General features: G+C 44.9%; 397 protein-coding genes, 22 tRNA genes, 8 rRNA genes, 3 pseudogenes, 4 riboswitches and 1 other annotated feature. Of the genes and pseudogenes, 317 read left to right on the top strand and 113 right to left on the bottom strand.

The genetic code is table 11. The annotated features are described in order from the left end of the window. The first annotated feature begins 121 nt into the window (after positions 1 to 121). Together ACKTT9_RS04220 and ACKTT9_RS04225 are read left to right on the top strand one after the other, a co-directional pair. Positions 122 to 811, top strand: coding sequence for an oxidoreductase (locus ACKTT9_RS04220; protein ID WP_407870592.1), 690 nt, complete (start codon positions 122 to 124; stop codon positions 809 to 811). Between the two features lie 173 nt (positions 812 to 984). Further along, positions 985 to 1,278, top strand: coding sequence for a Dabb family protein (locus ACKTT9_RS04225; RefSeq protein WP_127457671.1), 294 nt, complete (start codon positions 985 to 987; stop codon positions 1,276 to 1,278). A 686-nt stretch (positions 1,279 to 1,964) separates the two neighbouring features. Here ACKTT9_RS04225 and ACKTT9_RS04230 read toward each other — a convergent pair. Next, positions 1,965 to 2,828 (bottom strand): AraC family transcriptional regulator, encoded by an 864-nt coding sequence (locus tag ACKTT9_RS04230; RefSeq protein WP_407870593.1) that lies wholly within the window; start codon positions 2,826 to 2,828, stop codon positions 1,965 to 1,967. A gap of 190 nt (positions 2,829 to 3,018) precedes the next feature. Between ACKTT9_RS04230 and ACKTT9_RS04235 the strand changes: the two genes are divergently transcribed. After that, positions 3,019 to 4,317 carry an alpha-glucosidase/alpha-galactosidase gene (locus tag ACKTT9_RS04235; RefSeq protein WP_407870594.1) on the top strand — a complete coding sequence of 433 codons (1,299 nt, stop codon included), beginning with the start codon at positions 3,019 to 3,021 and terminating at the stop codon, positions 4,315 to 4,317. A gap of 64 nt (positions 4,318 to 4,381) precedes the next feature. Here ACKTT9_RS04235 and ACKTT9_RS04240 read toward each other — a convergent pair whose 3' ends face one another. Together ACKTT9_RS04240 and ACKTT9_RS04245 are read right to left on the bottom strand one after the other, a co-directional pair. After that, positions 4,382 to 4,699: a dehydrogenase gene (locus ACKTT9_RS04240; RefSeq protein WP_127457991.1), complete on the bottom strand. Its 318-nt coding sequence runs from the start codon at positions 4,697 to 4,699 to the stop codon at positions 4,382 to 4,384. 109 nt (positions 4,700 to 4,808) lie between these two features. Further along, positions 4,809 to 5,171 carry a cupredoxin domain-containing protein gene (locus ACKTT9_RS04245; RefSeq protein ID WP_407872957.1) on the bottom strand — a complete coding sequence of 121 codons (363 nt, stop codon included), beginning with the start codon at positions 5,169 to 5,171 and terminating at the stop codon, positions 4,809 to 4,811. Positions 5,172 to 5,432: 261 nt separating this feature from the next. Here ACKTT9_RS04245 and ACKTT9_RS04250 point away from each other — a divergent pair, with 261 nt between their 5' ends. From ACKTT9_RS04250 to ACKTT9_RS04280, 7 genes are all read left to right on the top strand, one after another. After that, the gene (locus tag ACKTT9_RS04250) at positions 5,433 to 6,032 is read left to right on the top strand and encodes a DedA family protein (protein WP_127457989.1); all 600 of its coding nucleotides are present in this window, start codon (positions 5,433 to 5,435) and stop codon (positions 6,030 to 6,032) included. Between the two features lie 112 nt (positions 6,033 to 6,144). Beyond that, positions 6,145 to 6,711, top strand: a complete 567-nt coding sequence (locus ACKTT9_RS04255; RefSeq protein WP_127457988.1) for a thioredoxin family protein — start codon at positions 6,145 to 6,147, stop codon at positions 6,709 to 6,711. Positions 6,712 to 6,731: 20 nt separating this feature from the next. After that, positions 6,732 to 7,355 (top strand): MBL fold metallo-hydrolase, encoded by a 624-nt coding sequence (locus tag ACKTT9_RS04260; RefSeq protein ID WP_407870595.1) that lies wholly within the window; start codon positions 6,732 to 6,734, stop codon positions 7,353 to 7,355. Positions 7,356 to 7,608: 253 nt separating this feature from the next. Further along, positions 7,609 to 7,914, top strand: coding sequence for a hypothetical protein (locus ACKTT9_RS04265; RefSeq protein WP_157323918.1), 306 nt, complete (start codon positions 7,609 to 7,611; stop codon positions 7,912 to 7,914). Positions 7,915 to 8,149: 235 nt separating this feature from the next. Continuing rightward, positions 8,150 to 9,232 carry a Gfo/Idh/MocA family protein gene (locus ACKTT9_RS04270; protein ID WP_407870596.1) on the top strand — a complete coding sequence of 361 codons (1,083 nt, stop codon included), beginning with the start codon at positions 8,150 to 8,152 and terminating at the stop codon, positions 9,230 to 9,232. A gap of 126 nt (positions 9,233 to 9,358) precedes the next feature. After that, entirely contained in the window at positions 9,359 to 11,323 is a 1,965-nt protein-coding gene (locus ACKTT9_RS04275) for an ABC transporter substrate-binding protein (protein ID WP_407870597.1), read from the top strand. A 275-nt stretch (positions 11,324 to 11,598) separates the two neighbouring features. Next, entirely contained in the window at positions 11,599 to 16,917 is a 5,319-nt protein-coding gene (locus ACKTT9_RS04280; RefSeq protein WP_407870598.1) for an S-layer homology domain-containing protein, read from the top strand. Positions 16,918 to 16,983: 66 nt separating this feature from the next. Here the strand turns inward: ACKTT9_RS04280 and ACKTT9_RS04285 are convergent, their stop codons facing one another. From ACKTT9_RS04285 to ACKTT9_RS04295, 3 genes are all read right to left on the bottom strand, one after another. Beyond that, positions 16,984 to 17,889: a TIGR03943 family putative permease subunit gene (locus ACKTT9_RS04285; protein WP_407870599.1), complete on the bottom strand. Its 906-nt coding sequence runs from the start codon at positions 17,887 to 17,889 to the stop codon at positions 16,984 to 16,986. An 18-nt stretch (positions 17,890 to 17,907) separates the two neighbouring features. Continuing rightward, positions 17,908 to 18,846, bottom strand: coding sequence for a permease (locus ACKTT9_RS04290; RefSeq protein ID WP_407870600.1), 939 nt, complete (start codon positions 18,844 to 18,846; stop codon positions 17,908 to 17,910). Between the two features lie 207 nt (positions 18,847 to 19,053). Next, positions 19,054 to 19,563 carry an Rrf2 family transcriptional regulator gene (locus ACKTT9_RS04295; RefSeq protein WP_407870601.1) on the bottom strand — a complete coding sequence of 170 codons (510 nt, stop codon included), beginning with the start codon at positions 19,561 to 19,563 and terminating at the stop codon, positions 19,054 to 19,056. 260 nt (positions 19,564 to 19,823) lie between these two features. Here ACKTT9_RS04295 and ACKTT9_RS04300 point away from each other — a divergent pair, with 260 nt between their 5' ends. The 7 genes from ACKTT9_RS04300 to ACKTT9_RS04330 all read left to right on the top strand — a co-directional run bounded on the left by ACKTT9_RS04300 (position 19,824) and on the right by ACKTT9_RS04330 (position 27,744). Further along, on the top strand, positions 19,824 to 20,285 hold the full coding sequence (locus ACKTT9_RS04300) for a carboxymuconolactone decarboxylase family protein (protein ID WP_157323907.1): 462 nt from the start codon (positions 19,824 to 19,826) through the stop codon (positions 20,283 to 20,285). 167 nt (positions 20,286 to 20,452) lie between these two features. Beyond that, positions 20,453 to 21,790, top strand: a complete 1,338-nt coding sequence (locus ACKTT9_RS04305; RefSeq protein ID WP_407870602.1) for a spore germination protein — start codon at positions 20,453 to 20,455, stop codon at positions 21,788 to 21,790. Next, complete coding sequence (locus ACKTT9_RS04310; protein ID WP_407870603.1) at positions 21,787 to 22,893, top strand: GerAB/ArcD/ProY family transporter; 1,107 nt, start codon at positions 21,787 to 21,789, stop codon at positions 22,891 to 22,893. The genes ACKTT9_RS04305 and ACKTT9_RS04310 overlap by 4 nt, the downstream gene beginning before the upstream one ends. Then, positions 22,890 to 23,990, top strand: coding sequence for a Ger(x)C family spore germination protein (locus tag ACKTT9_RS04315; RefSeq protein WP_407870604.1), 1,101 nt, complete (start codon positions 22,890 to 22,892; stop codon positions 23,988 to 23,990). The genes ACKTT9_RS04310 and ACKTT9_RS04315 overlap by 4 nt, the downstream gene beginning before the upstream one ends. Positions 23,991 to 24,165: 175 nt before the next feature. Then, the gene (locus ACKTT9_RS04320; RefSeq protein WP_407870605.1) at positions 24,166 to 24,768 is read left to right on the top strand and encodes a hypothetical protein; all 603 of its coding nucleotides are present in this window, start codon (positions 24,166 to 24,168) and stop codon (positions 24,766 to 24,768) included. A gap of 158 nt (positions 24,769 to 24,926) precedes the next feature. Then, positions 24,927 to 25,328, top strand: coding sequence for a cupredoxin domain-containing protein (locus ACKTT9_RS04325; protein WP_407870606.1), 402 nt, complete (start codon positions 24,927 to 24,929; stop codon positions 25,326 to 25,328). Positions 25,329 to 25,530: 202 nt separating this feature from the next. Then, positions 25,531 to 27,744, top strand: coding sequence for a heavy metal translocating P-type ATPase (locus ACKTT9_RS04330; protein WP_407870607.1), 2,214 nt, complete (start codon positions 25,531 to 25,533; stop codon positions 27,742 to 27,744). 201 nt (positions 27,745 to 27,945) lie between these two features. On the opposite strand, the gene ACKTT9_RS04335 is transcribed toward ACKTT9_RS04330, so the two are convergent. Next, positions 27,946 to 28,164, bottom strand: a complete 219-nt coding sequence (locus tag ACKTT9_RS04335; RefSeq protein ID WP_407870608.1) for a hypothetical protein — start codon at positions 28,162 to 28,164, stop codon at positions 27,946 to 27,948. Positions 28,165 to 28,218: 54 nt separating this feature from the next. On the opposite strand from ACKTT9_RS04335, the gene ACKTT9_RS04340 reads away from it, so the two are divergent. Continuing rightward, positions 28,219 to 30,555, top strand: coding sequence for a heavy metal translocating P-type ATPase (locus tag ACKTT9_RS04340; protein ID WP_407870609.1), 2,337 nt, complete (start codon positions 28,219 to 28,221; stop codon positions 30,553 to 30,555). Positions 30,556 to 30,679: 124 nt separating this feature from the next. On the opposite strand, the gene ACKTT9_RS04345 is transcribed toward ACKTT9_RS04340, so the two are convergent. Then, positions 30,680 to 30,835 (bottom strand): YjzC family protein, encoded by a 156-nt coding sequence (locus ACKTT9_RS04345; protein WP_407870610.1) that lies wholly within the window; start codon positions 30,833 to 30,835, stop codon positions 30,680 to 30,682. 675 nt (positions 30,836 to 31,510) lie between these two features. Between ACKTT9_RS04345 and ACKTT9_RS04350 the strand changes: the two genes are divergently transcribed. The 9 genes and pseudogenes from ACKTT9_RS04350 (at position 31,511) to ACKTT9_RS04390 (ending at position 37,266) form a co-directional block, all read left to right on the top strand. Then, entirely contained in the window at positions 31,511 to 32,122 is a 612-nt protein-coding gene (locus ACKTT9_RS04350) for a stalk domain-containing protein (RefSeq protein WP_407870611.1), read from the top strand. A gap of 357 nt (positions 32,123 to 32,479) precedes the next feature. Next, positions 32,480 to 32,818, top strand: a complete 339-nt coding sequence (locus ACKTT9_RS04355; protein WP_407870612.1) for a hypothetical protein — start codon at positions 32,480 to 32,482, stop codon at positions 32,816 to 32,818. Positions 32,819 to 32,981: 163 nt separating this feature from the next. Further along, complete coding sequence (locus tag ACKTT9_RS04360) at positions 32,982 to 33,473, top strand: hypothetical protein (protein ID WP_407870613.1); 492 nt, start codon at positions 32,982 to 32,984, stop codon at positions 33,471 to 33,473. A 106-nt stretch (positions 33,474 to 33,579) separates the two neighbouring features. Continuing rightward, entirely contained in the window at positions 33,580 to 33,993 is a 414-nt protein-coding gene (locus ACKTT9_RS04365; protein WP_407870614.1) for a hypothetical protein, read from the top strand. Positions 33,994 to 34,210: 217 nt separating this feature from the next. Further along, positions 34,211 to 34,819, top strand: coding sequence for a copper amine oxidase N-terminal domain-containing protein (locus ACKTT9_RS04370; protein WP_407870615.1), 609 nt, complete (start codon positions 34,211 to 34,213; stop codon positions 34,817 to 34,819). A gap of 215 nt (positions 34,820 to 35,034) precedes the next feature. After that, a pseudogene (locus tag ACKTT9_RS04375) lies at positions 35,035 to 35,811 on the top strand (Cof-type HAD-IIB family hydrolase). Between the two features lie 59 nt (positions 35,812 to 35,870). Beyond that, a complete protein-coding gene (locus tag ACKTT9_RS04380; protein WP_407870616.1) occupies positions 35,871 to 36,218 on the top strand; it encodes a VOC family protein in 348 nt (115 codons plus the stop codon). Between the two features lie 122 nt (positions 36,219 to 36,340). Continuing rightward, on the top strand, positions 36,341 to 36,595 hold the full coding sequence (locus ACKTT9_RS04385) for a DUF3977 family protein (protein WP_407870617.1): 255 nt from the start codon (positions 36,341 to 36,343) through the stop codon (positions 36,593 to 36,595). Positions 36,596 to 36,645: 50 nt separating this feature from the next. Further along, positions 36,646 to 37,266: a YdcF family protein gene (locus tag ACKTT9_RS04390; protein WP_407870618.1), complete on the top strand. Its 621-nt coding sequence runs from the start codon at positions 36,646 to 36,648 to the stop codon at positions 37,264 to 37,266. 255 nt (positions 37,267 to 37,521) lie between these two features. Here ACKTT9_RS04390 and nagA read toward each other — a convergent pair whose 3' ends face one another. Both nagA and ACKTT9_RS04400 read right to left on the bottom strand, forming a co-directional pair. Continuing rightward, positions 37,522 to 38,673 (bottom strand): N-acetylglucosamine-6-phosphate deacetylase, encoded by a 1,152-nt coding sequence (gene nagA, locus ACKTT9_RS04395; protein WP_407870619.1) that lies wholly within the window; start codon positions 38,671 to 38,673, stop codon positions 37,522 to 37,524. Next, the gene (locus tag ACKTT9_RS04400; protein ID WP_407870620.1) at positions 38,663 to 39,463 is read right to left on the bottom strand and encodes a DeoR/GlpR family DNA-binding transcription regulator; all 801 of its coding nucleotides are present in this window, start codon (positions 39,461 to 39,463) and stop codon (positions 38,663 to 38,665) included. The genes nagA and ACKTT9_RS04400 overlap by 11 nt, the downstream gene beginning before the upstream one ends. 279 nt (positions 39,464 to 39,742) lie before the next feature. On the opposite strand from ACKTT9_RS04400, the gene ACKTT9_RS04405 reads away from it, so the two are divergent. The 8 genes from ACKTT9_RS04405 (at position 39,743) to ACKTT9_RS04440 (ending at position 52,148) form a co-directional block, all read left to right on the top strand. Beyond that, positions 39,743 to 40,354 carry a zinc dependent phospholipase C family protein gene (locus tag ACKTT9_RS04405; protein ID WP_407870621.1) on the top strand — a complete coding sequence of 204 codons (612 nt, stop codon included), beginning with the start codon at positions 39,743 to 39,745 and terminating at the stop codon, positions 40,352 to 40,354. 137 nt (positions 40,355 to 40,491) lie between these two features. Continuing rightward, positions 40,492 to 41,046, top strand: coding sequence for a YdcF family protein (locus ACKTT9_RS04410; RefSeq protein WP_407870622.1), 555 nt, complete (start codon positions 40,492 to 40,494; stop codon positions 41,044 to 41,046). 143 nt (positions 41,047 to 41,189) lie between these two features. Further along, on the top strand, positions 41,190 to 41,846 hold the full coding sequence (locus ACKTT9_RS04415) for an HAD family hydrolase (protein WP_407870623.1): 657 nt from the start codon (positions 41,190 to 41,192) through the stop codon (positions 41,844 to 41,846). 172 nt (positions 41,847 to 42,018) lie between these two features. Then, positions 42,019 to 42,477 carry an NUDIX domain-containing protein gene (locus ACKTT9_RS04420; protein ID WP_407870624.1) on the top strand — a complete coding sequence of 153 codons (459 nt, stop codon included), beginning with the start codon at positions 42,019 to 42,021 and terminating at the stop codon, positions 42,475 to 42,477. Positions 42,478 to 42,690: 213 nt separating this feature from the next. Next, on the top strand, positions 42,691 to 43,257 hold the full coding sequence (locus ACKTT9_RS04425; protein WP_407870625.1) for a histidine phosphatase family protein: 567 nt from the start codon (positions 42,691 to 42,693) through the stop codon (positions 43,255 to 43,257). Between the two features lie 925 nt (positions 43,258 to 44,182). Next, a complete protein-coding gene (locus tag ACKTT9_RS04430) occupies positions 44,183 to 48,973 on the top strand; it encodes an InlB B-repeat-containing protein (RefSeq protein ID WP_407870626.1) in 4,791 nt (1,596 codons plus the stop codon). Positions 48,974 to 49,113: 140 nt separating this feature from the next. Then, on the top strand, positions 49,114 to 51,663 hold the full coding sequence (locus ACKTT9_RS04435; RefSeq protein ID WP_407870627.1) for a LuxR C-terminal-related transcriptional regulator: 2,550 nt from the start codon (positions 49,114 to 49,116) through the stop codon (positions 51,661 to 51,663). Between the two features lie 233 nt (positions 51,664 to 51,896). Then, entirely contained in the window at positions 51,897 to 52,148 is a 252-nt protein-coding gene (locus tag ACKTT9_RS04440; RefSeq protein ID WP_407872958.1) for an SMI1/KNR4 family protein, read from the top strand. A gap of 701 nt (positions 52,149 to 52,849) precedes the next feature. On the opposite strand, the gene ACKTT9_RS04445 is transcribed toward ACKTT9_RS04440, so the two are convergent. Continuing rightward, positions 52,850 to 53,605: an SDR family NAD(P)-dependent oxidoreductase gene (locus ACKTT9_RS04445; RefSeq protein WP_407870628.1), complete on the bottom strand. Its 756-nt coding sequence runs from the start codon at positions 53,603 to 53,605 to the stop codon at positions 52,850 to 52,852. A 44-nt stretch (positions 53,606 to 53,649) separates the two neighbouring features. Further along, entirely contained in the window at positions 53,650 to 54,393 is a 744-nt protein-coding gene (locus ACKTT9_RS04450; RefSeq protein WP_407870629.1) for an SDR family NAD(P)-dependent oxidoreductase, read from the bottom strand. A 198-nt stretch (positions 54,394 to 54,591) separates the two neighbouring features. Here ACKTT9_RS04450 and ACKTT9_RS04455 point away from each other — a divergent pair, with 198 nt between their 5' ends. The 3 genes from ACKTT9_RS04455 to ACKTT9_RS04465 all read left to right on the top strand — a co-directional run bounded on the left by ACKTT9_RS04455 (position 54,592) and on the right by ACKTT9_RS04465 (position 63,098). After that, a complete protein-coding gene (locus ACKTT9_RS04455) occupies positions 54,592 to 55,506 on the top strand; it encodes a LysR family transcriptional regulator (RefSeq protein WP_407870630.1) in 915 nt (304 codons plus the stop codon). Positions 55,507 to 55,683: 177 nt separating this feature from the next. Then, positions 55,684 to 58,200, top strand: coding sequence for a LuxR C-terminal-related transcriptional regulator (locus ACKTT9_RS04460; RefSeq protein ID WP_407870631.1), 2,517 nt, complete (start codon positions 55,684 to 55,686; stop codon positions 58,198 to 58,200). Between the two features lie 254 nt (positions 58,201 to 58,454). Then, the gene (locus ACKTT9_RS04465) at positions 58,455 to 63,098 is read left to right on the top strand and encodes a cadherin-like beta sandwich domain-containing protein (RefSeq protein WP_407870632.1); all 4,644 of its coding nucleotides are present in this window, start codon (positions 58,455 to 58,457) and stop codon (positions 63,096 to 63,098) included. A gap of 154 nt (positions 63,099 to 63,252) precedes the next feature. Here ACKTT9_RS04465 and cydS read toward each other — a convergent pair whose 3' ends face one another. The 4 genes from cydS to ACKTT9_RS04485 form a co-directional block, all read right to left on the bottom strand. Beyond that, positions 63,253 to 63,354 carry a cytochrome bd oxidase small subunit CydS gene (cydS, locus tag ACKTT9_RS04470; protein ID WP_407870633.1) on the bottom strand — a complete coding sequence of 34 codons (102 nt, stop codon included), beginning with the start codon at positions 63,352 to 63,354 and terminating at the stop codon, positions 63,253 to 63,255. A gap of 4 nt (positions 63,355 to 63,358) precedes the next feature. Continuing rightward, on the bottom strand, positions 63,359 to 64,387 hold the full coding sequence (locus tag ACKTT9_RS04475; RefSeq protein WP_407870634.1) for a cytochrome d ubiquinol oxidase subunit II: 1,029 nt from the start codon (positions 64,385 to 64,387) through the stop codon (positions 63,359 to 63,361). Next, a complete protein-coding gene (locus ACKTT9_RS04480) occupies positions 64,384 to 65,733 on the bottom strand; it encodes a cytochrome ubiquinol oxidase subunit I (protein ID WP_407870635.1) in 1,350 nt (449 codons plus the stop codon). The genes ACKTT9_RS04475 and ACKTT9_RS04480 overlap by 4 nt, the downstream gene beginning before the upstream one ends. 817 nt (positions 65,734 to 66,550) lie before the next feature. After that, the gene (locus tag ACKTT9_RS04485; protein ID WP_407870636.1) at positions 66,551 to 67,510 is read right to left on the bottom strand and encodes a cation diffusion facilitator family transporter; all 960 of its coding nucleotides are present in this window, start codon (positions 67,508 to 67,510) and stop codon (positions 66,551 to 66,553) included. A gap of 189 nt (positions 67,511 to 67,699) precedes the next feature. Here ACKTT9_RS04485 and ACKTT9_RS04490 point away from each other — a divergent pair, with 189 nt between their 5' ends. The 5 genes from ACKTT9_RS04490 to ACKTT9_RS04510 all read left to right on the top strand — a co-directional run bounded on the left by ACKTT9_RS04490 (position 67,700) and on the right by ACKTT9_RS04510 (position 71,617). Further along, complete coding sequence (locus ACKTT9_RS04490; protein ID WP_157317614.1) at positions 67,700 to 68,065, top strand: metalloregulator ArsR/SmtB family transcription factor; 366 nt, start codon at positions 67,700 to 67,702, stop codon at positions 68,063 to 68,065. Positions 68,066 to 68,083: 18 nt separating this feature from the next. Continuing rightward, entirely contained in the window at positions 68,084 to 68,536 is a 453-nt protein-coding gene (locus ACKTT9_RS04495; RefSeq protein WP_157317582.1) for a BlaI/MecI/CopY family transcriptional regulator, read from the top strand. Next, entirely contained in the window at positions 68,514 to 69,380 is an 867-nt protein-coding gene (locus tag ACKTT9_RS04500) for a M56 family metallopeptidase (protein ID WP_407870637.1), read from the top strand. The genes ACKTT9_RS04495 and ACKTT9_RS04500 overlap by 23 nt, the downstream gene beginning before the upstream one ends. A 551-nt stretch (positions 69,381 to 69,931) precedes the next feature. Continuing rightward, positions 69,932 to 70,534 carry a copper resistance protein CopC gene (locus ACKTT9_RS04505; protein ID WP_407870638.1) on the top strand — a complete coding sequence of 201 codons (603 nt, stop codon included), beginning with the start codon at positions 69,932 to 69,934 and terminating at the stop codon, positions 70,532 to 70,534. Further along, positions 70,535 to 71,617: a copper resistance D family protein gene (locus ACKTT9_RS04510; protein ID WP_407870639.1), complete on the top strand. Its 1,083-nt coding sequence runs from the start codon at positions 70,535 to 70,537 to the stop codon at positions 71,615 to 71,617. It begins immediately after the preceding gene. 65 nt (positions 71,618 to 71,682) lie between these two features. Here ACKTT9_RS04510 and ACKTT9_RS04515 read toward each other — a convergent pair whose 3' ends face one another. From ACKTT9_RS04515 to ACKTT9_RS04525, 3 genes are all read right to left on the bottom strand, one after another. After that, positions 71,683 to 72,294, bottom strand: coding sequence for a hypothetical protein (locus ACKTT9_RS04515; protein WP_407870640.1), 612 nt, complete (start codon positions 72,292 to 72,294; stop codon positions 71,683 to 71,685). 26 nt (positions 72,295 to 72,320) lie between these two features. After that, positions 72,321 to 72,836 (bottom strand): hypothetical protein, encoded by a 516-nt coding sequence (locus ACKTT9_RS04520; RefSeq protein WP_407870641.1) that lies wholly within the window; start codon positions 72,834 to 72,836, stop codon positions 72,321 to 72,323. Between the two features lie 280 nt (positions 72,837 to 73,116). Beyond that, positions 73,117 to 74,208 carry a copper resistance D family protein gene (locus tag ACKTT9_RS04525; RefSeq protein WP_407870642.1) on the bottom strand — a complete coding sequence of 364 codons (1,092 nt, stop codon included), beginning with the start codon at positions 74,206 to 74,208 and terminating at the stop codon, positions 73,117 to 73,119. A gap of 265 nt (positions 74,209 to 74,473) precedes the next feature. Between ACKTT9_RS04525 and ACKTT9_RS04530 the strand changes: the two genes are divergently transcribed. The 13 genes from ACKTT9_RS04530 (at position 74,474) to ACKTT9_RS04590 (ending at position 85,373) form a co-directional block, all read left to right on the top strand. Next, on the top strand, positions 74,474 to 75,640 hold the full coding sequence (locus tag ACKTT9_RS04530; RefSeq protein ID WP_407870643.1) for a YhgE/Pip domain-containing protein: 1,167 nt from the start codon (positions 74,474 to 74,476) through the stop codon (positions 75,638 to 75,640). A gap of 26 nt (positions 75,641 to 75,666) precedes the next feature. Beyond that, entirely contained in the window at positions 75,667 to 76,263 is a 597-nt protein-coding gene (locus tag ACKTT9_RS04535) for a TetR/AcrR family transcriptional regulator (protein WP_407870644.1), read from the top strand. Between the two features lie 6 nt (positions 76,264 to 76,269). After that, a complete protein-coding gene (locus tag ACKTT9_RS04540; RefSeq protein ID WP_407870645.1) occupies positions 76,270 to 77,229 on the top strand; it encodes a PfkB family carbohydrate kinase in 960 nt (319 codons plus the stop codon). Positions 77,230 to 77,571: 342 nt separating this feature from the next. Continuing rightward, complete coding sequence (locus ACKTT9_RS04545; protein WP_407870646.1) at positions 77,572 to 78,282, top strand: flagellar biosynthesis protein FlgA; 711 nt, start codon at positions 77,572 to 77,574, stop codon at positions 78,280 to 78,282. Between the two features lie 20 nt (positions 78,283 to 78,302). Beyond that, positions 78,303 to 79,538, top strand: coding sequence for a CpaE family protein (locus ACKTT9_RS04550; protein WP_407870647.1), 1,236 nt, complete (start codon positions 78,303 to 78,305; stop codon positions 79,536 to 79,538). A gap of 24 nt (positions 79,539 to 79,562) precedes the next feature. Beyond that, positions 79,563 to 81,065, top strand: a complete 1,503-nt coding sequence (locus ACKTT9_RS04555; RefSeq protein ID WP_407870648.1) for an ATPase, T2SS/T4P/T4SS family — start codon at positions 79,563 to 79,565, stop codon at positions 81,063 to 81,065. Positions 81,066 to 81,068: 3 nt separating this feature from the next. After that, complete coding sequence (locus ACKTT9_RS04560) at positions 81,069 to 82,001, top strand: hypothetical protein (protein WP_407870649.1); 933 nt, start codon at positions 81,069 to 81,071, stop codon at positions 81,999 to 82,001. An 11-nt stretch (positions 82,002 to 82,012) separates the two neighbouring features. Continuing rightward, positions 82,013 to 82,885: a hypothetical protein gene (locus tag ACKTT9_RS04565; RefSeq protein WP_407870650.1), complete on the top strand. Its 873-nt coding sequence runs from the start codon at positions 82,013 to 82,015 to the stop codon at positions 82,883 to 82,885. 14 nt (positions 82,886 to 82,899) lie between these two features. Further along, a complete protein-coding gene (locus tag ACKTT9_RS04570) occupies positions 82,900 to 83,049 on the top strand; it encodes a hypothetical protein (protein WP_164819826.1) in 150 nt (49 codons plus the stop codon). 30 nt (positions 83,050 to 83,079) lie between these two features. Next, entirely contained in the window at positions 83,080 to 83,211 is a 132-nt protein-coding gene (locus tag ACKTT9_RS04575; protein WP_268597730.1) for a hypothetical protein, read from the top strand. After that, on the top strand, positions 83,208 to 83,633 hold the full coding sequence (locus ACKTT9_RS04580; RefSeq protein WP_407870651.1) for a hypothetical protein: 426 nt from the start codon (positions 83,208 to 83,210) through the stop codon (positions 83,631 to 83,633). Before ACKTT9_RS04575 ends, ACKTT9_RS04580 begins: the two co-directional genes overlap by 4 nt. 16 nt (positions 83,634 to 83,649) lie before the next feature. After that, positions 83,650 to 84,132, top strand: coding sequence for a hypothetical protein (locus tag ACKTT9_RS04585; RefSeq protein ID WP_407870652.1), 483 nt, complete (start codon positions 83,650 to 83,652; stop codon positions 84,130 to 84,132). Positions 84,133 to 84,185: 53 nt separating this feature from the next. Further along, on the top strand, positions 84,186 to 85,373 hold the full coding sequence (locus ACKTT9_RS04590) for a M24 family metallopeptidase (protein ID WP_407870653.1): 1,188 nt from the start codon (positions 84,186 to 84,188) through the stop codon (positions 85,371 to 85,373). 343 nt (positions 85,374 to 85,716) lie between these two features. Here the strand turns inward: ACKTT9_RS04590 and clpP are convergent, their stop codons facing one another. The 3 genes from clpP to ACKTT9_RS04605 are packed head-to-tail and all read right to left on the bottom strand — an operon-like array spanning position 85,717 to position 87,241. Then, positions 85,717 to 86,298: an ATP-dependent Clp endopeptidase proteolytic subunit ClpP gene (gene clpP, locus ACKTT9_RS04595; protein WP_157317564.1), complete on the bottom strand. Its 582-nt coding sequence runs from the start codon at positions 86,296 to 86,298 to the stop codon at positions 85,717 to 85,719. A gap of 38 nt (positions 86,299 to 86,336) precedes the next feature. Next, positions 86,337 to 86,642, bottom strand: coding sequence for a hypothetical protein (locus ACKTT9_RS04600; protein ID WP_407870654.1), 306 nt, complete (start codon positions 86,640 to 86,642; stop codon positions 86,337 to 86,339). A gap of 14 nt (positions 86,643 to 86,656) precedes the next feature. Then, positions 86,657 to 87,241, bottom strand: a complete 585-nt coding sequence (locus ACKTT9_RS04605) for an ArsR/SmtB family transcription factor (RefSeq protein WP_407870655.1) — start codon at positions 87,239 to 87,241, stop codon at positions 86,657 to 86,659. 292 nt (positions 87,242 to 87,533) lie between these two features. On the opposite strand from ACKTT9_RS04605, the gene ACKTT9_RS04610 reads away from it, so the two are divergent. From ACKTT9_RS04610 to ACKTT9_RS04635, 6 genes are all read left to right on the top strand, one after another. Further along, positions 87,534 to 88,349, top strand: a complete 816-nt coding sequence (locus ACKTT9_RS04610) for a TnsA endonuclease C-terminal domain-containing protein (RefSeq protein WP_407870656.1) — start codon at positions 87,534 to 87,536, stop codon at positions 88,347 to 88,349. Then, entirely contained in the window at positions 88,346 to 90,499 is a 2,154-nt protein-coding gene (locus ACKTT9_RS04615; RefSeq protein WP_407870657.1) for a transposase, read from the top strand. Before ACKTT9_RS04610 ends, ACKTT9_RS04615 begins: the two co-directional genes overlap by 4 nt. Next, positions 90,496 to 92,241, top strand: a complete 1,746-nt coding sequence (locus tag ACKTT9_RS04620; protein ID WP_407870658.1) for an ATP-binding protein — start codon at positions 90,496 to 90,498, stop codon at positions 92,239 to 92,241. The genes ACKTT9_RS04615 and ACKTT9_RS04620 overlap by 4 nt, the downstream gene beginning before the upstream one ends. Positions 92,242 to 92,257: 16 nt before the next feature. Then, positions 92,258 to 93,214 (top strand): TnsD family Tn7-like transposition protein, encoded by a 957-nt coding sequence (locus ACKTT9_RS04625; protein ID WP_407870659.1) that lies wholly within the window; start codon positions 92,258 to 92,260, stop codon positions 93,212 to 93,214. Positions 93,215 to 93,388: 174 nt separating this feature from the next. After that, the gene (locus tag ACKTT9_RS04630; RefSeq protein WP_407870660.1) at positions 93,389 to 95,227 is read left to right on the top strand and encodes a TnsD family Tn7-like transposition protein; all 1,839 of its coding nucleotides are present in this window, start codon (positions 93,389 to 93,391) and stop codon (positions 95,225 to 95,227) included. Positions 95,228 to 95,374: 147 nt separating this feature from the next. After that, complete coding sequence (locus ACKTT9_RS04635) at positions 95,375 to 95,743, top strand: hypothetical protein (protein ID WP_407870661.1); 369 nt, start codon at positions 95,375 to 95,377, stop codon at positions 95,741 to 95,743. Positions 95,744 to 95,759: 16 nt separating this feature from the next. Here ACKTT9_RS04635 and ACKTT9_RS04640 read toward each other — a convergent pair whose 3' ends face one another. Further along, on the bottom strand, positions 95,760 to 96,110 hold the full coding sequence (locus ACKTT9_RS04640; protein ID WP_407870662.1) for a helix-turn-helix domain-containing protein: 351 nt from the start codon (positions 96,108 to 96,110) through the stop codon (positions 95,760 to 95,762). 480 nt (positions 96,111 to 96,590) lie between these two features. Further along, positions 96,591 to 96,920 (bottom strand): hypothetical protein, encoded by a 330-nt coding sequence (locus tag ACKTT9_RS04645; protein ID WP_407870663.1) that lies wholly within the window; start codon positions 96,918 to 96,920, stop codon positions 96,591 to 96,593. A 435-nt stretch (positions 96,921 to 97,355) separates the two neighbouring features. On the opposite strand from ACKTT9_RS04645, the gene ACKTT9_RS04650 reads away from it, so the two are divergent. Both ACKTT9_RS04650 and ACKTT9_RS04655 read left to right on the top strand, forming a co-directional pair. Next, complete coding sequence (locus ACKTT9_RS04650; protein WP_407870664.1) at positions 97,356 to 97,697, top strand: hypothetical protein; 342 nt, start codon at positions 97,356 to 97,358, stop codon at positions 97,695 to 97,697. 278 nt (positions 97,698 to 97,975) lie between these two features. After that, positions 97,976 to 98,977, top strand: coding sequence for a hypothetical protein (locus tag ACKTT9_RS04655; protein ID WP_407870665.1), 1,002 nt, complete (start codon positions 97,976 to 97,978; stop codon positions 98,975 to 98,977). Positions 98,978 to 100,353: 1,376 nt separating this feature from the next. Here the strand turns inward: ACKTT9_RS04655 and ACKTT9_RS04660 are convergent. From ACKTT9_RS04660 to ACKTT9_RS04670, 3 genes are all read right to left on the bottom strand, one after another. Beyond that, positions 100,354 to 100,644: a hypothetical protein gene (locus tag ACKTT9_RS04660; protein WP_407870666.1), complete on the bottom strand. Its 291-nt coding sequence runs from the start codon at positions 100,642 to 100,644 to the stop codon at positions 100,354 to 100,356. Positions 100,645 to 100,740: 96 nt separating this feature from the next. After that, on the bottom strand, positions 100,741 to 101,280 hold the full coding sequence (locus ACKTT9_RS04665) for a DUF3231 family protein (protein WP_407870667.1): 540 nt from the start codon (positions 101,278 to 101,280) through the stop codon (positions 100,741 to 100,743). 170 nt (positions 101,281 to 101,450) lie between these two features. Further along, complete coding sequence (locus ACKTT9_RS04670) at positions 101,451 to 101,738, bottom strand: hypothetical protein (protein WP_407870668.1); 288 nt, start codon at positions 101,736 to 101,738, stop codon at positions 101,451 to 101,453. Between the two features lie 153 nt (positions 101,739 to 101,891). Then, a riboswitch (cyclic di-AMP (ydaO/yuaA leader) is annotated at positions 101,892 to 102,027 on the top strand. 232 nt (positions 102,028 to 102,259) lie between these two features. On the opposite strand from ACKTT9_RS04670, the gene ACKTT9_RS04675 reads away from it, so the two are divergent. The 5 genes from ACKTT9_RS04675 (at position 102,260) to ACKTT9_RS04695 (ending at position 108,060) form a co-directional block, all read left to right on the top strand. Next, positions 102,260 to 103,417 carry a KamA family radical SAM protein gene (locus ACKTT9_RS04675; RefSeq protein ID WP_407870669.1) on the top strand — a complete coding sequence of 386 codons (1,158 nt, stop codon included), beginning with the start codon at positions 102,260 to 102,262 and terminating at the stop codon, positions 103,415 to 103,417. 105 nt (positions 103,418 to 103,522) lie between these two features. Continuing rightward, entirely contained in the window at positions 103,523 to 103,726 is a 204-nt protein-coding gene (locus ACKTT9_RS04680) for a hypothetical protein (RefSeq protein WP_407870670.1), read from the top strand. A gap of 227 nt (positions 103,727 to 103,953) precedes the next feature. Continuing rightward, positions 103,954 to 105,135, top strand: a complete 1,182-nt coding sequence (locus ACKTT9_RS04685) for a cation:proton antiporter (protein WP_407870671.1) — start codon at positions 103,954 to 103,956, stop codon at positions 105,133 to 105,135. A gap of 191 nt (positions 105,136 to 105,326) precedes the next feature. Continuing rightward, entirely contained in the window at positions 105,327 to 106,433 is a 1,107-nt protein-coding gene (locus ACKTT9_RS04690; protein ID WP_407870672.1) for an endospore germination permease, read from the top strand. A 94-nt stretch (positions 106,434 to 106,527) separates the two neighbouring features. Then, complete coding sequence (locus ACKTT9_RS04695; protein WP_407870673.1) at positions 106,528 to 108,060, top strand: BCCT family transporter; 1,533 nt, start codon at positions 106,528 to 106,530, stop codon at positions 108,058 to 108,060. Here ACKTT9_RS04695 and ACKTT9_RS04700 read toward each other — a convergent pair. Beyond that, on the bottom strand, positions 108,057 to 108,632 hold the full coding sequence (locus tag ACKTT9_RS04700) for a GbsR/MarR family transcriptional regulator (RefSeq protein WP_407870674.1): 576 nt from the start codon (positions 108,630 to 108,632) through the stop codon (positions 108,057 to 108,059). The two genes, ACKTT9_RS04695 and ACKTT9_RS04700, sit on opposite strands and share 4 nt — an antisense overlap. Positions 108,633 to 108,864: 232 nt before the next feature. Between ACKTT9_RS04700 and ACKTT9_RS04705 the strand changes: the two genes are divergently transcribed. From ACKTT9_RS04705 to ACKTT9_RS04715, 3 genes are read left to right on the top strand one after another with little or no spacing between them, the layout of a single operon-like run. Beyond that, positions 108,865 to 110,088 carry a glycine betaine/L-proline ABC transporter ATP-binding protein gene (locus ACKTT9_RS04705; protein WP_407870675.1) on the top strand — a complete coding sequence of 408 codons (1,224 nt, stop codon included), beginning with the start codon at positions 108,865 to 108,867 and terminating at the stop codon, positions 110,086 to 110,088. Beyond that, positions 110,063 to 110,896, top strand: a complete 834-nt coding sequence (locus tag ACKTT9_RS04710; protein ID WP_407870676.1) for an ABC transporter permease — start codon at positions 110,063 to 110,065, stop codon at positions 110,894 to 110,896. The genes ACKTT9_RS04705 and ACKTT9_RS04710 overlap by 26 nt, the downstream gene beginning before the upstream one ends. Positions 110,897 to 110,901: 5 nt before the next feature. Then, a complete protein-coding gene (locus ACKTT9_RS04715) occupies positions 110,902 to 111,801 on the top strand; it encodes a glycine betaine ABC transporter substrate-binding protein (protein WP_407872960.1) in 900 nt (299 codons plus the stop codon). Between the two features lie 84 nt (positions 111,802 to 111,885). On the opposite strand, the gene ACKTT9_RS04720 is transcribed toward ACKTT9_RS04715, so the two are convergent. Then, positions 111,886 to 113,724, bottom strand: a complete 1,839-nt coding sequence (locus ACKTT9_RS04720) for a cation:proton antiporter (RefSeq protein WP_407870677.1) — start codon at positions 113,722 to 113,724, stop codon at positions 111,886 to 111,888. Between the two features lie 90 nt (positions 113,725 to 113,814). Then, positions 113,815 to 114,864, bottom strand: a complete 1,050-nt coding sequence (locus ACKTT9_RS04725; protein WP_407870678.1) for an ion channel — start codon at positions 114,862 to 114,864, stop codon at positions 113,815 to 113,817. A 776-nt stretch (positions 114,865 to 115,640) separates the two neighbouring features. On the opposite strand from ACKTT9_RS04725, the gene ehuB reads away from it, so the two are divergent. The 10 genes from ehuB to ACKTT9_RS04775 all read left to right on the top strand — a co-directional run bounded on the left by ehuB (position 115,641) and on the right by ACKTT9_RS04775 (position 123,114). Beyond that, entirely contained in the window at positions 115,641 to 116,543 is a 903-nt protein-coding gene (gene ehuB, locus ACKTT9_RS04730; protein WP_407870679.1) for an ectoine/hydroxyectoine ABC transporter substrate-binding protein EhuB, read from the top strand. Between the two features lie 4 nt (positions 116,544 to 116,547). After that, positions 116,548 to 117,210 (top strand): ectoine/hydroxyectoine ABC transporter permease subunit EhuC, encoded by a 663-nt coding sequence (gene ehuC, locus ACKTT9_RS04735; RefSeq protein ID WP_407870680.1) that lies wholly within the window; start codon positions 116,548 to 116,550, stop codon positions 117,208 to 117,210. Positions 117,211 to 117,213: 3 nt separating this feature from the next. Next, positions 117,214 to 117,864, top strand: coding sequence for an ectoine/hydroxyectoine ABC transporter permease subunit EhuD (gene ehuD / locus ACKTT9_RS04740; RefSeq protein ID WP_407870681.1), 651 nt, complete (start codon positions 117,214 to 117,216; stop codon positions 117,862 to 117,864). An 18-nt stretch (positions 117,865 to 117,882) separates the two neighbouring features. Next, positions 117,883 to 118,701: an ectoine/hydroxyectoine ABC transporter ATP-binding protein EhuA gene (gene ehuA, locus ACKTT9_RS04745; RefSeq protein ID WP_407870682.1), complete on the top strand. Its 819-nt coding sequence runs from the start codon at positions 117,883 to 117,885 to the stop codon at positions 118,699 to 118,701. 14 nt (positions 118,702 to 118,715) lie between these two features. Continuing rightward, positions 118,716 to 119,234 carry a diaminobutyrate acetyltransferase gene (gene ectA / locus ACKTT9_RS04750; RefSeq protein ID WP_407870683.1) on the top strand — a complete coding sequence of 173 codons (519 nt, stop codon included), beginning with the start codon at positions 118,716 to 118,718 and terminating at the stop codon, positions 119,232 to 119,234. Between the two features lie 37 nt (positions 119,235 to 119,271). Then, on the top strand, positions 119,272 to 120,555 hold the full coding sequence (ectB, locus tag ACKTT9_RS04755) for a diaminobutyrate--2-oxoglutarate transaminase (protein WP_407870684.1): 1,284 nt from the start codon (positions 119,272 to 119,274) through the stop codon (positions 120,553 to 120,555). Between the two features lie 33 nt (positions 120,556 to 120,588). Then, positions 120,589 to 120,969 (top strand): ectoine synthase, encoded by a 381-nt coding sequence (locus ACKTT9_RS04760; protein WP_407870685.1) that lies wholly within the window; start codon positions 120,589 to 120,591, stop codon positions 120,967 to 120,969. A gap of 22 nt (positions 120,970 to 120,991) precedes the next feature. After that, on the top strand, positions 120,992 to 121,897 hold the full coding sequence (gene thpD / locus ACKTT9_RS04765; RefSeq protein WP_407870686.1) for an ectoine hydroxylase: 906 nt from the start codon (positions 120,992 to 120,994) through the stop codon (positions 121,895 to 121,897). Positions 121,898 to 121,954: 57 nt separating this feature from the next. Beyond that, the gene (locus ACKTT9_RS04770) at positions 121,955 to 122,470 is read left to right on the top strand and encodes a DUF2179 domain-containing protein (RefSeq protein ID WP_407870687.1); all 516 of its coding nucleotides are present in this window, start codon (positions 121,955 to 121,957) and stop codon (positions 122,468 to 122,470) included. 6 nt (positions 122,471 to 122,476) lie between these two features. Beyond that, positions 122,477 to 122,637: riboswitch (cyclic di-AMP (ydaO/yuaA leader) on the top strand. A 60-nt stretch (positions 122,638 to 122,697) separates the two neighbouring features. After that, positions 122,698 to 123,114 carry a hypothetical protein gene (locus tag ACKTT9_RS04775; protein ID WP_407870688.1) on the top strand — a complete coding sequence of 139 codons (417 nt, stop codon included), beginning with the start codon at positions 122,698 to 122,700 and terminating at the stop codon, positions 123,112 to 123,114. A gap of 27 nt (positions 123,115 to 123,141) precedes the next feature. Here ACKTT9_RS04775 and ACKTT9_RS04780 read toward each other — a convergent pair whose 3' ends face one another. The 3 genes from ACKTT9_RS04780 to ACKTT9_RS04790 are packed head-to-tail and all read right to left on the bottom strand — an operon-like array spanning position 123,142 to position 126,677. Then, positions 123,142 to 124,260: a Ger(x)C family spore germination protein gene (locus tag ACKTT9_RS04780; protein WP_407870689.1), complete on the bottom strand. Its 1,119-nt coding sequence runs from the start codon at positions 124,258 to 124,260 to the stop codon at positions 123,142 to 123,144. Continuing rightward, positions 124,227 to 125,336 (bottom strand): hypothetical protein, encoded by a 1,110-nt coding sequence (locus ACKTT9_RS04785; protein WP_407870690.1) that lies wholly within the window; start codon positions 125,334 to 125,336, stop codon positions 124,227 to 124,229. The genes ACKTT9_RS04780 and ACKTT9_RS04785 overlap by 34 nt, the downstream gene beginning before the upstream one ends. Positions 125,337 to 125,339: 3 nt before the next feature. Further along, entirely contained in the window at positions 125,340 to 126,677 is a 1,338-nt protein-coding gene (locus ACKTT9_RS04790) for a spore germination protein (RefSeq protein ID WP_407870691.1), read from the bottom strand. 182 nt (positions 126,678 to 126,859) lie between these two features. Between ACKTT9_RS04790 and ACKTT9_RS04795 the strand changes: the two genes are divergently transcribed. From ACKTT9_RS04795 to ACKTT9_RS04805, 3 genes are read left to right on the top strand one after another with little or no spacing between them, the layout of a single operon-like run. Beyond that, entirely contained in the window at positions 126,860 to 128,329 is a 1,470-nt protein-coding gene (locus ACKTT9_RS04795) for a spore germination protein (protein WP_407870692.1), read from the top strand. Further along, positions 128,326 to 129,411, top strand: coding sequence for a GerAB/ArcD/ProY family transporter (locus tag ACKTT9_RS04800; protein WP_407870693.1), 1,086 nt, complete (start codon positions 128,326 to 128,328; stop codon positions 129,409 to 129,411). Before ACKTT9_RS04795 ends, ACKTT9_RS04800 begins: the two co-directional genes overlap by 4 nt. Continuing rightward, positions 129,408 to 130,550, top strand: coding sequence for a Ger(x)C family spore germination protein (locus tag ACKTT9_RS04805; RefSeq protein ID WP_407870694.1), 1,143 nt, complete (start codon positions 129,408 to 129,410; stop codon positions 130,548 to 130,550). Before ACKTT9_RS04800 ends, ACKTT9_RS04805 begins: the two co-directional genes overlap by 4 nt. A 35-nt stretch (positions 130,551 to 130,585) precedes the next feature. Here the strand turns inward: ACKTT9_RS04805 and ACKTT9_RS04810 are convergent, their stop codons facing one another. Continuing rightward, complete coding sequence (locus ACKTT9_RS04810) at positions 130,586 to 131,314, bottom strand: CBO0543 family protein (protein ID WP_407870695.1); 729 nt, start codon at positions 131,312 to 131,314, stop codon at positions 130,586 to 130,588. Positions 131,315 to 131,323: 9 nt separating this feature from the next. Here ACKTT9_RS04810 and ACKTT9_RS04815 point away from each other — a divergent pair, with 9 nt between their 5' ends. The 13 genes from ACKTT9_RS04815 (at position 131,324) to ACKTT9_RS04875 (ending at position 147,045) form a co-directional block, all read left to right on the top strand. Further along, on the top strand, positions 131,324 to 132,895 hold the full coding sequence (locus ACKTT9_RS04815; protein ID WP_407870696.1) for a spore germination protein: 1,572 nt from the start codon (positions 131,324 to 131,326) through the stop codon (positions 132,893 to 132,895). Between the two features lie 5 nt (positions 132,896 to 132,900). After that, entirely contained in the window at positions 132,901 to 134,079 is a 1,179-nt protein-coding gene (locus ACKTT9_RS04820; protein WP_407870697.1) for a Ger(x)C family spore germination protein, read from the top strand. 243 nt (positions 134,080 to 134,322) lie between these two features. Next, positions 134,323 to 135,426 (top strand): GerAB/ArcD/ProY family transporter, encoded by a 1,104-nt coding sequence (locus tag ACKTT9_RS04825; RefSeq protein WP_407870698.1) that lies wholly within the window; start codon positions 134,323 to 134,325, stop codon positions 135,424 to 135,426. Continuing rightward, positions 135,423 to 135,908, top strand: a complete 486-nt coding sequence (locus ACKTT9_RS04830; RefSeq protein ID WP_407870699.1) for a hypothetical protein — start codon at positions 135,423 to 135,425, stop codon at positions 135,906 to 135,908. The genes ACKTT9_RS04825 and ACKTT9_RS04830 overlap by 4 nt, the downstream gene beginning before the upstream one ends. 94 nt (positions 135,909 to 136,002) lie before the next feature. Continuing rightward, complete coding sequence (locus tag ACKTT9_RS04835; protein WP_407870700.1) at positions 136,003 to 137,361, top strand: TrkH family potassium uptake protein; 1,359 nt, start codon at positions 136,003 to 136,005, stop codon at positions 137,359 to 137,361. A 100-nt stretch (positions 137,362 to 137,461) separates the two neighbouring features. Beyond that, a complete protein-coding gene (locus ACKTT9_RS04840; protein ID WP_407870701.1) occupies positions 137,462 to 138,130 on the top strand; it encodes a hypothetical protein in 669 nt (222 codons plus the stop codon). A 403-nt stretch (positions 138,131 to 138,533) separates the two neighbouring features. Next, positions 138,534 to 138,743 carry a hypothetical protein gene (locus ACKTT9_RS04845; protein WP_407870702.1) on the top strand — a complete coding sequence of 70 codons (210 nt, stop codon included), beginning with the start codon at positions 138,534 to 138,536 and terminating at the stop codon, positions 138,741 to 138,743. A gap of 306 nt (positions 138,744 to 139,049) precedes the next feature. Next, positions 139,050 to 139,130 (top strand): K(+)-transporting ATPase subunit F, encoded by an 81-nt coding sequence (kdpF, locus tag ACKTT9_RS04850; RefSeq protein ID WP_407872961.1) that lies wholly within the window; start codon positions 139,050 to 139,052, stop codon positions 139,128 to 139,130. Positions 139,131 to 139,160: 30 nt separating this feature from the next. Then, positions 139,161 to 140,831: a potassium-transporting ATPase subunit KdpA gene (gene kdpA / locus ACKTT9_RS04855; protein ID WP_407870703.1), complete on the top strand. Its 1,671-nt coding sequence runs from the start codon at positions 139,161 to 139,163 to the stop codon at positions 140,829 to 140,831. Between the two features lie 26 nt (positions 140,832 to 140,857). After that, positions 140,858 to 142,885: a potassium-transporting ATPase subunit KdpB gene (gene kdpB, locus ACKTT9_RS04860; RefSeq protein WP_407870704.1), complete on the top strand. Its 2,028-nt coding sequence runs from the start codon at positions 140,858 to 140,860 to the stop codon at positions 142,883 to 142,885. A 12-nt stretch (positions 142,886 to 142,897) separates the two neighbouring features. Beyond that, the gene (gene kdpC / locus ACKTT9_RS04865) at positions 142,898 to 143,482 is read left to right on the top strand and encodes a potassium-transporting ATPase subunit KdpC (protein WP_407870705.1); all 585 of its coding nucleotides are present in this window, start codon (positions 142,898 to 142,900) and stop codon (positions 143,480 to 143,482) included. Between the two features lie 199 nt (positions 143,483 to 143,681). Next, positions 143,682 to 146,354 (top strand): ATP-binding protein, encoded by a 2,673-nt coding sequence (locus tag ACKTT9_RS04870; RefSeq protein WP_407870706.1) that lies wholly within the window; start codon positions 143,682 to 143,684, stop codon positions 146,352 to 146,354. Then, on the top strand, positions 146,347 to 147,045 hold the full coding sequence (locus ACKTT9_RS04875) for a response regulator (RefSeq protein WP_407872962.1): 699 nt from the start codon (positions 146,347 to 146,349) through the stop codon (positions 147,043 to 147,045). Before ACKTT9_RS04870 ends, ACKTT9_RS04875 begins: the two co-directional genes overlap by 8 nt. A 260-nt stretch (positions 147,046 to 147,305) precedes the next feature. Here the strand turns inward: ACKTT9_RS04875 and ACKTT9_RS04880 are convergent, their stop codons facing one another. The 4 genes from ACKTT9_RS04880 to ACKTT9_RS04895 form a co-directional block, all read right to left on the bottom strand. After that, on the bottom strand, positions 147,306 to 147,596 hold the full coding sequence (locus ACKTT9_RS04880; protein ID WP_407870707.1) for a hypothetical protein: 291 nt from the start codon (positions 147,594 to 147,596) through the stop codon (positions 147,306 to 147,308). A 17-nt stretch (positions 147,597 to 147,613) separates the two neighbouring features. Continuing rightward, the gene (locus tag ACKTT9_RS04885; protein WP_407870708.1) at positions 147,614 to 148,894 is read right to left on the bottom strand and encodes an SLC13 family permease; all 1,281 of its coding nucleotides are present in this window, start codon (positions 148,892 to 148,894) and stop codon (positions 147,614 to 147,616) included. A 15-nt stretch (positions 148,895 to 148,909) separates the two neighbouring features. After that, complete coding sequence (locus ACKTT9_RS04890) at positions 148,910 to 149,101, bottom strand: hypothetical protein (RefSeq protein ID WP_407870709.1); 192 nt, start codon at positions 149,099 to 149,101, stop codon at positions 148,910 to 148,912. Positions 149,102 to 149,413: 312 nt separating this feature from the next. Next, on the bottom strand, positions 149,414 to 149,872 hold the full coding sequence (locus tag ACKTT9_RS04895; RefSeq protein ID WP_407870710.1) for a stalk domain-containing protein: 459 nt from the start codon (positions 149,870 to 149,872) through the stop codon (positions 149,414 to 149,416). 569 nt (positions 149,873 to 150,441) lie between these two features. Between ACKTT9_RS04895 and ACKTT9_RS04900 the strand changes: the two genes are divergently transcribed. Further along, positions 150,442 to 152,034 carry a spore germination protein gene (locus ACKTT9_RS04900; RefSeq protein ID WP_407870711.1) on the top strand — a complete coding sequence of 531 codons (1,593 nt, stop codon included), beginning with the start codon at positions 150,442 to 150,444 and terminating at the stop codon, positions 152,032 to 152,034. Between the two features lie 409 nt (positions 152,035 to 152,443). On the opposite strand, the gene ACKTT9_RS04905 is transcribed toward ACKTT9_RS04900, so the two are convergent. The 10 genes and pseudogenes from ACKTT9_RS04905 to ACKTT9_RS04950 all read right to left on the bottom strand — a co-directional run bounded on the left by ACKTT9_RS04905 (position 152,444) and on the right by ACKTT9_RS04950 (position 158,811). Next, positions 152,444 to 152,941 (bottom strand): cytochrome d ubiquinol oxidase subunit II, encoded by a 498-nt coding sequence (locus tag ACKTT9_RS04905; protein ID WP_407870712.1) that lies wholly within the window; start codon positions 152,939 to 152,941, stop codon positions 152,444 to 152,446. A 53-nt stretch (positions 152,942 to 152,994) separates the two neighbouring features. Beyond that, positions 152,995 to 153,517, bottom strand: a pseudogene (locus ACKTT9_RS04910) (cytochrome d ubiquinol oxidase subunit II); the annotation flags it as partial. A 546-nt stretch (positions 153,518 to 154,063) separates the two neighbouring features. Further along, positions 154,064 to 154,207, bottom strand: a complete 144-nt coding sequence (locus tag ACKTT9_RS04915) for a helix-turn-helix domain-containing protein (RefSeq protein WP_407872963.1) — start codon at positions 154,205 to 154,207, stop codon at positions 154,064 to 154,066. A 15-nt stretch (positions 154,208 to 154,222) separates the two neighbouring features. Beyond that, the gene (locus tag ACKTT9_RS04920) at positions 154,223 to 154,372 is read right to left on the bottom strand and encodes an AraC family transcriptional regulator (RefSeq protein ID WP_407872964.1); all 150 of its coding nucleotides are present in this window, start codon (positions 154,370 to 154,372) and stop codon (positions 154,223 to 154,225) included. Positions 154,373 to 154,833: 461 nt separating this feature from the next. Next, a complete protein-coding gene (locus tag ACKTT9_RS04925) occupies positions 154,834 to 155,046 on the bottom strand; it encodes a hypothetical protein (protein ID WP_407870713.1) in 213 nt (70 codons plus the stop codon). 93 nt (positions 155,047 to 155,139) lie between these two features. After that, positions 155,140 to 156,495, bottom strand: coding sequence for a glycoside hydrolase family 140 protein (locus ACKTT9_RS04930; protein ID WP_407870714.1), 1,356 nt, complete (start codon positions 156,493 to 156,495; stop codon positions 155,140 to 155,142). Between the two features lie 95 nt (positions 156,496 to 156,590). Then, complete coding sequence (locus ACKTT9_RS04935) at positions 156,591 to 157,628, bottom strand: LacI family DNA-binding transcriptional regulator (protein WP_407870715.1); 1,038 nt, start codon at positions 157,626 to 157,628, stop codon at positions 156,591 to 156,593. 194 nt (positions 157,629 to 157,822) lie between these two features. Beyond that, positions 157,823 to 158,032 (bottom strand): hypothetical protein, encoded by a 210-nt coding sequence (locus ACKTT9_RS04940; protein ID WP_407870716.1) that lies wholly within the window; start codon positions 158,030 to 158,032, stop codon positions 157,823 to 157,825. Further along, on the bottom strand, positions 158,022 to 158,375 hold the full coding sequence (locus tag ACKTT9_RS04945; protein ID WP_407870717.1) for a substrate-binding domain-containing protein: 354 nt from the start codon (positions 158,373 to 158,375) through the stop codon (positions 158,022 to 158,024). The genes ACKTT9_RS04940 and ACKTT9_RS04945 overlap by 11 nt, the downstream gene beginning before the upstream one ends. Positions 158,376 to 158,664: 289 nt before the next feature. Next, positions 158,665 to 158,811, bottom strand: a complete 147-nt coding sequence (locus tag ACKTT9_RS04950) for a LacI family DNA-binding transcriptional regulator (protein ID WP_407872965.1) — start codon at positions 158,809 to 158,811, stop codon at positions 158,665 to 158,667. A gap of 269 nt (positions 158,812 to 159,080) precedes the next feature. Here ACKTT9_RS04950 and ACKTT9_RS04955 point away from each other — a divergent pair, with 269 nt between their 5' ends. The 22 genes from ACKTT9_RS04955 to ACKTT9_RS05060 all read left to right on the top strand — a co-directional run bounded on the left by ACKTT9_RS04955 (position 159,081) and on the right by ACKTT9_RS05060 (position 195,636). After that, a complete protein-coding gene (locus tag ACKTT9_RS04955; RefSeq protein WP_407870718.1) occupies positions 159,081 to 160,514 on the top strand; it encodes an L-fucose/L-arabinose isomerase family protein in 1,434 nt (477 codons plus the stop codon). A 15-nt stretch (positions 160,515 to 160,529) separates the two neighbouring features. Continuing rightward, a complete protein-coding gene (locus ACKTT9_RS04960) occupies positions 160,530 to 161,384 on the top strand; it encodes a transketolase (RefSeq protein WP_407870719.1) in 855 nt (284 codons plus the stop codon). 3 nt (positions 161,385 to 161,387) lie between these two features. After that, entirely contained in the window at positions 161,388 to 162,323 is a 936-nt protein-coding gene (locus tag ACKTT9_RS04965) for a transketolase family protein (RefSeq protein WP_407870720.1), read from the top strand. A gap of 11 nt (positions 162,324 to 162,334) precedes the next feature. Continuing rightward, on the top strand, positions 162,335 to 163,831 hold the full coding sequence (glpK, locus tag ACKTT9_RS04970) for a glycerol kinase GlpK (protein ID WP_407870721.1): 1,497 nt from the start codon (positions 162,335 to 162,337) through the stop codon (positions 163,829 to 163,831). A 37-nt stretch (positions 163,832 to 163,868) separates the two neighbouring features. Continuing rightward, positions 163,869 to 164,762 carry a nucleoside hydrolase gene (locus ACKTT9_RS04975; RefSeq protein ID WP_407870722.1) on the top strand — a complete coding sequence of 298 codons (894 nt, stop codon included), beginning with the start codon at positions 163,869 to 163,871 and terminating at the stop codon, positions 164,760 to 164,762. A gap of 119 nt (positions 164,763 to 164,881) precedes the next feature. Continuing rightward, positions 164,882 to 166,042 (top strand): glycoside hydrolase family 105 protein, encoded by a 1,161-nt coding sequence (locus ACKTT9_RS04980; protein WP_407870723.1) that lies wholly within the window; start codon positions 164,882 to 164,884, stop codon positions 166,040 to 166,042. A 106-nt stretch (positions 166,043 to 166,148) separates the two neighbouring features. Beyond that, on the top strand, positions 166,149 to 168,485 hold the full coding sequence (locus ACKTT9_RS04985; RefSeq protein ID WP_407870724.1) for a helix-turn-helix domain-containing protein: 2,337 nt from the start codon (positions 166,149 to 166,151) through the stop codon (positions 168,483 to 168,485). A gap of 347 nt (positions 168,486 to 168,832) precedes the next feature. Then, entirely contained in the window at positions 168,833 to 169,765 is a 933-nt protein-coding gene (locus tag ACKTT9_RS04990) for an ABC transporter permease (protein WP_407872966.1), read from the top strand. Beyond that, positions 169,765 to 170,661 (top strand): carbohydrate ABC transporter permease, encoded by an 897-nt coding sequence (locus tag ACKTT9_RS04995; protein ID WP_407870725.1) that lies wholly within the window; start codon positions 169,765 to 169,767, stop codon positions 170,659 to 170,661. Before ACKTT9_RS04990 ends, ACKTT9_RS04995 begins: the two co-directional genes overlap by 1 nt. Positions 170,662 to 170,711: 50 nt before the next feature. Then, positions 170,712 to 172,259 carry an extracellular solute-binding protein gene (locus ACKTT9_RS05000; protein WP_407870726.1) on the top strand — a complete coding sequence of 516 codons (1,548 nt, stop codon included), beginning with the start codon at positions 170,712 to 170,714 and terminating at the stop codon, positions 172,257 to 172,259. A gap of 129 nt (positions 172,260 to 172,388) precedes the next feature. Continuing rightward, positions 172,389 to 173,312 (top strand): nucleoside hydrolase, encoded by a 924-nt coding sequence (locus tag ACKTT9_RS05005; protein ID WP_407870727.1) that lies wholly within the window; start codon positions 172,389 to 172,391, stop codon positions 173,310 to 173,312. 316 nt (positions 173,313 to 173,628) lie between these two features. Then, on the top strand, positions 173,629 to 179,046 hold the full coding sequence (locus ACKTT9_RS05010) for a fibronectin type III domain-containing protein (protein ID WP_407870728.1): 5,418 nt from the start codon (positions 173,629 to 173,631) through the stop codon (positions 179,044 to 179,046). Positions 179,047 to 179,058: 12 nt separating this feature from the next. After that, complete coding sequence (locus ACKTT9_RS05015; protein WP_407870729.1) at positions 179,059 to 182,214, top strand: Ig-like domain-containing protein; 3,156 nt, start codon at positions 179,059 to 179,061, stop codon at positions 182,212 to 182,214. Positions 182,215 to 182,285: 71 nt separating this feature from the next. After that, the gene (locus ACKTT9_RS05020; RefSeq protein ID WP_407870730.1) at positions 182,286 to 183,956 is read left to right on the top strand and encodes an S-layer homology domain-containing protein; all 1,671 of its coding nucleotides are present in this window, start codon (positions 182,286 to 182,288) and stop codon (positions 183,954 to 183,956) included. A 584-nt stretch (positions 183,957 to 184,540) separates the two neighbouring features. Next, positions 184,541 to 185,914: a nucleoside hydrolase-like domain-containing protein gene (locus ACKTT9_RS05025; protein WP_407870731.1), complete on the top strand. Its 1,374-nt coding sequence runs from the start codon at positions 184,541 to 184,543 to the stop codon at positions 185,912 to 185,914. A gap of 139 nt (positions 185,915 to 186,053) precedes the next feature. Next, entirely contained in the window at positions 186,054 to 189,089 is a 3,036-nt protein-coding gene (locus ACKTT9_RS05030) for a family 78 glycoside hydrolase catalytic domain (RefSeq protein WP_407870732.1), read from the top strand. A 371-nt stretch (positions 189,090 to 189,460) separates the two neighbouring features. Further along, positions 189,461 to 191,227, top strand: a complete 1,767-nt coding sequence (locus ACKTT9_RS05035) for a hypothetical protein (RefSeq protein ID WP_407870733.1) — start codon at positions 189,461 to 189,463, stop codon at positions 191,225 to 191,227. Between the two features lie 92 nt (positions 191,228 to 191,319). Beyond that, positions 191,320 to 192,174 (top strand): helix-turn-helix transcriptional regulator, encoded by an 855-nt coding sequence (locus tag ACKTT9_RS05040; RefSeq protein ID WP_407870734.1) that lies wholly within the window; start codon positions 191,320 to 191,322, stop codon positions 192,172 to 192,174. A 376-nt stretch (positions 192,175 to 192,550) separates the two neighbouring features. Beyond that, a complete protein-coding gene (locus tag ACKTT9_RS05045) occupies positions 192,551 to 194,002 on the top strand; it encodes a SulP family inorganic anion transporter (protein WP_407872967.1) in 1,452 nt (483 codons plus the stop codon). Positions 194,003 to 194,434: 432 nt separating this feature from the next. Next, positions 194,435 to 194,530 carry a glucuronate isomerase gene (locus ACKTT9_RS05050; RefSeq protein ID WP_407870735.1) on the top strand — a complete coding sequence of 32 codons (96 nt, stop codon included), beginning with the start codon at positions 194,435 to 194,437 and terminating at the stop codon, positions 194,528 to 194,530. Between the two features lie 62 nt (positions 194,531 to 194,592). Beyond that, positions 194,593 to 195,216 carry an MBL fold metallo-hydrolase gene (locus ACKTT9_RS05055; protein ID WP_407870736.1) on the top strand — a complete coding sequence of 208 codons (624 nt, stop codon included), beginning with the start codon at positions 194,593 to 194,595 and terminating at the stop codon, positions 195,214 to 195,216. 51 nt (positions 195,217 to 195,267) lie between these two features. After that, positions 195,268 to 195,636 (top strand): hypothetical protein, encoded by a 369-nt coding sequence (locus ACKTT9_RS05060; RefSeq protein WP_407873196.1) that lies wholly within the window; start codon positions 195,268 to 195,270, stop codon positions 195,634 to 195,636. A gap of 41 nt (positions 195,637 to 195,677) precedes the next feature. Here ACKTT9_RS05060 and ACKTT9_RS05065 read toward each other — a convergent pair whose 3' ends face one another. After that, positions 195,678 to 196,238 (bottom strand): transposase, encoded by a 561-nt coding sequence (locus ACKTT9_RS05065; RefSeq protein WP_407870737.1) that lies wholly within the window; start codon positions 196,236 to 196,238, stop codon positions 195,678 to 195,680. Between the two features lie 110 nt (positions 196,239 to 196,348). Beyond that, positions 196,349 to 196,708, bottom strand: a complete 360-nt coding sequence (locus ACKTT9_RS05070; RefSeq protein WP_127458802.1) for a transposase — start codon at positions 196,706 to 196,708, stop codon at positions 196,349 to 196,351. Positions 196,709 to 196,879: 171 nt separating this feature from the next. Between ACKTT9_RS05070 and ACKTT9_RS05075 the strand changes: the two genes are divergently transcribed. From ACKTT9_RS05075 to ACKTT9_RS05085, 3 genes are all read left to right on the top strand, one after another. After that, positions 196,880 to 197,188, top strand: a complete 309-nt coding sequence (locus ACKTT9_RS05075) for a DUF4238 domain-containing protein (protein ID WP_407870738.1) — start codon at positions 196,880 to 196,882, stop codon at positions 197,186 to 197,188. 549 nt (positions 197,189 to 197,737) lie between these two features. Then, entirely contained in the window at positions 197,738 to 199,690 is a 1,953-nt protein-coding gene (locus tag ACKTT9_RS05080) for an ATP-dependent nuclease (protein ID WP_407870739.1), read from the top strand. After that, positions 199,691 to 201,520, top strand: a complete 1,830-nt coding sequence (locus ACKTT9_RS05085; RefSeq protein ID WP_407870740.1) for a UvrD-helicase domain-containing protein — start codon at positions 199,691 to 199,693, stop codon at positions 201,518 to 201,520. It abuts the gene before it with no gap. Between the two features lie 608 nt (positions 201,521 to 202,128). On the opposite strand, the gene ACKTT9_RS05090 is transcribed toward ACKTT9_RS05085, so the two are convergent. Next, entirely contained in the window at positions 202,129 to 202,980 is an 852-nt protein-coding gene (locus tag ACKTT9_RS05090; RefSeq protein ID WP_407870741.1) for an aldo/keto reductase, read from the bottom strand. A gap of 173 nt (positions 202,981 to 203,153) precedes the next feature. Between ACKTT9_RS05090 and ACKTT9_RS05095 the strand changes: the two genes are divergently transcribed. Both ACKTT9_RS05095 and ACKTT9_RS05100 read left to right on the top strand, forming a co-directional pair. Continuing rightward, positions 203,154 to 203,603: a MerR family transcriptional regulator gene (locus tag ACKTT9_RS05095; protein ID WP_407870742.1), complete on the top strand. Its 450-nt coding sequence runs from the start codon at positions 203,154 to 203,156 to the stop codon at positions 203,601 to 203,603. A 233-nt stretch (positions 203,604 to 203,836) separates the two neighbouring features. Next, the gene (locus ACKTT9_RS05100; protein ID WP_407870743.1) at positions 203,837 to 204,181 is read left to right on the top strand and encodes a hypothetical protein; all 345 of its coding nucleotides are present in this window, start codon (positions 203,837 to 203,839) and stop codon (positions 204,179 to 204,181) included. Positions 204,182 to 204,347: 166 nt separating this feature from the next. Here ACKTT9_RS05100 and ACKTT9_RS05105 read toward each other — a convergent pair whose 3' ends face one another. Both ACKTT9_RS05105 and ACKTT9_RS05110 read right to left on the bottom strand, forming a co-directional pair. Next, positions 204,348 to 205,187 (bottom strand): YitT family protein, encoded by an 840-nt coding sequence (locus ACKTT9_RS05105; protein WP_407870744.1) that lies wholly within the window; start codon positions 205,185 to 205,187, stop codon positions 204,348 to 204,350. A 279-nt stretch (positions 205,188 to 205,466) separates the two neighbouring features. Next, positions 205,467 to 206,588: a PepSY-associated TM helix domain-containing protein gene (locus ACKTT9_RS05110; protein WP_407870745.1), complete on the bottom strand. Its 1,122-nt coding sequence runs from the start codon at positions 206,586 to 206,588 to the stop codon at positions 205,467 to 205,469. Positions 206,589 to 206,888: 300 nt separating this feature from the next. On the opposite strand from ACKTT9_RS05110, the gene ACKTT9_RS05115 reads away from it, so the two are divergent. The 5 genes from ACKTT9_RS05115 (at position 206,889) to ACKTT9_RS05135 (ending at position 212,731) form a co-directional block, all read left to right on the top strand. Beyond that, the gene (locus ACKTT9_RS05115; protein ID WP_407870746.1) at positions 206,889 to 208,379 is read left to right on the top strand and encodes an FTR1 family protein; all 1,491 of its coding nucleotides are present in this window, start codon (positions 206,889 to 206,891) and stop codon (positions 208,377 to 208,379) included. A gap of 18 nt (positions 208,380 to 208,397) precedes the next feature. Beyond that, positions 208,398 to 209,609, top strand: a complete 1,212-nt coding sequence (locus ACKTT9_RS05120; protein ID WP_407870747.1) for an imelysin family protein — start codon at positions 208,398 to 208,400, stop codon at positions 209,607 to 209,609. 24 nt (positions 209,610 to 209,633) lie between these two features. Then, positions 209,634 to 210,908, top strand: a complete 1,275-nt coding sequence (gene efeB, locus ACKTT9_RS05125; protein WP_407870748.1) for an iron uptake transporter deferrochelatase/peroxidase subunit — start codon at positions 209,634 to 209,636, stop codon at positions 210,906 to 210,908. 166 nt (positions 210,909 to 211,074) lie between these two features. Continuing rightward, positions 211,075 to 211,713, top strand: coding sequence for a DedA family protein (locus ACKTT9_RS05130; RefSeq protein ID WP_407872968.1), 639 nt, complete (start codon positions 211,075 to 211,077; stop codon positions 211,711 to 211,713). Positions 211,714 to 211,717: 4 nt separating this feature from the next. Then, on the top strand, positions 211,718 to 212,731 hold the full coding sequence (locus ACKTT9_RS05135; protein ID WP_407870749.1) for an alkaline phosphatase family protein: 1,014 nt from the start codon (positions 211,718 to 211,720) through the stop codon (positions 212,729 to 212,731). Between the two features lie 70 nt (positions 212,732 to 212,801). Here ACKTT9_RS05135 and ACKTT9_RS05140 read toward each other — a convergent pair whose 3' ends face one another. Continuing rightward, positions 212,802 to 214,001 carry a hypothetical protein gene (locus ACKTT9_RS05140; RefSeq protein WP_407870750.1) on the bottom strand — a complete coding sequence of 400 codons (1,200 nt, stop codon included), beginning with the start codon at positions 213,999 to 214,001 and terminating at the stop codon, positions 212,802 to 212,804. A 192-nt stretch (positions 214,002 to 214,193) separates the two neighbouring features. On the opposite strand from ACKTT9_RS05140, the gene ACKTT9_RS05145 reads away from it, so the two are divergent. The 3 genes from ACKTT9_RS05145 to ACKTT9_RS05155 all read left to right on the top strand — a co-directional run bounded on the left by ACKTT9_RS05145 (position 214,194) and on the right by ACKTT9_RS05155 (position 216,685). After that, entirely contained in the window at positions 214,194 to 214,766 is a 573-nt protein-coding gene (locus tag ACKTT9_RS05145) for a class I SAM-dependent methyltransferase (protein WP_407870751.1), read from the top strand. Positions 214,767 to 214,872: 106 nt separating this feature from the next. Further along, entirely contained in the window at positions 214,873 to 215,574 is a 702-nt protein-coding gene (locus ACKTT9_RS05150) for a response regulator (protein WP_407870752.1), read from the top strand. Then, complete coding sequence (locus ACKTT9_RS05155) at positions 215,567 to 216,685, top strand: ATP-binding protein (protein WP_407870753.1); 1,119 nt, start codon at positions 215,567 to 215,569, stop codon at positions 216,683 to 216,685. Before ACKTT9_RS05150 ends, ACKTT9_RS05155 begins: the two co-directional genes overlap by 8 nt. A 38-nt stretch (positions 216,686 to 216,723) precedes the next feature. On the opposite strand, the gene ACKTT9_RS05160 is transcribed toward ACKTT9_RS05155, so the two are convergent. Then, complete coding sequence (locus tag ACKTT9_RS05160) at positions 216,724 to 219,060, bottom strand: helix-turn-helix domain-containing protein (protein WP_407870754.1); 2,337 nt, start codon at positions 219,058 to 219,060, stop codon at positions 216,724 to 216,726. 287 nt (positions 219,061 to 219,347) lie between these two features. Here ACKTT9_RS05160 and ACKTT9_RS05165 point away from each other — a divergent pair, with 287 nt between their 5' ends. The 10 genes from ACKTT9_RS05165 (at position 219,348) to ACKTT9_RS05210 (ending at position 236,896) form a co-directional block, all read left to right on the top strand. Continuing rightward, on the top strand, positions 219,348 to 220,280 hold the full coding sequence (locus tag ACKTT9_RS05165; protein WP_407870755.1) for an ABC transporter permease: 933 nt from the start codon (positions 219,348 to 219,350) through the stop codon (positions 220,278 to 220,280). 11 nt (positions 220,281 to 220,291) lie between these two features. Continuing rightward, positions 220,292 to 221,164: a carbohydrate ABC transporter permease gene (locus tag ACKTT9_RS05170; protein ID WP_127458353.1), complete on the top strand. Its 873-nt coding sequence runs from the start codon at positions 220,292 to 220,294 to the stop codon at positions 221,162 to 221,164. A 67-nt stretch (positions 221,165 to 221,231) separates the two neighbouring features. After that, entirely contained in the window at positions 221,232 to 222,791 is a 1,560-nt protein-coding gene (locus ACKTT9_RS05175) for an extracellular solute-binding protein (protein ID WP_407870756.1), read from the top strand. A 41-nt stretch (positions 222,792 to 222,832) separates the two neighbouring features. Further along, a complete protein-coding gene (locus tag ACKTT9_RS05180; RefSeq protein WP_407870757.1) occupies positions 222,833 to 223,648 on the top strand; it encodes a PIG-L deacetylase family protein in 816 nt (271 codons plus the stop codon). 21 nt (positions 223,649 to 223,669) lie between these two features. Next, positions 223,670 to 224,710: a sugar phosphate isomerase/epimerase family protein gene (locus ACKTT9_RS05185; protein WP_407870758.1), complete on the top strand. Its 1,041-nt coding sequence runs from the start codon at positions 223,670 to 223,672 to the stop codon at positions 224,708 to 224,710. Positions 224,711 to 224,729: 19 nt separating this feature from the next. Then, positions 224,730 to 225,653: a hypothetical protein gene (locus ACKTT9_RS05190; protein ID WP_407870759.1), complete on the top strand. Its 924-nt coding sequence runs from the start codon at positions 224,730 to 224,732 to the stop codon at positions 225,651 to 225,653. Positions 225,654 to 225,698: 45 nt separating this feature from the next. Then, a complete protein-coding gene (locus ACKTT9_RS05195) occupies positions 225,699 to 226,730 on the top strand; it encodes a Gfo/Idh/MocA family protein (protein WP_407870760.1) in 1,032 nt (343 codons plus the stop codon). 209 nt (positions 226,731 to 226,939) lie between these two features. Further along, on the top strand, positions 226,940 to 230,014 hold the full coding sequence (locus ACKTT9_RS05200; RefSeq protein ID WP_407870761.1) for an ATP-binding protein: 3,075 nt from the start codon (positions 226,940 to 226,942) through the stop codon (positions 230,012 to 230,014). Positions 230,015 to 230,022: 8 nt separating this feature from the next. Beyond that, a complete protein-coding gene (locus tag ACKTT9_RS05205; RefSeq protein WP_407870762.1) occupies positions 230,023 to 231,180 on the top strand; it encodes a response regulator in 1,158 nt (385 codons plus the stop codon). Positions 231,181 to 231,268: 88 nt separating this feature from the next. Continuing rightward, the gene (locus ACKTT9_RS05210; protein WP_407870763.1) at positions 231,269 to 236,896 is read left to right on the top strand and encodes an S-layer homology domain-containing protein; all 5,628 of its coding nucleotides are present in this window, start codon (positions 231,269 to 231,271) and stop codon (positions 236,894 to 236,896) included. An 85-nt stretch (positions 236,897 to 236,981) separates the two neighbouring features. Here the strand turns inward: ACKTT9_RS05210 and ACKTT9_RS05215 are convergent, their stop codons facing one another. Next, positions 236,982 to 237,848: an AraC family transcriptional regulator gene (locus tag ACKTT9_RS05215; RefSeq protein WP_407870764.1), complete on the bottom strand. Its 867-nt coding sequence runs from the start codon at positions 237,846 to 237,848 to the stop codon at positions 236,982 to 236,984. A 156-nt stretch (positions 237,849 to 238,004) separates the two neighbouring features. Here ACKTT9_RS05215 and ACKTT9_RS05220 point away from each other — a divergent pair, with 156 nt between their 5' ends. From ACKTT9_RS05220 to ACKTT9_RS05260, 9 genes and pseudogenes are all read left to right on the top strand, one after another. Next, on the top strand, positions 238,005 to 239,129 hold the full coding sequence (locus tag ACKTT9_RS05220; RefSeq protein WP_407870765.1) for an amidohydrolase family protein: 1,125 nt from the start codon (positions 238,005 to 238,007) through the stop codon (positions 239,127 to 239,129). Positions 239,130 to 239,131: 2 nt separating this feature from the next. Then, on the top strand, positions 239,132 to 239,503 hold the full coding sequence (locus tag ACKTT9_RS05225; RefSeq protein ID WP_407870766.1) for a Rieske (2Fe-2S) protein: 372 nt from the start codon (positions 239,132 to 239,134) through the stop codon (positions 239,501 to 239,503). A gap of 309 nt (positions 239,504 to 239,812) precedes the next feature. Then, positions 239,813 to 241,207: pseudogene (locus tag ACKTT9_RS05230) on the top strand (DHA2 family efflux MFS transporter permease subunit); the annotation flags it as partial. Between the two features lie 362 nt (positions 241,208 to 241,569). Continuing rightward, a complete protein-coding gene (locus tag ACKTT9_RS05235) occupies positions 241,570 to 242,139 on the top strand; it encodes an NAD(P)H-dependent oxidoreductase (protein WP_407870767.1) in 570 nt (189 codons plus the stop codon). 110 nt (positions 242,140 to 242,249) lie between these two features. Further along, positions 242,250 to 243,356, top strand: coding sequence for a GntR family transcriptional regulator (locus ACKTT9_RS05240; protein ID WP_407870768.1), 1,107 nt, complete (start codon positions 242,250 to 242,252; stop codon positions 243,354 to 243,356). Between the two features lie 240 nt (positions 243,357 to 243,596). Then, positions 243,597 to 245,039 (top strand): ABC transporter substrate-binding protein, encoded by a 1,443-nt coding sequence (locus ACKTT9_RS05245; protein ID WP_407870769.1) that lies wholly within the window; start codon positions 243,597 to 243,599, stop codon positions 245,037 to 245,039. A 90-nt stretch (positions 245,040 to 245,129) separates the two neighbouring features. After that, positions 245,130 to 246,017, top strand: coding sequence for a carbohydrate ABC transporter permease (locus ACKTT9_RS05250; protein ID WP_407870770.1), 888 nt, complete (start codon positions 245,130 to 245,132; stop codon positions 246,015 to 246,017). 19 nt (positions 246,018 to 246,036) lie between these two features. Further along, positions 246,037 to 246,870: a carbohydrate ABC transporter permease gene (locus tag ACKTT9_RS05255; RefSeq protein WP_127457396.1), complete on the top strand. Its 834-nt coding sequence runs from the start codon at positions 246,037 to 246,039 to the stop codon at positions 246,868 to 246,870. A gap of 126 nt (positions 246,871 to 246,996) precedes the next feature. Then, positions 246,997 to 247,494 carry a DinB family protein gene (locus tag ACKTT9_RS05260; protein WP_407870771.1) on the top strand — a complete coding sequence of 166 codons (498 nt, stop codon included), beginning with the start codon at positions 246,997 to 246,999 and terminating at the stop codon, positions 247,492 to 247,494. 84 nt (positions 247,495 to 247,578) lie between these two features. Here ACKTT9_RS05260 and map read toward each other — a convergent pair whose 3' ends face one another. Then, on the bottom strand, positions 247,579 to 248,325 hold the full coding sequence (gene map / locus ACKTT9_RS05265) for a type I methionyl aminopeptidase (protein ID WP_407870772.1): 747 nt from the start codon (positions 248,323 to 248,325) through the stop codon (positions 247,579 to 247,581). 7 nt (positions 248,326 to 248,332) lie between these two features. Then, positions 248,333 to 248,917 (bottom strand): TetR/AcrR family transcriptional regulator, encoded by a 585-nt coding sequence (locus ACKTT9_RS05270; RefSeq protein ID WP_407870773.1) that lies wholly within the window; start codon positions 248,915 to 248,917, stop codon positions 248,333 to 248,335. Positions 248,918 to 249,103: 186 nt separating this feature from the next. Between ACKTT9_RS05270 and ACKTT9_RS05275 the strand changes: the two genes are divergently transcribed. From ACKTT9_RS05275 to ACKTT9_RS05300, 6 genes are all read left to right on the top strand, one after another. After that, positions 249,104 to 249,499, top strand: coding sequence for a VOC family protein (locus ACKTT9_RS05275; protein ID WP_407870774.1), 396 nt, complete (start codon positions 249,104 to 249,106; stop codon positions 249,497 to 249,499). A 656-nt stretch (positions 249,500 to 250,155) separates the two neighbouring features. Next, positions 250,156 to 251,628, top strand: coding sequence for a stalk domain-containing protein (locus tag ACKTT9_RS05280; RefSeq protein WP_407870775.1), 1,473 nt, complete (start codon positions 250,156 to 250,158; stop codon positions 251,626 to 251,628). Positions 251,629 to 251,921: 293 nt separating this feature from the next. Beyond that, positions 251,922 to 252,698 carry a hypothetical protein gene (locus ACKTT9_RS05285; RefSeq protein WP_407870776.1) on the top strand — a complete coding sequence of 259 codons (777 nt, stop codon included), beginning with the start codon at positions 251,922 to 251,924 and terminating at the stop codon, positions 252,696 to 252,698. A gap of 326 nt (positions 252,699 to 253,024) precedes the next feature. Then, the gene (locus ACKTT9_RS05290; protein WP_407870777.1) at positions 253,025 to 253,576 is read left to right on the top strand and encodes a cupin domain-containing protein; all 552 of its coding nucleotides are present in this window, start codon (positions 253,025 to 253,027) and stop codon (positions 253,574 to 253,576) included. Positions 253,577 to 253,765: 189 nt separating this feature from the next. Further along, positions 253,766 to 254,428: a signal peptidase I gene (gene lepB, locus ACKTT9_RS05295; protein WP_407870778.1), complete on the top strand. Its 663-nt coding sequence runs from the start codon at positions 253,766 to 253,768 to the stop codon at positions 254,426 to 254,428. Positions 254,429 to 254,469: 41 nt separating this feature from the next. After that, on the top strand, positions 254,470 to 254,772 hold the full coding sequence (locus tag ACKTT9_RS05300) for a hypothetical protein (protein ID WP_407870779.1): 303 nt from the start codon (positions 254,470 to 254,472) through the stop codon (positions 254,770 to 254,772). A 304-nt stretch (positions 254,773 to 255,076) separates the two neighbouring features. Here ACKTT9_RS05300 and ACKTT9_RS05305 read toward each other — a convergent pair whose 3' ends face one another. Beyond that, on the bottom strand, positions 255,077 to 256,198 hold the full coding sequence (locus tag ACKTT9_RS05305) for a DUF4303 domain-containing protein (protein ID WP_407870780.1): 1,122 nt from the start codon (positions 256,196 to 256,198) through the stop codon (positions 255,077 to 255,079). Positions 256,199 to 256,449: 251 nt separating this feature from the next. Between ACKTT9_RS05305 and ACKTT9_RS05310 the strand changes: the two genes are divergently transcribed. The 3 genes from ACKTT9_RS05310 to ACKTT9_RS05320 all read left to right on the top strand — a co-directional run bounded on the left by ACKTT9_RS05310 (position 256,450) and on the right by ACKTT9_RS05320 (position 258,504). Then, positions 256,450 to 256,974 (top strand): hypothetical protein, encoded by a 525-nt coding sequence (locus ACKTT9_RS05310; protein WP_407870781.1) that lies wholly within the window; start codon positions 256,450 to 256,452, stop codon positions 256,972 to 256,974. Positions 256,975 to 257,140: 166 nt separating this feature from the next. Continuing rightward, positions 257,141 to 257,596 carry an NUDIX hydrolase gene (locus ACKTT9_RS05315; RefSeq protein WP_407870782.1) on the top strand — a complete coding sequence of 152 codons (456 nt, stop codon included), beginning with the start codon at positions 257,141 to 257,143 and terminating at the stop codon, positions 257,594 to 257,596. Between the two features lie 269 nt (positions 257,597 to 257,865). Next, positions 257,866 to 258,504 carry a hypothetical protein gene (locus ACKTT9_RS05320; protein WP_407870783.1) on the top strand — a complete coding sequence of 213 codons (639 nt, stop codon included), beginning with the start codon at positions 257,866 to 257,868 and terminating at the stop codon, positions 258,502 to 258,504. 14 nt (positions 258,505 to 258,518) lie between these two features. Here ACKTT9_RS05320 and ACKTT9_RS05325 read toward each other — a convergent pair whose 3' ends face one another. After that, on the bottom strand, positions 258,519 to 259,130 hold the full coding sequence (locus tag ACKTT9_RS05325; RefSeq protein WP_407870784.1) for a hypothetical protein: 612 nt from the start codon (positions 259,128 to 259,130) through the stop codon (positions 258,519 to 258,521). Between the two features lie 164 nt (positions 259,131 to 259,294). On the opposite strand from ACKTT9_RS05325, the gene ACKTT9_RS05330 reads away from it, so the two are divergent. The 7 genes from ACKTT9_RS05330 (at position 259,295) to ACKTT9_RS05360 (ending at position 267,166) form a co-directional block, all read left to right on the top strand. After that, entirely contained in the window at positions 259,295 to 260,437 is a 1,143-nt protein-coding gene (locus ACKTT9_RS05330) for a hypothetical protein (RefSeq protein WP_407870785.1), read from the top strand. 874 nt (positions 260,438 to 261,311) lie between these two features. Continuing rightward, positions 261,312 to 261,716: a hypothetical protein gene (locus tag ACKTT9_RS05335; RefSeq protein ID WP_407870786.1), complete on the top strand. Its 405-nt coding sequence runs from the start codon at positions 261,312 to 261,314 to the stop codon at positions 261,714 to 261,716. A 418-nt stretch (positions 261,717 to 262,134) separates the two neighbouring features. Continuing rightward, on the top strand, positions 262,135 to 262,824 hold the full coding sequence (locus ACKTT9_RS05340) for a glutamine amidotransferase-related protein (protein WP_407870787.1): 690 nt from the start codon (positions 262,135 to 262,137) through the stop codon (positions 262,822 to 262,824). Positions 262,825 to 262,961: 137 nt separating this feature from the next. Continuing rightward, on the top strand, positions 262,962 to 264,050 hold the full coding sequence (locus ACKTT9_RS05345; RefSeq protein ID WP_407870788.1) for an endospore germination permease: 1,089 nt from the start codon (positions 262,962 to 262,964) through the stop codon (positions 264,048 to 264,050). Further along, entirely contained in the window at positions 264,047 to 265,519 is a 1,473-nt protein-coding gene (locus ACKTT9_RS05350) for a spore germination protein (RefSeq protein WP_407870789.1), read from the top strand. Before ACKTT9_RS05345 ends, ACKTT9_RS05350 begins: the two co-directional genes overlap by 4 nt. Further along, complete coding sequence (locus tag ACKTT9_RS05355) at positions 265,516 to 266,670, top strand: Ger(x)C family spore germination protein (RefSeq protein ID WP_407870790.1); 1,155 nt, start codon at positions 265,516 to 265,518, stop codon at positions 266,668 to 266,670. Before ACKTT9_RS05350 ends, ACKTT9_RS05355 begins: the two co-directional genes overlap by 4 nt. A gap of 10 nt (positions 266,671 to 266,680) precedes the next feature. Further along, a complete protein-coding gene (locus ACKTT9_RS05360; RefSeq protein WP_407870791.1) occupies positions 266,681 to 267,166 on the top strand; it encodes a hypothetical protein in 486 nt (161 codons plus the stop codon). Positions 267,167 to 267,203: 37 nt separating this feature from the next. Here the strand turns inward: ACKTT9_RS05360 and ACKTT9_RS05365 are convergent, their stop codons facing one another. Continuing rightward, a complete protein-coding gene (locus ACKTT9_RS05365; RefSeq protein WP_407870792.1) occupies positions 267,204 to 267,356 on the bottom strand; it encodes a DUF3973 domain-containing protein in 153 nt (50 codons plus the stop codon). Positions 267,357 to 267,614: 258 nt separating this feature from the next. Here ACKTT9_RS05365 and ACKTT9_RS05370 point away from each other — a divergent pair, with 258 nt between their 5' ends. After that, positions 267,615 to 268,415 carry a hypothetical protein gene (locus ACKTT9_RS05370; protein WP_127457377.1) on the top strand — a complete coding sequence of 267 codons (801 nt, stop codon included), beginning with the start codon at positions 267,615 to 267,617 and terminating at the stop codon, positions 268,413 to 268,415. Between the two features lie 60 nt (positions 268,416 to 268,475). On the opposite strand, the gene ACKTT9_RS05375 is transcribed toward ACKTT9_RS05370, so the two are convergent. Then, on the bottom strand, positions 268,476 to 269,366 hold the full coding sequence (locus tag ACKTT9_RS05375) for a helix-turn-helix domain-containing protein (RefSeq protein WP_407870793.1): 891 nt from the start codon (positions 269,364 to 269,366) through the stop codon (positions 268,476 to 268,478). 145 nt (positions 269,367 to 269,511) lie between these two features. Between ACKTT9_RS05375 and ACKTT9_RS05380 the strand changes: the two genes are divergently transcribed. Continuing rightward, the gene (locus tag ACKTT9_RS05380) at positions 269,512 to 270,426 is read left to right on the top strand and encodes a DMT family transporter (RefSeq protein WP_407870794.1); all 915 of its coding nucleotides are present in this window, start codon (positions 269,512 to 269,514) and stop codon (positions 270,424 to 270,426) included. 75 nt (positions 270,427 to 270,501) lie between these two features. Here the strand turns inward: ACKTT9_RS05380 and ACKTT9_RS05385 are convergent, their stop codons facing one another. From ACKTT9_RS05385 to ACKTT9_RS05395, 3 genes are all read right to left on the bottom strand, one after another. Further along, positions 270,502 to 271,515 carry an ABC transporter substrate-binding protein gene (locus tag ACKTT9_RS05385; RefSeq protein WP_407870795.1) on the bottom strand — a complete coding sequence of 338 codons (1,014 nt, stop codon included), beginning with the start codon at positions 271,513 to 271,515 and terminating at the stop codon, positions 270,502 to 270,504. 182 nt (positions 271,516 to 271,697) lie between these two features. Next, complete coding sequence (locus tag ACKTT9_RS05390; protein WP_407870796.1) at positions 271,698 to 273,425, bottom strand: helix-turn-helix domain-containing protein; 1,728 nt, start codon at positions 273,423 to 273,425, stop codon at positions 271,698 to 271,700. Next, the gene (locus ACKTT9_RS05395) at positions 273,422 to 274,222 is read right to left on the bottom strand and encodes an AraC family transcriptional regulator (RefSeq protein WP_407870797.1); all 801 of its coding nucleotides are present in this window, start codon (positions 274,220 to 274,222) and stop codon (positions 273,422 to 273,424) included. The genes ACKTT9_RS05390 and ACKTT9_RS05395 overlap by 4 nt, the downstream gene beginning before the upstream one ends. Before the next feature lie 225 nt (positions 274,223 to 274,447). Between ACKTT9_RS05395 and ACKTT9_RS05400 the strand changes: the two genes are divergently transcribed. Further along, a complete protein-coding gene (locus tag ACKTT9_RS05400; protein ID WP_407870798.1) occupies positions 274,448 to 275,911 on the top strand; it encodes a sulfatase in 1,464 nt (487 codons plus the stop codon). 67 nt (positions 275,912 to 275,978) lie between these two features. Here ACKTT9_RS05400 and ACKTT9_RS05405 read toward each other — a convergent pair whose 3' ends face one another. The 9 genes from ACKTT9_RS05405 to nikC form a co-directional block, all read right to left on the bottom strand. Then, positions 275,979 to 277,058 carry a stalk domain-containing protein gene (locus tag ACKTT9_RS05405; RefSeq protein WP_407870799.1) on the bottom strand — a complete coding sequence of 360 codons (1,080 nt, stop codon included), beginning with the start codon at positions 277,056 to 277,058 and terminating at the stop codon, positions 275,979 to 275,981. A 120-nt stretch (positions 277,059 to 277,178) separates the two neighbouring features. Then, positions 277,179 to 278,066 (bottom strand): DMT family transporter, encoded by an 888-nt coding sequence (locus ACKTT9_RS05410; RefSeq protein WP_407870800.1) that lies wholly within the window; start codon positions 278,064 to 278,066, stop codon positions 277,179 to 277,181. Between the two features lie 15 nt (positions 278,067 to 278,081). Continuing rightward, positions 278,082 to 279,395 carry a sodium:solute symporter family transporter gene (locus ACKTT9_RS05415; protein ID WP_407870801.1) on the bottom strand — a complete coding sequence of 438 codons (1,314 nt, stop codon included), beginning with the start codon at positions 279,393 to 279,395 and terminating at the stop codon, positions 278,082 to 278,084. Between the two features lie 2 nt (positions 279,396 to 279,397). Continuing rightward, positions 279,398 to 280,096 (bottom strand): AraC family transcriptional regulator, encoded by a 699-nt coding sequence (locus tag ACKTT9_RS05420; RefSeq protein WP_315955869.1) that lies wholly within the window; start codon positions 280,094 to 280,096, stop codon positions 279,398 to 279,400. Then, positions 280,096 to 280,863, bottom strand: coding sequence for a sensor histidine kinase (locus tag ACKTT9_RS05425; protein ID WP_407870802.1), 768 nt, complete (start codon positions 280,861 to 280,863; stop codon positions 280,096 to 280,098). Before ACKTT9_RS05425 ends, ACKTT9_RS05420 begins: the two co-directional genes overlap by 1 nt. 77 nt (positions 280,864 to 280,940) lie before the next feature. Continuing rightward, positions 280,941 to 281,948 carry an ABC transporter ATP-binding protein gene (locus ACKTT9_RS05430; protein WP_407870803.1) on the bottom strand — a complete coding sequence of 336 codons (1,008 nt, stop codon included), beginning with the start codon at positions 281,946 to 281,948 and terminating at the stop codon, positions 280,941 to 280,943. Then, positions 281,945 to 282,976 carry an ABC transporter ATP-binding protein gene (locus ACKTT9_RS05435; RefSeq protein ID WP_407870804.1) on the bottom strand — a complete coding sequence of 344 codons (1,032 nt, stop codon included), beginning with the start codon at positions 282,974 to 282,976 and terminating at the stop codon, positions 281,945 to 281,947. Before ACKTT9_RS05435 ends, ACKTT9_RS05430 begins: the two co-directional genes overlap by 4 nt. 14 nt (positions 282,977 to 282,990) lie before the next feature. Next, positions 282,991 to 283,911 (bottom strand): ABC transporter permease, encoded by a 921-nt coding sequence (locus ACKTT9_RS05440; protein ID WP_407870805.1) that lies wholly within the window; start codon positions 283,909 to 283,911, stop codon positions 282,991 to 282,993. 80 nt (positions 283,912 to 283,991) lie between these two features. Next, positions 283,992 to 284,891, bottom strand: coding sequence for a nickel transporter permease (nikC, locus tag ACKTT9_RS05445; RefSeq protein WP_127457364.1), 900 nt, complete (start codon positions 284,889 to 284,891; stop codon positions 283,992 to 283,994). Between the two features lie 192 nt (positions 284,892 to 285,083). On the opposite strand from nikC, the gene ACKTT9_RS05450 reads away from it, so the two are divergent. From ACKTT9_RS05450 to ACKTT9_RS05480, 7 genes are all read left to right on the top strand, one after another. Beyond that, complete coding sequence (locus tag ACKTT9_RS05450; RefSeq protein ID WP_407870806.1) at positions 285,084 to 286,310, top strand: amidohydrolase; 1,227 nt, start codon at positions 285,084 to 285,086, stop codon at positions 286,308 to 286,310. Further along, positions 286,307 to 287,791 carry an amidohydrolase family protein gene (locus tag ACKTT9_RS05455; RefSeq protein ID WP_407870807.1) on the top strand — a complete coding sequence of 495 codons (1,485 nt, stop codon included), beginning with the start codon at positions 286,307 to 286,309 and terminating at the stop codon, positions 287,789 to 287,791. Before ACKTT9_RS05450 ends, ACKTT9_RS05455 begins: the two co-directional genes overlap by 4 nt. Before the next feature lie 39 nt (positions 287,792 to 287,830). Continuing rightward, positions 287,831 to 289,057, top strand: coding sequence for an amidohydrolase family protein (locus ACKTT9_RS05460; protein WP_181646076.1), 1,227 nt, complete (start codon positions 287,831 to 287,833; stop codon positions 289,055 to 289,057). 302 nt (positions 289,058 to 289,359) lie between these two features. Next, a complete protein-coding gene (locus ACKTT9_RS05465; protein ID WP_407870808.1) occupies positions 289,360 to 289,893 on the top strand; it encodes an RICIN domain-containing protein in 534 nt (177 codons plus the stop codon). A 355-nt stretch (positions 289,894 to 290,248) separates the two neighbouring features. Then, on the top strand, positions 290,249 to 291,817 hold the full coding sequence (locus ACKTT9_RS05470; protein WP_407870809.1) for a glutathione ABC transporter substrate-binding protein: 1,569 nt from the start codon (positions 290,249 to 290,251) through the stop codon (positions 291,815 to 291,817). A 10-nt stretch (positions 291,818 to 291,827) separates the two neighbouring features. Continuing rightward, complete coding sequence (locus ACKTT9_RS05475; protein WP_407870810.1) at positions 291,828 to 293,126, top strand: purine/pyrimidine permease; 1,299 nt, start codon at positions 291,828 to 291,830, stop codon at positions 293,124 to 293,126. 229 nt (positions 293,127 to 293,355) lie between these two features. Continuing rightward, on the top strand, positions 293,356 to 294,549 hold the full coding sequence (locus ACKTT9_RS05480) for an MFS transporter (protein WP_407870811.1): 1,194 nt from the start codon (positions 293,356 to 293,358) through the stop codon (positions 294,547 to 294,549). A gap of 359 nt (positions 294,550 to 294,908) precedes the next feature. On the opposite strand, the gene ACKTT9_RS05485 is transcribed toward ACKTT9_RS05480, so the two are convergent. Then, the gene (locus ACKTT9_RS05485) at positions 294,909 to 295,097 is read right to left on the bottom strand and encodes a sporulation protein Cse60 (RefSeq protein WP_246069282.1); all 189 of its coding nucleotides are present in this window, start codon (positions 295,095 to 295,097) and stop codon (positions 294,909 to 294,911) included. A 300-nt stretch (positions 295,098 to 295,397) separates the two neighbouring features. Between ACKTT9_RS05485 and ACKTT9_RS05490 the strand changes: the two genes are divergently transcribed. From ACKTT9_RS05490 to rrf (ACKTT9_RS05530), 9 genes are all read left to right on the top strand, one after another. Then, positions 295,398 to 296,441, top strand: coding sequence for an LLM class flavin-dependent oxidoreductase (locus tag ACKTT9_RS05490; protein WP_407872969.1), 1,044 nt, complete (start codon positions 295,398 to 295,400; stop codon positions 296,439 to 296,441). 767 nt (positions 296,442 to 297,208) lie between these two features. After that, positions 297,209 to 298,030 (top strand): AraC family transcriptional regulator, encoded by an 822-nt coding sequence (locus ACKTT9_RS05495; protein WP_407870812.1) that lies wholly within the window; start codon positions 297,209 to 297,211, stop codon positions 298,028 to 298,030. 308 nt (positions 298,031 to 298,338) lie between these two features. Beyond that, on the top strand, positions 298,339 to 301,428 hold the full coding sequence (locus ACKTT9_RS05500) for an S-layer homology domain-containing protein (RefSeq protein ID WP_407870813.1): 3,090 nt from the start codon (positions 298,339 to 298,341) through the stop codon (positions 301,426 to 301,428). A 342-nt stretch (positions 301,429 to 301,770) separates the two neighbouring features. Then, positions 301,771 to 302,130 carry a DUF1304 domain-containing protein gene (locus ACKTT9_RS05505; protein ID WP_407872970.1) on the top strand — a complete coding sequence of 120 codons (360 nt, stop codon included), beginning with the start codon at positions 301,771 to 301,773 and terminating at the stop codon, positions 302,128 to 302,130. Positions 302,131 to 302,305: 175 nt separating this feature from the next. Further along, positions 302,306 to 303,085: a putative protein N(5)-glutamine methyltransferase gene (locus tag ACKTT9_RS05510; RefSeq protein ID WP_407870814.1), complete on the top strand. Its 780-nt coding sequence runs from the start codon at positions 302,306 to 302,308 to the stop codon at positions 303,083 to 303,085. Between the two features lie 82 nt (positions 303,086 to 303,167). Next, complete coding sequence (locus ACKTT9_RS05515; protein WP_407870815.1) at positions 303,168 to 303,677, top strand: GNAT family N-acetyltransferase; 510 nt, start codon at positions 303,168 to 303,170, stop codon at positions 303,675 to 303,677. Positions 303,678 to 304,043: 366 nt separating this feature from the next. Then, positions 304,044 to 305,579, top strand: a 16S ribosomal RNA gene (locus tag ACKTT9_RS05520). Positions 305,580 to 305,783: 204 nt separating this feature from the next. Beyond that, positions 305,784 to 308,700, top strand: a 23S ribosomal RNA gene (locus tag ACKTT9_RS05525). 133 nt (positions 308,701 to 308,833) lie between these two features. Continuing rightward, a 5S ribosomal RNA gene (gene rrf / locus ACKTT9_RS05530) occupies positions 308,834 to 308,950 on the top strand. Together the 16S, 23S and 5S rRNA genes form the textbook arrangement of a ribosomal RNA operon. A gap of 367 nt (positions 308,951 to 309,317) precedes the next feature. On the opposite strand, the gene ACKTT9_RS05535 is transcribed toward rrf (ACKTT9_RS05530), so the two are convergent. Together ACKTT9_RS05535 and ACKTT9_RS05540 are read right to left on the bottom strand one after the other, a co-directional pair. Then, positions 309,318 to 310,190, bottom strand: coding sequence for an IS3 family transposase (locus ACKTT9_RS05535; RefSeq protein WP_407872971.1), 873 nt, complete (start codon positions 310,188 to 310,190; stop codon positions 309,318 to 309,320). Next, positions 310,187 to 310,474: a transposase gene (locus ACKTT9_RS05540; protein ID WP_407869323.1), complete on the bottom strand. Its 288-nt coding sequence runs from the start codon at positions 310,472 to 310,474 to the stop codon at positions 310,187 to 310,189. The genes ACKTT9_RS05535 and ACKTT9_RS05540 overlap by 4 nt, the downstream gene beginning before the upstream one ends. A 515-nt stretch (positions 310,475 to 310,989) precedes the next feature. Between ACKTT9_RS05540 and ACKTT9_RS05545 the strand changes: the two genes are divergently transcribed. The 14 genes from ACKTT9_RS05545 to ACKTT9_RS05610 all read left to right on the top strand — a co-directional run bounded on the left by ACKTT9_RS05545 (position 310,990) and on the right by ACKTT9_RS05610 (position 322,848). Beyond that, the gene (locus ACKTT9_RS05545; protein WP_407870816.1) at positions 310,990 to 311,859 is read left to right on the top strand and encodes a PHP domain-containing protein; all 870 of its coding nucleotides are present in this window, start codon (positions 310,990 to 310,992) and stop codon (positions 311,857 to 311,859) included. Position 311,860: 1 nt separating this feature from the next. Then, positions 311,861 to 312,493 carry a DapH/DapD/GlmU-related protein gene (locus tag ACKTT9_RS05550; RefSeq protein WP_407870817.1) on the top strand — a complete coding sequence of 211 codons (633 nt, stop codon included), beginning with the start codon at positions 311,861 to 311,863 and terminating at the stop codon, positions 312,491 to 312,493. 20 nt (positions 312,494 to 312,513) lie between these two features. Further along, positions 312,514 to 313,215: a GntR family transcriptional regulator gene (locus ACKTT9_RS05555; protein ID WP_407870818.1), complete on the top strand. Its 702-nt coding sequence runs from the start codon at positions 312,514 to 312,516 to the stop codon at positions 313,213 to 313,215. A 183-nt stretch (positions 313,216 to 313,398) separates the two neighbouring features. Next, positions 313,399 to 313,824 carry a phosphonate C-P lyase system protein PhnG gene (phnG, locus tag ACKTT9_RS05560; protein ID WP_407870819.1) on the top strand — a complete coding sequence of 142 codons (426 nt, stop codon included), beginning with the start codon at positions 313,399 to 313,401 and terminating at the stop codon, positions 313,822 to 313,824. Between the two features lie 14 nt (positions 313,825 to 313,838). Beyond that, positions 313,839 to 314,432, top strand: coding sequence for a phosphonate C-P lyase system protein PhnH (phnH, locus tag ACKTT9_RS05565; RefSeq protein WP_407870820.1), 594 nt, complete (start codon positions 313,839 to 313,841; stop codon positions 314,430 to 314,432). A 3-nt stretch (positions 314,433 to 314,435) separates the two neighbouring features. Beyond that, positions 314,436 to 315,566, top strand: coding sequence for a carbon-phosphorus lyase complex subunit PhnI (locus ACKTT9_RS05570; RefSeq protein ID WP_407870821.1), 1,131 nt, complete (start codon positions 314,436 to 314,438; stop codon positions 315,564 to 315,566). A 5-nt stretch (positions 315,567 to 315,571) separates the two neighbouring features. After that, entirely contained in the window at positions 315,572 to 316,405 is an 834-nt protein-coding gene (locus ACKTT9_RS05575; RefSeq protein ID WP_157322373.1) for an alpha-D-ribose 1-methylphosphonate 5-phosphate C-P-lyase PhnJ, read from the top strand. Between the two features lie 30 nt (positions 316,406 to 316,435). Continuing rightward, entirely contained in the window at positions 316,436 to 317,281 is an 846-nt protein-coding gene (locus ACKTT9_RS05580; protein ID WP_157322371.1) for an ATP-binding cassette domain-containing protein, read from the top strand. A 27-nt stretch (positions 317,282 to 317,308) separates the two neighbouring features. Beyond that, positions 317,309 to 318,490, top strand: a complete 1,182-nt coding sequence (gene phnM, locus ACKTT9_RS05585; RefSeq protein ID WP_407872972.1) for a phosphonate metabolism protein PhnM — start codon at positions 317,309 to 317,311, stop codon at positions 318,488 to 318,490. A gap of 14 nt (positions 318,491 to 318,504) precedes the next feature. Beyond that, positions 318,505 to 319,233 carry a phosphonate C-P lyase system protein PhnL gene (locus tag ACKTT9_RS05590; protein WP_407870822.1) on the top strand — a complete coding sequence of 243 codons (729 nt, stop codon included), beginning with the start codon at positions 318,505 to 318,507 and terminating at the stop codon, positions 319,231 to 319,233. 74 nt (positions 319,234 to 319,307) lie between these two features. Further along, positions 319,308 to 320,372 (top strand): phosphate/phosphite/phosphonate ABC transporter substrate-binding protein, encoded by a 1,065-nt coding sequence (locus ACKTT9_RS05595; RefSeq protein ID WP_407870823.1) that lies wholly within the window; start codon positions 319,308 to 319,310, stop codon positions 320,370 to 320,372. A 38-nt stretch (positions 320,373 to 320,410) separates the two neighbouring features. After that, entirely contained in the window at positions 320,411 to 321,205 is a 795-nt protein-coding gene (phnC, locus tag ACKTT9_RS05600) for a phosphonate ABC transporter ATP-binding protein (protein ID WP_407870824.1), read from the top strand. Continuing rightward, the gene (locus ACKTT9_RS05605; RefSeq protein WP_407870825.1) at positions 321,195 to 321,980 is read left to right on the top strand and encodes a PhnE/PtxC family ABC transporter permease; all 786 of its coding nucleotides are present in this window, start codon (positions 321,195 to 321,197) and stop codon (positions 321,978 to 321,980) included. Before phnC ends, ACKTT9_RS05605 begins: the two co-directional genes overlap by 11 nt. A gap of 1 nt (position 321,981) precedes the next feature. Continuing rightward, positions 321,982 to 322,848: a PhnE/PtxC family ABC transporter permease gene (locus tag ACKTT9_RS05610; RefSeq protein ID WP_407870826.1), complete on the top strand. Its 867-nt coding sequence runs from the start codon at positions 321,982 to 321,984 to the stop codon at positions 322,846 to 322,848. An 81-nt stretch (positions 322,849 to 322,929) separates the two neighbouring features. Here ACKTT9_RS05610 and ACKTT9_RS05615 read toward each other — a convergent pair whose 3' ends face one another. Continuing rightward, positions 322,930 to 323,916 (bottom strand): GNAT family N-acetyltransferase, encoded by a 987-nt coding sequence (locus ACKTT9_RS05615; protein WP_407870827.1) that lies wholly within the window; start codon positions 323,914 to 323,916, stop codon positions 322,930 to 322,932. Between the two features lie 176 nt (positions 323,917 to 324,092). Continuing rightward, positions 324,093 to 324,346: a binding site (T-box leader), on the top strand. Between the two features lie 49 nt (positions 324,347 to 324,395). On the opposite strand from ACKTT9_RS05615, the gene ileS reads away from it, so the two are divergent. Next, positions 324,396 to 327,476 carry an isoleucine--tRNA ligase gene (gene ileS, locus ACKTT9_RS05620; RefSeq protein WP_407870828.1) on the top strand — a complete coding sequence of 1,027 codons (3,081 nt, stop codon included), beginning with the start codon at positions 324,396 to 324,398 and terminating at the stop codon, positions 327,474 to 327,476. 247 nt (positions 327,477 to 327,723) lie between these two features. On the opposite strand, the gene ACKTT9_RS05625 is transcribed toward ileS, so the two are convergent. The 3 genes from ACKTT9_RS05625 to ACKTT9_RS05635 all read right to left on the bottom strand — a co-directional run bounded on the left by ACKTT9_RS05625 (position 327,724) and on the right by ACKTT9_RS05635 (position 329,844). Beyond that, on the bottom strand, positions 327,724 to 328,152 hold the full coding sequence (locus ACKTT9_RS05625; RefSeq protein WP_407870829.1) for a DUF6516 family protein: 429 nt from the start codon (positions 328,150 to 328,152) through the stop codon (positions 327,724 to 327,726). 40 nt (positions 328,153 to 328,192) lie between these two features. Further along, positions 328,193 to 328,891, bottom strand: coding sequence for a hypothetical protein (locus ACKTT9_RS05630; protein WP_407870830.1), 699 nt, complete (start codon positions 328,889 to 328,891; stop codon positions 328,193 to 328,195). Between the two features lie 392 nt (positions 328,892 to 329,283). Then, positions 329,284 to 329,844, bottom strand: a complete 561-nt coding sequence (locus ACKTT9_RS05635) for a DJ-1/PfpI family protein (protein WP_315956123.1) — start codon at positions 329,842 to 329,844, stop codon at positions 329,284 to 329,286. A gap of 156 nt (positions 329,845 to 330,000) precedes the next feature. Between ACKTT9_RS05635 and ACKTT9_RS05640 the strand changes: the two genes are divergently transcribed. From ACKTT9_RS05640 to ACKTT9_RS05650, 3 genes are all read left to right on the top strand, one after another. Next, a complete protein-coding gene (locus tag ACKTT9_RS05640; RefSeq protein WP_407870831.1) occupies positions 330,001 to 331,836 on the top strand; it encodes a helix-turn-helix domain-containing protein in 1,836 nt (611 codons plus the stop codon). A 100-nt stretch (positions 331,837 to 331,936) separates the two neighbouring features. Beyond that, on the top strand, positions 331,937 to 332,944 hold the full coding sequence (locus ACKTT9_RS05645) for an ABC transporter substrate-binding protein (protein WP_407870832.1): 1,008 nt from the start codon (positions 331,937 to 331,939) through the stop codon (positions 332,942 to 332,944). Positions 332,945 to 333,097: 153 nt separating this feature from the next. Further along, complete coding sequence (locus ACKTT9_RS05650; RefSeq protein WP_407870833.1) at positions 333,098 to 334,591, top strand: glycoside hydrolase family 32 protein; 1,494 nt, start codon at positions 333,098 to 333,100, stop codon at positions 334,589 to 334,591. Positions 334,592 to 334,890: 299 nt separating this feature from the next. Here the strand turns inward: ACKTT9_RS05650 and ACKTT9_RS05655 are convergent, their stop codons facing one another. Beyond that, positions 334,891 to 335,811 carry a phosphotriesterase gene (locus tag ACKTT9_RS05655; protein WP_407870834.1) on the bottom strand — a complete coding sequence of 307 codons (921 nt, stop codon included), beginning with the start codon at positions 335,809 to 335,811 and terminating at the stop codon, positions 334,891 to 334,893. 131 nt (positions 335,812 to 335,942) lie between these two features. Here ACKTT9_RS05655 and ACKTT9_RS05660 point away from each other — a divergent pair, with 131 nt between their 5' ends. Next, positions 335,943 to 336,812: a helix-turn-helix domain-containing protein gene (locus ACKTT9_RS05660; RefSeq protein WP_407870835.1), complete on the top strand. Its 870-nt coding sequence runs from the start codon at positions 335,943 to 335,945 to the stop codon at positions 336,810 to 336,812. 129 nt (positions 336,813 to 336,941) lie between these two features. After that, complete coding sequence (locus tag ACKTT9_RS05665; protein WP_407870836.1) at positions 336,942 to 338,210, top strand: FAD-dependent oxidoreductase; 1,269 nt, start codon at positions 336,942 to 336,944, stop codon at positions 338,208 to 338,210. 63 nt (positions 338,211 to 338,273) lie between these two features. Here ACKTT9_RS05665 and ACKTT9_RS05670 read toward each other — a convergent pair whose 3' ends face one another. Then, complete coding sequence (locus ACKTT9_RS05670; protein ID WP_407870837.1) at positions 338,274 to 338,969, bottom strand: 3D domain-containing protein; 696 nt, start codon at positions 338,967 to 338,969, stop codon at positions 338,274 to 338,276. A gap of 219 nt (positions 338,970 to 339,188) precedes the next feature. Between ACKTT9_RS05670 and rpoN the strand changes: the two genes are divergently transcribed. Then, entirely contained in the window at positions 339,189 to 340,493 is a 1,305-nt protein-coding gene (gene rpoN / locus ACKTT9_RS05675; RefSeq protein ID WP_407870838.1) for an RNA polymerase factor sigma-54, read from the top strand. Between the two features lie 13 nt (positions 340,494 to 340,506). On the opposite strand, the gene ablB is transcribed toward rpoN, so the two are convergent. Further along, positions 340,507 to 341,382 (bottom strand): putative beta-lysine N-acetyltransferase, encoded by an 876-nt coding sequence (gene ablB, locus ACKTT9_RS05680; protein ID WP_407870839.1) that lies wholly within the window; start codon positions 341,380 to 341,382, stop codon positions 340,507 to 340,509. A gap of 165 nt (positions 341,383 to 341,547) precedes the next feature. Between ablB and ACKTT9_RS05685 the strand changes: the two genes are divergently transcribed. Genes ACKTT9_RS05685 through ACKTT9_RS05715 form a run of 7 tightly spaced genes read left to right on the top strand, consistent with a single transcriptional unit; the run spans position 341,548 to position 348,653 of the window. Next, the gene (locus ACKTT9_RS05685; RefSeq protein WP_407870840.1) at positions 341,548 to 341,811 is read left to right on the top strand and encodes a YokU family protein; all 264 of its coding nucleotides are present in this window, start codon (positions 341,548 to 341,550) and stop codon (positions 341,809 to 341,811) included. A 41-nt stretch (positions 341,812 to 341,852) separates the two neighbouring features. Continuing rightward, positions 341,853 to 343,214 carry an aspartate aminotransferase family protein gene (locus tag ACKTT9_RS05690; protein WP_407870841.1) on the top strand — a complete coding sequence of 454 codons (1,362 nt, stop codon included), beginning with the start codon at positions 341,853 to 341,855 and terminating at the stop codon, positions 343,212 to 343,214. After that, complete coding sequence (locus ACKTT9_RS05695) at positions 343,201 to 343,911, top strand: CoA transferase subunit A (RefSeq protein ID WP_127458615.1); 711 nt, start codon at positions 343,201 to 343,203, stop codon at positions 343,909 to 343,911. The genes ACKTT9_RS05690 and ACKTT9_RS05695 overlap by 14 nt, the downstream gene beginning before the upstream one ends. After that, positions 343,878 to 344,540 (top strand): 3-oxoacid CoA-transferase subunit B, encoded by a 663-nt coding sequence (locus tag ACKTT9_RS05700; protein ID WP_407870842.1) that lies wholly within the window; start codon positions 343,878 to 343,880, stop codon positions 344,538 to 344,540. Before ACKTT9_RS05695 ends, ACKTT9_RS05700 begins: the two co-directional genes overlap by 34 nt. A 30-nt stretch (positions 344,541 to 344,570) precedes the next feature. Then, positions 344,571 to 345,860 (top strand): peptidase, encoded by a 1,290-nt coding sequence (locus ACKTT9_RS05705; protein ID WP_407870843.1) that lies wholly within the window; start codon positions 344,571 to 344,573, stop codon positions 345,858 to 345,860. A gap of 3 nt (positions 345,861 to 345,863) precedes the next feature. Beyond that, positions 345,864 to 347,219: a 4-aminobutyrate--2-oxoglutarate transaminase gene (gene gabT / locus ACKTT9_RS05710; RefSeq protein ID WP_407870844.1), complete on the top strand. Its 1,356-nt coding sequence runs from the start codon at positions 345,864 to 345,866 to the stop codon at positions 347,217 to 347,219. 15 nt (positions 347,220 to 347,234) lie between these two features. After that, complete coding sequence (locus tag ACKTT9_RS05715; protein WP_407870845.1) at positions 347,235 to 348,653, top strand: aldehyde dehydrogenase family protein; 1,419 nt, start codon at positions 347,235 to 347,237, stop codon at positions 348,651 to 348,653. Between the two features lie 305 nt (positions 348,654 to 348,958). Here ACKTT9_RS05715 and ACKTT9_RS05720 read toward each other — a convergent pair whose 3' ends face one another. Both ACKTT9_RS05720 and ACKTT9_RS05725 read right to left on the bottom strand, forming a co-directional pair. Beyond that, positions 348,959 to 349,882, bottom strand: coding sequence for an IS3 family transposase (locus ACKTT9_RS05720; RefSeq protein WP_407872934.1), 924 nt, complete (start codon positions 349,880 to 349,882; stop codon positions 348,959 to 348,961). Beyond that, positions 349,861 to 350,220, bottom strand: coding sequence for a transposase (locus ACKTT9_RS05725; protein ID WP_407868515.1), 360 nt, complete (start codon positions 350,218 to 350,220; stop codon positions 349,861 to 349,863). The genes ACKTT9_RS05720 and ACKTT9_RS05725 overlap by 22 nt, the downstream gene beginning before the upstream one ends. Before the next feature lie 261 nt (positions 350,221 to 350,481). Between ACKTT9_RS05725 and ACKTT9_RS05730 the strand changes: the two genes are divergently transcribed. Next, positions 350,482 to 351,624 carry an IS110 family transposase gene (locus ACKTT9_RS05730; protein WP_407870846.1) on the top strand — a complete coding sequence of 381 codons (1,143 nt, stop codon included), beginning with the start codon at positions 350,482 to 350,484 and terminating at the stop codon, positions 351,622 to 351,624. 682 nt (positions 351,625 to 352,306) lie between these two features. On the opposite strand, the gene ablA is transcribed toward ACKTT9_RS05730, so the two are convergent. Together ablA and ACKTT9_RS05740 are read right to left on the bottom strand one after the other, a co-directional pair. Beyond that, positions 352,307 to 353,743, bottom strand: a complete 1,437-nt coding sequence (ablA, locus tag ACKTT9_RS05735; RefSeq protein ID WP_407870847.1) for a lysine 2,3-aminomutase — start codon at positions 353,741 to 353,743, stop codon at positions 352,307 to 352,309. Positions 353,744 to 353,856: 113 nt separating this feature from the next. Continuing rightward, complete coding sequence (locus ACKTT9_RS05740; RefSeq protein ID WP_407870848.1) at positions 353,857 to 355,278, bottom strand: sigma-54 interaction domain-containing protein; 1,422 nt, start codon at positions 355,276 to 355,278, stop codon at positions 353,857 to 353,859. 416 nt (positions 355,279 to 355,694) lie between these two features. On the opposite strand from ACKTT9_RS05740, the gene ACKTT9_RS05745 reads away from it, so the two are divergent. The 11 genes from ACKTT9_RS05745 (at position 355,695) to ACKTT9_RS05795 (ending at position 363,470) form a co-directional block, all read left to right on the top strand. Beyond that, complete coding sequence (locus ACKTT9_RS05745; protein ID WP_407870849.1) at positions 355,695 to 356,408, top strand: ABC transporter ATP-binding protein; 714 nt, start codon at positions 355,695 to 355,697, stop codon at positions 356,406 to 356,408. Between the two features lie 16 nt (positions 356,409 to 356,424). Further along, the gene (locus tag ACKTT9_RS05750) at positions 356,425 to 357,645 is read left to right on the top strand and encodes an ABC transporter permease (protein ID WP_407870850.1); all 1,221 of its coding nucleotides are present in this window, start codon (positions 356,425 to 356,427) and stop codon (positions 357,643 to 357,645) included. Between the two features lie 378 nt (positions 357,646 to 358,023). After that, positions 358,024 to 359,559: ribosomal RNA gene (locus ACKTT9_RS05755) — 16S ribosomal RNA — on the top strand. Between the two features lie 205 nt (positions 359,560 to 359,764). Then, positions 359,765 to 362,680 (top strand): 23S ribosomal RNA (locus tag ACKTT9_RS05760). Between the two features lie 70 nt (positions 362,681 to 362,750). Next, positions 362,751 to 362,867, top strand: a 5S ribosomal RNA gene (gene rrf / locus ACKTT9_RS05765). Between the two features lie 43 nt (positions 362,868 to 362,910). Continuing rightward, a tRNA-Glu gene (locus ACKTT9_RS05770) sits at positions 362,911 to 362,985 on the top strand. A gap of 9 nt (positions 362,986 to 362,994) precedes the next feature. Continuing rightward, positions 362,995 to 363,070, top strand: a tRNA-Val gene (locus tag ACKTT9_RS05775). 25 nt (positions 363,071 to 363,095) lie between these two features. Further along, a tRNA-Asp gene (locus ACKTT9_RS05780) sits at positions 363,096 to 363,172 on the top strand. Between the two features lie 44 nt (positions 363,173 to 363,216). After that, positions 363,217 to 363,292: transfer RNA gene (locus ACKTT9_RS05785), tRNA-Phe, on the top strand. A 17-nt stretch (positions 363,293 to 363,309) separates the two neighbouring features. Beyond that, positions 363,310 to 363,385 (top strand) — tRNA-Thr (locus ACKTT9_RS05790). A gap of 5 nt (positions 363,386 to 363,390) precedes the next feature. After that, positions 363,391 to 363,470, top strand: a tRNA-Leu gene (locus ACKTT9_RS05795). A 321-nt stretch (positions 363,471 to 363,791) separates the two neighbouring features. Here ACKTT9_RS05795 and ACKTT9_RS05800 read toward each other — a convergent pair. Beyond that, the gene (locus ACKTT9_RS05800; protein ID WP_407870851.1) at positions 363,792 to 364,502 is read right to left on the bottom strand and encodes a FadR/GntR family transcriptional regulator; all 711 of its coding nucleotides are present in this window, start codon (positions 364,500 to 364,502) and stop codon (positions 363,792 to 363,794) included. Between the two features lie 132 nt (positions 364,503 to 364,634). Here ACKTT9_RS05800 and ACKTT9_RS05805 point away from each other — a divergent pair, with 132 nt between their 5' ends. The 3 genes from ACKTT9_RS05805 (at position 364,635) to ACKTT9_RS05815 (ending at position 368,472) form a co-directional block, all read left to right on the top strand. Then, positions 364,635 to 366,050 (top strand): FAD-linked oxidase C-terminal domain-containing protein, encoded by a 1,416-nt coding sequence (locus tag ACKTT9_RS05805; RefSeq protein ID WP_157323877.1) that lies wholly within the window; start codon positions 364,635 to 364,637, stop codon positions 366,048 to 366,050. A 61-nt stretch (positions 366,051 to 366,111) separates the two neighbouring features. Further along, positions 366,112 to 367,371: a (Fe-S)-binding protein gene (locus tag ACKTT9_RS05810; protein WP_407872973.1), complete on the top strand. Its 1,260-nt coding sequence runs from the start codon at positions 366,112 to 366,114 to the stop codon at positions 367,369 to 367,371. A gap of 174 nt (positions 367,372 to 367,545) precedes the next feature. Next, complete coding sequence (locus ACKTT9_RS05815; RefSeq protein WP_407870852.1) at positions 367,546 to 368,472, top strand: NAD-dependent epimerase/dehydratase family protein; 927 nt, start codon at positions 367,546 to 367,548, stop codon at positions 368,470 to 368,472. A gap of 28 nt (positions 368,473 to 368,500) precedes the next feature. Here ACKTT9_RS05815 and ACKTT9_RS05820 read toward each other — a convergent pair whose 3' ends face one another. Then, positions 368,501 to 369,364, bottom strand: a complete 864-nt coding sequence (locus ACKTT9_RS05820; RefSeq protein WP_407870853.1) for a helix-turn-helix domain-containing protein — start codon at positions 369,362 to 369,364, stop codon at positions 368,501 to 368,503. Between the two features lie 144 nt (positions 369,365 to 369,508). Between ACKTT9_RS05820 and ACKTT9_RS05825 the strand changes: the two genes are divergently transcribed. From ACKTT9_RS05825 to ACKTT9_RS05850, 6 genes are all read left to right on the top strand, one after another. Continuing rightward, the gene (locus ACKTT9_RS05825) at positions 369,509 to 370,339 is read left to right on the top strand and encodes an amidohydrolase family protein (RefSeq protein WP_407870854.1); all 831 of its coding nucleotides are present in this window, start codon (positions 369,509 to 369,511) and stop codon (positions 370,337 to 370,339) included. Beyond that, positions 370,336 to 371,280 (top strand): aldo/keto reductase, encoded by a 945-nt coding sequence (locus ACKTT9_RS05830; RefSeq protein WP_407870855.1) that lies wholly within the window; start codon positions 370,336 to 370,338, stop codon positions 371,278 to 371,280. The genes ACKTT9_RS05825 and ACKTT9_RS05830 overlap by 4 nt, the downstream gene beginning before the upstream one ends. A gap of 12 nt (positions 371,281 to 371,292) precedes the next feature. After that, the gene (locus tag ACKTT9_RS05835; RefSeq protein WP_407870856.1) at positions 371,293 to 372,306 is read left to right on the top strand and encodes a zinc-binding alcohol dehydrogenase family protein; all 1,014 of its coding nucleotides are present in this window, start codon (positions 371,293 to 371,295) and stop codon (positions 372,304 to 372,306) included. A gap of 193 nt (positions 372,307 to 372,499) precedes the next feature. Next, positions 372,500 to 374,530 (top strand): transketolase, encoded by a 2,031-nt coding sequence (tkt, locus tag ACKTT9_RS05840; protein ID WP_407870857.1) that lies wholly within the window; start codon positions 372,500 to 372,502, stop codon positions 374,528 to 374,530. Between the two features lie 31 nt (positions 374,531 to 374,561). Continuing rightward, positions 374,562 to 375,218: a fructose-6-phosphate aldolase gene (gene fsa / locus ACKTT9_RS05845; RefSeq protein ID WP_127458268.1), complete on the top strand. Its 657-nt coding sequence runs from the start codon at positions 374,562 to 374,564 to the stop codon at positions 375,216 to 375,218. A gap of 114 nt (positions 375,219 to 375,332) precedes the next feature. Continuing rightward, complete coding sequence (locus ACKTT9_RS05850; RefSeq protein WP_407870858.1) at positions 375,333 to 375,824, top strand: YhcH/YjgK/YiaL family protein; 492 nt, start codon at positions 375,333 to 375,335, stop codon at positions 375,822 to 375,824. Between the two features lie 61 nt (positions 375,825 to 375,885). Here ACKTT9_RS05850 and ACKTT9_RS05855 read toward each other — a convergent pair whose 3' ends face one another. Together ACKTT9_RS05855 and ACKTT9_RS05860 are read right to left on the bottom strand one after the other, a co-directional pair. Further along, positions 375,886 to 377,283, bottom strand: a complete 1,398-nt coding sequence (locus ACKTT9_RS05855) for an MATE family efflux transporter (RefSeq protein ID WP_407870859.1) — start codon at positions 377,281 to 377,283, stop codon at positions 375,886 to 375,888. Positions 377,284 to 377,349: 66 nt separating this feature from the next. Beyond that, on the bottom strand, positions 377,350 to 377,634 hold the full coding sequence (locus ACKTT9_RS05860) for a DUF3817 domain-containing protein (RefSeq protein ID WP_157323862.1): 285 nt from the start codon (positions 377,632 to 377,634) through the stop codon (positions 377,350 to 377,352). Between the two features lie 166 nt (positions 377,635 to 377,800). Between ACKTT9_RS05860 and ACKTT9_RS05865 the strand changes: the two genes are divergently transcribed. The 15 genes from ACKTT9_RS05865 (at position 377,801) to ACKTT9_RS05935 (ending at position 391,321) form a co-directional block, all read left to right on the top strand. Next, a complete protein-coding gene (locus tag ACKTT9_RS05865; RefSeq protein WP_315956230.1) occupies positions 377,801 to 378,181 on the top strand; it encodes an ATPase in 381 nt (126 codons plus the stop codon). Between the two features lie 138 nt (positions 378,182 to 378,319). Further along, positions 378,320 to 378,889 (top strand): TetR/AcrR family transcriptional regulator, encoded by a 570-nt coding sequence (locus tag ACKTT9_RS05870; protein WP_407870860.1) that lies wholly within the window; start codon positions 378,320 to 378,322, stop codon positions 378,887 to 378,889. A gap of 36 nt (positions 378,890 to 378,925) precedes the next feature. Beyond that, a complete protein-coding gene (locus ACKTT9_RS05875; protein WP_407870861.1) occupies positions 378,926 to 380,200 on the top strand; it encodes an HlyD family secretion protein in 1,275 nt (424 codons plus the stop codon). An 8-nt stretch (positions 380,201 to 380,208) separates the two neighbouring features. Beyond that, positions 380,209 to 381,417 (top strand): ABC transporter permease, encoded by a 1,209-nt coding sequence (locus ACKTT9_RS05880; protein WP_407870862.1) that lies wholly within the window; start codon positions 380,209 to 380,211, stop codon positions 381,415 to 381,417. Positions 381,418 to 381,442: 25 nt separating this feature from the next. Next, a complete protein-coding gene (locus tag ACKTT9_RS05885) occupies positions 381,443 to 382,732 on the top strand; it encodes a TolC family protein (RefSeq protein ID WP_407870863.1) in 1,290 nt (429 codons plus the stop codon). Positions 382,733 to 382,889: 157 nt separating this feature from the next. Beyond that, positions 382,890 to 383,177 (top strand): Asp-tRNA(Asn)/Glu-tRNA(Gln) amidotransferase subunit GatC, encoded by a 288-nt coding sequence (gatC, locus tag ACKTT9_RS05890; RefSeq protein WP_127458260.1) that lies wholly within the window; start codon positions 382,890 to 382,892, stop codon positions 383,175 to 383,177. A gap of 28 nt (positions 383,178 to 383,205) precedes the next feature. Continuing rightward, positions 383,206 to 384,663 carry an Asp-tRNA(Asn)/Glu-tRNA(Gln) amidotransferase subunit GatA gene (gene gatA / locus ACKTT9_RS05895; RefSeq protein WP_407870864.1) on the top strand — a complete coding sequence of 486 codons (1,458 nt, stop codon included), beginning with the start codon at positions 383,206 to 383,208 and terminating at the stop codon, positions 384,661 to 384,663. A gap of 32 nt (positions 384,664 to 384,695) precedes the next feature. Beyond that, the gene (gene gatB / locus ACKTT9_RS05900) at positions 384,696 to 386,147 is read left to right on the top strand and encodes an Asp-tRNA(Asn)/Glu-tRNA(Gln) amidotransferase subunit GatB (protein WP_407872974.1); all 1,452 of its coding nucleotides are present in this window, start codon (positions 384,696 to 384,698) and stop codon (positions 386,145 to 386,147) included. A gap of 57 nt (positions 386,148 to 386,204) precedes the next feature. After that, entirely contained in the window at positions 386,205 to 386,693 is a 489-nt protein-coding gene (locus tag ACKTT9_RS05905; protein WP_407870865.1) for a GNAT family N-acetyltransferase, read from the top strand. A gap of 15 nt (positions 386,694 to 386,708) precedes the next feature. Then, the gene (locus tag ACKTT9_RS05910) at positions 386,709 to 387,416 is read left to right on the top strand and encodes an MgtC/SapB family protein (RefSeq protein WP_127458256.1); all 708 of its coding nucleotides are present in this window, start codon (positions 386,709 to 386,711) and stop codon (positions 387,414 to 387,416) included. Positions 387,417 to 387,479: 63 nt separating this feature from the next. Further along, a complete protein-coding gene (locus ACKTT9_RS05915; protein ID WP_127458255.1) occupies positions 387,480 to 388,082 on the top strand; it encodes an RNA polymerase sigma factor in 603 nt (200 codons plus the stop codon). Continuing rightward, positions 388,033 to 388,341: a hypothetical protein gene (locus tag ACKTT9_RS05920; protein WP_326062550.1), complete on the top strand. Its 309-nt coding sequence runs from the start codon at positions 388,033 to 388,035 to the stop codon at positions 388,339 to 388,341. The genes ACKTT9_RS05915 and ACKTT9_RS05920 overlap by 50 nt, the downstream gene beginning before the upstream one ends. Before the next feature lie 23 nt (positions 388,342 to 388,364). Continuing rightward, on the top strand, positions 388,365 to 388,949 hold the full coding sequence (locus tag ACKTT9_RS05925; RefSeq protein WP_407870866.1) for a hypothetical protein: 585 nt from the start codon (positions 388,365 to 388,367) through the stop codon (positions 388,947 to 388,949). A gap of 99 nt (positions 388,950 to 389,048) precedes the next feature. Continuing rightward, complete coding sequence (gene perR, locus ACKTT9_RS05930) at positions 389,049 to 389,483, top strand: peroxide-responsive transcriptional repressor PerR (protein WP_127458252.1); 435 nt, start codon at positions 389,049 to 389,051, stop codon at positions 389,481 to 389,483. Between the two features lie 125 nt (positions 389,484 to 389,608). After that, the gene (locus ACKTT9_RS05935) at positions 389,609 to 391,321 is read left to right on the top strand and encodes a glycosyl hydrolase family 18 protein (RefSeq protein WP_407870867.1); all 1,713 of its coding nucleotides are present in this window, start codon (positions 389,609 to 389,611) and stop codon (positions 391,319 to 391,321) included. Between the two features lie 50 nt (positions 391,322 to 391,371). On the opposite strand, the gene ACKTT9_RS05940 is transcribed toward ACKTT9_RS05935, so the two are convergent. Beyond that, entirely contained in the window at positions 391,372 to 391,776 is a 405-nt protein-coding gene (locus ACKTT9_RS05940) for a YgzB family protein (protein ID WP_127458251.1), read from the bottom strand. A 123-nt stretch (positions 391,777 to 391,899) separates the two neighbouring features. On the opposite strand from ACKTT9_RS05940, the gene ACKTT9_RS05945 reads away from it, so the two are divergent. The 19 genes from ACKTT9_RS05945 (at position 391,900) to ACKTT9_RS06035 (ending at position 399,431) form a co-directional block, all read left to right on the top strand. Beyond that, positions 391,900 to 392,769, top strand: a complete 870-nt coding sequence (locus ACKTT9_RS05945) for a nucleotidyltransferase-like protein (RefSeq protein WP_157323842.1) — start codon at positions 391,900 to 391,902, stop codon at positions 392,767 to 392,769. 360 nt (positions 392,770 to 393,129) lie between these two features. Next, positions 393,130 to 394,665 (top strand): 16S ribosomal RNA (locus ACKTT9_RS05950). Between the two features lie 237 nt (positions 394,666 to 394,902). Beyond that, a 23S ribosomal RNA gene (locus tag ACKTT9_RS05955) occupies positions 394,903 to 397,821 on the top strand. Positions 397,822 to 397,938: 117 nt separating this feature from the next. Further along, positions 397,939 to 398,014, top strand: a tRNA-Asn gene (locus tag ACKTT9_RS05960). 3 nt (positions 398,015 to 398,017) lie between these two features. Then, positions 398,018 to 398,109 (top strand) — tRNA-Ser (locus tag ACKTT9_RS05965). Between the two features lie 15 nt (positions 398,110 to 398,124). Continuing rightward, positions 398,125 to 398,199, top strand: a tRNA-Glu gene (locus tag ACKTT9_RS05970). A 15-nt stretch (positions 398,200 to 398,214) separates the two neighbouring features. Beyond that, positions 398,215 to 398,290, top strand: a tRNA-Val gene (locus ACKTT9_RS05975). A 53-nt stretch (positions 398,291 to 398,343) separates the two neighbouring features. Continuing rightward, positions 398,344 to 398,420 (top strand) — tRNA-Met (locus ACKTT9_RS05980). 11 nt (positions 398,421 to 398,431) lie between these two features. Further along, positions 398,432 to 398,508: transfer RNA gene (locus tag ACKTT9_RS05985), tRNA-Asp, on the top strand. A gap of 20 nt (positions 398,509 to 398,528) precedes the next feature. After that, a tRNA-Phe gene (locus tag ACKTT9_RS05990) sits at positions 398,529 to 398,604 on the top strand. A gap of 17 nt (positions 398,605 to 398,621) precedes the next feature. After that, positions 398,622 to 398,697: transfer RNA gene (locus tag ACKTT9_RS05995), tRNA-Thr, on the top strand. A gap of 9 nt (positions 398,698 to 398,706) precedes the next feature. Next, positions 398,707 to 398,788 (top strand) — tRNA-Tyr (locus ACKTT9_RS06000). A 12-nt stretch (positions 398,789 to 398,800) separates the two neighbouring features. After that, positions 398,801 to 398,874: transfer RNA gene (locus tag ACKTT9_RS06005), tRNA-Trp, on the top strand. Positions 398,875 to 398,899: 25 nt separating this feature from the next. Next, positions 398,900 to 398,972, top strand: a tRNA-His gene (locus tag ACKTT9_RS06010). Positions 398,973 to 398,994: 22 nt separating this feature from the next. Continuing rightward, a tRNA-Gln gene (locus tag ACKTT9_RS06015) sits at positions 398,995 to 399,066 on the top strand. A gap of 8 nt (positions 399,067 to 399,074) precedes the next feature. After that, a tRNA-Gly gene (locus ACKTT9_RS06020) sits at positions 399,075 to 399,149 on the top strand. Positions 399,150 to 399,159: 10 nt separating this feature from the next. After that, a tRNA-Cys gene (locus ACKTT9_RS06025) sits at positions 399,160 to 399,233 on the top strand. Between the two features lie 11 nt (positions 399,234 to 399,244). Next, a tRNA-Leu gene (locus tag ACKTT9_RS06030) sits at positions 399,245 to 399,333 on the top strand. Positions 399,334 to 399,352: 19 nt separating this feature from the next. Beyond that, a tRNA-Leu gene (locus ACKTT9_RS06035) sits at positions 399,353 to 399,431 on the top strand. A 94-nt stretch (positions 399,432 to 399,525) separates the two neighbouring features. On the opposite strand, the gene ACKTT9_RS06040 is transcribed toward ACKTT9_RS06035, so the two are convergent. Further along, positions 399,526 to 399,636, bottom strand: coding sequence for a YjcZ family sporulation protein (locus ACKTT9_RS06040; protein WP_315953125.1), 111 nt, complete (start codon positions 399,634 to 399,636; stop codon positions 399,526 to 399,528). Positions 399,637 to 399,880: 244 nt separating this feature from the next. Between ACKTT9_RS06040 and ACKTT9_RS06045 the strand changes: the two genes are divergently transcribed. Both ACKTT9_RS06045 and ACKTT9_RS06050 read left to right on the top strand, forming a co-directional pair. Beyond that, a complete protein-coding gene (locus ACKTT9_RS06045; protein WP_407870868.1) occupies positions 399,881 to 400,588 on the top strand; it encodes a class I SAM-dependent methyltransferase in 708 nt (235 codons plus the stop codon). Between the two features lie 74 nt (positions 400,589 to 400,662). Further along, positions 400,663 to 401,877, top strand: a complete 1,215-nt coding sequence (locus tag ACKTT9_RS06050) for an ROK family protein (protein WP_127453235.1) — start codon at positions 400,663 to 400,665, stop codon at positions 401,875 to 401,877. On the opposite strand, the gene ACKTT9_RS06055 is transcribed toward ACKTT9_RS06050, so the two are convergent. Continuing rightward, positions 401,867 to 402,661, bottom strand: coding sequence for an alpha/beta fold hydrolase (locus tag ACKTT9_RS06055; protein WP_407870869.1), 795 nt, complete (start codon positions 402,659 to 402,661; stop codon positions 401,867 to 401,869). The two genes, ACKTT9_RS06050 and ACKTT9_RS06055, sit on opposite strands and share 11 nt — an antisense overlap. A 231-nt stretch (positions 402,662 to 402,892) precedes the next feature. On the opposite strand from ACKTT9_RS06055, the gene ACKTT9_RS06060 reads away from it, so the two are divergent. The 9 genes from ACKTT9_RS06060 (at position 402,893) to glp (ending at position 411,733) form a co-directional block, all read left to right on the top strand. Then, positions 402,893 to 403,276 carry a hypothetical protein gene (locus tag ACKTT9_RS06060; RefSeq protein WP_157319738.1) on the top strand — a complete coding sequence of 128 codons (384 nt, stop codon included), beginning with the start codon at positions 402,893 to 402,895 and terminating at the stop codon, positions 403,274 to 403,276. Between the two features lie 108 nt (positions 403,277 to 403,384). Further along, positions 403,385 to 404,623 (top strand): MDR family MFS transporter, encoded by a 1,239-nt coding sequence (locus ACKTT9_RS06065; RefSeq protein WP_407870870.1) that lies wholly within the window; start codon positions 403,385 to 403,387, stop codon positions 404,621 to 404,623. Between the two features lie 138 nt (positions 404,624 to 404,761). Then, a complete protein-coding gene (locus ACKTT9_RS06070; RefSeq protein WP_407870871.1) occupies positions 404,762 to 405,484 on the top strand; it encodes a response regulator transcription factor in 723 nt (240 codons plus the stop codon). 32 nt (positions 405,485 to 405,516) lie between these two features. Beyond that, on the top strand, positions 405,517 to 406,527 hold the full coding sequence (locus ACKTT9_RS06075) for an ATP-binding protein (RefSeq protein ID WP_407870872.1): 1,011 nt from the start codon (positions 405,517 to 405,519) through the stop codon (positions 406,525 to 406,527). Between the two features lie 184 nt (positions 406,528 to 406,711). Then, complete coding sequence (locus ACKTT9_RS06080; RefSeq protein WP_407870873.1) at positions 406,712 to 408,034, top strand: molybdopterin-dependent oxidoreductase; 1,323 nt, start codon at positions 406,712 to 406,714, stop codon at positions 408,032 to 408,034. 86 nt (positions 408,035 to 408,120) lie between these two features. Continuing rightward, positions 408,121 to 408,771, top strand: coding sequence for an MOSC domain-containing protein (locus tag ACKTT9_RS06085; RefSeq protein WP_407872975.1), 651 nt, complete (start codon positions 408,121 to 408,123; stop codon positions 408,769 to 408,771). Beyond that, positions 408,768 to 409,382, top strand: coding sequence for a molybdenum cofactor guanylyltransferase (locus tag ACKTT9_RS06090; RefSeq protein WP_407870874.1), 615 nt, complete (start codon positions 408,768 to 408,770; stop codon positions 409,380 to 409,382). Before ACKTT9_RS06085 ends, ACKTT9_RS06090 begins: the two co-directional genes overlap by 4 nt. Before the next feature lie 55 nt (positions 409,383 to 409,437). Continuing rightward, positions 409,438 to 410,442 (top strand): GTP 3',8-cyclase MoaA, encoded by a 1,005-nt coding sequence (gene moaA, locus ACKTT9_RS06095; RefSeq protein ID WP_127453177.1) that lies wholly within the window; start codon positions 409,438 to 409,440, stop codon positions 410,440 to 410,442. A gap of 22 nt (positions 410,443 to 410,464) precedes the next feature. Next, on the top strand, positions 410,465 to 411,733 hold the full coding sequence (glp, locus tag ACKTT9_RS06100) for a gephyrin-like molybdotransferase Glp (protein ID WP_407870875.1): 1,269 nt from the start codon (positions 410,465 to 410,467) through the stop codon (positions 411,731 to 411,733). 92 nt (positions 411,734 to 411,825) lie between these two features. On the opposite strand, the gene ACKTT9_RS06105 is transcribed toward glp, so the two are convergent. Beyond that, a complete protein-coding gene (locus ACKTT9_RS06105; RefSeq protein WP_127453175.1) occupies positions 411,826 to 411,939 on the bottom strand; it encodes a sporulation protein YjcZ in 114 nt (37 codons plus the stop codon). A 177-nt stretch (positions 411,940 to 412,116) separates the two neighbouring features. Here ACKTT9_RS06105 and eis point away from each other — a divergent pair, with 177 nt between their 5' ends. Then, entirely contained in the window at positions 412,117 to 413,310 is a 1,194-nt protein-coding gene (gene eis, locus ACKTT9_RS06110) for an enhanced intracellular survival protein Eis (RefSeq protein ID WP_407870876.1), read from the top strand. A 354-nt stretch (positions 413,311 to 413,664) separates the two neighbouring features. Here the strand turns inward: eis and ACKTT9_RS06115 are convergent, their stop codons facing one another. Beyond that, a complete protein-coding gene (locus ACKTT9_RS06115) occupies positions 413,665 to 414,462 on the bottom strand; it encodes a stalk domain-containing protein (RefSeq protein ID WP_407872976.1) in 798 nt (265 codons plus the stop codon). A gap of 13 nt (positions 414,463 to 414,475) precedes the next feature. After that, positions 414,476 to 414,628: riboswitch (cyclic di-AMP (ydaO/yuaA leader) on the bottom strand. 168 nt (positions 414,629 to 414,796) lie between these two features. Between ACKTT9_RS06115 and ACKTT9_RS06120 the strand changes: the two genes are divergently transcribed. From ACKTT9_RS06120 to lepB (ACKTT9_RS06145), 6 genes are all read left to right on the top strand, one after another. Beyond that, positions 414,797 to 415,096 (top strand): LiaF transmembrane domain-containing protein, encoded by a 300-nt coding sequence (locus ACKTT9_RS06120; RefSeq protein ID WP_407872977.1) that lies wholly within the window; start codon positions 414,797 to 414,799, stop codon positions 415,094 to 415,096. A 24-nt stretch (positions 415,097 to 415,120) separates the two neighbouring features. Beyond that, on the top strand, positions 415,121 to 415,747 hold the full coding sequence (locus ACKTT9_RS06125) for a PspA/IM30 family protein (protein WP_407870877.1): 627 nt from the start codon (positions 415,121 to 415,123) through the stop codon (positions 415,745 to 415,747). Between the two features lie 175 nt (positions 415,748 to 415,922). Beyond that, a complete protein-coding gene (liaF, locus tag ACKTT9_RS06130) occupies positions 415,923 to 416,585 on the top strand; it encodes a cell wall-active antibiotics response protein LiaF (protein ID WP_127453167.1) in 663 nt (220 codons plus the stop codon). Positions 416,586 to 416,609: 24 nt separating this feature from the next. Next, on the top strand, positions 416,610 to 417,671 hold the full coding sequence (locus ACKTT9_RS06135; protein WP_407870878.1) for a sensor histidine kinase: 1,062 nt from the start codon (positions 416,610 to 416,612) through the stop codon (positions 417,669 to 417,671). 75 nt (positions 417,672 to 417,746) lie between these two features. Then, positions 417,747 to 418,394, top strand: a complete 648-nt coding sequence (locus ACKTT9_RS06140) for a response regulator transcription factor (RefSeq protein WP_127453164.1) — start codon at positions 417,747 to 417,749, stop codon at positions 418,392 to 418,394. A gap of 26 nt (positions 418,395 to 418,420) precedes the next feature. After that, positions 418,421 to 418,969: a signal peptidase I gene (gene lepB, locus ACKTT9_RS06145; RefSeq protein ID WP_127453163.1), complete on the top strand. Its 549-nt coding sequence runs from the start codon at positions 418,421 to 418,423 to the stop codon at positions 418,967 to 418,969. 65 nt (positions 418,970 to 419,034) lie between these two features. On the opposite strand, the gene ACKTT9_RS06150 is transcribed toward lepB (ACKTT9_RS06145), so the two are convergent. Beyond that, a complete protein-coding gene (locus ACKTT9_RS06150) occupies positions 419,035 to 419,721 on the bottom strand; it encodes a hypothetical protein (RefSeq protein WP_407870879.1) in 687 nt (228 codons plus the stop codon). 153 nt (positions 419,722 to 419,874) lie between these two features. On the opposite strand from ACKTT9_RS06150, the gene ACKTT9_RS06155 reads away from it, so the two are divergent. Then, the gene (locus ACKTT9_RS06155; protein ID WP_407870880.1) at positions 419,875 to 420,321 is read left to right on the top strand and encodes a GNAT family N-acetyltransferase; all 447 of its coding nucleotides are present in this window, start codon (positions 419,875 to 419,877) and stop codon (positions 420,319 to 420,321) included. A gap of 41 nt (positions 420,322 to 420,362) precedes the next feature. Here ACKTT9_RS06155 and ACKTT9_RS06160 read toward each other — a convergent pair whose 3' ends face one another. Continuing rightward, positions 420,363 to 420,734: a hypothetical protein gene (locus ACKTT9_RS06160; RefSeq protein ID WP_407870881.1), complete on the bottom strand. Its 372-nt coding sequence runs from the start codon at positions 420,732 to 420,734 to the stop codon at positions 420,363 to 420,365. A 190-nt stretch (positions 420,735 to 420,924) separates the two neighbouring features. Here ACKTT9_RS06160 and zwf point away from each other — a divergent pair, with 190 nt between their 5' ends. The 4 genes from zwf to ACKTT9_RS06180 all read left to right on the top strand — a co-directional run bounded on the left by zwf (position 420,925) and on the right by ACKTT9_RS06180 (position 426,275). Further along, a complete protein-coding gene (gene zwf, locus ACKTT9_RS06165; protein ID WP_407870882.1) occupies positions 420,925 to 422,460 on the top strand; it encodes a glucose-6-phosphate dehydrogenase in 1,536 nt (511 codons plus the stop codon). A 104-nt stretch (positions 422,461 to 422,564) separates the two neighbouring features. Continuing rightward, positions 422,565 to 423,635: a metallophosphoesterase family protein gene (locus tag ACKTT9_RS06170; RefSeq protein ID WP_407870883.1), complete on the top strand. Its 1,071-nt coding sequence runs from the start codon at positions 422,565 to 422,567 to the stop codon at positions 423,633 to 423,635. Positions 423,636 to 423,692: 57 nt separating this feature from the next. Beyond that, positions 423,693 to 425,276, top strand: coding sequence for a peptide chain release factor 3 (locus ACKTT9_RS06175; protein ID WP_157319721.1), 1,584 nt, complete (start codon positions 423,693 to 423,695; stop codon positions 425,274 to 425,276). A gap of 207 nt (positions 425,277 to 425,483) precedes the next feature. Then, entirely contained in the window at positions 425,484 to 426,275 is a 792-nt protein-coding gene (locus ACKTT9_RS06180; RefSeq protein WP_407870884.1) for a YheC/YheD family protein, read from the top strand. Here the strand turns inward: ACKTT9_RS06180 and ACKTT9_RS06185 are convergent. After that, positions 426,270 to 427,550 carry a putative bifunctional diguanylate cyclase/phosphodiesterase gene (locus ACKTT9_RS06185; RefSeq protein WP_407870885.1) on the bottom strand — a complete coding sequence of 427 codons (1,281 nt, stop codon included), beginning with the start codon at positions 427,548 to 427,550 and terminating at the stop codon, positions 426,270 to 426,272. The genes ACKTT9_RS06180 and ACKTT9_RS06185 overlap by 6 nt on opposite strands. 322 nt (positions 427,551 to 427,872) lie before the next feature. On the opposite strand from ACKTT9_RS06185, the gene ACKTT9_RS06190 reads away from it, so the two are divergent. From ACKTT9_RS06190 to ACKTT9_RS06205, 4 genes are read left to right on the top strand one after another with little or no spacing between them, the layout of a single operon-like run. Then, positions 427,873 to 428,904 (top strand): LacI family DNA-binding transcriptional regulator, encoded by a 1,032-nt coding sequence (locus ACKTT9_RS06190; RefSeq protein WP_407870886.1) that lies wholly within the window; start codon positions 427,873 to 427,875, stop codon positions 428,902 to 428,904. Positions 428,905 to 428,943: 39 nt separating this feature from the next. After that, on the top strand, positions 428,944 to 430,104 hold the full coding sequence (locus tag ACKTT9_RS06195) for a Gfo/Idh/MocA family protein (RefSeq protein WP_407870887.1): 1,161 nt from the start codon (positions 428,944 to 428,946) through the stop codon (positions 430,102 to 430,104). A gap of 37 nt (positions 430,105 to 430,141) precedes the next feature. Beyond that, a complete protein-coding gene (locus ACKTT9_RS06200; RefSeq protein ID WP_407870888.1) occupies positions 430,142 to 430,771 on the top strand; it encodes a ThuA domain-containing protein in 630 nt (209 codons plus the stop codon). Positions 430,772 to 430,792: 21 nt separating this feature from the next. Then, positions 430,793 to 431,887 carry a Gfo/Idh/MocA family protein gene (locus ACKTT9_RS06205; protein WP_407870889.1) on the top strand — a complete coding sequence of 365 codons (1,095 nt, stop codon included), beginning with the start codon at positions 430,793 to 430,795 and terminating at the stop codon, positions 431,885 to 431,887. A gap of 398 nt (positions 431,888 to 432,285) precedes the next feature. On the opposite strand, the gene sspI is transcribed toward ACKTT9_RS06205, so the two are convergent. Further along, complete coding sequence (sspI, locus tag ACKTT9_RS06210; RefSeq protein WP_127453137.1) at positions 432,286 to 432,489, bottom strand: small acid-soluble spore protein SspI; 204 nt, start codon at positions 432,487 to 432,489, stop codon at positions 432,286 to 432,288. A 162-nt stretch (positions 432,490 to 432,651) separates the two neighbouring features. Here sspI and ACKTT9_RS06215 point away from each other — a divergent pair, with 162 nt between their 5' ends. Beyond that, positions 432,652 to 433,311, top strand: coding sequence for a potassium channel family protein (locus tag ACKTT9_RS06215; protein WP_407870890.1), 660 nt, complete (start codon positions 432,652 to 432,654; stop codon positions 433,309 to 433,311). 9 nt (positions 433,312 to 433,320) lie between these two features. Further along, a complete protein-coding gene (locus ACKTT9_RS06220; RefSeq protein WP_407870891.1) occupies positions 433,321 to 434,115 on the top strand; it encodes a TrmH family RNA methyltransferase in 795 nt (264 codons plus the stop codon). 263 nt (positions 434,116 to 434,378) lie between these two features. Here the strand turns inward: ACKTT9_RS06220 and ACKTT9_RS06225 are convergent, their stop codons facing one another. From ACKTT9_RS06225 to ACKTT9_RS06235, 3 genes are all read right to left on the bottom strand, one after another. Continuing rightward, positions 434,379 to 435,233, bottom strand: coding sequence for an IS3 family transposase (locus ACKTT9_RS06225; protein ID WP_407872978.1), 855 nt, complete (start codon positions 435,231 to 435,233; stop codon positions 434,379 to 434,381). Positions 435,234 to 435,244: 11 nt separating this feature from the next. Further along, on the bottom strand, positions 435,245 to 435,541 hold the full coding sequence (locus ACKTT9_RS06230) for a transposase (protein WP_407867563.1): 297 nt from the start codon (positions 435,539 to 435,541) through the stop codon (positions 435,245 to 435,247). Positions 435,542 to 435,684: 143 nt separating this feature from the next. Next, positions 435,685 to 436,581 carry a LysR family transcriptional regulator gene (locus ACKTT9_RS06235; protein ID WP_407870892.1) on the bottom strand — a complete coding sequence of 299 codons (897 nt, stop codon included), beginning with the start codon at positions 436,579 to 436,581 and terminating at the stop codon, positions 435,685 to 435,687. Positions 436,582 to 436,754: 173 nt separating this feature from the next. On the opposite strand from ACKTT9_RS06235, the gene ACKTT9_RS06240 reads away from it, so the two are divergent. Beyond that, the gene (locus ACKTT9_RS06240; RefSeq protein ID WP_407872979.1) at positions 436,755 to 437,792 is read left to right on the top strand and encodes a YeiH family protein; all 1,038 of its coding nucleotides are present in this window, start codon (positions 436,755 to 436,757) and stop codon (positions 437,790 to 437,792) included. 29 nt (positions 437,793 to 437,821) lie between these two features. Here ACKTT9_RS06240 and ACKTT9_RS06245 read toward each other — a convergent pair whose 3' ends face one another. Further along, positions 437,822 to 438,982, bottom strand: coding sequence for an epoxide hydrolase family protein (locus tag ACKTT9_RS06245; protein ID WP_407870893.1), 1,161 nt, complete (start codon positions 438,980 to 438,982; stop codon positions 437,822 to 437,824). A gap of 110 nt (positions 438,983 to 439,092) precedes the next feature. Here ACKTT9_RS06245 and ACKTT9_RS06250 point away from each other — a divergent pair, with 110 nt between their 5' ends. After that, a complete protein-coding gene (locus ACKTT9_RS06250) occupies positions 439,093 to 439,947 on the top strand; it encodes a helix-turn-helix domain-containing protein (protein WP_407870894.1) in 855 nt (284 codons plus the stop codon). Here the strand turns inward: ACKTT9_RS06250 and ACKTT9_RS06255 are convergent. Next, positions 439,919 to 440,170, bottom strand: coding sequence for a hypothetical protein (locus tag ACKTT9_RS06255; protein WP_407870895.1), 252 nt, complete (start codon positions 440,168 to 440,170; stop codon positions 439,919 to 439,921). The two genes, ACKTT9_RS06250 and ACKTT9_RS06255, sit on opposite strands and share 29 nt — an antisense overlap. A 321-nt stretch (positions 440,171 to 440,491) precedes the next feature. Here ACKTT9_RS06255 and ACKTT9_RS06260 point away from each other — a divergent pair, with 321 nt between their 5' ends. From ACKTT9_RS06260 to ACKTT9_RS06295, 8 genes are all read left to right on the top strand, one after another. Next, positions 440,492 to 441,631, top strand: a complete 1,140-nt coding sequence (locus tag ACKTT9_RS06260; protein WP_407870896.1) for an MGDG synthase family glycosyltransferase — start codon at positions 440,492 to 440,494, stop codon at positions 441,629 to 441,631. A 30-nt stretch (positions 441,632 to 441,661) separates the two neighbouring features. Further along, positions 441,662 to 443,017 carry a polysaccharide deacetylase family protein gene (locus ACKTT9_RS06265; protein ID WP_407870897.1) on the top strand — a complete coding sequence of 452 codons (1,356 nt, stop codon included), beginning with the start codon at positions 441,662 to 441,664 and terminating at the stop codon, positions 443,015 to 443,017. Next, positions 442,998 to 443,657, top strand: a complete 660-nt coding sequence (locus tag ACKTT9_RS06270; protein WP_407870898.1) for a TVP38/TMEM64 family protein — start codon at positions 442,998 to 443,000, stop codon at positions 443,655 to 443,657. The genes ACKTT9_RS06265 and ACKTT9_RS06270 overlap by 20 nt, the downstream gene beginning before the upstream one ends. Positions 443,658 to 444,247: 590 nt before the next feature. Then, complete coding sequence (gene rpmF, locus ACKTT9_RS06275) at positions 444,248 to 444,424, top strand: 50S ribosomal protein L32 (protein WP_028553571.1); 177 nt, start codon at positions 444,248 to 444,250, stop codon at positions 444,422 to 444,424. A 96-nt stretch (positions 444,425 to 444,520) separates the two neighbouring features. Further along, entirely contained in the window at positions 444,521 to 446,785 is a 2,265-nt protein-coding gene (locus tag ACKTT9_RS06280) for a helix-turn-helix domain-containing protein (protein ID WP_407870899.1), read from the top strand. Between the two features lie 353 nt (positions 446,786 to 447,138). After that, positions 447,139 to 447,996, top strand: coding sequence for an ABC transporter permease (locus ACKTT9_RS06285; protein WP_407872980.1), 858 nt, complete (start codon positions 447,139 to 447,141; stop codon positions 447,994 to 447,996). 17 nt (positions 447,997 to 448,013) lie between these two features. Further along, complete coding sequence (locus ACKTT9_RS06290; protein WP_127453092.1) at positions 448,014 to 448,892, top strand: carbohydrate ABC transporter permease; 879 nt, start codon at positions 448,014 to 448,016, stop codon at positions 448,890 to 448,892. A gap of 71 nt (positions 448,893 to 448,963) precedes the next feature. Next, positions 448,964 to 450,493, top strand: coding sequence for an extracellular solute-binding protein (locus tag ACKTT9_RS06295; RefSeq protein ID WP_127453090.1), 1,530 nt, complete (start codon positions 448,964 to 448,966; stop codon positions 450,491 to 450,493). Between the two features lie 75 nt (positions 450,494 to 450,568). Here ACKTT9_RS06295 and ACKTT9_RS06300 read toward each other — a convergent pair whose 3' ends face one another. After that, a complete protein-coding gene (locus ACKTT9_RS06300) occupies positions 450,569 to 450,745 on the bottom strand; it encodes a hypothetical protein (RefSeq protein ID WP_164819526.1) in 177 nt (58 codons plus the stop codon). A 182-nt stretch (positions 450,746 to 450,927) separates the two neighbouring features. Here ACKTT9_RS06300 and ACKTT9_RS06305 point away from each other — a divergent pair, with 182 nt between their 5' ends. Then, positions 450,928 to 451,773, top strand: a complete 846-nt coding sequence (locus tag ACKTT9_RS06305; protein WP_407870900.1) for a DNA ligase — start codon at positions 450,928 to 450,930, stop codon at positions 451,771 to 451,773. Between the two features lie 53 nt (positions 451,774 to 451,826). Here ACKTT9_RS06305 and ACKTT9_RS06310 read toward each other — a convergent pair whose 3' ends face one another. Further along, positions 451,827 to 452,060: an alpha/beta-type small acid-soluble spore protein gene (locus tag ACKTT9_RS06310; protein ID WP_127453088.1), complete on the bottom strand. Its 234-nt coding sequence runs from the start codon at positions 452,058 to 452,060 to the stop codon at positions 451,827 to 451,829. 179 nt (positions 452,061 to 452,239) lie between these two features. Next, positions 452,240 to 452,375: riboswitch (cyclic di-AMP (ydaO/yuaA leader) on the top strand. A 4-nt stretch (positions 452,376 to 452,379) separates the two neighbouring features. Between ACKTT9_RS06310 and ACKTT9_RS06315 the strand changes: the two genes are divergently transcribed. After that, on the top strand, positions 452,380 to 453,084 hold the full coding sequence (locus ACKTT9_RS06315) for a CAP domain-containing protein (protein ID WP_407870901.1): 705 nt from the start codon (positions 452,380 to 452,382) through the stop codon (positions 453,082 to 453,084). Positions 453,085 to 453,146: 62 nt separating this feature from the next. Here the strand turns inward: ACKTT9_RS06315 and ACKTT9_RS06320 are convergent, their stop codons facing one another. From ACKTT9_RS06320 to ACKTT9_RS06340, 5 genes are read right to left on the bottom strand one after another with little or no spacing between them, the layout of a single operon-like run. After that, positions 453,147 to 454,223 (bottom strand): endospore germination permease, encoded by a 1,077-nt coding sequence (locus ACKTT9_RS06320; RefSeq protein WP_407870902.1) that lies wholly within the window; start codon positions 454,221 to 454,223, stop codon positions 453,147 to 453,149. Between the two features lie 16 nt (positions 454,224 to 454,239). Next, complete coding sequence (locus ACKTT9_RS06325) at positions 454,240 to 454,467, bottom strand: hypothetical protein (protein ID WP_407870903.1); 228 nt, start codon at positions 454,465 to 454,467, stop codon at positions 454,240 to 454,242. After that, positions 454,464 to 455,669 (bottom strand): Ger(x)C family spore germination protein, encoded by a 1,206-nt coding sequence (locus ACKTT9_RS06330; RefSeq protein WP_407870904.1) that lies wholly within the window; start codon positions 455,667 to 455,669, stop codon positions 454,464 to 454,466. Before ACKTT9_RS06330 ends, ACKTT9_RS06325 begins: the two co-directional genes overlap by 4 nt. Positions 455,670 to 455,674: 5 nt before the next feature. Next, the gene (locus tag ACKTT9_RS06335; protein WP_407870905.1) at positions 455,675 to 456,763 is read right to left on the bottom strand and encodes an endospore germination permease; all 1,089 of its coding nucleotides are present in this window, start codon (positions 456,761 to 456,763) and stop codon (positions 455,675 to 455,677) included. Continuing rightward, positions 456,756 to 458,276 (bottom strand): spore germination protein, encoded by a 1,521-nt coding sequence (locus ACKTT9_RS06340; RefSeq protein WP_407870906.1) that lies wholly within the window; start codon positions 458,274 to 458,276, stop codon positions 456,756 to 456,758. Before ACKTT9_RS06340 ends, ACKTT9_RS06335 begins: the two co-directional genes overlap by 8 nt. 237 nt (positions 458,277 to 458,513) lie before the next feature. On the opposite strand from ACKTT9_RS06340, the gene ACKTT9_RS06345 reads away from it, so the two are divergent. The 5 genes from ACKTT9_RS06345 to ACKTT9_RS06365 all read left to right on the top strand — a co-directional run bounded on the left by ACKTT9_RS06345 (position 458,514) and on the right by ACKTT9_RS06365 (position 461,349). Continuing rightward, a complete protein-coding gene (locus tag ACKTT9_RS06345) occupies positions 458,514 to 459,113 on the top strand; it encodes a TerD family protein (RefSeq protein WP_407870907.1) in 600 nt (199 codons plus the stop codon). Positions 459,114 to 459,141: 28 nt separating this feature from the next. Beyond that, the gene (locus tag ACKTT9_RS06350) at positions 459,142 to 459,723 is read left to right on the top strand and encodes a TerD family protein (protein ID WP_407870908.1); all 582 of its coding nucleotides are present in this window, start codon (positions 459,142 to 459,144) and stop codon (positions 459,721 to 459,723) included. Between the two features lie 32 nt (positions 459,724 to 459,755). Continuing rightward, positions 459,756 to 460,343 carry a TerD family protein gene (locus ACKTT9_RS06355; RefSeq protein ID WP_407870909.1) on the top strand — a complete coding sequence of 196 codons (588 nt, stop codon included), beginning with the start codon at positions 459,756 to 459,758 and terminating at the stop codon, positions 460,341 to 460,343. Positions 460,344 to 460,427: 84 nt separating this feature from the next. Next, positions 460,428 to 460,637 carry a TerD family protein gene (locus ACKTT9_RS06360; RefSeq protein ID WP_407870910.1) on the top strand — a complete coding sequence of 70 codons (210 nt, stop codon included), beginning with the start codon at positions 460,428 to 460,430 and terminating at the stop codon, positions 460,635 to 460,637. Further along, entirely contained in the window at positions 460,606 to 461,349 is a 744-nt protein-coding gene (locus tag ACKTT9_RS06365; RefSeq protein ID WP_315953176.1) for a TerC family protein, read from the top strand. The genes ACKTT9_RS06360 and ACKTT9_RS06365 overlap by 32 nt, the downstream gene beginning before the upstream one ends. Positions 461,350 to 461,373 lie beyond the last annotated feature (24 nt).

The following is a 461,373-nucleotide window of genomic DNA, read 5'->3' on the forward strand; positions in this document are numbered from 1 at the left end:
ATAGCGCCAACCACCTTTGAGTATGAAAGTTAGGTATTAAGATGAGGTTGGATTTAAACTTGGGAGTAGGCATGAATGGGGATCGTTGATTGGTCACGATACAAGTTGAAGGAGGAGCAGTATGGGAGTGACGGCCATAGTAGCGGGAGGTACAGGATTAGTAGGACGGGAATTGATTCGGCTGCTGCAGGAGGACCCTAGGTGCGATAAAATTATTGCGCTTGTTCGCAGGGACATCCAGGTCCGTCATCTTCAGGGAAGTGAAAAGCTCGTTCAAGTGAAAACAGATTACAGTCAATTAGAAGCGGATCTGGGGCCATCTGTTCTGGCTGCTATGGCAGGTGCTCATGTATTTTGTACATTGGGGACAACCATTAAAAAAGCCGGCTCTCAAGAGCAATTTCGCAAAGTAGATTTCGAATTCCCTATGAAACTGGGTGAAATTTCCGGTGCAGGGAAGGCAGATGTCTTTGCTATCGTGACTGCGATGGGAGCGAACCGTGCTTCTTCTATCTTTTATAATCGGGTAAAAGGTGATGTTGAGCAAGGGCTGCGGGGGTTGAATCTTCGCTCCCTGTATATGCTTCGTCCTTCTCTGATTCTAGGGGATCGGGATAAAGTCCGAGTGGGTGAGCAGTTGGGGAGCCTGGTTTCAAGGGCGATTGCTCCGCTTATGATTGGCGGACTTCGGACTTATCGCCCTATTCAAGCGAGTAAAATTGCTGCTGGGTTAATAGCTTGTGCCCAAAAAGGCGAGGCAGGCGCTCATGTGGTATTGTCCGATCGAATCGCCGAGTTGGCCGGCAGGTAGAGGACTGTTTTCCTAACGTGTGCGAATCCTGATTGTGCGCCGGTGCATGGCAATGTTCAAACCCGAAATGAGATTCCGCTGAGGATATCGACGAGCCGATCCCTTCCTGATATGATGAAAGACGTTACATATTAACGTGCCAAAATTGTTTTGGAGAAAGTAGGTTTTGTATCATGATCGATCATATTGTACTTGTAAAATTCGGAGAAACAACTACGCAGGAGCAGCTTCAAGAAGTTGTCGACCGCTTCAAAGCGCTTCGTTCTCATCTGACGGGGATTGTCGATATTCAAGCAGGCATTAACTTCTCTGAGAAAAATAAAGGATACCAAGTGGTTTTGTCGGTTCGTTTCGAGGATCGTGCTGCGCTTGAAGCCTATGGTCCAAATCCGGAGCACCAAGCGGTTGCGGCATACATTCGCGAGGTTGGCCGTGAGGATAGTTTGATTGTTGATATTGAGATCTAAGAGGGCGATGTCCTTCGATGGGCAATGGGGCAGCTTGCTGGTCTGTTAACTGGAAATAGTACCATTAAAACAGACGGTATACCTACTATCGTGTTTGAAGTGGCTAATTAACGGCATAAATTCCTGTTATGCAGCCTGACAGCGAGGAAATGTAGGGAATTAACAGCATTAATTCCATCTAAAATTAAAACCGATAAGGGTTATCTCAAAAGGTCAGGATATGACCATGGGGATAGCCCTTTTTGGTGTATGGAGCCTAGCGAGGGGAACTATGATCCTCTATTCTCGAAATTATAGGGGCATAGGCTGGTCGGAGGGAACTATGGTCCGCTATTTTGTTCATTTTAGTCCAAATGTAGGGTTTTTGAGGCAAATAAGGCCCTGTAGTTCCGCAAGTATGCCGATATCGGCATTTTCAGTCAAATAGCGTCCTGTAGTTCCCTTCCGCGCAGAAAAGAGGAGGTAGAGTTACGCCGCTATCGCACCACTCGCTCCCGTCGCTCCCGTCTGTGCATCTCCCACCTCGCTCTAGCCGCCGTCGCCCGCGCATCTTGCGGATCGCGCCCGCCGCCCTGTCGCCCCTGCGCTTACGCGCAGCTCTCGCCGTCGCTGCTCCCGCTGTCGCCCTGCGCGCCCGCGCCGCTCACCGTCGTCCTTGCTCTTGGTTCTCACTCCGCGCCGCTCCCCTAACCCCCCTTACCCGTCAGCTCCTTCCGGTACACCGAAGGAGCACTGCCGCTCCACTTGTGAAACTGCTTGGAGAAATAAAGCGCATCGTTAAAGCCCACAGACGAGGCCACCTGGTCGATGGTCATGGACGTTTCCAAAAGCTGCTTGGCGCGTTCCATGCGGATTTTGAAGAGGTATTGCATGGGGGCGAGGCCCGTAGCTTGTTTGAACATTTTGCACAAGTAGGTTCGGTGATAGCCCAGTGTGCGGGCGAGCTGCTCGATGGAGACGACTTGGGTGTACTGCAGCTCCAGATAGCGGACCGCCTGGCTGACTTGCCGTTGTATCTCCGTCTCGGTGGCCGGCTTGGCCTTAGCCTGATGGGCGCCCGCCCGGCCAAGCTCGCGAAGCAGCAGCCGCAGCCAGCCGGCCGCTTCAATATCCTCCAGCGCCGGGTACATCGACTGCTGAAAGCTGGAGCGTATTCGGCGGTAGTAGTGCCGCATGGAGCGGGGAACGCTTCCTGAGATAACGGCATTCTGCGGGGAAGCGCCGATCTGAGAGAGCATCATGCCCGCAGCGTGACCCGTGAACGCGACCCATGAATAATGCCATGGATTCTCGGCATCCGCCGTATACCGAAACAGCTCGCCAGGGTAGATGATGAACGTGTCGCCTGCTGAGCAGTGGTAGGTGCGGTTGTGCATCTCGAAAGTGCCGTTACCGGAATGCACGGTGTGGACCAGGTAGTAATCGTGGACACCTGGCCCTGTATTGTGCAGAGCAATAGGTTTGCCTTCCCCGCTAAAAAGCACGGAAAGTTCGCTATTGCTCTCATGCGGATTAATGCTGACGGTAAAATAGGTATGCTCCGTACTCATATAAACCTCGTAATTTGTTATTTTTACTTTGGCCTCGCCCTAAAGGAAGACGAAGTCTTTTATCCTTTTTAGCGTACCTCAATAAACTACAAATGTCCATATTGGAGTTCGTTCAATCCATATGCTTCCAAAGCTTCCTGCGCTATAGTGAAGATATGAAAACGACAACCAATTTGGAGGGTATTCACACATGTCCAAAATTACTTTTCTAGGTGCTGGAAGTACTGTTTTTGCGAAAAACGTGCTTGGAGATTGCTTGATGACTCCCGCGCTGCAAGGCTTTGAAATCGCTCTCTTTGATATTGATCACGAACGTCTGCAAGACTCAGCTAACATGCTGAATAATATTAAAAAAACAAGCGGCAGTACGTCCGTCATTAAATCGTATACAGACCGCAAAGAGGCTTTAAAAGGTGCAAAATATGTCGTAAATGCCATTCAAGTAGGTGGCTATGATCCATGTACGATTACGGATTTTGAAATTCCGAAAAAGTATGGTTTGCGACAAACGATTGCAGATACAGTCGGAATTGGCGGCATTTTCAGAAATCTGCGGACGATTCCGGTTATGCTTGATTTTGCAGCGGATATTCGTGAAGTGTGCCCGGATGCCTTGTTCCTGAACTACACGAATCCAATGGCTGTTTTAACAAATGTAATGAACACATACGGAGGCGTACGTACTGTCGGTCTTTGTCACAGTGTACAGGCCTGTATTCCTGAGCTGTTCAAGAGCCTTGGCATGGAAAAGGAAGGCGTCAAAGCCAAAATTGCGGGCATCAACCATATGGCTTGGCTGCTTGAGGTAACGAAGGACGGCGTTGATCTGTACCCGGAAATCAAGAAACGGGCGATCGAGAAGCAAAAAGAAAAGCACAAGGATATGGTTCGTTTCGAAATGATGCTGAAGTTCGGCCATTATATTACGGAATCCTCCGAGCACAATGCGGAATATCATCCGTACTTCATCAAACGGAATTATCCGGAGCTGATCGACCGCTTCAATATTCCGCTTGACGAGTACCCGCGCCGCTGCGTCAACCAGATCAGCCGTTGGAAACAAATGCGCGAGGATCTCGTGAACGATACGAATTTGACGCATGAGCGTTCCCATGAGTATGCATCCTACATTTTTGAAGCCATTGAGACGGATGTTCCCTTCAAAATCGGCGGTAATGTGATGAATACCGGCTTAATTACGAATTTACCGCGCGAAGCGTGCGTGGAAGTACCTTGTTTGGTTGACCGCAACGGGGTTACACCAACTTACGTCGGGGATCTGCCGCCACAGCTCGCAGCGCTCAATCGCACGAACATCAATACGCAGCTACTGACGATTGAAGCAGCCATTACGCGTAAGCGCGATCATATTTATCACGCAGCGATGCTTGATCCGCACACGTCAGCTGAGTTGTCGATGGACGACATCGTCGCAATGTGCGATGAGTTGATCGAAGCGCATGGCAGCTGGCTGCCTGAGTTCTCCTAAGAAGATCCATAAATAAAGAAGGCCATGGCGTATGTCTGACATACCCGTGGCCTTCTTTTTCATTTTAACCGCCGAATGCATCGCGAAAAGCTTGGTTTAGAACCGCCAACTCAACCTTCCATATGGGAGCAATTTCAGGTCCTACGTTGATGTCAAACCAATCGGAGAGCGCTTTGCGGTTTGAGCCGTTCTCCACGATGAAGGGGAGATTGAGCATCACCTTTTTCACATACAGCTCCTCAGCCTCTTTGATTTGCTCGGGGGAGAGCCATATTTTCAACCGTTTCACAGTCCGGTATAATTCCTTGCTGCAAGCCCTCCGAATGCTGCGGGCATTGGGGAATTGCTGTTTATGTTTTTCGCCTTGTTTGTTATTGATCATGACTGCATCCACACTCCTCTACGATATGTGTATGCATGGATTGGGCTTGGAGCCACTCGCGACAAAGAGCTAAGGAGCCCAAGTTGAGTGGCACAGCCGTAAAAGTTCGTTAATCAACTACCAGGTAGCCGATCATAGGTCCGTTATGCGCCATATCGGCATGCGTCATACAAATAATGCGGTACGTACCTTCCTGATCGGCAGTGAAATGAACGATGGTCTCTTTTCCTTTTTTAACTTCACCGCTAATGTTAAGCCCTTCAATGAGAAAAGGGTGGCTTTCGCCGTTGACGCCGTAAATGCTGAGTTTGATTCGTTCCCCTTTTTGAATGACTACGGTGCCGGGATCCCAGCGGTAGACTTCAATCGTTTTGCCATCTTTGGTGGTTGATTTGAATTCTCCTACAACCATGTGAATGGTTCTTTCAGGTGTAGGCTCGGCCAATGTGGGGATGATTTTGCCACGATTCATGTAGAGGACGCCCGAGAGAAGCAGCAGCAAGATGACGGCTGCCAGATAGAGATGCTTGCGCTTAACAATCCATACTTGGGACATAGGGCCCGCCTCCTGTACAAACATACTTGTACATTTTATGCAGAGGCTTGTCAGCACATGAATATTCTTTCCTATTTTACCGGGCAATAAGTGGGTTAAACTGGTTGATGAGAGCCCGTCTGTGTTAGAATGGAGGGTAGAAATCGGATGGATTATAGAGGGAGAGAGGGTTCATGAATGGGTGAGTTGATTCACAATGTTTTGCTTTACTTGGAAGGGCTTGGGTATTGGGGAATTTTCCTCGGATTGATGCTGGAAGTGATTCCGAACGAGCTGCTTCTTGCCTATGCGGGCTACCTGGTATCCAAAGGTGAAATTAATTTCTATGGTGCCATTGTTTGCGCGGTGATTGGCGGGACACTAGCCCAAATCGTGCTTTATTGGATCGGACGTTACGGTGGCAGACCTTTCCTGGAGAAGTACGGCAAATACTTGCTGATCAGCAAGCATCATATTGATGTTGCTGAAGCGTGGTTCAACCGCTATGGTACGGGCATGATTTTCACAGCCAGATTCATTCCTATCGTCCGTCACGCGATTTCTCTTCCGGGTGGCATGGCCAAAATGCCGCTTGGCAAATTTACACTGTACACAGGTTTAGCACTAATTCCTTATTCTTTTCTCTATGTTTACTTGGGAATGAAGCTCAAAGACAATTGGGAAACGATCGATGAAATCGCAGGGCCGTACATTAAACCGTTAATTATTGCAGCGATTGTTTTAACACTCTTGTATGTGGGATATCAACTTTATTTGAAAAGAAAAGCGAAAGTTTAGCGATCTGGATTTGCGCATTCGATTCAATTTGTTACAATAATAAGGAAGAATTACGAAATGGCGGGACTTTGATCGACTTTCAATGATCCCTATTTTAGGAGGATGGGTAGCGATGAGTACGAATCTTGCAAGCAAATTGCGCACAGGCTTGAAACCACAGCAATTCATTGACAGCATGGAGAAAAATCAAGAGAAATTTTTGGAGTATTACAACGGATTTGCATGGGACAATGAAGAGGATAAGGAATATTTCGATTCTCTAAATAACCGTGACGATCTGCGCTGTGTTATTATTGCTGCGGATTGGTGCGGCGATGTTGTTCGTAACGTACCTGTCGTGTTCAAAGCGCTGGAAAACAGCGGTGTGCCTGTAGAAGTATTGATTATGGAACAAAACTACGACGTAATCGATCAGTTCCTGACAGGTGGCGGCCGTTCGATTCCAATCGTTGCGTTTACAGACACTGGCGGTTTTGTTCTTGGACATTGGGGCCCGCGCCCGAAAAAGGTTCAAGCGGTCATGACGCAGTTCAAAAAAGAAAATCCAGATCGCGAAGCGCCGGATTATAACGAGAAAATTCAAGTAGCCAGAGCCGAAATGGGCCGTCAATATGGCGAAGGTAACGGCTACCACGCTGTTATCGTGAAGGAACTTCGTGACTTAATCGAGTCGTTCTAAGTGAATTAAGGTGAGGGCATATGATTAACATAGAAACATTTGTTTTAGGACCGGTTAGTACTAATGCATATTTATTATCGGATCCAGAGACGAAAAAGGGGATTATCATTGATCCAGGAATGAACCCGAAGTCGCTGATCAAAAAGATTGCGGATTTAGAGATTGAAGCGATTCTTCTGACGCATGCGCATTTCGATCATATCGGCGGCGTTGATGAAATTCGCAAGCTGAAAAAGTGTCCCGTTTACATACACGATCTGGAAGCCGACTGGCTGACGAATCCGAAGAAAAACGGATCAACCCGCTGGCCTGAGCTAGGCGTCCTTATCGAGACCGAGCCGGCTGAGTATGCGCTGGACGAAGGGCAAACGTTGGAGTTTCTGGGCATCAAGTTCAAAGTGTTCCATACACCCGGCCATTCCCCAGGAAGCGTGAGCTTCCTATACGACAAACATTTGTTTAGCGGGGATGTTCTGTTTAAACTGTCGGTAGGCCGGACGGATCTGCCTGGCGGAGATAACAATGAGCTGCTGGATTCTATCCAGGATAAGCTCTTCCTCCTTGAAGACGATACGATCGTCTACCCGGGACATGGCGGTAAAACAACGATTGGCTTTGAAAAAGATAATAATCCATATGTGTAGAAGAAACAGCGAGTCGGGAATGTGTTCCTGACCGCTGTTTTTTTTGTTCTACCTCCGCGTATTTACCAGGTACAAGCGGGCTGATGCAGGAGGCTCGTTCGCCCATGATACGTAACCATTTTTGGGTGATCTGGGTGTTTACCGTGTTCGTGGTAGGTGCTCCCCCATAGACTGATGTTGTAAGCTATTCACCCAACCCTAACGATAACAACCTAATGTTAAAGCTTCAATATTCTAAGGAGGTGCTCCATCCATGGAGTTTGTAAAACCAACGTATCCAATTGCACCGATGCCAGCTCCAATGCCAATGCCAGCCCCGATGCCGATGCCAATGCCAATGCCAGTCGCACCGGCGCCAGCGCCTATTATGCACCACAAACCAGTTCACAATGACATCCACCTGCACGCTTCGTACCAACAAACATCGTTCGTATTCCCAAAACCGGTTGCCGCAGCGCCAGTAGCCAAAGTTTGCGCATACCCTAACAACAATGTAGGCAGCATTCTTGTTCTGTTCATTTTGCTTGTCATTATCACTCGTTGTATTTGTAAATTTTAATTACGAGTAGTTCATTAGCTCACTCAGCCCACGGCAGGAGACGCCTGCGTGGGTTATTTTTTATGCGTGAATGGTACTAGCTGTGTTCTCAGAAGGCTATTCAAATTGCGAACCGCAAAGTAGTATCATTTTTTCACAACATAGAGTCACATTTCATCCCCCCATCTTGTTAAGCTTAGAGGGTCAACAAGAAACAATGCAGCGATAATTCATATATGATAGGGGACTATATACGATGCAAAAAAGCGATGGCATGAATTACGCACCAGTCGGTACATTTAACTCCGTTTGTCAACCTGGCGAGTTTATATTTGCAGCAGCAGCACTGGATCACGGCCATATCTACGGGATGTGCAACGGGCTTCGCGAAGCGGGCGGCGAGTTGAAATGGGTGTATGACCCGGATCCTAAGAAAGTAGATACATTTGTAAGCAAATTCCCGGGTGTTCGGGTTGCCAGCTCCTTGGAGGAGATCCTTCAAGACAGCGAAGTCAAGCTGGTTGCCGCAGCGGCGATTCCTAGCGATCGCGGACCGCTTGGTCTGAAGGTCATGGACAGCGGCAAAGATTATTTTACAGACAAAGCGCCTTTCACGACATTGGAGCAATTGGAAGCGGCTCGCGAGAAAGTTGCAGAGACGAAGCAAAAGTATGCCGTTTACTACAGCGAACGTCTTCATTCAGAAAGCTCCATCTTTGCGGAGCAGCTTATCAAGCAGGGCGCAATCGGACGTGTGCTGCAGGTTATCGGTCTTGGACCGCACCGCATCAACTTGTCGAGCAGACCGGACTGGTTCTTTGAGAAAGAGAAGTTTGGCGGAATTTTGTGCGACATCGGCAGCCATCAAATTGAACAATTCCTTCAGTTCACAGGCGCGAAGGATGCCAAGGTCGTACATAGTAAAATCGCGAACTATAACTATCCGCAGTATCCGACGTTTGAAGATTTCGGTGACGCGACATTGGTTGGAGATAATGGGGCGACAGGTTATTTCCGGGTAGACTGGTTTACACCGGACGGCTTAAGCACGTGGGGCGATGGCCGCATGACGATCCTCGGCACAGAAGGTTATATCGAGCTTCGCAAATATGTGGATATTGCCAGAGAGCAGACAAGCAATCATGTGTACCTTGTGAACGGGGATGGCGAGCAGCATTTTGCTGTGAATGGCCAGGTTGGCTACCCTTACTTCGGCCAGCTGATCCTGGATTGTTTGAACCGCACAGAAAATGCGATGACACAGGAGCACGCTTTCAAAGCGGCGGAGCTGTGCTTGATTGCGCAACGCGATGCGATGAGAATTACATCGGAAAAGTAATAGCTGCTGTCATGCAGCGTACAGGAGTGAGCTGACCTCTACGGAGGTCGGCTTTTTTCGTGTAGGTGTCATTGTCGCTCTGTTGCTGACTACTTTATAATAGGGAAAGAACAGGGGGGAATGAATATGGCGGGGGACATGCAACTAGAAGATCAGCTCCATTTATGGTACCAGGCTGCAGTTAAAATTATGGACGTTAGGCACGTGAAAATGACGTCCGGCGAATCGCTGCGCGCTTACCGACTTCCGTCGAATGCCTTTATCTTTGCTTTGCAGGGCGGCGCGAGCATTGCGCTTGATGACCGTGACTATGCCGTTCAAAAATTCCATCTTCTGCACGGCGGAAAAGGAAGCTACTTGGATATCAAGCTCACGGAGGATATTTTTGAGTATTACCTCGTGCTGTACAAAGCCAGCATTCCGCTTCCTACGATGAGAGATAAACTGAAATACATAGATAAAAGTAATCCATTTTATATGCAGTACAGTTTCTTGCCGAGGCTGCCCATGCTGCTGTATCAGATCCTGGAGCAGCTCGAACGGGAGTGGAACGGTGCCAGCAAGTTATCGAAACTGCATGCCAAAACATTGCTGTACAGTTTCATCTACGAGCTGATGCAGCAGCTCCAAGACCAAAACGTGACAATGGTTCCAGGGGAGCCGGTCGCGCAAGCGATCCGTTTCATACATGAACATTACGCAGAATCGATTACGCTGGAGCGGTTAGCGGAAGTGTTGGAATGCAGCCCAAGGCAAGTGACGCGGATGTTCAAAAATCAGACGAGCGCCAGCCCAATTGACTACCTGATTCGTTATCGCATGGAAAAAGCCAAGAAACTCCTGCTGGATACAGATGCTACGCTTCAGCAAATTGCTGCTGGGGTAGGTTATCAGGATGTTTATTTTTTCAGCCGTACCTTCAAAAAGCATACAGGCATCGCACCGGTTCATTTTAAGGAAAATAACCAAACATCCCTTCACAGTCTCTATAATCCATTCAGGATGTCTATATCTTCCATTGCATTGCGCAAGCGGGGAGGGCATACTAGTCATGAGGATAATAATCATTCTCAATATAGAAGTGAAGGGGTATTACCAATGTACAGAAGTTCCAAACCGTCTATTGCTTTAGTTTTATTGCTCAGCCTGACCTTGTTCGTAACCGCATGTGCAAGTTCATCCAGCCCGGCAGGGGATAATGGGCAAGCACCGGCTTCCACGAGCAGTTCCAAAGAGCAAGCCGCAAGCGAACGGGTTTTAAAAGATGCTTTAGGACATGAAGTGAAGGTTCCAGCTAATCCGCAGCGTGTTATCGCTTCATATTTAGAGGATCACTTGGTAGCTCTAGGCGTTAAGCCTGTAGCACAATGGTCCATTAATAAAGGGACTACGACCGTACAAAACTATTTGCAAAAAGATCTGAACGGCATTCCAACGATTCCTTTTGATCTCCCATTTGAAGCTGTGATGAGCTTTAAACCGGATCTGATCATTATGGATAGCGCGGAAACCGTTGCAGGTGATAAATATGATCAGTACTCCAAAATTGCTCCAACCTACACAGTAGGGGGCGAGAAAAACAATGATTGGCGCCAAGAGCTGCTAACCATTGGAGAAGTTTTGAACAAGAGCAAGGAAGCTAAACAAGCCTTGGAAACCTACGACAACAAAGCCAAGGATGCGAAAGAAAAGCTGCAAAAAGCGATTGGCACACAAAAGGCCGCGGCGCTTTGGGTGACGGCTAAGGCTGTTTATGTGGTAAGCGAGAAATTATCGAGCGGCGATGTGTTGTACAAAGATTTGGGACTTAACGTCCCAAGCGTGGTCCAAGAAGCTTCCAAAACAGGAACAGCCAACTGGCTCTCCCTGTCCATGGAGAAGCTCGCTACGCTGGACGCTGACTATTTGTTCATTGTGAACAGCAAAGGCGTTAGCAAAGAAGAAATTCTTAAAGACCCTGTATGGGCAGGGATTCCCGCTGTGAAAAAAGGTCAAGTGTATGACTTTGATAATAACTCCAGCTGGTTATACTCCGGCACAATTGCGAATAGCCAAATGATTGATGATGTTCTGAAAAGTGTTGTGAAGTAAGGAAAGAAGGTTCCTGGGATGGCAGATGCCGACTCAGGGCCTTTTTTTTGTTTTGGAGGCACAGTTTACAAAATCACAATATCTAATTAACATTCCAAAAATAAAAAAGCAATAAAATACAATTAAATACTATATAAAAACAACTAAATAAAATGTTTTATTGTGTTTATTTATTGTTTTTATGTAAAAGGAGGCTAAAAATTTCATCAGGTCAGTCAGACTTTTCTTAAAACACATCCAGTGGTAAATCGAAGATAGTAGAAGGAGGACTCATCATGTTAAATGCCAAAAAAGTGGTATCCGCATTTATGGCCTGTACGATTGCCTGCTCTGTTGGTTATACAGCAGGAGCGGGGATGATCCCAGTCGCATTTGCGTCCACAGTTGACCGACCCGCGCCTTCCATACCGGCAGGCCGATATGAACACCCTGTCAGCGTAGTGCTTACTTCCACAACTCCGGGGGCGGACATTTATTACACGCTGGACGGCATGCTGCCGGACGAAACCAGCCTCAAGTTTACGGGGACGCCAATTGTCCTCACCGAATCAACGAATATTTCCGTTATTGCCTTGAAAGATGGCGTCTGGAGTAAAGCCGGAACATACGGCTATATGATCAAGACCACGGAACAACCGCTGCTGAAGTTCGCAGCAATGTCCGACCTCCATATCGGCACGAATAATGAAGCTGATAAAGCCAGTACGAAAGCAAGATATACAAGTAATTTTGATGTCATGTCTTCCATTTTCAAACCGGATGCCATTGTCATCGGAGGCGATTTGATCAATGATAACGGCGATGGCAAGGGGCCGGATCATACATTTGTTCATGAAGTTTTTCAGGAGCAAATGGCACGCAAAGGCTGGGAGGATATGCCCGTCCAAATTGCTATCGGTAACCATGACGCCGCTGTCGCTGACGTGAAAAATGGTTATCCGGCAGACTGGTTCACGAGCCAGTCGAATGGTTATTACGAAAAGACGATTAAAGGCTATTCCTTTTTCTTTTTGAACGGGAACAATTATAACGGAGACACAGGCCAGAGAAACTGGTTAAAGGGAAGGCTAGCCGAACTGACAGCTGATCCGGCAAACCTGAACAAGCCGATTTTTATTACGTTGCATCATCCGATTAGCGGTACCGTTATGGATGGGCAACAATCCACCAATGCGAATTTATACACCGATTTACAGGATTACCCTCAGGTTGTTGTTTTATCAGGCCACTCTCATCTGAATATTAATGATGATCGCGCTATTTATCAGAAGGATTTTACTTCAGTTAATCTGGGATCCATGTCTTATGTGGAAACAGATGGCGGATATGCCGCTGTCACCAATGAAGGTCTCATGGAAAATCGTGACCAATTCCCGAATAATCAATCCGAATTTATTGAGGTGTACAGCGATCGCATTGAGATTGAGCGAGTGGAGTATAACGGCGATCCTGGCTCTATCATAAACGGAGGTTTATGGCAAGGGATCGGTAAAGAAGGAGCAGGTACCCCGCCTCCTTACGCTAGCGCCGGCGCTCTAGCAGGGAAGAAGTGGGTTGTGAAATTACAAGGGAACTCCAATTCCGAAATTAAAAGCAACTTCACCTACACATCAAGCAACCGCAACAAGACAGCCCCCCAATTTCCGGTAAATAACATTCTTCAGGTATTGCCTGGAACCAATAATGTGCCGGTACTTTCTTTCAGACAAGCCAAAGACGATCAGTCCATGCACCACTACGAAATCAAATTGTATGATCAAAGAACGGCCGATGTCGTGAAAACATACAATGTTTTGTCGGATTACTATTTTTCACCGATTCCAAACAAAATGAACATTCCTTTGGCCGGATTAACCCCAGCGACCTCTTACGTTATTACGGTAACAGCGGTGGATGTTTACGGCAATAAAAGCGCTCCGATGCAGACATCCTACAGGACGGCAGGAACGGCGCCTGAAGTGACGCCGATTGACCCGGCAACGATGTGGAACCAGCTCGTTGCGGATATGAAGTTCGACGGCAACCTGAACGATGCTGCTCCAGGCGCAACGGGTTTGGCGACACAAAGCGGAACAGTCTCCTTCGTCGAAGGCAAATCGGGACAAGCTATCGATATTGCAGCCGGCAATACGAACTATGTCGACCTTGGCAATCGATCCGACTTAAAGTTCGGAAACGGCGACTTCACACTTTCGTTCTGGCATAAGGGCAATCTGGCAGGAGATCAGACGGTTCTTTCCAACAAAAACTGGAATTCCGGCGGGAATCCAGGCTGGTATGTCGGTCCTGCCACTTCGAACAGCATGTCTCTGAACATGGCGGTTACCGGTAAGCGTGTTGATTATTCAGCAGCTAATGTGGGACAGGATTGGCACTACTTTACGATATCGGTAGATCGGGTACATAACACTGCCTCAACCTATGTGGATGGCGTCTCGAAGGCAACCAAAGACATCTCTGTACTGGGTACGTCCAGTATGGATACTTCTTTTAACATTATTCTTGGGGCAGATGGGAATAAGGGCAATGGCGGAGCGACCGTTACACTGGACGATTTGAAAATATGGAAACGCGCTCTGTCCGCAACCGAAGCCAAAGCGTTATCCGATTCCTATAAAGACGAGTCAACAAGCACTCTGTACAATTTCAATCAGTTGACGGCAAAGATTCAGGAATCCGAGGCTTTCATTGCGCATGTTGCGGGAACAACGGGATTATCTCTTCCTGTCCAGGTGCAAAATGAACTGGCAGCTCAGATTTCGGCAGCAAAGACCTTAACTTCCGGCTCCGAAGCAGCAGTCATTGATCAAGCGTATCTTGATTTGATTTGGGCGCTGCGAGCAGCTCAGAACGGCATCACGTATACATTTATTCCGAAAACTAATTTCTCAATTCATTCTTACAGTTCTTACGCGGACAACGAGGGTGCTATTCCGGAAAATATATTGGACGGTCAGGAAACATCGATTTGGCATTCCAGATGGCAAACACCGGCTGCCCCATTCCCGCATTGGGTCGTTATCGATATGGAGAGCACATATAAATTAAGCGGCATTCAGAGAAAGAGCCGTCCAAATCAAAGTAAAATGGAATTCCCTAAGACATTTGAATTATACGCTTCGGATAATTTGGCCGATTTAAATGACGCAACATTCCTGGCTAATGCGGCTAATAAGGTTACCGGCACGTTTGGCCAAACCTGGACGGGGACGGTCTATAAAGATTTTGTATCTTTGGATAAAACGGTGCAGGGCCGATATGTAAAATTTGTCGTTACTGGCACCTATGACCCCACCGCAACCTATACCAGTATGAGTGAAATTGATTTTACAGGTGAAAAGGTTTCAAGCGTCAATGCGAGCTATCTGACGGATTTAAAAGTGAACGGTACTTCATTGAGCGGTTTCGATCCGAGCAAACTCGACTATACGTATTCGGTACCTTACGGCACAACCGTGGCAATTGTGACTTATGAGAAAGCGAGTCCTACTGCAACCGCAGCGGTTTACGGCGGTGAGAATTTAATTGTCGGCGCTAATCCGATCACCGTTACGGTAACGGCGCAAAACGGAGCGATCAGTGTTTACAACCTTGTGGTAACCCGACAACCGGAGGCGCACGCATCCATTCCGGTAGCAACGATGACGGGAATCTCATCTGTTCTCGCAGGGCAGAGCTTTAGTATGAATTATGGATTAAGCAACGTATCCAGCAGTGTTTATGGAGCTGTGTACGCCCAGGACTTAACGTTCCAGTTTGATCCGAATTTGCTAGAGTTTATTTCGGCAACATCCTTGAAGACTGGCCTGGAAATGGTGCATATTCAAACAGATCTTGCAGGGCAGGTTAGAATGTTGCTCGCAAGCCTAGGAGCCGAACATAGTATTTCTTCCGACGGAGAGTTGTTGGAGCTGCATTGGAAGGCCAAGAAAATTAGTACGGCGACGAGTGCAAGTGTTACGCTCTCACCGGCGGAGCTAGGATATGCATCAGGGGATTCAATCTCGCTGGCTGCTGTTACGAATAACGTCCAAATTGACGTATTGAATAAGTCGGCATTAAATGCCCTCATCGCTCAAGCACAGGGTGTGATAAATGCTGCGGTAGAAGGTACCGGGGACGGCCAATATCCGGCTGGTTCCATTTCTAATTTGCAAAAAGCAATCAATGAGGCCAATACAGTGCTTGCAGAGGCAGTGACTCAACAAGAGATAGATGATGCGGACAGCGCTTTGGCGCAAGCTTTGAAGACATTTAAAGATTTGGTTATCCATAAAGGGCCAGACGAAACGTCATCAACATCTTCAACACCGTCAACAACAACGACTACGAAACAGGAAATAATGCAAACTACGACGATTAAAGGGGTTCAAGTTGTTAATTCATCTCCTGAAGTCGTGAAAGAAGAAAATGGACGCACAACGTCTAGATGGGACGTGGACGCAGCAACGTTCCTGAAAGCCATCAATGCTCTAAGTTCCTCAGAAAATAGAAATGAAATTCGGTTGGAAGTTAAGGGAGCTACAGATGCGGCACAAATCAAGCTTCCGGCAGAAGTCGTACAAGATACGCAGTCCAAGGTTCCTGATGCTGTCATCTCGCTTAAATTTGACAATGTGACGTATGAATTGCCGATCAAAGCGATTGACGTACAAGGTTTGGCCAACGCACTTGGCACCGATGTGAAACATGTAAAAATCAACGTTACGATCGAGAAACTGAATGGGACGGTCGTAAGCCAGCTTGAGGCAAAGATTCAACAATCCGGTTACCAGTCCGTGTCCCAAGCCGTAGATTTTACAGTCACTGCAGAATCGAACGGTAAGTCAATTACCGTAAATGATTTTGGCAAAACGTATGTACATAGAACGTTAGCTCTTGCTAAGGTGATTGACCCGGCAAATGTAACAGCGGTCACGTACAATTCAACTACCGGTGAAATGAGCTTTGTACCCGCAATTTTCACTACAGCCAACGGCAGTATGGAAGCAACGATCAAACGTCTGGGCAACAGTATCTATACGGTTGTAGAATCGTCAAAGTCGTTTGGAGATTTGAACGGTCACTGGGCTAAAGCGGATATTGAGCTTCTGGCTTCCAAGTTAGTCATCAAGGGCATGACGGAGGCAAGTTTTGTCCCTGAAAATCAAATTACGCGTGCGGAATTTGCAGCACTTTTGGTACGTGGACTTGGATTGACCGAGTCGAGCCACGGTAAGTTTAATGATGTAAAGGAATCCGATTGGTATTCCGGAGCGGTAGGGGCAGCTGTGAAAGCCGGCTTGGTAGAAGGATTTGAAGATGGGACGTTCAGCCCTAATGCCAACCTTACACGTGAACAAATGGCGGTCATGATTGCGCGAGCCATGGCGCTTGCAGGTAACAGTGGGGTAGCGGATGTCAAAGGACTACAAGCATTTGATGATGAGAAGTCCATAAATGGCTGGGCCAAAGACGCGGTTGCCCGAGCTTTGCATGCTGGCATTATGAACGGCATCACCAATTCCAGCTTCATGCCGGGAGAGAAGGCGACACGCGCGCAAGCAGCGGTTATCCTGAAACGATTGCTGCAATTTGAGAAGTTTATGAACTAAATGTTTTAAGTAAAAAAACGAGGCTATCCTTTGGTCATTAGATGACCTTGGGATAGCCTCGTTTTTTTAGGTTCCAAAGTATGGATTTTGATACACATAAGGACTTGTGGGTGCATCCTGCGTATCAACTGTTTTGGCCACGATCGTTAGTACATCTTTGCCTTCAAATTGTCGTTTCTCTATGGTGCCGAGCGCGACTGCGTACATATCGTTTTTCCATTGTTCCGGGGTATCGGCTTCGACTAGGATCGCGAGCGGGACAGAGTCTGCGACACAGCACCTCATGGAAAATCTGCCGAGGGCAAACTGGCTTTTGCTCATAGTATCCAGACGGTATACGTAACCGCTAATCTGCACCTTTTTACCCACAAATTGATCTTGATACAAGTCCAGTGACGTCAGCGATTCGATATAAAAATTATCGTTAATCACGATGAGAGGTTCTTTGTACATCTCTGCAGCCCGCTTGGCGTATGGCTTGGTGTATTCATTAAACGGAAAAACCTGACCTGTATCCGATTGCAGCTTATCATTCGGAATTAAGTTCGGGCTTGCATCGCCGTAATTGTTATTCACTAGAATGCCCGAAGGGGTGAAATTCAATCCTTTTTTGGCCGCCATCTGACTGCCTAGTACCGCACTGGGAAAAGAAAAGGCAAGAACAAGCGGGATGATCAGAACTCCATACATGATAATAACGCCAGGCTTCCAGTGATCATGGCTATGTGCGGAGCATGAACAGGCCGCAGCCGCTGTTGGATTCTTGGCACGGATAGCTCGAACTGCCAAATAAAGCTGATGCATAGCCAGTACATACATGCCCACGGCAAGACTTTTCACCCATAAATTCATGGTTGGAGCGACGTAATAAATCAAAGCATCGGAACGGCTGATCTGCACAATAAAAATAACGAAGCTGAGTAAGACTGCAGCTCGAATCGTTCGATGCGCGAACGTGGACCATTTTTGCATAGTTGCTTTTCCTCCATTCTATAAGTACGAATACAGTTGATCGAATGCGACGGACCCTAGCAGAACGACTGCAGCAGAAATGAGCATAACCGTTACGACGGTTTTGATTCGGAACACTTTAAGCAGCATCATCGTGCTTTTGATATCGAGCATAGCGCCAAACACAAGAAAGGCAAGTACAGAGCCGAGGCTGAAACCTGGAATGAATGTTGCGCCGACGAAGGCGTCTGCGGTGGAGCAGATGGAAAGAATGTAGGAGAGTCCCATCATAAACAAATGAGGAGTGAAGTCACCGTCGCTTAATGTCAGAAGCCATTTTTTGCTTACAACCGTTTGCAGCAAAGCAGTCACCGTAGCGCCTAAAACTAAAAATTTGCCAACATCAAACATTTCAATGGCGGCATGTTCCAATGTTTCGTGCCATTTATTCGTCCATGCGGCTGCTTTTGGTGGTTGGACCGGGAGAGGGCGTTTGGGGCTTTTTTTCATTGGAGTGACTTGGTCAATCGTGTTGTTCACTGGCAAGCGAAGCGCAGCATTGCTTACACCTCGGGCAGCCCACGGCCCAATCATAGCCGCTGCGGCAAAAGCCAACACCATGCGGGCCACCGCCATCTCCGGATGAGCGCGAAAGGCCACGAACGTGGATGTAAACACGACGGGATTAATAATCGGTCCGGCCATCATAAAGACAAGACCGATATAAGGCGGCATGCCTTTGCGGATCAGTCGGTGCACAACAGGGATAATTCCGCATTCGCAAAGCGGAAAGACGATGCCGAGCAGACATCCAAAGAGGATGCCGGGAATTGTTTTTTTCGGTATCCATCGCTGCAGCGTTTGATCACTAATGAATGTTTGCAGCAAAGCGGAAATCACGACGCCTAGCAGAATAAACGGAAATGACTCTAGTAAAATACCGAGAACCATGGTGCGAAAATCACTTAGAAAACTCATTAAGCCCGCTGCCTCCTTAACAAATGGTCAACAGAATTAAAAACAATAATAAAATGTTGTTTTTATTTGTTTTATTTGTATTTTCTATTGATTTTAGCAGGCGATTATTATTTCTACATCATTATTTCGTTAAGAAATTGTTAAGGGGGAGGATGGTTTGGTCAATTCTTTGTTCCAATATAAAAAAACACCTAACATCAAAAGATGTCAGGTGTCTTGCTTGCTATTAGCAAAATATTCACGAGTTTGTTTGCGAGATTGAGGGGTTAACACACGATCAAGCTCCTCATTTAGCCAAGTAAGCGATTTGTTGCGCAGAACATTGCGCATACTATCCTCAGCCTCAAGCATCGCCATGTTAATCGTACAGGGAGTAGCTTTGGTACATGCTGCAACCTCTTCGTCCTTCGTACATAAATAACTATTATCTTTAATGTTTTTGCATTGGAAAATAGGCGCTGTCCCTTCGACTGCTTCGACTACATCCCAGAACGAGATATCCGAAGGATGCTTGGCTAATTTATAGCCGCCTTTAACTCCAGGAACAGAGCTTACGATGCCGGCTTTTGTTAATTTGCTGAAAATCTTCGAAAGATAGGTCTCGGAAATACCTTGAAAAGCGGAAAGTTCTTTAATCCCAATCGTAGAATCAGGAGGAATATCGATTAAATATACTAAGCAATGCAGTCCATATTCAACGCCAATACTATACTGCATGCAAACACCTGCTTTCAGATATAAAAAAGTTATTATACATCATCTTAGGTGGATTTAGGAACCTTGTCAAATAGGGAGGTTTGGCATTTTTCGGATACTGAGTCGGGGAGGAATTGTGAGTTGACAGCCATGAACGAAAGAGATATATTATAGACAAGATTAATCGTCGATTAAAGTTATCTACGATATGACGAAGAGTAAGATCAATGAAACCCACCATAATTTTTATAAAAATAATAAAACTAAGGAGTGTCAAACACATGGAAATCAGATTGGATTATACGAAAGTACAGCCGGAGTCTCTACAAACACTATTAAAATTGGAAGGGTACGTGAAAAAGAGTGGGCTTGACGGTAAACTGGTGGAGTTGATTAAAATTCGCGCCTCGCAAATTAATGGCTGCGCCTACTGCCTGGATATGCATACGAAAGACGCACGTGCGATGGGAGAGACAGAGCAGCGTATTTATTTGCTCAACGCATGGAGAGAAGCTCCATTTTACACGCCATCAGAGCGTGCGGCGTTAGCTCTAACGGAAGCTGTGACCAGAATTTCAAATGCCGGCGTGCCGGATGATTTGTATGACCAAGTTCGCAGACATTTTGATGAGGAACAATACGTTGATTTAATTATGGCAATTAACGCCATTAACAGTTGGAATCGCATGGCGATTTCAACGGGCATGGTACCTGGCGATTATCAGCCTCCTGCAAGTAAATAATCTAATTTTGACGTGAAAATGAAAAGAGGGTGTCCAAAAGCCAATTTCCCGGCTATCGGATACCCTTTTTTTATTAATTGACAGGCTGCCCAGTCGCTATATTCGTGTAAAGGAATTACATATAATTTCCTTTTCGGGGAAAAGTACAACTAATCGTTCTAGGGAGGATGGTTAGGCTGCAGAAACAATTAGAGCAAATCAGGGAAGCGTTATTTCATACGGAGGATCTAACCATTCGCTCCTTTGAAGTGGAAGGCCAAATGGCGAAACTTGTGTATCTTGAAACACTTTGCGATGAAGAAAAACTTCAAATTAGTTTGTTCAAGCAATGGTTTCGTGCCAAGTCCAACCAATATCCTGATCTGGAGCTGGATCAGCTGCTGACGGCGGTTGACATTAAAGAGGTAACAGCGGTAGATGAGGCAGTCAAAGAATTGCTGAAAGGGAAAGGGGTCATCGGGCTTGACTCCGGTGCGGTTTGGTTCGCGTTCAATGCCGGCATGGATACCATTCGGTCCATCCAAGAGCCTGTTAATGAACTTTCCATTGTCGGGGAGCGTGCTGGATTTGTCGAGTCGATGACGACCAATCTGCACTTGCTTCGCAGCCGCGTGTCGACAGGTGAGTTCAGGGTCCGTTACTGCTCGCTCGGCCGGCAGTCTACCCACCGCGTAGCTGTCGTCTGGATTGAGGGAATTGCAGATAAAGAGATTGTCGAAGAGACATATCAGCGAATATCTCGTTTTACAACGAATCGAGAGGTTCATCCAGGCAGGCTTCAACGCCAATTGATGGAATCGAAATATTCCATTTTTCCGCAAATTTTCGGTACTGAACGTATTGATGCTACGGCAGGTTTGTTGATGCAAGGCAGAATCGCGGTTATATGCGATCAAAGTTCTACCTGTTTAATCGTACCGGCTTCCTTATATACGTTTATGCAATCTGTTGATGCTTATTTGCTTGGCAAAGGAATAGCCCTCCTTCTGCATAGTCTGCGTGCTATCGGAATGTTCCTAAGTTTATATGCTTGTGCCCTTTATATTGCGATTGTCACCTTTCATCATGAAGTGCTGCCGGCAAAGATGTCTATCAGTATTAAAAGCTCGCTTGAAAATGTTCCCTATCCGCCATTTATCGAGGCGATACTCATGATCGTTATTTTCCAATTGATTGCGGAAGCAACGATTCGCCTACCGTCGCAGCTTGCGCAGATGACCGGTGTTGCCGGTGGAATCATCATTAGCGAATCGCTGGTGAAAATTGGATTCGTATCGAACGTTTATATTGTCATCATCGCACTATCCATGATCGGCAATTTCATGATTCCCACCTTTCAAATGAGAATTTTTGCTTTTGCCGGACAAATGCTGTTGGTATTTGGTTCAGCGATTTTAGGATTTTACGGAATCGCTTTTGTCACAATAGCCTTGTTAATCCATTTCTTTACCTTAGAGCCGTTTGGTGTTCCCTACTGCATGCCAATAAGGAGTAGAGCAAAATGATGAGATCCTCCCCACGTGTCGGAGCTTTCCAACTCTATAGTTTGATCGTGCAAAGTCAATTTGGATCTACAGCTATCTCTATCGCTCATGACGTGAACGCCAAATCAGGGACGAGCGGGTGGATTTCATGTTTGCTGGGAGGTGCGATAAGCCTGCTATTTGTATATTTCGTGTGGAAAGTTTCCTCACAGGCATCGAATGGCAATGTTTTTCAATTGATTATGAACCGACTCGGCGGCTGGACAGGCAGATTGCTGCTGCTGATCTTCTCACTGCTTTATGCTCTGATCGCTTATATCATTTTATCGAATTGGATTTATACCACAGGTTTATGGGCGTATCAGCGAACGCCGCAATTTTTTTTGCTATTGTGTTTGATTGGCTTGAGCGTCTATCTGGTTATTCAACCCGTCACGACGTATGCCCGATTTTGCGTCCTTAGCGTGTGTTTTATACCGATATTCATTTTTTTGTCGATGTATACACTGAAAGAATGGGATATCTACAACTTACTGCCGCTGATAAGCGCTAGTCCATTTAAGATTTTTGATGGTGCAATCGTTATTCTTTGGTCCCTGTTAGGAGTGGAGATTTTATTAATTCTCCCTAAGTATCATCAAGATTTGGCGCCAAAAAAAGTGTTGAAAATCGCTTTGCTCAGCTATGCGACAACCATTGGGCTGTATACGTTTAGCACGCTGTCTTCGTTGGCGCTGTTCGGAACGGAAACAATCTCCTATATTCGGGAGCCGCTGCTCTACCAGATGAAAGCCATTTCGTTAAATATCATTGAGCGGATGGATCTGTTGATTATCACGATATGGATACTATTTGTTATGACTTCCTTTTGCACGTATTTCATGCTATTTGTCTCTTCGCTTTCTGCCATGCTAAAACAAAAGAAAGAAATACCTCTTGTGTTAACGCTCATATGCGGCTTCTTACTTTTATTGGCCAGTATGAAACGCTTAACTGCTGATCAGCTTGACCGTTTTCATTTGCAAGTCAACTATTATGTTCAGGGATGCTCATTGGGATTGATTTTATGTGTACTCTTACTGCTAAAGATTTTTCCGGCTAAAAATGGGAGTGAGCCTTCATGAAGAAAAGGTTGTCCTGTGTTTTTTTGCTTTTCTCAGTTATTGTGCTAAGCGGATGCTGGGATCAGCGTGAATTAAAAAACATACGTATGGTTCACATGGCAGGTATCGATTTGCTGGAAAATGGGTTAGTTAAGCTAACGGTGTCTATTCCAACCGTGAAGAGCTCCTTGGAATCTTCAGCAAAGGTCGTCACACCCAAAGTCAGCGCCGAAGGTCATACGGTCCTTGAGGCCAGTAATTTTTTGCAACAAGTTGTTTCACAGCACATGGATCTACGGGAAATTCGTATTTTGCTTGTCAATGAAAAGTACGCGAAAAAAGATCTGTACGAGGGCTTGGATTTTTTCTATCGCGAGGCCCATTTTCCCATTAGTGTATATATCGCAGTTACCGACAGTTCGGCCCATAATATTGTTCAGTTAGCTGTGGAGGATCGATCGTTAATCAGTGAATATTTGTATGATCTATTAAAGAGCGGTGAAGAAGATGGCATGATTCCCCGAGAATCACCTTATTTAATTTCTTCTACGTTGAATAAGCCAGGTAAAGATATTGTATTACCTTATGTCATATCTTCCACCATCAAGGGTCGTGCCAGAATTGACGGCATTGCGTTATTTCACAACAAGAAGATGACAGGTAAGCTGAAAGATGAAGTTGCACGAACATTTGTGATGTTATCTCCTCAAAAGTCGCATGGTATGTTGACAGAACAAATCGGGCCAAAGGATAGTTATGTCACGTTCTCATTTGAGAGCAAACATGAAAATATGAAAATCGATACGCAGAATGGCATAACCGTAAATTTGTATGCTACGCTTCTATGTCAACTCGTGGATAACCCGACTGGAGAAAAGCTGAATGAAAGTAGAACGGTGGAGATGGGGCGCCAATTGGAACGATTGCTTACCGAACGTGCGAAGGAAATGGTCAAACAACTGCAAACGGCCAATTGTGACGGTTACGGTATCGGTTATCGGATCAAAGCGACAAATCCACACCTATGGGAAACATTAGCTTGGGAAACGACGTATCCGAAAATTAAAATAGAGCCTCACATCACAGTGAACGTGAGAAATCGTGGTTTGTTGAATTAGAAAATATCCTATTTTTAGTTGCCTTTATAGCCCTTATGAGTCATTTCAAACGTTCAGCTTTCAAGTATACTTTAGACAGTTAATCTGAGCTGGACTGAAAGGGAGGGTCGTGATCCATGTGTTGAAATGGTAATTGGAGCGCAAGCTAAACTGCAAAAAGTAGAGGTGAAGACGGTTGAGAAGATTAGCTCAAGGGATATATGTGAAAATATGCGGTTTATTCCTGATCATAAGTGCATGTTCACGCAGTTTACCAGCAGCCGCGCATGAACACGGGGACTCAGTGACAGAGATCCAAATGGGGCCTTCTACTTTAACGGTGAATACAAGTATTGCTTCTCTTATTTTCGTCCTGCTTGTAGTTGTCGTTCTCATTCTTCACTTACGCACTAAGAAAACTGTTTTAACTAAAATGACAGGCATGATGGCGGCTATGACGATTGCTATGGTATCCAGTCTGGCAGTCGGCACAATGGCTGGAATTGTTTTGGAGAAATTATTCCTATCAACTGTTATTGGAGTCACCTTTGGCATGAGTGTTGGTTATTTATCCGGAAGGTTCTTGCATCTGCTTGCCTCTTTGGACGGCATGTTAGCAGGTTTGATGGGAGGCATGATGGGTGCAATGCTGGGTGTTATGGTGATTTCGGATTATCCGACACTTTCCATCGTTTTCATGGATGTTGTCTTAGCGGTTTCGATGTTGCTACTATATAAGCTGTTAGATGCCGAAGAAAATCTTCCTGTGGATACTTCCGTTTCTCAGTTAGAGGCGTAGCTGTAGAGGTAAGTTCATTGGATTGAAACTAAATTTTCATCAATCATTCATATTATTAGCACAAAGGACACAATCTAATGACATGTTCAGGTGTATAATCAACCTTGCCGGATCCACTGGCTAGGTTGTTTTTTTATGATTCGAAAGGGGGGACTAGCTTGAAAAGTCGTTTAACGAAATTCTCAAGATTTGGTCTTATTTCGGGAGTTCTTATGAGTTGTCTTTTTATTTTTGCTTTATTTTATTTTCAGCAGCCGGAGTCATCAGCCGAGGAGCCCACGGTTACGCAACAAGGCGGATATCAAGTTGTTACGATAAATGTGAAAGATGACGGTTTTTATCCTAACAATATCGAGGTTCAGGCAGGTGTGCCGACAAAATTAAATTTCAAAAAACTAAGCCGCTTGACTTGTATCAAAAGTGTAGCATCTCCTGAATTAGGAATGGATGTCTATTTGGAAAAAGGGGATAATTTCTTTACATTAAAAGATTTAAAACCCGGAACCTATAAGTTTCACTGCGGTATGTATATGTACTATGGGACAATAACGGTGAAATAATGGAACAGTTGAAATCTCCATCTATCAATGGCGAATAAAAGATCATTTCAACCTTTTAGGGATGAAACGATCTTTTTCTTTGTCCATTTTGTGATAATTAACCATACCTCGATATGAAAAGTTTCAGAGAGTCTAGCATGATTTTGGATCACACCCCATATAGTTGCAAGTAAGCGAGCAATTGATATCGGAGGTGCAGAGCTTGAACGAACAAGTAACGTATCAGAAAATAAACCTGCAAATAGAGGGCATGACATGTGCAGCCTGCTCTGCGCGTATTGAGAAAGTGATCGGCAAAATAGCAGGCGTGCATGACATTGCTGTGAATTTACCAATGGGAAGTGCAGCATTAGTGCTGGATGCAGGTACAGAGTTGAAAGGGGAAATTATTGAACGTATTGAGAAACTGGGATACTCGGCTAGAAGCTTTGAAGAAGCGAGTGATTCTCAGCCAGCGATATTTGGACTGGGAGCAAAACTAGTGATTTCGGCGTTATTAACACTTCCTCTTCTGTGGGCAATGGTTCGTCATTATACGATGACATCGAGCCTATGGATTCCTGATCTGTTTTTGGAACCATGGTTCCAGTGGCTGCTTGCTACGCCGGTTCAATTTGCAATAGGTGCTCCATTTTATTATAACGCGTGGAAGGCCATAAAAAATAAAAGTGCGAATATGGATGTTCTTATCGTTCTTAGTACGACTTGCGCTTACTTGTATAGCCATTACATGACGATACATATGCTTCGTTCGGGAGGAGCTGACCCGCATGCAGTTTATTTTGAGACAAGCGCCATGATTATTACCGCAGTGCTGCTTGGTAAGTGGCTGGAAGCTTCAGCGAAAGAAAGAAGTTTGAAGACTATTCATCGACTACGCCGCTTAAGCCCGCAAACAGTCACAATCATCAGAAATGAGATGCAGTCCGAAGTGATATCGATAAAAGACGTCAAAATTGGTGATATGCTCCTCATCCTGCCAGGTGAAATTGTTCCTGCGGATGGACGAGTTATTCGCGGCCGGTCAGCTGTTGATGAAGCATTCATTACGGGGGAATCCGTACCAGTAGAGAAACGTCAATACGATCGCCTGATAGGCGGTTCTGTGATTAGAGATGAAGCCATTACAATGCAAGTAACTGCTCTTGGGTCTCAAACTGCGCTCGGTAAGATGATTCATTTGATGGAGGAAGCCCAAGGCTCGAAGGCTGAGATCGGACGTTATGTAGATCGAATTGCTGCTGTGTTCGTTCCTACTGTTTTGGTGCTTGCCTTGCTGACATTTTGTATTTGGTCTCTATGGCTTACTCCGGGGGATATCAAAGGAGCGCTATTCAAAGCGATAGCTGTGCTTGTCATTGCGTGCCCTTGTGCCTTAGGATTGGCGACGCCAACTTCGATACTGGTGGGCACAAGCCGTGCTCTGGAGTCGGGTATCTTATTTAAAGAAGGCAAGTATGTGGAACAATTGCAGCAGATCGATATCATTTTAATGGATAAAACAGGAACGCTTACCCATGGAACACCTCGTGTGACAGACGTCATCACGGATCCGGGTCAGGAGCATCGCCTGCTTCGCCTGCTTGCTGCTGCTGAGAATGGCATCGAACATCCTTATGCGAAAGCAATTATGAAGGAAGCCGTTCGGCGTGGACTTCAGGTTAAAGAGATATCCTCCTCACAAGCTATAACAGGCCTGGGTGTGAAGGCGCGAGTAGATGAACATGAGATTCTAGTCGGTTCCAGAGCTTTTATGAATCAGGCTGAGATTTCCATCCAGAGGTTTGCTCATGTAACAGAACAGTTAGAGAGGGAAGGCAAGACGATGCTATTTGCAGCTGTGGACGGTGTGCCTGCAGGTGTAATTGCACTCATGGATACATTAAAAGCATCTACACCTCAGGCTCTAAGAAGGTTGAAAAAAATGGGAATTATTGTGGCTATGGTAACCGGCGATCACCGTAAAACAGCTAAAGCGATAGCTGAAAGAGCTGGTATAACAACGGTCTATTCGGAAATGCTGCCACAGGATAAGGTTCATTTGGTCAGAACACTGCAGCAAAAAGGGAAACGTGTTGCTATGGTCGGGGATGGCGTGAATGATGCCCCTGCCTTAGCAGCTGCGGATATTGGGATTGCTGTAGGAACCGGTTCAGAGATCGCCAAGGACGCAGCGGATGTCAATTTGCTTCATAGCGATTTGGGAGGCGTTGCGGATGCTGTGGTGATGAGTCGTAAGACCATGCGGAATATTCGTCAAAACTTAATTTTTGCATTAATGTACAATGTCTTGGCTATACCGCTTGCGTTCATGGGGCTATTGACACCATGGATCGCTGGAACAGCTATGGCTTTAAGTTCTGTATCTGTCGTTACAAATGCGAGCAGACTGCAGAAAGCATCTTGGCGAAATTAATATGTTTTATAGCTCTTTCGAGGCATGTTGAAAAGGGAGTTCCATCATGGAACCCCTTTTTTTATTTTCCTTTTAAAGTCATTTCGTTGGGTTATTGACGATTGACATAATAAGGAGATCGGCATAATATAAAGTTAATACATGAACATATAATCATATATTAGCGGATATTAAGGAGTCTGATCTCTAATGTCTTCACATTCATCTTGTTGCAACAACGGAGGTAATAAAAAGGACCTGCATCAAAATCAGGGACGCGAAGGTGCGCAAAATCAGGACAACAAGCATGATCATGATCACGATCACACACATGATCACGCTCATGATCATCACCATGATCACGATCACACACATGATCACGTTCATGATCATCACCATGACCACGATCACACACATGATCACGTTCATGATCATCACCATGACCACGACCACCACCATGGTGATTCATGCTGTGGTAGCTCATTAGGTGATACAGTGAATCGAACAATTACACTTGAAGGTATGCATTGTGCCGATTGTGCAGTGAAGCTGGAGAGATCCGTATCTCGCTTAGATGGAGTAAATCAGGTTTCTGTTAACTTTGCTACAGCCAAGATGAGTCTTGCTTATACAGAACCGATCGTTAATTTTGAGGTTATTAAGAAACAGATTAATAATTTGGGATATGGTATTCAACAACAATCATCTGAGAATCAAGTTTCCGTCTTTCGAATAGATGGGATGGATTGTGCAGATTGCGCGCAAAAACTTGAGAAGAGAGTTGGCTCACTTTCAGCTGTGAATCAGGTAACAGTTAACTATGGGGCTGCTAAGATGACTGTTGAACATAATGGAACGGCCGATCAAAGCATTCTACAAACGGTAAAGCAGGCAGGGTATACGGCCACGTTAGATACGGGGAGTATAACTCGACCAACTGCCGAAGCCAGCTTCTGGAGACGGAATAATAAAGTTCTTCCTACATTTTTATCAGGGCTATTATTTGCATTAGCATGGGTTCTAACAGTTGGTGATCTCGTAAATCAGGTCTTCTCAACGGTATTATATGCCGCTGCTATTGTTGTTGGTGGATTTCGGATTGCCAGGACAGGATTTTATGGTTTGAAGTCCCGTACAATTGGGATGGATCTACTCATGACTGTCGCAGCTGTGGGTGCTGTACTTATCGGGCAATGGGAGGAGGGTGCAGCGGTTGTATTTTTATTCTCATTGGGTGAAACATTAGAAGCTTACACGATGGATCGGACTAGGAAATCAATCCGTGGGCTGATGGATCTCTCTCCGAAAGAAGCCTTAGTTCGTAGAGATGGCCGCGAGTCTATGATTGCCATTGAAGAAATTCAAATTGGCGATACCGTTATTATCAAACCTGGTGAGAAAATTGCGATGGACGGCGTTATTATCAAAGGTCATTCAACGATAAACCAAGCCCCGATTACTGGGGAATCAATTCCTGTTGAGAAATCAAGAGGCGATGAAGTATTTGCAGGGACAATTAACCAACAAGGTGCACTAGAGGTTGAAGTAACGAAACTGTCTAAAGATAATACCTTATCTCGCATTATTAGTATGGTTGAAGATGCCCAAGCGCAAAAAGCTCCTTCTCAACGTTTTGTTGATGTTTTTTCTAAATATTATACGCCTGCGGTGTTAATTATTGCTGTGGGGATAGCCATTATTCCTCCTGTATTTTTTGGTCAGCCTTTTCAAACGTGGATTTATCGCTCACTCATGATGTTGGTCGTATCCTGTCCGTGTGCATTGGTGATTTCAACACCGGTTTCAATCGTGTCTGCAATAGGAAACGCGGCGAGAAATGGCATTCTTATTAAAGGCGGGGCACATCTAGAAAGATTAGGTGCAGTTTCCGTTGTTGCCTTTGATAAAACAGGGACATTAACCGCAGGGATGCCACAAGTAACGGTAGTCATCGCTTTGAATGGACAAAAAGAGGAAGAAGTTTTATCTATTGCAGCAGGAATTGAGTCTTCGTCGGAGCACCCTGTTGCAGAGGCAATTGTTCGGTTCGCAGAACAAAAGGGTATTCGGATGAAGGAAATTTCATCGTTTAGTTCTGTCACTGGTCAAGGTGTCAAGGCTACAATTCAAGGTGAGGAGTATTTCATCGGTAGTCCAAAATGGTTTATTCACGATTTGAATGTTTCCCTTGAAGAGATAAAGGCAAGAATTCAAGAATTAGAGCAACAAGGGCAAACGGTTATGGTCATAGGTACCAGTGAGCAAGTCATTGCAATTTTTGCTGTAGCGGACGAGGTTCGGGCAAATAGTAAATCTACACTTGAACAGTTAAAACGTATAGGAATTAAGAAGACAGTCATGTTGACAGGAGACAATCGAGGAACAGCTCAGGCTGTAGCCGCTAAGCTCGGGGATATCGAGTATTACGCGGAGTTGCTTCCACAAGATAAGGTTGCTTCTATGAAAAAATTAATGGCGGAATATGGTCATGTTGCCATGATTGGTGACGGAGTGAACGACGCTCCGGCCTTAGCCACAGCTACTGTTGGTATTGCGATGGGAGCAGCAGGTACAGATACTGCCTTAGAAACGGCAGACGTAGCTTTAATGGCAGATGATCTATCCAAACTACCTTATGCCATAAGTTTAAGTCGAAGAGCATTGAAAATTATAAAACAGAACATTGCTTTCTCTTTGTTAGTAAAAGTTGTGTTTCTTGCCATGATCTTTATGGGAACTTCAACTCTTTGGATGGCTGTATTAGCGGATACGGGAAGTTCACTCATCGTAATCGCTAATGGAATGAGACTACTTCGTAAAAAATCGGATTAACCTTGAAGTGCTATAAAAGCATATCAATAAAAAATGTTCGAGGCATTTAATTGCCTGGAACATTTTTTTATTTAGAAAAAAGAAACGCCTAGCTCATAAGCCAGCGTTTCCACCAAAAGTTTACCTATTCATGCTTCCAAGTGGTTGCTTTTCCTGTCTTAGGACAGTTAGGGAAAGTATCACCTGCTTGAAGAACAACGTGTCCTCCATCACCATCAATATAATGTCCAGCTTCCGTTACCTTTTCACCCGTCTTGTGGCGATGATTTGGGTTTGCCATACGGCGTCACACTCCTTAGTTTATTGTGACACATAAATAAAGAACATGTATTCACGAAAAGTAATATTCCCTTAACTTTCATAAGATGAACCTTCCAATTATCACCATATCTAAATGGGCAAGCAGTGTTTTGTCGACTCGAAACCTACAGTCCCGTGAAAATGAAGTTGTAGACTTACTGGGAGTTAAACTAACGGGAGGATACTGCAAAAAGACTCAACTAATAGAAATAGAGGGTGAGTCTTTTGGGATATTTGTAATCTTCTCCGTTAAAGACTGTTTCGCCTTTGACCTAACTAACTTGCCTATCCCCTAGAAATGATCAAGACAACCGCCCTTTACTGGTGTATATTGGAAAAGGTGGATTAAATAGAAGACATTTCTCCATGGAAAAGTCGTTGGATTGCAGGTGGAAAAGAGAATGAAGGCAGGCTGTCTAGCAGTAATTGTTGTAATTATTTTACTTTCGATTATTGGAAGTTGTATGAGTAGTGGAGGGAGTGGTAGTTCGTCTAATCCATGTAGAGATGCAGGTTTTTCTGCTTCGGATTGTTCTAAAGGCATGAGAGAATTACAGAGAATGAAATAAGGTGATTAGATGGCAACTCATGATATTACGGCGATCCAATACAATAAATTATATTTTACGACTTTTGAAAAAACTAGGGGGATTTTATGAAGAAGTTATTGTTAACCACCACTTTCGCTCTTACTACATCTGGATTATTGGCCATCGGGGCTTACGCTGGCGCAACAAATGAGACGATCCAAGCTTATATAAATCATAGCATTTCCGTCAAGATAAACAATAAAGCTATGAAGATGGTAGATGCCAACGGTAACCCGGTGGATCCCATCGTTTATAATGGCACATCGTACTTTCCCATTCGGGCTATCAGTAATGCTTTAGGCTTTTCGGTCGATTGGGATGAGACTAGTAAAATAATTTCACTTACTCAAGGCGCTAACGTACAATCTGGAACTGTTAGCGAGAGCCAAGTGATTGACTATCTTATTCGAAAAGTTCCTGAGATTAAAGCTAAACGTGACTTCTTGAATGCTAATAACGTCAAAATGGTATTCTCTGTGGAGGGTAAAAAAGGCTACATTCCAGGAGATACGGCTCAATATTACTCAGTTTACGTCGGTGAGAGTCATCCTGATCATAATGTGAGATGGGAAACATTTTTGGTAAAAGAGGATTTGACAGATATTTATGTCTACCGGCTTCTGACGGATTCTTACGTCACATTACAAGAGTGGCAAGCGGGGACCGGCGTGGATTAACTAGAGTTAAGAAGAGAACGAGAGCAAACCCCTTATATTGCGAGCTACGACTTCCATCGCTCCATTAGGAGCGAGCGATGGAGACACGGCAACCGCGTTAAGCTAACGGATACGTTAGTTGAGTAAATGTAACAAGAATGAAATCTTATTTTCATATGACTTTAATGAATCAAGCCTATAATAAGACTGACCCCCTTTAAAATATAAATTGTTATGACCCACAGCCCGTTGCTGCGGGTCACTTTTTTGATCATTAAAGTAATGGGCAGCATACTGCGGCAATACATCGAAAATAGAACGATAGTACAAGAAATAACTGAAGTTAATCAATTATAAAACGAAAGGACGGGTTATTGGATGAAATTCTTGTGTGAGTGTGGTCATGCAATATATGATCAAACTGATTACTTGTCCTATAAGGCTTACTTAATATCAGACCAAGATTGGTTTAATTTCTTAGATGAAATTGATGATGCAATTGAAAAAACTGGATCAACTACAGAAGAAAAAGAAAAAGCACTAATGAGAGTTAGATCGTTAGCAATCAATCTCACTAAGTTAGTGTATCAATGCGATGAATGTGGGAATATATTTTTTAATAACAGTTATAATAGTTCGCCTCAATTAGAAATGTTTCGGAGTTGTAGTGATAATCCCAATAAAATATTATTAAAATCGGCAGAAGCAGATAAATAGGAGATTTATTCATTTGGCAAAGAGTCGATCATCATTCAGCAAAGGGAAAACGATAGCGGAATAACCAGGGAGCAGCACGCCACGCGGCAGATGCTCCTTGTTTTCGTTAAGTTAAAGGGCAGATTACTTCCAATTGATGGTAGTATAGATATAAGAACTTATTTTGCAAAAGGAGGACATCAATATAGCTTTAGTTCATGACTTCATACTTATTTCAAATCGAAAGTTTGAAGAAATTTCTTTAAGTGGGATATTTAATTACAGGGACAGTAATCAAGAAAATGTTGTTCAATTACATGATGACATGTTTGGTTACATGCAAGATTCATTGAAATGGATAGAAACCATAAATCCTGACAAAAACGAAATTGTTTTGGGATTTAATTATTATGGATGGTCTATAATTGAAAAAACGGGTGCAGCAAAATTAATGAAGCTGATGAAAGCCTGGTATCTTATTTTTTCAGAAGCTCCCGAAGAGATAATTTTAACGGGATGGTATACGTGGAATGAAGATGAGGACCCACAAACAACTGGGGCATATGATAAACTGTCATTTAACAGAAAAGCAATTCTTGATACTCTAAGTAGGATAATTAAATTCTCAACCATGGTGGAGTCGGGTGAATACAAAATTATTTACCTTGGTATTTGAGCTAACAAAGAATCTTAGTCTAATGATCTAGGACAGTTTGAACGGGCGGGATAGTTTAATAACATCACGAAGATTTTAAGTATAAAAATATCAAAAGAGGGGTTCAATGAAGAAGACAATAATAATCTTAATAACTATTTTACTTATATTAGGGTTAATGTTCTTTCCTTTTGTTAGAGATATAACTAGTAATAATAGAACTCTAAAGAAGTTTTCAAATCACTTATTTGATTCTACTCTCCCACCAATGACAAAAGAGATAACTAGAAATTCAGAAGTAGGGATATTAGTAGCCAACGGTGACCATTGTGATTTTAGAGCAAAAATGACTCTTGAGACATCACTAAGTAAACAAGAAATCATTAGTTTTTATCACATGGCAATGCCAAGTGCAAAAGGACAATCACAAGTAAAGATCAATATTAAGTTCCATGATGAGAATGTAAATAATAAGTTAGTATTCGATATTGAAATCCTCGATGACGGTTATAATACAGGGTTCGATTTGAGGTGTGTCTAACAATGGAAAGAAAGACTTATGTGGCAAAGCCACTCTATAGGGAACATTAAACTAACGGGATACGTTAGTTCAATAAAGCGATAAAAGCTCATCCTGAAACCGTTCAGTACTAGTCTAAGGGTGTTTATTTTCAGTTAGTTTTAGTTGGGAGGAATTTCCTTCAAATGAGTCTAATTATTCTAATAAGGTTTTAATCAAAATAGGGGAGAGAAGTTTAATGATGAAAAAAACGTTTGTTATTTCTCTGTTGTTGGTATTGTTTAATACCGCTTTTTTGAGTGCTGCAAATGCAGATAGACTATTTCCAGACCGTTACTATGAAAATGAATATTGTCCTACACACCAAGATACACAAATTTGTATAGATTTTTATAAAGACACAGGTAAGACACCTAAAAATGGAACATCGATAGTTACAGATACTACAACGAGTAATAGTGAGTTCGTTGAAGCCAATATAAAAATAGTAGTGGATGGCAAAGAATTGGCTTTTGAACAAAAACCTTTGATATATAATGGAACTACTTTAGTTCCTTTAAGGAAAATTTTTGAAGCACTAGGTGCCACAGTTGAATGGGATGATGGCCTTAAATTAGTGAAGGCAAAAAATCAAACTATTGAGGTTCGGATTGGAATTGGGAAATATAAAGCATACGTAAACAATGTTGAGATGCCAGTTCTTGTCCCAGCCCAAATCATCAAAGGGACGACAGTAGTACCCGCACGATTTATTGCAGAATCATTTGGTGCAAAAGTTGAATGGGACGATACGAACAAAACAATTACTGTTTCGTCAAGTGCTGCTGGCAAAAGCGCTAAGGAGTAGCGATTTAATAAAAAGCATGATCGATCTGGAACTGAATCCACTGATATCGATCATGTTTTTTGTTTTATCCCATTCCCGAGAGATTGGGTTCGGAAGTGAATGGGGGTTCCACCGGCAGGATAGTTCAACTAGACGTAGAATTACACTAGTGCGTCGTAACTTATTGTATGTATTGTAAAATAATGTGCTTTCTTAAATAGGGGGATTCGTGCAGAATGTACGAAATAGTGTTTTTTGATGTTGATGGTACGTTGTACAGTGAAGTGGATAGAGCAATTCCTAAAAGTACAAAATTGGCGATCAAGAGACTTCTTGAAGAAGGCATTAAGGTCGTAGTTGCAACAGGTAGACCGCATAATTTATGTGAAGAACTACTTTCACTAGGCATTGATACATTAATCTCATCTAATGGTGCTCTTGTGAAAAACCAAAGTGAAGTTATTTATAAATCCGTAATATCTCAAAAGACTGTTCAAGAACTTTCGAGTTTTGCCGAGTTACATGGACACGGTATTTCCTACTTTACGGATTAAATTTCAATGAACGGCATCGGAGTAGAAGAGAAACGTATTAGAAATGCTCTAACAGAGACTCTTGGTCTTGTCGATTATCCTAGCAAATTAAACACACTAACAGAGGAGATTTAATGTATATGTTTGTATGCTGATGAGAGTGAGGCTGAGAAGTTTATAGATAACTTTCCGCAACTTCAGTTTGTACGTTTCCACGGTTATGTAATGAACGTCCTCGAAACTCAAATTGTATCTAAATCGCAAGCAATCAAGCAAGTACTGGATTATTACAAAATTGACGTTTGTAATTCAATTGCATTTGGAGATGGTGGAAACGATTTGGATATGTTAGAGTTTGTTGGTTTGGGGATTGCCATGGGAAACGGTGATGAAAAGCTTAAGCAAAAAGCAGATTTTGTTACCAAAAAAGCTAGCGAAGATGGTATACACTATGCTCTGACCCAGTTCGGAATCATATAAATCAGCCGTCAGCGTTCAACTATTTTGGAATGACATCTTGTTAAAAAGGAAGGATATCTATGAATATAAATGAAACCGGAATCATTTTGTTTTGTGAAAATTATAATGTGGTACTAAAATTTTATTCTGAAAAGTTAGGGTTGCATGTTCGTAAAAAAGGAGAGCACTTATCCGTATTAGACTTCGGAGGCAGTTATCTCATGTTGGAGGATAAAGGGGTTGCATCGATAAAAGAAAAAACACGGGCAGAGAATCCTACAGTTATTCGTTTTAACGTAAATAACTTTGAAGAGGCTGTCTCTGAGTTGAAGCAGCGTGGCGTTTTCGTTGATGTAAAGAAACATGATTGGGGAACGATTGGAGTAATTATTGACCCCGAAGGAAATCGGATTGAATTGAAGGATTAGATTAAAAGAAACGTGAAGTAATATGTTGTTAATGTAAGAACTATAGAATGAGAAAGATAATCTACAAGGTAGCTAGTCAGTTGTTCGGCCACCTTTTTCAAGTCTTAGAGGGGGTCACCTGATTGAAATATATCGAGATCGGCATTGGGAATAGCTGGATTGTTCGTACAGAGATAGAACTTGCTGATGGGTCTGAATTTGAGCAAAAAGGTATTATTATGCCAATTATTTTTCGATCCTGCTATTTTAGAATATGGTTAGGCAAAACAGTTATTATTGGGGACTCCAGAGAAGGTTTGAAAAGAATGAAAAAGACACGAAATGCTTTTAAACTTATCTTTGGGTTAACATGTTATGATGAAAAGCCTCGGGGTTAAGCTAACTGAGAACTTTAGCTGGATAAACAACAAATAAGGGAGGGATTAAATTGCTGATCTCGCAGTTCGATCCTGAGAACCTTCTTCAAAATCATATCGATTCAATATTATTTAATAATTTGGTGGATGATGGAACTAAAGGTGATGTTATTTTTGTGTTTGGAAGCCAAAAATCTTTGATATATCGCCTCCCTGAAGCAATTCAATTATACAAACAAAAACGTGCTCCAAGAATCTTGTTCTCAGGTGGTATGCAATGGGATGGTCAAAATGAGGTTGAGGCAATAATGATGAGAGAGGAAGCAATAAAACAAGGCATCCCTAAAGAGAATATCTTAATCGAAACATCATCTAGATATACAAAAGAAAATGTTTTATTATCTTCTGAAGTATTGGAGAGCAGTATTGGATTAGCTAATGTTCAAAGAATTTTGATTGTTACAACTGCTTATCATATGCGACGTTGCTATCTAACCATGATGACATCACTGCCAAAATCAATTTCTTATACATTTTGTCCTGTCAATGACGAAGATACAAGAAGAGACACTTGGTTTATGAATGAAGTAGGAACAGCAAGAGCAAGGGAAGAATGTAAAAAAATAATTACATACATAAGAAACAATCAATTGATGGATTTTGATATTGAGTTGAGCAATTTGCAGTGTTGAATATATTTGTCTAGCGTTACAAATATGTGTGCTTTAGATCCTCGACAAACGGGGATTTTTTATTTCCAACCACCTATGTTTGTGTTGAGGTACTCACGACACACACATAGATGCAGGAAAATTTCTGTCAACAAAAATGCACAAATTCCCCAACATTGTAGTCCTGTTACACAAAACTATGCTAATTGCAGGGGAATCTTATTTATCTAATATGAAATATGCGTATCGGTAATCGAGGATTTCGATGATTCCTGTTTAGAAAGAGATGATATGACCCTTAATCATTGTCCATTGCACTTGGAATTGTTTATTTAACAAGACAAGATCAGCGTCAAAGCCCGTGGAGATTCTGCCAAGGGTATCAAGGCTTAATATTCGTGCAGGTGTGGTTGAAGCCATTTGAACCGCGTCTTTTAAAGAAATGCCGGTTTCTACGGTTAGACGAAGTGCCTCATTCATCGTAACCGTACTGGAGGCTAAAGTCCCATCCTCTAGTCGAGCTACGCCGTCGGAAACTGTAACATGATGGCCACCGAACACATAATTCCCATCACCTAGTCCCATGGCTTGCAAAGCATCTGTGATAAGTACCATGCCATCTGGTCCTTTCAGACGATGCATCATTCTAACGATCGCAGGATGCAAATGAATACCATCCACAATCGCTTGGAGGCTTACATGTTCTTCTTCAAAAGCGGCTACAACCAGACCGGGGTCACGATGATGAATCGGTCGCATACCATTGAAACAATGCGTAACGTGACTCGCTCCGGCTTCAAAGGCTTGCTTTGCTTCCTCGTATGTGGCATCCGAATGCGCAACGGCGATGATGACGCCATTTTCTTTCAGAAAAGAGATGAGTTCCATCCCGCCAGGTAATTCTGGGGCTATTGTAACCATCTTAATCAGTCCGTCTGCTTCGTTAAAAATTTCTTTCATTTCAGTAAGATTCGGATGTCGTAAAAACCGTTCATTTTGCATACCTTTACGTTTCGGATTCAGGTAAGGACCCTCTAGATGAAGCCCGGCAATTTTGGCCCCGACTTCACGCCCGATTACACGTTTCACACTGCGAATCATGGCTAGTAATTCTTCAATTGTAGAGCTAACGGAGGTAACCAGAAACGAGGTGCAGCCCGTTTCAGCACAAGCACGCGAAACCTCCTGAATACTCTTCACACTGCCATCCATCATATCGAACCCGTTAGCACCGTGGATATGCACATCTATCATACCAGGTATCAATAAATGTCCTTGGCCATCCAATAGTTCATACTCGCCCTCCGGAAGTGAAGAAAGGCCACTTTCTAACTTTTCAATAATTCCGTTTCTTATCCAAAGTGTGGTAGGTAGAACAAGATCGTCTGGTTGAATCACGTTTACGTTGTGCAAAATTTTAAGACTCATCTTTGTTATCCTCCTCGTATCTGTCTTTCTCTTCACATTGAATAATCGCTATATTTTTATTATGGAGTACTTCTCTTATTTCGTTAGGCACCTCTTGATCGGTAATCAAAATATCCACAAAGTCAAAATCTAGACGATAAACCGATTTGCTTGTAAATTTCGTGAAATCAGCCACGACGATTACCTGATCCGATCTGCGGGCCATCTCTTTTTTTACAGAAACATCATCTTCGTAAGGGAAGTAAAGCCCATCAGTTTGTATAGATGTAGCTCCGATAAATGCCTTATCAGCTCTTAATTCTCTTAGCTTATCAATGACGGAAGGTCCATATAATAACAGATTCTTGGTATGTAAATAGCCACCTAGCACATATACTTGCAGATCTTCCCGTCCTGAGAGAATGCCTACAATGTCTATGGAATGTGTGACAGCTGTAATATTTTTAGCTGAGATTTGTTCTGCTACAGACTGTACCGTAGTTGATACGTCTAGAATGACTGTTTCCCGATCTTGAACTAGTTTAGCTGCTATCTTCCCAATTTTACTTTTACTGTCTGTTTCGTCAATTAAACGTTCCTGATAGGAGGCTATTTCCTTCTTCAATTGAGGTAAAGCGACGCCTCCATGTGTACGAATAACGACCCCCTCTTGTACTAATTTAACAATATCTCTACGGGCTGTATCCCTAGATACTTCTAGAAGAGAGCAGATATCCATAACACTCATCGCATGGTGTTCATTAATATAGTCGAGTATTTTTAGTAATCGTTCTTCTTGATACATCATCATCACCCCTTGTAAGTAATTTTATCATAAATTTTAAGTATATTAAAGTAGTATTTAAGTATTTTTAAGTATTTCAAACGATTTACCCATCCGTTTAACTAACGGGCAGCAGTTTAATGGAGCAATAGTGGCTCAATTGTGATGGACCTAGATACTCCACAATTTATTATCTTATTGTCATTGACATGTTAGTTTACGACTATTGAAATATATCCATGTATATCAGATTATGGATAAAGGCATATAAATACAGTTTCTATAGCTTAAGAAGGAGGCATACAGATGGGTTCAAGAATCATGCATTATTGTATTTCATCTCTATTAGCTGATAGGTTAGGTATTGAGAACAGGAACGAGTTTATGCTCGGGGGGATAGCACCTGATATACATGGGCTCATGGGTGTGGTAAAAGGAGTAACACATTTTAAGGATATTGATGCAAGCGGAAAAAGTCGTATCAACTACTTTCGCTTTTATGATACGTACAAGGATAACATGAATAAACCCTTTTACCTTGGTTATTTATGTCACTTAATTTCGGATGTAGTTTGGCTGGAACTATATTTAAAAATCGTGGGATTGGCATCTCCTCAGCAATTGAAGGAGAATGGACTAGTCGCTTATCGTGACTTTAAAAGATTAAACGGAAGAATTATAAAACAATATTCTCTAAAACTTCATCAGCATGTAATGACTACCGTGAACATGGATGGGTATAACAGCGAATACTTACCTGCCTTACTAGATTTGCTGAGAAATGACTTTACAATTGATGAAGCCCTTATGAATGAAGGGCTTGAGCTATTTAACAACAATAACTTTGAAATCATTGACTATATTAACAGGTCGGTTGACGAGAGTATGGTGTTTTTGTCCAATAAGCGATTAAGCTAACGGATAAATGTTAGCAGAATACTAACATTTGTGCAGTCGGCCAGAATGATCGGCTGCTTTTTCATTATGACTAAGGGGAAGTTTAGTACCAATACGCGGTAATATAATGGCATTGAACTATGGGGGTGGAAACTTGAATGTCATATCCATTTGATTGTATTACGGAATTTATGTTTTTTGAAACAGATATTGATCCCGCTGATGTCATAATGATTCCTGGTGGAAGCCATCCACAGCTGATGGAAAAAGCAGCTGAACTATTCCATCAGGGCTTAGCACCCTATATATTGCCTTCAGGTGGTTCGACTCCGAATGTAAAAACTACGGAATGGGAATTTCTTCGTGATATTGGAATAGCACTAGGCGTACCGGAAAATGCAATCCTTTGTGAAGATAAGGCTACCAATACCTTTGAAAACTCAAGATTTTCCAGACAGTTACTCCAACAAATGGGGAATCTCCCCTCTAAGGCAATATTAGTTTGTAAATCATATCATGCCAGACGAGCATTGCTGACTTATCAGGTCGATTTTAATGAAACTACATTTATGGTAACACCTGTAACTGATAAGACTGGAACTAACAAAGATAATTGGTTTCTTGACGAAAAGAGAATTACTTTCGTTATGAGAGAACTAACCAAGATTGGCGAATATTTTGCACATCATATACCGAATTGGGTAGAGCGTTGAACTAACGGCGAACGATAGCCTAAAAACAGGGAGTAGGTCGCCGCGATCGGCATCTGCTCCCTGTTCATTTAAATGAGGCAGGATAATTAAGTAAGGATATGGAACTTAATGGTAATCAAAAAAATTCTAAAAGGAGTTTTTTCATGACCACTGAACTAGTATTATTTGACTTTGATGGTACATTAGCAGATACTTTACCTTCGTCTTTTGCCGCGTTTAGAGCAGTTTTCAAAAAATATGATGGCCAAGATGTAACTAATGAAATACTTGTATCCATGTTCGGCCCTACAGAAGATGAAATTATTGCGATGAACTTCCAAAATACAGATTTAGTACAAGATGCAATAAATGAATACTATTATTTATATGGACAAGGACACGCCGAGATTAACGATATCAATTCAATTCTAGATTTATTATCTTTGCTTAAAGAGAATAATAAAAAAGTTGCAGTTATTACTGGAAAAAGTCGAAAAGCATTTAAAATCTCATCAGAAGCGTTAAATATATCGAAATATTTTGATTTAGTTGTAACTGGTGATGATGTTGAAAAGGCTAAGCCCGATCCTGAAGGTGTACATAAAGCTTTAGAATTCTTTGGGTTAACAGTAGAGAAAGCAGTGTTTCTAGGAGATAGTAATGCAGATATTATTGCGGGGAAATCTGCAGGGGTTCGGACTTATGCGGTTCAGTGGTTATCCACTTATCAAAGTACAGTATTTGATATAAAACCTGATGCTGTATTTGCAAACACAGCAGATTTTATTTCCCTTTTAAAAAATGAAGGTTCATTACGCTAATGGATAACGATAGTTGAACATTCAGGGAGCAGATCGCCGCGCCAGGCAGATGCTCCCTTTTTCATTGAATGGGCAGGATATCTCAACAGTCTCAAACTACCTGAGAGGACTTTTCATGAAAGCCAAGAATACTTAACCTAGCTATTATTAACTAAGTAGGGAGTTACTTTAAATGAGAATTGTTGTAACCGGAGGAGCAATTATAAGAGATAGTATGGGCAGAATTTTACTGCAGAAGAGATCCGATTATGGCGATTGGGGGTTACCGGGTGGAGGCATGAATCCAGGTGAGACCATCGAAGAGACAATGATTCGTGAAGTGATTGAGGAAACAGGATTATCGGTTAAAGATTGTGAATTTTATGCAGTATATAGCGGACCTAGGATGGAATACACTTATCCTGATGGAAACAAGGTTGTTTTCGTCATGTTTCTCTTTAATGCTTGGACTGATGACAATGAGCATTTATCTGAAGATGAGGATACGATAGTTTTTCAAGACGAATTATGTGAATCCCTCAAATTACAGTTCTGGAATATTAATCATATTTCACTAGATCAAATAAACAAAGTTCAACGACCAGTCTTTGAAGATTTGCTTAGCGGGAAAACAAGTGTACTTAGATCTTAAAACACCTGTTTGTTGAGCTAACGGGGAACGAGAGCTCAATAAACAAACATAATGAAGCTGCCGCGCGAAGGCACGGCAGCTTCATTATGTTAACGGACAGGTAAGCTAAACGACTTCGCGAATACTTTTTGAGAAGAATATTCACGAACTTCGATTATCACGTAATGTGAAATAACAGTTAATATAATAAGTTAACATTTCAAGGAGGAATATATGAACACCATCATCTATATGGTTAGGCATGCTGAATCACCTTACAATGAAGGAACAGAAAGAACAAGGGGGCTTACCAGTAAGGGCAAGGGCGATGTTGAAAAAGTTACAGAAATTCTTAAAGAAGAAGGAATTGATGTCATTATATCTAGCCCGTATAAACGAGCAATTCTGAGTATTGAGGGATTGGCACAAAACTTGGGATTAAGTATCGAAACATTTGAAGATCTCAGGGAAAGGCATTTTGCTAGAGACATTATTGAGAATTTAATGTCCGTCATTAGTGAGAAATTTTATGATTTTGATTATTCTTTACCGGGTGGGGAGTCTAATTCTGAATGTCAGAATAGATCGATATCAGTGATAAAAAATATATTAAAAGACCACTCTGGGAAAAAAATAGCTATTGGAACACATGGACTTGTAATGACATTGATGATGAATTATTTTGATTCAAGTTATGGTTTGGATTTTTTAAATCAATTAAAGAAACCAGATATTTATAAATTAAGTTTTGAAGATTTAGAACTAAAAGAAGTAGTAAGACTATGGAATGGGGATTTTTGATTAACCTAACGCAGAACGTTAGTTCAACGTGTCATTGTTTTAATTAATTTGTCTGCAGCATTTCAAAACTAATTTGTAGTTGTAATTTACCCGGAAAAGCCAGTTTGTCACCCAACCTTGTTTGTTTTGTTGTTGGAATCGTATTATTTACTTCTTGAACTAACGAATTTCAATCATGTGACCAGTCAGTAATTTTAAATTATTTTTATAAATAATATATAATTTTGAAATCCATTAGCTACTCTCACTCGGAATTACACAAAAATGAAATAAAGTCGTGAACCAGTAAATTTTGCGGTCAATTTGTGGATGCAATATTGACTAGGTGTCTAGTGATAAAAAAGTGTGGAACCAGTAAAAAATGTATGGAACCGATCTAAAGAGAGTGAAGTAGTTCCAGGGTAACTCCTAGGATTTGCTCGATTTTTTTTAGGATCGACGAGTATCAAAGCTTGCTGATAAACGAAGATGCGGCCTTCAGCGCTCATAAAGGATGACCGAAACACCAAGAGGACGCTAAGTCCTGGATCTCATCCGGCTTGGTATTTTTTTATTGAATTGAACGCGGAGACCGCTAGACTCAGGGTTCTTATTTCCTTTTTAAAACCAAGGGGCAGCCGAATCTGTAAACATGAATTTACCTACCCGATTTAGCCCATAGACCTACCCTCTCGGGTAGGTCAATTCAGCCCTGCTATCTCTTATAATAGAGATTATGGCTTGTGCAGCTCTAGAGTGACCAATGGACTCTATCTACACAACGATAAGAGGAGAGTTGATACTAATGATTAGGCGTGGTATTTCATTGTTTACGGTTTTGTTAATAGTCATGGGGTTATTCCCCTCTTACTCTTCTGCAGGAAGCAGCGGGGTTACGAGTCTAACCACTTTAACTCTGTCTAGCGGCAAGGCTGTGGAGGACCTCATGGACACTTGGAAATTCTATGCGGACGTTGCGAATGACGTGAGCGAGATAACGGTTACGCCGACGGCGGCAGACGCTGATTCCAAGATTGAGGTAAACGGCGTAGAAGTAGCTAGCGGCAGTCCGTCGGGAGCAATTGCCCTGAATGTTGGAGTTAACACGATAGAGATTCTGGTGACACCGGCCCCCCCTTGGAAAGGGAAAGTCACCACTTTAACGGTAACTCGAGCGGGTGGGCCGGGTAGTAACACCATATTGAATTTTCTAGGCCTATTTCTGGAAAGCGACATACCGGGGGATTTACCCGTCGGCTACGGGTTCAATAAGAGCTTGCCGTTCTATGATTTTATAGATCTCATCGGCCAGAACAAGGTTCTGATCGATCCCCAACCCGAGGATAGCGGGGCGACCGTCACGGTAAACGGAATCGAAGCGACAAGCGGCGTCAAAGTACCCGTTGGCTTACTAATGGGAGATAACACGATAACGGTCGTCGTGACGGCGAGAGACGGGATGACAACCCGGACCTATACGTTACTTATTAATCGCCTCCCGGGCGCGGACACTTCTCTTATCGAACTGGGGCTGAACAACGGCATACCGGTTGTCGATCCGGGCGACAACAAGAAATACTCCGTCAACATGGCCTACGGCGTGCATAGCACTAGAGTATATCCAGTGGCCAAAATGGATTATGCAACGATTACCGTAAATGGAAAAAGCGTGGTGAACGGCGGGTTATCCGAGGCGATTCCCTTGGAGGTCGGGAGCAATATGATTGCGGTCGTGGTGACGTCGGAGGATGGGTTAGCTAAGACTAATTATACCCTGACGGTAACGCGGGCAGCCGCACCGGCGGGCTACAAGGTAAAATTCGTCGTAAATAATGGCAGTCCGGTCGAGGACCTGAATGAAGTTAGCCCGGGATCGACGATTGCAAGGCCGGAGTCAACAAATGATGGCTATATTTTCGCGGGTTGGTATAAGGAATGGAATTATATTACCTTATGGGATTTCGATACGGATACGGTAAATGCGAATACGACGCTTTACGCGAAGTGGACGCCGACGTACACGGTGTTGTTCGACTCGCAAGGAGGAAGTTCGGTTGAGAGCGCGCCCGGCATTCTCTCCGGAGCGACCGTCCCGAAGCCATCCGATCCGACGAGAGCAGGCTTCGCATTCTCGGGTTGGTATGCGGATGAAAACTTCTCGTCGGCCTGGAACTTCGCGACGGATACGGTAATCTTGGATACGTGGAGCGTTTATAAGACTCTGTATGCGAAGTGGACGGCAGTTCCAGTGTCGACGTATACGGTGACATTCGATTCGAAGGACGGCAGTGCGGTAGCGAGCGCGACCGGCATCTTCTCCGGCGAGACTGTCACAAAGCCGGCCGATCCGACGAGAGCAGGTTACACGTTCTCGGGCTGGTATAAGGATGAGGGTTACGCCTCGGCCTGGAACTTCATGACGGATACGGTAAGTGCGAATACGACTTTGTATGCGAAGTGGACGGCAGTTCCGGTGTCGACGTACACGGTGACGTTCGATTCGAAGGACGGCAGTGCGGTAGCGAGCTTGACCGGCATTACCTCCGGCGCGACTGTCACAAAGCCGGCCGATCCGACGAGAGCAGGTTACACGTTCTCGGGCTGGTATAAGGATGAGGGTTACGCCTCGGCCTGGAACTTCATGACGGATACGGTAAGTGCGAATACGACTTTGTATGCGAAGTGGACGGCAGTTCCGGTGTCGACGTACACGGTGACGTTCGATTCGAAGGACGGCAGTGCGGTAGCGAGCTTGACCGGCATTACCTCCGGCGCGACTGTCACAAAGCCGGCCGATCCGACGAGAGCAGGCTACACGTTCTCGGGCTGGTATAAGGATGAGGGCTACGCCTCGGCCTGGAACTTCATGACGGATACGGTAAGTGCGAATACGACGCTTTATGCGAAATGGACGGCAGTTCCGGTGTCGACGTACACGGTGACGTTCGATTCGAAGGAAGGCAGTGCGGTAGCGAGCGCGACCGGTATCGTCTCCGGCGCGACGGTCACAAAGCCGGCCGATCCGACGAGAGCAGGTTACACGTTCTCGGGCTGGTATAAGGATGAGGGTTACGCCACGGCCTGGAACTTCATGACGGATACGGTAAGTACAAACACGACGTTGTATGCGAAGTGGACGGTAGTTCCGGTGTCGACGTACACGGTGACGTTCGATTCGAAGGAAGGCAGTGCGGTAGCGAGCTTGACTGGCATTACCTCCGGCGCGACTGTCACAAAGCCGGTCGATCCGACGAGAGCAGGCTATACGTTCTCGGGCTGGTATAAGGATGAGGGTTACGCCTCGGCATGGAACTTCATGATGGATACGGTAAGTGCAAACACGACGCTTTATGCGAAGTGGACGGCAGTTCCGGTGTCGACGTACACGGTGACGTTCGATTCGAAGGAAGGCAGTGCGGTAGCGATCTTGACCGGCATTACCTCCGGCGCGACTGTCACAAAGCCGGCCGATCCGACGAGAGCAGGCTATACGTTCTCGGGCTGGTATAAGGATGAGGGTTACGCCTCGGCATGGAACTTCATGACGGATACGGTAAGTGCAAACACGACGCTTTATGCGAAGTGGACGGCAGTTCCGGTGTCGACGTACACGGTGACGTTCGATTCGAAGGAAGGCAGTGCGGTAGCGAGCGCGACCGGCATTACCTCCGGTGCGACGGTCACAAAGCCGGCTGATCCGACGAGAGCAGGCTATACGTTCTCGGGCTGGTATAAGGATAAGGGCTACGTCTCGGGTTGGAACTTCACGACGGATACGGTAAGTGCGAATACGACTTTGTATGCGAAGTGGAGCTCGATTCCGGTCGCGACGTACACGGTGACCTTCGATTCGAAGGAAGGCAGTGCGGTAGCGAGCGCGACCGGTATCGTCTCCGGCGCGACGGTCACAAAGCCGGCCGATCCGACGAGAGCAGGTTACACGTTCTCGGGCTGGTATAAGGATGAGGGTTACGCCACGGCCTGGAACTTCATGACGGATACGGTAAGTGCGAATACGACGCTTTATGCGAAATGGACGGCAGTTCCGGTGTCGACGTACACGGTGACGTTCGATTCGAAGGAAGGCAGTGCGGTAGCGAGCGCGACCGGCATTACCTCCGGAGCTACTGTCACAAAGCCGGCCGATCCGACGAGAGCAGGCTATACATTCTCAGGCTGGTATAAGGATGAGGGTTACGCCTCGGCCTGGAACTTCTCCACGGATACGGTAAGTGCGAATACAACTTTGTATGCGAAGTGGACGGCAGTTCCGGTGTCGACGTACACGGTAACGTTCGATTCGAAGGAAGGCAGTGCGGTAGCGAGCGCGACCGGCATTACCTCCGGAGCGACGGTCACAAAGCCGGCCGATCCGACGAGAGCAGGTTACACGTTCTCGGGCTGGTATAAGGAAGAGGGTTACGCCTTGGCCTGGAACTTCTCTACGGATACGGTAAACGTAAATACGACGCTTTATGCGAAATGGACGGCAGTTCCGGTGTCGACGTACACGGTGACGTTCGATTCGAAGGAAGGCAGTGCGGTAGCGAGCGCGACCGGTATCGTCTCCGGCGCGACGGTCACAAAGCCGGCCGATCCGACGAGAGCAGGCTACACGTTCTTGGGCTGGTATAAGGAAGAGGGTTACGCCTCGGCCTGGAACTTCTTGACGGATACGGTAAGTGCAAACACGACGCTTTATGCGAAGTGGACGGAAGTTCCAAGCGGCGGAGGCAGCAGTGGAGGCGTAAGCGTTCCGGATAACAGCCCAGTCATCTCCGACAATGGAGAGTTGACGATTCCTGTTGGTCGACCGGGAACGGTTAGCTCGAGTGATGACGAGATCACCATCGAGATCCCAGCCAACGCGACGGACGCGAGTTTGCGAGTGACAGTAGAGACCTTGTTGGACACTGATGAATTGTTGAAGCATAACGAAGTGCTGGTGAGCGAAGTTTTCGAAGTGTTGAAGAATGTCCCTGGTACTTTCAAGAAAAACATTACGTTGAAGCTTGCCTTCGATCCGACGAAGCTAAGCGACAGCGAGCGTGCTTCTATCTTCTATTATGATGAAGAGAAGAAAGAATGGGTGGAGGTTGGCGGCGTCGTAAGCGGCGGCTTCATTACCGCAGAGGTCAATCACTTCACGAAATTCGCCGTGTTAGCTGTAGGAGTTACGGCGAAGCCGGTAATCGAATTCGGCGACATCGCCGGTCACTGGGCGGAGGAAGCGATTCGCCAAGGAGCTAGCCAAGGGATTACGGCTGGTTATTCGGACGGAACGTTCAAGCCGAATCTCACGGTTACGCGAGCTCAATTCGCAGTGATGCTAATGAATGCGATTAAGCCTGCAGGAGCAACGGAGGAATTAGCCTTCGAGGATGCATCACAAATTCCTGTATGGGCTAATAATGCCGTGGCGGAGGCTAAACAAGCTGGCATCATCACAGGTTATGACGATGGTACTTTCCGTCCGAACGCTGAGATTACGCGAATCGAGATGGCGGCGATGATCGTTAAGGCGCTAGATCTGACAGTCGAATTGAATGCCGCGACCGGCTTCGCGGATAACAACGAGATTCCGGAGTGGGCGAAGGGAGCGGTTGCCGTTCTCAAGAAGACCGGTCTGATGCAAGGAACGGGAGACAATCGGTTCAATTCCGAAGCCAAAGCAAGCCGAGCGGAAGCGGTGACGGTTCTTCTGCGAATGCTAGAGCAGCAGAAGACAAAAGAATAAACCGGATTGACGAGAAACCCCTGTGCCCTATAGCACAGGGGTTTTGTAATTGTCACAAAATTTCCAAAGGGAATTGTCCGATATAATCGAATATAATCGATTATATGGAATTTTTTATTAGTCGTTCGGAGGCTTTGAATATGATTCGTAGTACCAAATATCTCATTCCCCCAGCGCGCAGATCTTTAGTGACTAGGCCGCAACTGACGCGCAAGCTTGAGGAAGGCATGGAGAACAAGCTGACTTTGCTATCGGCCCAGGCGGGCTACGGCAAAACGACAGCTTTAAGCGAATGGGCGAGGCAATGTCGAGCTTCGGTTGCCTGGGTCTCCCTGGATAAATATGATAACGATTGGGGCGCATTCTGGAGCTGCGTCTTAGCTTCTATACGAGAAAGACTGCCGCTGTTCGGGGAATCGATCGAATTCCTGCTTGAGCAAGAGTCTGCGGCTTCTATCGATTTCGCCGTATCGGCGTTTCTGAACGAGCTAAACTCGATTAGCGGTGAGTATGTACTCATTCTGGACGACTACCACGTCATCGAGAATGCGTTCGTTAACGAGTCGATCCGATATATGCTTGAGCATCTGCCTCCGAACTTCCATCTCTATATCGCAAGCCGCACCGAGCTGTCTTTTCCCACGACCAGACTTCTTGCCAAGGGCGAGATCAATGTTATTCGAATAGAAGACATGCGATTTGAGTTGGAGGAGGGAGTTGCCTTCTTCCGGGAGACGACGAACTTATCGCTATCGATAAGGCAAATCTCTACGTTGTTTGAGCAGACGGAAGGTTGGGTAAGCGGACTTCAGCTTGCGGCTATCACGCTCAAACGAAGCGGCAATATCGCCGATACGATTCGCCAGTTCAGCGGCCGGCAGCGCCAAATCTCTGATTATCTATTGGAAGAAGTGTTCGGGCATCTGCCGGAATCCTTGCAGGAATTTCTGCTGGCCACCTCCGTTCTGAGCCGCATGAACGGGGATCTGTGCGCGGCGGTGACGGGACAAGCCGACAGCCAGGTCCAACTGGCGCAGTTGGAGCAACTAAATTTGTTCATCATTCCGCTGGATGAGCAGCGCGATTGGTTCCGCTATCATCATCTGTTGTCCGATTTCTTGCAGCAGCTGTGCGCTAGGAATTACCCGGAACTGTGGAGAATTTCCCACCACTGGGCTGCGACCTGGTATGTGAACGAGGGGCTCTATGAAGAAGCGGTGGAGCATTATATTAGGACGGAACAGGCAGAGGATGCCGTCCTGATTATCGACCGCATAATGCCCGAACTCTTGCAATCGAGGAGCCACGTGGTTCGAAGATGGATTAATGCCTTGCCGGAAAGCAGCTTTGAACACAAGCCGATGTTCCAGCTGTACCGCATCTCGCAGTTCCTGATGGATCGGGATTGGGAGCAAGGACTGCGTAAGGCTGAGCAAGCGGAGAGACGGTTCAAAGCGATGAAGGCGTCCATCCCTGAGCCGGAATGGAAGCAAATGATGGGCAATCTCTATTACTTACATGCACTCTTCTTCCGAATGCAGCAGAATATGCCGCGAGCCCTCCATTATTTTGAGTTGTTGGAGCATTATTTGCCAGAAGGAAGCAGCCTCCAGAAAGCCTCGACCAAACGTTATTTAGGTCACGAGGGATTCGGGGATCCGCTCTCGCTGACCGTCGATCTGCACGAGATGGAACAATTCCAGCTTAAGTTGATAACGATGTGGGGGAAGAAGCCGAACTATCCCTTTGTCGGCTACGCGTATCTATCCTATAGTTCGCTTATGCACGAGTGGAATCGGTTGGAGGAGGCGGAGTTGTATATTGGACTAGCGCTCAGCCGAAAGGATCTTCGTGTCAACGTATGGACTTGGATTCATTTGGGCCTGGTGTCATCCCGACTCAAGCAGGCTCTCGGAAGAGGAGAGGAGGCAATTGAATGGCTTACCCATCTCGGTTCGAGCGTTGACTCGCCGGATCAGCCCGTTATTTGGAAAAGAATCAAGGCGGAGCAAGCCTGGCTGTATCTGCTTCAAGGGCAGCGTCAGAAGGCATATGATTGGCTCGAACAGAGTGGATTGTCGCATTCGGACGAGGTTTCGGCCCGGTATTTTGAAGAGTATGTAGTAATGGTCAGGGTGATTGCGGAGAATGGACGGATCGAGGATGCGCTGCAATTGTTCGAAAAGCTGGAGCGCCTTGCGGACAAGGAAAATCGTCTGCGAGAACGGATTAGGCTGAAGATCTTGTATAGCATGGTGCTTCGGCAATCCGAGGAGCCCCAAGCAGCCCTTGCGCCGTTGGCTATTGCCTTGAGGCTCTCGGAACCGATGGGCTACATCCGCAGCTACCTTGACGAAGGCCCTCAGATGGTCGAGATGCTGGCCGAGCTTCTGAATCAGCAGCAAAAGACAGCATTGACATTGTTGCCCTCGAACTATATCCGTCTGCTTCTTGACGCTGTGAGCAGCAATCCGTCTCCTAAATCTTTGTCTAACGAGCCTCTGACCGAGAAGGAAGAGAAGGTGTTTGAATTGCTTGCGGAGGGATTCATCTATAAGGAGATTGCCGATCAATTGAATGTCACTCAAGATACGGTGAAGTTCCATTTGAAGAACATTTATCGCAAGTTAAGGGTAAATAACCGAGCTGAGGCAATCATGCGAGCTAAGGAGTATAGGAAACGAGTTTGAGCGATTTCTGTGTAAGTTTGAGAGAGGCGAGCAAGACATTGACTCGATTAAGCTAATGGTTACAGAATATAATGAAGGAGATTGTTTGAAGTTTCTTCAAACATCTTTAAAGCCTTTCTTGGATTAGGGAGAATGTATTACGGATTGAACTAACTGGGAACTATAGCTTAATAAAGACATCGCGGTAGCCAGTCATTGACGATCGGCTGTCGTTTCTACGCTATTTTGGAGAAATAACAGAAGAAGATATTGTAGCGGTTGAGGAAAGATATGGTTTCAGTCTTCCAGAGGATTATAAAGATTTTTTATTGAAATATAATGGCGGAAAACCAAAATGCAGAAAGTTCACAACTAAGGATGCAAGAGTAATAAGTCATTTGATGTATTTCCTACCTTTGATTCATAAAGAAGTGCTGTGTTTAGCAGTTGTTTTTTTTATTTTCACTAAAGAAAATGAACTTCCCTCCAATTTAATCCCTATTTGAGAAGATCCAATAAAAAATTTTGTTTGTATCTCTGTTGCAGGAGATGATTTCGGTTCAATTTATTACTGGGACTCTATACATAGCGATGTGGAAATACCAACATATAAATATCTAGTGCCTATTGCGGATAGTTTTACTGAATTTATTGAGGGGTTAGAAGAGTCCGATCAGTAGTACAGATCACAGATCATAGAACTGAGGGACGGTGAACGATTGCTGGAGGGGGACTCTTTATAAATTGTTTGTAAGAAGTACTTCAGAACTTATTTGTAAATCAGGTTTTTCACTCAAAAACATCACTTCAAAACTTAATTTGTAAATCCATTTTATATGAAAAGCCAGCAAACCTTTGAGTTTGTTGGCTTCTTGCACTTCAAAACTTATTTGTCACCCGACACTAACTGATGGATGACAAATTGGTTTTGAAATTGACAATAAAGTTTTGAAATGACAAACAAAGATGTGAAATAAAAAACATTCACTTCACTCATCACTGGGTGGTGAACGTTTTTTTACTGAGTTAGAGCATATGATTAACAGCAGTGGGGACTAAGCTAACGGGCAGAATAACGTAGCAATCCAATAAATCACCTTTCAATAAACCATTTTTTTTGAACTAGTTCGTTATCCTACCAAATAAACGCAAACGATAAAAAAGCCACATAGGAAACATTCCTACGCAGCTTCTTGTACCAGTAATCTTATTTTGCTGTCGCCCCGCCATCGAGAATAAATTCTGCACCTGTTGAAAATGATGACTCGTCCGATGCCAGAAAAACAACTAAATTCGCGACTTCCTCTACCGTTCCGAACCGGCCTAAGGGGGCCATAATCTTGGCTAATTGTTCTTCAGGTACCTTTGCCGTATCAACCGCATAGGTGCCCATCGCTGTATTAATATAAGCCGGATGAATTGAGTTGACGCGGACATTGGCCTGTGCATATTCAACTGCTGCATCCTTCGTCATGGTGCGCACCGCGCCTTTGCTAGCACCGTAAGCAATGTGTCCCGCCGCTCCTTTAATTCCTGCGATGGAGGAGGCATTAATAACAGAACCACATTTATTCACAGCCATATGCGGCATGACATGCTTCATCCCAAGAAATACGCTTGTAACATTAATACTCATCATACGATTCCACTCTTCCACAGTGGTTTCAGCAAGAGGTTTAATGAAATAGATACCTGCATTGTTAAATAGAATATCGATTTGCCCATACTTTGCAATTGATTCTTCTACGACCTGCTTCCAGTTGTCCTCATGACTGACATCATGGCGGAATGCGATCGCGTCACCACCAGATTGTTGAATCTCAGCAGCGGTTTGATTGACATTGTCCACATTGATATCCGTTACAACTACTTTTGCCCCTTCTTTTGCAAGTCTAAGCGCTGTTACTTTTCCAATTCCTGCACCTGCACCTGTTATAAGGGCAACTTTGCCTGCTAGTCTCACGGTTCATACTTCCTTTCCATAAAAGGTTTTCTTCAAACTGTACATTAGACAGCTGTGTAACCGCCATCTACAAGCAAGCTCGTTCCTGTTATAAAAGAAGCATCATCGCTGGCAAGGAACAGCACAGCTTTAGCAACTTCTTCAGGCTTTCCTAGACGCCCCATAGGATGCAACCCGATGAGATGCTGATTAACCGTTTCGCTCCGACCTTCAATGAGAGGGGTATCAATGTATCCTGGGCATACCGCGTTGACACGAATCCCCTTTATAGCATAATCCGCGCTAAGTGACTGGGTTAGAAGCTTAACCCCGCCTTTAGCCGAAGCATAAGCGGTAACGCTCGCCTTGCCTACATGACTGTGAATAGAGCCACAGTTCACGATTGCTCCGCCTGTCCCTTGTTCAAGCATTTGTTTGATCGCATATTTATCGCATAGGAACACACCGGTCAAATTGATATCGATCGTTTTCTGCCATGCTTCCGTACTTAAGAGATCCGCGGGTGCGTCTTTTGCGATTCCGGCATTGGCGAATAGAATATCCAGCTTGCCATATTTATTCACCGTTTGGGTCACCATATGAATGACCTCATCTTCTTTGGTTACATCTGTTTTAATAAATAACGTATCAAATCCTTCTTTATTTAACTGATCTGAAACAGCTTGTCCACGATCAGAAAAGTCTGCAATAACAACCTTAGCGCCTTCTTCTGCAAATAAGCGGACGGTCTTTTCGCCTATACCGCTTGCGCCGCCTGTAACAATCGCTACTTTTGCCTGAAATCTCATACCTAACACTCCTTTTCATAGTCAAAGCCCTTGACATTGACTGGTCTATTTTATCCGTGATGCTCACATTTAACTCTTTCTTGTTAAGAGGTGTTGTTCGATGTCCTTCTTTTATTTTATCATCATCCTAAAGGAAGAAATATTTAAACATAGTGGACCTAGCTTAAGAGAAACTAAAAGAAGGGGCTGTCTGTTTCGATGAATATTGAAAAGTTGGAGTATCTTGTTGAGGTAGCGAAGACAAGCTCGATTTCAGCCGCTGCTCAAAATTTGCATATAACTATTTCAGCAATCAGCCAAGCGATCTCCAGCTTAGAAGCCGAGTGGGGCGTTATCATTTTCAAAAGATCGCGATCAGGGGTACTTCCAACGGCAGAAGGCATCATCATATTAAAAAAAGTATATGAATTACTGGACAAGTACGGAGAATTAAAAGAAACCGCTCAAGGTTTTTCGAATCCCATAATTGGAAACCTGCGAATTGCTACTATTCCAGGTCCTACGTCCTTAATTGAGAATGCTGCCATCGATTTCAAAAAAGATTATCCACAGATCAGAATGGAGATTACTGAAAAAGGTTCCCAAGAGATTATTGATGACATCCTGCATCAAAGAATTGATTTGGGCTTTGTTATCTTATTTGAGAATCGACCTATTGAACAAATTGGGCTCTCGATTGAACGGTTGCTGACCGTAAAGATGGTTGCGGCCGTCAGCAAACAGTCCCTTTTGGCATCCCGCAAAACGATTACCCCGGAGGATCTTCTGGAGCAGACGATTGTTTTGTATAACGATGATTATGTCAAATGGTTCATAGATGATTTTCAAGTTAACTTTGGCCCTGTTGATATTTTGTTTACGACGAATAACCGGAATTCGATCATTCGAGCACTTCGCGATCATTTGGCTATTACCATCGGTCTTAACTATTCATTTGTAAGCGAAATGCCCTCTATTCGGGAGGATTCAGTCATCCTAGATCTCGACCTGACAGGGCAAAGTCCCGTTTATTTAGGGCTTATCCAGCAGAAAGGGAAGAATTCCACCTTACTTTCTAAAAATTTCAAAGCCCGTTTGAAGAATGATTTATCACGGTTTAGCGAACTCTTTTGATTTGAAAATGAATAAGGCACCTCCAGAACACTCGAAGAGCTATTTGAAATTCATATTGCCTAAACCTGTGAATGCAAGTTGGTTCACAGGTTTTTGTTTTTTTACCGAGCCACCTTTGCTTAGAAATCAGCTATAATAAAAGGATAGATGTTAACAGCCTAATTCGAGGTGCCGATCATGATTTTGAGTACCAAACTTCATATCCCGCAAATGCGGCGCGATGACCTTGTTGAGCGAGCGGCGATCACCGAGCTGCTGAATAAAGGATTACAGCGCAAATTCACATCCATAACGGCTCCCGGAGGGTACGGCAAAACAACAGCTTTGACCCAGTGGCTGCAGCAGTCCGCCATACCTGCCGTATGGATTTCCTTGGGTCCTCAAGATAATGATCTGATTGTATTTTGGAGTTATACGATCGCTGCGATCAATAGTAAGAAACCTCAATTTGCGGAAGCGGTTACTCCGTTTCTGCCCTCCTTAAAGTCGGGAGCGTTTGAACCCTTCATCTCAGCTATGATTCGCGAACTTGATAGCTATTCGGATGAATTGGTCTTGATTTGGGACGATTATCACGTGATTGATCTTGCTCCCGTCCAGGCTTCGGTGGCTTATTTTCTCGCTTACTTGCCAGCGCACATCCACCTCTATGTAACAAGCCGGGCTGAAATGCCCTTTCCTACGGCCAGGCTGCAGACAACAGGTCAAATGGTCAAAATCACGATTCAGGAGCTGCGTTTTCAACTTGCGGATGGAATTCGTTATTTTCAGGAATGCATGGGATTATCCCTGTCGGGAGACAAGATTGCTGATCTGGTTGATCGCACGGAAGGATGGATCAGCGGGCTGTATCTCGCGGCCATTTCGCTGCAACGAAGCGGCAATTATACGGATTTTATCCGTGCCTTCAGCGGGGAGCACCGCAGCATTTCGGAATATTTGTTTCAGGAGGTTTTTAGTCTCCAGTCGAGCGAGGTTCAGTCCTTTCTCTTGGAAACTTCGATTGTAGACAGGATAAGTGGCCCGTTGTGTGAAGCCGTTACCGGACAAGCGAATTGTCAGGAGCAGCTGGAAATGCTGGAACAGCATAATCTGTTTATTGTTTCCTTGGATGACCACCGTGAATGGTATCGCTATCATCATTTGTTTTCTGAATTTTTACGGAGGCTTTTCCGTCAGAGGTATGCAGGGCAATCGAAGGCGTTGCATGTCAAGGCAGCCCATTGGTTGGAGGAGCACGGATTTTTGGAAGAGGCGGTTGAGCAGCTGTTTGTGGACGGGCATCATCACGAAGCAAGTGCTTTGATCGAAAAGCATCTGCAAGACTTGCGTGTGAAAAGAGGGGTGCTTTACCGATGGCTAAGTGGACTACCGGAGTCCTGCTTGGCAGAGAAGCCGGGCATCCAGTTTCTTTATGTTAAAGTGATGGTGGAAGCGGGTCAAATGGAGTTGGCACAAGCCAGACTTCGTCAGATGGAGGACAAGCTATCGGATCCCGAATGGAAAGAGTACGTCGGAACGGTGCTTTATTTGTCCTCGGCGGTTTCTTTTTATCGGAAAGACATGGGGAAATTGGATGAATATATGGAGATGTTTGACCGGCATATGCCAGAAGGCAGCTACATTCAGATGATTGAGGGGAATTCCTATTCCATTAATTTCGATACGCAATTGAGTTTTATTAATGATTTGCATGAGGCGGAGCGATACTTTTCTAAATGGGTTAAGAGATGGGAGAATAGACAAGAGTATCCGTTTGTCGGCTTTTACTACGTTACGTACAGCTTGCTGTTATATGAGCAGAACCGCTTGGCAGAGGCTGAAGTATACGTGGAAAGGGTGCTGCAGACAAAGTGTATACAGCCCTATGGCCTTATTTTATTTGGCGCTGCTGCGGTTGCTGTGCGAATTTATCAGGCCAAAGGAGATTCTGTCAAAGCATTTGAGCTGCTGGAGCGGCTCCCATCCAAAATTCATTCCCCGGACAAAAGTATCTTCATTAGGAAAATAGAATCCGAGAAGACGTATTTGTCGCTTATGAACGGTTCTTTCGATGCGGGGTGGCTGCAAACAAGCGGCATCCAATATACCGATACGGCTCCGTTTGCTTCGATCAGGGAATATCTTCACTTGGCCCGAGCGTTAATGGCATGTGGCAGAGAGAACGATGCTTTGCAGCTGCTTGAGATCATGTATCGTTTTGTCGAAGAAGAAGATCGGTTGTGGGATAAGGTAAAGGTGGTTGTCCTGCAAAGTATGGCTTTTTATCAAAAAGAGGATAGGACGAGCGCTGTTATGAAGCTGGAGGCGGCACTCCAATTGGCAGAACCGGGGACATACATCCGCAGTTTTGTGGATGAAGGGGCCAAGATGGCGGAGCTGTTACGTGAATATATCCAGCAAAGACAGACCCATGCTAGCCGTAAGTCTGCGAGCGTAATATACGCCAGAGAATTGCTCCTTCTAATGTCGGATCCTAAGAATGAAAAGGAAAGTTCGGGAACTCTTATTACGAAACAGGAATTAAAAATATTACGAATGATAGACATGGGTCTGTCCAATAAACAAATTGCGGAACAACTTCAAATTACAGCCGAAACGGTCAAGAGCCATCTGAAAAGTATGTATAGAAAACTTCATGTGAACAGCAGGGAACAGGCACTTCAGCAAGGAAAGGAATTCCAGTGGTTGTAGAAGCTATTTACCGTAATTTCAGAAAATCATGATTATACAATACGTATTAGCAGCATGTATATCCCCCATTATTTTAAATTCACTCCCCCAGTAATGGGGGATTTTTTTATTGGGACGAAAGTCATAGAATTAGGACAAAAGTATGCATTATTCGACAAGAATAGCCAGCGGATGCGGGTTCGGTCGAATCACTCAGTCGTGCTTGCAGAGTATCTAAGGGGCTAGAAAAATAAAAAGGAGAGGTGCCGAAGAAGATGAATAACGTAAATACCATGAAGAGAGTAGCAGCCATGTTGATGAGTTTCATGCTACTTGTCCTTCCTGTGATGCAGATCGTTCTGGGAGGAGGTGTTGCCTATGCTACACCTGAAACCAAGGTGTGGACGGACATCACGAAATCAGGGGGATTTTGGAATCCATATGGTGTGGCCTTGGGTGGTGATGGCACGTTGTATGTAACGGATAGGGATAGTAATAAAATTAAAAAAATGCCTAGCGGAGGCAACGCTTGGCAGGATATCACCAGTGCAGGAGGATTCGACAATCCTAACGGTATCGCGGTGGACAGTAATGGTACGGTGTATGTTTCGGATGGCAGGAATAAAAAAATTAAGAAGCTTTCTAGCGGTGGCAGCACCTGGCAGGACATCCCCAATGAACAACAATACGAATTCAACATTCCGACGGGCATAGCAGTAGGCAGTGATGGCACCGTTTATGTTGCGGACCCTGGCTATAATCAAATTAAAAAACGGACGAGCGGAGGCAGCGCCTGGGAGGACGTCACCTATTTAGGGAGTCCGGTAGGCATAGCCATAGGCAGTGACGGCACGTTGTATGTGACGGATCGCTATTATCATCAAATTAGAAAACTGACGAGCGGAAGTAGCACCTGGGAGGACATCACCCATTCAGGAGGGTTCGACAATCCTGATGGTATAGCCGTAGGCAGTGATGGCACGATTTATGTGTCGGATGGTACGACTGGACAAATTAAAAAACTGCCGAGTGGAGCAAGCGTCTGGGAGGATATCACAGGCTCAGGGGCATTTAACACTCCGGCTGGTCTAGCAGCAGGCAGTGACGGCACGTTGTATGTGGTGGATTCGCGTAATTACAAAATTAAAAAATGGTCCTCCGGCTACCTTGTAAGCTTTGACAGCAGGGGAGGGACAAGCATTAACGCTCAGCCCGTAGCCAAAGACGGTTATGCAACAGAACCGGCTGCGAGCAAGGCATACAGCACGTTGGAAGGGTGGTATAGTGACAGCGCGCTGACGCAACCCTTTAACTTTGCAACAACAGCAATTACAGTGAACATAACGCTATATGCGAAGTGGGATACAAGCATTTGGGTAGATATCACCAAATCGGGAGACTTCAATAACCCTAGTGGCGTCGCGGTAGGCAGTGACGGCACGGTGTATGTGACGGACAGGAATAATCACAAAATCAAAAAATTATCGAGCACCGGCAGCACTTCGGCCTGGGAGGACATTACCAATTTGCAGATGTTTTACTCCCCAAGCGGTATAGCCGTAGGCAGCGACGGTACGGTCTATGTCGCAGATGCTGGCATTGGTCAAATTAAGAAACTGCCGAGCGGAGCGAGTGCCTGGGAAGACATCACCCTTTCAGGGGGATTCAACTTTCCGGGGGGGATAGCCGTAGATCGTTATGGCGCGTTGTATGTGGCGGATACGATGCATAACCAAATTAAAAAACTTCCAAGTGGAGGGAGCACCTGGGCGGACATTACCTATGCAGGGGACTTTCAATATCCAGCGGGTGTAGCTGTAGACAATGACGGCACAGTATATGTGGCGGATACGTATCATAGCAAAATAAAAAAATTGCCCGACGGAGCAAGTGACTGGGAGGATATCACCAAATCGGGAACCTTTTCCTTTCCTACGGGTATCGCCGCAGGTAGTAACGGCGCCGTATACGTGGTAGATTCTGAAGATAACCGCCAAGTTAAAAAGTTATCGAGCGGAGGTAATTCCTGGAAGGATATTACCAATTCAGGAGGATTCTACTATCCTAATGGCATCGCAGTAGGCAGTGACGGCTCGTTGTATGTACCGGATACTAGTAATTTCATAAGAAAACAATCGCATGCGTATACAGTAAACTTCGTTACCAACGATGCGTGGTGGACAGCAGGGGATCAAATTGTAATCCATAATGATCATGCCACAGAGCCAACTGTACCGACGAGAACGGGTTACTTGTTCGAGGGGTGGTACAGCTCAAGTCAATTTAGCGGTGCTCCCTTTGATGTTGCGACAACCACCATTACTTCTGATCATGTGCTGTATGCGAAGTGGGTCATGACAGCAGCAACAGTAAACATCGAGGCGCCAGTGCTGGACGCAACTCCGCAGGATGTAGCTGCGATAGAGGAAGCAACAGCCAATGTTGATTACACAGTCACACATGTAACCTGGAATGAACCTTTAACAACGGACGGCAAATTTAAGCGGGGCCAAAGCTATACGGCAACGGTTGAACTAACATCCAAGAATGCAAAGGAATTCCAAGCCGTTGCATTCACCCCGACAGTAGATGAAGCATCTGAGGTAGGATCTACAGTAACAACGGGTACGGGCGTAGGCAACACCGTGACGTTTACGGTAGCTTTTCCAGCAACGGAAATACCGATAGGAACTGCAGCAATCGCTGGAATAACACCGCCAGTTACGGGAGCAGTGCCGGTATCCACCATCCCAGCAACAAGTGAATATACAGCAACGGTAGAATGGTCGCCGTCTGACGCCGTATTCGCTCCGAATACCAGCTACACAGCCAGCATAACAATCACACCTAATGAGGGGTACACCTTAATAGGGACTGATGACAACTTCTTTACAGTAGCTGGAGCAACCTCTGTAACCACGGATGTCGACACGGGCGTCGTAACCGCCGTTTTTCCGGCAACTGCACCCTTAAACAATAACGCGCTGCTCGCTAATTTAACCGTTGATCAAGGCGCATTGACATTTTCATCGTTGCAGGGTACGTATTCCGTAGATGTCCCGAGCGCGATTACAAGTCTCCATGTGGCAGCAACTAAAGCGGAAGTAAGTCAATCGCTTGCAGTTACGGGTGCTGTGTACACGACGGCAACGGGTAATGTTTATACTTACCAGGCATCGAACCTGACGGTAGGGGCTAATGCGATTCGTATCGTGGTGACCTCCGAGGATCAAACACAAAATACGTATAACCTAACGGTTAACCGTTTAAGTAACAATGCCGAGCTAAGCGGATTAGCACTGTCGGGCATTGGGCTAACTCCGGCGTTCGACTCTGGGACAACGACGTACACAGCTAATGTGGTGAATGAGGTTTCCAGCACGACCGTAACGCCAACCGTCTTGGAGAGTCAAGGAAGGGTAACGGTGAACGGAACTTCGGTTACAAGTGGCGGGACAAGTGATGTCATTCCTTTGATTGTTGGAAGTAACACGATCACCTTGGTAGTGACAGCACAGGATGGCACAACGAAAACCTACACGTTTACGATAACGCGTGCAAAGAGCCTATCCAACAACGCCGATCTGAGCGGATTAACTTTGTCAGGCGTTAACCTAATGCCAGCGTTCGCCTCCGGAACGACAGCGTACACAGCCAATGTGGCGAATGAGGTTTCCAGCACGGCCGTAACGCCAACCGTATCGGAGAGCCAAGCAAGGGTAGCTGTGAACGGAACTTCGGTTACAAGTGGCGGGACAAGTGATGTCATTCCTTTGATTGTTGGAAGTAACACGATCACTTTGGTAGTGACAGCACAGGATGGTACCACGAAAACCTACACGGTTACCATAACGCGTGCAAACGCTGGTGGAGGTAGTGGGCCATCAGGAGGGTCAGGTGGATCAGGTGGATCAGGATCATCAGGTTCAGCTTCAACAGGTGCCTACACGGATGGTAAACTAACGCTCCCAGCAGGCGATAAGGGCGAGGTTAGTTTGAATCAAGAGGTTACAGTCTCGATTCCGGCAGGCGCTACGAATCGGGAACTCAATGTAACGATTACCAAAGTATTAGAAGCGCAAGCACTTCTAACCAACCAAAAGGCTCTTGCTAGCCCGGTTTTTGAGATCGTAAAGAACTTCTCAGAGAACTTTATTAAACCAATCACACTGACGTTTGTATTTGATAAGTCCAAATTGAGCGGTGACCAAACCGTATCCGTATTTTATTTTGACGAAACGAAAAAGGAATGGGTGAAGGTTCCCGGCGGTAAGATTAACGAGGGCAAGATTACCGTAGAGGTTAATCATTTTACGAAATATGCCGTTTTTGCTGTGGGTCAAGGGGCGACTGTACCTCCAACAGACATCATACCATCCATTCATTTCAGCGATATATCTGGACATTGGGCTGAGGTGAGTATCAAGCAAGCGGTAAACCTTGGGATTGTTAACGGCTATCCTGATGGTACTTTTAAGCCTAATAAAACCGTAACACGCGCGGAATTTGCGGTTATGCTGATGAATACGCTCAAGCCGCAAGGAAATGGAGCCGAACTGACGTTTACGGATAAAGGAAAGATCGGAACATGGGCGCAGAAATCGGTTGCGCAAGCGGTACAAGCAGGCATCATTACAGGCTATGAAGATAGCACGTTCCGATCAGATGCCGAAATCTCACGTTCAGAGATGGCCGTGATGATCGCCAAAGCGCTGGGACAATCCGTTGAAGCGGCAACAGCAACAGGTTTTGCGGACGACAAAGACATCCCAGACTGGGCGAAAGGTGCAGTTGGAGCCATGAAAAAGCTGAGTATGATCGAAGGTAAAGGCTCGAATACATTTGCTCCGGGTGATAAAACGACACGAGCAGAGTCAGTAACGGTGCTATTAAAGGTATTGGCGCAAAAGGGCAGGTAAATTTTGCTACTTTCTTACCCAATGCATTTACTTCAACGGAAATTAAGAAAATGATTATTTAAACCCCAGTCATCAAGGTGACCGGGGTTTAATTTTATGAGAGCTAGAAATGAAGATATATAAGCGGCAGTCTAAAACTCTATTTTCTGGCATGTCATTCAATGACATCACTGCTTCTCGTAACCCAAAAAAGCATAAATACGAGCGAAAACAGTACTATAACCGGCGCAGTATACTGAATTAGAAAGTTTTCCATAAGTTTAACTTCCTTTCTTTATTAATCTGCCTTGTACATAATCGGCATCGAACAGAAATAAACGCATGAGTAAAAAGAGTGATGGGACTAGAATTACAATTCCAGCGATAAAGGCGATAACCAGTGCAGTCCCCATCGTTTGATTTGTGAAATTTTCATGGATGGTGATGTAGGGAAATAAAATATACGGTAGATGGGCTTTACCATAACCAAAAAAGGCAAAAGCAAATTGCAGCAGCACAAATATGAATGAAGTACCCAAATTCCTTTGCTTCCAAAGAAGGAAGACTGCAATCAAGAAGCATAGGAACGATGTTCCAAACATCCAGCCATGGGAAAGCATGTTGCTAAAATGCTCCGGGTTTTGTTGATTGATCGTGAAAAAAACAAGAAAACTTGCAAGAATCGTTGGCCCACTCCAAAAAAGGGCGTACCCACGTAAGATTTTAAATGCGGGCCTGTCTTCTGCTCTGTATGCATAATACGAAAGAAACATGGAAGAGATGTAAAGAACACTGACCAACGACAGTAAAATGACGGACCAGGTATAGGGACTGCCGAGCAGCCTTTGCCAGTTAAGCAGGATCAATCCATTTTGCTCAATAATGATTCCGCCTTCTGAAATGGTAAGTACCATAGAGAGGGTTGCAGGGATGAGCAAGCCAGTTGCTCCATAGATGAGCATATACCATTTATTATCCTTCGAACCGTAGTTGCTGAAGGCATAGTAGGCTCCTCGAATGGCAAGCAATATGATGGCTATACTGCCTGGAACGAGAAGGGCGGTACCATAATAACGTGCTGTTTCCGGGAAGAATCCGACCATTCCGATGTAGAAAAAAACCAAAAAGACATTCGTTACTTCCCAGACAGGAGAAAGATAGCGCTCAATAATTTTATGAATGATATGCTGTTTCATTGTAATGACAGAATAATAACTGAAGAAACCTGCACCGAAGTCAATGGATGCCACGATTAAATACCCGTATAAAAAAATCCATAAAACCGTAATTCCTATAACTTCAAGACTCATTTCTTTGACCTCCCCCCGAAAATGCCAAGGGCTATTAATTCGTCTGCGACATCACTTTTTCTAAAGAGTTTGGATAACACTTTGACTGCGGTGAGTGCTAGTACGATATAAAGGAAACAAAATAGCAATAGCATCAAATCCACGTCTTGAGAGGTAGTTGCCGCATCTGCAACTTTTAAATACCCACGTAAAATCCATGGTTGACGACCAACTTCAGCGTAAAACCATCCACATTGAATACCAAGCATGGAAAGAGGCCCGCAAGCAACTATAATCGCTAATAGCCATTTAGGATAAGGTTTAACGGATCTTTTTCTTGCGTACCACAAATGAAGAATAGCAACAACAATCACGAACATCCCTATACCTACCATAGCATCGAAAAAGTAATGAACGTATAGAGGAGGACGAAGATCAGGGGGAATCTCATTAAGCCCTTTTACTTCAGATTTAGGAGTACCTCCTGCTAAAATGCTAAGCGCGTATGGAATTTTTAAAGCATATTTAATTTCATTCCTATCAGTCAAAATACCACCTAGTATGAGCGGCGCATTGGCCGTGGTTTCGAAATGCCACTCTGCTGCAGCAAGTTTTTCAGGCTGATTTTGAGCTAGGAATTTTGCAGATAAATCACCAATAAGTGCTGTAGTCACAGCAAATACAAGACCGGCGGTGACAGTCAATTTTAACGCCTTTTTAGCATATATGACGTCATCTTTTTTCTTGAGAAGAGAGTAGGCTGCAATAGCTGCCAAGATAAATGCGCTTGTCATATAAGCAGAGGAGAGCACATGCGCTACTTTGGTTGGCATAGAAGGGTTAAACATAGCTAATATCGGTTGTACATTAGTAATTAAGCCGTCTTTCAGTGAGAATCCTTGAGGGGTATTCATAAATGCATTTACAGTAGTTATAAAAAAAGCTGAAGCGGAGGAGCCGATGACAACAGGCACGAGTAGAAGGAGATGATGCATTGGTTTTAATCGTTCCCATGTATATAAGTAAATACCAAGGAATATAGCTTCAATGAAAAAAGCAAAGGTTTCTAGAAATAATGGAAGCGCAATGGCCTGTCCGGCAATTTGCATAAAGGTAGGCCACAATAAACTGAGTTGAAGGCCAATTGCTGTACCGGTAACCACACCAATAGCAACGGTGATAACGAAACCCCTGGCCCATCTTCGTGCTAATAATGTGTAGTAGGGGTCTTTGTGTTTAATGCCAGCGAGCTCAGCCAACATGATCATGACGGGAACACCAACGCCGATTGTAGCGAAAATGATGTGAAACGCCAATGTGGTCTCTGTTAGTAGCCGGCTATAAAACACGGAATCGTAGGTAGGCATGTGAAATCATCTCCTTTTCGTTTATCTAGGTTAAAAAAGTTTGCGAATAAATGAAACCAACATGACAAAAGCAACACTGAACATGAGGTACATTAATCGCTTTTCATGTTTTCGAAATGGGACCAAGTTGTATCACCCTCTGGTAAATTTTATTTAGTTATGGAATTAGTGTACTCCATTGTATGTGATTATTTTCACATAATCTGTGAATACGAATTGAACAAAGTTTTACAACTTTACTAACGGAAAATTGAACGTTATAAGAACAAATTGATATATGAAATGAACATATGATAATTTGTTAACATAAAGGGTTGAAAGTAACACTAAACGATAGTTCTCACTTCAAGAAAGGGGAAGCAATTTGAAATGCCTTAAAATACTATGGTATATAGTATTTTAAGGCGATACGATTCTATCTAAAGAAAGGTTACGGTGCATGAGTGAATAGTAAAGAGAAAAAGTTTCTGCATACTTGGAATGCCAAGCGAGGAATTGGAAGAAGGAAGTATGTTTTAATGTATGGCTTACTTGGTTTTGGCGTTGGACTAGCGATGCTGTTTAGTATAATTGAGTTAATTACTAACGGTACATTAATAATGAGTTATACGATCTCAAGAGTGATCGTTTTACCAACCATTGGAATTATAATGTTTAGCAACCGCTGGGACTCGAGAGAGAAGAAATACCAAAAGTTAGTAAACAAGCATGAAAGGATCTCTTGAAAAACCGCTTATATACTTAAAAAATCCTGAAAATATACGTAAAGAACCGAGTCGTTGTTACTTAATAAACAACGACTCGGTTCTTTACTATTTTATATTTTGCATTCCGCATGTTGTATATTCGAAGTTTCAATTTGAAAAGTTGTATGCTGTATTTTAAACTTCTTTTCTATTTCATGAATGGCTGACTGTAGAATAATCTGACTATCTTTTGAATCATCAATTAGAATATGACAACTCAGAGAGTCAAGACCTGATGTAATTGTCCATACATGCATATCGTGAACATTAATAACTCCATCAATGCTTTCTAGTGTCTTTTTAACTAGATCGGCATCAATTGTTGCAGGTGTGCCTTCCATTAGTATGTGTATGGCGGTGCGAATAACTCCCCATGCGCTTTTTAGGATAAGAACAGAAACGATTACACTGATTATAGGATCGGCAATGTACCAACCGAAAAAAAGCATTAATAGTCCTGCAAGAATAGCGCCAACTGAGCCTAGGGCATCTCCAATTACGTGTAAATAAGCGCTCCGAACATTGATGTTGTCCTTCACATCACTTTGTCTCATCAATGCCCAAACGCTCAACAGATTGGCTAGGAGTCCGACTAAGGCAATTAATATCATAGATCCACTGGAAACAGTAGGTGGATCAAAGAACCGCGCTATAGCTTCTTTTATAATAAAAGCAGCTATGATGAATAAGGCTAATCCATTGAACAACGCGGCTAAAATTTCAAACCTGTAGTAACCGAACGATTTCCGCGGAGAAGCTGGTCGGTTTGCGAACCACATAGCCACTAAGCTCAATGCCAAGGATACGGCATCACTCAACATATGGCCTGAGTCCGAAAGAAGAGCTAAGCTATTTGTAATTAAGCCTCCGAAAAACTCCACGAACATGATACCACTTGTAATAATGAGAGCAATGGCTAATCCTTTTTTATTATTGGGTGCATGACTATGCCCAAGTCCATGCCCATGATTGTGATCATGATCAGAATGGTTATGTCCCTGTTCATGATGTGTGTGACTGTGGTTGTGCATCTAAACCCCTCCTACAACATATGATCAAGTATTCATATGTTATTATATTTGAAAAAAATTGAAATGGCAATAATATGGAGAGATCTTGGTCAGTAGTATTTCCAATTTCACAATATACATAGGATTTCTGTTATAATGAGTGTAAATCGTAAGTTTTATCATCAGAAAGTGAGAATGTTTATGGAAGATATGTTGCCTAAAACCGTACAAGATCAATGTGATGACACTTGTAATGGAACTTCAAATATTGATGTCTTAAAGGATCAATTAATAAATGATCAAACTGTTAACGGGTTAGCTGAAGTGTTCAAAGCACTCGGGGATCCGACCAGATTGAAAATCATTCATACCCTATTGAATAAAGAGTTATGTGTTCACGATATTGTACAAATTCTAGGAATGGGCCAGTCCGCGGTATCACATCAACTCAGATATCTACGAAATCTTAGAATTGTTAAACGCCGTAAAGTCGGAAAGACCGTTTATTATTCCTTGGATGATGAACATATTGAGCAAATTTTTGTGCAGATGCTTCAGCACGTGAAACACAACTAAAGGGGAATAACGAGGTAAATGAAAAAAATAGGGTATCGCATGCAAGAAGAGGGAGTTAGTCGTTTTCTGGGATCCCTGGAAACTTTGATTATGGAGTTAATGTGGGATTCGGGAGACTGGTTAAATGTGCAGCAGCTTCGTGAAAGTTTGAAGTCAGAACATGACTACTCTGTGACGACAATCATGACGGTATTAAATAGATTATCCGAAAAAGGGCTCTTGGTTAAGATGGCCTCAGGTCGAGGGCGAAATAAGCTTGCTCAATTCAAGGTTGTTACTACCAGAGAAGATTTTATTTTGGAGCAAACCAGAAATGTTACAGAGGGGCTTATTAAAGATTTTGGGGAAGTAGTTGTTGCACACATGATTGATGTTATGGAAGAAATAGATCCGCATTTATTGAAGAAAGTAGAGCATATGCTCCAAGAGGCAAAAATGAGGAATAGTGATGAAGAAAATAAATCAAGCTAATTTTGCATTTGTATTATTTTCAGTTATTACATCAGCCTTGTTTGTTTTATTGATTTGGTCACTATGTCATCAACTTAAGGATATTACTTGGATACCTAATATAACACATATCTTGATAAACTTTTGGCATGACTTTCGTTTTAGACACTCTGTTGGGGAGTCTTTGTTAACAGTAGTTTTCTTATATACCTTTATCACACTTTTGTTTGTTGTAATAAAGGATTTGTATAAGCATTACAAATGGAATGATTTTATCAAGCATCAAACAGAAAAAGCACTAACTATACAATTTAACCATAAGTATGGCGATTTAGGCTATCCAATTCTGGTGGTTGTTGATAGGGAACCATTTGCTCTAACTTCTGGCATTTTGAAGCAGCAGATCGTTATCTCAACCAGACTTATCGAATCATTATCAGAAAATGAAACAAAGGCTGTTCTTGCTCATGAAGCTTATCATTGTCTCAACGGACATCCCTTTAAGAAATGGGTTTTGAGGCGTTTAGCTCAAGTAATGAGATATTTCCCAATATTAAAGGGATTATCTTTTTATTACTCAATATGGATAGAGCTTCTGGCAGATCGATATGCAATAGAGCTTATGAGGAATAAAACATATCTTGCATCAGCAATTTTGAAAATGATTAATCATTCAGCGAGTCGTGGAACAAGAAATTTAGTTGTAACCGCTGATTTTGCGACTACTGCAATAAATTATCGTTTAAAGCAACTATTAGATCTTCAAGAGAATCTTCATGTTGTATATTTTTCAAAAAGAGCTTTCTGGTCATCGATAGTGATTGGAGTAGTTTTCACATCTATCGTCATATATAGTTGTATCTAAAACGTGGAGATCATCCACGTTTTTTTTGTTTACAGACAACTTAAATCTCTTTTCATTCACTAAAAGTGAACATATTAGCACATATTCATTTATCGTGTTGACAGGGGTATCAGGGTATCATACAGTTAAAACTATGGATCGTAGTTTTTTGGAATAATGAGGTGTGACTATTGGAGATGAGCAGCCGTAGAGTGGCATGAGGAAATTGATGTTCAAACCGAAAATATTCAGGATCATTAATAACCAGTGTAAGGGGAATACAAATGCTTTTTCATTTCCATGGGATATTAGATTGGAGAAAAATAAGGAACAGTGCCATGATTATTCTCGGACTACTGCTCGTTATTTTTACTTTAGATAGGATAACTGGATTTTCTACGATCCAAAGAGTCTATGCATACATCGTGCCGTTTTCCTTACATGTATTAATTTCTATCTTTCTGAAAGGGAAAGAATCATGGCTTTTGGGTGGAATGTTAGGAACACTTATTTCTATGGTTATCTTGGTCATTTATTTTATAATCTCATAATGAAACATTTGGAGGGTATATATGGTAATCGCTGAAAATAAGGTGTTTTCTAAACTAACAATCATAACTGTAGGATTGTTGCTCTGTCTAACGATATTTTTTACTAAACCTGCACTTGCTCATACGGGCTTAGAAAGTTCCAATCCTAAAGCAGGAGCAGAAATTACGGAACCTCTGCAAGAAATTACTTTAACATTTGAAGGTAAACTTGAGAACTTAAGTACATTTAAATTGTTTGATAGCCATAAACAAGAGATTAAGGCGAATGTTACGCTTAAAGAGAAGCTAATGACAGGGAAGTTGAGCCAACCGCTGTCTAACGGCAGCTATGAGGTACAATGGACAATTGTTGGTGAGGATGGCCACCCCATTCAAGGTAAGTATACTTTTACTGTAAAAAACGCGGCAGATAAACAGCTTCAGCCTGAGGTAACAGTCACTCCCGCAGCCTCTGCGACAGTCGAGCCTTCAACATCGCCTTCAAGTACGGCAATCCCAGTCAAGGTATCAGAATCTACAGTTACATCTGAAGCAGCCACTTCAAATAACTACTGGATCTGGATTGCAGTAGGGGTAATCCTGATTGCACTTGTAGTTCTGTCGGTTACTAGGAGGAAGAAGTAATTGATTTACATTTTTTCAGAAGCTCTGCTCTACATCTGCTTTGCTATGCTAACAGGAGCAAGTATACTTGCTCTTGTTCCAGAGAATAGAAAGCCGAAATATTACATATCAGACAATGTACTAACGTGGATTGCAGTGGGGATTGTTGTGTTGTCATCCCTTCAAATCATAAAGCTCATAATCTTTTATAAAACGGCTCTAAATTACGAACTCACTTATCTCACTTTCACAGTTCTGGGGGATTATAATGTAGGCAAGGCTTGGTTCATTACCGTCATTGTTGCAATGGCAATCATTTATTGTCTTGGCCTAAAGCAAGATTCTAAATTTATAAGATATAAGTGGGGCGTAATACCCGTATTAACAGGTATTCTGTTAATCACTTTCGGATATGCCAGTCACTCAGCTTCTATTTATGGTTGGACTGGTTTTGTTTCTCATGCGGCTCATTTTATCGCTGCAATGGTTTGGATTGGTGTGATGATCGTAATCGGATGGTTTACGACCGAAATTCGTAATTGGAAAACATTCTTGAAGTGGTTTACACCGATGGCCATCGTTTGTGTACTCGTTACAATTGTGGCTGGTCTACTATTAATGAGCAAACTCTCGCCACAGTATGTAAGCTCCTGGATAACTTCGTATGGTCAAGCAATGTTGATCAAACACTTATTGATAGTCCCAATAATTGTGTTAGGTTTTATCAATGGATTCTTAATGCGCAAAGGAACTGCCGGAACATTGTCTTGGCTAAAGGTAGAGAGTATTGTTGTTATCTTCTTGCTAGCGGTAACAGCATTTATGGGACAGCAAGCACCTCCTCATGATGATCTAAAGGAGTTACTTGATGAGGAACCGCCTTCATCCTTGTTTATGTCTGTAACTGGTTACAGCTTAAAACAAGGGATAGAACTACAAATCGTCCCGAACTTGGTTAGTATATGTCTTGTCGCTATTGCAATAATTTTATTAACTGCTGGGCTGTTGTGGGGATGGAGAAAGAAAAATCCAAAGTGGGCTTTAGTCTCAGCACTGCTTTTTGTTATTTGTGGATATATGGCTTTAATGTTTGCTGTTTCATAGAAGGGCATTCGTTGTGCGCTGATCAAAAGAACCCCAAGGAGAAATTCCCAGGGGTTCTTTAATTTTTAGCGTTGTAGCCGTCCAAGTTTATCCATAATGGAATGAAGTTTTGTATCCTTTTTTACTGCCTTCACAAATTCAGGCGGCAAATTTACGAACTTTTTGTTGATGATGTCGTAGAGTTTGTCCTGCGGCTCATCAAGGAACAATGGATACATGATGAAGTCCTTAATGTTACCGGTCGCAAGAACAGCCTCATTCATGAGTGCATCAACTAAAATGCGTATATCGGAAACTTTTGGATAGTCTTTGAATTTATACCCAGGAATATTTAGAAGAGGGCGAATAGGCTCGCTTCGGATAAAATTTGAGAAAATTCTTAATTCGGTCTCTAAATCCATCGAGAAAGATTGGTCTATTCTGTTGGAATTCGTTTCGAGAATCTCCTCAATAATTTTCCTTTTCTTTTCTTTCAAAGTCTGCATTTGGACGCGAAGTTCTCGCTCAACCTCTTTACTAATAACTATTTTGGCTGTTTTCTGAGTAGCTTCTAACAATACTTTTTTCCAAAACTCAGTAGCGCTTTTCCGATAGTCTTGTTGGTCTTTAGCATCATTTATGAGGTAACAGAACAAATTTGTATCTGGATGGTAGATGATAGTTTCGGGGGGTGACATGGGATTAACTATTTCCTTTTCTCTTTCTATTCTGTTGTTTCTTCTATCGGACCTTTATCGGACCAAAGTTTCAGTGCCAGCTTGGCTACACGCTGTGAACTTCCAAATTCCTCTTCTCGCTCTTGTACAAATTTTTTCCAGTTAGGAAATGTTTTGAACTGGTCTGACTCAATTCTCCACGAGCTGTTTTCACCAGCAACTTGGTGACTTTTATAGGTGCCGCTTGCGCAATGGCGTCGTACAACTTGAGGTACGAGACCAGTTAGTTTCGAAACATCACGAACAGACAGGTATTCAGGGGCTTCAAGTTCTTCTTCCATCAAGTTAGTGTAATCAAGTTGAAGCGTGTTAACTATCTCTTCTACTGCCCTTACGTCGTTATCAGTGAGCTTTTCAACCTCTACCACTCTCATTTGTTCAGCGATCAGAGCTCTTCTAAGCATAAGAATTTTGGCCAGACTTATCCTCGATTCGGTATCAAGTATCCGCTCTGTGCTGTCCGGCAGCGTAACCTGGTTAAGAACATTTGGCATATTAATCATCCTCCATCACCTACAGCGTATCATAAATTTTCCCAGAACTAAAGGAATAAATGGAACCTTTCGAACTTGTTTTAAAACAGTCTATGCAATTTCAACTAAAATATACGCAATATCTTAAATAAATTTTTCGCTCAACTTAAAAACAATGAGAATAATGTATATATCAGATTAGCGAATAGATTTACATTGCTGTGAAAGTTCGAAAGAAGAAGAAAAAACCTCAGGTTCAGGACCTGAAGTCAAAGATTTTACGTTGAAATAGTAGTAAAAAGCAGGCACTTTATTTAACACTTACCATCACGGCTACGTATGTTACTGCCGCAAGAATTGTACCCAGAGAGATGACAGGAAGCGAAGCTCTTTGCCTTTTAATAAATAGGAAGAGCATTGTAAAAATTAATAGGGCGGCTAAAAGCAGGAGTACTACACTCCATAAATTAACCCCTATTTTAACGATATAATCAAATGGCAGTGGGTGGAACATGGTAAACAAAATAGATGGTTGTGTCAGCTTAATTGTATTTTCAATGCTTAATTCATGAGGAGGATTCTGTTGTCCCATGACAGATGTAGCGGCTAAAACGAGAATCGCGGAAATGCTCTCAATTCTGAGCCAAGGTTTGGGATCGTAATTAGGATTAAGATTAAATTTGCGTTTCGTAAGGAAGCCATTCATAAAAGCTATTACTAAAAGCGGAATAATGAATACGTGTTTAATTAGCAGTGCTTGTCCGTAAGTTATCATCCAAGAATTTAAATACTCAGGAACTATAAATTTCATAAGAATAAGTCCTGCTGCAATCGTAATTGTTACACAAACCAAAGCTACAGGGCTAAACCATTTAAAAAAGGCCTTCCAGTGTTCATTATCTTTCGAGAACCAAGTTACCACAAATAAAACCCCGATCCAAACCGAGACAGCTATGAAGTGCGAGCTATGTGTAATAAATCCTTTTAGTGCATAGTTAGAAGCACAATGACTAGCCCAGCCGAAAGCACCAATTAAACCAATTGTGAAAATAATACTTATTGCCTCAACTAGAGGTTCTCTTTTGTTTCCACGTAGTACCCGAATAAAAAGTAAAGCCATGGAGAAGAAGAGGGTATACAGCCATGCGTTGCCTAATTTAAAGTCAAGAAGAACACCTTTACCTATGACCCAATAGTTTTCTCCAAAGTCCTTTGCGAAAAAATCGATGATCTTAAACACTGGCACAAAGGATAGGAGGGCAACTCCACTAATACATAAAAGAATTAACCAGTTAGGCACTTCAATTCTTGGCCGCTTATTTGGAGGAACCAGGTTTAAAATTTGCTCTCCTACAATGATACAGAAACAGAGGTATAGTAAAGTCTCAGATATATAAATCATGTTCTCCTCTTAAAAAACTATGTAGAATGTTATTTTACAAATCTATTATAGCGTACTAATATGTTTGGGAATCTATGAAATTAATACGATTTATTGAACTTTGTTTGATGGTACTGCTTGCTGCTACCTACACTACAACAACAACAACAGCAGCAGCAGGATAAACTACAACAACAACAACCTCATTGACAGACAAAGCCCTCATCCCTATAATTTAAACAAACGTTTAATTAAAATGATCGTTTAAATTTAAATAGGAGTGGTCATGTTGAAACAAGCACTAGGCGCATTTTTTAAGCAAGGTACGACGAAAGTAGGAATCATAACAGCCATTATGTTTCAACTGTTATTCAGCTTGATCTGGATGACGGGTTATGCAGGCGTATCTGATAACACGAAGAATTTGAAGATCGCTATCGTCAATGAAGATCAGGGTATGGGAAGCACAGTGGCAAGCAATTTGAAAGCGAATCTGCCTTTTCAAACTGAGCAAATAGACTCAAACGATAAAGCGCAAGAAATGCTGAACAACCGCCAAGTGCAAATGGTTATACACATTTCATCCGATTTTACAAAAAAGCTGCAAACACCGGGGCAAACGGCTCCCATTTCGTATACAATTAATGAGTCCAATCCATCCATGATGAAACCCGTGATGCAGGCGGTAGCAGGCAATGTAACGGCAACTGTGAACGGGGAAGCAGTAGCTGCAGGGGCAACTGCCGTGCTTACTCAAATGGCTCCGAAACTGCCGGCTGAACAGGCGGGGCAAATTGCACAAGGACTGGCGAATAAGGTAACCTCGGATATCCAGAGTACAAATAAGGTTAAAGACATGCCGAATCAAATGCTGCCTATGATGCTTGTGCTTGCTTCAATTGTAGGAACAATGATTATGGGGATGAACTTCAGCGTTTCCACGAATATCCTGGGTGCATCGGTAAGTAAAATGGGCAAATTAGCCGCACGCTTCATGCTCACCGTCATTGCCGCAGTAGTAGTTGGGCTGATCAGCGCGACAATGGTTGTTGCTTTGGGAGGACATGTAGAGAAAGGATTTATGGCATTATGGCTGTTTGAATCCTTATTCTTGCTTACGTTTGCGTTTGTTGCACAAATGTTTTTGACATTGTTTGGGAACGCAGGTATGCTATTTAACATCGCGATGTTATCCTTGCAATTGGTGTCTTCCGGGGCCATCGTGCCAAGGGAGCTTTTGTCGAACTTTTATCATACTTTGAGCAATTATTTCCCGGCTACGTATGCTGTTAACGGTCTGATGAATATTTTGTTCGGCGGTCCTGGCGTAACGAAAGAAGTAAGTTCTTTGCTCTTGATTGCCGTTATCGCATTAGTTATTGATTGTGTGGTTGCATCTATTAAAAAAGTAAAAGCAGCACCTGCTACGAGACAAATCTCACAAGCCGCTTAACTTCTATATAAGGAGGGCGCTAAAAAATGGCACATCAAGAATCAGACATGAAGATAAAGATTGTACTCGCTGCAAAAAAATTATTCGCTGAGCATGGTTATGATGCTACAAGCGTTCGTCAAATTTGTGAGGAAGCCGGGGCCAATGTGGCTCTGGTTTCCTATTATTTTGGTGGAAAAGAGAGCGTTTTCCATGAAATTTTCCATCAGTTTTTTCCCTCACATAAGCTTTCCGGCCTTTTTGACATTGAAGACCCTGTAGAAGGAATTAAAGCGATTATCAAAGAAATCATTTTGATCCGGAATAAAGATCCTCAAATGATTAGTCTGATTCAAATGGAAATTATCATGGCGTCCCCACGTATTGAGAAGATACGAGCTCTCGTTTTTCCGGCATGGGAAAGGGTTAGATACTTGTTGGAAAAGGGGAGGCGCGAAGGTTATTTTCACTTCGATTCCTTGGACAGTACGCTAATGTTTGTATTGGGTTCGATTTTTTTCTATAAGCAACGAGACTTCTTTGAGCCGCTTTTTTCGGAGCCGCGACCCGAGACGGGAACGATTATTCAGCAAACAACCACTTATGTGATGAACGCACTAGGTTATCAAAGTAAAGGGGAGTAAGGACTTATGGGTAAAACGTATATTGTGTGTTTGGGTGAGCTTTTAATTGATTTCGTACCTGAAATAAATGGACAAGCTTTGGCCGACGTCACGAGCTTCCAGCGGGCGGCGGGCGGAGCACCCGCCAATGTGGCGGCGGCGGTCGCCAAACTAGGCGGCGACGCAAGGTTTATCGGCAAAATCGGCCGAGACCCCTTCGGCGATTTCCTCGTGCGCACGCTTGACGAAGTCGGCGTGCAGACGGCCGTTGTCCAGACCGATGAGGCGAAGACCGGTCTGGCTTTTGTTTCGCTGCGCGCGGACGGTGAGCGCGATTTCTTGTTTTTCCGCGACCCGGCGGCGGACATGCTCCTGCGCGCAGACGAAGTCCAGTCGCAGTGGCTGGAAGACGCAGCGGTCTATCATTTCGGCTCGGTATCCTTGATTGCCGAGCCTTGCCGTACCGCGACGCTGGACGCAGCGCGCCGTGCGAAAGATCTTGGCGCACTGGTGTCGTACGACCCCAATGTGCGCCTAGCGCTTTGGCCGAGCGCGGACGCGGCTCGGGCCGAGATCCTTGCGCAGCTTCCGCTTGCGGATGTGGTCAAGGTCAGCAAGGAGGAGATCGAATTCCTCCTCGGCGTGGACGCGACCACTGGGGCGCAGCAGCTGCTGCAGCGCGGACCTAAAGTGATTATCATCACTTTAGGTGCTGAAGGCTGCCGCGTGGTGAGCGCGCGGCAGGATGTTGTCATCCCCGGCACGCCGGTGGCAGCCGTGGATACAACAGGCGCCGGCGACAGCTTCGTCGGCGGCATGCTCTTTCAGCTGGCGTCGCTGGGCGTGACGCCTGCGAACATCGTTGACGCGCTCGTTGAAGCTGGCGTCGCTGAGCGCGTTTTTGGCTTTGCCAACCGCGTGGGCGCCATCACGACTACGCGTCGCGGTGCGATTCCTGCACTTCCAACGCTAGCGGAAGTGGAGTGAACTTAGGCTCTGTTCTTCTATTTCTCATTCTTTCTGTTGTATCTACAGGGTAGAAGGCAGGAAGGGTTAGAGAGGGATAGAGCTTGTTTATGCGAAAATCTGAGTCAAAGGGATAGTGGCGGTAGGAGTAGAAATGAGAAACCCTCGAGTCCTCGTCCTCCAACATGAGTACAAGGAATGGCCAATTTTTTTGCATGAACGGACGAGAAATAGATAGATTTCATTTTTATGTTGAAATATGGAAGATTCTATGCTATTTTTAATGTGCGAAGAACGCAGATTTCGGATGAATGTCCGAGAGCTGCGTTTTTTTGTTTTTTTATAATCGATGGAGGTGAGAATTTGAATCGCAGGAGAAGCCTGCTTATTGCTGTGGTGGCTGCTGTCATGGCGGCTATGCTCGTGTATGGGGTATACGTGCTGCAAGTTAATCAGGTGGAGATGCAGCAGACGATTCCGATCGTGGTTCCAAAGGATTTTATCCGTGCGGGAGTCTTAATACGTGAGGACATGGTGGAGCTCCGGAATGTTCAAAAGGGAAGCTACACATCCGGTATGCTGACTAGTTTGAACGAGATTATTGGGCAGGAAACGTTGATACCGCTGGGCACGAAGGAACCTATTTTGAAATGGAAGGTAAACCGTTATCATATGCTTCCGAATGAGCGGCAGGCCACTTTTCAAATGCCTAAAGAATATTTACTGTCTGTGTCTAACGGCATTCGTGCGGGAGATCGTGTTCGTGTGTATGTCTCGGGTACGGAGGACGGCGGTTCACGGAGGCTTTTTGAAGAAAAAGAAATTACGGTTGCTTCTGTAAAATCCTCGGCGAATGTGGAAGTGGACAATCCCAAAAATCCAAATTTGTTATCCAAGGTGGAAGGTGATAAGGAGAAAATGTATGCTTCCCGCTTGGAAGCTAACGGGGCTATTGACCAAATCAACTTGAATTTAACCGAAAATGAATGGCTGGAGATTGATCGTTTATGTAGCTCGAAGAAAGCAAAATTGGTTATTGCTTTCAGTTCCTCTTCCATTTTGACCGGAGAATGAGAGAGAAGGAGGGATGAGGTATGAATATCGGATTACTTTCAACAGATCAAAGATTAATAGACGAAATTATTCACGTCGTTTATAGAAAACCATTGAACTGGATCATTTCATCAACAGCTGCGGATTTGATCATCCATTTAGCGGAGTTAACATTTTCACATGTGATTATTTCCGATCGCGAACTGGATTTTGGCGGATTGGAGGAGTTCCTTGAAGGGCTTCAGCAAGCAAAACCTGACTTGAAAATCATTGTGTTGCTCTCCAACTATCACGATGTAACGATCAATGAAAAGTATGTGAAAATGTGCAAGCTCATGAGGTTGGACTATATTCAGCCGGGGCGCAGCACCGCAGTGATTGCGGATGACATTCGGGCTTGGGTCGACGGGTCAGGGGGAGATTTAAGATACCAACATCCTGTAGGTAGATTAGTTACATTTATCGGATCCACGCCAAATATCGGGACGACCCTAGCCTCTTTTGGTGTGGCCTATTCGCTGGCGGCGGAGACGTCGCAGAAGGTTGGATATGTATGCTTGAATCTAAAAAGCTCTAAGCTCCACCGCTATTTAGGGAGAGACGAAAACGGCTTTACGCTGGATGGCTTGCGTGCGGAGCTGAAAGCTCAAAGTTTGACACCGGATAGGCTGCTGCTCGTGTGCGATAAACCAAAGGAAGCCCACGGGCTGCACGTCCTCTATGGGAATATGCTGCGCGAGCAAGCAGAGTTCTTTTCGCCATCGGAAATCGTACATTTGCTGCGTGTAGCCCGGAGGGCTTTTGATATTTGCGTCATAGAGGTCAATGCTTATTGGGACAACGCGGCAACGGTTTGCGGGTTATTGGAAGCTGACAGCAAAGTAGTCGTTACGACAGCGGATATTGCTCATTTTCAGGAAGACTTTTCACGGTGGATTAGGCAGGTTGGCTCGGTTTTTGGTTTGCAGCCGGACGGTTTTGAGCTCATGGCCGTTCAGACAGAACGTCATTCGAAGCATAGCGAGTTTACGATCAAAGATATTCGCAAGGAAACTCAGCTGCATTTGATCGGGCAGATTGCTAAGCATGGGGACGCACTTTCTCGCTGCAATCAAGGCAAATTGTTCGACATGTTGACCCCAAGTCATCCGATGTATGAGGAGGTTAAAGCTGTTGCGGCCAAATTGGCCGACTTTTATAAGCTGCCAAGGAAAGAGAATGTACGGCAAATTACATGGCTGCAGAAGCTGATGACGGGGAGAAAAACGGCAAGTTAATGACATGGAAACGGGGTGAAAGGAGTGAACGAGGAAAGATTTTCGATTATTACTTATATGCACGAACGAAAATTGAAGGAAAAGGTCACAGGAGCAGGTCTTGACACGGGAACTTATCCGACGAGCAACTGCAGCACAGAGAAAATGGCTGGATTAGAGTCAGAACATAGAGATAGCTGCAACGATTTAGGAGAGGGAACGGGTGGACAGTCCTCACAGGAGGATGTCATTTTTGATCAGTGGGTACAGGATATACGCAGTGAGCTTGTGACGATGAAAGGCAGAACGGAGGCCGAGAAACAACTTTACAATGAAACGCTGAATCGCGCCATTCTTGGTTATGAGGAGGATCGAGGGAAGCTGCTTGCCGTTATTCATGATCTCGTTTCAAAAAGAAGGCTTACCGGTAGGCCACCCCGAACGAGCGGATACACGACTTTGCCGGAGGCGATTTTTGCGGAAATTATTGGCATGAATGTACTGGAATTGGTATTGAAACATAAGGAGGGACTTGAGGAGATCCAAGTTGTGGGAAGGCAGATTTTTGAGGTGCGTGGCGGGAATGCGATTCCATCCGCTTATGCGCTGCCTTCTGTACGTGAATTAGAAAGAATTCAACAAAATTTAGTGCTTTTTAACAATGATACGCTGAATCCTAGAAAGCGCTGGGCCGAGGTTGTGCTGCGGGATGGATCGCGAGTGACGATGACCGGCTTCGGATTTACGGCTGAGCCCACTTTGACGATCCGTTTTTATACGGTAAAAAGGTTTGACTTGGTGACTTTGGCTTCTGCGGAGCTTGCCACAATGAATCATCGAATGGAGCAGTTAATTCGGTGTTTAATCCGTTCTTATTTTAACCTGGTCGTTATTGGCCCCACGAATTCCGGTAAAACCAATCTTATTAAAGCAATCATTGCTGAAATGGATCATAACGAAAGGATTATTACGATTGAATCGCGGTTTGAATTAAATTTGAAGCGTGATTTTCCGTACAAAAATATCGTCGAATACGAAATTGACGAGGAAGATCCGAGACATTCCGGTTTGCAGGCTTTTAAGCTGGCATTGCGTCAATCACCGAAGCGGATTTGTCATGCTGAAATTCGAGACGAGGATGCGAACCTTTACGTCAGAGCTTGTACGAGGGGCCATGAAGGCAGCATCACTTCCGTTCACGTAAGTGAACTTGAGGATGTTCCTGATGCAATTACGGACATGTGCATGTTGGACGGCAGGGGAATGGATCCTCTGCGTTTGACGAAACGGATTACCGCGTTTGTGACACAAATCGGGATAGAGATGGCCGTTGTCCACGGGAAAAGGAAGATTGTGCGGATCGTCGAATATCGGTACGAAAATGAGGAGGTTTGCGTGACGGAACTCGCAGTTTATGACAAGTCGACAGAGGATTGGAAATTTCCCGGGAAATTGTCGCAACCTGCATCGCGGAAAATCAGTAAGGCTGACCATGAGGGGCATGCTTTGTTGATGAAGCACGGTTTTATTGAGAAAGAAGGCGACTGATGCATGATTTTCGCTACATATGCCTTTCTAACGTTGCTGTTTATCGTCGTATTTCTTGCTGTGCAATCCAGTTTACACGTACTAATCCGACAGCGCAAAGCCAGATTCAGGCTGCATTATGTCAAAACGTCTTCGTTCGGCAATCGTTTCAGTGAATATTTGGGCCATAGAAGTCGATTGATTAAGCATGTAAAGGAGATGATGGAATCCGTCGAATTAGGCATGAGTTTACAAACGATGTTGATGGTAACTTTTGTCTTATTTTTAGTCGGCGTGATAGCGGGAATCTTATATTTTCAATCGGTAAAAGGCATTCTGATTTTGACTTGCATCTGTGTGTCGCTGCCCTATGTGCTGCTTCGACTGAAACTGGTAAGTGTGAGGCTGCAAACCCGATTGGAATTTCTTCCGGCTGTAGAAGTCTTTTACCAGTATTACATGGTAGATCCTCATAAGAATATGAAAATGGCACTGAAATATTGTTTAGAAGAGAACCGCATTTTGTACCCGATTAAGCCCGTGTTTGAGCAGCTTTATCGGAATCTGATGACTCAAAGAGATAAGGAGGAGAGCCTGCGTATTTTTTCGCTTACATTGGGCCATGCATGGGCTGAGTATTTCGTTGGTATCCTGCGTGTCGCTTTGACGGAAGGGAGTTTTGTTGGCGATAGTTTCAAAGAGCTGATTATCGACATGCGAAAAGCGCAGCGATTCGATCAAATGGAACGAAATCGACTTTTGGAGATTAGGATTGCCAATTTTACGCCGATTTTATTTCTTGCCTTATTTTTGTTCATTAATTTCAAAGTAAACGCTGACAATGCCTATTTATACTATGTTTTGGACCCTGGTGGACGCAATATGATTTTGGATGCGCTATTGCTGATATTCGTTTCCTTTATCATGGGGATTTATCTTTCAATGCGAAGAATGTGAGGACCTAATGAATGATTCAAATTGCATCTAATTTGCTACTATTCGTGCTGTTCATGACGGCCGTTTATCACGGTATGATGTTAGTGCCTGTTCGGGCAAATAGGTGGAGGACATCGCAGGTTATGGGCGTGCTTCGGGAGAAGAAGCTCCCTGACTGGTTGTTCAAATGTTTAGGGATAAAGGCAAAGACGATAGAAGAGAAGCGTCAGCTTCTTATTGGGTGCGGTATCCGGATGAATGCAGGACTCTACGAAGGAGGCAGGAGAATTCTGTTGCTGGCTGCCTTTCTAATTGGGGTTTTAGGTTATGCCGGCTTACAGCATCCATTACTGACTTTGTTTATTGAGCCTATCTATGTATTAACCGGGGCGGCCTGCCTGTTGCTATTTTTGGTTTTCGATAAAAAAGTGCTGGCTCAGTTGAAGGAAAAGAGGGCGCATCGCATTGTTCGGGAAATTTACGTCATTAGTCATCATCTGCTTTATTACAATGATTCACATATGAGTTTACATGCAAAGTTATCTTTATGTGCTGCTCAAACCCGCTCGATTCGGACGCAGTTCGGGCTGCTGCTCAATGAGTGGTATCAGGGCTCGGAAGCTGCAATTGCCCAGTTCAAAATCAGGTTGGGAACGGACGAAGCACACAGCTTCGGGGAGACATTGAATGTGCTCAGATTGAATGAGCATGCGAGCTACTACGATCTCCTCAAGCAAAGGATTCAGGACTATAAAGAGAAGATGGAGTTAGTGCGGGAAAGTAAAAAAGAGGCAGTCTCTTACGTACTGTTTGTGCTTGCCGGACTGCCGATTTTGAACACGTTTCGTGTATTTATGTACCCGTGGGTTGCTGAGGGTCAGCGTTTATTTCATGCAATTAACTAAAGGAGTGGCGTGTTATGAGAAATATTTTAGTTACCGTTATGATGCTGATTGTGGTTGCTTTCCTCTTTACATCGATTGTTAATGATGGTTCGACAGGATTAAGGCGGAATATTTCGACGCATGGCACGCAGGCCAATACGGATATTACGGCATTAAGGCCTTAATGCAGAGGGCAGGCTGTGAGGTCGATTTTGATGACAGTGATGTTGATTATGGTTGTGATTGTTATCTATAACAATGTGGTTGGAGGAAGTACGGGAACGCGCATGCAGGTGAACAACGGAGGTGCCAGAATTAATGGAACCATAGAGCGGATTGATCCATGAAGCAGCTATTAGTGTTCGTTTTACTTGTAGCTATGCTCTGTTGGTTCATGTTCGCACCCGTGTATAAGCATGTGATTATCGTTCGACAGGCTGTTTTGCAAAAAGAGGTTGATTATCTACTGGAGATCGGCGCTAACGGCAGGCATGGGTACATCAATCAGTCGATGATTCAAGAGTCCAGGAATCGTATGGAGTCCAGGGGCTTCACGCCAGGAGAACTCGTGTATACGATTGAAACTACAACGGGAACAGGGGGGACGGATGCAACATCACCTGTTTGGCGGGGAGCAGGCTTGAGTTTGAAGCTGACGTATCCGTATCAGCGGCTTTTTGTTATTGATCGATTAGTGGGGATAACGGTCCCTGCCGAAACGGACCGCATGGGGGCCAGCGGCATGAAGATGAGTGAGTATGTGCCTTGAAGGTTGAGGGGATGTTGTGTATAAGCTGCTATTCATGGCGCTGATGAGTATCGTGTTTATGTCGATGTATGCGCTGCAAACGGATGAAGAGCTGGCCATGCACACGCTTTTTCATGGGAAGCATGCACTGAACCGTGCGGTTCATGCGGCTGCTCAGCAAAATGATCAGGTGAAGCTGGCTGAAGGTATTCATGCGATTGATGAGAGTAGGGCAAGGACTGTAGCCCTGCAATATTTGCAGGCAAACTTAAGGCTGGATACGGCGAATAATCCGCTACCTGGAACTTTTTTACAGGATGAGGTGGTGGTGGAGTTATTTAAGATCGTTAATGAAGGGGAGGTATTTCCTTATACCTATACGAATTCCGCTTATGGTTACTCGGTTACGCTAAACCGACCAGGGGTCATTATGTTCATTCGTTTGAAATTCCCGAGAACATATACTGTTTTGCAGCCGATTACTTGGAGGATTAAGTGTTCTGCAGAAATGGTATTTTGAATGTATAATAGCAGATGAGGTGTACATTCTTGGAGTTGTGAGGAGAGGTACGAATGACGATTTTCCAGCTAAGGCAGCAGTGGCTTCAGGGTGAGATGATCAAACGGGGATGGTCCGGCTTCCTGGTCACCCATCATGTGGATATATATTATTACTGCGGCTCGATGCAGACGGGGTATTTGTTTATTCCGGCGGAGGGCGAGGCGCTTTATCTCGTTCGCCGCAGTTTGATCCGCGCGGAGGAGGAAGCGTCAGCGGACGTGGAAGCGCTGGGATCCTGGAAGACGCTGGCTGAGCGTCTTCGCGCGCGCTGCGCGAGCGGGGCCGTGGCGGTGGATGCACCGCTGCGGATCGCGACGGAGCTGGACGTGTTACCCGTCCAGCTGTTTGGGAAGCTCCAGGCGGCGCTGCCCGGCGCGGCCTGGGAGGATGGCTCGCTGCTCGTGCGCGAGCAGCGAATGATCAAATCGCCGGACGAAGTCACGGCGATTCGGGAGGCGGCGCGCGTCGTCGACGCGGCGCTGGAAGCAGTCATCCCCCACATCCGTGAGGGGATGGCGGAGTTTGAGCTGATGGCGCTCATCGAGCATCAGCTCCGGCTGCGCGGGCACCAAGGGCTGATGCGCATGCGCGCGTACAATTCCGAGTTAATTACCGGAATGGTCGCGACAGGCGCGGCGGCAGCGGTGCCCACCTATTTTGACGGGCCGGCCGGGGGTACGGGGCTCCACCCGTCCAGCCCGCAAAGCTCAGGCCGCGCGCTGCTGGTGCGCGGCGAACCGATTCTCGTCGACATTGGCTGTATGGTCGACGGGTACTTGATCGATCAGACGCGCACGCTCGTGATCGGCGATTTGGACCCTGAGCTGCAGCGGGCTTACGACGTGGCGGAGCAGGTGCTCCGCGCCACGGAGGCTAAGCTGCAGCCGGGCATGATTGCCGAGCATCTATATCTGCTCGCGCTGGATCAAGTGCAGGAAGCGGGACTGAGCGCCCACTTCATGGGGTACGGCGCCGACCAAGTGAAGTTCCTTGGTCATGGCATTGGGCTCGAAATCGACGAATTGCCGGTTCTCGCCAAGGGCTTCAAATACCCGCTGGCTCCCGGCATGGTCATCGCCATCGAGCCGAAGTTTACGTTTCCCGGACGCGGAGTAGTTGGCGTTGAGGATACGTATCTGATTACGGACAGCGGTTGGGAGAAGCTGACGATTTCGAGGGAAGGTCTTATCCGAGTTTAGGTTGTGAAGCAGCCATATGGCAAAAAGAAGAAGCTGATCTCTGTGAAAGTAGTGTTTGCTACTTTTGAGACAGCTTCTTCTTTTTGAGGATCTATTAGTACCCAATTCGCTTACATCAGTGCGAGCGAGCAGTGGGAGGGAACCACAGGGCGCTATTTGAGCCACTTCGACTAATTTCGGTAGCCATGCAGAACTGTAGGGTCTTATTTGCCTTAGGTTGGTATCATTTCGCTTGAAATCATGGAAATAGCGGCCCACAGTTCACTTAGCCTTGCCGAAAGGCTGTTTGCAGGAGAAATAGCGGACCATAGTTCCCTTTTTAACCTAAGTGACTTGGTCGAGCTTAAATTCTCTCAATAACTTTGTCAATAAGACCGTACGTCTTCGCATCCGCGGCCTCTAAATAGTAATCACGGTCCGTATCCAGCTCAATTTTCTCGATTGGCTGTTTCGTTGTATCTGCGAGAATACGGTTAAGTGTGTGGCGTGTTTTGAGAATATGCTGAGCGCGAATATGAATGTCACTGGCTTGCCCTTGAGCGCCGCCCCAAGGCTGATGAATCATAACTTCTGCGTTTGGCAATGCAAAACGCTTGCCCGGCGCACCGGCTGTCAGAAGAATTGCGCCCATGGATGCCGCCATCCCCACACAAATTGTAGATACGTCAGGTTTGATGAAATTCATCGTATCATAGATAGCCAATCCGGCTGATGTTGAACCGCCAGGGGAGTTAATGTAGAGAGAAATGTCTTTCTCAGGATCTTCAGCGGAAAGAAACAAGAGCTGGGCAATAATCGCATTGGCTACTTGATCGTTCACTTCTGTTCCTAAGAAGACAATTCTGTCTTTAAGCAAACGGGAATAAATATCGTAAGAGCGCTCTCCGCGCGAGGATTGTTCAACAACCATAGGTATGAAACTCATAGGATTCATCCTTTCTATTTTGAGGAGTATCTTTCTTTTTAAGCCGCGGCTCTGCTTTGTAGCTTATGACGGTAAGCAGGCTGTTTCTGGCCAAAACCAGAGGAAATGATGACAAGACGGACGGGTTCCTCACCCTGAGAAGAAGGGAATTCACGAACGTTAAAGGTAGCTTCTGACTCAGATAAACCTTGGCGGCGATAATCGTCAATGGAGATCACTTGGCCGTCTGATTTGATTGGAGCTACACGCTCTCTAGGGCGCTCCCATGTGATGATAGCTGCACCTGGCACTGTTTCCTTTTGTTCACTTTTTGATTCTTTCTCTTGCTCATGTTCTTGACTCATCGTAGGCGTCCTCCTCATTCTTTAGGTTTCGGATACACGGCTAATAATACTTGATAGGCTTCATTCTCATCTTTGCCGGCAGCGTAACGTTCCACTAACTGCTGTACCATAGCAGCATACTCCTCAATGAACGCCTGTCGCTGATGCTCATCGCACAAATGAACTTGAAGCTGCAGCGTAGCACTGGGAATTTCTTCTCCAACATCAGATTGCTCCATGAGCAGCAGGGCATCACGCCTTATTCGCTCTGACGTTGTGACAAGATGGGCGAGCGAGCTTTGGTCCTTCAGCTTTTGCACGGTCTCAGGCTTCATGCTCAAGCTGTCAGCTAGCACGAAAGTTTTGGCAATGGATCTGTACAGAACTTCGACCAGATTTCGCACTTGCCGCGTGCCGATTCGCTGCACTAGACCCGCTTTTTCCAAAGCTTTCAAGTGATAGTTGATCCGCTGCGCAGTCTCACCAAGAGTTCGAGCAACTTCAGCTGCAGAGCCAGGTTCGAGGAGCTGTGCAATAATCTCCCCGCGGATGGGGTTCAGCAGTACTGTAGCTTGCTCGGGTGACTCGATGTAATATCTTTCCTGAATATCGTTTAGCATGGAGAGGGTGCCTCCAGTACAATGGATATGTTACGTAAAAATATTTTATTACGTGGAAGATGGAAAGTCAATGGGCGGTTAGAAATCAACTGTTGGATGACAAATTGGTTTTGAAATGGACAATAAAGTTTTGAAATGACAAATAAAGTTCTGAAATGACAAATAAAGTTTTGAAATAAGGTTTATCTAGCAATAGTTGAGGAAAAGATGATAGTGAACCGTTTGTGTACAACCAGAGCCTGACCAACAATATGGTCGGGCTTTTATTTATTTTTTAAGAGGAGAGTGAAATATGAACAGAGGAAACTCTATAAGACAATCTCAAGAAAATAAGATAAGGGATGGAAGAGGTCAAGGATATGGAAAAGAATATGTCCCTTTTATCCAAGCAAGTGATAACAAGACTCCGGGGGATGGCTATCTCACTCGAACACTTGGATGGAAAGCTGAGAGAATTCATCATACTCTTTCAAAAGTAGAGTATAAATACTTAATGCTATTAAATTGGATGGATATGGATATTGTTTTGGACATCAGAGAGCAGTATCCACTTCAAATTGAAAGAACAATAGAAATAGCTGAGAAGTTACATATAGCTCATGCACATATAAATAATGTTCCTGTGTATCAAACTACTGATTTTATGATTTCCATTCATACCTCCAAGGGGATTAGAGATGTTGTGAGAACGGTTAAGGTGGTAACTGACTTAACAGCGAGAACACTTGAGCTATTTGAAATAGAGAGGTGTTATTTTGAAGAACAAGGTATTGAGTGGGGGATTATTCTTGAATCCCAATTACCATCAACTATGATAAGGAATATTGACTGGATTTTTGACGGGAGATTTCTGGATAGCCGTCCTGGATTAGATATTGAAGTAGTAGAGTACATCAAGAATTCATTTATTCAATTACTTATTGATGAAGCAGCAGCCAACCCAATTCAAAAACTGTGCTTACGTGCAGACAATAAATATGGTCTTGAATCGGGTTCCTGTATGTTTATTCTAAAACACTTGTTAGCAAACAAAATTATCCATACAGACATGCAAAAGTTAATAAGAAACTCCAGCCCACTATTTATAAGTAGGGAGGCAATGAAATGATATTTGTGAATTCTGTCATCCAACTTTTTGATGGTATAGGTGAGAACAATAAGTTCATACGTGTATGCTGGATTTCTCCAAATGCAGAAGATCTTGCTGTCATTAATATTACAAATTCTAAAAAGATGCCATTTCCGCACTTTATAAAAATGGAGGATTTATTAAACGATTTAGAAGAATCCAGGGCAGTAAGAATAGACTATGAGCAAGATCTTCATATTATCAATCCTTCAGATGAATACCTAGAGAAGTATGCAATGAAATTAAAGAGGAAATGGGACCTTATAAAGGAGATCGTCACCATTGAACCGGATATCTACATACCCACTGAACGGATGAAGCTTTTGCGAAGTGTGAACGATAAAACAGGTATAGGATATAATGTCCTTTATGACCTCCTAAAGCGATATTGTTTCTATGGAAAATGCATAAATGGCTTGTTGCCAAATTATTTTGACTCTGGTGCTGAAGGGAAGGGTAGAAAATATACGAAAAAACCTGGGCGAAAAGGAGAGAATATTAAAGTTCTAGATGAAAGTGACTTTGAAAATTTTAAAAGTGCGGTAGAAAAATTTCGTGTTATCGAAAAAAAGAGCATACTTGAGACTCACCAGAGGATGTGTGAGGAATATTATCCAAGTTCATATTACCGAGATAGAGGAGTACTGGTGCCATTAGTTGATGAAAGTAAAGCACCTTCGGCGAAGCAATTCCGATATTGGTACAATAAGAACTATTCGGTTAGGGAAAGAAAAGGACACTCCCTTGGTCAACGGAGAACGAAAAAAGAGTTTAGGGCATTATTGGGTAGCAATAGTATGTACATTGAAGGCCCAGGTTATCTCTATCAAATTGATTCTACACCTGCTGATGTTACATTGTTAGCATTAGATCATAAAACGGAGATTAAAAGACCAACTTTGTTCATGGTACAAGATGTATTTTCACGAAAAATAGTCGGTTACCATGTAAGTGTTCATCATGCAAATTGGATTGATGGAGCTATGATGGCATTGGAGAATGCAGCCTCAAATAAAGTAGAGTTTTGTGAGAAATACGGGGTCCCTATTAAACCTGAAGAATGGGACTGCCACCATCTGCCCAGACATATTGTTGCTGATCGGGGCGAAATGAAAAGCAAATATCCTAATGGGCTGGTTGGAATTGGGGTTGATATTGCAAATACGCCTTCGTATCGGCCAGATTTAAAAGCAGTTATTGAGCAGCATTTTCATATAACCAATAAAACGATCAAAGACTTTTTCCGTAATCATGGTGCGATTTTAAAGGATAATCGGGAACGAGGGGAATCTGCCCCTGCTCCAACAATAACCTTAGATACGTTTAATATATTTATGATTGAGCATATTATTGCTTTTAATAATATGACACTTCCTCGTGAGTTTATTGTAACCCCTGAGATGTTTAATGACCATGTGGAACTTACGCCGAATGGACTTTGGGAGTGGGGGGCTAATAAAAACTTGCTCCATGAGCGTCCTAAGAATTTAATTCATTACACGCTTCTTCCCAAATTGACAGCAAAGGTTACTCGCTTCGGACTGGAGTTAAAAGCAAACACCAAATTGTGTTATGCATGTAGAGAAGGAGAAGAAGCAGAATGGTTCGTAAGTGGATCCATTGAAGGTATGAAAGAAATTGAGGTTTCCTATGATCCAAGGGATTGTAGTGCAATATTAATTCGCTTAAAATCCGGAAAACTCTTACATTGCTTTTTGACAGAAAAATTTAATGAATACAGAGGGTTAAACTTTGAAGATGCCAAAGCAATTTTTGAGTTTAAAAAGCAACAATATGCAAAACAATCTAATAGCGATAAGAATGCAAAATCAAAAAGACGTGCTTTGGTAGAGAAACACCTTAGAGCTGACGTAGAAGCAAAAAAAGCTGCGAAATCTTCAAAAGAAGATAAGCCTTTAGGAAAAAGGGAAGCTACAGCTAAAGAAGCGGAATTTCGAGATAGTGTCGATGCTTTTACGAAGCATTGGCAAGAACAACCTCATGAGTTTATTCAGGAGGAAATTGAAATTGCCGAGGACGCAGGTAGCTTTCAACTGCCTACCGCGAATAAATTGAGTGATTTCTTAAGAAGCAAGCATAAGGAAATGAAAGGGGGTTTACATGCATGAATAATCATGAAGATGACGTTTATCTTACAGGTTACCACTGTGATGCAGAATATCATGAGCAGGCAATCCCAGAAAATCAAGGGAACGCCTTTATTGAAGCAATACCAGATCGATTAAGTGCTAATAAACTATATGAGGCACTCTATAGTGCTCCCCGGTTTAAAGGTGATGTATCGAAGCTAGATATTGAAGACCGCTTGGCTTTAGTTCAACAAATTCGTAAAAGTTTTTGGCTCCCATTATCCGCACACTTTCATCGGTATCGTCAATATTACAATATGATAAAAATAGGATATCAATCTAGAAATCCATACTCACCAGGATATAACAGACAATACGCTCTCGGTTTGGATAAAGTGTTTGAGTTTGGAGTTGATGATACAGGCAGAAATCTTGCAGGAGTGAATCATACAGCTGAAGGGTTTGCAGACATTGGCCTTAGTGGCATGGGAAAGAGTGTGACGAATAAGAGGATTTTGCAGTTATTTCCTCAGGTAATCCATCACAAGTCATACAAGGGAAGACAATTAACGAAAACTCAAGTTGTTTGGCTTCATATAGAGTGCCCAAGTAGTAAATCGTTAGCTCAACTAAGCAGGAACTTTTTCGCCGCGGTAGATACTGCTTCAGGTTCTGGATCAAACTTTTATGAGAAATTCGGAGAAAAAGCGGGGACAATCGAAGTTCTTGCGCAGCGAATGGTTAAAGTTGCTACTCAAATTAATCTTGGAGTTTTAGTAATAGACGAAATCCAAAAAGTGCACCGAGCTCATTCAGGCGGCGATGAAAGAATGATTGAATTTATTACAGAGCTAACGAATACAATTGGCATTCCTGTCGTTATTGTGGGGAATCTGAAGTCTCTATACTTATTCAAAACCTCACTTGCCAACTCTAGAAGAGCTATACCAGATAGCTACGTAGAGAATATTACGGACAGAATGGTCGAAGGAGAAGTAAATGTGAACGGAGAAAAAGCGATAACAGAATGGGATGATTTTATTGAAGCATTATGGGAGTTTCAATATACCCTTACAAAAGTGCCTTTGACAGAAGATTTCAAGTCGTTGATGTACTATCACTGTATTGGTATTCCAGATATAGCAGTTAAATTATTTATGCATGTACAGTGCCATGCGATGGTAACTGGTGAAGAGCGAATTACAAAGAGTTTAATTAGCTCTGTGGCTAGTAAAAGTTTAAAACTGCTTCAGCCTATGTTTGAAAGGGTACGTAGAGGAGAATCAGCAGTACTAATTGAATTCGAAAAAGTAGAAGTAAACTGGACAGATTTTAATGAGTACTTTAAAGAAGCTGCTCATCGAGTTTATGTTCATGGTAAACTTGCTCAAGAACATGAACGTGCTCTTCAACAAAAGAATCGAGATAGAATTCTACAAGATCTGATTTCGTTTGCTGGTAAAATGTCGAAAAGTATTAAAGAAGCCGAGTCTATTGCTCAGAGGGTTTTTGAATCAAGTAATGGTATGGGAGATTTAAACTCCATGTATCAGCATGTTGCAAAAATAGTAATGGAATCTCAAGAGACTAGCGCTCGTAGTCAGAAGAAAAATAAAGTAACACAGTTCCCTAAGTTGAAAAAAAACAAGGTAGAGCTCCCCCTCATGGAGATATCTGATATTCGTTATATAGTTAAAGAAGGCGAGCAAAAAAAAATGTCAATTGAAGAGTCTTTGCTTGATGCCGGTTTGATAAAAGACCCGTTAGAATTCAATCTTTAGTAGGTAGGGTGAAAATATGATCTCATTTCCAGAAATGCTTCCAGACGAGCTTTTTTATAGCTGCTGCTCCCGTTATCATAATGAAAGTGGGAATGAAACGACTAGTCAAACAATGAAAGAACTTTTTGGAAATACTGGTCTTAAAATTACGTGTATGTTTCCTTCTCATCTCGACAATTTTGTCAAAAGATATAACAGTAAGTGGGGCAGAATTAGCAATCATGACATTCTTATGAATCATACAAACTACCCTCTATTTCGACTGTTTTTAGGCCGTGAGCAATCTGAAATGATTCTTAAAATGATTGGAGGAAATTTAAAGTTCCGACCACATTTTATTCTAGGGATTAAGAATAATTTATGGGAACAAGAATTAAGCTTCTGTTCAGATTGTGTTAAAGAGGATGATTTAATATACGGTTTTCCCTATTGGCATAGACTGCATCAAGCTCCTGGTGTCCTATTTTGCCCTAGGCATTGTAAAAGACTAAAAAAGAGTTGCCCAAAGTGTAGTTTCAAATTTGAGGTAAAAAACAATTTTTTGGGAATAAAGCGCTTTTGCAGATGTGGCCATGATTTTTCACGCGATATGGCTAACCAGGTTGCGTCCATTCACGAATATAGTGCTCAAAAAGAGTTGCTAAGTATAAGCCAAGATATTGCATACATTATAAGTGGAAATTTTAATACTGGGCATCAGTGGCAACAACTATACAGAGAATACATAAGTAAAACGAATTACTGCTCATTGACAGGTAGACTAAATCAGAGGGCTCTTGCTAATGATTTTATAAGTTTCTTCTCTAAGCCAACTCTTAAAATACTAGAGTGTGAGCTATCTAATATTAATTGGATACAACATTTTTTTAATAGTAAACAGAATGTATACCATCCTATTAAACATATGTTATTTATTCGGTTTCTATTTGGATCAATTAGTAACTTTTATAATGATGTTCGTGAGGCTGCTTAGAAATCCAATAAGGATTAATACGTATTTTAAATTAATACCTTGGAGTATTGATTTTCGACATTTCGTATATTAATTAAACTACTTCCAATACTTGTTGTAGAGAGGGGAGTTCATTTGAATTTTATAAATGTATAGTGTTATAACCCCCTTCTAAAAATAATAGGAGGGGTTTTTATGTTAAATTTACCAATTCAATTCCCAGATGAAGATATACGTAGTATCGTCTTTAGGTATCATATCGAAAGTGGCAATGAGAGTTTTTACAAGTCACATTCTGAGTTATTTTCTATAAGACCTGATAAGAACAAAATATTTCCTAAGCTACACTTTTTTTTTGATTTACACTATAAAGAAGAGGAAGATAGAAAAAAATTCATGAAGTGTCATACATATCTTCCATTTTTAATGCCTTTTATTGAACGTTCAAAATGGGAAACCTTAATTAGTAGACCTACTGCATTCAGGTCTGCTTGGCGAATATTTGAAGATAGAATTAAATATTGCCCGGAGTGTATGACTATGGATGATCTTGAATATGGTATGTGTTACCCTCATCGCGAGCATCAATTACGTTATATAGAAATATGTATGCTTCATGAATGTAAACTCATAAGAAGCTGTGATTTGTGTGGTGAGTATTATTCATCGAGAGGGGATCTAAGTTTAACGCTAGTTCCAAGGTGCCCTAATGAGCATTTGGTTTATCGCAGTCATGTACATACCGCCGAACTTAATCCTTTTATGACCTGGATAGTGGAAAGTTTTAGATTGATGATTGAACATTATGGTGAAATTGATGCTAATTATCTATTAGAAAAGCTAATTGGTGTTTTGTCCAAATCGGGTTATATTGAATTACAGGGAGCAATTCTCAAGAGTAAGTTAATTGAGGATATGGTAGCTTTTTTCGGGGAAGAGTTATTGAACAAATATGGTCTAAATGAGAATCAACTATTAGAACGCAGAACAGTAGTAAAGTTGTTTACTTCAGAAGACCTGTATCATCATATATACTTTTATTTATTTGTTGTTAAATACTTGGTTGGTGACTTTAATAAATTTTTATTTTCTGATTATGAATATTCATCTGTACTACCCTTTAGTAAGGGGCCATGGTTATGTAAGAATAAAATTTGCCCTTCATATAATTTACCTGTAATAACGGAATGTATTCGAAAAGTTAATCAATATATTACTGGTCAGTTTACATGTTGTATTTGTGGATATTCTTATGTTCAAAGATATAATTCATTAAGTAATTCTCCCCCTCCCAAAAAGGGTAGGGTAAAAGACCTGGGTTTCCTTTGGAGAGAAAGAGTTGCTAAATTGCTTTCAGAGGGCAGGTCTATACATTCTATCTCGAAACAAATAGGATCATGTCAAGCCACAATTAAAAAATTTAAACTGAACATATTAGATACTAGTCGCGGTAAAGCAAAAAAGAGTACAGAAGTTCTTAAAAACGAGTTTACAGAATTAATGAGCAAAAGGGGCTTCACGACTAGGAGTAAAATTAGAAAGGAATTTGGCGACTCAAAGTATATTAAATTAATGAGGCTCGAGAGAGAATGGATGGAGAATTTGCTACCTCAACGTAAAGCAAACTTATATAAATATCGAGACTATCATCAATTGGATATTGAAGCGTATGAGTCAGTAAATAAAGCATATAAGCAATTGCTTACCGAAAACCCTTCTCAAAGGATCACTAGGATTTTAATTTTAAAGCATACAACGAGATTGGTATTTAGTAGACTACATGCAAAAAAAAAGAATTGCTTTATCAAGACTAAGAACTTATTAGATGAGTTATCCGAAAATCAGGATAGTTACCTAAAAAGAATATTTCCACTGGTATTAAAGCGGTTTGAAAATGCTCCTCGAAATAAAACCCTTAATTGGTCCTTAATTATTCACAAACTACATTCAGGCTATAAAAACGCTTCCCCCGAGACTAAAGAGTGGGTATTGCAAAAAATTGAAGATTACCAATGCGATAGAATCAAATTGTGAGTACAAGGTATAAAAACTGTGTTCCCGGTAATCGTGGACATAGTTTTTTTGCGTTTAAGTATCATTATTATAATGTTTAAAAGTATTATTAATCTACTTTTCGGTAATACTATAAGTATCATAGTTTAATAGAGGAGGCCATAAAAAGTGGAACAAGTTGACTACATGCTTTGCGATGAAGCAACTATTACAACAAAGGGATATTTATTTAAAGGGAGTTATTATTCGTGTCGGGCGGCTATAAAATTAAGATTATTCAATCCAGAAAACTTCAAAGACGAGGGAATGAAAGTGGAAGTGCTTTTCGAGCCACTATGTTCAGATAGAATTTTGGTTAAGCTTGAGGATTGGAAGTATTGTTATGCAAACCTAATTCAAGAGGACTTAACAATGACTCCAGCACAAATTCAGCATTATCATGAAAATATCCAAATTTTAAAGCAGGAATATAAGCTGCATAAAAAAAGAAAAATTCAACGTAGAGTTATCGTAAGTAATAACAATAACTGTAGTTGAATTAGTGTTGATGATGCTATTTATAGGTTTTTAATACCTCTCGAAAAATATTCCGAAACATAGTGACTTCACTATCATTAAGCCTTTGTAATGTGCTCGTGATTTCATTAGTAGCTGCTTCGTGTAACGAAGTGTATGCTTTTTCATCATTGGATTCAGAAGCTTTTAGTAAATCCGACAGTGTGACAGATAAACAAGCCGCGACTTTTTCTAAGTTAGTTAACGAGATATTTCGTTCTCCTCTTTCTAATCCACCAATGTAGGTAAAATGAAACCCAGACATTTCACCTAATTCTTCTTGTGAGAGCCCTTTTAGTTTCCTTAAATTACGTATAGTTTCACCTAAACGAATAAGTAACGTTGACATTTGTATCCCACCTTTAATTAAAAGTGTAGAGAAGGGATACGGTTGAGGTAATGGGTAAATAAGTATTATTTATATAATGCAAATAAATATTATTAATACAATCAGATGTAGGTTTTCACTTTAAAGGAGTCGCTGATGGATGATCTTGTATTTTTAAGGTTTAAACACCCCACTCTTATTAAATGAACTAAGGTTTGAAAAGGTTTTAAAACCTTGGAACGAAGGCAAAGACGTTGACGGTGGTTAACAGTCTGATATGCGCGGGTTGGGTACCGCATTTCAATCCATTCGTCGTGAAGCTGCCTCCGACTAATGGCGCACGTTCGGCTATCAATCATTGCCTAGTGCATAGTTCAACATGAGCGTTCTCCTTACCGGGTTTTGTCTTCGAGTCAAAATTTTAAATTCTCTATTTTAAGACCAAAAAGTTCTTTTGAATAACATCAACTATGCAACCAAAGCTTCAGATTGTTTTCGATCTCACAGCCAATAGCTCAAATGAACCCAAATGAGTTCTCTGGCAACAGCTACGGCAGCCTTTTTTCCAGCATTCCCTCGAGACGTAATCAGATGATATTTCTGATGCAAACGATGTTGAGCTTTCCAGGCAATACGTTTAGCTTCAGGATCTTGTCCTTCTTGACGAGCACGGATTTGTCCTTTTAAAGAAGGAGAGTGACGATAGGCCCAAGCTGATTCTACTATGACATGACGTATGTGAGCATTCCCAACTTTGGTGATAGATCCCTGCCAACGACTTGCTCCACTGCTCGGCAAGATAAGAAAATCGGGCTCACATCTCTTGCGCATCTCATTACGCCTGAGTATCTACTAGAAACGTGGGGATTGATGAACCGCAAAGGTGCGAGCGGGATAGATGGAGAAACAATGGCTCAATTCGAAGCGAATCTGAAAGAAAGAACGGAGGATCTCTGGTCGAGGCTCAGACAAATCGCTACAAGGCTCCACCTGTAAGGCGAGTGGATATTCGGAAAGGAAATGGGAAGACACGTCCGCTGGGTATTCCTACATTGGAAGACAGATTGGTACAGACCAAGCAATTATATATTATAGTCAATTGTTTAGTAATGAATATGGTTTTTTGGTTCAGGAAATTATAATGAAGACTTTAGAAGAATGCTTAGAAATATATTACTCTAATAAAACTTTTGATCCCTTTAATGAAAGCATTCTGATTCAATTCATATACTATTTAATGAATAAAAAAAAATCATTGAAAATAGGTTGATAATAGCTAATAAAGTCATAACAAATTTCGGTGATTGCTACCTCATTGTACGCCAATATGAAAATCTTCATAAAGTTAAAGAATTTGGAGAGCAGCTGCTTACTAAGAAGAGGGACCGGTCACAGAAGCAAGAAGTAACTCCTCTGCTTCCAGCGCGCGACGAGTTTGAGCCTTTGGTTGACGATGTTATGAGTTGGGAAGTTGAAATGGGCTACTTTATATCGGCTATGAAGAAAGCTGGAGTAGATCAAGAAAAGATTGCTGAAGTTCTAGACATGTACAATAAGGTAAAATTGCTGCCATACAAAGCAACAAAACTATTCTGGGATTTCAAATAAGGTGCAATCAGACCACTTTGGGTGAAAAACCGCTGTGGTTTTTTTTCTTGTGCTCCTAGTATCGAATCAAGCTTGGTGAGATTAAAACAAATTGTGGAACAATATCCGTATTTTCAAGTCGTTTTGGACGTTTACAGAGCGCAGATAATTACATGATATTGAATATAAACAGGAGTATGAAAACGAGACATCCATATTTTTCTTCCAAAAGAAGGTATTTTTAACTCTCTTATTGAAATTTAATTTAAATTATTAAGAAAAATCGAGAGGTGTTGTTTTTGCAATCGCAGCCGACAAGTCATACTGATAAGCGTCTACAAACAACGCAAGGTCCTGTACTTCAGGCGAAGGAGGCTAGCAAGACTGATTTAGGTTCAGGTAATCCTATATCGCCCTTATCACAGTCTCATATACTACAACTCCAAAGAACAATCGGCAATCGCGCAGTCGCCCAGCTAATGAAGTCTGGTAAACTTAAGCCATCCCGGTCAGAAACAACTATTCAGCGGTATGTCACTGTCGATGAAGCTGGAGCAGAACCCGTTAGTATGCAGGATGCCATGAGGAATGTTACCAATCTGAATGGGAAGGAAAAGTCGAAACTGGCCTTATGGGTAAAAGACGCGGCGGACAAGGGGAAATATGCTACTTGGGGGGAGTTAGAAGCGGCAATTAAAGTGAAAGAAGCTCAAATAGATCCCAAGACGTTGCCAGATCCTAAATTTACAGAGATGAAAAAGGTGCTTTTCATTAATGCTAGTACACATGCCGAAAACCTTGAGAATACCGAAACCATGTACAGAGCCATGTGCAAGGCCGAGCTTGATCAATTCGCAGAAAATTCTGGACTTACTTCAAGAGTGAACAATAAGGGGCATGAAACCGGGCAGCAATTCGTTTCAGATAATTTAGAGTATTCCAAGAAATTAGCGTTCGCTGACTGGAAAGAGGGCTTCGCTAAGAAGGACGTTCAATTGATGGATAGTTATAAGTATATGGTAGAGCTACATTATGTTCGGGGAACAATGGCAGATCTGATCGGTTCCGATAATGCGCGTGTTGGTAGCGGCGACAACAAATCACAGGAATTATATCCTAATGTTAGACCTCAAGGAAAGGATGAACACGGGGTAGCAATCGTGAAGTCAGAACCACTTAAGGGTGGGAGAGCAACAAATATAGGATTTCAACCACGAACGAGAGATAAAGATGCAAGGAGTGATACAAATAGAAAACTGGTTTATGCAGTTCTTGTTGGGCAAATTGATGGCATCGAATAAGAGAAAATTAGTCGCCGGGACAAATTAAATGGGTTTAATAACAAGGACCGCTTCTAGGAGAACTGGGAGAAAACAAAGAAGACAGCTCAACACGGGGCTGTTTTTCTGTTTTACTTAATACTGCCTGGCTGCTGGCTCTGACAGCGTCTCAGCAGCATTACACCATTTGGGTATGAGAATTGTATTAAAACGTTTTTTAGAAACCTATTATGTCAGTGATAAAACCTCCTACTGAATAAGTTGATCTTTCTATTATGTACATTGATGATGATTGAAGAAGTACTAATATGCAACAGTGTTAATGTAATACTAATACTAGAAGTTACAGACAAAATTCGTTCTTTATGCAGCGATACTAAAGAAGAACCTAGTCGATTATGTGCACTTACTCTAACAGTATTAAACGATTTAAATATTGATCCCTCCGAAAATTGCTAATAGACATTGAGGAAGGAATTATCGATATTTCAGATAGACCAAATTTTAAATTGAAAATAGATAAAACTCTTTGCTAGATGCAGCCGAATCCCTTATAGATCAAGGTCATGTCAAAGGTTCGTTTAAACTGATAATCAAAAAAATGCGCGATTAGTTATATGCCGGTTATGTGGACTACGGTTGCAGCACTTTTGAAACAAAATTACATGTATTCACTTATATTGAAACGTTGACATAATGCTGTCATATAAGAATTGATATGCTACTACTATCATATAAGACGATTATTGTTGAGTTTAAACTTAAAAGAGGCTTCTTGCAGTGTCATAGCTTCGCTTGTTATTCGAGATCGTTGTCTCAACCAGCCTCAAACATGTTTCTACAAGTAGGGGGTGAACAGTTTAGCGGACGGGATCGCGGTCCCACGGGCAGAGACGTTCGCCCCCGGCTACCGTTACTAAACCTCTAAAATACAAAAGAGGTCAACCAGTAAAAACTGGTTAACCTCATAATACGAACGGGCAGATTAACGGAACTTACAATACCTGGAAGCGTATAATTAATGAAAGACCAACGGTGGAGGTGGGGCATGACTAAACCGAATATGGGACTAAGAATGGCTTGGATTATTCCAAATGTATTAATGTACATTTTTTTCCTGGTTCTCTCTGTGTTTGTATTTGCGAATTCAGAAGGGCTAAACGATATCAATCGACTTGGGATATGGCTTGTTATCCTTATTTTATTATTGTTAATTGCACTTTTCGGGTCATACCGAATTTGGTCTTGGATACAAAAGGGGAAGTTGTAGATTAGGCTGCCAGTATGATTCGGTGGCCTCACACCCTCAGGTGAGCGGAAAAGTATCGTGAAGCGTTGGCTAAAGAGGTGGAACGGAGTACTTGGAATCAGATTGAATTAAAGTGAGTTGCCGCGTATTAAACGCGGCTATTCTTTTTTCTAAAGTTATATAATTCGAGTTGATTTCTAACGGAAGTGATGAGCAGATGGCTTTTCCATATTTCATTGACAATGCTCTTAGGATCGTGCGGTCCCTTGTCGCCAAACATATTGAACATCAACATGAGAGTAAGTTTATTGTCGGGAGTTTCTTCGCAAGAGATGCTCTCGTTCATCGAACCGTCCTGGTCGTAGTCAACGTCTGCACCGAATAACAAGCTGATTGTTGGCGTTTTCGAACCAAGAGAATTGCCGAACCATATTTTCACACACCTGACTTCAACTGGCCTGTAACGAACAATCGGTATATGTGCTTCTTTTCCGTCACTTTTTCATCCGTATAGTGAAATTCCATGTGACGTTTTTTACACTCCAGGGGGATAGTAATAAGGCGGCGGTTTAATCCAGCCACGCTTTCTCATTAATGATCGGTAAGGAGCACTGAATTGCAAGAGCCTGCTCATTGACCTGAGCAAAATAATGGTGACATCGGTTCTTAAACCCTGTGAAACCCCTTGCCCACACAAGGCGATACAAGCTGTTATTTTGCCAATGATGAGATTGGCTATTTCATCGTCTGTAAATTTTACGCCAAGAGGAATTTGGTTAGATTCGGAATCCGGTTTTTCCGCTGACACAGAGGGCAATGGAACGCCTTCCTTGATCAAAAAATCCCTGACCATTTCAATATCTTGTAGTGATTCATGAACCGCGTTCTCGACAGCATGCCTTAATTCAGCATCGGTAGTCGTATTTAATGCGATTTTATAGATAACCTGTCCCTCTTCATAGATGGTAAGAAGTGTCCATAATGTCATTACTTCACCTACATGCAACGGTGGTACTGGCTCTTCATCCAATAACGAGCCCAAGACACTCTTAATCGCGTCCCAGAATGTTGTCATATTTGGAAACACCTCCAATAACAACTATCCCCTAGAATAGTGAAGATTATACGCGCCTATACATTTGAAGTATATTTTGGATTTATATAAGTTTCCTTTGAGTCATCAAAGTATTAAGAAATTATATTGGGAAATGAAGTCATTCACACCACTTAGTATTTCGATGAGAATTAAATACGTTGATATGTAGGCAGTTTAAGATGAACTAAAACAGCAACAAGTTCTTGGACTTTATTTCCAAGACTTCCGCCAAAAGCGATGGCTCCCACTTTACCGATGGGAAAACCAAACGATATCATTGCACAGTAAATTATCAATGAACAAGGATGCTGAAACTGTGGCAAGAAAGGGTTATCCTCAACGTCCAAAATGGCTATGGATCGAGAAATAGTGCCAAGTCCAATTTCTTCGTTCAAACCAATAATCGCTACTTTTTTATTATTTTGCTGATACGTCATAACAGTTTTTGCAACAGCGGTTAGGGCAGAATGATTCCAAACGTGGGAGGAAGGAAAATCAATAATGATAGTTTGTGGCTAAAAATTATTTTGGATTTTTATAGTAATGAAAATCTTCGTTTGATGTTTGACGAATACAACATTGTTGTGTAATATAAAACTACGCTTAATTTCCGGATTGATAAATTCTGGAAAGCGGGGGAACCAATTTTCTGGGGCGAATCTTTAAGTAGGGAACCATCTTTCCCGAGCCCGGCAGCTAACCTCGTCAGCAGTGGATGGGTCAGCTTTTTATTATGCAAATAATTGCATTTTTGACCCGTAGAACGGGTCTTCTTGTTTAATTAGGCCTGTTTTGAAGGATTGAATCGTATTTATTTTACGATTTACACCCTCATACGGGTCTATTTTATTTGTCTTATTACACCCATCCATGACCATATATAGCAAAGGAGGTTATCGTTTTAGAATCATTAACCACCCTTAAACATCTAATAGCAGCTTTTCAAGGAGGATCATCGATGGCACAGCCGAAATACATTACCGATATTGATAAAATCACGGAGATTCCAGAGCAGGAACGAAGTAAACTGAAAGCAATTACGGAAAAGTTCGTATTTCGTGTGAATGATTATTACTTGAATTTGATTGATTGGTCTGACCCGAGCGATCCGATAAAAAAGCTAATCATCCCTAATGAAGGGGAACTATCGGAGTATGGACGTTGGGATGCTTCTGATGAAGACACAAACTATGTTGTCCCTGGTTGCCAACATAAATATAAAACAACGGCATTATTACTAGTTTCTGAAGTTTGCGGAGCCTATTGCCGATATTGCTTCCGCAAAAGGCTGTTTCGAAATGACGTGAATGAAGCAGTTGCAAACGTTGATCCCGGATTGGCATATATTGAAAACCACCCTGAAATTAATAATGTATTGCTGACGGGCGGAGATAGTTTAATCCTAGCAACATCGAAACTCAGAAAAATAATTGAGCGATTACGTGAAATTGATCATGTGAAAATTATTCGATTGGGCTCTAAAATTCCTGTTTTTAACCCCATGAGGATTTATGAAGACGAAGCTTTACTTGAACTTATAAGAACATATTCTACAGTCGATAAGCGTATTTATGTGATGGCACATATTAATCATCCAAGAGAAATTACAAAAGAAGCAAAAAGGGCTTTCGAAGCTTTACATAACGCAGGAGCAATCGTTGTCAATCAGACCCCTGTACTTAAAGGAATTAACGATGATCCCTTCGTTTTGGCTGAGTTGCTTGATAAGTTATCTTGGGCAGGAGTAACACCGTATTACTTTTTTATTAACCGTCCTGTTGCCGGTAATCGAGAATTTGTATTACCACTAGAAAGAGTATACCGGTTAGTTGAAAGTGCGAAGTCCTTAACATCTGGTCTTGGAAAAAGAGTGCGATTATCCATGAGTCATACGTCAGGTAAAATTGAAATACTAGCGATTGAGGGTGGCAAGGCATACTTAAAATATCATCAGTCTCGAGATAACGAATATGGGAAATTTATGGTGCTGGATTGCCCTGCTGACGCAGCATGGTTCGATGATCTGCCCGGAAGTGAGTATCTATGGAATAGGCCAAAGAAAATAGCAGCCGATGTTATCTCTGCGAATGATCTTCCGGACTTGCCTCTGCATTAACACAAAAGAATGATGAGGTTAAACTTGGAGGAGTCTGTCAATTAAGGGGCTCCTCTTGTTTTTTTAGGCGTACAAAAAGTGTTCAAGAACTTTTGGAGGTAAGTCATGCTAACCATATACGCGATGTTAGAAGAAATTCAAAAAAGAATCGATTACTTAAAATCTAAGGAAATTGAATATAAGAAGGTAAATAATGTAAGCGGTCGGCTAAATACCAAAACAAGACGGCAAGAATTACAGTGGCTAGTGGGTACTATTTGTGGAGAACATGCTGTTGAAAAAAAGACAGATGGGATTGAATCATTATGATTATGAAAACAAAAGAAGGTAAGATCATCGAAATTCTGTTCAAAGATGAACATATTTTAGTATATGTGATGATGGGTGGAAGCGGCCTATGAATGAGTTGAAAGAACCGACCATGAGAGATGTACAAACAAAACGTAAGCTTGAAAATCCAACTGATAAATTGAAGTGGAGATAATGAACCACGAATATACACATAATAGCAACAAGGCTCATCATAGGAGGTTTCAATGATCCACTACTGGCTTGTACTGCTCGGAATCGCAGTTGCGATCGCTTATGTAGCAGATAAAATAAAACAACCGTATCCAACATTACTTGTTGTTGCAGGGCTTTTGCTTGGTATTTTTCCCATTAATGCTCTTAATGAATTTAAAACCTATGTGTCTTCGGATCATGTCTTTCAAACGGCCGTGATTTTAATTTTCTTATCGGCGCTAATCGGAGATGCTGCACTTAAGCTTCCTTTTGGAGAGATTAAGGAAAACAAACGTCCGATATTATTACTGGCGTTATTAGGAACGTTTATGACATTTATTCTGGTAGCCGGGCTTTCATATTTCTTATTGGGCCTGGACTTACAAAAGTCGCTTGTCTTTGGCGCATTGATGGCAGCCACAGACCCGGTCTCCGTATTAACGATCTTTAAGTCAATGGGTTTGAACAAGAAGTTGTCCATTATCGTTGAGGGAGAGAGTTTGGCGAATGACGGAGTAGCTGTTGTTCTTTTTAAAATAGCCCTAGTAACGACGGTACTAAGCATGTCTGGCGTACTACATGGATCATTGGAGTTTGTCAAAGTAGTTCTAGGAGGCATCGTTATTGGTGTTGTAACTGGCTACATAGCCTCAAAAATAACCTCAAGCATCGATAATTATTTAGTGGAGATTGGGCTTTCAATTGTCCTCTTTTATGGAGCATTCGAATTAGCGGAAATGTTCCATTTCTCCGGTGTCATTTCCGTTGTATTTGCAGGACTCTTGTTAGGAACTTACGGTAAAAATATCGGCATGTCCGATTTAACCCATGACAAAATGGACTCTTTTTGGGAAACAATTGCTTTTATTGCAAACGCATTGATCTTTCTCATGGTTGGTCTTGAAATTTCAAATATTAACTTCACTGAGAAGTGGATTGAAATCGGTGGAAGCATTCTCATTGTACTTGCGGCAAGGTTCATTGCAGTCTATGCTAGTCTTATCTTTGATAAAGAAATACCTCCTATCTGGAAGCCGATTATTGCATGGGGCGGATTAAAAGGATCTCTGTCTATTGCGTTAATCTTGAGCATTTCTCCGGATTTTGATGGCCGTGACTTAATATTAGCTATGACGTTTAGTAATGTTGTTTTTTCACTGCTTGTTCAAGGAACAACAATAAGCCCACTTGTAAAGAAACTCAACGTTAAGTAAATCACTAATATTGACGTAGACCACTTTGAGATGAAATGATCTTCAAGTGGTTTATTCATGTTCTGCTACGAAGGCATTTATGAGTGAAAACTATTCATGGTACTCCAGTTATATCTGGATAGAATATTAATTTCGAGGGAAAATATGGAGATAAGAAAGACCACTGAAAGTTGGAAAGAGGGAGTTCGTTAATGGAGCGACAGCATCGCCAAATCACAATCATTCAAACGGCGATTATTCTGATTAGTGCGATTGTTGGGGTAGGCGTGTTAGCACTTTCGCTTTTTGCTGTAAGGGCTGCTGATACAGGGGCGCCACTTGTAACGCTCTTCGGCTTCTTAATTGGTCTATTCGGACTTTGGTCAGTAACGAAATTAGGTATGCGATTCCCCTCACAATCAATTATTCAATATAGCGAGGATTTAATTGGAAAAACAATTGCACGGATTTTCAGCTTGATGATCATTGCTTTTTTTTGCTTTCTCACAGCTTTTGCTTCACGTGAATTTGGGGAAGTTATTGTTACTTCGGTATTAGTAAAGACCCCCTTAGAGGTTACAGTTATTGTAATGCTGCTTCTCGCTGCTGTTTCAGCCCGTGCAGATATTACTACTTTTGCATATATTCATCATTTTTATTTCCCTTTCATCATATTTCCTGTGTTATTAATCGTGGTGTTCTCGCTAAAGAATGCTAATCTAATTAACCTTTTACCTCCATTGGGAAATGAACCAAATAATTTCTTTGGGGGCATGTTTACGATGGCTGCCTTATTTCAGGGTTCTTTTATCATGACAATCATAATCCCTGCTATGCGGAACCCGGAAAAAGCTATGATTGCCAGCTATATTGGAATTTCAATACCTGGGGTGATGTATATGCTTATTGTAATTGCTACGGTTGGTGTATTTGGGGCTGAAGAAATTAAAAAGCTAGTTTGGCCAACTTTGGAATTAGCCAAAACTACATCACTGCCTGCTAACATCCTGGAGCGTTTAGATGGTGCTTTTCTTGCTGTATGGGTTGCTGCTGTTTTTACAACATTGTTGTCATCATATTATTTAGCGATTAATTTTATAAGCCAATTGTTACGTTTGCACGATCACAAGTTGTTTTCTTTTTTTCTGGTCCCTTTTATTTATGTCATAGCCATGTTTCCTCAAAACCTGCTGCAGATGTATGAAATCATTCAAACCGTAGGCCGAGGGGGGCTAATTTACACAATTGCTTATCCTTTTATATTATTGATAGTAGCGATTTTACGTCAGAAAAAAACAAAACAAAATAAATCACTTTGAGATGAAATGATCTTGAAGTGGTTTTATTTGTGCATCAATTTTCCTATGTAGGTAAAGATTATATCTGACTCTTGAAAAAGAAAGGTATGAGAACATGGTTCTATATATTTCAATAGGCATTATTTTCATTTTTGTATTGTTTGGGGCTTTTGCTCCTGCTCAGTTTGCTGCGTCAGCAACCTCACTTTTTGACCTATCAATAAAAAATTTTGGATGGTTCTTTCTGATCTCGACTTTTGGTTGCTTAGTTTTCGCTTTTTATTTGGCTTTTAGCAAGTATGGTCGAATTAAGCTAGGTAAAGACGAAGACGAACCTGAATATTCAACCTTATCCTGGTTTGCCATGCTTTTTAGTGCTGGAATGGGGATTGGGCTTGTTTTCTGGGGAGTGGCTGAGCCGTTATCGCACTATCTATCACCACCAGAAGGAGCGACTGGAGGCACTACAGAGGCTGCACGCTTGGCGATGCGCTATTCTTTCTTTCACTGGGGCGTACATCCCTGGGCTATTTATACAATCATCTCGCTTGCTTTAGCTTACTTCCAATTTCGGCATGATAAAAAAGGGCTTATAAGCGCTGTTTTCTCACCCTTGATTGGAAAATTGTCCGAGGGAGGGATTGGAGCAGCTATTGACACCCTTGCTATTATTGCAACTGCGTTTGGCGTAGCCACTTCGTTAGGACTGGGAGCGCTTCAAATTAACGGTGGCTTGAACCACATGTTTGGTATTTCAATTAATCCTGTGGTTCAAGTGGTCATTATTGGCATTGTAACTGTCTTATTTTTAATCTCCGCGACTAGTGGATTAGATAAGGGAATCCGAATATTAAGTAATACAAATCTGCTTATAGCTGTCTTATTAATGGCATTCGTATTCGTAGTTGGACCAACCTCGTTCATACTAGATCTATTTACATCGACATTAGGAGGTTATTTGCAAAATCTTGTGTATATGAGTTTGAGGATGACTCCTTTTACACAAGGAACCTGGGTTGGTGTTTGGACTTTATTTTATTGGGCCTGGTGGATCGCTTGGGGACCTTTTGTTGGCACCTTTATCGCTCGTGTATCCAAAGGCAGAACGATTAAGGAGTTTGTTTTAGGCGTACTCTTAATACCTAGCCTGTTTAGCTTCATGTGGTTTTCCGTGTTCGGGGGAACAGGGCTTCACTTGGAATTATTTGATCAGTTTCCGATAGCAGCCGCGGCTAAACAAGATGTTACATCTGCCTTGTTCTTAACGTTGCAGCAGCTGCCCATAGGTCATATCATAGCGTTTATAGCTACTCTTCTGATCATAACTTTTTTCATTACATCTGCCGACTCAGCTACGTTCGTCCTCGGAATGCTTTCTACGAAGGGAAATCCGAATCCATCGAACAAAGTCAAAATGGTATGGGGTGTACTGCAATCGTCCATGGCAATCGTATTGCTAATTAGTGGAGGCTTAAACGGATTGCAGACTGCTTCTATCATCGCTGCAGTCCCATTCGCCATCATTATTATAGGCATGTGTGTATCCTTAATGATCGCGCTCAGGCAAGATGAGAAATCATTAAGAAGTAGAGACCATAGGCGCAATAAGAAATTGGATGAACTTTTGAGCAAGCAGAGTGAAACTTAATTATTATGATCATCAGGTGAATCTTTAGGTATCAAGTTGAATATATCACCTGTTTCGAAAGAGTCAATAAGTCGATCAAGCCATTGATAATATCGAATAGCCTCATCGATTTTGTCCAAATCCGTTTGAAGAATCGCTTGTAGCACTGCATCATCAGGATATAGCTGTTTAAGTTGCTTAAGTTCATTTTTTGACTTATTCAGAGAACTAAGATTAATTTCTAACGCTTTACGCCACTTCAGTGAAAAGTAATCAGAGAAGGTTTGAAACCAGTCCATTTCTACCTCGTAGAGATCCTTTCGTGTTCCCTTTTCCCAAACCTTATTCACCATTTTCAAATCAACCAGCGTACGCACACCTGTGCTCATGCTGGTTTTACTCATTTCCATCGCTTCTCCCATTTCATCCAGGGTCATAGGCTTGTTTTGGAAGAATAGCATTCCGTATAAATGACCAATCGACTGGGTGACGCCATAGAGATCCATGTTCTTCCCGATAGATTCAATGACACGTTTGCGAGCTTTTTGAATAATTACTTCCTTGTCTGAGCTTATATTTTGTAGTTGGTCCATTCCAAAGTTCACCCTGCCTTTATGTTTACATCGTTATTGTAAGAAACTATTTTAATAAAGTAAAGAAAGTCATGTGACAGAATTCGGGAGCATGTAGGAGTACAATGATTATATTGTACAGTTTTTTCTGTATAAACGGAATAAACAGAATTTAATGTTGACATAACCTGTTTTAGTTCTTTACACTAAAAGAGGTAACAGGGTATTAACGCATGCAGAAAGGAGTGAGCGTATGGCAATTATTGATGTTCATCAGGTAACCAAAGTATTTGGGCCTGATCCCGATTCTGTTCTTCCGCTTATGGCCAAAAAGTATTCAAAAGAACAGATTTACAGGGAAACCAAGCATACAGTGGGGGTCAACGAAGTCAGCTTTTCAGTACAACCTGGTGAAATATTTGTCATCATGGGGCTGTCAGGCAGCGGGAAATCAACACTAGTCCGACTGCTAAACAGGTTAATTGAACCTACAAATGGGAGTATCAACATTCACGGCCAAAATATCATCGAAATGACCGATGAAGAACTTCGTCGTGTCCGAAGAGAAACGATCTCTATGGTATTCCAGAAGTTTGCTCTATTCCCGCATAGAACAGTTGTACAAAATGTGGAATACGGGCTTGAAATTCAGAGGAAGAGCAAGAATGAGAAACGTTCGAAGGCCATTGAAGCTTTGAGTCTGGTAGGACTGGAGGCTTGGGCTGACAGCATGCCATCGCAATTAAGCGGAGGTATGCAGCAAAGAGTAGGCTTGGCAAGAGCGCTTGCAAACGATCCAGATATTTTATTAATGGATGAGGCTTTTAGCGCATTAGATCCGCTTATCCGCAAGGATATGCAGGATGAACTGTTAGAGCTTCAAGATAAAATGAAGAAAACGATTATTTTTATCACACATGATTTGGATGAAGCCCTTCGTATCGGGGACCGTATTGCTCTGATGAAAGACGGCAGTGTCGTTCAGATTGGGAAGCCGGAAGAGATTATGATGAACCCTGCGAATGAATATGTAGAGAGATTTGTCGAGGATGTAGATCTTTCCAAAGTTTTAACGGCATCATCTGTGATGCGGAGACCGGAAACTGTAGGGCTTGATAGAGGGCCGAGAGTAGCTCTTCAGCTCATGCGCGAAAGCGGAATATCGAACTTATTTGTTGTTGACCGCGGCAAAAAACTGCTTGGTGTCATCACGGCTGAGGATGCTTCTGAGGCTGTGAAGGTTGGAAAGACACTCGAGGAAATCGTTATACGAAATGTGCCAACTGTGGCGCCTGAACAAATGCTATACGATTTATTCGAAATATGTGGAAGCTCTAAATATCCAGTAGGTGTGGTTGACGATAACAACCGCATAATTGGTGTCATTGTGCGCGGAGCCGTCCTTGGAGCATTAGCAGGGCAACTCGTTGCTAAAGAGGAGGTGCAGAGGGATGATCTCGAAGATACCGCTGGATGAGTGGGTGGAATTTGTCGTTGATAAACTGGAAGTGAACTTGGGTGTTTTATTCCAATTCATCTCGACCTGCATTGAGGGAACTGTAAATGCTCTATCTTTTGTTTTTCATGGTGTTCCAGTTCTAATGCTCATTGGATTAGTAAGTATTCTGGCGTTTTACTTGGGGCGCTGGTCTTTTGCCGTATTTTCGGGGCTAGGTCTATTGTTGATATATAATTTAGGGTTTTGGAGCCATACGATGGATACACTGGCGTTAGTGCTAACATCTGCGTTAATTTCCATCATCATTGGCATTCCAATCGGAGTCTGGTGTGCACAAAGTGATAAGTTTCGCAACGTGGCCACGCCGTTGCTGGACTTCATGCAAACCATGCCTGCTTTTGTTTACTTGATTCCTGCCGTCACCTTCTTCGGATTAGGCGTTGTTCCCGGCGTTATTGCTTCGGTTATCTTCGCTGTACCTCCAACTATTCGACTTACGAATTTAGGGATTCGTCAAGTCGCTGAAGATTTAGTGGAGGCAGCAGATGCCTTTGGCTCAACACCTTCACAGAAATTGTTCAAACTCCAGTTTCCATTAGCATTGCCATCCATCATGGCAGGTATGAATCAAACGATCATGCTTTCTTTATCAATGGTCGTTATTGCATCTATGATTGGAGCCCAAGGTATAGGTGCTGACGTCTACCGTGCTGTGACGCAAATTAAAACAGGCCAAGGGTTTGAAGCAGGCTTGTCCATTGTCGTATTAGCCATACTTTTGGATCGTATGACGCAGTACATTCTCAAAAGAAAAAGGAGCGTATAGATATGCTGAAAAATAAAGCGAGAGCATGGATGTTGGTTAGTTTAGTTGCAGTAACAATCATGACAGGGTGCTCCAAAGACGCATCGTCATCATCATCGGCAGAGGAAACCCTCGGAAGCCAGGTCCATCATGAAATCATTGGGATCGACCCTGGAGCGGGATTGATGAAACAAACCGCTCAGGCTATAAAAGATTACGATTTAAAGGATTGGAAGCTGGTAGAGGGTTCAAGCGCTGCAATGACAGCGGCGCTTGATAAGGCCTATAAAGATAAGAAGCCGATCATTGTGACAGGCTGGACGCCTCACTGGATGTTCGCCAAATATGATCTCAAATACTTAAGCGATCCTAAAGGGGTATTTGGTAAAGATGAACAAATCCATACGATCGTCCGCAATAATTTGAAAAAGGAAGCTCCATCGGCATACACAATGTTAGATAGGTTTGAATGGACGCCTGAGGAGATGGCCGTTGTGATGTCAGCAATCACGGAAGGCAAAAAGCCGGAAGAAGCGGCATCCAATTGGGTAAAGGATAATGCCAGTAAAGTTGATGGCTGGGTAAAGGATCTCTCCCAAGAAAAGGGAAAGAAGTTTAAGTTAGCTTATGTGGCGTGGGATTCCGAGATAGCAAGTACAAATGTCGTAAAAACGGTATTAGAAGAAAAACTTGGATATAAAGTGGAAATGCTTCAAGTTGAGGCTGGTCCTATGTGGGCAGGCATCTCTGACGGAAGTGCTGACGCGATGGTAGCAGCGTGGCTTCCAACAACGCATAAAGATTACTTTGATAAATTTGCCGGCAAGTTTGAAGATTTGGGCTCGAATTTGAACGGTACCAAGCTGGGTTTAGTTGTTCCAACGTACATGAATATCGAATCGATCGCTGATTTGAATACAAAATAATGAAGATAAAGAAGAGCCAGTGATGAATTGGCTCTTCTTTGTAAATTGATTATGGATACGTGTAGTTGTGGGATGCTTCAACCACTACGAAACAATTTCGCGAAAAGCTTCGATTTGCTCCGTATTTCCACTAATCAATAAACGGTCCCCAAGACGGATTTCTGTGTTCCCGTGGGGGATTAGGTACGATTGTCCCCGATAAATTCGAAGGATTAATAAATTCTCTAATCGAGGCAGTTGGCGAAGGAGAGTTGTTCGATATGGAAGATGATGAATATGTACCTCAAAGATAGTACCCTCTTCTTCCGTTATTAGCTTTAGTGCGCCGGGGCTGTCGATTAATGCTCGCAGTACTGTACGAGCCGCAAATAAAGTGGAAAACACCTCGACCCCTGTACCGGCCATTTCCCCCTGAGATTCTGGTGCTTCGATGCGAACCAGAAGTCTTTTGTCAGGCTCGTCCTTCCTGATTTTGTTGGCCAATTGAATGTTAAAGGTATCGTCCATTGTTGCCATGACAATGATATCTGCATCAAATGCTCCATGCTGTTTCAAAGCTGTTTCATCCAAAACAGGAATGTGTTGAATATAAGCCGGATCCTTATGATCAAGATGAGTATCACTAATATCAGAACCGCTTGCCGTAAAGACCTGAATCCGGTACACATCTTCAGCAATAAAGTCTTGTGCAACAGGCATGGAGATATGATTTAAACCGATGATGGAAATCATTTTCTTACGCACATATGGTTTAGGTGCAAGCTTGTTGAAAAGGACGGGAAATAGTAGACAACTAAGGATAGCAACAAGTATCAGTGCGCCGTGAAGGGATTCTCCGATAATATGCAGATCCAAGGCTAGAGTTGCGGCAGCAATGACCAGGCTAAGTGTAGAAGAAAGAAGGATGCCTGAGCTAAGCACTTCCCTCCACTTGAACCATTTTTTTAAAAATAACATGGGAATCATTTTGGAAAGAAACATCACCACTAGAAGAAGCGGAATGGTCAATAAAACTTTGACATCTGCAAACAAGTATTTTAACTCCAGCTTAGCGCCTACCATAACAAAAAAAATGGGGATTAAAAATCCGTATCCGAACGACTCCAATTGGTGGATGAATTCTTTCTTTGGCCGGAGCAAGGAGACAATGATACCTGCGAGGAAGGCGCCTAGAATGTTTTCAACACCTAAGCTTTCAGAAAGAAATACAATGGCGAGGATTAAGGTGAAGATGGCTCTGGTGCCGAATTGTATAGAGCTTTCCCCTAGAATTTTGAAAACTTTCCCTTTTGAAAAGCGTTTTACTAACACATAGATGAAGATGACCAGCAAGAAAAACAACAAAAGCAAGAGCAGCTTGGACATATTTCTGGATAGGAAACTGACATAGAACGCCAAGAGGATCATGGTGAATAAATCAGCAAGTACAGCAACTAGCAGCAGGATTTGTCCATAACTTGTGCTTAGCAGCTTTCGCTCTTTCAAGACGGGGACGACTACCCCTAGGGAGATAGTGCCAATAATTAAAGTCATTAGAAATGCACGTTCGACTAAGCCTAAAGTAACTAATACAAATGACAGAATTCCTGCTAGCATGAAAATGCCTAAAAAAACGAAGATGGCTACGGATAAAGGTTGAAAGGAGCCTTTACTCGACTTATCCTTTTTGACAAATGTATGAAAATCGATTTCGACACCGCTTAGAAACATTAAATAGATGAAACCTAACAATGAAAGGAGTTCTACCCAAGGATCATGTCCTACCAGATTGAAACCGCTTTTTCCGATAAGAAGCCCTGCTGCAATTTCCGCAACAACGACAGGGACAACTCTTAAGCGTAGCTGATAGAGCAAAATAGGGACTAGGAAAGAGATTGTAACTACAAGAATCAAACTTCCTAAAGAGCCGCTACCATGTTCCATATAGGGTAACCTCCTGCTTGTATCACCGTTTATACGTTCAATGTTAACAGTTCGAGGGAGCCAATTACCAGAAATTTCTGCATCCAGAGATTATAGTCTATTAGAAGCGGACGATATGGTCAGTTGTCGATAGGTTTCCTTGTCACATATAACAAACAACCTTGCATTATCAGGAATATTTTCATGAAGTCTTTTATTAATTGTGAGATTTCCTCCATCTGAAATTAATGTGGCGCCTTTACTCAACAGATCTTGAAAAGCATCATGAAATGTCAACCAATGAATATCTTTGGATATTTCGTAAAGATCTTGTCCGTATGTACGTGTCAATAGTTGTGTTAAGATTTTTGAGCTTCCAGGGTTGAAAGCAGCGCGTACAGCTAGTTGGGAAATCGTTTCACTTCCGAAAATAAATTCATCAATCTGCATATGCTGAAAATTCATGAGATTCTCCTTGTCTCTAATCTCTACGATGGTATATACATGATTGTAATTTCTTTCAATTGTTGAAGCTACCAGCAATGTTTTTCCATCAATAAAAGACGGGTCTCGTATCGTATTATCGTATCGCGTGATCTCATCGGCGAAGATGAATACGGCTCTAGCTTTTGATACATTGGCCATTTCTAATGTTGTTAATTGTTGAGGATTTCCTTGCACATAATGAACACGATCATGTTGTAAAGGAGCTTTTTCGAGTGTATCTATGAGAACAACTTCGGATATCGGGTCCGTGTTAAGAATTTCTTTAATTGCATTCTCCGCATGGTTGCTCCAATCGATAATCACAAAATGATTCTGGCCAGAGTATCTCAATTTTCCTTCCTCCTTCATCCGCGTATAAATAAATAATGAATCAATGACTTTACTGATGACAACCGAAACGAGTCCGATGCCAAAAAAATAAATAACCATACCTAAACATTTACCTGCGATGGTATGGGGATAGTAGTCACCATACCCAACCGTAGTTACTGTTGTCATTACCCACCACAAGCCATTGAATCGATTCTCGAAGGTTTCTGGTTCGAGTTCGTAAGATAGCAATGCGCTACATCCAATGAATATAACCGATAAAATGAAAATAAATTTAGTATTCATTCGAATTACTCGCATCAGTATTTTTGTGAAGAAAATCATATTGTCCTCCTTTCAGTGTGAGCGGTTATTTCTGGGGTATTATTTATTTTCTCGATATAAGAAAAATGACTGTTTATAATGAGTAGAATATGTGCAATGTTAGATAAGCTCTTAGTTTAAAATGAACGGTTGGAGTGTGAATAATTATATTAACTTCATCACTTTTATTTATAATCATAGTTTCTTGGATTTTTGGTGAATTAATGGCAAGCTTTATTGTTGAAATTATTTATCAAATGAACATTAAGGTAATATGGAGACAAATCTATTTCTTTATCGCTCTCCCAGTTTGTATAGTGATATTATCCACTTATCATATTGTAAATTGGGAAGACAGAGTTTTCTTAGTCATAAGTCTAAGTATCATTTGGTTCAGATGTTTATTAAATCTAACCTATACAGATTCAAATTAAAACGGCAATAAATAAAAGTTGATATAAACTATATTTGTACAAACAAAATTTGTTTAAATATAAGCATTTTAACTTGATTTTAGCTAAAAACATGAAATTATACAAGGTAATGGATAGATATCACTTGATTAGTACCGATTATGTCAATTATCTTCTCATTATCGTTAAATTTTGAATATTGCGTATTATTAAGCATTTTGGTGGATGAGGGAGGTTTTTCTTGGATATGTCCGCTCATTTGCTCTAAAGGAGGGAGAGCGTGGCTTAGGGGCGCTGAGTCCTCATAACGCAGGATGTGATACATAGCGGATCATGTTACACTTGTTGTGGGGCCCCGAAATAATGGGAAAAAGGAGTTTTTGAATGAAAAAGTTGTTTTCGTACTCGCTATGTTTCCTGCTGATATGCATTGTTGCGGGTTGTACTTCCCAAAGCGTAGGCAGCCAAACAAAAGCAAGCGATGAAAAGTCAACCGCTCAGGAGAACACATTGGAAAAGGCAAAAAAACAAGGCTTTATAACGGTAGGTTTTGCTAATGAAAATCCATATGCATATGCTACGCCCGATGGGAAGTTGACGGGAGAAGCGGTGGAAGTAGCCAGAGTAATTTTGAAAAATTTAGGTATCAGTGAAATGAATGGCGTACTGACTGAGTTCGGTTCATTAATACCCGGCTTAAAAGCAAAGCGTTTCGATGTTATTACTGCGGGGATGTTTATCAACCCGGATCGGAGCAAGGAAGTGGCATTTGCCAATCCAGAGTACAGTATCGGAGAAGCGATTGCCGTTAAAAAAGGAAATCCGCATAAATTACATAGCTATCAAGATATCGCGGCTAATAAGGATGCTAAAGTAGCTGTTATGGTTGGCGCTATCGAGAATGATTATTTAGCGAAGGCGGGCATCGCAAAAGGGCAAATTGTGACGGTTCCAGACCAGCCCTCGGCAATATCTGCCCTGCAGGCTGGGCGTGTAGACGCTGTTACAATGACAGGGCCGTCTTTGCAAGCGATGCTCGATTCGGCTAAGGATAGTAAGATTGAGCGTGTCATGGACTTTACACAGCCGGAATTGGACGGGAAGAGTGTAAGAGGATATGGGGCAGCGGCATTTCGCAAAGAGGATTCGGCACTCAGAGAAGCATTCAACCAAGAGTTGGATAAGCTGAAAAAGTCAGGTCAGTTGTTAGAAATCTTAAAACCATTTGGATTTACTGAGCAGGAATTGCCAGGAGATATGACGGCTAATCAGCTGTCCAATACGTAGATCGATGTCGAATTGGATATCTGTTTTCGAGTTTCTTCCCATACTAGTACGGGGAGCATTAGTTACGCTCAAAATTACTTTGTTTGCAATTGTATTATCTGCAATTATATCATTTGCTATGGGCCTATTGCGTCTATCGAGACACCGTATTGTAAGGATTATTGCTTCCGTATATGTTGAAGTTTTTCGTGGAACATCGTTGCTCGTACAGCTGTTTTGGCTTTATTTTGCGCTCCCTATGCTTTTAAATATCCAAATGTCCGCGATGGTTGCAGCTGTGTTAGCGCTGGGCCTAAATTATGGCGCGTATGGCTCTGAGGTTGTACGAAGTTCAATACTCGCGATACCCAAGGGACAATATGATGCGGCAATTGCCTTAAACATGAGTCCAAGTCTAAGAATGCGCCGAATTCTACTGCCACAGGCGCTGCTATTGATGCTCCCATCTTTCGGGAACTTGCAGATTGAATTGCTTAAAGGAACATCTCTGGTCTATTTAATCACATTAATGGACTTGACCTACCAAGGAATGGTCTTGCGCACTTTCGACAGCTCCAAGACTGCAGAGATCTTCGCAATGATGCTTATCCTGTATTTCATCCTGTCTTACTCGTTATCGCTCACGCTTCGCTATTTCGAGCGAAGGGCAGTTAGGGGGCGTGGCTAGCTAATGTGGGATTGGGATTACGCTTTTCATATTTTACCAGAACTGTTGAATGTACTTCCTATTACGATTTCCGCGACGCTGCTGGGCTTCTTGGTGGCATGTTTACTTGGATTGCCCTTGGCACTTGTGCGCAGATCCAGAAACAAAATGATTTCGGGAGCGGCTTTCGCCATAATGGAGTTTATTCGCAGTACACCTCTCCTTGTTCAATTGTTCGTATTGTTCTACGCGTTGCCGATCTACGGCATATCTTTCTCGCCGATGGTGACAGGTGTAATCGGTTTAGGTGTGCATTACAGTACGTATATGTCCGAAGTGTTTCGATCCGGAATAGAAGCTGTTCCCAAGGGACAGTGGGAAGCGTCTAAGGCATTGAATTTCAGTGCGAGGCGTACTTGGATGAGTATTATTTTGCCGCAAGCCCTGCCACCAGTGGTTCCCGTTATGGGAAATTATTTAATTACGATGTTCAAAGAGACACCAGTTCTTTCGGCCATCACGCTTGTGGAGCTGCTGCAGACTGCGAAAGCGATTGGTTCGGGTTCATTTAAATATTTGGAAGCTTTCACGCTTGTAGGCATTTTGTTTCTGCTGCTCAGTTATCCTTCATCGTTGCTTGTGAGAAAACTCGAACTACGCTTTCAGAGAAAATAACATAGGGGGTACCCGCATATGAATCAAGTCCCCATCGTCAGGTACCGAGATGTCAGCAAATCTTACGGCTCAATACATGTATTGAAACATATTGACTTGGATATCTATTCAGGGGAAAAGGTGGTTGTGATTGGGCCGAGCGGCTCGGGCAAGACGACATTAGCCAGGCTGCTCATGACGTTGGAACATCCTACATCCGGCACTATCGAAGTAGATGGTGAACTATTATGGCATCAGGAAGTCAATGGAAAGCTTATACAAGCTAATGAGCAGCATTTGCACCGTTTACGGAGTAATATTGGCATGGTGTTTCAGCATTTCAACCTTTTTCCCCATATGACGATTCTTAAGAATGTGACGGAAGCACCTATTCACGTGCTTGGCTTGAAAAGGGCAGAGGCTGAGGAACGTGCAATCGAAATGCTGGAAAAGGTAGGTCTTGCGGATAAGGTCAATGAGTATCCGGCTCGATTATCGGGGGGACAGAAACAGCGAGTTGCCATAGCAAGAGCAGTTGTTATGCAGCCGAAAATTATGCTTTTTGATGAAGCGACATCGGCTCTTGATCCTGAATTGGTCGGAGAGGTGCTTACAGTAATCAAGGATCTTGCCGCTCAAGGTGACATGGCCATGATGCTGATTTCACATGAAATGGATTTCGCAAGAGAGGTTGCCGACCGTATTCTTTTTACAGATGGAGGCTCCATCATCGAGCAGGGAACACCAGTGCAAATTTTTGAAAATCCGCAAAGTCCCAGACTGCAGTCATTTTTAAGTCGTTTTCGGCAAACGTGGTTTATGGGGGGGATCCCGCAAGCTTCCCCATCAGCTGAGTAGAAGGAGGCGTTAGGGTGATTCAAAAGAAAGCAAATAACGTTTTAATTAGAAGTGTCAGCCCGCAAGATGGCCAATATTTATGGCAAGCGGCTGTAGACAGCGGAAATCTGGATATTAACTCGGCATATTGCTATATCATGCTATGCAAATACTTTTCAGAAACCTGCCGCGTTGCAGAAATAGATGGCAAGGTAGTGGGTTTTGTGACCGCATTCATACAACCGTCGAACCCAGAAAATTTATTTGTTTGGCAGATCGCAGTCAATGCCGAACACAGGGGAAAGGGAATTGCCGAATCACTACTTAGGGATTTAATCTCTGTTAAGATGTGTGCGAAGATCCGATATATCGAAACTACGATATCGCCTAGTAACGCTGCATCCATTCGATTATTTGCTAAATTTGCACAGGATTTGCATGCGTCAATCGTGAAAAATGATGGTTTTCCTTCCCCGTTATTTCCGGATAGCAAACATGAGGATGAGCAGTTAATTGTCATTGGTCCCATCCCAAAAATTAAAAAAGTGTGTTAGCAAATCAACTTATTTAACTTTTAGGAGGATTACTTACATGAAGGTATTAGACCCTGGTAAACCGTCATTGCATGTATTTGAAATGCTTGAATCGGAAGTTCGAAGCTACTGCCGTTCTTTTCCTACTATTTTTACGAGAGCCAAGGGATGTACGCTCTGGGATGCTGCTGGCGAAGAATATCTGGATTTTTTTGCTGGTGCAGGTGCACTGAATTATGGACATAACAACGACGATATCAAGAAAAAGTTGATCGCGTATATTCAGCAAGATGGCGTCACACATAGTCTGGATATGGCGACAGCTGCTAAGGAATATTTTCTTGAACAGTTCCAGAGAATCATTATGCAACCAAGAGGGCTCTCATACAAAATTCAATTTCCAGGTCCTACCGGCGCCAATTCCGTAGAAAGCGCCCTGAAGCTTGCGCGTAAAGTGACAGGACGTTCTACGATTATCGGTTTTACGAACGCTTTTCATGGCATGACGCTTGGGGCGCTGTCGGTTACTGGCAACAAATTTAAAAGAAAAGGTGCTGGTGTACCTTTGCATCATACCGTTTCTATGCCGTACGACGGCTACATGAGCGATCAAGTCAATACGATCGAATATATGGGAAATTATATCGAGGATAGTGGGAGCGGTGTATCACTGCCGGCCGCCATTATCGTTGAAACGATTCAAGGTGAAGGAGGAATCAATGTAGCAAGTATAGAGTGGCTGCGAAGTTTGGAGATGTTATGCAAAGAACAGGGAATTCTGCTCATTGTGGATGATGTTCAGATGGGTTGTGGACGAACGGGAACTTTCTTCAGCTTTGAGGAGGCCGGGATTAAGCCGGATATCGTATGTCTGTCCAAATCGATTGGTGGTTACGGCTTGCCCATGGCCTTGACGCTCATTCGTCCTGAACTGGATATCTGGGAGCCTGGCGAGCATAACGGTACATTTCGCGGAAATAATCTTGCCTTTGTTACAGCGGCCCAGGCACTGAAATACTGGGAAACGGATCATTTCTCAGACGAGATACTTGCCAAAGGGGATATGCTAAAGAGTCGACTGCAGGATATGGTCGCAGCATTCCCAGAGCTGAAAGGGCAAGTGAGGGGGCGAGGTCTGATGCAAGGCATTGCTTTTGAGACTCAGGGTTTAGCAGAAAAAATATGTGAACGGGCTTTCTCCAAAGGCTTGATCATGGAAACATCCGGTACAGATAGTGAAGTGGCCAAAATAATGCCTCCTTTAATTATTACAGAAAAAGAACTAATGATAGGTCTTGAACGATTGCACGCTAGCATCAAAGAAATTGCAGAGGAATCCTAGAGAGTTCATATAGCGGAGAATGGAGGAGAAACAATGATCGTTAGATATCTCAATGATATTGCAGGCACAGAATTTGATGTAGATACGAAAACTTGGAGCAGTAAGAGATTACTTGTAAAAAGCGACCGCGTTGGCTTTTCCCTGCATGACACGACGATTAAAGCAGGTACTGAAACCGAAATATGGTACCAACATCATGTTGAGGCGGTGTATTGCATTCAGGGAGAAGGAGAAATCGAGCTAGCGGAAAGCGGAGATATATACCAGATCAACGCTGGAACCTTATACGTTTTAAATGGTCACGAGAAGCATTTGCTGCGCGGGAAGACTGAAATGCGGATGATATGTGTGTTTAATCCACCGACAACAGGTCGTGAAGTGCATGATGCTCAAGGCGTATATCCATTAAGCTAAAGGACGAAAGGCGGTAGAAACCATGATGACATCCAAAGGACAAGTGGCGTTAAACCATTCCAGTGTGCAAGATGCATACCCTTCAAGAATTTATAGAGAACCAAGACTCTTGGAAAGACAAGACCCAGCGGTTTACAATCATGCGATCAATCAGTCCGTAATCAGTGAGGAACAGCTAGCTTTTTATGATAAGAATGGTTATTTGTTTTTGGAATCTTTTTTTGATCAAAATCAGGTGCAGATTTGGAAAAAGGAGTTAGCAAGACTCTGGGATCAAAGTCGTCATCTTGAAAAGCCAGAAGTAATCAAAGAGCATGGAAGTGATGAAGTTCGGTCCATCTTTGCTGTACACCAGGACGATGAAGCATTTAAACAAATCGCTGAGCATCAGCGGATCGAGGCCATTGTTCGGCAAATTCTGGGCAGTGATACTTATGTGCATCAATCTAGAATAAATTTCAAACAAGGTTTTACCGGCAAGGAATTTTATTGGCACTCGGATTTCGAAACCTGGCATGTGGAGGATGGGATGCCGCGGATGAGAGCGCTCAGTTGTTCTATTGCTTTAGAAGATAACACGCCTAATAATGGTCCTCTTATGGTGATGCCAGGTTCACATCGTACATTTGTTTCCTGTGTAGGAGAAACGCCCGATGACAATTACAAGACATCGCTCCGCCGTCAAGAATATGGCGTACCTGACCAGAATAGTTTGAGTTACCTAGCGGAGCAAGGTGGGATTGTTGCTCCAACTGGAAAAGCCGGTTCCATACTATTGTTCGATTGTAATCTGATGCATGGCTCCAATAGCAACATTACGCCAGACCCGCGAAGCAATGTTTTCATCGTTTACAATAGTGTACTTAATAAGCTGAATGCGCCTTATTCGGGCAAACAACCTAGACCAAACTTCATCGCTACTCGGTAATTATCAGCTTGGGGCCTGCCTTACGGTGGGTCCTCTCAGTATCGAAAGGATGATGTTGTGTTCACGATCATATGCAGCATTCTTGTGATTCAGATTGTCTATGTATCTTGTTTTACGCTTCGAATGATCTTGACCCTTAAAGGTGAAAAATATACAGCTTCTGCGATCAGTATGCTAGAGATTCTGATCTATGTAATAGGTCTTAACATCGTTCTTAAATATGTTAACCAACCTGCATGTTTAATTGTTTATGCAATCGGATATGGATTAGGTGTGCTTGCTGGATCATGGATTGAAGAAAAACTGGCACTAGGATATGTTACGGTTAAAGTTATTACAGATGAGCTGCATCGTTATATGGCTGCTTATCTTCGGAAAGAAGGATTTGGTGTCACCTCTTGGGTTGGTTGGGGAAGAGATGGTGAGAGAATGGTGTTGGAAGTTCTTGCACGCCGCAAAAACGAGAAGTTTCTGTATGACTGCATCTTGGCTATTGATCACAAAGCATTCATTGTCACTGTGGAGCCGAGAAAACTGCATGGCAGTTTCTGGTTAAATGCTACTCGTAAATAAATCGTGATGTTGATAACGCTGAGTCCTGGCCTTCAGGAGCGGGGGAACCATAGTAAACTGATGCATGTAATTTATGCATAGTGGGGTGAATCACGGAACCACCGTGTAGGGCGATTCTCACGCCCGAATCCGACAGCTAACTTCGTAAGCGTATTATTGGAGTGGTTACGACTGATAGCTGCATACGAGCAGTTGCTTTCGTGGTCTTCCATAAGGAGGAGAAAGAATTGAATAAATCGGAACAAACCTGCACCGAATATGTGTTAGTTTCCGCACCGAACCGAGCGGGAAAGGAATTTATTAACTTATTAAGAACCAAGGGAATTCAATACTATGCGATTACGAATAACAACTACGGAAAAAAACGCTTGGAAGCAATGGGCGTTGATCGAATTATCATGGTAAATACCGAGGATGCAAGCAGTTGGACTGCACCTCAGATACGAATCAGCAAAGTATACTTGTTTGAAGTGAGTTTTAATCTATGCTGCCGATATATTCAAATATGTAAAGATTGGAATCCCAAGTCCATACATGTGATAACAAAACGTGGAAATGCAAGAGTTACATACAGAGCTCTAGGAGCTGACCATTTTACATACATCAATAATAATCAAGAAGCTTCGCTCCTGCTGCTTCCATAAAGGTTATCACCGGACTTTGTCTCTTCATCAACGGACAAGTCCGGTACTTTCAATTATGATTTGAGTTTTAACGTCAAATTTGATTTGAGAGTAGACGTTTTGCCAATGTTCCCAGTCTTTCTCTTTACCGAAATATTGACTCAGATAATGAAGACCGAACCCGTAGGGGTCAACATTGGCATCACGTATTTTATATAACAAATCTTCTGCAGTTTTGTTAACATTTTTTTCTAGCATTTTTTGGATCTGGAGGGAATTGGCGTCCTTGACCTTAATTGGGCTTTCTTCAATCATTCCCTTTATTTTGAGATTAAGACTGACGATTGGAATTTCATCTTTCGATATTGTGACATGACTAGACACCCGCGAAACGTAAAAGGCCAACCGTTTTCCTTCATAGTTAATAGGGATACCTGATCGGCTAAACTCATTCGCAGTCATGTTATACAGTTTTGTTTCTTTCGGGTTTAAGACAAGTTTTTCTTTCATTTTATCAAGTAAAGCAAGCTTCTCGACAACATATGAATCCCCATCAAAGCTAACGATGGGCAGGTAGGGATCGAGTCCCTTTTCTTTGAATCGACGGAAATTATCGAATAGAAACGCGGTCACAGTGTAAGGCGAAACTGTCCCTTCTTTTCCAAAAGTTAAGAAAAAGGAGTTACCCGCCAATCTTTCTGTTGATGGACTTGCTTTTAGTAGCTTGTTTGCGCTTGGTTCAGCTAATGCCATATAGGAAATCAGTTGAATGTCTCTTCTTCTTGCTAGCCAACTTAGCGGTTCCTCCATCGACTCTTTTACTAAGCTGTTACCGAATAAAAACATCCGGCAATGTCCGAAATCGAGCTCTTTATCGACATGAGCTTTAATATTTCTAACTGCTTCCGCTATGCTCGGGGCTTCCAAATGCTCGATCTGACTCTCCGCTAGCCCTTCGCCAATCTTGGATGCTGGTATTGCGAGACGAAGTGTTACCAAATAAGGATTTTCCTTTTTTCCAGTCCAATCCACCCCCATGGCTACGACGAAGAATCTTTTATCAATGTCCTTAAAGCTACACCCTCCAAGAGACAAACAAAGGTAGAGTAAAAAGACGATGAATAGTAGAATCCTCATGTAAAAACGTTCTCCTTCTTTTTTCTCCATACAAAATAGAGCATCATAAAAATGAATATGATTTCGGTGAAAAATCGAGCAATGAGCCATATCTCAGAGATAACCTGGTTTCTTTCTACGTTTACAAAGCGCATAAAAATGAAAGACAAGATCCCTGCACCTAAAGCTAACCAGATATTCATCTTCGGTACCGGTTCTTCTTCAACAGCTACTGAACGGTTAATTACATATCTAATTAACATGATGGTTGTGTGCCATGTGTTCATGACAAAGAGCAGCGATAATCCAGTGAAGAGCAGTAGAAAGACAAACAAAACCCGATTAATGAAACCATACTCCATGATCATGGAGTCTGCCGTCATACTCCAAATGTAAACGTAATCGCCTACACCAACTGTGCCGTGGAATCCGATTGGCACAAAAAAAGTAACCAGTAAGAAGAAACACCCGAACAAGGGTACGACCCATCGATTTCGAAAACGAAATCCCTCAACATGCAAGCGATTAAAAAGAACAAGGCTGAAATGACCGGAAAACAAAAAGGTGGCTGAAACAATTGTCATGAAGGATGGCGGTTTGTTCACGTATCCGGCTACGTAACGGATTGCGTCCCAACTAAAGTTTTCATTAACCATAGCTTTAACTAGAAACAAAAAAAGCAAAGGAGAGATTATAAGCATCATGATTTCATGAATAAACTGGACGGATCGGGTTGACCGAGTACTCGCCCATAGGGCAGCGCTAACCATTAAAAACAGATTTATATAAGGATTTACGTCTGGATAAAAGAACATACGGGCTGTCTCTGAATAGGCATATATAACAATAATTCCAGCTGGAAGCCAGATAAATAAACCCACAAATAAGCTGTTGATAGTGGTAAACCATCTTGGGAGGTAAAGATCACATATTTCTGGAAAACCCAATCCGGGAAACTTTTCAAAGCAAGCCATCATAACGAATGAAATGATGGTGCCTATCACCATTGCAATGAGCATTCCTGAAATTGCGCCATTAAAACGATCTCTTATGAGTAACGTTGGTACGAACATCATGATATTAATCATTCCAACATAGAGCACATGATAATAGGTATACCGAGACATGGTTTACTTGGTCCCCTTTCTATAATGATGTGCTTTCGCTTCTAACTTTGGAATATAAAAGGCTAAATAAGGCTGTCCAAAGCTCCTTAGATTGCACCAATAAACAATTAAAGCAAAGAATGAAACAACTACCCCTAATAAACCATAGAAAATTGAGACTATGACAAAGATGTATTTAATAAAGCGAACTGAATAACCAAAGCCGTTGTTCGGTATAACGAAATTAGAGATCGCAACAACTGAAGTTACGATAATCATGATACTGCTCACTAATCCCGCCTGTTGAATGGCTTGACCCAAAATCAAACCACCAACAGTTGTTGCTGTAGAACCGATATAACGCGGCAGGCGAAGGCTTGCCTCATTCAATGCTTCAATCATAAAAAGCATAATGAAAACTTCAATAAATGAAGGATAGGGGACCACTACTCGACTGCCTGCAATTGATAGTGTTAATTGGACGCGAAGGACCTCTGGGTTATATGAGACAATGGCTATATAGAGGGCAGGTAAGGTAATTGTAAGAAGCATGGCAAAATATCTAAGAATAAGCAGAAATTTGCTCATCCAATATGATTCATAATCATCATCCATCGCATGGAGGAAATCGATTAGTCGAACAGGAAGAAGCAGACCGAAGCGACTTCCGTCCTGTAGTAGTGCTACTTTTCCGCGCTCGAGCATAATTGCAATACGATCAGGTCTTTCTGTTTGGAGAATGATGGGGAAAAGCCTGTGTCTCTTTCCCGAAAGTGCCTGTAATAGTTGACCCGCTGCTCGGAGAGTCCTGATTTGTACATTGTTTATCCGCTCATTTAATAAATCCAGTACCTCTTTATTAATTAAATTTTTATCGTAGAGAACGCTTATTCGTGTTTTTGAGTGATCTCCTATGATGTGTTGTTCTACTGAGAGAGAAGGCACATTATACCGCATGCGTATTAGGCTGATGTTAAGATCTAAATCTTCTGTAAGTGCAGTCTGAGGACCTTGCAGTGATGCCTCTATTTGAACGGTATCAGGCTTGTCCTGAAACTTCCTTTGGACATAGAAGCGAAATACGGTGTCCTCAATTTTGAATAAGAGCGTACCGTTCAGCAGCAATTGCGTCCAATATTCAGGCTGATTGGCTAGCCCAAAGTTGGGATTAGTGTTAATCAGGCGTTCAAATTCTTCCGGGTGGAAACAATAGGAATATGGAATGATCAAACCATCTTTAATCTGTGTCTGATCACAAAGCTCAGGGAAGTAAACAAGCTCCATCTGGATGTATCCGTTATCCAGTGTGTCACAAAAGAGGTCGGATGGATTATTTAGTTCAGCAAGAATTTGTTCGATCAAGTTTTTCCCTCCGATTCCTTACGTTACCACATTAGCCTTCCCTGTACATGGATAGAGCATACGAAATATTACTAAGTTAAAGCTGACCTTTAGACACTATAACAACCTCCGTATTCATGAAATAAATACGGGGGTATTTGTTAATAATAGGTAAAGATTTATTCAAAGGGGGTGATAATAACATGAATGAGACTCTTGCAGATGAGTTGAAAATTGGAGATATCGAATTGAAGATTACCCAAATTCAAGAATATTTCTCATGTACGGACGACTTAAAGATTCAAAAGTTCGTTTTTAACAGCCAAACGTACTCATTGTTATATTTAGAAGACCTTGTGAAAACAGAGTTAATTCAATCAAATGTTATTAAACCATTGTTGGAATCAAACATTGGAGATATTGAACAGATCTTTACTTTAATCGATTTAAAGAAGTCGTCCGATATTCTTCAAATAGGGAAATATATACTTGATGGATTTTGCGTTATTGTGATTGAGGACGAAGTAGAAGCAATCATGATGTCAGTTGCTCAAACGCAAAGCCGTTCAATCCAAGAACCCAAAGACGAACAAATCATTAAGGGATCACATGAAGGCTTTATTGAAAATATAAGTACGAATATATATTTGCTTCGCAATCGAATCAAAAGTCCCAAATTAAGGGTGAGGTACTTCACCTTAGGTAATGTCACGAATACGAAAGTAGCTATGGTCTACATGGAAAACAGAGCCGACCCCATAATCGTTGAGGAATGTGAGAAGAGGATTTCAGCTATAGATCTTGATTATATATATTCCGTAGGTAACATTGATGAGATGATCGAAGAACATCCCTTATCACCTTTTCCGCAATCTATGCAGACCGAAAGGCCTGATAGAGCAGTTTCTTATTTAATGGAAGGGAAAATCAATATTATCGTTGACGGCATGCCAAGTGTGTTAGTTCTTCCCGTCACATTTTTTTCGTTTTTTCAATCGCCAGATGATTACAACGGCAGGTGGATCCTAGGATCATTCTTTCGAATTATTCGATTTATAAGCTTTATTCTCGCAATTAGTTTGCCAGCGATCTATATTGCAATCGTCTCATACCATTCGGAAGTGCTCCCTATAGGAATTCTTTATTCCATTCAGGTTTCTTTAGTTTACGTTCCATTACCACCTATTTTAGAAGCGCTCGTTATGCAAATCCTTCTAGAATTGTTGAAAGAGGCCGCAATTCGCTTACCATCTCCCATTGCACAAACGATTGGAATTGTCGGGGGTCTTGTAATTGGAACGGCAGTTGTCGAAGCCCATCTTGTATCTAATACAATGATTGTTGTTATTGGATTGACAGCGATTGCATCATTTGCAACCCCGTTAAATGAATTTGGAACAAGCTTGAGAATCTTAGGATTCCCAACTATGCTTGCTGCCGCATTGTTTGGATTATTCGGAATTTCCATCATGATGATGGTCATTTTCATTCACCTATGCAAAATTGAGACATTGGGGGTACCCTATTTCGCACCTTTCGGTCCTTTTCATGGTAAGCAGGGACTAAATGATATTTTTCTAAGACTTCCAATATGGAAGGGGAATAAAGACTCGCAATCTTCGGAATCCGGAGCAACAAACAAGTCATATTTCAGGAGGTGGAAGCGCACTTGAATATATCAATAACGAGATCCCAATTGTTTTTTTTAATCATCAAAACACAAATTGGAATTGGACTCCTATCTCTGCCATCCAAAATTCAGAGCTCAGCGAACGGGGATGCTTGGATCTCGGTTCTTATCGCCGGAAGTATTATACAGCTTTTGCTTTTCATTTATTGGAGATTGCTTCGGAAATTCCCTGATCTTACCTTAAGTGGAATTACCGTTGAATTGTTTGGTTCTTATATTGGTAAAGGAATAAACATCATATACTATGTTTTTTTTATTTTCATAGCAGCTTATGCAACCACACTTTATGTACAGTTGGTGCACACATGGATGCTTACATATACACCTAGTTGGGTTCTGGAATTTCTAATTATTGGGACTGGGGTATACTTAGCTCATGAAAATTTGCGTGTCATTGCAAGATTTTTTGTATTAACCTCAGTATTGTTTGGTTGTTTAATACTGCTTAGTTTTTTTAACTTTACGAACGAAATGCACATTACTAACATTTTGCCTATTGGTCAATCAGGAATTGAGCAAATGCTCAAAGGGAGTGAGAAAACTTTTTTTTCAATGCTCGGTTTTGAAGTGATCCTATATTTTTTCACACAAGTGCAGAACAATTCCAAAGGATTAATTCGTATCATCTCATTGGCCAATTGCTTTGTTACACTTTTTTATGCGTATTTTGTATTTATTTGTGTGATTGGGTTTAGCCCTAAAGCATTAGGACAGATCAATGAACCTGTTTTATATATTTTTAAAGGATTGACTTATCAAGTGTTTGACCGCTTGGATTTGATTTTTTTAACGATTTGGTTTATTCCAATGACTGCTACAATCGTTTCTTATCTATGCATGGCTGGAAAAAGTCTAAGTGCAAATCAAAATTCTTATCGAAGGTTGGTCTGGTTCAGTGGAGTGCTTGTATTTATATTAGGGTGGTGCCTATCTACTTTGGAAAAAATAGATTCTTTCGGTAAATGGTTGGAATATGGGTATTTTATTATAATTACAGTCATACCACTTTTATTATGGATGGTCTCCTGCCTTCGTAAAAAAAATAAAGAGGTAGGGATCTTATGAGGAAAAAAATAGCTGTAATGATTTTCATAAGTCTATTTTCTGTAATCATAACTGGGTGTTGGGACATTCTTTATTTAACTGATAAAAAGATTATAAACGGTATTAGTCTCGATGTTACCAAAGATAGCTCAATAATGGGAATGGTCAGAGCGGTAGTTTTGAAGAGTAAAGGCGGTGGACAATTCGAAGTAAAGGATGAAGTGCTTCAGACTACTGGGGATTCCGTTTTTAATATTGGTTTGAAAATGGATAATATGCTTCCAGGCACTATTGAAGCCAGTAAGATTCATGTAATTATCATAGGGGAAAAGCTTGCGAAGCAAGGAATTTTGTCTCCCTTAGAGGGTTTTTATCGTAATCCAAAAGGGAACCTAACATCAAATGTATTAATAAGTGAGGGATTAGCTTCTGACATATTATCATTTGAAGATATAGAAAATAGCCCTGTCGCATATGGCATTATGCAAATGATCAAGGGAGCTGAACGTAAAACGAATATTCAGAGGCAAAATTTATATTCCATATGGAGTCAAATTACTGATCCTGGTGAAGATGCGGTGCTGCCAATGATTCGTAAAATTAAGGAAAGAGCATTAGTTATTGATAGTAGCGCTTTATTTCATGGAGACAGATATACCGGAATGATGTTGTCCCGAGAAGAGAGTACGATATTACTACTTTTAAAAGACAAGCTGAACAAACTAGCATACATTGAAATCCCTGTGAAGACGAGCTCTGGTCTGAGTAAGCCTAGCGAAAAGGAAATAAGCGCTATAACTTTTGAAGTACAGAAATCACAAAGATCACTCGAAGTCTCTGTTGAAAAAAACACCCAAGATATCGATTGCTTAGTTAAGCTTGATCTCTATGGTACCATTAACAGTTATCCAAGTTATATGGGTCGAAAAATTAATCTTGACCAATTAAATCAGCAAATTGCCGAAACGCTAAATAAACAAGCATTAGAGGTTACGAATAAATTACTTAAAGGGAATTGTGATGCTCTTGGAATCGGCAGGAGGCTGAGAGTAAGCCATTCAGAACTTTGGAAAAGCATTGACTGGGAAAACAAGTACAAGGATGTCAAGTTGAATCCCAGAATTCAAGTTCATATAAAAGGCACTGGTGTAATCAACTGATATTAAATATTATCGATTTGTGGATAATATTGCTTTTATTGGTCGCGTTTCAGGTGATTTGTCTGATTGTGATCAACATGATCCTGTAATTTTATTGTTATCCATTTAATGGTGTAACTAAGGATAATAATAACGATCAATGTGTAATAATGTTTCCAGTTGTTACTTGGTCTGTATAAATTAAAAGATATAAATATGGGCTCAATAATATAGGAAAATAAACTAGCACTACTCAAAGTCGCTATAAGAAAGCTAGATTTCTTGGGAAAGTATTGAAAAATAAGCATATATGTAATGGGAAGTATAGTTATATCTGCTGGAAATAGTGGTGGTACAAATGAAAAGAGTTCCAAAGGATACTGCCATAGCCCCAATGCAATTCCGATATCATCTAAAAGTATTGAGAGTATCATCCATAATAGACCGTATGTAATGAGAATATTAAATTTACTCCGATCTACATACTTCCACCAGATCAACCAAGGAAGAATAGTTACAATTAAAAGAATCCACCAATGGAGCTTAAATAAGTCATATTGGATCCAAAAGTTAATTTTTAAGTGTATAAGTTGACTTTGTAAATCACTAATTTTTTCATAATCCTGATCTAATGTGTTCAATGCTAACTCATCCCATCTAAACTGTTTTGAATTATGAACTAGTATTCCCTCGTACGGTTTGACAATATGCGAACTTAGGAACAATATTTCCAGATTTATGTATAATTTTATATTTTTTTTGCATGCTATAAAGAAAAATCTCATGGAGTGTATATGCACCTTTTTAGATGGTTTAAAAAACAGCGAAAAGGGCTTCTTACAGGATCGATTGCAAATTTATCTTCAATATCGGAAGTTGAAGTCAGTTTATCTTCAAGACTCCAATGGTTTCATGATCAGCTGAAAAATTGTTCGGACATCAGATTTCATGAGTGTTTGATTGGTCATATTTCGTGTGTATTCATCTTTGTTGAAGGTCTTGTCGATCAAAAAATGCTTCAGGAGCAAGTGATTGCTCCGCTATTACTTGAAATTGACGACGGAAAGTCGACCGATGAACTCGTTAAGCACATTCTTCAATTCAAGCAAATTCCCGTTTCAGCTATAACCAGCAGCATCGATGAAACTACAGCATTACAGAGCTTGTTTGAAGGTACGATTGCATTATTAATCAATAATGAGCCTCGAATGATTTTGTTCCCAATGAAATCAGTTGAAAAGAGAGCGATTCAACAAGCGGAGAATGAAAATGTCATTCGTGGACCTAAGCAGGCATTTGTTGAGGATTTGTCTGTTAATATTACGATGATCAGAAAAATAATAAAACACCCGGCTCTAAAGGTAGAGGAGTTTCAATTTGGCGAATTCACCAATACTTCTGTAACTGTATGTTACATAGATGGCATTTGTGAACAAAAACTTGTGGAGGAAGTAAGATCCCGGATATCAAGGATTAAGATAGACGCCGTATTAGATAGCAGTTACATTGAGGAGTTTATTGAGGACAATCCATTCTCGCCTTTCCCACAAGTCCAATATACAGAAAGACCAGACACATTGTGTGCAGCCCTCCTTGAGGGGAGGGTTGCCATTCTGGTCGATGGCACTCCTGTACCGATCATGGTTCCAGTTACTTTGTATATGCTGCTTCAATCAGCTGAGGATTATTATCAAAGATATATTGCTGCTACCTGGATACGTTGGATTCGTTATATCTTTTTATTGATATCTTTTTTACTGCCTTCTGTTTACATAGCCGTATCTACTTTCCACCCTGAAATGCTTCCACCAAATCTGTTGGTTGCGGTCGCAGCAGCCAGGGAGAATGTACCTTTTCCGGCTATTGTTGAAGCAATTATTATGGAAATTACATTTGAAGCTCTGAGAGAAGCGGGATTGCGGATTCCTAAGCCTATTGGTCAAACGGTCTCCATTATAGGTGCATTAGTCATAGGGCAGGCTGCTGTACAGGCAGGAATTGTTTCTGCTCCTATGGTTATAGTTGTCTCTATAACAGGTATAGCTTCTTTCATTATCCCTCATTTTGATTTGGGATTAACCTTCCGTCTTTTACGATTTCCAGTGATGTTTCTTGCGGCAACCCTCGGACTGTATGGCGTGATTCTCTGTATTATTCTAATTTATCTTCATCTCGTTACCCTCCGCTCGTTTGGCACGTCTTACCTTTCACCTACGGCGCCGATCGTCTTTAGTGATTGGAAGGATGTACTCGTGCGAGCCCCCATGTGGCTGATGAAAAAAAGACCTTCGTTATATGGCACAAGAGGCGATCAAAGGCTGAAATATAGACCAAGACCACAAATTCCTGATGATAATGGTGATTAATGAAGATGTGTTCTAGTGTGATAAGGTTAAGGCTTGTTGTTACGATCTCCTGTTTATTCATCTTAACGGGGTGTTGGTCAAGGATAGAAATCAATGATCGTGCCTTTGTAACTGCCATGTTTATAGATTATCCGGAAAAAGGTGTCTATGAAGTTTCATTAGGATTCCCACTACCTAATCGAATGATTAACGGAGTGGGCCTCGCAGGAAATAACAATGGAAATCAATATACGATCGTGACGAAAAGGAGTGAAAGCATTCCTGTTGCGATTCGGAAAATCCGATCTGATCTTTCAAGGGAAATATCATGGGGTCACTGTCGTGTTGTGGTTGTAGGCCGGAAAATGGCGGAATTAGGAATTGACCAATTGTTAGAATTTGCTGCACGAGAACCGAATTTTCATACGAAGACCTTCCTCTTTGTCTCACCTACTAACGGACAGGACATTTCCAAATTAACTCCTGTTTTTGAACGTCTTCCATCCGAAGTTTTACGTGAATATGCCCAAAGAAATGTGACACTTGGCGCGACAATTAAAGACTTTTTGGAAGCGGAAGCATCTGGAGGTGATATGTTGACAGGAATGCTGACGATTGGGCAAACAGAAATGCTCAGTGAAAAAGGAAAAGTAAGCACTTGGGTTGGAACCGACGGTGCGGCGCTTTTCAAAAACGGCGTCATGGTGGGAACGCTGGATGTCATAGGGATGCGGGCAGGGCTTTGGCTAAAAGGAAAGATGAAGAGTTCTATGAACTCAATAAAATCCCCAACGGACGGGAAAACGATCTCATTTCTTATACAGACCTCTAAAGCCTCAATAAAACCGATCCTCAACGGTGATCAGATTGAATTCAAGATTCAAATTGAAGCAGAGGACGATGTATTATCATCGGAGTCCAATATAGATTTATTGGATCCTAAACAAGTAGATACACTTGAGGATTTGCTTTCGAAGCAGTTAAAGGATAGGGTTCTACGAACTATACAAACAACCCAATCCAAAGGAGTAGATGTATTCAATTTAGGCAGAATTTTAGCGTGGCGCTATCCAAAAGTGTGGGAACAAAATAAGGATCGTTGGCATGAAGTGTACAAAGACTGTAAGATTCATGTAACTACCCAGATATATGTCAAGCGAACGGGAGCTGAACGAAATAGCGCCATTAGAAATCGAGAACATTAGGAGAATTAGTAATGATTGGAATAACGATTGTATTTGTTGCAATTACGTGCTACGAACTTAGATTTTTAAAACATCACCGACGTAAACCAAGAACATACTGGATTACGGGATCGTGCATAATAGCAGCTTACTTATATCTAATGGCTATTTATACTTTCCATGATTTGCCGAGTACCAACCAACTTATTGCATATTTATTTAGTTTTCAGTGAAGATTGGAGTGAAGAGGAGATGGCAGCTTAGATGCAACGAATCAGCCAAATTGAACTAGGATTAATGTTTGTTTTATTTAATTTCTCCACGGCGGCTGGCTTTTTAATAGGACCCTTAGCAAATTCAGCAGGATTTCAAGGGTGGTTAACTGTTCTAATCGCTCATATAGGCGGGCTGCTGATTGCCTATATATCTGTAAGAGTGGCCAAGCAACGGCCTGACGAGTTTATCATTCATTATGGGAAAGAAGCTGTTGGCAAATGGCTTAACCTCATCATGATGATCATATATGGCTTTTTTTTTATTCATCTTTCAGGGGTTGTGTTAAGACAAGCTACAGATTTTCTGGTGCAAATTTATTTGCCATCTACCCCTAGTTGGGTCATTGCAGGCACTCTTGGACTCGTTATCACTATCGCGGTCAGATCAGGGATAGAAGCGATATTCCGTTGCGCTGCGGGCTTCTTTTTCGTTGTTTTTTCCACAGCAGCCATTGTTCCTTTCCTTGTTGGAAAAGAATTAAATTTTCAGAGTGGAATTGCTTTACTAACAAATGTAAATTTGGGAGATGTGTTTCAAACTAGTTATCCCTTTATCCCATGGTATGGTGAGATGTTTTTGGTGCTATTCATTTTTCCTTTTATTGCAAAACCGGAGAAAACAAATCGCACTTTATTATGGTCCTCCATTATTACTCTTCTCTTCTTCGAAGTCTTCTACATGTTATGTATTTTGTTGTTTGATGAGCCGTTAATGGCTCAGTTCACCTACCCCATATTAGAAATGTTGCGTTTTATTCGTATCGGAGATTTCTTGGAAAATTTAGATCCTATTGTGGTTGCCATCTGGATTGCGGGACTATTTATAAAGATTAGTATCTTGCTTTATATGGCTTTATTCATTTCATCACAGCTATTTCAGCTTAAGGATTCAAGACCGCTTTCCCTTTCCTTCGGAGCAATTATGGTCGGACTATCTATGCATTCTGTGAAAAACTTAGTCGAGCTCAATTATTTTATCATGCATTCATGGGTGAATTTCGCTTATTTTATTGAATGCTCTCCATTACTTTACTGGGGAATTTTCGTAATAAAGAAGTATTACTTATTAAATGACAAAGGGAATTTGCGATGATCATACTTTTTTTGTCGATTGTTTCATTTAATGTGATTGCTTTTAAATGCAACACTGTCTTGAATGTTAATAAAATTATTCATATCTGGATGTTTACAATCGCGTTTCAATTTTTGTTTGATCTCCTGATAGAATTTAAATTTGAAGGGTACTGGTATTTTTCTAAAGGGGAAATAGATTGGCTTGGATTTTTGGTAAGAACAGTGTTAGTTCCACCTGTCAATATGATGTGTATAAATTTTTACCCGTTGAAAGGGAAAAGTAGAGAAAAAATTTATTATATTGCCTTTTGGTCAGCTGGTATCCTAATTTATGAATTAGTTACTTTATTACCAGCTCCATTCGGTTATTTTCACTATGGTTGGTGGAAGCTGGGATATTCGGCAATAGTTGACCCCGTACTTTTTTTTATTCTTTTGATGTACTATAAATTGATTTGCATAATTGAAATGAAAATGGTGTTGGAGAAAAACAACAATTAGTATGTAAGAAGTGCTATCTTCATGTTTTATTTAATGGCATATATAGTTATAATTTCATATAGGGATCGATTAGTATTTCTAGAGGAGTAAGTTAATGGATATTCAAAAAAGTAAAATGAAGGTAATGGAGTTTAAATTTACATCTCCCCGAATTATAATTATTGGGTTTGTTTTAATCATATTAATCGGGGCAGTTCTTCTTTACCTCCCAGTATCAGCCGCGAATGGACAAAATGTTAGTTTTTTAAACGCACTCTTTACTTCCACGTCAGCAGTTTGTGTAACGGGGTTAATTGTCGTTGATACACCTGTGGCATTTTCAACCTTTGGTGAGGTAGTCATCATGATATTGATTCAAGTTGGTGGTTTAGGATTCATGACCTTTGGCGTGTTAATGGCTATTATAATGGGTAAAAAAATCGGCTTAAAAGAGAGACTACTGATACAGCAATCAACTAATTCGGTATCTCCTCAAGGGGTCGTTAAACTCATGGTGGGTATTTTTGTAATTGCACTGATTATTGAAACCTGTGGGGCATGCATACTGGCTCTTCGTTGGTCGAATGACCTTGGTGTTGCACGAGCCATCTATTATGGCATTTTTCATTCCATATCAGCTTTCAATAATGCAGGCTTCGCTTTGTGGTCGGATAGCCTTAGCAGGTTTGTCGGAGATCCGACTGTGAACATCTCTATAGCCTTGTTGTTTATACTAGGTGGTATCGGATTTACAGTTGTTTTAGATGTGTATGATAAAAGAAGCTGGAACAAACTTTCACTTAATACTAAGATTGTTCTGACGACTACGATGATATTAATTGTATTAGGTGTACTAGTTATATTCCTGATAGAAATAGCTAATCCAAAAACATTTGGAAATCTTAGCTTATCTGAAAAGTTATGGGCAAGCTTCTTTCAAGGAGTAGTACCTCGAACAGCAGGTTTTAATACAATTGATATAGCTTCAATGATGGCGGCTTCACAGTTTTTTATGATTTTTTTAATGTTCATTGGAGCTTCTTCTGGTTCGACAGGTGGTGGAATCAAAACGAGTACCTTCGCAATATTAGTATTAGCGGTGTTGACAATCGTTCGTGGGAGGGAAGATATTCAATTATTTCAGAGGAGAATTGTTCAAGATTTGGTCCTTCGTGCGTTGGCTGTCATCATCATCTCCCTATTTGTGGTGCTTACCTCCGCATTTTTACTTACTTTAACCGAACATAAATTACAGAAGGATTTTTTGGAAATATTGTTTGAAGTTACGTCTGCTTTTGGCACAGTAGGTATGTCAATGGGTTTAACCAATGAGCTTTCTCCAATTGGGAAAATCATCATTATGATTACGATGTTTATTGGTCGACTAGGTCCATTAACACTAGCCTTTTCCTTTTCCCAATCCATAAAAAAGCAGCCTTATCGATATGTTGAAGAAAAATTGATGATTGGGTGAGGCAAATCTGAAGAGAGTTTTAACATAATATCTTCTAAATTGGGTGATACTAAATAGAGGTGTACCATCAATTAGTTTATATTAGAGGAGGATATCTCCCTTGCTTGCTTCCAAAATCATGTTGTCGACTGTACTATCACTTTCAATTCTGGCGCCAACTTCTGAAATCCCTTCAATTTCTAAAAAGTCGGCGGTTCTGCTGGAAAAGATTCGAACTGAAAGTGAATATTCACTGACTGTAAAGTGGAACCCAGAAACTCAAACACCTGAACGACTTTCAGGTTATTTAACTAAACCTTCTCAACATACACCAAGTTGGATCGCATACGAATATTTAGATAAAATTAAGATATTGTACGGCTTGAAACGCGTAAAGGAAGATTTGAGTATTGTTTCTGTCGAACCTTCTAACACATCAACTAAAGTGTACATGCAACGAATGCTATTTAACAGACCGGTTTGTGGGGATCAGCTACTTGTGGAGTTAGATCGTTCAGGTATCGTCAAGCGGGTCGAGGGTACGCTTCATATAGATTTGGAACAGAAACGATTAGGAAGACCCATGTATGCAGCGATAACGATAGAAGAGGCTAAACAGGCGGCGTTGGCATTCGATCAATCACTTAAGGAATCCGATGTAATCAGTTCAGACTCTTGTTATATGCCTACTAGGGAAGGTATTCCTCTTGTGCACAAGATCACTTTTGAAAAAGAAAAACGCCCAGTATCATTTAAGATTCATTCGATGACTGGGCGAATTATTGAATAGCAGGTAGAGGGGGCTCGATTAGGATAGATTTAAAATCAATGAAGGAGAGAAGAGCAGAGACACCGTCTAGCAGTTCTTCTTAGCATGCAAATACATATCCAGTTTCTTAAATAAAGCATACTTTTCATTAGTAAGCAGCAATTCAAGAAGCCCTAGCGTAGAATTCTCAACTCTTAGGCTTCTTTTTGTTGTCCAATAATTATGGAGAGTGAATCTATTATGTATCGGTAATTCAACTTCTCATTAGAATGATGGTTTTTATGTTTTTTTTATTTGTATAGTTAGATTCTTTACACCATTTTTATACAGATCGACGTTACAATGGGTCAGGTAAGGGGCAGTGATTGTCATACAAAGTGATTTATTGCTGATAGCTGCGCCGACCAAGGCAGGTGAAGATTTTATGAAACAGGTAAATTTGGTTGGCCAACCTTTTATTGCATTAACCAACAATAAGTCTGAGAAGCTTAAGCTAGAAGAGGCAGGTGTGAAACAAATCATCAAAGTGGATACGTCGAATCCAGTTACAATGGTCATTCCCGACTATCCAATTGGAAACATAATTTTGTTTGAGGAGAGTTTGCCTTTATGCTGCCGTTATATCCAGATATGACGTAGCTGGACCTCTATGACTATTTATGTGATTACGCAAAATGTTAATCCTAGATTGGTTTACAAAGACCTAGGTGAGGACTATTTTATTTATACTAAAAACGGTGATGTTAAATTCCTACTACCTTCCCTTAAATCAAAATAAAAAATAGTAGAGGTTTATAAAGGTTTTTGGAATTTTACTTTTAAAGGAGGTTAATGGCATGTTGGATATTGTAATGATTGCGGTATTTATTCTACTAACGTCATTGATGATTGGCGTATCGGCCTGGGCTGGGAATGTTGTCGAAGAAGGAAGTGGGAATAAATGATCTGGGTGCTGGGGATCGTTGTAGTGATGATGTTTGTATATCTCGTTTATGCTTTATTAAATCCGGAAAAATTTTAGAAATATTATCTCAGGAGGGATTTAATCAGAATGGTTGCCTTCATTTCAATTACCATCACGTTACTGCTAGTTTTGCTATTGGCTCGTCCAGCAGGTTTGTATATAGCTAAAGCATTTACTTACAATAGGACAGGTTTAGATAAGTTGTTTGGACCAATGGAAAAATTGATATATGCAATAGGCGGTGTACGTCAAGATGATCAGACATGGAAAAAGTATGCTGCTGCTGCGGTACTAAGCAATGCCGTGATGATTACGCTCGTTTACATTATTTTTCGAACGCAGGCATATTTGCCGCTGAACCCAGCTGATGTTCCAAATATGGAAACTACACTTGCGTTTAATACAGCGATCAGCTTTATGACCAATACGAATTTACAGCATTATAGCGGCGAGAGCGGCTTATCGTATTTAGCCCAAATGATCGCAATTGTTTTTATGATGTTTACGGCTCCAGCCACTGCGCTTGCAGTAGCCATTGCATTTATTCGTGGTCTTGCCGGTAAGCCACTTGGCAATTTTTTTGTGGATCTGATCCGCTCGATTACGCGTATTTTGCTGCCGATTTCATTTGTCATGGCATTCGTATTTATCGCCCTTGGCGTGCCGCAAACGCTGGAACCTGCGGCTGTCGCACATACCTTGGAAGGTGCTGAACAAATTATTGCCAGAGGACCAGTAGGATCGTTCCTATCGATCAAGGAGCTCGGTAATAACGGAGGCGGATTCTTCGGAGTCAACTCTGCTCATCCATTCGAGAATCCTGATGCGATCAGTAATTTACTTCAAATCGTATTGATGATGTTTTTTGGAACGGCACTTCCGTTTACTTATGGGAAAATTGTCGGAAATATGAAGCAAGGACGTATTCTATTTGTTTCAATGGCGCTACTGTTTGTCATTATGCTTGGAATTTCGTTCACGGCGGAAAACGCTGGTAACCCAGCCTTAAACGCAATGGGGGTGCAGCATGATCAGGGAAGTATGGAAGGAAAAGAAGTTAGGTTCGGCATCACGGAGTCATCCCTATACTCAGTCGTTACCACGTCGACCGAAACAGGTGCTGTCAATGCGATGCATGATTCGCTAACTCCTCTTGGTGGCTTAGTTGCAATCTCCAATATGATGCTCAATACCGTGTTCGGCGGTGTCGGTGCAGGTTTCATGAATGTGCTAATGTATGCCATCATTGGCGTTTTCTTAGCCGGACTGATGGTAGGACGAACGCCGGAGTTTCTGGGTAAAAAAATTGAAGGAAAAGAAATGAAATTAGTTGCACTAACAATGCTGATTTCGCCGTTTCTCATTCTTGTACCAACGGCGATTGCTGTCTTTGGATATCCGAGTACGATATCTAATCCTGGATTCCATGGTTTAACGCAAGCGCTGTACGAGTATACATCATCTGCGGCAAACAACGGTTCTGGATTTGAAGGATTAGGGGATAATACGCCATTCTGGAATATTTCAACAGGGATTGTGATGTACCTAGGGCGGTTTTTCTCCATGGTAACTTTGCTAGCGGTAGCAGGATCACTAGCGGCGAAAAAAACAGTTCCGGAAACGGTGGGTACTTTCCGTACCGACAACGGTTTGTTTGCGGTTGTATTCCTCGCTTCCGTACTAATCGTAGGCGCGCTAACGTTCTTCTCGGGTCTCGTACTCGGACCGATTGCCGAGCAATTAACCTTGAAGCCTTAAGCTAAGTTTGAATGGAGGACCATGCAATGAGTCAAAAGAAATCAATGATGAATGGAACGATAGTAAGAAATGCACTGAAGGAATCATTTTTGAAGCTAGATCCGAGAGTAATGATTCGTAACCCGATCATGTTTGTGGTTGAAATAGGATTTATCATCACGCTATTCCTGATATTTGTTCCAGGAGCATTCGGAGGTGAAGTACCAGTTTGGTTTAATATAGCCGTTTCGTTCATCCTGTTGCTTACGATCCTGTTTGCTAACTTTGCAGAAGCACTGGCTGAGGGCAGAGGAAAAGCGCAAGCCGATTCCCTTAAAAAAACGAAAAAAGAAATTACAGCCAATAAAGTGGTAGGAAATGTCATCAAAACGGTTGCATCCATCGAGCTGCGCAAAAGGGATATTGTCGTTGTTTCACAAGGCGAGCTTATTCCCAGCGATGGCGTAGTCATCGAGGGGCTTGCCTCGATCGACGAATCAGCCATTACCGGTGAATCAGCTCCGGTCATAAAAGAAGCAGGGGGAGATTTCAGCTCGGTTACCGGCGGTACACGTGTTGTCAGCGACCAGATTCGGGTACGAATTACAAGTGATCCCGGTGAAACGTTCCTCGATCGAATGATATCTCTGGTAGAAGGGGCCAAAAGACAGAAAACCCCGAACGAGATTGCACTGAATACCGTTCTGATGAGCTTGACCTTAATCTTTTTGGTTGTCGTCGTTACACTTCCTTTTTTTGGACAATTTTTAAATATCAAGATCGAAGTTCCTATGTTAATTGCTCTACTGGTTTGCCTCATTCCTACTACAATTGGTGGGCTACTATCCGCAATAGGGATCGCGGGGATGGATAGAGTTACCCAGTTCAATGTACTGGCGATGTCAGGTAAAGCTGTGGAAGCGGCTGGGGATATCAACACCATTATTTTAGACAAAACAGGTACAATTACGTATGGAAATCGAATGGCCAGTGATTTTATTCCGGTCAATGGCGTGAAAGAAGCTGCTGTTGCCGAGTGGGCTGCAATTAGCTCCATTAAAGATGAGACACCGGAAGGTCGTTCTGTCTTTGAACTAATGAAAAAACGAGAACTTCGTTATGATGCTGCGGCTGCAGAAGGAGGAGAATTCGTTGAGTTCAAAGCTGAAACTCGAATGAGCGGTATGAACCTCAAAGATGGCCGTATCGTCCGTAAAGGCGCGGTAGATGCAGTGAAAAAGTGGGTGATAGCTCAAGGAGGAAACATTCCCTCAGATTTGGATGCCAAGAGCGATAAAGTTGCTTCTGCAGGCGGTACACCGCTTGCTGTTGCGGTAGATAACAATATATTTGGGGTCATTTATTTAAAGGACACCGTAAAACCCGGGATGAGGGAACGCTTTGAGCAGATGCGTCAAATGGGAATTAAAACAGTCATGTGTACCGGGGACAACCCGTTGACGGCCGCGACAATCGCACTCGAAGCTGGTGTGGACGATTTCATTGCGGAAAGCAAACCGGAAGATAAAATTGCCGTTATTCGCAAAGAACAAGCAGAAGGCAAGCTGGTTGCTATGACGGGTGATGGTACGAACGATGCTCCTGCGCTTGCCCAAGCGGACGTAGGTATCGCCATGAATAGCGGTACTGTTGCGGCTAAAGAGGCAGCCAACATGGTCGATCTTGATTCCGACCCTTCCAAGATTATTGAAGTGGTTGCTATCGGTAAGCAGCTACTTATGACAAGAGGAGCGTTAACTACGTTCAGTATTGCCAATGATATCGCAAAGTATTTCGCGATCATCCCTGCCATGTTTATGATTGCAATTCCAGAAATGGAAGTGTTGAATGTCATGCGGCTCGGATCTCCAATGTCAGCGATTTTATCGGCACTTATCTTTAATGCGATCATCATCCCCATACTGATTCCGCTTGCAATGAAAGGAGTCGCTTATAAGCCCCTTAGCTCTTCGAAGCTGTTGCAACGAAATTTATTCGTCTACGGTTTAGGCGGAGTAGTCGTTCCTTTTATTGGTATTAAACTAATCGACCTTGTCATTCACTTGTGGGTTTAAGAGAGGGAAGGAATGAGTCCTATGAAAGTAATATTATCAAGTATTCGGATAAGTCTGCTTCTCATGCTGCTTTGCGGGCTATTGTATAATTTGATCGTTACTGGAATCGCCCAGGCGGTCATGCCGAGTAAGGCAAGCGGAAGTTTAATTTATAACGATAAAGGAGACATTCTGGGGTCTGAATTGATCGGGCAGAAATTTACCGATCCGAAATACTTTCGAAGTCGCGTATCCAGCATTGATTACAAGGCAGATGGTTCAGGTACGCCCAACTATGCACCTTCCAATCCAGATATGTTAAAACGAGTACAGGAGTCAGTGGATGATTGGAAAACTAATAATCCAGACGTGCCTGTAAGCCAACTTCCAATCGATCTTATTTCTAACTCCGGATCCGGTTTGGATCCTCATATCAGCCCTGCAGCAGCTATAGCACAAATTCCGCGCATCAGTAATTTGACTGGGGTTTCTCCAGGGCAGTTGGAATCACTTGTGAGCACTAATACGCAATCAAGGGAACTCGGATTTCTAGGCGAACCTGGTGTTAATGTATTGAGGCTCAATTTGGATTTGCAAAAAGCGATAAGCAGTAGATAAAAGCACCCTGTTTAGTCTACTAAGTCATGAAAGCATTAAAAAAGTCCTTGCCTGTTTTGCAGGTGAGGCCCTTTTTTTTACTACTCATATCGAGTCGGACTAGGTGAAGGAAACACGTTGAGGCAGTAGGGGATTGAGGTGGTCATTTGTGCGGTCCCAGGTTGCAGGAATACACAAGATTGTGCAGGATGTGATTAGAATGGAAAAATCAAGTAATAAGAAAGGGAAATTAACCTTATTTCTAGGTGCAGCTCCTGGCGTGGGTAAGACTTATGCAATGCTTAAGGCTGCAGTGCAACAAAGAAATAAGGGGATAGATGTTCTATTTGGGTGGGTGGAAGGTGAAGGATACCCAGATACTCAGAAAATAATTGCTCAAGAGATGTTCACGTCCGTATTGCCTCGGCCCATTCGATATCAAGGAAATGTTATTGTTGAAATGGATACTGAGGAAATTATTAAGAGAAGGCCAAGTCTAGTTTTGATGGATAACCTTGAGCATGTGAATGCCCCAGGGGCATTGAAATCAAAGCGATATTTGGATGTGGAGGCAATTCTTACACAAGGGATCGACGTTTATACAACACTTAACATTCAACATGTAGAAAGTTTAAATGACATCGTTACACAAATTATTGGGATAAACATCATAGAGACTGTACCTGACACATTTTTGGAGCAAGCGGATCAAATCCAGATAATCGATGTTCCAACTGATGAATTAATCGGCAGATTCAATCAAAACTTTCATGATGATAAGAAAAAGGATGATCTGCACCGGTTTTATAGAATCGGGAATATCAATGCTCTTCGTGAAATGACATTCCGATATGCTGCCCAACGATTAGACAGCCAGCTTGAACAATATATGCATGCTAAGGATATAGCCGGTCCGTGGCCTGTTGCGGAAAAGGTGATGGTTTGTATAAGTGCCAGCCCCTTTTCCTCGCAGCTAATTAGAATGGGGCGTCAGATGGCCTCTAGCTTAAAAGCAGACTGGATAGTCGTTTATGTGCAGACGCCACAAGGGATGCCTATAAGCGATGTTCAACAAAAACAGTTGGCTCGTAATTTACAACTTGCTGAAGAACTGGGTGCGGAAGTTATTATGATTACAGGTAACGTTATTGCAGAGGAGTTGCTATCTCTGGCTCGTACCCGCAACGTTAAGCAGATTATTATTGGCAAACCAAATCATTCGCGTATCGTAGAATGGTTTCGAAGCCCCGTTGTAGAGCAGGTTATCCGGAATAGTCACGGAATCAGCATTCATGTCATCCCTGGGAAACCTAAAGTATCTTTAGAGAGGGATTCTATAGATCGCTCGGTGAGTTCATTGAATTGGAGGCCTTATGTATGGGTAACACTTTTTGTTACCTTGCTGACCATGATCTTACATGCCTTCGGGCTAGCGTATGACTTAGTCAATATCGCACTAATTTATCTGTTTCCCGTTCTTTTTAGTGCGGTGTATTGGGGACTAGGTCCTTCTTTTTTTACAGCAAGTTTGGGTGTTCTGGCATTTGATTTCTTCTTTGTTCCACCGGTTCTAAGTTTTACGGTTGCTGATTTGCGCTACACTTTTTCCTTTATTGTATATCTGGCTGTAGCCGCATTAACAGCCACTCTGGCTTCCCGTCTAAGGAACCAACTTAATTTCATGAAACAAAGAGAGGCTACTACAGCGTCACTCTATGCGTTAAGCCGACAAATGACGGCTTTTACAGACTTAGATGCTTTGCTTGGAAACATTTTACGCCAAGTATCCGATACGATTGGTACTCAAGTCGCCATTTACCTACCTGATAATAATGATGATTTGAAGGCCAAAACTCATTCTTCCAGTCATTCGAGATGGGGGAAAGGAGAGTCGGAAATGGTCATAGCCAGATGGGTTTATGAACATGGGGAGATGGCTGGTAGGGGCTCTAACACCCTTAGAGAATCTACTGGGCTGTACGTGCCTCTAAGAACGGAAGAGCGGATATATGGTGTACTAGCCGTTAATGTTGATAATCAAATAGGTTCGCCTGAAAATCTGCGCTTGCTAGAGGCTTATGGAGGACTGGCAGCAAGTGCAATTGCACGTGTGAAGCTAAGTGAAGAAGCTAAGATAGCCCATTTAACTGCTGAATCTGAAAGAATAAGAACAGCATTATTAGACTCTGTTTCTCACGAATTGCGTACTCCGTTAGCAACTGTTATTGGATCAGCAACAGGCTTGATCCAAAACGATGCTATTTTCTCTTCCAAAGACCGGCTCGATTTACTTTCTACGATTAGGGATGGCGCATTGCGAATGAATCGGCTGGTCACGAACCTGCTTGGTATGGTGAAGTTGGAAAGCGGTATGCTTCAATTGCGTAAAAAGTGGTGTGATGTGGAGGACGTCATCGGTGTCGTTCTATCGCAAGTGAAGGATTATCAGCAGAATCGCGAGATCCGAGTCGTGTTATCGAAGGATGTTCATTTTCTGTTAGGTGATGATGTGCTTCTTGAGCAAGTGCTGGTTAACGTTGTAAGCAACGCAATCAAATATTCACCTGATCACAGTCAAATCGTTATATCTGTTAAACAAGATAATCTTAACGTAATTATGACGGTATCAGATTCAGGGATCGGTATCTCGGCTGTTGACCGAGAACGTATATTTGAAAAATTTTATCGTGCTGATGCAACGAAGCACGTCCCAGGTACCGGTTTAGGTCTTGCTATTTGCAAAGGCATTGTTGAAGCACACGGAGGAACTATAACAGCAGAACCTAATTTAGAAAGTGGAAGTATGATAATCATTACGCTTCCTAAAGGAGAAAAAAGTTTTCTTTACCCATTGATTCCAGAAGGAGATTATGAACATCATGACAATGGCTAATGGTCCGCGAATTTTAGTCATAGACGATGAACCTCAAATCCGTAAACTACTGAGAATGACTTTACAAGCACAGAACTTCAAAGTTACCGAATCCTCCTCAGGAGAGGATGGTGTCTATCAAGCGAGTATTGCGTATCCTGATCTTATCTTATTGGATCTCGGTTTGCCCGATATTACCGGGATGGAGGTTTTGCATCGTATTAGGGAGTGGTCGCTGATACCGATTATCGTACTTACGGTAAAAGACCGTGAAGAAGATAAAATTGCGGCCCTGGACTGCGGGGCTGACGATTATGTTACCAAGCCGTTTGGCATGGGCGAACTTGTCGCAAGAATTCGCGTAGCGATGCGGCATGTAGCTAAGTCCGGGGACGAACTGATTCTTCAATTTGGCAAGCTTGTTATTGATTTTTCTCAGCGGCTTGTAGAGCTTGACGGAAACAGGGTTAAGCTAACACCAACAGAGTATGAACTACTAAAAATACTTGCTTCCAATGCAGGCAAAGTCCTTACACAGCGTCAGCTGCTAGAACAAGTTTGGGGAGGGCATCATCCCCAATCGGATAGCCATTATCTGCGGGTTTACATTGGTCATCTACGTAAGAAATTAGAGGAGGATTCGACTCGTCCAAAATTTATTGAAACTGAACTAGGGATCGGATACAGGTTTGTAGCATTCATTGATATTTAATGCAATTGAGCCCGCTTTTCTTAGTGAATACGGGCAACTACGCTTGTCATCCTAGCCCCTTATTTCCCATATGAAAATCCCCTTCAAGTAAACTGTACTGCAGTTTTCTTCACACTGTCTACTTAAAGGAGATAGTATCAACGATTGTGCAGCCTACTCAGCTATACTAGCTAATAGCTGAGTGCCGTACAAAATAAAACAAAATATTGGATGTTAATCATGAATGCAGCAGGATAGAAGAGGCTAACCATGCGACGCTGTCATTCGATGACCTCTCTCCATTCCACTTTGGTCAGCAGTTGATGTTTACAAAGTTGAAGGATGAAATCCTCATAAAAATCTTTTCTGACAACAACTCGATATTCATGATTGGTGTAGGGATAGACTAAGACATCCGTAATGACGTCATTAGCTTCGAAGCTTTTTTGAATGAATTTCATCGTTTCAAAGTATGGCTCTGTGAGAATTCGGATCTTAAACTCAAACTCATTAGCAACTGCTACCTCACTAATGTCCACAACATGCTTGTTCCACTCATAAGTTAATTTCAAGATTGTATTCCTCCTAACTAAATTAAATAGCGAATATAGATATAAATACTAGCTAATACGACGGAGAACAGCATGAGGGGGAAGCCGTATTTCATAAAGGTAACGAATTTAATCGGATGACCTTCCTTGCTTGACAGCCCTGCAACGATCAGATTTGCGCTCGCTCCAATTAATGTGCCGTTTCCTCCCAAGCATGCACCAAGCGCTAAACTCCACCATAAAGGTTCCAGGTTATCTACTCCCATATTGCCCATTTCTTGTATCATCGGAATCATTGTCGCGACAAAGGGGATATTGTCTAAAAAAGCTGATGCAATCGCACTGAGCCATAGGATTAACATGGAAGTCGCGATTGGATTACCTCCAGTCAGCTCGATAGCTTGCGCGGCTAGTTTGGAGATGACGCCGGTTTCCACTAGACCTGAGACTAACACGAACAAACCGACGAAAAAGAATATCGTGGTCCACTCCACCTTGGTGAAGGCATTTTCCATGGCATGCTCACCAGTTAGAAGAAGCAGAATAAAAGCACCTGTCAAGGCGACGGTTGCTGACTCCAGATGTAGCATTTGATGCAGGAAAAAGCCAATGATCGTAAGTCCTAAGATAGAGACGCTCTTAATTAATAAAGTGCGGTCCGTGATGACTTCTTTTTCGTCAATTTGCATAATGCTCATCTTTAATTCGGGCGTAGTTTGAATTTGTTTGCGAAACAAGAAGACAAAAATAGGTAGCATGCAAGCCATGATAATTACGGCAATGGGCGCAAGGTTATTGATGAATGCCATGAACGTCAATTCCTTAACCGCACTGCCAATCATGATATTCGGCGGATCCCCGATTAGAGTCGCTGTACCGCCAATATTAGAAGCAAGGATTTGTGTGATCAGAAAAGGAACAGGATTCACTTTTAACTGCCTGGTTATACTGAATGTAACGGGCACCATCAAAAGTACGGTCGTAACGTTGTCAAGAAAGGCAGACCCAACTGCAGTAATGAGCACGAGTGATATTAATATACGAACAGGGTCCCCCTTCGCTTTCTTGGCGGAGACAAGAGCGATATATCGGAATAACCCAGTTTCGGCAGTAATGCTAACAATGATCATCATGCCTATAAGCAGCCCTAAGGTATTAAAATCAATATGGTGTAAAGCGTCTTCTTGATTAACTATACCTAGGATGACCATGAGGACGCCGCCGAGCATAGCGATGATCGTACGATGGATTTTCTCGGCAATGATCATGCCGTATGTCACTAAAAAGATGCCAATTGCTAAGATTGCTTGCTGTTCCATAATTCCTCCTTCATGTTATCTGCGTTTTGACAAAAAGTATCCGATAAGAAGCGTGCTTGATACAGTTACTGCACCAGCACCAATAAACAAGTTGGTTTGTCTTGGCTTTTCTTCTTCGAGGGCAGCATAGACAAGGAATCCAAACAACGCACCCATCCATATAAGAAATAAAGCCGCGCTTACAAGATATTTGATTAGTTCATTCATGTACACTCCTTTCTCTGCATAAAAAAAGAGCCCAACCAAGGGCTCGGCATGGTTAAAAAAAACCAAAAGGAGCCCTTGGTGACAGGCTCCTCCAAAATACAACAAGTATTTGATTACTTCATGATATGATTTGTTTACATCGAATATTCATTTGCGTTTTAAATTTACAATGAAGTAGAGTTTAAGTCAAGTTATTTCAATTTCGCAAAACGACTTAAGGAGTGGACTCATGAGAATATTTCTTGTAAATATATAGATAGTTATGAAAAAAACCATTACCACGAGTGGCAATGGAGGTTTCTATGTATGAATTTATTTAACCAAATAAGTATCGATAAATGTTTTGGGTACATAGGTCATGTCATTAATAATAGAAGGTGCATACATTAGCATGTCGTCCGTGTCACCAACCTTTACGGACTTGTTATCGATTTGAAGCACAAAAGTGTTACCTACCATCATGTTATCTTTCATGGTTTTATCATCCATCATGGCCTTGTCATCCTTCTTTTTATCATCCATCATCCCTTTGTCCTCCATCATCATCTTCGTTAAAGTTACCGAACGAGCTCCCTCATTCCAAGTTACTTTAAATCCGAGCGATTCAGCAATTTGACGCAGCGGAGCAAGTTCAGTCCCATCCTTTGTCATCGTGTTCACAGTACTATAATCAAATTTTTTCATCATCATTTCCTCAGCGCTAGCCAAACTCGGAATGGATAAGATGCATGCCGCTAGTGTAATTACCATTGCTTTTTTCCATGTTTTCATTTTTTCTTCCTCCTTAGTATTGATCACGTATTACTATAACTAAAATAACAAGCTATGCTTAAGAAAGACTAACGAAACCATTACAAAAGACTTACAAGTTTCTAACAAGGATCTATCAGAAATGCTTGAGCAATCATATGCAGGGGAAAAAGAAGAAGGTCCTCCATGGGAACACACTTATAAGCTCGCAATGATGTGTAACGACAAAGTCAATTTAAGGTCATTTGGGTGCCTTTAAAATCAGTTAAGCGTGATTATGAGAGTTGTAAATCATACTGAACTGAGAATCTAAGTTCACGGCAAATAGGAGTGTATTAATGTTTTTTTATATGGTTTGGCGTTACAATGTTTCAGGAAAGGACGGTAATCGTCATACAAATGGATTCTTTGCTGATAGCTGCGCCAACCAGGGCAGCCGAGGACTTAATCTATGTGTTGAAAATAGGATTTATGCGTTGTTTTTTATAATAACATGGTGGTAGTGATGAAGAAAACAATACATCGTAGAATATTTTTGGAGAAAAAATGGGAGATTATATGTATACGTGTTTGGTGTAGGAGGCTGTTCAGTGAATTGGTTTAGGAAATGGATGCGCAACAAACCTGGGCATCCTATTATAGCTGAGGATCTTTATTCTGAAGATGAAGAGAACTCCGTATTAAACACGAATTTAGAACACAATGAATTGATTCTTAAACGTATATTCCACAACAGCTCTGATATCGTATTCCGTAAAGTTCAAAAAGCTGGACAAAATCACTGGCTTATCATCTACTTTGCAACCCTTGTTGAAGAAGAGTTGATTAACGATCATATATTAAATCCAATGATTTCCAAGTGCAAAAAATATAAACCTTTATTTGTTGAAAAAACAGATTCGCTGGATGATCAGAGTATCTCCATAAGTATGACGAGTGTTACATCCCAATTAACTGACATTGTCAAAAAAGTGTTAAATGGCCATGCAGCCGTGCTTACAATAGGGAATTCCGATGCTTTGATGGTTAAAGTGAATACTAAAGCACATCGAAGCCTAGACGAACCGTCATCTGAACCTGTCATTCGTGGTCCTAGAGTTGGATTTATCGAGAACATCTCAACGAATATCGGGTTAATACGATCCAGAATTAAAACTTCCAGACTTAAAATGGAATCATATACCCTTGGAGAACTTTCACAAACCCAAGTTGCCATTACATACATAGTCGGTATTGCTTCCGAATCTGTCATTGAGGAAGTTAGAACAAGGATATCTAGAATTCAAATTGACGGAATCATCGATTCAGGGTATGTTCAGGAATTTATTGAGGATAGTCCGTACTCCCCTTTTCCACTAGTGCACAGCACAGAACGACCCGATGTTGTTGCTTCAGAGTTATTGGAAGGTAAAATTGCTATTCTTGTCGACACCTCTCCATTTGTATTAATTCTCCCAATGACGTTCTGGACTGGACTTCAGGCAAGCGAGGATTACTATGTTCGCTGGCCAATTGCAAGTTTTGTACGATGGATTCGATTCCTTTTCATCAGTCTCGCCATATTTGCTCCTCCTCTATATGTTGCGATTACGACCTTCAACCAAGAAATGATTCCAACTAATCTTGTGTTGAGTATTGCCTCTTCTAGAGAGCCTGTTCCTTTCCCAGCTGTGATCGAAGCCTTTATTATGGAAATTATTTTTGAAGCATTAAGGGAAGCAGGGATTCGATTACCCAAACAGTTAGGACAAGCGATTAGCATTGTTGGGGCGTTGGTCATCGGCCAATCGGCTGTGCTGGCGGGTATTATTTCCGCTCCGGTCGTCATTATAGTATCGATTACAGGTATTGCAGCGTTTACGATACCTCGTTATAACTTCGCAAATGGAATCCGATTACTGCGATTTCCAATGCTATTTTTGGCGGGTACACTTGGACTTTATGGCATTGTACTTGGGTTAATGGGCATTGTGTTACATATCACATCGCTTCGTTCATTCGGTGTCCCATATTTCACTCCAGCAACCCCGTTGACACTCTCGGATTTGAAAGATGTCATCATCCGGGCGCCTATATGGGCTAAAACTCGTCGACCGGAAGCAACAGGATCTAACGATTTAGTACGTGAGCCAGCAGGTCAAAAACCAAGTCCAGAATCCGGTGGAAAAGGGAAGGCGCACTAGAATTTGGTTTGTCAGTCACAATATTGACCACAAGCGTTTGCTGGGATCGTACGGAAATTTATGATCTTGCTTTCATTATGGGTACGGTATTTGACTTGACGGATGAGGGGGGGACTATATCTTCTTATAACATCAAATTGCGATTCCGTCTTCCGCCCAGGGAGGGCCAAGGAGTGTTAGATGCAGCAATAATGGGAAGTTTTTTGTTATTTCGGTTGTTGGCAAAAATATTAATGAAGTGTTCTATCGGCTCAAAAAAAAAGTTCGCGTAGGTTTAGCGCACATCGCGTCGTTATTTATAATAGGTGAAAAGTTTTCTAAATGCGGAATTCAAGACATTATCGATATTTACACGCACGACTTCAAGCAAAGATTAAGAACCCACATGATGTCGTGGATGACAAGAATATTATCTCATTAATGGGCGAAAAAACTGCAGCTTTTTTGTTTTATGGGATAATGTTCTTGTCAAAACCAAATGACAAGAACAGACAATGTCGACCCAGCGGTGGATCTGGTTAATGGCACTTACAAGTCGTTTAACAACCGTTTCTCGGTGTAGTAGTCCGGTTATAAAAGCAATAATTAAGGCTACTGCCATGGACTGATTAGTAAAATGTTCATACATAGATAAGTAAGGGTAAAGTAGATAAGGTAAGTGAGATGCCCCATAACCGTAAAAAGCAAATGCAAATTGAACCATCACGCAAATAAAGGACAACCCATAATTTTTTTTCTTCCAAACGAAATAAACAGCTGCCAGAAAGAAGAGAAACGAACATGCAAACATCCAGGATAACTCCGTGATATGCTGATAATGTTCAGGGTTATGCAAGTTAATCGAGTAAAATACGATTAAACTGCAAATGGTCGTCGGTGCGCTCCAAGTTAATGCCCATTTCCGCACAATTTCAAGAGCTGGCAGGCGTAAAATGTTAAAAACGTAGCAGAAATATAAAGGACACTAACAATTGCAAGTAAAACAACGGACCATGAGTAAAGACTGAGAAAGAGTTTGCTGTATTGAAATAAGATCTTACCATTCTGAATTTCAATAAAATCACCCTCTGAAATTGTCAGCGCTGTTGATAATAAAGCAGGAATCAGAAGTCCAGTTGCACCATATAAGAATGCATAAATTTCTCGACTCTTGAAATAAGATCTTACCATTCTGAATTTCAATAAAATCACCCTCTGAAATTGTCAGCACTGTTGATAATGAAGCAGGAATCAGAAGTCCAGTTGCACCATATAAGAATGCATAAATTTCTCGACTATTTATGCCATATGTATTAAACGCATAGCAGGAACCACGTATAGCAAGAAGTATGATGGCTACGCTACCAGGAACTAATAAGGCTGTTCCATAGTAATAAGCGGTATCTGGGAAAAAGCCTACGATCCCGACAATAAAAAATATGAGAAAGACATTCGTTACCTCCCACACAGGAGATAAGTATCGTTTAATGATATTCTGTATCACGTGTTTATCCTTTTACTACTAACTGTGATCACTTCTATCGCTTAAATCAAATGCACAAACAGCTAGAGTGTTGAAACCACTTTTTGGAAATGTTGAGAAAGTTTAAAAACGATCGATGTTGCATTCTTATGAAGGAAAGCTCTGTTTTCGAAAAGAAGATTAATGTTGAAAAAAAGACTGTTCCAGGATTTGTTACACATTCTACACTACAAGAAATGATTGAATATATGCGAAAACTTGAGTGGAAGGTAGATGAACTGAATGGTATTTGGAAAGAGGTTGAGGTAAGTTAGTCACATTATCCACAAGTAAAATGTTAATAAATTTGTATGAATTGTGGATAATCATGATATCAAGTAAAATAAGTTGCTTGTTGCGGTGAAACTAATATGCCTATATAAATGCAGTTAAATAACTAACAAATTAAGTTTTGAAGTAATTGAAGTAACCAACATAGTTTAGCTGAATAGAAAATGATCCGTTTGGCTGTTAGATTGTATAGAAAAAAGCGCAGTTATTCCTGATTCATTCAGGGAAACTGCGCTTTTATTTATTAACCGTATCAAGATAACGCTTATACTCAGAGGGAAGCATACCTACGATCTTCTTGAACACAGCTGTGAAATGCTTAGAGGTCTGATAACCCACCATAAAAGAAATTTCGTACAGTTTATGTTTATCATCGGCCAGAAGTGTTTTGGCAAGCTACATTCGTTTTTGTATTACATAATCAATAAAATTGATTCCGGTCGTTTGCTTAAATAACTCGCTTAAATAGTTAGGATGCATATGCACATGTTCTGCCGCACCTTGTAAGGTGAGATTGTGATTTGAATGAGTATGAATGGAATGTATTGTTTTACCCTGACAATGTGATAAGGATCAGATTGATTGTTCATCTGTAAAATCTGATTCAATACCTCCTGGGTAATCACATCAAGCTTTTCGACCTAAATATCTTGAGATAGTGTGGCACGTCTAATTGCAAAAGTTCAAGTACGGACGGATCCAGGACCAATTGACGAGAAGGCCCCGATTTAACAGCGAAGTTACCTAGGCTTACAAGACGGTTAATAAATTGTTCCCTCCATAGTTCAGGTTGATTGGGGGGAAAGCTGTTTGAAATGAGCTCGATGAGGTGAAAACGTCTTTGCTTCATCCATATATTTTGCAACGAGATATAGGTACTCAAATATGATGAAGCACTAAAGGCGCTATATGAGACCAGAGGCAATTCGCATGGTGTGGCGGCACAAAGCGCCTGGCATGGTGTGACCAGTTGATTGCCATCGAACGGGGGCTGCTGAAGGGCACGCCTAAAGAACGGCTAGCTTCGGGAAAGAAACAAAGCCAACCGGTGTCAGCGCAGCGATATACAGCATGATCGAGACGGATAAGGAAAAGGGCTGCAACCTCTCTGGTATCTCACGTACCTGTTTGAGCAGTTGCCAAAGCTCACCGACTTGTAAGAGCCAGCCGCTTAACACCGTTCCTGCCAATGTCACGGAAGATTCCAGACTCCGTCGCATAAATTAATCTCTATACCATCATACACAGACCCCATTCTGACTCCTGGGTGGGGTCTATTTGTCGCTCGCCATAAATCAGCGCTCTTTCTACCCTTAATTCCCAAAAGGTGTCGGAATATCGGACTCTTGATTGACTTTCTGAATGACAAGGATCCAGTCCTGTCCACGTCCAGAGGTCGGCGGTGCGTATGTTTGGAATGTCTGCCCATCCCATGCACGAGGAGATAATCGAAATTCGTAATTAACACCATAGCGTGGGTCAAACCATGATTGACTCACATAAGCAGCTTTTACAGTACTCTGATCAAGAGTAAATGATTCCCCTCTTGGGGTATAAACAATAATTTTTGAATCGTTAACCGCACGCATCGCTCGAATCTTGGAAGAGCCACTTTTAGCCCCATCGAAAATGATCGTCTGGTCGGGAATAAGAGTATGGAACGCATGTGCTTCCATAAAGCGACGCATGATACCCATCTGACGTGCTCCTGGATGGTGAAGCGCCTCATACCAGGGAATATTGGCACTGATTACAGGTTCACGGCCTGGTTGCCACATTTGCCATATATTGTTATTACCGTAAGAGTGTCCGCACGCCCCAGCCATGACAGACCACCATCCTGCTTGCCGTGAATCATAGTCGTCAAAACGTTTTATTCGATCATGGTCACGCAAGTAAAATCCAACCGGAATACACTCGTACCGTGGCTCGCCATCCAATGTGGGACGAATAGGTGTGAGCCCGAGATCATACTCTGCATAAAGCCCTGTGTCATGATCATACGCAGCATGGGAAGATTGAGACATATGGAAATCAAGCCAAGCTGCATCATGTAATTGCCTTGAAGACTGGCCGGGTCCGCGTGGATGAAATGTAATAAGATGCTTTCCGCTATCACCTTCCCGAAGTCCGCCGGCTAAGGCATCGATAATGGAGCGTTCTTCCTTTGTGACAACGTTCTGATCACCGCCAAGAATCCAAATAATTGATTTCGTGCGGTAACGTTTACCGAGAAATTGTCCATACGCGCGTGCGGTTTCTGGGGTGAAAATATTTGAATTTCCAGTTTTCCAATACTTCCCCCAAGTAGGCAGGAAGCCTATATACAAGCCTAGTCTTCCAGCATAATCAATAATAAAATCAACATGTTCAAAGTAAGATTCATTGGGACGCGAGGGGTCGTTGTCGATTAGTGGGAGTAAGCCATAAGCATTAGGCTCAGTCAGGCCGTTGATTTCTGCTATTGCAACAGCTTGGATTATAGAAAACCCTTTACTGGCACGATCCTCCAGATAGCTTATTGCTTCTTGACGATTCAAGCGATGGAACAATTCCCATGCCGTATCTCCCAAGTAAAAAAAGGGAGTACCGTCTATGTGCTCGATGTACCGTCCATTCTCCGCAATTTTTAAACTTTGTCGACCACTTAATTTATTAACAGTATCCATAGTATTTTTCCTAAACGCTCCATTTTTATTTATTTACATATACAACTACGATAGGACTCTCGCAAGTTATATCATGTATACGATGAACCCCGACATCAAACGGGCGCAGTTCGGGTTGAGCTGCGTACAATCAGGCGTGTATCGACTAGGATTTTGGTTGTAGCGTCCGAGCCTTTATCCTCGATCCGTTCGATTAGCCGCTGGACGGCTAGTGAGGCCAGCTGCTTCTTCTCCACATGGACCGTCGTTAATTCTGGAGTAATAATTTTGGCTTCATAGATGTCATCGAAGCCCGCCACGGCAATATCGTGGGGTACTCGTATACCAAGCTCCGTAAGGGACTTGATGACACTTATGGCCATATAGTCGCATTCACAGAACAAAGCCGTTGGCAGCCGATCCTGCTGGGAGCGGATTTTGGCGACAAAATCTTTCTGGGCTTGGACCACCGTAGGAAAGATGGAATAAATATGATCCTTATTCAGCTCTATTGAGGACTCCTGCATCGCGGCGCTGAAGCCCCTTAACCGCTCATCGAAATTATACATACGGTTCTTGGACTGCACATACCCGATAGAACTGTGACCCAGTTCGATAAGATGGGCAGCAGCTTGATAGGCACCCATCATGTTGTTGATAGCACAGAAGTCCACATCAAGAGTTTGGAAGCAAGTATCCAGCACTAGAAGGTTGGGAATCCGGCTAGATATATCCTCGATCTGTTCCCTGGACAGATTCGTACCGAGCAATAGGAGTCCGTTTGTTTCATAGTTCTGTTCCAACTTCCCAATCTCATGGCCGGGATCTTCACCTTGAACCGAAGAGAATAGAAGGGAGTACCCGTATGCACTGCATTGCTCTTCAATATGATGGATCAGCTCTGTGAAAAAGGGCTGCTTTTGGTATTCATCCGTCAATATACCCGAACTGGTTAATGCTGCAAACCGTAAGGTCCGGTTTTGTCCTGCTGCAACGCGTGATTGAGATAAGGATTTGTGGTAATAGCCGTGCTCTTGGGCGATCCGCAAAATTTTGTCCCGGGTTTCCGGGCTTACGCCGGGCTTTCCATTGAGTGCGAAGGAAACGGCTGACTTGGAAACCTGTGCCAGTTTTGCAATCTCTTCTATATTCATCGTATACAGCCACCTTGATTATAAATTGAATGGGAATGATGCATGTTTAGTTAGATTCCTATTTATAGTATTCTTCCAAATCATAGGGATTTCCTCCGGGAAGGGAAGAAACTCAACAAGTTAATGTAAAGCTTAGAGCTGACCTCTCAACAAAAAGGGACGCCAGCTTTTCTCTTGCCGTCGTACATCTGGCGCTAAGATTCCGGCTGCAGTTGAGGGGAATTGCATGAAGAACTTTCCACTAAGGGGGTGTCTATCTTGATCTTCGTCTTGAATTCGCTCACGGAACCTATGACATCGATAAACGTATCCACAGCAAGTCGGGCCATTCTCTCCTTTTCTACATGGATAATAGTAAGCTCAGGAGTGACTATTATCGATTCCGAAATATTATCAAAACCCATAACGGATACATCTCCCGTAGCCCAGCTCGGTCAAGGTCTTTATGGCGCTCATGGCGATATAATCGCACTCGCAGAACAACGCGGTCGGAAACTTACGTGCGAAAAGAATCGTGGGCTCAACTGAAAAGTATGGGCCTATTCCTGCTTCCAAGCCCAACTCGTGGAGGACGTCTGTAAAACCCCGTTTGCGCTCTTCAAAATTATGGATTCTAACAGTAGAGGAAATATATCCGATGTATTGGTGGCCCAAAGAGCATAGGTGGGAAGCCGCCTGATAAGCACCCAGATAATTATTTATCTCCACGAAGTGCACTGGCAGATTCTCGTAGGAAGTATCTAACACAACGAGGTTCGGCAGTATATCCGCAAGCTCGGAGATCTCGGTCTAGAAAGGTTGGTGCCCAGCAGGATCATTTCGTCCGTCTCCCGCCCCGCTGAAAATTTACGGATATCACGCTCGTAATAGTCCTTATCCATTGTCATGAATAGCAGTGAGTAGCCCCTAGATCGGCATCCTTCCTCTATATAGTGAATTAGTTCTTGGAAAAGGGCTGCTGGTAATAGTTTTTTGAGACGAAGTCCGAATTGGCAAGTACAAAAAAAGTCTGAGTTCTTGAGGATCCATCTGGTAGTTAGACGCGGTTCTTGGACGCATAATCGTTATGCTTGGCGATTTGGCAAATCTGGTCACGGGTTTTTGTGCTGATCCCTGATTTGCCTCTTAGTGCAAGAGAAACAGCAGACTTGGAAACGCCCGCCATTCTGGTGATGTCTTCCATCTTCACTGTGGTAGGCTCCGTTCTAAACACTAAAGTTTAGGTAGTGAATTTTAGTTTAACTTTTATTTTATAAAGTTGCAAACATATAAATTTATTTATATAACTTTAAGCGATAATCACTTTATAACGAGTAAAATTGCGTTGACGATTAAAAAATACGGTGTTACGATTAGAAAATAAGATAAACAAATTTAGTTATTATGATAATTTTAAGTAATTTTGTTTAGTTATTCTACAGTGAGGTTACTTAAACGAAGGAGACATTGGACATGAAAAAATTTAAGCTCGGTTATGCGCCTACACGTCGTTTTGTGTTTAGTGCGGAAGATGCATTCAAGTACAAAGTCATGATTAGAGAGAAAATCGAAAGCTTCGGATTGGATATGGATATCGTGGATCTGGAGGGGCTGAATTCCGAGGGACTGCTTTATGACGATCACATTAATGCGGATCAGATCGCTGCCCACCTCAAGAATGCGGAGGTAGACGCTGTATTCTTCCCCCATTGCAACTTCGGTACGGAAGATACCGTTGCTCGTGTAGGCAAGGCCCTGGGTAAGCCTGTACTGCTCTGGGGACCGAGAGACGAATCTCCTTTGGAGGATGGCATGCGTCTTCGGGATACCCAATGCGGTCTCTTCGCAACTGGAAAGGTGCTCCGACGCTTCAATGTTCCATTCACATATGTAACGAACAGCCGGGTAGATGATCCTGTGTTCGAAAGAGGCTTTACAAATTTTGTTGCCGCAGCCAACGTGGTTAGGCAGTTCCGCAACCTCCGGATACTCCAGATCGGTCCGCGACCGGCCTCGTTTTGGACGATGATGTGCAATGAAGGCGAGCTTTTGGAACGTTTCGGCATCGAGATACACCCAATCACCTTGGTAGATATTCAGCTGGCAACGAAGAGGATCGAGAAGGGAACCTCCGCTGAGCTGGAGGAAGCGATGATGTATATCAAAAGCAAGATGGACTACTCCGAAGTTACGGAGGAAGATGTCCGACGAATTGCCGCTCTGAAGGTGGCCATGAAGCAGTACGCTCGGTCGACAGGCAGCTCGGCTATCGCGATCCAGTGCTGGTCCTCGTTGCAGGACGCAATGGGCATTATGCCTTGCCTTGCTAACGCCATCTTGACCGACGAGCAAATCCCGGTCACCTGCGAAACCGATATTCATGGTGCCATTACCTCCGTGATGGTACAGGCAGCAACGATGAATACAGCACCTACCTTCTTTGCGGACCTGACGGTACGACATCCGGAGAATCAGAACGGCGAGCTGTTGTTCCACTGTGGTAATTTCCCTGTTTCTCTCTCCGTAGAAGATAAGCCGAAGTTGAAGAAGCACTTCTTGTTTGATTCACATGCACCAGGTACGCATGAAAGTCAAATTAAAGGCGGTCAAATGACCCTCGCGCGTTTCGACGGCGACCACGGGGAATACCAGCTGTTCATGGGCAAAGCTCGGGGCATAGAGGGTCCTTTTACCCGTGGCTCCTGGGTTTGGGTAGAGGTTAATGACTGGCCGCTCTGGGAGGAGAAGCTGGTCAAGGGGCCTTATGTGCATCACTCCGTAGGCATTCATGCGAATGCGATTCCGGCATTGTACGAGGCCTGTCAGTATATCCCGGGATTGACACCAGACCCCGTGGATCCCACGGAACGAGAAATTCAAGCTTGGCTGCGCGGTGCAGGGCTATAAAGGAGGATGGACAAAATGAACAAACTTAATATACAAGAACTTAAGGCAAAAGCGGCGGAGATCCGGATGGAGTTGCTTCGGATGATTCATCGGGCAAAGACAGGACATACTGGAGGCTCCTTGAGCAATACCGATATATTGACAGCTCTCTACTACCGGGTGATGAACGTCGATCCAGCGAATTCCAAGTGGGAGGAGCGTGACCGGTTTGTCGCTAGCAAAGGCCATGCTGTGGAATCCTTGTGGTGCATATTGGGCGATCTCGGGTTTTTCCCGAAGGAGGAGTTGAAGACTTTCAGCCAGTTTGGCACGAGACTGATCGGACATCCAAACAACAAGGTGCCGGGCATTGAGATGAACACAGGCGCCCTTGGCCACGGACTTCCAATCTCAGTAGGCATGGCGCTCGCAGCGAAGCGGGATGAAAAGTCCTACCGCGTCTACTGTCTGATGGGGGATGGCGAGCAGGCGGAGGGATCCAACTGGGAGGCAGCGATGGCGGGAGCTCACTATAAGCTGGATAATCTGGTAGGAATCATCGACCGTAATCGACTGCAGATCAGTGGCACTACGGAAGAGGTTATGGGACTGGAGCCGTTGGAAGACAAGTGGACTGCCTTCGGTTGGAATGTGGTTTCCATCGACGGCAACGATATGGTAGCGCTGGTCGAAGCCTTGGAAGGCGTTCCAACTGTACCTGGCAAACCGACGCTCCTCATGGCGAATACCGTGAAGGGCAAGGGTGTGTCCTTTGCAGAGAATGTGGCGCACTGGCATCACCACGTGCCGAATGATGTGGAGTTGGAGCAAGCATTGGCCGAATTGTCAGCGGTTTTGAAACAACTTCAACAGGAAGGGCAGGTGCAGTAATTAATGAATACAATACCGAACCGTCAAGTGATGTGCGAGACACTGCTGGAGCTAGCCAAGAAGGACCAAAGCATCACCGTGTTGGCTAGCGATTCGCGGGGCTCAGCTGCGATGGCTCCATTTGCAAATGCGTATCCTCAGCAGTTTGTCGAGATCGGCATCGCCGAGCAGAATATCGTAGGTGTAGCGGCAGGATTGGCGCATAGTGGAAAGAAACCTTTTGTTACCTCACCGGCCTGTTTCCTAAGTATGCGCAGTATCGAGCAGATCAAAGTGGATGTTGCGTATTCTGGCACCAACGTTAAGCTTGTAGGCATCAGCGGTGGTGTAAGCTACGGGGCGCTGGGCATGTCCCACCATTCCGTGCAGGATATTGCCGTAGCTCGGGCCATTCCTGGGTTGGCCATCATACTTCCGGCAGACCGTCACGAAACGAAGCGTATGACAGAGGCCCTCGTCAAGCATCAAGGGGGTGTATATGTACGTATCGGTCGTAATGCTGTTGAGGATGTATACGAATCAGACGACTACGAATATGAGATAGGCAAAGCAATAACGATGCGGGAAGGGTCGGACATTACGCTCATCGCCGCAGGCGAAACAGTAAGGGTTGCATTGGATACAGCACAGAAGCTAAAGGAAGCCGGGGTATCCTGCAGAGTTATTAACATGCATACGATCAAGCCGCTTGATGTGGAGGCCATTCGCAAGGCGGCTAGTGAGACTGGACATATTATTACCGTAGAGGAGCACAGCATTCATGGAGGCCTGGGGGCTGCAGTAGCCGAGGTTGTCGTTCAGCAGCAGCCGATTCCAATGCGCATCATCGGGATTCCTGACGAGCCTGCCATAGCGGGCAAGACTGCGGAAGTATTCAAGCATTACGGCATTCATGCAGACCACCTCTGCCAGGTCGCGCTTGAGATGCTCGGGAAATAGAGGTTGCTCTTATGACAAAAGACTATATCCTCGCGATTGACCAAAGTACATCCGGCACCAAGGCCTTGTTGGTGAACCGGGCGGGGCAAGCTATAGCCCAGAGCTCGGCGGAGCACAGACAATATTATCCTTCACAGGGTTGGGTTGAGCACGATCCGCTGGAGATCTACCAGAATGTCGTAAACACCGCTAGACAGGTCTTACAGAAAGCGGGCATCCGTGCAGGACAGTTGGCAGCACTGACGATTACCAATCAAAGAGAGACGGCGTTGCTTTGGGACAGGGTCACTGGCCTCCCGGTGCATCCCGCCATTGTATGGCAGTGCCAGAGAACGGCGGACATGTGCGAAGCCTTGCGCTTGGGCGGCCACGAAGTGGAGGTTCGTGCCAAGACAGGATTGGTGCTGGACCCATACTTCTCTGCCACCAAGTGGCGCTGGATGATCGAGCATGTCGACGGGGTGAAGGAGAAAGTCTCGGAAGGGCGGCTCCTGGCCGGGACCATAGACAGCTGGCTGTTATGGAAACTGACCGGGGGCAGGATTCATGCGACTGATTATACGAACGCCAGCCGGACCTCTCTGTTTAACATTCATTCGCTGCAGTGGGATAACGAGCTGTGCGAGCTGTTTCAGGTTGACAAGGCACTCCTGCCGGAAGTCAAATGCTCCGATGAGTTGTTCGGCGTGACAGCAGACCCTGACTTGTTCGAGGATCAGGTTCCGATCTCGGGAATCATTGGAGATTCCCAGGCGGCTCTGTTCGGCAACCAATGCTTCAAGCCGGGGATGGCCAAGGCTACCTACGGGACAGGTACATCAATTCTGATGAATGTAGGAGAACAAAGCCACTCTGTGGGCAATTCCCTTGTAACGGCCGTTGCCTGGGGGCTGGGAGGCCGCATCACCTACGCATTGGAGGCCGTGATCCGAACGTCCGGGGACTGCATCAAATGGACTCGGGATAATCTGGCCTTGTTTCACAGCTTCGAGGAGATGGAGGAGCTGCTGAAGCAGGCTGAGCATAACGAAGGAGTTTACCTCGTTCCGGCTTTCGTAGGATTGGGTGCCCCCTATTGGGCGGCAGATGCGAGGGCGGCCATTGTAGGGATGAATCGTGGAACGACCAAGGCTCACGTGGTCCGTGCGGCGCTGGAGAGCATCGCTTACCAGGTATACGAGGCGATCGAGCTCATCCAAAACGAATCAGGCGTCCCGATCCAGGAGCTTAAGGCAGATGGAGGTGCCACGGCAAACCCGAACTTGATGCAGTTTCAGGCGGATATCTTACAACGCAACGTGATCAAGTCCGAAGTGGCAGAGCTTTCTGCTATGGGTTCCGTATACATGGGGGGGTTAGGCACTGACTTTTGGTCTTCCCAGGATGAAATCGCTTCTCTGCAAAAATCGTTTCACGTGTACACGCCAGACATGAGCGATAAGCAGAGGGAGCAATATGTAACTGGATGGAAAAGGGCGGTTGCGGGTGTGTTATCTGGTCTGAGCTAGCGTTTATTAAAGACAATAATATAGAGGTGATAAACAGATGGAAATTCAAATTCCACAAGAGAAGAAAACTAGAGTCATTATCAACACAGATGCAAAAAACGAAGTAGATGATCAATATGCGATAGTGCACGCGGTGCTGACACCTTCGTTTGAATTACACGGGATCATCCCAGCACATTTCGGCGACCATAAATCCAAGACAAGCTTAAAGGATAGTCATGATGAAACGATACTGGTATTGAAATTAATGGGGATGGAGAACCAATACAGGATTGAAGATGGTGCAGAACACGCCATGTCCGACGAATTGACGCCGGTTGATTCTGCAGGAGCTCGACTCATTATCGAAGAGGCTATGAAAGATGATGATAGACCACTCTATATCGCTTTTTACGGCCCCTTAACGGATTTGGCGTCTGCGCTATTGCTTGAACCGCGGATTGCAGATCGAAACATCAAGGTAATTTGGATCGGTGGCGGAGATTGGCCGGCGGGCGGTTCGGAATATAATTTGTCCAACGATATCCATTCAGCTAACGTCGTATTTAAGTCGAAACTCGAATTGTGGCAAATTCCTCGCTCTGCCTATCGGCAAATGCCGGTTAGTTTCGCAGAGTTGGTGGAAAGGGTACATCCTCATGGGGAAATTGGTAAGTACCTTGTTGAGAACTTGATCGAGTTCAATAATGCGAATATAAATAGACCGACCGAATACCGAATTCTTGGCGATTCTCCTGCGGTTGGAGTCATTCTTTTTCCTGATTGCGGCCGGTGGTCTTGGAAGCCTGCTCCAGAATTTGACCAACAGATGAAGTATATCCACAACGGGAAAAATCGTCCGATACGGGTATATGAAACGGTTGATCCTCGCTTTATTATGGAAGACTTTTATGCCAAGCTGGCTCAATTTCATAGAAAGTTCGGTCGGTAGAGACGATAATTCAATCATGATGAAATAACAGAGCGTAAACTCAGTTGAGTTGCGCTCTTTCAATCTTCAAAGTTTTAAGAGAAACCTAGTTTTACAAAATGATTCTGGAGGTTATAATAATGAGCAATCAAGAATGGCTTTTACCTATGGTTGAAACCATCATGTCGGAATCCGATTCGAAGGGCTATCATCCGGAAATAAAGGATCAATGGGCTTATGTGCCGGGAATGATGCTATTATCTTTACTGCGGGTTTGGGAAATCACACAGGATTCTAAATATTATGACTATGTCAAAAAACATTTGGAATTGTTCATCGAATCTGACGGCTCCATTCGAACTTACGATCTTGATGAATATAATTTGGATCAGATTAATGAAGGAAAAGTACTGCTTCCTCTATTCAAAAAGACAGGTGAGGAACGTTATGCCAAGTCTGCGCAATTGCTGGTAGACCAATTGAAAAGTCATCCGCGCACTACGGACGGCGGTTTCTGGCATAAAAAAATATACCCGTTCCAAATGTGGTTGGATGGGTTATATATGTCCTCTCCGTTTCTGGCTGAATATGCGAATACCTTCAACAAGCCGGAACTGTTTGACGAAGTAGCTCATCAGCTCTTGACAGTGGAACAGCGTACAAGGGATCCGAAAACAGGGTTGCTGTATCATGGTTGGGACGAAAGCAAGGCGGAGGAATGGTGTAATCCAGCCACAGGGACATCTTTTCATTTCTGGAGTCGCGCAATGGGATGGTACGCGATGGCGATCGTTGACTCGTTGGAGCATTTCCCTCGTAATCATGTGAAGCGAGGAACCATCGCTGGAATCTTTTTGCGTATGGTGGCAGCTTTGGAAAAAGTACAGGATTCGGAGAGTGGACTCTGGTATCAAGTACTCGACCAAGAAAAGCGGGAAGGCAACTATTTGGAAGCTTCCGGTTCCTGCATGTTCGTATATGCGATTGCCAAAGGGGTAAGACTTGGCTATTTGCCACGCTATTACCGCAAGCTTGCGGTAAAAGGTTTTGAAGGGCTGTTGGAGCACTTGGTAACTCAGGATGCGGCCGGCGTACATTTGCATCAAATTTGCAAAGGAGCCGGGTTGGGCAACCGGCCTTACCGGGACGGGTCGTATACCTACTATATCAATGAGACTGTCGTTAGTGATCAATTCATTGGCCAGGCTCCGTTTATACTAGCCGGTGTCGAGATGGAGAGATTGAAATCGGTGCCTGAAGGAACAGTTGGCGACAGCGGGAAAAATCAATTGGTGTTTTAATAGTTTTGAAAACATGATGCCCCAGGCTATGCCTGGGGCATTGGAAAGAAATTGCCGTGAGGCATGACGAAAATGCAAACCGTAAAGGATAAGGGGAGGATCTGCCATGCTTGCATCGTTTTGGAAAGGAAGAGGGATACCGAAGTACATGAAGCTGCTTCTGATTTTCAGTTTGCTGATCGGAGCGCTTCCTGTGCTTGCGTTAGGCACCTATTCTTATATTGTTGCGACAAACGATGCGGAGCAGAAGACGAAGGAAAGTCAATCGCAGTTGCTTGCGCAAACTCAAAATAGAATCGAACAGATGATGAAATCTCTCGAATTGATGTCCATCCAGTTCTCCACTTCCTCAACGGTCACACTATCGTTGCGCGAGGTTCTGGACGTGACAAATTTAGCCCAGGTTCAAGACTTATCTAAAGGTTTGTATGGAGTGCAAGCGCTTTCGAATATATCGGAAGGATACTTGATTGATATTGAGCATGATTGGGTAATGAGTTTAACATCCGTCGTCCCTTTAAGCAGGCACCCGATCCGCGAGCAGTTGTCCATCTATGAGAAGCAGCCCAGTAATATGTTTTGGGATACCGGCTCCTTAATCGCGACAGGTAATGGTGTGGCCGATGAAACTGTGCGGCTGGTGCAAAAGCTTCCCATCATGCCGTTGACTCAACAACCAAGAGGATTTTTGATCTTTGGATTGCCTAAGTCTCAGTTTCAAAATATTCTTTTGCAAAAAACAGAAGAGCTCGGACATATGTATGTTTTAGACAGGTATGGCAACGAATTTCTGGAACCGAACAAAGAAGAAACTGCGAAGTATAATCCGACGAATGCACGCATACTGGATAAGATTCAGCAAAACGGCGAATCGATTGGTTTTTTGTATGGCTCGGTCGGGAACAAAGCGACGCTGTTTTCTTATCGGCATACGGACTATAACGGCTGGACCTACGTATATGCTTTATCAGCGCAGGAGATGAGAAGTCAAACCCGAAAAATCGCCATCGGTACGCTTATTGCGCACGTTGTCATCTTACTGATCGTAGGAGTGTTAGCTTGGATCATCAGCAGACGAATGTATTCTCCGATTAAAAGGCTGAATGAGTTGACGATGGCCGTTTCGGCAAACGTAGCTACAATCGGTAGCGGCAAGGATGAGTTCAGCTCACTTGAAGAACGTTTTCGCTCGCTGTTCAGCAAGGGACAGCAGTTGAATCAGCAAGTACAAGATCAATTTGCTCAACTAAAGGAATTTCTAATCCTTAAGCTGTTTGCCGGCCAGCTAACCGAAAGCGATTTTGCTCACCGTAGCATGATATGCGGATTTCCTACGGAATGGGGATCCCTTGCGGTTTTGACGCTCCAAATCGATACGCTGCAGGATACTCGTTACCGGAGTCACGATCGTGATTTGCTGCTGTTTGCCATCCATAATATGGCCTCCGAACTGATTCCAGCTGATACCAGGTTTAGTCCTGTTCTCCTCAACCAGTATCAAGTAACAATTATCAAGAGCGATTTGACGGATGAAGGTGAACTCAAGCAGTACTACTTCGCCATGGCGGAGTTGCTGAAATCGAAGGTGCATCAGTATCTGGAAGTGAGTGTCAGTATCGGAATTAGTCGATCTTTCACGCGTACGACCGATGCAGTCCGTGCTTACAATGAAAGTCTGGAAGCCTTGAAAAGCCGGATCTACCTGGGACACGGCATCATTCTTCATTACGATGATATGCATGCCGAGTTAGGCGAAACGGCTACCGCAACCTATAGTCAGCTCAAGTGGACGGAAGAGCAACTGGTACAAGCCCTGAAGCTAAGTGGACCGGATAAAGCGGAGTCGTGGCTGGAATCCTATATGTCTGTACTAACAGAACGAAATGTCGCTGTGAACGATTATCCCTTATTCATGATGCAGCTTGTTTCGCGCCTTTATCAGCTTGTACATGAAAAAGGAGGATCAGTGCAGCAAGTGCTCGGTGAGAACGCTTCTTATTCGGAACTGATGAAACTGAATACTATGGAAGACACCTCCGAGTGGTTTAAAAACGAGTTGCTTGCTCCGATAGGTGAATATTTGACACAGTTAGATGAAATACAATATGAAAGTATCGCCAATAAGGTCGTGAAGCTGATTGAGGAAAAATACAACCGTGATATCACGCTGGAGGGATGCGCCGCGGAGTTGAATTTTCACCCTGTCTACTTGGGCCGCGTGTTCAAGAAGGAAACCGGAATGTCCTTCAGTGATTATTTAATTGAATTCAGGATAAAGCTGGCTAAGGAATGGCTAAAGAACACGACGATGAAAATATCGGATATTTCCGAAAAGCTTAATTATTCGAATACGACGGCGTTTATCCGTATTTTCCGCAAAGTGGTTGGTATGACACCGGGGCAATATCGTGAGCAAAACGGAAATATAAACCGGAAACATTGATAGAAACGGGAAGGTTCAAACTGAGCTTTCCCTTTTTTTGCGGAGCGCCCAATATGGGCGCTATTTCTTTAGGGTCAAGTCCCAAACCAAGCACAGGCCGAGGTTGCAGAAGGTATATACAGGTTTTGTACGGGTAGCTAATTGCGTAAACTGTCGCAGTATATAAGTAGCCATCGGTTCTTAAAGCATGTAGTTGCATCCGGTCTATAGCATGTTCTTCTGTCCCCAACGACAATAGAGATATGCATCGAAGACGAGACTTGCTCGATAAGGAGGATGAAGACTACGCTATGCAAACACATAATAGAAAGGAGGCTGAAGTCGGCGTGGTTAATTTGAGCGTTGATATGGGCACTAAAAAAATCACTCGTAGAAAGCCGAGTTGGGCAAAGGCTCTGCTGAAAGATCGCTGGCTGTACATAATGGCTCTGCCGGGCCTTGTTTATTTTCTTATTTTCAAATATATCCCAATGTACGGCATCATTATGGCTTTTCAAGATTTCAAGCCGCATCTAGGTTTCTCGCAAAGTCCTTGGGTTGGTTTCAAACATTTCGAGCGCCTTTTCAGCGAAGAGCAGTTTTGGGTACTTTTTCGCAATACGTTTATTTTGGCGGTTTATAACCTGATCTTTTTTTTCCCGTTGCCGATCATTCTTGCCTTGATGCTGAACGAGGTGCGAAGGGAACGCTTCAAACGAGTTGTGCAAACTTTCATTTACATTCCGCATTTCGTTTCATGGGTCGTTGTCGTAGGTATTTCCTACATTATGTTCACGACCGAAGGCGGGGCGGTAAATGAACTGCTCTTCTCAATCACCGGACATAAAATTCCATTTCTTCTTGAGTCAGACTGGTTTCGTCCAATGATCGTCATTCAATCTATTTGGAAAGAAGCCGGTTGGGGGACAATCATTTTTCTTGCAGCACTCACAGGGGTCGACATCCAGCTCTATGAAGCGGCACGTATGGATGGAGCAGGCCGATGGCGTCAAATGTGGCATATCACCTTGCCTGCTATCCGCAGCACAATCATTATTCTGCTTATTCTTCGCCTTGGCGATTTCTTGGATACAGGATTCGAACAAATTTTTCTAATGCTTGCTCCAACGAACCGCGATGTCGGGGAAGTGTTCGACACGTTCGTTTACATGAAAGGACTGCAGCAAGGGCAATTCAGCTACAGCGCGGCGGTTGGACTTTTTAAATCGTTTGTTGGACTTGTACTGGTACTCGGAGCAAACTGGTTAGCTAAGCGATTTGGAGAAGAAGGTGTATATTGATGTCGTCAGAGAGGAGTGGAATCGTGAACTACGACAAATCGTGGGGTAATAAAATTTTTAATGCGGTCAATTATATCTTCCTTGGGCTTATTGCGCTGGTTTGTGTCCTTCCGTTCGTCTATATCGTGGCTGTTTCTTTTACGGCACCGGAAATTGTCGCCCAGGGCGGGTTTATATTGTTTCCGAAAAAGTTATCTCTTTCAGCTTACAGTTATATTTTTTCAACGAATACGTTGATTCGCAGTTTGGGTGTGTCCATTTATCTCACGGTGCTTGGAACACTCATCAATCTGGTCTTTACATCGCTACTGGCGTATCCGCTTTCTCGTTCTCACTTGAAAGGACGCAGAGTAATGCTGTTAGCTGTATTGATCACGATGCTGTTCAACGGGGGACTGATTCCGACATTCTATGTAGTCAAGTCGTTGCACATGATCGACACACTTTGGTCGCTTATGATTCCGACGGCCATTAGTGCTTTTAATCTAATCGTGCTTAAAAACTTTTTTCAGCAAATCCCTGACGGGCTGGAGGATTCGGCTAGGATCGACGGCTGCAACGATCTCGGTATTTTAGTGCGTATCGTGATTCCGCTTTCATTGCCTGCGATCGCGACCTTCGGACTGTTCTATGCGGTCACTCATTGGAACAATTTTTTCAGCGCAATCATGTATATCAATAATAATACCAAATGGCCAGTTCAGGTACTTCTGCGCGAAATCGTCATCAATGCTAACAGTCGGGTCGGAGACACGAGCACAGATGAGATACTCATACAGCCGCTAACGATCAAAATGGCTGTCATTGTTTTTGCTACATTTCCGATCATGTTTGTATATCCTTTTTTGCAGAAGCATTTTGTCAAAGGCGTCATGCTGGGTTCGGTCAAAGGATAACGACCAGCTTGATATATAAAATAATTCTTTATAGGGAGGTTCTTGTATTTATGAAAAGAAATTTGAAGCTTGCATTCGTCTGTTCTGCGTTCGCTGGCACGATGCTATTAGCAGCGTGTACGAACGGAGCGGACAAGTCATCCAGCCCCAATCCGTCCGGTAGCAGCTCAGCAGCCAACACGCCTGCTGTGACGGCGTCAACGCCGCTCGAGTTGAGTATCGCCATCCAACAGGTGGGCGACATTCCTGCCAAAGGCAACCCCGTCGAGCAGGCAATGGAGAAGTTTACAAACACGAAACTCGACTTCCAATGGATTCCGTCTGCTGCGTATAACGACAAAATCAATGTGATGCTCGCCTCCAACGACATGCCGAAGCTGCTTAGGGTCACTACTAGCCCGACAGTAACGAACGCTATCCAATCTGGGATGTTTTGGGAAATCGGACCGTACCTAAAGGATTACAAAAATTTAAACGCTGCGAACAAGCAATACTACGATAACATCGGAGTCGATGGCAAGGTTTACGGCGTTCCGGAGTTCCGCAGCATGGGACGGGGAGCGGCTGTCTACCGCAAAGATTGGCTTGACGATCTAAAGCTTTCTTATCCGAAGACGCTCGATGAGTGGTATAACGTGATCAAGGCGATGACATTGAGCGATCCGGATAAAAATGGGAAGAACGATACTTACGGCTTTATGCTTTACAAAGGATACAACGATGGTGATGCCTCGGTATTGAGTCGATTCGCAACCATGATGGGCGGTGTCAACAAGTGGGGCGTTGACAAGGACGGTAATTTTACGCCCGAATATATGACTCCGGAATTTTTTGACACGATGAAGATGTTCCGAAAGCTATATTCCGAGAAGTTGTTGAATCAGGATTTTGCGGTTCTCGATTACTCGGAAACGGAGAAGATGATGGATACGGGCCGCAACGGGATGCGCTTCGGTGTCTATGGAAACGGCAAGAGCCAATTGGAACGCACGACCAAGAACGTTCCGAATGCGGTCATCGATATCGCTCCATTTGAAGGTCCAAAAGGTATCCGCATCGCTGCTGAACCTGGAAACTTCGGCTACCTTGTTATTCCTAAATCATCAGTGAAGACAGAAGCAGAGGCGAAGAAGGTGCTCGGCTTCCTCGATAAAATGATGGAGCCGGAAATGGCCACGCTGCTGACGCGCGGTATCGAAGGTAAGCATTTCGCTAATACGGCTGACGGTAAGACGGAGTTCACCGACTCTGCTGCGTTCTCGCGTGAAGTGGCACCGTACCGCAACAACATCCCTTACATCGAAACCATTAGTATGGTGAAACAGCTGAAGGACGTCCCGATCGGAGAGAAAGCTGCCAAGCTGGAAGCGGATGGCGTGAATTATATCGTTCCCAACCCGGCGCTTACTCTGAGTTCCCAAACTTACGCCGAGAAAGGCCGTGAACTGGAGCAAATGATGATGGATGCGGAAACGAAATATATTATGGGCAAAATCGATGATGCCGGCTGGCAGCAGGAAATCGACAAATGGAAAAAAGCAGGTGGCGAGAAATTGATAGGGGAATACAAGGCTTCTTATCTGAAGAATAAAAAGTAAATAACCATTACGGTTACTAAAGTGGTGAAAAAGGACAGGACCCCCTGAAACTTTGAATGTTCTTAGTGAGGAGGGTCCTCTACCCTATCATCTGTAATACACATTCACTCGCTAGGAGAGAGAAATGAAATGAATAAAATGACAAGCTTTTTACCCTATGATGTACCCTGGCAAAAAAAAATACGACTCATCGTAAATACCGATGCCAAGAATGAAGCGGATGACCAATTCGCCATAGTACACGCGCTTCTCACTCCAAGATTTAATATTAAGGGCATCATTGCCGCCCATTTCGGAACCAAGCGTACGCAAACTTCGATGATGGAGAGTTATGAGGAATGCCAACACGTCCTTTCCTTATTGGGATTCACGGAAGAGGATGTCAGCCTCTACAAAGGGGCCGAAAAGGCAATGCCCGACGAGAAAACACCCGTACCATCAGAGGGAGCCGAACTCATCATACGGGAAGCCATGTCGGATGATCCATCGCCTCTGTACGTCATTTTCCTTGGAACGATTACCGATTTGGCCAGTGCTTACCTCAAGGAACCTCGTATTGCCGACAAACTCACAGCGGTGTGGATCGGAGGCAACAAATATCCAGAAGGGGGAGCGGAGTTCAATCTGAGCAATGATATTCACGCGGCCAATGTGGTGATGGCTTCCCCAATCCCATTGTGGCAGGTTCCACGCACGGTTTATACGACGATTCGTGTTAGTCTTGCTGAGCTTGCATTGAAAGTCCGCCCTTACGGAGAGATCGGGAAATACTTGTTTGACCAGATGATTGAATGCAATAACTTCCATGCCGGCAATCCCCGTTTCCCCAAGGGAGAAATGTGGTCCCTCGGCGATTCACCGGCCGTGAGCCTGCTACTGGATCATCACGATTATGCTTATGAAGAAAGACCGGCTCCGCGGTTCACGGAAGACATGCACTATGTGCATGTTCAAACCGATCGTATGATTCGCGTTTATCATTACTGTGATCCACGGTTTACTTTGGAGGACATGTTCTCTAAAATCGCTTTATTTCATGCCAGCCGACAATAGATTTCTTAAAAAGAAGGGAGGTTATTCCTATCAAGAATCCATTATACATGTGGCTAGGTAAAAAACTTGGTGTCATCTCAGTTAAATAAATGCGGCAAAATTTAAAAGGTATTTTCTTGTAAAAATAAATAATTAATTCATTTTTGATAATAGTTAGAATGATATATATTAAGTTTCTGAAACGCAATCATAGACCGAATTTCCAATTTTACATTTCAGGTTCACGTACCATGCATCGATGTGCTGGCAGAAATCTTTGTCCAATATGCCTCGGCGAATGCCGAGGCTATTAAATATCAAGGAGGTGCAATTTACATTGAAAAAGAAACAACTAATGAAAACGATTTCAATGGCTGTGCTGTTGTGTATGCTGCTCAATATTATACCCATCCAACTGCCTTTTGTTCATTTAATCAATAATGTAAACGCTGCGTCGCTGCCTGCCGGATGGGCTGGAATAAACATTGGCGGGTCTGGAGGTGCATCAAGCTATGATCCTGCCTCCGGGACATATACGATAACAGGCTCCGGAACGGGATTGGATAACAATACGTCAGATTCTTTATACTATGTTTACACTGCTTTACCTGCATCAGGTAAAGAAATATCTGTTACGGCTAGGGTTACGTCAGTAAATGGCTATACGGCTAACACTCGGGTAGGTCCTATGATTCGGGCAAATACTGACGTTGATTCTCAACTAGGCGCAGCGTATTCAACGGGCTCTGCTACGAGATATTTCTCCAGATATTGGAACGTCACTGCGAATGCAAATAGTGCTGGTGCGGGAACCTCAGGGACGGGTATAAGCGTTTCAAGTACGCCGTTTGGGGATTCATATCTAATGAAAGTAGTTAAAGATTCAAGTAATCGATACCGGGCATGGTTTTCTGTAGATGGGGGGAAAAACTGGACTGCGCCAGGTAGTGTAAAAGCCGCAGCGACGACAGACACTAGTGTGCCTATGCTTGTCGGATTTGCTGTAGGTACCAATGCATCTGTTACAGTTGATCATGTAACCATTAATAATACACCCTCAAGGGTGAGGGCAACTGCAGGAGATACCGAGGTAAATCTCGCTTGGGATGAAGTCGGCGGAGCGAATTCGTACAAAGTCATGATGAGCACGACTTCAGGCGGCCCTTATACCACGGTTCAGGACGGTATAACTGGATCCAGTTATACAGTGACCGGTCTAACAAATAATACTAGCTATTATTTTGTGGTAGCTGCAAACTTGAATTATTACGAAGTCAGCAATTCCAAGACGATTACGGGAACAAGTGAAAATTCGCAACAGGTAACAGTAACACCGATGACAATGCTTCCTGCTGCACCAACAGGCTTGACAGCCGTAGCCTCAAACGGGAAAGTCGACTTAAGCTGGACGCCCGATTCACGTGCAACCTCCTACACCGTCAAGATGGGCGCCAATGCAAACGGACCCTATACCACGCTGCAATCTAATATTACGGCATCAAGCTTTACGAAAACCGGTCTGACCAATGGAACAACCTATTATTTTGTTGTAAGCGCTACAAATGCTCTTGGGGAAGGCGCGAATTCAATAGAGGTCAATGCTGCTCCTCAGCCTGATACCGTACCTGATGCGCCAATAGTAACAGCGGTAGCCAAAAGCCAAGGTGTCAATCTATCCTGGCCGCCGATTGCAGGTGCACTGTATTACAGGGTTGATAAGAGCACAACGGCCGGTACAGGATATACGACGGTTGCAGGCCATGTGAATGAGACAACTTACTCCGACACGGGGCTTACCAATGGCACTACATACTATTATAAGGTATACGCAGTAAACAGCCAGGGCACGGGAACGAGCTCTTCCGAGGTAAGCGCAGTACCGTCTTCTATTCCACAAGCAGCGCCTGCTGGACTTTCCGGATCAGCTGATTCTCAAAAAGCGACGCTTACCTGGCAGCCTGTTTCTGGTGCTGACTACTATACATTAAAGATGAGTGCAACGAGTGGAGGACCTTTCACGACAGTCGCTACCAATATCAACGCAACCTCCTACACTGTTTCTGGCTTAACTAATGATCAACCCTACTATTTCGTTGTCAGCGGGTCAAACAGCTCCGGTGATGGTCCTGACTCGTTGCAGATAAGCGTAACACCGGTTGTACTCCCCGCAATTGATCCGACGCTGCCTGCCGGATGGAATGCGGCAAATATTCATATCGGTACTGGAGCTTCAGGTGTAACGAGTTATGATTCTAATACGGGAACATTTACAATAACAGGATCCGGATTAGGGACGAATGATAAGCAATCGTATGAATCCATATTTTATTTGTATAAAACAGTGAACCCGCCAGACATTAATCAAGAGGTATCCATTACGGCAAGAATAACAGCCTTAAGCGCATATAGCAGTCAAGTTAGGGTAGGACCTATGATCCGGCAGAATACGGATCCTGGAACCTATATGGCCGCACTGTTGTATAATGGCCCGACTTCTACAATTGCCTACTCAGGCGGAAGAACCACAAGCAGGACTACACTCAATGCGACAGCTTCAGGCGGCGGGGCAGGAGTGGAAAGTATTAGCAGCTCAACCACACCTTTTAATGAATCAATACTTTTTAAAGCAGTAAGAAGAGCTGAGAGCGGCTCGGTGAAATATAAAACGTTTATTTCCTTTGACGGCGGAAAAAACTGGACGAATAAATCTACTACCGGCGCCCTGCCAGCCGATGCAACTGCGCAAACGCTTCTGGGGCTTGCAGTGGCTGAGGCTAAGACAGCTACCATCGATCATGTCACCATTAACGAGGCTCCTTCCAGAGTGAGAGCGACAAAAGAAGATGGTGAGGTCAAGCTGGACTGGGATGAAGTGGGCGGAGCGGCATCGTATAAAGTCATGATGAGTACGACTTCAGGCGGGCCATATACCGAGGTGATGGACAGTATCACGGGGAACAGTTATACATGGAGTGGTTTAACGAATAATACGCCTTATTATTTTGTAGTAGCTGCGAACCTGGACTATAAAGAAGGATCCACGCAAATTACAAGAACGAGTGGAAATTCGGAACAGGTAACAGCTACACCTGCGGCGACTCCTCCTGCTGCACCGACAGGATTGGCTGCCGTAGCCGGAAACGCGAAGGTGACCCTTAACTGGACGGTAAATCCAAAAGCAACCTCCTACAGTGTAAAAATGAACATGACATCAGGAGGTGCTTATACCACACTGCAAACAAATATTATCGGTACAAGCTTTACAGCAACCGGGCTTGCCAATGGAACAACCTATAATTTTGTTGTAAGTGCTTCAAATGCTAATGGGGAAAGTTCGAATTCTTCTGTGGTCAGTGCTACTCCTCAACCTGCTTTAGTAAGTGGTCTTTCCGGAACTATGATGAACGGATCGGTCGATCTATCTTGGAACAGCATCACAGAAGCTGTATATTACAATCTTAAAAGAAGCAATACCTCCGGGTCAGGTTATATGACAGTTGCTTCCAATGTATATGATACTGTTTATTCGGATACCGGTATCACGATCGGAAGTACGTATTACTATGTTGTTAGTGCAGTAACTGTGGATGGAGAAGGACCTAATAGTGCTCAAGTAGCCATAAAATATGATGTCCCCGGTGCGCCAGCAGTAACTCGTATAGCAAGAGACCAGCGTGTAGATATTTCCTGGCCGACGGTTGCAAATGCTGTGTATTATCAGGTTGCGAGGAGCGTATCAGCAGGTACCGGATATATAACAGTGGCGGATAATGTGTATGGGACATCGTATACCGACACTGGGCTGACCAACGGTACTACTTATTATTATAAGGTATATGCAGCCAACATTCTGGGTTCGGGAGTTAGCTCTGCTGAGGTAAGTGCGGTTCCGATGCTTCCTCCGCAATCTGCGCCTGCGGGACTATCGGGTGCAATTGGACCGCAAAAGGCGACTCTTACCTGGGAGTCAGTTGCAGGTGCTACCAGTTACAATGTGAAAATCAGTGAAACAAGCGGCGGACCTTATATTTTAGGTGCTGATAATATTAATGCTACAAATTACAACTATTCGGGTTTAACGAATGATAAGACCTACTATTTTGTTGTTAGTGCGTCAAACAATTCCGGCGAAGGGCCGAACTCGTCTGAGGTGAGCGTAACACCAAAAGCGCTCCCAGCAGCGCCGATGACACCTCTGCTGGAGTATGGCGACCAATATATTACCGTATACTGGTTGCCTGTGGCAGGTGCGAATTACTACACAGTGAAGACAAGCACTGGACAAATCATCGCAACGAATCTTACGGGCAACAGCTATACAATTACAGGATTGAATAATGGAATTGGCTATAGCTATAAAGTCAGCGCAACGGGTGTTGCCGGTCAGACTTCTGATTCAAGTACTGTAACTGCATCTCCCGTCGCAAGTCCGGCAGCAATTAGTGTGCCGAGTGAAAGTGTTATATCTGATCTATTGGTCTATGATACGGTGAATAAAGCTAGTTGGTCTGTAGTTCCCACTGGTCCAAAGTTAGGCGGAATTATATACGGAGACAGGACAACGGGTCAATTTAATTTTGGCAGCTTCCCGGAAAAGTATTCTGTGATGGAACACCTTGTAACGGCAGGAAACTCCAAGAGCTTTGGCGGAAATAAAGCTGCTGCCTTCAAGCTTAAGGAAGACGCTTTTGTTTACGTAGGCTTTGATTCCAGATTGATACAAATTCCTCAATGGGCTGCTTCATGGGAAAAAACTGATGACATGATCTCTTCGAGTGATGTGAGCGGTAATTCTTTGCCTTTCAGCATCTATAGAAAGTTTTTTGCTGCAGGTTCAAAGGTGCAATTGGGGGCAAACGGTCAAACAAACGGCGTTATTAATTACTTTGCACTCATCGAAGCGCTGCCAAAAGTATACGAGATGGACCCAGTGCAGCAATGGGTGAATGTGCCTGACTTTGATTTGTCGCTAACATTCATTGAATACCTGACAAATGTCTCGATCAAGCATAATGGCAATACAATTACGGAAAGCGAATCTATTGATGCAGACTCGACGTTTAATCAACAGATAAGCCTGGCTGAAGGTATGAACACTTTTGAAATCAACTATACAAGAAGTAACGGTATGTCGGGTTACAAAATGTTCACAGTAGATTACGATACAGTGAATCCGGTGATTTCAATGACTTCCGTGCCTGCAGCCAAGGTAGCTGACACTGCTTTCAACTTTGGTGGCTCCATTAACGAGGATGCCTACATTACCGTAAAGCTGAATGGACAGGTGTTGGATTCATTGTTTACTGTGAAAGACGCAGCATTTGAACAGCAGGTTACCTTTATCGAAGGGTACAATACCGTCCAATTGCTCGTAAAGGATAAAGCAGGGAATGAGTCGATTGCAAACTACAATGTATGGTATTCTCCTCTTGCAATAGGTAATGTGGCATTCAAGGATCTGAGCGGCAACACTCTCAGTCGTCTGGAGGCTTCAAATAGCCTGGCAGCAAGCGTAGAGGTGACCAATAAAGACTCCGTGTCAAGAAATGTTCAATTGATCGTCGTTCTTTATGATAGTCATAATCAGGTGAAATTATATTCTGCAGCATCCGATTCTCTTGCAGTAGGAAAGACAAAACAGCTGTATGCAGGCTTTAAACTGCCTTCAGATATTACCGGATACAAGGTGAAGGTATTCATCTGGGATTCTCTAAAAGGCATGAAGCCATTGGAAACTGAAACTGAATTTAAGTAAGGAGGTCGAACGATGAGAAAAGTACTTTCAGTAATGCTCTGCCTAATTCTATCGGTGTCTCTGCTGCTTGCAGAGACACCGAGTGTCAAGGCTGCAGACCTTGCTCTTGCTTTCCCGGGTGCGGAAGGCGGAGGTATGTATACGACCGGCGGGCGCGGTGGTGAAGTATATGAAGTTACATCACTTGCAGACGACAATGTGCCAGGTACATTGAGATATGGGGTTAATCTGAGTAATAAAATCATTGTGTTCCGAGTATCCGGTAACATCGTGCTTAAAAACAAACTCTCAATTAAAGGATCCAACCTTACTATAGCCGGTCAGACTGCTCCAGGAGATGGTATAGCTATCATCGGGGACCAAACAAGTATTGACGGCAGCAATATTATCATTCGATATTTGAGATTCAGAACAGGCTACATGCAAAACGGCAATGAGCCTGATGCATTTGACAGCTCGAGGAATCCGTCTCAGCATAATGTCGTGATTGACCATTGTACGATAAGCTGGGCCGTGGATGAAGTATTTTCCGTCTACCAAATCAGGGATACGACCATTTCGTGGAATATGATCTATGAGAGTATGGCCATGTCAGGGCATCAAAAAGGACGTCATGGCTTTGGGGGAATCTTTGGCGGGTACAACGAGACCTACACTCATAATCTGATTGCTCATAATACAAGCAGAAATCCAAGGTTTATGTCTTATACCGGTGAAACACTCAAAGTGGATTTCGATAATAATTTGGTCTACAACTGGGGTTACAATTCCGCATACGGTGGACAAGGAGACTATCAATTAAACTTTATAAACAACTACTTTAAACCGGGCCCGTCTACTCGTGAAAACGTTAGAGAAAGGCTCATAGCCCCGTCGACGATGAAGATTAATGATGTAGATGTCGGTATGAGTATCTATCTTGACGGTAATATTGTAGATGGGTCACAAAGGGCTACAGAGGACAACTGGACATATGGCTTTCAGCCCACCAGCGTTCCGGATGGACCGTTGCCAAGCAGTAAGGACTATTATCAACGTATGACGACACCATTCGATTTTGGCAACACACTTACGATTAATACGGCACAAGACGCCTATAATCAGATCCTGGCAGGTGCAGGCGCTACATTGCCAAAACGTGACAGATCGGATACCCGTATCGTAAATGATGTGCGAAACGGTACAGGAAGAATTCTGAATACAAGGTCAGAAGCTGCCGGATTCCCGGTTTTGAATTCCGCAACTGCTCTTGTAGATAACGATCATGATGGTATGCCGGATGCATGGGAAACAGCGAATGGACTAAACCCGAATAATGCAGCAGATGGTAAAATCGTAAGCCTTAGCAGCGAAGGTTATACAAACGTTGAAGTATACTTAAATGAAATTGTAGCTAATGCCGGACAACCATCCAATCCGGATCTCACCGTTACCAGCCCTGTTTTTAATGGGCTCTACACGACCGAACAAACCATTTCAATTACGGCAAATGCTGCCGGGAAAAACGGTAAAACCATAGCCAAATTGGAGTTTTATGATAGCGAAACCAAGCTTGGTGAAACTAGCACAGCTCCATACTCCTTTAACTGGAATAATGCTTCCGAGGGAATCCATTACCTTACAGTTACGGCAATTGACAGTGAAGGATGGTCTACTCAGTCAACCACACTGGTTATCCATGTAAATGGTTCGAACAACATGAATACGACACCATGGACTTCACTGGATATTGGAAGCCCGGGAATCCCTGGGGCTGCACATTATGAGAACGGGGTTTATACGATAAAAGGTTCTGGCCTCGTTGGAGGAAACTCGGATTCTTTCCAATATACCTACCAAAAGCTTGAAGGCGACGGCGAAATGGTAATGAAAGTAGATAATATCAGCCGAGAAGATCAGGGAATTGTATCTGGAATTATGATCCGAAAGGATCTCTCGCCAGACTCCCCAATGGCAGTGGCATACTTGAATTATATGCCGCCGGATATCGATCCCGAGAAGACCTACTTCTCAGTTTCCCTTAAGAGTAGAGCGAATAAAGCGGGATCAACAGTAACCAAAGACTGGTTATATGCTGCGCAGCCATACTGGTTGAAGTTAGTAAGGCAGGGCAATCAGATTAGTTCCTATTCATCTCCCGATGGTGTGAATTGGGCACTAAGAGAATCTGTAACCATTGACCTGAACAATAGTGCTTATATAGGATTTGCAGTGGATGGGGAAAAAGATACAGCTCCCATTGATCGGTTCGGCTATGGTTACTTCTCGAATGTAGGCCTTACACAATATAACCGGTTGTCAATCGACAACCCTGCAATTGAAACCGTAAATGGCAGATACTATACGCTAAGCGGCCAGGTAGACTATAATGCGAAACTGACCGTAAAGATCAACGGAACAAACCTTGAGGCACAGCCTACTGATGTAGCAGCCGGTGTAAGATTCAGCAAGGATATCAGTCTGAGTGAGGGGCTTAACACCATTGAAGTTACGACGGATGACACATTCGGGACTAAAATCACTAAGACTTTAAAAGTCACATACAACAAAATACCTCCAGTAATCGTGTTTAGTTCTGAATTGCCGGATACTGTCACTCAGAGTGATGATGGGGTATATACGTTATCGGGAAGAATCGATAAGGATTATTTTCTTACAGTAAAACTGAATGGAGAAACATTATTAGATCATGTAAGCAAGACTGCAGGTGAAAGCTTCACTCAGAACCTTACATTAAAGGAAGGACCCAATAGTCTAGTTGTTGAAGCAGTAGATGCCTTGGGTAATGATACAACCGTAAGTAAAACCATTGTTTTTAGTAAAATCTGGGGCGATAACATGTTTACTATTCATAATATCACTATTGAAGATTATGATGGTAATGCGCTGACAGAGCTGGCATCTTCAGGTGATGTAGTAGTAAAAGCCGAAGCTGTCAATAATTCAGGCATTGCACAAACAGGTATATTGATGATAGCTTTATGCGGATCGGACGACGCAATGGTAAGCTATTCATTCCTTCCGGTAAGTTTTGATTCGCAGGAAAGCGACACTTTTGGCGGCGCATTCAAGCTTCCTGCAAATATTCAAGGCATGCATGTAAAAGTGTTTATGTGGGATAGTCTGTTAGGTCAAGAGCTTTTATCAAACACGGTAACTTTTCCTTAGGTTGGTTAATTATGCAAAGATGAAATTATGTCCTGTGATATCATCTTTGCAAATATGAAAGGGGGATCCCTTTGAAAAAGTTTTTATCAATATTTATTTTCGTATTCATGATTGCCGGGGTATTCGCACAGAGTGTATCTGCTTCTGGCATGGATATTCATATATCAGAAGATCAGAACACCGGCAATATAACCATTAGTGGCACAGTACCTTCAGAAACAGGTAAAGCAGTTACGATACTGGTGCTGAACCCCTCAAGGCAGATTGATTTTATTGATCAGAAAAATTGTGACAATGACGGTAGCTTCTCATTTTCTTACAAGCCGAATACATCCGGAATGTATACAGTAAAAATTAGCAGTGCGGTTCCTGAAGGTTCAGGGGAAACTACATTCAATTATGAGGGCAACAACAACGGCAACAACGGCAACAACGGCAACAACGGCAACAACGGCAACAACGGCAACAACGGCAACAACGGCAACAACGGCAACAACGGTAACAACGGCAACAACGGCAACAGCGGCAACAACAACACACCGGCAACACCAGCGAGAAATCCTGTAATACCTGCAAATGCTGTTAAGCTTGAAGTAAAGGCTGAATTGGATAAAGCCAACGGAACTGCAAATGCGGCAGTAGTTACTGCAGCATTGAATGCTGCCATGGCTCAAGCTAAGACAAATGCTGATGGAACAAAAGTAGTTGTACTGGGTGTGACCAAGGTTGAAGGAGCAAAACAATACGACTTGAAGATGCCTGCTTCTGCTTTAACAACAGGCGTTGGAACACAAAAATTTGCAATAGAAACAGCTTTGGGTACCGTTGTAGCTCCAGGTAACATGCTTGCAAATGCAGGACTTCAAGCAAGCAGCGAAGTAGCACTTAACATAGGAGAAGCAGACAAGTCAAAGCTGTCGGACGAAGTAAAAGAAAAAATTGGAACCAGACCTGTCGTTGAGATTAATGTTTCGGTAGACGGAAAGAAAGTAAATTATAATAACCCGAATGCACCTGTAATAGTTGCAATACCTTACAAGCCAACAGCAGAAGAATTCAAGAATCTGGAGCATATTGTAGTGTGGTATGTAAACGGGGCAGGCCAAGCAGTGCCTGTGCCAAACGGAAGATATGATGCGCTTTCAGGCACGGTCGTATTTACAACAACTCACTTCAGCCAGTATGCAGTAGCATATGTAATGAAGTCGTTTAGTGACTTGAAGGACTTTGCGTGGGCAAAAGATAAGGTAGAGGTGATGGCATCCAAAGGAATCATTAGTGGGACATCTGAAACTACCTTTACACCTGGAGCAAAGATAACAAGAGCAGACTTTACCCTGCTTCTGATGAAATCACTTGAGCTTACCGCGAAGGCAGACATCAACTTCAATGATGTAAAAGCAACCGACTATTATTATGACGCTGTAGGTGCAGCCAAGACGCTTGGTATTGTAAACGGCCAGGGAGATAACGAGTTCAATCCTTCTGAGGAGATCTCTAGACAGGATATGATGGTTATTGCAGCAAGAGCTCTGAGAGTAGCTAATAAGCTACAAGCAAACGCCGGCACAGACCTGTCGGGATTCATGGATAAGGCACTTGTAGAGGACTATGCGGCAGCCGATATTTCTGCACTGATCAGAGCCGGCCTAATTGAGGGTGATAATGGCGCAATCCATCCTTTAGGCAATACAACAAGAGCAGAAGCGGCTGTCCTTATGTACAGAATTTATAATAAGTAACGAAGTTAAGATACGCAGGTTAAGCGGTATGCGGGCTGATCCGCTTACCGCTTAACTTTTTGTGCGCTTGGTAGCGCAATCGATTAAGGAGTGGAAGTCTCCAGTGCACCGCGAGGTGGCGGAAGTACATAGCTGACGCATAGTGTTTAGTCCGCCGTGAGGATAGGTGTGGAGGATGCGAAGGCAAAAAAACGGGAACAGACGGCACACCATGTTGGCTGACGAAGTCGGAACGCTCTGCAAAAAAAGGGATGTCCAATACCACCTTTGGCTTCGGAAGTTAGGAGGACTGGATTTGGGGGAAAGTCGATTGACGTGAACCTAGGAGATCTCATCGTTTCCTCCAAAGTGAGGTATGTTTTTTTCGAGTCTGTGATGGTTATGGAAAAAGCTATGAATGGTGAGAAGACAGATGTAGGGAGAGTAGCGAAAAAGCTCGCCAGAAAGACCGCAAGGGCAAGCGGCAATCTGATTATTATTTCATTTAGTTGCATTGAAGAGTAGGAAGATCGATCATCTGGGATATGATCGCCAACGCTTGGTTCGTTGTTTGTCCAAAAATTCTTAATCATATGGAGGTACTCATGAATCATAACGAAGACTATGTGAAACCCCGCGTCCTTGTCCTGACCGACATTGAGAACGAGCCAGATGATGCCCAGTCTTTGGTCCGTTTTCTTACTTACGCGAACCACTGGGATGTGGAGGGCCTTGTTGCTACCACTTCGATTCATCTGAAAAATAACACCGCTGTATGGCGGATACGTGAAATTGTCGAATCCTACAGCCAGGTACGCGATAATTTGGAACAGCATGAACCTGGTTATCCGGAAGGCCAGTATTTATTATCAGTTATTGCAGAAAGACTTCCGCTTTATGGTTTGGAAGCCGTAGGCCCGGATAAGGATTCCTCTGGCTCGGAACTCCTGATTAAGGCAGTCGACAGCGGCGACCTGCGTCCGTTATGGGTTCTGGTCTGGGGCGGTCCTAACGTACTTGCCCAGTCACTTTGGAAGATCAAGTCCACCCGTTCGGCCGAGGAGTTGAAAAAATTTGTATGCAGACTCCGTGTCTACGCCATCTCTGATCAGGATGATTCCTCTCCATGGATCAGGAAGACCTTTCCCGATTTGTTCTACATTGCGAGTCCGGGTTTTCATACCGGCGGATCGTATCACTTCGCTACCTGGAGCGGGATCAGCGGCGATCATTTTCATGGCCGTTTCACGGGTGCCGACTCCAGTATCGTTGACAATCCCTGGCTGGATGAACACATCCGTTGCAAGGGGCCACTTGGCGCTCAATACCCGCAAACTAAATATCTTATGGAAGGTGATACACCCACTTTCCTGTATCTGATCAACAACGGTCTCGGCAGTCCCGAGCATCCGGATTGGGGGAGTTGGGGAGGACGTTACGAGTTATATACTCCTCATTATCATAAAAGCTTTCTTGAACCGGAAATCCGTCCTTTATGGTGCGATGCCGCTGACGAGGTTCTTGGTGTTGATGGCAGTTGGCACACAAGCAACAAAGCATCGATTTGGCGATGGCGATCGGCTTTTCAAAACGATTTTTCAGCACGTATGGATTGGACCAACAAACCGTATGCCGAAGCCAATCATCCACCTGTTCCAAAGCTCGGTCACCCGGCCCTGCTGTCGGCAAAACCTGGGGAACGCGTGGATCTAAGTGCCGAAGGCTCATTTGACCCGGACGGCGACTCGCTTACTTATCATTGGTTCTACTATGGCGAAGCAGGAACTTTCACTACCGCATCGGCGCGCTCCGGAGATCCTCTCCCGATTCAGGATGCCGATCAGCAGAATGCTTGGTTTACCGTTCCTATTGACCGCGTCCTGCGCAACGGCACAATTCACATTATTCTTGCTGTAACGGATAACGGAATACCGGCGTTGACCCGTTATCGTCGTGTGATTGTGCACGTCGATGCTTAAAGCCGACTTTTCTTCATTAGTAGTTTTCTTATCGCGTTGCCATGGTCGCTTATGGGACCGAATATCGATAAGCAGGGGATTCGGACCATTGCTATGTTTCCATATCCCTAACCTTATATCACTTGGAGGAGGGCACGATTTGAATATCTGTGTAACGATTACCAAACTGAGAGTTGAAAATTTAAGCATTCCAATAGGCATTGATGCAGAAGCACCCCGCTTTAGTTGGATCATGGAAGCTGAAGAACGTGGGCAAAAGCAGACTGCTTATCATATTCTTGTGGCCACTGAGCCGGATAAATTAGCAGGAGATAAGGCGGATGTATGGAATAGCGGAAAAGTCGTGTCTGGCGAAACGGTTGCAATAACCTACAAGGGAGAAACCTTGCAACCTTCGACCTGCTATTATTGGACCGTCGCAGCTTGGGATAAGAACGGCCAACTCATTCAATCAGGCGAAACGGCTCACTTTGAAACCGGATTAATGAGTAAGGACGGCATCACCGGTTGGGATGGAGCCAAGTGGATCGCGATGAATGGAAAAATACCGAAAAGTCCCGGGTCACCGATGTTTAGAAAAGAAACGAAGTTGAAGGGCAAGATTAAACGAGCCAGACTCTATATATCGGCGTTGGGTGTATTCGTAGCCTACTTGAATGGGCAGAAACTTGGGATTGTCAAGGATGAGGGCTGCCGCATCTTCGAACACCTGCCTCCGGGATGGACCAATTATGATCAGAATGTGAATTACATGACGTACGATGTTACATCCTATTTAAATAGCGACGTGGCCGTATTGGCGGCCGTAATAGGGAATGGTTGGTGGAATGGGCGCATTTCCAAGGCACCGCCATCTGAGAAAAAAACCTTATATTATAACGATGAAAAAAATGATCTTGTGCTGTTTTGCAAGTTGCTGATTACGTATGAAGATGGCTCTGACCACACTATCGTAACCGACACGAATTCCGGTTGGAAGGCAACCGATATCGGCCCGGTAAGAGCTGATGATATTTATGATGGCGAGACATATGACGCTACGATGGAAATCGAGGGTTGGACTGAAGCAACTTTTGATGATGCGCAATGGCAGGAGGTCAAGGAGCACGATTATAGAGCAACCTTCCCGCATGCAACCGTGACTGCTTATCATGGGGTAACGGCTCAGATTATCGATGCTTTGGATCAAGTCCCGCAATCCATCACAATATATAGAGATATCGCAAATCATGAAGCTAGCGCGAATGGCCGAGGTGAAATCAAAGTCGATTCCTCACGATCCGTCTCCGACCTTAAGCTTGTCAAGCAATGTCGGATCACGATCTCAGCAGGTGATACAGTCATCTATGACCTAGGGCAAAACATGGTCGGAATACCCAGAATTACGGTTGAGGGACAGGGTGGAACACAATTAAGGATCCGTTATGCGGAAATGCTTAATGATGCAAGCAAAGGGGCAGATGGACCTAAAGGCTCGATTTATACGGCTAATCTGCGCAATGCAATAGCAACGGATTATTATACGTTAAAGGGAGCTTCTAAAGTAGAAACGTATCAGCCGGCATTCACCTATCATGGATTTCGTTATGTAGAGATCACGGTTTCTGCGGGTGAAGTCGTGACAATTCATGGTGTAACGGGTAAGGTGACCAGATCTGCGCTTCCAGAGACAGGGCGAATTGAAACCTCGCATCAGGATGTCAATCAGCTCTTTTACAACATAATGTGGTCACACCGTGGCAATTATTTGTGGATTCCATCCGATTGTCCCCAACGTAACGAGCGCGTGGGTTGGTCGGGGGATACGCAGCTTTTTGCCAACTCCGCTTTATATAATATGGATGCAGCCCCTTTCCTCGAGAATTGGATGGATATGTTTGTGCAATGTCAAGAGACTTATGGAAACGGTGGATTCACATCGACAGCTCCGAGTGGTAGGTATGCTAATTTCAGAGGGTTTATTGGTAATGGCGGTTGGGCTGATGCAGGCATCGTCGTTCCGTGGACGGTTTGGCAGATGACAGGTGATACGTTCATTATTGAAAAAAATTACGCAGCTATGAAGCGGTATATGGATTGGATTTATGATCATTCAGGCGACACCTATAGAGGTACAGGAAGCCTCGGGGACTGGTTGAATTTCCAAGGGACAGACCGGCAACTCATGAGCGATGCTTATTATGCTTACGATGCCAGGTTGATGGTAAGTATGGCTGAAGCAACAGGGAGAATGTCCGACGTACTGAAATATGAAACTCTCTATGAAAAAATTAAACAAGCGTTTATCGCAAATTTTATTCATATAGATGCAGATGGTAAGCTAACGGTCCTCTCTTCAGGCGGATATAAGACACTGGAATACGATGAAAATCCGAACCAAGTCGGTGTCGAAAATATTAAAATGGAAGATAATAGTCAGGCTTCTTTATTATGGTGTTTAAAGTTGGGGTTCTATGAGAACGATGATCAGAAACAGCAAATGATCGATTTGCTGGGTGAAAACATTCAAAACAACGAGGCATACAAAGCGGCTCATTCTGGAAGCTCACGGGTTAATTATGCCGAACATACATTATCTATAGGATTCCTTGGCGTAAATGTTATTGCCCCTGTTTTGTCGGATGCGGGACAATCGGAGCTGGCCTATAAATTGTTAGTGCAGGACGCGATGCCATCTTGGTTATATTCGGTCAAAAATGGAGCGACAACGGTTTGGGAACGCTGGAATTCCTATTCAGTGGAAGACGGGTTTGGAGATGTGCGGATGAATTCGTTTAATCATTATGCTTATGGCGCGATTGCTGAATGGATGTATAAGTATATGGCCGGGATTGCTAATGATCCGACACAACCTGGATTTAAGCATATTATTTTGCAGCCTCACATTGACGTTAATAAGCAGATTATATGGGTTAGAGGGTCGTATGACTCTGTAAGGGGAACGATTCGAAGTGAATGGGAAGTGAACGGTAAAACATTCTCATACGCAGTGACAATTCCGGCCAATACGACGGCAACACTCTATCTGCCGTCGGATCATTGGCTGAATGTGACTGAGGGTGGAAATCCGATTCAAGAGATTGATGGGATTAAGTTTGTCGCTTATAAGGACAGTAAAGCTATCTATGAGTTGGATGCCGGAAGCTATACTTTTAAATCTGTTATTGCCGATTAACACCGGGGCTGGAATTTTTAGAATTATTCTCCGCGGATTTACTCGGCTCGATCCGAATGCAAAGTATCACACATTTTAATATTGGTTCAGTAACTCCCAGCTCAATAAAAGTGGGAGTTTTCCTTTGAAATACGGTAATTTAGAATTTAGTATGATGTGAGAATATTATGCCTTGCAGGTTGAATCCTAAATGCTTAGAATCTGATCCATGGCCCAGTCGTCATGGAGTGGATAGATAAAATGTAAGCGCTGTATTAATTAGGGCCGGAGGAGGCGAGTGATGGAGCTTAGTTAATAAGGCTGCATGTTTGAATAACAATATCTATGTTTTATGATGTTTTTTTTAACTAAAACGAGAGGTAGTGCAATCAATGGCAATTACTCGAAAGAAATTATTGACCACATCACTTTTATTTAGCTTGCTTTCTGCAATAAGCTTTCCTATTACTGGTTTTGCGAATACTACAGCTACGATTACCGTCGATTATTCGGTTGATAAAGGTGCATCGAATCATATTGCAAGTGGTTTCTTGCATGGAATTAGCGCAACCAGCCCATCACAGTATCTAATTGATGGAGTAGATGTTCAATCCATTAGAGGTACGGACTATCACACCAACTTACCTTCTTTATTTGATCAAACAACATACAATAGAGTTGCAGCAACAGGGGCTGACATGATGGTTGGTGTATATTACAGAGCAGTCGCTCAAAATATATGGCCTGGGGATACAGCAACGGAAGCACAGTGGGAAAACGTGGTTGCAGATGTTGTAAATGAATCTATAAGCAAATCCTACAATATAACATCTTGGATTACTTGGAATGAGCCTCAACTTCAATGGAACACATCAGCACGCCCAATTTCTAAATATATGAGAGCACATGAGCTTGCCTATAAAAAAATAAAAGCAATACTACCTTCTGCAAAGGTGCAAGCACCAGAAAACCATGTTTATAGTCTAAGTTTCTTAACAAGCTTTCTGACGTACTGTAAAACTAATAATTGCTTGCCAGATATTCTAAGTTGGCATGAATTGGCGGCGGGTCAATTGGATATTGAGGCGCATACCAGTGAAATCAAAGCTTGGATGATCGCTAATGGCATTACACCAATGCCTATCGCGATTACTGAATATCAAGGGATAACCTATGATTCAGCTACAACAACAACATCGTATCCAGGGCTCAATATTTCTTACCTTGCTAGGTTGGAAAGATCAGCAGTGAATGGAGTCGCTTATGGTCTCAAATCTGCTTGGGAGTTCGTTGGAAGCGATCCCAATTTCAAAGCTTCCTTAGGGGATCTTGCTAACCGTAATACGGCACTTTTACCTAAGGGAATTTGGTGGGTTTATAATGCTTATAAAGATATGACAGGCAGACTTGTTCAGACCACGTCTAGTAACCAACAATATTCAGAGGCATTTGCAAGTTCGGATACAACTATGAAGCGTTCAGTAATTCTAGTTGGCACTGGAAATGCTGTGACTCCACATGATCCAGTATTAACACTTAACAATATTCCAGCTTATTTGCAAACAAGTGGTAAAGTACATGTCCGTGCTGAGAAAATCATAAATGCAGATATTCTCATGTCTCCAAGTGTAATGATAGAAGGTGATTATACAGTTAGCGGCAATTCACTTACGTTAAATTTACCAACACTTGACCCGAAAGCTGCTTACAAAATTTATGTAACTTCGGGTACTGCCGCAGCTGCAACGACGAACTATGAAGCGGAGTCCCTCACAGCGCAGTACACATCAGGACTGACGTACAGTACATTTACAGAGGCTTCGGCAAGCGGGGGCTCAGCTACGGCGCTATATGCTAACGCAGTCGGTCAGAATGTGAAATTTACGATAAATGTTCCTACAGCTCGGATTTACGATTTAAGTGCTATTCTGAAAAAAGAATCGAACCGTGCTTTCTTCCAACTCTATATTAACGGAAAAGCATATGGTTCTCCTAAGGATGAATATGGGACTGCCCAGTATTACACGACAGATTTCGGTAAAATTCAATTTACATCTAGTGGTAACCAGACGTTGGAATTTAGAGTTGTGGGTAAAAATAGTTCTTCCAGCAATTACTTAATGGTATTTGATAAATTCATTTTAACGAAATTGAATTAGAATTAAGTATTGCGACTTCCCCATAACCCGTGGGGAAGTTGTTTGTTTTTTACAGAAAATGAATAGCGGGCAAAGTAGAGTGGAGATCTATCATGAATGAACAATATCGTAATGTAGACCAGTTGATTATTTTCAAGCATGTGTGTAAGGAAATTCCTAATCCGAGCGATTTTCACCTAAATCAAGATCTATATGCGATCTATTTATTTCTGACCAGTGACGTACACTATGTAATTGAAAACCAGGTTTATCCGCTGCAATTTGGTGACATTTTAATGATAAGTAACACCGAGCGGTATCGTTTGATTTTTCAAACAGAAAATCAGTGTTGTGAATATATAGAGATAAAGTTCGACTCTTCGTTGATCTTAGCGTTTAATTCTCCACGATTTAATCTATTAGAATGCTTTAGCAGCCATGGTTGCAGTCTGAGAAAGCATATATCCTTAATGCCAGAGCAAGTTAAGGACATTATGAAAGTGTTTAAATACTTGGAAAAGCAAAGTTCTCAGGTAGTGTTACCTGGGTCTGAAATTCTCACTGTAACTGCTCTCATCGAATTGCTTGTGTGCATTAACCGAGTTTCTCAGAATCGGGATAAACAATTGGATAAGGTCATGATTCCACATAAACTGTCATACCTCGTTACTTTCATTGACGATAATTTAGACCAGGATTTGTCGCTAAAGTCTCTCGAGAAAGTTCTGCTCACAAACCGTTCTTATCTTTGCCGGATATTTAAAAAGCATATGGGTAACACAATTCATGAGTATATATTGTTAAAGCGAATCGCCAAAGCTGAGCTTCTGCTTCGTGAAGGAGCCACTGCGACGGATACATGTTATCTGGTAGGGTTTAATGATTACTCTCACTTCATTCGTACATTTAAAAAGCGCGTAGGCTTACCCCCTCGGCAGTATCAAATTCAAGGGCTTTGTTCCTTGTGATTTTTATTGCCGATTTGAGAACTTAACGCTCTTGAATAGAATGGTAGTTAGAGGTCAGATCATCCGGAGGATTGGTGTGAAATAATGAAATCTATTTTAAATAATTGGTAAAAAACATGGCTAAATGAGAAGGATTTGGATCATTTAAATGATGTGATCTTCACCTTATATGTACAAGCTAAGGTATCAAGGGAAATTTCATTGAAAAAGGGTAGTGATGTGTGAAGAATGAATGTATAATAGTATCTGTTGACTATCGGACCCGACTTTTCTGAAAGTGGAAAGTTCATTAGACATACCTTTTGATTATTGAGCGGATCGTATATTTTTTGAGACTGAAGAGTCAATAAATACGTAGAGGAGTGAAGTTTTTTTGTTGTACCAAAATTTGAAAAATGCTTGGTTTACGAACCCGCGAAAGGATATTCTTGCGGGGATGACGGTTGCCTTTGCGCTGATTCCTGAAGCTATTGCCTTCTCGATCTTAGCTGGCGTAGACCCGATGGTTGGCTTGTACGCATCCTTCTGTATTGCGTTAACCATTTCAATCGTGGGTGGTCGGTCAGGGATGATATCGGCTGCAACTGGGGCGATGGCGTCACTGATGGGGCCGATAATCGCCAAGTACGGAATCGAGTATTTATTTGCCGCGACGATTCTTACGGGTATCATTCAGTATCTTATGGGGATATTAAAATTTGGAAAGTTCATTACCTTTATCCCACATTCCGTGGTCACTGGTTTCGTTAATGCATTAGCTATTATTATTTTTATGGCACAATTCCCTAACTTTGTAGATGCGAACTGGCAGATGTATTTGATGGTTATAGGAACACTTGCTATTGTTTATTTACTTCCACTGCTGACCAAAGCAGTACCTTCTGCGCTAGTTGCTATTATTGTCATGACGATCATTTCCATGAGCATGCACTTAGATCTCCGGACGGTCGGGGATATGGGTGAAATTACGCAAGCTTTACCATTCTTCCATCTTCCCAATATTGAATTATCGTTTCATGCAATCTGGAGCATACTGCCCTTTTCATTAGCATTAGCGGTAGTCGGGATAACAGAGTCCTTGATGACGGCAACCATTGTTGATGAGATGACGGATACGAAAAGTGACAAGAATAAAGAAGTAAAAGGTCAAGGTATCGCGAATATCGTTTCTGGTTTATTTGGCGGTATGGCAGGTTGTGCAATGATTGGCCAAACGGTGATAAACGTAAAGTCAGGTGGAAGAACGAGGCTATCCACGTTTGTTTCGGGTGTCTTCCTTCTCTTTTTAATCCTAGTATTGGGGGATGTTGTCAAAAATATTCCGATGGCTGCATTAGTTGGTGTCATGTTTATGGTGTCTATCGGGACATTTGATTGGTCATCACTAAAGACAATTGGCAGAATTCCGCGAAGCGATGCGCTGGTAATGCTCGTAACAGTAGCTATTGTGGTAGCCACATCTGATTTGGCAATTGGTGTTGTTTCTGGTGTCGTTCTTAGTGCTGTGATCTTTGGTTGGAAGGCTGCTAGAATTAAGGCACTTGTAACAAGCGAAGTTACTGGAAAGAAAATTTATAATATTACAGGTCAACTATTTTTCGGTACCATGACACACTTTGTAGATCTCTTCGACTATAAAAACGACCCGGATCGAGTAACCATTGATTTTAGTTCCTCTCACGTATGGGACCACTCTGCAGTAACAGCAATTGCAAAAACTACGTTGAAATATCAACAGTTGAATAAACAGGTTATGATTATTGGTTTGAATGATGAAAGTAAAAGGCTTGTTGACCAAGTTGGTTTAGCTAAGCCATCAGGACATTAAATGAATAATGAAGCACTCTGGGATTCATCCAGAGTGCTTCTTATTTATGGGAGTCATTAGGGAAGAAGATACAGTCTTAGGGACTTTATAGCAGATATGATAATAATGGGGAGCATATTTTAACAACAGAGGTTATTGGTTTTCAGAGAGAAAAGAGTGGAATTATATACAGTACAGTCTGAAATAGACTGTTTTATGGAATAAGTTGAATAAAAAAGAACGATTTAGAATCTAGTGTATCCTTAGAATTTTATGCCTTGCTCGAAAAAAGGGGCAAATGTAATATGTTGCGTAGAGAGCTAGAGAGCTTAAGTCCTTACACAATAGTGTAAGCGCATTATTTGCTCGTTTTCTGAGAAAGGGTAATTAAAAAGTTTACCGGATTATTGTTTGGGATGCTTCACATAACAACGAGAGGTAGTGTAAACATGGGTGGAAGCAGGTGAGATTCCAAATGATGAGCAACTGTTAAAGCAGTTAGTTCAAGGGATATCTTACAATAATGCAAAACTGTACTTCGGTTTCTAAATAAAATCAATTAAAGCGTAATAAGTCATTTCTCGTAAGGTCGCAAAAATGGAGGTTGCCGTATGCAGAAAATAGAAAGAATAAGGTCGAAGTCCAATGAAGTAAACTGCTATGTCGTAAGTAATGGGGAAGAGTGTATTATTTTCGATCCATACATAGATGTTGAAAAAATTGAAGCTTATCTGAAAGAAGAAAACATGAAACCAGTAGCTATATGTTTAACAAGGTTCCGTTATGATCATATCTATTCAATTGAAATTATTAGCAACTTATATAATATTCCAGTTTACGTGAATCCATTAGAGAAAGCTGGTTTGAGTAATTCGGACTTGGATGGTTCACAGGTTTCTCCCGTCATAAGTAAATTGGCAGAATTTGATTTGGAAATGAAAAGTTATGAATTAGGCGGTGTATCATTTAAAGCAATCGCAACCCCTGGTAACTCAGTAGGTGGAGTCAGTTATATATTTGATGAATTTGTCCTTACTGGAGAAACATTATTAAAAAGTGGAATAGGCAGAACTGATCTTCCTGGAAGTAATCTGCCTCTGCTATTGGAAACTGTTGAAAAGACATTATTTTTATTGCCAGATAACATGACTGTTTATCCGGCACGCGGTGAATCTACCACGATCCGTACTGAGAAATCTGTGAACCAATTTTTCTATAAAGGACTATCTGGCTAAGCTGTTACTCGTGAAAAGAATATAAAAATTTAATTATAGGAGATTAATACAATGTCAAGTTATATCGTGAAACACGGGAACTATAAGGATTTCGCTATTGCCTCCAAAGAGATTGTGGCATCAATTTACGTAGGAGAAAATGAGCAACCCGCGGTTCACCGTGCAGTTAAAGATTTGCAGCAAGACATTCACCGTGTAACAGGTCAGAGTGCTCCTATACAAATGGATCTTGAGGCTTTGAAATCTGAAAAAGAAGTAATCATTATTGGCACTATTGGACGTGATGGCATCATTGATGATTTTATTTCAAAGAGGTTATTGCAAGTAGGTACATTGAAAGATGAGATGGGTACTTACCGTTGGGAAGGCAACGGCGTCGTATGCTTCCTGGAATGTACCAAAAACCTCTTTCGTGAGTAAATCTCGCTCCAGTGTTGCGTGAAAAGATTCAATGTAGGCATTCATATTTGGCGTCTTTGGCGGTATTCGCTCATGCGTAATCTTCTCGTCCTCACAGAGGCTTTGCTAACGAATTGCGGACCGTTGTCCGTGCGTATGATGGGCATTTCCTCAACATCTGTTAAACGTAAACGTAGGGCAGTTCTTACTGCTTGACAGACCTGCTTTGCGTCGCAGCTAGAGCCCAGATGGTATCCTACGATACTGCGGTCAAACACATCAATGATGCCCGCCATGTAAAAGAACTGGTCATAACCTGCCACATAGCCGTACTTAATGTCGAGCTGCCAGAGTTGGTTTGAACGTTTGATCGTGTGGTTACGAGCCAGTTTCCGTGGATAATGAATCTTCTTTCGCCGCTGCGGATGAAGGATGCCAAGCTTCTTGCATAGGCGGTACGTTTTCTTCTTGTTGATGACCAGATTGTGTTGGATACGCAAGCATTCATTCAGCATCAAGTAGCCATAGCTATGCTCTTCACCGGAAACGAGTTCCATCAGCCATTCTTCGATCTGCTCATCACTGACGGCTTCACCTGAGTGCGTAAAAGAGTAATTTGTCACGGGTCTACCAGGAAGTACTGCGATTGTTTTCTTCGTCGTGGTTCGTTGCTCGGACTTTCTCCTGTCGTAGTACGTCGAAGAAGCGACTCCAGTAAGTTCTAGTATTGTAACTACCGCGTTTCCCTGCCCAATAAACGTTTGTGCAACGTGGAGTCGATCACTGAGGCAGGGCTCGTCTTTTTTACGAGCTCACGCAGAACTTCATTCTCAAGTTCCTTTTCCCCCAATGCTTTTAAAGCTCGATTGTATTTTTCTTCAAGCTCAGCCAATCGTTTGGAGTCGTTAATGCGTTCGTCGATCGTAGGTAGTGCGTCTGCTCCAAATTCATCTTGAAACTCTTTTACCCAGTTTCGAATGGTCTTTGGTGAGACGTCATACTTCCTTGCAAGAACTCCAACTTTAATTCCGGCTAAAGCTTCTTGCGCCACTTTGTTACGAACATCTTTGAATGCGTTGTTTCGTTGTCTCATTCCGTTCAGCCCCCTTTATTTAATAGTACCTCATTTCCCTAGGTACTCTCCAATTCAATTAGGGGGCTAAACAGTTATGAACCGACTGAAATACCTATGAATATCGATTACTTGCATATTGGATTATTAGCAGTTAATTCGTATAGCCTTGTTAGAAGACTTAAAAATAATATGATTGATAACTATTATTGGGTAATTGGTATCAATAAGACAACCGAAAAATTTTACACATCTGATCATCCTGTCGTCCAAAGACAAAGTATGAATAACATTTTTGCAACAGCAGGGTCATATACAGACTTTTCAAACCTTAGTGATCAAATTGCATTTCCACTATCTCCTGAAGTCGTTCTGATGCTTTTTAATAAATATGAGAAAGTTAATAGACAACAAAGATTGTTTAATAGAAAAAAAGTTTTAATAAACGACATCTCTGTAGTCAATAATCTTAAACATTATGCAGTTAATCAGATCTTATAGGCAAGTATACTCAGTTAACGGGAACTTTGAATTTGCCAAAAAATTTGAGGAAGAAACGCGTCGGAAATTAGTGGATCAAGGTCATGGTCCTGCAAAGATTCTGCTCCCCAGATGGTTAACTGTGAATAAATAATATTAAACGATGAGGAATACTTTGAAAAAATACAATTCATTAACCTCTAAGCGATCTGAACGGAAGTTGGTGTAATGGAATCGTTACTATTGAACGAAGGCAGTCGCTCTAAGATTTGGATAGCCTGGATTAAGTACTTTAAAAGCTGACGGTTCCTCTATTCGAAAACCGCGTTATTCAAAGATTCCAGTCTAAGACGTTATTTTCAATGGACAGTTGCAAAAAAACATAGTAAAAGCTGGCTCCTATGAGCCAGTTTTGTTGTATTAAGTTTGCTGCCGCGAGTGGTTTTTATTTTCAAGCAAAGCGATGAAGAATTTAGTAGGAATAATGTATTATGTGTCGAAATGCTAAAATGATGAATCAAATAATTGTGAAGATTTGGACTTATAAATAATTTCTAAGGGCTGAGTAAATTGTATCTCAACGAAGTGAGTATATGGAATTGGAGAAAGTTTGGGGAACGTGAAAACGGCCAGCCAGGAGTGAAAATATCGTTTAATGCGAACTTAAACGTAATTGTTGGAGAAAACGATTCTGGAAAAACAGCAATAATTGATGCAATAAAATTGGGATTAAATACAAATAGTCAAGATTCATCATGGATCAGAGAGACTGATTTTCATGATAGTAGCAAATCAATAAAAATAGAATACATATTCAAGGAATTATCAGAGGATGAGGAGGCTTTTTTCTTTGAATGGATTTACTTTAAGGAGAGTACTTCCTATTTGAGAATTTTATTGGAAGCAGAACAAATAGTAGATATAAATATGAAATCCAAGATAACTAGAAATATTTCTGGTGGTGAGGAAGGAAGAGAGCAACCGTTAAGTGACAGTGTCAAACAACTGTTAACTGTCACATACTTAAAGCCATTAAGAGATGCTGAACTAGAACTGAGCTCTGGAAGTAGGTCTAGATTTGCGCAGATTCTTAAGAATTTAAGTTATTTCCAAAACAATAGTGGTAAATCGAGAAACAAAATTGAAGATATTCTCTCAGGTGCATTTAGTGAAATACAGGAAATTATAGATAAACCAGTACTTGAAAAGATGAATGAGGTTATCGAGGCCTTTTTTGAGAAAAATCGAAAGAAAAGTCCAGAAATAAATCCGAAAATAATTAAATTCGAAGAGGCGTTAAAGAAATTAGAACTAAGTCTGGGCGATGTCGGTAGTGGACTAGGTAGTTCAAATTTATTATTTATGGCCGCAGAGTTACTTCTATTAAGTGATAATACAATAGGGGCAAAGATTGCCTTGATTGAAGAAATAGAAGCACACATACATCCGCAATCGCAACTAAGGTTAATTAAATATTTTGAGAGGAAAAGTAAGGATGAAGGGATACAATACATCCTAACCTCACATAGTCCTATGTTAGCATCATCCATTTCTCTTGAACATATTATTCTTATTTACAATAGCGCTGCATACCCTATGAGGTCTGGTCTGACATTTTTGGAAGCAGACGATTATAAATTTCTTGAGAGATTTTTGGATGCAACAAAATCAAATATGTTTTTTGCACAAGGAATAATTTGTGTTGAAGGTGACGCAGAAAACTTATTAATTCCTACACTTGCAGAAGTAATTAATAGACCGCTTCATGACTACGGAGTATCGATTATAAATGTAGGTAATTTAGCATTTAAGCGATATGCATCTATTTTTCTTAGAAAAGATAATCTTAAACTTAACTTCCCAGTTTCAATAGTAACGGATTTAGACATGAAACCAGTATCATATTATCATGAGAGCATATGTTACTTTGAGCTAGATCATGAGGATGAACAAGAGATTAAAAAGATAATATCTCCTGTTCAAGATGAGTCACTTATAGGTTTGTACTATACTTTCGATATTCTTATTAATAAAATAAATAAAATTATTGAGGGAAAGTTAACTCAGGAACAAAGACAAATTATTTATGATATTTTGGTAAAGAAAAACACGAAAAAATACGAAGAAATAACAACAGCAAGAGCAAAAGAAATACAAGGGAATTACATGCATGAAGTTGAAAAAACAAAAGTATTTATCAGTTCCCCATGGACATTGGAGTTTGCAATAGCCGAAAGCGGGTTATCTTCATTGCTGCAGAACTCTATTTTGGAAGCAAATTATAAAGAGGCAAAGAACAGAACTTCAAAAAAAGAAGAATGGGAAGGTATTTCTGATACTGAGAAAAGAGCTTCTGAAGTGTATCAGTTTATGATTGACCATAATGTTTCAAAATCAGTTGTATCACAATTGTTATCAGCGAAAATCTTAGATAAGAGAAGTGAATTGGGTTCAACTATTGCTAATGACTCCAAGTTAAAATATCTAATTGATGCAATAAGGCATGTAACGGGTGGTGAGTAGATGGTTTTTAACCAAGATGATTTTGATTTAGTCGAGAAGACTATACTAGGCAACAAAAAGTTCAATGAAAATCAGCGGGAATTTATTGAGTTAATGGAATCAAAATATATTATCGCAGGGCCGGGGGTCGGAAAAACAACTTGTTTAGCGGCGAAAATAGTTTTAACCTTGATGAAAATTGCTAGTGTAAATTCAAAGGATGCAGTATGTATTATTACTCAAACTAATGTTGCAGTGGACGAGATAAATAAATTTCTAAGAATGTTAGGTCTATCGCAAATTAATCATCCACATTTTGTAGGGACAGTTCATCAATTTCTTAATACTTTTTTGGCTATTCCATACATAAAAAAGAATATAAATCCGATAAACTTACGATTTGCTGAAAATGACGATTATTCATCATTAATTTCCACATTGGTGCATAAAAACTCTTATTTCGGGCGGTGGAGTAGTGGACCTAAGAGTGCTGTGATCAGAAGAATTCAAGAGTGTAATCTAATCTATGATAAGCAGACGGATAAAGTCAACTTGGAAAATACAGTAGGTTGGGATAAGTTTGAAAAGCATCAAACTCATATGTTCAATGTTAAATGGGAATTAAAAAAACTCGGTTTTTTTACTTTTAATGATACTTTTTTATTCGCTGAAGCTGCTCTGGGACATAGAAAAAACATAGCATTACTAAGAAAAAGATTTAGATACGTTTTCATTGATGAATTTCAAGATACGAAAGCAAGTAGCCTCACTATATTAAAAGATATATTTTCAAGTGAGGATAACGTACTTCAGATTGTTGGTGACCCTAACCAGACTCTTGATTTCTATGGAGAAATGCCCATTGTTGATGATGAAAACAAATTTGAATTAAAAATTTGCAATAGGTTTGGATATGAGATTGCTAAGCATCTTCCTCATATAGTAAATGGCATTCAAATAGAATGTTCGGAGGAAAATAAGTCTTTTAACCCAGTTTTGATTATTTATAATCAAAATGAGCAATTAATTCCTTATTACAAGAAGCTTTTTTCTGAGTACCTTTCTGATGAGAGTTTTTCAAAGAGTACAAAAAAAGATAGTATCTTATCGACAAGGAAATTAGCAATTAATGAATATCGTGCAGTTACTAATCACCAAAGCGTTTCGAACTATAAAATAAAAAATAGCGAATCGCATACTGGTCATATATCAAAGTTAATTAATGATCTTATCTATAATAAACTTTCTCAAGTAGAAGATTTGGATTTTAATTTTGATCATAAACAATGGGTAAGAGAACATTCCAAACAAACTGATCTAAAGAAATGTATGATTAAAAGTATAAAAAAAGGACAACTAGATATTAACAATTTGAAGAATGCTATTAATGCCATCCTTAATGAAAAGAATACTGGTACAATAAATAGTACTAATGCGGTATTTGGGAAAATAGCAAGCGTAATAAAATTAATCCATGATCCTAGTGCAACTGAGAATGCTGATGATGACAACCAAACTCTGGTTTTCGGCACAATTCATTCTGCTAAAGGTGAGACACATAGATCTGTATTATTAATAGATTCGAATGAAGCAGGTATGATACATACGAAAATGCTCAAGTCATTTTATGGTCTTGATAACACTAATTATGATAAAGAGTGGGTTGAAAGAAATCTATTGTATGTTGCTATGAGCAGACCCACGCATTTATTTGTATTTGGAATGAATGCTAGTTATATAAATCAAGAGGAAATGAACATATTTAGAGCCAAGGGCTGGGAAATCAGGGTTGCATTTAATGAATCTGAGCAAGAGGCAGACTCGGGAGTCAAGATATTAAGTACTGTTTAAGCTGATGGAAAGTGAATAATATTCATAACCCACGCTGAACTTCATAACGAACATTATTCTCAATTTGGATAGCACTGATAGGTTGGATCCGATGCCCTGCAAGTCCGGATCTATGATGGGCCAATGCAGTTGCGCATGGGCCTACTCGAAGTCTGTAAACCTAGTTGGACGTTCTACTCACTTAGATTATTTTAATTAATTTGTCAGAAGTATTTCAAAACTAATTTGAAATTCAAACAATTTCCCCCTAAAACCATTTCAAAACTTTATTTGTTATATTAAACTTGACGAAAAGCCAGCAAACCTTGTATTTGCTGGCTTTCTTCATTTCAAAACCAATTTGTCATCTAACATCAACATCAACTCTGGGTGGTGAACGTTTTTTCTACGATTAACAGTAGAGGGGATTAAGCTATAGGGCAGATAATTCAGGAGGTCTTGGTGGTTCTGTCTGTTTCCTGCATTGGTGTGAATATAGATTTTGTTACAGCGGAAGCAGTTTTGCTATTCTTAGATTTTGGAATTCAAGTAAAGTAAGGACAGGGGGCGCCCTGTCCTTTTTTAATTGATGAGGATTTCGCGTGATGAGTTTACGGCTAGATCAAGATTTAAAGATCGACTCTCAAGGTGCCCAGCATCTTGGCGAATTTCGGATCGTGGTAGGATAAGAAAAGACTTTTCTGTGTATCGAGAGTGGAAATTTGTTCGATATCGTCCGTACTCAAATCAAAATCGAAAATGTCGAAATTTTCGATGATACGCTCTTTTCTCACCGATTTTGGAATTACAACGACTTCATGCTGAACTAGCCAGCGCAAAACGACCTGGGCGACGGACTTATTGTGTTTTTCTGCGATCGAAACCAGCAATTCGTTGCCGAACATGTTGTTGAGCCCTTCAGCGAACGGAGCCCATGACTGGTGCTTCACTCCTTGCTCCTTCATAAAAGCTGCACTCTCGGTCTGCTGGTAGAACGGGTGTGTTTCGACTTGGTTGACGGCGGGCACGATTTCGTTATGCACAATAAGGTCCATCAGACGGTCGGGCAGGAAGTTGCTAACACCGATCGCCTTGATCTTGCCTTCGCGGTAAAGGTCTTCCATGGCGCGCCAAGCACTGTAGTAATCGCCGAACGGCTGGTGAATAAGGTATAAATCGAGATAGTCGAGCTGTAGCTTCTTGAGAGACTTGGCAAACGCTAGCTTGGCACTCTCGTAGCCAGCATCCTGAATCCAAAGCTTGGTCGTGACGAATAACTCCTCGCGCGGTATGCCGCTGCGCTTGATCGCGCGTCCGACTGCTTCCTCGTTCAGATAACCAGCGGCGGTGTCGATCAGGCGGTAACCGGCCATCAGCGCCTCATATACCGCATTCTCGCATTCATCAGCATCGGGAATTTGGTAGACACCGAAGCCGATAATCGGCATTTTTATTCCGTTGTTCAATGTTACGGTTTGCATTGTGATTCCTCCCATTATTTCAAATGTAATGCAACAAACGGCGCGTATCCGGGAATCGGGCATCGCAGCGAGGATTCCATTCACGGCTGATTTGCGTTACAGTAAGCTTATTACCTTCGTGTTACACGAAGGCAAGCCACATTTATAAATTTATTTTCCAAGGAGGATTTCAAATGCATACGGTCAAAGAAGCCGCCTTGATAACGGGACTAACCGAGCACGCCGTGCGCTTTTATACGGATAAAGGCTTGGTGCCAAGCGTACAGCGCAATCAAAACAACATCCGGATGTTCGACGAAGAATCGATCAATTGGCTGCATGGCGTCAAATGCCTCAAGCAATCCGGGATGCCGATTGAAGTCATAAAAATGTACGTCGATCTCTGTCTCGAAGGGGATTCGACCATTCCGCAACGCTACGCACTCATGATGGAGCATAAAGAAGAGGCACTCATTCAGCTCGAAGAAGCCAAACGGCACGTTGCCCATTTAGAACAAAAATCCGCCCTATATCAGGCCATTCTGGAGCACCGCACTCCAGACACGACCAATCCCGCTAACTGGGACAAAATTCAGCATATGCATGCTGACGTATTTTACTCGCCTCCTGTTCGAAAGGCGTGAGAGATTCGTGAGCACATCAACCCTTTGGAGAAATTCCTCGGTTTAAACTCTGATTGGCTTATCAATGAACAAACATCAGTCTAAATTGAATTAACGGAGCACGATAGTTGAGTTAAAAGGTACATTAGCAAACTTATGAACAGTTTTCAGCATCGCCAGTAACTTGCTCAACAATCGGGAAGTAGTGTGGAAAACAAAAGTTTATTATATTTTTAATTAACAGGGGCAAACGTATGGAAAAAATAAAACATTCCGATGCCAGTATCATATTAAAAAGGCTCATTAGGGAATTTGCAGTAGAAGAAAAAATACAGCGAGGTCATTTAATATGGAACTCATTAAGAAATAAGCCGCAAGTAGTAACCTTTGAGAACGCGATAAACTGGAATGAACAGGGAGAACTAATTTTTTATTTGGAAAGACAAAAGGAAATGTTTAAGGTAAAAACAGCTGATGTTAAGACATTTTTTGAAAATATAGAGCCGTGGTTAGAGATAGATGCGTATCTATTCGACTTATCGTATAGTTGGCTTACCGCATTTACACATGAAGACATTATTTTATTTTTACAACATTAGAAATTTATAATTGTGCTAACGAAAACGATAGTTCAGCAAGTCTTCTAATTTGTTTCTCACTGAGAAGGCCAGCAAATCCTTATGCTTGCTGGCTTTCTTTATTTCAAAACCAATTTGTAATTTAACAGTTGCTTGACAAGTAAGTTTTGAAATGACAAACAGAGTTTTAAGAATTCTGAATGTCAACAAAACCTTTACCGAACACATCCTGCACATTTTGAACTGTCATGAAAGCTTCGCGATCCGCGGATTTTACGATGTTTTTCAGCAGGGCAACCTCCTGCTTCTTGACGATAATATAGAGAATATTCATGGAAGTCTTCGTATAATAACCATGACCGCTTAAGACCGTAACACCTCGATCCATAAGAGTGTTTACTTGTTGAGCGATCTGGTCTTGTTTTTTGGAAATAATCGTTATAGATTTCGTTGGGTTCAATCCGTCTATCACGAACTCCATCACTTTGGTAGCTACGAAAAGCATAATAATGGTGAACATTAGTCTTTCGGCGCCAATGATAAAATAAGAGCACAATGCAACAAGAACATCGCACAACAACAACGCAAAACTGATATTCCAGTCCCAGAACTTGTTCATCAACTTGGCTATTATAACAGTGCCAGCAGTCGTACCTCCTACCCTAACAATAAGTCCGATGCCAAATCCAACCAGAGCCCCTCCGAAAATGGAATTCACAATTAAATCGTTTGAAGCAATATGCCAACCCTGGGTCAGATGAAGAAACAATGAATGGAGAGAAACGGCAACGAGTGTATATAATACTGTCTTTCTTGTTAACAAACGGCATCCAATTGCCAACAGTAACAGATTAATAATCAAGCTTGTCCAACCTGGAGACCATTCCAGCAAATAATATAAAATGATAGTAATGCCAACCACACCACCCTCGCCCAACTCGTGAGGGATGACAAACACATTAATGCCCAACGCAAAAGCTAGTGCACCAACTGTTATAAATAACAAATCTATGAATGTTCTTTTCACTTCTAAAGCCTTCTTTCTCGCTATGGTACTAAGCCATGACGCAAGCCTATCGTGTCATTTCATGCTATTGTTACATTTAAACACGGCCTTCATAACTTCTCAAGGAGTTATACTACCATGCTACCATGCTAACAATTTAACAGATTAAAGACAGACTTCATTGAAGGTAGCTTTAGACGTATACAATCTGTGCTAGCTCTCCACCAGGCAGAGATCGCGGAACAAATAAAAGCACCGCGTGAAAGCTTTCCGCGGTGCTCTTTACTATGTATTTTTTAGTTACGCAGCAATAGCTTCATTAGTTTTTTTCTTCGCATTTCTTCTACGGGCACGTGCTTTTATCTGCCACATGATAATTCCAGTGAACATTAACAGGAGAGGCGTCATTCCAAATACAAAGTAGATAAGCTTGGTGGCTTCCCCACCCCAAGTAGCAAAATGAAGTCCTTTTCTCCATGTGTTGTAAAGGTTAATGGAGAGATCTGGATTTGTTTTATATAAAATATCACCGGTGGAAGCATCCATGTAAACGGTGGTATTGTTACTGTTTGATGCACCAAACCCTTCTTTCAAACCAACTTGAATGGATTGCCCGGGCTTGAGTGGAAGCTGAATTTTTGTCAATGTACTTTCCGGGTAAGATTTCTCAACCAGACTAACAACATTCTCAATGCCGATCATTGGTTGATCTTTGCTTTTTGACTGTAAAGCTGAGGCAGGTATAGTATCCTTTGCAGTAAAGCCAAACCATACAGGAATTGATTTCTCATAAGCATTAACGACACCTGTTAGCGTGATGATCAATAACACAGGAATAGAAATGATGCCAACGAGTTTATGTAGGCTCATATTATAGGCTAGTTTACCCCGATTTCGTATGAAACGAAAACCAAGTGCCCATTTTCGAAGGCCTGGCCACCATAAATAAATACCTGTCAGAAGGATTAGTAGCAATCCTATACCTAGAAATCCGACGAAGTAAGCGGCTTGCTGTTTGCCTATTACATCTGTTAGTAAAAAGTAACGGTGCAAGTTATAAATAGTCGCGAATGGTTCACGACGTTCTTGCTGCACTTTTCCAAAGACTTTACCCGTGCCAGGGTCCGCATAGACTAATCCCGCATCTTTGCCACCTTCCTTGGTAAGATGGATGTGGTAGAACCCATCTTGAGCAGGCCATTCAATACGATCCGATTTCAAATTAGGGTTCATCGCGTCTGCCTGCTGCTGAATGACTTTAACTCCAACATCTCCGGGTGTTGGTTGTTGGCCGATAGGATGAACGAACCGTTCAACGTCGGGTTCGATCATTAAAAGGCTGCCACTTGTGCAGGTAACTACAACAAAGATTCCAAGAATTAAACTGAGAAACAAATGAATGGTTAAAACAATTTTTCGCAAAGAGTATCCCTCCGGTATGGTTGTATAATGCCAATTTATTACTGAGAATCATTTTTAGGATATTGCAAATGATATTCATTATCACTTCTGATGTCAACAGCATTTTGAAAACGAGGCTAAGAATTTGTTTGATGAATTTATGTAAGCGATTACAAGTGAATGTATAATATTTCATGCGAGGGATTGTAATAATTGCAATTGACAGATCCAGTAAGGAGAGTAGAATAGACTGAGTGAATCGATAATGATAATCAATGTTAATGAAATTTGTTTAAAAATTATTATTAGGTGTGGTGGTATATGCGCAAAGTTTTGATAATTAGTTGGATAGCCCTTCTTATGATGTTGATTGTTCCGATTTCAGCGAGTGCAAATGGGGAAGATGATCTGAAAAAGGCCGATGTGGACATCCAACAAGCGATTCAATTAGCCCAGAGCGGCAAGGTAGAGGATGCATCTAAGTTATTCGACAAGTTTCAAGTAAACTGGCTTACGATAGAGGAAGGCATTAAAGTAACTTCACTAGCCGCTTATCAAAAGATCGAGCAAGCGATGGGAGAGGTTTCATTTGCCACTTTGAAACAGCCCATTGATCAAGCCAATCTTACAGATACATTGAAAGTGCTTCATGAATTAAATACAAGCTTCATATCCGGGAAGCTGGATGTTTTCGGACAAGTGGCACAAAGCACGGAAAAAGTTACGATTGCCTCCTTGGTTACTTTGCTTGAAACAACGCAGGAGCAATTGAAACAAAGTGATTTTGAGGGAGCAAAAGCCAATATTCAGAAACTTCGGAGTTCTTGGCTTGACATCGAAAGTATTGTCTTAACACAGTCTTCAGCGGTATATGCCTTAATGGAACGGGACATGGTTACAACTTATGCATTGCTGAGTGCAGAACCCGTTAAATCCAAAGAAGCCGCCATGACGGTTGAACGCATGCATGAAGCTCTTGGACCATTAGCAGGTAAAACAAGCTATACCATGCTTGATGCCACGACCATTTTGTTAAGAGAAGGATTGGAAGCCCTTCTTGTCATTATTGCTTTGCTAGGCTTTCTGACCAAGTCAGGCCATGCAGATAAGAAGCGCTGGATCTGGTATGGCGTAGGCGGAGGACTATTCGTTAGTATTCTGCTGGGCATTATCGTGCAACAATTATTTTCCACAAGTGCTTTTGGTAACAACAACTTCCTAATTGCAGGTTGTACCGGGATATTTGCAGCACTCATGTTGGCTTATATGAGCTATTGGCTTCACAGTAAATCTAATATCTCTAATTGGCAGCAGTACATACGTAATCAAAGCGTAAAAGCATTAGCTACAGGAAGCCTTTTTTCACTAAGTTTGTTGGCTTTTCTAGCGGTTTTCCGCGAAGGGACCGAAACGGCTCTATTCATGATTGGCATGGCATCTTCGATCTCGATAACCTCTTTGCTAGGTGGTATTTTAATCGGGGTCGGCATATTGATTGTTGTTGCTTTCTTGATCTTGAAGATCGGAATGAAGGTGCCGATGCGTCCATTTTTCCTAATTTCAAGTGTGTTCGTTTTTTATCTTTGCTTTAAATTTGCGGGCATGGGGGTACATGGCTTGCAGCTGGCAGGTTACTTACCTGCGACAACAGCCTCTTGGTTACCGAGTTGGGAGTTCCTTGCTTTGTATCCAACACTTGAAAGTGCAATTCCTCAGTTTGTTCTTCTTATCTGTGCTCTTATTGCGGTTCTAACGGATGCACGTAAAACGATGAAACTCAGAAAAACATCTTTGATTATAAAAGAAAACTAACATTTGGAGGTTTTTCCTATGAATAAACGTAAACAATTAATCATTTTAACAGCTGCTATCGCACTTGTAGCTGTAGGGTGCAGCAAGGCGCCAACGGCTCCTGCAGCAACAACTGGCGCAACTCCCGTGGCAAGCCCTACACCAAATGTAACAAAAGTGCCAGCTAAAGAAGGAGCAGCAGCTTTTCTAAAGACAATTGATGGTTTGAAAGGACAGTTAGATAAAAAGGAATTAACTGATCCTAAAAAGGTATCTTCTTCGCTGGTTGTTGACTGGGCTACCTTTGAAGATGAGGTTAAACTGAAATACCCTGAACTGTATGTAAAAGTTGAGAAATTTTTAGCACCATTGGAAGCAGGATTAACACAAGATAAGCTCGACTTTGCGATTCTGGGCCAGCTAAATGACGGTTTGAAAGGTGCATTAACAGAGCTGAGCACTTCTCTAAACGAGAATAAAGGTGCAGTAAACGACGCGGCGATTTCAGGTTCACAAGCTCTGCAAGAAGCCACGAAGGCTTATAATAAATACGTACAAGACCAAGGTAATCAAATGGTCTCGCTATTGGAACAATTAAACGCAGCTGTGAAAAGCGGTGATTTGAAAAAAGCGCAGGAAGCCTATGTTGCATCGCGGATGCCTTATGAAAGAATTGAGCCTGTAATTGAAAAATTCAAAGAGCTTGATGGTGTGATGGATGCGCGCGTAGACGACTTTAAAGATGAAAAAGATCCTGAATTTACAGGTTACCACCGTATTGAGAACTTATTATTTGTACAAAAAGCAGTAAAAGACGCGGAACCTTTCGCTGCGAGATTGCTAGAAGACGGTAAGAAAATGCAACAAAGTATTGCTGCAACTAACATCGAAGCAACAGATTTTGTTACTGGTGTTGGTGAGCTGATGGAAGAAGCGCAGACCTCGAAGATTACGGGGGAAGAAGAGCGTTGGAGCGGTGCAACAGTACCTGTAATTAGAGCGAATGTAGAAGGCGCTCAGCAAATCTACGATCTTGTAAAAGTTGAATTAAAGAAGAAAGATGCTGCACTTGATGATAAAATTAGTAAAAGCTTAACAAGCGTTATTGAAGCTATGAATACCTTGTCTCCAGTGGGAACGACATGGAATGATTTTGCAAAAATTGAACAATCGAAGCAAATAGATTTGAAAAATAAATTGGAAGCATTAGCAGAACCACTTGTAAAAATGCCTGGAACATTAGGACAATAATTAATAAAGGAGTATGACATCGCTATGGGAGACAAAATAAATCGTCGTACATTTCTAGGAATGACTGCCGCTGGTGCCGCTGGATTGATTCTAGGAGATTTTATCGGCAAGGAGCAGCAACATGAACTTGGCACTCCTGTAACAAAACAAGATGCTGCTGCTGATGGCAAGGCTGAAACGATTCCTTTTTACGGTACCCATCAGGCCGGTGTCATAACTCCGCAGCAAAACTTTGCAAATGTTGCAGCATTTGATATAACCGTAGATGATCGACAGCAGTTACAGCAATTATTCAAAACTTGGACGGAAATGGCGGCCACCTTAATGGAGGGGAAACCGCTAGCAGCCGAACCGCAAGAGGGCAAATTTCCTCCAATAGACACTGGGGAGCAAATCGGACTGTCTACAGGGAAGCTTACTCTGACCTTTGCTGTTGGCAGTACTCTTTTTGAAAAAGAGGGAAAAGACCGTTTTGGACTTCGTTCGCGCAAGCCTCAAGGTCTCACAGAGATGCCTATTTTTCACAAAGATTCTCTGCAGGATCAGTTGACACACGGGGATATTGTCGTTCAAGCTTGTTCCGACGATCCTATGGTATGCTTCCATGCCATTCGGAATTTGGCTAAAGCGGCGCGTGGTGTTGCACATTTGAGATGGCAGCAAACAGGTCAGTTAGGCATTAAATCGGATGGTACAAAACGTAATTTGTTCGGTTTCAAAGACGGTACGAACAATCCCGCTCTGAATGACGAAGCTTTTATGAAAAATAACGTTTGGATTGACAGTGCTGACGGAAATCCATGGCTTGCAGGCGGAAGTTATATGGTCGTCCGACGCATTAATATGCGAATCGAGACATGGGATCAGCAACCATTTTCCAATCAAGAAGAAATTATTGGTCGTCAAAAAGTTTCTGGCGCTCCGATGGACGGTAAAAACGAATTTGAGCAACCCAATTTCGCATCAGATTCTAAAGGTGATACTACGGCACTAGATTCCCATATTCGACTCTCCAATCCAAGAGATGGTGAGAAATCCGAGCGTGAACGAATTCTTCGTAGGGGATACAACTTTATGGAGAATCTAGATAGTGTGGGAAGAATGAACGCAGGCCTCTTATTTGTATGTTTTAATAGAAATTTACAAACTCAGTTTGAGTCCATTCAAAAGCGTTTAACAAACCCTAAAATGCCCGATCAGATGTTATCTTACACGACGACTACGGGTGGAGGATACTTTGCGGTACTTCCGGGTGTAGCAAGTAAAGACAACTATTTGGGTCAAAATTTATTTAGTTAAATCGCTTATGAGAAAAACGAGAGACACATGTCTTTCGTTTTTTTTATTTTATACCGGTAAATGAATAGTTCTCATTTAATTCTCATTTTTTATTGTTAAAGTAGGAAGCGAGATTTAATAGAGGTGTCTTACTGACAAATTTGCTCGAAAATATACGATTGAGGTGATTTTATTGCATCAGTTAATTGAATGGATTTCAAATAACGCTATCGGATTAATCACGAGTTACGGAGTATTGGGAATCTTTATTGGGATGTTATTGGAGAGCGCTTGTATTCCCATCCCAAGTGAAGTTATCATGCTTTTTGGAGGCTTTTTCATTCAAAAAGGTGCTTTTAATTATTTTGAGGTTGTTAGCGCTGGTGTATTAGGCAATTTAGTAGGATCTATCCTTATTTATTGGGTAGGAGCAACTGGGGCAAGAACATTGATAGAGAAATACGGTAAATACGTATGGATTCAAGCTGAACATATCAAAAAAGCGGAGCACTGGTTTAACCGATATGGTGAATACGCGGCTTTTTTCGGAAGGAATTTGCCCATCATTCGCACATTTATATCTTTACCTGCAGGTATTGCAAAAATGAATTTTTCTCGCTTTGTTCTCTTCACATTTCTTGGATGTTTGCCTTGGAATTTGGTGTTAACCTATCTTGGTTATAAACTGGGAGAAAACTGGAATCGTGTCGAGCCCTACATACGACCGTTCAGCTATGGGATAGCGCTTATACTTGTAGTGCTTCTTTGTAGATATGTTTATAAATTAGTTCGAAATCATGAACGAAATCTTGGGACAGGAAAATAAGGGTATGAAAGCATCTGTTGCGGTCATTTCTATTTTTATTTTGGTACTGACAGCTTGCACCAATATGGATCAAAGTCAACAAGTGACAATGAAGCCGACTCCAAGCGCTACTTCCATCGTTTCACAATCAAGTGCTCCAACTAGCTCAAGCCATCCACTTCAATCAGAGAGGGTCACTTCTAGGCAAACTCCTGCACCGACCAGTTCGGCAGCAACAGTTCCTGCGCAACAAAAGGTTGCTATCCCGCCTGATGAAGGGACAAGACCTGATCATGTCGTCATTGTGGTAGAAGAAAATCACTCCTATGAGACATTAATAGGGAATCGAGCTGCTCCCTACATGAATGCATTGACCAAGCAAGGTGCGTTTTTTACGCATTCCTATGCCGTAGCGCACCCGAGTCAGCCAAATTATTTTGTTCTGTTTTCTGGCTCTGATCAGGGCGTTAAAGACGACTCTTGCGGACATTTGTTTAAAACTCCAAATTTGGCGAGCGAGCTGGTACAAGCCGGCTTTTCCTTTTCTGGATATTCGGAAGATTTACCTGAGATTGGTTCTACGGCTTGTACCAATCATCAATACGGTCGAAAACATAGCCCTTGGGTAAGTTTCTCTAATGTTGCGAAAGAAAGTAACTTACCGTTCTCTCAATTTCCAACTGATTATAGCAAACTCCCTACAGTTTCTTTCGTCATACCGAATTTGGATAATGATATGCACGATGGAACGATTCTATCCGCAGATAATTGGCTGAAAACCCACATCGGCCCTTATGTCACTTGGGCACAAAGCCATAATAGCTTGCTTATCCTTACATGGGATGAGGATGATTCTTCGAAAGATAATCATATCCCGACGATTTTTGTTGGAGCGATGGTCAAACCTGTAACTTACGATCAGAAAATAACGCATTTAAATGTTTTAAGAACAGTAGAAGAGTTATACCGTCTGCCATATATGGGGGCAACCGCGGATACATCTGCCATTCAAGGTATATGGACGAACAAACTCAAATAACATGAAACAGAGGCTATCCCCTAGTCATTTCCTGACTTTTTGGGGATAGCCTCTTTTTTTATTTGTTGTATTAGCTAGTGAGGGTGATCAAGGCTTCTAGAGCTGTTTTACATGCTTCAGGATCTTGATGTACGGCTCGTACTTGCCTCAAAACCTTATCAATCGCATTGTCAACCTCGGTCCACTTTTTCTTGTTCATAGGTTTGAGCTTGGCCTCAGCTGTATCCCATGTATGCTCCAAATCATCAACGCGTGATTTAGCCCCAGCGGTATTCCCTGCCTTCACAAAACCAAGCGTATCCTCCGCAATTTTCTTGAAACTAGACAAATCACCTAGAGGTGAGGTCATCTGAACGGAATTCGTTGAATCCCCTTGAGGAAGAACAGCTTCGATATTTGTACTACGCCAATAATAACCTGTTCCTGCCGCTATGGCTAGGACGCCTACAACAACGACAACTTGCCACACGACGGCAAATCCTTTCGTCTCATGTGCAAGCTTTGTTGATGAAGGTGTGACTACATCTCGTTTCGTGATAGAAAGGAAAATGATGATCAGTACGATGGCTAAAAGGAATATGACACTTGTTATCGTTGCTCCTAATCCCAACCCGCCGAACTCTGGTGTTTGCGATAACAGGTCCCCGATCGAAGCCCCTAAAGGACGCGTCATGATGTAGGCGATCCAGAAGGCCAACACAGCATTAAGACCACAACGCCAGGCGATAGTCACGCAGGCAATGACTGCACAAATAATAAGTCCTGTAACAAGGTAGCCGAGTCCAAGGCTCTCTGCCATGAGATCTCCTGCTGCCGTTCCGAGTGCAAATGTGAACAGGATCGTTAGCCAATAAAAAGCTTCTCTTCGCTTGGTGAAGATAGAATGGATAGAGAGCGTTTTTTCTTTGGCGTACCAGAAAGATAGGCATAGTATTAAGATAATGCTGAAAATGGCAGTACTGACTTCCAGTGGGACGCCTATGCTATCTGTTAAATTGTCAGTAACGAGAGTCCCAAAAATGCTGATCAAGACGACCGTCAGCCAGTACAGTGTAGGCATGTATTTCGTTGCTTTGAATTGAAAGAAGATCACGGCGAGTAATAAAACGCCCATTACAACGGACGTACCCGTCAGTCCAAAGCCAAGATTGACGTTAAGGAAGTCTGCTGCTGTCTCACCCATGGTGGTACATAAGATTTTTATTATCCAGAAATAAATGGTGACTTCCGGTACCTTGCTTAACAAGGTTTTTGATGTATTTGATTTCATGTTTCTCTCCTTTGAAAGAATTATTCGAGGTACAGACCTACTGTAAATGCTAGACATGAAAATATGATGAGAATTCGAAAAGTGAATGCACTTCAAACTTTCTTCAGAAATTCTTTATCTTTTTCTTAGCTCATTCTGCAGAATTTTTCGTTACGATAGTTGCAACGTACGGAATGAGAGGAGAGTTATTTCATGATTAGAGCCATGCAGGAGCAGCTTTTGTTTCTATATAAATTCATGCGTGCACCGAGGCAGATTGGCAGCGTCGCACCGAGCTCCGTGTTTTTAGCCAAAAAAATGCTCGAACCAGTTCAATGGAGTCAAGTAAGGAGCGTAGCTGAACTCGGGGTTGGCACTGGCGCCATTACCAGACATCTGGCACAAGTTCTGCATAAAGAGGCAAAGGTTCTATTGTTCGAAAAAGACCAACAGATGCGAAGTCAATTGTCCGCGCGTTTTCGGCACTTCGCCTGTTATGCCGATGCATGTAACATGCAGCATGCGTTACAGAAAGAAGGGATCGATGGGTTAGATTGCATCTTGAGCGGTCTTCCGTTTTTTAATTTTTCGCCGGCTCTGCGCGAGCAACTAATGTACCAGATCGAAACGACGTTGAAACCAGGTGGCTTATTCATTGCCTTCCAGTATTCTCAGCAGATGCGTAAGCAGCTCAGTCAGCGATTTGAAATCGAGCGAGTTCATTTTATCCCTCTCAACGTTCCTCCCGCTTTTGTATACGTCTGCCGTAAAAGGGGAGAATCTTGATAACAATATTTGCGTTTTTTCGGAGACGTTTTTCCGGAAATATGGTAGCTTTGCAATAGGGCATTAGGCGGGTGGTCGAAAGATAAAAATCGGGGAGTGATTGAATTTGACAATCAGCGTTCTTGTCGCAGACGACGATCCGGAAATTCGCGACGTCATTCGTATTTACCTGCAAAATGAAGGTTACTGCGTGTTTGAAACGGAGGACGGCGTTCAAACACTCGAGCAGCTGCGCCGTGAATCGATTGATTTAATCATTCTGGACGTTATGATGCCGAATATGGATGGAATCAGAGCTTGCTTCAAGATTAGAGAGATGACGAAAATTCCGATCATTATGCTCTCAGCCAAAAGTGAGGATATCGACAAAATAACGGGGCTTACGACCGGGGCGGACGATTACGTGGCCAAACCGTTCAATCCGCTGGAGCTAATCGCAAGAGTGAAGGCGCAGTTGCGCAGACAAACATTCACCGGCGCCCCCGATCATCAGGTCAAAGCTTCCGATGCCAGCGTAGTTGAAATCGACGAGCTGGTCATTAACAAAACCAAGCATCTCGTGACGGTACGCGGCCAAGAGGTGCCTCTTACGCCAATCGAATTCTCCATTCTGGAGCTGCTTGCCGGTCATCGCGGGCAAGTGTTTAAAGTGGAGCAAATATATAGAAACGTTTGGAAGGAAGATAAATTTTTGTCCGACAATACGGTAATGGTCCACGTGCGCAACATTCGAGAGAAGATTGAAGACAATCCGCGTGAGCCGCGATTCATCAAAACGGTTTGGGGAGTGGGTTATAAAGTTGAATAGAGACTTCTTTTCCCTCTTAAATTGGAAAAAAAGTATTAGGCTGCGCTTGCTCGGATCGCTTCTCTTTAGCCTTATCGTCGCTTTTTTCGGATCGTCCATCATCAATAGCCTTTTGAAATTTATTTTTCCGCAGATTATTGCACGGAAGACTGAAGGAGCAACTGTGGACTTTGTTGGTGTGGCCTTTATATTCCTCGCGTTTTTGTTTTTCTTTTTGCTCATATTTTTCTTCCTGATGCGTCCTATCGTCAAGAAGGTGAGAACTCTTGCCGATGGACTCATGGCGATCGCAAAGGGGGATCTTAATTATCGGGTGCCCCTGCCGGGGCAAGACGAGCTGGGGGAAGTCGCGCAGAACATCAATTACATGGCCGAGCAGCTTCAAAACATGATGAAGAGAGAACGTCAGATCGAGACATCCAAAATGGAGCTGATCACGCACGTATCCCATGATTTGCGCACGCCTTTGACGAGCATCATCGGCTATTTGAACCTGCTCAAAAATGACCACTACAATGATCTCGACGAACACAAGAGGTACATCCATAACGCTTTTAACAAGACCCAGCAAATGAAAAAGTTAATCGATGATCTGTTCGAGTATACTCGTCTTACCAGCGGCGATACAAGTCTTACCTTACAGAAGATCGATCTCAACAGCCTCCTAGAGCAAATCATCATCGAGTTCGAGCCGATCGCGCAAGAACTCTCTCTAACGGTCAAGAAGGATTGGGAACAACAATCTCTATTTGCTCATGTAGATGTTGAAAAGCTGGTGCGGGCGATCGATAATCTGCTCATGAATGCACTCAAGTTTTCCTTGAAGCCGGGCGAAATTACGATACGGCTTGCCCAATATGGCCAATCTATCCTGTTAGCAGTTGAAAATTGGGGGAACCCGATTACCAAGGAGCAGGAGAAGCTTTTGTTTGAGCGTTTTTATAAGGCAGAGCCCTCCAGAAGCGATCGCGACGTGCCTTCAGGAGCAGGACTCGGTTTATCGATTGCGAACTATATCGTCGAGCTGCACGGAGGGAAAATCGGACTTAAGCATGCAAACGGGCATTTCACCTTTTTTATTGAACTGCTGAAAACGGCTGAAGTGAAATAGCGTGCACTCATTGAGTGCACGCGTCCTAGTACCTCCACCTATCCTTTCCGCACCTGCCGCTGAATCCGATACTCCGTCGGAGATATCCCCTCCAAATTTCTGAACGTTCGAATAAACGAGTTACGATTGTTAAATCCGATCTCTTCCAAAATTTTCTGAATCGGCTTGGTTGTATGCTGCAGCATCTCCTTGGCTTTCGCGATTCGCAGCTCCTGCAGATACCTCTGAAACGTCATGCCTAATTCCTTTTTCAACAGTTTGGACATGTACTTGGGTGAGGTGTTGTATTTGTCGGCGAGCATGTCCAGACTAATGTCTTCGTGATAATAGTCATCAATGTATTGCTTAAACAACTTAATATCAAACCCTGGCTGGTTAGGGGTGCATGCTTCCAGAACACTATCGTAAAACGACACGATAAAATCTGCCATATCTCCAATCGAATGAGTACTGATGGACATGACGAATTCGCTATAGTTTTTGAAGATGGATTCGTCCATCGTTCTATCAAGCTGCTTCAACGCTTGTGTACCGATCAGATACAGATGCATATACAGCTGTCTACTGCTCATATCGGTCATAGCGCTGTTCATATTGGCATTAATAATTGTCTTCAGCAGTTGCTGCAAATCCTCTTGCTTGTTGGAGAGCAGCAGGTTAAAGAGTTTGTTTTCATCCGTTTTGCTTAGCAAATATCCAGACTCGTCCTGATTGTTTTCGTTATAAATGCTGATCCTTTTGGTATCGAACGGGGAAACCCGCCAGAGCGCCTTCATTGCCTCGACGTAGGAGCGCTGCATGCCTTGATAGCCTATATGCTTCCTGCCGATGCCGATATGAATGTGCACGAATGCTTTGTCGGTCTGAAACAGATCGTCAATTTGCTGCAAATACTCATGATAGGCCCAGGTATCAGCGTCATGGGGCAGATTCACGAGTATGGCGAACAGATTGGTGTCCATCTCCAGCAAATAGACCGAAGAGCTTGGTGGAATCATCGATTTCATCAGCTTGAGAAGCCGTTGAGAAGCTTGATTTTGGAACTCTTCTGAGAACGAATCATAGAATGGCTTCTTGAAATTGCACTGAATCAACCCGACCCAGAAGGAATCGTGCATAAAGCTGAATTTGCAATTCGCCAGGAAATCGTCGATCCTGCTGTAGTCCATCTGGCTATTACTCTTAAGCATCTTCACCAGATATTGATCGATCACCAGCGGGAGCGTATAGGACAACGTCTCATTCAGATGGGCGACATTGTTTTTCATTCGGTCAATTTCATTATTAATGTATTCAAATTCTTTGAACGAGTCGGTGCTTCTCTGCGTACTCCGACCATCCTGCAAGGTACGTACGAGTGCCCGGATGGGCGAGTAGAGCATTTTGGTAAACAGGATCGACATAAATAACCCGACCAGCAATGCGATTGCGGTAACTATAATATTCCAATGATTGAAATTGTTAAAATTGGTCTTGATGTCCGTTATAGGGACGCTAACAATCATATTGGCTTGCTGGAAGAAAAAGCTAGTGTTGAATTTGATAATGAGCATTTCTTGATTGCGAAACGTCATCTTAAAGCGATTGGCCGTCTCTCCCACAGCTTTTTCTAATATCTCTGACATGTCTGCGTTATTTTCTTCCGTTGAAAAAAGCAATTGATTGTCTTGATTGGAGACGAGAAGCATACTGTTAGGCGTTATTTTAAAACTGCGAAGAAGTTGTATAATCGGTTGCACATCCAGATTGATCACGTACAAATCGTTCGACCAATAACCTCCGATCATCGACTGCACGACAGGAATGCTCGTTTTACCGTGGTTCCGGATGGTTCCGGAAATGTCGGATGGAGGGAGAATCGTAAACAAGTGGTGACTCGCTTGATACGCCTGCCAAAAATCCTTCGGATACAGTCCGCTGCGGTACACTTTGTCGTAATAAAAATCGGAGGAATACGTACCTTCATCGCTAATAATTAGCTTTTCACTGCGTTTATATATGTAAGCGTTATCAATGTAGTTGCTGCTTGATTTAATGCGGGACAAGGAGCGAATGGCTTCGGTAATATCGGCATATTTGGACACATCGTCGATGGTATAGTTAGCGGAAAAAATGCGTAGCACATTTGGATCAAGCGCTAGCAAATAGTTGGTTTGATAAATGCCTTCGAACAGATTGTTTAATGAAGACGCGATATTGGCGACTGAGCGGTCATAATTATGTTCGATCTGGTTTTCAAATTTGCTCAGAAGGACGTTATACGATAAGAAGTTAATAAGTTGCAAAAACATTGTAATGGAGAGAAACAACAGGATTAATCGGAAAAGGATGCTTCGGAAACCAAGCTTCTTCCATTTGGATATTATCGCAGGCATATCGCTGTCCTCACATCCTTATGTTGTTATGATTTGATCAAATTATAGTTAGCAATGAGGGAGCAAGTCAACTTTGTTACATCGATATAAAAGGATTAGGTAGAAAAGTGTTACATGGTGGAATAATCGAACTTGCGATGGAATGGAAAATCGTGACATAGGCGATAAATCGTTGTACACAATAGGCGAAATCGATGACATCGATCCCGAACTGGCTGTATTCCTCTCCACGAGAAATGTGATTTGATAGTTTCAGCACCACATCACACAGGAAAGGAGGTTACGCTATGGAAATAGCGACTGTGCGCACCTCTCATCATCGCGCTAGGTCATATTGGAAGCGTTACAGTTATTACTACATTCTACTCATCTTGCCACTCGCCTACTTCCTCATATTCAGGTATGGGCCGATTGCAGGGAACGTGTTGGCCTTTCGCAAATATGTACCGGGGGGGCCTGTGTATGGAACGGAATGGGTAGGTCTTCGCTACTTCAAGCTGTTCATGAACGATCCGAACTTTTGGGTAGCCTTTAAAAACACGTTGGTGCTGAGCATTCTGAATCTGGCGATTACATTTCCGTTGCCGATTCTGTTCGCTCTGCTGATCAATGAGATCGTAAGTCCACGTGTCAAGAAGTTCATTCAGACAGTTTCTTATTTTCCGAATTTTGTTTCCATTGTCGTTGTCGTAGGCATGATCAAGGAGCTGCTCTCGCCCACGACAGGTTGGGTCAACCAGTTGCTGATCCATTTTGGGATGGATCCGATTTTCTTCGTCAATGAGTCGGGGTGGTTTCGAACCATCTATATTACTTCGGATATATGGCAGTATATGGGGTGGAATGCGATCATTTACTGTGCCGTTCTGGCTTCGGTAGATTCGCAGTTATATGAGGCGGCGGAGCTTGATGGCGCAAGCCGGCTGAAGCAGACGATTCATGTCACCATTCCGCAAATGCTCCCGACGATTTCGGTTGTGTTTATTCTTTCTCTTGGTTCCATTCTTAGCATTGGATTTGAGAAGGCGCTGCTGCTCTATACGCCTAGCAATTCCGCAACCAGTGATATTATCGATACGTTTGTGTTCCGGATGGGTCTTGAGAACAGCAATTACAGCTACGCAACGGCAGTCGGCATGTTCGGCGGTTTGATCGGTCTCTTCCTCGTATCGGGAGCCAACTACATTTCCCGCAAAATTTCCGGCATATCCTTGTATTAAGGAGGTGGAGTATGCTCTATCGGCGAACTTGGAGCTATCAACTGTTCAGAGTGGTGAATGCACTCATCATGCTTGCCGTTCTGGCAGCTATAATCATCCCGTTTCTAAATTTATTAGCGATTTCACTTAGTGAATCTTGGGCAATTGTAGGCGGTAAAGTGGGGTTATTTCCCATAGGTTTTAACCTGGACGCGTATTTCCGCATTTTTCAGCATCCGAGCATCAAGTCAGGCTTCTACAATTCCTTTCTTCAGACGGGGCTTGGCACGGCAATTGGATTGTTTATGCTGACGATTTGCGCATATCCGTTATCCAAAACCTTTTTGAAAGGCAGAAAGCTCTTCATTCTGTTTATTATGTTTACTATGTTTTTCAGTGGAGGCTTAATTCCTACTTATCTGGTGGTAAAAAGTCTCGGTTTGATTGATACGATTTGGGCCATTGTGCTGCCCTTCTGCATTACACCGTATTACTTACTGCTAGTCATGACGTATTTCCAATCCATTCCCGAAAGCCTTGAAGAGTCGGCCATGATCGATGGCTTGAATCCGATCCAGATTCTGTGGCGCATCGTCATTCCGCTGTCCAAGCCGGTGTTAGCTGCAATCACGCTTTTTCTCGCAATTTATTATTGGAATAATTGGTTTAATGCAATGATTTATTTGAACAGCACGGAGAAGCTTCCCGTCATGATGATCGTGCGCAATATTGTAGCTGGAGCAGATCTGGCGTCCAATGGCGGCCAAAGCGAGGTCACGAGCCTTTCGGCGGCATCCTTAAAGTCGGCTGCTATCATGGTCACAACACTGCCGGTGGTTGTCCTGTTTCCTTTTGCTCAGAAGCATTTTGCTCAAGGCGTTATGTTGGGTGCGGTTAAAGGTTGATAGTAAGAGGGGCTTGAATTTTGTAGTTGCCAGCTTTCACAGAAGAAAGCATTTAGGAGGAAATCCGATGAGACGATCCATGAAAAGAGGGTTTTTATTCGTCACTGCTTTGATGGTGATCACCGTACCTTTAGCCGCTTGTTCCAGCTCAAATAAGGGTGCGGGAACTAACGTGAGTGGCGAAAATAGTTCAGAGAAAACGACCACCTTCTCGATGATGTACTCCGACAGCGCCGCTTATCCCTTCAATAAAGAGTGGCCTGCGCTCAAGCAGATGCAAACGCTTAAGAACGTGAAGTTAGATGTGCAAGCGGTACCGGATAAGGATTACGCCAATAAGTTTAAAATTGTGACCAGCTCGGGCACGCTGCCGGATTTGATCAGCTCCGTGGATCATCCCAGCCTGATGAGCGTGGCCGAGACCGGTGTCCTGTTAAACATCAACGACTATCTCGATAAGCTACCGAATTTTCAAAAAAAGGTGAAAGAATACAAGATTGACGATGAGCTTGAGAATTGGGAGACGAAGGACGGCAAGCTGTATATTTTACCGCAAATGAACGAAGCAGCTTTGTACAATACGGCACCTGTTATCCGTACGGACCTGCTGAAGAAATACGGCTTGCAAGTTCCGAAGACGATGGATGAGTTATATAACGTATTGAAGGTATTCAAGGAGAAGGACCCTGCAAGCTATCCGATGGCGAACTTGATAGGTGCCAATACTCTTCGGAGCATCTCGGGCGCTGCCTGGGGGATTGATCCTTCGTATAACGGGTTCATGTATGACAGCGCTTCGAACTCGTTCACCTATGCCTATACCAGTGACAATTACAAGCAATATGTGAAGTACTTGAACAAGCTGATCACCGAGAAACTGGCTGATCCGGAGTTGTATACGTCGAGCCTGGATTCCTGGAAGCAGAAAATGGCGACTGGAAAAAGTACATTCACCTACACCTGGATTAGTGAACTTGCTCAGCTGAATGCGGATGGAAAAAAGAACGTCGGTCCCGACTTTGAACTGACGCCATTACCTCCGATCGCAGGTCCGGGCGGAGTCAAGGCGGCTAGTACGACCCGAATCAAAGACGGTCTCGTCATTCCCGCCAGCGCAGCAAAGAAACCTTATTTTGACAAGCTCCTTGCGTTCGTGGATTGGTTATACAGCGATGAAGGGAACGTCCCGTTCACTTGGGGAATCAAAGATCAGACTTATGTCGAAGTGAATGGCAAAAAGGATTTCAGCGACGCAGTCAAAAACAGCAGCAGCATTCAGAAGTCACTATGGGATATCGGAGCTGCGAATACCAATTATGCCATGCTTTATCCGTATGACTGGTTTATTAAGGTGTTGAACAATCCGTTAGTTGGCACGCTCACCGAGGAAGCCAAGGCCAAGAACTGGTTCCCAGCCATTACCAAGGTACCAAAGCTGAAAGCGGAGCAGAAGGAAGAGGAGAACATGCTCGTTACGACCGTGAACGATTTATTTGCCAAGACGCACGAGCAGTTTGTGTATAACAAAGTGAATATTGATACGGAATGGAACAACTATGTGAAGGACATGGACGCACGCGGCGTAACGAAACTAAAGAAAATCTACAACGATTCATTAACGAAATAATAGCGAAATAATAACTGGATTTTGGAGAGGTGGAAAAGACAATGAAACAAGAGATTCGAGTGATCGTGATAGGGGCACATCCGGATGAGCCGGATATCTATGCAGGCGGAACTGCGGCATTATTCGCCGCTTTGGGGCACAAAGTGAAATTTCTTTCTTTGACTGACGGCTGCGGCGGCCATTATGAGTTACCCGGACCAGAGCTAGTCAAGCGCAGAAAAAAGGAAGCGGATGAAGCAGCCAAGAGGCTGGGCATCGTCGAATACGAAGTGCTGAGCACGCATGACGGTGAATTATTTCCCGATGTGGCTACGCGCAATGAGGTCATTCGGCACATCCGACGCTGGCAGGCGGATGTGGTCATCACGTTCCATCCGGCTGGGGGCACGCATCCCGATAACCGGTACGCCGGACACGTTGTGAGTGATGCCGTTCCGTTCTCGGCGCTTAAAAATGCGGTAATCGATGTTCCCGCCTTGGAGCGTACGCCGGTTGTACTGCTCATGCCGGACTACTCCATGAAGGATCGCTATCAAGCGGACGTGGTGATCGATATTGAAGCCGTGCTGGAGAAGAAGCTGTTAGCTTGCGATGCACATGCTTCTCAATTCTATGAATTCAGCGGCAAAAATGAGGACCGCGAAGTACCTCAGATCTGGGAAGAGAAGCGGGAATACCTGCTGAAATATTGGGCGCCGTTTTTCTATGTCTCTGATGAGATGAAGGCGGGATTGGAGAAATGGTATGGAGCGGAGAGAGCCGCGCAAATTACTTACGCCGAGCCATTTGAAATCGCCAATTACGGCCGAAAAGTGGATGACGCAGAGCTCAAAAAGTGGTTCCCCATGCTGGGATGATGGAAAAATGGAGGTGTAAATATGGCTATGAAAATTGGAATCGATCTGCATCACGGCTTTCTTCAGGAAGAAGTTCCGTTCACCGTGGCGCTTGAGAAGGCGAAACAAGAAGGATATGACGGCGTATACGGCAAGTCCCCCATGGTAGCCTCCAAGACGCTTGATCCTGTGGAACTTAAAGAAGCAGCCGATACCGCGAAGGAACTCGGATTATACATTGATTTGGGCATTGGGCGCGTCAACCCGTTCAATACCAATGAAACCCCGGAGGTGTGGCAGCTAGGCGGCGGAGATTACAAGCTTTCTGTAGAGAAGATGCTCTACGCAGCAGCTAGCATAGGGGCAAAAGAGTTGATTGGGGTCACAGCCGGTTGGAAAGGCGAGCATAAGGGCTACCATGTATATGATCGATTCCGCACAGATGTTACTTGGGAGGAGCAGCTTCGCGCCACAGCCAATTTCCTGAAAAGTCTTAAGCCTGTGCTGCTCGACACAGGCACCCGAATCAATCTGGAAACGCACGAGGAGATTACCTCGCATGAAATCGTCCGATTGATTGAAGAGGTCGGCGACGATATTCTCGGCGTCGCATTCGATACCGCGAATGTGTTCGCTCGCGGTGAGGATCCGGTCGCGGTAGCAACGCGAACCGCGCCTTACGTTCATCAGATGCATGCCAAGGATTGCATTCTGTTCTTCTCGGACACCGGACTTATCCGTCAGGTTAAGCCGGTCGGGCAGGGCATCGTCGATTATCACCAAATATTCTCGATCATCGCCCCGCATCAACCTGATCTTCATATGCAAATTGAAGATCACAAGGGTTACATGAATATCGACATTTTCGTCGAACAGTGGCGGAACAGCCATCCGGATATGAGTCTAAGGGACATCGCCGAGTTGGTCAGATTAGCCCGGATATGCGAACAACGTGTAGCTGAAGGAAGCCTCCCACATCCAGCCATTTACGAGCAACCGGCGTATGCCGAGCAGCGTGACGAGCGTTTAGGCTTCGCTGGCCATTATCTGCGAACAACCTTGAGCGAGCTCGGATTGCGTTAATGATGAAGGAGGATGTGCTTTGCTGTTGTTAGTGCCGTACGTTGCTGCGGCATTGTTTGTGGTGCAATCGCTTTGTTTGAAACAGTTCAAGAAGGTAGGGGAGCATCAGGGAGAGCCTTTGCTCCTTCATGCTTCCTACATGCTGATGATTGCGGTCGGATTTATGACTTGGACAATGCTAATGGCAGGGCCATTCACGGTAAGCTTATCCACCTTTTGGATTGCTATTGTTTACGGAGCAGATTTTGCCTTAACAATGACCGTGTATTCGCTCGCGATCCGCACAGGTCCGCTTTCGACTACTTCTTTTTGCTTTTCTGCCAGCATGCTGCTCCCTGTTGCGGCTAGCGCTTTATTTTGGCAGGAAAGCTTCGGGTATATGAAATGGCTCGGTGTCGGACTGTTTATGGTTTCCTTTTATTTCATTCTTGTCTATGGAAAAAAACAGAAAACCAAGCGAATCACAAGGCAATGGTATGGGTACGCGGGGTTATCCTTTCTGCTGAACGGTAATCTTTCCGTACTCTCCAAGCTCCAGCAAACGATGACGGAGCGCGATGAAACTTCCGTTTTTATGACGATAGCTTTCTTGGCGGGTTGCCTGTTCTGTGTAATAGGCTCAGCTATTTCATCTCGAATTGGCCGTAAAAATAAGTTGGAAACCAGCGAGCCTGGTGCCAAGATGGTCTTGCAAAACCTTGCAACTTTCGTAAAGTATTGGCCCTCTATCGTAGGACTTGCTTTAACGACCGGAATCGGCAATTGGATCGTCGTGTGGCTTTCGGGCAAGCTCCCCGGATCTTACTTATTTCCTACGGTTAATGGAGGTATCATCATCGGTCTTGTTGTTGTTTCCCGGTTTTTATACAAGGAACATCTGTCTTCGAGAGGATGGGTGGGTATTATCGTAGGAATTGCGGCGATGATTGCCGTGAGCGTTTAATGCTTTTGCAGAAACATGGGGTTTGGGAAAAATGGAGGGTCTAGGATGAAAAGAAAAGTATGCCTGCTAAGCTGCTGGAATCATTTCCATGCCCAAAGCTTTGTCAGAGAGCTGGCTGATTTGCCTGATGTTGAGATTGTTGCTGTATGGGATGAGGAGGCGCATCGCGGAAGAAAATATGCGGAGGAATTCGGCCTTCCCTTCGAACCCGATTTGGACGTTTTGTTAGCTCGGCCAGATCTGGATGGCGTTGTTATCGACACGGCGCCGGAACAAGCAGCTTCGCTTATTATCAAAGCGGCTCAAGCCGGCAAGCATGTGATGGCGGATCAAGTGCTTGCGATGTCAAGGAAAGAGGCGCTGATCGCGAAGGAAGCCATCGAGAAGGCGGGCATTATTTTTGCCCTCGACATGTCACTCAAGCGTTGGCCGATTCATCTGGCTGCCAAGCAAGTGCTGGAGTCCGGCAGGATCGGATCGGTCACCAGTTTGAGGGTGCGCAACGCCCACTCTGGGGCGCTCGGAGGGCTTGGCCAGCAATGGCCGCCTCAGTTCCGACAAAGCACCTACGGTGTATTTGCCGATCTTGGCGCACATTGCCTGTATTTGATGCTGTGGCTGCTGGGCATGCCGCTTGCGGTGACTGCGATTGGGACTCGCCGTACGGAGACCATTGGTGAAGATAATGCAGCCAGCATCTTCGAATTCGAAAACGGCACAATCGCCATCTGTGATACGAGCCATGTCGCCAACAATTCACCGTTTTCTATGGAAATGTACGGCACAATGGGCAGCTTCCGTGCAAACGGCATGAACGGGGTTCATCACAAGCTGCTGAAGCAGGAAGACGTGACGGTGCATTTGTTTACCCAAGATCAGCAGACGCACCCCAATCCAATGAGTTTACTTCCGCCAATGCCGGGGGAACCCTCCATTCACCGCTGGATCAAGGCGATGGATGGCGAGGTGGAACCAGCTCTGAACGGAACGCAGGAAGGCATATCACTTGCTATCATACTTGAAGGTTTGTATCTATCAGCACGCACAGGAACTAAAGTAACGTTTGATGAAATTTGATTTTTGGCCGAAGCGAAGTCACTCGCTGAAGGTATGAAGCGTTCACCCAACTGGGTGAGCGTTTTTTTATCGTGATCTAGCATTTGAATTGTCCACAGAGAGTAGCTATGGTAGCCTGCTTGTCAAACAACGGCTCGATTTTCAAAGGGATTTGTAAATTTTTGTCGAATACTCTTCTATTATAACATTTGACAAAAAAGGCGAAGTGGATGCTTAAAAATGGCAAGGTCATAATAACGGTTATTTGTATCATTGTCGGTTTCATTGGGTTTTTCATTAAATTTGGGGCTACCCCGATTTATCCGAAGGCACTAAAAGGCGAATTGGATTTAACGCAATGGAATTTTGCCGATAACGGGTCTACCCGCCTGGATGGGGAATGGGAATACTATCGAAATCAGTTGCTCACTCCGGACGATTTCGACCCGCTAGGACATAACGGCAAGCTACCGGAGATGACGGGGTTCGTTCACGTGCCAGACAGGTGGGAGAAGTATGCAGTCGGGGGCTTGAGCGGGTCTTCGAATGGATATGCGACATTTCGGTTACATGTTAATTTGCAGGGTAACTCTGGGCAGATCTACGGAATCAGGCAGATTAACATTAAAACAGCCCACAAACTGTTCGTAAACGGCATGGAGATCGGTTCCGGGGGCAATCCTGGGACGGACAGGCAGACGACGCTTTCCGTCAATACACCCTACGTTCAATTTTTGCAAATTGACGGAAACCGTGCTGACATCATCGTTCAAGTAGCTAATTTTCAGTACTTTCAGGGAGGAATCACCCATCCTATTTATTTAGGGTATCAGGGAGACATTCTGTCCATGCGGGAGTTTGCGGTGGTGGAGGATTTATTAGCTACCTCCTGTTTTTTGTTAATCGGCGCTTATTTCATTGTTCTTTTCTTGATGAGAGGACGAGAGCGTTCTTGGCTCTATTTTGGTCTGTGCTGTATAGCGGTCTGCGTATATTTGGCGACTCACGGCGAGAAAATTGCGGCGATGTTTGCGCCGGGGATTCCTTTTGAGCTGTTTTTGAAAGTTCAAACGATCTCCGGTGCAGCGTCCGAATTATTTCTCCTGCTCTACGCCATGCAAGCTTTTCCGGGATTATTTAAGAAAGTCGTCATGAAAGGGTTCGGATTGACTCTCGCAGTGAGATTGCTGCTTATTCTGCTTACACCCGCACCGGTCTTCAGTAAACTTAACAGCGTGGGACTGGTACTGGCATTTGTTGAGATCCTGTATGTTGCCTATGTGATGTCTGCCGGCATGATGCGACGGAGGGAAGGTTCGTTGTTGATGTTGATCGGCGCTTTGTCGCTTCTAATCATTGAAGTCGCTTCCGCATTGGACATTTTGGGGATTGTATCCGTCCTGTCCCTTCAGACTGCCGCTTGGATAAGTTTTGCCGTTGCCCAAGGGTTGTTTCTGTCAAAACAGTTTGTGAATACGTTCAAGAAAGTAGAGACTCTTTCAGAGCGGCTCCGATATATGGACCGATTGAAGGACGAATTTCTTGCTAATACATCCCATGAAATGAAAACACCACTTCACGCCATCATCAATATTGCCGGATCGCTGCTTGAAGGCGCGGCAGGTCCAATGTCGCCGCATCAGAAGACGAATGTAGCCATGATCAAAGATACCGGCAGGAGGATGGCCAACCTGTTAGGCGATCTGCTTGATTTCTCCAAATTGAAGAATGGAGAGCTTGTTTTGAAGCGGAAAGCAGTAGCTTTGCAACCGATTGTTCGCCTTATTTTTGAGATGTTTCGCCATATGGCAGGGGACAAACCGGTGCAATTCGTTGATTTTCTGAACGATCGTCACTATGTTTATGTGGATGAAGACAGGCTTGTCCAAATTCTAAACAATTTGGTCGGTAATGCGCTTAAGTTTACGGATTCAGGTCAGATTGCCGTATCAGCACGGGAGAATGATGGCTGGCTTGTGATTTCCGTTTCGGATACCGGCATCGGCATTCCGCAAGACAAGCTGGAAGTCATCTTCGAATCGTTTGAGCAGGCCGGGAAGGCGGTTGCGATGGAGTACGGCGGCATGGGGCTCGGACTCAGCGTTACCAAGCGATTGGTGGAATTGCACGGAGGCAGCATTTGGGTGGAATCGGAACAAGGAAAAGGGGCCGTGTTTACCTTTACAGTGCCATCCGCAAATCGGGAAGACGAGAAACGGACCGAACCGGGAGTGAATTGGACGAACGCTTTGCAGGAGTTGGCTGCGCCTCAAATGGCGTCTTCGAACAAGGTTCGATTGGAAGGGGAAAGCATCTATACGATCCTGATTGCCGATGACGATGCTGCCAATCGGCAGGTGCTGCTCAATCTGCTGTCCGTAGAGAAATATACGGTCATTGCTGTTCCCAGCGGGATGGATGCGATTCGCGAGATTGAGACGAACAGGCGTATCGACTTGGCGATTATCGATCTGATGATGCCTGGAATGTCAGGCTACGAAGTGTGCCGGCATATTCGCGAACGATACTCGTTGTCGGAACTCCCGGTGTTGCTGCTAACAGCTAGAAATCGTCCGGAGGACATCGTGACAGCTTTTGACTCAGGTGCGAACGACTTTCTCGGCAAACCGATTGAGGCTGGCGAATTAAAAGCCCGCATCCGCACACTGCTTGAATTGAAAAAATCGGTTAACGATTTAATTCATAGTGAGATGGCTTTTTTGCGGGCCCAAATTAAGCCTCACTTCCTGTTTAACACGCTCAATACGGTAATTTCGGTAAGTCATACAGACGTAAGCAAAGCCCAGGATTTACTTGTTGAATTGAGCTTGTACTTGAGAAGCAGCTTCGATTTTCAAAACCGGGAACAACTCGTCTCGATCCAAAAAGAGCTGGAACTCATAGAGTCTTATCTGTTCATCGAAAAAGCGCGATTTGGTCAGCGACTGCAAGTCATCTATGACATCGATGAGGATATTCGCTGCCGTATTCCGCCACTTATTATTCAACCAATTGTGGAAAATGCCATTCGGCATGGCGTGATGAAGCGGCCGGAAGGTGGAGTCGTGCGAATTTCCGTGAAGGCGGACCGAGACTGTCTCGTTATTGTCGTATCGGATAATGGACCAGGAATTTCAGATGAAACGAAAGCGTCTTTGTTACAAGGAAAAAACGGGACGAGAGGAGTTGGACTCGTCAATATCGAAGGGCGCTTAAGGACACTCTACGGAACGGGTCTAAAGATCGATAGTGTATCTGGAGAAGGTACGGAAGTTATGATTCGCATTCCGAATTCGATGGGGTGAGGTGACTTATGCTGCGCGCAATATTAATCGACGATGAACAGCCTGCACTGGATTTGCTTGAAAAATTGTTGATTACGATCGGCAACATCGAGATTGTCGGGACGTTTACGAAACCGGGCGAAGCGATAAGTATGTTATTGCAGGAGCGCATGGATGTTGTGTTTTTGGATATTGAAATGCCAGGCCTGAACGGGATTGAAGCGGCTGAACACATCATGGCGATTGACCCCGGAATCGATGTGGTATTTGTGACGGCCTACCATCATTATGCCGTCGAGGCCTTTGAGCTGAATGCCATCGATTATGTGCTGAAACCGACCACAGTAGAACGTTTAAGGAAAACTATCGCGCGGACCATGTCAAAACAAAGCGCCGGTAAGCAAGAGAATGCGGGGCAAACAAGCAAGTCCACGTTTATCTGTTTTGGCCGCTTTGAATGGATGCGCAATGAGAAGGCGGAAACAGCGTCTCCGGTAAAATGGAGAACATCCAAGGAACGCGAACTGATGGCGTATCTTGTTCATCACCGGAATACGTTAATTACGAAAGAAAAAATTCTCGAGGATATTTGGCCTAATGCAAATTTGGAGCAAGTTACCGCATTTTTGCACACCTGTATCTATAGCATTAGGAAAAAGATAGCGAGCGCCGGCGACAACTATAAGTTGGAGTTTCATAACAACTGCTATCGTTTGGAGATACGTGGTGTTGAATGTGATGCAGCTGGATTTGAGCGGGTTACTGGCGGTGAAATGGTCATAACTCCAGATTCTATCGGGGAATTCGAGAAGATAGCAAACCTTTACAAAGGCAATTATATGGAGGAAGATGGTTTTGCTTGGGCGCAGGAAGCGCAGGAGAAATATAAAAGCGATTATATTGAGTTAATGAGACGAATGTCGGATTACTATTTATCTGTCAAAGAGTTCCGTGCGGCGGCAAAATGTTTGCAAAGCGCCCTTCGCCATAACCCTTATCTTGACGATGTCAATGAAAGGGTATTGCTGGTGTATGCGAAGTCGGGGGACCGATTGTCCATGATGAGGCATTATGAACGATTTACGAAGCTACTGCAAGATGAACTAGGAACTCTTCCATTAAAATCCACGGTTCGATTATTTTCCGAGCTGTACAGCGGCAACGCCGACGATGAGTCGAAGGCGTAAGCCGCTTTTTTTTGCTCAGAATTTGCTTAGAACGATGTGATAAGGTTAAACGAGCAAAAGCATGAAATTTGGGGAAGGAAGATGAAAGGTGTCGAATAAAGGAAAAACAGCAAGAGAAATGAATGTGAATCTCTCTGCTTGGAAGCAAATGGCTCATAAAATCATTCGACTGAAATTATCATTATTGTTGCTGTTTAGCGCATTTATGTGGATCAATCCTGGGAAAGCTGCACATGCAGAACCAACTACGAGTTCTCTTGATAACTGGTACATTCGATCCACGGGACAAACTATGGTTGGCGTCACCTATGGCAACGGCATGTATGTGGCGGTGGGTACAAGTGGAACGATCTTGACGTCCAGCGACGGAGTGAACTGGATGCCCCGTAAATCGGGCATTACGAATGCTCTTTATGGCGTCAGCTACTTCAACGGCACGTATGTGGCGGTGGGGGCAGCTGGAATAATCTTGACCTCCAGCGATGGTGTGAGCTGGATGCCTCGCACGTCGAGCACCACGTATGATCTTCGTACAGTCAATTACAGCAACGGCGCGTTTGTGGCGGTGGGGCAAAATGGAACGATATTGACCTCCAACGACGGAATGAGCTGGACGAGCCGCTCATCGGGCACTACGCAATATCTTTATGCCGTCAGCTACTTCAATGGCAATTATATAGTAGTCGGGGCAGTTGGCACGATTTTGATTTCAAGCGACGGAGCAACCTGGACAAGCCGCGCATCGGGCACGACGAATGGCTTATATGGTGTCAGCTACTCCAACGGCACGTATGTGGTTGTGGGGCAAAGTGGAAAGGTATTTACCTCCAGTGACGGAGTAAACTGGATGCCCCGCACGTCGATCACTACGAATGGACTAAATGGTCTTACCTACAGTAACGGCACGTATGTGGCGGTGGGGATAAGTGGAACGATTATAACCTCCAGTGATGGCGTGAACTGGATGGCCGGCACGTCGGGCACTACGAATAATTTTGCTGGCATCAGTTACGTTAACGGTAAGTTTGTGGCGTCGGGGAATGGTGGAACGATACTGACCTCGAGTGACGGAGCGAACTGGACGAGCTCTCTGATGGGTGTTACCTCGAATCCTATTTATAACATCATCTACGCCAATGGCACATATATGGCAGTGGAATATAATGGAAGAATCTTAACCTCGAGTGACGGAGCGAGCTGGACGAGCCGTTCGTCGGGCACTACGTTTCCTCTGTACGGCGTCATCTACGGCAATGGCACGTATGTGGCGGTGGGGTATGGTGGTAGGATTTATACCTCGAGTGACGGAGCGAACTGGACGAGCCAACTGTCTGGCACTGGGAATCATCTGTACAGTGTCAGCTACGCCAGCGGCACGTATGTAGCGGTGGGGGCAAGTGGAACGATTGTAACTTCGAGTGACGGAGTGAATTGGACGGGCAGTACGTCGGGTATTGCGTATGACCTATGGAATATTACCTTCAGCAATGGCATTTATGTGGCAGTGGGAGCAAATGGAATGATCTTGACCTCCATTGACGGAACGAGTTGGACGAGCCAAACATCGGGCACCACGAACATTCTTTACGGTATCGGTTACGGTAACAGCAAGTATGTGGCGGTGGGTGCAGGTGGAACGATAGTGACCTCCAGTGACGGGGCGAGCTGGACGAGCCAAACGTCGAGCACTTCGAATGAACTTCGTGGCGTCGGCTACGGCAACGGTACGTACGTGGTGGTAGGGCTAGGCGGAACAATTTTGAGTTCGAGTGACGTAACGAGCTGGGCGGACCGTTCGTCGGGCACCTCGAATGGTTTATATGGTGTTACCTTCGCCAACGGCAAGTATGTGGTGGCGGGGGCAAGTGGAATGATTTTGCAATCGCCAATCGTAGATGCATTGACCAACGCGGCAACGCCGGGCATTGATACGCAGCCAACGGGCGCAACGGTCAATGAAGGCGATAGCAGCCCGACTTTGAGCGTAGCGGCCAGCGTGAGCGACGGCGGATTGCTGACGTACCAGTGGTACAGCAATACGACGAACAGCACGAGTGGCGGCACAGCGATTAGCAGTGCAACAAGCTCAATCTATGCCGCACCGACGGCAACGCCAGGCACGACGTATTACTACGTTGTCGTGACTAATACGAACGACAACGCGAGCGGCACGAAGACCGCAACGGCAACGAGCAGCGTCGCTGCGGTCACGGTGAACGCGCTGACCAATGCGGCAACGCCGGGCATTGATACGCAGCCAACGGGCGCAGCGGTAAACGAAGGCGATAGCAGCCCGACTTTGAGCGTAGCGGCCAGCGTGAGTGACGGCGGATTGCTGACGTACCAGTGGTACAGCAATACGACGAACAGCACGAGCGGAGGCATAGCGATCAGTAGTGCAACAAGCGGGGCCTATGCCGCACCGACGGCAACGGTAGGTACGACCTACTACTATGTGGTCGTGACCAACACGAACAACAGCGTGAGCGGCACGAAAACGGCGACGGCAACGAGCAGCATCGCTGCGGTCACGGTGAATGCGCTGACCAATGCGGCAACGCCGGGCATCGATACGCAGCCAACGGGTGCAACGGTAAACGAAGGCGATAGCAGCCCGGCTTTGAGCGTAGCGGCCAGCGTGAGCGACGGCGGATTGCTGACATATCAATGGTACAGCAATACGACGAACAGCACGAGCGGCGGCACAGCGATCAGCATTGCAACAAGCCCAACGTATGCCGCTCCTACGGCAACGCCAGGCACGACGTATTACTACGTGGTCGTGACCAACACGAACAACAGCGTGAGCGGCACGAAGACGGCGACGGCAACGAGCAGCGTCGCTGCGGTCACGGTGAATGCGCTGACCAATGCGGCATCGCCGGGCATTGATACGCAGCCAACGGGCGCAGCGGTCAACGAAGGCGATAGCAGCCCGACTTTGAGCGTAGCGGCCAGCGTGAGCGACGGCGGATTGCTGAGCTACCAGTGGTACAGCAATACGACGAATAGCACGAGCGGCGGCACAGCGATCAGCAGTGCAACAAGCCCAACCTATGCCGCACCGACGGCAACGGTAGGCACGACCTACTACTATGTGGTCGTGATCAACACGAACAATAGCGTGAGCGGCACGAAGACGGCAACGGCAACGAGCAGCATCGCAGCGGTCACGGTGAATACGTTGACCAACGCGGCAACGCCGGGCATTGATACGCAGCCAACGGGCGCAACGGTCAATGAAGGCGATAGCAGCCCGACTTTGAGCGTAGCGGCCAGCGTAAGCGACGGCGGATTGCTGACGTACCAGTGGTACAGCAATAAGACGAACAGCACGAGTGGCGGCACAGCGATCAGCAGTGCAACAAGCCCAACTTATGCCGCACCGACGGCAACGGTTGGTACGACCTACTACTATGTGGTCGTGACCAACACGAACAGCAGCGTGAGCGGCACGAAGACGGCGACGGCAACGAGCAGTGTCGCTGCGGTCACGGTGAACATTGCACCTACGTATACGATTGCTGCTATTACCAATCAAACGTTAACTGAACTTACTCAAGGTTACATTTCGGGTACCCAAGAGACAAAAACCATTGATATAACAAATACAGGCACGAGTGATTTGTTGAATCTGTCGGCAGCGGTTAGCGGCGATCATGCCAACGATTTTGTGATTACCCAACCAAGTGAGACGTTAATGAGCGGAGCGGCCGCAACGAGCTTTACGGTTAAAGCGAAAGACGGCTTGCCAGCCAGCACATATACCGCAACGGTAACGTTATCGGCGACCCATATGACGGATGTGACGTTTACAGTCACACAAGCTGTCAACTTGCTGAATTCTCCTGCGAATCCACAAAATCTTGTAGCTACCGGAGGGGACCGTAATATTACACTAAATTGGAGTACGGTAACGGGAGCGACGTATTACAACATTTATATGGCGACTGTTTCAGGTCAATTTAGTAACGCTTCAGTTGCTACCGTCACTTCTTCTACCTACAATGTACAAAACTTGCTAAACGGCACGACCTATTACTTTACAGTGAAAGCAGGTAACTCTGGAGGCTTGAGTGGAGAGTCGAATCAGGCCAACGCTACTCCGGCCACTCCGGCAACGGTTCCGGCAGCACCAACGAATGTTTCGGCAGTAGCTGGAAACGGAGAAGCGACCGTATCTTTTACGGCTCCAACTGACAATGGAGGAAGTGCGATTACGGGGTATGAAGTGACAGCTTCATCAGGGAATATAACCGTAACAGGCCAATCTAGCCCGATTGTCATTACGGGTTTGGTGAATGGAACGAGCTATACGTTTACGGTGAAAGCGATCAGTGATGTAGGAAAAAGTGTACCTTCTGCAGAGTCGAATACGGTCATTCCGCAAACTTCATCCCGTGATGATAGGGATAGCGATACGCCATATGCGCCGAACACTCCAACGACACCGGAGAACAAAGTAACTAATGTGGATATACTTATCAACGGTAAAGTGGAGAATGCGGGAACCGCAACGACAACCCAACGTAACGGTCAATCCATAACAACGGTGGTAGTTGATCAGAAAAAGCTGGAGGACAAGCTCGCATTGGAAGGTCAACATGCCGTGGTTGCGATTCCAGTAAACCATAAATCCGATGTGGTCATTAGCGAGCTGAACGGCCAGATGGTGAAAAACATGGAGGACATGCAAGCTGATCTTAAAATTATAACGGATCGCGCGACCTATACAATTCCAGCGGAACAAATCAATATTAACGCTATATCCGAACAGGTCGGCAAGTCAGTAGCTTTGCAAGACATCAAGGTACAAATCGAAATCGCCGTACCAACAACAGATACAGTGAAAGTTGTTGAGAACGCGGCAGCCAAAGGAACGTTCACGCTTGTTGCACCGCCGCTTAGCTTTACAGTTAGAGGCACCTATGGAGATAGGAGCATCGAAGTATCGAAGTTCAATGCTTACATCGAACGAAGCATTGCGCTTCCAGATGGTATTGATCCCAGCAAAATTACAACAGGGGTTGTTGTTGAGACCGACGGAACCGTTCGTCATGTACCAACCAAGATTGTTGTAATTGATGGCAAATATTACGCCCAAATCAACAGCTTAACGAATAGCACGTATGCTATCGTCTGGCATCCGCTCGAATTTAATGATGTGGCGGATCATTGGGCTAAACAAGCAGTGAGCGATATGGGCTCGCGAATGGTCATCGATGGTACTGGCAATGGTATGTTTAGTCCGGACCGGGAGATTACCCGCGCTGAGTTCGCAGCCATCATTGTTCGTGGATTGGGCCTCAAACTGGAGAATGGAACATCAGAATTCTCGGATGTGAAAATGATAGATTGGTATAGCAGTGTTGTCACTACTGCTTATGCGTACCACTTGATCGATGGTTTTGAAGACGGTACTTTCCGTCCAATGGACCGGATTACACGGGAACAGGCCATGGTTATCCTCTCCAAAGCGATGACGATCGCTAGTTTGAAAGCCAAACCTTCAGTTCAGTCAACAGATGTAATCCTTCGTACCTTTGCAGATATGTCAGAAGTATCCCCATGGGCGCTGAACAGCGTCGGGGACAATGTGCAGGCTGGCCTTGTAGCAGGAAGAAACGGTGATGAGCTTGCGCCAAAGGATTACATGACTAGGGCTGAGGTTGCTGCAATTATTCAGAGATTATTGCAAAAGTCTGGGCTGATTTAGAAGAAGTGTTGTACAAAAAACACGAGCCAAACTGGCATCGTGTTTTTTTGTGCTGCAATCAATACCGTCAATCAGGATGAAGAAACTAACCACCGGACTTTGCTGCACTTTCGCGCACTTTACTCGGAGAAGCTGCGTAATGTTTGCTAAACGCCCGGCTGAAAGAATATAAATCGGGATAACCGAGCGTCATGGCGATTTCCGAGACCGAATGCCGCGTTTGCTGCAGAAGTTGAAGGGCTCTCTCCATGCGGAGCTTTTGCAAATATTGGATAGGCGTCATTCCGATCTGCTCGGCGAATATTTTGGAGAAGTAAGCCCGGTGAACTGAAATATACGCGGCGACATCTTGCACGTTAATATTTTCGGTGTAATGCATATTCATATACTCTATGCTCCGAGGAATCCAGCCAGCAGGACCTGCATCTGGTTCTTCGGTGTTTTTTTGCGGGATCATAAGTCCGAATATACGGTAGATTGCCGCAATCAAATCGACTTGTCGCCGACTGCTGTTATCTTCCTGTTGACTGAATAGATGGATGAGCGATGTTTCAAGTTCTTTCCCAATCACACCCGAGATATAAGGGACAGAGGGATGGAAGCCGGCTTTCTCGAGCAGCAGCGGCGTTTGCCCGCCATCGATGGAAACCCAAATCATTTCTAAAGGCTGGCTAGACGGAACAATGAAATGGTGGTAGACGACACCCGGATATGCGCAAAAAACATCGCCACTGGTTAGCTCGATGTGCTGATCTCCAAAGCGATGACGAACCTTTCCGTTTATAACAAAATGCAATGCGTAATAGTCGATCATCCGCTGCGGGAAACGATAATCCGGGCCTGCTTTGAGACGTCCCATCCGGACTGGCCATAAGCCGCCGTTCAAGGCTAGCTCATCTACAACATAATTGCGTGATTCTTCATATTCGTCAGGATGCTGCCGCTTGCTCATGTCTTCGTCCCCACTTCCTGAAATCAGCCTGTTGACAGTAGGGTCAAGTATAACATTGACCTTACAAAATGCCAAACTGAAATTGCGAAATACCATTTTCGGACGGGGCATTCAGGTTTTATGATAGGGAGGTAAAAAAGATGGGGAGATGAAAACATGAGTTTAATAGAAGCGACGCCGAACAAGACAAAGCAACGCAAAGGCATTGGCGTTATTGATAGCGATATCCATCATACGTTTCAGGACATCAAGCAGCTGTTCCCTTACTTGCCGCGAAAATACAGAGAGCGTATTGAACTGTGGGGATCGAGTCTTGGCGGGGGACCGGGTACGTTGAACGGAGGCAATATCGGAAAAAGAGCCGATTCTTTCCCTCCAAACGGCGGTCCAGCCGGCTCGGATCTGGATTTCATGGTCGAGCAGCTTCTGAATCCATTCGACATCCGCTACGGGATTTTGACCGGTGAATTTATAGCGGCCACGAACACTGCGGATACGTATTATTCGGCTGCGTTGTGTTCCGCTTTCAACGACTATACGATTGAGCATTGGCTCGACAAGGAACCCCGGTTCAGAGGCTCCATCTACCTGCCGATTCACGATGTAGCGGCATCGGTTCGGGAGATCGAACGGCTCGGCTCCCATCCCGGAATGGTTCAGGCGTATGTTCCTTCGGGTTCGCCTCATCCTTATGGGAATAGAATGTATCATCCGATCTATGAGGCTTGCTTGAAGCATGGCATCAATTTCACCATGCATGTAGGAGCTATCGGCGATGGGATGAACGCTCCCGCTACGAATGTCGGTTATCCATCTTACTATATTGAATACCGCGCGGCCCGTACGCAGGCTTACATGGCTCATATGGCCAGCTTTATCTTTGAAGGCGTATTCGAAATATTTCCGGAGCTGCAGGTGGCGTTTATCGAAGGCGGCGTCTTCTGGGTCGCTCCTTACTTGTGGCGTCTCGACCAGGATTGGAAAGCACTGCGTGACCAGACGCCTTGGGTGAAGAAGAAGCCTAGCGAATATTTACTCACCAACATGTATATCGGTTCTCAGCCGATTGAGGAAACGCCGAACCGTCAAGCGTTTGATACGTTGTTCGAGGCTATGCACGCCAAGGAAAGGCTGCTCTTCTGCAGCGATTATCCGCATTGGGATTTCGATTCGCCGAAGCTCGTTTTCCCCAAGATGGACAAAGAAACGACAGATAATGTCTTTTACAATAATGCTTCCAGGTACTATGGTCTGCCTATGTCGGACAGGGCGGAGGAATAGCGATGGCGCAACATTATGTAGGAACATGGGATGATTTCTCGGACGGCGAACCTAAAATTGTTGATGTAAAAGGGCGGAGTGTAGGCATTTATAAAATATCCGGAAAGCTTCATGCCATTCTTAATTACTGTCCACATCAGGGGGCCAGTTTATGCAAAGGACCGGTTACATCATGGGTCACATCGCCGTTACCCGGGGAATTTGTATATGAACAAGAAGGGGAGATCGTTCGTTGTCCCTGGCACCATTGGGAATTTGACATTAAAACCGGCGGTCTAGTTGTCGATCATAAAGTCCGCACGAAAACTTACGAGGTTTTCGTAGAAAAGTTTGACTTGTCGGTAGAGCAGGGGAACGTATACATCGAAATGTAGCAGATCTAATGAAAACCTTATCCGAGAACGAGAAGACGGTTTGCAGTCTATTGTTCGGATAAGGTTTTTTTGCTTTATGGAACAGTTTTGAAACCTTACAAAATGATAAATGTATAATTGTGCTTTTGGGCCATGTTTCAGATATGTTTTGACCCGCGTTTGGATACAAAATCGTCTTTCTAAACATACTAAAATCAATATTTTTTATGGCAGTTAATCTAAAGTATCTGGAGAGGATCGATAGCATTGAGTGTTGCAAATAAGGAAACAACAAGTAGTTCAATCAAAAAAGGGCCTATTTTGTTTGTGATGATTTTGGGGGCCTTCTTAACTACATTGAATCAAACGATTATGAGTGTTGCAACCCCTGAACTCATGAAGGACTTTGATATCACGGCATCAACTGCCCAATGGCTGACAACCGGTTACCTGTTGGTTAACGGAGTGCTGATCCCTATTACGGCGTACTTCATGCAGCGATTCAGTACAAGGCAGCTGTTTCAGGCATCGATGTTCATCTTCCTTCTCGGTACTATCATTGCTGCAATTGCACAGGACTTCCCAACCCTGCTTACGGGTCGAATGATTCAAGCAGCCGGTGCAGGCATCGTGATGCCCCTCCTCTCCATGGTTATTTTAACACTATTCGTGCCTGAAAAAAGAGGGGCCGCAATGGGAATGATGGGACTTGCCATTATTTTTGCTCCAGCCATTGGACCGACACTAGCGGGCTATATTTTGGAACACTACAAATGGGAGGTCATGTTTTATGGCATGATTCCGTTTGCTGTTATTGTTATCGCATGTGGATTCATTTTTTTGAAAAATGTATCCGAACGAGTCAACGCTCGCTTTGATATTTTTAGCGTCACCTTCTCTACCATCGGATTTGGCTCCCTGCTGTATGGATTTAGCAGAGCGGGAAGCTTGGGCTGGTCGAGTACGGAGGTTCTTCTAACAATCGCTATTGGTGTTGTTTCGCTTGTTATTTTCTCTTGGCTTCAGTTGACATCTAAAACCCCTCTGCTTGATTTGCGGGCATTCAGTTACAGTATGTTTTCCTTGACGACGGTCATCGGTATCGCTGTGACGATGGTTATGTATGCAGATATGATGCTGCTGCCGCTTTATTTGCAAAATGCACGAGGATATACGGCTCTGGAATCCGGACTTTTGTTGCTTCCTGGTGCTCTCGTGATGGGCTTCCTAATGCCTGTAACTGGTAAACTGTTCGATCGATTTGGTGCAAAATGGTTGGCGATTATTGGATTGCTCATTACGATTGGAACAACCCTTGGTTTTACTGATTTAACAGACTCAACTACTTACACCTATTTGGTGCTCATGTCTACTGCACGACGAATTGGAATGGCTTTACTATTGATGCCAATTCAAACCGCAGGTTTGAACCAATTGCCAGCACGATTGAATCCTCATGGTACAGCAATCTCAAATACGATGCGTCAAGTAGCAGGGGCTATCGGCACCTCTCTTCTTATAACTGTCATGAGCGATCGAACCAAAACGCATCTTCAGGATATGATGACGAATGGTGGAGCAACTGCGGGTGTAACACAAGCTCAACTTATAACAACCGCAAACATAGAAGGAATTAACGATGCCTATCTTGTTATTGTTGCCATTGGTGTTGTCGGTCTGGTGCTGTCCTTCTTTATCAAAAAAGTAAAACAAGGTACAGATGAAGTTCCATCACGACAAGAAAGTGAAATAACGCCTGCATATAAACCCACAGAACGAGTTGGAGAAATTAAATATGCGGCTCAACACACGGCTGCTGATAATGAATTTCGTAATGCAATAAAAGGTTTTTCAAACAAATCTCAATCTGCAAAAAAAGATATGCTTTTTAACGATAGTGATTACAGGAAAGCTCTTCACGGGTTAAAGGGGAATGAGAAGGATACGAGTGATGCGGTTGTAATTGACGATAAAGCCTATCGAGATGCGCTTAAAAAACTCAAAGAAGAGTCTGACCAACTTTAAGTTTTTAAGAGATGGGCTATTGGGAAATAGTGATAAAACTACTGTATGTAGGAGGGTATACGATGAAGATTTATATCGTTTATGATAGCGAGGTTGGGCATACAGAAAAGCTTGCTCGATCCATAGCAAAAGGCGCTAAAAATGTGGAAGGGACAGAGGTTTTTATCCATCATGTCAATAACGCAAATGTCAGGGATCTTGCACAGATGGATGCTATTATCTGGGGATGTCCCGGACACTTTGGCACGATTAGCTCAGGCTTAAAAGCTTGGATTGATAAGCTAGGTTCGTTATGGGCGGAAGGAAATCTAGTTGATAAAATCGGTGCAGTATTCTGTACAACAGCAACCGTACATGGTGGCATCGAGGCGACTCTGCTTAACTTGATTACACCGATGTTGCATCAAGGCATGATGGTTGTCGGTTTACCCGCTAGTATTCCGGGGAATGCTTTTTACGGCAGCTATTATGGAATAGGGGTTACCTCTCCTGATGAAGATACCGATGATGAGCTCAGTCATTCCCTTTATGAGAAGGGGATCTTATTAGGTGAATCTTTAGGTACACGCGTGGCTAATATGACCAAAATCTTTTTAACCGGTAGGGAGCATCTTTCCAGACAAGGCAGCTGATTGTGTTCAGCTGTTTTTTTTCATTGACCGTTGGATAATAGATTAGAATTGATATTCATCCCTGAAATGATATATTAAGTATATCAACATAAAGCGTTAGGGTGAATAAAATGGAGACGCATTTATACAAACAGTTGTATACGCATATCGTGCATGAGATTCAACAGGGGAAATTAAAGACTGGGGATCGTGTTTCATCCGAAAAAGAATTGGCCGAACAATTTGGTGTTAGCCGCATTACTTCTAAAAAGGCGCTCGAAAGGTTGGCAGAAGCGGGTGTTATCAAACGTATCCAGGGAAAAGGGTCGTTTGTGGCGAATGGTTATACTTCGAGTTTGGAGCAAATGCGCCAATCGGAGGAAAGAACGAATGCGGAGATCCCTGCTCAAGAAAGACCCCTCATTGGATTAATTATTCCAGGTTTTTCGGATGAATATGGTTTGAAGCTTCTTCAATCCATGGAAAAACAGAGCGCGCGGCATGGGTGCGATTTAATCATCAAGAGGACTGGAGGCAGCAAAGAGGATGAAGAGCATGCGATCCAACTTTTTGTTAGATTAGGTGTCAAAGGATTAATCGTGACCCCCGTCCATGGCACGCATTATAATGCGGAACTCATTCGTCTGGTTTGGGGCAAGTTTCCTGTTGTATTGGTCGATCGGTATTTGAAAGGCATTCCGGTATGTTCCGTTTACACGGATAATAGAAAAGCTGCGGAAGAACTTACGCTTCATCTCATCGAGAAAGGCCATCAAAACATCGGCTATTTATCTCCACCGGTTGAGAATACGTCAGCGCTGGAAGATAGGCTCTTGGGATATACGTTGGCTTTTACCCGGGAAGGATTGAAGTTAGATCAGGACTATTGTTTAACGAATATTACGGGGACCCGTTCAGGTTCATGGGCAGAGGATTTAGAGACGCTCAAAAGTTTTTTGGAACAAAACATCCATGTAAAAGCATTTGTTGTTTCGGAATATTTGGTCGCCACCATGTTGGCTCAAGCCATTGATACACAAGGAAAGAGGTTGGAGACCTACGATATCGTGTGCTTCGACTCCTTAAACGATTTTTTGGGAAAACCAATTTTCACTCACATTAGGCAAGATGAGAAACGGATGGGCGAAGAAGCGGTGGATTTGTTGATCTCGCAGTTATATGGAGAAGATGTCTCTGAACAGAGAATTGTCGAACATAGGATGATTGTGAAAGAATAGCAAGTAAAATTTATGAACAGAGAAACCATGGAATACAAATTCCATGGTTTTTGTTTTTCTAATTTCTCTATCGCTGTCTACTACCGTCGAAAATGTAAATTTTTGTACAAGCATGTCGCAAAATCGTAGTGGACATGGTAGATTTGCCCATATTATTATACTTAGTATACAAACACATTTACCGGCTTGTTTGTATCAGGAAGTGTCATACTATTCTTACTTTTCTGAGGAGGTAACAGTATGTATCGGAGTAATAAAAAAATGTTATCCATCTCCACCTGTGTCTTGTGTGCAACTGTGTTATTCGGCTGTTCGAAGGGGACTGAAACGACAAACACCACAGCCAGTACAACGGCCCCGGCAGCAACTAGTGCAGCTACAGCTGCAGCAAAGGAAACGAAAGCACCCGATGCTGCAAAAAAAACCATCACCATCACATATAGAGACGATGGTACTGGTGAGAACGGAACGCTCTTCAAATGGTTTAAAGATGCGGCTGCCAGCTATCCGAACAAAGATGTCATCATCAAGCAGACGCCGATCCAGGCTTCTGAAGGTGATTACTTCGCGAAGATTGCGCTAGCCCTCAAATCCAAAGACACAGCACCGGATATCGTTACAGAAGACACCTTCATGTTAAACTCCGATGCCAGCGCCGGACTCTTGTCTCCTTTGGATGACAAAGTAAAAACCTGGGCCGACTGGACAAATGGTTCCTTCATCGAAGCGATGAAAAAAGGGGTAACAGCCGCCGACGGTAAAATTTACGGCGTACCGTATAACACGGACTCCCGGGGACTCTGGTACAACAAGCAAATTTTCAAACAAGCCGGATTGCCTGAAGATTGGAAACCAAAAACTTGGGATGAAGTCTTGAGCGCAGCAAGAACAATCAAGGAAAAAGCAGCCAAGGACGTTGTACCTTTCTGGATGAACATGGGTAAAGCAACTGGTGAAGCGACTTCCATGCAAACTTACGAAATGCTGCTTTACGGGACAGGCGAAAGACTTTATGATGACGCGACTTCGAAATGGACGGTTAAAAGTCAAGGCATTATGGATGCGCTTACATTCGTCGACACCATTAACAAAGAGAAACTTGGTCCTCCTCTTTCCAAAGTATTGAACGGCCAAGCGGGCAACTCCTCTGCTCGTGAATATTTGCCAAAAGGCAAACTCGGCATCTCCTTGGACGGCTCCTGGATTGCAGGCAACTATTTGCCGAATGGTGCAGCTCCATGGCCGGAGTATAAAGACGTGCTGGGCTTTGCTCCAATGCCGACAAGTAAAGGTCAAGCTCCAGGTTCCATTACTTTAGCCGGCGGATGGGCGTTGTCTGTTCCTGCTAACGCTCAACATAAAGACGAGGCTTGGGACTTCATCAAATATGCCCTTAACAAAGAAAACTCGCAAAAACTTGTAATTGCAGGCGGTAACATTACGGTTCGGGCCGACGTTGCCAAAGATCCGGGCTATACGCAAATGCCGTTTAATGCCATTTCTACGGATTATTTGAAAAATGCGGAGTTCCGACCTGCTCGTGATAAATATCCAGAAGTATCCACACAAATACAGGCTATGGTTGAGTCTGTGGCGACAGGCACCTCACCTGCCGATGCGATGAAGAAGTATCAGCAAGACGTAACCCGCATTGTTGGAGAGGATAAAGTCAGCGTGAAGTAATGGCAACACCTTGCCCTGGCGCCCTATTTCAAAATACGGGGGTCAGGGCAAGCTCGCTTTGCCCTACATCCAGGGAGAAAGGAGAGAACTATGATGAGCAGTTCGGCAATCCCGATAACCTCTAGAAAGACGTACACATGGTTGTATTTTTTATTTCCTTCGTTGGCCGTTATGCTGGTTTTCTTCATTTATCCGATCTTGCTAACGTTTTTCTACTCATTTACGAACTTGGCATTGACCGGAGAATCGGCCAAACAGCTGAAATTTGTTGGTTTTGACAACTATGTCCGCATGTTTGCGGATCCAACCGTACGAGTCAGTATCTGGAACACGTTAATTTTCCTGATCGGCTCAGCTGTCATCGGTCAACAAGTGCTGGGATTTCTAATCGCAATCTTGATGAAACGTAAAAATAAAACGTTCCGCCGTGTGATTGGAACTGTCGTTCTCGCCGGTTGGGTCACACCTGAAATTGTCTGTGCATTATGTCTCTACAGTTTTTTCAGCGACGAGGGTACGTTAAACGCCATTCTAAGTACACTAGGCATACCCACGGTCACATGGCTATTCACCGTTCCGATGCTCACGATTATTTTAGCGAACGTCTGGCATGGAACAGCCTTCTCTATGCTTGTGTTTCAAGCAGCACTTGACGATGTGCCGAAAGAAATCGAGGAAGCGGCGCTTGTCGACGGAGCATCACGTTGGAGAATTTTAACTTCCATTATTCTTCCTTATATTAAAGGAACGATTACTACCAATGCGATGCTGGTCACTTTGCAGACCCTAGGCGTTTTTGGCCTCATCTATGCGATGACCGGCGGGGGTCCAGGCACGGCAACGACGACCTTACCTATCTTTATGTATAACCAGGCCTTCATTAACTATCAGCTCGGTTACGGCACGGCCATTTCTTTATTGCTCTTGCTTCTGGGTATTGTGTTGAGTTTGTTCTATATTCGCACTTTAAAAGAGTAAAACCACAAGGAGAGTTGGTATGACTGAGATCTACCGTAAAGTCGTTTATCGCACCTTGCCCTACGCAGCCCTCACCTTTATCGGCATTTGTTTCCTGCTACCACTCTTATGGGTGCTAGTTGCCTCCGTGGATCCTAACGCCATGCAATCGCTGAAGGTCCCCAGCTCTTTGACAGCAGGCAACTATATCGATGTGATCACTAGTCGCGCGAACCAGCGCGCATTTCTAATAGGACTCTTCATTTCGGTCGGTCAAGCTTTGATTGTCGTTATAATAGGTCTGCTAGCGGCTTATCCACTGTCTAGATATCAATTGAAGTATAAAAAGCCGTTCATGTTGACCATCTTATTCATGACCTCACTGCCAATCACAGCCGTTATGGTCCCTGTGTATCAGTTATTTTTGACTTTAAAGCTTTATGACAATATCTTCGGCGTCATTCTTTTTAAAGTCGCGTCGGCCATGCCTTATGGCATCTGGATGCTCAAAAATTTCATGGATTCCGTACCGAACGAGTTAGAAGAAGCGGCATGGGTGGACGGTGCGTCCATTCTAGCAGGCATCCGCAGGATCGTCACTCCATTGATGATTCCGGGCATATGCACGGTTGCTATCTTTACCTTCTCCGGTAGCTGGGGCAACTTTTTCGTTCCCTACATTCTCTTGAGTACGCCTGAGAAGTTCCCGGCAGCGCTCAAGCTATATCAATTCTTTGGGCAGTACGGCATGGTGAGTTATGGGAAATTAGCAGCGTTTTCTACGCTCTATGCCATTCCGTCCGTTATCATGTATATTCTCTCTCAGCAATTTATGTCCAAAGGTTTTGGCCTTCAAGGCGGGACTAAAGGGTAGGGTGAATGGTTACCATGCTTTACTTAAAGTTGAGCGATCCAGAAACTTATTTGAGAGGCAGTGTAGCCTCGCTTTAACGGACTGAAAATTAACAGATGCAGCGAGTAAATGGAGGAGAGGGAATCTATGATGAAACGATTGATCGTCGGAGACTTCATGCATGAGCTAGCCACTACGCGCCGCATCCTGGAGCGTTTGCCCGAGGAGCATATGGCGTGGAGGCCTCATGTAAAATCGATGACACTGAGCGGGCTGGCCACGCATCTGATCAACCTGCTGAACTGGCAAGTGGCTATTTTTCTTTACCCGGAATTCGATCTTTCAACCGTTCCGCTTCGGCGCGAACCTTTGGAAAGACGCGATGACATGCTGGAGGAATTCGACGCGAATGTCACCAAGCTTGAAAATCTTTTAGCCGAATGTGACGAGTTAACGCTCGGCGAGGAATGGACCTTGCGGAACGGCGACCATGTCATCCTGCGCCAACCACGGGCGATTGCGCTTCGCACCTTCGGAATAAGCCATATGGTTCACCACCGGGCGCAGCTCGGCGTTTATTTGCGGCTTCTCGATATTCCGGTGCCGGGAATGTACGGTCCCTCGGCCGATGAGGAAGTCAAATAAACGAAGACTCGACGGCATTGAACTAAACGATAGCAAAATAAACAGGGAGCAGATTGCCGTGGCAGCTGCTCCCTGTTTTCGTATTTATTGCGCGGTCAAAATTTGTGGACCTTCAGCCGTGATGGCGATTGTATGCTCGTATTGAGCGGCCAGTTTGTTGTCTATCGTCCGTGCGGTCCAACCGTCCGGATCGATGGTCATGAAGTAGCTGCCTTCGGTGATCATGGGCTCAATCGTAAATACCATACCCTCCTTGATGCGGAGGCCTTTTCCAGGTTTGCCGACATGCATATAAGTCGGCTCTTCGTGCAGGTCTCGACCGATGCCATGGGCGAGAAGGTCGCGCACGACGCCGAAACCGCGTGATTCCGCATGGCGCTGAATCGCGCTCGTCACGTCGCCGAGTCGATTGCCGGGGCGCGCCTGCTTGATGCCCAGGTCAAGACATTCCTTCGTGACGCGCATCAACTTCTCGGCCGTCGGCGAGATCTGCCCGACTGCGTAACTCCAGGCCGAATCACCTAGCCAGCCATTGAGCTCAGCGACAGTGTCAATCGTCACGATATCGCCTTCCACAAGGGGCTTATTGCTAGGGAAGCCATGTGCGATCACATCGTTGGCGGAGGCACAGGTTGCATAGGGATAGCCCTTATAGCCTTTTTGGTATGGCTTTGCGCCGTGCTTCAACATAATGTCCTCGAAGATGCGATCAATCTCGTAGGTAGTGATACCCGGTTTGATAAGCGGGGCGATTGTACGATGGCATTCAGCCACCACTTGGCATGCTTTACGGATAGCCTCAATTTCATGCTTGCTTTTTAAAATGACCATGTTCGTATCAGAGCTCCTTCGTAATAGCTTGCATAGCGAGTCGGGCGATTCGATCAACGTCCAGGTCGGAATTACCTGCATAGTAATGCAGTCCACAGCAACCAACAAGCACGGCAAGCATATGGTCTAAGTTGTCGTCTTCGCACTGGGCGATTGATTGGAGTGGAACATATAGCCGTTCCATAAATTTTCTTTTGGCGTGTTGTCGATCCCTCTCAGGCAAACCTGCATAATGTTCCGCTGCCATTTTGTAGACGAGATATGCGCGGGCGTCCGACTGCCACAGCTGAAGCAGTGTTTTACAATATGTCAACAGCTGCTGGTCATCCGGGGGGTTGCCGCTGCTTTTCGCCCATTTTGCGATAACTTGCTCGCATCGTTCGAACCCGCTTTCTAACACATCTTCTATTAATAAATGCCGGTTGGGGTAATAATGGTATACTGTACCATAACCAAGGCCTGCTTCGCGGGCGACGTCGCGAACGTCAAAACTTCCACCCGTGCGAAAGTAGGAGAGCGCGGCGACGTCCAGGATCTGTTCTTTGCGCTGTATGCGTATGAGCTCATTTTGTTCTTTGGTACGGGGGGACATAACGTGTTAACCTCCTAGTATAGACCTGCAAATTTGTCGATATAAAAATAGTAACGCATGATGGTAAGAAATGCAAAAGATTTGTTGTTCAATTACGACATGACGGCAGCCCGCATCTTGAAGTAACGGGAGTTAAGTTGAATATTGGATATAATATGATGCAATAGTTTAAAGGAGGAGTATGAAATGGAGAAAGTAATACCTTTTTTAATGTTTCAAGATGGCAAGGCGGAAGAAGCGATGATTTTTTATACTTCGCTCATTGAGGATTCTGAAATTACAAGGATTGTTAGGTATGGTCCTAATGAAGCTGGAGATGAAGGAACCATCATGCAGGCCACTTTTACATTAAAAGGGCAGGAGTTTATGTGTATTGACAGTCATGTTAAACATGCATTTTCCTTTACGCCTTCGTTTTCGATTTATGTTGCTTGCAATACGGAGGAAGAAATTGATGAGCTTTTTGGGAAACTTAATGAAGGGGGACAGGCTCTAATGCCATTAGGTAACTATGGGTTCAGTAAAAAGTTTGGTTGGCTGAATGACCGATTTGGGGTTTCGTGGCAAATAAATTATCTGTAGATTCATGTTAACTAATGGGAGTAGTTAGTTAAGTCAGTTTATGGAGCAGATGCTGTCATGGCATCTGCTCTTTCTGTCGTTAAGCTAACGAGAATAGTGGAGTATTGCAGTCAATTTCTCATAAGCCATTTCCTTTTTTTTACAACTAATTGGAATATACCATTATAAGAACTGAAGAACCAAGATCTGGTTATCATGATGGGCATGGAAATTGGGATTTTGCTATGAAAGTGCTCTGTGATTGTAAATACCATTTTTGGAATGAAGGAGCAGGAAGGGTAAGCGGAATGAATTGGTATATCTTTTACCTGGATAAGAAATTATTGGGATGGTCTATAGCTAGTTCTCGTAGTGGTACCTAATTCGAAGTTTTGTTATGGATCAAATTCCACTAACGCAGAATGTCGATTTCAAAGAGTTGTTCTTTCCCAATCCAACGGCGAAATTAACGGTGAAAATTAGTTCAATGAAACAGCGACAGTCTAGGACTTTTTTTTGTCCTTAGCTGTCGCTGTTCCATTTCCTAGGTCGAACTTTATTTCTGCTGATATTGAAATAAACAGGCCCTATTCTTTATGTAAACTTGATTAGACATGTGTTGTGATTTGTTGGAAAATGTTACTCAGTGCATTCTACGAACTGGAGGAATATAAAAGATGGAAAATACGGGACTTAGTATGGAGCACTATCGATCTGATGGGCTTAGTGGCGATATTCAAATTCGGCAAAATCCTATAATCTTTAGAATTTTAGTGACGTCGATATTCGCATTACTCATAGTGTTCCTTTGTCCTTCGCTTACGAAGGCAAGTGCATCAAATGGTAATATTAATGTATTATTGAACGGAAAAATTTTATTGTTTAAAGATCAATCTCCAGTGAACATCCAGGGCACTGTTTTTGTCCCCATGAGAGGTATCTTTGAGGCTCTTGGAGCCAAGGTAACCTGGAATGAGAAAGAGAGATCAGTAACGGGCACTCTACAAAATAAGTCTGTTTATTTGAGGTTAGATTCGCGTGAAGCGATTATAAATGGCGATAGCGTGCGTCTAGCGGATCCTCCCGTTCTATTGAATACAACGACTATGGTACCAATTCGTATCGTAAGCGAGGGATTAGGAGCTGAAGTATTGTGGAGTGGAGAAAACCAAACTGTCTTTATTTCCCCCATAATCCCAGGATCGGACTCAAAAGTGGAGCCAACTGCTGACAAAGATGAAAACACTGCATACGGGAATGCCACCTCAAATACACAACAATTGGGACTTGTTGTCGAGAAGGATGGGTGGATATACTATGTCTCCGTCAGTGAACAGGGCAAATTTGAACTTGGACGTATGAGAACGGACGGCACTGGCTATCAAAAGCTACTTGAAAAAGGTGTTTGTTCCTTAAATGCAGTTGATGACTGGCTATTATTTAAAGGTTGTGTTGGGGATAGAAGTGATCATATTTATAAAATGAGATATGATGGAACGGAGCTTACAGAGGTTGATAAAAATACAGTTTTTGTTCGCTGGATGTATTACTACAATGGCTGGATATATTATGTATCAGCCGATAAAAATGGTATTAATCGAATGAGAATGGATGGAACTTCAAATGAGGAAATTAGCGCAGATTTTCTTATTAATGTCTCATCCACGATTGGAGATGGCTGGATCTATTATACAGATTCTCTTAATAAAAAGTTGAAAAAAATGAGGCTAGACGGGTCAGATGCACAAACTATTTTCGAAGACAGGATTGCGCTTGCTTTAGTTGTCGACCAGGGATGGGTATATTTCTCTGAACAGCCAGCGGGGGGATCCTTAATAGAGAGGGTAGTTACAAGAATGCGATTAGACGGTACGGAAGAAGAACGGATAGTAGGTGGTGACGAACTTATAAGTGTAAATAACTTTACCGTACAAAACGGTGTGATTTATTACGTGAATCTTTACGATATGTGTCTATATAAGCGAAATATTGAAGATGATAGTGCGGCCACCATGGTCACGAACAAACAGATAAAAAGGATCTATACGATTACAGATGGCTTGTACTTACAGTCCTATGAAGGAGATTGGTACTTTATTGATAAAGATGGAAATATTTCTTTTAGTAGGCCAGTTCGTTCAGTACAGTAGAAGATTTTTTTATACGACTTGACCTCTACTACCAATATCAGTCGATAATTATATTTGTTAATATTGATTTTGGTACATATTAGAGAAGAAAGAGGTAACCTGTCTACTGGAATTATACAAGTTGCTTACGTTCATGGAATACGAGAGCAATTACACGACGAAGAAGCGACGTGCACGATTGATATTCTTGATGAGAAGCACGTATCAAACCCTTTAAGTCCAGGCTTCGCAGCTCGTAGGCAAGAAATCTAGCACACCAGAAAAAACTACATTAAAAGGGGATCAAGTAAAAAATGAGTGACTTATTTTTAATTCTAGTACTTATCAGCATCGTGGGTATATTCAGTCCAACACTACTAAGTAAGTTTATCAAAAAGGTGTTAAAGCGCAGATACTACGTGCTTGCAACCATCGTGTTTTTTGTAGCTTTCGGCGTTTCGTCTGACAAGGAAACAGCTAAGTCCACTAGTTTGCCGATAGCGACGACACCGGCAAAAGCTATACCTGCAGCTACTATAGATCCTGTGAAAGCTAAAGCCGATGCTGATGCAAAATTGAAAGCTGACGCAGAGAAGAAAGCTAAAGAGGAAGCCGATGCTAAAGCCAAAGCCGAAGCAAATGCAGAAGACATGTCAGCCATGGAACCTGGCAAAAAGCTAATGGTCGTTACGGATGTATTCGATGTTATTGGGAAAACAGAAGCAGAAGTCATTGATTGGAAGGGTGAGCCGGAAGAAACCCGTAAATCTGAATTCCGATTAAGTGGAACGAATATAAAGGTTCCGGCAAAAACTTTGGTATATTCTAAATTCGGAGACTATGAATATTTTCTAGTAGATGGAAAGGTGCAAAGATTTACCTATACCACGAATCCGAATATCGTTTGGGGATTTGAAGAAAAAAACCTCCATGACTTTATGTACAACTTTGGGCTTAAGGATGCAAAGCTAGTCGAGAAAAATGAGAAAGTCGCCGTATATAAGCATGATAAGCTATATGATATTAGGGTGTTTAATGATGGCGGGAATATTAGCTATCTTTACATCATTGCTGACGAAAAATATAAATAATGTTCTTAATTTGATTGAAGCAAATAAAGATCCGAGCATGAGGATTAAATGAAAAGTCTTGTGTAAAAGCCACTCTGCTCTGTTTTATAAATTGACAAAGAAACATTTGAAACGCTTAATGTTTATAATGTTTGATATGATGTGACACGATTAATGAACCCTCCTAAACGTTTACCGTTCGGGTGGGTTTTTTATTGCAACATACCGATCAACCGTTACGCTAACGGGTAGATTACTATATAGGCTTTTGCTCATTTTTCAATCCTTTAATTAGGCAACCGCATAGGATAAAAGGTAAACAATGAAATCATTGGAGGAACATGAATATGTACCGTAATTCGTACTATCACTATCAATGGCTTAATCCTATGCATTGCAACTGGAATAACCTAAGATGGAATTATAATTGGTATCCTCATTATTACAATTGGAACAATACCAACTGGAATCGTTATGAAAACATTAAATTGACAGATTATGGGCCAAGACCATTTGTAGTGAATATTGACCAAGCTACTAAGCAAAACGATAATTACCGAACCGCTTTATGGACAGGGAAACACTATCAAGTGACCCTAATGAGTATTAATGTTGGAGATGACATTGGTTTAGAAGTTCATCCCACAACGGATCAATTCATACGTATTGAAGAAGGTCAGGGCCTTGTTCAAATGGGTGATAGTAAAGAAAATTTGGATTTTCAAGAAATGGCCTTTGATGACTATGCAATTATGATACCTGCTGGAAAATGGCACAATGTAACTAATACAGGTAATAAACCACTTAAAATTTACGTTATCTATGCACCACCTCAGCATCCATATGGTACAGTTCATGAAACCAAAGCAATTGCAATGGGATCTGAAGAAAACCACTAAATTTATGGTTTAACGTCAAAGACGGGTCATTCCGCTAATACAGAACTATAGAACAACGACACCAGGCTGCCGATATTATGGCAGCCTTTAATGTAAACATTGATTATGAGCGGAATTTCATAAGAATGTTGGAATTTTTTGGAGAAATACCTCCGAAATTGAGTATTATCTAAAATAGGGGGGATACCAATGAAGAAGTCATTAGTCATTGTTTTCTTTTTTCTGTTTGTTCTCGGCTGCAGTGAACAAAGCATTACTGATTCAATCACTCTAGAGTCGCCAAAGAGAGTTGAAATGAAACAGGGCCTAATTGCTGTTGAAAATCATAACGATGGAATGGCGCGTCACAACTTAGAATACATCTCCAAAGACAAAGGGAAGATAGCTGTTGACCCGAATTATTTCAAGGAGAATGAATATAATCGCGGTGATGTAATTTATTATAAAACTCCTGCAATTAATATAAACAAATATCCACGGCTAAATCCGCTTGAGTTTAACATATCAAGGGTTATTGCTCTTCCAGGCGAAGAGATTGAAATAAAGAAAGGTCAGGTTTATGTTAATGATAAAAGGTTAGATACCTTTTATGGTAAGGCCCTAAGTTGGGGGCTCGAAGAAGAAGAGTATTTTAAGACAGTTAACAAACCAGGCGCAGCTATATGCGATGAATCATGCCAAAAAACCATGAAAGAATACTTTAGCATGGAAATGGATAAGGTTAGAGTGCCTGAAGGGCATCTCTTTGTAATGGGGGATACGTGGTGGAGAAGTATTGACAGTCAAATTTTTGGTTCTTTGCCTTTCGCCAATGTCAAGGGAAGAGTATTGGGATATGCTAGTAACGAATAGCTTTCAGAATCCAAACCATTGATCGGAAAGGGTGAGATGCTATGTCTTATAGAAAAGCTATCGTTGTATGTCTACAAATTATGGTTTCAATTGCTCTTCCATTTCTGCTGTATCAGATATATGATGATTATTTTCATGAGTACTATATTCATGGATTTCTTGCCGGTTTAGGTCCACTATTGGCTGCTGCAGGGATGTTATTACTAAATTTAGCTTTTCTTAGTCCGCTACTGTATGTGCTTTGTAAAAAATACGTCGATAGTGTTTTATTACTTCTACTGCCTCCGATTTTTATTGGGATCTCTGCTTTTTGTCAGTATGGCATCATGGTCGCACTAGACTAAATAAATGACAAAAACAAAGTAGGTATAAACTAGTTAACATGTATCAACTATACTAGAAGTAATTACTCCATAAAATTAGCAGGCTGCCGGTTAGAACGGCAGCCTTACTATGCTAACTGGCAGTTATGCTGCACAAGAGGTGTTTTTACTGAATAACTTGAATATGTCTGAAAACGTGTTGGTGGAGGTTGCTAATTGGCTATTGAAAAGCTTCTTGATTTTAGGAAGGAAATGCGTGAAGAGTTATGGATTGGGAAGATGATTTAGCTCTAAAAAACCAGCCTCTAGGCTGGCTACTGTTGAACTATGCAACATTCAAGATCTCTTTAATATCTTTGCTTATTGAAGCTGAAATTTCATTTGATTCATTATCCAAAGTCTCTAATATTAGCTTGCAACTATTAATTATTTCATCATCAGAATTATCTACAACAAATTCCAGAGCTTTTACATAAATAAAGATTTCATCTAGGTCTAGGTTATCTTCTAAGCCATTACCTAGTTTCTGATGTAGTCTACTTACACATTCCTTAGCTAGTTCGCGGCTATATCTCGCTAGACTCAAAAATACATCGTATTCCGTTTTCGTATATTGATAAGGAGACTTTTTATTAAATTCACTCTTGAATGCTTCTACCCAGTAGTCAAGGGACTCTTCAACAGTGTTGTTAGCTTGCTGAACTAAAATTGACTTAAACTCTTCATCCTTAACTCTCAGATCAGGAAAACATTGATAAAACAGTTCAGGATCAATTGTTTTTCTCATCACCAGACTGTAATCATTGTAATCATGTCCCGTAGCTGCGTAATATATGAAATCCTCAGTTTTGTTTAAATTGGAGAACGCATCTGCTTTAGCAAGCCGTTTAACTACATTTAGTGCAGCTAAGTAGTGACCGTCTTTAAATATTTTCTTCTCATATGCTACAACTGGAACATCATCGCTTAAAAACTCCTCAGCTTCTTCATCCTCATACGACAAATCTGAAGCCATTCTTTCAAACCCTTCAATTGTACTTGCTACTTCTCCCATATCGCTTGGATAGAATTGAAAAGCAAAATCCCCTTGGTTGTATTTCAAACTTTGTATCTGTGTATCAGAGTAGTTTGGATAGTGTTTCTTCACTGTGTTCTCTAAGCCAGCAATTGTATTCATGTAGACGTAGAAACTGTTGTATTCGTCAGCATATAAATTGAATGCATAGACATCAATATTGTTCTTGGAGATAGAGAAATTATTTATAATTCTTTTACATCCTTCAAATAATGCATCTTCTAGATTTTGGAAGGTTACTACTTTAGTTTCTAGTGGTGCTGACTCTGTGTACAACAGACGGTTATCATCAGTTTTGACATAGTAACCTTCACCTTTTAAAGCTTTATTTCCGTCTAGTAGCTGGCAAATTCCCGTATAATAAAGATTCATATTTTTCTCCTTTATTTTGTGCTATTTGAGCAAATTGAGTTTACATTCTCCTCCTGTTGCTAGTATACAACAAAAAAACAGGCTCTAGGCTGGCTTGTATTAAAATCAAATCTAACTCTACATAGTAGTTATGTAAATGTTCAATGGAAGGATGGCCGCGGCCATTAAGGTAAAGGGCAGATTACTTCAACGATTTCCGATATAATTTATGATAGTATTATTAGTTTATATGAACGTGGGTGAGATATCAGATGGAGTGGAACTCGCTATGCAGTATTGTTCGTTTCTGCCCAATGGAACAAGTATTTAACGAATGGAAAGCCCCAGAATTAAAGATAAAAGACCGTCCCCTCTACTACATGGGTGAAGGGATATTTATTGGCTTTACGGAAAGACAGTTCAACATAGAAAATCTTGATAGGATTGAGTATGGAGAAATTGGTGAGTACGCCTTAAACGTGTATGTGTACCGCTCAATGCTTGAAATCACTACTTCACTAAACTTACAGGGAATGGATTTTAGATTTGGAACCAGTCCTATAATCTTCCCGATTGGTAATGGTATTACATTTGGCATAAGTCATACGGAAACAATCAAGATTTTGAAATATAATAAGTTTTCATTTGACAGGTCTGAAATCAGAAGCTTCGATAAAGTATCAAATACCTTCAATTTTAAAAGTAATGTAATTCACTGTAATCAGCATACGTTAGAGTATTTTGGGGAGGAGAAGAAATCTACTTTTTTGGGCGGAGTTCAGTATAATTTACAGTAAGGATTGAACTAACGGAAAACGAGAGCTCAATTCATACAGATTAAGCAGACATCCATAAACGGCAACCTTTTTCATGATACCAAGCAGGATATTGAATTCATCTTCGTGAATACATGAGTTATGTTAGATGAACTTAACGAAGGCTAAAAGACAAAGGAGACTATTCATGGGATACATAATGGACTTAAGAAACTTTGTTGGCTCAAGCCCGCTAATAATGGTTGGATCATGTGTGCTTATTTTTAATCAAGCGGGGCAATTATTACTCCAAAGGAGAACCGATAGTAATGATTGGGGAACCATTGGAGGCTCATTAGAACTAGGCGAAACATTAGAAGAAGCAGCTGCTCGGGAACTTTATGAAGAAGCAGGATTGATTGCGGAATCCTTCAAATTCATCACGATTTTATCAGGGAAGGATATGTACTATAAATATCCTCATGGTGATGAAATCTATAATGTTATGGCAATTTATGAAGCCCAGAATGTACAGGGCAATCCTAAAGTAAATGACAATGAAAGCCATGAACTTAGATATTTTTCTTTGGAAGAACCAATAGAGGATTTGAATCCTTTTACAAAGCATTATCTTAAAAGAGCTGGATATATAGTAAAATGGTAAAATTTCATCTAGCTATTCGATAACAATAGCTCCATACACATCCAGGAAGAGGTTGCCCACAATCGGCAGCCTTTTTAGGTTAAAAAACAGTTTGGAGAGTGTGAAAATTGGTTGACAAAATCAAGCTATTCCAGTATTTTCTAATTAGACATTAATCTAATTAGATGAATAGTAAATTAATCTGGGTACTTTTATCGAAAGCAGTATGTTTAGTCACATCATTATAAGCCTTTACAGTTAACGATTCGTGGACTAGATTGGGGGAACTCATGTCAACGGTAGGAATCTTAGGAGTAGTTCATGACAATGAATTACGGAAGAAGTACCATTTAACTTTGGAAATAATAAGAGAGTTAATTCTAGAATTTAATCCAGATGTAATATGCGGTGAAGTACTTCCCGACAGTTGGGAGAAATACAAAAATGATCCCACACATCGAGGATATTGGGGCGAACCAGCAAGCGAGTACTGGGATTTAATTTTTCCGTTATGCGAAGAACTGAAAGTTGATTTTGTACCTATTGATTGGGTGGAACTTGATGTTTGGATGGATTTTGACCCATTCAAGAATCATAGTGAGTTACAACGAAGTGCTTTGATTGCTGCATCAGAGCAATGGTTTCAGAGACAACTTTCCACTTGGAATTCCAGTGCTATTCCTTTCAATTCAATAGAATACGACCATTTAACAAAACAAAAGTACAAATGGTTAGAGCAAATTAACCCTGAGTCACATGTATTTCGATGGGAGTGTAGACATCTAATAATGATTCAACGAATACATAACGCAATTAATAAGTATCCAGGGAAACGATTCTTATGTATCGTGGGTGCAGACCATAATCATGCGATATACGAAGGTTTGGTTAAAAATAAGGATATACAACTTGTATACCCTTTAAAATAATGAGAGTAGATGTCTTAATCAAATTGAACATTTTGATCCAAGATCACTTCTTTCGGTGGACTTTCCATTGGTGGAGCATAAGGGATCAAAGCGAAACGGACTTCATTCATATTGTCAGGTAAGCGTGGAGTAATTAAAAAGGTTATTTGAGAATGCCCACCACCGCCATGAGAACCATTCCTATGGACGTTGTATTGTTGACTACCACTAATATCAAGCAACAGTTGGGGGCGTATGTAACCAGTGCTTGCGTCGTTTTGAAGTTGCTGTATTTCAACGAATACAATGCTGCTGTTTTCATGTTGCATGGAATGTGTCAGGGAATACTCAAAACCATCAACGATGGATTTCTTCATAATAGGTAGCACGTTTAAAAGTTCGCCGGATTCGTTAAGCATAATTGGGGTGTTGCTTGAATTAAGACTGTTGAGCAACCAATTGATTTGTGGAATGTCTAGACCATATTGGTTCGACCATTCATGTACAAGTTCTCTAGAGGGAATGAGTCGCCTACCTTTAGATAATGCTTTGCGTTCAGTTAATAGTCGGATAAGGGATTCATCAATTACCTTGACTTCATCGTTGTATTCGTTCGGTATCATTTTCAGTTCAGACCAAGCCATCATTATATCCTCCTTGACTTCAATTGTATTCCTTTTCCAATTATAACAATAATAAAGCGGGAATAGAAAACCTGCTTTAGTTACAAAAAAAGGGAAAATTCAATCTGTTAAAGAATAGATTAAAGATGTAAATAGTTCGAAAAGATGATGTTACTGGTGGAAAGTAGGTGGTCACTTTGTTAAGTCGATTGGGTTTATTTATAGGGCTTTCTATCTTATTTTTAGCCATAGGATGTTCCTTCATATCCAACTCGAAAGAATCACCTAAGACAATAGGAGTTACCGTATCAGAGACCACAACAAAGAACCAAAGTGAGATATCACTTACCGATACACAAAAAAGATGGGAAAGTTACTTATACAGCATATTAATTCATCGTGAAATGAATTTATTATTTACACAACAGGATTTTGAAATAAATCTTGATGAATACATTAAGCAAGGAAAGATTTCAATAAAGGGGAACCCTTCAGAGATGGAGTCTATTAAAAATGATTATGACTCTTCTTATTTCGTAGACATGGATCAAGATGGTGTTGATGAACTTTATGTAATTACGTGTGAAGGTTCAATTAGACAATATTATGGGACGGTGTACAAAAAGGAGAATGAGGATTTCGTCGTGGCGAGTACATCTGAAGGGCATATTATTCCAGTTAAATATAATAAGGAAGTGCATTTTATAAGTATAGAAAGTGATTTTGAAACGAAGTTCACAAATGCAGTTATTGAATATGAGATAAATGATTTAGCTTTTAAACCCAAGGAGATATTGAATATAAAATATACTTATGAAGCATCAATGATTCCCGAAACAATGACGAAAATAATAGATGCTAGATATTTGAATACATTAAGCAAATACGAAATTGGGGATTCAAATACTGCGAGTATAACGAAAATATCTGAACAACCATCCTATGATGTACGAGTAATAGACGAAAAGTATAAGAACGTATTTAATTTTAATATAAAATTATGGCTTACTTCTGTGGGATATGCACCAAATCATTGGGAAATTAGCACTAAAGATGACAGTACACATCATTTTAAAGGCGTGGAAAAAATTGCATCAAATGCAGATGAAGGCACGGATGATTCAGTATGCTATGGTTTGAGATTCTACAAGGATGAGTCTGATCAATTATTTTTACTAAAAATATCGTATCCTTTTTATACAATGGAAGCTCGTAAAGATGGAGACCTGATACTGCAGTTGTTCAAGTTTAATAGAAATGATATTGAGGAAATTGATAAATTACGAATTGAGCCTAAGATTGAAGTTGATGTCGAGATGCTTAGCGCATAATGTGAGGGAGGCAGTAAAAGGTTCATTCTTGAAATTTAGAATTAAAGGTTTTATGTGAGGTGAAGCTTCCTTGAAAGATAGGAAATACCTTAATTATTTAATAATAAACTATTTAATTATTTTTGTTCCACCTTTATCAATGTCTCTTTTGTTTGACATTAATCACTACATAACTAATTATTATGAGGAATTTATAGGTTATTCAGTTGGGATAACTGGTTTAATCCTAGTAAATATACTAGATTTGATTGTTAAAAATGAGGTTGTTAATGGTCTTATTTTTTTGTTGATTAAGATATTAATTTTATATCCATTTTACATTACCATTGTTATTAAATGGCGAAAGTTAAAATGGATAACATACTTGATTAGTACATTGACTAGTTTGTGGGGGATAGTGTTTGGATTCTTTTGGATGGCTGCCAGCATGCAGTAAGGAGCTATATTAAGCTAAGGGGAAATATAGTTAAATAACGACACCGCGGCAGCCGACACATATGATCGGCTGCTGTTTATGTTAACGGGCAATTTTATACGGTAAATATGATATTATTATTGGGAAATACACAGGTAAGAACGAGAATATTGAATACTATCAAAGACAAGATTACGAAAAGAACAATGATTTAGATCATTTTAATCAAAAAGATGCAGTTTATGATTACTATTACAACACAAAAAAGGTATCCTTACTGATTAAGTATCTATAAATCAAAACTATAGCAGGCGAAACAGTGATTCTTCTCTGGCATCTACGTTTAATCGCTAGGCGGTGGAACGTTTGTTTAATAAGAATTATTAATGGACAGGTGCCACGGCAGCCTGCTCATTTTATTGAGATCTAATAAAGAGATTACGAGGTAGGAGGAGCATATTGGACAAAAGAAAGATAATGTTGATTACGCTTACTACCATTATTTTGCTAAATGTGCTAGCAAGCTTTCGATGGAATTATAACAATTTTGAAGGTGACATGAGATACAAAACAGACCGTTGGACCAATATAGTTTGGGTTGAATTTTACGCACCTCTTGCAAGTGGATCAGCAATGGAGTTTCCGTTATTACCGGACTCGGAGATTAATTCCTACCCACAATTAGAGTCTCACGTAGAAAAAATCGCCATGTCTGGTTATTTGGTGAGTGAATGGCTTAAGAGAATGAAATTAACTTACTTATATTATGGTATCAACTCCTTTTTAATAATTATTTTGCTGCTATTATTGGCAATGATCACAAGAACCAGAAAGCGTCCCACGAGGAATAGTGAATTAAACTAAATACGGTTCATTCTCTCGTAATACTCGAAAAATAGCTTTTCCGCGAACATAAAACAATAGCTAAATACAATATGGAATTACATAATACTATCAAGAAAAGACCTGGTCCAAAGGGGTGACTAGCTGTGAATAGATATGGTTTTTACTTGTTCTGTTCTGCAGTATGTATCGTGCTTTCCTTGGCATTCCTAATTTATGCTTATTGGGACATTTCTCAACCCAAGATAGGTCCAGTTGGGGATGGCGAACAGAAACTGACCTTAATACAAATACTTCCTCAAATTTGCACACTAGCTGCTGGCGTCATTCATTTGCCACTTGCTATTTACCAGTATAGAAAACATAAAAAATCCAAGTGAACTTAAAATACTAGACTATCTATACGACTAAAAATCCCAAAGCGAGGCGTACAAACAATATGAAAATTGGCATTGTAGGTGATTTTAGCCCAAAATACCCATCGCAGATCGCTACTAATAATGCGCTTAGACACACTTTAGCTAAATTAGGAATTTCTATTGAGTTTGAGTGGATTGCAACAACAACAATATGTAAACAACTGGAGGCCATCAAGCGTACTTACAATGGTTTTTGGATAGGCCCAGGTTATCCAAATTCAATCGATGGGGTACTTAGCCTTATTCAATTCGCACGTGAAAACGATATACCTTTGCTGGGGACATGCGGCGGATTTCAATACATTATTATGGAATATGCCAAACATAAATTGATGTTGGAACATGCAGCCCACGCAGAGCGCGACCCCCATGCTTCACAATTAATAATTAGTAAACTGGCCTGCTCCTTAGTTGGTCAGAAAGGTGAAGTTATCATCAGGAAACCTTCGAAAACCTTTAATATTTATAAGACCGAAACTATAAACGAACAGTTTAGGTGTAGTTATGGACTAAGTTCCGAGTATGAAAAACAAATTCATGATAGCGGGTTAAAAATTGTAGGAACAGATCCTGTAGGTAATCCAAGAATTATAGAAATACCTGATCATAAATTCTTTATTGGTACTTTATTTGTTCCCCAATTAAGTTCCACTGTAGATTCAACACATTGTATCATTGACTCCTTTATCACTAATGTAAAAGGCGCCTAATATAGGTGCTCTTTTGTTATTTATGCGGTTTTCAACGCAACTAGTCAGCCTCTTCGATTTAACCTATATCGTATAAATTCATGAAAATGCAGCATACTACAGGAACAATTTACTAAATTGAGAATCGGAGGATGCTGATGAAAAACGGCTCAATCACCTTTTTGCAAACAAGCATGATGTTAATGCTTTCTATTGGGTTGTTAAACCATGTCATTATCATTCCGATGTTGTTACAAAAAGCACACCGCGACAGCTGGATCTCCGTTCTGCTTGCGGGCTCGTTTTTTATGATTTGGGTTGTTTTGCTTTATTCGGTTATTGGTAAAAATCGGGATATGCCTCTATTCCAATGGCTTAAGCTTAAATACGGCGCAATGGTATCCTACTTGCTGGCAGGTTTAGCGTGCATCTACATATTCACCTTATCAACGATTACTTTAAAAGATACCGTTACATGGATTCATCTTGCCTTCTCAACGAATACTCCCATCATTGTTTTAGCCTCTGCCTTGCTGATTGTTTGTTCTATTAATGCTTATAAAGGTATCGAATCGATAGCCAATACAGCGGCTATCTTTTTACCGTTTGTTGTCATATTAGGTTTTTATGTGATGACAGCCAATTATCCGAATAAGGAATACTCCTTGTTAAAGCCTTTTCTGGAATTTGGCATGAAGCCTGTCTGGCATGGGGTCATCTATGTCGAGGCAGGACTACTCGAATTATCGCTGCTGTTATTTATAAAGCATCATATCCGTTCTCGTATTTCGTTCATGTCCCTTGTGGCACTGACCTTGATTTTGATCTTACTAACATTTGGTCCTTTAGTCGGCGCAATTATCGAGTTCGGTCCCAAGCAAGCCTCCCATTTAAGGTTCCCTGCTTATGAAGAGTGGAGGTTAGTGACAATAGGCCACTTTATTGAGCACATGGATTTTTTAAGTATATATCAGTGGTTCAGCGGGGCTTTTCTGAGAATTTCACTGACTCTTTTTTTGATCAACGATATTCTGGGTATTGAGAAAAAAAGGGGAAAGACATTATCCCTCTTCCTTATATGTTCTATTCAAATCATAGCGATATGCTTGCCAATTAGCGATCCTAATTTTATTAACCTGATTACAGATGTTCTGTTACCAGCTATATTTTGGGGAATGTCGGGTTATTTCCTAATTATTATTGGTTTAATTCATTTCGGAAACAGATGGAGAAGAGTGAAATCATGAGAAATAGGTTGGAATCGTTGGGATCAGCGGAGGAAGAGCCATATGGTTCATTTCAGCGGTTGTTCAAAGACTGCAGCGATGTGCATATTAACAAACTGAATCTCACTCAAAAAGATGGATCCTCATTTTTGTTGCTTTTTGTTTATTGTGATGGGCTGTGCGATACACACCGAATTCATCAATTTTTTATTCCTCATCTGATTGAAATGTTTAAAGAACATGCCATATCGAACGACAGCGAACTACAGCGGCACCTACCCTTTCAGCTGAACCCGGTTCCGCAAGATTGGGATGACGAATACATCATAAATAAGATTTTTAATGGGGAGCTGCTGGCATATTTCCATGAAACTGCCACCATGTACACATGGGATATAGCCAATGCCCCGCAGAGAAAAACGGAGGAATCGAGTGCCGAGATTTCGGTAAGAGGACCTCGTGACGGCTTTATTGAAGATGCGAGGGTCAATGTCGCGTTAATAAGAAAAAGATTAAAAACAAATGCTCTAGCCGTAGAAGAATATACGCTCGGAACGCAGACGCAAACCAAGACGTTGCTTCTTTATCTGAAAGATGCGATTAATCCAACCATTGTTGAGGAGGTCACATCCCGATTGGCCAGCTTGAAACTCAAAGGGATGATCAGCAGTTCTCAACTGGAGGAGGGACTAGAAAGTAATAAGTATTTTTCGAAGTTTGTCTATACTGGGAGGCCGGATTTTGCGGTGAACTCCCTCATGCACGGCAGGTTTGTCATTGTGGTCGATGGTTCCCCAACAGCGATCATTGGGCCTGTTAACTTTACCTTTTTGCTCAATACTTCGGAGGATGCTTATACCCTTAATTGGTTTGTCATGTTTACCCGATTGTTAAGGTTGTGTGGAATATTTTTTTCCGTGTTTCTTCCTGGATTTTGGATCGCATTGCTTACTTATCATCAGGATCAGCTCCCGTTTACTTTGCTGGGTACTCTGCTCATTTCCAGACAAGGTGTTCCGCTGCCGGCTCCTCTCGAAGCCGTTGTGATGATTCTTCTATTTGAATTATTTCGGGAAGCGGGCATGCGCTTGCCATCTTCATTCGGACAGACCATCTCTGTTGTTGGCGGATTAATTGTCGGACAGGCGGCCATCAGCGCAGGCATGACGGCACCGGGGATTCTGGTTATCGTAGCCATCTCCGTATTAGCTTCTTTTACCATGGTGAATCAAAATATGGTTGGCTTCGTGAGTCTGATAAGATTAATCATACTGATTGTTAGCGGTGTACTTGGTTTGTTTGGATTATTGATTTGTATGTTAGCTATTGCTATCTATATGGTTAATCTGCAATCGTTTGGAATCAAATATCTAAGTCCGGTGGCACCTATTAATTTCCGCGATCTATTGAAAATTTTTTTCCGTATGCCTTGGGGGAAGAAGGAAGGTGTACCTGGCTTCATACGAAAATCCGGAGATGATCAAACGTGAAGTTAATACCACTTTTATTGGTGATTGGAATTCTCCCTCTACTGCTAACCGGTTGCTGGGGACTAAGGGAGATTGAGCATCTAGCCTATGTCAATTCGATTGGTATTGATTATGTAAAAGGCAAAGTGGTGTTCTATACCCAGATGATCAGTTTTAATAATATTGCCAAGAAAGAAGCAGGAGCCGGGATGAGCAAGGAAGTGGTTTCAATTGGCAAAGGTGAAGGTAGAACCGTGGATGAAGCGATCTTTGATCTTTACAAAACGTCACAGCAAAGATTGTCCTGGAGCCATGTGAAAACATTAGCATTTACGGAATCGGCGCTGCGGGAGGATGTTATTCATGGCGTTTTGGACCAAATGGACAGGTATTACGAGTTCCGGTATACCATTTGGACGATGGCAACTCAGGGCTCAATCTTGGATATATTTAACACAAGCCCAACCCAAAACATGTCGACGCTATACTCACAATTAAATAACCCGCGTGACCGTTATTCCCAAAGTTCGCTTGTGGCTCCATTATATTTGTACAAATTTATTTGGAAATGGGATGAAAATAGCCAAATCCTGTTGCTTCCTGAATTAAGCGTCAATGAAACTAGCTGGGTAGAGAACAAGAAGCCGTCACCACAGCTTCAACAAGATGGGGTATGTGCTATTCAAAATAAACAATTGCTGGGGTGCTTTAAGATTGACGAAATTATGGGTTTACGATGGATGGAGAAAGAAACGGTGCGCACCCCTTTGATGCTTCAGATTGACAATAAACCCATTGCCATGATGATTGTTAAAAAGATTAAACCCTCCATCGAACCTAAGCTATCGAACGGCAAATTAACCTTTCACATTAAAGTCAAAATGGAAGGATCAGTAACGGAGCAAGAAAAGCCTGCAAAGGAGAGTGATCTGAAAGAACTGGCTGAAAAGGAAATAAGGAAGCAGATTCAAAAAACCTTTTTGGTCGGCCTTAAATCAGATGCAGACCTTCTAGGTCTTTCTGATTCACTCTACCGATCCAATTCGAAGGAATGGCACCGACTTGTTAAAAATGGGTCTTTGCCTTTAAAGCCTGAGTCTTTAGGGGAGATCGATGTAAGTATAGGAATAACTGATGTAGGGATAGCTAAAATACTTAAAAAGAAAGATTGAGGGATCTCAAATGATCAATGAACCCAATGAACAGGCTGCACATAAAAGTGATATTTTTGCATTGATTTGGTCTATTGCTATGCCAGGCTTAGGTCATCTTTATTTAGGCAATAAAATTATAGGAATATTATTTATAGCCTATACGGGGATATTCATGATTTTCTCAGAGCTGAATAACGCTATTTTTTATGCTTTTGCAGGAGATTTTCAAAAGGCAAATTCGATTTTTGCAGAAAGCCCTTCCATATTTTTCCCAGCCGTATATAGCTTTGCTATCTGGCATGCCTATAATTACGATGTTATAGTGCGCAAAGGTCGTTCAAGTGAATATAAACTTACTGGTTTCTTTTTCGGACTTTTAATCGGAGGAGTGCCAGGGTCAAGTCAACAGTTTTTAGGAACGTACATTTTTACAGGACTGGTAGTAGGAATAATCTCTGGAATACTATTTCATCTTGTAGAAAAACTAATTGTTACTCAGCTCAAAAAGAGTTAAAGATTTTTAGGCACACTTCTTAAAAAGCACTACGAGATCACTTTTTTTCAATGCGGCAAACTCCTGCATGATAAAGAGTTGAATTATTATAATAGAACCCTGAACTAAAAATGAGTATTTGTTGCGATTTAGAACGCAGGTGGAGTTCTTTACACCGAATGCAATAGTACATAGGATCACCTCGAAACATCTTTTATTAAAGTTGAAAATGACTTGCATTCTGATAGCCTACCTGTTTGGAGACGTCAAAACAATGGAGAAATTTAAGGGTTCTGGTTTGCTTTTTTTCGGTAAAAAAAATTAACCGAGCAGTATATTTTAATAATGCCTCTATCATCCTCTTCAATCTTGCAGTCGCCTCTATATAAATTGATGATCTTGTCCTGCTGCATCCGTCCATACCAAATCACTCTATTTCTCATTTCATATATAGGAATTCTTAATTCTTTTGAGAGTGGTGGTAGAGATGGCCTTTACGGTTCCTGTGGTTTCAATCTTCACAGCGGGTTCAGCTTCTGGAGGTACTTCCCAAGAGCGCCAAGCCCGGCAAGGAAATGACATTTCGAGCTCGAACCTGGCATGGGGAAGCGGCTTCTCCCCTGGAGTAAGATGTGGTATGACATTTACTGCAGCAGGCCGCTTTAACACACCTACTACAATTAATAGCAGATCCGTTACTAGTTTAGATGATCCAAGACTCGTCGCTTTATTCGATATGGCCAAAAGACAAACGAACAATGCCACTGCACTTTATGTCATCTATGTGAGCGGGGAATTCCTCACCAGTTCCGGCAACGTCATTGGCATGGGTGGACCGCGATTCAAATTTTTTAACAGCACTACCGATTATGGTCTGTATGGTCATATCGTCATGAGCGACGGAGCGCTAAATTCGTATGGGCTTGCACATGAAGCCGGGCACTGTTTATTCGGCCGGTTTTTGAACAGCAACCAGAATAGCTTTACGATTAACGATCCGTCCAATCCTGGCAGCGATCACAGCAACAATCCGCAAAATCTCATGTTTCCAACGATTCCGAACGAGAATCCGCAGATTGTATCGTCACAGTGCAGCACCGCCAGACAAAGTAAAATTGTGCTGCAGAACGCTTCGAACAGCCGAGGCAGAATTATTAAAAACAATCTGACGTCGATGAAAAAACTAAACGCCAGAATCATTGCAAAAATGAGATTTATGAAGAAGGATACGTTACGTCGCCCTGTAAAGAAAAGACGTAAGCTGGCCTAAAGCTTAAGCTGTCCCGGATTCGTCTTAGTAGGCGACTCGGAACAGCTTTTTACATATGTTTCAGAAAATAGAGGAGGAAGAAGAGCGGAATTCCTTGGGCGTAAGGCCGCGATGTTTTTTAAATGATTGGATAAAATGATTGACGTGATTGAAACCAACTCTTCTGGCAATTTCGGTTATCGCATATTCCGTTGATGCTAATAGCTCACAGCTTTTTTTAATCCGGTACTTGATCAAATAGTCGTAAGGGGTAATATGGATGCTCTTTTTAAAGCCGCGGGTGCACTCGGATACACTCAAATGAGCCGCATCAGCAATTTCCTTTAACGTTAAAGTATTTGTATAGTTCTGGTGAATAAAGCTAAGCATCAATTGCAATCTTTCTTGTTGCAGTCTGTTATGCTTTGAGGTTTCCTCTGAAGGTAACGAGATGTTCGAGATGAGGATTAACCATAACTTGACCGTTTTGATCGAAATCTCATACTGCCATCCCCAGTTCTTTTTCCATTCAAACTCCTTTTTCATATCGTTAAGGATTTGAAGGATTTCATTTTCCCAAGCCGCGTCTCCTTTAATTTCTAGCGACAATAGGTAGGAGTTGGTATAAGGAAGTACATAATTTCTCTCCATGGCACTATCTGAATAAAAGGCGAGCAGCTTCTCCGGAAAATTAAAGCTCACATATTCCCCGTCATGCGAAAGGCGAGTCACAATGTGCAGAACACTTTTGTTGATAAAAATAGCCTGCCCCGCTCTTAACTCATAATCAATGCCATTAATTTGAATTGTCAGCTTTCCTTTGGTCACCAAAGTCATTTGTAATTCTTCGTGCCAGTGCAAGTCGTTAACTCCTCGGCCTAGAGGGACAGATCCATGATTCGTATGGGTATACATGATATAGGGGAAGGCCTCGTCAGGAAATTGAATGGCTTCATATAATTGTTTATTCAAAGGGAAACTCCTTTTTGACGATATATCCATATAAATAAGGGATATAATTGCACAAAATATACAGGGACGATGTTATTATTATATCCAGCTTCGGCTAACCTTTACAATTCTGTGCACAGGAGTTGTTGAACAGCTTGGAGGAATTATGGATAGATTAATCAAATCTGCCTTGCAATCACATCCGTTTATTTTACTAGCCATCAGCATTTTATCCGTCTCGATCTCATCCATCATGATCAAATTTTTGGATTCGCCCACGTCCGTTGCCGGGATGTACAGATTGTTTATTTCTGTCATTCTGATGTTTGCTTTTGTCCCCTGGAGAAGGATTCGCTCCTTACGGATGGATAGAAAAGACTGGGGGATCGTGCTTTTGGCCGGCCTTTTTCTGGGGCTGCATTTTCTCTTCTGGATGGAATCTCTGGTTTATACTTCAGTAGCAAGCTCCATGGTCATCTTGTCGCTGCAGCCACTGTTTGTCATGATCGGTTCTTATTTATTATTCAAAGAACAAGTGAATCGGCTAATGGCCGGTTGCTTAATCGTTGCGCTTCTGGGTTCAATTCTTATTGCTTGGGGAGATATAGGGATTTCGAAAGCAGCACTGATTGGAGACGGCTTATCGTTAGCAGGGACGCTATTTGTTTCCGTTTATTTATTGGCGGGGCAGAAAATAAGCCATAAAATAGATGCGAATGTATACAGCATTATCGTCTTTTTCATTGGCGGTACCGTCTTGCTTCTCTACAATGTAATGAATAACATCCCGCTTACGGGGTATGACTCTTCCGAATGGACGTACTTCTTGTTGCTTGCCATCATCCCGACCTTATTCGGGCAATATATTTTTAATCTATTGTTGAAGTCAGTGGGGGCAACAACGGTATCAGTAGGCATTATCGGTGAACCCGTTCTTGCTATTATTCTCGCTTATTTATTATTAGGGGAGGCCATTACCTTATTTCAGTTTTTAGGCGGTATGCTGACTTTGTTCGGTATGGGTATGTATTTCTGGTTCAAAACTTTGACTGGGGGCAGGAAAGCCACCATCAATCATTGATTCGAGCGGTATCGGCATAAAATCGAATCGTAAAAAGCGCCACCCAGGACGGGAGGCGCTTTTTCATACAAGGATTTATTTGAGAGCAGCAGCAATCTGATCGACAATTAAATTGATCGCAATGGGTCCATAATAACCGATCCACTGCGCTGTGTTTTCTGCATAAACGTGGTTATCCTTAACCGATTTCAGATTTTTCCAGATGGAAGTTTCCTGAAAGGTAGTCGTTAGCTCCAGATTCGTCTCGTCTTGAAGCAGAAACATATGATCGGCGCCCATTTCCGGGAGAGATTCAATTGATATCATGACACTTGTATCCTTGGCGTTGTTGGCCATTTGAGGCGGAGTCAGACCCAGATCATTGTACAGGATTTGTGAAGTTCGATGTGCTGTCGTTTGAAGACGAATCATTTTATCTCTAGGCCGGATTAAAGCAACGGTTTGGCCTTTCATTTTGTTGGCTAATACCGTTTTTAGGTCGCTTATTTTTTGCTTGTAACCTGTAACCAGGGCCTGCGCCTCTTGCGGCTTATTCAAGATTTGCCCGAACTTCAACAGGACGGTCTGCCAATCTTCCGTGCGCTGCAGGACAATCGTTGGTGCGATTTTGACTAAATTGTCGTAAATTTTGTTATGGGCATCCGTAGCGATGATAAGATCCGGTTCTATGGCAATAATTCCTTCCATATTTGGTTCCAAATAAGTACCAAGTAACGGGATATTGCTCATCTTATCACCCAGATAGGGAGGGAGTCCGTTATCCGTTTCGGCTATTACACTGCCCGCCGGCTTAACACCTAGCGCTAGCATTTGATCGGCGAACTGGACGTCTAACACGACAATTTTCTTGGGTACCTCTTTGAGTGTCATTTCACCCTTCAAATGTTTGATTGTAACCGGTGCTGGCAGCTCTGACTTTACCGCGGGGCTCGTGCTTACGGGCTCACTATTCTTAGCTTGAGCTTGATTCGTCGGTTCTCCGCCAGCGTTAGTACTGCCTTGATTGGAATTGTTGGAGCAGGCAGCCAGAAAGATGACCAGACTTACTAACAGGCTAAAAGTCCATATAAACTTGATTTTTGGATGCATATGATATAATTCCTCCACTTTTTATTGAGAATGAGACTCATCTTCACTTAGAATACTATAACGATTCGTTCGGCTATCTGCCATGGATATTTGCGCCAATTCCCCATGGATTGTGGCGACACGAAAAACACTGTCGCCCGGATCAGCAAATCCGTAACAACAGTGTTGATATAGGAAAGGAATTATTTTGCATCCAAAAGGACGCTTGCCACTTGATCGACCACCTGATTCATCGCGATAGGGCCATAATAAGCAATCCAAATACTCGATTTGGCGTGATAAACATGTTGCTGCTGCACGGCGGGTAGACTTTTCCATGTCGTCGTGGCCTGGATCTCGTCTGTCCAAGCCTTAAATTGGTTGTCGGTCAATACGAAATAATGATCCGCATCCACCTCCGGCAACCCCTCCAAAGAGAGGAGGGAACTGGTCCGTTTGCGGTCAACCGCTAGCTTCGGCGGATGCAGCCCCAGATCGGTATAGAGAATAGCTGCCGTACGATGAGCACAGGTATGCAGCCGAATCGAACTGTCAAGCGGCCTGATCATCGTTACCGATTGCCCATGCAGCTTGGCCGCAAGCAATGATTTCAACGCATTAATTTTGCTTTTATACTGCTGCAAAACCTGTTCAGCCTCCGGTTTCTTGTCCATGATCCGACCGATGGTTCGCAAAGTTTCTCTCCAGTCGCGATTTCGCTCGAGCATGATAGTCGGCGCTATTAGCGTGAGGCTTGCATACAAGTTTTTGTGAACTTCAGTGCAAATGATCATATCGGGTGCCAAAGCATGCAAAGCTTCCAGATCGGGCTGTTGCATCGTTCCCAAGGGTTTGATCGGCCGAAGCTTCCCGAATAAATACTCAGGAAAGCTGCTCAGATCACCGGGTTCCATGACGCTGCCAGCCGGTTGTTCACCGAGAGCCAGCATATGGTCCATAAATTGGGGATCCAGCACAGCAATTCTCTCAGGCTGCCCCTGGAGCAGCAGCTCGCCTTTAAGATGAATAATCGTCCGCTGTAAGCGACGAATAGGAACATCAAGCGAATCTGACGCTGATTCCTTTTCGCTGCTAACTTGCTGCATCGATTCCCGATACATGCTCGGAGAAACGCCTGTGTAGCGCTTAAATAATCGGCTGAAATAGTAATTATCCACATAACCGACGGCTTCGGCAATATCCTTGAGCCCATCTTTTGTACTACAAAGCAACGCCTTGGCCTTGTCTATTCGGATTTGCATCAGGTAGTCGATCGGCCCCAGACCCAAACGCTTGTTGAACATCCGCTGCATAGTTCGAGAGCTGCTGTTGAATCGTGCTGCCAATGTGACTGCTGTGATCGGTTCGAAATAATGTTCATCCATATATCTGACAGCTTGCAGCACGATGTCCGGTGAAGTTTCTTCTAATTGTTGCTGCTGCAGTTGTCCCATTAATTCACAGATGAATTGGTAAAATAACGATTTCACCTGCAGCTTCGCCAACGCTTCCGTCTGTTCCCATTCCTGCTCCATACGTGACAAGGAAATGAGAAGCGGAGCCGTGTGACTGGCCACGAAACCATAGTGGATATCAAATGGTTCCGTACGATCCAGCAATTCAAGCAAGTCTTGGCTGCACGGCATCGGAAGAGAAGCTTTATACGAAATGATGTAATATTCTAAAGGATCGGTGACGTCCTTAACCGTAAGCGTAGCACCCTTGCTTGCGTGACAAACATATCCATTCTCCAGAGGGTGCTCATCCTCGTCTAGCAGCATCCGAGCACGACCTTTTACCGTGTATATTAGAGTACTCGACATAAGCTGGAATGCGTGCGAAGGCTCGCCGATAGGCAGCTCAGTCCGCTGCACATCCGTTATTTTCAGCGATGCTTGGTTCCAAAGTAGAAGGTGATTTTCCACAATCATAGCGTGATGTCAGCTCCTGTCAGGTCCAATCCCGAATGCTTATAGGCTGTCGGAGACATAGACGTGTACTTTTTGAAAATGCGGAAGAAATACGAATGATCGTAATAACCCAAATAATCGGAGATCTCGGTTACCGAAAGGTCGGAGTTCGTCAACAGATTGCAAGCCTCTTTCATGCGCAATAAGTGAATGTACTGAATGGGGGAGACGCCCATAACTTCGCGAAACATGGAGATGGTATAGTTGGATGAGCGGTGTATGAGGGAGGCAAGTTCATCGATTTGAATGGGTTGCCTGTAGTGAGCGACCATGTATTTCTGCAATTCGTTCGCGAGTTTCAGCTTGATCGGAGCTGCTTCTACAAGTTCGAATTCACGTGCGGCCATTCCGACTACTTCCTGTAAAATCCCGCTGACCAAATAGCGATTGAATTTGCCGTCTCCGACGACTTCGAGATATAGCTTTTCGAATCGGTGCTTGACATACTCGAAGTTACGTATTTTACATTTGATAAATTGTCCTTTTCTGAAAATGGGAAGCTCCTCTGAATCCTCTTCGCCGTGATTAAACAAGACGGTGAATTTCTGATGCTCACCTTCATGGTTCTCACCTGCACGCAAGGTGTTAATCGGTAGGAACAGCAATTCTCCTTTTTCCCCAATCACCGTACGGTCGTTGATCGTGTATTTGATTTTACCCTCAATCATAAGCACCAGCACATTATGGTTTAACAACATTAAGTTAGTACGCCAGTTCGGAATGCGATTATCAAAATGTACGGTACGAAGGGACAGCATAGGAAAGTTCCTTTCAAGCAGTATAACTAGACATTAGCAGTATACATGAATATATTCAATAATCCTTTTATAAATGAGCTTTTTGACTAAAAAGTTAGAAGAGAATTGTACACATGATCCATATAATATGCATGGACGATCCGCCAGTGTGTTTAGTACTATTCACAATAAGGAGAGCGTTTTCAAAGTGACATCTTAAATCATACGAGAAGGAGATTTTAAAAGATGAGAATCTTGCTGCTTGATTTGGACTCTACCAGACCCGATCATTTAGGGTGCTACGGTTACGAACGAAATACGTCACCAAATATTGATAAAATCGCTGAGGAAGGCGTCAGATTTTCGAATTACTATACGTCGGACGCACCCTGCTTTCCTTCACGGACAGCGCTCATGACCGGACGATTTGGCATTCATAACGGAGTTGTTGGACATGGCGGTACAGCTGCTGACGTTCGGCATGAAGGAGAGGACCGTCAGTTCCGCAGCCGCTTAACGAGCGAATGTTTCCCTGCCTTATTTCGCTCCGCCGGTATGAAAACGGCTCTCATCAGCCCTTTCGGCGAAAGACATTCCGCTTGGACATTTTATGCCGGTTTTAACGAAATTCATAATACAGGAAAAGGCGGCATGGAATCCGCCGAGGAGGTCACTCCGCTCGTTTTGAATTGGATTCAGCAAAATGCGAAGCAAGACGATTGGTTCCTGTATGTCAACTATTGGGATCCACATACCCCGTACCGCGCTCCGGAGGAATTCGGTAATCCGTTTGCCAACGACCCTCTGCCCGAGTGGATTACGGATGAGGTACTGAAGGAACATACGACACGTAAGGTTGGCCCGCATAGCGCCCGTGAGATCAGCATGTTTGATAATAAAACGAATCCGAAATTTCCACGCCACCCGGGGGATTTCACGGACCGTGAGGGATTGCGCCGTGTCATCGACGGTTATGACTGCGGTATCCGCCATATGGACGATCACATCGGCATGTTATTTCGTGAGCTGGAGCGTCAAGATGTGATGGAAGACCTCGTTGTAATCATTACTGCGGACCATGGTGAGAACATTGGGGAACTCGGGATCTACGGAGAACACGGAACCGCCGATCAAGGCACCTGCCGAATTCCGATGATTATCCGTTGGCCGGGCATGATGAAGAACCATTTGGATGAGGGCTTGCATTATCATCTGGATATTTTGCCGACGATAGCCGAGCTGCTGGGCAAGTCACCGGCTCCGTCTTGGGATGGCACCAGTTATGCGGCGGCACTGCAAACAGGTGAAGCCTGCGGTCGGGACTATTTGGTGGTGTCGCAATGCGCACATGTCTGCCAGCGAAGTGTCCGCTTCGGCGATTATTTGTACGTGCGTACCTATCATGACGGCTATCATTTGTTTGATAAGGAAATGCTCTTTAATCTGAAGGAAGATCCGCATGAACAGCATAATCTTGCACAAGCCGAGAGGAATCTATGCAAAGATGCGGTGTACTACCTGAATGAATGGCATGACGAGATGATGGACTCGATGGAGTTCGATAACGATCCGCTATGGACGGTTATGAAGGAAGGTGGGCCTTACCACGCAAAGGGTCATCTGCAAGGTTACATCAGCTGGTTGGAACAGACGGGGAGAGCGTATGCGATTCCTGAACTTAAGCGGCGGCATCCGGCGGAGTTCAAGTAGGATGGAAAAAGAGGCTCACCCCTCGTCATTTATATGACTTGGGGCAGCCTCTTTTTTATCAAAATGATTATCTTCTAGCGTTGAAACCAACAAAAGCCTTTGTGTTGAAATCGAACACAGCTGTCAACGGTCCAAGAAGCTCGTCTTGATCTGTGTTGTAAGTAACCGTCACGAAATTGCCGTTAGCAGCTTGAACTTCAGCGAGCAATTTCTTTTGCTCATCGGTGGAAGCCAATACGCCTGCTTCTTTAGCAGAAACGATTTGAACAGCAGCTTCGTCTTGTTTCGTTGTAATATGAGACGCTTGCTCTTTCACTTGCGCCCACGCCAAGTTGCGGTACTCTTGAGCTGCCTCTGGCGACATTTTCGGAGTGCCGATTACAGGGGATTGAGCTTGAACAACGAGCAAGTAAACTGGGCTTTGAGGAGGAAGGCTCTTAGTCTCCATCGGACCGTAGTAAGCTTTAACTTTCGTGCCGGCTTTCAAATCTTCCCAATTCACGGATTCGCCTTGGGACGTCATAACGCGAGTTTCTTTACCTGCATTCAGTACTAAGCCATCTAATTGAACTTGCCAGCCGTCATCTGTATGTTTAACTTCTTTAATGGCATCTTCTTTGACCAGACGGTCTGCATAAACGTTAATGTTTACAGCTTGTGCTTGACCTGGGTAGCTCATTGCCATCGCTGGTCCGAATCCGGCATCAATTTGAGTTCCGACTTTCAGATCGGCTGCAGTTAACGTTTTACCGTCTAAGCCTTTAATAACAGTGGATGAATCTACGTTTAAAATGACCCAAGTGCTGCCAAGCAGCTCGATGCGGGCGCTGCCGTCTTCTTTCGCTTGCACGCTTACAACGACACCGGTTGCACGCATCAAGTCAGCCGCTTCGTCCAACTCGATTTCTTTGTTAGCTTCGTCATATTTTACAGTATATCCAAGCTGAGTTGCAGCATCGCGTACTGGGAGATAGGCTTTTCCATCAATGTAAACAGGTGTAAGTGCGCTGTCTTGTCCATTAACAACAATTTTTACATCCTTTTGCAGGTAACCTGTTACTTTCTCCACGATTCCTTCAGCCCCGACTGCCGCCGTTGTACCTAGGATCCCAGCCAAAGTTAAAATTACAGTTAGTTTCTTTTTCATATGATAAAGCTCCTTCCGGTTTTTGAAATGTAGGTTTATTTATGTCGACAATTCATCAAACGGAAGTCGGTTCGAAAAGGTTGCAGTTGTCCTGAAAAATTTGTTTGTCCATGCATCCGCTCACTGCGAAAGCACCCTCTGAGACTTCCTTTTAGAAAAAGTCAAAGATGCCAACGTAACGCCACCCACGATGAACACGGAACCAAACATTTGCTGTGAAGTAACGAGCTGGCCGAGAACAAGATAGCCAACAATCATCGCAACAAACGGTTCCAGGTTCGAGAACATGGCCGCCTTCGCTGCGCCAACCTTTTGCAGCTGGCTGTTCCAAACGAGGGTGACGATGCCGTGCATCAGGATAGCCGTGACAATGAGCAAGATCCATGCCCATGCTTCATGGCTGATGTTCCAGCCAGTCCCGCCCGCGAGCACAATCGGTACCATCGTGCCGAATCCGACCAGGGTCGAATACACGGTGATGATGATAGGCGGCAGCCTGCGAGCCAACAGACGTACTAAGACAATGGAGATGGCAAACGTAATCATCGTAATAAAAATCCATAGGTGACCGATATGAAAGACCAATCGGGAGCCGTTGAAAACAACGAGAAATATACCCAAGATGGCCATTAACGAGCCGACCAGCATGCTTATCGATAAAGTTTCTTTTAAAAATAGGGCTGCCAAAAGGGCTGTCGTAATGGGGGTTAACGCGAGAATAAGCGCCGAGGTGGTCGGGTCGGCTGTTTCTAATCCTTGATAAAATGACCACTGGTTAATAAACACACCGATGATGCCTAGCAGAATAAGAAGCTTCCACTCTTGTTTGCTAATGGGGAGGAAGCGGTGCCAGATCCATGTATAGACGATTAGAAACAAGGATATGAAGAGCAAGCGAGCCATGGCAATAAATAAGGGGGAGAATTGTTGGACAAGGATGTTGCCAAAAACAAAGTTGCTCCCCCAAACGGTCACGCAAAAGATTAACAACAAGTAGGAACGAAGCATGTAAGTGAATTCCTCTCAATGATTTCCCAGGTGTTTCTTCATCAACTTCCCGCACCAATACACAATCACGAGCAGGCTCGACACCATCATACTCACCCAGACGGCATCTAGATTGCCTAATGTGTAACGGCTTGAATAGCCTGCAACCAGTCCGATCAATGCGCAGAGCGGGATGAAATTGTCCACTTTGCCTTTGCTGAAAACGATGAACAGAAGAGGGACGATGAGTGCCGCGTAGATGATGCCAAAGAAAAAGAGCAGATCCAGAAGTGTAGGGGTATAAAAATAAGTAAGCGCAAACGACAGAACGCCGATCGCTATCGCCAGCATATATCCCATGCGCATCTTCTGTTTCTCATTGGCGTCAGGCTTCAGGAGTGGATACACGTTGCCCGCAATGAGACTGATCATGGAATGCAGACCTGCCCCGAAAGCGGAGGTCACAGCGCCGAATGAACAGAGAACGAACAAAACCAACAGGAAGATGGTATCAATCTTACGGATAAGATCAAACAGGAGCGAATAAATGTTATTAAAACTGCCTGTAAAGATGACAACCATGATTAACGAAGAAAAAGCCAGCGGAACGGTTGCCCAGATGAGGCCGGAGAGCAGGAAGGTAGGCACGATTTTTTTGCCTTCGATCATGTACAGACGCTGCCACGTTGCTTGGTCGACGAAAATTTGCCCGAAGCCGATTAATAGGCCTGTGCACATAAAAAATAAGCCTTCATGATTGTTCAGCACAAGCAAATAAGGATGGTAGAGGCGAATGCCTTGATAGACGTTTTCAACCCCTTTGGCAATGAAGAAATAAAGCGGGATCAAGATCGCTGCGGCAAACATCAGGATGACTTGAACGAACGCCAAGCGCTGGATAAGCGCCATGCCGCCAAAGCCTACATAGATCACGCAAAGCAGGAAAAAACAAAGCATGCCGATCGAAATCGGAACGCCCAGCAGAATGTTAACAAGCACGCCGGCAGCCATTCCTTGGGTAAACAAGCCCTCAATGCTGGTGATAAGCAGAATCACAATCATCATCCAATAGCCGACACCGTGCAGTTTATTTTGAAAAAAATCCCCAATAGTTAAGCCATCGCCGTACTCTCTACGCACCTTTTTTCCAAGCCATCCGAAAGCCATTAGCGCGATAGCTCCCATTAACGCATAGCCAATTCCACCAAAGATGCCGTATTTGACGAGTGCTTCGGGAGAAGCGAAGATGGTAATTCCGGTTACCCATCTGGCTAAGATCGCGATGACCCCGAGGCCAATGCCAATCTTGGCTGCTCCCTGCGCATATTCACGAAATGATTGGTACTGCAAGATTATTTCTCCTTCTCGCGAAATTCTTTCGGTGTTTGGTTGGTGCTTTTGCGGAAAATGGTGCAGAAGTAATGCTGGCTGTTAAAGCCGCTTTTCTCTGATACGGTAGAAATACTCCATTCGGGATGGGCGATGAGATACTTTTTAGAAATCTGGATGCGGTACTGCATTAAGTATTCAGAGAACGACACACCAACCTCGTCATGGAAACGCCGACTTAAATAGGTTGGGTTAATATGAACCTCGGCAGCAAGGTCGGCAAGCGCGAGCTTCTCCGCATATTTTTCATGGATGATAGTAAGCGCGTCATGAATGACATGGGAGTACTTGGATTGCGGCATTTTGTTGCGGTATTTGCTTAGAATATCCACTAATTCGCTTTGAATGACCGGCTTTGTCATGTAATCCACTACGCCTAGTCGGATGGATTGTTTGGCATAGTGGAAGTTTTGGTAAGCGGTGACGATAATGAATTCCATATCCTGATTATGCTGACGCAGCTCTTCGCCAAGCTCCAGCCCTGATTTGCCTGGTAAATTGATATCCAGAAAGGCCAGATGAATTTTCACCTTTTGGCTAACGGCGGCAGCCTGGCTGCTATCGGATGCTTTGTACAAATTCCAATAAGGAAAAAGCGGGTGAATCAGATACTCAAGCTGCTCCAGCTCAAGGGGCTCGTCATCCACGAGTAATACGTTCATTAAGTCACCTCTTTTAAGTTAGGTTCTAGGATGAAAGGCCATTTGACTTGCACTTTCGTGCCTGTCTCCGGGATCGATTGAATCTGCAAGCTGGCGTGATCGCTGAAGTAGAGATGCAGACGGCGTCGGATGTTGTCCAAGCCATGCCCGCTTTTCTCTTCGATGGCTGCTTCCACTTGCTCCATCGTGCCATTATCGAAGACCGTAAGGTTAGCCATTTCTTGCTCAAGGAAAAAATGGATATCCAGGTTCACGGCGCCAATTTTCCTCTCCAGCCCGTGCTTAAACGCATTCTCAACGATGGTTTGCAAAACAAAAGGCGGGATATAGGCATCCTGAATGTCATCCTCACACGTTAGCGTGACCGTAAGGCGAGCGCCGAAACGCAGCTTTTGAATCTCGATGTAGTACTCTGTGTAACGAATCTCCTCCCGAAGAGGGATGACGGGTTCCGTGGTTTTATATTTAAACTTAAGGAATTGGGAGAAAACCTCAAGGGCTCTGACCAACTCTTCCGTCCGTTCCAATCGCGCCAGGGTTAGAATCACATTCAACGAATTGAATAAAAAATGGGGCTGAATTTGCTGATTCAATTGGTTGTAAAGCGATTGCTGAAGCTCTTTTTCCAGCTCGATCTTTTTTGTTTTGTTTTCCAAGAGATCGATGCGCTTCTCGAAAACGAACAAAAATAATAAAGTAATAGCTCCAATAATTGGAGCTAGAATGAACAATAAAATGAGTAAGGTAAAACCCTCAAAGCTAAGCATGAGATCCCTTCTGCATACGTTTTAATATATGGTTTCTCTACCAGTTTAAATTATTCGTCATGATAAAGCGAATGAAGTCAATAATTACCTGAAGCAATCAAGTGGCAAGCGACTTGATGTCCTTCACTGGTGTAGCGCAGCTCTGGCTCTTGCGATTTGCACGCTTCGACGGCGAACGGGCAGCGTGTATGAAAGCGGCATCCTTGCGGCGGATTGATGGGAGAGGGAACATCACCGGTCAACAGGATGCGCTCCTTCTTTTCCTTCTGATTGGGTACAGGAATAGCGGAAAGGAGTGCTTTGGTATAAGGATGCTGCGGGTTATCGAAAAGCGATCTTTTATCAGCGATTTCTACGATTTTTCCCAGATACATGACCATCACTCTGTCGGAGATGTGGCGTACTACGCCTAGATCATGAGAGATAAACAGATAAGTCAGTTTATACTGTTTCTGCAGCTTCTTCAAGAGGTTCAGCACTTGTGCCTGAATCGACACATCCAGGGCGGATACGGCTTCATCGCAGATGATCAGCTTCGGCTCCACAGCGAGTGCGCGTGCGATGCCGATACGTTGGCGTTGGCCACCGCTGAATTCATGCGGGTACCGATCGATATGGTCCGGCCGTAACCCGACGTTGTCGAGCAATTCCTTAATACGTTCTGTCCGCTTTTCCTTCGGAATGACAGCTTGTATGGCCAGTGCTTCGCCGAGAATTTGGCGGACGGTTTGCCTTGGATTCAGCGATGCGAAAGGATCTTGGAAAATGACTTGCATGTCTTTGCGCAGCTTTCTGAGCTCGCTTTTATTCAGGCCCAGGACATCTTTATCCTGAAAACGAATATCTCCTCCGGTCGGTTCATCCAGGCGCAGCAAGGCTCGTCCTGTGGTTGATTTGCCACAGCCTGATTCACCTACAATACTAAGCGTTTCACCTTCATAGATGCTAAAGCTGATGTCGTCCACAGCTTTTACATGGTTGACGGTTCGTCCCAAGATGCCGCCTTTGATCGGAAAGTATTGTTTCAAATGGTCGATTTCAACTAAAACGTTTTTCTCCACGTTACGTTCCACAGGTATGGTCATTGGATGGAATCCCCCGCTTTCCTATGCGCATCAGGCTGTGCGTCCCATTCTGGTGTATACATCCAGCAGCGAACCTGACTGTCGTTGCCGACATCGGTTAGCTCCGGCATCGATGCCTGACATAACTCTCTGGCGTGAGGACAACGAGGAGCAAAACGGCATCCCTCCGGCATGTTGTACGGACTTGGGACACTTCCTTTGATTGCTTGCAGCTCTTCTTGGTCTTGGTCCGCGCGAGGCAGAGAGTTAAGTAATCCGATGGTGTAAGGATGTTTCGGATTGGCAAACAATTCGCTGGCATCGGTATATTCGACGATTTTGCCGGCATACATGACAGCGACGCGGTCACATGTTTCCGAAACGACGCCTAGATCATGCGTGATCATGATGATACTCATGCCCAGTTGCTTTTGCAGCAGCTTCATTAAATCGAGAATTTGTGCTTGAATCGTGACATCAAGAGCCGTTGTCGGCTCATCCGCAATCAGTATTTCCGGGTTGCAGGCCATCGCCATCGCGATCATCACGCGCTGCCGCATGCCTCCGCTAAGTTCATAAGGCTCTTGTTTGGCGCGTTTCTCCGGGGACGGAATGCCGACAAGACGCAGCATGTCGACGGCTTTCTCCCAAGCTTCCTTTCGGCTCATCTTCTGGTGATGGCGAAACACTTCCGCTATTTGTTCTCCAACTGTGTACACGGGATTTAAGGAAGTCATAGGCTCTTGGAAAATCATCGAAATTTCGTTGCCTCGGATGGCACCCATCTCTTTATCCGTTTTCTTCAATAAATCTTGCCCTTTAAACAGGATTTCCCCGTTAAGGATGCGTCCGGGAGGACTTGCGATCAGTCTAAGGATGGAAAGCGATGTGATACTTTTACCGCAGCCCGATTCGCCTACAAGTCCGAGTGTTTCCCCTTTATGGAGCGTAAAGTCAATCCCGTCAACAGCTCGGCTTACGCCTTCATTGGTAAAGAAGTGTGTCTGAAGATTGCTTACTTCCAGAGCCTTTTCTTGTTGTTTAAGCATCTCATTCCCTCCTTTTAATCCAGCTCGATACGTTTGTTGAAGTTGCGATACAGTACGTCGACTGCAAGGTTAACCAAGACGAAAATCATGGACGCGACCAATACGCCGCCTTGAACCACAGGCAAGTCACGCATGCGGATGGCATCTACAATCAGCCGTCCAAGTCCGTTGATAGCAAAGACAGACTCTACCAATACCGTACCGCCGAGCAGTACGCCGAATTGTAGACCAACCACGGTAATGACAGGGATTAGCGCGTTCTTCAGGGCGTGCTTATAAATAATAATGCGTAATTTCAAACCTTTTGCTTTGGCTGTTCGAATATAATCCTGGCGAATGACATCCAGCATGGTCGAACGCGTCATCCGGGCGACAATAGCGGCACCTGAAGCACCAAGCGTGATCGCCGGGAGCACAACATGTTTCCAAGTTCCCCAGCCTGCGACAGGAAAAATGTGCATTTTCACGGAGAAAAAGTAAATCAGCGAGAGCCCGAGACAGAAGCTGGGCAAAGATACACCGAGCAAAGCGATGATCATGATCGTAATATCAGATACCGTGTATTGCTTCGTTGCGGATACGATGCCGGCAAGCATCCCCAAAACAATAGTGATGAAAATACTGGCCACAGCAAGTTCAATAGTGATAGGCAAACGAATCATGATTTCTTTAAAAACAGGCAGATTGGAACGCAGAGAGGTCCCGAAATCTCCTTGAACCACGTCAAAGACGTACTGGACATATTGAATAAATAATGGCTGATCCAGCCCCAATTGATGCCGAATGCGTTCTACGGTCTCAGCGGAAGCCCCTTCTCCTGCAAGCAGAACGGCCGGATCGCCCGGTACGAGCTGCATAATCAGGAACACGACTAGAATGACGCCGAGCAGTACCGGGATCATCTGGAGCAGCCGGCGAATGATGTATACGAACATGGATATCCCCCTTAAAGTCTTCCTTTAGGAAGACTATCTTCGAAAGCATACGCTTAGAGTTTTCCTTTAGGAAAACGAGCTTACTGTTTCATTCTTGGATCCAAAGCATCTCTGAGCCCGTCTCCAAATACGTTAAAACCAATAACTAATGTAGAGATAGCTAGTCCCGGAAATAAAGCCAAATAAGGGACTGTGAATAAAAAGTCGCGGCCATTGCTCAGCATGGCACCCCACTCAGGCAGAGGCGGTTGAGCGCCTAGTCCCAAGAAAGACAAGCCTGCGGCAGAGAGGATAGCCGTTGCGAGCCTTAGAGTCGCTTGAACGATAATCGGTGACAGGATGTTGGGGAAAATGTGCACGAAGATGATTCGCATATCGCTGGCCCCTAATGAGCGAATGGCGTCGATGTATTCCAATTTTTTAACCGACAAGGTCGAACCACGAACGATCCGGGCGAACATCGGAATGGAAAATACGCCAATGGCGATCATGACATTGATTAGACTTGGGCCTAAGGCGCTTACGATAGCGAGGGCGAGCAAAATGCCCGGGAAAGCAAGCAAAACGTCAATCACACGCATGATGATCGTATCCACCCATTTTCCGTAATAGCCGGCAAATAACCCGAGAACGATTCCGAAGAAGGCTCCGATAAATACGGCTACGAACCCTACAGATAGTGAGAGGCGTGTCCCGACAATCAACCGGCTAAGCACGTCGCGACCCTTATCGTCCGTCCCCATCCAATGTTCGACTGAGGGAGGTTTTAGTTTGTTCACTAAATCAATATGATAGGGATCGTATGGTGCTAGCAGCGGAGCGAAGATTGCGACAAGGAAGTAAAAAAGAATTACGTACCCACCCAACATCGCTAACTTATTTTTCCGAAGCTTTAAATAAAATGTTCTCCACTTGCCAGGACGAGCGGAGAGAGCCTGTTTTGGTAGCGCTTGCTTTTGTCCAGCATATTCAACATTCATCTAGCAGTCCTCCTTTGTTTAATTAAAGTTATCAGAAAACAAGGCGAAGTAAATAAGCTTTGGGCAACTCGTAAAGATACCTTAAATAGAAGTAAAGATTGTGAAAATAAAACACAGAATATTCTTTATAATTGAGGGAGTACGAGCAAATCACACCGAATTTTGGGAAAAGGAAGGAAGGGTGAGCAATTCGTGAGTTCATCTTATTGGTTAACCAATGTTCGTCTGGAGAGTGGCTATTTGTATGATAATGGCGTGATCTCCGGGACAGAAACAGAAATCTGCCATCTACGTATAGAGGGCGGTGTCATCCATGAAATCGTTACAGCGGATAAACCGCTAGAAACAGATCTTCCGAAGCAAGACGGAAAAAATCTGCTGTTGTTGCCATCATTTATTGAAAAACATGTTCATTTGGATAAGACGTTAATTGGGGATACGTGGCGTGCAGTCACCCCTGTAGCTAATATCATGGGACGCTTCGAAGTGGAGAAACGGATTCTTCCTTCACTGCCGACTTCGACCCAGGAGCGAGCAGAAAACTTGCTGGCTACGCTATTAAGTGCTGGTTCAACTGAAGTGCGGACGCATGTGGATATTTATCCGGAAGCAGGACTGCATAACTTGGAAGCCGTGCAGAAGGCGTTGGATACTTATGAGGGGAAACTTTCTTATGAAATAGTAGCTTTTCCACAGCATGGCTTATTGCGATCCGGCTCCAAAGAGCTGGTTAGAGCAGCCCTTCGTGAAGGCGCTACGCTGATCGGCGGCGTCGATCCCGCCATGGTGGACGGGGACGTTGAAGCGTCTTTGCAGCAAATGATGGAGCTGGCTGTTGAGGCGAATGCAGGCGTCGATTTGCATCTGCACGATCCGGATTATTTGGGCACTTTTACCATGAGACGGTTGGCAGCGCTTACGATGGAAGCGGGTTTGCAAGGAAGAGTGGCGATCAGCCACGCGTTCGCTCTTGGCGAGGTGCCTGCCGGTGAAGCGGCGGAATTGTCCGCTATTTTAGCCGAGGCCGGCATTACGATCATCACAAGCGCGCCCCACAGCAGAACGCTGCCGCCGGTACCGCTTTTGCATGAGAAAGGGGTGGCTGTTGCAGCAGGCTGCGATAATATCTTCGATACGTGGCAACCTTTCGGGAACGGGGACATTTTGGAACGAGCAGGCCGTTTAGCCGAACGCTTCCGCTGGATTGACGAATATTCCTTGTCGCAATCGCTCGGTTTCATTACTGGCGGAAAGACGCCGCTGGATCGAGACGGCAAACGCGCATGGCCTAATGTCGGAGATGAGGCTAGCGTGGTTCTGGTGGAGGCTACTTCCACGGCGGAGGCTGTCGCGAGAAGAGCTGAACGCAAGGCCGTCTTCTACCGCGGGACATTGGTGGCAGGAGGACTCCAGCCATGATCGATTTATTACTCGTTCATGGCGTCGTGATTACCATGGATCAAGATCGTCGCATTCTCGAGAATGGGGCTGTCGCGATCCACGATGGGAGAATTCTGGAGGTTGCTGACACCGAGCAATTACTTGCGAAGTATGAGGCGAAGAAAACGATCGATTGCAATCATCACTGTGTCCTGCCTGGATTGATCGATGTCCATGGTCACGGCGGCCATTCCATGTTCAAGACAATCGCCATGGACAATATCAGTTTCTGGATGCCGATCATGACGCATACGTATAAGCACTTTGTAACGGATGAGTTCTGGTATTACGAAGGTAAGCTGAACGCGCTTGAACGTTTAAAAGCAGGGATCACGACAGGCGCCTGTGTGCTTGGTTCGATGCCTCGCTCCGACGATCCGATCTTTGCGCTTAATCATGCCAAAGCTTACTCCGAAGTTGGCATTCGGGAGATCGTCTGTACGGGTCCTTGCAATCCGCCGTGGCCGCATTCGTTCAGCCGCTGGGTGGATGGGAAGCGGGTAACCAAAGAAGTGACTTACGAAGAAGTGCTAAAAGGTGCCGAGTCGGTCATTGAGGCTTTGAATCACGCGCACGACGATCACATTCGTGCTTTCATCACGCCTTTTGTGATCGTTACTTCCGTTAACCCGTCAGCCCCGACGCCGCCGGATCAGTTATATGGCTTAACCGATCATGATCGCTATCAAGCGAAAAAGATTCGCGAGATCGCTCGAAAATATAACACGCGGATACACTCGGATGCCTTCGGAGGCATGATTCATCTGGCGATTCAAGATAAAGAAAACGCTTTGCTTGGACCCGATGTGCATCTGCAGCATTGCCGCGGCATTTCGTTTGATGAAGCGCGAATTTTGGCTGAAACAGGTACCAATGTTAGCTCTGCACCAGGATTCGGACAGGTGAATGCGCGAACGCCTATCACGGAACTGATGGAGATGGGCGCAACGGTGGCGATTTCCACGGACGGTACCTCCCCGGCAGCCAGCTTTGACATGTTTCAAGCGATGCGCAAGACGCAGATGATTCATCAGGCAGCGCTCAAAGATTACTACTATTTGCCGGCTGGCAAGCTGCTTGAGATGGTGACGATTGATGCCGCCCGCTGTGTAGGCTGGGATGATGAACTAGGCTCTTTGGAAGCTGGGAAAAAAGCGGATGTGATTACGGTCAACATGCGCCAGCCTCATTTGACACCGGAGTATATGTATGTGCACCGTTTGGTCCATCAGGCCGTGGGGAGCGACGTAGACAACGTTATCGTGAATGGAAAAATCGTGATGGAAGATCGCAAAGTGCTAACCGTTGATGAATTTTCGGCACTTGATGAAGCGAATGAAGAAGCGAAGCGGACGATTGAGCGTGCCGGACTGCAGAAATATATGGAACCGACCAAATATTTCTGGGGTCACTCCAGAGCTTATGTGGATGAGAAACGTTTTGATCCTGAGTTGCTGTAAGAGATTACAAATTTGACAGGGAGAAAGGGTGTAACCAACATGAGTATGACAACGACTTATTGGCTAACTAACGTTTGTTTGGAGAGCGGCTATCGCTATGAAAATGGAAGAATTGCAGGCACAGAAACGGAGATTTGTCACCTCCTTATTGAAGATGGGAAGATTGCGCAAATCGTGTCTGCTGACGCAAGCTTAGACAGCGATCTGCCTAAGCAAGACGCGAAGAAGCTGCTTCTGCTTCCAGCGTTCCGCGATATGCATATTCATATCGATAAAACGTATTACGGAGGGCCGTGGAAAGCTTGTTCCCCGCCCGTGAACATTTTTACTCGTTTAAAGGAAGAAGAGACGCTGCTGACAGAGCTGCTCCCAACGGCCAGGGAACGAGCGGAAGCGATGCTTGGACTGTTGCTGAAAAACGGCACGACCCACGTCCGCAGCCATTGCAACATCGATCCCTATATTGGCTTGAAAAATCTTGAAGCCACTCTGCAAGCTTTTGAAACTTATTCGGGCAAGCTGTCTGGCGAAATTGTAGCCTTCCCGCAGCACGGGCTGCTGCGCAGCAACGTTGTGGAGATGGCGCGCGAGGCGCTGCGAATGGGAGCGACATCCATGGGTGGCGTAGACCCGGCTTCGGTCGATCAGAACATTGAGAAATCGTTGAATACGATTATGGAATTGGCTGTAGAGGCTGATGCTGACGTGGACGTTCACATCCATGATCCGGGTCATTTAGGTATCTTCACATTCAAAAGGCTTGCCGCACTAACCGAGGAAGCGGGTTGGCAGGGGCGCGTAACCGTCAGCCATGCGCTAGGTTTTGCTGACGTTCCGGTCGAGCTGCAAAGCGAAGTGGCCGAGCTGTTTGCTCAGCTGGGCATCGCGATCACCTCGACCGTGCCAATTAACCGAGCGACGATACCGATTCCGCTGCTCAAGCAAAAAGGCGTATCCGTCTCGCTAGGCGACGATAGCATTACGGATCATTGGTCCCCATTCGGCCAAGGAGACAGTTTGGAAAGAGTCGGCCGTCTGGCGGAGCGATTCCGCTGGAGTGATGAGCGCTCGCTAGCGCAGGCGCTCGGCTTTATTACAGGCGACAAGCTTCCGCTTTCTGCGGAAGGTGCCCGCGTCTGGCCAGCTGTTGGCGACGAAGCAAGCGCGGTGCTTGTTCACGCGAGTTGTTCGGCGGAAGCGGTAGCGCGGAGAGCCGAGCGTCAAGCGGTGCTGTATCGCGGGAATGTCGTTTCCGGTTCGTTGTAATCACCAAAGGCATAGTTTTCTCTCATTCGGGAGAGGGCTATGCCTTTTTTTTGTTGTAGGTTTCACAACTTCATGATCATATTTGTCATGCTGGTAAGGAACTAGTCAGGAATACACCGAAAATATCAATGAAAAGAGTACTGCCAGTAGTGTAGGATGGAATTGAAATTAATCCCAAATAAAGAATTTAATGAGAACTTGATTACCTGACTGATTTAGGAGGTGATTAAAGTGTAATACATAAAACTCGTTCTTAAATATCACTGGCGTAAGTTAATCAATTAAAAAGGGAGTGCACTTTCATGAAACAATGTCTAATTAGGTACGGATGGATAACGATATTGGTGCTTGTGTTAGTTGCATCCATCTCGCCATTCGCAGGAACTTCGACGTCGTACGCATCGGGAACACAATTTGCTCTGAGACTTATTAATGAACGCAGCTTAAAGGCGCTATCCGTCAGCGGATGGGATAAACAAGCGGAAGGTGCGCTAATTCAACAATTTCCGAATGTAGAAGGGGATTATCAGAAATGGTATCTTGAATATTTAGGAAACGGATATTATCATATCAGAAACGTAGGCAGCGGATATTTATTGGATGTTAGCGGAGTATCTTCCTATGATGGGGCCAATGTCATTCAATGGCCAGACAATAACGGGTGGAACCAGCAGTGGGAAATTATCGGAACCGGTGAAAATGATCCGGTGAAAATTAAAAACCGAGGCAGCGGTAAATTGTTAGATATGTCGGGACAATCGACATCCGATGGAGGGCAAGCCATTCAATGGTATGATAATGGCGGCCACAATCAGCACTGGTATTTATTATCATAACGAATACTCGTCAAACCTAATAAAACTGTCAAGGTAAGGTGAACTTGGCGGTTTTATTATTTTTTTAAGAAAAAGAAGTAAAGATTATATAAATACAAGTAAAGATTGTGAAACTAAATAATCTGAAAATTATTTATTATCTAAATAAGAAGATCATTCATTCGTAAAGGGGATTTTGCATGAAAGATACTATGTTAGCGCTTTCTTGGTCGTAGCTTGTTTGCATATTAAAAATAGTAAAGATATTGTAAATAGACGTAAAGAATGTGCAATGTTCTAAAGCTATTTTTTTCTATAATGCTAATAAGCCATTTTAAAGTAGTAGATAAACGATAGAAATAGGAGGGTTTATACAATGAAAAGAAAACTTATTCTCGGCGGCTTTCTCGCGATATCCCTTGTAGGTATGTCCGTGTTGGCCGGATGCTCCTCTTCACCAGATTCGACAACAGATAGCGGGAAAGCCGCGGAAGCTTCCCAAGCGGGCGGTACGCTAACCATCGCAAGAAAAGCGGACGCGAACAACCTGGATCCGCAATTTATTACAAACATTCCTTCAGCGAACTACATTTATGGTAAAGTTTACGAAGGCCTGCTCATGACAGATAAAAATATGGAGTACAAGCCTTCTCTGGCATCAGAGTGGAAACAAGTCGATGACTTAACTTGGGAGTTCAAGCTGCGTCAGGGTGTGAAGTTCCACGATGGCACGCCGTTCACGGCAGATGCGGTTAAGAAGACAATGGAGCGTGCTTTGGATCCAAAAGTCAATTCGCCAAGAGCAAGCAATTTCTCCATGGTCAAAGAAGTGAAGGTTGTGGACGACTATACCGTTCAATTCATTTTGTCTTATCCGTACGCGCCTATCCTGTCCATTCTTGCTAGCACTGAAGGCAGTATCCTTAGCCCGAAAGCCATTGCAGAACAAGCGGACAAGCTTTCCAAAAACCCGATCGGAACGGGTCCATTCAAATTCCAGTCTTGGACGCCAGGACAAGAGATGGTTCTTGTCAAAAATGATACCTACTGGGGCGAGATTCCGAAAGTAGATAAGGTTGTTTATAAAGTAGTTCCAGAGGATACTACGCGTGTCGCCATGGTGGAATCAGGTGAAGTTCAGATTAGCGATCAATTGCCTGTAACCGAATTAGACCGCGTGAAAAATTCTTCTTCCATGACGCTAGCTCGCACCGAAGGGCTTGGGGTAGAATACATCGGCTTTAACACAAAGAAAAAACCGTTCGATGACCCGCGCGTTCGTCAAGCATTCTCCTATGCCATTGAAAAGGACTCCATTATCAAAGGCGTTTATAACGGCGTGGGCAGCAAAGCGATCTCGGCTCTTTCTCCTAAGATGATCGGATTTAATGCTAATTTGGCCGAATATACGTACAACATCAACAAGGCGAAAGAATTGCTTGCTGAGGCTGGTTTTCCAAATGGATTTAAAACATCTATTGTAACTGACGATAGAAAAGAGCGCATTAACCTGGCGGAAGTCGTTCAATCTCAGTTGAAAGGCATTGGCATCGACCTCGAAATCAAAGTGATGGAGTATGGTGCTTACCTGGATATTACCGGTAAAGGCGAACACAATCTGTTTATCGGCGGCTGGGGCAATGCGACCGGGGATGCGGATTACAATCAGTACAATGTGTTTCACAGCTCTTCCCATGGAAGCAAAGGCAATCTGGCTTTCTACACCAACGCAGAAGTGGATAAGCTAATTGAAGACGGCCGTCGTGAGAAAGATGTGGAGAAACGTAAAGAGATTTACGCCAAAGTGCAAGATATCGAGATGAAAGACAGTCCGTTAATTCCGATTCGCACGATTGATCACGTAGCCGTAACAGCTAAAAATGTCAAAGGATTCACGTTGAGTCCAATCGGATATCTGATGTTAAACGATGTTACCGTAAAGTAAGGGAGGTACAATGGAAACACAAAATCGCCGGTTCTACGGCAGCTTAAGCACATTTCAATGGTTTATTTTCCTGCTGGCCAATTCTGTCGCACTGCCTATCGTCATCGGTGGCATTTTTCATTTATCGATAGAAGAAGTTTCGGCGTTGATGCAGAGAACATTTTTGGTCGTTGGCTTGAGTTCTTTCATCCAAGGATGGTTAGGGCATCGGTATCCGATCGCGGACGGTCCCGCAGGTTCATGGGTCAGTGTGTTTGTGATATTAGCAGACGTAGCAGTCAGACAGGGGCAAAGCTTAAAGGAAACGCTGCAAATTTTGGAGGGTGGATTCCTTATTGCGGGTCTACTCCTCCTTATCCTTGGCTTGAGCGGATATTTCCACCGATTGCTGTTCCTGTTCACCCCTCTGGTTACCGGTTCTTTTCTTTTGATCTTAGCGCTTCAACTTAGCGGTGTTTTTATGAAAGGAATGATCGCTTTACAAGGAGAATCATCCTTGCCCGATTATGGAACTGCAGCTATATCGTTTGGCGTGTTTATTCTCGTCATCCTTCTTTCGGTCAAAGGAAAAGGTTGGATCAAAAACTATGCCGTGCTGATCGGAATCTTATCCGGGTGGCTGCTATATACGCTGCTCGGCAAAAGTTCGGCTTCCGTTAGTACGAACGAATCTTGGGTTAAGCTGCCGGAGTTGTTCGCATGGGGAAATCCGCATTTTAATGCCGGAATCGTGATCACGGCCATTCTGTTTACGTTTATTTTAGTGTCCAATACGATCGCTGCAGTTTCGGCTGTCAGCCAAGTAGTACCGGAAGCTCCGGGGAAATTAAAAGAAACCTTGAATCGCGGAGGAATAGCCGGTGGAATTTCTCACTTCTTGTGTGCTATATTCTCGACAATTGGCGTCGTTCCTTTACCGGTATCCGCGGGCTTTATTCGACTAACCGAACAGACCCGGGTTCGCCCGTTTCTTGTGGCTTGTTTGGCCTTGTCGGGGATTTCCCTGGTTCCGGTTATCGTTAATTTCTTGGCGCTGCTCCCAGGACCAATCGCTACGGCGGCCTTACTGGCATCATTTGTTCAAATGATCGGAATTGCCTTTCAGTCGATTCTAAAGGAAACACTGGATCAACGCCGACTGACGATTCTGGGCATTACGCTTTTGATTAGCATTGGACTTATGTTTCTTCCGTCAACAGCATTCCAAGGGCTTCCATCGATCTTGCAATATGTATTCAGCAATGGACTGCTTGTAGGCACGATGATTGTGATTTTGCTTGAACAACTATGGAAAGCCGATAAAGCATAAGCATATATCTATAAAAATTGTCGCTATCTGGCCTCAGAGCTGGAGAAGCGGCAATTTTTTGCGTTGACAACGGTCAGTGCAACCGAATGCAACGAAATCTTATATTGCCGTTACAAGTGACTTCTGCTAAGATGATCTAGACTTATTAAAATAATTTAATAAGTATTGGTGCTGTTGTGATATCCGCGATACAGGCAATGCATATGATCGAAGGAGAAGGGGGGGTACGATGGCAACCATGTTTTTAGTTGTTATCTATTTGGCATTTATTAGCCTGGGAATTCCAGACTCCTTGCTGGGATCGGCGTGGCCCGTGATAAGACCCGACATCGGCGCTTCATTTGGCTTCGCGGGGATCTTGTCGATGATTGTGGCAGGAGGAACCATCGTATCCAGTCTGGCAAGCGGGCGTTTGGTTCAGCGAGCGGGGACAGGTAAAATTACCTTGATCAGTTGCTGCCTTACTGCAGGAGCGTTGCTGGGGTTCTCAATGGCGCCTTCGATGATTTGGCTTATCCTTTTAGCCGTTCCTCTTGGTCTAGGCGGAGGTGCGATTGACGCGGCGCTAAATCATTATGTCTCTGAAAATTATAAAGCTCATCACATGAACTGGCTGCACTGTTTTTGGGGTGTAGGGGCAACTCTCGGACCTATTATCATGTCCTTTTACATTGCTGAGCACAACTCCTGGAGAGATGGTTATTCAACGGTATCTATGATACAGTTCACACTCGCCATTGTATTGCTTGTTACGCTCCCTTTATGGAAACGTGTAGCTGCTATTAAGGAGGCTGAGGGTCCAAACAGTGAGAATCCACAAGACCAGGTCGGAGAGTTGATACAACCGGCGGCTAGTTCCAAAGCTAACGTGCTTCAGATCAATGGTGTTAAGCCGACACTTATCGCTTTTTTATTCTACTGCGGGGTTGAATCTACGGCAGGATTATGGGGAGCCAGCTATCTGGTTGGTGCAAGAAATATGACAGCCGAGACAGCTGCCGGGTGGATCTCTTTATACTATGGCGGAATAACAGTTGGAAGACTGATTACAGGGTTCATTACGATGAAAATCCACAATCGTGTGTTGATCCGGTGCGGTCAGATCATTGCCATTGCGGGTGGGGTCATGCTGCTGCTTCCTCTGCCTCAAGTTTTCTTGGTTGGACTTATTTTGATTGGCATCGGGCTTGCTCCCATCTACCCTGGTTTGCTGCATGAAACGCCTGCACGCTTTGGTCGCGAGAATTCCGCCAAGCTAATGGGATTTCAGATGGCAGTCGCATATACGGGATCCACGTTTTTACCACCGCTCTTTGGCTTGCTCGCTTCACAGATGACCATCAATTTGTTCCCTTTTATTGTGCTGGCTTTTATTGTTTTGATGATGTTGAGTACAGAGCAAGTAAACCGTATATTAAAATAAGGGCAATTCATTTAGCGAAGTTATATGCTAAACGAATTGCCCCTTTTTTCTTTGCGATGTTGTCGTTACATCACAGTACTCTATGGTTCATCGTAAATTCCTCCGGAAATGATCAGACGACAATGCCAATACATGTTCATATTGCGAACCTCCCTGCTTTTAAAAAGTAAAGCCTATGCTCTTAAAACCTCTTCGTGGCATTCTTTACCGGGAATTCAGATATTGCGTAAGATGACATATACCAATACTCCTGCGAGAAAAAGTGTTGAGACCAATGAGATTAACTTAAGGAAAGTTTCAACTCTTGATTTCATATCCGTACCTCTTTAATAGTTGATAAAACGCAGGAAATTCGGCATTTATTCTTTTGTTCTATAAACAATAAGAATGGAACTTCGTTGGAGTCCAGCATCATGTTTCCCTGTCTTAAAGATAGAGCCGTAGCATACGTTAATCACCTGATCATCCGATAGCTCAGTCAGAAATTGGTTAGCTCTCGACTCTGCGTAGGATGAATCCGTGTCTAAAAATTCTTTCACTTGAATCACTTTCAAAACCTCCTTTCATAATAAATACATGAAATGTAAAAAAGGACGAAATACAACAAGACATTCCGATTTAGACGTGGAATGCCTTGCGTATTCCTCTGACCATACCACTGAAAGTAAACGCTGTCAATTCGGCGTAATTTCGATGACTGGGCTGATAATGCCTAGTGGAATTATCGGAGTTTGCCGGGCCAAATGTTTACAAATGGTTGACGGGTTTGTTTATTTAATAATATAATTTCTAATGTTAGGATAAATAATTCAAGGATATAAATATAAATCATGATTGGGGATATTAAAGTGGAAATAGGTGTAGATACATTTGTCGAAACAACGCCGGATGTTCGTACAGGCAAGACGATAAGTCATGCGGAGAGATTGCGGGAAGTTGTAGAAGAAATCGCTCTTGCCGATCAGGTTGGACTCGATATATTCGGGGTTGGCGAGCACCATCGTAAGGAGTTTGGGGATTCCGCTAGTGTCGTGGTGCTGGCAGCCGGGGCGGCTGTGACCAAAAAGATCCGCTTAACCAGTTCGGTTACCGTGCTCTCAGCTGCCGATCCAGTCCGTGTATTTCAGGAGTTTGCAACACTCGATGGCATTTCCAATGGACGTGCTGAAATTATTGTGGGCCGAGGCTCTATGGTCGATGCGTTTCCATTGTTTGGTTATGATTTGAAAGACTACGAAGAGCTTTTCGAGCAGAAACTGGAACTATTATTGAAACTAAGGGATTCGGAGAAAGTATCCTGGAAAGGAGGGCATCGCCCCGCCTTTACGAATTTAGGTGTTTATCCGCGTCCGGTTCAGACCCCTCTGCCTGTATGGATTGGCAGCGGGGGGAACCCGGAATCAGCCATACGCGCAGGCGTATTAGGATTGCCGCTTGTTTTGGCGATTATTGGGGGGAGCCCTGTGCAATTTGCTCCCATAGTGAAGCTCTATAAGGAAGCAGCTGCGCGTGCAGGACACGATGCGTCAAAATTACCGGTGGCTGTACACTCGCTCGGATTCGTTGCCGAAACCACCTCGCTTGCCGTCGACAGGTATTTTCCACCTACGCAGGCTTCGATGAATAGTTTTGGTAAAGAGCGCGGATGGGGGCATTATAGCCGTGCACAGTTCGATGCTTCTCGCAGCCTGGAAGGCGCACTATACGTTGGCGATCCCGAAACGGTTGCCAATAAAATCGTTCACATGAGCAAACAGTTAGGTTTCTCGCGATTTATCATGCATTTACCTGTTGGAACAATGCCTCATCATGAAGTTATGAAAGCTATTGAACTGCTGGGAACGGAAGTCGCACCGCGGGTGCGGGAACAGATTGCAAGAATGAAAGCCTAAGGTGCTGCACGAATTCTGGGCAATCAAATTCGACCGCCCTCCTATTATGAAATTATGTGAACATATTACATTTTTTCTATGACCTCCATTTCACCCCATACCATGTTCGAGTTAAAGATGAGCTTTTGGAATATGCCGAGAGCAGGACAAAGCCTCTTCTAACATCCGACACAGTATTAAGGGGTGGAATGGAGGTTTTTAACGATTCTTTTGGCAAGTGTGCTTATAACGACTGATTGACGATTAGTGTGGCTGACTGTTTGAATAACCCGTATCCGTATGACTGAAGTGGTTCCCTCTTCCATCATTAGACAGATAGAAAATAAATGAATTTGTTACACGCAATGAATAATTTTGTTCCTTCTATTCTGGACTTTTGTAATGAATAATGGAATTATACATGAATGTCAAGGCTGAATTCCTTCATAATTTCTAACATCATTTTTGCAAGCGTTATCATAAACTTGAATTTATGCACAAGGGGGAGTTTTAGAGGAAAAGTTTAAAAGGATATGGTTGAGGCTCCAGCGGCTTTCCAGGTCATTGCCCATCTGTTATCCGATGAGTTTCAGGGAATTCTCCAAGAATGATGTAAAAGGCGGAGATGATTGCCTGAATGACGTAGGCAAGTTCAGTCGTAAACCTTGTTCTTGAACGTTCTTTTGATCATTCAATAACAGGTCGTTTACGTCTGTTTCTTTTGTTGCTAAACTGGCGGCTTATGTACAATGCCAGGGCCGGTATTAATTAGAGGGGGAGTAATTCTATTGTTTATACAAGATATATACGCAGAGATCGTCCAGTCGCATCTATCGCTCCCATTCCATCTTTGCGCGGCAAGATATGTTCTTAATCCTTCTGGACATTTCACAGGGGGCAGTAGTCATGGCGAGATTAATTTTTGTTTAAGAGGAAAAGGGCTGCTTCGAATCAATAATGAGTCTGAATTTGTCATTCAGGCAAATCAGATGGTTATTGTTATGCCTAATACAAAATACGAGTATCAGCCACTGGAAGACATGTGGGAGATCGCTACAGTTCGTTTTGCATGTAATCTCACTATCTTCTTGCAATTCGGTTTGAAAATGAACAAGCTCTTGATTGTAAACTCATCGAACAGACTATTAACGTTAATTGATTTGCTCTGCAGGGCTGAAGAAAATTACAAAGATAGAACATTAAATACCTCTTCTGAGATCATTTACTCCTTATTGGCAGAAGTTAAGCTTCAGACTATGAGTCTACAAATTAGTACTAACAACCCCAAAGCAATCATTGAGAAAGTCGTGAATTTTATCTATGTTCATTACTCAAGCAAGCTTACCCTGGATGAAATTTCCCGAATGTTTGGTTATACACCTCAACATTTAAATAAGCTGTTTAAAAACGAATTGGGTCACTCCATTTATCAATTTATTTTGAAGGTCCAATTAGAACAGGCGGCAAATTTGCTTGAATACGAAGAAATGACGGTTGAACAGGTTGCTGACCATGTTGGTATGGAGTCAAGATCATTTTATCGATTGTTCCACAGAGCGTATAGGGTTTCACCAGGTGAATTTCGTAAATTAGCGAGAAAATCTATATAAGCTAAAAAGGACTCCCAAACGGGGAGCCTATTAGAAAGCGCATTCATTGGAGGAGAAGGCGCTGAACTACCATGAAGCACTCAGAATTCTAGGTAGATTATGTTCATAATTATATAGATAATTTCAGATAAAAAAATGTCGAAAAGAAATTTATGAACTGTACATAATGAATGTTTTCTCTTCATTATCACCATAGTTATGTTCCTTTCATACATAACATCTTGGAACCTGTTTCGCTAAACTGAAAGTAACAAATGTCGACATTGACATTCTGATTTCACGGTTTAGACCTTAGGGGAGGAAACAAGATGAAGAAGAGTTTTATAGGGGTTACATCGTTAGTAATGGTATTTACATTATTTGCACATGTTGCATTAGCTGCCGAGGTGAAGCAAGAAATACCAGCCTCAACTGTTAAAACGACAACAGACTTTAAAGATTTGGCCAACATAGATGCCGAACTTAAAGTGAAAATCAATGCGCTGCTCAAACTAGGTTATATGGAGGGGAAAGGAGAGAACTTTGATGTTACGGGAAGTATGACTCGGGCGGAAGCTGCCAAGATAATTGCAAAAGTATTAAAACTAACGACGGATGAAAAGGCGGCCTCAAGTTTCACGGATGTTGCTGGAACGGATGAATCTATCAACTGGGCTATTCCATTCATTGAAGCAGCTAAAGTCAAAGGAATTATTGAAGGAGTCACGGATTCTACGTTTGCGCCTAAAGATGAAGTGACAATCGGTCAATTGGCGACCTTACTTGTGAAAGGTCTAGGGAAAGCCTCGGAGGTAAAATCAACAAATCCTTGGTATAACGGATATTTGGATGTTGTCAAAGGAAATGGAATAGACCTCGGGACAGACGGTGCTAAAATAGCAACTCGTGCTGATCTTGTCAAAGGGGCTTATATCGCAACGCAAGTACTTGAAAGCGCAAACAAGCCTGCTAAAGTCTCTCTCAAGGAAGCCAAACAAATGGGTGCCAAGACGGTAACTGTTGCTTTTGACCGAGATGTAGATACAGCAAAAGCAACACTAGCCTTAACTCGGGGAACTTCTAGCATTATAACATCGGTAAAATGGTCGGAGGATAAGAAATCAGCCATACTTACACTCACGGATACGAATATTTCGGAAAGTGATTATACAGTCACTTTGGGCGGATTAGATGCTTCCGTAATGGACAAAACTATTGCCTCCTTTAAAGGACAAAAGGAGAAATTAACTAAGATTGAATTTGTAAATGCCAGCGATACGATTGCGAAGTCGCCAAAAGTTCATGTTGAAGTGAAACCAACGAATCAATTTGATGAGACAGCCACTTTTTCCACTGGGAACTATACGGTCTTTGCAACTACGAAGAATGCACCTACTTTACTAAAAAACGAATATGGTAAATTATTTATTCAAATAAATACGACAGATGATGGATTAATCACAAATATGAGTCAAATTTCAGTTAGTATCTACGATAACGAACAACACATCACAGCAAAAAAAACCTTTAAAATAGGCGATCGGCCTTTCTTAAATAAAGTTGAATTGGGAGCGGTTACATACAAAAGTGGTAAGTCAGCATTAAGCTTGATTGGTGAAATGGCTTTGATTCCTTTAACGCAATATGATCAATACGGTGCTGTCATTACCAAGGATTCAAATGCAATGATTACCCCAGTGGTGTCTTTGGCGCCTTTTGAGTCAAAGTTGAGTACGCAAATCGTGGATGAGAACAGTGATGGCATCGATGATGTTGTGATTAAGGTAACCTCTAAAGTAGAAATAAGCGGTGATTATACAGTTTCTGTATTTGGAGGAGGATCAACGGCAACTGCCAAATTGGCTGTGAAGCCCACGGCTGTAGCTCATAAAGTAGAGCTAGTTCAGCCAAGCGGCAATTGGGCTAATGGAGACAGCAGCAAGTACATAGATATTATTGCCTATGATGCTGAGGGTAACAAGCTAACAGCAGATGATATCGTGCAAAACGTAAAGGATGGTAAATTTACGATTACAGTATCAGGGAATCTGATTACTGGGCCGTCGACGGATGTATCGGCCAATATGCTCGATGATGAAGGTATGATTGTAACTGAGGGACCAAATAGAGGAAAACTCTATGTGAGAAAAGTTGAGGGAAAAGGTAACGCGAGCGTATTCGTCGGGTTGTTCGGCATCGGTGTAAATAGTCAATCTACAATTAATATTCCGCTCCTGGCTCCTCGCTATCCTGCAGGTTTAAAAGTTTCAACTGATGTCGCAGCCAGAGCTGTTGACACAGCGACTGTTAACGGCAAACTCGTACTATTTGATCAGTACGGTGATAATATTACTGCTTTCCCGAAGAATCAGTTAGGGAACATTATTGATATCGTTGATAATGGCCGTTCAGTTACTTACGATGTATATGCCACAGTAACACCATCCTCTGACTACATTGGAACATATTCCGGAGACTTAATACTTACTCCAGGATCTCAAGTTCTCTCAATTGGGCAATTTAGCGATAAGGAGTTTAAGTTTACTCCGACTGCATCTGCAAAAAATTCTTCTGTATCGGTTAAATTCAACCTTCGAAAAAGAGACTTCTCTGGAGGTGTGATCGGTCCAATAATTAACGATTCCGTTGGATCGATTACAAAGAAATTCACGGTCATCGATCCTGCCAACGTGAAACTTACATATAATCTAAATGGAGCTAGAGATTTGTTCGGTACTTTTAATGATGATACTACAAAAAATATTGCCGCAGCTCAGCTATTTGATTCTACGAATAAACTCGCTGCCGAACTTACACTTTCAGCAAAGGATGAATCGGGAGCAGAAGTCAAAGTCCCGCATACCATTTCCACAGTAGTTTCCGATACATATAGCACAGCTCGTGCAAGTGCAATTGCTGGAAAAGCATATGTCTTAGGGAACAAAGCAGGGAAAGCTAATATTACTGCCGTTTATAAGAATGCAAAGGGAGAGTCCAATTTCGTTTCAACAGCAATTAATGTGAAGAATGATCCGATTGACTTTCAATCTATTACTAGCAGTGCTTTTAAGACGTTCGCACGATCAACTGTTTATGATACGGATGGTATTACGGTGAAAATCCAAGGCGCTGACGGTGCATTTGCGTGGCAGGTAATGGGCGATGTCACTTTAAAAGACCAATATAGCAACGAATTTAAGAACGCCAACATTGCTAGATATAATGAGATTGTCTCTGTCATTTATACGATAAATAATGTATCGGAAGGATTAGCTGTTAGTCTATCTACAAGCTCTGAAGGGGTTAATAATAGGGTTAATGTTTCCTACAGCCCAGGCACAACTAGCGGAAGCTTTACAATTACTGCGGTTGCAAACAATGGAAAAACAACTAATACGAGGGTTAATGTTATCAATTGAAAAAATGGTCAAGATGATGGTGTGGAACTCGCCAATTGCCGACATAACTGGCACTATAGCAGGACCGCCTCCTTCTGATATTACATTTACAAGATGGGTTGACACGAAATAGCTTGTTGTGTAATTGGAAGGGGAATCCAGGGTTTTTCGAGAAATGGGCAGGCGTATTCAAAATAAGGTCATGTCCGCACAATGTCAGACTAAGACATAAATTTAGTTGGTAAACGAAGTGAAAGGAGCTTCCCTCGCGGAGGCTTCTTTTTTACTATCGAAATTTAAGCTAATAAAATATAATAAACGTACTAAGGTGCACCCAATACGGTTTAGGAGGATAAGCTTATTATTGCGATGATTGCATCAATTCTCGTGGGCATAGTGGCAGTAGAACATGTGTACATTCTTGTTCTGGAAATGTTTTTATGGACTAGTCCTCGCGGGATGAAAGCTTTCGGCATGACGAAGGAGCAGGCAGTGGCCACCAAATCGCTGGCAGCCAATCAAGGATTATACAATGGATTTTTGGCGGCTGGGCTCATTTGGGGACTTGTTCATCCAGATCCATTGATCGGGCGCTCCATTCAACTCTTTTTCCTTTGTTGTGTGATTGTTGCTGCCTTGTACGGCGGGGCAACCGCAAAAAGGTCGATCTTACTCGTGCAAGGTTTGCCGGCTGTAATCGCCTTGCTGTTTGTTCTCTTGTAAGTCAATACAATGAAAAGGTCCTGTTAGCACGGGGCCTTTTTTGCTGCTCAGTATGCTTGGGCGAATTAAGGGAATGAGCGGAAGAAAAGTTCTTTATAAAAGATTTCTACCTGTGCGGCAAACGGCACAAAGGATAAAATGAGTTTATTGCTAATGAGAAACGTGGTGAGTTTTTATGGAGATTATTACTTATGATCGTCTTGTCGCTGGACTTCGTGCTGCGGGTTGTGTTTTCGCAGAAGATGAGGCTCAAATGCTCATTTCGGCAGCTAGGTCGCCGATCGAGTTAGCCGCAATGGCGGATCAACGAGCTTTAGGTCATCCGTTAGAACACGTAATTGGTTGGATGGAGTTCTGCGGTCTTCGGATTGAGGTGGACCCTGGCGTCTTCATTCCCCGTCAACGTACAGAGTTTCTTGTTCGGCGGGCCATTGAAATTGCCCAATCAGGAGACGTTGTCGTTGATCTATGCTGTGGAACAGGTGCATTGGGGGCGGTTTTGGCTGCAGAGGTGAAAGACATTGAGCTGTATGCCGTGGATATCGATACTAAAGCAGTGCAGTGCGCCCGCAGAAACATTAAAGCCGTGGGAGGTCATGTATTTGAAGGTGACATCTTTGAACCCCTGCCCGTGACATTGCATAACCGTATTGATATTCTGCTGGCAAACGTACCTTACGTCCCAACTGAAGCAATTGAGCTGCTTCCCTCAGAAGCCCGTATTCATGAGGCACGCCTAGCGCTTGATGGGGGAGAGGACGGACTTGATGTGCTGCGCCGTGTTGCGCTTGAAGCTCCGCTTTGGCTTGCTCTTGGCGGACACCTGTTGGTTGAGGTCAGCGAACGGCAGGCGCTGCAAGCCGTAGAGATTTTTGCTCGGAGCGGGTTGATTCCGACAGTGTCCAGATTCGAAGAATTAGATGCTACGGTTATCGTGGGAACGAGACTTATTTGACACGGAACATATGTTCTGTTAATATTTGGGGAGCCTTATAGCGTTTAAGGCAATCATTGAGGTGAGGGGAATCGTACAATCAATGAAAAGACCACATGTCAAGCTAGTATCTTGGTCAGAATCCAATCTTGATTTGCTGCGTAAGATCAATGCTCCTGAGATGATGGAACACCTCGGTGGCTCTGAAACAGAGGCGCAGTTGCTAATTCGTCACCAAAGATATCTGGAGATCGGCGGCAAGGGGTCAGGTCGTATGTATAGTATTATCCTGTTGCCAGACAATGAGACGGTCGGCAGTATTGGTTACTGGGATAGCAAGTGGAAAGAAGAGAGCATCTATGAAATGGGTTGGAGTGTCTTGCCTACCTACCAAGGGAGAGGCATAGCGACAGCAGCGGTATTAGAAGCAATTGCTAACGCAAATATGGAGAAGAAACATAAGGATATTCACGCTTTCCCATCTATTTATAACCCGGCGTCTAACGCAGTTTGCCAGAAGCTTGGCTTTCAATTAATTAGTGATTGTGAATTTGAATATCCTCCAGGGAACTTTATGCAGTGTAATGATTGGAGACTAGGGCTCGATCTATGAATAAAATGTTTTTCTAATTAAAAGCTTGTAATAGTTTTAAATCCATGGTATATTGCAAATCCGCCATTCAACGCGGATGAATAACGCAAATAATTCATTTGGCTTCGCTTAGAGAATAGACATGAAGTAGTCAGACAAATCGATTAAATAACATGTTGGAAACTTTAAAAATGGCTCGAAAAAAAACACTTGCAATTGAAATTCTTACATGGTATATTACTTCTCGCTGCTTCGGCAACGCGGTAGTGAACGAAAGAAATTGATCTTTGAAAACTGAACAACGAGTGAGTAAGCACAGTCGAGTAATCGACTATAAATGAGATGAATAATCTCGCTAGCAAGTCAATGAGTACAATCAGCTTTTCTATTATGGAGAGTTTGATCCTGGCTCAGGACGAACGCTGGCGGCGTGCCTAATACATGCAAGTCGAGCGGAGCACTTCGGTGCTTAGCGGCGGACGGGTGAGTAACACGTAGGCAACCTGCCTATAAGACTGGGATAACTATCGGAAACGATAGCTAAGACCGGATAACTGGTTTTCTCGCATGAGAGAATCATGAAACACGGAGCAATCTGTGGCTTATAGATGGGCCTGCGGCGCATTAGCTAGTTGGTAGGGTAACGGCCTACCAAGGCGACGATGCGTAGCCGACCTGAGAGGGTGAACGGCCACACTGGGACTGAGACACGGCCTAGACTCCTACGGGAGGCAGCAGTAGGGAATCTTCCGCAATGGACGCAAGTCTGACGGAGCAACGCCGCGTGAGTGATGAAGGTTTTCGGATCGTAAAGCTCTGTTGCCCTAGACGAACAGCAAGGCGAGTAACTGCGCTTTGTGTGACGGTATAGGAGAAGAAAGCCCCGGCTAACTACGTGCCAGCAGCCGCGGTAATACGTAGGGGGCAAGCGTTGTCCGGAATTATTGGGCGTAAAGCGCGCGCAGGCGGTTAATTAAGTTGGGTGTTTAAGCCCGGGGCTCAACCCCGGTTCGCATCCAAAACTGGTTGACTTGAGTGTAGGAGAGGAAAGTGGAATTCCACGTGTAGCGGTGAAATGCGTAGAGATGTGGAGGAACACCAGTGGCGAAGGCGACTTTCTGGCCTATAACTGACGCTGAGGCGCGAAAGCGTGGGGAGCAAACAGGATTAGATACCCTGGTAGTCCACGCCGTAAACGATGCATACTAGGTGTTGGGGATTCGATTCCTCGGTGCCGAAGTTAACACAGTAAGTATGCCGCCTGGGGAGTACGCTCGCAAGAGTGAAACTCAAAGGAATTGACGGGGACCCGCACAAGCAGTGGAGTATGTGGTTTAATTCGAAGCAACGCGAAGAACCTTACCAGGTCTTGACATCTGGGTGTAAGCACTAGAGATAGTGCCCCTCTTCGGAGCACCCAAGACAGGTGGTGCATGGTTGTCGTCAGCTCGTGTCGTGAGATGTTGGGTTAAGTCCCGCAACGAGCGCAACCCTTGATCTTAGTTGCCAGCATTTCGGATGGGCACTCTAAGATGACTGCCGGTGACAAACCGGAGGAAGGTGGGGATGACGTCAAATCATCATGCCCCTTATGACCTGGGCTACACACGTACTACAATGGTCGGTACAACGGGAAGCGAAGCCGCGAGGTGGAGCCAATCCTTATAAGCCGATCTCAGTTCGGATTGCAGGCTGCAACTCGCCTGCATGAAGTCGGAATTGCTAGTAATCGCGGATCAGCATGCCGCGGTGAATACGTTCCCGGGTCTTGTACACACCGCCCGTCACACCACGAGAGTTTACAACACCCGAAGTCGGTGGGGTAACCCGCAAGGGAGCCAGCCGCCGAAGGTGGGGTAGATGATTGGGGTGAAGTCGTAACAAGGTAGCCGTATCGGAAGGTGCGGCTGGATCACCTCCTTTCTATGGAGACTCGGGTCTGAAACGACCCAGTCAAGTATCTTCGGATACACATCGCTTACTCACTCGTGTTCAGTTTTGAAAGAGCAATCTTTCAATGTAAACATCTTTGTTCCTTGAAAACTAGATAACGAAACAAAACGTAAAGTAAGAACTTAGGTCGTGTAACCTTCGGGTTATACAACAATCTTTAAATGTTTTTTTCTAGGTTAAGCTAGAAAGAGCACACGGAGGATGCCTAGGCACTAGGAGCCGAAGAAGGACGTGGCGAACGACGAAATGCCTCGGGGAGCCGTAAGCAGGCTTTGATCCGGGGATGTCCGAATGGGGGAACCCAGCTGTGGTAATGCGCAGTTACCATGTAGTGAATACATAGCTACATTGGAGGCAGACCCAGGGAACTGAAACATCTAAGTACCTGGAGGAAAAGAAAACAAAAGTGATTCCGTCAGTAGCGGCGAGCGAAAGCGGAATAGCCCAAACCAAGGAGCTTGCTCCTTGGGGTTGTAGGACCTCGTTGTGGCAAAAGTTCGTTAGGCGAAGTGATCTGGAAAGGTCCGGCATAGAAGGTAAAAGCCCTGTAGCCAAAAGTGAACGTATGCCTAGAGGTATCCTGAGTACGGCGGGTCACGTGAAACCCCGTCGGAATCCGGCAGGACCATCTGCCAAGGCTAAATACTCCCTAGTGACCGATAGTGAAGCAGTACCGTGAGGGAAAGGTGAAAAGCACCGCGGAAGCGGAGTGAAAAAGAACCTGAAACCGTGTGCTTACAAAAAGTCAGAGCCCTCTATATGGGTGATGGCGTGCCTTTTGTAGAATGAACCGGCGAGTTACGTTCCCGTGCGAGGTTAAGTCGAAAAGACGGAGCCGCAGCGAAAGCGAGTCTGAATAGGGCGCTTTAGTACGTGGACGTAGACCCGAAACCGTGTGATCTACCCCTGTCCAGGGTGAAGGTGAGGTAACACTCACTGGAGGCCCGAACCCACGAATGTTGAAAAATTCGGGGATGAGGTGGGGGTAGCGGAGAAATTCCAATCGAACTCGGAGATAGCTGGTTCTCCCCGAAATAGCTTTAGGGCTAGCCTCGGATGTGGAGTTGTGGAGGTAAAGCACTGATTGGGTGCGGGGCCCGCCAAGGGTTACCAAGTCCAGTCAAACTCTGAATGCCACAAACTTAAATCCGGGAGTCAGACAGTGAGTGCTAAGATCCATTGTCAAAAGGGAAACAGCCCAGACCATCAGCTAAGGTCCCCAAGTGTGTGTTAAGTGGGAAAGGATGTGGAGTTGCACAGACAACCAGGATGTTGGCTTAGAAGCAGCCACCATTGAAAGAGTGCGTAATAGCTCACTGGTCGAGTGACTCTGCGCCGAAAATGTAACGGGGCTAAACACGCCACCGAAGCTATGGCTTGCAGCAATGCATGGGTAGGGGAGCGTTGTATGTACGTTGAATTCTGACCGTAAGGACAGGTGGAGCGCATACAAGTGAGAATGCCGGTATAAGTAACGAAAAGATCAGTGAGAATCTGATCCGCCGAAAACCTAAGGGTTCCTGAGGAAGGCTCGTCCGCTCAGGGTAAGTCGGGACCTAAGGCGAGGCCGAAAGGCGTAGTCGATGGACAACAGGTGGAAATTCCTGTACCACCGTAGCCGTTATGAGCAATGGAGTGACGCAGAAGGATAGTGACGCGAGCTGATGGATGCTCGTCCAAGCAGTGAGGCTGGTTAGTAGGCAAATCCGCTAACCATAAGGCTGGGCTGTGATGGGGAGGGAAATTTTAAGTACCGAAGGTCATGATTTCACACTGCCAAGAAAAGCTTCTAGCCAGGCGAAGGTGCCCGTACCGCAAACCGACACAGGTGGGTGAGAAGAGAATTCTAAGGCGCGCGGAAGAACTCTCGTTAAGGAACTCGGCAAAATGACCCCGTAACTTCGGGAGAAGGGGTGCCTCGGTAGGGTGAATAGCCCGAGGGGGCCGCAGTGAAAAGGCCCAAGCGACTGTTTAGCAAAAACACAGGTCTGTGCGAAGCCGCAAGGCGAAGTATACGGGCTGACGCCTGCCCGGTGCTGGAAGGTTAAGAGGAGTGGTTAGGGACCTCGGTTCCGAAGCTATGAATTGAAGCCCCAGTAAACGGCGGCCGTAACTATAACGGTCCTAAGGTAGCGAAATTCCTTGTCAGGTAAATTCTGACCCGCACGAATGGCGTAACGACTTGGGCGCTGTCTCAACGAGAGATCCGGTGAAATTTTAATACCTGTGAAGATGCAGGTTACCCGCGACAAGACGGAAAGACCCCATGGAGCTTTACTGCAGCTTGATATTGGACTTTGGTACGATCTGTACAGGATAGGTGGGAGCCTTTGAAGCCTGAGCGCCAGCTTGGGTGGAGGCGCCGTTGGGATACCACCCTGATCGTATCGGAGTTCTAACCTGGTACCGTAATCCGGTATGGGGACAGTGTCAGGTGGGCAGTTTGACTGGGGCGGTCGCCTCCTAAAATGTAACGGAGGCGTTTAAAGGTTCCCTCAGAATGGTTGGAAATCATTCGCAGAGTGCAAAGGCATAAGGGAGCTTGACTGCGAGACCTACAAGTCGAGCAGGGACGAAAGTCGGACTTAGTGATCCGGTGGTACCGAATGGAAGGGCCATCGCTCAACGGATAAAAGCTACCCTGGGGATAACAGGCTTATCTCCCCCAAGAGTCCACATCGACGGGGAGGTTTGGCACCTCGATGTCGGCTCATCGCATCCTGGGGCTGAAGTAGGTCCCAAGGGTTGGGCTGTTCGCCCATTAAAGCGGTACGCGAGCTGGGTTCAGAACGTCGTGAGACAGTTCGGTCCCTATCTGTCGCGGGCGTAGGAAATTTGAGAGGAGCTGTCCTTAGTACGAGAGGACCGGGATGGACGTACCGCTGGTGTACCAGTTGTCTCGCCAGAGGCAGCGCTGGGTAGCTATGTACGGAGGGGATAAGCGCTGAAAGCATCTAAGCGCGAAGCCCCCCTCAAGATGAGATTTCCCAGTATGTAAGACCCCTTGTAGACGACGAGGTTGATAGGTTCGAGGTGGAAGTGCGGCAACGTATGCAGCTGACGAATACTAATCGGTCGAGGGCTTAACCAAATGTACCCAAGAAAGTGAAGATAAGCTCTGTAGCTGATTCCGATTACTTTCTCGGGGCCCAGAAAACCTAAAATATTCTTACCTTTACGTAAGTTTCGTATCTAGTTTTCAAGGCGCAATCACGCTTTGACTGTTTGGTGATGATGGCGGAGGGGACCCACGCGTTCCCATCTCGAACACGACCGTTAAGCCCTCCAGCGTCGATGGTACTTGAACCGCAGGGTTCTGGGAGAGTAGAACGTTGCCAAGCACAGAAGAAAAGCCTTTTTGAGAGAAATCTCAGAAAGGCTTTTTTGTATATTTTTGTTTATCTCATTGTTCAGCTGCAGAAAGTACAACAAAATCAACGACCTCAAGAACATTGCAGCATAATTACCTGATCTTTTTGCAGTTAACTTGCCAAATCTGCAGATGTTTTAAGCTTTTGAGGAACTACAGGCCGCTATCTCTCTGAAAAGGCATGTTTTTATAGCCAAGGGGAACTACGGTCCTCTATTTTGCCGATATCAGCTGAAAAACACACCAAGGAGAACAAATAAGAGCCTGTAGTTCCGCTCAAAAGAAAAACTGGTCTTCTGTCAATAGAACGGACAAAAAAATAAGGAACAACCATAGATTTACGCTAAAAGATTTTCAAAGTAGAGTTGCTCAAATTGGTGGGGCGACTTATTCCCCAAAGTGGAGTGGATTCGGCTACGGTTATAATCGAATTCAATGTAAGTATAGAGCTCTTTTTGGGCCTGCTCGCGGGTTTTGAATGTTGTCACATACACAAGTTCTTTCTTCAGCGTGCTGTGAAAAGATTCAATACAGGAATTATCATAGCAGTTTCCCTTGCGGCTCATGCTCCCCACCATTTTGTATTTAGCTAGCCGTTTTTGGTACTCTGAACAGGCGTACTGCGAGCCACGATCCGAGTGATGTAACAAGCCTGGATCGGGCTTCTGCTGCTTGTAAGCCATGTCTAGGGCGTCCAGGACTAACTCTTGCGTCATCCGAGCTCCTGTAGACCAACCTACGATTTTACGCGAGAACAAGTCCATAACGCTAGCTAAATACAACCAGCCTTCGCGAGTGCGAATGTAGGTGATATCCGTCACCCAGACCTTGTTAGGTGCGAGGACTTTAAACTTACGATTGAGTGTGTTTTCATGCACAGGCATAGAGTGGTTGGAATTCGTTGTAGCTTTGTACTTACGCGCCATGCAAGATTTTAGTTTCATTTCTTTCATTAGACGAGCGACTGTTTTGGAGGATATCTTCATGCCTTCTGCCTTCAGTACAGCTGTAATTCTGGGGCTGCCATAGCGTTTTTTAGAGAGAAAGAAAACATCCCGTATACGCTTTTTACGCTTCTTTCTCTCGATTTCGCGAGGGCTCGGCGTACGCACTAACCACTTGTAAAATCCGCTTCTAGATACTTGCATGACAGTGCACAACTTCTCGACCCCGTACTGGAAGCGGTGTTTACGAATAAACGGATAAATCAGCGGGGGTCCTTTGTGAAGAAGTGCATCGCCTTTTTTAAGATTTCATTTTCCTCTTGCAGTTCGCGATTTAATTGTTCCAATTTCTTTAGTCGTTCATGATCCACAAATATTTGATTCTGTGGTACTGCCGCACCTGAACCATACTGTTTGATCCAGCGGCTTAAGGTACTTTTAGGAATATTTAGTTCGCGTGCAATGTCAATGGGTCTCTTCCCGCTAGACTCCATGTGTTCAATCGTTTTGCGTTTAAACTCTTCCTCATAACTTTCACGAATATCTCCCATGTCCACACCTCTAACCTTTATTGTTGTTATATTTATTATAAAGGTTGTTCCTTAGTGTGTGTCTAAAGAAAAGACTAGCACCAAACTACTCGTATTTCTCCGAATAGCGGACTCCAGTTCCCTTGAGTGAGTGTATAGTCACATTCCCACAAGGTATGTGTAACTTCTTCGAACGATCGAATAGATCATTCAACACAACTCCATCAGTCTACTGCAATTGATGTGTACCTTACGACAACGGCACATACAAGAGTACTTCAATAGTGTTGTAGTCCTTCCTATTATTCGTAGTCCTTCAATAGTGTTCGTCCTTCCCATATCCGAACTAATCTAGGATCTAGCCTCCCGCTAGGTCCTTTTTTTATTTCCTTACAATTTCTTAACCTGGCGATTACACAGCATTGACCCTAAGAACTTGGCATCAAGTTAGAATTGATTTATAGAACAAAATAAAAACAAGAAAATACACGAGATTAGCAACGATTTCCACATGGTTTTTCAAGGAGGATGTTTCTATGAAAGTAGAATTGCATTGCCATACAAGACTATCAGATGGTTCTTTCACATTTGATGAAATATTGAATCTGGCTATTCAAGAAGGTATCGGTCATTTGGCGATCACTAATCATGATACAACCCGTGATCTTCAGCAAATGGTTCATACTGGGCAGGAGAGAGGCGTAGAGATCATTCCTGGCATAGAAATCTCAGGTTATGATTTTGCAAGAAAGAGAAGGGTTCATATTCTAGGTTACTTCATTGAGCCCGGAAACGCTGCGATTGAAACGTTATGCAGTCCACTGCTGGAAAGACGTCACCAAGGCTGCCTTACAGCGATTGATAGACTGATCGAGGCAGGGTACTCAATTACTTTGGACGATGTGATGAAGCATGCGGAAGGCGGAACGGGTATCTACAAACAGCATATTATGCATGCCTTGATAGAGCAGGGTTATACAACAACGATCTATGGCGATTTATATAAAAAGCTGTTTTCTCGCGGTCAAAGCGGCGAACAGCCGGGTATTGCCTACATCCCGACAGAATATGTAGATGCTTGTGAAGCCGTTAGGGTTATTTTACAGGCAGGCGGAGTACCTGTGTTGGCACATCCGGGGCAATATAGAAGCTTTGAATTGGTTCCGGATCTGGTGGAAGCAGGTCTCCAAGGCATCGAGGTGTGGCATCCGCTGCACAATCAAGAGGATGAGCGAAGAGCTCATGAGTATGCCTTGCAGTTTAATCTGGTGATGACCGGTGGCTCTGATTTTCATGGATTTTATGGCGAAAAAGACGTGCAATTGGGAAGTAAATCCCCCGGCTTGCATGTAGTAAACGAGCTGCGTGAACGCAAACAAGCACTGTCCAACAAGGAGATGATTTGATATGAAGCCGATCCATCAAACCCATGCCAGCCTTCCATTATCGTCCGAGCCAAGGATTCACGCAAGCAGTCATATTACGAACAGTTTTGCTGGAGAGTGGACTTCGATCGGTCCAACGAATCATATTATCGAGTCCCGAATCGGTGACTATACCTATACGATGGATGATGTGACGATCAATTATGCCGAGGTAGGCAAATTTACGTCCATTGCCTCACATGTTTGTATCAATCCCGTAGATCACCCCATGGATCGGGTGACGCAGCATCACATGACGTACCGGGGAGCTTCTTACGGACTCAGTGAGACGAATGATGAGGAGATTTTTAACTGGCGCAGAGGCAATCGTGTCACGATCGGACATGATGTTTGGATCGGACATGGAGCAACGGTTATGAAAGGTGTTCATATTGGTACAGGAGCTGTTGTCGGTTCCGGAGCTATTGTTACCAAGGATGTTGCTCCATATACGGTTGTAGTAGGTGTGCCTGCGAGACCTATCAAGCAAAGATTTTCTCAGGAGATCATTGATGCATTGTTTCAAATTGCTTGGTGGGATTGGCCCCGTGAACTTATTCAAGAAAGATTCTATGAATTGAACGATATCACGAGTTTCGTCAAGAAATACGCGTAACGGAGAGGGAGGCGGCAAGCATGTTTGAAGAAACGGATATCATGGACCATCTCATCCAGATGATTCAATCGGGGAAGTATGAGCCTGACGATAAACTGCCATCCGAGAATGAAATCGCAGATTGGTTCAAGGTTCCACGTATCACGGCTCGTAAAGCCTATGAACGGCTTCAGGAGCTCGGCTACATTTACTCCAAACAGGGAAAAGGAAGCTTCGTGCAGGATAGAAACCTGCGAATCCCCCTGGTGCTTTCCGCCAATAAAAGCTTTAGCCAGAAAATGATTGAGCTCGGTTATCAATACGAGTCGAGGAATATTTTTTGCGAGTCGATTGAATTCAATCACAAAATATACGAGACGCTTGGCGTTGAGGAAACGGATCGTGTCTACAAGATTGGCCGTCTTCGAATCATCGACGGTAGACCGATTGCGCTGCATATTTCTTATGTGGCTGAATCTGTTTTCCCTGATATTGAAAGATCGGGTAAGGATATTACTTCAATGTTTAGCTATTACAAAAATCATGGTTACAAGAACTTTCAATCTACAGAGTCAACACTTCGGTTAACGCATCCTTCCAAATATGAAAGGGAGCTGCTGGCTTGTTCCAGTCTGATTCCATTGCTGGTCCTAGAATGCGAGTGCAAGGACAGCGAATCTGGCCGAACTTTGGAATACAGTAAAACGATGTATCGTGGGGATTTGTTTACTTATGTTATTTAGAAATTCTTTTACACAAACTTAACAGCTGCTAACCTGGCAACAAGATATTGTGTGTGATGTGAGGTTGGTTTGCAATATTGTGAGTGAAGTAAGGTTGGTTTGCTCTATTGTGTGTGAAGTAAGTTGGTTGCACATTGTGGATGATGTGAAGTTGCATTGCATAGGGAAGAAGGAGGATTAGACATGAATCGGAAGCAAAGAACGGAAATGCTGATTAACGGTTCGCCCCAGCTCGCTGCTGCTTTGGCTAATGAGATTGAAAGCCGCTATCCTGTTGCTTTAATCGAAGAGCCGAATCATGGACTTGTGATGGTGAAGGTAAGGGAGACTGCACAAAAAAGCTTGTTTTACTTGGGCGAGGTACTGGTAACCGAGTGTAAGGTGCGCGTCGAAGGCACAGTGGGGATTGGCCTATTGAAAGGTGACGAGCCGAAGAAAGCGTACGAACTGGCAGTCATCGATGCGGCGTATGGAGCCGGCTTGAAGGAGACAGAGGCTTGGACAGCTCTATTAGAATCAGATTGCGAACAATTGTCGGCAAGACGACAAGCGCAGCATAAGAGTGTTTTACGAACAAAGGTAGATTTTGAAACGATGGACACAGATTGAAAGGAGTTTAACCGATGATGCTGGATATGGTGCACGACATCCAAACCGCGTATAGAAAGTTGATTGACTCGATGTCAAGGCCGGGGACAATTTCAGACCTTTCGGAAGAAGCAGGGAAGCTGGAACACTTACAAGGTTATCTGCCTGCAACGTATATAGCAGCGCGAATGTTGCTTGATACGGAAGTGACTTTCAAGGTCGTGTCTAAGCGGGAAAAGGAGATGGCTCAAGCGCTTAGTCAATCTACGTATGCCAAAGAGGTTGAGCTAGAGGAAGCGGATTTCATCTTCGTCCTTAGCGATGCTGAGCCATCGGAATTGCTTCGAGCGTTGAAAACGGCCAAAATCGGAGAGCTTCAGGACCCGCACAACTCAGCGACGATCATTATTGAAACGGAAGGTTTATCCGGTGGAACGAAGCTGCTTTTGAGCGGTCCAGGGATTCGGACGACCGTTGAAGCGGAGATGCAGGTAGCAGAAGAGTGGATGGCCATTCGTGCTGAACGAAATGTTGAGTTTCCACTTGGGCTGGATCTGATTTTTACAGATGCTTCCCACGGTATGCTGGCATTGCCTAGGACAACTCAGGTCATGAAGGAGGAAGTCTAAACGATGGGTTATGTAGCGGTAAAAGGTGGAACGCGAGCAATTGAACAATCTTTGCAACGAATCCAATATGAACGGTTGCGGCAGGGCAAGGTGCTGGATGTGCCTGCGATTGAAGCCGGAATGAGAGGACTTGTTGATCAGGTAATGTCAGAAAGCAGCATGTACAGCGAACAACTTGCGGCTCTGGCGATCAAGCAGGCGGAAGGTAACCCGGAGGAAGCGGTTTTCCTGCTTCGTGCCTATCGTTCTACGCTGCCTCGGAAGCATTATTCCAGAACTGTGCACTCGGAGGAGATGCGGGTGGAAAGACGAATTTCCGCTTCGTTCAAGGATATTCCCGGCGGGCAAATTCTAGGTGCTTCCATGGATTATTCCCATAGGCTTTTGGACTTTGACCTGGTCGATGAGACAGAAGAAACTGTGGCGCAATGGTTGGAAGAATATCGCAAAGCGGAACAAATCACGGCTCAAGAGATGACTGATACGAATGACGGGCGATTTCCCAAAGTGTTGGATTACTTGAGGAAAGAAGGGCTTATTGCCGAATGTCCAATTGATCCAACCGAACCGGATGATGTGACCCGGACAAGTCTCACGTTTCCTGCAACACGGAGTGAGAAGCTGCAAGTTTTGACAAGAGGACAGACGGGAGCCGTTACTTCACTGGCCTATGCAGTCATTCGTGGATATGGCATGGTCCATCCTACAGTCGGAGAACTGCGCGTCGGAGAGCTTCCCGTATATATTGACAGCCCACTCACGAAGTCCGGTGAAGAGGATGATGCCTATTTTATCGGTGATATTAAGGTAACTGAGGTAGAAATGCTCGTGCCAGCGACGGTTGAGAAAGAGAATGGCCGGAAAGAGCTGCAGCTTGAATTCGGATACGGTCTCTGTTACGGACAAAATGAAACGAAAGCCATTGCCATGAGCATTTTGGATAAAAGCCTCGAAAAAGGCGATAAGTCGATCCCTACGCAAAACGAGGAGTTTGTCCTTTTCCATATTGATTCGGTCGAATCAACAGGTTTCATTTCTCACTTGAAAATGCCGCACTATGTTACATTCCAAGCGAAGCTTAACGATGTTCGTAAGACGAGAAAAACCCCAGTGGGCAAAGGCCAGGAGGTGTAAGGCAGATGCGAATCCAATATAACTTTGCGTTTTTGGATGAAGGGTCCAAGAGAGAGATCCGCCGGGCTACGCTGAAAGCGATAGCGATTCCGGGTTATCAGGTCCCCTTCGCTTCCCGTGAACTGCCAATCGGACGTGGTTGGGGAACCGGGGGTTTACAGCTGACGTTGTCCTTAATCGGGAAAAGCGACGTACTGAAAGTGATCGATCAAGGATCGGATGAATCGGTGAATGCCGTCAGCATCAAGAAGTTGATTGACAAAACAACGGGTGTTCCTACGGTAGACGCAACGCAGGATGCTACGCTAATCCAATCCAGGCACCGTATTCCGGAAGTCCCACTGGATGCAGGGCAAATCCTCGTGCTGCAAGTTCCGATGCCGGAGCCGCTCCGGATGTACGAATCCAGTGAATTGGAAACCAAACGCCTGCACGGGGAAAAAGATTATAGCGGAGCTTGGTTGATGTTATTCGAGCAAATTATGAAATACGGCAGTGTATCCACAGGTGCGGATCATCCGGTGATGGTGCATGACCGCTATGTCATGGCGCCAAGCCCGATTCCGAAGTTCGACAATCCGAAGATGAACTACTCGGAAGCTTTAATTTTACTGGGTGCAGGACGCGAGAAAAAAATCTATGCCGTTCCACCATATACGCAAGTGGTTTCCTTGGCGTTTGATGATGTTCCTTTCGAACCGGAGTCATTTCCAGGTCAAAGCTGCCGTCAATGCGGAGCTCAAGATGTCTTTATGGATGAGCTCTATGACGCCGAAACAGATGAAACCTTTTATCAATGTAATGATACAAGTTATTGCTTAGAACGAATGAATCCATAATCGCTCCAAAGAGGAAGAGGTGACATGAGGATGGGAGAAATTGCAACCCCTATTTTGAGTGTTAATCATTTAAATAAACAATTCGGTTCAGGCTGTGAAGCGTGCAGCAACCCGGAGACCAGGCAGTTGGAGAGAAATTATTGTCGGGCTTGCGGTACCGTCTATTCGTGCCAGGACATCACTTTCGATCTATACCCCGGCGAGGTTCTTGGGATTGTAGGCGAAAGCGGCAGCGGCAAATCGACATTGATGAGATGTCTTTACTTCGATCAGGAAGTGTCCGGAGGAGAGGCTTTCCTTCAGCCTTACAAAGATGGAGAGAGCAACCTTTTTCAGGAATCATCCCAGCAAAAGAAACACATCCGCAATCATCTCATGGGCAAGGTGTATCAAAATCCGGTTATGGGCTTGCGGATGAACTTTTCCTCGATCGGTAATATTGCGGAAAAAATGATTGCAGCAGGAAATCGTTCAGTCAGCGCGATGGAGTCCCGGGGAAGCGAGCTGCTGGAGCAGGTTCATATTCCGGTTTACCGGATGAAGGAAGCACCGAAAAATTTCTCCGGCGGTATGCAGCAGCGCGTTCAAATTGCCAAAGCGTTGTCGAATAACCCGCCGATTTTATTGCTGGACGAAGTGACAACCGGTCTTGATTTGTCCGTACAGGCCAATGTGTTGGATTTAATCAAGCACCTGCAAAGAGAGCTGAAGATCAGCATGCTGCTAGTGTCGCATGATCTTGGCGTAATCCGGATGCTGGCAGATCGGACGATGGTGATGCTGGACGGCCGTGTCGTTGAGCAGGGCTTGACGGATCAAATTCTGGAAGATCCACAACATGCCTATACACAACAGTTGGTTCATTCCCTGTTATAACGAATCCCTTGAGTGGAGGTCTTTATGATGTATCTACTAACAAATGGCATCATTATTACGGAAGAAGCGCTTTTGGAGGGTTATGATCTATTGGTCCAAGACGGGCGAATCGCCAGAATTGCCCCCAAAGGTGAAATTGAGGCAGGGAATGGCATAGAAGTCATCGATGCAGGAGGAGGTTACGTGACTCCGGGGATGATCGACATCCACTCCGATTACATTGAGCATATGACGGCACCTAGGCCAACTTCACTTATTGATTTTAAAATTGGTTTGCGCGAAACAGAGAAAGAGTTGATTTCTCATGGCATTACGACAATGTACCACTCGTTGTCCATTTTCAAATCCGTTGATTATAAGTACCGTCCTATTCGGGAGCCTGAAAATGTACGGAAGCTCATCGACTTGATCGATAGCACGCACAACAGCAAGCATTTGATTCGCCATCGCTTCCATGCCAGATTCGAGATCGACAATCTGGATCAGATCGATAACTTGAAGAGCTACATTGAGGAAGAGAAGGTCCACTTGGTCTCTTTCATGGATCACACGCCTGGACAAGGGCAATACAGAGATCTCGAAGTGTACAAAAAGACGGTTCTCGGCTACGACACGCTGTCCGATGAGAACATCGCCGTGTTGATCGCCAACCACCAGACCAAAGAGAAAATGACGGTAGACGCGATTCGCGAAATCGCCGAGATGGCCAGAGCGCACAACATCGCCATTGCCTCGCACGATGATGATTCGCTAGAGAAATTGGATTTGGTGAAGAGCTTTGGCACAGCCATCAGCGAATTCCCAATCACGCTCGACATCGCCCGCAAAGCGAAAGAGAAAGGTTTGCATACCGTAGCCGGCGCTCCCAATGTCATTCTTGGCGGCTCGCATAGCGGCAACTTATCTGCAGCTGAAGCTATTGAGGATGGCTGCATCGATATTCTATGCAGCGACTATTACCCGGCAGCGATGCTTCACGCTGTGTTCCAACTGGCAGGACCGAACAGGCAGAACCTGGTCGAAATGTTCAAACTCGTTACCCTTCATCCGGCCCAGGCGGTTAACATTGACGCGGAATATGGCTCTGTCCGGGAAGGAAAGAAGGCAGATCTGCTGATCATCGAGCGATTGGAGCCGGATGATTTTCCAGTTGTGACCACCGTCTTGGTAGACGGAAAGCTGATTCAGAAAACGAACTACAGGATCTAACAGGAGGTGATGGCATGGAAAATTTGCTGTCGATAGAACGGTTGTCCAAATCTTTTACCCTGCATAATTTAAACAAACAAATCTCTGCGATTGAAGATGTGAGCTTGTTTCTGAAAGAAGGCGAATTCGTAGGGATTACCGGAAAAAGCGGAAGTGGGAAATCCACCGTTCTGAAATGCATTTACCGTACCTATCTGCCTCATGCGGGGCATATTTGGTACAACTCGGAGAGGTTCGGCCGCATTGATCTGGCTGCCGCTCCGGAACGGACGATCATCGAGCTGCGCAAACACGAAATTGGCTATGTGTCGCAATTTCTTAGCGTCATGCCGCGTACGACAGCTCGAGAGCTGGTCCACAATGCCATCGTGGAGATGGGTGATGATGCCCAGTATGCGGAGGCGGAGACGATCAAGATGCTGGAGCATTTCGAGCTCGACCGCAGCCTGTGGGACAGCTATCCCGCCACTTTTTCCGGAGGGGAGAAGCTGCGGTTAAATATTGCGAGAGCGATGGTGAAGCGCCCGAGATTGCTTCTGCTCGATGAGCCGACGGCGAGTCTTGATCACGGCTCCAAATTGAAAGTAAAACAATTGATCGAGCAGTTGATGAAGCAAGGCACTACGATGCTTGGTATTTTTCATGACCTGGAATTCATGGACAATCTGTGTGACCGGGAGTATCAGATCAGGGACGGCCGATTTTACACAGCAGAGAAGAAGGACAAGTTTACAATCTCTTAAATTAGACAGAATATTCTGAAAACAATTGTGCGGTAACCTAGGATAAAATAGGAATAATAGGAGGATTTTTTCAAATGAAAAAAATATTGACACTCATCATTTCTTTATCTTTAGTTGCCGTGGCAGCAGGTTGCGGTACAAAAGCAGCAGGGGATTCCAAGGGTGCAGCAGCGCCTGTCAAAACAAAAGACACCATCACAATTGCTTGGTATCCGAATGAATCCGGTGCCGAGTTGAAAGATGCACGTGAAGAAATAGGAAAAGCTGTTGCAGCAGCAACGGGTAAAAAAGTCGAGCACAAGACAACGACGGATTACATCATCGCGATTGAAGCTATTGCTAGCGGTGGTGCGGATTTAGCGTATATGGGGCCGCAAGGTTACGTTGAAGCCAATGCAAAAAATAACAAGGTTCAGCCTCTGGTTGTTCCGAGCGGTGAGTCAGGCACATTGGAAGACGCTGTTTATTATAGCTGGTTAGGCGTACGTAAAGGTGATGAGGCTGCTTATAAAAACGGCAACGGATTTGCCATCGATAAAATCGCCGGCAAAAAGTTCTCCTTCGTATCGAACTCTTCTACATCCGGATTTAAAGTGCCATCTGCCGGAATCGTTAACTATTTCAGCAAACAAGACCAGTATAAGAAGTTAACGGTTGATGATCTGCTTCAAGGTGGCAAAGACAAGTTCTTCAGTGAAGTTCTTTTCGGAGGCACTCATCAAGGAGCGGCAGTCAATTTGTTAACAGGTAAAGCTGACGTAGCTGCTTTCTGTGATACTTGCGTGGCTAACTATGTAGAAGTGAGCTCAGGAACGGCCAACACGCCAGGAGCGGTATACAAAGTGAAACAAGGAGCAGCGGAACCGTTTAACACACAAGTGGGTAAAGAGTTTAGTCTCATTTCCGTTACGCCTGTATTGAACTCCCCGCTTGCTATTAACACAAGCACAGTCAGCGCGGATGATGTGAAAAAATTGAAGGATGCTCTAACATCCGACGCTATAACGAAAAACCCGAAAATCTTCTTGCCTAAAGACTCCAAAGATGCCGGCGTATTCAAACAAAAATCAGGCAAAGAGAAATTCCTGCCTGTAGATGATGCTTTTTTCGGTCCGGTTAGAATGCTGTCCAATAACTAATGTTATCACGAATCAACTAATGGATTAAGGGAGCAACCATGACAACGTTACTGGAATTCAAGCAGGTCTCTAAACAGTACGGTGCGGATACAAGAGCGTTATCAGATGTTAATTTCACTGTGAAGGAAGGGGAGTTCCTCTCAATTATCGGACCTTCCGGAGCAGGCAAATCAACGCTCCTTCGCTGTATTAATCGGATGATCGACGCAAGCAGCGGAGAAATCATTTTTGATGGCGCGAACATTATGAATTTCAAGAAGCACGAATTGAAACGGCTGAGAACGCAAATGGGTATGGTGTTCCAGCATTACAATTTGGTGAACAGGCTGACCGTAGTCGAGAACGTCCTGCACGGACGTCTTGGCTACAAGTCAACGTTGGAGGGAGTTCTGGGGCTTTATTCCAAGGAAGAGAAAAAGCAGGCTTTTGACATTCTGAGTATTCTCGGGTTGGAAGATCAGGTGTACAAGCGTTGTGACCAGTTAAGCGGTGGGCAAAAGCAAAGAGTGGGCATTGCCCGCGCGCTCGTGCAGAATCCGAAGATGCTGCTGTGCGACGAGCCGATTGCTTCCTTGGACCCGAATGCCTCGAAAGTCATTATGGATTACTTACGTACGATCTCTACCAATATGGGCATCACGGTCATTGTTAACTTGCATCAGGTGGATGTAGCGCTTAAGTATTCGGATCGAATCCTTGGTGTGAACAAAGGAACGATCGTCTACGATGGTTCCCCGAAACAGATCAAGCGCGACCAGCTTTCCCTGATTTACGGCTCGGAGCTTGAAGAGCATGCGGAAGAGCTGGAGCTGGAGGGCAAATATGCGGGATAACTTCTTTGCCAAAAAGCGCATGAACACGCTGCTCTTCTGTGCTTTCCTGTTGGTCATCACGCTAATCGCTATCATAGTTACAGACTATAACGTCATCAAAGGTTTTACTTCTATACCGAAAGCAGCCGAATGGGCGGCCAGCAATTTTTATCCCAATGAAAAAGCGATGAAGCGGCTTCCCGCCATCATTAGCAGCTTATCAGAGACCATTCTTGTGTCTATAGCATCAACCGCCGTTGCAGCCGTATTTGCCTTGTTGTTCGCCATTGCTGGTTCCCATACGACAGGCGTCGGCGGAGTTTTCAGCTTTGTGAGCCGTTCAATCGCAACGCTGTTTCGCAACATTGATGTGGCTGCTTGGTCCATGATTTTGTTAATTTCTTTCGGGCAAAATGTACTTACCGGATATTTCGCACTCTTTTTCGGCTCATTCGGATTTCTAACAAGAGCATTTATGGAGTCCATCGATGAAGTAAGCAATAGCTCTGTCGAAGCCTTAAGGTCGACGGGAGCAGGTTATTTTCCAATTATTTTTCAATCCGTCATTCCTGCCAGTATTCCGCAATTGCTCAGCTGGGTTCTATTCATGGTGGAAACCAACATTCGTCAGGCCACATTAATCGGCATCTTGACGGGTACCGGCATAGGCTTTCTTTTCAGCTTATATTACAAAGGACTTAATTACAGCTCTGCCTCCCTGGTCGTTATCGTTATCGTTCTTGCGATTTTCGCCATCGAATCGGTTTCTACGTATGTTAGGAGGGTGATTTTGTAAAATGGACCTTCAAGAATCGTTGAAAGCTGTCTCTAACAAAGACACCAGCTGGAGTCACCTCAAGAGTGTGAGTCCCAAGAAACCCTTTAACAAACAGTCTTTTGTAATCCGGCTGACATTAGCTGCTCTGGCTCTATTGACGGTTTTTGCATTTGTTACTTTTGACTATAAGGACATTAACCTGGTAGAAGCCGCCTCATTAACGGCTCAAACGGTTAAAACCATGTTTTTTCAACCGCTTTTTCAACATATTACCTTCTTTGAGGCTATTAAACAGTTGACCATTACATTGGGGCTTGCATTCTTGACGACGTTGTTCGGCTCGATCATCGCCCTGTTCCTCGGCTTGTTGGCAGCTCGCAATTTATCCAATCCTAAACTATCTATCGTCATTAAAGCCGGGGTCGCTTTTATTCGTGCGGTTCCAACCGTTCTATGGGTTTTAATTTTTGCTGTTGCAGCTGGACTAGGAAGCGTCGCGGCTGTCATCGGAATGACTTTCCACTCCATCAGCTATCTCGTCAAAGCGTATTCGGAATCGTTCGAGGAACTGGACAAAGGGGTTATAGAAGCCTTGAAAGCGAGCGGCGCCAATTGGTGGCAAATCGTGTTTCAGGCTGTGCTGCCATCGTCCGTGTCCTATTTGATCTCATGGACATTTATGCGATTTGAGATTAACTTCGCGGTGGCTCTGGCAATGGGAGCAGCAGCTGGAGCAGGGGGCATCGGATTCGATATGTTCATGGCCAGTTCCTTTTATTACGATGTGAGGGAAATCGGAGCTATCACATATCTCATCCTTGCATTCGCTATCTTGCTTGAATTGCTTGCAGCAAAAATCAAGAAGAAGCTAAGGGTTCATGGGTGAACATATAAAACGTAAAGCGCATTCACTCTATGGGGTGAATGCGCTTTTTGTTTGAGTGGCAGCATGAAGCAGCATAATTCCTCACTTCAGCTCACACACCATCTTATAACTCCCGGCTTCCGCACGGAAACCGAGCAGATCACGGTTTATTCGCAGCATGGGGGCGTTCATGGAATCGTTGTGTGTTCTTAAATAAGGAACACCGGATGCAGTGGCCGTTTGTATGCCGAGCAACTTCAAGGCAAGTGCGATGCGGCGGCCTCGGTATCCTGGCAGCACGCCTGTAAACTCGTGATACATCGCCCGTGTTTGTTCGTTCTGCTGGAGTGTGACAACGCCAATGTAACGATCGCCGTCCTTGGCGATATGAATCCACTCCGGACGTACACCGGATTGCGTGATGGTCCACTTTTTCCATTCTTCGAACCATGGAAAGCTGCCGGAGTAGCCGGGTATATCCGGATGAGTGATTTTGTACAACTCATAAAGCTTATTCTCGCTAGCATCCCCTGGCTCATCTGCTAACGTAATGAAGCGAATCCCCGTCTGCTCCGCTTGGTTTATTGCATCATGCAGTGAGCCGCCATCAAACGATGCCAAGTCCAGCACGGACTCAAACGTGTGGCGCTCCTTGAAGTAACCTCGGCGTTCCGCAAAAGCAAGCGATCTCTCGTCCGTTTCCCTCATGTAGTCAATTAATCGTGACGCCCTGACCTCGGAAGCCCATTGATGAAGCGTATCGAATAAGGCTGCTCCGATCCCAACCCCGCGATGTTTCGGGTGAACGACAAGCGTATGACTTAAGGCTCCGGGCTCCGTCCAAGGCGCTCGCCATGCCATCGCGTAACCGACCACTTGCCCGTGTTCGTCTTCCGCAACCCATTTGGGACGGTCCCATCCCATCAGTTCGCCGTCCTCATTGTAGTGCAGCTTGCCTGGGGGAATGCTTTCCTCGTCTCGCTGCAGCCGTTCAGCTGTTGTCGGCTCTGACCAAATCAAATTCAGCAAGGGTGCAACAGCCACATAATCGTCCGGTTGCCGCATCGGGCAAATCGTATACTTTGACACGTTGGATGACCTCCATCTCATTTAAGTTAACTGATATAGCCATTATCCCATCCGCGAAGAGGAAATTCTTGGTAAAGTCTGAATATAAATAAAGATTCGGATGCAAGCCCTTTTTTCCTGATTCATTTGACAATTTACCGAAAAAGGTGTAGAAATGAATTAATTGAATGTTCTGAGTAAATTCATTGACGAGATCGAGTAAGCTAATCCCTTGTTCCCCAGAGAGTTGGCCCTGTGCTGAAAGCCAACGTTCAAGACTTAGCCCAAAATCCTCTCCGAGAAGGAAAGCTGAAGCTACTTAAGTAAGCTGACCCGGGATCCTGCCGTTACATGGGGCGCGTATGATGGTACGTTGGCGGAGGTGCCGAGGATCGAGTTATGGATCAATCGGAACAAGGGTGGTATAGCGAGATACAATCTCGTCCCTTATGGGACGGGATTTTTTTGTTTTTATTTTAAAATTGGAGAGGATGTCCTGTATGAGAAAAGTAGATGTAAAAGAAAAAGCAAGGGCCCGCGAGCTGCGCATCCTGAATCAATGGCAACAAAACGAAACATTCCGCGCATCGATCGATCATCGGAGTGATAAACCGAACTTCGTCTTCTATGAAGGTCCGCCTACAGCCAACGGAAAGCCGCATATCGGCCACGTGCTAGGACGTGTTATTAAGGATTTTATCGGCCGGTACAAAACAATGTCAGGTTACCGTGTCGTGCGAAAAGCCGGCTGGGATACACATGGCCTTCCCGTTGAGCTTGGCGTGGAGAAGCAGTTGGGCATTTCGGGAAAACAGGAAATCGAGAAGTACGGGATAGCCGAATTTGTTGAGAAGTGCAAAGTCAGCGTCTTCGAATACGAGAAGCAGTGGCGCGAATTGACAGAAGCAATCGCCTACTGGACAGACATGGATCATCCCTATGTGACTTTAACGAATGATTACATCGAGAGCGTCTGGCACATTTTATCTGAAATTCATAAAAAAGAACTCCTCTACAAAGGACACCGGGTTAGTCCCTATTGTCCAGACTGCCAAACGACGCTCAGCTCGCACGAGGTAGCTCAAGGTTATGAGGATGTCAAAGATTTGAGCGCGACAGTCGAGTTTCGCAGTACGAAAGGCCCGGAAATATTCCTTGCCTGGACGACGACTCCGTGGACTCTTCCAGCGAACATTGCACTTGCAGTAAACAAGGACATCGACTACGTGAAAGCCAAACATAACGGCAAAGTCTACGTCATTGCCAAAAATCTTGCCGAAAAAGTATTGAAAGAGAACTATGAGATCTTATCTACGCACAAAGGGGAGGAATTCGTCGGGACCTCCTATGAGCCGCCTTTTGGCTATATCACGGTGAACCGAGGGCATATTGTTGTCGATGCAGATTACGTCAGTGACTCAAGTGGTACGGGTATCGTTCATATCGCGCCTGCACACGGGGAGGATGACTACCGCACATGCCGCCAGCATAACCTTGATTTTGTAAATGTGGTGAATCTTGCCGGACGATATACGGATGAGGTTGTCGACTTTGCCGGACGTTTTGTGAAGGATTGCGATGTGGATATTGTCAAAAGCTTGTCGGAACGCGGTCTATTGTTTGCCAAGGAACGTTATGAGCACAGCTATCCATTCTGCTGGCGCTGCAAAACTCCGCTTCTCTACTATGCGATGGAAAGCTGGTTTATCAAAACAACGGCTGTGAAGGACCAACTCCTGGCGAACAACAGCCAAGTGAACTGGTACCCGTCCCATATCCGCGAAGGCCGTTTCGGGAAATTCCTTGAAGAGCTTGTCGATTGGAATATCAGTCGAAACCGCTATTGGGGCACACCGCTGAACCTCTGGCTTTGTCAAGATTGCGGCGCAGAGTATGCGCCAGGCAGCAGGAAAGACCTGTATGAAAAATCCATCACGCCTATCGATGATAGTCTGGAGCTGCATAAACCCTATGTAGATGCTGTAAAATTGCGCTGTTCCTGTGGGGGAACCATGGAAAGGACGCCGGAAGTGATCGATGTGTGGTTCGATAGTGGCTCGATGCCATTCGCCCAGTATCATCATCCATTCGGTGACGAGAATCAGTTCGCGGATCAGTATCCGGCCGATATGATCTGCGAAGGCATTGACCAAACGCGCGGCTGGTTTTTCAGCTTGATGGCCGTCTCTACCTTGTATAATGGAAAGCTGCCTTACAAAGGGGTAATTTCAACAGGTCATGTATTGGATGAGAATGGTTTGAAAATGTCCAAAAGCAAAGGGAATGTGATAGACCCTTGGGAAATCATTGAAGAATTCGGCGCGGATGCTTTCCGCTGGTCTCTGCTTGCAGACAGTGCACCCTGGAACAGCAAGCGGTTCTCGAAGCAAATTGTAGCCGAAGCGAAGTCTAAAGTCGTAGATACGATCAATAATACACACGCTTTTTACTCGTTGTATGCTTTGATTGATCAATATAATGCCGAGGACTACCCGCAGCAAGCTACCAAGAATGAGTTAGACCGGTGGATACTCTCCAGATTGAACACGACTCTTCAGAACGTTGTGAAGGGGCTGGAGGATTACGATTTTCTGAACCCGGCCAAGCATATGGAAGCCTTTGTGGATGAGCTGAGCAATTGGTACATTCGCCGTTCTCGCGACCGTTTCTGGGGCAGTGAAATGACCGAAGATAAAGTTGCCGCCTACCAAACGCTGCGCGAAGTTCTAATCACCTTAGCACAGATGGTTGCCCCTTATATCCCGCTTATCGCGGAGGATATTTTCGGTAACCTTGGCGGCGAAGGAAGCGTTCATTTGGCCGATTACCCGAAAGTGAACGAAACCGCAATCGATACGACACTTGAAAACGATATGGCCACGGCTCGGCAAATCGTTGAGCTAGCGCGCAACATACGCAACGAAGTCGGCATCAAAACGCGCCAACCTTTGTCGGAGCTGATCGTTTCACTGGACCGTGAATTTAATCTGAGCCGGTTCGAAGACATCATCCGAGATGAAATTAACGTAAAACAGATTCGGTTGGAGACGAGCGAAAGTACCTTCGTCGATTATTATTTGAAATTGAATTTGAAAGCAGCCGGCAAGAAATATGGTAAATTCGTCGGTCCTTTGCAAAATGCTTTGAAACAGCTTTCTGCTACTGAAGCTAAACAGGCCGTCGACAGCGGTTTTGTGGACGTCAACTTAGACGGGGAAGCCATTCATCTTACGTTGGATGAGCTGCTTGTGGAAAAGCAAGGCAAAGCAGGATTTGCCTCTGCAACGGGGTATCAAATCAACGTTGCGTTGAACACGAACCTGACGGAGGAGCTGGAACAGGAAGGCCTTGTTCGTGAGGTGATCCGCGGCATTCAGGATTATCGCAAGAAACTGGATTTGCCGATTGAAAAACGCGTCATTCTGACGCTGCATGTTGATGCTCCTCTTCAAGCTGCGATTGAGCGCTTTGATCATGTTTTGCGCGAGAACGTGCTTCTCTCGGAGATCAGATATGCGCAGGCTGCGAATATGGAGGATATTTCGTTCGGTGGTTATCAATGCTTGCTGCTCATTGAGTAATTGGTGCTTGTGGGGTTGCTACTTGGGTAGCGGCTCTTTTTCTTTTGTGGGGTGGGAGCGGGCGCTTGGAATTCGCCTTGTAGGGGAACTGTAGGGAGTTATTCGTGCGAAGTTTATTTAAAGCAAAATATCTTTTTAGCGGAGTTGGATCTGATAAAAATACTCATGATAAACTTTTTGATAAAAGAGTAACGCAAGTTCAGGAAAAGAGGGATGGTGGCTGAATTTCAGCTGCTGCATTCCTCTTTCATCTTTTTTTTCGTCCTTTTTGCACCTTTTGTTCTTCGGAACGGCAATCATACTGACGAATAGCAATATATCCCTTAATCTCCTTGAGAACATCTTGAAGCGTCATTCCTTCAGGGTCGGCAGAGCTCCTGTTATCGCCATGTTGGTCTGCGAAATTCAATTTAAGATGAAAGTGCCATGGGTCATATTGAGTTATCTCAACAGGTGTGCCGTTCGGGTGGTAGTGAGCATGGAATTTCTTCAGAAGAACTCCATCTGCATTAAACCAATCATAATAATACTCATAAAGTTCTTTGATTTGCGAATTAGGGTCGAAAATTTCACGACAATCAAGTCTAGAACCATCATAAAAAACAAGCTTAAATCTAATCTCACGACCACCACCGGGGAAAGGAGAAGGGACGAGAGGAACTTGCGTATCTTGCATTAACCCTGGAAACATTCTTTCCAGAACCGAGACGGTACTCTTAGGTATCGCTACTGGAAGCTTCCGCATTACCCAATCTATTTAAGTAAGATTTCCATTGTGTCGCGTCAGTTTCTTCTTGTGGTGTAAGTTCTAGTAGTGTTTTAGCGCCCAACGTTTTTTCAAAAACATCCCCATAACTGTCTTCAAATTCTTTAATGCAATATTTCAAATATGTGATTTCATCCGTGACCGGTTCTATGTTTTCTTGTTCCCACGCTTCCTTCAATTCACTGACTAATATTTTGGCACCCGTTGGGAATGTAACAAGAGCATCTTCCGCAATTTTCGCGTGAGCACGGTATCCATCTTTCATTACGCCAACAATTCTTTTCTCTTTAATCCAGTTGTTAATCGTTTGTTGCGTTACGCCACAAAACTTAGCCAAGTCCGCGGTCGAATATAGTTCAACCAACTTTTCTTCTTCATGTACAGGTTCTTGAACAGCTACTTCTTGTATCTCATTGGTTTCTTTTTGAATAATAACCTCAATTAAGAACTTAAAGTGCTTTTTGAAGACTTCTTTATCGTTGAAAATGCTGTCATTCCATTGTTGCATAGCTGGCTCTGCCTCTTTCAAGAGATGTACAAGAAACTTGAAAAAAAGAGCAGTGGAAACGTAGTCAGTGTCGATTATTCTCTCGACGTAATCATTTTTACGTTCTTCAAATTGAATTTTGTCAATTAGATTCACACTCATTACCATATCACCTCATGCCTCCATTATATATCCATAATTTTTAATTACAATACAAAATGAAAATTGAAGTGAAAATATTTATAATAAATTATATGTCAATTGAAAATAATTATGTTCATAATTCAATGTAAATATGCATTAACCTAGAGAAAAATATGCACTTAGAATTAAAGTGAAAACGAAATGAAAATAAACGACAACTCGATGCATAACAAAAAACGCCAGAACCCGTTCTAAGCGCTATGATGGCAATTTGCTGCTACTTAGAGAATCGTAGTTCCTCTGAGTAGCACGAAAAAGACCAGTCTAACACCTGCGTGTTTGGACTGGTCTTTTGTAGTTCCGGAAGCTCCCAACACTTTACGGCTGCGATCCTCCCTCTTTTATGTAAATTATTTTGCGATTAATTTCAAAAACTCACGCATGAAACCGGGCAAGTCTGGCCATGCGTGGCCCGAGACTAATTTCCCATCCACATGCAGCGTGTCTGCCGCATATTTAGCTCCAAGCTGCTCGACATCCAAACGGCAGGCCGTATAGGCTGTCATTGTACGGCCTTCAAAGTAGTGGTTATCTTTTAACGCGGAGAATACTTGCGCAGCATGGCAGATAGCGCCAAGCGGCTTGTCAGCTTCAAGAAAATGGCGAAGAATACGCGGAACATGCTCATTGGACCGAATGTACTCCGGCGCTCTGCCCCCAGGAATGATAAGTCCATCATACTGGCTTGGATCTACATCAGCAAAAGCGATGTGTGACGGCAGCAAATGCCCTGGCTTCTCTGTGTAGGTCTCCCAGCCATCGATAAAATCATGGACGACGGTATGAAGCACTTTTTTCGTCGGTGCAGCAATAACAGCCTCATATCCTTCTTCCAGTACACGGAAATAAGGATAATATACCTCTAAAACCTCTGCAGCATCACCGGTAAGAATTAAGATTTTCTTTGACATCGTATCACTCCTTGGAAATGAATGGTAACCCACTCCCAATTATGAGGAAACCTCGTAACGTTGTAAACGGGTGGAATTTGACACGAATTGTCGAATGTATTTTATAATAAAAGAAAGTACCCAACATAGTCACCAAATTAAGGCGGTGGACGCTTCGTGTTTCTAAAGAAAAGCCAGTTCACGAGAAATGGCAAGCCCTATACGTATTATAAAATAGTCAGTACCTACAAAGATGAGGCTGGCCGTAACCGGCACAAAGTGGTCAAGCATTTGGGCAAGCTTTCTGACGAAGAAGCCGAGAATGTCCGGCAGGTCTTGAAGGAGCAAGGGAAGCTGCGGGTTGAAAAGACGGAAGCTCTCGAAAGCGATGCTGTGAGAATAGCCTCCGTGCCGCAGGAGACTCCGCTTTTCGTTGTGTTGGACGCGCAGCTTTTGACCTACGAGCCTTACGCCCAAAAGGAATGGAACGTAACGGACGTTGATATGCTTCTGATTGTTCGGGAGGGGACAGGCGAACTATTCATGAACGGCAGGAAAGTGACGCTGCATTATGGCTTGGTTATCTATGCGCCCTCCGGCAGTGGCATGCATGTGGTAAATACGAGCAGCCGTGATCTTCATCTCGATCGGATTGCTTTTGAGGTGCTGAAGAAAGCCGAACGTTCTGCGGAACGAGGCGCGTATCGGCAAGGTAAGATGCCGGCGATTTTCCAAGAACCGATTCAACTGCAAACCCCTTATCGCGTGTTAAAACTAACCAAAGAGCTAGATGCCGTACAGCTGAGCGGAGAATCGCAGGAGATGTTTCGGAAGCAGCTGCTGTTTTACATGATCATGGATACGATTTGCCGGAATATCGGGGAAGAGCGGCCCACAGAAACGGGGAACGTCATTGAGCATGCCGTAGCGCTCATTCATCAACATTACCGCAACGATTTGACACGAGACCAATTAGCAGAGCAGCTTGGGGTGAGTCCGGAGCATTTCTCGAGATTGTTCAAAAAGGAGAAGGGGATGAGCTTCATCGACTACCTGCTCCATCTGCGCATTGAGAAATCACGTGAGCTGCTGGTGCTTTCCAAATCGAACGTACATGAGGTTGCCCAAGAGGTGGGCTTTCAGAGTCAGTATTATTTTAGCCGGAAATTCAAGCAGCTGGTTGGGGTATCACCGAGCGCCTATGTGCATCAGCCTAAGAAGTATGTCTCGCTGAACTCCTGCATGACTTCGAGTCTGCTGAAACTCGGCGTAGTTCCGCGAATTGGTGTTCTGGATCCGTGGATGCCGGCTCATTATCAAAGCTTGCTTAGTCAAGCCGAATTTAAGCTGATTGATGGCTTGGACGAGCAAAGCACACAGGCTTTGGGTGAGCTGCAGCCCGACCTGATTTTCTGCAATATTCATAAGCAGGATGTGAAAAAAGTACGCAAGCTAGGCCCAGTCGCTGTCGTTGATTTAGAGAAAATGGACTGGCGTGAGCAGCTGCGTTTTATCGCCGATGTGGTCGGCAAACAGCAGGAGGCTGAGGCGTGGCTGCACGCTTTTGACAGTGAAATTGCTGAAGCTGGACGGAAGCTGGCACGCAGGTTGAACCCGCAAGACACTTTTATCATCATGAAAGTAGTTTCGGGTAAAATCTATGTCTATGGCGACCTGCGAAGCATGGGCGGTCCGATGATTTACCAAGGTTTGCAGCTGCGCCCTCCGCGCATCGTGCAGGAGCAGATCATCCATCAGCGGATATTAAACCGTCTGGTTCCTCTTGAGAAGTTAAGCGAGTACGATGCTGATCATGTTTTTCTAATCAACTACGAGTCTAATTGGCTGGAAGCTGCTGAATCGTTTAAAAGGCACCCCAACTGGAAAAAATTCACCGCTGTGAGGAAAAATCAGGTGTACGAGGTCGACCGGGGGATCTTCTACGGTTTTGATCCTTTATCGTTGGAGCTCCAAATACAGGAAATTGTTGAGCGTCTCTCATCACAATCGTAGGCAATTCTCGTCATGAATGTGTATGGACGGCCTCCCGGCCTGATTGATATGATTTAACTGAGAATAATTTTCATTATCAAAGGGAGAGGTCGATCCTATTATGTTAGCAATGAAACCATGGTTATCCGCAGGGGTGACTGCGATGTTGTTTATTTTGAGTGCATGCGGCAGTCCGGCGGCGCCAACATCATCACCGGGGGCGGCAGCATCCGCGTCTCCGGCAGCGGTGACTCCAGCTTCTGCAGCTCCGGCAGCAGCGAAAACACTCGTCGCCAAAACGACAAAAGGAGATGTCACAATCCCAGCAGAGCCCAAACGTGTCGTTGCTGCTTACTATCATGGCACATTGGCGGCGTTAGGCATGAATCCGATCGGCGCAAGTAAGGAGTGGTGGATGGGAAGCCCATTTTTGAAGGATCAGGAGGCTAAAATGGAGGATGTCGGTTCGCCTGCGTCCGTAGAGAAGGTTGCTTCCATGAACCCGGATCTCATCGTGATTAACGGTTTTGCAGAAGAGAACTACGATAAGCTGTCCAAAATCGCTCCAACTGTCTTTATTCCTTATAATGCCTACAAAAATGTGAGAGAAGAAGTGAAACTGCTTGGCGATACCTTTGGAAGACAGAAGGAAGCGGAACAATGGCTCGCCAAGTATGAGCAGAAGGCCAAAGAAAGCCGTGAGAAAATCAAAGGTGCGGTGAAAGAGGGCGAAACAGCCGTTATCATCAACGTTCGGGAGAAAAAGATTTCCTTCCTTGGCGATAACTATGGCCGTGGCGGAGAAGTCATCTATAACATGCTGAAGCTGAAAGCGCCGGATTTTGTTCAGAAAGAAGCGATTGACAGCGGCAAGCAGCTAGTTGAATTTTCCATGGAGATGCTGCCTCAGTATGCGAATGTCGATCACATTTTTATCTGCATGAACGAAGGCACAACAGAAGCACAGGTAAAAGAGATTCTAGAGAGCCCGATCTGGAAGACACTTCCTGCCGTGAAAAATAACAAAGTCCATATGCTGGACTACAAAACATTCCTGCACTACGATCCAATCTCCATTCTGGGACAAGCGGATTTAATTACGGATATGCTGGTGAAGAGTGCAAAATAAAGAGCTTGCTTGGCAGCGACAGGCTGCGGCCACCCTACCTTAATTGGATGGGGTGGTTTTTTGTTTTATACATGAAGGTTAGCTAGGGGGCGATGGAGAATTTGAAAGATGAAATGTTAGACATTTGGCACATACGTGGCAGGAGGAGAAAACATGGATCAGCAAGCGGTAGAGCGAAATAAGGCGCACGAGGAACGAATAGAGCAAGCGAATGCATTTTTGAAGCAAAAGGTGGATGGGCTTGAGGAAGATAGTTACAGGCTCAGCTATCATTTGATGCCTCCTGCAGGCTGGATGAACGATCCGAATGGCCTTATCTTTTATAAAGATGAGTACCATGTGTTCTATCAGCATTTTCCGTATGAAGCCAAATGGGGACCCATGCATTGGGGACACGCCAAAAGTAAAGATCTAGTGAACTGGGAACATCTCCCAGTCGCGTTAGCGCCTTCGGAGTTTTATGACACAGGAGAAAATAGCGGCCATGGCTGCTGGTCAGGCAGTGCAGTGGACGATAACGGTCATCTCACGTTAATTTATACAGGGCATGTTGACGGACGCACGCCCGTGGAAGTGCAGTGTCTTGCAACTAGCACGGACGGATTGATCTTCCGAAAAGAGGCTGGCAACCCGGTCATTGCGGGGGCTCCGGAAGAAGGCGGTCTCGGGTTCCGGGACCCGAAGGTGTGGCGGCATGCAGGGGCCTGGTACATGGTGGTCGGATATGGGAAAGACGGCTTGGGTAAAGTGCAATTGTATACGTCTGAGAACTTACGGGAGTGGCGTCACCTCGGAGTGGCTGCAGAGAGCGACGGAACGATGGGGGATATGTGGGAGTGTCCGGATCTCTTCCCGTTAGGGAGCCTTGACGATCATGTGCTGGTCATTTCCCCGATGAATATGGGAACGACGAAGACGATGTACCTAACCGGCAAATTGAACTATGAGACCGGTCAATTCAGCTATGGTTATAAGGAGCGGCTGGATTACGGGTTTGACTTCTATGCGCCGCAGACGTTCATGGACGGGCATGGCCGACGCATCCTCCAAGGCTGGATGAACATTTGGGGGGCCAAGATGCCCGAGCAGGAGCGGGGCTGGATGGGCGCCTTTACCTTGCCGCGCGAGTTGAAGCTTAACGCGGATGGTACGCTGCGGATGGAACCCGTGGCGGAATTGCAGGCTTTGCGCGGAGCTCATCAACGCGTGAATGGTCTGACTATAGGCGCGGATACGGAAGTGGCGCTGGCGGGTGTGCATGGCGATACGCTTGAGTTAATCGCCGTTTTTGATGTGGCTAAAGCCGGCGGCGCAGCGGAATTCGGCTTGCTGCTTCGCTGTTCCGAGGATGGTACCGAGTATACGAAGGTGGTCTATTCAGCCGCTGAGCGCAAGCTCAGCGTGGACCGCACGCACTCCGGCGCAGGCGAAGCGGGCGTGAGTGAAGCTCCGCTCACGCCGATGGCGGACGGCCGCGTGAAGCTGCATCTGTTCCTCGACCGCTCGTCGGTCGAGCTCTTCGCCAATGACGGAGTGAAAACCGTCACGAACCGTATTTACCCTGCGGCGGCTAGCCTGGGTATCAAGCTGTTTGCCGAGAAGGGCGAAGCTCATCTCGAGAGCTTGGATGCTTGGGTGTTAGGGTAGGTTTGGTTTGAGCTCCTTGCTCCTCTCTTTTTGGCACATGGTGCTGGGTTTAACTGAACTTCAGGGTTAGCGGAACTACAAGGCACTATTCGCGCTGAAAGTAGAGATTGGATCACTGAGAGGGAACTGTAGGGCGCTATATGTTGATATATCAGCTGAAAATCAAGCAGATAGTCTAAATAAGACCCTGTAGTTCTCTTGGAACGGAGAATTACACGGATTCTGCGCAAATAGCGGACTCAAGCTCCCTGTACACAAAACCCAGCAAGCCTTAAAGGGCTGCTGGGTTTTTAAGCATTCTAGTTCCGAATACGCATCGCCCGATAAGCATTCCGGCTAACGCACTGTGTAAGCCAATCCAAATCTAAACCTTGCTGAGCCGCATAAGGGAGGAAATCGGTCAGCAGGTGGTGATAAGGCCGAAGATTACCGCCTTTCTCCTCGCCAACCGTGTACCAGCCTGTGTCTTGAGAAAGCAGGATTTGCTCGCTGCTTACGCCATGATTTCGAAGCTGCTGCAGCAGTTCCACATGCTTGTCATAGGTGCCTGGCAAAATGGAGTCAATTGAAATCCACATGCCCTCATCCGCCAACCGTTGATGGACGGTCAGATCCTTGCCGGTTTGGGCATGCACCCAGATGAAGCGTTCCAGGTCGAAGCCTGACTCTCTCATAATTTCGCCCGCGTGTAGGGCGGTATCCCCGCCGATGGTATGACATTGAATCGCTAATCCGGTTTCAAAGGAGGTGCGAATTGCGGCCCGCAATATTTTTTGCTGCGTTTCATTGATCGACGTTCCGTCGTTTAAAGCGATTTTGATATAGCCAGGGTAGACACCGCTATCTGCAATGCCGTTTTGCGCTTCGCGAATCCATAGATCGGACAGCTCGCGCTCCGTGGCTTGATAAACGAAAGGCGGCAAATAAGGCGCCTTATAAAAGCCGGTGTTCGTCACAAGATGCAGGCCGGACTGGGCAGACAGCTCTTTTAAAACATAGGGGTCACGCCCCAAATACTCCGGCGCACAATCTACGAAGGTTGAGCAGCCAGCCTCCTTCAACTGCAGCAGGAGAGGCAAGATGGAGGCGACAACCTCATCGCGGTCGTAATCGTTCGGAGTTAACTTGCCATCTTCGACAAATCCAACTAGGACATGCTCGTGGACGAGAATCGTTCCGGCTTCTTTTTCGTGGATAAGCCCTTTTACGGTTTGCAGCATAATATCGATGTCCCCCTTGATCCTCGATTTTACTCTACTTTAGTCTATAGTGGACCGGTTGAAGTAGGCAACACCCTGTTATTCTTTTACAATAGAATCATCAGGAAAACTTTGAAGAACGGAGAATTCGCATGTCCGCCGAATCGATCTTAAATCAAGAGCTGCAGCCGTACATTCGCTATGCGGACCTGTTGCATTTTCAACAATGGAAAACGCCGCCAAGGATCATCACCGACTACATGCTGCTTTACGTACAGGAAGGGTCCTTTCGCCTTCAAGCAGAAGGGGCGCTCTATGAGGTGAATCAGGGGCAGTTCATCTTCGTGCAGCCGGGCATTGTGCATCAGATGGAATCCGAAGCGCCGGTTTGGCTGATGTCGTTGCACATGGAGCTGTTCCCTTCCCAAGTCGATGCTCGTCCGGAAATGATTGTGCCGATCGATCACGCTTTTAACCCAGAGACAGTACCTCTGCAGCCAAGTCTGAAAACATTTACGGATATCTCCATCCCTTATCTATTGAAGCTTTCGAGGCACGAATGGATGTTGGACACTCTGCAGCAAGCAATTGCGCATTGGGGCCGCAAAAACGCAATCGACCTTCTTCAAGCGCAAGCCCACGCCACAGAGATTGTGCTGGAATTGTTAAAAGAATACACAACCCGCGATACCTCCGAGCATAGCCGCTCTACCTCGCTTAGTTGGGTGCCGGCTTATATGCAGTACCGGTTATCGGAGCCGCTGACTGTGGAGGAAATGGCACATAAGGCGCTCATGTCCCGCTCTTATTTCTCCTTGCATTTTCGCTCACAATTCGGAGTGTCCCCGCATCAATTTCTGCTCAAGCTGCGTCTTGATTACGCGACCGACCTGCTCCGTGGCACGGATCTTCCGCTTCAGGATATTGCGGACAGCTGCGGATTTTCGAGCGTACACCATTTTTCCAAGATGTATAAGCTTCGCTTCGGATACCCGCCAAGTCACATTAGACGCCATCCATAAAAAAGACGTTTTGATACATTTACTATGCATTTTGACAAAGCCAGGCGGTCCAAAGCTCCCTATAATGAAGCCATAGAGCAAGAAACTTTTTGAAGCATGGGCCAAAATAGAAGGGAGCGAAGGCGGAAAATGAGTGACAAACGAACGTATGATTTTCAAAGACAGATAGAGACTTATGATCGCGCTGATATCGTCGTTATCGGAGGAGGACCTGCGGGAACAGCGGCAGCTATTTCGGCGGCAAGAAGAGGCAAGAAAGTCATTTTGCTTGAAAAATCAGGGCAGCTTGGCGGTATGGGCACCTTGGGGAATGTGAGTATTTTTATGCCGATTGGGAACGTGACGGGCATTTACCGTGAGATGATTGCCGATGTGCTGGCCGAATATTTGCCGGAGCATCATGATACGTCCATTGCCCCGCAATATTCTCCTTTTGAGCTAAGGCATTATTTAAATGAGAAAATGAAAAAGGAAGGCGTAGAGGTCATCTACCATACCGAATTCGTTGGGGCGGTCAAGGACAGAACTCGCTTGGAAGCTGTAATTGCGTCTACGCGCGAAGGATTGAAGGCTTTTGAGGCTAAGCAATTCATAGACTGCACCGGGGATGCGAGAGTCGCTCTAGATGCCGGGGTGCCTCATACGTCGGGAAGAGATGGGGATGGGCTGACTCAGCCGATGACGCTGATGTTTATGATGCAGAACACAGGCAAGACCGTAACTCCGATTCTGCCAGAAGGCTGCTATTATTATGAAAAAGTGTCCGATTTGCCACAGGGACGCCATCTGTATTGGGAGCGCAACAAGGACGGCCAGCTCCTGGTGAACATGACGCGGGTCAAAGGCAACGGCGCGAACATCAAGGACATCAACTACGCGGAAACAGAGGCGCTGAGACAGGTGTTTTCCATCGTGCATTATTTGCAGCGGAATGGTTTTGAGACCTATGCGCTTTCCCACGTGGCCAATCAGGTTGGCGTGCGGGAAACGAACCAGATTCAGGGGTTGTACACACTGACGGAGCAGGATGTGGTGGAAGGTCGCCGATTCCAAGACGTGGTCGCCCAGACGAATTACGAGATCGACATCCACAGTCCTGATGGCAAAAAGACTACCGACGAGCGCAAAGTCAGCGGCTACGATATTCCGTATCGCTGTATGGTACCTGAAGAGGTGGACAATCTGCTCGTCGCTGGCCGTTCCATATCCGCTACGCATGTAGCGATGTCGTCCATGCGTGTGCAGCCTACTTGCTACGCGTTGGGGCAGGCCGCGGGAATTGCTGCTTCCATCGCTTTGGACGAAACATGCGTGATTCGCGACGTATCCATCGACGCGCTGCATGAGGGACTGCGTGAGATGAACGTTGTATTTCATAAGCTTGCATCGTACTCGTAGACAAACATAAAAACCCTGACGGATTAAGCTCCGTCGGGGTTTATTGCTAGCCTTTCCAGCAAACTAGATATTCTCCCGGTTCAGCACATAAACTTTCACGTTTTTCTTCACGCCGAATTCCTGCGCTTGACTCAAATCGTTCATGAACACATCAATTCTCGAACCGCGAATCGTCGAGCCGATATCTTCGGCTTTGCGAATGCCGATCCCCTCAATGAATACGGTGGAGCCTAATGGAATGACAGCCGGATCGACGGCGATCGTCCGTCCCTCTTTGGCTTTTAACCCGCTGAAGGTAATGCCGTACATGGGATGGGATGCCTTTTTACCGGTCGATTCGAAACCCGCTGTATAGGCTGTCAATGTGGTGTTGATTACTTTTTTAATGATTTTTGGTTGTGTTTTCGTGACAGCCCCTGTTCCACTTGAAGGAACATTCAGGGTTTGTCCAATGGTCAGCCCGCGCGGATCATTAATTCCGTTGGCTGCCATCAGGTCGTTCACATCCACTTCAAAGTCACGAGCGATTTTGAATAAGGTATCTCCCCGGTTAACCTGATACTGCGTTGTTGGCGGCACGGTAGCGGTGGTAGTGGTTTCAGGAACAACAGCAGATGTGGTATTTGCTACAAGACTGTAAGATTGCGGTAGATCCGTGAACTCGTCGCTGCTTGGATAGGAAAAGGCTTTACCAGTAAGCCATAAACTTACTAACAAAGGAATTGTCAGAGTCGTAAACAAAATTCTTAGAAACATCATAGCTCCTCCTCAAAAAAGTTAATAGAGTTATAGCTACTAGACTCGTCAAATTTATATTTTTCTATACGTATTCTATGAAAATTTACTAGATTAGAACCCGTAAAAGGTCCTTTTACGGGTTTTTTGCTGTTTACAGACAGATTGGCAAACGTTCGTCCTCACGTGAATACACTATAGCAACAACCTAAAGGAATGATGTTCATGCGCCCAGGATACGGAATGTTTCAACAACAGTCGGCGAAAATGCGGCTCACGCCGCAGCTGCGCAAAGCCATATCGATTCTGCAGCTCTCGCTACCTGAATTGCTGGAGGTTGTTCAGCAGGAGATGCATGAGAATCCGGTATTGGAGTTCGCTTCCGCTAATGAGCGGACAGTCGATACTCCCGCTCGTCCTACCCGCACGAGGGATGGCGACACTCCTTACGATCCGCTGCACCATGCAGCCTCGAATGAGGTGTCGCTGGAAAGGCATTTGAAGGAGCAGTTATTCTTCATGAAAAAAGTGCCGCAAGACGTGCGCCGCATTGTCATTTTTATGATTGGAAATGTGGATGGCAATGGCTATCTGACCTCTTCGATCAGTGAAATTTCGGATGTTTTGAAAATGGAGCGTGAGCTGGTGGAGCAAGCCCTTACGATTCTGCAAAGTTTTGAGCCTGCCGGTGTGGGGGCGAGGAATTTGCGCGAGTGCCTGCTTTTGCAGGTAAAGTCTTTGGCGGAAAGCTTTCCGCTCGTCGCCATACTCATTCGCAATCATTTGAAGGATGTTGCCGATTATCACATTCACAAACTATCGCAGCATCTGCAAGCTTCGCCGCAAGAAATTCAGGCAGCCGTGGCCGTCATCAAAGGCCTGAATCCCAGGCCAGGGGCTGCCTTTCATACGGAAGACATTCACTATATCCTACCGGAGGTGATCATTGAAAAGTCAGGCGACAGGCTTGTCGTGTTCACGCATCAGGCAGCGCTGCCCCGTCTATCGATGAATGGTTATTATGAGCGACTTGTGAAGGAGGGAAAAGATGCGAACGAAGCCGCTCGCTTTCTAACCGGCAAGTTCCAATCGGCGATGTTTTTCTTAAGGTGCCTGGAGCAGCGCCGAAAGACGATTTATCGTGTGGCTCAGGCCATCGCCGAGGAACAAAGCGAGTTTTTTTGGAAGGGGACGGCCAATCTCAAGCCGATGACCTTGAAACACATTGCCGATAAGCTCGGCATGCATGAATCGACAGTTAGCCGCGCAACAGCCGGCAAATATGCTCAAACGCCTTGGGGCATCTTCGAGCTCAAGCACTTTTTTCCGTCAGGCTTGCCCAAAGATTGCGGAGAGGCAGCGTCTTCTGAGCGTGTCAAAGCCAGACTAAAGGAGTGGATTCGTGGCGAAAACCCTGCTAAGCCATACTCGGACCAAAAGCTGACCGTGCTGCTGAAGCAGGAAGGGATCCAGATCTCGCGCCGCACGGTGACGAAATATCGGGAGGAGCTCGGCATTTCTTCTTCCTTGAGAAGGAAACGCATATAGTTAACCTAAAGGGTTATGGCTTGATTAAGGTTTTGGCCCATAAATTCATATCCTCATATTTATCGTAGATATCGCAGTTCTTCGTCAGCCTGCCGTAATACCCATAGCCCATTTGATGGAAAACGGCATTCATACCAAAGGAAAGCGCTCTGGACAGCGAGTAGGCGCAGGTAATCTGGCGAGCGATCAATTCATCCTCCAAAGCATGCATCAATAATCGCATGAGCCCTTTGTTGCGGAAGGCAGGTAGTGTGGCGCAATCGGTCATTTCCGCATTGGCATATTTCCCATTGATTTCAGCGGAAGCGGCGCTAATGAGCTCATCTTGTGATTCGACGAGATAATAAATCGTCCCCTCCTGCATCGTTTTTGCAACATAAAGCGGATCGTTCATGGGTGTTGGGTAGGTTTGGAAAATCTGGCTGTACAAATGAGACAGCTGCTCCGCATCCTTGAGCAAGGCTAAACGCAGGGTAAAAGGTTCCGGTATGACGGGCCTTACGGGTTTGCGAGAAAGCGCTAGCACTTGTTGCAAAATGCAATCCTCCTCCATCCAATAATCGCTGCTCCGCCGCCCCAGATCGTAATAAAACGCCATACAGTAAGCGTCCATGCCATGAAAATATCCTTTGTAAATGCCCTCAAGCATGCAGCCTTTTCCTAAAAAGCTCTGCCAATCCTGCTCTCTAGATTTGATAAAAACCTTGGTCAGCGCATGGCTTTTGGCAACGTCGGCTATTCGTTCGTAGATGGCATCGACATTGCCTTGATAGTCGTCTACCCGCAATCTTTTGTTCATGAAATCGAGGTAAAAGCTTACCGTATAATCACTGCCGCTTTCAACTTCCAAACGGGATGTTGGCCGATCATTTGGCATTTGATTAGGCATCTGGCAGTCCCCTCCTTCTTCTTACCATGGTTATATGCTTCGATCCATTAGATTAGCCTTGCAATAATTGGGGCTGTCGGTCCAAAGTTGGCATGCATTTTGCTTCGTTATTAGGCAGTAGCAGCAGTAACGCTAACCATATCTCATGAAGGAGGCTGAGCGCTTATGCAGTGCATGTGGTGTGAAACGGAAGATGTCCGTGAAGGGGTAAAAGATTGCTACTGGATCATGCCGGACGGGAGGATGGCTGTACAGATTTTGAACGTACCCGCGATCGAGTGCGCGAACTGCCGAACGTATGTGCTGGAAGGCACTGCCCTGCAGATCGAAGAGATGCTGTATTGGCATGATGTTTCTGCGCTCGGAAGCTCCTTTCACTATGAAGATCTGATGAAAGCTCCTAGGGTCAAAAATATGTTCTTGAAATAAAATCAACAACGATAGTGATGGCTGATTAACGGGGGTGCCTTATGGAGCGGGAGCATTTAATCAAGCCGGCGCTGGATCATCCTTATCCCACGATTCAATATGGCAAAGGGGTGTTCCTCTACGACGAGCAGGGCAAAGCGTATCTGGATGCCTCATCAGGGGCCGTGACGGCCGGCATCGGGCACGGCGTGCAAGACATTATCGATGCCATGATGGAGCAGGCGAGTAAGGTATCTTTTGTATACCGTTCACAGTTCACGAGTGAACCGGCGGAGAAACTGGCGAAGAAGCTGAGCGATTTGGCGCCAGGGGGCGACTATTGGGCGTTTTTCGTGAACAGCGGCTCTGAAGCGACGGAAACGGCGATGAAGATTGCCATTCAGCATTGGCAAGAGAAGGGCCGCTTGGGGAAGAACAAAGTGATCTCCCGCAGGATGAGCTATCATGGCATCACCATGGGCGCGCTTTCGATGTCCGGCCATGTACTTAGACGAAGGCGGTTTATACCGCTTTTAGAGGATTTCCCGGTGGTTGCTCCTGCCTATTGCTACCGGTGTCCATTGAACGAAGCTTCCTGCCAGCTGGCGTGCGCAGGCGACTTGGAAACAGCGATTAAACGAATCGGCGCCGAGCATATCGCCGCCTTCATTGCGGAGCCGATCGTAGGGGCTGCCGGAGGGGCAATTGTGCCGCCTGCGGGTTATTTTAAAAAAATCAAAGAGATTTGTGAGCGTTATGAGATCTTATTTATCGCCGACGAAGTGATGACCGGCATTGCTCGTACAGGTGAAATGTTCGGCATGCAGCATGAAGGCGTAGAACCCGATCTGATTGCGCTGGGGAAAGGCTTGAGCGCCGGTTACACACCGATGGCTGCAACGCTGGTTAAAGATCATGTGATGGTGCCTATTCTGCAAGGCTCCAAGAGCATAATGGCCGGCCATACGTACAGTGCCAACCCACAGTCGGCTGCCATTTCACTGGCGGTGCTGGACTACGCCCTGAAGCATCAACTAGCACAGTCAGCTCAAAACATGGGTGCATATTTGCTAGCTAAACTGCGTCAAATGGCGGATGGCATCGAGATCATTGGCGATGTCAGGGGGAGAGGTCTTCTTCTGGCCCTGGAGTTCGTCCAAGATCGAGGCGATAAATCGATGTTTCCACCTGCGGCGGGCATCACTTCCCGAATCATAGATAAAGCCTTTCAGAAAGGCTTGCTCGTATATCCCGCAGCTGGTGCTGTGGATGGGGCTGGGGACGCCATTATTGTGGCGCCGCCTCTGGTCATTACGGAAGCGGAAGCCGATCAGCTCGTACAGCTTTTGGAGGAAGCGATTCGGGAAGTTGCGGATGAGTTGTCCAGGGAGTCGGCGGGAGGTGGCAAAGATGGAGAAATCTGAGCTGAGCAAAGTGAAAAGCTTGGAAGAGGCGCTTCATGCGATTAACGACGGCTGCACGTTGATGTACGGAGGATTTGGCGGTATCGGCACACCACCGACGCTAATTGATGGCATTTTAAGCAAAGGGGTCAAAGACTTAACGATTATCGGCAACGATACCGGTTTTCCGCATATCGGCATTGGCCGTTTAGTGACCGCCGGACGGGTGAAAAAGGTGATTGCTTCCCATATCGGCTCCAATCCTAACGCTGGTCAAATGATGGAAGACGGCACTATGGAGGTCGTTTTTTACCCGCAAGGTACGCTGGCGGAAAAGATCCGGGCAGGCGGCGTCGGCCTCGGGGGCATTCTGGTGGACGTCGGCGTCGGGACGATGATGGGAGAAGGCAGGGAGACGGTTTCGATCGACGAGCGAACGTATTTGGTGGAGCCGGCTTTGACGGCCGATGTGGCGATTGTTCATGCTTTGAAGGCGGACCCCTACGGCAATCTTGTTTATGATAAAAGCGGCAGAAATTATAATCCGCTCGTGGCGATGGCTGGGACTTTTACCATTGCCGAGGTGGATGAAATTGTGCCTCTTGGGGCGCTGGACCCTGAAAGCATTGTTACACCGGGCATTTTTGTCGATATGGTCATCCTCAGCAAAGGAGTGAACTGGCAATGGGTATGGGAAAAGAAAACCGTGACCGAATAGCAAAACGGGCCGCTCAGGAATTAAAGAACGGCATGGCCGTTAATTTAGGCATTGGCATCCCAACCCAGGTTGCGGACTATGTGCCGGAGGGTGTACAGATCGTTTTTCATGCGGAAAACGGCATCTTGTTTGCAGGCGGAGCCCCGAACCCGGGGGAGGAAGATGCGTTTCTCTGTAACGCGGGCGGGTATCCGGTCACGATTGTCGACGGGGCCTCCTATTGTGACAGCTCCATTGCTTTTGCCATGATCCGCAGGGGTTGCATTGATATTACGATCCTTGGAGCGCTGGAGGTTAGCGAACGCGGTGATTTGGCAAATTGGATCGTGCCAGGGAAGCGGGTTGCCGGCATCGGTGGGGCGATGGAGCTTGCGCAAAAGGCCAAAAAAGTCATTGTGCTCATGAACCATGTCAATCGGCAGGGAGAGTCCAAAGTGAAGAAGCAGTGCGAATTGCCGCTGACGGCCAGGGCTTGCGTGAAGCTGATTATTACGGAAATGGCCGTGATGGAAGTGGTGGAAAATGGCTTGCTTTTGAAGGAGATTATGTCTCCTTATACTGTTGATGACGTCGTTCGCCATACCGAAGCGGCTTTGATCATTCCTGAGCAGATTACCTATATTCCGTGATGGATAGCGAACCAAAAGGAGGAGATTCCATTGCCGAATCCGAAGGCTGAACTGCCGGAGCGAATTCATGAGTGGATCACGCTTCATCGTGACGCAGGGACTGCACTGCTGCAGCAAATGGTCCGAATTGCAAGCATACAAGGCAACGAAAAGGAAGTTCAAGTGCTCGTTGCCAATCAGCTGCGGGGCATGAGAATGGATGTGGATATGTGGGAGCCGGACGGAGAGGAGCTTGCGGATCATCCGTATTTTTGTTCGCCACGGAGCCATTTTGCAGGCAGTCCCAATGTTGTGGGGGTTATGAAGGGGACAGGAGGCGGCCGCTCCATCCTGCTGAACGGCCACGTAGACGTTGTGCCGGAAGGCCAGCGAAGTCAGTGGATGCACGATCCTTACAGCGGCGAAGTGGTTGACGGCAAGCTGTATGGACGTGGATCGACGGATATGAAAGGCGGCAATACAGCGCTTTTGCTTGCCCTCGGGGCTATTCAGGGTGTGGGGCTGAAGCTGAAAGGCGACGTTGTTTTTCAAAGCGTTGTGGAGGAAGAAAGCGGTGGGGCCGGGACGTTGGCGGCTATTCTTAGAGGTTACCGGGCGGACGCAGCTCTGATTCCGGAACCTACGAATTTTCGCATTTTTCCCAAACAGCAAGGCTCGATGTGGTTCCGAATTGAAGTCAAAGGGCGCTCGGCGCATGGTGGAACAAGGTACGAAGGCGTTAGCGCTATCGAGAAAAGCGTCAAAGTCATCCAGCATATCCTGGAACTTGAGAAGGAGAGGAATGCCCGAATCACAGACCCGCTGTATGCTAACAACCCGATTCCGATTCCTATTAATCTGGGTGTAATTCAAGGCGGGAATTGGCCTTCGTCTGTCCCCGATACCGTAAAACTGGAGGGTCGAATGGGGGTCGCCCCTGAGGAAATGCTGCAAGATGCCAAGGAGGAAATGCTGAGGTGGTTGGAGCGATTACAGGAAGTTGACCCTTGGTTTGCCGAGCATCCGCCAGAACTGGAGTGGTATGGGGCGCAATGGGTGCCGGGCAGCGTTGACCCGGAGCATCCTTTGATGCATGTGCTTATGCAGCAGTTTCGCGCGGTTAAGCAGGAGGAGCCCGTCATCGAAGCATCGCCTTGGGGCACGGATGGCGGCTTGCTCACGCAGCTGGGCGATACGCCTTGCATTGTTTTCGGCCCCGGGATTACGGAAGTAGCGCATTACCCGAACGAGCACATCGTGCTGGAGGACGTGTTCAAGGCTGCTGAGATTATCGCGCTAACCTTGATTGACTGGTGCGGTTTTGACAGAATGGAGGCATAGGGGATGGATGTGAAGGAGAGAAGGACGAAATACATTAACATGAAGACCTCTCTGCCGGGTCCGGAAGCTCAGAAGCTGCTGGAGCGGCGCATGGCGAGCATCCCACGGGGGCCGTTCAATACCGTGCCTACCTTTGCGGCAAAAGGTGATGGAGCCTTGCTTACGGATGTCGACGGGAATACCTTTATCGACTTGGCTGGAGCAATCGGCTCTTTAAATGTCGGCCACTGCCCGCCTCAAGTGGTGGAAGCTCTCAAGGCGCAGCTGGACAATTATTTGCATCCATGCTTTCATGTGATGATGTATGAGCCCTATGTCGCTCTTGCTGAGAAATTAAACGAATTGACGCCTGGTGATCATGCGAAAAAAACGTTTTTTTTGAACAGCGGAGCGGAGGCTGTCGAAAATGCCGTGAAAATTGCACGCAAGTTTACGGGGCGTAAAGCTATTATTTCCTTCGAGCGCGGCTTCCACGGGAGAACTTACATGGCGATGTCGCTCACGAGCAAAGTGAAGCCTTACAAAAATGGCTTCGGCCCTTTTGCGCCCGACACCTATAAAATGCCATATCCCTACTACTACCGTGCCCCTAACGGCATGTCTGCGGATGAGCTCGATGCTTACATCTTGCAGAGGTTTGATGATTTTTTCTTGTCTGAGGTTCCGGGCGAGGATGTCGCTGCCGTGATTCTGGAGCCGGTTCAAGGCGAAGGAGGTTTTGTCATCCCATCCACGCGTTTCATTCAAGGCGTCAAAGCCATATGCGAGAAATACGGGATTTTGCTTATCGCGGATGAAGTGCAGACAGGTTTTGGGCGTACGGGTAAAATGTTTGCGATGGAGCACCACGGTGTTGTACCGGATCTCATGACGATGTCCAAATCGATTGCAGCCGGCCTCCCGATTAGCGCCGTGACCGGCAGAGCGGAGATCATGGATGCCCCGGGGATCGGGGAAATCGGGGGCACGTATGGCGGCAGTCCGCTTGGTTGTGCTGCAGCGCTGCAGGTTATTGAGATGTTGGAGGCTGAGCGGCTGGTTGAGCGGGCTGCCACGATCGGCGCAGCCGTCATGGGGCGTTTTGGGCGGCTGCAACAGGAACTCAGCTTCATCGGGGATGTGCGCACTTTAGGTGCCATGAGTGCTATTGAGATTGTTCAAAATCCTGTGAGCCGAGCGCCGGATAAGGAGTTGACGGCTCGGATCTTGCAGGAGGCTCATCAGCATGGCGTCATCATTATGAGCGCAGGTATTTACGGAAATGTGATTCGTATCCTAAGCCCGCTAGTGATCACAGATGAACAGCTCGCTGAGAGCCTTGATGTGCTGGAGGCGGCGTTCAGGGCTTGCGGCGGTTAGAAAAGGGGAAACAGCATGAAAAAGCATTTATTCATTGAGGGCCGGTGGGTAGAAGCCGGCGAATATCGGCCCTTATTCTCGCCATACAGCGGCGAACAAATTGCCGAGATTGCCTACGCAGGAGCGGCCGAGGTGCAGTATGCACTGGAGGCGGCTGACCGTGCCAGACCTTTGATGGCGCGTATGCCGGCACATGAACGCGCCGCAATATTAGAGCGGCTCGCTGCCTTGATTCGCGATAATGCGGACGAGTGCGCTCGCATTATCGCGCTGGAAGCAGCGAAGCCGTTGAAGACGGCAAAGCTTGAAGTAGAGCGGACCGTCGCAACATACAAGTTCGCAGCTGAAGAGGCGAAGCGGATTCACGGCGAAACGATTCCGATGGACGCAGCGCCTGGCGGGGAGGATCGAGTGGCGTATACGATCCGCCAGCCGTTGGGGGTTGTTGCGGCGATAACGCCGTTTAACTTTCCGATGAATTTGGTTGCGCATAAGGTAGGCCCTGCATTGGCTGCGGGCAACACGATCGTATTGAAACCGGCAGGACAAACGCCGCTGTCTGCGTTGTTTTTGGCGGAGCTTTTGCAGCAGGCGGGGCTTCCTGCAGGAGCGCTGAACGTTGTAACCGGCAGCGGGAGCGCGATCGGCGACATCCTGGTGATGGATGCAAGAGTGAAGGCGGTCACCTTCACGGGAAGCCCGGAGGTCGGGATTGCCATACGGAGTAAGGCAGGCCTGAAGAAAGTGATTTTAGAATTAGGCTCCAATTCTGCGCTCATTGTGGATCAAGGGACGGATGTAGACAGCATGATCGCTCGGGCTGTTACGGGGGCTTTCTCCTATGCAGGCCAAGTGTGCATTTCCATACAACGGATTTACGTGCATGAGGGGCTGTTTGATGAATTTGTCGGGAAGTTCGTCAAGCAGACAGAGATGCTTCTATTAGGGGACCCGCTTGATCCCCAAACGGATGTGTCGGCTGTCATCGCTCCGCGTGACGCTTTGCGGGCGTTGGAATGGATCGCAGATGCCGAGTGCGCCGGCGCTGTTGTCGCAACCGGCAACAAGAAGGAGGGGAATGTTGTGCATCCGACGGTCCTGCTTCATGTGGCTGCGGCGAGCAGCATCTCCTGCCGGGAGGCGTTTGCTCCCGTTGTGATGATCAATAAGATTGCCTCCGTCGAGGAGGGGATCGGACTGGTGAACGACTCCCGGTACGGCCTGCAAGCGGGCATCTACACGCAAAATATCCGTACAGCGTTCGCCGCTGCCGAAGCGTTGGAGGTGGGAGGCGTCATGATTAATGACATCCCCACCTTTCGCGTGGACCACATGCCGTACGGCGGCGTCAAGGAGAGCGGCACAGGACGCGAAGGCGTGAAATACGCCGTGGAGGAGCTGACGGAGCTGAAGCTGGTTTGTTTTAAAAAGTAGACGTGGGCTGCTCCGCTGGCTTGTCCGCTTTATACATGTTGAAGGGGAGCCCGAGGGGATCCCCTTCTTTGTTTATTCTGGCGCAATGCAGCAACTCTTGCGCATGCAGGGGAACTACAAGGCGCTATTCGAGCGTGATCCGCCAAATTGGCACCTGAGAGGAACTACAGGCCTTTATTTGGCCGCAATTGCCTGCATTTGAGCCGGCGGCGGTCAGACCCCCTAATTCCGGAGAGTTGTTAGCGAAAGTAACGTTGCTCTTAGAAATCCTTTGTTTCTTTCTTCTTTCCGTTCGTTTTCTTCTTTTAGACGGCTCGAATGTAGTCCGCTAACTGATCCGGGTGGGCACTTGCCCACTGCATGAATGCAGCTGGGGATCGTTTACCAAGGTTTTGGTGCATGCGTCGATTGTTATAGAAATTAACGTACGTTTCAACGGCGTCGTATGCTTCCTGGAATGTACCAAAAACCTCTTTCGTGAGTAAATCTCGCTCCAGTGTTGCGTGAAAAGATTCAATGTAGGCATTCATATTTGGCGTCTTTGGCGGTATACGCTCGTGCGTAATCTTCTCGTCCTCGCAGAGCTCGCCGAATGCTTTGCTAACGAATTGCGGACCGTTGTCCGTGCGTATGATGGGCATTTCCTCAACATCTGTTAAACGTAAACGTAGGGCAGTTCTTACTGCTTGACAGACCTGCTTTGCGTCGCAGCTAGAGCCTAGATGGTAACCTACGATACTGCGGTCAAACACATCAATGATGCCCGCCATGTAAAAGAACTGGTCATAACCTGCCACATAGCCGTACTTAATGTCGAGCTGCCAGAGTTGGTTTGAACGTTTGATCGTGTGGTTACGAGCCAGTTTCCGTGGATAATGAATCTTCTTTCGCCGCTGCGGATGAAGGATGCCAAGCTTCTTGCATAGGCGGTACGTTTTCTTCTTGTTGATGACCAGATTGTGTTGGATACGCAAGCATTCATTCAGCATCAAGTAGCCATAGCTATGCTCTTCACCGGAAACGAGTTCCATCAGCCATTCTTCGATCTGCTCATCACTGACGGCTTCACCTGAGCGCGTAAAAGAGTAATTTGTCACGGGTCTACCACGAAGTACTGCGATTGTTTTCTTCGTCGTGGTTCGTTGCTCGGACTTTCTCCTGTCGTAGTACGTCGAAGAAGCGACTCCAGTAAGTTCTAGTATTGTAACTACCGCGTTTCCCTGCCCAATAAACGTTTGTGCAACGTGGAGTCGATCACTGAGGCAGGGCTCGTCTTTTTTACGAGCTCACGCAGAACTTCATTCTCAAGTTCCTTTTCCCCCAATGCCTTTAAAGCTCGATTGTATTTTTCTTCAAGCTCAGCCAATCGTTTGGAGTCGTTAATGCGTTCGTCGATCGTAGGTAGGGCGTCTGCACCAAATTCATCTTGAAACTCTTTTACCCAGTTTCGAATGGTCTTCGGTGAGACCTCATACTTCCTTGCAAGAACACCAACTTTAATCCCGGCTAAAGCTTCATGCGCCACTTTGTTACGAACATCTTTGAATGCATTGTTTCGTTGTCTCATTCCGTTCAGCCCCCTTTATTTAATAGTACCTCATTTCCCTAGGTACTCTCCAATACAATTAGGGGGCTAAACAGGCGGTGGCAAAATAGCGTCCCGTAGTTCCCTCCGGCGCGTCATATGGCCGCTTTCCCGCAGAATAGTTAAAATGAACGAAACCGACTGCCACTTTGCGTATACGTAGGTTAATTTTGAGAACACTGGTTGGTGTTAAAACATTCCAGCCTCAAAATCAGAGCTAAACACAAAAGGAGTCGGTTTATTATGAGTATTACCACAAAATATGTTGGTTTAGACGTATCTAAAGATAAAATTGTAATTGCCATTGCAAATGAAGGTCGAGATGAACTACCCAGATACTGGGGAAGTATTGACCATACAAAAGAAGCCGTTCGTAAACTTATCGGGCAATTAACCAAAGAAGACAACGTCAAGTTAGATGTTTGTTATGAAGCTGGCCCGACAGGTTTCGTTCTTCAACGCTGGTTTCTAGAATTTTTTGTTGAATGTAGTGTTGTTGCACCAATCTCCTTAACTACGAATACACGGATAAAAACAGATAAGAGAGATGCCCTTCGTCTTGCACAATTGTGGCGCGCTAGGGAGTTAACCCCAATTTACGTCCCCTCTGTAGAAGATGAGGCACTACGCGACCTCGTCCGAGCGCGCGAGGATGCCGTCGAAGATCAGAATCGAAGTAGACAAAGGTTAATGAAATTTCTACTGAGGCATCAATTGCTGCTTCCTAAAGGGAAGACGAAATGGAGTCGTGCTCATGAAGAATGGCTAGATACGCTGCGCTTCGACCAAGAATGTGAAGATATCGTCTTTCAGGAATATCGTAATTGTATCCGGGAAGCTGGACAACGAATTGCGAGATACGAGAAAGAAATGGAAAAACAAGTTGCTTCCAGTTCCCTGGCTCCCCTTATTCAAGCCCTGCAAGCACTTCGAGGAGTTGCACTAATCACAGCAACTACATTAGCAGCGGAACTGGGAAATATTACAGGGCGTTTCGCTCATCCTGGGCAATTAATGTCCTACGCGGGATTAGTTCCGAGTGAAAAATCGAGTGGAGGCAGCAGGTGGCAAGGCGGGATAACAAAGGCCGGAAACGCACACATTCGTCGCGTAGTCATTGAGGCAGCATGGAACTATCGTCACTCGCCTGCCATCCGAAGAGCCCTTCGAGAGCGGCTAGATGGCTTAAGCTCTGCCGTACAGGAAGTGGCATGGAACGCACAAAAGCGACTTCATCAAAAATATAAACGTTTGTCCGCAAAAGGCAAACAGCGAGGTAGAGTTGTAACAGCAGTTGCCAGGGAGTTACTAGGCTTTATATGGGCGATAGCAAGAGAAATAGAAAAAGACAAAAACGACCTCGTGCAAATAGGCCGTTCTTGTTGAACTAAGGGTTGGTCCGTTCAGTTCGCATTTCTAAACAAATCAATAAAAGGACGATGATGCAAGAAGCTTGATCGTCACAAATGCATTACATTCTTTGGCTCGAAGGCAAAGTACTAAGCAAGGCAGAGAGAAAACCCGCGAAGGGCGCTTGTGCAAAGCCGAAATAATGGGCTTTATGCACGTCAATAGTCTAAGCAGGATTCACTCTCTGGTCGTATTCATAACTTGTGAAAATCCACGTATATCAGCGTGCCAGCCGGCGCCAATTCATTTTGCCTTCGTGCCAAGGAATGTAGACGTTGTGAGTCACCTTCAACCAATAAGAACGCAGGGAGCACGCCCCCTGCACCCCATTACTCGCCGTAAGGCAGGATCGGCATGATCAGCCGATCCGAGAATCTAGTATGGAAAAACAGACCGCCTGTAAAGAAGAGCACTTGACAGGCTAACTTTCGTGATGCCTAAAAAAGGAACTCCGTGCTAGGAGTTGCAGGTTTCGTTCATATCAGCGCCCTGTAGTTCCTTTTCGCCCTTGGCTTTCCGCCCTTGCTTCACGCATTTGGTCCGCACTTTGCCCTGCGTTCCTCACACCATGCCCTCGCTTTATGCTCAGCTCTCCGCCTTCGCACTCCGCATTTTGCCCCTCTGCTCTCCGCCCCTCACGGACGCTTTCGCTCCACGCTCAGCTCTCCGCACCAGGCTCCTTACCCTCGCCAGACCCCTCCGAGGACGGGCTGCCTTCCGCAGCGCCAGCTTTACTCTCCTTCTGCTGCGCCTTCATCAGCTTATCCTTCATTTCATCCCGCTTGGTCCGGCGGTCTTTCAAGGAGGCATGCTCAGGAGCCTCCGAGTAGGCTTTTCTTCTGCCAATCCGGCGCAAGTTTTCTGGCACCAAGTTGAATTTTTCATCTTTCATCAGCGCGATGATGCCCGTACTTTCAGGCTGCTTTTCCACACCGTAGATTTCGTTAAAATACTCATCCGCCCGGCCCGGCACATAATTTTTGGGCTCCGGGTACCCGACGATGACGCCTTCGTAGTTGCGCAAAATAACCTTATCTTGGCTCTGCGAGATCAAATAGTTCGGCTGTAGCGCGATTTTTCCTCCGCCTCCGGGAGCGTCAACAACAAAGGTAGGGACCGCATAACCAGACGTATGCCCGCGCAGCGCTTCAATGATTTCGAGTCCCTTGGACACCGGAGCCCGGAAATGGCCGATGCCTTCGGACAAATCACATTGGTAAATGTAATAAGGGCGCACGCGTATTTTTACAAGATCATGCATGAGCTTTTTCATAATGTAAGTACTGTCGTTGATGCCCGCGAGAATCACAGACTGATTGCCAAGCGGAACACCCGCATCGGCGAGCATGGCGCATGATTTTTTCGCTTCTTCCGTCATTTCCAGAGGGTGGTTGAAATGCGTATTGAGCCAAACGGGGTGATACTTTTTGATGATGGTGCACAAATGCTCCGTAATCCGCTGCGGAAAAACAACCGGTGCCCTCGTACCGATCCGGATGATTTCAACATGGGGAATCGCCCGCAAATTTTTCAGTATATATTCCAAAATATTGTCATTAATCAGCAGCCCATCCCCGCCGGACAACAGAACGTCGCGCACCTCAGGCGTATTCCGAATATACGCAATGGCATCATCCAATTGTTTTTTGGGAACGCCCATGCCCACTTGACCGGAGAAACGGCGGCGCGTGCAGTAACGGCAGTACATGGAGCACTGATTGGTAACCAGGAAAAGCACCCGATCCGGATAACGATGGGTCAAACCGGGTGTAGGAGAATCTTCGTCCTCGTGTAGAGGGTCCTCCAGATCATATTTTGTTTTCAGCAATTCGGCGGAAACAGGGACAGATTGCATACGAATCGGGCATCTTGGATCATCAGGATTCATCAAGGACGCATAGTAGGGGGTAATATTCAAAGGGATCGTCTGCGTCGAGATGCGAACGCCCTCTTCTTCTTCAGGGGTTAGATTCACTACTTTCTTCAAATCATCCAAGGAACGAATGGTATGTGTCAGCTGCCAAAGCCAATCATTCCATTGCTCATCCGTGACGTTTTTCCATAGCGCAACTTGCTTCCAGTGACGTCGTTCCATATTGGCACCTCCAGTAATGATGTTTGCTCAGTAATAGAAGATGCAAAAAGCATGCCAACATTTCCTCCTGACACTGGAAAACGCAAAAAAGACTCCTTGCGGAGTCTCACAGACTAAGGTTTTCTCACGATACCGTAGCGATTAAGTTTATACTGCAGGGCTTGGCGTTTGATGCCGAGAGCTTGGGCAGTGAGGGTTATATTGTAATGATGGCGGGTGAGCGCGTTCACAATCGCTTCTTTTTCCAGCTGTTTCACTTTATCGGTTAAGCCGGTTGAGATTGCCGCTTCATGCTGCTTTTCATACCGCAGTGGGTGGATTCCCATGACCGAAGCGGGGAGGTGAGCCTCTTCAATGATTTCACATTCCAGCTCCATCATATTGTAGGTCGATTCGATTGCATGGCTCAGTTCGCGAATATTTCCCGGCCAGTGATAGTCGAGCAAACGCTGCATGGCCGCTGGCGCTATCCCCGTAATTTTCATGCCAAACAATTCATTAAACGTATCGATAAAATGGTTCGTCAAAATCGGAATATCCTCTTTGCGCTCAGCGAGCGGAGGAAGCGTCAGATTCACGACATTCAGCCTGTAAAAAAGATCGCTGCGCAAAAGCCCCTTATCCAGCGCCTCTTTTGGATCAATATTCATGGCGGTAATAATGCGGACATCTACCTGCTGCTCCTGTGTGCCTCCAACCCGGCGAACAAGCCCGTCCTGCAGCACGCGCAGCAGTTTGGCCTGCAGAATTAAATCCAGGCTGTTCAGTTCATCCAGAAAAAGCGTTCCGCCATTCGCCTGCTCAAATAAGCCGGCACGGTCAATGGCCCCGGTAAAGGCGCCCCTTGCCGTTCCAAACATGATGCCTTCCATCAGCTCGTTGGGGACCGCTGCACAATTTTGCGCGATAAAAAGACGGCTTCTGCGAGCCCCGGCATTATGAATGCTCTGGGCTACTAATTCTTTGCCCGTGCCGGTGGGGCCGCAAATTAGAACCGGCGAGCTTGTACGCGATGCTTTTTTGGCAAAAGAAATCGTACGAAGGAAATCTTCGTTATTGCCGATTAAATCGCTGAAATGGTAGCGGGCGGAGCTTGTGTGCTTCTTATCTTTGGAAGGGGACTCGTAAATTTGATGCCGAAGGTCCAGAATTTGATCGTGGAGATGAACGATGCTTGTAATATCTTTGGCCACTTCCAGGGCGCCGATGATGTCTCCATTTTCCAGGAGCGGGTACGTGCTGTTGATTGTGGTGATTCTTTTGCCAGTGACGCTGACGTACGTTTGGATTTTCTCGCGAATTTCGATACCGGTATGCAAAACCTTCATGAAGGTGCTTGTTTCATTGGTTAGAGATGGGAACAGTTCAAAAAAATTTTTCCCGACAACCTGCTCACGCTTCAGCCCATCCGTTTCCGCCATTTTATCATTATAGAAAATAGTAATTCCCTCACGGTCAATGAGATGAACACCGACATCAATGATATTCAGCATTTTTTCAAAATAAGCTGCGCCATGCTCGTTATGCCCGGACATGATGGATCCCCCTCGCGTAAGGATGGTTCAGTGCTTCACTTAACATCTTATGAGGGCGAGAGTGGAATAAGACCTGCAAATACAAAAAGCCGAAGGGACATAGCCCTTAACGGCTTCAGCTGTTAGGTATGAGTTCGATTAATGAGAAAGGGCGGTTCCGATTAATTTCAGATACATCATGTCGCCTGTTTTTGCCCACATCAGAAAATGGTAGCGATTGAGCAGGATGCTCTTTTTCATGTCAGTTTTCATGTGTAATACCTCCTTTTTGTTAGTAGAAGAATTGATAGAGTAATAGATACTAGATTTGACCAAATCATAGAATTATATACATCTGGGATTGATAGCTTGAAAAAAAGCGGTAGAAATGCAAAGATGCGTTATATAGGATGAGGGTAGAAGGGAATGTGATCGTAATGTCAGAAGAACGATTAGCCGTTTTAGAAGTACATATTGATCAGGCTGGTTATGACGAGGTTCCGGATACTATCAAAAACATTCATTTTGAGGTTCGGCAAGGTGAACTTGTAGGTTTGTTAGGTCCCAATGGAGCCGGCAAAAGCACGACGATGAAGAGCATCCTGGGTTTGTTGAAGGATTTTAAAGGGAAAATTTCTTTTATGGGTGAGCGAAAAAGCTACGCTTATATACCTGAGCATCCTATTTTGTATGATGAGTTGACGTTGTGGGAGCATATGGAATTTGCTGCTTCCGTTTATCAACTGGATCGAACCGTATTCCTGGAACGCGCGGATGATCTCTTGCACAGGTTTCGGTTATTGGACGAGAAGCATCAATTGCCGGGCAAATTCTCCAAAGGGATGCAGCAGAAAATCATGCTGATCCTGGGCTTTTTGAATAAACCGGACGTGTACATTGTGGATGAACCGTTCATTGGACTTGATCCGAAGGCGATCAAAGATTTTATAGGGATGTTAGATGAGGAGCGTAAGCGGGGCGCCGGTATTTTGATGAGTACCCATGTGCTGGACACGGCAGAACGGATATGTACCTCGTTTGTGCTTCTGTCAGGTGGGAGATTGGTGGCTAACGGGTCTTTGAAGGACATTCAAGAACAATGCGGCATGCCGGACGCGCCATTATTCGATTGTTTCCATTCCTTACTCTAGAAAGGAGGGCCGTACTTTGAACAGCAGCTTTCAGCTTTTTGCGCGTCGCGTTCGATCGGATTGGTTTTTTCAATATAAAGCGTTGCGGATGGCCGTGGATTGGGTTATTGCGATCTATTTTGTCATTCCGCTGATTATTGTGGCTGGTTATCAATACTACTCTTGGTGGGCGACTCAGCCTTCATGGTTTAGTTGGATATCTTTGTTTATGGTTGGTGCGGTATTCTATGTGTTTACTTGGCTGGGGACCATTCGATACTTTGTTGAGGAAGGCGATCAGCTATTCCTTCGGCAGAACCGGCGGTGGTTTCAGCATCTCATGCGACTCGGACATCGATATTCTCTTGTGCTGCAGGGGATTACAACGCTTCTTTTGATGTTTGTGTTTCTTCCTTTGCTCGTTCAGGTGTATGGCTTTCGTGTGCCTCAGCTGATTTCCTTGTGGTTGATTACCTATCTGCTAAAAATTAATTTAGGCTTGCTTCGTCAATTGGTAGCCTTACGTATGCAAGGTTTTCTCCATTGGATAGTACGGATCGTTGCTTTTGCAGGGCTTTTCTTTGTGTATCAAAAGCTGGTTGCTGCGATCAGTCAGAACGCGCTTTACATTTGGGCGGTTCATCTGCTTCTTCTCGTATTGGCTGTGTTCTTGAGTAAAATACGTTTGCAAGAAAAAGGAGCCTTCTTCGCAGATATCGCCAGAGAGCGCGACTCGCGGATGCGGATTGTTTCTTTAATGTTAATTCGTGTTACGGAGCGAAAAAGAAAACCGAAGCGAAAGCGTCCCCTTTTATTCAAAAATTCGCAACGCTTGTTTAAGGGGAAAGGCGCCGGTAACGGGATCGCTGATTTGTTAGTAAAATCGTTCTTTAGAAATGGCACGCAGTGGAAGCAAACGATACAGTTTGCCGCTCTGATTAGTGCGGCTATGTTTATCATGCCGGGGCCTCTTAAAATTACGGTCTGGATTATTGCCGCGTGCGCGTTGGTATTTTGGAGGAAATCCTTTTGTAAGGACGAGCTCAGGACACCCTTTTTAACCCTATTTCCTATCCAGGATACAGAGAAGCATCAAGCTCTCCAATTATCGACACCTATTCTTGTGCTGCCTGCGCTAATCCTGATTAGCCTATGTATGGGGATCTCCTTCTTCACTTGGTGGGGACCTGTCCTGATGGTTGGAGCCGCATTTCCTTTGGCTTATGGGACTTCTTCCGTATTTACAAGCTGGTATTGAATAGCGAGCGTTTCACTGAAATAAGCTATAGTCGAAAAGAACAACATTGTAGACATACAGCGTTGTTCTTTTTTTGTGTGCGTGAAAGTCTATTTAGAGGTTGTAATCCTTCTGGAACCATGGTATATTCCTAATCTGTCGTTCAAAGACAGGTTAAATAGCTCTCAGAAACGTGTCGAAAAAGAATTGAAAAAAAAGCTTGCAAATCAAATTTCGACATGGTATATTACTTTTCGCTGCTTCGGTAACACGGCAGCGAGCGAAAGAAAATTGATCTTTGAAAACTGAACAACGAGTGAGTAAGCACAGTCGAGCAATCGACTATAAATGAGATTATAAAATCTCGCTAGCAAGTTAATGAGTACAATCAGATTTTCTATTATGGAGAGTTTGATCCTGGCTCAGGACGAACGCTGGCGGCGTGCCTAATACATGCAAGTCGAGCGGAGCACTTCGGTGCTTAGCGGCGGACGGGTGAGTAACACGTAGGCAACCTGCCTATAAGACTGGGATAACTATCGGAAACGATAGCTAAGACCGGATAACTGGTTTTCTCGCATGAGAGAATCATGAAACACGGAGCAATCTGTGGCTTATAGATGGGCCTGCGGCGCATTAGCTAGTTGGTAGGGTAACGGCCTACCAAGGCGACGATGCGTAGCCGACCTGAGAGGGTGAACGGCCACACTGGGACTGAGACACGGCCCAGACTCCTACGGGAGGCAGCAGTAGGGAATCTTCCGCAATGGACGCAAGTCTGACGGAGCAACGCCGCGTGAGTGATGAAGGTTTTCGGATCGTAAAGCTCTGTTGCCCTAGACGAACAGCAAGGTGAGTAACTGCACTTTGTGTGACGGTATAGGAGAAGAAAGCCCCGGCTAACTACGTGCCAGCAGCCGCGGTAATACGTAGGGGGCAAGCGTTGTCCGGAATTATTGGGCGTAAAGCGCGCGCAGGCGGTTAATTAAGTTGGGTGTTTAAGCCCGGGGCTCAACCCCGGTTCGCATCCAAAACTGGTTGACTTGAGTGTAGGAGAGGAAAGTGGAATTCCACGTGTAGCGGTGAAATGCGTAGAGATGTGGAGGAACACCAGTGGCGAAGGCGACTTTCTGGCCTATAACTGACGCTGAGGCGCGAAAGCGTGGGGAGCAAACAGGATTAGATACCCTGGTAGTCCACGCCGTAAACGATGCATACTAGGTGTTGGGGATTCGATTCCTCGGTGCCGAAGTTAACACAGTAAGTATGCCGCCTGGGGAGTACGCTCGCAAGAGTGAAACTCAAAGGAATTGACGGGGACCCGCACAAGCAGTGGAGTATGTGGTTTAATTCGAAGCAACGCGAAGAACCTTACCAGGTCTTGACATCCCGATGTAACACCTAGAGATAGGTGCCCTCTTCGGAGCATTGGAGACAGGTGGTGCATGGTTGTCGTCAGCTCGTGTCGTGAGATGTTGGGTTAAGTCCCGCAACGAGCGCAACCCTTGATCTTAGTTGCCAGCATTTCGGATGGGCACTCTAAGATGACTGCCGGTGACAAACCGGAGGAAGGTGGGGATGACGTCAAATCATCATGCCCCTTATGACCTGGGCTACACACGTACTACAATGGTCGGTACAACGGGAAGCGAAGCCGCGAGGTGGAGCCAATCCTTATAAGCCGATCTCAGTTCGGATTGCAGGCTGCAACTCGCCTGCATGAAGTCGGAATTGCTAGTAATCGCGGATCAGCATGCCGCGGTGAATACGTTCCCGGGTCTTGTACACACCGCCCGTCACACCACGAGAGTTTACAACACCCGAAGTCGGTGGGGTAACCCGCAAGGGAGCCAGCCGCCGAAGGTGGGGTAGATGATTGGGGTGAAGTCGTAACAAGGTAGCCGTATCGGAAGGTGCGGCTGGATCACCTCCTTTCTATGGAGACTCGGGTCTGAAACGACCCAGTCAAGTATCTTCGGATACACATCGCTTACTCACTCGTGTTCAGTTTTGAAAGAGCAATCTTTCAATGTAAACATCTTTGTTCCTTGAAAACTAGATAACGAAACAAAACGTAAAGTAAGAACTTAGGTCGTTTAACCTTCGGGTTATACAACAATCTTTAAATGTATTTTTTCTAGGTTAAGCTAGAAAGAGCACACGGAGGATGCCTAGGCACTAGGAGCCGAAGAAGGACGTGGCGAACGACGAAATGCCTCGGGGAGCCGTAAGCAGGCTTTGATCCGGGGATGTCCGAATGGGGGAACCCAGCTGTGGTAATGCGCAGTTACTCAATAGTGAATACATAGCTATTGTAGAGGCAGACCCAGGGAACTGAAACATCTAAGTACCTGGAGGAAAAGAAAACAAAAGTGATTCCGTCAGTAGCGGCGAGCGAAAGCGGAATAGCCCAAACCAAGGAGCTTGCTCCTTGGGGTTGTAGGACCTCGTTGTGGCAAAAGTTTGTTAGGCGAAGTGATCTGGAAAGGTCCGGCATAGAAGGTAAAAGCCCTGTAGCCCAAAATGAACGTATGCCTAGAGGTATCCTGAGTACGGCGGGTCACGTGAAACCCCGTCGGAACCCGGCAGGACCATCTGCCAAGGCTAAATACTCCCTAGTGACCGATAGTGAAGCAGTACCGTGAGGGAAAGGTGAAAAGCACCGCGGAAGCGGAGTGAAAAAGAACCTGAAACCGTGTGCTTACAAAAAGTCAGAGCGCTCTATATGCGTGATGGCGTGCCTTTTGTAGAATGAACCGGCGAGTTACGTTCCCGTGCGAGGTTAAGTTGAAAAGACGGAGCCGCAGCGAAAGCGAGTCTGAATAGGGCGCATTAGTACGTGGACGTAGACCCGAAACCGTGTGATCTACCCCTGTCCAGGGTGAAGGTGAGGTAACACTCACTGGAGGCCCGAACCCACGAATGTTGAAAAATTCGGGGATGAGGTGGGGGTAGCGGAGAAATTCCAATCGAACTCGGAGATAGCTGGTTCTCCCCGAAATAGCTTTAGGGCTAGCCTCGGATGTTGTGAGTTGTGGAGGTAAAGCACTGATTGGGTGCGGGGCCCGCCAAGGGTTACCAAGTCCAGTCAAACTCTGAATGCCACAAACTTAAATCCGGGAGTCAGACAGTGAGTGCTAAGATCCATTGTCAAAAGGGAAACAGCCCAGACCATCAGCTAAGGTCCCCAAGTGTGTGTTAAGTGGGAAAGGATGTGGAGTTGCACAGACAACCAGGATGTTGGCTTAGAAGCAGCCACCATTGAAAGAGTGCGTAATAGCTCACTGGTCGAGTGACTCTGCGCCGAAAATGTAACGGGGCTAAACACGCCACCGAAGCTATGGCTTGCACTTTGTGCATGGGTAGGGGAGCGTTGTATGTACGTTGAATTCTGACCGTAAGGACAGGTGGAGCGCATACAAGTGAGAATGCCGGTATAAGTAACGAAAAGATCAGTGAGAATCTGATCCGCCGAAAACCTAAGGGTTCCTGAGGAAGGCTCGTCCGCTCAGGGTAAGTCGGGACCTAAGGCGAGGCCGAAAGGCGTAGTCGATGGACAACAGGTGGAAATTCCTGTACCACCGTAGCCGTTATGAGCAATGGAGTGACGCAGAAGGATAGTGACGCGAGCTGATGGATGCTCGTCCAAGCAGTGAGGCTGATGTGTAGGCAAATCCGCACATCGTAAGGCTGGGCTGTGATGGGGAGGGAAATTTTAAGTACCGAAGGTCATGATTTCACACTGCCAAGAAAAGCTTCTAGCCAGGCGAAGGTGCCCGTACCGCAAACCGACACAGGTGGGTGAGAAGAGAATTCTAAGGCGCGCGGAAGAACTCTCGTTAAGGAACTCGGCAAAATGACCCCGTAACTTCGGGAGAAGGGGTGCCTCGGTAGGGTGAATAGCCCGAGGGGGCCGCAGTGAAAAGGCCCAAGCGACTGTTTAGCAAAAACACAGGTCTGTGCGAAGCCGCAAGGCGAAGTATACGGGCTGACGCCTGCCCGGTGCTGGAAGGTTAAGAGGAGTGGTTAGGAGCAATCCGAAGCTATGAATTGAAGCCCCAGTAAACGGCGGCCGTAACTATAACGGTCCTAAGGTAGCGAAATTCCTTGTCAGGTAAATTCTGACCCGCACGAATGGCGTAACGACTTGGGCGCTGTCTCAACGAGAGATCCGGTGAAATTTTAATACCTGTGAAGATGCAGGTTACCCGCGACAAGACGGAAAGACCCCATGGAGCTTTACTGCAGCTTGATATTGGACTTTGGTACGATCTGTACAGGATAGGTGGGAGCCTTAGAAGCCTGAGCGCCAGCTTGGGTGGAGGCGCCGTTGGGATACCACCCTGATCGTATCGGAGTTCTAACCTGGTACCGTGATCCGGTATGGGGACAGTGTCAGGTGGGCAGTTTGACTGGGGCGGTCGCCTCCTAAAATGTAACGGAGGCGTTTAAAGGTTCCCTCAGAATGGTTGGAAATCATTCGCAGAGTGCAAAGGCATAAGGGAGCTTGACTGCGAGACCTACAAGTCGAGCAGGGACGAAAGTCGGACTTAGTGATCCGGTGGTACCGAATGGAAGGGCCATCGCTCAACGGATAAAAGCTACCCTGGGGATAACAGGCTTATCTCCCCCAAGAGTCCACATCGACGGGGAGGTTTGGCACCTCGATGTCGGCTCATCGCATCCTGGGGCTGAAGTAGGTCCCAAGGGTTGGGCTGTTCGCCCATTAAAGCGGTACGCGAGCTGGGTTCAGAACGTCGTGAGACAGTTCGGTCCCTATCTGTCGCGGGCGTAGGAAATTTGAGAGGAGCTGTCCTTAGTACGAGAGGACCGGGATGGACGTACCGCTGGTGTACCAGTTGTCTCGCCAGAGGCACCGCTGGGTAGCTATGTACGGAGGGGATAAGCGCTGAAAGCATCTAAGCGCGAAGCCCCCCTCAAGATGAGATTTCCCAGTATGTAAGACCCCTTGTAGACGACGAGGTTGATAGGTTCGAGGTGGAAGTGCAGCAATGCATGCAGCTGACGAATACTAATCGGTCGAGGGCTTAACCACAAATCCTAAATGTTCAAACCTTTACGCAAGTTTCGTATCTAGTTTTCAAGGCGCAATCACGCTTTGACTGTTTGGTGATGATGGCGGAGGGGACCCACGCGTTCCCATCTCGAACACGACCGTTAAGCCCTCCAGCGTCGATGGTACTTGAACCGCAGGGTTCTGGGAGAGTAGAACGTTGCCAAGCAGTACCTTTTGCCCCAATACGGAGTTTCGTTTTGGGGAATTTTGGCCCGTTGGTCAAGTGGTTAAGACACCTCCCTTTCACGGAGGTAACAGGGGTTCGAGTCCCCTACGGGTCACCACAATTACCTGAACGCTTAGCTCAGCTGGGAGAGCATTACCTTGACAGGGTAAGGGTCGGCGGTTCGATCCCGTCAGCGTTCACCATTTAAACAGCTAAACTTTATAACGCGGAGCCGTGGTGTAGAGGCCTAACATGCCTGCCTGTCACGCAGGAGACCGCGGGTTCGAATCCCGTCGGCTCCGCCATTCATCTTTTTGATTGAATGGGACAAACTAAAAGAAGTACATATGGCTCGGTAGCTCAGTCGGTAGAGCAGAGGACTGAAAATCCTCGTGTCGGCGGTTCGATTCCGTCCCGAGCCACCATCTTTACAACTTAATAAGCCGTTGTAGCTCAACTGGTAGAGCAACTGACTTGTAATCAGTAGGTTGGGGGTTCAAGTCCTCTCGACGGCACCACATGCGCGCGTATGGCGGAATTGGCAGACGCACTAGACTTAGGATCTAGCGGGCGACCGTGGGGGTTCAAGTCCCTCTACGCGCATCACACAAGCAGGTAAGACCATTTTATGGTTTTACCTGCTTTTTCGTTGTAGTTTTCTCCCGTAAGCAAACGAAAGCTCATCCCCTGCTACATTACATAAGCAGGAAATGAGCTTTCTCACTTATCCATTATGATAGAGGAACTAGAGGCCGCTATTTCAATGAAAATAGGCCTATTAACCAGATTGGCGGAACTACAGGCCACTATTTTTCCATTTGGGACTACTATATGGTTTATTTCACAGAAATAAGCCCCTGTAGTTCCCCAACAGTACGAGAAGCTCTGTTTTCTCCGAAATAGCGGCTTGCTGTTCCCTTAAATTCAATCATTCGATGAATGTTTAGCTAATCGTTGAACCACCTGGTCCACCTTCTGTATATGCTGTGACATCCGACCTGCCGCGAGGGCTTCGTCCCCGGCAGCGATGGCATCGACGATATCGCGATGCTCCTGAAGCAACTTCTCGGCGGATGCGAGCTCCGCGAAAAACCACAAACGGCGAGAAGCCTTCATGCTCACCTGAAGCCTCTCCGTCAAAGACTCCATCATTCCGATCATGAGGGAATTATGAGAGGCTTTGGCGATTTCCAGGTGAAAGCGGATATCGGCTTGTTCACTATCTTCCTCGTTGCCAAGGGAGCGTTCCATCGACTGAAGAATGTCCCGAAGCTCCGCGATATTAGCTTCTGTCCGTCTGCTTGCGGCCAGCGATGCGCAGCCTACCTCGATGAATCTCCGCACCTCCTGCACTTCTTGCAGGGAGTCACCTTGATCGAAGAGGGTTGCGTTGTCCGCAGGCAGCGGATTGCTCACGAAGGTGCCGCCGCCGTGCCGGATATCTACCCATCCAATTGCTTTCAACCCGCTCAGTGCTTCGCGAATGGTCGATCGGCCGACTTGGAAGCTCGCAGCAAGCTCAACGACAGTCGGCAACTTCGAACCTGGCGCATAGGTTCCTGACTCAATTTGCATCTTAATTTGCCCCATTACGATTTCCGAACCCTTTTGCGGCCGTATCTGCTGAAATGCCATGCCAATTCCCCCATAAAAGATCTATACATCTATTCAATCATAAGCTAAAATAGAAGGAAAGTCATCTGATCACATGATCAATTATCAATCAATTATCAATGATAGTCATGAATAGTCCCATGGGAGGCTGCTATGCTCGATAACCAAATTAGACAACAACTGTTCAATATTGTAGGCGAAAAGTATTTTAAAGATGATATGGAATCGCTCGTTACCCACTCGTATGACGGAACACCTATGCTTCAATCGCTGCCAGATGGCGTGATTTATCCTAAGGACACAGCGCAAGTATCCGCGATTATGAAGGTGTTGAATGAGCATCGCATTCCGCTAGTCAGCAGGGGTTCAGGTACGAATCTTTGCGGCGGAACCGTGCCCGTTCAAGGCGGCATTGTCATGGTCATGCACAGGATGAATGCAATCCTCGATATTGATATGCAGAATCTGACGGCAACCGTACAGCCGGGAATCATTACGAAGCAATTCATCGAGCATATTGAAAGTCTAGGTTTATTTTATCCACCAGATCCAAGCTCAATGGCGATCTCTACGATTGGAGGCAACATTGCAGAGTGCTCCGGAGGCCTGCGCGGTTTAAAATACGGCACCACCAAAGACTATGTGATCGGATTAGAATGCGTACTGGCAAACGGTGAAATCATGCGTACAGGCGGTAAGCTGATGAAGGACGTGGCAGGCTATGATTTGACGAAGCTGCTGATTGGTTCAGAGGGGACGCTCGCAATCGTTACGGAAGCTACGCTCAAATTGATTCCGCCTCCAAAATATAAGAAAACGATGCTGGCCATGTACAAAGATCTATACGGCGCAGCTCGTACGGTCTCCAAAATTATTGAAAACCGAATCATTCCGGCTACCTTGGAATTCATGGATAATCCAACGATCCGTGTCGTAGACGATTTTGCGAAGCTAGGCCTACCGCTGGATATGGCAGCAATCCTATTAATTGAGCAGGATGGCGAGATGGAGATGGTGGAGCGCGACATTGCCCGTATCTCGGAAATTTGCCGTGAAGAACAAGCGGATGAAGTTAGCATTGCGAGCAATCAGGAGGAAGCGCTGAAGCTGTTAACAGCAAGAAGAAGCGCCTTCACGGCGCTTGCGCGTTTGCGTCCGACAACGATTCTGGAGGATGCGACGGTTCCACGCTCCAAAATCGCCGATATGGTGCTGGAGATTAACCGAATCGCCGAGAAGCATGGCGTGCAGATTTGTACGTTTGGGCATGCGGGAGACGGCAATCTTCACCCGACAGCTACAACGGATGCCAGGGATCATGATGAAATCCACCGTGTGGAGGCAGCTTTTGAGGAAATTTTTGAAGCGGCGATCCAGATGGGGGGAACGATTACAGGCGAGCACGGTGTTGGGCTGGTGAAAGCACCTTTCTTGGAATGGAAAGTAGGAAGCAGCGGCATTGCGATGATGAAAGGGATCAAAGACGTGTTCGACCCGCATCATCTCCTGAATCCCGGCAAAATGTTTGCCAAAGAATCCAGACGCAGGGTGGTAATCGACCGTGGCTAAAGGGGCAACTCTCCAGGAAACGTTAATCCAGAAACTGGATTACAATCAATTGACGAACTGCATGCGCTGCGGCTTCTGCCTTCCCGTGTGTCCAACGTTTAAACAAACAGGCATCGAAGCCGAGTCTCCGCGCGGGCGTATTTCCTTGATGAAAGCAGCCGTGGATGGCGTTATGGAGCCGGGCATTTCCTTCGAGGATCAAATGAATCACTGCTTGGGCTGCCGCGCGTGTGAGCCGGCTTGTCCTGCGGATGTGAAATACGGACAATTGATTGAGCAGGCCCGCGATGCGGTTGAAACCCATACGAAGCAGCATAGATGGTGGGTACGCGGTGTGCGCAAGGTGGTCTTCAAAGAGCTGTTCCCATCACAGCAAAAAATGCGGCTGCTGGGTTCAGGGATGCATTTTTATAAAAAATCAGGTCTGCAATCTGTTGTTCGAAAAACAGGCGTTGTCGGTTTATTTTCCAAACAGCTTTCCGATATGGAGAAAATTCTTCCTGATGCATCCGGCAAGGGGATAACGCAGCTCCTCGGCACCTTCATCCCGGCCAAAGGCGAGAAAATTGCCACCGTCGGCATGTTCAGAGGCTGTTTGATGGATGTGATGTTCACCCAAACGAATATCAAAACCGTCAAGCTGCTGTCCGAAGCAGGCTTTGACGTTGTCATTCCAGAGACGCAGAACTGCTGCGGCGCTCTACACGCGCATAGCGGCGAAAGCGACCAAGCCAAGATGCTGGCCAAAAATAACATCCGCGCTTTCCAGGAAGCCGGTGTGGACTATATTGTATCGAATGCCGGAGGTTGCGGCGCGATTCTAGTCGAGTACGATCATTTGCTGCATGATGAGCCGGAATGGAAGGAATCCGCAGGTTGGTTCGCTGCGCGTGTGAAAGATATTTCAACGATTCTTGTGGAAAAAGGACGTCCGCTTCAATTCGCTGATAGCCAAACAGCTGCGGCTTCTACTCGAGTGACATATCAAGATTCCTGCCATCTGCGCAATGTCATGAAAGGCAGCAATCCGTCCAGACAACTGTTGAAAGAAGTAGGCAATGTTACTTTTGTCGAAATGAAGGATGCGGGTTCTTGTTGTGGATCTGCCGGTATCTATAACGTAACGCAGCCGGAAATGGCGAATCAGATTCTGGAAGATAAAATGGTTAATGCCAACGCCACGGAAGCTAGATATTTGGTGACAAGCAACCCTGGCTGTCTGTTGCAAATGAAGCTCGGCATCGATAAACATGGGCAAAAAGGCCAGATGGAAGCCGTCCATATTGCGGACTTTTTATATGATCGCGTTGTAAAACATTAAGGTTATTGCTCAGCAGGCCGCTCTCATAAGAGGGTGGCTTCTTTTTTGTTCATTCACGCCACTTCCCCTGCATTTTTTTGGTAAAATAGAAGGGTTAGAGTTAGACTAACGGGAAAGATGTCATTTGAACTTAATCTTCGTTGTTTACGTTAGTTGTAAGAGAGGAGTATCTACGTGAACATTTTAGTTACCGGAGGAGCCGGTTTTATTGGATCTCAAATTGTCGATGACCTGCTTCAGGAGGGGCATGACGTGCATATCTTTGATAATCTGACTACGGGGCGAATGGCGTATGTGAATGCAAAAGCTGTTTTCCATCATGGTGATTTACTGGATGGCAAAAGGCTTGCCGAGGTATTTGCTGCTTCCCGTCCGGAAGTTGTCATCCATCACGCAGCGCAAATCGATGTTCAGACATCGCTTATAAATCCTTTGTTGGATGCAAAAATCAACATCTTAGGGACAATTGATCTGCTGGAGCAGTGCCGAGAGCATGGTGTTCGGAAGTTAACTTATGCTTCCTCTGCTGCGGTCTACGGGACTCCGCAATATCTGAGCGTGGACGAAGCGCATCCGGTCAAGCCGCTATCCTTCTATGGTATTTCCAAGCATACGCCGGAACATTATATAGAAAGTTTTGCATTGCTCTATGGGATGGATTACACTATTCTGCGGTATGCGAATGTATATGGCATTAGGCAGGATCCCAAGGGTGAGGGCGGAGTTGTTGCTATTTTTATGGACAAGCTGCTGGACGGCAAGCAGCCGATTATTTATGGCGACGGGGAGCAAACGCGGGATTTCATTTATGTCCAAGACATTGTGAGTGCAAATAGGGCCGCCCTGTATAAAGGGAGCCGTGGCATTTACAATATTAGTTGCAATGAACAAACAAGTGTCAACGAGCTTCTGAAGGAAATGTGCTCGCTCTGCGGAAGCAGCTTCAATCCCGCTTACGAGGCTGCACGTACCGGTGATATCGTTCACAGCCGTTTAGACAATCGAGCAGCGCTTAACGATCTCGGGTGGAGCCCCATTTTTACGCTTAGAGATGGTTTGGGGGCGACATTTGCCTATTATAAAACGCAATATCACGTATGAACGTTGCCATTAGTTCACTTTTTTCGATTTATCGGATGCTCTTTCTTGCCGCTGCCGGTGTCATGCCCAACACTCTTTTGAACATGGCGTGAAAATGGGGAAGGCTTTCGAAGCCGCAGAGTTCGGCAATATGATGAATGTTGACATCACTTTCAGACAGCAGCTGTTTAGCGCGAATAATCCGTTTGGTTATGATGTAGGCGGTCACGTTCATCCCGATCAACTGCTTGAACACGCGGCTGAAATGAGCCGGCGAGACGGAAGCTTGTTTCGAAAGGGTTTGAAGCCCGATATCTTCACAGAAATGCTCATCGATATAAAGCAGCACATCTCTCATCCAGACGGGAGCGACAAGGGGATCTCCAGTATTAAATGTATGGCCTGAGGCTACGTCGCGCTGTATAAAAAATAGAAGCTGCAGCAGTTGGACATAGATGGCTTGCCGAAACCCAGGTCCCTCGTGCTTAAATTCATGCTGGATGGACTCCAGATAGTGCTCGAGGTGCTGTCTTTGTGGAAGCAGCGTTTCCAGCCTATACTGGCGGAGCTCCACGGCCTGCTCAAAGCTGTGCAAATAGGAGAACGATTCCCCGAATTGCGGTGCTTGAACGAAGTTTGAACTGAAATATACGGCGGTTGAGGTCACAGGGGTTTCTTTATCTGGAGTCGCGCGGTGAATGATATGGCCAGGAATAAGGAAAATGTCTCCGGCTTTCATTTCATAAAAGGTGTGATCGATGAACATCGTGCCTTTGCCGCGGTACACATAAACAATTTCATACCAGTCGTGGAAATGGTCAGGGAGCTCGCTTTGCGAGCTTTTTGTGTTTTTATAGGCATAGGAGAACGGAAAAGTTTCATGGTTATCAAAAACTTTGTGAATAGGAGGCACATCGTCTGCTCCTTTCCTTTCAGTTCCTCTCATGATATCAAAAAACCGTATAAATGTGCTAGAAATCATTATTTTATAGTTTAGAAATGCTGTTAAAATAAAAGAAAGCGATATCAAAATAGGACATGAAGAAGGAGAAGCGCCATGCGAATTGATGCCCACCAGCACTATTGGCGAATAGACCGCGGGGATTACGGATGGATTGGTCCTGAACTGCCGATCTTGTATCAGGATTATGGCCCAAGCGATTTAGTACCGCACCTGAGGGAGCATAACCTGAATGCTACGATCGTTGTTCAAGCGGCGCAGACACTGGAAGAAACGGCCTATCTGCTGTCATTAAGCGATGAATCCGAGACGATTGCAGGCGTGGTAGGTTGGCTTGATCTCAACGATCCGGACTTCCTGCATCACTATCAACGCTTTTGCAAGCATCCCAAGTATGTGGGCTTTCGGGTCATGATTCAAGAAATGCCGGATGCGAACCGAATTCTGGAACCTCATTTTATTGAGGCGCTGCGATATTTTGCCGAGCAGGATGTGCCGGTCGATTTGCTTGTCGTGTCCCATCAATTAACGCCAGTTATTGAGCTGCTCGATCAGGTTCCCGGTTTACGTGCGGTTATCGATCATATCGCGAAGCCGCGGATTGCGGATGGCGTTCTGGAACCTTGGAAAAGCCAGATGGCGGCTATTGCCAAGCATCCCAAAGTGTATTGCAAGCTCTCGGGTATGGTGACGGAAGCGGATCACAGCCATTGGAAGAAAAAAGATTTTACTGCGTATATCCAGCATGCTCTAGAGGTGTTCGGGATTGACCGTGTGATGTTCGGCAGCGACTGGCCTGTATGCTTGTTGGCGGCTAGCTACGAGGAAGTTGTCGATGTACTGACCCATTCGTTACCGGAAACTTGGACACAGCACGAGAATGACCGTCTATTTGGACTAAACGCAAAGGGGTTTTATAAGTTATGAAATATCGTAAATTAGGCAAAACAGGACTGGACGTCTCTGTCTTGAGTTTCGGCGCTTCCTCTCTCGGCTCTGTTTTCCGTGAAACCAATGAGGAAGAAAGTGTCCGGACTGTCCATACGGCGGTTGATCTGGGTATCAATCTGATCGATGTGTCCCCGTATTACGGGTTAACCAAAGCGGAAACTGTACTGGGCAAAGCCATCGCACAAATGGACAGACAACGCTTTATTTTGACGACAAAGGCAGGTCGTTACGGGGATGCCGAGTTTGATTTTTCAAAGGAACGAATTATCCGAAGTGTAGATGAAAGCTTAAAACGGCTGCAAACGGATTATATCGATATTTTATATTTGCATGATATTGAATTCGCGGCTTTCGATGAGATTGTTGAAGAAGGCTTCCCAGCGTTGGATGCTTTGAAGCAATCGGGAAAAATCCGATATTTCGGCGTATCCGGACTACCGTTAACTGTATTTGAGAAATCGCTGGCTGTTAAAGAGATGGATTCCGTATTGTCCTATTGTCATTATTCATTGAATGATACGTCCTTGTTGGATGTACTCCCATTGCTTGAGCAGCACCAGATCGGATTGGTGAATGCTTCACCGCTCTCCATGGGCCTGCTGAGTACTAGACCTGCTGCAGATTGGCATCCGGCGCCAGCTGATATTCGAAGGATCTGTAAGGAGGCGGCGGAATTCTGCGCGAGCAGAGGTTTGGACATTGCCAAGTTGGCGGTGCAATATGCGACTGCGAATGAGCGGATTCCTACGACGCTGATCAGCACGGCGAGTCCCGAGAACATCAGCAAGAATATTGCATGGACAGATGAGCCGATGGATATCGAGCTGCTGCAAGAAGTTTTGGACATTTTGAAGCCGATTCACAATAAGTCTTGGGTTAGCGGAAGACCTGAATATAACGAGAAAACCTACGTATAGGGAGGGAACACATTGAAAGCGATCGTATGTGAACAGGTTGAACAGTTTAATTTTGTAGAGATGCAGGAGCCAGAAGTGAGAGCGGGGGAAGCCATCGTTCGTATCAAAAGAATCGGGATCTGCGGGACGGATTTGCACGCCTACAAAGGGAATCAGCCATTTTTCAGTTATCCGCGCGTATTGGGCCATGAACTTTCCGGGTATGTAGAGGAAATTGGTGAAGGTGTGACGGGCTTGCAGGCCGGCGACCAAGTCAGTATCGTCCCCTATTTGCACTGCGGGACATGTATTGCTTGCCGCCATGGGAACACGAACTGCTGCACCGACATGAAAGTACTGGGCGTACATACGGATGGAGGCATGAGAGAGCTGATTTCCGTCCCTGCCAGCCATCTCATTAAAACCGATGGGCTCACGCTCGATGAAGCAGCTATGCTGGAGCCGCTTAGCATCGGTGCTCACGCCGTGCGGAGATCCGGGCTTCGCGCCGGTGAAACGGTGCTCGTCATTGGCGCAGGACCCATCGGACTTGGCGTCATGGTCCTGGCGAAGCAATTTGGCGCTAAGGTCATCGCCATGGATATTAATGACGAGCGATTGGCGTTTTGCCGCAAGTGGGCAGGCGTCGATCATACCGTGAATGCGCTGCAGCAGCCGAAGGAGCAGCTCGCTGAGCTCACGAATGGCGATATGCCCACAATTGTTTTTGATGCGACAGGGAACGCACGTTCTATGACGGACGCCTTTGGACTTGTCGCGCACAGCGGCAAGCTCGTGTATGTTGGACTTGTGAAGGCGGACATCACCTTCCATGATCCCGAGTTTCACAAACGGGAGCTGACATTGATGGGCAGCCGCAACGCGACGATGGAAGATTTCGATACTGTACGTGAAGCGATGCGTAATGGCGTCATCGACATCGAGAGTTATATCACACACCGCGCTGACTTCGAGGATATGATCGGACAGTTTGAGACTTGGCTCAAGCCAGAGTCCAAGGTGATTAAAGCGATCGTTTGTTTATAAGATGAGGTGCGCTCAACTGCTTATATGCAGGTAGGCGCGCCTTTTGCTTTTATCCAGCTAACAAAAGATCATGAGGGCAACGTATAGACACCTTCTATAGCAAGTATCGAAACTATCGATTTTTTTAATGTTCTGACTATCCTTATAATAGAGATATGCAGCAGCACAAAAGAAAGAGATGGAGGGAAAACTGTTGAAACAGACAACTGTTGGTATTGAAGAATTAAGCATCAACGCCATTCGCACACTAACGATTGACGCTGTCGAGAAAGCCGCAATGGGTCATCCCGGCATGCCGATGGGTGCCGCTCCGATGGCCTATGCCCTATGGACACAGCACCTCAAACATAATCCTGCCGATGCCAAATGGGTAGACCGCGACCGCTTCGTTCTTTCGGCGGGACACGGCTCCATGCTGTTATACAGCTTGCTACACTTGAGTGGCTATGGCCTGACATTAGATGATATCAAAGAATTCCGCCAATGGGGAAGCCTTACACCAGGACATCCGGAATACGGTCACACGGTTGGTGTAGAAGCGACTACCGGGCCACTTGGTCAAGGTGTGGCGATGGCTGTCGGTATGGCGATGGCTGAAGCCCATCAAGCTGCCGTATATAACAAGCCGAACTTCCCGATTGTCGATCATTACACGTATGCCATTTGCGGTGACGGCGATCTGATGGAAGGTGTTTCCTCAGAGGCTGCATCCTTAGCAGGCCACTTAAAATTGGGTAAACTAATCGTGCTTTATGATTCTAACGATATTTCACTTGACGGTGAATTGAACATGTCGTTCTCCGAGAACGTTCGTACACGAATAGAATCTTATGGCTGGCAGTACTTGCGCGTGGAAGAGCAGAATAATGTCGAAGCGATTTCCGCGGCAATCGCAGAAGGTAAGGCAGATACCAGCCGCCCGACGCTGATTGAGATCAAAACAACCATCGGTTACGGGTCACCGAACAAAGCGGGCAAAGGCGGCCACGGCGGTACGCACGGCTCACCGCTTGGCAAAGAAGAGCTGCTCCTGACGAAGCAGGCTCTGGGTTGGCCGCTGGAGCCGGATTTCTATGTGCCCGCTGAAGTGTACGAGCATTTCGCCCACTACAAAGCGTTGGGCGCCAAGGCTCAAAACAGCTGGGAGCAGCTGTGGAACAGCTACCAGGCTGCTTATCCCGAGCTCGCCAAGCAATTCGAGCTCGCAAGCAGCGGCAGCCTTCCGGCGGATTGGAACGCCGATGTGCCGCGCTTTACACCGGAGAGCGGCGCGATCTCGACGCGCACGGCGTCCGGTAAAGTGCTTAACGGCCTGGCGAAGCGGGTTCCTCAGCTCGTCGGCGGTTCCGCCGATCTGGCGAGTTCCAACTTCACCATGCTGAACGACGACGCGGCATTCAGCGCCGCGAACTACAGCGGCCGCAACTTCTGGTTCGGCGTCCGGGAATTCGCCATGGGCGCAGCGCTGAACGGCATGCTGCTGCATGGCGGATTAAGAGCCTTCGGCGGCACGTTCCTCGTGTTCAGCGATTACTTGCGCGGCGCGATCCGCTTGTCCGCGCTGATGAAGCTTCCTGTTGCGTACGTGTTCACGCACGACAGCATCGCCGTCGGTGAGGACGGCCCGACGCACCAACCGATCGAGCAGATCCCATCCTTGCGGATGATTCCGGATCTGACGTTGTTCCGTCCTGCGGACGCGAATGAGACGGCTGCGGCTTGGGAGTATGTCCTACAAGCGCAAGAAGGTCCTTTCGTCTTCGCGTTGTCCCGTCAGAACTTGCCGGTACTGCCAGGTACGGATCAACTTGCTTATGCTCATATTGGTCAAGGCGCTTACGTATTGGCTGAAGCTGCTCCTGGAGCTGTGCCTGATGTTCAGCTCGTTGCAACAGGCTCTGAAGTTAGCTTAGCACTTGACGTGAAGAAGCAGTTGGCGCAATATGGTATTGGAGCAAATGTCATTTCCATGCCAAGCCGTGAGCTGTTTGAGCAGCAATCTTTGGACGTGCAGCAGGCGGTTCTTAATCCGAAAGTGAAAGCTAATGTCGTCATTGAGATGGCATATCCTGCTGGATGGGAAGAGATTACGGGTGGCGAAGGTTTTGTCGTGGGGATCCGGAAATTCGGAGCATCCGCGAAGGCAGACCGCGTAATTCGTGAATATGGTTTTACCGCAGAAGCAATCGTACAACAAATTAGACAGAAGTATTTCCAAGATTAACCCAAAACGGGAGAAAAGGTAGGGATACACTATGAAATTGTTTATCGACACAGCCAATGTAGAAGAAATTCGTAAAGCTCACGCGTTAGGTGTTGTTGCAGGGGTAACGACAAATCCTTCCCTTATTGCAAAAGAAGGCAGAGACTTTTTCGAAACGGTACAAGAAATCGTATCTATCGTAGGCGATGTTCCAATTAGCGCGGAAGTTGTTTCCTTGAAAGCAGACGAAATGGTCGAGCAAGGCAAGAAATTGGCTAAAATTAGCCCGAACATTGTCATCAAGCTGCCAATGACCCTTGATGGTCTTCAAGCGACTAGTGCTTTCAGAGCTTTAGGCATTCCGACGAATGTGACGTTGATCTTCTCTTCGACGCAAGCCTTGTTAGCCGCTCGTGCAGGTGCAACCTTCGTATCACCATTTATCGGACGTTTGGATGATATTAACCAAGTCGGGATGAACCTGATTAAGGAAATCAGCCAAATCTTTCAAGTGCATAACATTAAATCCGAAATTATCGCTGCCAGCGTTCGTCACTCCGCACACGTGATTGAAGCCGCGCTTGCAGGGTCACATATCGCAACAGTGCCTTACAAAGTCATCGAGTCCATGAGCAAACATCCGCTTACAGATGCGGGTATCGAGAAGTTCCTGGCCGATTGGGAAGGCGCAAACCAAAAAACGTTCTAATAGCCCTAGAGTCAAAAGATTCGCTTTGTATAAAGCGAGTCTTTTTTCTCGTTATAGGCTATAGTATTTATAGGCATTCTACTCTATTTCAGGTTATAGAAAAGGAGAGTTCAAATGATTATTAGTGATTTGAAGCATTTCGAACAAGAGCGTCATTTGTGGCCCGCGGCGATCGGGCGGGGGATCGATTACATTTTGAGCCGTAATCTAGGCGAGGCGGAGGCTGGCAGATACGATTTGGAAGGGGACAACGGCCATCTGATGTTTGCTAATGTACAGGAAGTTGTTACCCGTCCTGCTGAGGAACAACTGCCGGAGTCTCATATTGTGTACACGGATATTCAGTTCCTTGTCAGCGGCGAAGAGAAGCTTTGTTTCTATAAAGTGCATCCGGATGCCAAAATCATCGATAACAAATTCGATACGCATGACGTCGCTTTTTATGAAACGGATCCTGCTCAGCTGGAGACAGGCATATTGTTGACGCCAGGCATGTTCGCAGTATGTTTCCCTTCGGATATTCACCGTCCGAACTGCTTGATCACGGAGGCTAGTGCTAACAAGAAAATCGTTGTGAAAGTACATAAAGATTTGCTGCAGCTTTAAAATATAGCAAAGAGACTATCCCGTAAGGTCCGCGATGACCTGGGATAGTCTCTTTCGAATACTAAGCCTTAGCCGGAATCATTCTAGCTTGTCTCCATTTACCGAGCTGATAGTAAATCACATTCAGCGTCATAGCGACAGTGAAGCTGACGGGGAAACTCCACCAAATCACGTCAAAGCCGTATTTGTGGGAGAGCACCGTGGCGAGTGGGATTCGCACCAGCAGCAGTGCGATGAACGCCACTACGAGCGGGAATACCACCGAGCCAGCAGAACGAACGACGCCTGCCACGACATTAAACACGCCGAAAATAATAAACGACCACAACGTTAAATTATTGATGTGAACCCCGAGCGCAATCGCTTCCCCTTCCGGCGGAAGGAACAGCGAGACGACTTCCCGGTTGAACAACGTCAGCACAACGACGATTAGGCCCGTCATCAAAATATTGACGGCTACACCGGTCCATGTAATCCGGTTTACTCGGCCCCATAAGCCTGCGCCGATGTTCTGTGCGGCCATGGAGGTAACGGCTCCGCCGATTGCCATCGCCGGCATTTGCACATAGCTGGAGATTTGCATAGCGACTCCAAAAGCAGCCGTCGATTCAGATCCATACGAATTTACGAGATGAACGAGCAACAGATTGCTGATAGAAACGACGACCATGTTTAATCCCATGGGCACCCCTTTTTGAATCAAGGTGCGAATGATCATCCAATCGATGCGCAGGAGCGGGAGATCTTCTTTGGTAATCCGCAGAAAATACTTTTTGCGATACAAATATACAATGAGCAGCACGAAGCTGATCAATTGCGCAATAAAGGTGGCAACCGCTGAGCCGGCAATGCCCATTTTCGGAAAAGGCCCGATCCCGTCAATTAAGAGTGGGTTCAGGATGACATCCAATATCGCGGATAAAAGCAAGAAATAAAAAGGCGTTTTGGCATCACCAGAGCCGCGTAATATGGCCATGATCAAGTTGAATCCAAACATAAAAGGAACGCCGGCAAACAAAATCCGTGTATAGACAACCGCGAGGTCCTTCACATCCGGCGGTGTATTCATCCAAGTTAGAATGGTTGAGGAGAATAGTAATCCGAACGCGGCAACAAGAATAGAAAGAATAAAAAAGAAAACAGTGCTGGTGCCGACGACTTTCTTGGCATCGTGCGTTTTTTTCGCACCGAGATTTTGACCGATTAAAATAACGGCAGCCATCGCAAACCCGAAAATCGAGCTGATTAAAAAGAACATAATGATGTTGGCATTCGATGTCGCCGCAAGGCCGCCTTCACCGAGATATTTGCCGATCCATACGGCATTGATAGAGCCGTTAAGTGTCTGAAGCACGTTGCCTAATAGAATCGGTAATGAAAATAATATTAACGTTTTGGCAATAGGGCCTTCCGTTAGGGAAGGTCGTGCTTTTGCTGGGGTGTCCCCGTTTCCACGCATGATAGCCTCCTGATCTTTCTGACTTATTTATTATGTAATTCTTGTTCAGTAAAGCAGTTCCTTTCTTTATTTCGCAATTCGGCGCTCCAGAATAAAAGGACCAAAAGGAATGAAGGCAGCCAGGAAAGCCCCTAACACTCGCCAAATCGACCAGCGATGCATTAATGTGACCCAAGCAATGGAGATCAGATAGAGCACAAAGAGAAACCCGTGTGCCATCCCCACAAACTTAACGGCCTGCGGAAGGTCGAGTGCGTATTTGAGCGGCATAGCAATGCCCAATAAAATCAGAAAGGAAATTCCTTCAGCCCTCCCAACATAGCGTAGGGTGTTTAGTGATTGTTTTAGCAATATGTACAGCTCCTTTAGAGATAAGATTTGTAGAGTCACATCTATTTTAACCTAGAAATGTGTAGGGAGTATGAACAAAACGTTTCAATTGGACACAACCTAGTTTTTTTAGTAGGATAATAGGAATAGCTTAATAATAGCTTCATAGAGGTAGGGGGAAAATCAGATGCTTCGACTTGGTGAGAGAGTCATCGTCATTGGGGATAGTTTGGAACAAAACCTGCCGATTGGCGGATATGGATATATCATTGCTTACGACCGCAATAACGATAATATTTTCGATTACGTCATTCGAGTTCCCAAAGATAATAAACACTATTATGTGCCAGCCATCGATATAGAGTTGGAAGAAGTGCTTCTTCATGAGGAAGCGGCTCGCGTCGAGAAAGAAGCGTTGATTGATTTTGCGCTGGCCACAAAAAATGAAGAGCTGTTCCGAAGAGTGATGAACGGCGAGGCAAGTCCGGAGCCGGAAAAGGAACGGGACAAAGAAGTGCAGTCCAGAGAAGAATTTATTAAACAAATCGGCTTGAAAGCCTGGATTTAATACACCATATCGTGAGAAACCCGCTAAATCAGCGGGTTTTTTCTTTTTCTTAAGAGGTTATTGATAAAATCGGTAAATGGTGGTACATTAATAACCGAACACAAAACTGTTTTAGTATTTTAGTTCTGAGGTGAGCGTATGGATGCCAAAAAACAATTAATTATGGAATCTGCCAAGAAATCTTTTTCCCTTTTTGGGTACAAAGGCACGACGATGGATCAGATCGCCAAAATTGCCGGTGTAGGCAAGGCGACGATTTATACGTTTTTTGCTAATAAAGAAGAGCTGCTGCACGACATTATTCAGTCCTTAATCACGGAGATGAAATCAGTCGCCGCGAAAGCGATCACGGAAGGGGCAACGCCCTTCGAGAAGATTCATGGAGCGTTGTATGAGATTCTCGTTTTCCGCAAAGAGCATGAGCTGCTCATTCAACTATCCCACGAGGTGCAGCAATTTGGCAGCCCGGTTACGATCGAAGCGATGGCCAGTATTGAGACGGAGGTCGTTCAGTTTATCTCTGAACATATTGAACGTGCGATACATAATGGTTCAATGAAAAATTGCGAGCCGAAAATGACGGCTTTTATCTTATTTAAGCTGTATGTTGCTTTAGTGTTCGATTGGGAAAAGCAGAATGAGCCTCTGACCGATGAGCGGATTCTCAAGCTTTTGCAGATCTACTTTGGCAATTTCATTAATGATTAATTTTTTATTTTAGTATTTTGGTGGAGGGATTTTTTTATGCGTTTTATTCGACCAATGGTTTATTCCGTGATGGCGGTTGTTATCGGCACAAGTGCCTTTCTGCTAACGGCGAAATCAGCTAGGAGTCAAACGGATGCTGTGAATCAAGTACATCCTACAGCTTATATAGAAACAAACGAAGTGAGCGCCAGTTTTAAAGTAGGCGGCAGAGTCACTGAGGTCCTTGTGAAGGAAGGGGAAGCGGTGAAAAAAGGGCAGGTGCTCGCCCGTCTGCAGAGCGCTGAGATCGAAGCGAAGGTCGCACAGGCCAAAGCGGCCGTCGCGCTGGCGCAAGGCAAAATTGCCGAAGCGCAAGGCGCAACGGCTACCGCGGTAGCGAAGAAGCAGCAGGGCATCGCGGGCGTGAACGTAACAGCGGACACGGCTGAGCAGCAGGTCGCACAAGCCCAGGCTGCGGTTAACGCTGCCCAAGCGAAGGTGGATGCGCTGAAGAACGGCGCGCGCCCTGAGGAGAAGAAGCAGGCCGAGATTCAATTCCAAGCGGCTTCGGAAGTGTACACGATTGCCGAGCAGAATTTGAATCGGATGACTGCGATGCTGGAGCAAGGACTTGTCTCGCAAGCGGACGTAGACAAAGTGAAGGTCAGCTTCGAGGAAGCGAAAACCAAGCGAGATTTGGCTCAGCAGCAGCTGAACATGGCGAACCAAGGCCCGCGGGAGGAAGAGATTCGCGGAGCGGAAGCTTTGCTGGAGCAGGCGCAAGCATCCTTGAAGCTCGCTGAAGCTAACCGCGGGACGGTGCAGGTGCGACAAGGCGATGTCGCAGCGGCAGAAGCCGCCGTGCAGCAAGCCCAAGGCGCGGTCAAATCCGCGCAGTCCGGCGAGCAGCAAGCTCAAGCCGCGCAGCTGGAAGCCGAGACCTATTTGAGCTATACCGAGCTGCTTGCTCCGACGGATGGTGTAGTCTTGTATCAATCCGCCCAAGTTGGCGAGATTGTTGGCTCTGGCTTTCCTGTTTTTTCGATGGAGTCTACGGAGCAGCGCTGGGCTAAGTTTTACTTGCCGGAGACGGCGATTACAGGACTCAAGGCGGGAAACAAAATCAGCATGACCATGTTATCGACGGGCGAGAATGTTGTAGGTACCGTTATATCTGTGGCGGCAGCGCCTGATTTTGCCATCAAAAAAGCAACACAAACCTCAGGTGAGACGGATATCCGCTCCTTTGGGATCAAAATCGAGCTGAGCACCTTGCCGGACACAGCCACAACTGGCATGACCTTGCAGTGGAATGGTAAAACGGAAGGATGATGAAAGAGATGGATCTTCGGATTGGCAAGCTGATAACGGAAGAATGGATGCACATTCTGAAGGACCGGCGTCTTTTTCTGATCTTGTTCTTCGTTCCGGTCATGTATACCGTGCTTTTCGGATCGATTTATGTCCATCACAAAGTTACGGAAATGGCGACAGTCGTGATAGATGAGGACCAAAGTCCGCTCAGCCGTCAGGTCATTCAAGCTTTTGAGCAGAGTGAATCGTTTGAGATTACGAAGGAATATCACTCGGAAGAGGACGTCAAGCGTGCACTGGAGACGGGGGAAGCGAAAGTAGGATTAGTTATTCCTTCGAATTTTGAGGCGAAGCTGAAACATGGCGAAACGCTGCCAATTCTCACGCTAATCGACGGCAGCAACATGATGATTTCGAATTCGGCGACCAAAGGCGCGAACGAAGTGATCACGACATTCAGCATGGGATACTCTCAGAAAAAGCTTCAGCTGCAGCAGGGACTCCAAAACGAGCAGGTCATGAACACTCTATCACCGATTCCTTACCGGTATCGGATTATGTATAACTCAACATTTAACTATAGCGATTTTATGCTCTACGGTCTTGTCGGGGCTATTTTGCAGCAAGTGTTATTTCTCGGTATTGCCCTAACGATTACCAGGGAGAAAGATGCGGGTACATGGCAGCGTTTTGAGGCTTGGAAAAGAAATCCATGGCGCATTGCGTATGCGAAGACAGCTCCGTATTTCTTAATTAATCTTTTTAATACATCCGTCACCTTCGTCATTGCTTTGTATGCTTTTGGCGCTCCAATGGGCGGAAGCTTGCTTGTAGGTTTGGCTATTATTCTTAGTTTTACCTTTGCAGTCAGCGGGATCGGCTATCTCATCAGTTTGTTTTCCGGCAATCAACTTGGGGCTACACAAACGGCGATGCTTATTGCTGTGCCATCCTTTATGCTTTCAGGTTTCACGTGGCCGTTCGAGGCAATGCCAAAAGCTCTGCAGGTGTTCGGTCACATGCTGCCACTTACGTATTTCTTGGACGGCGTGCGCAACGTATTCGTGAAGGGGAACGATTTTTCCGTTATTTCGCATGATTGCGTTGCACTGATTCTAACCGGAGCTTTGACCTATTTCATCGCCATGCTGTTAACGCGATTTGTTGTATTTTCCAAGAAGAAAACGTCCGTTAATCAACCTGCGCTGCCGCCAAGCTCCAAACTCACTGCTTAACTACCCAAGGAAGGAAGCGATTTTTTTGAAAAAAACGCTCATAAGTCTCTCAGCAGCTCTGTTACTCCTTTCCAGCTCAGCGTATGTTTACGCGGATTCATTACTAGATCCCGATCAAAATGTTTATGTGAACGAGGACGTTTTGGAGACCGTATCCTCCGTTAATTTGGACTATGTGTTGGATAAAGCGCTGAAAGATTCCCATAACCTCTCTCTGCTAGCGCTTAAATATGCCGCCCAAGGCAGCAAAAAGTCCGATCTTGAGCAGCAAATGGATAACATGAGCTCGGCGTCTTTTGCGCCAGGTCACTTGCCTAGCACACCTGAGGAGGTTACCAATACGGGGAATCCGATGTTGCCGAATCTCACAGAACCTGCCGATATTGCTTGGACCGTGATGCAAAATAATGCGATGAACCAAATAATGCAGGGCATGGGCGCTCTCGCCGGGGGTATGAATGCGATCATTTCCGCTCAACGGGCGCAAATGAACACAGCTGCGCATCAGTTAGGAACGGATCAGCGCAACTCGCTGCTCCAAACCGATGAAGCCAAAGCCGGTATTCGCCTGCAGACCATCGCGCAATACGTGCAGCTGCTTGGCCAAAAGAAACAGCTCGCTTTTATGCAGGAATACGAAGGTGTGATGGAGAAAGAGCTGCTGCGCGCAACGCTGCTCTCACAGCAAGGTTTGGCCTCCTCGGAGGATGTGCTGACAGCGCAGAAAGCCATTAATAAACAGAAGGACGATACCGCTATCTTGTTGAACAATTATCGTCTGGGCCTTGTGCAGCTTTCGACGGACATTGGAATTTCCTATGATCCAAATTTAATCCTCCAAGATATCGAACGTATTTCGGTTCAGCCTATTGCAGAAACGGACACGATGACTTTATTGAAATCTTCTTATCAAATGAAATCTTCCGCTAATAACATCGATGAAGCTGTGTGGGAAACGGATCATACGGTGACCCAGAACACTTACGGTGAAACGTATTTAGGTGTCAATGTGGCGATCAATGGTCAGAAGAATGAGCAAATGCAACTCGACCTGACCAAAAAAATCCAATCTACCTATAACGATGCCAAAAATGCGTATGCCGCAGTCCTTACGGATCAGCGGAATCTGACTGACGTTCAAGCGGATATGAAAAAAATGAAGTTCCGCTATGAGGCAGGTGTTATCTCCAAGCATGATTTGAACAAGTTTCAGATAAAAGTAGATCAAAATGAAACACTACTAGCCGCAGCCAAACTGAAGTATTACGTACTAAATGAAAAAGCGAAGGCCATGGACACAGGATTTATCCAATAAAATCAATTGCCCAAACTAACCACACTCCTTTAGTCGCAGAGGTTCTTCGGAACTTGATCTGCATAGGGACTGTGGTTTTTTCTGGATTGAGTTCACAAATTATCTGGGATATAATGAAAAGAATGACTAAATGCTGATTCAAAGGGGTGTAGAGAACTTGAGCATTACCAGAAAAGATGTCGATCATGTCGCGAAGTTGGCTAGACTCGATTTAAGCGAGAATGAGAAAGAACTATTTACCGGACAGCTTAATGCCATTTTAAAATATGCGGAGCAGTTGAACGGGTTGAATACCGAAGGTATAGCTCCGACGAGCCATGCTATGCCGTTAGTGAATGTGATGCGGGAAGATGTTGTTACGCCGTCGCTGCCGATTGAGAAGGTCATGGCGAATGCTCCCGATCAAGAAGACGGGCAATTTAAAGTTCCGGCTGTTTTAGAATAGAGAACCATATGAAAGGGAGTGCCTGTCGTTGTCTTTGTTTGATCTAAACCTACAACAAATTCACGCGAAGCTTCAAGGCAAAGAGATTACCGTTGCCGATCTCGTGGATCAATCCTATACAAGAATTGGGCAAGTGGAAAGCAAAGTTCGCGCTTTCCTTACATTGGATGAAGAGAATGCAAGACAAGCTGCGGCCAAATTGGACGAGCAGCTCGCAAGCGGTCAAGCGCGTAGCGATTTATTCGGCCTTCCCATCGGGATCAAAGATAATATGGTCACCGAAGGTCTGAGAACGACCTGTGCTAGTAAGTTCTTGTCGAACTACAATCCGATCTATGATGCGACCGTTGTCAGCAAGCTGAAAGAGGCGCAGACGGTTACCATCGGCAAGCTGAACATGGATGAGTTCGCGATGGGCGGTTCCAACGAGAATTCCGCCTACCACCCAACCCATAATCCGTGGAACACGGATTATGTGCCTGGGGGCTCCAGCGGTGGCTCTGCTGCTGCCGTAGCTGCAGGCGAGGTGTATTTCTCGCTGGGCTCCGACACCGGCGGCTCGATTCGCCAGCCGGCTGCTTACTGCGGTATCGTCGGACTGAAGCCGACGTACGGCCTTGTGTCCCGCTATGGTCTTGTCGCGTTCGCGTCTTCGCTCGACCAGATCGGGCCGCTGACGAAGAACGTCGAAGACTCCGCCTACCTGCTGCAAGCTATCGCAGGTTATGATGCGAAGGACTCCACTTCTGCGAAAGTGGACATCCCTGACTACCTCAGCGCACTGACCGGAGATGTCAAAGGTCTGCGCATCGGTGTACCGAAAGAATACATGGGCAACGGGATTGACCCTGCCGTGAAAGAGAAAGTGCTTGAAGCACTTAAAGTACTTGAAGGCTTAGGCGCCGTATGGGAAGAAGTATCCCTGCCGCATTCCGAATATGCGGTTGCGACCTACTATCTGCTGGCTTCTTCTGAAGCCTCGTCGAACCTTGCGCGTTTTGACGGGATTCGTTATGGCGTCCGTTCCGACAACGCCAACAATCTGCTTGACTTGTATCATCTCTCCCGCAGCGAAGGCTTTGGCCCTGAGGTTAAACGCCGGATCATGCTTGGAACTTATGCCTTAAGTTCGGGTTACTATGATGCTTACTATCTGAAAGCACAACAAGTTCGCACATTGATCAAACAAGATTTTGATCAAGTGTTTGAGAAATACGATATCATCATCGGGCCGACGGCGCCGACGCCTGCCTTCAAAATTGGCGAGCAAAGCAACGATCCGCTCACGATGTATCTGAACGATATCATGACCATTCCGGTCAGCTTGGCGGGTATTCCTGCGATTAGCGTACCTTGCGGATTCGTGAATGAACTTCCGGTTGGCTTGCAAGTCATCGGCAAAGCGCTGGATGAAGCTACTCTATTGCGTGTAGCTCACGCTTTTGAGCAGCATACAGATCACCATAAGCAGCGCCCGCAATTGTAGTTCATAGTTCATGAGTAACGAAGGAGGCATTTATTTTGTCGGCAACAGATACCCAATTTGAAACGGTCGTCGGTCTCGAGGTTCACGTAGAGCTTCATACCGCATCCAAAATATTTTGCGGATGTGCAACCTCATTCGGTGCACCTCCGAATACGAATACATGTCCTGTTTGTTTAGGACACCCGGGCGTATTGCCCGTGCTGAACCGCCAAGCAGTGGAATATGCGATGAAAGCGGCAATGGCGCTGAATTGCACCATTTCCACGCACAGCAAATTTGACCGTAAAAACTATTTTTACCCGGATTCTCCCGATGCGTACCAAACCTCGCAATACGATCAGCCGATCGGTTTGAACGGTTGGGTCGATATTGAAGTGAATGGCGAGACCAAACGCATTGGCGTGACGCGTGTGCATTTGGAGGAAGATGCGGGCAAGCTGACGCACGTGGATGGCGGATATGCCTCGCTCGTTGACTTGAACCGTGCCGGAACGCCGCTCATCGAAATCGTTTCGGAGCCTGATCTGCGCTCACCGGAGGAAGCTCGCGCTTACCTTGAGAAACTAAGAGCCATCATGATCTACTGCGACGTGTCCGACGTGAAAATGGAGGAAGGCTCGATGCGCTGTGACGCGAACATCTCCTTGCGTCCATTCGGACAGGAGAAGTTCGGCACGAGAGCCGAGCTGAAGAACATGAACTCGTTCCGTGGCGTCCTGAAAGGACTGGAGTACGAGGAATATCGTCAAGCGGACATTCTACGCAGCGGCGGTGAAGTCGAGCAGGAAACACGTCGCTGGGATGACGGGCAGGGCAAGACGCTTTCGATGCGCGGCAAAGAAGATGCGCATGACTACCGCTACTTCCCGGATCCGGATCTCGTGAGCCTTTATATCGATGATGCTTGGAAAGCAGCCGTCAAAGCTACGATCCCTGAGCTGCCGGATGCTCGCAAAGCTAGGTACAGCAGCCAGTTTGGCTTGCCGAACTACGATGCGGAAGTCATCACGTCTTCTATGAAGCTGGCTAACTTCTTTGAGGAGAGCCTTAACTATACGCAGGATGCCAAAGCAGTTTCCAACTGGATTATGGGCGATCTGCTCGGTTATTTGAATGCGAACAATCTTGAACTTGCGGATGTCAAAGTGACGGGCAAGGGTCTAGGTGAAATGATCGGCCTGATCGAAAAAGGCACCATCTCCAACAAGATCGCCAAAACGGTCTTTAAAGAAATGATCGAATCCGGTAAAGAACCACAGAAGATTGTGGAAGAGCAAGGACTCGTTCAAATCAGTGACGAAGGCGCGATCAAAGCTGTTGTCGAGCAGGTTGTAAACAATAGCCCGCAATCGGTTGCCGATTTCAAAGCGGGTAAAGAGAAAGCCGTCGGCTTCTTGGTCGGCCAAGTCATGAAAGAAACCAAAGGCAAAGCAAATCCAGGACTGGTTAACAAATTAATTCTGGAGTGCCTGAACAGCAAATGATACAGTAAAGTGGTGATCCTTATGGACACCACTTTTTTATTTGAAGGAGGCTTCCGCATGTCTATTGAATCTCTTCCACTGCATACGAATGAGGAAATCCTGCATCTGTTAGCGCTTCAAATCGCCTCCTATCGCGTTGAAGCTGAGTTGATTGGCTTCGAAGACATTCCTCCGCTTAAGGACGGCATTCAGTCTATACGCGAGGCTGAGGAGACGTTCTATGGCTATTACGTGCAGGAAGAGAACGAACGTAAGTTGGTTGGCGCGATTTCCTACTCCCGGGAAGGTTGTGTCGTCACGATCTGCCGGATGATGGTTCATCCTCATTTTTTTAGGCGCGGTATTGCTAGAGCGCTTTTGGAACATATACTACAGAAACAAGAAAATAATGGTGTGCAGCTTTTTATTGTCTCAACAGGTACGGCAAACCTGCCGGCTACCCAGCTTTATCAAAGTTTTGGTTTTACAGTGAAGCGGGTATTCACAGTTCCTCCGGGCGTATCACTAACGACCTTTGAGCGACCAGGGCTCATCAGGGAAAAATAGGGAGGCGATCACATCGTGAGCAATCCATGGGTTATTGATCAAGTTCATATCACCATACGGTTAGTCTTGGCGCTATTTCTTGGCGGCTTAATCGGCTTTGAGCGGGAGGTTAGCTCCCATGCTGCAGGGCTTCGCACGCATATTTTGGTCTGTGTAGGCTCCGCTTTAGTCATGCTGCTTTCCATGTATGGATTCAGCGCTTTTGTGAATGAGGTGAACGTTCGCTTAGATCCGTCGCGTTTGGCGGCGCAGGTCATCAGCGGTATCGGGTTCTTGGGGGCTGGAACGATTATTTTTAACGGAAGGTCCATTACAGGGCTTACGACGGCCGCCTCCCTCTGGGTAGTGGCTGGGATTGGTCTTGCCGTAGGGGCGGGCTTTTACTATCCAGCTGTCTTGGCTTGCTTTATGGTGTTAATATCCTTATGGATTTTGAACAAAGTAGAGCAAAAATTTTTTAACGGGAAAAAAGTTCGCATTCTCAAAATTCAGGCTATTGATCAACCGGGAACGCTCGGCGTGATTACTACCCTTTTAGGGAAACAGAAAGTTGATATTCGCAAAATTACATTGGAAGAACAAGAAAACGAGGACAAGCCGAATCAGGTTCAGATAACGTTTCATGTTACAATACCTAAGCCGTCTATCATCGTCTCCGTGCTTGAAGGAATTAATCAGATAGAAGGCGTCAGTGGCGTAACGATGGAAAAAGGAAAAAGTTGAAGGGGTTCTCCCACGGAGAGCGTCTAAGGTTATAAGACGAGTTACGGAAGGGGGAGGCAAGGCATGGACAATTTGACGGATGAGCAGCTGATCGACCGGGTCCGTCAAGGTCATTCCGATGCTTATCGTGTGCTGGTAGAACGACACAAAAGTTATATTTACACACTTGTATACCGCATGGTTGGACATAAGGAAACTGCCGAAGACTTGACCCAGGACGTATTCGTCAAGCTGTTTCGAACCTTATCGCATTTTCGCGGAGAGTCGAAGTTTACGACTTGGCTCTATCGCATGACGACAAATATCGTAACCGATTATCGGCGTTCACAGAAGCGTAAGCCCTATGAAGCTTTGCTTGATAAAATGAAGGGCTGGTTCTCGGACAGCAAGGAACAACCGGAAGAAAGGGCTCTGCTCAAGGATGAGCAGGAGCAGATGCAAGGGCTGTTGTCCGAACTTCCGGACAAGTACAGGCTTATTATGTATCTGTATCATTATAAGCAGCTTTCTTACCAGGAGATGTCCGAGGCGACCGGGTTGCCAGTCAAAACGCTCGAAACGAGATTATACCGGGGAAAAGCGATGCTCAAAGAAAAATGGTTGGAGGTGAATCCGCATGAATCCCAAGCAACAAGAAGACATCCGGCTCACGCAGTACCTAAATAAGCTGCTAGATGAGATGCCGCTTAACGAACCAAGCCCCTTGTTGACGGATCGCATCATGCGCGCTGTCCAAGCTGACGAGATCACGGTGCCGCAATCCAATTGGCAGGCATACCGGCGAAAAGCATGGGTCAACGGTCTTGTTGCAACCGCAGCAACCATTCTCCTGTTTCAGCTCGGAATTATTCATAAAATCATGAACATCGATGTAGGCATTATTCAAATTACTTCGTATATCCAACATTTATCTGAGTTATTATGACCAGAAGAACGGAGGCCTTTTACATGGCTATACCCAAAGACGGCTCGCATATTCCCCCGTATTCAACCGACTCCTCTTATCCAAACTATGCACCTTATTATCCGATTCCCAGGAAGCGCAAATGGGTTGCAGGTGTGTTATCTTCTATCTTCCCAGGTACTGGGCATTTCTACTTGGGTCTCATGCAGCGCGGCGTATTCCTGATGATGCTGCTGATCCTTGATATTTTCATCATTACATCGTTAGCTTCTCAGCATAATACAAGCGTTCCCGCCGTTACCCTTTTTGCCTTGTTCATCCCTGTGATCTACTTCTACAATCTTTTTGATGCGCTTCAAATTACGGATTATGTGAACCGGCGCAATGAACTTGGCGAGTTTGCAGGTTCCTATGACCATGAGTTTCAAGATCCTTTACAGAAGCTGATCAAAGGCACTAACATGGGCGTACTGCTTGTCGTTGCCGGCGTACTCTTTTTCCTTCTCAGCAATAAGCCGCGGTGGGTTACGGGACTCTTCGACTTCATGGGCTCTTATGTAGGTTCGATTGCCCTCGTTCTTGGAGGTTTAGCTCTGTATGTGATTGATTCCCGTAAAAATAAGCACTGACAAGTTGGCTAAACCGCATAACCATCATTGACAAAAGGGAATGACCACACGTACAATATTATGTAAGGTTTTATTGACTAACAGCGGGTGGTGTGTAACATGGCAGCACAATTAGAACAAGCATTAGCTAAATTGAAAACAACAGGTGTTCGAATGACGCCTCAGCGTCATGCGATTTTATCCTATTTGCTGGACTCCATGACGCATCCGACAGCAGATGATATTTATAAGTCCTTAGAATCCAAATTTCCTAACATGAGCGTAGCGACTGTTTACAATAATCTTAAAGTTTTTATTGAATCGGGACTCGTTCGGGAACTGACTTATGGAGATAGCTCGAGTCGCTTTGATGCGGATATGACAGACCATTACCATGCGGTTTGCGAAGTTTGCGGCAAGATTGCAGACTTTGAATACCCGCCTCTTCATGATATTGAGACAACTGCTGCCGGGCAAACAGGCTTTCAGGTTGGCGGCTACCGGTTAGAGGTTTATGGCGTCTGCCCGGATTGCACAGGGGTTACTAAGCATTAACTTTCGCAGAATTCCTCATTACCTGTTCCTATGTTGTATAATGAAACGTGATCATACCTTCTTGTTGATGGAGAGGGTAAGAGAGCGTTTTTTTCTTTTTATATCGCATATAAGGAAGTGAAATCTTGCAGCAGCGCAGAAGATCGTCGAAGAAAATCCTACTGATCAGTTCACTTATTATCGGGATGTTCGCCGCAGGTGCGGCTTCATTTCTATGGCAGCAGTTCGCTCCGAATCGTACGAAAGTCGAAACCGAATATCACGAATTAAGCAAGCCGATCTTTTATCAAGGGAATTATTATAAGTTAAGCGCAATTGGTGAAAAAGAGGGGCTGAAGCTTCCGTTGGAGCTCATTCAAGAGTGGATCGACCCTTCTATTCTATATGAAAAAAGCAGCGATTCCGTGATCATCACAACCAAAGATAAAGTACTGCGTTTGAAGACAACGGAACTTTCAGCGTTGATGAACGAGAAACCGATCACATTGTCTTTTCCCGTAGAGAAGAAAGGGAGCGACATCTATGTGCCGATAGAGCCGCTGCGCCAACTGTACCCTTTTGAAATCAGAGAGTCAGATCAGACGGGCGCCGTTCTTTTATTTAAAAAAGGCGAAACCCTCAAATGGGGAAAACGCACGGTCGCTGAAGCCGCGCAGCTGCGCACTTTTGCCTCGATTAAAGCACCTATCGTATCAAGTATTGCCGGAGGAGAGCAGGTCATACTGCTCGGGGAAGAGGAAGAATGGTATCGCGTTCAGCAGGCAAGCGGACCGATTGGATATGTGCGTAAAACGGACATTCAGATTGATCATGATGAAACCATTCCCGTTCAGGAAGATACATCCTCTTACGTGCCATGGAAGCCGCCTGCGGGTAAGTTAAACCTGACATGGGAACATGTCATTAGCAAAAATCCCGATACAACCAAGATAGGTGATATGCCTGGTCTGCAGGTTGTTAGTCCGACTTGGTTCTCGATCTCGGATGGCGAAGGGCGCTTGAAGAACCTGGCCGATGCCTCTTATGTCAAATGGGCGCAAACCCGAAATTATCAGGTTTGGGCGCTATTCAGCAACGGCTTTGATCCTGATGTGACGAATAAAGCCCTATCGACCTACGATAGCCGAATGAAAATCATTAAACAATTGCTAGGCTTTGCTCAAACGTACAAACTTCAGGGCTTCAACATTGATTTCGAAAATGTGTATCTCAAAGATAAAGAAAACCTCGTCCAATTTGTCCGTGAAATGACTCCTTTTATGCATGAACAAGGTTTGGCAGTGTCCATTGATGTAACGCCCAAATCAACCAATGAGATGTGGTCGATGTTTTACGACCGGACTGCGCTCGCCGAGGTAGTTGATTATATGATGGTAATGGCCTATGACGAGTATTGGGCGACCAGTCCCAAATCCGGCTCCGTATCCTCTTTGCCTTGGACGGAAAGCTCCGTAAAACAGATACTCAATGTGGATAAGGTTCCACCTTCTAAGTTGGTCTTAGGCGTGCCTTTTTATACACGTCAATGGACGGAAGAAATGAAAAATGGCAAGTTAACGGCCACTTCCAAAACATTAACCATGGAAGCTGCCGCAGCTATTATAAAAGATAAAAAACTAACGCCGACCTATTTGCCGGATACTGGCCAGAATTATGTGGAGTACAAAGACGGCGAGAAGCTCATTCGCATCTGGTTGGAAGACGAAACCTCGATGAAGTCACGGCTTGATCTCGTCAAGAAGTATGATCTGGCTGGAGTGGCCACGTGGAGAAGAGGCTTTGAGCAGTCACCGATGTGGAAAGTCATCCAGGATGGTTTGGTTCCTGCATCACCATAAGAAAAGCCGATCCCCTATACAAGGGATCGGCTTTTTGTTATTTTGGAGCATCAATGAGGCTTGTGCTCATGATCTCTGTTTGGCTCAAGCGGGATTGCTTGCGCTGCCGCAGTTTCATTCTCAGCAGTAGACTGGTACTGAGGATCAACGGTGAGAATTGTTTTACAGAACATGCAGCGGTCTGTTTTTCCTAGCATTTTAGTTCTTCTTCCGCACTCCGGGCAGTCAAGCGCAATTGCCGAAGTAGAAAGCATGCCGGCCCAGAAGTAGATACCCATACTGACCAGCATGGAGACCATCCCGATGATCATGAAGATGACAGCAACTATTCGGCCTGCTTTTCCCCAGTCAAAGACGACCCCCGCTAAACCTATAATCATTAGCAGCATGCCGCCCATTGTTAAAGCAAGACCCCACAAGCGAAATTCATTAACTTTACTTGATCTGAAGCGCACGTGTTGTTCCCCCCATAATTTAGCTATCAGTTTTGTATGATTTGTCACAGAATTCAGCAGGAAACTCCTCTTGCATTGTAGAAATAAGATATAAACAATTGGAGACAGGAGCTTTGGACACCCATGGGAATTGATAAAGAGCAGTTTTTGCTTAAGTTCCGAAATGACAGTCGGATCATTAGTGTCATGGCGGTTGATAATCCTAAGCAACTTCCCTCACTTACAGATGGCTTTGATATACTTCTGCTTATCGTAACGAACGACCTGAGCCTGAACAATCATACTACTAATTATATAAGAGACGATTCTCGGATACAAGAAAGGTGGGTAGATCCCTCCTCCATTGAACAATGGGTACGCCAAGGTCACAACCGAAATATCCTTCATTGGCTGCTAAAAGGGGAGATACTTCTGGATCAGAATACGTATTTAGAAGGACTGCGCCATCGCATACTTGAATTTCCGGCTGACCTGCGTGAACATAAATTGCTTGTCGAGTTCTCTCTTTTTCTGCGTAAATATCTTCAGAGCAAGGAATATATCCTAGATGAGCACTTGCTTGATGCTTATAATAATATTTTGGAAGCCCTGCATCATTGGGCTCGTATTGTCATCATTGAGGATGGCTACCACCCGGAAATTACGGTATGGAGGCAGATTCGTGCAATAAATCCAGGGGTGTACAAACTTTATGAGGAATTGACAATGAGCAAAGAGACATTGAAGCAGCGGGTTCAGCTCGTTTTGTTGGCCTGTGAATTTTCGGTTATGTCAAAAATGGAGAGATGCTGCGAGGCGTTTATCCAAATCCTCAGAGAAAATGATAAGGCGTTCAGCTCAGATGAACTTCAACAGCATGGTCAATTAATTGAAATTAAAACAGAACTTCCTTTATTGCTGAATAAGCTCGTCAAAAAAGGTTTGATCAAAGAAGTTGCTGTTCTCATCGATGAGGAAACTTCAGAGATTGAGCTGCGATATACGAGCGTATAATCGGTAAAATCCAAGGAGAATCAGATGGTTATCTGGTTCTTTTTTTATTTTTAATTTATTGCTTGACTTTAAATGCGTTTCTATGATAAATTAACTCTCGCCGCTAAAAACGGCTCACACGAAAAGCTAAAGCGGTACAAGGCTGCAAGCAAAGCAAGAAAAAAGAAAAATAAAAAAAGCTTGCATCGAATAGCCCGAATGTGATATATTATAAAAGTCGCCGCTAAACGGACGACGAAGAAAAAGAAAGAAATTGATCTTTGAAAACTGAACAACGAGTGAGTGAGCACAGTCGAGTAATCGACTATAAATGAGATTGTAAAATCTCGCTAGCAAGTCAATGAGCTATTCAGCTTTTCTATTATGGAGAGTTTGATCCTGGCTCAGGACGAACGCTGGCGGCGTGCCTAATACATGCAAGTCGAGCGGAGCACTTCGGTGCTTAGCGGCGGACGGGTGAGTAACACGTAGGCAACCTGCCTATAAGACTGGGATAACTATCGGAAACGATAGCTAAGACCGGATAACTGGTTTTCTCGCATGAGAGAATCATGAAACACGGAGCAATCTGTGGCTTATAGATGGGCCTGCGGCGCATTAGCTAGTTGGTGAGGTAACGGCTCACCAAGGCGACGATGCGTAGCCGACCTGAGAGGGTGAACGGCCACACTGGGACTGAGACACGGCCCAGACTCCTACGGGAGGCAGCAGTAGGGAATCTTCCGCAATGGACGCAAGTCTGACGGAGCAACGCCGCGTGAGTGATGAAGGTTTTCGGATCGTAAAGCTCTGTTGCCCTAGACGAACAGCAAGGCGAGTAACTGCGCTTTGTGTGACGGTATAGGAGAAGAAAGCCCCGGCTAACTACGTGCCAGCAGCCGCGGTAATACGTAGGGGGCAAGCGTTGTCCGGAATTATTGGGCGTAAAGCGCGCGCAGGCGGTTAATTAAGTTGGGTGTTTAAGCCCGGGGCTCAACCCCGGTTCGCATCCAAAACTGGTTAACTTGAGTGTAGGAGAGGAAAGTGGAATTCCACGTGTAGCGGTGAAATGCGTAGAGATGTGGAGGAACACCAGTGGCGAAGGCGACTTTCTGGCCTATAACTGACGCTGAGGCGCGAAAGCGTGGGGAGCAAACAGGATTAGATACCCTGGTAGTCCACGCCGTAAACGATGCATACTAGGTGTTGGGGATTCGATTCCTCGGTGCCGAAGTTAACACAGTAAGTATGCCGCCTGGGGAGTACGCTCGCAAGAGTGAAACTCAAAGGAATTGACGGGGACCCGCACAAGCAGTGGAGTATGTGGTTTAATTCGAAGCAACGCGAAGAACCTTACCAGGTCTTGACATCCCGATGTAACACCTAGAGATAGGTGCCCTCTTCGGAGCATTGGAGACAGGTGGTGCATGGTTGTCGTCAGCTCGTGTCGTGAGATGTTGGGTTAAGTCCCGCAACGAGCGCAACCCTTGATCTTAGTTGCCAGCACTTCGGGTGGGCACTCTAAGATGACTGCCGGTGACAAACCGGAGGAAGGTGGGGATGACGTCAAATCATCATGCCCCTTATGACCTGGGCTACACACGTACTACAATGGTCGGTACAACGGGAAGCGAAGCCGCGAGGTGGAGCCAATCCTTATAAGCCGATCTCAGTTCGGATTGCAGGCTGCAACTCGCCTGCATGAAGTCGGAATTGCTAGTAATCGCGGATCAGCATGCCGCGGTGAATACGTTCCCGGGTCTTGTACACACCGCCCGTCACACCACGAGAGTTTACAACACCCGAAGTCGGTGGGGTAACCCGCAAGGGAGCCAGCCGCCGAAGGTGGGGTAGATGATTGGGGTGAAGTCGTAACAAGGTAGCCGTATCGGAAGGTGCGGCTGGATCACCTCCTTTCTATGGAGACTCGGTCTTGATAAGACCAGTCAAGTGCGCAAGCACACAACGTTTACTCACTCGTGTTCAGTTTTGAAAGGTTAATCCTTTCAAAATAGTTGACAACCAACATCGCTTTGCGCATGTAATGGTTGCAACATTGTTCCTTGAAAACTAGATAACGAAACAAAACGTAAAGTAAGAACTTAGGTCGTGTAACCTTCGGGTTATACAACAATCTTTAAATGTTTTTTTCTAGGTTAAGCTAGAAAGAGCACACGGAGGATGCCTAGGCACTAGGAGCCGAAGAAGGACGTGGCGAACGACGAAATGCCTCGGGGAGCCGTAAGCAGGCTTTGATCCGGGGATGTCCGAATGGGGGAACCCAGCTGTGGTAATGCGCAGTTACCATGTAGTGAATACATAGCTACATTGGAGGCAGACCCAGGGAACTGAAACATCTAAGTACCTGGAGGAAAAGAAAACAAAAGTGATTCCGTCAGTAGCGGCGAGCGAAAGCGGAATAGCCCAAACCAAGGAGCTTGCTCCTTGGGGTTGTAGGACCTCGTTGTGGCAAAAGTTCGTTAGGCGAAGTGATCTGGAAAGGTCCGGCATAGAAGGTAAAAGCCCTGTAGCCAAAAGTGAACGTATGCCTAGAGGTATCCTGAGTACGGCGGGTCACGTGAAACCCCGTCGGAATCCGGCAGGACCATCTGCCAAGGCTAAATACTCCCTAGTGACCGATAGTGAAGCAGTACCGTGAGGGAAAGGTGAAAAGCACCGCGGAAGCGGAGTGAAAAAGAACCTGAAACCGTGTGCTTACAAAAAGTCAGAGCCCTCTATATGGGTGATGGCGTGCCTTTTGTAGAATGAACCGGCGAGTTACGTTCCCGTGCGAGGTTAAGTCGAAAAGACGGAGCCGCAGCGAAAGCGAGTCTGAATAGGGCGCTTTAGTACGTGGACGTAGACCCGAAACCGTGTGATCTACCCCTGTCCAGGGTGAAGGTGAGGTAACACTCACTGGAGGCCCGAACCCACGAATGTTGAAAAATTCGGGGATGAGGTGGGGGTAGCGGAGAAATTCCAATCGAACTCGGAGATAGCTGGTTCTCCCCGAAATAGCTTTAGGGCTAGCCTCGGATGTGGAGTTGTGGAGGTAAAGCACTGATTGGGTGCGGGGCCCGCCAAGGGTTACCAAGTCCAGTCAAACTCTGAATGCCACAAACTTAAATCCGGGAGTCAGACAGTGAGTGCTAAGATCCATTGTCAAAAGGGAAACAGCCCAGACCATCAGCTAAGGTCCCCAAGTGTGTGTTAAGTGGGAAAGGATGTGGAGTTGCACAGACAACCAGGATGTTGGCTTAGAAGCAGCCACCATTGAAAGAGTGCGTAATAGCTCACTGGTCGAGTGACTCTGCGCCGAAAATGTAACGGGGCTAAACACGCCACCGAAGCTATGGCTTGCACGTATGTGCATGGGTAGGGGAGCGTTGTATGTACGTTGAATTCTGACCGTAAGGACAGGTGGAGCGCATACAAGTGAGAATGCCGGTATAAGTAACGAAAAGATCAGTGAGAATCTGATCCGCCGAAAACCTAAGGGTTCCTGAGGAAGGCTCGTCCGCTCAGGGTAAGTCGGGACCTAAGGCGAGGCCGAAAGGCGTAGTCGATGGACAACAGGTGGAAATTCCTGTACCACCGTAGCCGTTATGAGCAATGGAGTGACGCAGAAGGATAGTGACGCGAGCTGATGGATGCTCGTCCAAGCAGTGAGGCTGGTTAGTAGGCAAATCCGCTAACCATAAGGCTGGGCTGTGATGGGGAGGGAAATTTTAAGTACCGAAGGTCATGATTTCACACTGCCAAGAAAAGCTTCTAGCCAGGCGAAGGTGCCCGTACCGCAAACCGACACAGGTGGGTGAGAAGAGAATTCTAAGGCGCGCGGAAGAACTCTCGTTAAGGAACTCGGCAAAATGACCCCGTAACTTCGGGAGAAGGGGTGCCTCGGTAGGGTGAATAGCCCGAGGGGGCCGCAGTGAAAAGGCCCAAGCGACTGTTTAGCAAAAACACAGGTCTGTGCGAAGCCGCAAGGCGAAGTATACGGGCTGACGCCTGCCCGGTGCTGGAAGGTTAAGAGGAGTGGTTAGGGACCTCGGTTCCGAAGCTATGAATTGAAGCCCCAGTAAACGGCGGCCGTAACTATAACGGTCCTAAGGTAGCGAAATTCCTTGTCAGGTAAATTCTGACCCGCACGAATGGCGTAACGACTTGGGCGCTGTCTCAACGAGAGATCCGGTGAAATTTTAATACCTGTGAAGATGCAGGTTACCCGCGACAAGACGGAAAGACCCCATGGAGCTTTACTGCAGCTTGATATTGGACTTTGGTACGATCTGTACAGGATAGGTGGGAGCCTTTGAAGCCTGAGCGCCAGCTTGGGTGGAGGCGCCGTTGGGATACCACCCTGATCGTATCGGAGTTCTAACCTGGTACCGTAATCCGGTATGGGGACAGTGTCAGGTGGGCAGTTTGACTGGGGCGGTCGCCTCCTAAAATGTAACGGAGGCGTTTAAAGGTTCCCTCAGAATGGTTGGAAATCATTCGCAGAGTGCAAAGGCATAAGGGAGCTTGACTGCGAGACCTACAAGTCGAGCAGGGACGAAAGTCGGACTTAGTGATCCGGTGGTACCGAATGGAAGGGCCATCGCTCAACGGATAAAAGCTACCCTGGGGATAACAGGCTTATCTCCCCCAAGAGTCCACATCGACGGGGAGGTTTGGCACCTCGATGTCGGCTCATCGCATCCTGGGGCTGAAGTAGGTCCCAAGGGTTGGGCTGTTCGCCCATTAAAGCGGTACGCGAGCTGGGTTCAGAACGTCGTGAGACAGTTCGGTCCCTATCTGTCGCGGGCGTAGGAAATTTGAGAGGAGCTGTCCTTAGTACGAGAGGACCGGGATGGACGTACCGCTGGTGTACCAGTTGTCTCGCCAGAGGCACCGCTGGGTAGCTATGTACGGAGGGGATAAGCGCTGAAAGCATCTAAGCGCGAAGCCCCCCTCAAGATGAGATTTCCCAGTATGTAAGACCCCTTGTAGACGACGAGGTTGATAGGTTCGAGGTGGAAGTGCGGCAACGTATGCAGCTGACGAATACTAATCGGTCGAGGGCTTAACCTAATATAGGGATCTTTTGACGGAGTCAAAAGTCTCTCTGCTTGAAACCTAAGCATTACTTTACAAACGTTTCGTATCTAGTTTTCAAGGAATAATCCTTGAATAAGTATTTGTTTCTATTCCCTGATAGCTCAGTTGGTAGAGCACTCGACTGTTAATCGAGTTGTCACAGGTTCGAGTCCTGTTCGGGGAGCCATATGGAGAGGTGTCCGAGCTGGCCGAAGGAGCACGATTGGAAATCGTGTAGGCGTCACAAGCGTCTCGAGGGTTCGAATCCCTCTCTCTCCGCCACTATCTTTCTAGTAAGGCCCGTTGGTCAAGTGGTTAAGACACCTCCCTTTCACGGAGGTAACAGGGGTTCGAGTCCCCTACGGGTCACCATCAAGTAATTCCCATGGAGGCTTAGCTCAGCTGGGAGAGCATCTGCCTTACAAGCAGAGGGTCGGCGGTTCGATCCCGTCAGCCTCCACCATGAATTCTAAGACAAGGCTTGATTTATTAGAATTCCTGAAATATACTTAATGACGCGGGGTGGAGCAGCCCGGTAGCTCGTCGGGCTCATAACCCGAAGGCCGCAGGTTCAAATCCTGCCCCCGCAACCAATAATGAATGTGGAGCCGTGGTGTAGAGGCCTAACATGCCTGCCTGTCACGCAGGAGACCGCGGGTTCGAATCCCGTCGGCTCCGCCATTATTACCAACATCTTGTAAGGCTCGGTAGCTCAGTCGGTAGAGCAGAGGACTGAAAATCCTCGTGTCGGCGGTTCGATTCCGTCCCGAGCCACCATATTTACAACTTAATAAGCCGTTGTAGCTCAACTGGTAGAGCAACTGACTTGTAATCAGTAGGTTGGGGGTTCAAGTCCTCTCGACGGCACCATTGCTTTATGGAGGCTTAGTGAAGTGGCTAAACACGGCAGACTGTAAATCTGCTCTCTCCGAGTTCGGTGGTTCGAATCCATCAGCCTCCATTTACTTTTTCTAGGGGCATAGTTTAAGGGTAGAACAAAGGTCTCCAAAACCTTTGGTGTGGGTTCAATTCCTGCTGCCCCTGCCAAAAAAGTAAGCAACTTAATATTGTGGCGGTCGTGGCGAAGGGGTTAACGCACCGGTTTGTGGATCCGGCATTCGCGGGTTCAAGTCCCGTCGTCCGCCCATTATTACCAAAGCAAGATAATGGGGATTAGCCAAGCGGTAAGGCAACGGACTTTGACTCCGTCATGCCAAGGTTCAAATCCTTGATCCCCAGTTTTATATGCGGAAGTGGCTCAGCGGTAGAGCATCGCCTTGCCAAGGCGAGGGTCGCGGGTTCGATCCCCGTCTTCCGCTCCATTATTACTAAGGCGCCATAGCCAAGTGGTAAGGCAGAGCTCTGCAAAAGCTTTACCCCCAGTTCGAGTCTGGGTGGCGCCTCCACAAAATTTTTAGCCGGAGTGGCGGAATCGGCAGACGCACAGGACTTAAAATCCTGCGGTAGGTGACTACCGTACCAGTTCAAGTCTGGTCTTCGGCACCATTGTTTTACAAGTTTATATGCCGGCATGGCGGAATGGCAGACGCGCTCGACTCAAAATCGAGTCCGAAAGGGTGGAGGTTCGAGTCCTCTTGCCGGTATACAAAGAAAGCTCATGAAATCAATTGATTTCATGAGCTTTTTTCATTTGCGCATAGGAAAGTTATATTATTAACTATCAAATGACTTCATAGATTACCAAGCGTAAGTCATTGTTACGATTACGAGTAAAATGAACAATACCAGAATAGCAGTGGCAGAAGTTCCGTAGCCTACACCAACAGCAGCACCAGCAGCAACACCCATGGATGTCACCCCCAATCATAAGTAATGCTCTCGGCAGCCTTCCATGAGAGACTATACATCCTATGGTGATATACCCCTGTTTGATTGGGTGATCTGCCCAAGAGAAGCTGAAAAAGCGCTTTAGGCGAGAGCCTTTTTTTAGAAAATCGACCCAGAGTTCGAACAAGAGACAGCAGCCCTCCATATGGTAAAAAAGAGAGTGAAATGCCATTATGGAGGTGTGAGTGCTATCGAGTACCTAGATATGTTAGCAAAACTTGGGGTGGGCAATGCGCACCCTGGCGGGTTCGGCGAGACCATGGAACAATTGAAGAAATACCCGATAGAGAAAGGGAAACGCGTTCTGGAGGTCGGATGCGGGACGGGGAGAACGGCGTGCTTCCTTGCGGAGCAGGGATGTGAAGTGACAGCAGTCGATATCCGCCCCGAAATGGTAGCTAAGGCGATAATACGAGCTGAAAAGCAAGGGGTGAAGGTGGATTTTCGGGAGGGAGACGTGTGCCAATTACCTTTTGAAAATGAATCATTTGATGTTGTGATGGTGGAATCCGTCACGAATTTCGCAGAAGCGCAGAAGGCGGTCTCTGAGTATTACCGGGTGTTGAAGCCTGGAGGGAAGCTCTATGACCGGGAAGTTATCCGCGTCAAAACTATGTCCACTGGCGTCCATAGGGCACTGTGCAGCTTTTATGGAGTTAGTAAAATTTATAGCATGGATGAATGGCGGGAGCTGCTGGAAGGAAGCAAATTTGCTGTGGATTTCTCCGGTATCCATCCGTTTCCATTAACGATGTTCGAGGATCAAGTTCAGCATCCAGACCCTGTGCATCTATCCGATAAGCAATCGTTCATGGACCCACGCATATGGCAAATTACAGCCAGATATGATGAGCTGGTGAATAAGTATCATAGTTACATGGGATACACGTTGATGATAGGCTCGAAGGAATAGATAGAACCGTGGCAGGAATCAAGCACCCCGATGGCGAATTAGGCGAGAAAGATTATCATTGGGGGCTGTTTCTTTTGAACGCTGGCGCTATATCGGAACGCATTCCAAACCGGAAAGCCAAAGAGATTTATGAGTTGATTTGTCGCCATACGACGATATCCAAGACCGAGCTGCTTGAGCAGAGCGGGATGACGGTCTCTACGTTGACGCGGCTTTTGGAAGAGCTGACGGGCCAAGGATTCATACTTGAATCCGGCTTCGGTGCGTCAACAGGCGGGCGTAGGCCGATTCTGTATGAGAAGAATTCGGCCTATGCGTATGTTTTCGGCTTGGATATCTCCAGGACGTTATCCAAGCTGGTTTTGGTTGATTTGGGCATGAACAAATTAGACGCCCGGAGCTGGACGATGACAGCAGAGATGACGCCGGAAGTGCTAATCCGCCTCATTGTCAAGGAGGCGCATGATATGATGGAGCGGCACGGGATCACGAAGTCGATGCTGCTAGGAATCGGTGTCGGCGCCGTGGGTCCGGTGGACAGGCTGTCTGGAACGATATTGGAGCCGGCTTATTTTCAGGCCAATGGTTGGAGAAACGTTGAAATCTGCAGGCTGCTGACAGAGGAACTGGGTATTCCCTCCATGCTGGATAACGGAGCGAACACAGCCATTTTAGCGGAATCCTGGCATCAGCGCACGCAGAGTTTCAAACATCTGCTATATATTCATGCCGGGGTTGGCTTGCGCTCTTCCATGGTATCGGAAGGGAAGCTCATCTATGGCGCGGTTGACATGGAAGGCTCTGTCGGGCAAATGATCATTCAAACGGATGGCGTGGCGCACCGTGACGCCTCAGGAAACTACGGCGCCTTGGAGTCATACGCATCCTTGTATGCGATTGAAAAGGCGGCACGCTCTGCCTTAAAACAGGGCCGATCCACGGTGCTGTCGCAGTTAGTGGAGGACCCGGAGCAATTGTCCTACACGCAGGTATTGGAGGCACTCAAAAAAAATGATCCCCTTGTCGTGGAGATCATTACGGAGGCTGCAACCTATTTTGGCATAGGATTAGCCAATTTATTAAATATTTTGCACCCGGAGAAGGTCATCCTCGGGGGCCCACTCATCGCGGGCGGGGAGTTGTTCTTCCAAACCGCTACACAGGTAGCGATTCGGAAAACGTACTACTACCCCGCGTATCAGGTTGTCTTCAGCAAGGGGCAGCTTGGTGAAGAAGCCCTTGCTATGGGAGCAGCCGTGATGGTCATGGACCAGCTGGTTAGGCTGTGACGCCCTGGAGGAATTCAAGGAGCAGCGCATTGAAGGCTTCGGGTTTCTCCATCGGCGCCAGATGCGAAGCCTCAGGGATGGCATGAAAGCTGGCCCCAGGAATCGCGTCAGCCATCTTTTTCATGACATCCGGTGGCGCAATCGGATCTTTCTCACCGGCGATAACAAGCGTCGGCACGGAGATAGCTCCGAGGAGGTCGACGGAGTCGGCTCGGAACGCCATGGCCAGGCTCGCGTGAACCAGACCTTCGGCAGGCATGGAAGCCATGACCGCGCTTAAGCTCTCCACGAGCCCTGGTTGATCTTTGGCTGTCTGCTCCGTGAGCAGCTTCGGCAGCATGGCATCTCTTGCCGCGCTGGCCCCTTTGTCATAGAGGGCAGATGCCATATTCATACGGTTCTTACGAGCCTCCAGTCCGTCCGCCTCTGGACGGGTATTAGCGAGAAGAAGCGCTGTGAATCGCTTAGGAGCTTTGCGCAGAAGTGCAAAAGCCACATATCCGCCCATGGAGAAGCCGCCAAGTGCGGCTTTTTGTATGTCCATTTTGTCCATCATCGTCAAAATATCATCCGCGTATTGCTCCATTGAAATGTTAGCATCGGGTACATCCGAATGCCCCATACCGCGTAAATCAGGTGTAATCACACGATAATCCCCCGACAAAGCCTCTACCTGCGCTTGCCACATGCGATGATCCAATGGGAATCCGTGCAATAAAATGACAGGTGCTCCTTGTCCTTTTTCCGCTATGTACAACTCTGCTCCATTAATATGATGTTTCATTCGTTGTCACCCTCCATGACTAGTTTTTCCACGCACAAAGACCTAAATTTCATCAAAATATTAGTTCAAAGGTCGTAAAAACAAGAGAAATAGCGAAAAAGTTATGTCTTCATACTTTCATTATGGTTAACTCATACTTCTTTAACATTTGATTGTTATTCTCTCAGTATACCCGTTGTTAACCAGTAAAAGCGAATACGAATCTTTCATTTATGAAGTGAGGTTATCGTCATGACTAAAAAACCTTGGTCCACACAAGAATTGGACAAGTTAATTCGACTTTCATCAGAGTGCCCTCCCGTTGTAATTGCCAAAGAATTATCTCGTCCTGTCACATCTGTACGTAAAAAAATGCGCGAAATTGGCGTAAGCTACGTAACCGGCGAGCAGTGGAAAAAAAGTCAGATTCAATATCTGATCTCGGATGAAGGAGCTTCATACACGAACAAGAATAAATTGACACAGGCTCCGAAGGAAAATGATTTTGAATCTCCCGTGCTCGACGAATTCTGGACAACCTTAGTGAAAATGGCCAGAGTAGCGAAGAAGAGGGGGAAGCGCGTAGATGTCCTTTCGTTTATCGATACTTACCGGAAGATTCGTATCGGAGGTTAAGAAAATAGGAGATACATAAAAGGTGAAATCCGTTATAACGAGATTTTACCTTTTTCTTTTGCTCAAATCCTTCTAAACTGAAAGTACCAAAGACATCTAGGAGGTCAAATGCAAAGAATTCCCTTTTTTTCGGTGATTAGTAAGTATGACACAGCGATATGGGTTCGAGTCGTGGGCACGATTCTGACATCGTTAGCCGGTTTTATGATGAGACCCTATCTGGTTTTTTATTTGTATGACAAGTTGGACGGTTCCGTGTTTTTATCCATGTTAATCGTAGGTCTACAGCCCTTATGCGGAATATTCGTAAACTTATATGCAGGCAGCCTGAGTGACAAGTACGGGCGGAAGCCAATGATGCTCGCAGCGCTCCTTATTCAAGCCTTCGCTATTGGTGGATATATATTTGCCAGCCACGTATGGGAGTTTGCGCTTATTTCCATTGTTAATGGAATTGGACATGCGATGTATGGGCCTGCTGCCAATGCTCAGATTTCGGATGTTGTGCCGGAGCAGAAGCGAGCTGAGGTTTTTGCTTTATTGCACACGGCTTTAAACATGGGATCAGCATTTGGTCCGCTTTTAGGCTTACTCTTGTTTACCATGAATCCGTCGATTATCTTCCTGGCTTGTTCGGTTACACTAGTTGCTTATGCGGGCTTAGTCATATGGAAGGTCCCAGAGACGATGCCTGTTAAAAGTGAAGAGGTGTTGGCTGCCGCAAAAGCAAACAAAGTCAAAATTAAATGGTCGGAGCATAAACCACTGCTGTGGATTACTTTTCTGGCCATGCCGGTATCCCTTTTATACGCGCAAGTTGAGTCTACATTTCCTTTACATCTACAGCAAAATTTCGAAAATTATAAATCGGTCTTTGCGACGATTATTACTTTCAATGGGTGCGTAGTCATCGCGCTGCAGCTGTGGATCGCAAAACGAACAGAGCACGTCCCTGCTTATATTGTCGTGGCTGTCTCTTACATGTTGTTTGCAGTTGTATCCATCGGTTACGGATTTGTTCCTTATCTTGCGATTTTGCTTTTTGTTGAATTTTTATTTACCATTGGTGAAATGTTGAACGGTCCTCATATTCAAAAAGTGATTTCCGTGATTGCCCCAGTAGAGCATAGAGGTTTGTACTTCTCCGTGTTCGGAATGAATTGGCAGTTATCTCGTGCCATCGGCCCTGTCCTGGGAGGATTGCTATTCAGCCATTATGGCGGAAAAGTGATGTTTGCCGTCGTAGGCGTCATTCTCATTGCTGCCGGTATTGCGCAAACGAGATATATCCGAAGCTTAAATCGTAAGCAGGAAGAGCCTGCTGTTGAAGGTGTGCTGCAAGTATAAACTAAAGTTCGTTAATATTAACGGTATGGAAGCCTGGCATCTTAGGATGCTGGGTTTTTTATTGTTTTGTAAGACATCTGTAAGTTTCCTTTTAAAAGGATGAGGTATAATTATACTAGCTTGAGGAGGTATGTCTGTATGGGAACGTTAGTTCTTGTTGTGGATGATGAACCAAATATTATAGATGTTTGTACTGTTTATTTGCAGAGGGAAGGTTATCAAGTCATTTCCGCAATGAACGGCGAGGAAGCGATCAGGCAATGGCGGCAGCACAATCCGCAGTTGATCGTGCTCGATCTGATGATGCCCGGTAAAAACGGATGGCAAGTTTGCGAAGAAATCCGCAATGAGCGGGACGTTCCCATCATCATGCTGACGGCGCTGGGGGATGAGATGGACCGGTTGATGGGACTCACGATGGGGGCTGACGACTACTTGACGAAGCCCTTTTCCCCGCGAGAGCTTGTGCTGCGAGTGAAAGGGATTTTGCGCAGGATGCAGCGTACTTCGATGGAGACTGTGGTTAATGCAGAGGCAGCACTGCCTGCCCATATATTGAGATACCCTGGACTCGAAATCAATGTGCTTCATCGCAGTGTCCGCGTCCTCGACAAAGACGTCGAGTTGACTGTGAAGGAATTTGAGCTGCTGCATTTGTTCGCAGCCCATCCGGATCAAGTGTTTTCGCGAAACCAATTGCTGAGTAAAGTGTGGGATATTGATTATTACGGGGATACAACGACCGTAACGGTTCATATCCGCCGTTTAAGAGAGAAACTGGAGCCTAATCCTTCTGAGCCGCGCTTTATCAAAACGGTGTGGGGCATCGGTTATAAATTCGAAGGGAGGGAGCCATCCTGAAGCTTCGATTATATTTGCTCATTGCAAGCGGAGTGAGTACAGGGATCATCTTGCTTACGCTGCTTATTTGCTACCATTTTATGCTGCTTCACTGGAAGGATGTTGTGATTCTGTCGACCGTTACCTTAGGTGCGGCTGTCGTATCGATGGGTATCCATTACATCATGACACGCCCACTGGAAAAAGCTATTCATGCCATTACTCAGGAAACGACTCGCATCTCAGAAGGCCATTTTGAGGGCGTGGTGCCTCATATCGGGCCAGTTGAATTTCAAAGACTAGCGGAACAGTTCAACCGCATGAGCGGGAAACTGAAAGAAAGTTTCAGTAAATTACGAACAGCCGAGATTTCTCGCAAGGAGCTTGTGGCGAATGTGTCACATGATCTGCGAACGCCAATGTCTTCAATTAAGGCTTTCGTAGAAGCATTGGAAGACGATGTCATTCAGGATAAAGCGACCTTCGAGCGTTATCTCCGAACGATCCGTTTGGAAACGGGACGATTAGACGGATTGATCCAGGAATTATTTAAGCTTTCGCAGCTCGATGCAGGTGGAAGCGACTTCGTGCCTGAGCCGTATCATGTTGATCAGCTCCTGGTGGATGGTCTGCAAAGCTTGGCTTTTCAGCTGGAAGATAAGCAGTTGCAAGTCGTTGTAGACCTGCCGGAGTACTTGCCGCCTGTGACCATTATGCCTCAGGAAATGAAGCGGGTTCTGGCGAACATATTGGGCAATGCCATACGTCACTCCCCTGTTGGCGGCAGCATTACAATTAAAGTGGAACAGCTGCCGACCTCTTTTCTAAAGCTGCAGATTCAAGATCAAGGCGAGGGAATCGAGGAAAGGGATGCGGACAAAATATTCGACCGGTTTTATCGCTCGGACCCATCACGAACGCGTACTAGTGGGGGAGCCGGACTCGGTTTGGCGATTGCTAAGTCCATCGTCCAGCTGCATGGCGGAACAATCGGTGTGGATAGCCGAGCGGGCAAGGATGAGGGGAGTGGCAGCACGTTCTGGTTTACCATTCCTATTGAATAGGGCGCTTCAGCTGAAATAGGGGAGATTCTGAGCAGATGGAGAAGTCGGTATTTCAGGGGACTAGCGGCCAGGGCAGTTCTGAGGATGGAGCGCACTCTGTAATTTTAGCGAGTTGTAAGCTTTTTTTAAGATTTGTACGTTATGATTAGAGGTATAAACTATTGGTTGAATAGGATGTGGGCGTATGGAGTCGAAAAGAGGTTGGTTAAAGCAATCCTTTGGCAAGCGTCTTAATGCTATACATAGCTGGAATGCCTGGGTTCTCCTGCTGCTGACCATAACGGGCATTGTACTGAGCATAGGGGCGATTCGCGGGGATTTGGGGATTGTCCGAGTGTCGTTGAAGCAGCTTCATATTTATTTGGGTGTCGCTTCTATTTTATTGATGGTCCTATACGCGCCAATGATTCGCAAACATTGGCGGCAGATTCGCACGCGCCGTAATCAACGCGCGAATCTGGTCTTCGTGCTGGCGCTGCTGGTTGGCTGGGCAGCGTCCGGGGTGGTGCTGTGGCAGTTCCGTCATCTGCCACCCGCTTTAAACAATACGGCACTCCTCATTCATGACCTGCTGACCTGGGTCGGAGTGCCGTATGCCGTGTACCACGCCATCTCGCGCAGCAGATGGCTGAAGCGCCAGCAGCGGCTGGATCAAGCCGCCGCTGCCTCAGTTAAGCCGCCGGCTGTGCAGCCGGCGGCAGCGCCTCCCGTGGCGGCGTCTGACGCCACGGCGGAGCGCTCAGCAGCACAGGCGGTTATCGCCGCGCTGAAGGCGTCGCCGATCACACGCGCCTCGTTCCTGCGGCTTGCCGCAGGACTGGTGCTTGTGATCGCGGTCGGCCCCGCCTTTTATCGCTGGATAAAAGGCGCTTTCGACACCGGCGGTTCGTCGACCGCCGAGTATGTCGCAGGTGACGGCAACAGCATGCTGCCGCCGCCTGCGCCACTGCCGGACTCTGCCGCTGTGGTCGGCGGAGGAGCGCAAGGGAATTTCCGTATTTATACGGTGACGGAAATTCCGGCTTTTTCCTCGGAGACTTGGCAATTTGCGATTTCCGGTCTAGTGGATAAACCTGCTGTTTGGAACTGGGAAGAGTTTCTGAAGTTGAAACGAACGGTACAGGTTAGCAACTTCCATTGCGTGACTGGTTGGTCCATTTATAATTGTACGTGGGAAGGCATACCGCTTAAGCAGTTTTTAGCAGCAGCGGGTGTGCAGTCCAAGGCGAAATTTGTGAAATTTTATTCCGGCGATAAGGTGTATACCGATGCCCTTTCGTTGGAACAAGCTGAAGGTGACGACATTATGGTAGCTGTGATGCTGGATGGCAAGCCGATTCCACAAAAATTAGGAGGTCCGGTCCGGCTGATCGTTCCTCAGATGTATGCGTATAAATCCGTCAAATGGCTCCAAGCGATTGAGCTTATTGAGAAGGAGCACATGGGGTATTGGGAAGTTAGAGGCTACGATAATGATGCTTGGGTGGATCGATCTAACAATGCGTAATGGGAATGAAATGGCAAGAAACTGAAACTGACTTTCCGGGTGGTTTTTGATATAGTTATGTCAAAGAACCTGCTTGGAAATGAGGAATAACGTTGGAAATCGTATCGGTGAATGTGGGCCAACCACAAATTGTTGAATATCAAGGCAAAGAGCTGGTCACGGGCATATACAAGTCCCCGGTCAGCTCATCTTTGTATGTGTCCAAAACCCAATTGGACGGGGACGGGCAAGCCGATTTAACGGTGCACGGCGGCGTTGATAAAGCACTGTGTGTTTACCCCGAGGAGCATTATGCTTACTGGGAGGAAGTGCTTGGCCACAAGCTGGAAGCGGGTGCTTTTGGTGAAAATTTGACGGTGCGCGGTTTTCTCGAAACGGACGTTTGCATTGGCGACATTTATGCTATTGATGAAGTGATTGTTCAGGTCTCGCAGCCGCGCCAGCCTTGTTTTAAAGTAGGCAAACGCCTGGAGTGGGCCAAAACCCCGCTGCACATGCAGGAAACGGGATATACCGGTTTCTATTTCAGGGTTTTGCAAGAAGGATTCCTCTCCGTTAATTCCGAAGTGAAGCTTGTCGCCAAAGATGCTGACGGCGTAACGCTGGCCTATGCGAATCAAATCAAATATCACGATAAAATGAGCAAGGATGGAGCTCAACGTCTCGTACAGACGGAAGCTCTATCAGAAAGTTGGAAGAAATCCTTCACAAAACGATTGATGGAACTCGAGTCATGATGACAGGTGTTATTTTGGCCGGAGGGCTCAATCGCCGCATGGAAGGAAGAAGCAAGGCGCTGCTTCCTGTTCAAGATCAGCCCTTGCTTCTTCGTCAGCTTACGGAAATGTCCCGTATCTGCAACCAGATGATTGTCGTATCGAATGAACCCGAGGCGTTCCAATTACTTCTAGCATCTAATTCCATGCCTTTGAATGTACAATGGGTGTCAGATATATATGTTCAAAAAGGGCCGCTAAGCGGTATTCATGCAGCTGCGCAAGCCGCAACCGAACAATTCATGTGGATTGTTGGATGTGATATGCCTTTTATTTCATCCGAAGCTGCAGAAGCTATGAGACAATTGTGCCAAGAAGCTAATGTTGATGCGGTTATTCCGGTCATAGATGACAAGGTTCATCCGCTCCATGGGATTTACTCCAGATTAGTTGGTTCTGAGGCTGAGGTGTTATTAAAGAAGGAACAATATCGATTGATGGGATTGTTGGATCATATCGACTGGTTGCCTGCGGAGAATGCTTTTTTTGAAAAGTTAAATCTATCGTCAAAGTTTGTAACGAATGTGAATACACCGGATGAATACAAGTTTATGTTAGAGAATCTATCATGAGTGTAGGATTTAGTTATTAAATGTGTCATAATGGACTGGAGAGAAGGTGAACTTCATGCCGAAGCTGCTGATGGATCGTTTTGGACGCATGCACGACTACTTACGAATATCAGTTACGGATCGCTGTAATCTTCGTTGTGTATATTGTATGCCCGAAGAAGGAATGGAATTTGAACCGGATGACAAGCTGTTAACATTCGAGGAAATCACCGAGGTTGTTCGCGTGCTGGCAGGACTGGGAGTCCGAAAGCTGAGATTAACCGGAGGAGAACCGCTTGTGCGTAAAAACCTGGAACAACTGATTGGTATGCTCTCCCAAATACCCGGGATTGAAGATATTGCGTTGACAACGAATGGGATTTATTTTGCTTCAAGAGCTGAAAAGCTTCGCGCAGCAGGATTAACCCGTGTGAATATAAGCCTGGATTCCTTGAAAGCAGACCGGTTCTCACTCATCACCCGAGGTGGCGATATTAACCGTGTTCTGGCCAGCATTGAAGAAGCTTATCGTGTGGGCATTACCCCGATCAAGTTGAATGTTGTCCTTATGAAGGGCATGAATGATGACGAAATTGAAGACTTTTTACAAATGACGATGGATCGTCCGATTCAAGTTCGGTTCATAGAATATATGCCGATCGGGCATCAGGATGAGGCGTGGAAAAGCCGCTATTTGCCTTTGTCGACCGTATTGGATCGCTGTAAGGAAAAGGGTTGGAATGCGATAGCCTCGGACGCCGTGTATGGGAACGGGCCTGCTCAAAACTTCCGGATTGAAGGCGCTCAAGGTTCATTCGGGCTCATTCATCCGATCAGCGATCACTTCTGCGAGACCTGCAATCGCCTGCGAATTACGGCAGATGGTAATGTGAAGCCATGCTTGTATTGGTCAGATGAATTCAATGTTCGGACTTATATTGGGAATGATTCGGCAATGGAAGACCTTTTCTTCCGTGCTTTGGATATCAAGCCGCAAAATCATGAAATGGCGCAGGCACTGCTGAATGAAAGCCAGTCTCATACACCAACACTTCGCCGGATGTCGCAAATTGGCGGTTAGCCCATAGGAGGAACGGACGTTAGTGAATAGCGATGTGAAGCTTAAATTCGGGCGCAAAGTCATTTCGGTGGAAGAAGCTCGAAGCGTGCTTTCCGAGTATGTCGAACTTACTGAAACGGAAATTGTACCGTTGTCCGCTGCGTTCAACAGGCGATTAGCCAAGGATATTTATGCCGATCATCCCGTGCCTCATTTTCGCCGATCCGGCGTGGACGGATACGCGGTTTGCGCTGCGGATATTGAACAGGCATCGCCAGAAAATCCTGCTATTTTGCGTGTCATTGAGCATATTCCAAGCGGAACGGTTCCTGAGCTTACTGTGTATTCAGGTGCTGCATCCCGGATCATGACGGGAGCGCCTGTTCCAGATGGAGCGGATTGCGTGGTGATGCTGGAAATGACGGATGCACTTCCCTTACTGGACGCGGGGGTAAGCTCGACTCAGGTCTGCATTAAGAAAAATATACCCGTGGGCAGCAACATAACTCCTATTGCCGGGGAAATAGCCGCGCAGGAGTTATTGCTTCCGCAAGGATCACAAATCGGGCCTGGTGAAGCGGCGATATTAGCGACTTTTGGTTATTCCTTCGTGACGGTTTTCCGCAAACCGAGGGTAGCGATTTTTTCAACAGGCTCTGAGTTATTGAATGTTGAGGAAGCGCTGCAGCCTGGACGAATACGTAACAGCAACAGCTACATGCTTGCTGCGCAAGTCGAAGCAGCGGGCGGAGAAGCGGTGATTATGCACGCGCTCTCGGACAATGTAGAAGAGGTGGAAGACGCTCTGCTGGAGACATTAGGCAAAGTTGATCTTGTTATCACCTCCGGCGGTGTCTCTGTTGGTGACTATGATGTTCTGGTGAATTTGTTTGGAAGGTTTGCGGGTAAGCTCCTGTTTAATAAAGTGGCGATGCGGCCAGGCACGCCGACGAGCGCAGCCTTTTGGGAGAATAGGCTTCTGCTCTCGCTCTCCGGTAATCCGGGCGCATCGTTTGTAGGCTTTGAGCTATTTGCCAAGCCGCTGATTAAAGCGATGTCAGGCTGCCTATCTCCTTGCCCCGAAGCCATGACAGCTTATTTGGATGTGGATTACGACAAAGGCTCGGCATTCCCGCGTTATGTCCGAGGGACAACGCATGTCGAGAATGGTTGTTTGCGGGTTAAGCCTTCCGGCATTGATAAGTCGAGCATCATGGTTTCCATTAAAGATGCGGATTGTTTGATTCAACTGCCTGCCGGAGGCTCAGGTTTTGCGAGGGGCGAACGTGTTCTTATCTATCCGATCAAATAAAAAAAGACCTGCCGATCACTCATCTTCTTTCAAAGAAGTTAGTGCAAGCAGGTCTTTTTACAAGGAATAGTCAGGTTGGAATGAAGGCAAGATTAGATTGCGAAAGTAGCCAAGATGATAACAAGCAGAACATAAAGGACAAGAACGACACCTACAGATCCGTATCCAGATCCGTATCCAGTACCACAACCAGCTGCATATGACATAGTATCCCCTCCGGTTCTTAAGTATTTAAGTGGGTTGAATCACTATACATCAACATCATATGACGTAGAGACATTCGTTGATTGGACGTATGCCCTGATTTCTAAATGGAGAACGCCTAAATAGGCATAGGTATTGTCAATGATTTTCCAGTATACTTGTACATGAGGTGATACATAATGAGTGAAATTCGAACATTGGAACAACAGGAATTGCCGGAGAGTCTTGCATTATCCCAGTTTGCTTTTCAATATGAACTGAGCGCAGAAGAGCAGGAAGACCGCAGCAGTTGGACAGATCCGAAGCAAATTTGGGGCTATTTTGTTCAGGGGAAACTAGCTGCTAAGCTTCAAATTAACCAATTTCATACGTGGCTGAATGGTCAGCGTTTTGCCATGGGCGGTATTGCGGGAGTAGCAACTTGGCCGGAGTACAGGCGCAACGGAATGGTCGCGAAGCTGCTGCTTCAAGCGCTCAAGGTGATGAAAGAGCAAGGGCAGACCGTCTCCTTTCTATCTCCGTTTAAGTTCGAATTTTATCGGAAGTATGGCTGGGAGACGTATATTGACTACCTGAAATATGAAATTCCTGCGGATAAACTTCCAAAATTCTATGCTCCAGAAGGCAGTTCAATCGTTCGTGTGACGAGGGAATGGGAGCTTTTGAATCCTATTTATGAACAGTATGCCCTGCAATTCAATGGAATGATGGAGCGGGACGCAAATTGGTGGAACAATCGATATTTTAAAAACAAAAAAGGTACGGTAGCCCTCTATGTTAATGCCAAGGGTGAACGGACGGGGTACGTCTTTTATCAAGTAAAAGAGTATACGGCGACCATTCATGAGATGGTGTTTTTGGATGAAGAAACGAGACGCGGGTTATGGAAGTTCATAGCGGATCATGATTCCATGATCTCGAAGGTGGAGGTTAAAGCGCCAGCGGATGATCAGCTTCCTTTCTTGGTGCATGATCCTAAGTTCAAGCAGGAGAAAATAACGTATTTTTCGGCGCGTATTATCGATGTGGAAGCTTTCCTGAAACAGTATCGGTTTGAACCGCGCAAAGAGGTTGAGCCGATCTATTTGCGAATTTCTGATCCGCATGCGGACTGGAACGATGGCGTTTTCCAATTGCAATTCACTGGCAGCGGTGGGGAAAAAGCGGAGGTCATCAAGTTAGCTGAGGGTGAGCAACCAGCGGATGAGCGTATACTGAGCTGTAGTATTCAAACGTTGACTGCCTTATTTATGAGTTATCAAAAGGCGGGCTTTATGGCCAAAATCGAGCGGCTTCAAGGCTCGCAGGAACTGGTTACTCGGTTGGAAGCGGCAATTCCGCAGCGTACGACGTATTTGGCGGATTTCTTTTAGGATTCGGTCCCGGTGTTCCGGGGCCGTTTTTTGTTAGTGCGCTTTCTCTCGGAAATTTCAGCCTAGAACGAGGGAATAGAGGACTCCAGTTCCCCTCGCTGGATCAGAAGCGAGCTTTTCAAACAAATAGCGGACTGTAGTTTCGCTGAGAGGTCTTCGTGCGGGCTTCACTCGCACTGCATTTGCACAGCACACGCATCGCACATCCCCCGACCTATAAGGGAACTGTGGGGCTCTATTTCAGGGGATTGAGTGTTTTGTAAGCAAATAACTCGGCGCAGGAGCAAGATACAAGCAACGGCTAGCATCCTGATATTCACGGGCTGTTCGTCAAAATTAAAAAACCCGTGATTATCACGGGTTTAGTTTGTACACTTTTACAGTTTGGAAGCCGAATTTGCGTAAGGACTGCTGGGAGCCTGGAATGTAAATGTCAATGCGTTTGCCTTTGATGGAACCACCGGTATCCGTTGCATAAGCATACATGCCGCCTTTTGGCAGGCCGTTGAAATCATAACCTTCTATATAGAGCTTAGATCCAAGTGGAATAACCGATGGATCTACAGCGACGGTTCCGATTCCTAATGGATTCCCCATATAGTCCAATGCTCCAAAGCCTCCATTTTCAGAAGGATCAGCGGAGTAAGCTGTTGACTCAAATAGCTCATAATCAGGTGCGTGATGATTGCCGTCTTTACTTAAAATCGCTAGATTGCTGCTTGCATCCCACTGAACGGGAATGTCGGAAGCATTGCTTAAGAACCGAAGCGGCACGTAGACACGTCCGTTTTGGAACTCAGCGTGTGTGTCCATCTCGACAGGAGTGCTATCGATTTCGGCCTCTTTTTGACCTGACACCAAGGAAATAGAATGCTTGTCATTGTTCAGTGTGACTTTAATTGCGTCGCCTTCCTTTTGCCATTGTACATCATAACCCAGTTTCTCAGTTACGAAACGGATCGGTACTTGTGTAGCGTGGTTGTCATCCAAATAAGGCTGGGCATCCGGAAATTGAACCAGGTCATCGTTGACTTGCACTTTCACGTCCATACTCGCGGCTTGTGCATAAGCATGTCCCGAAAATGGGGAAAGAAAGCCTCCTGCCAAAACTGTGAAGGACACAGCAAGGCACGCTAACCCTTTTGTAAACATATTCAATTGGTAATCCTCCTTCAAAATGAGCCTCCGAGGTTAGTTGACGGGTTCGGGAAGAAGGTTCTCCCTAGTCTGCTCTGCGTACAGAGCAAATATTCACCCCATGTAAATCGTCCCCCGTACCGGCACTTTGTCTGTGCACCGGACTCGGCTTCAAATATTCTATCATTGATAGAATAATGGAAACAACGCCCAAAATATGGTTAAAGGTCTTAGACCATACTGGACTTAGGTCTAGGTACAAAAACAGTCGGGAGTCCGTTTTGACGTGAATCCATTTCGGCTACGATAGTAGCAAGAAGATTACGCGAAGGGCGGTGCAATAGTGAGCATGAATCGATCAAAAAGTTGGGCGCTCATTCTGATAGCAGTTGGCTTTCTCATTTGTATGCATCAAGTTGGCATGCATTTTCATGTCATGGGACTGCTGGTTCCTGTGGCGATGGTGGGGCTTGGTTATGTGGGGATAACTCATGGCAAGAAGATGGGATGGCTGATTTTTGGCATTGGCGCTTTGATATTAATTACAAAATTATCTGGATTCCTAGCGATTGTGTTTGCAGTGTGGTTAATGTATTACGGCTATCGCATGCTAAAAAAACCAAACGATTCGGCGGAGTTCAGACTTTAATCAACAGGAACATAGGGGGTGTGGATGATGAGCGTATTTGATCGAATTGGTAAAATGGCCGATATGGCCTGGCAGGAGGCAGCAAGCAAGCTGGACCTGCATGAACGGGGAGGCGGCCACTCCAGCCATTCCAGCCACGCTGGACACGCGGGAGCATCGCGCGGCATAGCCGAGCTGGAGGAGCGCTACGAGGAGGCGCTGCAGCGTACGATTGAGCTGCGCAAGCAAAGCGTCGACGCGCAGGAGATGGCGCAGCTGCGCGCCGAGCAGGCCGAGCTGGCCATGCGCGCAGGCGACGAAGAGCTGGCGCGCATGGCGCTGCAAGAGAAGCTGCGCTTGGAAGCAGCCTGCGCGCAGTACCGCGCGCAGTACGCGAGCAGCCAGGACGTCTGCCTGGCGCTCGCAGACGAGCTGGCGGCGCTGCGTGCCGGCCGCACAGCAGGAACAGGACAGCCGCGAAGCGGGCTGTCCAAGGAAGAAGCTCGCGAAGCATTGCGCGAGCTGGAAGCGACCGGCCGCGAGCTCGGCCGGGAAGCGCTGCAGGGCTTGCGCGTGGCGGGGCGCGTGTCGAAAGAGACGCTGAAGGAGGCCGGCAGCAACCTCAAGCAAGAGATGCGCAAGCTTCAGCAGGATTGGCGCGACAAGAAATAAGCCTCGCGTGATTGTACTGCGCTGCGCACAGTATGCGGCGCAGTCGGGTTCCGGCCTCCATTCCTCATGCTAGAGCCTTGCTGGGCAAGGATTTGCATCTTGGAGGCTGTCCATTCTTATGGTATGCTAGGAATCTATATGAACGAATTAATCGGCAGCCAGAGGAGGTGCAGCGATGGGCGAAGAAACTAAAAACAACCGCAACCGGAATACAGCTCTTGTGCTGATTGGCGCCGGTCTTTTTTTGCTTCTGGATCATACGATAGGCTTTTTCCCCATTCTTGCGATAATCCTCGTCTTGCTGGGCATTCATCGGGTCCGTTCCCGCAAAGAGCGCAAAGGTTTTGTGCTCATCGGAGTAGGGGCTGTGATTCTGTTTGGTGATCATATTACGATTGTTTTATCTATCGTTTTGATTTCATTAGGATTCTTTTTCATACGGTCCAAGCAAGTGCATAAAGATGACACCTATATTCAGAAGCAGAAGCTGATGGACAGCGTTCGCTTGGGGCGTGAGCCTTGGATCATGCGCAATAGTTCAACGTGGTACATTATCGGGGAGACGTATATCGATCTCTCGCTTGCCATACTGGAGCAAAAGGAAACAACGCTTATTCTGCAAGGTGTGATAGGCGATGTAGATATAAAGGTACCAGATGATATTGGCGTCTCCGTAGGAGCATCCGTTACATTTGGCCAAATTCAAGTTGCAAGTGAGCGTGAATCAGGCGTAATGAACAAATTACAGTGGCAATCGTCCAATTATGAGAGCTGCGACCACCGCGTGAAACTTGTGCTTTCGTATATTGTAGGAGATATTAAAATTAAAGTGATGTAACGTCTAGAGGAGGTTCAGCGCATATTGGACGGCTATAAACGCAGATTAACAAATATGATATGGCGCAGTATGGCTGAATCGATTATTTTTAGTTTTTTTGTATTTGGCGCTATCATCTATTTCATGAACTCAAACAATCTAATCACACCATTTACGAGCTGGCAAGAAGGTGTGAAATTCGTTTTCATGGCCATCGTGATTATCGGAGGCATTGGTGCAGGGTACGGTTACTGGAACAGCTCACGGATTACACGCCGGCTTGAGCCGCTGATGGAGACGATGATTTTGCTTGAAAAAGGGACCTTCGCCCGCGAAGGCTTCCAGAATGGCGAAGATGAGATCGGGCGTCTCGGCGAGCAGCTCGGTCGCATTATGAAACGTTGGGAAGAGCAGGTTACTTCCCTGCAGCGACTATCTAACAATAATGCCGAGCTTGCGGAGAAAGCGAAATTGTCGGCTGTTATTGAAGAACGGCAGCGATTAGCGCGGGAGCTGCACGATGCGGTCAGCCAGCAATTGTTCGCGATTTCGATGACCGCAACGGCTGTTGGCCGGACTTTGGACAAGGATTTCGAGAAAGCCAAACGGCAGATTCATCTGATTGAGGAGATGGCTTCTGTTGCGCAATCGGAGATGAGGGCGCTGCTGCTTCATTTGCGGCCTATCCATTTGGAAGGAAAACGATTGTCCGAAGGGCTTGTTGAGCTTCTCAAAGAGCTGGCGGCCAAGGTGCCGATGGCGATTACGTGGGATATGGACGAAGAGATTCGTTTAAATAAAGGCATTGAGGATCACCTGTTCCGGATCGTACAGGAAGCTCTCTCGAATGCATTGCGTCATTCCAAAGCGAATAAGCTCGAGGTTAAGCTGCTGCACCGCGCTGACGGCGTTCGCCTGGCGATCCGCGATGATGGTGTCGGTTTTGAACTGGATGCGAAGAAGCTTACCTCCTACGGCATCGTATCGATGAAGGAGCGGGTTAACGAAATTGGCGGCTCTGTTGACATTATTACGGCTCCTGATCGGGGTACGCGTATCGAAATTCGAGTGCCGATTCTAGCTACAGATGCAGTGGAAAATGTATAGTTGGTTCGTGTTGTTAATTGATGGTGATGGTAGTGGAATATAGGAAAACAGTTCTGCTGACGAGAGGAGAAGCAAATGGACGATACATTGATTAAAGTCTTGCTTGTCGATGATCATGAAATGGTGAGGATCGGGCTTGCCGCTGTTCTGGGAACAGAAGATGGCATTGAAGTGGTCGGAGAAGCCAGCAACGGTCAAGATGGCATTCGGTTGGCCCAGGAATATCGACCGGATGTCGTGCTGATGGATTTGGTCATGGAAGGCATGGACGGGATCGAAACAACCCGGAAGCTGCTGCAGCTGTATCCGGAGTGTAAAGTCATTGTGTTGACTAGCTTCTTGGATGATGAGAAAATGTATCCAGTGATTGAAGCTGGAGCCTTCAGTTATTTGCTCAAGACGTCTCGTGCTTCCGAGATTGCTCAAGCGATTCGAGCCGCGGCCAAAGGGCAATCCATTCTAGAATCTCAGGTTGCCTCTAAGATTATGAACCGTTTCAGACAGCCTAAGGCGGCAGCGGAACCGCATGAAGAGCTGACGGATCGGGAAATGGAAGTCCTGCGGCTGATCGCCAAAGGGAAGTCGAACCAGGAACTGGCGGATGATTTGTTTATCGGTGTGAAAACAGTGAAATTTCACGTCACGAACGTACTCGCCAAGCTTGGTGTGGAGGATCGAACACAAGCTGCCATCTATGCTTTTAAGCATGGCTTGGCTGAGTAGCAACATGGGACAAGGGAGCGATAAGGATGAATTTTCTCAAGCAATTGTGGAGCTGGTTTGGTTCCATTGCCATTTCTTTTGTTTTAGTCGTATTTCTTGGCGTTTTTGTGTTCCAATCGACCAAAGTAATGGGTCATTCTATGGACCCTACGCTGCATGACAGTCAACGCGTGTATGTATCAAAGCTTTCTCATACGTTCAATTACGAACCTAATTATGAAGACATCGTCATTATTGATTCTAGAGTTGATTTGAAGCGGACGTTCAAGAACGATCTGCTGGACAGCCCTCTGCTTAGCTTATTTACAAAAGGCGATGACAAACACGTGTGGATCAAACGTGTGATTGGGAAGCCTGGCGATCATTTAGAGATGAAAGACGATAAATTGTACCGGAACGGCCAATTGCTCGAAGAGCCGTACTTGAATGAGGCGATGAGAGCAAACGGGAACAAGGAATGGACGGTTCCGGAAGATCACGTATTCGTGATGGGAGATAACCGAAATAACAGTATGGACAGCCGGGTCATTGGATACGTTCCACTCGATCATGTCTTAGGCAAGAAGCTCTTCTAAAAAAGCGACCCTCTGGGTGAGCATGCGGATGCATGAGCTCATTCCAGAGGGTCGCTTTTTTCAAATCACATCTGTGTATCTAGCAGCAGGCCTCTCATCGGTACCGGCAAGTAGGCTTGGAGTTTGGAACGGTATTGCCCGTAAGGTTTTAGGTCAGAACGGGACATTTGAAACAACGCTTCAGTAGGAACTTGCTGCAACTGTCCAAGATTGTTCGCCAAGGTAGAGGCGAAGTTGGTCAGGCTGTCGAGACTTTTTCGAAAGGAGCCTGACAGGTTGTTGACTTGACCTTGAAGCTCCTGCTCCTGAAACTCAAGGTTGCCATCATCAAGCTTGTTGATGCCGATTTCTTTGAGCGAATACGGCTTAGCGGCTTGTTCTAGCCCGGCAAGAAGGGAACGATTCATGTACGCAGGCGACTCTCGTAAGGAGGTCTGAAGCTCATTATATGTATCTACAAATTCACGGATAGGCTCTAGGATGGTTTCACGATTGTTGTCGCCTGGTCTTGCTTGGACCAAGGATTGTGCGGAGAGCTTGGCATTCTGGGCAGTTTGAACGAATCCAGCTACGTTTTGGGCTGCAGCTTTTGCGATTTTTTGATACGGTGAGCCCTCATATGGCAAATTAAGCTGCTCACGAATCGTGGTAGATTTACCACCTGCGATGCCGCGGATACCGCTAACCCGATAGTAATCCTTATGGATTTGATAGCTATTTACTGCTGTTATCGGAGGATAGGCATAGATCATTTCAATCACCCCTTTTCACATAAGTCTAGTATATCATTCGAAGGTATTGGGGTAAATTGGTACTTGTCAGATGGAAGATGAGCAAGTAGCTGAGTCATTTCCGCCAGGAGCAACATAAGATAGCATTATTGCTTCTTGTGGAGGCGATGCAGCGTGATTCGCAAACGGTTAGCTGCTAACGACGATCGGGCGATTCATCGTTTGATTGTTGAACAGTTAGTGCCTTTTTCCAGACAGTATCAAACAGGCGTTTCAGTTACTTTTTCGGAAATACGCAAGCGGCTGAACCACAACAAAACGTTTGTGGCAGCTAAAGGATATAAACAGCCTTATGGGTTCATTTCGGTTATTCGCAAATCGAACGTGCTGTTCGTCGATATGCTGGCCGTCGATCCTCGAGAGCAGGGAAAGGGACTAGGGAAAGAGCTTATGAAGATGGCTGAGGAGTATGGGAAAAGTGAACGGTGCCGCACGGCAGAGCTTTTCGTCGATGACAGCAATCCCAATGCCATTGGCTTTTACTCCAGCAAAGGGTATGAGATTGATGAATATCTCCCTGAGCTAAGCTGCTTTCGAATGAAAAAGAAGCTTGTTCGGTAATACTAGGGCTGCTGATGAGCGAGTCATCGGCAGCCTTTTTTTCATTCGCTGAACATAGCAGCAACCCGATCGATTGGAATATCGATGGCTTCTGGGCCGTTCGGGCCGGGAGCTGGACCGCCAAAAAGCGGCATTCCAAAAAAGTTTAATCGTTCGAGTTGCGGCTCTGGGCTGTTTGGATCTAAGTTTTCATTTTTTGGCTGGACAGATTTCGCTTTGGCAGTGGTTTTACGTTTCTTCTTGGATGCGGTTGAATTAAGCGTTGGGCGAGCCTCTTCATTAAGAATGAGCGTATTTTTCTCCAAGCGGCTTAAAACTCCAAAGATTTGGGAACCATCATTAAGATAAAGATGAACTGGTTTTCCGCACAGGCTTTTGCAAGCTTTTTCGGTAATCGGATGAATGGGCTGCATAAGACTCTTGGCACCTCCGTATTTGTATGTACTGTAGCCTATTCGGAAGGCCCCATTTCGGTATAGACGAATGTCTAGATCACTATAAGAAATTGTTATAGGGAAAGTTCTCAGAAAAGTTGAATAGCTTGACAATTTTAGGTATGCTAAGCATATTAACTAATCCTAATAGAGAAAGAATGATGCATATATGAGTGGAGCTGTATTTTATATTTTCGGGGCAACCGGTGATTTGGCGAAAAGAAAACTATTTCCAGCTTTTTATAGCTTGTATCGCGAAGGGAAATTAGGAGAAAATTTCGCCGTTGTCGGTCTTGCTCGCAGACCTCGGACGAGTGAACAATTCCGTGATGACGTGAAGCATTCGATCCAAGAATTTGCCCGTTACAAAATTACGGATGATGAGGAATGGACTCGCTTCGCAAGCCGTTTCGAGTACATGTCTTTGGACATTAACAACGTGGCCGGCTTCCACGAATTAAACGTGTTGTCCACAAGACTGGATGAGCAATATCAAACGGGCGGGAACCGCTTGTTCTACCTGGCTTTGGCGCCGGAGCTTTTCGGCAACGTGTCCTACAATCTAAGCGAAGGCGGTTTGCTCAAAACCAAAGGTTGGCACCGTCTTGTGATTGAGAAACCATTCGGCTACGATCTGCCTTCTGCTGAGCGTTTGAACGGTCAACTCCGTCAAGTCTTTGAAGAGAAGGACATTTACCGCATTGACCACTACCTGGGTAAAGAGATGGTTCAAAACATTGAGTTTGTGCGTTTCGCGAACGCCTTCTTCGAGCCGCTATGGAACAATAAATACATAGCAAATATTCAAATTACATTAAGCGAAACAGTTGGTGTTGAAGAGCGTGGCGGATATTACGACCACTCGGGCGCTTTGCGCGATATGGGCCAGAACCATATGCTGCAAATGTTGATGATGATGGCGATGGAGCCGCCTAGCCGCCTGCATCCGGAAGATATTCGCGATGAGAAGGTCAAGGTTCTGCGTTCCTTGCGTCTGTTCGAAGATGGCGATGATGTTCGTGCGAACGTTGTTCGCGGCCAATATTCCAGTGGCTCCAGCAAAGGCAAAACGTTACCGGCTTACCGTGAAGAAGATTCCGTGAACCCGCAATCGACGACGGAAACGTATTTCGCTGCGCGTGTTCATGTCGATAACTTCCGCTGGGCTGGGGTGCCGTTCTACATCCGGACAGGGAAAAGGCTGCCGGTCAAAACAACCGAGGTTGTTGTTGAATTCAAAAACATTCCGAACAACGTCTATTTGGCTAAAAAGCATGACATGGAACCGAATCTGCTTGTTTTCCGCGTTAATCCGATGGAAGGCATTTACTTGAAAATGAATGCCAAGCAGCCAGGATCGGAAGGCGTGATCGTTCCGGTTGCTATGGATTTCTGCCAAAGCTGCCAAATCGGCATTAATACGCCGGAAGCGTATGAGCGTCTGCTGTATGATGCAGCCCGTGGAGACTCTACGTACTTCACGCGTTGGGATGAAGTGGCGCTGGCTTGGTCTTATGTAGACCGCATTGCTGCGGCATGGAACGAGAAAACGGATGATCTGAAGGAATATCCGGCTGGATCTTGGGGACCTGAAGAGGCGACTAGACTGCTGACGGATGACGGCTTTAAGTGGTGGCCGATCAACGGTCAAAATGAAGGCGAAGTCGATTGGGAAACCGTTCAAAAAACAACGGTTTTAACTTAAGTAAGTATGTATAACATCCAATAGGCGACTGACGCCTATTGGATTTTTTATGGTATAATAGATCTTACGGAGTAAATCCTTACTATTATACTTGGGGTGCATTTATGTCACGAAGAGCTTTTATAAGATGGCTGCTTGCAATCGGGGCTGCATTGGTTGGAGTAAGTGCTTTTTTTAGTCAAATGGTAAAAAAAAGGTTTATGGCGGAAGATCAGCCAGTCGTATCATCTGCTTCACCCGAGCCCGCTCAAGCTGTGGCGCAGCCTTCGGCCGAACCGTTGCCGACAGGTCCGCTAATGTCCTATTTTATATTAAGCGATCTTCATGTCACCGTAGGTGATCCGCTAACCGTGAAGAAATTGAGGCAAGCGCTTGATGACATTACACATTTCGACGGTCCCGTTGACGCCATTATGTTAACTGGTGATTTAACCGATACAGGAACGGAACGAGATTATAAGGAGCTGCGTACCATTGTAAGTGAGTATAAACTTCCTCCCGTTCATGCGAATATGGGGAACCACGACTATTACACGATTTGGATCAATAAAGCGAATAGCTGGGATCAAGCGGCCGTTCCGAACGGTAAGAGCGATGAAGTCAGCCGGGAGCAATTCAAAAAGTTTTTTGGCTACAAGACGCTTTATAATGATTTCACGACGAAAGGTCACTCCATTCTGTTGCTTTCCCAAGAAGCCTATGTCCAGGAGAAGCCGGAAGTCGGTGAAGGAGCATGGTATTCCGATGAGCAGTTGGCCTGGTTCAAGGAGCGGGTTAAAGCCCTGTATCAACCGGGCAGACCTTTGTTCGTTATGACACATCAACCGCTGCCGCCGAAGGGGACAGATGGGGGATCTCACCAATTAATCCGCGCAATCCAATTCCGCGAAACGCTGAAGCCCTATAAGAATGTGTTCGTTTTCTGTGGACACCGCCATCAAGATTTCCAGAATGGGACTCCGCATTATGTGCAGGAAACATTCCATTATTTCCACAATGCCTCGGTCGGCAGAACGCTGAACCGTGCGTATCAACAGGAAGCTAAGAATAAATCTCAGGGTATTTATGTCCAAGTATTTGCCGATAAGGTCGTCGTACGTGGAAGAGAGTTCAGCAACCGTACGTTCCTGGATGAAGCGAATTGGAGTATCGATTTGCAGAAAGCCCAAGCTTAATCAATAAGCAACACCTAGCAGTATCCATGTAAAAGAAGAAGGGAATTAAACTAACAAATGACTACGCAACTCACAAAGCTTCTCGAAACGGAAGTCGCTAAGCGGCGCACGTTCGCGATTATTTCTCACCCGGATGCGGGGAAAACAACACTGACCGAGAAACTGCTGTTATTCGGAGGCGCGATTCGCTTAGCCGGAACGGTCAAAGGGCGCAAAGCCAGCAAGCATGCAACGTCGGACTGGATGGAAATTGAAAAGCAACGTGGAATTTCCGTTACATCCAGCGTAATGCAATTCGACTATGAAGGGCACCGGGTTAACATTCTGGATACACCTGGTCACCAAGACTTCAGTGAGGATACGTACCGGACGTTGACAGCAGCGGATAGCGCCGTGATGTTGATTGACGTGGCCAAAGGGGTCGAGACACAGACCAAGAAATTATTCCAGGTTTGCCGGATGCGCGGTATTCCGATCTTTACGTTTATTAACAAATTGGACCGCGAAGGCCGTGATCCATTCGAGCTTCTCGAAGAGCTGGAGGAAGTGCTCGGCATTCGATCCTACCCGATGAACTGGCCGATTGGATCAGGCAAACAGTTCTGCGGCGTGTACGATCGCGGTAAGTCGCAGCTGGAACTATACAATGGCGAGGATCACAAAGATATTGAAGTTCGCAAGGTGGATGGCGTGGAAGATCCGCTGGTCCGCCAAATTGCCGGTGAATTCCTGCATCAGCAGCTGCGCAATGACATTGAACTTCTGGACGTAGCGGGCGATCCTTTCGATATGGAAAAAGTGTTGAAGGGCGAGCTTACTCCTGTTTTCTTCGGAAGTGCCGTGAACAATTTCGGTGTGCAGACGTTCCTAGAGAACTTCCTGCAGCTGGCACCAAAGCCAGAGCCGCGCAACAGTACGGTAGGTGTAATCGAACCTACCAAAGAAAAGTTCTCGGGCTACGTTTTCAAAATTCAAGCGAATATGAACCCGGCTCACCGCGACCGCGTTGCTTTCCTGCGCATTGTGTCCGGCAAATTCGAGCGCGGCATGTCGGTTAAGCATGTCCGTATGGGCAAAGATATCAAGCTGGCTCAACCTCAGCAATTTCTAGCGCAAGACCGCGATATCGTGGAACAGGCATTCCCAGGCGATATCATTGGCTTGTTTGATCCAGGTATTTTCCGAATTGGAGATTCCCTGAGCGAAGGGGAAGCCATTGTTTTCGACGAGCTTCCAACGTTCTCTCCGGAGCTTTTCAGCAAAGTATCTATCAAAAATGCACTGAAGCAAAAGCAGTTCCTCAAGGGCATCGATCAGTTGACGGAAGAAGGCATGATTCAAGTCTTCACGACGATCGGTTTCGAGGATATGATTCTTGGCGTCGTCGGCCAACTACAGTTCGAGGTGCTTGAACACCGGATGAGATCGGAATATGGTGTAGATATTCTGCTGCAGCGTCAGAACTACCAGTTCGCTCGATGGATTATCGATGATAAAATCGATCCGGGCAAGTTCCGTATTAACTCCCAACTTGTTAAGGATAAAAAAGGGAATTACGTCGGGCTGTTCGAGAGCGAATACGCATTAAGATCCTCCATGGAAAAGAACCCGAATGCGAAGTTTTTAACGAGTGCTCCATAAGACTATAAATAACCCGAAGAGGCTGTGCGCCAGAGTAAAATCTGGTGTGCGGTCTCTTCTTTTTTGGTTGCCGATGGACGGTTTGCTTCATACAATAAGTACGGGTTACGAATACAGGGCGCGCAGGAAACCACCTTATATATTTCGATTTCGAAGTGCTCGGCAGAGTTAAGGCCGACTTCTATAGGCTGAAGCAGGAGGAAAGACATGAGAAAAATTTTAAAGAAACGGACGAAGGTTAGATACCCCAGATATGTCATGAGCAAGATTGGCAAAACCAGGGCGGTAGAGGCCACTGCAGCTCTAAGGGAAAATGTGCCGACGACGAAATGGATGACAGCAGAGACACTGAAACAAATGCTGGTTCAGCATAAAATGGTCTATATTAAGCCCAATGTAGGTATGTTCGGAAATGGTGTGATTCGCGTGGAAATGTCAGACGGCGAGGGAGAAATCATGCCGTATTCGTATCAGCTTGGGGTTAATTTGAGAAGATTTAAAACATTTGAAGACATGTATGCCTCCATCAAGAAGAAAACGGGAAAAACACCTTATCTGGTTCAGAAAGGGATCCACCTGCTGAAATATAAAGGGAACCGCTTCGACCTCAGAATTATGGTGCAGCAAACACCTCTGCGCGATTGGGAAACAACCGGCGTCATTGGCAGAGTGGCACATCCGAGTAAAATCGTAACGAATTTTCACAATGGGGGAACGCTGAAGTCGGTGGAAACACTTTTGCACAGCTACTTGCCTGCCGGTGAGCGGGATGACTATGTCAAGAAGCTGCATGTGCTTGGGAAACGCGTCGCTAAAGCAATTAATACGAAATACCGGGGAGTTAAGGAAATCGGCGTTGATGTCGCTCTGGATAAAGACCTGCATCCATGGATTCTAGAGGTCAATACGAGTCCAGATCCTTACATTTTCCGCAGACTGAGGGATAAGCGTATATTTGCGAAAATGCGGAGGTACGCCAAAGCATACGGCCGGTTATGAGATCATAACCGGTCTGTTGTCATATCGATGAAAGCTTTGCTCGATTTCGTAAACGGAAACCGGCGGACTTAAGAGATAACCTTGGATGGTTGTGCAGGTGGTTTCTCGCAATATTTCAAGCTGGCTCAATTCTTCTACACCTTCAGCTACCACTTGCACGTTAAGGGCGTGACCAAGATGAATAATGGCGTTGGTTATCGCTAGATCATCTTTATTGCTATGTATATTTTTAACGAAGGAACGGTCTATTTTCAAACAGTGAATGGGAAAATGCTTCAGATAATTCAGTGAGGAGTAACCGATTCCGAAATCATCGATGGAGATAGAGATTCCTTTGTTGCAGAGCTTCTCTAATACCGCTATCGTATTTTCCATGTTTTGCATAATCGAGCTTTCCGTAATTTCGAACTCCAGATAAGCAGGATTAATGCCGGTCTGTTCAATGATACGAATGGCTTTATCCGAAAAGTTCTCGTCCTGAAACTGGCATGGCGAGATATTGACTGCAACCTGATAGTCTAAAATACCGGCATCGAGCCATCTCATCTTCTGGAGGCAAGCCTCACGGAGCACCCATTCGCCAAGAGGCAGAATCAAACCGCTCTCTTCTGCCAACGGAATGAATTCGTTAGGCGGAATCATGCCGAGCTTGGGATGGTTCCATCGCACCAAAGCTTCCAGACAACTAATTTTGCCAGTAGAGAGTTCAAGGCGTGGCTGGTAGTACAAAATGAGCTGGTTGTCTAAAATAGCCTTGCGCAGCTCGGTTTCCATTTCCATGGAGCTCGTCTGTTGAGGTGAAAGCATGGAATGGTAGGTGACAAGCTTATTTTTGCCGGTTTGTTTGGCGGCCAGAAGTGCTTGGTCAGCTTGCTTCAACGCTTGTTCAGCCGTTGCTGGCGTTAACTCCACGGCACTCATGCCCATACTGACGTTAATGTAACATTCATGTTCTTGAATCATAAACGACTGTTCAAAAAGCTGCTGTACCTGCAAAAGGCTTTGGGACAACTGTTCCTGATGGTGTGCGTGTATAACCAGCGCAAATTCATCATCCCCGGATCGTATGGCGAGACTGCAATTAGGAAGGGAGCGCAGTCGATGAGCGACTTCGGCTAACAGAAGATCACCGGACGCGTAGCCGAGTGAGAAATTGATATGTCGAAACCGGTCAATATCCAAGGTAAGAATAGTTTGAATTTGTGCATCGCGCATAGCTCTGCTATGGCGTTTTACCGCTTTTTTAATCAAAATTAAAAGGTGACTTCGAGTCACTTTTTTCGTACTCCGCCGAGTTGATGAGGCCAAGTGAAGAAGGCGCTGGGCTACATTCATTGTGATCACTCTTCCCACATCATAGTTGTCCATGTAACCTTAATCATAAAACGAAAGACAAGGAATAGGCAATATAATAAATTAGATCATTTTACAGAAATTAGTCGTTTTTTGTTAGTTTTATTCGTTGGAATTTGGTGTTGGTGTCGAAATGTGAGATGAATATTTTTTGGCTGTGACGTATTGACAAAAAGTACCCTTGAATGAGAAAATGTACGCGTGTACATAAACGATTTCAGTAATGAATAATGGAGGCTTCTACATGGTGACTAGAAAAGAGGTTGCTGAACTGGCCGGTGTTTCCGAAGCGACCGTTTCCCGTGTATTCAATGGGCTCGGGCCCATGAAGCCTGCTACCAAGGCGCGTGTTCTGGAAGCGGCTAGCCAGCTGAATTATCATCCGAATGCGATTGCGCAAAGCTTTGCACGAAGACGCAGCGGAAATCTCGGTGTGGTGCTTCCTTATATGCCGAAGGTACATCTGTTCTCAGCGTATTATTTTGCGGAAATTTTAAGCGGGATCGGCGAGCAAGTAAGGGAGCAGGGGTACGACTTGCTTCTATCGTTGCTTAAGCCGGATGAAAGCTTGGACTACGCAAGGCTCTACCGATCGCAGAAAGTGGATGCTTGTGTCATTCTGGGCGCAAGAGATACACCGGACCAGCGAGAATCGCTTCAACAGCTGCAGGAGCAGGGGCACCCCTTCTGTTTGGTGAATCAGCATTTTGAGGGTTTAGCCTTTCACGAAGTGGATGCCGATCATGTCGATGGCAGTTATCAGGCTGTTCGCCATTTGCAGGAGGAGGGCTACAAGAAGATTGCCTTCTTGAACGGCTCGCCGGAGTACTCCAATTCGGGGGACAGACTTCAAGGCTATCTGAAAGCCATGTACGATGCAGGGCTTGAGACGCCACACGAGATGCTGCTTGAAGGCAATTACAGCCGGAAAAGCGGTTATGAAGCAGCGGAGAAGCTATGGGCACAGCGGGAGCAGGTGGAAGCGGTATTTGCCGCCAATGATCGCATGGCTATCGGCCTGATGCAAGGACTCCGGGAAAAAGGTTGGGTGGCAGGTCGCGATTTTGCCGTTGTGGGCTGCGATGACTCCGATGCCGCCAAACTGAGCGACCCACCGCTCAGCAGTATTAATGTGCCATTTTACGAGATGGGAAAAGAAGCGGCACGAGGTGTATTGGCTCGCGTCATGCAGGGAGAAAGTGTGAATTCTCCCAATGTTAAGCTGCCAACTGAGCTCATCATCCGTCAGTCATCTAAGAGCAGTTCGCTTATATAAGGATAGAACGATTAACCACTTAAGGAGGTTTTCAATGTTATGAAATCATTCAATATTGGTATGGTCGGTTATAAGTTTATGGGCAAGGCGCACAGCCATGCTTATAAGGATTTGCACATGTTCTTCCCGCAGACGGCGGTGCCGAACATGAAGCTCATCTGCGGTCGCGATGAGAACGGTGTCAAAACCGCAGCCGAGCAGTTCGGCTGGGATGGTTACGTCACCGACTGGCGCGAGCTGGTCACGCATCCCGAGATCGACATCGTCGATATCAATGCTCCCAGCGACGCGCACAAGGAAATCGCGCTTGCAGCAGCCAAAGCCGGCAAGCACCTGTTCTGTGAGAAGCCGCTGGCGCTGACCCTTGCGGATGCAAGGGAGATGCTGGAGGCGGCTGAAACCGCTGGGGTGAAGCACATGGTCGGCTTCAACTATCGGTTTGCTCCTGCGGTGCAGCTTGCGAAGAAGCTGGTCGAGAGCGGTCGACTTGGCGAGATCTATCACTTCCGCGCCTGGTTCCTGCAGGACTGGATCGTAGATCCGACGTTCCCGCTGGTGTGGCGCTTGCAGAAGGAAATTGCAGGTTCTGGCTCGCATGGCGACTTGGGCGCGCATCTCATCGATCTGGCGCATTTCCTGGTTGGCGATATGACAGAAGTCATCGGTATGAGCGAGACGTTCGTGAAGGAGCGTCCACTGCCGAGCTCCATGACGGGACTTAGCGCCAAAGGCAGCAAGGATGCGCCGCATGGACCGGTCACCGTGGATGACGCGACGCTGTTTATGGCCCGTTTCGCGAACGGGGCGCTGGGCAGCTTCGAGGCAACGCGGTTTGCAGCCGGTCACCGGTGTACGAATTCTTTTGAAATTAACGGTAGTAAAGGCAGTGTGAAGTTTGATTTCGAGCGCTTGAATGAGCTGCAGGTATATTTTACAAGTGATGATGAGGATGTTCAGGGGTTCCGCCGTGTTCTGGCAACGGATGCGCCTCACGCTTATATGGATGCTTGGTGGCCAGCTGGACATACCATTGGGTATGAGCACACGTTCGTGCACGAAGTTGTGGAGCTAATGAATGCGCTTACGGAAGATCGTCAGCCGGTTCCGAATTTTGTGGATGGCGTGAAGTGTCAAGAGGTGCTGGAAGCCGTGGATCAATCCATTGAACAGCGCCGTTGGGTGAAAATTAGCGAGGTTTAAGCGTTCGTAATCAGAAGCGGAGAGGAGCTTGGGCAAAATGAGTAAACAAGCATTGATTGTCTGGGGTGGCTGGGATGGTCATCAACCTGAGGAAGTGGCTGGGATTTTTGCGGGGGTATTGCGCGAAGAAGGTTATGGCGTGGAGGTATCTGATACGCTGGACAGCTTTAAGGATGCGGAACGCTTGAAAAGCATTGATCTTGTTGTGCCCGTATGGACGATGGGGAAAATTGAGAAAGACCAATTGGCGCCTTTACTTGCCGCAGTGAAAGAAGGAGGAACCGGGATTGCTGGCTGCCACGGCGGGATGGGGGATTCCTTCCGGAATGAAGTCGAATACCAATACATGGTCGGCGGTCAATGGGTCGCTCATCCGGGCAATGACGGTGTTACCTACACAGTGCGGATCAAAGATCATCAGCATTCGCTGACAGAGGGAATCAACGATTTCGTTGTCGTCTCTGAAAAATATTACATGCATGTCGATCCTGCTATTCAGGTTCATGCGGTGACAGATTTCGGCGATGTGGAGATGCCGGTGGTTTGGACCAAAACTTATGGCGAAGGCAAAGTGTACTATAACTCGCTTGGCCATCAAGCCAACATCGTACGGATGCCGGAAACACTTGAGCTTATGCGCCGCGGCTTGCTGTGGGCGACACGATAACGAAGAGGAGGAGCGAAAAAGATGAGTAAAAAGAAGGTTGGTATTATTGGTTGCGGGAATATTAGTGCTGCTTATATGAAGAATATTCCTAACTTTGAACATTTGGAGCTGCTCGCTTGCGCGGATATCGATTTGGAGAGAGCGAAGGCGAGGGCGGAGGAGTTTAATATTCCTCACGCGTATTCGGTTCAGGAGCTTTTGAATGATGCGAATATTGACATTGTCATCAATCTGACGATTCCGGCTGCACACGCTGAAGTATGTATTCAGGTATTGGAAGCGGGCAAGCACGTTTATGTGGAAAAGCCGCTAGCGGTTACGCGCGAAGAGGGATTGCGCATTCTGGAGGTAGCTCGCCGTCAAGGATTGTCGGTCGGCAGCGCGCCGGATACATTCCTCGGCGGAGGTATTCAGACATGCGTGAAGCTGATCAATGACGGTTGGATCGGCACGCCAATTGCCGCAACGGCTTTCATGATGGGCAAAGGCCACGAGCATTGGCATCCGGACCCTGAGTTTTATTATGCAAAAGGCGGCGGCCCTATGTTCGATATGGGTCCTTATTATCTTACAGCATTAGTAGCTTTGCTAGGACCTATTCGCCGTGTAACAGGCTCTACAGGCATCAGCTTCCCGGAGCGTACAATTAAGAGCGAGAAAAAACGCGGACAGAAGATCACGGTTGAGACGCCAACGCACATTGCGGGCGTGCTTGATTTCCATAGCGGCGCCATTGCTACGCTGGTTACAAGCTTTGATATTATGGGCGGCACGCAGCTGCCAAACATTGAAATCTATGGCAGCCATGGCTCTTTGCGCGTACCGGATCCTAATACTTTTGGCGGTCAGGTGATGATCCGTAAAAATGGTTCCGACTGGGAGCCGATTCCATTATCACATGGCTACAAAGAAAACAGCCGCGGTTTGGGTGTTGCGGCAATGGCGCAAGCGCTCATCAGCGGTGAGAGTGAAGCGCACCGTGCGAATGGCGAGCTGGCGTACCACGTGCTGGAGGCTATGCATGGCTTCCACGACGCAGCGAGTGAAGGCAAGCACTATGTGATGCAGAGCAGCTGTGAAAGACCGGCACCTTTGTCGCCGAACACTGTGCTGTAGCAATTATTCATTAATCATTATCCTCCTCTTGGATTAGAGGGGGATTTTTTTGTTTATTGTTGGGTAAGTGGACAGATCAGCGTGGACTATTCTTTAAGGCTTCTCTGCTGAAAGAACTGAAAAAACTAACGTTAATGTGAGCTGATCGGTGGCAGGGATTGGAATAGAGGTAGAAACTCAAGCTAAATTGATTGATTTTGAGCGAATCACAGCGGATATGGAGAAATTAGAGGTAGAAAATCCAGTTAATTAGGTGAAGATGGATATATTATGGGAATTAGCAGGAGTAATCGGCTTTACTTAGTGTGAGTAGGTAGAGAAGATCAGGCTGTCGAATACGAATATGCAGCTAAGGGATTGCATGAAGCAGCCCCCTAGCCGATGGTAGGGATTTGAGGTCAAGGGAGATGCCCTTTTAAGGTTTCAACGAGTTCATTTTGGATATTGGCTTCACTATGCTGCCATATGATTTCGAAAAGCACACCTAGCCCGGGCAATACCCTTTCTTCCCCGCCAATCGAATCTTCAATAATTTCTTGAAGTTCGTCATTGGATTTATTTTGGACTCTCTGGACGATGGCCTGTCTTAATGTAATATTCATTCGTTCGTGGACCTCGCTTCCCTTTCGTTATCGATACTAATATGCGCAAGTTGATGGCGGTTCATCCTCCACCTTCGCCTCTTTCCGCGCACAGTGAGTTTACAGATCGCAAGTATGTTATAATTTAAAATCATATTGGGAATTTGGAGGAAACGCCAACCTATGAGAAAACAATTTGCCATTATTGGAATGGGAAGATTCGGATCCAGCATTGCCAGAACGTTGTCACAATTAGGTTTTGAAGTCATGGCCATTGATTCTCGTGAAGAGACTGTGCAAGAGATCTCATCCATCGTCACGCACGCCGTACAAGCGGATTCAACGGATGAAGAAGCGCTCCGGGCTCTGGGAATACGCAATTTTGACGTTGTCGTAGTCGCCATTGGGGAGGATATTCAAGCGAGTATTTTGACCACATTAATTCTCAAAGAAATGGGAATACCTACGGTGGTTGTGAAAGCCGTGAATGACTTGCATGGGAAGGTGCTTAAGAAAATTGGCGCTGACAAGGTTGTTTATCCAGAGAGGGATATGGGACAGCGTGTGGCGCATCACTTGATCTCATCTAATATTGTTGATTACATAGAATTGTCCTCAGACCACAGCATTGTGGAGATTCAAGCCTCACGTCAAATGATTGGCAAAAATCTAAAAGAACTTGATATTAGGGCCAAATACGGCTGCAATGTGATAGCGATTAAACAGAATGACAAGCTGATCATTCCGCCAAGCGCGGAGGAAAAGCTGCGATCTGATGATATTTTGGTTGTCGTTGGAAAAAATTCGGATCTTCAAACGTTTGAAGTGACTTTTGCAGAGTAGGTAGAGGAAATGACACATACGGAAATTATGTCTGTTCAAAACGCCCGCGTGAAAGAATGGGCACAGCTTTTGGAGCGCAAGGGTAGGGACAAGCAAGGGAAGTACATCATAGAGGGTCATCATCTTGTGGAAGAAGCGCTGCGTGCGGGGGCCTCTGTCGAAACCGTTATTTTTAGCCTGGAAAAAGGTTTGCCGGACAGTCTGGCTGCGCTGGCATCGCCAGGTGCGGTAGAATGGGTCGTCGTGAGCCAAGCCGTTCTGGAGAAATGCACGGACACACAGACGCCGCAGGGCGTGCTGGCTATTGTTGCTCGGCCGCAGCTGGGCATGGACGAGCTGCTCGCTGGCGAGCATGATCTTGTTGTGGTCTTGGACGGCGTCCAGGACCCGGGCAACCTCGGCACCATCATCCGCAGCGCGGATGCGGTTGGTGCCAAAGCGGTAGTGCTCGGCCGCGGCACGGTCGATCTGTACAATCCCAAGACGATCCGCTCGACGATGGGATCGATGTATCATCTGCCGATTGTGGAGGCAGATCTGGGTCTCTTGCTGCCGCGCGCGCGTGAGCGCGGCGTGCGGCTCGTGACCACGAGCCTGCAGGCGCAGAGCTCGTGTTACGACACGGACCTGCGGCAGCCGACGTGGCTGATTCTCGGCAACGAGGGCCGGGGCGTGTCGCCGGAGGTTGCTGCGCTGTCGGATGTGCAGGTCATCATCCCGATGCAGGGGAAGGCGGAGTCGCTGAATGTGGCCATGGCGGCTACGGTATTGCTGTTTGAGGCTTCGCGGCAGCGGTTGATGTAGCTCGTGGGCATTCATTGCCACCACAGCAAATAATAAACGATAAGGCACTCTCAGAATTTTGAGGGTGCCTTTTTTTGAGCGGTTCCTCCCTGGCCAACGACGGGAACTACAGGGCGCTATTTCATCGAAATAGGCTCTCTTTCGCATGGAGGGGAACTGTGCGCCGCTATTTGTCCGTTTCCTTAAAGAAAACGGGATGAGGTGGGCAAATAAGGTCCTGTGTGGACTTCTGTCAAGAAAGTAAACACACCATTAAGTGCCGATCACGCGGTTTCTGCAAAGGTCGCTGCAAACTGAACAGGCGAAACATAGCCAAGGGCACTATGAACTCTTTTGCGGTTATAGAAGAACTCAATATACCGAAAAATGGCTTCGTATGCCTGCTGCTTGGTTTTGAATTTCGTGCAATAGATGAGTTCTTTCTTTAAAATGCTGTGGAACGACTCTATGCAGGCGTTGTCGTAGCAGTTTCCTTTGCGGCTCATGCTTGCTTGCATATAGTATGAGGCTAGCTTTTCTCTGTATTCTTTGGAGGCGTATTGTGATCCGCGATCGGAATGATGAATAAGCCCTTTGCCTGGCCTTTTAGCCTGATAAGCGGCTTCTAGAGCGCTCAGAGTGAGCTCTGTTGTCATTCGATCATGAAGCCGCCAGCCTACGATTTCTTTGGTGCACAAGTCCAAAACACTTGCTAGATACAATCGACCTTCTCGACAAGGGATATAGGTAATGTCTGCTACCCAGACCTTCTCCGGTGTATCGGTTGCAAACTTCTGATCAAGTACATTTGGCGCAGTTGGTAGGTTGTGATTGGAATCCGTCGTTTGTACTCTAAACTTGCGAGATACACAGGAACGTAGTCCTAGCTCTTTCATGTAAACACTGACGGTACGCTCTGAGATGGTTAAACCCTCTTTCCACAGCATACGAGTAATTTTGGGGCTGCCATAACGCTCCCCGGAATCATGAAAGTGATAACCAATTCGCTTCAGTACCGCTGCTTTATGCAGTTCTTGCTCGCTGGGTAGCGCCTGTTGCCACTTGTAGAAACCGCTCCTCGATACCTGCATGACCCTGCACATCTTCGCCACCCGAAACTCAGAGCGATGATCTTCGATGAACTGGAACCTTAGTTCCTTTCTTTGCTGAAGATGTGCAGTGCCTTTTTTAGAATGGCCAGTTCCTCCCGGAGATCCTCTTTCTCCCGCTCAGAGGCCTGCAGGCGTTTCTCGATGTCCCGTAGTTTCTCTGGGTTACCTACAGGCTCGTTTTCAAAGGAGCGATATTTTGTCATCCAATTCTTTAATGTTCCGGCTGGAATGTTCATTTCCTCTGCAATCTCCGGCAATGTCTTTGTTTGTTCCTGAACATATTTTACTGCCTGTTTTTTAAATTCTTCATTATATCGTTGGCGTTGCTCTCCCATGGGCGGACACCCTCCTATTCGTTAAGTCTATTATTGGGGTCACTTAACGATGTGTCCACTTCTAATTCTAGCCGCAGTGGTTCCGCTTGAACGTGGAAATAGGCTGAATTTGATTGGATAGCGTCCTGTAGTTCCTCAAGGAATTAAGAACGCACAAAAGGCGTTTGCTCCTGCAGCTTTTGTATGAACATTTGAACAGCCATTGACGGAGAAGTATCTTTATTTTGAATAAACCAGAAATCACGTTCTGTTAGCTTGGGGGTGAGAGGGATAGCCTTAATCTCTCCAGCTTCTAACTCTTTGCGAACAATCCAGCGTGACAGAATAGAGATTCCCAAGCCAGCGGCAACGGCTTCTTTAACTCCTTGGCTGCTGGTAAAAACATACGACCGTTTAACGCGCAAGTCGTTCGTATGGATGAACTTATCGCTATAAGACCGAGTACCGGAGCCATGTTCCCTGAGAACCCAGGTGCAGTCATGGAGCATATCCGGTTTCAAGGTCTTTTTGGCGCATAATGGATGATCCGGAGATGCAATGAGAAGCATTTCATCTTTCATATAAGTTGTAAGTTGAATCCCGTTCTGTGACACTTTTCCCTCAACTAAACCTAGATCAAGTTTGTTTGCTTTCAGCGCTAAGGCAATCTCTTCTGTATTTGCAATAGTCAAAGACAAATCGACTTCTGGAAACTGATTTGCAAAATCCGCAAGCAACCGCGGCAGAATATATTCACCGATTGTAAAACTAGCCCCAATTTGAATAGATCCTGTTACTTTTTGATGGAGTAAATGGATGTCTTGTTTTCCTTGCTCGTAAAGGGAAAGTATTTGCTTAGCCTGCCGATATAAAATCTCTCCTGCATCTGTAAGAACAACATGCTTTGGCGAACGATGCATCAGCTTAGCATTGAATTCGTTTTCCAGGTTGCGAATTTGTAATGAGACAGCTGGCTGGGACAAGTTTAACAATTCTCCTGCTCTAGAGAAGTTATTTTGCTCTGCTACCGTAACAAACACGCGAAGTGCATCAACAATCATTTCCATACCCCCTAGAACTATATTGTACAAATTCTTAGGAGGAGCTACAACTTAATCATAAGTTTTTCTCATGATAAAGATTGAATATTGATATTTCACTTATTATTCAAGTGGCTTTATAGTGAAGGAAGTAAAGGACAACAAAGTTTAACTTGAAGGAGAGGGTGAGGATGATGGAAGTCTTATATGCCTTACCAATGAAGCAAAAGGGGCAAGAGTTCGTGCAAGGAATTAGCATAACTTTTGTTCTTGCAGTCGTTGCAAAGTATCTAGGGAGCTTTCCGTTTCTCAGTATTATGGGCCAACTTGTGATAGCGATCCTGCTTGGCATGCTTTACAGGGGGGTTATTGGGGTCCCACAGCAAGCCATAAAAGGGATCTCTTTCTCAAGCAAAACGCTTTTACGCTACGGCATTATCTTGTTGGGGATGAGATTGAACTTGGTCGATATCGTTCACGCTGGTCCTAAAGTTTTGGCTATTGCAATTATTAATATCGTTTTTACGATTTTTGTTGTTTATGGTATAGCAAAGTTGTTTAAGGTAGAAAACCGCTTAGGCATCTTAACAGCCTGTGGCACCGCGATTTGCGGGGCTGCTGCAGTTGTAGCGATATCACCGCAAATTAAGGCGAATGATAATGAGACAGCTATTGGAGCCGCGACTGTTGCAATTCTGGGCACCATTTTCACACTTCTCTATACGATTCTATATCCGGTCCTAGGCTTAACAGCAAAAGGATATGGTATCTTCTCTGGGGCTACCCTTCACGAAATTGCACATGTCATCGCGGCGGCAGCTCCCGGAGGTAAAGATGCTGTCGATCTGGCTGTAATTGTGAAATTAACACGAGTTGCTCTATTGGTACCAGTGGCCATCGTGCTTGGCGTCTGGACGAACCGCACTGAGCGTAAGAAAAATACAGTCGTCCAAAAAGCAAACTGGAGATCCATTCCGATTCCATGGTTTATTCTAGGTTTCCTTGTTATGAGTGGAATAAACACTTTGGGCATCGTGCCAACTGGTTTTACCAACCAAATCATCCTTCTTGCCTATTTCCTGATAGCGATGGCTATGGCTGGTCTTGGGCTTAATGTTGATTTGGCCACGTTCCGACGCTTGGGAATGAAGTCGTTTGCTGCAGGTTTTATAGGGTCGGTATTACTTTCAATTCTAGGCTATCTGCTTATTGATCTGTTTGGATTAAAGTAACAAGCAAACATAAGAAGAGAACGATTATATTAAAGATTCATTTTCACTCTAAAAGTCCTATAAAAGTTACGAATGTCCTGAGCCAGAAGCTCGGGTTCTTCCATAGCGGTAAAATGCCCGCCACGGGGCAGCGAAGCCCAGTGAATGACATTTAGGTTGCGTGCTGCCCATTCTTTGGGTGGTAGCAAAATATCGGAAGGGAACAATGCGATGCCTGTCGGTACCTCTATATAGCCCAATGGTGGTAAAGAATGTGAATTTTCATAATACATCTGTGCTGACGAACCGATCGTGTTCGTAACCCAATACAACATAATATGAGTGATGAGTTCATCCTCATTGAATTTCTGCTGTAGGTTACCATTGCAATCGCTCCATGCACGATATTTTTCAATGATCCAGCCAGCCAAGCCTACCGGTGAATCGGTTAGCCCATAAGCAAGGCTCTGTGGTCTTGTTGATTGAAGGGACATATAGCCACCTTCCTGAGTAATCCATTCCGAGGCGTTTTTCTTGTATTGCAGCTCTTCTTCCGTAATGTTCGTCTGATCAGATGAAGTTATGAGGCTCTTTATAATGCCAATATCGGTTAAGTGGATGCCGTATAACAGTTCAGGATGGTTTGATGCCAGATATCTTGTAACTCCTGACCCAATATCCCCACCTGTGGCAGCAAATTTTTGGTACCCTAATTCTTCTGTCATTAGCTTAGCCCACATTTCTGAGACGCGAAAACTGTTGACGCCAGCATGTTTAGGGTGACTAGAGAATCCAAACCCAGGTAATGAAGGGACAATCACGTCAAAAGAATCCTCAGGGTTACCGCCGTAGCTGGCAGGATCGGTGAGAAGAGGAATGATCTTTTGATAACGAAGGTAACTGTCGGGCCATCCGTGGGTAAGAATAATGGGCATTGGATTCGGTCCTTTACCACGTTCATGTACGAAGTGCACGTCTATGCCGTCGATATTGCAGCAAAACTGGGTCAAGCGGTTCAAATTGGCTTCTTGCGCGCGCCAGTCATAATGTTCTTTCCAATAAGTAATGAGCGACTTTAAATAACTTAAATCTGTGCCTCGTTCCCACCCCGCGTTTTCTAATTGATCTGGCCAACGAGTGTGATGCAGTCTGTATTTTAGATCGTCAAGGATTTCGTCAGAGACATGAATATGAAAACGTTCAATAGCCATTGTGGTTTTTCCCTCCTTTTGTTGGTACAATCGCTATTATATCTCTCACTTTTGTCTGGTACACTGCCATTAATGAAGTATTTAACTATAATATTTGATAGGTGATGGCTATGCCACAAATAGATCGACATAAAAACCGAACCGTGAATATTGAATTTGCCGCAGTGGAGGATTTCAGCATGCTTCCTAATCCTGAACGTCTTACTCTGATTCTCATTACCTCAGGAAGTATGAGTGGGACATTAAATGAACGGCCAATTTCGATTGCCGCTCCTGGTGTTCTTTGCTTAGCTGAAACAGATGATATGAAAGTCACGGAGAAACAAAACATTGCTGCACAATCCTTTCATTTTCATCCCGAATTTCTGAACACCACAGTTCTTTCCGATACAGAGGGCTATTTTCCGACGGGGCCGCGAATACAAACAGGTCATTCACTTTTTCAAAGAGATGATCCATATACAACAGTACCCCGCATCACCGAGAAGGCGTTTCCTCTTTTATTTGAATGGTTTTTTATACTGGGTATGGAAGTGCAGGCGCAAAGTGATTCACGTTGGGTATGTAGAGTAAAAAGATACCTCATTCAAATATTGGGTTTGCTGGAGGATTTAAATCGAAATCGAGAACAATCACCTGTTGATTCCGTGTTAGAATATATAGAAATGAACTATTCCAGAAAGATTTCTCTGGAAGATCTGACGAATTGCGCTCTTTTAAACCGTGTGACCCTGAATAGAATGTTTCAGGAAAGGTGCGGAAATACAGCTATGGGTTACTTGCTGTCACATCGTTTGAAAGTTGCATGTGAGCTTTTAACTCATACAGGTATGAAGCTTGATGAAATAGCACGCGCTACAGGATTTGAGTATGACACATACTTTATCAAGCAATTCACGGCTAAAAAAGGCATCTCACCTACAAAATATAGAAATACTACTCGCAAGTTCGCCACAGTCCAATAGAATTCATATATGATTTGCAGAACTTACAAACAAAAAGCCGCATAGCTGCGGCTTTTTTTGTTTCGATATCGGGGGCAATGCGCGCCGCGACGTCCAGTGCTTCTGCACAAGTTGAAGCCGCGTATAGATGCTGAAACCCTTCCCTGCGCAGCACCATTTGGAGCATCGTAACGATGGAGGGTTCGTCGTCTACAATTGCGATTTTAATATCATATAGATTCATTGTTTCCCCCTTTTTTTCATAGTAGCATATTCACATGAACAGAACCTAAACGGCTGAGTGAAAAATTAAGGCAGTATTCATCGATTTATTTAGACTTCGTTTAAGTACGTTGGTAAGATAGAAATAAGGATTCATGTAAATTTTTAATTAGATGTTTGAGTATTCACTCGGGTGGTTATTAGGAATAAATCCTGTTAAGAAAAACTTAAGAATTAGTTCACAATAACTTTAATAAACTTCATTATGATGGGACTAATCTTAGATGTTTTTCACAAACCAATTATCAGGCAGTGTAGACTAACTCACTGGAGGAAATGCGAATTGACGACAAAATTACCTCGGATTCTAGTACTTACTGCGAGTTATGGCGCGGGGCACGAACTAGCCGCATACGCGATTAAAGAGTATTGTCGCCGATATGGCCTTGCCCAAGTGCAAATCATTGATTTGATGAAAGAAGCTCATCCAGTCCTGAATAAAATATCCACCTCTGTTTATATGAGCAGTTTTCATGCTGCGAGATTTGGTATCCATTATTATGGTTGGAGCTATTATTTGACTCAAAAAAACAATGCGTATAGTCCTGTTCTTGCTGGTTTGAATCGGTTAGGAACCAAACAATTGTTTGAGATTATTCAAAGAGAACAACCAGATGGTGTTATCAATACATTTCCGTATGGAGCTTCTCCCATTGTAAGCAAGTTTTTCGATATTCCAACGTTCACGATAATGACGGATTATGTTATTCACGCAAGATGGCTTCATCCTGCAATTGATAAATACTATGTGGCAAGTGAAGATTTGAAAGCTAATATGATCGAGAATGGCATCAATGAAAAGGGCGTAGAAGTAACGGGAATACCCATTCGAGATGCTTTTGAAAATAATAACTATCCGAATGAGAATAATAACAATACAATGATACTTATTATAGTTGGTGCATATAGTCAATTAGACCTTACCGCTAAAATGATAAAAAGTCTTGATGTTATAAGGGATTGTTCGATTACTGTGGTATGTGGCCGAAATGCTAAGTTGAATCAACACCTGACAAAGCAATTTCAAAATAATAGCAGAGTCACAATTCTGGGTTTCGTCGAGCGGATGGATGAACTCATGGCTTCAGCCACATGTATCATTAGTAAAGCAGGAGGATTAACATTAGCTGAATCTCTGGCTCTAAAAGTTCCGCTTTTTATCTATCGGCCGTTCGCTGGTCAAGAAAAAGATAATGCCACGTATTTTTCTGAAAAAGGTATTGCATTTATCAGCTATTCTATGAGTGATCTGGTCAACCAAATTCGTCAATTTATAGATAATGATATTTGCGTTTCTCTAGTAAAAAACAAAATGGAATTCTTACATCATAGAAAAGCAGCAGAACGGATCGTTACAGACGTTCTTAGTACGATTTTTGGACGCAGGAGGGAACAAGCGATATTGAATTCACCCATGATTTAAACAATCCTCTCTAGAAAGAATGTGATTGGCTTGCATACATTGTTATGGTGCATCTTTATCGTACTGCTTCTATATACAATTTTGCCTACGATTATCGTTCGTTTACTTTGTCTGTGGGTGTACAAAAAGAAAGTGAGCAAGGATGGCATAGCTTTAACCTTTGACGATGGTCCTGATCCGGAGTTTACGCCGCAATTGTTGGATCTACTCTCCAAATATCAGATCAAAGCCGCGTTCTTCGTACTTGGGTCCAAAGCGGAAAAGTATCCAGATATCATTCTACGTATTCATCGTGAAGGTCATCTGATCGGCATTCACAATTACGTCCATTGGACAAATGCCCTTATGACCCCCAAAAGGGTTCGAAAGCAATTAAATGATTCTGTAGAAGCGATTGAGAAAATTATTGGGGTAAAGCCGATTTATTATCGTCCTCCTTGGGGAATTATTAATGTCTTTGACCTATTTTTAGTGAAGCAATATCGTTTGGTTCTCTGGTCGTTAATGGTAAAAGATTGGAGAAGCAGGGGAGGCAAGAACCGGATAAGGTCAACTTTACTATCCAAACTACAAATGAATCATATTATCGTGCTTCATGATAGTGGGCAGACTTTTGGGGCGAATCGAGATGCACCTCACTATATGTTGAAAGCCCTTGAAGACTTCCTCGAAATATGCAAACAGCGAAACTTTCCTTTTCTACCCATAGATACCTATTTACAATTACTACAGTTTAAGAAGAGGCAGCCAAGTGGACTTGTGAAGAAATGTCTCGTTTTCATCTGGTTAAAATGGGAACGCATGTTCAATTGGTTATTCAACATTCGGCCAATTGATGTGGAAAATCAAATTTTCTATAGCCGCGTGTGCAAATATCACGGGAAAACGATCGATTTGGGAAGTGGGGAGGCGTTGACTTCCGGAGATCTGGTTGTTGAACTTCATTTTAATAATGAAAAGCTTCATCAATTGATTACGGAATCTAGCTCTATGTTCCAACTTGCTGTCAAAATGAAACATGATGTACAGAACTTTCTGCCCACACTGGCCCAACGTATTCACAGCATGCCCGAAAAAGTCAAAGCGATCTACGGAATCACTATGATACACAGAGGTTCCAGACAATTAGGTTTTACCGTGACAGAATTACCAAAAGGTTTGTTTAGCAAATTTACACAGATTTATTTAAAGACGTTATTGTATGTTCTGCATCCTAACGGAAGAGAACGATTAAAACTGAAAAGTGAACTATTGTCTCCAAGAATAGCAACTATTTCTACTGAGGAACTCTACAAAAAATACGCGGCTACTGTGGAACCTATGCCGATCTCAGAGCATGCGATTTCGCTCAGTCAGGAAGTTTTATATGAAGCAAACAGGACCTAATACGAAGCTTTTTAGCGTTATAAGTATACTTGTCATTGCAGGTATCTCAGGTTATTATCTGTATCTTGTTCATACAGGAGATGCAGATGGGCTCATTCATCGTATTCGTGATCTTGGGTGGATAGGCATTATGATTGGCATCCTTGTACAATCTATTGTAAATATTCTCCCGGTACCTGGAGAGTTCATCTCTATAGCGCTCATGGAGATATACGGTGCCGTTTGGGGCGGGGTTTATTCGTGGATAGGCGGTGTACTGGGCGCGGTGGGTGCGTTGTATGTAACCAAATGGATTGCAAAACCTTTCTTCGGTAAATTAGCGCAGCCATTTCTACAAAAAGTAGAAGAGTTCACCGAAAGGCATGAAACGTTTGGTCTTTTACTCATTCGATTCGTCCCTTTGGTCCCGTATCATTTTGTGAATTATGCATTGGGCTTTTTGAAAATAAACATTTGGTCGTTTATCTGGACCACTGGTTTGGGCATACTTCCCTTTACGGTTGCAATGAGTGGTCTCTATGCGGGGGTCCGTAATGGTTCACTCTTATGGGGAGCTATTGGGATCGTCATATTTATAGGATTGCTGGGAGTAAGCTTGCTGATAAAAGGAAGGCGGAGACGAGTCTCTGACCGGGTGTGAATTGGGTTTAAATAAGCAATGAAAAGCACTTCGCTTTGAGGATACTTTGGAAAAACTCCGGTTTAAAATCCAAAGTTATTCTTTAGGGAGGTGCTTTTTTTGTTTTGCTGTATTTGTTCTAGAGTTTGTTGTTTTGAGGATTTCGGCGATGACAAATTGTATGTAAATGCGATTGTACTATTGAATAATTCTAGTAAAGGCATCACGCAGATGATTTTTTAAATTATAAGTACTGGAAATATGTACCTATAGATGTGAATGGGAGAACATTCAAGAAAAAGTCAAAGAGGGCGCTGACATATTTGACTTTGAACCGCAATTTGATGTCTGGCGATGCTCATTCTGTGAAAATATTTATTATTTCAAAGGGAAAGAGCTTATTAAGACATATATCCTAAAGAAAGAATAGCCCCAAGAACGCCACCCGTTCTTGAGCCGTTCTCCTCTCTAATTACCGCATCAAGAACGGATAGCGTTCTTGCATTTTCATTCTCCATTAACCTTTATCCCAACTCAGCATTGACAATATAGTTCAAGAAAGTTATTATATTCTTTGTTGATTTATGTAACTGAAAAGAGGTGTTTTGAAAATGGCAGTTCCTCAACGGAGAACGTCCAAAACACGTCGCGATAAGCGCCGTACTCACTTTAAACTGGAAGTACCAGGAATGGTGAAGTGTGAACAATGTGCAGAATTGAAGAAAGCACATCATGTTTGCAAAAACTGCGGTTCATATAAAGGTAGAGAGATCGTTAAAGCTCAATAATAATATGAATTGCACCGGAAATGACACTTCTAAACAATTAGGGTGTCATTTTTGTATTTATTCATTGTCGTTTAATCTTCCGAAATGGAGGGACTTATGCCTTCGCGATACTCATCATTTCTAATTAAACTGCTGATTACGACCTCATTGATTAGCGCGGTGCCTTTGCTGTGCCTGGGTGTATACGCTTTCTTTCAATCGACTTCCACGGTTCAGGCCAAGGTGAACGAAGCCAATGTGTTCATTCTGCAGCAATCGCAAAGCCGGGTTGAGCAGATTCTGAAGGTAATCGATCAGGTTTCCGGACGGTTCGCGGAGACGCCGTTTGTCATCAATTCCGTGGCGAAACGCATGGAGATTGAAGATTTTCAAGATATCGATCTGCTGGTCAAAGGGCTTCTGGGCGTTCAAACCTATGAATTAGGCGTGAAATCAGCTGAGCTGCACAGTCTTCAGAATGGCTGGTATATCAAAGACGGCGGCTTTTACTTTGGCACGGACACTGCGAAAGCATCGAATGCACTTGCCTATGTCTATACATCGCGGTGGCTGCCTGACCAGGATGCCTCTTTTGCAGGAATCAAACTCGTGAAAACGATTCCACCACTGGCCGCTGAGCCCAAAGGATATTTATTCGTACGCATGTCGAACACGGAGCTCTCCAAGCTGTTGACGGGAGGTTTCTCAACCAGAGAAACGATGGTCTTGGATGACAAAATGAAGATTATCATTCACAGCGATCCTGCGAGAATTGGTCAAAGTGTTCTTGCCGAGCCTTGGGCTAAGGAGCTTCAGCAATCAGGACATACACAAGGATATGTGAATAGCACCTTATCGGGACAACCGTATAGCGTGATTTATAATCAGTCTCGCTACAATAATTGGACCTATGTGTCGGTGATCCCTCTAGAGGAAGCAAGGAAGGAATCCGCTGCTATCGGATGGGCGACGTTAACAGCATGTATTGTGCTGCTGCTTTTTGCCGCGCTGCTGTCTTACTGGGCTTCCAAGCGAATGTATTTCCCTGTACGCAGTCTCATGGAATTCACGATGCGCCATAGTAAGCCGCAAAGCGGCGGGTCTGCCGTGAAAGATGAGCTGCAATGGATTGGCACGCAGGTGGCCTCGCTCCATCAATCGAAGGAGCAGCTGGAAGGGCAGATGAAGATTCAGGCTGGCCAACTGGTGGACTACTTCATGCTGAAGCTGTTCCAAGGCGAGTTGTACCGCGGCGAGATGGAGGAGAAGGCGGAGCGGTTCCAGCTGCCTGTTTGGAAGAACTATGCGGTGCTGGTCCTGCAGATCGATACGCTGGATCAAACGCGTTACCGTTCCAGTGAGCAGGATCTGCTGCTTTTTGCGATTAATAATATGGCCGCAGAGCTGATTGGGATGCCGCAGCGTATCCATGCGATGCCTATTGGCAATTATCAGGTGATTCTGGTCGGCAGTGATACGGACAACCATATGGAGCTGCTCAGTGAATGGAGTGCCTTGGCCATGTCGGTGCAAAGTGCCGTAGACGAATATTTGGGACTGAAGGTAAGTATCGGAATCAGCAGACCTTATGACCAATTGTTTGCAACTTCAGGGGCATTTCTGGAAGCCAAAGAAGCGCTGCAATACCGAATTCGTCTTGGCGAGAAAGCGATCCTGCATCTCGATGACTTGAAGCCCAAACAAGCCTCAAGTCACTATTACCCACACCATCTGGTGTCGGAGCTAACGCAAGCTATTGCTTTACTTGATAAGGACAAGGCCGAGGAACTGCTGCATCAGTTTATACAGGACGTTCTACGCGTAGAGACGGATTCAAATGTTTATCGAATGTCTTTTGCCATGCTGTTGACGGATCTCATCCGCGTCTTGTACGACATGGGGGATACGGGGGAACTCTCGTTTCCGGATCAACGGAATGCGTATGAGCACATGTTCCGACTGAAGACACCGCAGGAAATCGAAGTGTGGTTTAAATCGCAGATGATTCATCCGATGATGGAGCTGACCCGCAAGCGTCACGAATCGTCCGGCAAAAGCATTTCTCGCTCGGTGATGGATCTCATTCATGCCCATTATGATAGTGAACTGACGCTGGAGCAGTGTGCACTGCGTTTGAACTACAGCACTCACTATATCCGCCGGATGTTCCGGAAGGAAGCGGGGATGAGCTTTAGTGAATACTTGGCGGGATACCGCCATGATATGGCCAAAAGCTGGCTGAGCAGCACGGAGATGAAGATCACAGACATTGCAGAACGTTTGCAGTACACGAATGCGCAAAATTTCATCCGCCAGTTCCGCAAACTGGAAGGGATGACGCCGGGCCAGTACCGGGAGCAGCGCAGGGATGCCATTGGTTGACGATTTTGCTTGCAAGCAGCGCCGATTCTAGCTATTTTCAGATAGATAACAATCTAGAGAGGTTGTTCCCAATCCGGGGACAGCCTCTTTTTTGCGTTCAAAATGATTACCCTTAGGGCCGCTAATGATTATAAATGCTTGCTTAAACGGCCAATAAACGGCTCATTCGCAGATGGAGCGCTGCTGATTATTGCAGGCAATTTCCAGTCTCGATACGCTAACCATGTCAAAACAAACGAGGAGGACGAGTCAACGTGGAACTGACTTCCAGACCGGTAAAAGCGAATACGGCTGCGAGAAGCAAAGCCCGCACGAGAATCAACCGTTTGCTGAAAAACAAATGGCTGTATGCGATGGCGCTTCCTGGCATGCTCTACTTTATTATTTTTCGTTATTTCCCCATGTGGGGGTTGTTGATTTCCTTTCAGGACTATCAGCCGGCACTTGGGATGCTGCACAGCAAATGGGTAGGTTTCAAACATTTTGAGAGGTTCTTTTTTGACGCTTCATTCGCGATGCTGTTCAAAAACACGATTATTCTCGCCGTGTACAATCTGGTCTTTTTCTTCCCGCTGCCAATCATTCTAGCCTTGTTATTAAATGAAGTGCGCAGGGAAGTTTTCAAACGCAGCATTCAAACAATTGTCTACATTCCCCACTTCGTCTCCTGGGTAGTTGTGGTTGGGATCTCCTACATCTTTTTCACGACAGAAGGAGGCATCGTCAACGACCTGCTCGTTTCATTGGGCCTGCCGAAAATGGAATTCCTTATCTCAAGTGAGTGGTTTCGAACGATGATCGTTTCGCAAGTGGTATGGAAGGAAACAGGCTGGGGAACGATTATTTTCCTGGCAGCGCTGGCTGGGGTAGACCCGCAGCTGTATGAAGCGGCAAGAATCGATGGGGCGAACCGTTTCCGCCAGTTGTGGCATATTACGCTCCCTGCGATCCGCAGTGTCATTGTCATTTTATTTATTCTTCGGCTGGGGTCGTTCCTCGATACCGGCTTTGAACAGATCTTCTTAATGCTGAACGCTATGAATCGCGAGGTAGGCGAAGTTTTTGACACCTACGTTTACAATGTCGGGATTCAGCAAGGCCAGTTCAGCTACAGTACAGCAGTCGGATTGTTTAAGTCGATCATTGGGCTGGTGCTGGTGGTTGGGGCCAATCGGTTGGCCAAAAAATTCGGCGAAAGCGGCCTGTATTAAGAAGGGAGTTGTGTTTAATGATCAATAAAAGCATAGGCAGCCGCATCTTTGACGGCTTTAATTACACGTTTCTGGCGTTATTTGCTCTCGTCACGCTGTTGCCGTTTATCTACATTATCTCGGTATCATTTGCAGAGCCGGAAGAGGTGCTCAGACGGGGATTCATTTTGTTCCCTACTTCCTTCTCGTTGGAAGGTTACCGCTACATTTTCTCGACGCAAACGATTGTGAACAGCCTATTCGTGACGATCGGTATTACAGTGGTCGGTACATTTATCAATCTTTTATTCACATCGCTGCTCGCCTATCCGCTTTCGAGGCAGGATTTTGAAGGAAGAAAGCTGTTTATGATGCTGATCGTCTTCACCATGCTGTTTCACGGCGGGATTCTGCCAACGTTCCTTGTCGTTAAGGCGCTTGGCATGCTGAACAGCTATTGGTCTCTGCTGATTCCCAATGCGATCAGTGCGTTTAACCTCATCGTCGTTGTGAGCTTTTTCCGTCAGCTGCCCGAGGGACTTGAGGAAGCGGCCAAAATTGACGGCTGCAGCGATGTGGGCCTGCTTTTCCGAATTGTGCTGCCGTTATCTGCGCCGGTGCTTGCTACGTTTGCCTTGTTCTATGCGGTAGGCCATTGGAACACCTTTTTCAACGCGATCATGTACATTAACGATTCGAAAATGTGGCCGATCCAAGTCTGGCTGAGGCAAATCGTCATCTTATCCCAAGGCGGAATCGGTGATTCGACGCAGTTTGATCAGAATTATATTGCGCCTCCATCGCAAATCATTAAGATGGCCGTCATCGTCATTTCAACGGTACCGATTCTGCTCGTCTATCCGTTCCTTCAGAAGCATTTTGCCAAAGGAGTCATGATCGGTTCTGTAAAAGGTTGAACAGGCTCCCGAAAACTATTGTGATTGGGAAGCATTCATATAAAATAAGACTATGGGGAGGCATTGCCACAATGAGAAAATACGCGGGAATGAGAAAAAGCGGTTTGGCTGCAATGGGAATGATGGTTGGCGCTGCTGCGCTGCTGGCCGGTTGTGGAAACGAAGCGAGTCCAGCTGCAGGAGGGAATGCGGGTACTAGCAGTGCTCCCGTAAGCAAAGAGCCCTTGAAGTTAAGTGTCATGACACTCATGTATGCGGAGCCGCCCAAAGCGGACAGTGAAGTGCAAAAGCAGATTGAAGCTTATACGAACACGAAATTGGACATCTCCTGGGTCCCCAACTCTTCCTACAAAGAAAAGGTGAATGTCACGATTGCTTCCGGCGAGCTTCCTAAGGCGCTGCTTGTGCAGAACAATAAGGATTCGAACATTTTGAGCGCGGTGCGTGCCGGCGTGTTCTGGGAAGTGGGTCCTTACCTCAAGGACTATCCGAATCTGTCTAAAATGAACCCGGCCGTTTTTGACAATATCAAAGTGGATGGCAAAATTTACGGCTTATTTCGTGCTCGCGATTTGTCCACCTATGGGGTTATTTTCCGCAGTGACTGGTTGAAAAACGTAGGCTTAAGCGCACCGAAAACGCTTGATGATTTATATAACGTTTTTAAAGCGTTTACACTGAATGATCCGGACAAAAACGGCAAAGCGGACACGGTTGGTTTAACGGAAGAGAAAACGATGGACGGTTTTGGCGTCATAGCCTCCATTATGGGAGCTCCGAATTCCTGGGAAGTGAAGGATGGCAAATTAAGCCCTGATTTTCTAGCGCCAGAGTATTTCGAAGCGATGAAATTTTATAAAAAGCTTTACGACGAGAAGCTCATTAAGCAGGACTTCCCTGTTCTGAACAATCAACAGAAGAAAGACGATATCAACCAGGGCAAAGCTGGAGCGGTAATCTCGAATATGATTGACGGAGCGGGTTATCAGGCATCGCTATCCAAAACGTTCCCTGGCTCGGATGTGGACGTCGTCTCCCGGATCACAGGGCCCAAAGGCGAGAGATTGCCGGGCGGCGTAGGCTATAACAGTGTGTTCATGTTCCCGAAATCAAGTGTGAAAACCGAGGCGGAATTGAAACAAATTCTTGGCTTCTTTGATAAAATTTCCGATCAGAAGATGCTGGATTTGCTGGGCTGGGGCATCGAGGGCAAACACTATAAGATCGAAGACGGCAAACCGGTATTTATTGATCAAAAGCTGCAGGACACCGAAGTGGGCTCCAGTTATTTGCAACTTCAAATCGCCAAGTATACGGCAAAAACGACGGGGAAAGAAACACCGCTCATGGAGAAATACGGCAAAATGATTAAAGAGAACGAGGCTATCGCGGTCAATAACCCGACGAATCCGCTCGTTTCCGAGACACAAACGACCAAAGGCAGCGAGCTGAAGCCGATCATTGACGACGCCCGTACGAAGTATATCCTGGGCAAAATCGATGAGGCAGGCTGGAAGCAAGCGATCGAACAGTGGAGAAAAGCAGGCGGCGATAAAGTCATTGAAGAGTTCAGCGCGCAATACGCGAAGAGCGGCAAGTAAGGCTGTATTATAGCAGAGGCGTCCATGAAGGTAGAAAAACTCTACTTTCACGGACGCCTCGTAGCGTATGGTACTTCAATTCCATCCTTTAGCAACCATCGGTTTCTTCTTCGTTTTCTTGAACAATCTATAAAATAAGCCGAGTTCCTTTTTCCGTTTGAGAGTGGCTTTGATACCTTCAAGCAGCAGCATTGATCTAAGTTCGTCGCGACGGTTTAACGTATGCAGTCTTTTGATAAATAGCTTGTCCATGCGAACATCCCTCCCATTCATCTACCTCCATTATAAACGGAATCTGCGAATTTGATTGTCGCTTTGTAGAGAGGGTTTGCACTTGTTTTGTCGAAAATGGAGCGGGTAGGCCTCGATTTCCTTCAAGTCCCTATAGGCAGATGAATCACTGTGCAGTATTATCTAACGTAGGGTGATATTATATGTTCATTTCTCCTATGCTTTTGCAAGACGCCAAAGATAATAGACCTTATAACAGTAAACATCATGTTGCAGAACTGAAGTTAGACGGTTTCAGGTGCATTCTTTCTAATTTGGACAAACTCTATGTATATACGAAAGACAATCAATTGGTAACGCATAAATTTCCTGAGTTGTTCCAGTGTCCGTTTCCCGAGGGAACGATCCTTGACGGTGAATTGGTGATTTTGGATGATCAAGGTAAACCGGACTTTGAAGCGATGTTAGCCAGATTTTTAAACCCGACAGACTTATCGCCTGTTGTATTTTTTGCATTTGATATTTTAAAATACAAGGGAATTGATGTCACTGAATTACCTTTGCTTAAACGCAAGGAGCTGTTGGAGCAAGCTTTCATCGAGACTGACAGGTACAAAAGGGTGAAGGTTTACGAGGGTAAAGCGGTGGATTATTTTGAGAAAATCCGGCAGGATGGGCTTGAAGGCATCATTTTGAAGTCGAAAAAAGAAAATTTCAAGTACGAGAGCAACAAACGCTCCAGGCAATGGCAAAAAGTGATTAACTGGACTTATGCAGATGTTTATATTTCTGGTTACAGGAAAAATAATTTTGCTTTGCTGGCGTCCATTGATTCAGCGAATGGATTGAAGATTCCGGTTGGGGTGATTGAGACCGGGGTAACGCCTCAACATCAGAAGGCGCTCGATGGTGTGAAGCACCGCTTAGTCTACAAAGAGGACAATCATTTTGCTTATATGGAACCGCGGCTCATGGCCAAAATCAAGACAAAAAACTGGACGAGAAACGGAAGGCTTCGTTCGCCGGTTTTCATGGAATTTGTGATGTAAAAAAAGACTGGATCACCAAGGAGGAAGTGGTGGTGCAGTCTTTTTTTTGTACATTACATGCGTCTAAAATTACCTGTGCTGCTGCCGCTTAGCTGTTGCTCAGCAATTTGAATCAATCTTCTCGTAATGTGTCCGCCGATTGCGCCGGTATCACGAGTAGCCATGTAGCCATAATACCCGTCCTGAGGAATCTGAATACCTAATTCCTGAGCGACCTCGTATTTCATTTGCTCAAGAGCTGATTTTGCTTGTTGCACAAGTAATGTATTGCTTCTACTGCTAGCCATCTGGATTCACTCCTTTATTTGGTGTATGAGTATTTTGTGGAAGTTATGGTTTTTTATTCATGGAGTTGGAAATTTTTTTTGCAGCATGATGATTGCGCTTTCATAAAGCGTTGGAAAATTTTGCGGCATGTTTTCGGAAAAACCCCGTGTTACAATCGGAAAGATCGATTATGGTCAAAAAACTTAGAAGGCCGAAGCTTCTTAGAAAGCACGGGGGACCCAATCTTTGGGGTGAAGCCGCTATTGATGCGGCCGGGTGATTACTCTTTGACCCGAATCCGACAGCTAACCTCGCAGGCCGCAAAAAGGAGAGATTTCTATGTTGAAACGTTATAAACAGCTAGTCGTAACCGGTGCTATTGGACTGAGCGTCCTTATGAGTTCCAGCGCAGCCATGGCGGCATCCGCCACGTATACGGTGTCAGACAACGATACCATGTGGTTGATCTCCCAGAAGTATGGCGTAAGTCTCACTTCGCTGATTCAGGCTAACCCTCAGGTTGCCAACCCGGACGTGATCTGGTCTGGGATGACGTTGAACCTTCCTGGCAGCACAGGGACTAGCGGCGGCTCTCAAACACAAGCCCCGTCAGCGCCTGCTCCATCTACACCAGCTGTCCCAACAACACCATCAACGCCAGCTACATCTGCGCAATCCGCTTTTGCCAGCCAAGTCGTTACATTAGTTAACCAGGAACGGGTAAAAGCTGGGCTACAAGCGCTAACCAGCGATAGCGCCCTTACAGCTATGGCGTTGGATAAAGCCAAAGATATGTACAACAACGACTATTTTGATCATACGTCGCCGACTTATGGGTCACCTTTTGATATGATGAGCACTTATGGTATTCCTTATTCCTATGCAGGTGAGAACATTGCCAAAGGACAACCTACACCAGAGACCGTCATGGAGGCTTGGATGAACAGTACGGGACACCGTGAAAATATTTTGAACCCTAATTACACGAAAATCGGCGTGGCCTATTATAACGGAGAATGGGTGCAGGAATTCATCAGCAACTAATGCTCTATAGCGAAAACAAAAAACAGCCCTTGTGATTTCCCAGTCGGGATTTCGCAAGGGTTTTATTTATATTTCAACTTGGCAACTCCCCACATCAAGAGCGGCAGAATGATCCCATGGATGGGTAATAAATAAGGAATCGCGATTTTTTGTGGAAATACCACGGAACTATCGATAAAGTCCCGAGGAATCAAGGTAAGCAGCGCGATAACCGGTGCTACGACCCAAATCATGCGTCGCCATTTTTTAAGACCGAAACTTTGAGCTGTTCCATATGTGCAAACGAAAAAGTAGAGAGATACTTTAGTGAATACACTAATAATCCAGATAGCGATAACAAAGGAATCGAGGTTTTGAAAAAAGTCGAAATAGGAAATATAACGAATCAAATTAAAATAAGGATAGGTTTGGCCCGAAGAGGCGATGTGTCCAAATACCGAAAGGATTAAGAAAGTCGAAATGCTTGTTAACAGACCTGCCGCAGCCACCCCGAGTATGGCTGGTTTCACCCCATCTTGAGGCTTTGCAAGAAAGCCCATGATGACGAGCAGAAGGATGCAATCCCCAAGAAATGTTGAGGTCGGCAGAGATCCTTTTAAGATTGTCATCGCACCGGTATCCACATAGAAGGGAAGGATATTGTTAATATGGACATTTTTAAGGCTCAGCAAGAGAGGAATAGCAATCCCAAGTAGGGTTAAAGGTCCTAAGATTTCGCAGCATCGCGCGATAACCTCTATGCCTGAGAAAGTTACATAGATTGCAACGAGGAGCATGCCTAGCATCGGGACAAGGATTGGAGTTTTGGGCAAAATAGTCGCAACGATGAACTCTGCGTACTGCCTTATAATGATAGCAAGCACGCTGTACCAGTAGATGAAATACACCACTGTAACCGTATAGCCGATGTATCGACCAAATAATCTCTTGGAAAATTCTACGATGGTTTGCCCTGGATGATATAGACTCAACCGTGAGCAAACATAAGCGACCCCTACACCTATTCCGGTTGCGCAAACGGTTGAAAGCCAGGCATCTTGCTTCGCCGTTTGAATAGATGGATTTATTGTCAGTAAAATGGTCATTCCCAGCTGCATGGTCAATATCATCCAGAATAATTGTTTCCCGCCAATCTGCATGTCCGTAAGTGCTCCTTTAATGATCTAAGAGTTTACCAAGAGGGTAGAAAATGTAATTTACCAACTGCGTCGGACCTGGCATTCCCGGATTCATAACTAAAGCGATCGCTAGAATCCAGCATAAGGCTAAAATAGAGAGATAAGCCGCTTTTTCTTTGGTCGGCCTGTTTTTCAAGCGAAACCATTGAAAGAGAGTGATGATCAAGCACGCGGCCATGCATAGGGGAATGTCTTTGGATGTCATTGGCGATACTCCTCTTCCTTATCTTTTTCCTCCTGGGATCGAGAAGACTTGATGCTGGATAGCCCAGGACGCAGCATTCTGGCATCCGATTGTACAGTAACTTCGACGTTCGGGAAGATCTCATTCCAACGTTTCTGGTTTTGCCGCCACTCCTTAGGATACGCTCGGTGGAATTCCCCAGCGAAATCAAAAATGTCCGTTTTGAAACCTTGCTGAACCTTTCGTAAAGCAACTGCGACACGCTCTTCAATGTCATCATTCATAGCGGCTTCCACGCGTTTAACAGCTTGGTGATCGGAGGCGATATCCAGCGAAGTTGTATTTTGCAGGGCATCATCTTCCGTATGAATCCAGACGTTCATGCGCCATTTCCCGTTTTCGATGATTGGCTCCAGTTTCGTCTCGCTTTTCAACAATCGAAGGGAGACATGGCCGGAAACACCTTCCGGCGTCACAGTAACGACGGCTGTTTTAATCTCGTCCCTGAGCCAAAGCAGGCCGCGGGTGGTTGGATCGTCAATGGTGCCAACCATCTTATCGTCTTTGAATATGGCCGTATAATTGGTGAAACTCCCTGTGTCGTCGTGATTTCTCGGCGTGTTTGCCCCAAGGAGCTCAATATAAGGCAGGGCGGCGGCACCGGACTGATTCGTCAACATTTGTGCCAAATCCGCCAACGTTACACTAAGAATGATTTTGCTCTTGGCAATCTCCCTCATGATCTCGGAGGAGTTCCGCTCCAGCCGTGTATTCATCTCGAGAATTTCGCGTGCGCTTCCTTTGCAAACATACATAAAGGAACGTTCTCGCGGCTGAGGCGCTCTCATTAAGTAATCAACCTCGTCTCGAACCCCTTGTCGTGCGACAGACTCACCGAAAATAATAATTTCGGCATGGCCCCAGAAAATTTTGCGCGGCATCTTCTCTTGAATCTTAGACATCGCATCAGCAATATCTACGCCTACCGCGGATTTGACGAGGGAAGTTTGAACGCTGCCTCCTTTGTTGCTGCTTTCCAACCCGCCGCCACCGCCGCCGGGACTTCGTGGGATAAAAATCTGTAACGTTAATTCGATCGACCTATCGTCATATTTATCAATCGCTGCTCCGGTGACGAGTGCCAAATCATTCACTTCTGTCCGATCCCAGCAGCCCGTCAGCAGCGAGGTGAAGAGACTTGCCGTTAAGAGTAGCTTCAACATCGCTTTCATCCTTGTTGCCCCTTTCTGAAAGAAGCGGCAATAAGAAGCATGGAGGGAATACCTAGCTGTGTGATCAGTGCCAAAAAAGGGATATTCGTTCCAATAGCGTGCATGAGTTCCTGAAAATTAGGAGAAACCCAAAAGCTGAGCAGCACGATCAGAAAGCCAACCGGAATAATAAGAGGCCGATAATCAGATAGTCCCAAACATTGTGCCGTACCAAGCACAGTGGCATAGTAGACCAGCGATACCTTAATGAACATCCCGATGATCCAAATGGTCATCATTAGTGCTTCCACATGTTCCAGAAAGTCAGAGATGGAAATATAACGTACGGCAATGAGGAAAGCGTAATTGAATTTAACTGTAAGCGATCCGAACATTAATAAAATGGTCAGATTAATCGTGAGCAAGGTGATCATGACAATGCCGACGCTGAGGAAGCTCCACTGCAAGACATACTTTTTTTTATTCAAAAATGGATAAAGAAACGACAACATAAAAAACTGGCTAAACCAAGAAGAGGGGACAAGTGACCCCACTAGTAGGGGAAGCGGCCCGTCTCCCAGAATAGGAAACATCTCTTTGGGATGAAGATCAGGAATCATCAAGATCAGCATGATGAAAATGATGAGCACAGCCGAAGGAATAAGGATTTGCGAGACTCTGGCGAGAACCTCAATTCCCTCATATAAGACATACGCACATACAGCTACCATACAAAAAATGACGAGTGCTATCGGTGTTTCATGTAAAAAGTTACCGATGACAAATTCCCCGTATTCGCGCACAACGAGCCCATTCGTAAAGAGAAACGACACGAGAAAGAAACCGGAGAGTGCCTTCCCTGCGTACACGCCGAGAATCGATTCCGTATATTGGATGAAGGTTAATTCCGGATATTTGATATACAGGCGATACATAACAATCACGGACAAAAGCCCTACTATTGTCGCAACCAGTGGTGTCATCCACATATCAATGCCGGCGGTTTTCATCGTGATGGACGGGACAGATAAAGTGGCGGTAGCCAGGACAGTTGGATGCATAATGATAGCTAATTGAAGGGGGGAGATACGTCCCTTTTCAATCATGAATGTCATCCCCTTTTGGCGAGTCTGGTCGTTGTCCAGAGGGCTGCCGAATCGCATTCATCCTTCCGGTAAATTTAGGGCGGGTCCGCATGGACCAGATCGGTGCGCGAAAGATTACATCTTTCAACTCTTTTGCTTTAATCGGCGCAAGCGGTTGAAGGTAAGGAACGCCTAGTGACCTTAAGGAGCAGAGGTGGATCACGATAACAATAAATCCAAGCATGAGTCCAAGCAGCCCTAGAATTCCCGATAAGATCATGATGGGAAATCGAAGCATTCGCAAAGCGATGCCTGTAGAATACTGCGGCATCATGAAGGAGGCGATTCCCGTGATAGCCACCACCATGACCATTGGAGCCGACACTAAACCTGCGGAGGTTGCGGCTTGTCCAATGACGAGCGCGCCTACGATACTAACAGCGGCACCTACCTGCTTCGGGAGACGAACACCGGCTTCGCGGAGCGCTTCGAAAGAAATTTCCATAAGAAGAGCTTCAACGAGTGCGGGAAACGGAATATCTTCTCTGGACTTCGCAATGCTGAGCAGGAGGGATGTGGGAACCATCTCTTGATGAAACGTCAAAATTGCCACATACAAAGATGGAAGCAGCAGTGTTATGAAAAAAAACAAATAGCGCAGCCATCGAATTAAGGTTCCGATAATAAATCTTTGATAATAGTCCTCTGGCGATTGCAAAAGCGAGAACAGCGTGGCTGGCGCTATCAAAGAAAATGGCGTTCCGTCTACCAGAATCGCTGTACGGCCTTCCAGAAGCGCCGCGGAGACAACATCCGGACGTTCCGTTACTTGAATTTGTGGAAAAGGAGACAGCGGATGATCTTCAATTAAACCCTCGATATATCCGCTTTCCAGAATACCGTCGATTTCAATTTCGGCAATCCGTTGCTCAACTTCCTGAATGAGCCCCTCATTGGCGATGCCCTCCATGTAAATAACGACGACTTCCGTGCGTGTGTGTTTTCCTACTTTGTACGAAACCATTTTGAGGGAAGGACTTTTAATTTTTCTCCGAAGCATAGCTGTATTAACAGACATTGTTTCGGTAAATCCCTCGCGTGGTCCGCGAATAACGGATTCTGCCGACGGTTCCTCAATGTTTCTCTTTTCCCATTGAGCGAGACCTAGCGAGTATGCCAAAGGAATTCCATCGATGAAAAGTTCGACATTGCCTCCAGAAAGATGAGCAATAATGTCTGAGAATGTCGAAGTCTCCTTAACAGCCGAGATGGAAATAATGGATGACAGTTCCTTTTCCGTGTAATTCCATTCTTCTATAGTCTCGCTAAGTAAAGGACTTAGGACGTTTCGATCCAATGATTCAAGATTAACCATCCCTTCGATATAAACGATGAGGGCTCTGGTTGTTCCTCCAATAAGGAAATCGTGGAAATTGACATCTTTGCATTTTGTATATATAACCTGAAGAGTTCGAAGGTTATCATCGAGTGAGTAGGAAACAGCTTCCAATGAATTCGACAAACTTGCATCCATGAGAACGCTCCTTAGATGTGATAATTATCTGTTTGTCCAATTAAGCTGGTTGCTAAACCAATTCTTCGAGGAACGATCAAACAAAAAAATTAGCGAATTTTGGATAAAATAGTGTTGTAAAGTAAAAATATGTATGGAGTCTGAAAAATTAATCGAAACTTGTGAAACGTGATGGGCGTTCATCCGTATCAAAGTATTGAGCGTACTACAAAACAAGTTGTGAAGGAGGTGGCCTGATTGACTATCAGTTTGGTCAAAGGTCAAAAGATCGATTTAACAAAAGGAAATGCTGGTCTTACTAAGGTGGTTGTAGGTCTCGGTTGGGATCCTGCTGTGCTTGAGAAAAAAGGCTTTTTCGGAACGAAAAAAACAACGGTTGAGATCGATTGCGACGCTTCAGTTATTTTATTGGATGCGAATGGTAAACTGACAAAAGAGAAAAATGTCGTGTACTTCGCGAATTTACAAAGTCCCGATGGCTCAGTTGTTCACTCCGGAGATAACCGTACAGGTGAAGGCGATGGCGATGATGAGCAAATTTCGGTTAACTTGAGTCAAGTGCCTGCAGACGTTCATAAAATCATTTTCGTCGTAAATATCTACGATTGCGTTAATAGAAAGCAGGATTTCGGTCTGATTCAATCGGCTTATATTCGAATTCTGAATGATTCCAATAAACAAGAATTGGTTAAATTTAATTTAACGGATAACTATGCTGGGAAAACTTCTTTGATCGTCGGTGAAATATACCGTCATAGCGGCGAATGGAAATTCAATGCGATTGGTGAAGCCAGCACGGATACGACAATTGGTCAATTAGTTAAACGCTACACATAATCCACTATACAAAGCGAGGTCATTATCCATGGCGATTTCATTATCTAAAGGTCAAAAAGTTGATTTGACAAAATCAAACCCAGGTCTGACGAAAGTGGTTGTTGGCTTAGGTTGGGACACGAATAAATACGATGGCGGTAAAGATTTCGATCTAGATGCTTCGATTTTCTGTGTGAACGCAGCTGGCAAAGTGAATTCTGAAGCTGACTTCATTTTCTATAACAACCGCAAAAATGCGAATGGATCCATTGTTCATAACGGTGACAATCGTACAGGCGCTGGAGACGGGGATGATGAGCAAGTTAGCGTGGATTTGGCTAATATACCGGCTGAAACAGAAAAGATTGCATTCTGTATCACAATCCATGAAGCGGATGTAAGGAGCCAAAACTTCGGACAAGTATCCAATGCTTATGTGCGTATCCTTAACGAAGGATCTGGCGCGGAATTGATCCGTTACGATCTTGGCGAAGACTTCTCCATCGAAACTGGCGTAGTAATTGGTGAATTGTATCGTCACAATGGCGAATGGAAATTCAGCGCAATCGGAAGCGGCTACAAAGATGGTCTCGGTGGACTAGCTCGTGATTACGGCTTGCAAACTTCCTAATAAGTCAAAAATATTCTAAGGAGCTGTTGGATATGGCAATCAGCTTGTCCAAAGGTCAAAGAATTGACTTAACCAAAACAAACCCTGGTTTAACGAAGGCGATTATCGGTTTAGGCTGGGATACCAACAAATATTCCGGCGGTCATTCTTTCGATTTAGATGCCTCCGCCTTTCTGCTGCATGCAGACAATAAAGCCAAAGGCATCGAGGATTTCATTTTTTATAACAATTTAGTTGGTGGAGATGGTTCGGTTCAACATACGGGAGACAACCGGACTGGTGATGGAGACGGAGATGACGAGCAGATCAAGGTTGATTTTTCGAAAATCCCTGCGCATATCCACCGTATCGGTATTGCCGTAACTATCCATGATGCAGCAAGCCGCAATCAGAATTTCGGACAAGTGTCCAATGCGTTCGTTCGTCTTTTCGATGAAGTAACAAATCAAGAAATTTTACGCTATGATCTAGGGGAAGATTTTTCAATTGAAACTGCGGTTGTCATTTGTGAGTTATATCGTGACAGCCAAGGTCAGGAATGGAAATTCCAAGCGGTTGGAAGCGGCTTCCAAGGCGGTCTTCAAGCATTATGCAAAAATTATGGACTTGATGCGGAGTAAAGCTTAAACTAGTTGGGGTGGTGCAGTTTAGGCATCACCCCTTTGCTAGCCAATAGGCATACTTCATCCAGGCACTAGCAAGATATGCTGGAATATGAACTGGAAAATCACTTCTCCATCGAGACAGCTATAGTTGCAGGAGAATTATATAGATACGGTGCAGCGTGTAAAGTTAGCGCAATTGGATCTGACTCCTCGGATGGGTATGAGAGTGGGTTGCAGGCAGTAAATACTTGGGAAAATTACAGGAGGGTCAAGAAGCATGGCAGATTTTTTTCAAAGTTTCATCAATAACTTTCTTAGCTTTTTTAGCTGGGAAGTGTTATCGGAAACAGTGACGGATCCCGTAAACTGGGGGATTATCGGTACACTTGTTATCTTAGAGGGCTTGCTTTCGGCGGATAATGCGTTGGTACTCGCGGTTATGGTAAGACATTTACCTAAGGAACAGCAGAAAAAGGCGTTATTTTACGGACTTATTGGTGCTTACATCTTTAGATTTGTAGCTATCGGTGTGGGTACATTCTTAGTTCAAATTACATGGATTAAAGTACTTGGTGGTCTTTATCTCCTCTGGATCGCAATCAGTAATCTCTTCTTCAAGAAACATGAAGAGGATGAGAATGGCGAAGTAAAGAACAAAGGTCTTTCCTTCTGGCGTACAGTATTAGCGGTAGAAGTGATGGATATTGCATTTAGTGTGGACAGCGTACTTGCTGCTTTTGGTGTCAGTGAAAAGGTGTGGGTATTGTTCCTCGGAGGTATTTTGGGTGTACTCATGATGAGAGGCGTTGCCCAAGTCTTCTTGAAATTAATTGATAAAATTCCGGAATTGGAAAAAACAGCTTTCATTCTTATTATCGTAATCGGTCTTAAGATGATCGCCGGCGCTTTTGGAATCCATATCTCCCATGTTCTTTTCTTCTCCGTGATTATTGCTTTGTTTGGCGGTACGATTATTCTCAGCCTACTGCGTAATAAAAACAAAACAGAATCTCACAACTAAAAAGAGTGCATAATTGAAACTGTG

This window comes from Paenibacillus sp. P36 (genome assembly GCF_045866505.1).
In the GTDB taxonomy this organism is placed as follows: domain Bacteria; phylum Bacillota; class Bacilli; order Paenibacillales; family NBRC-103111; genus Paenibacillus_E; species Paenibacillus_E chondroitinus.

Bases quoted from the DNA above. Each gene is read 5' to 3' on its own strand.
- ACKTT9_RS04220 (WP_407870592.1), top strand. From the start codon at position 122: ATGGGAGTGACGGCCATAGTAGCGGGAGGTACAGGATTAGTAGGACGG.
- ACKTT9_RS04225 (WP_127457671.1), top strand. From the start codon at position 985: ATGATCGATCATATTGTACTTGTAAAATTCGGAGAAACAACTACGCAG.
- ACKTT9_RS04230 (WP_407870593.1), bottom strand. From the start codon at position 2,828: ATGAGTACGGAGCATACCTATTTTACCGTCAGCATTAATCCGCATGAG.
- ACKTT9_RS04235 (WP_407870594.1), top strand. From the start codon at position 3,019: ATGTCCAAAATTACTTTTCTAGGTGCTGGAAGTACTGTTTTTGCGAAA.
- ACKTT9_RS04240 (WP_127457991.1), bottom strand. From the start codon at position 4,699: ATGATCAATAACAAACAAGGCGAAAAACATAAACAGCAATTCCCCAAT.
- ACKTT9_RS04245 (WP_407872957.1), bottom strand. From the start codon at position 5,171: ATGAATCGTGGCAAAATCATCCCCACATTGGCCGAGCCTACACCTGAA.
- ACKTT9_RS04250 (WP_127457989.1), top strand. From the start codon at position 5,433: ATGGGTGAGTTGATTCACAATGTTTTGCTTTACTTGGAAGGGCTTGGG.
- ACKTT9_RS04255 (WP_127457988.1), top strand. From the start codon at position 6,145: ATGAGTACGAATCTTGCAAGCAAATTGCGCACAGGCTTGAAACCACAG.
- ACKTT9_RS04260 (WP_407870595.1), top strand. From the start codon at position 6,732: ATGATTAACATAGAAACATTTGTTTTAGGACCGGTTAGTACTAATGCA.
- ACKTT9_RS04265 (WP_157323918.1), top strand. From the start codon at position 7,609: ATGGAGTTTGTAAAACCAACGTATCCAATTGCACCGATGCCAGCTCCA.
- ACKTT9_RS04270 (WP_407870596.1), top strand. From the start codon at position 8,150: ATGCAAAAAAGCGATGGCATGAATTACGCACCAGTCGGTACATTTAAC.
- ACKTT9_RS04275 (WP_407870597.1), top strand. From the start codon at position 9,359: ATGGCGGGGGACATGCAACTAGAAGATCAGCTCCATTTATGGTACCAG.
- ACKTT9_RS04280 (WP_407870598.1), top strand. From the start codon at position 11,599: ATGTTAAATGCCAAAAAAGTGGTATCCGCATTTATGGCCTGTACGATT.
- ACKTT9_RS04285 (WP_407870599.1), bottom strand. From the start codon at position 17,889: ATGCAAAAATGGTCCACGTTCGCGCATCGAACGATTCGAGCTGCAGTC.
- ACKTT9_RS04290 (WP_407870600.1), bottom strand. From the start codon at position 18,846: ATGAGTTTTCTAAGTGATTTTCGCACCATGGTTCTCGGTATTTTACTA.
- ACKTT9_RS04295 (WP_407870601.1), bottom strand. From the start codon at position 19,563: ATGCAGTATAGTATTGGCGTTGAATATGGACTGCATTGCTTAGTATAT.
- ACKTT9_RS04300 (WP_157323907.1), top strand. From the start codon at position 19,824: ATGGAAATCAGATTGGATTATACGAAAGTACAGCCGGAGTCTCTACAA.
- ACKTT9_RS04305 (WP_407870602.1), top strand. From the start codon at position 20,453: ATGGTTAGGCTGCAGAAACAATTAGAGCAAATCAGGGAAGCGTTATTT.
- ACKTT9_RS04310 (WP_407870603.1), top strand. From the start codon at position 21,787: ATGATGAGATCCTCCCCACGTGTCGGAGCTTTCCAACTCTATAGTTTG.
- ACKTT9_RS04315 (WP_407870604.1), top strand. From the start codon at position 22,890: ATGAAGAAAAGGTTGTCCTGTGTTTTTTTGCTTTTCTCAGTTATTGTG.
- ACKTT9_RS04335 (WP_407870608.1), bottom strand. From the start codon at position 28,164: ATGGTGATGATCATGAACGTGATCATGTGTGTGATCGTGGTCATGGTG.
- ACKTT9_RS04345 (WP_407870610.1), bottom strand. From the start codon at position 30,835: ATGGCAAACCCAAATCATCGCCACAAGACGGGTGAAAAGGTAACGGAA.
- ACKTT9_RS04350 (WP_407870611.1), top strand. From the start codon at position 31,511: ATGAAGAAGTTATTGTTAACCACCACTTTCGCTCTTACTACATCTGGA.
- ACKTT9_RS04355 (WP_407870612.1), top strand. From the start codon at position 32,480: ATGAAATTCTTGTGTGAGTGTGGTCATGCAATATATGATCAAACTGAT.
- ACKTT9_RS04365 (WP_407870614.1), top strand. From the start codon at position 33,580: ATGAAGAAGACAATAATAATCTTAATAACTATTTTACTTATATTAGGG.
- ACKTT9_RS04370 (WP_407870615.1), top strand. From the start codon at position 34,211: ATGATGAAAAAAACGTTTGTTATTTCTCTGTTGTTGGTATTGTTTAAT.
- ACKTT9_RS04380 (WP_407870616.1), top strand. From the start codon at position 35,871: ATGAATATAAATGAAACCGGAATCATTTTGTTTTGTGAAAATTATAAT.
- nagA (WP_407870619.1), bottom strand. From the start codon at position 38,673: ATGAGTCTTAAAATTTTGCACAACGTAAACGTGATTCAACCAGACGAT.
- ACKTT9_RS04400 (WP_407870620.1), bottom strand. From the start codon at position 39,463: ATGATGATGTATCAAGAAGAACGATTACTAAAAATACTCGACTATATT.
- ACKTT9_RS04405 (WP_407870621.1), top strand. From the start codon at position 39,743: ATGGGTTCAAGAATCATGCATTATTGTATTTCATCTCTATTAGCTGAT.
- ACKTT9_RS04410 (WP_407870622.1), top strand. From the start codon at position 40,492: ATGTCATATCCATTTGATTGTATTACGGAATTTATGTTTTTTGAAACA.
- ACKTT9_RS04415 (WP_407870623.1), top strand. From the start codon at position 41,190: ATGACCACTGAACTAGTATTATTTGACTTTGATGGTACATTAGCAGAT.
- ACKTT9_RS04420 (WP_407870624.1), top strand. From the start codon at position 42,019: ATGAGAATTGTTGTAACCGGAGGAGCAATTATAAGAGATAGTATGGGC.
- ACKTT9_RS04425 (WP_407870625.1), top strand. From the start codon at position 42,691: ATGAACACCATCATCTATATGGTTAGGCATGCTGAATCACCTTACAAT.
- ACKTT9_RS04430 (WP_407870626.1), top strand. From the start codon at position 44,183: ATGGACACTTGGAAATTCTATGCGGACGTTGCGAATGACGTGAGCGAG.
- ACKTT9_RS04435 (WP_407870627.1), top strand. From the start codon at position 49,114: ATGATTCGTAGTACCAAATATCTCATTCCCCCAGCGCGCAGATCTTTA.
- ACKTT9_RS04450 (WP_407870629.1), bottom strand. From the start codon at position 54,393: ATGAGATTTCAGGCAAAAGTAGCGATTGTTACAGGCGGCGCAAGCGGT.
- ACKTT9_RS04455 (WP_407870630.1), top strand. From the start codon at position 54,592: ATGAATATTGAAAAGTTGGAGTATCTTGTTGAGGTAGCGAAGACAAGC.
- ACKTT9_RS04460 (WP_407870631.1), top strand. From the start codon at position 55,684: ATGATTTTGAGTACCAAACTTCATATCCCGCAAATGCGGCGCGATGAC.
- ACKTT9_RS04465 (WP_407870632.1), top strand. From the start codon at position 58,455: ATGAATAACGTAAATACCATGAAGAGAGTAGCAGCCATGTTGATGAGT.
- cydS (WP_407870633.1), bottom strand. From the start codon at position 63,354: ATGGAAAACTTTCTAATTCAGTATACTGCGCCGGTTATAGTACTGTTT.
- ACKTT9_RS04475 (WP_407870634.1), bottom strand. From the start codon at position 64,387: ATGAGTCTTGAAGTTATAGGAATTACGGTTTTATGGATTTTTTTATAC.
- ACKTT9_RS04480 (WP_407870635.1), bottom strand. From the start codon at position 65,733: ATGCCTACCTACGATTCCGTGTTTTATAGCCGGCTACTAACAGAGACC.
- ACKTT9_RS04485 (WP_407870636.1), bottom strand. From the start codon at position 67,510: ATGCACAACCACAGTCACACACATCATGAACAGGGACATAACCATTCT.
- ACKTT9_RS04490 (WP_157317614.1), top strand. From the start codon at position 67,700: ATGTTGCCTAAAACCGTACAAGATCAATGTGATGACACTTGTAATGGA.
- ACKTT9_RS04495 (WP_157317582.1), top strand. From the start codon at position 68,084: ATGAAAAAAATAGGGTATCGCATGCAAGAAGAGGGAGTTAGTCGTTTT.
- ACKTT9_RS04500 (WP_407870637.1), top strand. From the start codon at position 68,514: ATGAAGAAAATAAATCAAGCTAATTTTGCATTTGTATTATTTTCAGTT.
- ACKTT9_RS04505 (WP_407870638.1), top strand. From the start codon at position 69,932: ATGGTAATCGCTGAAAATAAGGTGTTTTCTAAACTAACAATCATAACT.
- ACKTT9_RS04515 (WP_407870640.1), bottom strand. From the start codon at position 72,294: ATGTCACCCCCCGAAACTATCATCTACCATCCAGATACAAATTTGTTC.
- ACKTT9_RS04520 (WP_407870641.1), bottom strand. From the start codon at position 72,836: ATGATTAATATGCCAAATGTTCTTAACCAGGTTACGCTGCCGGACAGC.
- ACKTT9_RS04525 (WP_407870642.1), bottom strand. From the start codon at position 74,208: ATGATTTATATATCTGAGACTTTACTATACCTCTGTTTCTGTATCATT.
- ACKTT9_RS04530 (WP_407870643.1), top strand. From the start codon at position 74,474: ATGTTGAAACAAGCACTAGGCGCATTTTTTAAGCAAGGTACGACGAAA.
- ACKTT9_RS04535 (WP_407870644.1), top strand. From the start codon at position 75,667: ATGGCACATCAAGAATCAGACATGAAGATAAAGATTGTACTCGCTGCA.
- ACKTT9_RS04540 (WP_407870645.1), top strand. From the start codon at position 76,270: ATGGGTAAAACGTATATTGTGTGTTTGGGTGAGCTTTTAATTGATTTC.
- ACKTT9_RS04550 (WP_407870647.1), top strand. From the start codon at position 78,303: ATGAATATCGGATTACTTTCAACAGATCAAAGATTAATAGACGAAATT.
- ACKTT9_RS04560 (WP_407870649.1), top strand. From the start codon at position 81,069: ATGATTTTCGCTACATATGCCTTTCTAACGTTGCTGTTTATCGTCGTA.
- ACKTT9_RS04565 (WP_407870650.1), top strand. From the start codon at position 82,013: ATGATTCAAATTGCATCTAATTTGCTACTATTCGTGCTGTTCATGACG.
- ACKTT9_RS04570 (WP_164819826.1), top strand. From the start codon at position 82,900: ATGAGAAATATTTTAGTTACCGTTATGATGCTGATTGTGGTTGCTTTC.
- ACKTT9_RS04575 (WP_268597730.1), top strand. From the start codon at position 83,080: ATGACAGTGATGTTGATTATGGTTGTGATTGTTATCTATAACAATGTG.
- ACKTT9_RS04580 (WP_407870651.1), top strand. From the start codon at position 83,208: ATGAAGCAGCTATTAGTGTTCGTTTTACTTGTAGCTATGCTCTGTTGG.
- ACKTT9_RS04590 (WP_407870653.1), top strand. From the start codon at position 84,186: ATGACGATTTTCCAGCTAAGGCAGCAGTGGCTTCAGGGTGAGATGATC.
- clpP (WP_157317564.1), bottom strand. From the start codon at position 86,298: ATGAGTTTCATACCTATGGTTGTTGAACAATCCTCGCGCGGAGAGCGC.
- ACKTT9_RS04600 (WP_407870654.1), bottom strand. From the start codon at position 86,642: ATGAGTCAAGAACATGAGCAAGAGAAAGAATCAAAAAGTGAACAAAAG.
- ACKTT9_RS04605 (WP_407870655.1), bottom strand. From the start codon at position 87,241: ATGCTAAACGATATTCAGGAAAGATATTACATCGAGTCACCCGAGCAA.
- ACKTT9_RS04610 (WP_407870656.1), top strand. From the start codon at position 87,534: ATGAACAGAGGAAACTCTATAAGACAATCTCAAGAAAATAAGATAAGG.
- ACKTT9_RS04615 (WP_407870657.1), top strand. From the start codon at position 88,346: ATGATATTTGTGAATTCTGTCATCCAACTTTTTGATGGTATAGGTGAG.
- ACKTT9_RS04620 (WP_407870658.1), top strand. From the start codon at position 90,496: ATGAATAATCATGAAGATGACGTTTATCTTACAGGTTACCACTGTGAT.
- ACKTT9_RS04625 (WP_407870659.1), top strand. From the start codon at position 92,258: ATGATCTCATTTCCAGAAATGCTTCCAGACGAGCTTTTTTATAGCTGC.
- ACKTT9_RS04630 (WP_407870660.1), top strand. From the start codon at position 93,389: ATGTTAAATTTACCAATTCAATTCCCAGATGAAGATATACGTAGTATC.
- ACKTT9_RS04640 (WP_407870662.1), bottom strand. From the start codon at position 96,110: ATGTCAACGTTACTTATTCGTTTAGGTGAAACTATACGTAATTTAAGG.
- ACKTT9_RS04645 (WP_407870663.1), bottom strand. From the start codon at position 96,920: ATGCGCAAGAGATGTGAGCCCGATTTTCTTATCTTGCCGAGCAGTGGA.
- ACKTT9_RS04665 (WP_407870667.1), bottom strand. From the start codon at position 101,280: ATGACAACATTCTGGGACGCGATTAAGAGTGTCTTGGGCTCGTTATTG.
- ACKTT9_RS04670 (WP_407870668.1), bottom strand. From the start codon at position 101,738: ATGACGTATCAGCAAAATAATAAAAAAGTAGCGATTATTGGTTTGAAC.
- ACKTT9_RS04675 (WP_407870669.1), top strand. From the start codon at position 102,260: ATGGCACAGCCGAAATACATTACCGATATTGATAAAATCACGGAGATT.
- ACKTT9_RS04680 (WP_407870670.1), top strand. From the start codon at position 103,523: ATGCTAACCATATACGCGATGTTAGAAGAAATTCAAAAAAGAATCGAT.
- ACKTT9_RS04685 (WP_407870671.1), top strand. From the start codon at position 103,954: ATGATCCACTACTGGCTTGTACTGCTCGGAATCGCAGTTGCGATCGCT.
- ACKTT9_RS04690 (WP_407870672.1), top strand. From the start codon at position 105,327: ATGGAGCGACAGCATCGCCAAATCACAATCATTCAAACGGCGATTATT.
- ACKTT9_RS04695 (WP_407870673.1), top strand. From the start codon at position 106,528: ATGGTTCTATATATTTCAATAGGCATTATTTTCATTTTTGTATTGTTT.
- ACKTT9_RS04700 (WP_407870674.1), bottom strand. From the start codon at position 108,632: ATGGACCAACTACAAAATATAAGCTCAGACAAGGAAGTAATTATTCAA.
- ACKTT9_RS04705 (WP_407870675.1), top strand. From the start codon at position 108,865: ATGGCAATTATTGATGTTCATCAGGTAACCAAAGTATTTGGGCCTGAT.
- ACKTT9_RS04710 (WP_407870676.1), top strand. From the start codon at position 110,063: ATGATCTCGAAGATACCGCTGGATGAGTGGGTGGAATTTGTCGTTGAT.
- ACKTT9_RS04720 (WP_407870677.1), bottom strand. From the start codon at position 113,724: ATGGAACATGGTAGCGGCTCTTTAGGAAGTTTGATTCTTGTAGTTACA.
- ACKTT9_RS04725 (WP_407870678.1), bottom strand. From the start codon at position 114,864: ATGATTTTCTTCACAAAAATACTGATGCGAGTAATTCGAATGAATACT.
- ehuB (WP_407870679.1), top strand. From the start codon at position 115,641: ATGAAAAAGTTGTTTTCGTACTCGCTATGTTTCCTGCTGATATGCATT.
- ehuC (WP_407870680.1), top strand. From the start codon at position 116,548: ATGTCGAATTGGATATCTGTTTTCGAGTTTCTTCCCATACTAGTACGG.
- ehuD (WP_407870681.1), top strand. From the start codon at position 117,214: ATGTGGGATTGGGATTACGCTTTTCATATTTTACCAGAACTGTTGAAT.
- ehuA (WP_407870682.1), top strand. From the start codon at position 117,883: ATGAATCAAGTCCCCATCGTCAGGTACCGAGATGTCAGCAAATCTTAC.
- ectB (WP_407870684.1), top strand. From the start codon at position 119,272: ATGAAGGTATTAGACCCTGGTAAACCGTCATTGCATGTATTTGAAATG.
- ACKTT9_RS04760 (WP_407870685.1), top strand. From the start codon at position 120,589: ATGATCGTTAGATATCTCAATGATATTGCAGGCACAGAATTTGATGTA.
- thpD (WP_407870686.1), top strand. From the start codon at position 120,992: ATGATGACATCCAAAGGACAAGTGGCGTTAAACCATTCCAGTGTGCAA.
- ACKTT9_RS04780 (WP_407870689.1), bottom strand. From the start codon at position 124,260: ATGGAGAAAAAAGAAGGAGAACGTTTTTACATGAGGATTCTACTATTC.
- ACKTT9_RS04785 (WP_407870690.1), bottom strand. From the start codon at position 125,336: ATGTCTCGGTATACCTATTATCATGTGCTCTATGTTGGAATGATTAAT.
- ACKTT9_RS04795 (WP_407870692.1), top strand. From the start codon at position 126,860: ATGAATGAGACTCTTGCAGATGAGTTGAAAATTGGAGATATCGAATTG.
- ACKTT9_RS04805 (WP_407870694.1), top strand. From the start codon at position 129,408: ATGAGGAAAAAAATAGCTGTAATGATTTTCATAAGTCTATTTTCTGTA.
- ACKTT9_RS04810 (WP_407870695.1), bottom strand. From the start codon at position 131,314: ATGAGATTTTTCTTTATAGCATGCAAAAAAAATATAAAATTATACATA.
- ACKTT9_RS04815 (WP_407870696.1), top strand. From the start codon at position 131,324: ATGCACCTTTTTAGATGGTTTAAAAAACAGCGAAAAGGGCTTCTTACA.
- ACKTT9_RS04820 (WP_407870697.1), top strand. From the start codon at position 132,901: ATGTGTTCTAGTGTGATAAGGTTAAGGCTTGTTGTTACGATCTCCTGT.
- ACKTT9_RS04825 (WP_407870698.1), top strand. From the start codon at position 134,323: ATGCAACGAATCAGCCAAATTGAACTAGGATTAATGTTTGTTTTATTT.
- ACKTT9_RS04830 (WP_407870699.1), top strand. From the start codon at position 135,423: ATGATCATACTTTTTTTGTCGATTGTTTCATTTAATGTGATTGCTTTT.
- ACKTT9_RS04835 (WP_407870700.1), top strand. From the start codon at position 136,003: ATGGATATTCAAAAAAGTAAAATGAAGGTAATGGAGTTTAAATTTACA.
- ACKTT9_RS04845 (WP_407870702.1), top strand. From the start codon at position 138,534: ATGAAACAGGTAAATTTGGTTGGCCAACCTTTTATTGCATTAACCAAC.
- kdpF (WP_407872961.1), top strand. From the start codon at position 139,050: ATGATCTGGGTGCTGGGGATCGTTGTAGTGATGATGTTTGTATATCTC.
- kdpA (WP_407870703.1), top strand. From the start codon at position 139,161: ATGGTTGCCTTCATTTCAATTACCATCACGTTACTGCTAGTTTTGCTA.
- kdpB (WP_407870704.1), top strand. From the start codon at position 140,858: ATGAGTCAAAAGAAATCAATGATGAATGGAACGATAGTAAGAAATGCA.
- kdpC (WP_407870705.1), top strand. From the start codon at position 142,898: ATGAGTCCTATGAAAGTAATATTATCAAGTATTCGGATAAGTCTGCTT.
- ACKTT9_RS04870 (WP_407870706.1), top strand. From the start codon at position 143,682: ATGGAAAAATCAAGTAATAAGAAAGGGAAATTAACCTTATTTCTAGGT.
- ACKTT9_RS04875 (WP_407872962.1), top strand. From the start codon at position 146,347: ATGGCTAATGGTCCGCGAATTTTAGTCATAGACGATGAACCTCAAATC.
- ACKTT9_RS04885 (WP_407870708.1), bottom strand. From the start codon at position 148,894: ATGGAACAGCAAGCAATCTTAGCAATTGGCATCTTTTTAGTGACATAC.
- ACKTT9_RS04890 (WP_407870709.1), bottom strand. From the start codon at position 149,101: ATGAATGAACTAATCAAATATCTTGTAAGCGCGGCTTTATTTCTTATA.
- ACKTT9_RS04895 (WP_407870710.1), bottom strand. From the start codon at position 149,872: ATGAAAACATGGAAAAAAGCAATGGTAATTACACTAGCGGCATGCATC.
- ACKTT9_RS04925 (WP_407870713.1), bottom strand. From the start codon at position 155,046: ATGCGACGGAGTCTGGAATCTTCCGTGACATTGGCAGGAACGGTGTTA.
- ACKTT9_RS04930 (WP_407870714.1), bottom strand. From the start codon at position 156,495: ATGGATACTGTTAATAAATTAAGTGGTCGACAAAGTTTAAAAATTGCG.
- ACKTT9_RS04935 (WP_407870715.1), bottom strand. From the start codon at position 157,628: ATGAATATAGAAGAGATTGCAAAACTGGCACAGGTTTCCAAGTCAGCC.
- ACKTT9_RS04940 (WP_407870716.1), bottom strand. From the start codon at position 158,032: ATGGGTTTTGATAATATTTCGGAATCGATAATAGTCACTCCTGAGCTT.
- ACKTT9_RS04950 (WP_407872965.1), bottom strand. From the start codon at position 158,811: ATGGAAGACATCACCAGAATGGCGGGCGTTTCCAAGTCTGCTGTTTCT.
- ACKTT9_RS04955 (WP_407870718.1), top strand. From the start codon at position 159,081: ATGAAAAAATTTAAGCTCGGTTATGCGCCTACACGTCGTTTTGTGTTT.
- ACKTT9_RS04960 (WP_407870719.1), top strand. From the start codon at position 160,530: ATGAACAAACTTAATATACAAGAACTTAAGGCAAAAGCGGCGGAGATC.
- ACKTT9_RS04965 (WP_407870720.1), top strand. From the start codon at position 161,388: ATGAATACAATACCGAACCGTCAAGTGATGTGCGAGACACTGCTGGAG.
- glpK (WP_407870721.1), top strand. From the start codon at position 162,335: ATGACAAAAGACTATATCCTCGCGATTGACCAAAGTACATCCGGCACC.
- ACKTT9_RS04975 (WP_407870722.1), top strand. From the start codon at position 163,869: ATGGAAATTCAAATTCCACAAGAGAAGAAAACTAGAGTCATTATCAAC.
- ACKTT9_RS04980 (WP_407870723.1), top strand. From the start codon at position 164,882: ATGAGCAATCAAGAATGGCTTTTACCTATGGTTGAAACCATCATGTCG.
- ACKTT9_RS04985 (WP_407870724.1), top strand. From the start codon at position 166,149: ATGCTTGCATCGTTTTGGAAAGGAAGAGGGATACCGAAGTACATGAAG.
- ACKTT9_RS04990 (WP_407872966.1), top strand. From the start codon at position 168,833: ATGGGCACTAAAAAAATCACTCGTAGAAAGCCGAGTTGGGCAAAGGCT.
- ACKTT9_RS04995 (WP_407870725.1), top strand. From the start codon at position 169,765: ATGTCGTCAGAGAGGAGTGGAATCGTGAACTACGACAAATCGTGGGGT.
- ACKTT9_RS05000 (WP_407870726.1), top strand. From the start codon at position 170,712: ATGAAAAGAAATTTGAAGCTTGCATTCGTCTGTTCTGCGTTCGCTGGC.
- ACKTT9_RS05005 (WP_407870727.1), top strand. From the start codon at position 172,389: ATGAATAAAATGACAAGCTTTTTACCCTATGATGTACCCTGGCAAAAA.
- ACKTT9_RS05015 (WP_407870729.1), top strand. From the start codon at position 179,059: ATGAGAAAAGTACTTTCAGTAATGCTCTGCCTAATTCTATCGGTGTCT.
- ACKTT9_RS05025 (WP_407870731.1), top strand. From the start codon at position 184,541: ATGAATCATAACGAAGACTATGTGAAACCCCGCGTCCTTGTCCTGACC.
- ACKTT9_RS05035 (WP_407870733.1), top strand. From the start codon at position 189,461: ATGGCAATTACTCGAAAGAAATTATTGACCACATCACTTTTATTTAGC.
- ACKTT9_RS05040 (WP_407870734.1), top strand. From the start codon at position 191,320: ATGAATGAACAATATCGTAATGTAGACCAGTTGATTATTTTCAAGCAT.
- ACKTT9_RS05055 (WP_407870736.1), top strand. From the start codon at position 194,593: ATGCAGAAAATAGAAAGAATAAGGTCGAAGTCCAATGAAGTAAACTGC.
- ACKTT9_RS05060 (WP_407873196.1), top strand. From the start codon at position 195,268: ATGTCAAGTTATATCGTGAAACACGGGAACTATAAGGATTTCGCTATT.
- ACKTT9_RS05070 (WP_127458802.1), bottom strand. From the start codon at position 196,708: ATGAGACAACGAAACAACGCATTCAAAGATGTTCGTAACAAAGTGGCG.
- ACKTT9_RS05075 (WP_407870738.1), top strand. From the start codon at position 196,880: ATGATTGATAACTATTATTGGGTAATTGGTATCAATAAGACAACCGAA.
- ACKTT9_RS05085 (WP_407870740.1), top strand. From the start codon at position 199,691: ATGGTTTTTAACCAAGATGATTTTGATTTAGTCGAGAAGACTATACTA.
- ACKTT9_RS05090 (WP_407870741.1), bottom strand. From the start codon at position 202,980: ATGCAAACCGTAACATTGAACAACGGAATAAAAATGCCGATTATCGGC.
- ACKTT9_RS05095 (WP_407870742.1), top strand. From the start codon at position 203,154: ATGCATACGGTCAAAGAAGCCGCCTTGATAACGGGACTAACCGAGCAC.
- ACKTT9_RS05100 (WP_407870743.1), top strand. From the start codon at position 203,837: ATGGAAAAAATAAAACATTCCGATGCCAGTATCATATTAAAAAGGCTC.
- ACKTT9_RS05115 (WP_407870746.1), top strand. From the start codon at position 206,889: ATGCGCAAAGTTTTGATAATTAGTTGGATAGCCCTTCTTATGATGTTG.
- ACKTT9_RS05120 (WP_407870747.1), top strand. From the start codon at position 208,398: ATGAATAAACGTAAACAATTAATCATTTTAACAGCTGCTATCGCACTT.
- efeB (WP_407870748.1), top strand. From the start codon at position 209,634: ATGGGAGACAAAATAAATCGTCGTACATTTCTAGGAATGACTGCCGCT.
- ACKTT9_RS05135 (WP_407870749.1), top strand. From the start codon at position 211,718: ATGAAAGCATCTGTTGCGGTCATTTCTATTTTTATTTTGGTACTGACA.
- ACKTT9_RS05140 (WP_407870750.1), bottom strand. From the start codon at position 214,001: ATGAAATCAAATACATCAAAAACCTTGTTAAGCAAGGTACCGGAAGTC.
- ACKTT9_RS05145 (WP_407870751.1), top strand. From the start codon at position 214,194: ATGATTAGAGCCATGCAGGAGCAGCTTTTGTTTCTATATAAATTCATG.
- ACKTT9_RS05160 (WP_407870754.1), bottom strand. From the start codon at position 219,060: ATGCCTGCGATAATATCCAAATGGAAGAAGCTTGGTTTCCGAAGCATC.
- ACKTT9_RS05165 (WP_407870755.1), top strand. From the start codon at position 219,348: ATGGAAATAGCGACTGTGCGCACCTCTCATCATCGCGCTAGGTCATAT.
- ACKTT9_RS05170 (WP_127458353.1), top strand. From the start codon at position 220,292: ATGCTCTATCGGCGAACTTGGAGCTATCAACTGTTCAGAGTGGTGAAT.
- ACKTT9_RS05175 (WP_407870756.1), top strand. From the start codon at position 221,232: ATGAGACGATCCATGAAAAGAGGGTTTTTATTCGTCACTGCTTTGATG.
- ACKTT9_RS05180 (WP_407870757.1), top strand. From the start codon at position 222,833: ATGAAACAAGAGATTCGAGTGATCGTGATAGGGGCACATCCGGATGAG.
- ACKTT9_RS05185 (WP_407870758.1), top strand. From the start codon at position 223,670: ATGGCTATGAAAATTGGAATCGATCTGCATCACGGCTTTCTTCAGGAA.
- ACKTT9_RS05195 (WP_407870760.1), top strand. From the start codon at position 225,699: ATGAAAAGAAAAGTATGCCTGCTAAGCTGCTGGAATCATTTCCATGCC.
- ACKTT9_RS05200 (WP_407870761.1), top strand. From the start codon at position 226,940: ATGCTTAAAAATGGCAAGGTCATAATAACGGTTATTTGTATCATTGTC.
- ACKTT9_RS05205 (WP_407870762.1), top strand. From the start codon at position 230,023: ATGCTGCGCGCAATATTAATCGACGATGAACAGCCTGCACTGGATTTG.
- ACKTT9_RS05215 (WP_407870764.1), bottom strand. From the start codon at position 237,848: ATGAGCAAGCGGCAGCATCCTGACGAATATGAAGAATCACGCAATTAT.
- ACKTT9_RS05220 (WP_407870765.1), top strand. From the start codon at position 238,005: ATGAGTTTAATAGAAGCGACGCCGAACAAGACAAAGCAACGCAAAGGC.
- ACKTT9_RS05225 (WP_407870766.1), top strand. From the start codon at position 239,132: ATGGCGCAACATTATGTAGGAACATGGGATGATTTCTCGGACGGCGAA.
- ACKTT9_RS05235 (WP_407870767.1), top strand. From the start codon at position 241,570: ATGAAGATTTATATCGTTTATGATAGCGAGGTTGGGCATACAGAAAAG.
- ACKTT9_RS05240 (WP_407870768.1), top strand. From the start codon at position 242,250: ATGGAGACGCATTTATACAAACAGTTGTATACGCATATCGTGCATGAG.
- ACKTT9_RS05245 (WP_407870769.1), top strand. From the start codon at position 243,597: ATGTATCGGAGTAATAAAAAAATGTTATCCATCTCCACCTGTGTCTTG.
- ACKTT9_RS05250 (WP_407870770.1), top strand. From the start codon at position 245,130: ATGATGAGCAGTTCGGCAATCCCGATAACCTCTAGAAAGACGTACACA.
- ACKTT9_RS05255 (WP_127457396.1), top strand. From the start codon at position 246,037: ATGACTGAGATCTACCGTAAAGTCGTTTATCGCACCTTGCCCTACGCA.
- ACKTT9_RS05260 (WP_407870771.1), top strand. From the start codon at position 246,997: ATGATGAAACGATTGATCGTCGGAGACTTCATGCATGAGCTAGCCACT.
- map (WP_407870772.1), bottom strand. From the start codon at position 248,325: ATGGTCATTTTAAAAAGCAAGCATGAAATTGAGGCTATCCGTAAAGCA.
- ACKTT9_RS05270 (WP_407870773.1), bottom strand. From the start codon at position 248,917: ATGTCCCCCCGTACCAAAGAACAAAATGAGCTCATACGCATACAGCGC.
- ACKTT9_RS05275 (WP_407870774.1), top strand. From the start codon at position 249,104: ATGGAGAAAGTAATACCTTTTTTAATGTTTCAAGATGGCAAGGCGGAA.
- ACKTT9_RS05280 (WP_407870775.1), top strand. From the start codon at position 250,156: ATGGAAAATACGGGACTTAGTATGGAGCACTATCGATCTGATGGGCTT.
- ACKTT9_RS05285 (WP_407870776.1), top strand. From the start codon at position 251,922: ATGAGTGACTTATTTTTAATTCTAGTACTTATCAGCATCGTGGGTATA.
- ACKTT9_RS05290 (WP_407870777.1), top strand. From the start codon at position 253,025: ATGTACCGTAATTCGTACTATCACTATCAATGGCTTAATCCTATGCAT.
- lepB (WP_407870778.1), top strand. From the start codon at position 253,766: ATGAAGAAGTCATTAGTCATTGTTTTCTTTTTTCTGTTTGTTCTCGGC.
- ACKTT9_RS05300 (WP_407870779.1), top strand. From the start codon at position 254,470: ATGTCTTATAGAAAAGCTATCGTTGTATGTCTACAAATTATGGTTTCA.
- ACKTT9_RS05305 (WP_407870780.1), bottom strand. From the start codon at position 256,198: ATGAATCTTTATTATACGGGAATTTGCCAGCTACTAGACGGAAATAAA.
- ACKTT9_RS05310 (WP_407870781.1), top strand. From the start codon at position 256,450: ATGGAGTGGAACTCGCTATGCAGTATTGTTCGTTTCTGCCCAATGGAA.
- ACKTT9_RS05315 (WP_407870782.1), top strand. From the start codon at position 257,141: ATGGGATACATAATGGACTTAAGAAACTTTGTTGGCTCAAGCCCGCTA.
- ACKTT9_RS05320 (WP_407870783.1), top strand. From the start codon at position 257,866: ATGTCAACGGTAGGAATCTTAGGAGTAGTTCATGACAATGAATTACGG.
- ACKTT9_RS05325 (WP_407870784.1), bottom strand. From the start codon at position 259,130: ATGATGGCTTGGTCTGAACTGAAAATGATACCGAACGAATACAACGAT.
- ACKTT9_RS05340 (WP_407870787.1), top strand. From the start codon at position 262,135: ATGAAAATTGGCATTGTAGGTGATTTTAGCCCAAAATACCCATCGCAG.
- ACKTT9_RS05345 (WP_407870788.1), top strand. From the start codon at position 262,962: ATGAAAAACGGCTCAATCACCTTTTTGCAAACAAGCATGATGTTAATG.
- ACKTT9_RS05350 (WP_407870789.1), top strand. From the start codon at position 264,047: ATGAGAAATAGGTTGGAATCGTTGGGATCAGCGGAGGAAGAGCCATAT.
- ACKTT9_RS05360 (WP_407870791.1), top strand. From the start codon at position 266,681: ATGATCAATGAACCCAATGAACAGGCTGCACATAAAAGTGATATTTTT.
- ACKTT9_RS05365 (WP_407870792.1), bottom strand. From the start codon at position 267,356: ATGTTTCGAGGTGATCCTATGTACTATTGCATTCGGTGTAAAGAACTC.
- ACKTT9_RS05380 (WP_407870794.1), top strand. From the start codon at position 269,512: ATGGATAGATTAATCAAATCTGCCTTGCAATCACATCCGTTTATTTTA.
- ACKTT9_RS05385 (WP_407870795.1), bottom strand. From the start codon at position 271,515: ATGCATCCAAAAATCAAGTTTATATGGACTTTTAGCCTGTTAGTAAGT.
- ACKTT9_RS05390 (WP_407870796.1), bottom strand. From the start codon at position 273,425: ATGATTGTGGAAAATCACCTTCTACTTTGGAACCAAGCATCGCTGAAA.
- ACKTT9_RS05395 (WP_407870797.1), bottom strand. From the start codon at position 274,222: ATGCTGTCCCTTCGTACCGTACATTTTGATAATCGCATTCCGAACTGG.
- ACKTT9_RS05400 (WP_407870798.1), top strand. From the start codon at position 274,448: ATGAGAATCTTGCTGCTTGATTTGGACTCTACCAGACCCGATCATTTA.
- ACKTT9_RS05405 (WP_407870799.1), bottom strand. From the start codon at position 277,058: ATGAAAAAGAAACTAACTGTAATTTTAACTTTGGCTGGGATCCTAGGT.
- ACKTT9_RS05410 (WP_407870800.1), bottom strand. From the start codon at position 278,066: ATGCTTCGTTCCTACTTGTTGTTAATCTTTTGCGTGACCGTTTGGGGG.
- ACKTT9_RS05420 (WP_315955869.1), bottom strand. From the start codon at position 280,096: ATGAACGTATTACTCGTGGATGACGAGCCCCTTGAGCTGGAGCAGCTT.
- ACKTT9_RS05425 (WP_407870802.1), bottom strand. From the start codon at position 280,863: ATGCTTAGCTTTGAGGGTTTTACCTTACTCATTTTATTGTTCATTCTA.
- ACKTT9_RS05430 (WP_407870803.1), bottom strand. From the start codon at position 281,948: ATGACCATACCTGTGGAACGTAACGTGGAGAAAAACGTTTTAGTTGAA.
- ACKTT9_RS05435 (WP_407870804.1), bottom strand. From the start codon at position 282,976: ATGCTTAAACAACAAGAAAAGGCTCTGGAAGTAAGCAATCTTCAGACA.
- ACKTT9_RS05440 (WP_407870805.1), bottom strand. From the start codon at position 283,911: ATGTTCGTATACATCATTCGCCGGCTGCTCCAGATGATCCCGGTACTG.
- nikC (WP_127457364.1), bottom strand. From the start codon at position 284,891: ATGAATGTTGAATATGCTGGACAAAAGCAAGCGCTACCAAAACAGGCT.
- ACKTT9_RS05455 (WP_407870807.1), top strand. From the start codon at position 286,307: ATGATCGATTTATTACTCGTTCATGGCGTCGTGATTACCATGGATCAA.
- ACKTT9_RS05460 (WP_181646076.1), top strand. From the start codon at position 287,831: ATGAGTATGACAACGACTTATTGGCTAACTAACGTTTGTTTGGAGAGC.
- ACKTT9_RS05465 (WP_407870808.1), top strand. From the start codon at position 289,360: ATGAAACAATGTCTAATTAGGTACGGATGGATAACGATATTGGTGCTT.
- ACKTT9_RS05470 (WP_407870809.1), top strand. From the start codon at position 290,249: ATGAAAAGAAAACTTATTCTCGGCGGCTTTCTCGCGATATCCCTTGTA.
- ACKTT9_RS05475 (WP_407870810.1), top strand. From the start codon at position 291,828: ATGGAAACACAAAATCGCCGGTTCTACGGCAGCTTAAGCACATTTCAA.
- ACKTT9_RS05480 (WP_407870811.1), top strand. From the start codon at position 293,356: ATGGCAACCATGTTTTTAGTTGTTATCTATTTGGCATTTATTAGCCTG.
- ACKTT9_RS05500 (WP_407870813.1), top strand. From the start codon at position 298,339: ATGAAGAAGAGTTTTATAGGGGTTACATCGTTAGTAATGGTATTTACA.
- ACKTT9_RS05510 (WP_407870814.1), top strand. From the start codon at position 302,306: ATGGAGATTATTACTTATGATCGTCTTGTCGCTGGACTTCGTGCTGCG.
- ACKTT9_RS05515 (WP_407870815.1), top strand. From the start codon at position 303,168: ATGAAAAGACCACATGTCAAGCTAGTATCTTGGTCAGAATCCAATCTT.
- ACKTT9_RS05540 (WP_407869323.1), bottom strand. From the start codon at position 310,474: ATGGGAGATATTCGTGAAAGTTATGAGGAAGAGTTTAAACGCAAAACG.
- ACKTT9_RS05545 (WP_407870816.1), top strand. From the start codon at position 310,990: ATGAAAGTAGAATTGCATTGCCATACAAGACTATCAGATGGTTCTTTC.
- ACKTT9_RS05550 (WP_407870817.1), top strand. From the start codon at position 311,861: ATGAAGCCGATCCATCAAACCCATGCCAGCCTTCCATTATCGTCCGAG.
- ACKTT9_RS05555 (WP_407870818.1), top strand. From the start codon at position 312,514: ATGTTTGAAGAAACGGATATCATGGACCATCTCATCCAGATGATTCAA.
- phnG (WP_407870819.1), top strand. From the start codon at position 313,399: ATGAATCGGAAGCAAAGAACGGAAATGCTGATTAACGGTTCGCCCCAG.
- phnH (WP_407870820.1), top strand. From the start codon at position 313,839: ATGATGCTGGATATGGTGCACGACATCCAAACCGCGTATAGAAAGTTG.
- ACKTT9_RS05570 (WP_407870821.1), top strand. From the start codon at position 314,436: ATGGGTTATGTAGCGGTAAAAGGTGGAACGCGAGCAATTGAACAATCT.
- ACKTT9_RS05575 (WP_157322373.1), top strand. From the start codon at position 315,572: ATGCGAATCCAATATAACTTTGCGTTTTTGGATGAAGGGTCCAAGAGA.
- ACKTT9_RS05580 (WP_157322371.1), top strand. From the start codon at position 316,436: ATGGGAGAAATTGCAACCCCTATTTTGAGTGTTAATCATTTAAATAAA.
- phnM (WP_407872972.1), top strand. From the start codon at position 317,309: ATGTATCTACTAACAAATGGCATCATTATTACGGAAGAAGCGCTTTTG.
- ACKTT9_RS05590 (WP_407870822.1), top strand. From the start codon at position 318,505: ATGGAAAATTTGCTGTCGATAGAACGGTTGTCCAAATCTTTTACCCTG.
- ACKTT9_RS05595 (WP_407870823.1), top strand. From the start codon at position 319,308: ATGAAAAAAATATTGACACTCATCATTTCTTTATCTTTAGTTGCCGTG.
- phnC (WP_407870824.1), top strand. From the start codon at position 320,411: ATGACAACGTTACTGGAATTCAAGCAGGTCTCTAAACAGTACGGTGCG.
- ACKTT9_RS05605 (WP_407870825.1), top strand. From the start codon at position 321,195: ATGCGGGATAACTTCTTTGCCAAAAAGCGCATGAACACGCTGCTCTTC.
- ACKTT9_RS05610 (WP_407870826.1), top strand. From the start codon at position 321,982: ATGGACCTTCAAGAATCGTTGAAAGCTGTCTCTAACAAAGACACCAGC.
- ileS (WP_407870828.1), top strand. From the start codon at position 324,396: ATGAGAAAAGTAGATGTAAAAGAAAAAGCAAGGGCCCGCGAGCTGCGC.
- ACKTT9_RS05625 (WP_407870829.1), bottom strand. From the start codon at position 328,152: ATGCAAGATACGCAAGTTCCTCTCGTCCCTTCTCCTTTCCCCGGTGGT.
- ACKTT9_RS05630 (WP_407870830.1), bottom strand. From the start codon at position 328,891: ATGAGTGTGAATCTAATTGACAAAATTCAATTTGAAGAACGTAAAAAT.
- ACKTT9_RS05635 (WP_315956123.1), bottom strand. From the start codon at position 329,844: ATGTCAAAGAAAATCTTAATTCTTACCGGTGATGCTGCAGAGGTTTTA.
- ACKTT9_RS05645 (WP_407870832.1), top strand. From the start codon at position 331,937: ATGTTAGCAATGAAACCATGGTTATCCGCAGGGGTGACTGCGATGTTG.
- ACKTT9_RS05650 (WP_407870833.1), top strand. From the start codon at position 333,098: ATGGATCAGCAAGCGGTAGAGCGAAATAAGGCGCACGAGGAACGAATA.
- ACKTT9_RS05655 (WP_407870834.1), bottom strand. From the start codon at position 335,811: ATGCTGCAAACCGTAAAAGGGCTTATCCACGAAAAAGAAGCCGGAACG.
- ACKTT9_RS05660 (WP_407870835.1), top strand. From the start codon at position 335,943: ATGTCCGCCGAATCGATCTTAAATCAAGAGCTGCAGCCGTACATTCGC.
- ACKTT9_RS05665 (WP_407870836.1), top strand. From the start codon at position 336,942: ATGAGTGACAAACGAACGTATGATTTTCAAAGACAGATAGAGACTTAT.
- ACKTT9_RS05670 (WP_407870837.1), bottom strand. From the start codon at position 338,969: ATGATGTTTCTAAGAATTTTGTTTACGACTCTGACAATTCCTTTGTTA.
- rpoN (WP_407870838.1), top strand. From the start codon at position 339,189: ATGTTTCAACAACAGTCGGCGAAAATGCGGCTCACGCCGCAGCTGCGC.
- ablB (WP_407870839.1), bottom strand. From the start codon at position 341,382: ATGCCTAATCAAATGCCAAATGATCGGCCAACATCCCGTTTGGAAGTT.
- ACKTT9_RS05685 (WP_407870840.1), top strand. From the start codon at position 341,548: ATGCAGTGCATGTGGTGTGAAACGGAAGATGTCCGTGAAGGGGTAAAA.
- ACKTT9_RS05690 (WP_407870841.1), top strand. From the start codon at position 341,853: ATGGAGCGGGAGCATTTAATCAAGCCGGCGCTGGATCATCCTTATCCC.
- ACKTT9_RS05695 (WP_127458615.1), top strand. From the start codon at position 343,201: ATGGAGAAATCTGAGCTGAGCAAAGTGAAAAGCTTGGAAGAGGCGCTT.
- ACKTT9_RS05700 (WP_407870842.1), top strand. From the start codon at position 343,878: ATGGGTATGGGAAAAGAAAACCGTGACCGAATAGCAAAACGGGCCGCT.
- gabT (WP_407870844.1), top strand. From the start codon at position 345,864: ATGGATGTGAAGGAGAGAAGGACGAAATACATTAACATGAAGACCTCT.
- ACKTT9_RS05715 (WP_407870845.1), top strand. From the start codon at position 347,235: ATGAAAAAGCATTTATTCATTGAGGGCCGGTGGGTAGAAGCCGGCGAA.
- ACKTT9_RS05725 (WP_407868515.1), bottom strand. From the start codon at position 350,220: ATGAGACAACGAAACAATGCATTCAAAGATGTTCGTAACAAAGTGGCG.
- ACKTT9_RS05730 (WP_407870846.1), top strand. From the start codon at position 350,482: ATGAGTATTACCACAAAATATGTTGGTTTAGACGTATCTAAAGATAAA.
- ablA (WP_407870847.1), bottom strand. From the start codon at position 353,743: ATGGAACGACGTCACTGGAAGCAAGTTGCGCTATGGAAAAACGTCACG.
- ACKTT9_RS05740 (WP_407870848.1), bottom strand. From the start codon at position 355,278: ATGTCCGGGCATAACGAGCATGGCGCAGCTTATTTTGAAAAAATGCTG.
- ACKTT9_RS05745 (WP_407870849.1), top strand. From the start codon at position 355,695: ATGTCAGAAGAACGATTAGCCGTTTTAGAAGTACATATTGATCAGGCT.
- ACKTT9_RS05800 (WP_407870851.1), bottom strand. From the start codon at position 364,502: ATGGCATTTCAGCAGATACGGCCGCAAAAGGGTTCGGAAATCGTAATG.
- ACKTT9_RS05805 (WP_157323877.1), top strand. From the start codon at position 364,635: ATGCTCGATAACCAAATTAGACAACAACTGTTCAATATTGTAGGCGAA.
- ACKTT9_RS05810 (WP_407872973.1), top strand. From the start codon at position 366,112: ATGCGCTGCGGCTTCTGCCTTCCCGTGTGTCCAACGTTTAAACAAACA.
- ACKTT9_RS05825 (WP_407870854.1), top strand. From the start codon at position 369,509: ATGCGAATTGATGCCCACCAGCACTATTGGCGAATAGACCGCGGGGAT.
- ACKTT9_RS05830 (WP_407870855.1), top strand. From the start codon at position 370,336: ATGAAATATCGTAAATTAGGCAAAACAGGACTGGACGTCTCTGTCTTG.
- fsa (WP_127458268.1), top strand. From the start codon at position 374,562: ATGAAATTGTTTATCGACACAGCCAATGTAGAAGAAATTCGTAAAGCT.
- ACKTT9_RS05850 (WP_407870858.1), top strand. From the start codon at position 375,333: ATGATTATTAGTGATTTGAAGCATTTCGAACAAGAGCGTCATTTGTGG.
- ACKTT9_RS05855 (WP_407870859.1), bottom strand. From the start codon at position 377,283: ATGCGTGGAAACGGGGACACCCCAGCAAAAGCACGACCTTCCCTAACG.
- ACKTT9_RS05865 (WP_315956230.1), top strand. From the start codon at position 377,801: ATGCTTCGACTTGGTGAGAGAGTCATCGTCATTGGGGATAGTTTGGAA.
- ACKTT9_RS05870 (WP_407870860.1), top strand. From the start codon at position 378,320: ATGGATGCCAAAAAACAATTAATTATGGAATCTGCCAAGAAATCTTTT.
- ACKTT9_RS05875 (WP_407870861.1), top strand. From the start codon at position 378,926: ATGCGTTTTATTCGACCAATGGTTTATTCCGTGATGGCGGTTGTTATC.
- ACKTT9_RS05880 (WP_407870862.1), top strand. From the start codon at position 380,209: ATGGATCTTCGGATTGGCAAGCTGATAACGGAAGAATGGATGCACATT.
- ACKTT9_RS05905 (WP_407870865.1), top strand. From the start codon at position 386,205: ATGTCTATTGAATCTCTTCCACTGCATACGAATGAGGAAATCCTGCAT.
- ACKTT9_RS05915 (WP_127458255.1), top strand. From the start codon at position 387,480: ATGGACAATTTGACGGATGAGCAGCTGATCGACCGGGTCCGTCAAGGT.
- ACKTT9_RS05920 (WP_326062550.1), top strand. From the start codon at position 388,033: ATGAATCCCAAGCAACAAGAAGACATCCGGCTCACGCAGTACCTAAAT.
- ACKTT9_RS05925 (WP_407870866.1), top strand. From the start codon at position 388,365: ATGGCTATACCCAAAGACGGCTCGCATATTCCCCCGTATTCAACCGAC.
- perR (WP_127458252.1), top strand. From the start codon at position 389,049: ATGGCAGCACAATTAGAACAAGCATTAGCTAAATTGAAAACAACAGGT.
- ACKTT9_RS05945 (WP_157323842.1), top strand. From the start codon at position 391,900: ATGGGAATTGATAAAGAGCAGTTTTTGCTTAAGTTCCGAAATGACAGT.
- ACKTT9_RS06040 (WP_315953125.1), bottom strand. From the start codon at position 399,636: ATGGGTGTTGCTGCTGGTGCTGCTGTTGGTGTAGGCTACGGAACTTCT.
- ACKTT9_RS06045 (WP_407870868.1), top strand. From the start codon at position 399,881: ATGTTAGCAAAACTTGGGGTGGGCAATGCGCACCCTGGCGGGTTCGGC.
- ACKTT9_RS06055 (WP_407870869.1), bottom strand. From the start codon at position 402,661: ATGAAACATCATATTAATGGAGCAGAGTTGTACATAGCGGAAAAAGGA.
- ACKTT9_RS06060 (WP_157319738.1), top strand. From the start codon at position 402,893: ATGACTAAAAAACCTTGGTCCACACAAGAATTGGACAAGTTAATTCGA.
- ACKTT9_RS06065 (WP_407870870.1), top strand. From the start codon at position 403,385: ATGCAAAGAATTCCCTTTTTTTCGGTGATTAGTAAGTATGACACAGCG.
- ACKTT9_RS06070 (WP_407870871.1), top strand. From the start codon at position 404,762: ATGGGAACGTTAGTTCTTGTTGTGGATGATGAACCAAATATTATAGAT.
- ACKTT9_RS06080 (WP_407870873.1), top strand. From the start codon at position 406,712: ATGGAGTCGAAAAGAGGTTGGTTAAAGCAATCCTTTGGCAAGCGTCTT.
- ACKTT9_RS06090 (WP_407870874.1), top strand. From the start codon at position 408,768: ATGATGACAGGTGTTATTTTGGCCGGAGGGCTCAATCGCCGCATGGAA.
- moaA (WP_127453177.1), top strand. From the start codon at position 409,438: ATGCCGAAGCTGCTGATGGATCGTTTTGGACGCATGCACGACTACTTA.
- ACKTT9_RS06105 (WP_127453175.1), bottom strand. From the start codon at position 411,939: ATGTCATATGCAGCTGGTTGTGGTACTGGATACGGATCTGGATACGGA.
- eis (WP_407870876.1), top strand. From the start codon at position 412,117: ATGAGTGAAATTCGAACATTGGAACAACAGGAATTGCCGGAGAGTCTT.
- ACKTT9_RS06115 (WP_407872976.1), bottom strand. From the start codon at position 414,462: ATGTTTACAAAAGGGTTAGCGTGCCTTGCTGTGTCCTTCACAGTTTTG.
- ACKTT9_RS06120 (WP_407872977.1), top strand. From the start codon at position 414,797: ATGAATCGATCAAAAAGTTGGGCGCTCATTCTGATAGCAGTTGGCTTT.
- ACKTT9_RS06125 (WP_407870877.1), top strand. From the start codon at position 415,121: ATGATGAGCGTATTTGATCGAATTGGTAAAATGGCCGATATGGCCTGG.
- liaF (WP_127453167.1), top strand. From the start codon at position 415,923: ATGGGCGAAGAAACTAAAAACAACCGCAACCGGAATACAGCTCTTGTG.
- ACKTT9_RS06140 (WP_127453164.1), top strand. From the start codon at position 417,747: ATGGACGATACATTGATTAAAGTCTTGCTTGTCGATGATCATGAAATG.
- lepB (WP_127453163.1), top strand. From the start codon at position 418,421: ATGAATTTTCTCAAGCAATTGTGGAGCTGGTTTGGTTCCATTGCCATT.
- ACKTT9_RS06150 (WP_407870879.1), bottom strand. From the start codon at position 419,721: ATGATCTATGCCTATCCTCCGATAACAGCAGTAAATAGCTATCAAATC.
- ACKTT9_RS06160 (WP_407870881.1), bottom strand. From the start codon at position 420,734: ATGCAGCCCATTCATCCGATTACCGAAAAAGCTTGCAAAAGCCTGTGC.
- zwf (WP_407870882.1), top strand. From the start codon at position 420,925: ATGAGTGGAGCTGTATTTTATATTTTCGGGGCAACCGGTGATTTGGCG.
- ACKTT9_RS06170 (WP_407870883.1), top strand. From the start codon at position 422,565: ATGTCACGAAGAGCTTTTATAAGATGGCTGCTTGCAATCGGGGCTGCA.
- ACKTT9_RS06175 (WP_157319721.1), top strand. From the start codon at position 423,693: ATGACTACGCAACTCACAAAGCTTCTCGAAACGGAAGTCGCTAAGCGG.
- ACKTT9_RS06180 (WP_407870884.1), top strand. From the start codon at position 425,484: ATGAGAAAAATTTTAAAGAAACGGACGAAGGTTAGATACCCCAGATAT.
- ACKTT9_RS06190 (WP_407870886.1), top strand. From the start codon at position 427,873: ATGGTGACTAGAAAAGAGGTTGCTGAACTGGCCGGTGTTTCCGAAGCG.
- ACKTT9_RS06195 (WP_407870887.1), top strand. From the start codon at position 428,944: ATGAAATCATTCAATATTGGTATGGTCGGTTATAAGTTTATGGGCAAG.
- ACKTT9_RS06200 (WP_407870888.1), top strand. From the start codon at position 430,142: ATGAGTAAACAAGCATTGATTGTCTGGGGTGGCTGGGATGGTCATCAA.
- ACKTT9_RS06205 (WP_407870889.1), top strand. From the start codon at position 430,793: ATGAGTAAAAAGAAGGTTGGTATTATTGGTTGCGGGAATATTAGTGCT.
- sspI (WP_127453137.1), bottom strand. From the start codon at position 432,489: ATGAATATTACATTAAGACAGGCCATCGTCCAGAGAGTCCAAAATAAA.
- ACKTT9_RS06215 (WP_407870890.1), top strand. From the start codon at position 432,652: ATGAGAAAACAATTTGCCATTATTGGAATGGGAAGATTCGGATCCAGC.
- ACKTT9_RS06220 (WP_407870891.1), top strand. From the start codon at position 433,321: ATGACACATACGGAAATTATGTCTGTTCAAAACGCCCGCGTGAAAGAA.
- ACKTT9_RS06230 (WP_407867563.1), bottom strand. From the start codon at position 435,541: ATGGGAGAGCAACGCCAACGATATAATGAAGAATTTAAAAAACAGGCA.
- ACKTT9_RS06235 (WP_407870892.1), bottom strand. From the start codon at position 436,581: ATGATTGTTGATGCACTTCGCGTGTTTGTTACGGTAGCAGAGCAAAAT.
- ACKTT9_RS06240 (WP_407872979.1), top strand. From the start codon at position 436,755: ATGGAAGTCTTATATGCCTTACCAATGAAGCAAAAGGGGCAAGAGTTC.
- ACKTT9_RS06245 (WP_407870893.1), bottom strand. From the start codon at position 438,982: ATGGCTATTGAACGTTTTCATATTCATGTCTCTGACGAAATCCTTGAC.
- ACKTT9_RS06250 (WP_407870894.1), top strand. From the start codon at position 439,093: ATGCCACAAATAGATCGACATAAAAACCGAACCGTGAATATTGAATTT.
- ACKTT9_RS06255 (WP_407870895.1), bottom strand. From the start codon at position 440,170: ATGAATCTATATGATATTAAAATCGCAATTGTAGACGACGAACCCTCC.
- ACKTT9_RS06270 (WP_407870898.1), top strand. From the start codon at position 442,998: ATGAAGCAAACAGGACCTAATACGAAGCTTTTTAGCGTTATAAGTATA.
- rpmF (WP_028553571.1), top strand. From the start codon at position 444,248: ATGGCAGTTCCTCAACGGAGAACGTCCAAAACACGTCGCGATAAGCGC.
- ACKTT9_RS06280 (WP_407870899.1), top strand. From the start codon at position 444,521: ATGCCTTCGCGATACTCATCATTTCTAATTAAACTGCTGATTACGACC.
- ACKTT9_RS06285 (WP_407872980.1), top strand. From the start codon at position 447,139: ATGGCGCTTCCTGGCATGCTCTACTTTATTATTTTTCGTTATTTCCCC.
- ACKTT9_RS06290 (WP_127453092.1), top strand. From the start codon at position 448,014: ATGATCAATAAAAGCATAGGCAGCCGCATCTTTGACGGCTTTAATTAC.
- ACKTT9_RS06295 (WP_127453090.1), top strand. From the start codon at position 448,964: ATGAGAAAATACGCGGGAATGAGAAAAAGCGGTTTGGCTGCAATGGGA.
- ACKTT9_RS06300 (WP_164819526.1), bottom strand. From the start codon at position 450,745: ATGGACAAGCTATTTATCAAAAGACTGCATACGTTAAACCGTCGCGAC.
- ACKTT9_RS06305 (WP_407870900.1), top strand. From the start codon at position 450,928: ATGTTCATTTCTCCTATGCTTTTGCAAGACGCCAAAGATAATAGACCT.
- ACKTT9_RS06310 (WP_127453088.1), bottom strand. From the start codon at position 452,060: ATGGCTAGCAGTAGAAGCAATACATTACTTGTGCAACAAGCAAAATCA.
- ACKTT9_RS06315 (WP_407870901.1), top strand. From the start codon at position 452,380: ATGTTGAAACGTTATAAACAGCTAGTCGTAACCGGTGCTATTGGACTG.
- ACKTT9_RS06320 (WP_407870902.1), bottom strand. From the start codon at position 454,223: ATGCAGATTGGCGGGAAACAATTATTCTGGATGATATTGACCATGCAG.
- ACKTT9_RS06325 (WP_407870903.1), bottom strand. From the start codon at position 454,467: ATGACATCCAAAGACATTCCCCTATGCATGGCCGCGTGCTTGATCATC.
- ACKTT9_RS06330 (WP_407870904.1), bottom strand. From the start codon at position 455,669: ATGTTGAAGCTACTCTTAACGGCAAGTCTCTTCACCTCGCTGCTGACG.
- ACKTT9_RS06335 (WP_407870905.1), bottom strand. From the start codon at position 456,763: ATGATTGAAAAGGGACGTATCTCCCCCCTTCAATTAGCTATCATTATG.
- ACKTT9_RS06340 (WP_407870906.1), bottom strand. From the start codon at position 458,276: ATGGATGCAAGTTTGTCGAATTCATTGGAAGCTGTTTCCTACTCACTC.
- ACKTT9_RS06350 (WP_407870908.1), top strand. From the start codon at position 459,142: ATGGCGATTTCATTATCTAAAGGTCAAAAAGTTGATTTGACAAAATCA.
- ACKTT9_RS06355 (WP_407870909.1), top strand. From the start codon at position 459,756: ATGGCAATCAGCTTGTCCAAAGGTCAAAGAATTGACTTAACCAAAACA.
- ACKTT9_RS06360 (WP_407870910.1), top strand. From the start codon at position 460,428: ATGCTGGAATATGAACTGGAAAATCACTTCTCCATCGAGACAGCTATA.
- ACKTT9_RS06365 (WP_315953176.1), top strand. From the start codon at position 460,606: ATGGCAGATTTTTTTCAAAGTTTCATCAATAACTTTCTTAGCTTTTTT.